The sequence below is a fragment of the Sphingomonas sp. SL1004 genome, from assembly GCF_057815015.1.
The window spans coordinates 1,502,501-1,962,819 of record NZ_JBYMUX010000001.1; the positions used below are offsets into that span (position 1 = coordinate 1,502,501).

A 460,319-nucleotide genomic window follows, 5' to 3' on the forward strand; every position below is an offset into this window, starting at 1 on the left:
CTTACCCCAGGTGGTGCGCGTCTGGTACTTGCTGCCATCGGTCATCTGGACGGTGATCATGTGATAATCGGGGTGCGTATCGGCCTTCATGGGTATTCTCCGGTATGTGGCTGGTTCCGACCAGCCTGGAAAAGGAAGGCGCGCCCGTACACGGACGCGCCTGAATGTACAAGATCGGACCCGTCCGGCCCCGGCGTCAGGCCTTTGGCGAGTCGGCGATCATCGCCGTGAAGTTCGCCTCAGCCACCAGCTGCCCATCGACCAGCGCACGGCCGGCGAACTTGCACACCGAGCTCCGCTTCTGGACGAACGTCACTTCGAGCTTGAGCAACACGCCCGGCTCGACGGGCTTGCGGAACTTCGCCCCGTCGATCGCCATGAAATAGACGAGCTTGCCCGAGCCAGCGAGCCCCAGCGACTCGACCGCGAGAATTCCCGCAGCCTGCGCCATCGCCTCGACGATCAGCACGCCCGGCATGATCGGACGCCCAGGGAAATGCCCCTGGAAGAACTGCTCGTTCATCGACACCGCCTTGATCGCGGTGATCGACGTGTCGAGGATCAGATCCTCGACACGATCGACCAGCAGCATCGGGTAACGATGCGGTAGCGCCGCCATCACCCGGCCGATGTCGAGCGGACCCATTCCGGCCTTGGGACTGTCGTTCACGGTATCGGTCATGCGTTTGGCTTAGCGGCCCTGCGGTGCGGGACGCGTTGCGGCGGCAGGAGCGGCGCCCTGCTGCTGCTGGCCACCCTGCTGGTTCGGCTGCCAGTTTGCCGGCACTGCCGTGCTGACCGACGGCACCAGGCGATCGAGCTCGGTGGTGATCGCCGCAGTGATGTCGGCAGTCGGCTGTGCGAACAGCGCAGCCTCGGGACGCAGCAACAGGCTCACGTTCTTGGCGCGAACCGCGGCGGTCACGGCGTCGCTGAGCTTCGCCTGGATCTGCTCGATCGCATATTGCTGCGCGCGCTGGGCGGGCTGCGTCAGGCGGGCGAGTTCCTGGTTGGCGGCATTCTCACGCGTCTGAATCGCCTGAGCCTGCGGACGCAGGGTCGCTTCGGTTGCACCCGGTGCACGCTGTGCGGTCTGGAAGGCGGTGACCAGCGGCTGCAATTCGCGTGCAACGGCCTGGCGGCGCGTCTCGGCCTGGTCGAGCTGTGCCTTGTAGGTCGTCTCGATCTGGGCGCGGGCGGTATTCCAGGCCTTCGAGTTGGCGATCGCACCCTGCGCGTCGGCGACGGCGATGCCCGAAACCTGCGCATCGGCAGCGGTCGCGGTCATTGCAGCCGGCGCGACGAGCGCCGCGGCGAGGAGAAGCGTCTTGAACGTCGTCATCAGAACTGTGTCCCTACGTTGAAAGTAATGAGTTTGGGGTCGTCGCCCTTCTGCTTGAGCAGGGCTTTGGCGAGATCGATACGGAGCGGGCCGAACGGCGAGTTCCAGTTGACGCCGATGCCGACCGACAGACGCGGCTTGGCCGAGTTGCCGAGGAAGCTCTCGACGAACGGCACCTGCTCGGTCAACGCACGCGGGTTGGCGGCCGTGCCGACGCACGTGCCCGCAGCATCCGGCGAACCGGTAGCGCAGACGGTGTTGGCCGTGACCGTCGCACCCGTCGTATCCGTGGTCTGGTAGGTATACAGCGCGGCGCCCGCAGTATTCACTGCCGGGGTGAACGTCGACCCGACATATTCCTTGCCGGTGGTCGGATCGATCAGGGTCGGGAAGACCGCCGATGGCAAAGGCTTCTTGATGCCGAACAGGCTGCCGACCTGTGCATAGACCGACGGACGCAACCCCAGTTCGCGTGCACCCGAGCCCAACGGGATCTCGATTTCGGCGCGCGCCAGATAATAGGCGCGACCGCCAAGCGCGTCGTCCTGGATCGTGTTGCGATCCGTCGCGAGAACCTGGGCCGGCGTGCCGTTATCATAGGACGCACGCAACACGCGCGGGCCGACGCCGCGAATGTCGAAGCCACGGAACTGCGGTTCACCGAGATAGAAGCGATCGGTGATGCGAACCGCATCGACGCCCTCGCTCCGGCTCGATTCGAGCGGATGGACGTACCCGCCTTCTGCCACGATCGAGCCGATGAAACCGCTACCGAGGTTGTGGTACTTCGACCCTTCGAGACGGGTACGGATGTACTTCACGTCGCCTCCAAGCCCCGCAAAATCCTGGCTGAACGAGAAGCGCGAGCCCGCGGTCGGACGCAGGCGGCTGTTCAGGTTGTCGCGGCTCAGCGAATAGCCGACCGACGACGTCCAGCGATTGCCGATCGCGTCGCACAGATAGCGGCCTGCAACGAGCCGGTTGCACGTTCCGTCGGCGTTCAGGAACTGCGCGTCGAGGCTGACCTCGTCGTACGACAGTCCGTAACGACCCGACAGCGACCAGAACTCGGTCAACGGTACACCCGTACGAAGCTGGAACCCGGTCGAGACCTGCGAATAATTGGTCTGGCGATCGTTGCCGATGTAATTGAACGAGTTGTAGTCGCGGCGGAAGATATCGCCGCCGAGCGCGATGTTCTTGTCGAACAGATACGGCTCGGTGAAGCCCAGCTCGATCGACTTCGAATAGCTCGAATAGTTGACGCCGGCGCGCAGCTCCTGGCCTTTGCCGCGGAAGTTGCGCTGCGTGATGTTCGCCTGGATGATGAAGCGTTCGAGGCTCGAGTAACCAGCCGACAGCTGCAACTCGCCGGTCGATTTCTCTTCGAGGTTGGTCTCGAGGATCACGCGGTCGGGCGCCGAACCCGGCAGCTGCTTGATCTCCATCTTGTCGGCGAAATAGCCGAGCGAGTTGATGCGATCCTGCGAGCGCTTCACCTGGAAGCTGTTGAACGCATCACCTTCGGCCAGACGGATCTCGCGGCGGACGACCTTGTCCTGCGTCTGCGTGTTGCCGTTGATCTCGATCCGCTCGACATAGGTACGCTTGGCTTCGGCGATGTTGAAATTAATCCCCATCGTCAGCGTTTCGGCGTCCTTCTGGAACTCCGGGTTCACCTCGGTGAACGCGTAGCCGAACAGACCGGCGGTCTGGCTGAGATTGTCGACCGAATCCTCGACGAGCTTGGCGTTGTACCAGTCGCCCTTTTTCAGCGGCAGCGTGGCGGCCAGCTTGGTATTGTCGAAGTCTCGGATCTGGCTGTCGACGGTGACGTCGCCGAACTTGTAGCGCTTACCTTCTTCCACCACGTACGTGATGATGAAGTCCTTCTTGTCCGGCGTCAGCTCGGCGACCGCGGACGTCACCCGGAAATCGGCATAGCCCTGCGTCAGGTAGAACTGACGGAGCTTCTGCTGATCGTAGGACAGGCGATCCTGGTCGTAGCTGGTCGCCGACGAGAGCAGGCGGAACAGGCGCGACTGCTTGGTCGCCATCTGGCCGCGGATCTGGTCGTCGGAGAACACCTCGTTGCCAAGGATGTTGATCTGGCGGACCTTCGACTTCGGCCCTTCGCTGACCTCGAACACGACGTCGACGCGGTTCTGGTCGAGGTTGACCATCTTCGGATCGATCACCGCGGCAAAGCGCCCCTGGCGACGATACAGCTCGATGATCCGCGCAATATCCTGGCGGACCGCGGTGCGCGTGAAGATCTGACGCGGCGCGAGCTTGATCTCTTTGGTGATCTTGTCGGTCTTGAGCGCCTTGTTGCCCTCGATGATCACGCGGTTGATGATCGGGTTCTCGCGCACGCGCAGCACGATGTTGCCGGTCTCGACGCCGCTGATCGAATAATCGGCGAACAGGTCGCTGGCCTGGAGATCCTTCAGCGCCTGATCGAGCGTTTCCGCGGTGTACGGGATACCGAGCCGCAGCTTGGTATAGCTGAGCACCGTCTCGGGCTCGATGCGCTGCGATCCCTCGACTCGCAAAGTCTTGATCGTACGGACGGATACCGGCGCCGTTACGGGCGTTACAGCATTGACCGCACCCGTGACCGGGTTGCGCACGGACGTCGGCGTAGCCGTCGCTGGCGTGACCGGTGCCGTAGGCGCCGTCTGCGCGAACGCGGGCGCGCCCGAGAGGATCGTGCCTGCGAGAAGCAGGGCGCCCTTCCGCGCGAAATCGTAACCGTTGATCGCTGTCACCAAACCCACCCTAAAAACGTGCACATACAAGGCGCGCCCGCCCTGCCCTATCGTCGTCAGCCGATCAAGCCGGCCAAGTTCTTCCAGAGCCCGAAATTACCGAGATCGTTGAAGGTCACCAGCAACATCAGCGCGAGAATCGCCACAAGGCCACCGCGAAACGCCCATTCCTGTACCTGCGGCTCGACCGGGCGCCTGCGCACCGCTTCGATCGCATAGAAGAACAGGTGACCGCCATCCAGCATCGGCACTGGCAGCAGATTGATGAACCCCAGATTGATCGAAACCAGGGCAATCAGGAACACATAGGCATCGAGCCCGAGCGACATCTGCTCGCCCGACACCTTGGCGATGCTGAGCGGCCCGCCGAGTTCCTTCACGGAACGGCGTCCGGTAATGACCTGCCCCAGCGTCTCGACCATCATCGACACGATCTCACCGGTACGCTTCACCGCGACGACGGGCGCCTCGACCAGGCTGACGGGAATGATCACGGGCTTGCCGCCGGCAATGCCGAGGCGGCCGATCCGGTATTCGTTGCCGAAGCGATCGCGCTGCAGGTCGGTGCCGATCACGAGATCGCGGGAGAGCGACTGGCCGCCGCGGACGATATCGATCCGCGCGCTCTCGCCGGCACGGATCCGGGCATAGCGCGCCATGTCGTCGAACGTGTCGACCGTGCGTCCGCCAAGCGCAATGATACGGTCGCCCGGCTGCAGGCCAGCCTTGGCCGCCGCGCTGCCGGGCATCGTCGCGCCGACGACCGGCGGCATGCGGATGTCGCCATACGCGAACGCGAAGCCGGCCAGAATGAGGATCGCGACGACGAAATTCACCACCGGTCCGGCCGCGACGACGATCGCGCGTTGCCACACGGGCTTCGCCTGAAACGTGCGTTGGCGCTCTTCCGCAGGCAGCGACAGCCAGTCCGCGGAGGGCTGGCTGGCCGGGTTCATGTCGCCCGCAAACTTCACATAACCGCCGAGCGGCAGCCATCCGAACTTCCAGCGCGTACCCCTATTGTCGGTAAAGCCCGCGATCTCGCGGCCGAAACCGATCGAGAACGCATCCGCCTTGATCCCGAAATAGCGTCCGGCGAGATAATGTCCCATCTCGTGCACGAACACGAGCGGCCCGATCACCGCAGCGAACGACAGGATGGTCAGCAGGATACCGGGTGTTTCGATCAAACCGCGCAATCCTTCACACGCTCGCCCGCCAGCATCCGCGCTTCCGTATCGATCGCCAGCACGGCATCGACGCAATCCGGCGCGGCCGGGTCATAACACGACAACGTATGTTCGACGATTGCGGCAATTTCGAGGAAACAAATACGGCGCTTTAGGAAAGCCTCGACCGCAACCTCGTTGGCGGCATTGAGAATTGCCGGCCGCGCCCCGCCCGCATCGAGTGCCTCGCGCGCCAATCTGAGCGCGGGGAAGCGGACCGGATCGGGCGCCTCGAAGTCGAGTCGACCGATTGCGACCAGATCGAGTGGGGCCATCGGCGTCGCCATCCGGTCCGGCCAGGCGAGCGTATGTGCGATCGGCGTCCGCATGTCGGGCGGCCCGAGCTGCGCGAGAACCGACCCATCGACATAATCGACCAGGCTGTGGACCACCGATTGCGGATGGATGACGATCTCGATCCGGTCGTGCGCAATCGGGAACAGCCGCGCGGCCTCGATCAGTTCGAGGCCCTTGTTCATGCAGGTCGCCGAATCGACCGAGATCTTCGCGCCCATCGACCAGTTGGGATGCTTGACCGCCTGCTCCAGCGTCACGCCGCGCATCTGCTCGGTCGTCCAGTCGCGGAACGGCCCGCCACTGCACGTGAGGATAATCCGTCGCACGCGTTCGGGGCGAGTCGCATCGAAACACTGGAAGATCGCGTTGTGCTCGGAATCGGCCGGCAACAGCGTAGCGCCGGTCCGCTTGGCCGCGGCGAGGATGACGTCGCCAGCGGAGACCAGCGGTTCCTTGTTCGCGATCACGACGGTGCCGCCCTGCTCGATCGCCGCCATCACCGGCTTCAATCCCGCACACCCGACGATCGCGCCCATCGTCCAGTCCGCGCCTGACGATGCAGCCTCGGCGATCGCTTCGGCACCCCCGCCCGCACGGATCCCCGTGCCGGCCAGCGCCTCACGCAACTCCGGCAGGCATTTTTCGTCGGCAACGACGGCAAACTCGGCGTTCGTCCGGATCGCCGCCGCGGCGAGCTTCACCACATCGCAATTCGCGGTCAGCGCAACGACTCGGAAACGGTCGGGTTCGCGCTCAATCAGGTCGAGCGTCGAGGTGCCGACCGAGCCGGTCGCCCCCAGAATCGTGACGCTCTTCATGCGTAGAAATGCGGCAGGATAACGAGGAAGGCCGCGACCGGCGCGACAGGGACGAGGCCGTCGAGCCGGTCCATCACGCCACCATGCCCAGGCAGGATGTTGCCACTGTCTTTCACCCCAGCCACTCGCTTCAGCCAACTCTCGTAGAGATCGCCCATCTGCGCGAGCACCGCGAGCACCGGCGTCGCCAGCGTCATCCGCATCGGCAGGCCATAGTGCGTGTGCAGCACCGCCGCGACCGCACTCGCGAGCACCACGCCGCCGATCAGCCCAGACCATGTCTTGTTCGGGCTAATCACCGGCGCGAGCTTGGGCCCGCCCAGCGTCCGCCCGGTGAAGAACGCACCGATATCGCATGCCCATACCAACGACAGCGCCCACAGCGTGTAGATGATACCCTCGTCCTGCCGCCGGATGATCATCAGCGCCAGCACCGGTAGCCCGCAATAGAGCACGCCGAGTGCCAGCTGCGGTTTGCGCGTCGTGATGACAACGAAGAACGCCGCGCCCGCGAGCAGCCCCAGCGTGAAGAAATCGTGGATCACCAGGATCAGCGACGCTGGCGCCATCAAAGCGAGCGGCACCGACAGGGCGAACTGCGTCATCCGCTTGGTCTTGGCATCGGCGCCTTGCAGCATCGACCATTCCGCCATCATGAACAGCGCGGCCACCACGCCGAGCACCCAGAACGCGATCCCGCCGAGCGTCAGCGCAAGGCTCGCCACCGCGATCATGCCGATGCTGGCGATCATCCGGAGCTGGAGATTGGACGGCGTGCGCAACGCCTGATCTGGCGCCTTTTCAGGGTCGGTAAGGCTCACAGACCACCGTAACGGCGCTGACGCTGACCGAACGCCGCGACCGCATCGGCGAGCGCCGCCGCGTCGAAGTCGGGCCACAGCGTGTCGACGAACAGGAGCTCCGCATACGCCGCCTGCCACAACAGGAAGTTCGAAAGACGCTGCTCGCCCGACGTACGGATCATCAGGTCCAGTGGCGGCAGGTCGTGCGTATCGAGCTCCGCCTCGATCGTCGCCACGTCGATATCCGCCGGGTCCAGCCCGCCATCACGCGCCCGCTCCGCCAGTCGCCGCGCGGCCGTCACCAGCTCGGCATGCGCGCCGTAATTCAACGCGATCGCCAAGATCGGACCGCTATTCCCCGCGGTCCGCGCGATGGCGTCATCGACCATCGCCACCAGATCGGGCGAAAAGCTGTGGTAATCGCCAATCACGCGCAACCGGACGTTCTCGCGTGCGAGTTCGTCGAGGTCGCTGCGGATGAAATGCCGCAGCAACCCCATCAGGTCGCTGACCTCCTCAGCCGGGCGCCGCCAGTTCTCCGACGAGAACGCGTACAGCGTCAGCGCCTCGATCCCCATCGCGCGCGCGGCGCGCGTCACCTTGCGCACCGCCTCGACGCCGGCCTTGTGCCCGGCGAAGCGCGGCAGGAACCGCTTCTTCGCCCAGCGGCCATTGCCGTCCATGATGATCGCGACATGACGCGGCACCGCCCCGCCTGCAGGAACGGCGCCCACAGGAACAGCAGCGAGCGGCGCGGCCGAGGAGGCCTGCAATCTCACTTGCCCAGGATTTCCTTTTCCTTGGCGGTCGCAGTCGCATCGAGTTCGGCGATGATGCTGTCGGTCAGCTTCTGCACTTCGGTCTCGTGACGCTTGCGCTCGTCCTCGCCGAACACGCCCTTCTTCTCGTCGACCTTGAGCGAATCCATCCCGTCGCGGCGGACGTTACGGACCGCGATGCGCGCCTTCTCGGCATACTGCCCGGCGAGCTTGGCAAGCTCCTTGCGGCGCTCCTCGGTCAGATCCGGGATCGGCAGGCGCAGCGTCTGGCCGTCGACGATCGGGTTGAGCCCCAGGCCGGCCGAGCGGATCGCCTTGTCGGTCGGGCCGACGTTCGACTTGTCCCAGACCTGCACCGACAGCATCCGCGGCTCGGGCGCCGAGACAGTCGCAACCTGGTTCAGCGGCATCGACGAGCCGTACACCGTCACCATCACCGGATCGAGCAACGCGGTCGACGCGCGACCCGTGCGCAGGCCGGCGAGATCGCTCTTCAGCGCTTCGACGGCACCCGCCATGCGGCGTTCCAGGTCGGTCTTGTCGTATGCGGCCATCTTAAAGCTCCTGCTCGTTCTGGACGATCGTCGACACGCCATCACCCGCCAGCACCGCGGCGAGATTGCCGGGTTCGCGGATGTTGAAGACGACGATCGGGATGTTGTTGTCACGGCAGAGCGCGATCGCGCTCGCGTCCATGACCTTGAGGTCGTCGGACAGCACGCGGCTGTACGTGACCGTTTCGTAGCGCACTGCGTCCGGGTGCGTCTTCGGGTCGGCGTTATAGACGCCGTCGACCGAAGTGCCCTTGAACAGCGCATCGCACTTCATCTCGGCAGCACGCAGCGCGGCGCCCGAATCGGTGGTGAAATAGGGGCTGCCGACGCCCGCCGCGAAGATCACGACGCGGCCCTTCTCCAGGTGACGCTCGGCCCGGCGGCGGATGAACGGCTCGCACACCGACGCCATCGGGATCGCCGACTGGACGCGCGTGTCGACGCCGATCTGCTCGAGCGCGTTCTGCACGGCCAGCGCATTCATCACGGTCGCGAGCATGCCCATATAATCGCCGGTCGCGCGGTCCATGCCGCGTGCCGCGCCCGCCATGCCGCGGAAGATGTTGCCACCACCGACGACGATGCAGATTTCGTAGCCCTTCGCCTTGATGTCCGCGATCTCCTGCGCGACGCGCGCGGTGACGGTCGGATCGATCGAAAGACCCGATGGCCCCATCAGGACTTCGCCCGACAGTTTCAGCAGGATACGGTTGTAGCGCGGAGGCGTCATAAATCTCGAATTGTGATTGGCGGGGCGGCGCGGACCTTAGGCGGCGAGGCCTAGGATGTGAAGCGCCGTGCGGCGCGTGCATCGAAACTGGGTGGAGATGAGACGGAAAATGGGCTGGGCTGGGTCCAACTGCTTGTCATTCTCCCGGGGTGCGGAGGAAGTGTCATGGCTGGCCAATCTGGAATCAGCGACGCCTGCAACGACGCCTCCCCGGCGGAGGCCGGGGCCCAGTTGGCAAGGTCGATGTAATTGAACACGCCCCGTCGTCACCTTCGTCTTCCACCTGGACCCCGGCCTTCGCCGGGGAGGCGCTGAGGTGAGGGATAGTCTGGCCGATATGACCTGATGCCACCGCCTCGAACGGTTTACGGATAGATGACGTCCAGCCCCCTGGATGCCCGAACGAGCCCGGCATAACAGAGGATGCCTATCCTTCTCCCTTCGGGGAGAAGGTGGCCCGGCAGGGCCGGATGAGGGGCGTGAGGTTCGAGACCTCGCCACTCCCAATCCAAGGACCCGGACAACAAAACGCCCGCCAACCCTACTCCGTCACCCCGGACCTGTTCCGGGGTCCACCGCTCCGCACACTCAACTCTCGGCGAGAATGCGGGACCGTGGATGCCGGAACGAGTCCGGCATGACGGAGGATAATTGGCGAGCGCCCGATCTCCAATACCCTCTCCCCGGAGGGGCGAGGGAGAGTAGACTTACGCCTGGGGCACGCCCGAAGCAGCAGCAACCTCGGCTGCGAAGTCGGACTGCTCCTTCTCGATGCCCTCGCCGAGCTGGAAGCGGACATAGTCCACCAGCTTGATCTCGGCGCCTGCATCCTTACCGGCCTTGGCGACGACGTCGGAGATCTTGGTCTTGCCGTCCATCACGAACAGCTGGCTGACCAGAGCATGCTCCTTGCGGTACTTGGCGATGCCGCCCTCGACCATCCTGGCGATGATGTCGGCAGGCTTGCCCGACTCGGCGGCCTTCTCGGTCGCGATCGCGCGCTCGCGCTCGATCTCGGACTCGTCGAGGTCGGCCTCGTTCAGCGCCTTCGGGAACGCCGCTGCGATGTGCATCGCAAGCTGCTTGCCGAGCGCCTGGAGAACCTCGTCCGAAGCCTCCGACTCGAGCGCGACGAGCACGCCGATCTTGCCGAGACCAGGTGCCGCCTGGTTGTGGATGTACGGAACAACCGCACCCTTGCTGACTTCCAGCGTGCGCGAGCGGCGCAGCGACTGGTTCTCGCCGATCGTCGCGACGTTGTTCGTCAGGACTTCCTCGACGGTCTTGCCCGATGGCATCGCCTGCGACTTCAGAGCTTCGATGTCGCCGCCGGTTGCGAGCGCGATCTGCGTGACGTCACGGACGAACGACTGGAACTGGTCGTTCTTGGCAACGAAATCGGTCTCCGAGTTCACTTCGACCGCAGCACCCTTGGTGCCCGAGACGGCGACGCCGACCAGGCCCTCGGCCGCGGTACGGCTGGACTTCTTGGCGGCGGCTGCGAGCCCCTTGGTGCGCAGCCAATCCATCGCCTGCTCCATGTCGCCGGCGTTCTCGCTGAGCGCCTTCTTGCAATCCATCATGCCCGCGCCGCTCTTCTCGCGCAGATCCTTGACCATTGCTGCCGTGATATCGGCCATGTCTCTAATCCTTTTTAGGTCTGAATGTAGTTGCGGGCGAGGCAGAGCTTTCGCCCTACCCCGCCCGCATGACGGTTCGGCGACGACGCTTATGCGTCGATCTGGCGCTCACCCTCGGCTGCCAGCTCGGCAGCGATATCGGCGTTCGCAGCCGTCTCGCTCGTCGGTGCGCTGGCTTCGATCGGAGCCTCGACGACGGGATCTGCGCTCAGCGCCTCTTCCTTCGGCGGCTCGATCATCGCGCCGATGTCGGCACCGGTGCGGCGCTGCTGCTCCTGGCCGCCGCGCGTCGCTGCGATCGCGATCGCCTCGCAGTACAGGCGGATGGCGCGGGCTGCGTCGTCGTTCGCGGGAACCGGGAAGGCAATGCCGTCCGGCGACACGTTCGAATCGAGGATCGCGACGACGGGAATACCCAGCGTGTTCGCTTCCTTGATCGCCAGCTCTTCCTTGTTCGCGTCGATCACGAACATCACGTCGGGAATGCCGCCCATGTCGCGAATGCCGCCGAGCGAAAGCTCGAGCTTGTCCTTCTCGCGGGTGAGCTGAAGGACTTCCTTCTTGGTCAGGCCGACGGTGTCGCCCGACAGCATTTCCTCGAGCGTCTTCAGACGCTTGATCGAACCCGAGATGGTCTTCCAGTTGGTGAGCATGCCGCCCAACCAGCGATGGTTGACGAAGTGCTGGCCCGAACGACGCGCTGCGTCCGCGACGGGATCCTGCGCCTGGCGCTTGGTGCCGACGAACAGGACCTTGCCACCACCGGCAACCGCCGACGAGACGAATTCGAGCGCGCGCGCGAACAGCGGCACGGTCTGCGAAAGGTCGAGGATGTGGACGCCGTTACGATCACCGAAGATGTAAGGCTTCATCTTGGGGTTCCACCGATGAGTCTGGTGGCCGAAATGCGCGCCCGTTTCGATGAGCTGCTGCATGGAGACGACTGGAGCCGCCATAGGGATATATCCTTCCGGTTGTGCCTCTGGGAAGCGGATGACGTCGTGGCCGAATGACCGTGACGCACCGGGCTATGATGCCTCCCATGCGGGGTTAGAGGCGCGGCCCTTAGCGTGGCTCCATTCGAAAAGCAATCGCACAAGGCCCGCTTGACTCATGGAACGCAATGAGAACATAAAGGGCTCAGAGGGGAACAGATGTTCGACTCGGCGCGGAATCACCCCGGCATGACGGGATTCGAAATGCGACGAATGGAACGATGTTTCTGACCAAGTGTTTGCGGATATTAGGAATTTGTTCGCAACTCATAGGAAGGCGGACGTGATGTTGGTTCTAAGCTTCATGGTTTTTGCTGGTGCATTCGCGGTCGCGGGCATGATGCTCGTCTCGTCGATCGCACCGCAGTGGGATCGTATCGTGCGCCTCGCGATGGGCAACGTCGAACCCGCGTTCCAGCCGCTCCGCACGCTGGCCGTTGCGGAGCGCCGGATCGCGGTCAGGCGCTGGGCTTCGACGTCGGCTCCGGTGCCCGCCCGCCGCTGGAACGCTGCCGCCTGATCTTGGCGTAGCTCGCGATGCTGAACGGCATCGAGAGCAGGTACAGCACGCAGATGATGCTAAGCGTATGCCATGGCGCGCTCACGATGGCAGCGCCGAGCAATACGACGAGCGCAATGGCCTCGAACCGGATGTTGCTGCGGAGTTTGACCGAACTCCAGGAATAGGTGGCGATACTCGACACCATCAGCAGCGCGACGAACGCGACCCAAGGCGCCACGAAATATGGCGACGCGAACCTGGGTTCATCGGTCCAGAACCAGAAGAACATCGGCATCAGTGCGAGGCCCGCTCCGGCAGGAGCGGGAACGCCGGTAAGAAAACCCGCCGACTTGTGCGGTTGATGGCTCTCGTCGATCTTGGCGTTGAAGCGCGCAAGACGCAGCGCGCAGAACACGGCGAGGATCAACGAACAGATCCAGCCGACGCGCGGCAAAGCCGTCAGCGACCACAGATAGACGATCAGCGCAGGCGCAACGCCGAACGAGATCGCGTCGGACAGCGAATCGAGCTCGGCTCCGAACCGGCTTTCGCCGTGCAGCATCCGGGCGATCCGACCATCGAGGCCGTCGAGCACGCCCGCGACCATGATCATCGCGACGGCGCTTTCCCACTCCCCACCGATCGCGAACCGCACGCCGCTGAGGCCCGAGCACAGCGCAAGGGCCGTAACCGCGTTGGGGGCGACGGCGCGCAGCGGAAGTCCGCGCGGAGCACGCCGCGTGCGACCAAACCGCCCCCGGCCTCGCTCTTCAATCGAGTCGCCGTCGATCTCGTCGCGATCAATCACTGGGCGATGCCGCCAACCGGGACGCCACCGACGCGACCAAGCACGGTCTCGCCCGCGATGCTGCGCTGGCCGAGGCAGACCTGCGGCACGACATGATCGGGCAGGTACACGTCGACTCGGCTGCCGAACCGGATCAGGCCGATGCGCTGGCCGACCGCGACCATGTCACCGGCCTTTACGAAGCCGAGGATACGGCGCGCGACCAGGCCGGCGATCTGCGTGAAGCCGATGCGCATGCCGTTGCGATCTTCAACGACGAAATGCTGGCGCTCGTTCTCGTCGCTCGCCTTGTCGAGGTCGGCGTTGAGAAACTTGCCCGAAATGTAGACCACCTGTCGAACCGTCCCCGCGACAGGCGTACGATTAATATGCACGTCGAACACCGACATGAAGATCGAGACGCGCACCAGCGGCGCATCGCCGAGACCGTTCTCGCCGGCGAGCTCGCGCGGGATCGGCACGCGCTGGATCATCGTGATCAGCCCGTCTGCGGGCGCAACGATCAACCCTTCTCCCTGGGGAGTCGTGCGGATCGGATCGCGGAAGAACGTCGCGACCCAGATCACGACGCCGACCATCGGCCAGAACAGCACGTGACTGACGATCGTCAGCAGCAGCGTGATGCCGGTCGCGATCGCGACGTATTTGTGGCCCTCCGGATGGACTGCGGGAAATCGCCATTTGACCGTGGAGGTCGTGACGGGCGGCTTGTCGAGCGATGCCATAACCTACGGGTCTATCCGTGCACGACGCGCGATACAACGATGAACCGGCTTTTCCTTACAGCGCCAACGGTTGGCGAACGGTTGATCGCTGCGGCGCGCTCCCCTAGACGCTCCTCAAACCCCTCCCCCGAAGGACGCGCACATGGCGAAGATCAAGGTAAAGAATCCGATCGTGGAGATCGACGGCGACGAGATGACCCGGATCATCTGGGAATGGATCCGCGAGCGCCTGATCAAGCCGTATCTCGACATCCAGCTCGATTATTACGATCTCGGCGTCGAGCATCGCGACGCGACCGACGACCAGGTCACGATCGACAGCGCACTCGCCACGCAGAAGCACGGCGTCGCGGTGAAGTGCGCGACGATCACCCCCGACGAGCAGCGCGTCACCGAGTTCGGCCTGAAGAAGATGTGGAAGTCGCCGAACGGCACGATCCGCAACATCCTCGGCGGCACCATCTTCCGCGAGCCGATCGTGATCAAGAACGTCCCCCGCCTGATCCCGGGCTGGACGCACCCGATCGTCGTCGGCCGTCACGCATTCGGCGATCAGTACCGCGCGACCGACTATCTGGTCCCCGGCCCAGGCAAGCTGCGCCTCGTGTTCGAAGGCGACGACGGCACGGTCATCGACCGCGAAGTGTTCCAGTTCCCGTCGGCGGGCGTCGCGATGGCGATGTACAACCTCGACGATTCGATCCGCGATTTCGCGCGCGCGTCGATGCATTACGGCCTTAACCTGAAGTGGCCGGTGTATCTGTCGACCAAGAACACGATCCTCAAGGCCTATGACGGGCGCTTCAAGGATCTGTTCGCCGAGGTGTTCGAGGCCGAGTTCAAGGACAAGTTCAAGGAAGCCGGGATCGTCTACGAGCATCGCCTGATCGACGACATGGTCGCATCGGCGCTAAAGTGGAACGGCGAGTTCGTCTGGGCCTGCAAGAACTACGACGGCGACGTCCAGTCGGACCAGGTCGCACAGGGCTTCGGGTCGCTCGGCCTGATGACCTCGATCCTGCTGACCCCGGACGGCAAGACCGTCGAGGCCGAGGCGGCGCACGGCACCGTCACGCGTCACTTCCGCATGCACGAGCAGGGCAAGGCAACCTCGACCAACCCGATCGCGTCGATCTTCGCATGGACCGGCGGCCTCAAGTATCGCGGCAAGTTCGACGACACACCCGACGTCACCAAGTTCGCCGAGACGCTCGAGCGCGTCTGCGTCCAGACGGTCGAAAACGGCCACATGACCAAGGATCTCGCGATCCTGATCGGCCCCGATCAGCCCTGGATGACGACCGAGCAGTTCTTCGAGCAGGTCCGGTCGAACCTCGAAACGGAAATGGCCAACTGGGCTTGAACTGACGCCCCGCTCCCGGAAACGGGAGCGAGGCTACCTAATCGAGCATGCGCCTTCGGGTTTGTGCTTGACGATCCTGCGCACCTCCCCGGCGAGGGCCGGGGTCCAGTTGGGCAACGTCGCTGATCACCGCTGCGCTTCGTTACCGCGACCTCACCAACTGGGCCCCGGCCTTCGCCGGGGAGGCGCATCGTCCGAAGCGATAATAGCTACCGGCGCCCCCCTCTCGAGCACGCAGTATTTCTTCCTGACAAATCCGTCATGCGTCCCCTAAGGTCGCATGCATGGCATTACGGCTCGACAATCAAGGTTTCAGCGACGCGCTCGTCATTCTCGGTGCGGCCGGGCTCGTCATCCCCGCGTTCGCGCGGTTCCGGGTCAGCCCGGTCATCGGTTTCATCCTGGTCGGCCTGCTGGTCGGCCCCGCTGGATTGGGTTCGCTTACCGGCTCCGCGCCATGGCTGTATTACCTGACCATCTCAAACCCGGAATCGATCGAGCCGTTCGCCGAGTTCGGCATCATCCTGCTGCTGTTCTCGATCGGCCTCGAACTCTCGTTCAAGCGACTGTGGTCGATGAAGCAGCTCGTGTTCGGCACCGGCGCCGCCGAACTGATCGGCTCGGCGCTCATCATTGGCGTGGCGTTGCACTTCATAGGCCAGGAATGGGCGGGCGCGATCGGGCTGGGGTTTGCGCTCGCGTTGTCGTCTACCGCTTTGGTCCTGCCGTTGGTCGGAACTACCGGCGCGGTCGGGCGTGGTGCGTTCGCGATGCTGTTGTTCGAGGATCTGGCGCTCGTCCCGATCATCTTCGTGCTCGGTGCGCTGGCGCCGACAGCGAGTGCGGACGGCTGGTCGAACATCGCCGGCGTGGCATTGCGCGGCGGGCTGACCGTCGTCGCGATGTATATCGGCGGGCGGGTCGTCCTGCCCCGGCTGTTCGGGCAGGCCGCGCGGACCAAGAGCCCTGAGCTGTTCCTTGCCGCGTCGCTGCTGGTGGTTATCGTCGCGAGCGTCGCGACAACGGCCGCCGGGCTGTCGCCGATCGTCGGCGCGCTGCTGGCCGGGCTGCTGATCGCCGAGACCGAATATCACAGCGAGGTCGAGGTCATCACCGCACCGTTCAAGGGGCTCGCGCTCGGCGTGTTCCTGATCACCGTCGGCATGAGTCTCGACCTACGGCTGATCGCGCAGAACTGGCCGTCGTTGCTGCTGGCGGTGACGGGCGTGGTCGCGACCAAGGCGATCGTGACGTTCCTGTTCCTGCGCGTCGCCAATTCGCGGCGCGGCGTTGCGGCGGAGACGGGCTTGCTGATGGGTAGCCCTTCCGAGACCACGCTGATCGTGCTTGCGACGGCCGCGCAGGCGCAGTTGATCATGCCATCGACCGCCGCTTTCTGGCAGACCGTCACTGCGATCGGGCTGACGATCACGCCGCTGCTGGCAAAGCTCGGCCGCACCGTCTCGCGTCAACTCGAAAGCCGGTCGGGTGCCGATGCCGGGGATATCGAGATCGACGACGATGGGCCGGGAACCGTCGTGATCGGCTTTGGTCGCGTGGGTCGGATGGTGGCGGACATGCTGGCGGTCCACGGGCAAAAGTACGTTGCCGTGGAGGCGGATATCGATTCCGTCGAGGCCGCGCGGGCGCAAGGGCATCCAGTGCTGTTCGGGGACGTCGCGCGCCCGGAACTGGTGGATCGGCTGAAGCTGCATACCGCCAAGGCGCTGATCCTGACGATGGACGATCCGGTGCTGACGGTCCGGCTGGCGCGGCGGGTTCGGGCGCTGGCGCCGGATTTGCCGATCGTGGCGCGTGCTCGGGATACGGCGCATGCGGCGGAGTTGTACCGGGCGGGGGTAACGGATGCCGTGCCGGAGACGCTGGAGAGTTCGCTGCAGCTGGCGGAGGCTGTGCTGGTCGATCTCGGGGTGGCGATGGGGCCGGTGATTGCGTCGATCCATGAGAAGCGGGATGAGTTGCGGCAGGAGATCAAGAAGGCGGCGGACATGATCGCGGAGCCGCGGATCAGGAAGGCGAAGCGGACTCCTCGCGCGGTTTGACCCTTACCACTCCAAGAGGCACTTGTTCTCCCGCGAAGGCGGGAGTCCGGTCTGAGTCCTCGCCTTCGCGGGGAAACAGGTTTTGGAGCGTTTCTGGAGAAGCACCTCCCCGGCGGAGGCCGGGGCCCAAGTGGAAAGGTGGTCGTAACGGAGGACCGTTCTCCGTTATTTACGTATTCTAATTGGGCCCCGGCCTTCGCCGGGGTGGTGCTCTATTTCGCGGTGATCGCTTGGTCACGCGCGCGCGCCTCGCCACCTCTTCTCTCGCCCTCACTCTTCCCACGGCTAAGACGCCGCGGGCCCCTTCCCTCTCCCGGTGGGAGAGCGAGATGCAAGAGAAGGTTAGGGTGGGTTAGGCCAACGTGCGGTCTCTTCAGGCTGGGATCACGCCTTCTCGACTCTTCATAAGTGGTTGTATTCTTTGTCCAAATGCCTCGACGCCTTCCAGGAAGTCGTCGAAGGTCAGCAGGACGCCGCCGGTGTTTGGGACGGCGGCCATCTCGTCGAGCATGCGGGCGACGCTCTCATACGAGCCTACCAGCGTGCCCATGTTGATGTTCACCGCGCCCTCGGGAGCGGCAAGCTGGCGGACGTTGGTGTCGGTGTTGTGGGTGTCCTTGGCGCCCTGGTCGATCAGCCAGGAGATCGCGTCGACGTCGACGCCGGCGTTATAGTGTTTCCACTTGGCCATCGCTTCGTCGTCGGTTTCGGCGGCAATGATCATGATGAGGACGAAGATCTGCACGTCGCGGCCGGTCTTGGCTGTTGCCGCGGCGAGCCTTTCGTTGTTGAAGGCAAAGGCCGTCGGCGTGTTGACGCCCTTGCCGAGGCAGAAGGCGTAGTCGGCCCATTTGGCGGAGAAGGCGAGGCCGTCGTCGGACGAGCCGGCACAGATGATCTTCATGTCGCCGGTCGGCTTGGGCCAGACCCGGCAGTCGGTCATCTCGTAATAGTCGCCCTTGAAGTCGGACGCGCCGTCCTCCCAAAGTTCGCGGAGTATGTGGGCGTATTCGTCCAACATCTTGTAGCGATTGCGGAAATGCTCGTCGCCGGGCCACATGCCCATCTGGGTATATTCGGGCGGCTGCCAGCCGGTGATGAGGTTCAGGCCGAACCGCCCGTGGCTGATCGAATCGATCGTGTTGGACATCCGCGCCGCATAGGCCGGCGGGACCAGCAGCGTGGCGCAGGTCGCGAAGATCTTGATCCGCTCGGTGACGGCGGCGAGACCGGCCATCAGCGTGAAGCTCTCCAGGCCGTATTCCCAGAACTCGGTCTTGCCGCCGAACCCGCGCAGCTTGATCATCGAGAGCAGGAAATCGAGGCCGTGCTTTTCGGCGGACTGCGCGATCGCCTTGTTGAGATCGAAGCTCGGTTTGTACTGCGGCGCGTTTTCGCTGATCAGCCAGCCATTGTTGTTGATGGGCACGAAGACGCCGACCTGCATATTCCGCTCCTATTCGCCGTCGAGCCAGTCGAGCAGCCACATGTTGAAATGCTCCGCGCGGGTGACGTTGCAGGCGTGCGCCCCCGCTGCCATCCGTGCAAGCTGCGCGCCGGGGATGCCGGCGGCAAGCTTTTCGGAGGCCGACGGGGGGACGAGCATGTCGTCGTCGGACGCAACCAGCAGCGTCGGCACGTGGATCTCGTCGAGCCGGCCGGCGATGTTGAACCGGCGGACCGCAGCCACGCGCCGCTGGATCATTTCCGCGCCGGGGAAATGCGCTAGCATCGCTTCCTCCTCGTCTTGGAGACGGTCGTGGTGGTCGGATATCCACTGCGGCGGAAAGAGGAACAGCGGTTGCGCGTGGAGATACGCGCGGGGACCGCTGTCGCTCAGGAGGGCGAGCCGCGTGTCGAAGCAGCGCGCGGTGTGCGGGTCGAGCTTGGCCCAGCCGTTGATGACGACGAGGCGTTCGAGCCGTTCGGGCGCGGACAGCGCGAGCGCGAGACCGATATGGCCGCCGAGCGCGTGGCCGATGAAGGTGCAGGTCTCGAGCCCGATCGCGTCCATCAGCGTGATCACGTCGGCGGCCATCGATTCGACGGTCAGGTCGCCGGGGACGTGACTATCGGAGCGCCCGGTGCCGCGGTGATCATAGGTGATGACCCGGTGGCGCGTGCCGAGCGCGGCGAGGTTCGGTTGCCAATAGCCGCCTGAGCCGCCGAGGCCGCTCGACAACAGGATCGGCGGACCGTCGGGCTGGCCGTGTTCCTCCCAGTGGATGCCCCCTGCGATTGCCATCAGGCGAGGTGGGCGATGCTGGCGATCTCGACGAGGCACTCGGGCTTCACGAGCTCGGTCTTGATGCAGTAGCGCGCGGGCTTGGGGCCGGGGAAATACTCGGCGTACACGGTGTTGAAGGCAGCGTAGTCGGCGAGATCCTTCAGGAAGATGTGGTTGAAGGCGACGTCCGCCAGCGTTGCGCCGGCGGCTTCGAGGGTGGTCTTGATGGTGTCCAGCACCGCGCGTGTCTGCGCGGCTGCGTCGCCGGGGTGGAGGACCGTGCCGCCCTCGCCCAGCGCCAGCACGCCCGAGACGTAGACCGTGTTGCCGGCCTTCGCACCTGCGGAATAGGCCGCGATCGGAGTCGGGAACTGGGGTGGGTTGATGGCTTCGAACGGCATCTGGTTTCCTTTTACCAATCCGTTCCCCCGCGGAGGCGGGGGTCCAGGGTTGCGGGCAGTATCGTTCGTGATTCCTGGGCCCCCGCGTTCGCGAGGGAACAAGGACGGGTCACTTCGGCAACTGCCCGAAGCTTCCGCAGAAATCGCCAACGGTGCTGACCCAGCCGAAGAACTTCTCGACATTGTAGACGGTGGCGGCCTGCATCTCGGGTGGGCCGAGATGGTGGGTCGCGTCCTCCAGCATCACGCCGAAATATTCGAGGTGGAAGCCGTCGCGCAGCGTGCTCTCGACACAGACGTTGGTGGCGATGCCGACGAAAACGATGTTGCGGATGCCGCGCGCGCGCAGGATGCTGTCGAGCTGCGAATTGAAGAACGCGCTGTAGCGGGTCTTCTGCACGCGGATGTCGCCGGGTTGGGGGGCGAGCGCATCGACGATCTCGTAGTCCCAGCCGCCGCGCGCGAGGAACTGGCCGTGGAGTTCGGGGCGCGCGCGCATGGTCTTGAGCGCGTTGGACTTGTGCCAGTTGGGGGAGCCGGGGCCGCCGGCCTCGACATAGTCGGGGTCCCAGCCGTTCTGGAGGAACACGACGGGCATGGCCGCGGCGCGGGCGGTGTCGAGGACCTTGGCGATCTGGGCGATGGTGCCGGCAGAGCCCGAGATGTCGAAGCCGGCGGTGTCGACGTAGCCGCCGGGAGAGGCGTAGGCGTTCTGCATGTCGATCACCACGACTGCGGTTTCGGTTGGGTCGAGGCGGAGCGCTTCCGGGCGGGCGGGCAGCGTGACGGCGTTCGCCTCGTTCGCGCCGGTTCGGATGATCGGAGGGGCGGCTGTCATGCGCACAAGCTCGCTGGATCGTGGGGATTGTGCAAGTGCGAAATGATCGGCGCAGAGAGGCGCGTGCGAACCTCCATCGGGCCAGCAGAATTGTATCCCCGCGAAGGCGAGGACCCAGACTGGGCTCCCGCCTCCGCGGGAGAACAAGGAAGTGTGAACTGGCGGAGTGGCGTCTCGGACGGACGGACGTTCGGTCCGGTCGTCCGCCGCCCCTCGCGTCATCCCAGCGAAAGCTGGGATCTTCCTGTTGCGAAGGGTGCGGCTCGAACCGGGAGATCCCAGCTTTCGCTGGGATGACGGATTGGGGGACTGGTCGCCACTAGTTCCGCTCGCGGCTAAGCCGCCAGCGCGAAATCCTTGAAGCGTTCGCGCAGCGCCGTCTTCAGGAGCTTGCCCGTTGCGGTATGCGGCAGGTCGTCGACGAAGACGATCGCGTCGGGGAGCCACCATTTGGCGACGTGATTCGACAGATGGTCGAGGATCGCTTGTTCGCCGACATCGCTGCCGGGCTTGCGGACGACCAGCAGCAAGGGGCGCTCGTCCCATTTGGGATGATAGATGCCGATCGCCGCCGCCTCCGCGACGCCGGAGCAACCGACCGCGGCATTTTCTAGGTCGACTGAGCTGATCCATTCGCCACCGGACTTGATGACGTCCTTCGAGCGATCGGTGATCTGCATCGTGCCGTCCGCATGCAGCATCGCGACGTCGCCGGTGTCGAACCAGCCTTCACCGTCAACCGCGTCTTCGTCTGCGCCGAAATAGCGTTGGACCACCCAGGGACCCCTCACCTGCAACCGGCCCGCGACCTTGCCGTCGCGTGCCAACACTGTGCCTTCGTCGTCGATGATGCGAAGTTCTATGCCGAAGGGGACGCTCCCCTGTTTGCCGACCAGGTCGAGCTTTTCGTCGTGCGTCATGTCGTCCCAATGTGGGGGCGCGAAGCCGGCGGTGCCGATCGGGGAGGTCTCGGTCATGCCCCAGAGGTGTTTCACCGTGGCGCCCATCTCCATGATCCGCTCGATCATCGCGCGGGGGGCTGCCGAGCCGCCAATCGTCACCTGCTTCAGATGGCGCGGGGCATCGCCGGAGGCTTCCATGTGGCCGAACATCGCCAGCCATACGGTCGGCACGCCGGCGGAGTGCGTGACCTTCTCGTCGTTCATCAGGCGGCACAGCACAGCGGGATCGTTGACCGCGGAATAGACGACTTTCGCGCCCGACAGCGCGCACGCGAACGGCAGGCCCCAGGCGGCGGCGTGGAACATCGGCACGACCGGCAACACCACGGCGTTGGGGGAGAGATCGAATACCCACGGCGCGACCTCGGCCATTGCGTGGATCATCGTCGAGCGGTGCGTGTAGAGAACGCCCTTCGGATTGCCGGTGGTGCCGCTGGTGTAGCAGAGCATGCAAGGCTCGCGCTCGGGGCCTTCGACCCACGCGTAATCGCCATCCTCCGCGTCGAGCATCGCCTGAAAACCGTCGGGGCCGAGATCGTCGAAGCAGACATAATGGCGGATGCTGGGCCATTGGCCGCGGAGGCGATCGACTACGGCCGAGAACGCCTTGTCGTAGAGCATCACGCGGTCTTCGGCGTGGTTGGCGATGTAGACGAGCTGTTCGTCGAACAGGCGCGGGTTGATCGTGTGGATCACGCCGCCCATGCCGATCGTGCCGTACCAGGCAACGAGGTGGTGCGCGTGGTTCATCGCCAGCGTCGCGACCCGGTCGCCGGGCGCTACGCCGAGTTTTTCGAGCGCCTGGGCCAGTTTGCGGGCGTCGCGCGCGATACCGGCCCAGTTGGTGCGGGTCTCGCGGCCGTCGGCCCAGTAGCTGACTAGCTCCCTAGCCCCGTGTTCGCGCGCCGCGTGGTCGATCAGGCGGGGAACACGAAGCTCGAAATCCTGCATTCCACCAAGCATTCTCGCTCTCCCAAGCTCGTTATCCGACCAGAGCGAGCCTCGTTTCCGAGGTCTTCATCTCCACCTTGGCGACACCGTGCAACGACTCGATGTGCTCGACAAGCTCTCCGTCGAGGAGGAAGTCGCGACCGAGCAGGATGCAGACTTCGCCATCGGGCATTTGCGCACGCACGCGAACCTCGCCGCGCGCACCGCGATGCTCGGCCAACAGCGACGCGAGGGCGGCGAAGGCGGTCATGTCAGAGATCGTCACGACCACCTGGAAGCGTGCGAGGTTGGCGAGGCCTTCGAACGGCTGGATGCGCTTGATGCTGACGCGCGGCGTGTCCTCTCCGGGCTTGCGATCGAGCTCGACGGTGATGAGGCCGCAGCCCCCGGCCTTTGCCGCCTCCTCCAGATCCTTCGAGACCTGGTCGTCGAAGCAGGTCGCCATGAACTGGCCACTGGCGTCGGAGCATTGCGCCATCATGAAGCGCTTGCCGCGTGCGGAGGTGCGATAGCGGGCGTCCTCGACCAGCACCGCCATCGTCGCGCCGGCGCGGCTGCCGTCGTCGGGGATATTGAGCTCCGACAGCGCGGTGTAGGCGCGGGCGCCATGGCTGACCGCGATATGGCGGTGACGATCGACCGGGTGCGCGGAGAAATAGAAGCCGAACGCCTCCTTCTCCTGATCCATGCGCTGGCTGAGCGTCCAGCGAACCGAGGGGGGGAGCTTGATCGCGTCGCCGGCGGGTTCGGCGTCACCGAACAGGCCGCCCTGCCCGCTGGTCTTCTGTTCGTGCGTGCGCGCGGCGATCGCGAGGATCGTCTCGGCGGTGGCGTGGATGCCGGCGCGGTTCTGGTCGAGGCTGTCGAAGGCACCGGCGGCGGCGAGCGTTTCGAGCTGGCGCTTGTTGAGCAGGCGCGGGTCGACGCGCTTGGCGAGATCGTCGAGGCCGGCGAACGGACCGTTCTGGACGCGCTCGACGATCAGTTTTTCCATCGCGCCTTCGCCGACGCTTTTCAGGGCTCCCAGCGCATATCGCACCGCTAGATTGTTCCCCTGCGAAGGCGAGGGCCCAGACTGGGCACCCGCCTTCGCGGGTGAACAAGTTTCTGGTTCGGGCGCTAGGTCGACGTCAGGCAAAACCTCGACATCGAACTCGGCCTGGCTCGCGTTGATGCACGGCGGCAGCGAGGTGATTCCCAGCCGGCGCATGTCGTCGGTGAAGATCGCGAGCTTGTCGGTCTGGTGGAGGTCGTAGCACATCGAGGCGGCGAAGAATTCGTGCGGGTGGTGCGCCTTCAGCCACGCAGTCTGGTACGCGAGCAGCGCATAGGCGGCGGCGTGGCTCTTATTGAAGCCGTAGCCGGCGAACTTGTCGATCAAGTCGAACAGCGCGTTCGCCTCGGCCTTCTTGATGCCGTTGACGCTCAGGCAACCCTCGACGAAGCCCGCGCGCTGCGCGTCCATCTCGGCCTTCACCTTCTTGCCCATCGCGCGGCGCAGCAGATCGGCGCCGCCGAGCGAGAAGCCGGCAAGAACCTGCGCGGCCTGCATGACCTGTTCCTGGTAGACGAAGATCCCGTAGGTCTCCGACAGGATCGGTTCGAGCAGCGCGTGCGGATAGTCGATCGCCTCGGTGCCGTTCTTGCGACGGCCGAACGACGGAATGTTGTCCATCGGGCCCGGTCGATAGAGCGACACGAGCGCGATGATGTCACCGAAATTCGATGGGCGGACGGCCGACAGCGTGCGACGCATGCCCTCCGACTCGAGCTGGAACACGCCGACCGTGTCGCCGCGCTGGAGCAGGGCGTACACGCCGGTGTCGTCCCATTCAAGCGCATCGAGATCGACGACCACGCCCCGCTTGGCGAGCATCTGCAACGCCTTTTGCAACACCGACAGCGTCTTCAGCCCGAGAAAATCGAACTTCACGAGGCCGGCGCCCTCGACATATTTCATGTCGAACTGCGTAACAGGCATGTCGGAGCGTGGATCGCGGTAGAGCGGGACGAGCTGGGCCAAGGGCCGGTCGCCGATCACCACGCCGGCGGCGTGCGTCGAGGAGTGGCGCGGCAGGCCCTCCAGCTTCATCGCCAGATCGAGCAGCTTACGCACGCTGTTGTCGTTGGCGTATTCCTTGGCCAGTTCGCCGACGCCGTTCAGCGCGCGCTCCAGCGTCCAGGGATCGGTCGGGTGGTTCGGCACCAGCTTGGCGAGGCGATCGATCTGGCCGTAGCTCATCTGGAGCACGCGGCCGGTGTCCTTGAGCACCGCACGCGCCTTCAGTTTTCCGAAGGTGATGATCTGCGCGACCTGATCGCGGCCGTATTTCTCCTGGACGTAGCGGATCACCTCCACACGCCGGGTTTCGCAGAAATCGATGTCGAAATCGGGCATCGACACGCGTTCCGGGTTGAGGAAGCGCTCGAACAGCAGGCCCAGTTTGATCGGGTCGAGATCGGTGATCGTCAGCGACCAGGCGACGACCGAGCCTGCGCCCGAACCACGGCCCGGGCCGACCGGAATGTCGTGGTCCTTCGCCCATTTGATGAAGTCCGCGACGATCAGAAAATAGCCGGGGAAGCCCATCTGGACGATCACGTCGACCTCGAACGCGAGGCGCTTGCGGTAGACGTCGCGCCAGCCATCTTCGCCTTCGCCGTGCAGCGCGGTGATGCGGGCGAGGCGTGCTTCCAGGCCCGCTTCGGCGTCGTCGCGGAGCAGCTTGGCCTCTCCCTCGATATCGCCGGCGAGGCTGGGGAGGATCGGCTTGCGGTACGGCGCCATCACTGCGCAGCGCTGTGCGACGACGAGCGTGTTGGCGATCGCCTCGGGAATGTCGGCGAACATCTCGTGCATCACCGGCGCGGGCTTCATCCAGGCTTCGGGGCAGCTGCGGATGCGGTCCTCGGTCTCGACATAGGTCGAGTGCGCGATGCATAGCATGGCGTCGTGCGCGTCGCCGAATGCGCTCTCGGTGAAGCAGCACGGGTTGGTCGCGACCAGCGGCAGGTTGCGCTCATAGGCGATGTCGATGAGGTCGGTTTCGGCCGCCGTCTCGACCGCATCATTCCGGCGCGAGAGTTCGATGTAGAGGCGGTCGCCGAACAGGCCTTGGAGGCGATCGAGATAGGCGCGCGCGCGTGCGGGCTGGCCTTCCGCGAACAGGCGGGCGAGGCCGCCCTCCCCGCCTGCAGTCAGCGCAATCAGGCCTTCAGTGTGACGTTCGAGCGCGACGAAGTCGACATGCGCGGGCATCTCGATCGGGCGGTCGAGATGCGCCATCGAGACGAGTGCGCAGAGATTGTCATAGCCCGTCATGTTCTGCGCGTAGAGCGCGAGCCAGTCGAACTGCGTGGCGATCCCGTCGGGCATGTCTGGGCGACCTACGCCGAGCATGACGCCAATGATCGGTTGCACGCCGTCCTTCTTCGCGGCGTCCGAATAGGCCATCGCGGCGTAGAGCCCGTTGCGATCGGTCAGCGCGGCGGCGGGGAAGCCCAGCGCACGCGCCTGCTTGGCGATCGCCTTGGGATCGATGGCGCCGTCGAGCATGGTGTAGCAGGAGAAAACGCGGAGGGGGACGTAACCGGAATGCATCGACAGGAGGTAGGCGCTGCGGCGTGATTCGACCAGCCGGGATGAGTCCGATCGGAACCGCGGACACGACGAGCCGTTGCGGCGGGGACTTCTGGGAGCTTAATTTATGACGGATCCACGCGGGCACTTTGCCGATACCGATACCACGGCTGCGGGTACGCCGCGTGCAGGCGCCGGCTGGGGGTGGATCCTGGCGTATGGCGTGCTGTCGGTGGTGCTCGGGATCATGGCGTTCGCGTCGCCGTTTTCCGCGACCTATGCCGCGACTTTGGTCATCGGGGCGTTCTTCATTGCGGCCGGGATCGTGTCGATCGTGTCGGGGTTTGCCGGCAAGGGGCATGAGGGGCGCGGCTATGCGATCGGGTTTGGGCTGGTGTCGCTGGTGATTGGGCTGATCATGGCGTTCGAGCCAGCGACGGGGGCTATATCGTTGACGTTGCTGATTGCGGTTTGGCTTGGTGTTCGTGGTGCGCTGGAGATCGGGCTTGGGGCGCGGTTTCGGCGCGGTAAAGGGTTGATGATCGCGCTTGGTGTTGTGAACATCGTGCTGGCGGTGATCGTGCTCGCGACGCTGCCTTGGTCGGCGTTGACGTTGCCGGGGTATGTGCTGGGGATCAGCTTCTTGTTTGGAGGCGTGACGTCGGTTTCGTCGGCGCTGGCGCATAAGAAGGGGGCGCCGGCGTTTTCGGTGTGAACCGATAGTCTGCTCTCCCGCGAAGGCGGGAGTCCAGTCTGGGCCCCCGCCTTCGCGGGGGAACACGCTTAGTTCGCGATCGCGCTCCACAAGAGAACACTACCCCGGCGGAGGCCGGGGCCCAATTGGAGAGGTTGCAGTAACGGAGCGCAGCGGTCTTCACCGCCGTCCCCCAATTGGGCCCCGGCCTTCGCCGGGGTGGTATTGAAAGTGCGGGTGGTAGGTCGGGGCGCTAGAGCAGCTTCTCGATATCCTTGCGGATGTCCTCGGGTTTGGTCGTTGGAGCGTAGCGATCCACCACAACCCCATCGCGACCAACCAGAAACTTGGTGAAGTTCCACTTGATCGCCTTCGACCCCAACACGCCCGGCGCGTCCGACTTCAGCCGCTCGAACAGCGGGTCCGCCCCTGCCCCGTTGACGTCTACCTTGGCGAACACCGGGAACGTCACGTCGTAGGTCAGCGTGCAGAAGTTCGCGATCTCCGCTGCGTCGCCTGGCTCCTGCCCGCCGAACTGGTTGCACGGGAAAGCCAGCACTTCGAAACCGCGGTCGGCATAGTCGCGGTGCAGCGCTTCCAGCCCCTCGTACTGCGGGGTGAAGCCGCATTTCGAGGCGGTGTTGACGATCAGCAGGACCTTGCCGCGATAGGGTTCGAGCGACGCCGCCGAACCATCGGCGCTCTTTACGGTGAAGTCGGTGATCGCGGTCATGGGCGGTCCTCGTGTCGGGCCAGCAGGTACGCCAGGTTCTGACGGACACCCGGCCATTCGTGGCGGAGGATGCTGTAGACCACGGTGTCGCGCAAGCGGCCGTCGGCCATCACCTGGTGCCCGCGCAAAACGCCGTCGCGCTTGGCGCCTAGGCGTTCGATCGCGCGCTGCGAGTTCTTGTTGAGCGAGTCGGTGCGAATCTGGACGCATTCGCAGCTAAGTGCGTCGAACGCGTGGGTCAGCAGCACCAGCTTGGCTTCGGTGTTGACGCCGGTGCGCTGAACGGACTTGGCGTAGAAGGTGCCGCCGATCTCCAGCCGCTTGTTGCCCTCGTTCATCCGCATGAAGCGCGTGGTGCCGACGACGGTCCCGCCGGCTACCACCGCAAACAGACGAGCCCGCCCGAAGTCCTGTTCACGCATTGCCGCCGCCAGCCAGCGGTCGGGCGCCTTCATCATCGCGACGTTGGCGTAGAACGTATCCCATAAATTGTCCGCCGACGCCGCCGCGACCAGCGCGTCCATGTCGTCGGCAACCAGCGGGCGGAGCGTGACGTGACGCCCGGTCAGCGTCGGCGTCTCGCCCCAGGTCACGCCAGCCGCCCCTCGTGCAGCCGCAGCACGCGGTCCATGCGAGCCGCGAGCCGCTCGTTGTGCGTGGCTACCACCGCCGCTGTGCCCTGTTCGCGGACCAGGCGGATGAACTCGGCGAAGACGATGTCCGCGGTGTGCTCGTCGAGATTGCCGGTCGGCTCGTCGGCCAGCACCAGCGCGGGCTTGTTGGCGAGCGCGCGGGCGACCGCGACGCGTTGCTGCTCGCCGCCGGAGAGCTGGCTCGGGCGGTGCGTCAGGCGGTGGCCGAGACCGAGCTGGGTCAGCAATTCCGCTGCGCGCCGGTCCGCCTCGATCCGCGTCGCACCGTGGACGAGCTGCGGGAGGACGACGTTCTCGGTCGCGTTGAAGTCCGGCAGCAGGTGATGGAACTGGTAGACGAAGCCGAGGCTGTCGCGGCGCACCACGGTCCGCTCATGCGCGTTGAGCTTGGCCGCCTCGGTGCCGGCGATCCTGATCGATCCCTGGAAGCCGCCCTCGAGCAGACCCACGGCTTGCAACAGCGTCGACTTGCCCGAGCCCGACGGCCCGAGCAGCGCGACGATCTCGCCCGGTGCGATCGCGAGGTCGACGCCGCGCAACACGTCGATGGTCGCGCCACCCTGCGTGAAGCTTTTGGTCAGTCCGCTGGTCTGGAGGACGTAATCGTCGAACTTCTCGATCTGGCGATCGATTTTGAGACCTTCATTCATAACGCAGCACCTGCACAGGGTCGGTACTCGCCGCTTTCCAGGCCGGATAGAGCGTTGCGAGGAAGCTGAAGATGAGCGCCATCAGCGCGATCACGATGATCTCGACGGGGTCGGTCTTCGACGGGAGTTCGGTCAGATAGCGGATCGACGGATCCCACAGGTTCTGGCCGGTGACGAGCTGGACGAAGTTCACGACTCCCTGCCGGTAGAACAGGAAGATGAAGCCGAGCACGAGTCCTGCCAAAGTCCCCAGCGCACCGATGGTGGTGCCGACCACGATGAAGATCCGCATCATCGAGCCGCGCGTCGCGCCCATGGTGCGCAGGATCGCGATGTCGCGCGTCTTGGCGCGGACCAGCATGATCAGCGACGACAGGATGTTGAACACCGCGACTAGGATGATGATCGACAGCACGGTGAACATCGCCACCCGTTCGACCGCCAGCGCCTCGAACAGCTGCGCGTTCATCATTCGCCAGTCCTGGATCACGGCGCGGCCGCCGAGCTTGTCCGCGAGCGGCTTGAGGATCTCGCCGACCTTGTCCGGGTCGACCGTGTTGACCTCGACCATCCCCGCCGCATCGCCCATCAGGAGGAGCGTCTGCGCATCCTCGATCGGCATCATGATGTACGCCTTGTCGTAATCGTACACGCCGATCTCGAAGATCGCGCCGACCGTGTAGCTGACGATCCGCGGCACGGTGCCGAACGGCGTGGTCTGCCCTTGCGGGCTGAACAGCGAAATCTCCGAGCCGACCTGCGCGCCGAGCGATTCGGCGAGGCGCGATCCGATTGCGATGCGGCCACTTCCCGGCGTGACCGACTGAAGCGAGCCCATCACGATCTTGTTCTGGATCGTCGAATTGCGGCGGATGTCCTCGACCCGCATGCCGCGCACCATTACCGCCTCGGCGCGCCCATTATAGGTGGCGGCGAGCGGTTGCTCGATCAGCGGGACGGCGCTGGTCACGCCGGGGGTCGCGCGAGCCTGCGCGACGATCTCGCGCCAGTCCGGCAACCTGCCGCCGACGCCCTGCACCACCGCATGGCCATTAAGCCCGACGATCTTGTCGAACAGCTCGGCACGGAAGCCGTTCATCACGCTCATCACGATGACGAGCGCGGCAACACCGAGCATCACCGCGACCAGGCTGATCGAGGCGACGAGGAAGATGAACGCTTCGCCCTTTCCCGGCAGCAGATAGCGACGGGCTATCATCCGTTCATAGCGGGACAGGATCATGGGCGGCCGGGTTCGATCGTTGAGAGAAACAGTCCTTCAGCTCCTAGGGCGCGGCCCCGCGCGAGGCAACTGCGCCGGTGCCGGGCATAGGGAGGCGCACGAAGCTCGCGCTCTCATGGGTACGACTTCACCCAATGGCTAGATTGGTATGTTGCGTAATCGCCACAGCGCCTGTCCAATCGTTCCGCCGCTCTCGCAAATACCGTGACAAAGGCTCGCGACATAACTAGCAAAAACCTCGCTGAGACACAGGCAACGGCCGTGGTTCGGGGACTGCTTTTACGCCGCACCAAAGGTGTTGAGCGAAAGCAAAAAAATGGGGGCTGACGAGCGATCGTCACGCAGGCGCCCGGATCGGCAACGGTCCGGGCGTTTGCTTGTCCGGCGTAGTTGATTCCAGCATCTTTACTTGAAGATACTTCGCTTGATCCGGTTACGGTCAGTATTCGACCAGACATTGTGCGAAAGGCCGGCGCTTACTGGGCCAGATCCGCCCACGATTGAACGCGTACTTTCGTCGCGACCACGGGCCTCGAATCCCGTCAACCCGACGCGACGACGAACATCCGTACGCGATGACCCCCACAGGGGCGATTTATCCGGCAATGTCAGTAAGTAATGGCGGAGAGGGTGGGATTCGAACCCACGGTACCCTCGCGGGTACGCCGCATTTCGAGTGCGGTACGTTCGACCACTCTGCCACCTCTCCGCAGGTCACCCGAGATGCTGCGAACAGCGCCTCCGATCGGTCGAAGCGCGGCCTCTAATGAAGTGCCCTTGGGGACGCAAGAGGATTTTGACCGCCGAAGCGCCGTTCGACGCGTTTTCCTTGTGCAGCGCAAAACAAACCCTAAATCAATCGATATGCCCCGACACGACAGTATCGCTCACGACATCACCAGCCCGCTCGTTCCCGCCGAGGTGGTCGCACCGCCGATCTCGCATGCGAATTTTTCGATCGGCGACGTCGTGCGGCACCGGCTGTTCGATTTCCGCGGGGTGATCTTTGATGTCGATCCGGTCTTCGCGAACAGCGACGAATGGTATGCGGCCATCCCCGAGGAGATTCGTCCGCGGAAGGACCAGCCGTTCTACCATCTGCTCGCGGAAAACATGGAGTCGAGCTACGTCGCGTATGTCAGCCAGCAGAATCTGGTGCCCGATGATAGCGACGAGCCGGTGGATCATCCGGCGATCTCAGGGCTGTTCAGCGACTATGCGGATGGCCGGTATGCGCTGCGGCAGGTTCATCGGCACTAAGAGGCGAATCGGAGCACATCGAATAGCGTGCTCTCCCGCGAAGGCAGGAGTCCGGTCAGGGTCCCCGCCTCCGCGGAGAAACAATCTTGTACCGGTATGCTGAATGATGCGGCGTTCGACACCTTAAACCACGCTCCTGCGTCCCTTCGCGGTTGACAACTCTGCCCCCCTCCCTTAGCTGCCCGGCTTCTCCCGGCGGACCTTGCGTTCGTGGGGCACATGTATTTGGAAAGTGACAAGGGCCATGTTCGCAGTCGTGCGCACGGGCGGCAAGCAGTATCGCGTCGCCGCCGGAGATAAGATCGTCATCGAGAAGATCGAGGGCGATGCAGGTGCGTCGGTGACGCTGGGTGACGTATTGCTGGCGGGCGAAGGCTCGGAGCTGCGTTCGGTCGAGGGCTTCGTCGTCGCCGCGGAAATCATCGCGCAGGCGAAGGCGGACAAGGTCATCGTCTTCAAGAAGCGTCGTCGTCATAACTATCGTCGCAAGAACGGCCATCGCCAGCAGCACACGATCCTGAAGATCGTGTCGGTCGGCGGCCAGACTGCCCAGGCGAACTCGGCGCGCAACGAGGGCGACACCGCCCCGGCCGCTCAGGCATAAGGAGTAGCTTCAGATGGCACATAAGAAAGCAGGCGGCTCTTCGCGCAACGGTCGCGATTCGGCCGGTCGTCGCCTCGGCGTCAAGAAGTTCGGTGGCCAGGCGTGCGTCGCCGGCAACATTCTCGTGCGTCAGCGCGGGACGAAGTTCTACCCGGGCACCAACGTCGGCATCGGTACCGACCACACGCTTTTCGCGCTGGTCGATGGCCGCGTCGTGTTCAGCCAGGGCAAACTCGGACGGAAATTCTGCTCGGTCGAGCTGGCAGCGAACGACACTGCCGATATGGCAGCAGCAGCCGAATAATATCGGGTAACCATCCGGGTTGCCCACCAGGGTGACCCGGGTCGCGAAAGCGAACCTGAACAAGGGAGACGGGTCACCCCGGCTCCCTTTTTTATTGCTCCCTCCCCCTCGCCTGTCGCTGCCGTGTCATCCGGACATGGCAGGACGCCAGGCGCGATGCGTGAAGGAGAGAGCCGTGTTCGCGCGCACCAAGAGACTGACGTTGCGGCCGGGTTGGCCGGAAGATGCGCCCGCACTGGCTCAGGCGATCGGCCATGAGTCGGTGGTCGCCAAGCTGGCGCGTGCGCCCTGGCCCTATGCGCTGGGCGATGCCGAGGCGTTCCTGGCGCAGCCACGCGGGCCACACGACCCACATTTCATGATCGAGACGATGGAAGCGGGTGCGCCGCAACTCGTCGGCGGGATCGGTATCCGCGCGGCGGATGCGGGGCATGAACTGGGCTATTGGCTGGCGCCGGACGCCTGGGGGCGTGGGTATGCGACCGAGGCTGGCGAAGCGGTGGTGGCGATGGCGCGGCACGCGCTGGGCTTGCGGCGGCTGGATGCTTTTCATTTCGCGGACAACCCGGCGTCGGGGCGCGTGCTGGCGAAGCTCGGGTTTCGGCCGACGGGGCGCGTCGAGCCACGGACGTCGCGTGGGCGTGGGGGCGAGGCGCCTGCGGTGATGTTCGAGCTCGATCTGGATGACGACCGATGTGCGCCGATCCCTTTGGCGGCGTGAGTCGCAGCACCGTCATTGATTGAGCACCACCCCGGCGAAGGCCGGGGCCCAATTGGAAAGGTCGCAGTAACGGAGCGATGTACTCCGTTAGCAACGTTCCCCAATTGGGCCCCGGCCTTCGCCGGGGTGGTGCTTCAGTTTATGTGGGTAGCCCCTCAGCACTAGCTGTTCCCCCGCGAGGGCGGGGGTCCAGGAAGCACGGGCGGCGGCGTTTGGTATCCTGGGCTCCCGCCTTCGCGGGAGAACTAGGAAGTAGCGGAGAAGCTCGGAGCTTGCAGGCGCTCAGGCCACTGCCGCCACGCGCTTCGCAACCGGCAACACCGCCGCCTCATACTCGCTCTCCGCCAAGCCGATCAGCGCGCGATCGTCGTGCTTCCAGGGATGGAACCCAGGCAGGAAATACGCCGCCCAGACGCCGGCGATCTTGCGCGCCATCCCGGGATTGCCGAACGCGTACCACGCCATCCGCGCACACACCTTCGGTCCGGTAAGCCCGTCCTGCCGCAACAGTTCCGCCATCCCCCGCGCACGCCCGGTGAAGAACCGCCACGTCGTGATCAGCATCACCAGCGACTTCACCCGCCAGCGCGTGAAGCGTGGCCAGTCGCGAGTCGCGTGGAGCCAGGTGTCGTAGGCGACACCCTTGTGCTCGATCTCTTCGGCGGCATGCCACAGCCAGAGCGCTGCTGCCTGCTGGTCGCCGCCCGCGAGGTGCTTCGGGTTGGCGATCAGTTCATGCGCCAGCATCGCGGTGAAATGCTCGAGCGCGGTGGTAGCGGCGAGGCTCGCGATCTCCGGACGCCCCTTGGTCAGCGCTAGCGCCGCGTCGACATCCACGATCAGCGGCGCGACGTCATAGCCCTGGTCGGTGACGTGGCGGTTGAACGCGACGTGCTCGCGGGTGTGGATCACCTCCTGCTTGATGAAGGCGTTGATCTCGGCGTGGAGTTTCGGCGGCGTGCCCTCGCGGAACTTCCGGACGCTGTCGACGAAATAGCCCTCGCCCTTGGGAAACGTCACCGACAGCGCGTTGTAGAACGCGGTCGCGATCGGATCGTCGTTCAGCCACCAGCGGCGAATCGCGGCACCGCGGCCGAAGCGGCGGTCGCGCGGGGTGATCGTCAGATCGGCAGGCGTGGTTGCTTTCGCCACGGAAACCTCCAAACAGGAATGAACACTCGTTACTTACATTGATGTAAATAGGTTTCCCCGTCCGTGACGTCAACGCCGCGCAAGCGCCTCTCCCCCACCGAATCGCGTGAAGCTGCCGTCGAGGCTGCGCGGGCCCTGCTTGTCGAAAGCGGCCCCAGCGCTGTGACGCTGAAGGCCGTGGCAGGCCGGGTCGGGCGCACGCACGCCAATTTGCTCCACCATTTCGGCTCGGCGGAGGCGCTGCATACCGCGCTGATCACGCGGATGGCAGCGGACATCGTCGGTACGATCGGCGCGGCGGTGCTGCGCGTGCGGGCGGGCGAGCTCGACCCGCGTGAGGTCGTAGAGATGACCTTCGACGCGTTCGGCAAGGGCGGCGCGGGGGCGCTGGCGAGCTGGATGATCCTCTCGGGCAACACCGATGCGCTCGATCCGATCCTGACCGCGATCCACGACCTGGTCGACGAGCTGGCGGAGGGTGACATGCCTGGCGACCAGCCGATCCAGGAGCAGACGTTGACGCTGGTGCTGATGGCGCTCGGCGATGCGCTGATGGGCGCACCGATGGCGCGCGCGCTCGGCCTCCCGGTCGGCAAGGCACGCGAACTGGCGCTCGACGCACTGCTCGCCAGCAAGGACGCCGCCGCCCCTGCCCGCTGCTAGTGCACCGGATCGGGGCTCGAATCGCGGGCCGAATCGCAGAGGGTGGAGATTTTCGCTAATTTCGCTATGGGGCGGCGATGCATTTTCTAGACCAAGCCAAGATCTACGTACGTTCGGGTGAGGGCGGCCCCGGTGCCGTCAGCTTCCGCCGCGAAAAATATATCGAATATGGCGGCCCCGACGGCGGCAATGGCGGCAAGGGCGGCGACATCGTGTTCGAATGCATCGCCGGCCTGAACACGCTGATCGACTTCCGCTACACGCAGCATTTTCGCGCGCCCCGCGGCTCGGGCGGGTCGGGCTCGAACCGCACCGGCGCGGGCGGCAAGGACCTCGTCATCCGCGTTCCGCTCGGCACGCAGGTGCTGGCGGAGGACAAGGAAGAGGTGCTGATCGACTTCACCGAAGTCGGCCAGCGCGAAGTGCTGTTCCGCGGCGGCGACGGCGGGCGCGGTAACGCGAGCTACAAGACGTCGACCAACCGCACCCCGCGCCAGCACGGCACCGGCTGGCCGTTCGGCGAGGCGTGGGTCTGGCTGCGGCTGAAGCTGCTCGCCGATGCGGGTCTGGTCGGGCTGCCGAATGCGGGCAAGTCGACCTTCATCAATCAGGTGACCAACGCGCAGGCCAAGGTCGGCGAATATGCCTTTACCACCACCCGCCCGCAGCTGGGCGTGGTGCGCCACAAGCAGCGCGAGTTCGTGGTCGCGGATATTCCGGGGCTGATCCAGGGCGCGGCCGAAGGTGCGGGTATCGGCGACCGGTTCCTCGGGCATATCGAGCGCTGCCGGGTGCTGCTGCATCTGGTCGATGCGAACGACCGTGACGTGGCCGAATCGTACCGGATCGTGCGTGACGAGCTGGAGAATTACGGCGAGGGGCTCACCGACAAGCGGGTGATCGTCGCGCTCAACAAGATCGACATGCTCGATCCGGAGCTGATCGCGGCGCTGTCGGCGGAACTGGCGGAAGCCAGCGGTGCCGAGGTGATGGCGATTTCGGGCGCGAGCGGCGCTGGGATCGAGGCAGTGCTGGATCAGCTGATCGAGGCGATCGGGCCGGCGCCGGGCGCGGCGAAGGAACTGGAAGAAGGCGAAGTGCCGGTCGCATGGTCGCCGCTCTGACGTCTTGCTTAGCCCTCTCCCCTGCGGGGAAAGGGTTGGTTCCAGATTTCTCCCCTTCCGCTTGCGGGAGGGGTCGGGGGAGGGCTTTCTTGTCGATAGGTCACGCCCGCCCCTCCCCTAACCCCTCCCGCAAACGGGAGGGTAATGCATGATGTTTCCGCCTGCCTCTTGCACACGGCTGATCGTGAAGATCGGGTCGGCGTTGCTGGTCGATCCTGACGGGAGCGTTCGACGCGAGTGGCTTGCGGGCCTTGTGGCCGACATTGCTGCTCGAACTAGCGCGGGCCAGCAGGTCGCGATCGTGTCGTCTGGCGCGATCGCCTTGGGCGCGCGCCGGCTTGGTCTCCCCAAGGGTGGCCGAGCCAGCCTCGAAGACGCGCAGGCAGCCGCCGCCACCGGCCAAATCGCGCTCAGCCAGGTCTGGGCAGAACTCCTCGCGGCGCAAAATCTCAAAGCGGCGCAGATCCTCGTCACGCTGGACGATCTCGAAGACCGCCGCCGCTATCTCAACGCCGCGGCCACGCTCAACCGGTTGCTGTCGCTGAAGGTCGTGCCGGTGATCAACGAGAACGATAGCGTCGCGACCGAGGAAATCCGCTTTGGCGACAATGACCGCCTTGCCGCCCGCGTCGCGCAAGCCGCCGGAGCACAGGGCGTGATCCTGCTGTCCGACGTCGACGGGCTCTACACCGCCAATCCGCATACCGATCCGTCCGCGACGCATATCGCCAGCGTGCCGCGGATCGACGCGGTCGCGGGGATGGCGGACGACGGGTCGGGCTCGGGCATGGGCTCGGGTGGGATGGCCTCGAAAATCGCTGCCGCGCGGATCGCAACGGGTGCTGGGATTCCGTTGGCGATCGCTTCGGGGCGGATCGAGTATCCGCTATCGATCCCTGCCCGCCACACGATCTTTACGGCCGAGCGGACGGCGTCTGCACGGAAGGCCTGGCTGGCGGGGGGGCTGACCGCGAAGGGTGCGATCCATGTCGATGCGGGGGCTGCGGCGGCGCTCGGCCAAGGGCGGAGTTTGCTCGCCACGGGCGCGACTCGAATCGACGGCGGTTTCGCGCGTGGCGATCTGGTGACGATCGAAGGGCCGAGCGGGACTGTCGCGCGGGGTCTTGCGGAGTATGATGCGGCGGATACCGCGCGCCTGCTTGGTCGACATAGCGACGATCATGCGGCCATCCTTGGCTACGCTCCTCGGTCTGCGCTGGTGCATCGCAACCATCTGGCGCTCGTATGATCGCCCGGGCCTTGTTCACCCGCGAAGGCGGGTGTCCAGACTGGGCAACCGCCTTCGCGGGTGAACACGCTTCTGTCTGGGGAATGGGCTCATGATCTTGGCCATTACCGGCGGCACCGGGTTCGTCGGCAGCCACCTGATCGATCACGCGCTGGAGACCGGCCACACCGTCCGCGCGCTCGTGCGTAAACCCCAGGCCAAGCGCATCGGCGTGACCTGGATCGAAGGCGCGCTCGATCGCCCCAAGAGCCTCGCGACCCTGGTCGAGGGCGCGGACATGGTGATCCATGTCGCCGGCGTGGTCAACGCGGCCAACCGTGCGGGCTTTGCCGAGGGTAACGTCGCCGGCACCGAAGGCATTCTCCAGGCGACGCGGGCGGCCGGCATTCGCCGATTCGTCCACGTCTCCTCGCTGGCCGCGCGCGAGCCGACGCTGTCGAACTATGGCTGGTCGAAGGCCGAGGCGGAGACGCGCGTGCAGACGTCGGGGCTCGACTGGACGATCGTCCGCCCGCCCGCGATCTTCGGCCCGCGCGATCTGGAGTTGCTCGATGTCTTCAAGGCGGCCAGGTCGGGCTATGTACCGATGCCCCCGGCAGGCACGCGCGTCTCGCTGCTCTATGTCGAGGATTTGACCGCACTGCTGCTCGCGCTCGCCGAGAGTGGCGACGCGCCGTCGATCATGGAGCCCGACGATGGCGTGCCGAACGGTTGGGACAACCGCGATTTTGCGCGCGCGATCGGCGTGGCGGTCGGCAAATCGATCAGGGTGTTCCCTACACCCCGCGCGCTCCTCAAGCTCGCCTCCGCCGCCGACCGGCTCGTCCGGCGTCGCAAGGCCAAGCTGACGCGGGACCGGGTCAGTTATTTCTGCCACCCCGACTGGGTCTCGCACAAGCCGCCGCCGCCTGCGCTGTGGACGCCGTCGGTCCCGACCCCGCAAGCCCTGGCACAAACCGCGGCGTGGTATCGCGCCGCCGGGCTGCTATAGCGCCGAAAAGCCGCCGCAATTCCCTGTCAGATATGCGTGCGACACCCGGAAGGATTACAATGAGCGACCGCCAGCAGATCTACGACACCGTCACCGCGCAGATCGAGCCGTTCAACAAGAAGGGCGTCGCGCTGAGCGATGCCACCACGTTCCAGGGCGATCTGGAGTGGGACAGCCTGACGGTCATGGATTTCGTCGCCGCGATCGAGGACGAATTCGACATCATCATCACGATGAACATGCAGGCCGAGATCGAGACGGTCGGCCAACTGGTCGACGCGGTCGCGAAGTTGAAGGCCGCCTGAGCAAGCCCTTCGCCCCTCCCCCGTTCGGGCTGAGCGAAGTCGAAGCCGCGCCCTACAGGCCACCCTTCGACTTCGCTCAGGGCGAACGGGGTGATTGGGGGATCGGGATACATTCCAACCTATGGAATCGATAGAATGACCGAAGCCGCCACCACTCCCCACGCCCTCCCCGTCGACGCTCCCGAGGTCGCCCCCGAACGCGACCTCATGTCGAAATTCGACGCGTTGATCGCCGAACGCGAGGCGCTGATCGCCAGTGGCGTGCGCAATCCGTTCGCGATCGTGATGGACGAGGTGAAGTCGCCGACCCAGGCGGTGATCCGCGGCAAGGACACGATCCTGCTCGGCACGTACAATTACATGGGCATGACGTTCGACCCCGATGTCATCCAGGCCGGCAAGGATGCGCTCGACGCATTCGGCTCGGGCACCAACGGCAGCCGGATGCTCAACGGCACGTTCCACGATCACATCGACGTCGAACAGGCGCTCCGCGAATTCTACGACATGACCGGCGCGATCGTGTTCTCGACCGGGTACATGGCCAATCTCGGGATCATCTCGACGCTCGCCGGCAAGGGCGAATACGTCATCCTCGACGCCGACAGCCACGCGTCGATCTACGACGGCTGCAAGCAGGGCAATGCCGAGATCGTCCGCTTCCGCCACAACGACGTGAACGATCTCGACAAGCGGCTCGGCCGTTTGCCGAAGGAAGCCGGCAAGCTGGTGGTGCTCGAAGGCGTCTATTCGATGCTCGGCGACATCGCGCCGCTGAAGGAGATGGTCGCGGTCGCCAAGAAGCACGGCTGCATGGTGCTGGTCGACGAGGCGCATTCGATGGGCTTTTTCGGTCCCAACGGGCGCGGCGTGTACGAGGAGATGGGGCTTACCGACGAGGTCGATTTTGTCGTCGGCACCTTCTCGAAGTCGGTCGGCACGGTCGGCGGGTTCGTCGTGTCGAACCATCCGAAGTTCGAGATGGTACGGTTTGCCTGCCGTCCGTACATCTTCACCGCCTCGTTGCCGCCATCGGTGGTCGCCACCGCCGCGACGTCGATCCGCAAACTGATGACCGCGCACGACAAGCGCGCGCAGCTCTGGAAGAACGCACGCCAGTTGCACGGTGGGCTCAAGGCGATGGGGTTCAAGCTCGGCACCGAGACGTCCGACTCGGCGATCATCGCGGTAATCCTCACCGATCAGGAACAGGCGATTGCGATCTGGCAGTCGCTGCTCGAGGGCGGGCTGTACGTCAACATGGCGCGGCCGCCGGCGACTCCCGCGGGGACGTTCCTGCTGCGGTGCTCGCTGTGCGCGGAACATACCGACGAGCAGATCACGACGATCCTCGGGATGTTCGAGACCGCTGGCCGCGCCGTCGGCGTGATCGGCTAAAGCTAATCCTCCCCCGCCAGGGGGAGGTGGCGCCGAAGGTGACGGAGGGGGAGGACACGGAACAGAGGTTTTCCCTTACCTCCCCCTCCGTCTGGCAAGTGCCAGCCACCTCCCCCTTGCGGGGAAGGATCGGAAGGGTCGGCACCCGCCCCTCCAAAAATCGAAATCATTGCGCAGCGGCAACGACGCGCTAGGATGCAGGCGTGATGCGGAGCGAGGCCCGGACTGCGGCCCAGGGGGGCGGGGCGAGATGGCGGATAGCCATGCTCGTCGCGATGGGCCTGCTTGGCGCCGCCGTCCTCGTCGCCCTGATCGTCACGCTCGGCAACGCCAATCGCCAGCGTGACCGCGCGCTCGAACTGCAGGCGCACAGCTATGACGTGATGATCCTCGCCCGCACGCTGTCGGGGACGATCGCGCGGTCGGAGGCATCGCTCGGGCGCTACGTCATCAGTGGCGACAGGCAGCTGGGCCAGCTGTACTTCGACGAATGGCTGCTCGCCGGGACGCAGATCGACAGGCTCGACCGGATCACCAACGACAACCCCGAACAGCAGCCGCGAGTCGACCGGCTCCGCGCCGCGTATGACTCACGCGGCCGAGAGCTGTCGCTGACCGCGCTCAACACGAGTTACGGCAAGAACGGCCAGGCACTCGCGCGCTATTATCAGGCGCGGAAATCGCCGACGCTCGCCGAGATCAACACGACGCTCGACACGCTGATCGCCGGCGAGCGCGCGCTGCTCGACGACCGGACCACGGCGGCGATGGGCTCGGTCGAGCGGTCCAGCTGGGTCGCGGGCGTGCTCGCGGTGTTCGGCGTGCTGATCGTGCTCGGCGCGATCCTGCTAGGCTGGTTCACAATCCGCGCGGTCGGCGAGCGTGCCACCGCACTGGCCGACGCCGAACTCGAACGTGAGCGTGCCGACGAACTGACCACCGCGGTCGCCGCCGCCACCGCCGAGCTGCGCGTCCAGGAAGCCAAGCTGCGCCAGATCCAGAAGATGGAGGCAGTCGGCCAGCTGACCGGCGGCATCGCACATGATTTCAATAACATGCTGGCGGTCGTGCTCGGCGGACTGGAACTCGCGCGGCGCTGTCTCGCGACCGATCCCGTGGCTGCGCGGCGCCATATCGACAGCGCTACCGAAGGCGCGAACCGGGCCGCGGCGTTGACCCGCCGGCTACTCGCGTTCAGTCGCGAAGACTCGCTCAAGCCCGAGACGATCGAGGCGGCCAAGCTCGTCGCGGGCATGTCCGACCTGCTCGACCGGACGCTCGGCGATGCGATCACCTTGGTCTCGCGTGATGAGGCGGCCGGCGGCTGCGTGCGAGGCGATCAGGTACAGTTGGAGAATGCTGTTCTCAACTTGGCGGTCAACGCGCGCGATGCGATGAACGGCCGGGGCACACTGACCATCGTCACCGGTGCGACGACGCTGACGGCGGAACAGGTCGGCCAATGTGTTGCCGGCGACTATGTGACGATCACGGTAGCCGACGATGGCTGCGGGATGACGCCGGACGTTGCCGAGCGCGTGTTCGAGCCGTTTTTCACCACCAAGGGCGTCGGCAAGGGTACGGGGCTCGGCCTGAGCCAGATCTTTGCGCTCGTCCGGCAATTGCACGGCGAGGTCGGGCTCGTGTCCGCCCCCGGCGAAGGCACCGCGGTTACCCTGTACCTGCCCCGCGCTGCTGCTCCCGAAGTATCGACCCCTTCGGTGCCGGCGGCCTTGGTCGAGCAAGTCGCAACGGTTTCCGACGCGCTGGAGATTCTGGTAGTCGAGGACGATCCTCGTGTGCTGGCGGCGACGGTCGGGGCGCTTGAGGAACTCGGCCACCGGGCGATCGCGTGCGATGATCCGTTCGCCGCGCCCGCGCTGCTCGCTGCCAACCCGTCGATCGGCCTCATCATCACCGACGTGTTGATGCCGCGCCAGACCGGACCCGAGATGATCGCCGCGCTGTCGCCGCTTTATCCGCACATCGCCATATTGTTCGTGACTGGGTTCGCGGGCGAAGTGAACGTCGCCCAGTTTGGCGGGCACGAGGTGTTGCGCAAACCCTTCACGCTGAACGGCCTGGAGCGCGCGGTCGTCACTGCGGTCGCAGCCGATCGCGCCGTCACTGGCGACGTGAACGCGCGCGACCAAGTCGCTGCCGAATAGACGCTCGCAGGCGCTATGCGATTGAGGATGACGCCCCGCCCCGCCGCCCCTATACCCGCGCGACCCAGCAGACCGAGCTCAACCCGCGCATGAAATCCATCGACCGCTACATGGCCCGGCTGATCGCGGTGCCGCTGTTCTCGACGCTGCTTATCGCCGTCATGTTATTCGTGCTCGATCGCATGCTCGGGCTGTTCAATTTCGTCGCGACGCAGGGCGGCCCGATCAGCGTCGTGTGGCGGATGCTGGCCAACCTGCTGCCGGAATATCTCGGGCTCGGCATTCCGATCGGGCTGCTGCTCGGCATCCTCCTCGCCTTCCGCCGCCTGTCGACCTCGTCCGAGCTCGACGTCCTGCGCGGCGTCGGCATGAGCTACAACCGGCTGTTGCGCGTGCCGTACATGTACACGATCGCACTCGCGCTGCTGAACCTGGCGATCGTCGGCTATGTCCAGCCGATCGCCCGCTATTATTACGAAGGGCTGCGGTTCGAACTGCGCACCGGGGCGCTCGGCGCGTCAATCAAGGTCGGCGAGTTCACCAATCTGGGCTCGCGGATGACGCTGCGGATCGAGCAGAGCAAGGACAAGGGGCGCGAACTGTCCGGGATCTTCGTCCACGCGTCGAGCCAGAATGGTGACTGGCTGGGAGTGACCGCGGAGAAGGGCAAGTTCCTGGCGACCGACGATCCCAACGTCATCATCTTCCGGCTCGCGAACGGCACGCTCGTCCACAACCGGCCCGAATTCAAGACGCCGCGCGTGCTGACCTTCACCAGCCACGACCTGCCGATCAACCTGCCCAAGTTCGAGAGCTTCCGCAGCCGCGGCGGCCGTAATCTTGAATACACGCTTCCGGAGCTCGCCAAACAGGGTCAGCGCGGTGCGACGCTCGTGCAGCGCGACGGCAGCCGTTCCGAATTCCATTTCCGCCTCGCTGAAGTGGCGACGATGTTCCTGTTGCCGCTGCTCGCGCTCGCGCTCGGCGTGCCGCCAAAGCGGTCCTCGTCCGCGCTCGGCGTGTTCCTGTCGATCGTGATGATCGTCACCTATCACAAGGTGAACCAGTATGCGGCGGACGTCGGCGAACTCGGGCGGATCGACCCGATCATCGCCTTGTGGGTGCCGTTCACGATCTTCGCCGGCCTGATCTTGTGGATGTATTACACGATCGCGTACGTCCCCGGCGGGCAACCGATCGGTGCGCTGGAACGCGTCTTCTCGAAGACGTTCAAGGCGATCACCAAGCGCATTCCGGGCTTCCGGCCAAAGTCGCAGGCGAGCAAGACCGTATGAAACTCGTCAGCTTCTTCCCGTCGCGCACGGTCGCGATCTACATGGGCCGGATGTTTCTGGTGCGGACGTTCGCAGTTCTTGCCGCGCTCGTGTTGGTGCTTCAGGCGCTCGACCTGCTGAGCAATTCGGGCGACATCCTCGCCTTTCCGGGCAATGGCGACGCGCAGGTCTGGCATTACGTGTCGCTGCGTGCGCCACAGATCGTCTCGCGCTTTCTGCCATTCTCGGTCCTGCTCGGGACGATCCTGACGTTGATCACGATGAACCAGAATAGCGAGATCGTTGCGTTGAAGGGCTCCGGCCTGTCCGCACATCAGGTGCTGGCGCCGTTGCTGGTAGCGAGCCTTGGCGTGGCGGTGATCAGTTTCGTCTTCAACGACCGGGTCGTGGCGCGGGCGACGGCGACGCTGAACCAGTGGCAGAAGGTCAATTATGGCAAGCTGCCGATCGATCGCGGCGACCGTGCGAACGTATGGGTGCGTGACGGCGACGATCTGATCGAGGTGGCGCAGATCCGGGGGCGCGGCGATGCGACGCGGCTCGGCGGGGTCACGCTCTACGATCGCACCGGGGGCAATCTGGTAGCGATCCTGCGCGCGGATCACGGCAAGCGCGTCGCGCATGGCTGGGAGGTCGGGCCCGCGAACCGGTTCGACGTCAAGAGCGGCACAGTTCGTAACCTGGGGCTGGTCGTCATCGCCAAGGACGTGCGGCCCGATCAGTTCACGCTCGCGAGCGTCGACGCGGATGGCCTGTCGTTCGGCGCACTCAAATCCGCGATCAGCGACCTGTCGGATGCCGGGCGTCCGACCAAGGCGTTGGAGGGGTCGCTATGGCACAAGCTGTCGGGGCCGCTGTCGTCGGTACTGATGCCGCTGCTAGGTGCCGTCGCCGCATTCGGTATCGCGCGATCGGGCAAGCTGTTCGTGCGCGCGGTGATCGGGATGGGACTGGGGTTCGCCTTCTTCGTCGCAGATAACTTCGCGTTGGCGATGGGCAATTTGGGAGCTTACCCGCCGTTCCTCGCCGCGTGGGCGCCGTTCCTGCTATTCTTTCTGATCGGCGAAGCGGTGCTGATCCGGTCCGAGGAATAACCGGACGGCATCTCACATAAGCTTGTTCTCCCGCGAAGGCGGGAGCCCAGTCAGGATCCCCGCCTTCGCGGGAAACAAGCTTGGATCAGCGGCGGACCATCGTGCTGCGGGCGATCTTGCTGACCAGACCCGGCAGACCCGGATAGCTTGCCTTATGATACGGCGACATCGCATCCAGTTCGGCCGAAATCCGGCGATGTGCCTCACCCAGCGCATGATAGGGCAGCCCCGGCAACAGATGATGCAGCGCGTGATAGCGCAAACCTACCGGAGCCCACAGCGCGGGCAGCATCGCTGGCGGCGGCACGTTGACCGTATCTAGATACTGCGCGGTCACCGTCATCGGCTCGCCGTCATTCTCCCACAGATGCGCCACCAATGTACGGACCTGGTTGAGCACGGCGAACGCCGAAGCGACGCCGAGGGTCGTCAGGAACGCACGCAGCGGCAACACGCCCGCGACAGTAATCCCAATCAGCGTCATCGCCCACAGGCTCGCCGCGATCTCAAGGCGGTTCCAATACGCCTTGGCCTCGCCTTCTGGCGCACGACGACGGAATTGCGGATTGATCGCCAACGCCGAATAGCGCTCGACCACCATCGTCCGCAGCTTCGGCGACAGCAGCGACAGCGGCGACAGGATCGCGAACCGGACGATCAGCGCGATCGGCGCCAGCGCCGACACGACGATGAACAGCGGCAGCGTCCACGGCTTCATCAACGCGAGCGGCAGATATTCGGGGTCTTCGACCGTGCCATAGCGCGTCTTGGCGTGGTGAAGGTTGTGCACGCCCTCATACATGAACGACGGCGTCATCATTGGCACGCCGACAAGGATGTTCCAGCCGAGCCGGAAGTTCGGGACCGCCGCATGCTTCATATGGCTGACTTCGTGGATGAAGCTCAGCCCGCGGTACAGGCCGAGCACGGACGCGATCGCGGCGATCACCGCCACCGCCATCGAGTCGCTCGTTGCCGCTACGAACAGCGCGCCATAGCCCAGCACCATCGACGCGATCAGGTCGGCCCAATACACCGCCGGCCGGGGCTTCACGAGATCGCGCGTCAGGTCGGCCGCAGCGCGCAACATCGCTTTGTCGTCGGCGATACGCACGACGCCCGCGCCGGGTGTTGCTGAGGCGCTGGGGTTTGCAAAGGCTGGAGCGGCCGTGCCGCGAGCGAGGCTGAGCGAGGTATCCATGGGCATGTCCATTGCCCGAAGATAGTGGCCGCAGCGTGGCATTTACAGGTTGCGCGCCAGTCTCCGCGCGAGGAAACCCGATCACTCTGACCAGGTTTGGCGATGACTCACGTGTCACTCGCCTTTCCCCCTGGCGCTGGCTAGACACGCTCCACTGCGTTTTCGGGAACGACACATGGCCAAACTTACTATCCGTCCGGTCGAGACGAAAAAAGACCGCAAGATCTTCGTCGATTTGCCGTTCCGCCTCTATGCCGACGATCCGCATTGGGTGCCGCCGCTGAAGACCGAGGCGCTCGGGCTGATCACGCCCGAGAAGAATGGCTGGTTCAGCCATGCCAAGGCGCAGCTATTCCTCGCCGAGGAAGATGGCCGGGTGGTCGGACGCATCTCCGCGCATATCGATACGCTCGCACTGACGATGCCGCCCGAGCAGGGCTTTGGTCCCGGCGTCGGCCAATGGGGGCTGATGGAGGCCGAGCGGCAGGACATCTTCCAGGCGCTGCTCGCGCGCGCCGAACAGTGGCTGCGCGACCAGGGCATGACGCGCGCGATGGGCCCGATCAGCATGTCGATCTGGGAGGAGCCGGGTCTGCTGATCGACGGCTTTGATCACTCGCCGACGATTATGATGGGCCATGCCAAGCGCGAATATCGCGGTTGGATCGAGTGGGCGAACTATCGTCCGATCAAGCAGCTGATGACCTATGAGGTCGACGTCACGAAGCAGTTCCCGCCGATCGTCCAGCGGATCATCAAGTCGGGCGAGAAGAACCCGCGGATCACCGTCCGCAACGTCGACAAGACCAGGTTCGAGGAAGAGGCGGCGATCATCCTGTCGATCCTCAACGATGCGTGGCGCGACAATTGGGGGTTCGTCCCCCTGACCCCGCCGGAGATCAAGGACGTCGGCGTGAAGCTGAAGCCGATCGTCTTCAACGACCTGATCCGCATCGCCGAGCTGGACGGCAAGCCGGTTGCGTTCATGATCACGCTTCCCGATCTGAACGAGGCGATCAAGCCGTTGAACGGCAACCTGTTCCCGTTCGGCTGGGCCAAGCTGTTGTGGTGGCTGCGCAAACCCAAGGTGCGGACGGTACGCGTGCCGCTGATGGGCGTGGTGAAGGAATTGCAGGCGTCGCGGATGGCGAGCCAGCTGGCCTTCATGATGATCGAATACATCCGCCGCGCCTCGGTCGAGCATTATGGTGCGAGCCGGGCCGAGATCGGCTGGATCCTCGACGACAACCAGGGGATGCGGTCGATCGCCGAGACGATCGAGAGCCGGGTGAACAAGGTGTATCAGGTCTACGAACGGACGCTGTAGGGGCAGGGCTCGTTTGAGTCCCCCATCAATGCCGAAGAAACATGTTTGTCCGCGAAGGCGAAGACTCAGTCTGGGCTCCCGCCTTCGCGGGAGAACAAGGAGGCCGGGAGCAACGACTCGTTTGGAGCCCTACTCCCGCTTTCCCTTGCCGAACGGGATCTTCAGCGTGACCGCCACCCCCTGCCCGGTCGCGCCGGGCAGCTCGGTGCGGATCGCGTGGACATTGCCATTGCCGCCGCCGGGCAGGCGAAACGAGAGCGGATCACCGCGCGGCGGGACGATGGGCTGGGGTAGCGCTTCGAGACGCTGATCCGTCGGTTTTGCGCAGACGACGATCTCGCCACTCCCGGACTCCGTCGGGCACGGCGTCGAGACCCGTGGCGCGCGCTTGCGAAGTTCCAGCGGGAGTGGCGGCCCGGCTACCGCTTGAAGCAGGAGCAGGCCGACCAGCATCTAGAACCTCCGCGATATCCCCGCATAAAGCCGCGCATCGGGCGCTGCATCGTTCAGTCCCGCCGCTCCGAGCACGTCGAACTGAAGATCATCGGACGCCGACCAAGCGAGCGACAGCGCCGCGACCGTCTGAGTCGCATGCTGCTCGGGATCGTCGTCGCGCAACGCCTGCAACTCGCCGGTCAGCGTGAAATCCTTGTCGAGCTTTACGGCCAAACCGGCAGCGGCGCTGTAAGCGAGGTGGCGGCCGTTGCCATCCTGATCGACCGCGGCGTCGATCTCGGGGCTCAGGTCGAGCGATACCGTGTCTGACAGCTCGTAGGTGACCGGGATCAGGAACCCGGCGCCCCAATCGCCCGCACCGACCGAGGATCGCCCGACCGGCAACGTTACATAGGGCAACACCGCGACGGAGAAACCCGAGCCGTCGGGATTGTACAGATTGGCCTTGAGTCCGAGCGACACGTCGCCGACGCCGTCGACCGTATCAACACCGGTCGAATCGCGCATCCGGTCATGTCCGAACGGCGTCCAGCCGACACGCGCCTCGATCGTATCGGTGACGCCAATGCGAACCAGCGTATCGCCGATCAATATGTTGTCGTCGCGCGAACCCGGCTGATCATCGCGCGTCCAATCGGCGATCGATGTCTCGACCGAGATGCGGCCCGGCGCCATCGTGCAGGCGGGGGTGTCTATCCCCGGTCGCTCGGGGCAATATTCGCGCTCCTGTGCGCTAGCACCCGTCGCATATAGCGCTGCGAACGACAGCAGGGCGACCGAAAGCACCTTCACCGCAACCGGACCCAGGTCGGTGCATGGTCGCTGGCCTTTTCACGGCCCCGATAGGCCTTGTCGACGCCGGCATCGATCATCCGGTCGGCGGCCTGCGGGCTGAGCAGTAGATGGTCAATGCGGAACCCGGCATCGCGCTGCCATGCGCCCGCCTGGTAATCCCAGAACGTCCAGATGCCGCCTTTCGGGAATTGCGTGCGAAGCGCGTCCGTCCAGCCCTCTGCGACAAGAGCGCGGTAATGCTCGCGGCTTTCGGGTTGCATCAAGGCGTCGTCCTGCATCGCGCGGACGGAGAAGGTGTCGTCGTCATTGGCGATGACGTTGTAATCGCCCGCGAGAATCGTCGGCTTTTCCTCGGCAAGCAGCACGCGTGCGCGGTCGGCAAGCCGGTCCATCCAGCGGAGTTTATAATCGAATTTCGGGCCGGGCTGAGGATTGCCGTTGGGCAGGTACAGCGCGGCGACGATCAGGCCGTCGACTTCGGCCTCGATATAGCGGCTGTGCTCATCCTCCGGTTCGCCTTCGAGGCCGCGCTGCCGCACCAAGGGCGTGCCGCTCTTTGCGAGGATCGCGACGCCGTTCCATGCCTTTTGACCGTGCCAGACCGCGCCGTAGCCCGCGGCTCCGATGTCGGCGATCGGGAAGGTGTCGTCGCTCGACTTCAGCTCCTGGAGGCAGACGATGTCGGGCTGGTCTTCGGTCAGATATTCGATCAGGCGCGGCAACCGCGCCTTGATGCCGTTGACGTTGTACGTGACGATTTTCACTACCGTCAGACCGAGAAGCTGGAGCCGCAGCCGCAACCGGACGCTGCGTTGGGGTTCTCGACGCGGAAGGCGGCACCGGCGAGCGACTCGACGTAATCCACCGCGCAGCCTCGAACCAAGTCGATGCTCACGCTGTCGACGACGAGCTTCACGCCGTCATGCTCGGCGATCACGTCGTCGGACTCGACCGAATCGGCGAACCCGAACTTGTACTGGAACCCGGAACAGCCGCCGCCATCGACCGAAAGCCGGAGGATCGCCGGCTTCCCCTGTTTGACGGCGATCGCGGCGACGCGTGCCGCAGCGGAGGGGGTGAGGATGATGTCTTGAACCAGCGTTGCCATGCTATGGAGATAGGAGATCGAGTAACTTGCGGCAACCTCATGCTCGACGGCGCGTGGCCTGTCGAAGTTCCACCGTCCCCACTTGATCGCTCAATTCAGCGAAAGCTGGGATCTTATACTGATGGTCCGTCCTTGTGGACGGAGATGCCAGCTTTCGCTCGGACGACGGGGGTGCTGAACGATAATCCGTCCCCGTGGGTCGAGGTCCCGGCTTTCGCCGGGATGGCGGGGGTGTGGCTCAAATTGTCCGTGCCCGTGTTCGTGCGTCAGTCCTGTGCGGCGGGGCCGCCGGTGGAGACGGGGATCGCGTTGACCGAGCGGTCCTGTGCGGCGAGCAGGTAATCCGCGGTCGTCAGGAACGGGATCGGGTTTACGGCGTGGCCGTCGATACGGACTTCATAGTGAAGATGCGGGCCGGTCGAGCGGCCGGTGGAGCCCATCAGCGCGATCAATTGTCCACGGGTCACGCGTGTGTTGTCGGCGACGAGGATCTTCGAAAGGTGGCCGTAGCGCGTCGCGATGCCCTTGCCATGGTTCAGCTCGACCATGTTGCCATAGCCGCCCTGGCGACCGGCATGCGCGACGATGCCGTCGGCGGTGGCGTAGATCGGCGTGCCGACCGGGCCGGGAATGTCGACGCCGGCATGCATCGCCGCCGTCCCGCGGAACGGATCCGAGCGAATGCCGAAATTGCTGGTGAACGACAGCGAATGCACCGGCTGCACCGAGGGGATCGCGATCACGCCCTGCTGCAGCGTGTCGAGCTTCTTCCAGGTCTGGAACAGCGTGCGGAACTGCGCGTCGGCACGCAGATCGGCGCTGGCCTCCTCGCTGTTCGCGGCGATCAGCGGGCCACCCATTGCAACGGCGCGTTGCTTGGCGACACGCTCGGGACGCAGGCCGAGCTGGCGTACGGTAGCGGTGGTGGCGGCATAGCGCTGGTCGAGCAGCTTCTGCGCGACGCCGGCCAGCTGGACCTGATGGCCCTCGACCTTGACGAACGGCTTCACGACATCAGCGGCGAGACGGTCGGCGGCGGGATCGATCGACGGGGTGGCAAGCGCCAGCGCCTTTGCGTCGCCGGTACCGGTCAGCGCGGCGGCGATCAGCGCCTGGCGGTGGTCGACGCGCTGGGCGTGTGCCTGTGCGGTCTCGCGGATGGTCGCGACGCGCTGCTGCATCTGACCGATCTGGTGTTGCATCCGCGCGATCTGCGCATCGGTTTCGGCAGGCTTGACGGCGCCGGCAGCGGCAACCGCGCCATAGCCGGAAAAGCCCAGCGTCACCGCGCCGATCGCGGCCATTGCAACCTGACGACCTGCGCCAAGGCTGATGCGACGGACCGAACTGCCGTCATGAATGAGAAAATCGCGCGTCGCGAACACCGCCTTGAGGCGCGTCACGATGGCTGCAGCGGTAAAATCGACCATTGGTCCCCGACAAAAAAATGCAGGGCCGTTCGCCCCCAAGCGGACGGCTCCGAAACTCTGTCCTGACTCGCAGCCCCTCCGCGCACCAGACAGGAAGAGTTAGGCCGGATGCCGCGGACTTGGGCAAGAGCGCGAACCCTATCGCGCGGCGGAGCGGCAGGTTGATACGGCGAGTTGATGCACGTTGGGTGGAACGATGACGTCAGCGCGAGAAAAACCACGAATCTGCAAGGGGTTCAAAGCGCCTTTGCAGCCGCCAGCACAGCATCCGCATGGCCAGGAACGCGAACCTTGCGCCATGCTCTGGCAAGCGTGCCGTCGGCGGCGAACAGGAACGTCGCGCGCTCGATGCCCATGTATTTGCGGCCGTACATCGCCTTCTCGACCCAGACGCCGAACGCTTCGCACGCCGCGCCATCGACATCACTGGCAAGACGGACCGTGAGCGCGTGCTTGGCGGTGAATTTCGCGTGGGAGGCGACCGTGTCCTTCGAGACGCCGACGACCTTCACCCCCGCTGCGTCGAACGCGTCGGCGAGCGCGGAGAAGTCCTTGGCCTCCGTGGTGCAGCCGGCGGTGTCGTCCTTCGGATAGAAATACACCACGAGCGGCGCACCGAGACTTACGAGCGATACGACCGAATCGTCGATCGTGACCGTCACATCGGGAATTTTCGCGCCGTCATCCATCCTGCTCTCCCGTCACCTGTGCCCAGAACCGGCGGACGTCCTGCCGTGTCGCGTCCAGCGTGGCAACCACCGCTGCCCAGTCCGCGACGCCGATCGCGCGCGCGATCAGCTCCTCGGTCGCGTGTCCCGGCGGTGCGGCGTCGGGGGCGACGAGGCGGAGCGTGACGAGCAGCCGGGTCAGCACGTCGTGCGCAGCGCGCAACGTCGGCGGGACAAGACCTTCGTCCGCCAGCCGGTCGATCGCCGTGCCGAGATTGGGATCGAAGCCGGCACGACTGACCAGCTGGACGACATGCACCGCAAACTCCAGATCGACGAGACCTCCCGGAAGGAGTTTGGCATCCAGCGGCCCCTTGGGCGGCTTGTGCGCGGCCATGTCCGCGCGCATCGACCGGGCCTCGGCGACCACGTCACGGGTCGGGCGACCGCCCTCCAATACACGGCACACGATCGTCGCCACCGCGGCGCGCGCGTCCGGCGAGCCGAAAACGGGGCGGGCGCGGGTGAGCGCCATATGCTCCCATGTCCACGCATCCTCGCGCTGATAGCGGGCGAAACTGTCGAGCGTGACGACCAGCGGCCCCTGCCCGCCCGACGGTCGCAGCCGGGTGTCGATCTGGTAGAGCGGCCCCGCAGCAGTCGCGACCGACAGCGCCGCGGTAACGCGCTGGGCGAGGCGGTTATAGTACAGCGTCGCGCCGAGCGGTTTCGAGCCGTCGGACTCGGCGGCAAAATCACCCGTAAACAGATAGATGAGGTCGAGATCGGAAGCGTGCGTGAGCATCGCGCCGCCCATCCGGCCGAGCGCGAGGATGACGAGCTCACTGCCCGGCACGACACCATGCGCCTTGGCGAACTCGTCGATCGTCGCGCGCGCGAGCACGCCGATCGCCGCCTCCGCCACCCGCGCATAGCCGGCGGCGACGTGGAGCGGATCGGACGCGCCCGCAACGATCTGTGCCCCCAGTGCGAACCGCAACTCGCCGACGACCCGGCGGACATGATCGAGCCGCGCCTGATAATCGCCGCCAGCGTCGCCGGCGCGCATCGCCGCCTCCAACGCCCCGATATCGCCGACCGGTTCGAACGCGGTCGCGTCGATCAGGCCGTCGAGCAGGCCCGGCCGTCGCCCGAGATCGTCGGCCAGCGTCGGCGCGTGGCTGAGAATCGCCGCGAGCAACGTCGCCAATCCCGGTCGCGCCTCCAGCAGGCGAAAGATGTTGATCGCGCTGGGCAGGCGTTCGAGGAGCGCATCGAGGCGCAGCAACGCCGCCTGCGGAACGGGCGCGGTCGCAAACGCCGTCACCAAGGTCGGCAGTACGGCCTCCAGCGCCTCGCGGGCTGCAGGGCTGCGCAGTGCAGGGTATGCCCCGCTTCGCCACGCCTGGATCCGCTGTCGTGCGGGCTCGGGCTGGTCGAACCCGGCTGTGGCCAGATCAGCCTCCAACGTCACCGGGTCGTGCGAGAAAGCGGGACGCACCGTGTCGTCGAGCGCATCGTAGATCCGCCCGGTTGCGGCCACGCGGGGCGCGAGCAACGCCAGCAGCGCGTCCGTGCCTTCCACGCCATGAAGCTTCGCGACACGATCGAGAGCGTCGCCGATCGGCAGCGCGTGCGTCTGGCGATCGTCGATCATCTGGACACGATGTTCGATCGTCCGCAGCAGCGTGTAGCCCTCGATCAGCGCCTGCGAATCATCGCGGCCGATCCAGCCAGCCTCAGCCAGGAGCGCAAGCGCATCGCGGGTCGCGGGTGCGCGGACGCTTGGATCGCGACCGCCGTGAATCAACTGGTGGATCTGCGCAAAGAACTCCGCCTCGCGGATCCCGCCCCGGCCGCGCTTCAGATCGTAGCCGGGACCGAACGCCTGCCCCTGCGAATGGTGGTCGCGGATCCGTGCGGAGATACCGCGGATCTCGCCGATCGCGCCGAAATCGAGCGCCCGCCGCCAGACGAACGGCCGGATCGCATCGAGAAACCGCTGGCCCAGCGCGATATCGCCCGCCGCCGCCCGCGCCCGGATGAACGCGGCGCGCTCCCACGGCAGCGCCTGCGCCTCGTAATAGCCGATCGCCGCCTCGACCGGCAGAACGATCGGCGTGATTTCCGGCGACGGCCGCAACCGCAGGTCGACGCGCAGGACATAGCCATCGCCGTCGCGCGCCTGAAGCAATTCGACGACGCGTTTGCCGATCCGCACGGCCGCCTGCTCTGCCTCCTCGCGCGGTTTCCGGGGCAGCGTCGCGGGATCGAACAACAGGATCGGATCGATGTCCGACGAATAGTTGAGCTCGCCGCTGCCCTGCTTGCCGAGCGCGATGCCGACGAAGCCGAGCGGCTCGGCACCGGGCGTCCGCTCCTCGATCGCGGCACGGATCGCAGTATCGAGCGCATGGTCCGCAAAGCCGGTCAGCGCTCCGGTAACGGCGGTCAGATCGAGTATGCCTGCCAAGTCGCCGATCGCGACGTTGAGGGCGAGCGCGCGGCGTTCAAGCCGAAGCCGCTTACCGACCGACATCGCCGGATCGGCGCTCGACAGCGACAGGTCGAGGCGTCCTGCGGAAAGGGATTCCGCCAGCGCGGGCTCGCGGTCGAGGACCATCGACAGGAACGGCGACCATAGTCGTGCGCGACCTACCGCGTCGTTTATCGCAGGTTCATATTTATATGCAGTCATTACGACATACTATAGAAACCACTTCGTGCATGTCACGACAAAGCAACGAAAGTCATGATCGGGCGTTATGACCGGCATGACTTACTCGCAGCTCACGATTCAACGCGACGGTGACGGCTCACAGGTCGTGCGGCGCCCACGTGTAACGGATGTAATTGGTCATGCGCTCCGCGGCGCCTTCGACGAACCCCGCGGTCTTCCCGATGACATGGCCCGCGCGCTGCGCAGTCTCGATGCCGGATCGCCTCGCCTGAACTAGCGCAGATCGACGTTCGGGTGGTTTGACCGGTTCGACCTGTCTTTCGTCATGCCGGGCTCACTCTGACATCTTCGGTGCCGCGAAATCGGTGCGGTTTGGTTTGCGGAACCTCGGCCCCCGGAACATATCCAGGGTAAAGAACCGCGGATCGCCTCAGCGGCCGCGGCTCAGTTCTTCGACGTCGCCCATGATGGTGTCGAGCGCAGTCTTGCTCGTGTCGGTCTCATGGTCGCGGCGCGAGGGCAGCGATCCATCGCTGAGGATCGTTTCGAGCGCCACACGGCCACGCGCGACCCGGCTCTTGATAGTGCCGACGGCGACGTTGCAGATCTCGGCGGCCTCTTCATAAGCGAAGCCGCCGGCTCCGACGAGAATCAGCGCCTCACGCTGGGGCTGGGGCAGGTGCATCAACGCGCGCTGCATGTCGCCGAGTTCGACATGACGATCCTGGCTGGCTGGTGCCGCTAGGATGCGATCGGCGACCAGATCGTCCCATTCGCCCTTGAAGCGGGCACGACGCATCTGGGACAGATACAGATTGCGCAGGATGATGAAGGTCCAGGCGCGCATGTTCGTGCCAGCCTGGAAGCGCAGACGCGCGGCCCATGCCTTCAGCAGCGTTTCCTGTACCAAATCATCGGCAAGATCGCGGCTACCCGACAGCGAACGCCCAAACGCGCGGAGGTGCGGAATGACTTGCGCGAGCTGAACCTTGAACTCGGCGTCGGACAGCGAGACGTGCTCCACCGGCGCGACGACTTCGTCGATATCGTCCTCGGCGTCGGTACGCGGAGCAGGCTGGGTCATGGAAATCCGATCAATCCCGATGGAAGACTGTCGTCGACGTACGACGAGCATAAGCGCACGCGGCGGCCATTGCCAGCAGCGTACGACTGATGGAAGTTAGCGGAGGACGAGGAACCCGAAGATCACGATCACGAGTACCAGCGAAATCGCCAGTACGTATCGCGTCATATGCGGGGTCGCTCCCGCTCTCGCGTCATCGGTCTCGACGTGGATACGTTCGTTCGGGTCAGCCATGATCGTTAAACCCTCGAAAACCGTTTTGGGTCCGTAACTGTTTACGGATACGGACCCAGGATGCAGCGATAACATGGCACAATCAAGCGGTTGGCGCTCGATCCATGGCTTACGCGGTAGGAACGGTCGCCTGATCGAAGAACAACGCCTGGCTGATCGCGGCTTTCACGGTCGAACGCTGGAACGGCTTGGTGATCAGGAACGTCGGCTCGGGACGCTCACCGGTCAGCAGGCGCTCGGGGAACGCGGTGATGAAGATCACGGGAACCTCGAACTCGGCGAGGATGTCCTTGACCGCATCGATGCCCGAGCTGTCGTCGGCAAGCTGGATGTCGGCGAGCACGAGGCCCGGGCGGGTTTCCATCGCCAGCGCGACGGCTTCGTCGCGGGTGACCGCGACGCCGGTGACGTCATGGCCGAGATCGCGAACGATCGTCTCGATATCCATCGCGATGATCGGCTCGTCCTCGATGATGAGGACCTTCGCGCGGGTCTGGTTCTCGATTTCCGACAGCGCGTCGGCGACCAGATCGTCGACTTCGCTCGTCTCGACTTCGATCAGATACGCCGCATCCTCTGGCGTGAAACCCTCCATCGCGGTCAACAGCAGCGCCTGGCGCGACAACGGGGTCATCCGTGCGAGACGGGCACGAGCGACGGCTTCATGACCCTCGGCCTCACCGGCGCTCTCGTCGCCGACTTCGTCGAAATTGGCCGAGTTCCAGATCGCCTGGAACATCCGGTACAGGCCGAGACGGGGATCGACGTCGCGCGGAAATTCCTCCGGTGCGGCAACGATGGCCTCTAGCGTGGCGCGGACATATTTATCGCCGTGCATCTGGCTGCCGGTCAGGGCCCGGCCATAGCGCCGCAGGAATGGAAGGTGCGGTGCAAGTTGCTGTCCAAGAGACATGGGTAACGAATACTCCCTGATCCTACGCGGCCCCTCATGTGTCGGGTGGCTCGCGTCATTGCAATGGCGACGGCTGAAAAAGCCGCTTCCCGTTTGCCGCCGGACTGGCTGTGGATACGCCGTATGGCGCCCCGCCGAACGCGTTCCAGGAACCAGCGCAAGACCTGCCCGTGGGCCGACCCGTGAACCTGTCCGTGAACCCGCCCGTGAACCCGGTGGTACGAAGATGCGGATTATTCGCTCGGACGTGGAACTAACGAGATGCTATTTGGTTTCACGAGCATCTTTTCGCGAGTGTGGACCTGTCGATCCCAGAGGGGTATCGGCGCACTCGCCTTCATATGATTGCGTCGTGCAGGGGGAAGTTTTGAGTTTGGGCCACGACACGGAGAAGACAGTGCCTGCCACCAAGCCTGCGAAAGGTCCCGAAAAGGATCGTCAAATGGGGTCGGCACTACGCTCGGTTTATCAGAAGACCGTCGATGAGGCGATTCCCGACGATTTGCTCGACCTTCTCGGCAAGCTCGATTGACGGCAGGGCCAGCGGCCATGCCCCCCATGACGGATACAGCGTCGGCTAGTCTTGCCGGCGCCACCCCCTTACAGCCGAACTTCGACGACGAGCGTGCCAAGCCCGATCGGCGCATCGTGGCGGCGATGCGGCGCCTGACCACCGGCGGCAAACTCTTCCTCATCCTCAGCGCCGCGTTGTTACCGCTCGCGCTGATCGCGGTTTTCGCGACGTTGCAGACGACGCGCCTCGCCGATGCCGAGGCGCGCGCACGGCTTCGCGTCACCGCCAATGAAAGCGCCCGCGCGATCGCCATCGAACTCGTCGGCGACATGACCGCGCTTCGGGTTGCCGTGAATGCGCTCGGCAACGATCCGGCCGATGCCCCGAGTTGCGCGCGTGCGCAGGGGGTATTCGCGCAGCAATCCTCCGCCGGCACCCGGTTCGTGATCGCCGAGCGCGATGGCACCGTGTTGTGCGGCGTGCCCTTGCCCGAACGCGTCGTGATAGATCAGGACGACATGCCGATCGCCGCCGCCATCGTCCCGGACCGGGGGCTCGTGCTCGCGATATCGGGACCGGGCGGCCACACGTCGGCGCGCGCCTATTTCCCCCGCGCCTTCCTCGAGAAGATCGGTCACCCATCGAGCCGCGCGTTGGCGCTCAGCAGCGCGATCGTCCTGGACGATAAGGCGTTGTATCTCGAAACCATCGACGATGAGCGGCCGCTCGATCGGATGGAGACGATGAAGACCGACCTCGGTGTCGCCGGTCTCGCGTTGCGGACCAGCATCCGCAGCGCACCGGTCACGTCGTCGCTGGTGATCGCACTGCTGCTGCCGCTGCTGATGTGGATCGCCGCGGCGAGCATCGCCTGGTTCGTCGTGGATCGACTGCTGATCCGGCCGCTGCGCCAGTTGCGCGGCTCGGTCGCGACCTTCACGCCGGGCGAGGAGATCGATTTCGGAGCGGTCCGTACGTTGCCAGCGCAGGAGATCCGCGATCTTGGCGAAACCTTCCAGGCCATCAGCCGCACCGTCGCGCTGCACGAAGCCGGGCTTGCCGAAGGACTGGTCCGCCAGACCAAGCTGACCCGCGAAGTGCATCACCGCGTGAAGAACAATCTGCAGGTGATATCGAGCCTGATCAACTTCCACGCGCGCAGTGCACGCAGTGCGGACGCGACGGACGCCTATTCGTCGATCCAGCGCCGCGTCGATGCCTTGGCGGTCGTCCACCGCAATCACTTCGCCGAACTGGAGGAAAACCGCGGGTTGAACCTGCGTACGATGATCGGCGAGCTATCGGCGAATATCCGCGCCACCGCGGCGGACCGATCGCATGGACTGGGCATCACGCTCGATATCGACCCGTACCTCGTCAATCAGGACGTCGCGGTCGCGGTCGCATTTCTGGCCACCGAGACGATCGAACTGGCGATGACGTGCGATCCGGCGGCGCAGATCCGGGTGGTAGTGAAGCCCTCGGACATCCCCGGCAAAGCCGTGTTGCGCGTCGTGTCGCGGGCGTTGGTCGAGAGCGACACGTTGCGCGAAGCCGTTTCCCGCTATGGCCGGGTTATGGAGGGGCTGTCACGCCAGTTGCGATCGCCGTTGCATCACGATCCGCTGGCAGGCGCGTATGAAATCGCCTTTGCGGTAGTCGGACGCGACTGAGCGATACATGTGCAGATTTTTTATAGCTTAATGCCGAAAATGCGGGAACCGACCTTCGCGATCGCCGTTAGATACTTCGGATAGCGACTTTATGCCCCCCCCGCTCTCGCTATCCAAGACATAGGCCCGGTAGCATCACCCTCCCCCCCCCCGGTGATGTTTCCGGGCCTTTATCGTTTGGCAATGCTGGGCATATTCTGCCGCTTTCAAACGAGTTTTCGGTTCCACTAACGGAACGATTGCGGTTTCCGAACATTCCTTCCCCGGTGGCATTCAAGCCGTTCTTGGAGGAAGTTTATGCGTAAGTTGGTTGGATTGGCGATTGTGGCCAGCGCTCTGATGGTGTCGGCATGCAACACGGTCGAAGGCGCAGGCAAGGACGTGGCATCGGCGGGCAAGACCGTCGCGAAGACTGCGGACGGCGCCAAGTAAGCCTTCGCGCTTTGCTACGATACGGGGCCCGGTGCACATGCACCGGGCCCCGTTTTCGTTTGAACGTCCAATGCCTAGCGTCGGACAGCGATCGCGTAGGTCAGCCCTCGACGATATCGGTCGTCTCGCCCTCTATCGCCTTGGCCTTCGCCCGGCTGCGCTCGGTGAACCAGATCCCGACCAGCGCAAGCTCGTACAGGATGACCAACGGGATCGCGAGCAGCAGCTGCGAGCCGATATCCGGCGGAGTCAGCACGGCAGCGATGGCGAAGGCGGCGACGATTGCATATCGACGTGCCCCTATCAGCTGCTTGCGGGTGACGATCCCGGCGCGCTCGAGCAGCATCAGCAGGACCGGCAGCAGGAACGACAGCCCGAAGCCGAACAGAAACTGCATGGTGAACGACAGATAATTGCCGATCCCCGGCAGCGCCTCGCGGTGAATGCCGCCGACCATGCCATCGAACCCGAGCAGGAAGTGAAGCGCCATCGGGATCGCGATGTAATACGCCATCGCCGCGCCGGTCAGGAACAGCACCGGCGTCGCGAGGATGAACGGCAGGAGCGCGCGCTTTTCCTTCTTGTAGAGCCCGGGCGCGACGAACTGCCACAGTTGGTTGGCGATCACCGGGAACGACAGCATCATCGCCGCGAAGAACGCCACCTTGATCTGGACGAAGAACGCCTCGAAGATCTCGGTATAGATCACCTTGTTCTGCCCCGCCGCAAGCAGCGGGTGGACCAGGAAGCCGAAGATATCCTCGGCGAAATACATCGCGATCGCGAACGTCACCACCAGTGCGGCAATGCAATACAGCAACCGCCGCCGCAGCTCGATCAGATGGTCGAGCAACGGCGCCCGGCTTGCGTCGATCTCGCTCATGCTGTGCTTTCGGCGTTGGAAAAGGCGGTCACGACGACGCTACGTCGGACTTGCCGGTCTTGTCATCGGGATGAGTGACGGTCGGCGCATCGAACAGGTCCGGACCACGATCCGCGACCGGTGCGCCATCGTGGTGCTCGGTGGCCGCCGGCGCCGGCGACGGCGCCGGCGCCGGCGATGTCGTGGACGGAGCGGCAGCGACCACCGGCTTCTCGACCATCACCGGCTCGTCCGTGCGATCGTCCGCATCTTCGGTAGACCGATAATCGCGACGGTGCTCGTCGGTTTCCGGCGAATGCACGACCTGCGTCGTATCTGTCGCCCCATCGGCACCGGTCTGGGGATGTTCGCGCATGATGCGTTCGTTTTCCGACGCCCAGCGCTTTTCCATTTCCTCGAGTTCGGCCTCGCGGACCATCGAGTCGAAGCCCGAGCGAAACTGCCGAGCGACGCCGCGCGCCTTGCCGACCCAATAGCCGACCACGCGCATCGCCTTGGGCAAATCCTTCGGACCGATCACGACGAGCGCGACGAAGGCCACGAGCAGGAACTCGGAGGGCGCGATATCGAACATTCAGCCGCGCCTATCTAGGGTCTTCAACTCTACCGCTTCAGGCAGGACGGTCATCGCGGACGCGATTGCCGTCGCGATCGAATGCAGGATCGGCAGTCTTCTGCGCTTCGATCCGTGCCGAAGGCTTGGCCGGCGTCTCGTCGTCGTTCTCGGACATGCCCTTCTTGAAGTTCTTCACACCCTTGGCGACGTCGCCCATCAGGTTCGAGAATCGGCCACCGCCGAGAAGGAGGATCGCGACGACCGCGAGGACGAGCAAGTGAATCGGGCTAAAACCGCCCATGGCCATTCTCCTGGAAACTGAACCCTATCTAAGCCTCATCCCGCGTCATTGCCAGCCACCTCGCCATCTTCGCCGTCATCCAGGCGATCGAAGGCGAGATCGACCGGATCTAGCAGTCCGGCGGCACGCAAATCGTCGATTCCCGGCAGGTCGCGGCGGCCCGCGAGGCCGAAATGAACGAGAAAAGCAGGACTGGTCGCAAACATCAGCGGCCGCCCCGGTACCTCGCGCCGTCCCGCCGGCTTTACCCACCCCGCCTCCATCAGCACGTCGAGCGTCCCCTTCGAGATCTGCACGCCGCGAATCGCTTCGATTTCCGCACGCGTAACCGGCTCGTGATAGGCGATGATCGCCAGCGTCTCGATCCCTGCGCGGCTCAGCTTGCGGGGTTCCTCGCGGTCCCGATGCAGCAGGTGCGCCATGTCCGCCGCCGTCTGGAACTGCCAGCGCTCGCCGCGCCGGACGATACCGATCCCGCGCCCGGCATAGTCTGCTGTCAGACGGTCCAGCGCTCCGCGGACATCGCCGGCGCCGACATGCGCGCGGATCGCCTCCACCGTCAGGGGTGCCTCGGCAGCGAACAGCACCGCCTCGACTGCCCGCGTGATATCGTCGGGTGGCGTCATCCCGTCCGTGCCCGCAGATAGAGCGGTGCGAAGGGCGAGGCCTGGCGCAGTTCGATCTTGCCCTGCCGCGCGAGTTCGAGCGCCGCGACGAAGCTCGATGCCAGCGCGGATCGTCGCAGCCGTTCGCCGGCCTCAGGCAGGAAGCTCTCGATCACGCTCCAGTCGATCCGTTCGCCGACCAGCATCGACACCCGATCGAGTGCCGCCTCCAGCGTCATCACCTCGCGGTCGGCAACCACGTGCATCACCGGCCGTGTCCGCGCCGAAATCCGGCCATAGGCGGCGATCAGATCGAAGATTTCCGCCTGCCATGCCGCTTTCCGCACCGTCCGCAGACCTTCGGGCGCGCCGCGCAGGAACACGTCGCGCCCGGTCCGATCGCGCGCCATCAGCCGGGCGCCGGCCTCGCGCATGGCGGCCAGCCTTTCGAGGCGGAGTTGCAGCCTGAGCGCGAGCTCCTCGGGGTCGGGCTCGGCGAGCGGATCGCGGGGCAGCAACAGCGCGGACTTCAGATACGCCAGCCAGGCCGCCATCACGAGATAATCCGCGGCCAGTTCGAGCTTCAGCGCGCGGGCGGACTCGACGTAAGCAAGATACTGCTCGACCAGCGCGAGGATCGAGATCTTCCGCAGGTCCACCTTCTGCCCACGCGCGAGCGACAGCAGCAGATCGAGAGGGCCTTCCCATCCGTCGAGATCCAGCGTGAGTTGGCCGTCGTCCATCGGCGGACGCTACAGCGCGCATCGTCACGCATCCACCCTCCGCGTTGACGGCCCGCCATACGAAGCATATACGTTTCATATGGTCCGTTCGGTGTAGAGGCAGTTATGGGTATCGTGAAGATCGACGACGTGCTGCACGAGGATGCACGGCGGGCGAGCCAGGTCCTGTGCCGCTCGATCAACGCGCAGGCCGAATTCTGGATGAAGATCGGTATGCTCGCCGAAGCCAACCCGACGTTGTCGTTCAACGATATCGTCACCGCGCAACTGGCCGCGGCGTCGGTCCGCGTGCCTGACGTGGCGGCCGCCTGACATGGTGAAGACGCCGGACGAACTGGCGCTGATGCGCGCATCGGGGGCGTTGCTCGCCTCGGTGTTCGAGATGCTCGATGCGCGGGATCTGGCGGGCATGTCGACCTTGCAGGTCAACGACCTGGTCGAGCGGTTCATCACCGACGACCTCGCCGCGCGACCGGCCAGCAAGGGGCAATATGACTTCGGCTATGTCCTGAACAGCTCGATCAACCACGTCGTCTGCCACGGCGTACCCAACGCGACCGACATCATCCGCGACGGCGACATCGTCAATCTCGACATCACGCTGGAGAAGAACGGCTTCATCGCTGATTCGAGCAAGACGTATCTGGTCGGAAACGCGCCGCCGGCGGCGCGACGGCTGGTGCGCGTCGCGCAGGAGGCGATGTGGCAGGGCATCAAGCAGGTGCGGGCTGGCGCGCATCTCGGCGACATCGGTTCCGCAATCGAGCGGCATGCGAAGAAGAACGGCTATTCGGTGGTGCGCGACTATTGCGGGCACGGCATCGGCAGCGAGATGCACGAGGAGCCGCAGATCCTGCATTTCGGGCGGGCCGGAACGGGCATGATGCTGCGCGAGGGCATGGTCTTCACGATCGAGCCGATGATCAACCAGGGGACACGGAAGGTGTCGACCGAGGACGATGGGTGGACGGTGGTCACCGACGACCGCAAGCTGTCGGCGCAGTTCGAGCATACGGTGGCGGTGACGCGGGACGGGGTGGAAGTGCTGACGTTGCGGCAGGATGAGCGGGCTCGGGGGTTGGGGTGATTGGGGCGTGAAGTGCGGGGCGTGGATGTGGAGCGCGGAGCGCGCAACCCTCACTCCCTTCCTCTTCCCCTCCCCTTCCCTTTCTCCGTTCTCCCCTTTTGCCGTTCGTGCTGAGTAGCGACTGAGTAGGCCCGTCAGGGCCTTATCGAAGGCGCGTATCGAAGCACAGGTTCCGCACGCCAACCTGTCCTTCGATACGCCGCTTCGACAAGCTCAGCAGCTACTCAGGTCGAACGGGGAGTGTGCTCTCCGTCACCACCCCGGCGAAGGCCGGGGCCCAATTGGGCGACGTCGCTGACTGACGCTGCGCTTCGTTACTGCGACCTCTCCATTTGGGCCCCGGCCTCCGTCGGGGTGGTCCATATCTCGCGGGTGTCAGGCTTTCGCCAGCAAAGCATCCCGCGTGGCGATCAGTTCGGCGAAGTCGCCTTTTGCAGTGCCGACCGACGCCATCGCTCGGTCGAGCCGGGTGCGCGAGACTTCGGAGATCTCCCCCAAGCGGCCGGCGATCTCGATCATTTCGTCCATCCGCGCCCAGCAGTCGAGCACCAGGTCGCAGCCGGCGGCGATTGCGCCGGCCGCCTTGTCGCCTGCGGTGCCGGACAGCGCCTTCATGTCGATGTCGTCGGTCATCAGCAGGCCGTCGAAGCCGATCCGTTCGCGAATGATGCGCTCGATCACGGTCGGCGAGAGCGTTGCGGGGCGGTCGGCGTCCCAGGCTTCGAAGACGATGTGCGAGGTCATGCCCATTGGCGCCTGGTTGAGTGTGCGGAAGGGTTCGAGGTCGATCTCGAGCTCGGCGTCGGTCGCGGTGACGGTCGGGAGGTGGTGGTGCGTGTCCACGCGCGCACGGCCGTGGCCTGGCATGTGCTTCACCACGCCGACGACGCCGCCTTCGGCTAGGCCCTCCAGCGTTGCACGGCCGAGTGCTGCGACGCGCATCGGGTCCGAACCGAACGTGCGGCATGACACCGCCTCGGTCGTATCAGGCTGCGACACATCGAGCAGCGGCGCGCAGTCGACGGTGATGCCGACCTCGCTGAGCATCACCCCCAGCGCCTGCCCGTTAGCGCGCGCCGCCTGGATCGCGGTCATCGGCGCGCGCTCGTACGCCGCGTCGAACACCGGCCCTGCCGGGAATGCAGGCCATTCGGGGGGGCCCATCCGCGCGACGCGCCCCCCCTCCTGGTCGATCAGGATTGCCAGATTGTCGCGTCCGGCTAGCGCCCGTAGCGAGTCCGTCAGCGCCCTCACCTGCGCGCGGTCGACGATATTGCGCTTGAAGAGGATGTAGCCGGCGGGCTCGCACTCGGCGAAGAACGCCCGTTCGGCGGGGGTGAGGACGGGGCCGGAGAGGCCGAAGATGACGGGCTTCATGACTGAGTCCTAAACCGAAAAAATTCCCTTACCGTTCGCCCGGTGCGAAGTCGAAGGGGCTGCGCGACACAAGGCCACCACCCCGGCGAAGGCCGGGGCCCAATTTGGGGACGGTCATGACCAAGGGCAGCATTTCGTTGCTGCGACCTTTCCAGTTGGGCCCCGGCCTTCGCCGGGGTGGTACTAATTCGCAAGAATCGCGCGTGAGCAACCGGGAACGCTCAATAATCCTTCGATACGCGGACGTTGGCGCTCTGGCGGCCGAGGGTTGAGATGCTCGACAGCAGTGACAGCCAGCGGGTGACCTGGAACTCGACCTGCGTGGCGGAATAGCCCTGACCGTCGGTGACGATCTCCGCGTAGAGGCGTCGGGTGACGTATTTGCCTGCCGCGATCGAGGTGCCCTGCCCGGTCTGCGGATCGGCGGGGAGGATGCGCAGGCGGTCGAGCCCGGCGGCGCGGCGCACCGCGTTGATCGGGTTGAGGCCGCTGCCGCCGCCCTGCAAGGCCGCGACCGCCGCCGCCAGCTGGAGGGCTTCGGGGGCGGACAGATTGGTGATCGACGTGCCGAACAGCAGGCGGGAGAGGAGTTCATCCTCGGGCAATGCGGGCGTGCTGGTGAAGCTGATCTCGGGCTTCAGTGCATAGCCCGTGACCCGGATCGAGGCACTTAGCCCGGTCGAGTCCGCATTCGCCTCGATATCGAGCGCCGGGTTGGCGGGAACCTGTCCGTCGAAGCGGATGATGCCGCGCGCCAGTTCGAACTTGCGGCCAGCGAACTCGTAGTCGCCTCGGATCAGCGTCGCACGGCCGGTGATCGCCGGGTTCTCGGGCTGGCCGGCGATCTGGAGGTTAGCGGACCATTCGCTGGTGAGGCCGAGGCCGCTGACCATGACCTGGTTCGGCGCGCGAGCCTTGATCGCGAGCGTCCAGGGTTTGGTGGGGGCGATGACCTCCTCGCCGCCCTCGGGCAGGTTGATCTCCCGGATGTTGAGCTGCGGCACTGCGCTGGCGGCGGTCGCCTGGCCGAGGCGGTAGCGGCTCTTGTCGAGCACGACGTCGCCCGCGATCGTGCCGCCCGAGCCGTTCGACTTGACCGTCAGCGGGCCGGTGACGGTGGCGCCGATATCGTCGCGGTTGATCATGACGGCCTTGTCGGCCTGGAGCGTGAGGTCGAGGCCGATCCCGGCGGCGGCGGCGAATTCGAACTGGCCTGTGCCGGTGACGCGGCCGCCCTTGCCTGCGTCGGCACCGAAGCGGTCGATCACGAGGCGCGAGCCGCCGAACCGGCCGGTTGCCTGGACGTTGGTGAGGACGGTGCCGGTGGTCGCACTCTCGATCCGCGCGCCGTTCGCCTGCACCACGCCGCGGATCGTCGGGTTGGCGAGCGTGCCGACGACGTCCGCGCCGATCGCGACCGGGCCGGACAGGTCGAACAGCTCGACTCCGGTGAGGCGCCAGAGCGTGTCGGCCGGGCCGCTGTAGCGGAGTTGTCCGAACAGGCGGGCGTTGCTGATGCGCGAGGCTAGGTCGCCCCCTCCAGCATTGGGTCCGAGCGGCGCGAGTTGGGCTTGGGCGCGGCCGATCGTCTTGCCGCCCGACGCGATGACGGCGCGCAGGCCGAGCTTGTCGGGCGAAAGTACGGCCGCGACGCCGACGTCGATCGGTCGCGAGGATAGGACTAGACCGGCGCGGGCGAGTCCGCGGATCGTGAGATCGGCCTTGCCCGTGGGCGCGGCGCCGTTTGCGGTGGCGAAGTTGAAGCGGCCCGATGCCGAACCGCTCAGGCCGAGGCCCGGGTAGCCGATGTCGAGCAGCGCGAGCGGCATCCGCGTCAGGCTGGCGTCGATCGCGGTGGTAGTCGCGGTGAAGCGGCCGCCGACCTGCGCCTCGCCGCCGCCGAAGCTGAGCTTGGTGGGCGCGAGGTGCCAGCCGTTTTCCGCCTGGGTGAGGACTGCGGGGGTGAGCAGTTTGAGCGGGCGGCCGTCGAGCGTGCCTTGGGCGGAGATCGCGTAGCTGTTCGCGGTGACCTGCGTAATGCTCTGGATGTCGAACGCGCGGCCGCGCGAGCCGGCGATCGACGCGCGGATCGTGCCGATGCCGCCGCGTAGCGAGGCGGTGCCGTTGAAGCGGGCGAGGCTGAGGGCGCCGCGACGCAGGCCGAGGCCGGTCGCGGTCGCCTCGATCGAGGTGCCGGCGGGATCGAGCAGCGTGACGAAATCGAGCTTGCCCTGGCGGAGCGCGACGGTGTCGAGCGTGGCTGCCTTGGCGGCGAGATGGCCTTCGATGCGCTGAATCTGGCCGACTGGGCGGAAGAGGAGTTCGCCGGAGATACCGCCGCCCGCGACGGCGAGCCTGCCGTTGAAGCCGCCATCGACGACCGCGACGTTGCCGCTTGCGCGGGTGCCTGCGACGTCGAGCGCGGCGATGGCGATCGTCGCGCCGGCGCCCGGCGGCAACAGGATCGCGCCGTTGGTGGTGAACGGGCCGAGGCGCGATCCGCCGTTAGCCGTGAAAGCGAAACCCTGCGGTGTCGGATCGAGATGCGCGCGGACGTTCGACAGGTCGAGCGTCGCGTTGGGGCTAGCGAAGACGAGATCGAGCGTCGGCTTGTCGATCTGGCCGTCGAGTTTCAGCGTCACCGGGCCGTAGGTCTGCTGTCGCCCGCTACCCTCGAAGTGGAACGTCCCGTCTCGGCGCCGATAGCCGTTGCCGGTCAGGCGGATCTGCGGCGCGGTCAGCACCAGGTTCGTGAAGTGCAGGATGCCGTCGGTGGTGCGTTCGAGGTTGGTGGTGATGCGCGGCAGTCCGCCGGCGAGGCTGCGGAAGAACGCGTTGTCGAGCCGAACCATCTGCGCGGTGCCCTGGCCGATGACGCGCGTGCCGTGGCGGTTCGGGCCGGGGACGACGCGCAGGGTCGACTTCACGTCGACGATGCCGAGGCCAGGGATGAGGTAACGCCCGAGCCCGCCATTGATGCCGACCTCGAACTGGCCGTTACGCAGGTCGACGATCAGGTTGATGCTACCGGCGAGCTTGTCGGAGCGCAGGCGGAGTGCGTCGCCCGTGAGCAACGTGGGCGTGACGCGGAGTTGTCCGTCGACGGTCAGGTTGCGGAGGATGCCGCCGGCGACATTGCCGACGCCGGTCACGCGCGCGGCGGTGAAGCGGATCGGGACGGTCACGGGGGCGGCGGACAGGCGCCCCTTGCCGGCGGCGTGCGCGTTCTCGAAGCCGGTCTCGTCGAACGCAAAGCGGCTTGCGTCGAGGCGGTAATCGAACGCCGCAGTCGCAAACGGTCCGTCGAGAATGGCGCGGAGTTCGACCACGTTGCCGCTCATATTGTCGAAAAGGGCGGACGGCCGCAGCAGCCGCGCCTTGATCCGCACGTCGCGATAGGCGTTCGCGCCGAGATCGACGATGCCGGTCGTGTCGACCGCGAGCGCGGGCGTGCGGAGCGAGAGTTGTCCTTCGAGGCGGCGGTTGACGAAGCCGGCGCTGCCGTTGACGAGGATGCGCGGGGCGGTCAGCCGTTGCAGTCTCCCGTGAAGCAGCGACGACGGCGCCAGCGTGCCCGAAAGCGTGTAGCGCCCGGCGACTTGCGCGAGCGCGAGATCGACGACGCGCGTCTTACCGACAAGGCCGTTCGCCCGGCCGTTCCAACGTGCCCAGCTGCCGTCGCCGGTCACCGCGAGTGACACGGGGGCCTTCGCCTTAACCATGCGCGCGAGTACGCCGTTCGCCGCCCCCTTTGCCGCGACGTCGATGTCGAAACGGTCGCGGGCGGGCTCGGCGTCGATCCGGAGCTTCAGGTCGTCGCTGCCAGCGACGCGCGCCTTCAGGTCGACCAGCGCCCTGCCGGAGCGGATATCGGCACGCCCTTCAAGGGTACCGATACGCTCAGTCCCGAGCACGCGCTTCGCCAGCGTCAGCCGGCCGACCGAGAGCTTGCCGATGTGAATGTCGAAATCGGGCAGGATCGGCCCGCGCGTCTTCGATGGCCGGGTGCGCGGCGTGTGCGTCAGGATCGCGCGATCGACGATCAGCCGCTGGATCTCCAGCCGGTTGGAGAACCAGTCGAACGGCGACCAGTCGAGCGTGACGTTGGGCGCCTGGAAGACGAGCCCGTCGAGATCGTACACGCGCACGTCGATCAGCCGGGTGTCGCCGTAGACCGACCCGTCGATCCGCCCGACCGTGAAGCGAAGCCCGTTGGCGGTCCTGATCGCGGCGATCCGGTCCGCGACGAAGCGGTGGCCGATGTCGGTGTCGACGATCAGCAACGCGGCGCCGATGATCACGAGTAGCGCCATGACTGCGCTCGTGACCCAGCGCCACCACGCGATGCGGCGTTTCGGAAGGACGGCTTCCTCGCTCAAAACGACGTCCTCAGTCAAAACGCCTGACCCAGCGAGACGTACACGGCCACGCGGCTGTCGCCCGGCTGCGGGTTGATCGGCGTGCCGACGTCGAGGCGGATCGGGCCGAAGTTCGAATAATAGCGCACGCCGATCCCCGTGCCATATTGCAGCCCGGTGAATTTCGGCAGTGGCGAGGTGTAGATGTTGCCCGCGTCGAGGAACGGCACGATCCCGAAGCTGCCGAGGACGCGCACGCGGGCCTCGATCGAGAATTCGGTCAGGCTGCGGCCACCGATCGGATCGTTGTTCGGATCGCGCGGGCCGATCGACTGGTAGCCGTAACCGCGTACCGACGCGCCGCCGCCAGCGTAGAAACGCCGTGACGGTGCCACCTGGTCGCGCGGGGCGCCGACGATGGTGCCGAGCCGGGTCCGCGCGGCGAGCACCACGCGACCGTCGAACGGCTGGTACACGCTGCCGTCGAACTGGGTGCGCGCATAGCCGAATACCGAGCCCTGCAGCGACACTTCGGGGCTGACCCGGCCACCGAGGCGAAAGCCCTTGGTCGGATTGAGCAGATCGTCGGAGCCGTCATAGTTGAGGCTGGTCGGCAAGGCGCCGATGAAGAAGGTGCGACGTCGCGGATCGCCGGTCGACACGATCACGTCCTGTTCGTCCGAGGCGAGGAGTTCGGCACCGACCGACCATGTCCAGGTCTTCTGGAAGAAGATATTGGTCTGGCGCTCCAGGCTGCCCGCGAGCGAATAGGTCTTCGCGTCGTAGGCATCGCGGTTGGTATGCGCGGCAGACGCCTGGAACGTCAGCACCCGGTCGCGCGCCTCGAAATTGTTGCGGCGGAACACGACCGAGCCGAGTTGCTCCTGCGTCCCCAGCACGCCGCGCAGCGTCAGGGCGCCCTCGGGCGGGAACAGGTTGCGATGCGTCCAGCTGAGTTCCGCACGCGCACCCTCGCCAGTGCCGTAGCCGAGTTCGCCCGCGACGGTGTGCGGCGGCGCGCGATCGAGCTTGACCGCGACGTCGACGGTATCGGGGGTCGCGCCCTGTACCGGCTTCAGATCGACTGCGGACACGAGGCTGGTCTGGATTAGCGCGCGGCGGAGGTCGTCGAGCTTGGCGGCGTCGTACGTGTCGCCGGGCGAGAAGCGTGCGATCTCGGCGACATGGTCCGCGCCGAACACGCGATTGCCGGGGAGTGCGATGACCTGGCCGAACTTGCGCGCGCCGCCGGGTTGGACCGACAGGTCGAGCGTCGCGGTACGGGTGGCATGGTCGACGACGATCGCGGGGTCGCCCACCTTGGCGAACGGGAAGCCCTCGCGGCCGATCTGCGTCGTCAGCTTGGCCTGGCCGGCGACGATCGCGTCGGAATTGACCGGGTCCGCGGGCTTCACGCCGAACGCGGTGGCAAGGCCGGGCGCCTTGTCGCCCGCTGCGGCGAGGCCGTCGATCGTGACGCCCTTGAATGTGTAGAGCGTGCCGGGGGTCGCGGAAAGCACGACCATCGGCTTGGCACCGGGCTCGACGCGGGTGACGACGTTGGCGTCGTAATAGCCTTCCGCGCGGAGCAGGCTGTTGAGCAGGTCGGCGTCCTCGCGCGCGCGCCGGTCGAGTTGTGCGGCGTTGGCGACCTGCCCGTCGTTCGCGTCGAGCGTCGAAAGCGCCGCGAACCGCTGACGCAGCAGCGTGGTGTCGAGCGAGTCGATCCCGCCGATCCGCCACGCATAGCGGCTTTCGGTATTGGCGTCGGTGGTGGCGATCGTAATCGCAGGGTCGTCGGCGGTGGCGGCGAGATCGGGCCAGCCGACGCCGATATCCGGGAGTGCCGCGAGGGGCGAGTTCGGGTCGAGCGACATGGTGTCGGGCACAGTATTGGGCGCCGTCTGTTCGGCGCTCGCCGGGACGGTCTGCGCAGCCGCACCCGACCCGGTCGCCGCGGAGATCGTCAAAACGAAAAAGGCGGCGGCCGGCCCGGCTCGCGCGACGCGGAACACCATGTCCGGCTCCTAGCCGGGCTTGTCGTTGCGGAACAGTATGTAGCGCCGTATTTCCGCCACGTTTCGTCCGGGGGAGCGCTGTGTGGCGCGGATAGGCGATGCTGGCATCGCGCGGCGGCGCGTGGCAGGACGCTGCCATGGCCGATCCCTCCCCAGCAAACATTCCCCCGCATAAAGACCCGAGCGCCGCGGGCGGGTTTCTCGTCGCACTCGGGATGCTGGGCGGCGCTGGCGTCGGCTTTGCGATCGGTGAGGCCACGCCGGGGTTCTTGATCGGGACGGGGTTGGGTGTGGTCGCGGCGGTGCTCGTTTGGTTCAGGGACCGCCGCTAGGGGCGCGGCTGGCCCTCGCATTCTGCCTTCGTCCTTCCGCCGTCCGTCTTCCGCGCGCCTACCGCCTCCTCTTCCGTTCGTCCTGAGTAGCCGTCGAGTAGTCGCCGTAGGTGGCGTATCGAGAGGGCGTATCGAAGGACAGGTAGCGCGCGGGACCTGTGCTTCGATACGAGCCCTCGATACGCTGGCACCGCAGCTACTCGGTCTCTACTCAGCACGAACGGTGGGGGGCGAGGCGCTACTAGCGCGGCTAACGCGGCTCGCGCATTTGCCAGACGACGCGGCCGATTACGGTGATTTCGCCTTCGGGGATCGGTGCTGCCGTGGGGTTGTCGCTCACCGCTTGTAGCGCCCGGCCGATGAGTGCCACCCGCTTCACCATCAGCGCATCGTCGATCCGGATCACGTAGACGCCGCCCCGAGCTCTTGGCGTACGGTCCGCGGTATCGACGACGATGTGATCGCCGTCGAGTAGTCCCGGCTCCATCGAGGTGCCGCGGACGCGGATGATTGCCGCCTGCCCGTCCTTCAGGCCGAGCCGTCGCGCCAGCCCGGGATCGAGCGTATCGGTGCCGAGCGCGATCTCGCCGTCGACCAGCGCGCCGGGCCCTGCCGATGCAGCGACGTTCAGCTTCGGAATGCGAAAGCCTGCGCTGCGTTCGGGCGGTGCGCCGAGCGCCGCTTCGCTCACGCCGAGATACTCAGACAGCAGCCTGCGATCACGCTCCGGCAGGACGCGCGGCGATCCGCGGCGGACATATTGCTGGAGGTAGGACGGGTTGCGACCGAGCATCGCCGACAACGCCGCCAGACTGTCGCCGCGCGCAGACGCGAGCGTCGCCAGCGCGGACCTCGGATCGGCAGAGGGATCGGTTTTCGACACCGGCAAACCGTAGCGTAGGAAATTTCCTAGACAAGTAGGATTTTCAGGAACAGATCGAGAACGCAACTAAGGGACTCGGGAGGAGCGACCATGTCCGTTCTCATCAAGATCGATCGATATCTGCGACAGACCGGCATGCCGATGAGCAAGTTCGGACGATTGTCGGTCAAGGATCCGCGGCTGGTCCACGACCTGCGGCACGGTCGCCAACCGCGCGCGCAGATGGTGACCCGCATCGAAGAGTTCATCGACGGGCGGGAGTCGTGAGGATGGACGCTGTGCGGGGTCCCGATGCTGGGACGTTGCTGATTCGGGCGCTGCGGGGGAACGCCGCGGTTGCGGGGGTGGCGATCCATGTCGAGTCGATCGCGTGCGCGCCCTGGGCCAGCGCGACGTTCATCGGCACGCGGCACCGACTGACGATCGCGGCAGTTCCCGTACCCGGTTTTCGAGACTGGATCGACGGGCTGCCCGAAGCCGAGTTCGCGATGCGTGGGCATATCGTCGCCGACCTGCTGGTCGCGGGCGTGGAAACTATCGGCGATCGGGAGCATGCGACCATCGCCGTGCTGACCCTGATCGACGCCTAAACGTCTCGACAGGGGTGGACTTTCGCTGGCCGAACCACGAAGTCGGCGGTCAACGAAGGAGATGCAGATGGCCGGGATGGGCAAGTTCGACTGGGCGGATCCGTTCCTGCTCGACGATCAGTTGAGCGAGGACGAGCGGATGATCCGCGACAGCGCGAAGGCGTATGCGGACGACAAGCTGGCGCCGCGGATCATCGACGCGTTCCAGCACGAGCATACCGATCCCGCGATTTTCCGCGAGATGGGGGCGCTGGGGTTGCTCGGGCCGACGATCCCCGAGGAATATGGCGGCGTCGGCGCGTCGTATGTCGCCTACGGATTGGTCGCGCGCGAGGTGGAGCGGATCGACTCGGGCTATCGCTCGATGATGTCGGTGCAGTCGAGCCTCGTGATGTACCCCATCAACGCGTTCGGGTCCGAGGAACAGAAGCGGAAATACCTGCCGAAGTTGGCGACTGGCGAGTTCATCGGCTGCTTCGGGCTGACCGAGCCGGATGCGGGGTCGGATCCCGGCGGAATGACGACGCGCGCGAAGAAGACGGCCAATGGCTATGTCATTTCCGGCGCGAAGACTTGGATTTCGAATTCGCCGATCGCCGACGTGTTCGTGATCTGGGCGAAGTCCGACGAGCATGGCGGTGGTATTCGCGGCTTCATCCTGGAGCGCGGGATGAAGGGGCTGGAGACGCCCAAGATCGAGGGCAAGCTGTCGCTCCGTGCGTCGATCACGGGCATGGTGATGATGGACGAGGTCGAGGTCGGCGAGGACGCGTTGCTGCCCGACGTTCAGGGTTTGAAGGGACCGTTCGGCTGCCTCAACCGCGCGCGGTACGGGATTTCCTGGGGTGCTTTGGGTGCGGCTGAATTCTGTTTCCATGCGGCGCGACAGTACGGGCTGGATCGTAACCAGTTCGGGACGCCGCTGGCGGGGCGGCAGCTGTTCCAGAAGAAGCTGGCGGATATGGAGACCGAGATCGCGCTGGGGTTGCAGGCGTCACTGCGCGTCGGGCGGTTGATGGACGAGGGGCGGTTTGCGCCGGAAATGGTCTCGATCGTGAAACGGAATAACGTCGGCAAGGCACTCGATATCGCGCGGATGAGCCGGGACATGCATGGCGGGAATGGGATTTCTGGGGAGTATCAGGTGATGCGGCACCTGATGAACCTGGAGACGGTGAACACGTATGAGGGCGCGCATGACGTGCATGCGTTGATCCTAGGGCGGGCGATCACGGGTATCGCTGCGTTTTGAGCTCAGCCTCGACGTCCTACCACCCCGGCGAAGGCCGGAGCCCAATTGGGGAACGCGCATTGGCTGACGCTGTGCGCTGTTACCTCGACCTTTCCAATTGGGCCCCGGCCTCCGCCGGGGTGGGGCTCTAACTTGGAAGGCAAACCTTTCCCTCTCGCCGGCCTGAAGGTCGTCGAACTCGCGCGGATTCTTGCCGGGCCGTGGGCCGGGCAGGTCCTCGCCGACCTTGGCGCGGACGTCGTCAAGATCGAGAGCCCGGCGGGTGACGATACCCGCACATGGGGTCCGCCGTTCATCGACAATCCAGACGGCACCCGCGACGCTGCGTATTTCCATGCGGCCAATCGCGGGAAGCGGTCGGTCGTCGCCGATTTTACCACCGCCGAGGGGCAAGCCGTCGTCCACACGTTGATCGCTGATGCCGACGTGGTGATAGAGAATTTCAAGGTCGGTGGGCTAGCAAAATACGGGCTCGACTACGCGACGCTCGCCGTGATCAACCCGCGTCTGGTCTATTGCTCGATTACCGGGTTTGGCCAGGACGGGCCCTACGCGCCGCGCGCCGGCTATGATTTCATCGTGCAGGGCATGAGCGGGATCATGGACCTGACCGGCGAACCCGATGGCGCGCCGCAGAAGATCGGCGTCGCGTTCGCCGACATCATGACCGGGCTGTATGCGGTGATTGCGATCCAGGCGGCGCTGGCGATGCGGGAGCGGACCGGCAAGGGGCAGCAGATCGACATGGCGTTGCTCGATACGATGACCGGGGTGCTCGCGAACCAGGCGATGAACTGGTTCGCGAGCGGCGTGTCGCCGACGCGGGTCGGGAATGCGCATATGAACGTGTGTCCGTATGCGGTGTTTCCGTGTGCCGATGGGTGGTTCATTCTCGCGGTCGGCAATGACGGGCAGTTCCGACGGTTCTGCGACGCGATGGGCTTGCCCGATATGCGCGACGATCCGCGGTTCGCGACCAATGCGGGGCGGCTGGCGTTCAAAGAATTGCTCTTCGCGGGGATCAAGGCGGCGACGTCGCTGGTGCCGAAGCTGGAACTGCTTGCGCGGCTCGAGGCGGTGGGCGTGCCCGCCGGGCCGATCAATACGGTCGCGCAGGCATTTGAGGATCCACAGGTGATCGCTCGGGGGATGGCGATTTCGGTCGAGCGGCCGGATGGATCGTTGATGCCTGGGCTTCGTACGCCGATCCGGTTCTCGGATGCCGATCTCGCGACCGGACGGGCTGCGCCGATGCTGGGAGCAGGAAACTAGCGCTGCAACTTGGATCCCCGCGAAGGCGGGGACCCAGACTGGGCCCCCGCCTTCGCGGGGGAACATTCTACTGGTTAGGCGGCGACACTCGATACTGGCCTCCGCGCATAAAGCCCGTAGCTCAGGATCAGTGCGTAGCAGATCGCCGGGAGCAGCAGCGCGAAATGCAGGCTGCCCGAGGTATCGGCGAGGACGCCCGTGAAATACGGGATGATCGCGCCGCCGACGATGGCCGTGGCGATCACGCCCGACCCTTCGGCCGCGCGCTTGCCAAGACCTTCGGACGCAAGCGTGAAGATCGTCGGGAACATCACTGCGTTCATCAGGCCGATCGACAGCAGCGCCCAGCCCGAGATCGCGCCCTCGGTGTTCGCCGAGATCAGGATCAGCGCCAACGTGCCCGTTGCAACGCCCGCGAGGACCTTGCCCGGCGACACCTTGTTCAGCACGTACGCGCCGATGAACCGGCCGACCAGCGCGCCGCCCCAGTAGAACGGCACGTGCTTGCCCGCGGCGACGTCGCTCAGGCCCATCACGCTCGGCTGCATGAGGTAGTTCACGATCAGCGAGCCGATCGCGACTTCGGCGCCGACGTACAGGAAGATGCACGCCGTCCCCATCGCGAAGCGCGGGCGCTTCAGCAGCGTGAGACCGTGAAAGATGCTGCCCGACTGGTCCTGCTCTTCCTGCAACCGGTTGCGGCGGGTCCAGACGACGGCGGCGACGACCAGCAGCGCGATCGCGAGGCCGATATAGGTGTGCACAACCGCGCGCGACGATTCGCTCCGGTACGCGTCGAGCGCAGCACCGGTGAGCTTCGAGGAATCGACCGTGGCCAGCCCGCCGAGGATCAGCGCGGAGCCGACATACGGGAAGATGGTGGTGCCCAGCGAGTTGAACGCCTGCGCGAAGGTCAGCCGGCTCGATGCCGACTTGGGCGCGCCCAGAGCCGAGATCAGCGGGTTGGCAACGACCTGTACCACGGTGATCCCTGCGCCGAGCACGAACAGCGCGAACAGGAACATGCCGAAGCTCGCCTTGCCCGCGGCCGGGATGAACAACAGGCAGCCGACCGTCATCGTGACGAGGCCGATCGACGCGGTGCGCATATAGCCTGCCTTGCGCACGATCGCGGCAGCGGGAATCGAGAACAGCGCATAGGCGAGGAAGAACGCCGACTGGACCAGCATCGCGGTCGCGTGGTCGAGCGTGAACAGCTCCTTCATCTTCGGGATGATGATGTCGTTCAGCGACGTGATGCCGCCGAAGATGAAGAACAGCGCGAACACGAACACGCGCAGATCGGGCGCATCGTAGCCGTGGCTGGCGTCGCCTCCCGCTGCGGCGGTGGAATGGGTATCGACGTGCATGTGTAGCGCCCTCTCGCGATCTTATGGCGCGGGACATAAGCCCGGGCGGCGGCGTGTGGCAATCCTGCTTGGTACGATCCGTCGCGAGCGGCTAGAATGCCGGGCATGAGCCGCTTCACCGTCAACAACGAGCCGATCGAATACAAGCTCGACGCCGACACCCCCCTGCTGTGGGCATTGCGCGATGCGTCGAACCTGACGGGCACGAAATATGGCTGCGGTACGGGGCATTGCGGCGCGTGCACGGTCGATATCGACGGGCGCGCGATGCGCAGTTGCCGCGTGCCGATCGGATCGATCGAGGGCGCGTACGTCACCACGATCGAAGGACTGTCGCGCGAACGCAATCATCCGGTGCAGCTGGCCTTCATCGCCGAGAACGTCCCGCAATGCGGCTTCTGCATCCCGGGCATGATCATGGCCGCCGCCGCGCTGTTGAAACGCAATGCGGATCCGAGCGAGGATCTGATCCGCGAGCAGATTACGAACCTGTGCCGGTGCGGGGTGTATCCGCGGGTGGTGGAGGCGATCCAGCGTGCCGGGCGCGCGACGCGGGGGGAAGAGGTCATTCCTGCGGGGCCGCGGCCAGGGATCGATCAGGCGGATTCCGCGCGGCTGGTGCCGGCGCTGGTGCCGCCGCCGGCGCGGTAGCTTTTCCAGACACGCAAGTTTGTTTCCCCGCGAAGGCGGGGACCCAGACTGGGCTCCCGCCTTCGCGGGAGAACAAGGAAGCAGGGGCCGGCGACGTTACGGAGGGCACCCAAACCTGTCTGATCGCTGACGAACCCATTCAGCGTTGCCACACTCCGACTCGCCTAGACGGGATGCATCATAGGAGCCGGCTCGTGCGCCGGCAGTCGAGGACGACGGCGATGACGGGCAAGTTTCTCAAGCTCTTGATGGCAGCATCGGCATTGGTGCCGGCAACGATGATGGCAAGCGCTGCGAACGCGCAGCAGGTCGAGCAGGACCGCGGTGATCGCGGTGATCGCGGCGGCAATGGTGGACAGCGCCAGGAGCGCGCCAATCGCGGTGATCGCCAGCAGGGTCAGCAACGCCCGCAGCGTGCCGACATGGGCAATTCGCCCCGCCAGCAGCAGGACCGCGGCCCGGACCGGGTACAGGCGCCCGGCGGCGATCGTGCCCAGGCTGGCAATAACCAGGGTAGTGCGCCAGGTCGTCCAGGCTTCCAGGTCGACCGTGGCAATCAGCAAGCCGATCGCGGACAATATGGTCGGGGCGACGCCCGCAACGACGGCCGTCCCGGCTACGACAACCGCCAAGGGTATCGCGACGACAATCGTGGGCGCGACGATCGGGGCCGCGACGGCTACCAGAACCGTCAGCCCAACCGCGGCTACGGTAACGCCCAAGGCTATGGCCGGGGCAATGACGGCCGGTATAACCAGGGCGGCTACAACCAGGGCGGCGCCTGGAACCGCGGCTGGCGCAACGACAACCGCTATGCCTGGAGCAACTACCGCGCGTCGAACCGCGGCGCCTATCGCCTCCCGCGCTACTATGCGCCGAGCGGCTGGGGGTCGGGCTATCGTCGCTTCGGGGTAGGCTTTTCGCTGAGCAGCATTCTCTACAACCAGAATTACTGGATCCAGGACCCGTACACCTACCGCCTTCCCGAGGCGTACGGCCCGTATCGCTGGGTACGCTATTACAACGACGCGTTGCTGGTCGATCTCGACAGCGGCCGCGTGGTCGACACGGTGTACGACATCTTCTGGTAGGCCCCTTCTGAGAATCGCGCCTGCCCGTCACGCAGTAACAGGGGAGAGCCTCGTGGTGACATACGTCACCGCGGGGCTCTTGCGTTTCGATCACACTTCGCCAAATCCTGTGACGTGGGTATCTTTTCAAAAGCCAAGAAAGTCGATCCGGCCGCGGCACTTCGCCAGGCATTCGGATCGCAGATCGCTAGCCGGCTAGACGCCAATCCCGCGGTGCAGCGGATCGCGATGGATACGGTGCAGTTCTATTACCAGGACAAGTTCCTCGATCCTCCGACCTGCAAGCGGCTGATCGCGATGATCGACTCCAAGCGGCGACCGTCGACCTTGCTGTCCGATCGCCCGAACAGCAGCTTCCGCACGAGCGAGAGCTGCGACATGGATCGCTGGTCGCCCGAGGTTCAGCCGACCGATGAGGCGATCGCGACGTTGCTCGGCATCGACCTGCTTCACGGCGAGACGATGCAGGGTCAACGCTATGCCCCCGGCCAGCAATTCCGTGCGCACCATGATTATTTCCACGAATCCGAGAGCTATTGGGAGAAGATGCAGGAGCAGGGCGGCCAGCGCACCTGGACCGCGATGGTGTTCCTCAACGACGTTCCCGAGGGCGGCGCGACGTGGTTCCCACAGGCCGGCATCAAGATCGCCCCGAAGCGCGGCATGCTGCTCGCGTGGAACAACATGAACCGGGATGGGACGCCGAATGCGCTGACGCTGCATGAGGGGATGCCGGTGATGGAGGGCACCAAGTATATCGTGACGAAGTGGTTTCGCGAGCGGCCCTGGATCAAGTGAGGGGTTTGACCAAGCCGGCACTTGGCCCGCCCCCGTTGCCAAGCCTCAATCGCGCACCCCCTCCCCGCTCGACAATCCCCCCGCAGCCACTACGTCCGAGGCATGACAGTTCTCGGCGTGACCTCTTCCATCCTCGGCCAGCCCTGGCGCTGGCGTGCGCTCGCGGCAGACGGCCGGGACGGCTTCGGCGTTGGCGGTTCGGGCGACGACCTCGTCACCCAGCTCTTGCTCGCCCGAGGCTGCCCCCGCGACGCGCTCGACGCGCACCGCACCCCGTCGATCCGCGCGTTCATGCCCGACCCGTCGATCTTCCGCGACATGGACCGCGCCGCCGAGCGCCTCGCCGACGCGGTCCAGGCGCACGAACAGGTCGCGATCTTCGGCGATTACGACGTCGACGGCGCCACTTCCGCGGCACTGATGGTGCTGGTCCTCCGCGATCTCGGCATCGAGGCGCGCCCCTACATCCCCGACCGCCTGCTCGAAGGATACGGACCTTCGGGCGAAGCGCTCGTCCGCCTCGCGAGCGAAGGCGCCACGCTGATCGTCACGGTGGACTGCGGCGCCCAGGCGTTCGACGCGCTCGACGCGGCCCGCGACGCGAAGGTCGACGTGATCGTCATCGACCACCACAAATGCTCGACCGCGCTCCCGCACGCGCTGGCGCTGGTGAACCCCAACCGCCTCGACGAGACCGAAGGCGCCGCGCACGGCCATCTCGCCGCGGTCGGCATGTGCTTCCTCGCCGCCGCCGCGCTCGTCCGCACGCTCCGCGCGCGCGGCTTCTTCAAGGATCGCGCCGAGCCGAAATTGATCGACCTGCTCGACATCGTCGCGCTCGGCACCGTCGCCGACGTCGCGCAACTCCGCGGCCTCAACCGCGCGTTCGTGTCGCAAGGCCTCAAGGTCATGGGCGCGCGCAAGAACATCGGCGTCGCAGCCTTGATCGAGGCGTCGCGCCTGACGCGCAATCCGACCTGCACCGATCTCGGCTTTGCCTTGGGGCCTCGGATCAACGCCGGCGGCCGCGTCGGTCGCGCAGACCTCGGCGTCCGCCTGCTGACCACGCAGGACCCGGACGAAGCGCGCGAGATCGCTACCGAACTCGATCGCCTCAACGAAGAACGCCGCGCGATCGAAACCATCGTGCAGGACGCCGCCGACCTGCTTTCCAGTCGCGACCGCGCGGTCGCCGTCGTCGCCGGTCACGGATGGCACCCCGGCGTGATCGGCATCGTCGCCGGCCGCCTCAAGGAAAAGCTTGGCCGCCCGTCGATCGTCATCGCGATCGACGAGAACGGCATCGGCAAGGGCTCCGGTCGCTCGATCCCCGGCGTAGACCTCGGCGCTGCGGTCATGGCTGCACGCGAACACGGCCTGCTCGTCGCTGGCGGGGGCCATGCGATGGCCGCCGGCCTGACGATCGCCGAAGCCGCGATCCCTGCCTTCACCGACTTCCTCGAAGAGCGGCTAGCCGTGGCGGTAGAACGCTCGAACGGCGACCGCGCGCTCCTGCTCGACGCGGTGCTCGCGGCAGGCGGCGTCAATCCCGGCCTCGTCGAATCGATGGAAGCGGGCGGCCCCTACGGCATGGGCTGGCCAGCGCCCCGCGTCGCGATGGGCCCGGTCCGCGTCATCAAGGCGGACGTGGTCGGCAACGGCCACGTCCGCACCATCGTCGCGGGCGACGACGGCCGCAGCATCAAGGCGATGGCCTTCCGCTCGGCCGAGAGCGCGCTCGGCCAAGCCCTGTTGGGCGCTGCCCCCCACCGCAAGCTCTGGCTGGCCGGCCGCGCGAAGATCGACGACTGGTCGTCGCGCCCATCGGCGGAATTACACGTTGAAGATGCCGCCTGGGCCGATTGAGGGGTTGACGCATCGCCGCCTTCCTTTTAGGCGCCTCCAACCACGCAGGCCCCTTCGTCTAGCGGTTAGGACGCGGCCCTTTCACGGCTGAAGCACGGGTTCGATTCCCGTAGGGGTCACCAATGGCGGAAATCAGCCGTTTTTGGTGAGTGTGTTTGGAGCGGTTGCCCCCGACATCGTAATGATTTTGCCCCCGGTCATCCGATCGGCCGCGCCGCGGGCTACCATCAGGGCTCTTGCGCGCTTGCTGTAATGGCGCACCATCTCGGGTGACATGCCGAGGATCTCCCCGATCTCACTATCGTTGATGCCGCACTCGACCAGGTAGCAGCACGCGTTCTTGCGCAGGCCGTGGAACGAGAAGCTGGCGTCCTCGACGATCATCTCGCGCGCGATTAGATCCGCGATCACCTCCTGCACTGCTGGCTCCGACATCAGCTTGCGCAGCCGCTCTTGGATCGCGGCCGTCGTCTTGAACGGAGCGCCCGAGCGCTCGTAGAGCAGCGTCACCGACCGTCGCGGAAGCTTGGCAAGCTCCTCCAGCCAGAAGGGATGCATCGGCACGGCGACGTCCTTCGTCACGCCGCCCTTGCGCTTCTTGACCTGCGTGAACTCCATGATGCCGGCGGTGATCCAGCCGTACTGCATCCTTACGCAGTCGCTCACGCGCTGCCCGGAGCATAGCCCGGTGACGATCGCGAGGCGCGTCATGGGCGTAGCCTCGGCGAGACACACGGCCAATAGGTCGGCCGGCCACGGCTCATGCTCGCCGATCGCGAGGATCGGAATCTTGTCGCATGGATTGTCGTCGCGCAGCCCGAGCTTGATCGCGTGGCGCATCAGTGAGCCGAACGCGCTCAGCCATACGTTCGCCTTGCCGGGGGTATCGGCATAGGCGTCGCGCATCTTGAACAGGCTGACCGGGCGGACGCCGGCGAGGCTCGGGATGCGGTGTCGGGCCGCATCGCTAGCCTCGCGTCTGCGCACGAACTGCTGCTCAAGGACGAGATCGAAGGCGCGGCAATCGGTGAGATCGTCGAGCGGGTGCTCGCGCCGTTCATGGACAGCAACGGTCGACGGTTTTCCGCTGTCGGCCCGACGATACGGCTGACCCCGGAAGTGACACTTGCGTTGTCTATGGCACTGCACGAGCTGGCGACCAATGCGATCAAATATGGAGCGCTCTCGGTACCGGAGGGTCAGGTGAGCATACGCTGGGACCTGAACGGCAATGCAACCGAACGCCGACTTACCTTCTCCTGGGCGGAGCAGGATGGACCTATCGTTGCTATGCCAACACGTGTTGGATTTGGTACGCGAATGATTGAGCGCGTCCTATCACGCCACATCCGCGGCAAGACGGAAATCCAATATCTGCCGGAAGGTGTTCGCTTCGCAATCGAAGCGCCGATCTAAGCTCTCGACCATGTCAGACATTTATTAACGCCGTGGCGGGCCCATTGCGTGACCACATTGGTTAAGAGCTCAGCTTATCGGGATCTGTCATATGTGCCATGTGCTCGTCATCGAGGATGATTTCCTCATCGCCGATCACATCATCCAGCTGATCGAGCGGGCTGGCGGCATATCCTTTGATCAGGCTGCCTCGCAAGATGAGGCAATCGATGCTGCGAGATTGAGGCCTCCCTCTATCATCATGTCCGACGTCAATCTCTCAGCCGGTACCGGCCCTGCCGCGGTGGAAGCCATTATCTTGGAGCATGGGCCGACGCCCGTGATCTTCGTGACCGGCACGCGCGAAGCATGCCATGTAAGTCGGCCATCGATGATCGTTCTCGACAAACCGATCAACGAACAGGCTCTTATCGCGGCGTTCCAAAGTCTGGCGCCCGCCTGAGTCAGCAATCGCCGACGGTAAGTGAAGCAGTCGCCCCATCGGCCTTACCGGTAAGACCGGGTACTTCATCAAGTTGTCTCAGGTCACTGAACCCGCCACGTTCCTTACGATATCCAACAATCATCAGGGGACTGTAGATGACCCTTCGTTCGATAGCCGCGCTCGGATTTGCCGTATTCTTGGGGGCGACGGTGCTGGCAAAGCCGGTGCCGACCGCACCTGCGGCTGTGCCGTTTAGCATCGGCTCGGTGCGTGCTGTGGCCTTGCGGGACATGATCAACCGCGTTCCGAACGACGGCAGCGTGTTCGGCAAGAAGGAAGGCCCGGCAGCTGTCGCGGATATATTGCGCAAAGCAGGCGCGCCGACCGACGCGCTATCGCTCGGTGTCGATGCGCTGCTTGTCCGCATGCCGGGCCGTATGGTCCTTATCGACACTGGCCTGGGCCCCAAGGTTGGTGGCGTCCTGATGCAGAGCCTAGCGCTCGCCAAAGTATCGCCGGCGGACATTACTGACGTCCTCATCACGCATTCGCACGGCGATCATGTCGGCGGCCTGTCGAGCGCGGACGGCAAACTGGCGTTTCCCAACGCGACGATCCGTATGACGCGCGCCGAATGGGCGTTCATGCAGAGCCAGCCCGACAATGCAGCGGTAGTCGCGACGATCACGCCGAAGGTCACGCCATTTGATCCTGGCGCGGTGGTGATGCCGGGTATCCGCGCGGTACCACTGTCGGGGCACACGCCCGGCCATAGCGGCTACGAAATCACGTCAGACAGCCAGAAGCTACTCGACATGGGCGACACTGCTCATAGCGCTATCGTGTCTCTCGCCAGGCCCGAATGGATCATCGGCTACGACACCGACGGCGAGCAGGGGCACCAGCGGCGGACGGCCGAGCTGGCCAAGTTGGCAGCGAGCGGCGAACATGTGTTCAGCCCGCATTTTCCATTTCCAGGGCTCGGCCAGATCGTCAAGGCCGGCACTGCTTATCGCTGGCAACCGGTGAAACGCTGACACCGACGGGATGCCGTCGTCACAGCACGCCAATGTTATGCAGCCACTGCTTGACTTGTCCGGGCCATTCCCGCGAAATCGGATCAGCCGTGGGCCGCATGCCGAAAGCATGGCCCCCCTTGGCGTACAGGCGCATATCCACCGGCACGCCCGCATCGCTGAGCGCCAAGGCATAGGCCATCGGTTGCCGGATCGGATCCGTTGGGTCGTTCATTGCATGTAGGATCAGCGTCGGCGGTGCCTCGGGGCTGATGGTTACCCATGGCTTGAGTTCGAGACTGTTCCTGCCTTTGCTGTCGTCCAGCATACGTGCCGTGTAGGCGACGATTGCAAAGTCCGGGCGAGGCGATTGCCGGTCAGCCGCGTCCGTAAGCGGATAGGTGCGCTTTGCGGTGTTGCTCATGTTCGCCGCCAGATATGCGCCCGCAGAAAAGCCGATGACGCCGATCTTGTGAGGGTCGATCCCGTAGGACGCAGCCTGCTGGCGCATCAGCCCGATCGCTCGCTGCGCGTCTTCCAGACCCAACAGCACCTTCGGCCGCTGGCCCTGCGGCCAGTATTGCGGCACCCGGTATTTCAGCACCGCGCAGGTCATCCCCTGCTGCGCCACCCAATCGCAGATTTCCGTACCCTCAAGATCAGTCGCTATGACTTCAAACCCACCGCCCGGCAGCACGAGCATGGCGGCCCCGCCATTGCGCCCCTTCGCTCGATACAAGGTCATGGTCGGCCGGGAGACGTAGCTCGCCCAATGCCATTTCCGCCCGCCTACGAGCCCCGTCCCGTTACCGGTAGCCTCGGGCCGATCGCCCGAGTCGGGCTTTGCTAGAAGCGTGCTCGCTGGCCAGAGCGGCATCTGAACCCCATTTTTGGCAGGCAGCCAGGTGCCCGCCCTTTCATTCTTGGGGAGCACAACCTTTGAAGGCGAGTTGTCGTTTTTGCTGATCTGCCCGTAGGCTGCGCCAGCGATACCAAATGCAAAGAGAGAGGCCACAACGAACCGGAACCGCGACAAACCGTATCTCCTGCTTTGAGGGCGCAACCTTCCTTCGGGATCAGGCGGATTGCAGAAACTGTGGTTAGCGGCCCAAGATCATCAGGCAACTGGCAGCTTCTTGCATAGGAACGGCCAGGGATATCTACGGCGTCGCTCCGCTCCGCGGCACCTGCAGGCTCGACGGACGTTCCGTAGGGTACACCTAGGGGGATGCACTTGCGCGGTCTGGATTTCAGCTCTTGGCAGAGCCTGCTCGCCACCATCCTCGGACTGACGCTCGTTACTTTGTTGGGGGTTGGCATCCGTCTGGTCACTCAAATGACGTTCCAGCAGCGCCGTGAACGAATGAACCGGCAGATCAACGAGCGCCTCAGGACACTTATCGCTGCCTACAAGGTCCTCGGCGGCTCGTTCACGGGGGACCTAACCGTCGATCCGGCCCACCGGCGCGACCTGCGGCGGAGGGAGCAGGGCGGCGTAGCAGTGGAGCCGATGGCCGCGTTGGACCTCAGTGCGGAAGGCGCGGCGGGGTCGGACCGAACGCGCCGGATCCGCGACGCGGTCGAGGCCGCACTGTCTGACATCATCTTGCTCGGTACGGAGGAACATGTCCGGCTCGCGGACAGGGCGGTTCGCGAGCTGGTCGCGGGCCACCCGGTCCACACGCACGATCTGGTTGTGTCGCTGCGTGCGTTCGTGCGCGATGCGCTCGATCTCGATCCAATCCCGGCCGACCTGACAATCGCAATGCAGGGGCCCACGCGTCCGGCAGCGTCCGGCGGCGGAAGAGGTGGTGGCAACAAAGACGATGCTGGCCGGAGCGGCGGCGGTGGTGGTGGTGGTGGTATGGGCGGCGGCGGCGGGGTTGGAGGCGGCGGCATAGGTAACAATGCTCTTGGCGACGATCCACACCATGTTGCGGGGCAGAGTGCGGAGCGATAGGCTAAACTTCCCTGAGCTAAGTCTTGGCCGACCCAGGGCGACCTATCTACACCTAGATAGAACAGGGTTAAAGACCCTGCCGTCTTCGACCGAGCCGGTGAATTAATATAATGTTAGATCCTATCCCTCGACTACATCCAGCGCATCGCACAGCTTCGCGGCTAGCAGTGTATATCCCTCACCGTCAGCAAGCTCGATTAGGCGCAGCAGCTTTTGACGGATGTACTGTGAGGTTCCGATACGATCGGATGCGGCTACGTTGCTGTTCCCGAGGAGCGCCTGGACGAGAGAATTGGGGTTTATAGGTTTTTCGCAACGGGCGACTGCAGCGTAGGCGGACGGTACGTCTGCGACATCGTTGCCGGTTGCGAAGACACAACGGATACCTCGGGCGAATAGCGCGTCCACGACAGCGTACACTTTCTGCTCGCCAAGGTTGATATCGAGAACTGCCGCATCCAGATTCTCCTCACGCTGCAGCAGCGCCAGAGCTCCCGCGACGTTCGGCACCGGCCCCAGTACCGTCGCACCTGCGCTCTGAAGATCACGCTCCAACGACTGGGCAATCAGGTACTCGTCCTCGACAACAAGAACTCGCTGATTAATCAGTAGGCACTCAGCCATCGTCATCCTCTTGGTTCGCAGCAGCCGCGGCAATCGGCACAGCGATGACGCACCGTAAGCCATCGGTGGTAAACGCATAGCTGGTTTTTGCGCCGAGCTGATAAGGCAAAGCGCGCTCTATGAGCTCCCTACCATAACCTCCAGCTGCAGTGCACATTTTTGCATTCGGCAGAACAACACCGCTCTCCAGCCATTCAACAACGAGAACGCAGCTACCGCCGACGGTATGTTCAACAGACCAAGTAATGGCCAGACGCCCTGCCACTGTCGACAAAGCGCCATGCTTGACCGCGTTCGTCGCCAGCTCGTGAAGCGCCAGAGCCATGATCTGAACAGATTCTGGGCGTAGCGGGATACCCGTTGGACCGACAAGCATGGCGCGATCATCGTCAACGCCGTGTGAGATCGCACCGAAGGCAAAAAGCTCGGACCGTAGAACCTCGTCGAACGTGACCTTACTGCCGCTGACTGTCTGCGACAGCAGACCCTGGACCCTGGACAATGCCGCAAGCCGATCACCGAACTGCGTTTTGAACTCTGAAAGTGACGACGCCCGGTGAGCTGTGTCATCCGCCAGAGACCTGACGACCGCGATCAGATTGCGCGTCCTGTGCTGAAGTTCGGACACCAATACGGCCTGCTTGTCCTGCGCCGCGCGAAGAGCATCAATATCGTTTGATGTGCCAAACCATTCGGCAAGATCGCCAGTGTCTTCATGCACTGGCAGAGCTCTCGTGCTGAACCAACGATATATCCCGTCTTTACCACACAGACGATGCTCGACGTCGAAGCCACCTGCCGCCACTGCTCCTGCCCATGCCGAGAGAACGGTGGCTTGGTCATCGGGGTGCACCATCTCTAGCCAGCCCTGCCCGCGGCTGGCCAATGCCGACTGGCCAGTGAAACTGGTCCACTGCGGACTTGCCCAACTCCAGTGCATTATTCGATCTGCCCGCCACAAAAGCTGGGGGACCCCCTCAATCAGCGCTCGTGTACGGCGTTCGCTATGGCGCAGCGACTGCTCCAGCCGTTTGCGGGCATTGATGTCGATGTTCATGCCCAGCCATTTTTCGATCCGGCCAGTCCCGTCTGTCAGTGGCACGGCGCGAACATTCATCCACCGATAGCTGCCGTCCGCAGCGCGTAGACGATATTCAGCGTCGACCGGCTGCTGATCGTTGACCGTCCTCCGCCACTTCTGGACCGTTGCTTCCCGATCATCAGGGTGGATTGCATCTGCCCAGCCGACGCCTCGCCACTCATCATAACTCTGCCCTGTGAAAGCGCGCCAGCTTGGACTGTCGACATCAACAGTCCCGTCGGAAGCTGCTTCCCACGTTGCCTGCGCGATGCCATCGATAAGCAGTTGGGCACGGGCCCGGCTCTCGCGTAACGCCTCAGCTCCACGCTTGAGGTCATCGATGTCACTGACGGCGCTCGCAATGCTGACAATGTGCCCATCTTTGTCATGGATTGGGACGCTCGCAACGCGCGTCCAAACCTTCCGACCCTCATCATTGGTGTAGAGCATTTCCTGCCCGGGAACGACGCGCTCACCCCTTATCGCCCGAGCGCCAGGAAAGTCTTGTTTGTCGAGCGCCTGGCCAAACTCATCCCAGCCACTCCAGCGCCAGCTTCGCTCAGGATCACGTGACGGGATCGTGCTCGTCGGCAGGAATTCGCGGTACTCGGAATTGGCAATGACGATACGGCCAGAGGTGTCTAGAACCGCCACACCGACCGGCACGCTTTCCAACGCGGCTGCCAAACGCGCTTCGCTGTCGCGCAGAGCAGCGCCGGCCTGCGCCCGCTCGACTGCGAGCCATGCCCGCTCAGCAGTCTCTTTTAAAAAGTTCACCTCATTTGCCGAAAAGTGATGAGGGGATCGGAAGTGGACGAAAAATATTGCGCGCAACTCGCCCGCCCTGAGAAGCGGTACGGTAAAGGTCGCTCCTATACACAGTCTCGAATGCGCCGTCTTGTTATGCTCTGCAATCGTTTCCGCATTGGCGACGTCGTCATGCGCTATAACTTCTCCAGCGCGAAGTCGTGCCAACAAGCCAACGCCGAATTTATCGATCTGGTGGCGCCCCACGATACTCGGCACATCTACAGCGTGGTTTTGTTTCACAACTATCTCACCGTCGACACTCAGCTCTTGTCCGAAGCCAACGCGATCTGCGCCGATCTCTTCTCCTAAAATGCGAGAGGCGATCTCTTGAATGCGCTCAGGATCATCAACCGTTCTGAGCGCGTCGCTCAGACGCAACAGAAAGGCGAGTCTAGCCTCGCTATTAGAGGCAGACCCCGATTGGTCTGATCCCTCAGTCATCTCTGCCGCCTTCGTGGGTTAGCATTGACGCGATTAGCAGGTTTGCAAGCATGCTGGTCAATCTAGTGCGCGCTGTGCTTCATAGACCCGTTCGATAGTTGAAACGACGAGCGCGTAACCTTTCTGGCTCAACGCAATCAGACCATTTTGCCGGTCCACCAACCCTTCATGGGTTAAAGCTATGAGCCAGCGATCGATAGTCATTGTCGAAGGGCTTCCGGGCACTTCCATGGCTTCCCATACCGGATAGTTTGCGTCGTCCTCAGCAACGTGGAGTATCAACAGAACGTCGAGCGCGGTCGGGTTGTGAAAACCAGTCGGCAGTGCATTGGCAATCGCCCGAGAGGCCGACAACATCCTTTGTGCCATCTTCCTGGTCGTTGTCGGTGCTAATACACGAGTGTCGCCACCGGGTAAGCTTAGTGGCTTTGACAATCCGCACGCTCCCTGGATGCGTTTGAAATCAATGTCGTAAGAGGCGAACGGTCACGCTCCACCCAAGAAAGTGTCAGGAAATCCGCGCTACTGCAATCTAGGAATGTCGCCAATTTCATATGATCACCTTCCAGCGCATGCCCTTATCGAAACTTTGTGTATGACCCGGCAGAGCGGTCGTGACCCAGCTGTGGCCGTTCAGGACGGCTCTAAGCCTAACCGAAACCCATCGTTCGTTCACGAGTCTTGTGGAACTCTTGGGAGCATTAACGATCCAATGCCGCAATCATTTTGAGCCGACGACCTCGATGAGGTACCGTTTCTGTGCCGAGCCGAGCGTGAGGGATGGTTCGGTGAGGCGTTAAATACTTTGACGTAGCTTGCTACCAACCAGCGCGGGTCAGGCAGCGGGTAGCCTATGGGTTGCAGGTCGTAAGAAAGTAGCGGCCGTTCGACCAGTCCAGGCATGGACCTCAGTTTAGTTAGTGAAGGGAAACGGATGTCGGTTCAGTTGTGGCTGCAACCAGTCCGAGAACTCGAAACGCGTCGGGACATTCCCGAACATAGGCGAAGCGTGCTAGACTGTCCGTCATGTCCGGACCGCTCCCGATTGAAAACGCCCAGAACTCCGACGGCGCGTCGAGCTTGGATCGTGTCCGCCCGCTCTTCACGCCGCCCGTCCCGCCCCGTTCCCGCGACTGGCCGCCGATCTGGACCGGTTTCGTCGGCGCCCGGGCGAACAATAGCGTACACGGCTGGCCGGACGACGCCTTTCGGTCGTTCTGGAAGACGCGGCAGGTGCTCGGCTTCACGGTCCACGTCGTGTCGGATCCCGACGTGATCGGTCGCGTGCTGCTCGACAACAAGGCGAACTACGAACGTCCGGCCGTGGTGAGGAAGCTCCTGTCCCGCGCGCTGGGGCGTGGCCTCTTCAATGCCGAGGGCGACGAATGGCAGGACCAGCGCCGGATCGTCGCACCGACCTTCGCGCCCGCTGCGGTCGCGCGTTTCACCAGCGCCATCACCGCGGTGACACGCGATCGCATCACCGCGTGGCCAACGTCGCAACGCAGGATCGACATGGCGCGCGAGGCGACCGACACGACCATGGCCATCATCGCCGCGACCCTGTTCGACGGCGACCCGCGGCTGACTACGCCCGCCGCCGGTCGGCACATCACGGCAATGCTCGACGCCGCCGGTCGGGCGCGTATCTCGGCGTTGCTTGGATTGCCGTCGTTCGGACCCGGCACCGGCCGCGCACGCGAAGGCGGTCGTTTCCTTCGTGACACCCTCGGCGCGATGGTCGACGAGCGGGGGCCGAGCGGCGGTCGCGACGATTTCTTCGGCGGCCTCATCGCCGCGCTGTTCGCCCGGTACCCGGCCGCGGAGGCACGCGAACTGGCGATCGACAATGCCGTCACCTTCTACGTGGCGGGCCATGAAACCACCGCAAACGCGCTCACCTGGACGATCTACCTGCTGGCAGCCCAGCCCGCACTCCAGGAAGAATTGCGTGTGGAGGCAAGGGCCGCCCTGTCGACCGGGGAAGCCGGCGACCTCGATGTTCGCCTGCCCAAGCTGCGGGCGACGCTGGAGGAAGCGATGCGTCTCTACCCGCCGGCGCCGCGGCTTGACCGCGAGGCACTCGCCAATGACGAGCTGGGTGGCCACCGGATCGCGAAAGGGGATCTGGTTTCGATCTGGCCGTTCGTCGTACATCGGCATGCCGCTCTGTGGGACAGGCCGGACGCGTTCGACCCCGACCGCTTCGCCCCGGCGCGCAAGACCGCGCTGCACCGGTATCAATATCTGCCGTTCGGGGCGGGACCACGCGTCTGCGTCGCGGCACGCTTCGCGATCGTGGAGGCGCTGACGGTGCTGGCCCACTGGCTCACCGCGCGCCGGTTCGCGATCAAGCCGGGCCAGCGGCCCGTGCCCGTCGGTCGCGTCACGCTCCGGCCGGAGGGTGGGATGCCGCTAACCGTCACGGGGCTTTAAGGTCATTGACGAACAGTCCTACCGGCTTTTAGGCCTAGTTCGATGAACATGCGACGGTGGAGTTGTTCGTACGGTTGAAGGCGTTCCATCGCTTCGGTTAACACGCTTCTGACCCATTTTCCGCCATTTATCGCTGTTGAGACGATTCCCGAAACCCGTCGTTCGTTCAGGTGATTCAGCCCACCCCTTCGGCCATCTGGTGCAGGCGTATGGTACAGGCCGGACTTAGGACGAAGATGCCCGCCGCGACCTTTCCGAAGATCCCCGCATCTCTCTAGGGCAACCGAGCTCTCGGAGATGCGCATGATCCATTCCAATCTTTTGTCTGCCTTCCACGTCACCCAACACCAGATGCTCGTTCATCGATCCGCAAATTGACTCTAGGTAGGAGCGGACGGCAGTGCCACGCGTTCTGGTTGCGTAACGGTAGGAGTGACGTGTGCTTATAAAATTGGGGCAGTTATCGGCGGCTGCATTGCTCCTAGCGGGATGCAGCGTCAGCGTCGCACCCGACAATCAAACAACAAGCGCCAATACGAGTGACGCTACCGTCCCGGCGCATTGGACCAAAGACACCCGCGCGCAGCTTCGCCAGGCGATCGACTCGCGTGCGGCGCACGGTCTGGAGCAGATGCCGTTCGCCAGCGATGCGGGTGATGAGGTCAGCGCGACACAGCAAGCTCTGGCCTTTGCCGCCGCCTTGGCACACGGCGCGACTGATCCGACCAAGTTGTACGACGTGTACACCGTAACGCGGCCCACCCCGGATTTGCGCGCCGGGCTGGCCAACGCTCTTCGCGCCAACGATGTGAAAGGCTGGCTTTCCAGCCTCGCGCCTACCGACCAGAATTATACACGCCTTTCAAAAGCCTATCTCGCGCTGCGTCAGCAGCCCGGCGCACCGACCCCTGCGATCCCCGTCAACGGCGAGGCTATCAAGCCCGGCGCGGTCGATCCACGTATCGCGACAATCGCGCGCGAACTCGCGATCCTCGACTATCTCGATCAGCAGTCGGCGCAGGGCAATCAATACACGCCCGCGATGGTCAAGGCCGTGCAACAAATGCAAGCCGATTACGGCATGAAGCCTGATGGCGTCGTCGGCAGCGCAGTGCTCGCGATCCTCAACATGTCAGATACCGATCGGGCCCGCGCGGTGGCGATCGCGATGGAGCGACTGCGCTGGCTTGAGCGGACACCGCCCGCTACGCGGATCGACGTCAATCTCGCGGCGGCGCGGTTGACCTACTGGCGTGACGGCAAGATTGCCGACAGCCGGAAAGTTGTGGTGGGCGAACCCGACCGCGAAACGCCGCAATTGGGCTCGCCTATCTTTCGCTTGGTTGCCAACCCGACCTGGACGATCCCCCGCTCGATTGAAGGCGAGACGGCGGCGAAGGGCGGTGCCTATCTCAAGGCCAACAACATCGCGCGCAAGGATGGCTGGCTCGTGCAGCAGCCCGGGCCGAAAAACTCACTTGGCCTCGTCAAGTTCGACATGCTCAACGATCAGGCGATCTACCTGCATGATACACCTGCCAAGTCGCTGTTTGCGATGATTCAGCGGCAGCGTAGCCACGGTTGCGTGCGAGTCGATGACGCGCTCGGGTTCGCGGAAATCCTGGCGCGTGACGAGGGCGTGACCGATCAATGGCATCAGGCACGCGGCACCGGTGAAGAGACGTTCGTCAAACTGCCCAAACAGATACCGGTGAGGATGCTCTACCAGACAGTGCTGTTCGACGACGCAGGCGAGCCGATCGTGCGCAATGACCCCTATGGCTGGGATGATCGCGTTGGCGCAGCACTGGGCTTCAAGACGGGGAAGGCGTTACGCGTCGAGACTCGTGCCAGCGACGAGGGGCCGTGAACCGGCCATTATGAGGCATGCGGAACTTGCTTCAGATGGAAACGGCTTGCTTCATCTAGCGTCGCTTTGACCCACAAGTGGACGCTCAGGCGCCCTTCCCCGCCTCCCAACTTCGGACGCTGGTTCATCCTTAGGAATGACCGATTTTGGAGCCCGGCTATCGGCTAGCGAATGTCGTGATAGGGCAGGAAAGCGGACAGGCCGCTTTATCGAACGCAAAGAACGCGCGTCAGTCGAATTTTATTGAGAAGACGCGGACTGAAAAACCGTTTGCCCGCACTTCCTTGAGCGCGGCTTTATCTGCTCCGGCTTTGAACGTGGGACCACTAGTCGAGATAGTTTTGACGAATTGCCAAGGCGAATAGCTCTGCGGCAGGTTCGCCCCCGTTCGGTCGACTGTATAGGCCACCGCGCCTTTCACCCCAGAAAACACATATAGGGCTTCACCATCACGGGAAGCTTCCGCGCTTCCGACTGCTACGCTCCCTGCTATCGATAATACGAGCGCGCATATGCGTCTGGTCTTCCTCATTGGTCCCCCAAGCAGCATGTTGCACCATACAGAATATTACTGAACGAACGGCAGCTACTGAGCAAGGCGCCAAGGTGAGGCCGTGGCCGAGAATGGGCGAAGGCACCCTACCCTACAGCTTCCGGCCAGACCCAATCACGGCCATTGAAGCCTGAGCGACCGTCTTCCGAAACTGGACGTCCATTCATCGAGCTTGAATAGAGGCCTAGGTCACGACCGGCGCTGGTATGAACTGCGCGGCCTCGGCCCCCATCTACGACCCGGGTAGCGGCTGCCTTCATGGCAGCGAATTCATGCAACTGGGATGTCCTCCCGCCGGTTCAGCGGTGATGACCCTGTTCAACAATCAAATCGCGATAGTCACTGGCGGTGAGTCTGGAATTGGTGCCGCCTGCGCCAAGGCGCTCGGCGACGGTGGTGCCCGCGTCGTGATCACCTATTTCAAAGATGCGGGAGCGGCGCAGGCGGTCTGCGCGTCGATCGGCGGCGGCGATCGCGCGATCGCGGTCCAAGCCGATGTCGGTGACGAAGCGGCGGTCGAACGGTTGTTCGTGGCAGCTGAAAAGGCGTTCGGCACGGTCAGCCTGCTGGTCAATTCCGCCGGATTGAACATGAGCGGCGTGATGCTGGTCGACATGGAACTCGGGCAGTTCGACCGGGTCGTCCGTTCCGATCTTTATGGCCCGTTCCTGACCTGCCGTCGGCTAGTCCGCGCGCTCGAAGCGAAGAATGCCAGGGGCCGGATCGTGAACATATCGTCGATTCACGAACGCGCGCCGCGCCCGGGCGGGGTCGATTACGATTCTGCAAAGGGTGGCCTGTCGCAGTTGACCGCGACCTTGGCACTGGAACTGGCCCCCAAGGGTATCGCGGTGAACGGAGTCGCGCCGGGAATGATCCTGACGCCGATGAACCAGTCCGCGCTCGATCATCCGGACGAGCTCGCAGCGAAGGAGGCGGCGATCCCGTGGAAGCGCGCCGGGCGGCCCAACGAGGTCGCGGCGCTGGTCGCGTTTCTACTGTCGCCAGCGGCCGACTATATCACCGGTACCACCGTGACGATCGACGGCGCGCTATCGCTCACCGTGGCGCAGAGCGCATGACGATCACGTACGCAGTCGAGCAGCTCGACACCGTTACGATCTCCGCCGCGTCAGTGATCGAGGGCATGGACCTGATGAGTCCGTTCGTCTGGCAGGAAGGCGACCTGTACCGGATCATGGTGCGCGGCGTACCGCATCCGCTCGAGCCGCGTGATCCGACCGGGATCATCGCGCGCGGGGAGAGCCGCGACGGGCTGACCTTCATCATGGACCCGGGTCTTGCGATCACCCCTGGCCCTGGTGCGGAAGACCTAGGCGGCTGCGAGGATCCAACCGTTCTCATGGCTTGCCACGAGTATCTCGTCTATTACACCGGCGTCGATAAAGCGCGCACCCAAGGGTGCATGATCCTCGCCGCAGGTCCCGACCTTACCGCGCTGGTCAAGGAAGACCTGGTGCTCAAGGCACCGCCGGGCGAAGGCAATATCAAGGAAGCGACGCTCGCGCAGACCGCGGCCGGGGACTGGCGCCTATTCTACGAATATGCCGCGCAGGGCGCGTCGCGGATCGGCATGGCGGGCGGCCCGACGCCGAAGGGCCCGTGGACCGTGCTGCCCGATCCGTTCGGCATCCGCGCGGACAGCTGGGACAATTGGCATCTGTCGACCGGGCCGATCTGGCAGGCGGCGGGGCGGGATCCGGTGATGTTCTACAACGGCGCGACGCACGATGCGCGCTGGCGGATCGGCTGGATCAACTTCAGTCCCGATTTCGCGCGAGTGACAGGGCGCGGGCTCGAACCGCTGCTCGTGCCACCGCCCGCCTTGACGCGCGAGGCAACCGACATCGCGTTTGCAGCGTCGGCCGTGGCAGCGGGCAACCTGATAGCGCTTTATTATTCGCTGGAGGACCGGATGCTACGGCGAGCGTTAATTGGACGGTATGGCGGTTAGCGAAACCAATCGCCACGCCGCGGAACGGCGAGAAGGCTGACTTGGCAGGCAGCTAGACGGGTTAAGCGAGGTCGACATCATGCGGGTCGCGTGCAACCGGTTCTTCAAGATCGCCGACAAGCAGCTCGACCCACAATCGGACGCTCAGAGCATCGGTTCAACTCCCCAACTTCGGCCGCTTGTTCATGTCCATGGCCAGAGTGAAGTTAGGACGGCGAGCCCCTCCATCTGACCGCCAGGCTTTTTCAAAAAGAGATGGTATTTCGGGATAGCCGGCATGTGCCAGTGGTACGGCTCGTCCTTGCTGCAACCTCGCAGACGGTCGGTTTACAAGCTCGCTTCAAAGATGGCCTAATCACCGTAAGGTATGTAAATCGCTCCTTTTTACGCTGACGGGGCTGGGTGGGTCGGATGCCAGAGCAGGCAGGAAATAACGCTCGATATCAGGCGATATTCGAGAGCGCGATCGACTTCGCGATCATCGGCCTTGGTACCGATGGCTCAATCACTGATTGGAATCCCGGTGCAGAACGGACCTTCGGCTGGACGGCAGAAGAGATTTGCGGCCAGTCTGCGGATCGCTTCTTCACGCCAGAGGATCAAGCGGCGGACCGCCCCGTCGTCGAGATGCGCTGTTCGCTGGCTGAAGGCCGAGCCACTGACGAACGTTGGCATCTAAAAAAAGACGGCACACGGTTCTGGGCGAACGGCGAGATGATGCCGCTGCGATCCGATGATGGTGCCCACATCGGGTTCGTGAAAATCCTGCGCGATAGAACCAAGGAGCGCCTCCTTGCCGAGGAAGCGCGCGTGGATGCGGAGTTTCTGCGAAGCGTCCTCGCGTCGTCGGACGACTGCATCAAGGTTCTCGATTTGGACGGCGATCTCCTGGCAATGACCGAAGGCGGCATGCGGGTCATGGAAGTCGACAATTTCGAAGCGATCCGCGGCTGTGCCTGGACCAGCTTCTGGACCGACCAGGGCAACGCCGACGCCAAGGCGGCTGTCGAAACCGCCCGTGGCGGAGGAACGGCGCATTTCCGCGGACCGGCGAAAACGATGGCGGGCACGCCAAAGTGGTGGGACGTGAAGGTCACGCCGATACTCGGGCTCGATGGCCGGCCTGACAAGCTGCTGGCCGTATCTCGCGACGTATCGGTACAGCGGAAGGGCGAGCTCAACCGGGATGCCCTGCTGGAGCTGGGCGACCGGCTGCGCGAGTGCACCTCGACCGCCGATATGGCCTATGCCGCTGCCGAAGTTTTGGCGCGGACCTTGGGGGCCGATCGTGCCGGTTTTGGCGAAGTCGATCTGACGGCAGAGACGCTTACCATCGAGCGAGATTGGACGGCGCCTGGCGTTGCCTCGCTGAGCGGCATTAACCTCCTGCGGGACTACGGCTCGTACATCGAAGACTTGAAACGTGGCCGGAGCATTATCCTCGATCGGACTTCAGGCGATCGGCGGACCAACGCCGATGCGCTACAGCAGGCAGCGGCGACGGCTCTGATCAACATACCTCTCATGGAACAGGGTGCGCTCTCTGCGATTTTCTTCGTCAACCAGCGCCACACCCGCCGGTGGGCCACGGCAGAGATCGCTTTCGTTCGCGAAATCGCCAATCGAACGCTAGCAGCGATCAAGCGTCGTCGTGCGGAGACGAGATTGAACGATCTTGCGACTTCTCTCGAGGCGCAGGTCGCGGAGCGTACCGCCGACCGGAACCGTCTCTGGATATTGTCGCGGGACATTATGCTGGTGGCAGGCTTCGACGGAGTGATCTCGGCCGTCAATCCGGCGTGGACGGCAACGTTGGGTTGGTCTGAGGCCGAATTGGTTTCCCGGAGCTTTCTTGATCTTGTCCATCCGGATGACTTGATAGCGACGCAGAACGCCGCTGTTGCGATGACTGACGGCGCATCGTTCAGTCGCTTCGACAATCGTTATCGTCACAAGGACGGCAGCTACCGCAATATCACATGGACGGCCGTACCCGGCGATGGCCTGCTCATCGCAGTCGGCAGGGATGTAACGGCGGAACAGGAGCAGACCGAAGCGCTTCTTCATGCCGAGGAAGCCCTTCGTCAGGCTCAGAAGATGGAAGCAGTAGGCCAGCTCACCGGCGGCCTCGCCCACGATTTCAACAACCTGCTGACCGGCATGATGGGCAACCTCGAACTGCTTCAGGTCCGTGTCGCCCGCGGCCGTCTGGAAGATCTCCACCGCTTCATCAACGCAGCGCAGGGCGCCGGACGACGCGCTGCTGCGCTCACGCAGCGACTGCTGGCGTTCTCCAGGCGGCAGACGCTTGACCCCAAGCCCACCGACGTCAATCGGCTGATTACCGGGTTTGAGGAAATGCTCGCGCGAACGGTGGGAGCAACAGTGGACATCGAGATCGTAGGTGCCGTCGGATTGTGGCCTGCGGAGATTGATGCCGGCCAGCTTGAAAATGCGATTCTGAACCTGTGCATCAACGGTCGCGACGCCATGCCGGATGGCGGCAAGCTGACGATCGAAACAGCGAACAAATGGCTGGACGATCATGCCTCCAAGGATCGCGACCTTCCGCCGGGCCAGTATATCTCGGTCTGCGTGACGGACACCGGCACCGGCATGACGCCAGAGGTAATCCAGCGGGTGTTCGAGCCGTTCTTCACGACCAAACCGCTTGGGCAGGGAACAGGCCTTGGCCTGTCGATGATCTACGGGTTCGCCCGTCAGTCCGGGGGCCATGTACGGATATATTCCGAGGTTGGTCTCGGCACGACCGTCTGCATTTATCTGCCGCGCTATCACGGAGACGTCGTCGACGAAGAGGTTGAGACGCTACGCGTTGCGGCTGAGGCTGCCGGCGGTCAGACGGTCTTGGTAGTGGATGACGAAGCTTCGATCCGCCACCTGATCGATGAGGTCCTAGACGAGTGCGGTTATACAGTGATCGGCGCAGCCGATGGCGCGTCAGCGATAAAGGTCTTGCAGTCGGGCGCCCGCATTGAGCTGCTAATAACGGACGTTGGACTGCCTAACGGCATGAACGGCCGTCAGGTAGCCGATCAAGCGCGCGTAATCCGGCCAGGTCTGAAGGTGCTTTTCATCACCGGCTTTGCTGAGAACGCAGCAGTAGGGAATGGTCATCTCGAACCCGGCATGGAGCTGCTCACTAAACCGTTCACGTTGGACGCTTTAACGAGCAAAGTGGCCGCGATGATGAAAGCGCCGGCCTGATCAAAGCGTCCGCTTTTGGCCATATTGGCTTCCGATTGGAACCCCGCAGCGGGACAGCCGCCTCGGTAGCTTGCATACGATTCCGGGCTCTGCCTCCGTCGGGGGGATGTTGCCTCTCGAGTTATCGATATTGTTGAAAGACAGTCTTTTAATCGTCACCCGACCATGAAACACATGCGAACCTATCCTGCCGCTGGCCGTTTACCGCCCATGTTGCATCGCGTCATCTACCTTAGCAGATCCCTCATTGGTGCCGATCCGACTGGAGTTTCAGCAATTTTGGCGTCGTCAATCCGATGGAATACGCAGGTCGAGGTTACAGGAATGCTTTGGGCGGATGGGCAGAATTTCGCCCAGGTGATTGAAGGCGATCCCGGCGCCGTTGAGCGAACCATGGATCGTATCCGCGGCGACGAACGGCATGCCGACATCGAGGTACTGTTAGACCGCCAGGTGGCGTCGAGGCAGTTTGGAAGCTGGTCGATGCGGCGCGCAGGTGACGACGATGCGAGCGCCCACGGGACAACCTTTATGATGGGATTTGCGATGAGCAGCTCTAACGCGTCCGCCCGACGACTTTATCAAATAATTCTGGCGAGTGACGGCCTCGGGGCATAGAGGTTAAAGCCCTAACAGCTACGATCGAGCTCAACAAACGGCTGCTATTAGGCCACGTGGACAAAGGGCAGCCACAGCGTAACTGATGCGAGCGCGACGAAGCCGAGATATGACTCTGCTGTCTTGTCATAACGCGTTGCGACACGGCGCCAGTTCTTGAGCTTGCTGAACAAACGCTCGACGAGATTGCGCCAACGGTATTTCTCGCGATCATGCGGTATCGGTATGCGGCGGTTACTTTTGGTTGGAATGACCGCCTCGACATCCGCCCTGGCGAGTTCCTGGCGGATGGCATCAGCGTCATAGCCCTTATCGGCAAGCAGGGCCTCGATCCGGTCAGCCAGCATCCCGAACAAGGGCCCGAAGCCCTTCACGTCGTGGGCCTGGCCCGGCGTCAGGACGAAACATAGCGGTCGCCCCTGACCGTCACAGCGGGCGTGCAGCTTGGTTGTGAAGCCGCCTCGCGAACGGCCGAGCCCTTCGAATTCTTGATCCCTTTTTTTAGCCCGACGGCGCAGTGGTGCGCCCGGACTACGGTGCTGTCGATCATGTCGGCGCTGACATCCCGCTGGACGACAGCGGCCAGGGTCTCCAGCATGGCTTCGAACACGCCCGTCACGACCCAGCGACGATACCGCCGGAACACGCTGTTCCACTTGCCATATTCATCCGGCAAATGCCGCCATTGCGCGCCTGTCCGCGCCATCCACACCATGCCTTCGAAATAGGGCCGGTTGTCTCCCGCGGGTCGGCAGCCACGTCCTCGCTCCGACGGCAGCAGGGGCCCGATCAGAGCCCACTCATCATCCGAAACCCCAATCCGCTCGCCCAACGCCGCCTCCAAAAGACAGCCTTGAATCAACCGATCAGATGCGCGTCAACCTTTGTCCACGTGGCCTAGTTACCCAGATCGTTCGCTTAAGCGTCCAACTATGGGCGAACATGCCCTGCCCTACGCCTTCCGGCCAGACCCACAATCGGACATTCATGCGCTCGTCGCCACTTCCCGACTTCAGACACTCGTTCACCTTTGCGCCAGGCGCTTTTGGCGTCCGATCTGCCGTCATAGGCGTCCTGACTGGGGGATAACGGACCGTCCGATATCGGCAGGCGGGCGGCGTTAGCCGACATTGGATGACGCAGTTCGTTTCCAGAAAAAGGCCTCTTGATCGAGAACCTTGAGCGACCATGCCGAGCAATCGCGAAGTCGCTGGACACAGTTTTGATGAGCGCCCAAATTCCAGCAGTATTCGACACTCATTATGGGACCTCAGATGACCCTTCGTTCCATCGCCGCGCTCGGATTTGCCGTATTCTTGGGGTCGACGGTGCTGGCGAAGCCGGTGCCGATCGCGCCTGCGGCTGTGCCGTTTAGCATCGGCTCGGTGCGTGCTGTGGCCTTGCGGGACATGATCAACCGCGTTCCGAACGACGGCAGCGTGTTCGGCAAGAAGGAAGGCCCGGCAGCTGTCGCGGATATATTGCGCAAAGCAGGCGCGCCGACCGACGCGTTATCGCTCGGCGTCGATGCGCTGCTAGTCCGCATGCCGGGCCGCATGGTGCTCATCGACACTGGCCTGGGCCCCAAAGTTGGTGGCGTCCTGATGCAGAGCCTGGCGCTCGCCAAAGTATCGCCGGCGGACATTACCGATGTCCTCATCACGCATTCGCACGGCGATCATGTCGGCGGGCTGTCGAGCGCGGACGGCGAACTTGCGTTCCCCAACGCGACGATTCATATGACGCGCGCCGAATGGGCGTTCATGCAGAGCCAGCCCGACAATGCGGCGCTAGTGGCGACAATCATGCCGAAGGTCACGCCATTTGATCCTGGCGCGGCCGTCATGCCGGGGATCCGCGCGGTACCACTGTCGGGGCACACGCCCGGCCATAGCGGCTACGAAATTACCTCAAACAGCCAGAAGCTGCTCGACATGGGCGACACTGCTCATAGCGCTATCGTGTCTCTCGCCAGGCCCGAATGGATTATCGGCTACGACACCGACGGCGAGCAGGGGCGCCAGCGGCGGACGGCCGAGTTGGCCAAGTTGGCAGCGAGCGGCGAACATGTGTTCAGTCCGCATTTTCCGTTCCCAGGGCTCGGCCAGATCGTCAAGGCCGGCACTGCTTATCGCTGGCAACCTGTGAAACGCTGACGCAGACGCAATGCCGTTGTCACAGCACGCCAATGTTATGTAGCCACTGCCTCACCTGGCCGGGCCATTCCCGCGAAATCGGATCGGCCGTGGGCCGCATTCCGAATGCATGGCCCCCCTTGGCGTACAGGCGCATATCGACGGGCACGCCCGCATCGCTGAGCGCCAAGGCATAGGCCATAGGTTGCCGGATCGGATCCGTTGGGTCGTTCATTGCATGTAGGATCAGCGTCGGCGGTGCCTCGGGGCTGATGGTTACCCATGGCTTGAGTTCGAGACTGTTCCTGCCTTTGCTGTCGTCCAGCATACGTGCCGTGTAGGCGACGATTGCAAAGTCCGGGCGAGGCGATTGCCGGTCAGCCGCGTCCGTAAGCGGATAGGTGCGCTTTGCGGTGTTGCTCATGTTCGCCGCCAGATATGCGCCCGCAGAAAAGCCGATGACGCCGATCTTGTGAGGGTCGATCCCGTAGGACGCAGCCTGCTGGCGCATCAGCCCGATCGCTCGCTGCGCGTCTTCCAGACCCAACAGCACCTTCGGCCACTGGCCCTGCGGCCAGTATTGCGGCACCCGGTATTTCAGCACCGCGCAGGTCATCCCCTGCTGCGCCACCCAATCGCAGATTTCCGTGCCTTCCAGGTCGGTCGCTATGACTTCGAACCCACCGCCTGGCAAAACCAGCATGGCGGCTCCGCCATTACGCCCCTTTGGTCGATATACGGTCATGGTCGGTCGGGTGACGTAGCTCGCCCAATGCCATTTGCGCCCGCCCACGAGCCCCGTCCCGTTACCGGTCGCCTCAGGCCGATCGCTGGAGTCGGGCTTCGCAAGAGGCATGCTTGCTGGCCAAAGCGGCACCTGAACCCCATCCTTTGCAGGCTGCCAAATGCCTGCCCGTTCATTCTTGGGCAGGACAACCTTCGAAGGCGCATTGTCATTCTTGTTGATCCGCCCGTAGGCTCCACTAGCGATGCCAATTGCGAGCAGAGAAGGCACAACGAACCGGAACCGCGACAAACCGTATCTCCTGCTTTGAAGGCACAACCTTACCCGCAAAAGCCCTGAAAATCACCGAGCGGACGGTGGCTTTCAAAACCAACTGCTTTCATGCTCAGGCACGCCATCCTGTACTCGTATACTCCATTGTCTCCGCCGTTTGCTGCGCAACGGCTTCGTCGAAGAATCGCACGACGACCCGCAATGCGAGGTCGATGCCGGCGCTCAACCCTCCGGACGTGGCGATGCGCCCCGCCTCGACGAAACGAGGTCCGCGGCGCAGCATGATTTCGGGAAACGCCTTGGCGAAATTGTTCGAGGCTTTTCGGTTGGTCGTCATCGGGATTCCGTTGAGCAGGCCTGTCTTGGCAAGCTGAAATGCACCCGTGCAGATCGACATCGTGAGCAACGCCTCACCGTGCGTCGCCTTAATCCAGTCGTGGATCGGAGAGGTGGCACGCGTCGCAGGTCTCGGATAGTCGAAGTGCGGCACTACCACCACATCGGGCACGGGGGCGTCGTAGACCGTATAATCGGGCACCATCATCAAACCACCAGACGCGCGGACGGGCTTGGCTGTTTCCGATACGGTGAACAGTTCAAAAGCCGACACGTCTTGACCAGGGCGATAGGTATCTTGAAATGCCTCCCAAGGGCCGGCGACGTCGATGACCTGAACGCCGGGATTGATCGCAAAGGCCACCCTGATTGCGCGTCCCTCGGGCGCGACAAGACGGTCCCGCGTGGTAATGCCTGGCAGGTAGGAGAAGCCGCCGTGTATCGGCTCGCTTGGAGCGCGCCGAGCCGCTGAGCAGCCAGCGGTCGCAAACGGCGTGGCCAAGAGGAACGCGGTGAACTGGCGGCGGTGGATCATGCGCTACTCCTAAGGCCGAACTCGACGAATGGCGGTAAGACGCCTTCAGATCGGCATCCTCGGTGCTGCAAAACCTGGTTACAGGCTCCTGCTGGCGATGATCGCGCCGCCGGTGCCGGCTTGCAACAACAGGGCGGTTCGTAATCCAGCCCGCTCGGGTGGCAGCGGGAAGCGTGCGCTCCGCCCAGACCAGCTGCCGAGCGCGACGAGCTGGCGAACGATGTTGCGGTGGGGGATCGTGCGCCCACCATTCTCGCCGGCGCGGATCGGCACAGGGATCGTCCGCGGATCATAGCGGACCAGCCACAGCGTCCCCTTCCCTACGCCGCGCTCGACGACCGCCGTACGCCCGTCGCTCCGGATTTCAGGCCCACCGACCCCGCGATCATAACGGGCGATCGCCGCATCGACGTCACCTCTGCGGTTGCCGGTCAGCACACCGCGGCCATTGACGATCACCTGCGGCGTGGCGACATTGCTGCGGCCGCCGGCCTTCGCATAGTCCCATTGGCGCTGCGTGAAGGCCGGATCGCCGAATGTGTCCTTCCAGCCGAGCCTGTCCCAATAGGTGACCGCAAAGCTGAGCGCGAGCACGTACGGACGATCGGCGACGGCATTGATCACCAGATCCGCCGGCGGGCACGACGAGCAGCCTTGGCTCTGATAGAGTTCGACGACGGTCGGATGCCGCGGATCGGCGGCAAATGCGGGAGCGGTTGCGGTCGCAAGAACAGCGATCGCGAGGCAGGTCAGTCTACGCACGGAGATTCTCCTTCGATTGTCGTGATCAGTCCCTCGCCGATCCATTGCCCCAGCCAGCGTCCGGCGGCAGCGACACCCTCCGCTTCGCCGAGCTCGTCGACGAGATACGTGCAAAGATCGGCAAACGGTGCGCCCGCACGTACGCGCAGGATCGCCTGCATCTCGGTCCGGTCGGTCGTGCGAAACCGCGACACGTCGTTCTGTCGCCAGACCAGGAAGCCTGCAGTCTCAGGCAGCATCGCGGCGGCAGGCGGCGGATCGCCGTCGATGATCGCGGACCAGAGCGCCGGGGCGTTGCTGGTCACCTCATGAATGTCGAACGAAGGCACGAACCTCAGGACAGCCCGGTCCCAGTCGACGCCCGCCAGCCGGGCCGTGCCGAGAACATCGGCATCCGCGGCGACGAATGCCTCGCCCAGTGCGAGTTCAAGCGTCGCCAGCTCGGCGACTTCTGGATCGTCCGCATACAGGCGACCGAGCGTCGCGGGCACGTCGCGCGGATAGGCGTCGAGTGTCCAGCTGCTCGGCGGTACGGCATCGATATGACACGCCGCGGCAGACCGGAACGCGGCGCCGCCCAGCCAGTCGCGCGTTACCGGGAAACTCGTCTCGAGGCACTCGATCAGCTGCGCATGGTAGTTGTTCTGATAGACCGCGAGCCCGGCGCGCATGGCAGGTGCGCTCAACCCTGCCGCATTGCCCGCGTGCAGCCATGTCCGCATGTCGCGTTGCAGATCGATCAGGCTCATGCCGCCGCCTTAAGCGCAGGGCAGCCGATGCTGCGTGCGATCTCGAGTTCGGCAAACAGGTCGGCGAGCGGCGGAATGGCATCGTCGCGCTCGATCATCGTCGCGACCGGCCCGAGCCGCGGCAGGACATGCGCGTACAGGTCCCATACCGACGCACAGACAGGCGTATCGTGCGTGTCGATCAGCAGGTCGCTGCCCTGGCTGTGTCCGGCCAGATGGACTTGCCGCACACGATCTGCAGGCACGCCGTTGAGATAGGCGACCGGGTCGAACCCGTGGTTGGTCGCGCTGACGAAGACGTTGTTAACGTCGAGCAGTAGCCCGCAGCCGGTTCGCGCTGCCACATGATCGAGGAATTGCCATTCGGTCATATCGGCGCCGGGAAAGTCGATATAGCTCGAGGGATTCTCGATCAGCATCGTCCGGTCGATCGCGTCCTGTGCCCGATCGATGTTTGCACAGACGATATCGAGCGCTTCGGTGGTATAGGGCAGCGGCAACAGGTCGTGCGCGTTGAAGCCGTCGATCCGGGTCCAGCTCAGATGATCCGAGACAAACAGCGGATCGATCTCGTCCACCAGCGCGCGCAGCCGCTTGAGATAGGCCCGGTCGAGGCCATCGGCCGACCCGATCGACATCGACACGCCATGCAGTGCGACCGGATATCGCTCCCGGACGTCGCGCAGGATGCGGCGTGGCTGACCGCCATCGACCATGAAGTTTTCCGATATCACCTCGACAAAATCGACGTCGACCGGTTGCTGCAGGAGTTCGGCATAATGCGGCTTGCGCAGGCCGATGCCGAAGCCGGAAAAGGGTGTGGGTGGCATAGAGCGTCTCGCTGCCGGTAGGAAAAGGCGAGCCCGGTACCGCTTGCGCGGACCGGGCCCAGCGTCGGTCAATTCGGCGCGGTCAGGCTGCCGCCGCCGCTCTTGCAGCCCTTGGCGCTCATTTCCTTGAAGCCCTGCCCCTTGCAGTCGTTCTGACCCTTGCAATCGTTCTTCGCGGTCTTGCAGTCGGACGTGCCCTTGCACGTGTTGACGCCATAGCAATGGACCTTGGCGCCGCCCTTGGCGATCGCTGCGGTTGGCGCCGTCGCGCTGATGGCGATGACTGCGGCGGCGGCGGCGAAGCTTACGCCGTTACGAATGGTGATCATCGAAAAGTCTCCCTGAGGATATCGCCTGAATGGCGCCTCCAGTTCGCCGCGATCCCCGTATTGGTTACGCCACGCTCGAAATTACCAGCGCAGCAGGCGCGGCCCGACCACGGCGCCGAGCGACGCGGCAAGCAAGATGCCGAGCGAATACCAGGTCAGCACGAAAATCGCCGACACTTCGGGACAATGCAGGCAATAGACCGTCGCCGCGAATGCACCCGCGGCAAGTCCCGCGGCGGCACCGGCTGCGCGCAGCCGGGTCGGTGCCATCTGTCGAAACGACCAGAGCAAGCCGACGAAGATCGGCATCGCGAGCGCCAGCACCAGCCACGGGCATTTCGTCCAGGTATGGCCAAGCCACATCGCGAGCCACTCGCTTCGCGGCGTCGTGATCAACTCTCCTATCCCGAGTGCGGCCAGCGCGAGCACGGGCAACGCGATCAGCCAAAGCCGCCGCAGACTGCCCGGATCGGGTCGAGCGAGGCGTGCGGTGGCATAGATCGCGCCTGCTGACAGCGAGATGGTATAGCCCCATTTCATCCAGAAGGCCGGCCCCTGCATCGCCAGCCAAAGATCGGGACGGAAGCCGAGCGTCACCGAGATCAGCAGGATCGACACCATCACGCCACCGATCACGCCGAGCGCGAGCCGCAAACCGACCGCGTGACGCCCGACTGGCCGCACCTCGTTACTCAGCGAAGCGATCAGATCGTCGGTATTCATAAGCGTTGCCCTGCGATGCGGGCGGCAAGCGCCTTCAGTCCGCGATGGACCGACACCTTCACATCGGATTCGCCGATCCCGGCGGCGGTCGCGGCCTCCGCGACGCTTGCCCCGTCGATCCGGGTGGCGCGGATCGCGCGCGCCTGCTTGGCCGGCAAGGTCGACAGCAGATCGTCGATATCCATCCGCGCGATGCTGGACTCCTCGAATCCTTCAGCGACCAGCATGTCCTCCAGCCCCTCGATCGGCACGGTTCGCCGGTTGCGGCGGAACTGGTCGATCATCTTGTAGCGCGCGATCGCGAACAGCCATGCGGCAAAGACGCGATCGCGATCATAGGTCCCGCGGCGGGTGTGTACGGCGATCAGCGTTTCCTGCACGAGGTCCTCGATATCGTCAGCGCCAGCGGACATGCGCCGGCGATAGAAGCTTCGGAGCAACGGCACGAGCGCGCGGAGCAGAGACGCATGCGCGGCGGCGTCGCCGTCGAGGCCACCGATCATCCACGCCCGCAACTGATCTTCGTTCGCTCGCATTCGCGCTCCCCGGCAGGAAGTTCGACGGCCTTGTCCGGAAGGTTACACCATTGATGGCGATCACATAAAAAAGTCCGGCGTAACTGCCCGTGTAACCAAGCGCACGGTGTCCGCGAACCGGCATCGTGATCGGCATGACGCCCCCCGCCGATCACCGCGAGGCCCGACCAGTCCCTCCGGTCGGGCCTCGCACCAGGGCCTCTTCAAGGACAACCGACATGCGCACCACCGCCACCATCGCCGCTTCGCTCGCCATCGCCACGCTCGGGGCCGGCGCCGCCACCGCGCAGGCCGCCAAGCCGATGGAGAAATGCTATGGCGTGTCCCAAGCGGGCAAGAACGACTGCAAGGCCGGTGCAGGCACCAGCTGCGCCGGCACTTCGAAGGTGAATTACCAGGGCAATGCATGGAAGCTGGTCAAGGCCGGCACGTGCACGACCACCAAGACGCCAAAGGGCTTCGGTTCACTCGCGCCCAAGGCCTGATGATGTCGCCGGACCGCCCCTGTTGCGGTCCGGCACCGACAAGGAAATCCACCATGACCGAGACGTTCCACCTGCGCATCGCCTGTCGGATGCGTCAGCTGATACCCGACGCGGCGCTCCTGTTGCTGGCCAGGCTCGGCATCGCCGCGGTTTTTCTGCAATCGGGCCGTACCAAGGTCGAGGGGCTGCTGACGCTGACCGACGGCACTTACGAGCTTTTCCGCACCGAGTACGCGCTGCCGCTGATCCCGCCTGTGATCGCCGCGCATGCCGCGACCTATTCCGAGCACCTTTTTCCGATCCTGCTGGTGCTCGGCCTCTTCACGCGACCAGCGGCGCTGGCGTTGCTCGGCATGACCGCGGTCATCGAGATATTCGTCTATCCCGATGCTTGGCCGACACACCTCTCCTGGGCAGCGCTGCTGCTTCCTCTAGTCGTACGTGGCGCAGGTGCATGGTCGCTCGATCGGCAACTATGGGCTCGGACGCACATGTCCCGGCAACGTTCTCCGTCGCGCAGGTTCGTCGCAATGCCGTGATGAATTTTCGAGGTCCCGGATGGCTCAACGCGCCGCGATCTGTTCCGCACGCTTCTTGAAGTTGGATAAGATCGCTTGCCAACCCTCGCGCTGCATCTCGACCGAGTTATCGGTCTCAGCATCGAAAGTCGTCTCGACCCGAGTTCCAGTGTCGGTGGGATAGAACGTGGTCCGGCACTGACGCCCGTCGCCGAGTTCCATCGCCAAGGCGCGCGGCGCGTCGACCTCAGTATAGATCGCTTCGAAATCGAAGCCGAAGCTGCCGTCCTTCGCCTCCATCCGCGCAGAATGCTTGCCACCCACCTGCAGATCGACGCTGGCCTTGGGGCAATGCCAATCGTCGTTTGCAAAGTTCCACTGCGTAATTTCGTTCGGGTCGGTGTAGGCCTGCCAAGCCCGTTTACCCGAGAGTGGAACCTCGGTTGCAACCGTGATCTTCTGCGCGGACATGCTTTACTCCTTCCAGCTTGCTTCGAGTATGCCAATCCGATCTCAATTCAGCTAGTATGTCATGTCCGGCGAGAAAGACTGATATGCTGAGCGGCGAAAAACCCAGTTCCAGACACTCAGGAACCCTTTGTCACTTCCCAACTTCCGTCGCTCGTTCATCTACACGAAATAGCCGTTTTGACTTTTGGTTACTCGCTGACGAGCGTCGCCGAAAAATTGCCGCTGGGCCACCGCATTGGTGATGTAGTCGAACGCGTTGGACCATGTGCGAGGCGATACGAGCGGGCGTTCACTGTGTGTGCACCACCCGAATGACAGACCATCGCGGTCGATCTATCGGTACGCAGAGCGCTTCCTGCCGCGGACGTACCTAATGGCATCGCATGAATTCGTCGGTTTGCTGATCCAATCGCAGCGCGACGGGTTTGTTAATCTCGCGTCATCTGCATCAAGCCGGTGCGGCGCGTTTGGGGATCATATGACGGGCAGCTATATGGCAGGACGTGGGCTCTATTTAGCAGGCCAGATCACGAAGAAGATCTGGTTTCGCGCGTCGTTGTTCAGTGTCGCCGCCGTTCTGACCGCGCTGGTCGCCGCGTGGATTGCGCCGTTGATACCGTATCAACTGAGCTTGCGCGTCGGCGGGAAGGCGGTCGACAACATCCTCACGATTCTTGCCTCCAGCATGCTGGCGGTGACGACATTCGCGGTGTCGGCCTCGGTGACCGCCTATGGATCTGCGACGAGCGCGGTCACCCCACGCGCGACGCAACTGCTGGTCGACGACCGGTTCACACAGAACGCGCTGTCGACGTTCGTGGGCACGTTCCTGTTCAGCATCGTCGGCATCATCGCGCTCGCGACCGGGCTCTACGGCGCAGAGGGCCGCGTCGTGCTGTTCTTCGCGACGATCGTCATCGTTGCGATCATAGCGATCACGTTGCTGCGCTGGATCCAGCATCTCTCGAGCTTCGGCCGGGTTCAGGATACCATCGAGCGGGTAGAGACGGTCGCCCGCCGCGCCATGCGATCCTGGGCGGAAGCCCCGCATCTAGGTGCGCAGCCGCCGATCGCGATCCCAGCCGCTGCCGTTCGCACAAGGACGATGCGGATAGGGTATATCGCGCATATCGACGTGGCAGGGCTTGCCCGGCTTGCTGACCGGCACGACCTCACGATCCATGTCGTCGCGCTGCCCGGCACGTTCGTCCACGCCGAACGGACACTGGCGCAGGTCGACGGCGCGATGGACGACGATCTCCACAAGGCGATCGACGACGCCTTTGCTGTTCTGCCAAACCGCGATTTCGAGCAGGATCCCCGGTTCGGACTGATGGTCCTCTCGGAGATCGCCTCGCGCGCGCTATCGCCAGCGGTCAACGATCCGGGGACCGCAATCCGCGTACTCGGTGCCGGCCACAGGGTGCTTGCCGATCTGGTCGATATCGAGATCGGATCAAACGCCGCCTGCCACCGACGCGTGCACGCGCCAGCGCTCGACGTCGCCGACCTTTTCGATGATTTCTTCCGACCGATCGCCCGCGACGGGGCGGCGTTAATCGAAGTTCAGCTCCGCCTTCAAGCGACGCTGGCGGGGCTTGCGGCACATGCGCCCCAGTCGTTCGGAACGATAGCGCGCCATCATGCCGAGGCCGCGATCGTCCGCGCCAGCGAAGCGATGGGTTTCGACGGCGATATCACGGTCCTTCGCGCCGAAAGTCTTTGAGGGTGGCCAGACGCCGTGCCGAGTTGGCTCCCGCGCTTTGTCATGCGATAGCGTGAGACGGGTGCTCTTCGGGATGACCGAGTAGCAGGCGTACACGCTGGTCGGGCCGCCAGCGATGACGCCCTCATGTCCGGAGATGCCGGTGCCCGATCTCAAAGACCCTTCCGCGCCGTTGGCAACGCTTGCAGCAACCATGAAGCGAATTCGCCCCCCGTCGGCGATGCGGGCCTTCCTGCACAGCGGTGCGGCGGGTGGCATTGTGCTGATGATCGCCGCGGCAGCCGCCATGATCGTGGCGAACAGCCCCGCCGCCGATCTGTATTTTTCGACGCTCGGCCTGCACGTCGGCCCGCTGTCCGTGCTCGACTGGATCGACGATGCGCTGATGGCGCTGTTCTTCATGCTTGTCGGCTTGGAGATCAAGCGCGAGCTGGTGGATGGCCATCTCTCGACCTGGGCGGACCGTGCGCTGCCGACGATCGCCGCCGCGAGCGGCATGGCGGTGCCGGCGATCATCTATCTTGCCATCACCGTCGGGACGCCTGGCCTGGCGCGCGGCTGGGCGATCCCCTCGGCAACCGATATCGCGTTTGCGATCGGGGTGATGGCGCTGCTGGGATCGCGGGTACCGGCATCGCTGAAGCTGTTCCTGACGACCGTCGCCATCGTCGACGACATGGGGGCGGTGGCGGTGATCGCGCTTGCCTACACGCGCGAGATCAGCGGCTTGGCGCTGCTCGCTGCGGGGATCGTGATGGCGGTGATGTTCGTGCTGAACCGCATCGGCGTCGCAAGGCTGTGGCCGTATATGGTGCTGGCAGTACTCCTGTGGATCGCGGTGTGGCTGTCAGGTATCCATGCGACGATCGCGGGAGTGCTCGCCGCCAGCCTCGTTCCGATCCGCCGCTCGCCGGGCGCGCCCGATTCGCAGGACTCACCGCTGCATCGCCTCGAGCACGGACTCCAGCCTTGGGTGGCCTTCGCGATCGTGCCGATCTTCGGCTTTGCCAATGCGGGCGTGTCGCTGACCGGGGTCGGCGCGGCGACGCTTCTGCTGCCCTTGCCGCTTGGGGTCGCTGCCGGACTGTTTTTCGGCAAGCAGATCGGCGTTTTCGGCGCGGTCTGGGCAGCCGCGCGCTTCCGGCTGGCAACGCGCCCTCGCGGTGCGTCGTGGTCGCAGGTCTATGGTACCGCCCTGCTCTGCGGGATCGGCTTCACGATGAGCCTGTTTATCGGCGGGCTGGCCTTCACCGATCCGACGCTGGTCGATAAGGTCAAGATCGGCATCCTGGCGGGATCCATCCTGTCGGCGCTGGCCGGGTACGGCGTTCTGCGGGCGAGCAGCAAAAGCCCGCGCTGATTCGATCAGCCGCACGATTGTAGGATCCCCGCGACGGAAAGTCGGCTGGTCCGCGTTGAAGGAGGACTCGGCGGCGATGCCATCGCGCCGGGCACTAGATGCAAGGAGAGTATCATGAGGAAAATCCTGCTTGCCGCGATCGCGGCGGGAACCGCGTTCACGGTGGTCGCGCCGGCGGAAGCGCGACAGGGCTGTGGAGTTGGCGCCCATCGTGGCCCCGGCGGCTATTGCCGGCCCAACCGTGGTCGCGTCGTCGTCGCCCCCCGGGCCCGGATCGGCGTGTTCTATCCCGGCCGCGGTTATTGGGATGGTCGTCGTTACTATGGCCACCGCTATCGCTGGCACGGCGGCTGGCGTTACCGCTAAGCACCGAGCGCCGCAGGGAAACCCCGGTATCCCTGCGGCCTTCTATGTGACCCATACGGGCCAAGCCGCGCACTCGCGCGGCTGGCCAGGAAGGCAATCCGCATGACGATTGTATCGCTGACGATGCTGGGGCGCGGGGCACTGGCGATGGCCGTGCTGGCCCCTGCGACGGCCTGCGCGAAACCGGCCGATCAGGCCCCCTCGACCCGTGAAACCACCGCGACCAAGGGCGTGACCCTGTCGACCTTCGTTACCCGGCGCGAGAAGCGACTTATGGCCGGCGATACCGATGGCGACGGCAAGGTCAGCAGCGCCGAATTCCTCGCGGCGGCCAGGGCCGGCAAGGCGGATCCGGCCAAGCGGTTCGCCAAGCTCGATGCGAACAACGATGGTATGCTCGATACGGCGGAGATCGATGCGATGCTGACCCGGCGCTTCAAGCGGCTGGATACGAACGGCGACGGGATGCTCACAGCAGACGAGCGCGCCGCACGCCGGGACCCTAATGAAGGCAGCGAGGCGGAATCCTGACGATGGGCGGACCGGGATGGAGATAGGGTTTTGCGCGCTTGAGCGATCTGGATCCGGACTTGGGGATCATCGAGCGTATCGGTCGCGGCGACCCCGGCGCGACGCGGATGCTCGTGGCTGCAAAACTTCCCCGTATCCTGGGCCTGGCAACGCGGATGCTGCGCGACACCGGCGAGGCGGAGGATGTCACGCAGGACGCGTTCGTCCGTGTCTGGCGCAACGCCGGGGCGTGGCAACCGGGCCGTGCGCGGTTCGACACATGGCTGCATGTAGTCGTGCTCAACCTGTGTCGCGACCGGCTGCGCCGTCGCCGCGAGATCACGGGCGATGCGGTTTTGGACCAGGCAGACCCGACCCCGGATGCCGAAGCCGGACTGATCGCGGCGGAACGCGGCGACGCCGTCGCGACCGCGATCGGGGCGCTGCCGGACCGGCAACGCGAAGCGATCCTGCTGGTCCATTATCAGGATATGTCCGGTATGGAGGCGGCCTCGGCGCTGGATATCAGCGTGGAGGCGCTGGAGTCATTACTGGCGCGAGGGCGACGCACGTTGCGCGCGAAACTCGCCGAACCGCAGGAGCCGACGGATGACTGAACCCTTGACCGTTGCGCGCTTCCAGGAACTGGCCGACGCTTACGGCGGTGTCGTAGCGCGCTGGCCCGAGCAGTATCGTGGTGTGGCCACGGCGATGGCGTCGCGGCCCGACGCTCGCGACATCCTCGAAAGAGCCTCCGCCCTCGATGGCGTGCTCGATACGTGGCGGGTGCAACCGTCTGCGAGACCATTGCACGAACGCGTGATCGCCAGCGCACCGGTACCGTCTAGGACATTCATGGCGCGCGCGCGGCTTTGGTGGACGGGCGCGGGACTCGTGGCGGCACTTGCCGGCGCGACCGCAGGGACCGCCGCCGTCGCGATCACGGCCCCGGTCGACTCCAACTCCGACAGCGGCACGTCGTTCGGCGACGTGGCCGGATCGGAAACCTGAGCGATGAGCAAGCTTCGTATCGCCCTGATCATATCGGTCGTCCTGAACCTGTTCCTGGCCAGCGCCTTGATCGCCGGGCTCGTCTCGCTGCGGACCGGCGGACGGATGATCAACGCGGGTTCGCTGCGGATCGCCGGGGCCGAGTTGCCCAGCGCCGAGCGGCGGCCGTTCCGGATGGCGCTGCGCCAGGCGCGGCAGGCGATGCGGCCGACGGTCCTCGAGTCGCGTGCGGCAAAGGCGGCGGCGGCCACGCTGCTGCGTCAACCGTTAGTCAACCAGGCAGCCGTCGCCGCTGCGCTTGATCGTGCGCGGTCGGCCGACATGGCGGTCCGCGCCGCGGTCGAGCGGCGTGCGGTCGCGTATGCGGCGACCCTGCCGCCAGCCGACCGGGCGAAGCTTGCCGATGCGTTACAGCGGCGTGCCGTCAGGGTCAGACCGGCCGCTGACTGATCGTCGAGTCGGAAAGGGCGACGGAAAGAGGAGGCGACTGCGTTGAAGAGGCAGTGGATCACCACCGAGGGACGACCATTGCCTGCCCAGCCCCCTGCGCTTCAGCAATCCTACCTGTCGCCTGCCGCGATCGCGCTCAATCGCTTCGGCCTCGGCGCGCGGGCCGACGAGGTGGTTTCCGCCGATCCGCAGCGCTGGCTGATCGATCAGTTCGCCCGGTTCAACGTGCGGCCGGCGGGGTTTGCGGCACTGGACGACGCCGGGACCGTCGTGAAGCGGTACCACGAGGAACAGCAGGCCAACCGCCGTATGGAGAAACAGGACGGTGCGAGCGATCCCAAGGTCAATCTGAAGGCGGCGCGGCAGGATTTCCGCCAGGACGTGCAGGCGCTCTACCGCGCCGGTGTCCAGGCGCGCGCAGACAGTGCGCTGGCGACGGAAGCGCCGTTCGTCGAGCGCATGGTGCATTTCTGGTCAAACCATTTCTGCGTCTCGGTGGACACTCCACGCGTCACGGCGTTTGCGGGCGCGTTCGAGCGCGACGCGATCCGGTCGCATGTTCTGGGCAGCTTTGAAGACATGCTGCTGGCGGTCGAACGGCATCCGGCGATGCTGATCTACCTCAACCAGTTCCAGTCGATCGGCCCCGACAGTCCGGCCGCCGCGCGCAATCCCGATCGCAAGCGCGGCCTGAACGAAAACCTCGCGCGTGAGATCATGGAGTTGCACACGCTGGGCGTCCGCTCGGGCTATACGCAGGCCGACGTAACTGAGTTCGCCCGTGCGCTGACAGGCTGGACGGTCGACGGACTGGGGCGACGCATAACGGAAGGCGATCCCGATCGTTTCGTGTTCCGTCCCGGCCAGCACGAACCTGGCGCGCGGTCGATCATCGGCAAGCACTATGCGCAGGACGGCGAGGCGCAGGCCCGCGCGGCGCTGATCGATTTCGCGCTGGCGCCCGCGACGGCGACGCACATCGCCACCAAGATCGCGCGCCATTTCGCGGGCGACGATCCGCCGCCGATGATGGTCGCGCGGCTTGCAAACAGTTTCACACGCAGCAAGGGCGATCTGCCGACTGTGTACCGCACGCTGATCGCCTCACCCGAGGCGTGGGTTGCAAAGCCGACCAAGTTCAAGACGCCGTGGGAATGGACGGTTTCGTCGCTTCGCGGCCTCGGCCGTCGGCAGGTCGGCACCATGCAGATCGCCGCGCTCCAGACGCAGCTCGGACAGCGCGTCTGGAAGCCGGGCGCGCCCGCGGGCTGGAACGACATCGCGGCAAGCTGGGCGGGATCCGATGCGCTGCTGCGGCGCGTCGAGATCGCGCAACGGCTAGCGGCGCCGTTCAGTGAGAGCGTGGATGCACGTGCGTTGGCCCCCAGGATCATGCCTGGGTCGCTTGGCAATGCCACCGCTGACCAGATTGCCCGTTCCGAAAGCCGCGCAGGCGCCATCGCGCTGATGCTCGTCTCGCCCGATTTTCTCAGGAGATGATCCGATGATCGATCGCCGCCATTTCCTGTCGACCGCCGCCGTCGGTGCGGGCGCGCTGTTCGTCGCGCCCGGTCTGGCACTTGCGACCGTACCGACCGACCGCCGCTTTGTGTTCATCATCCAGCGCGGTGCGGCCGACGGTCTCGACATCCTTCGGCCGACCGGCGACCCGGCGTTCGCAGGCCTGCGCGAAAACCTAATCGGGGATGCTGCCGGCACGAAACTCGACGCGATGTTCACGCTCCACCCCGCGCTCGCGGAGGTCGGCAGGATGTACGGCCAAGAACAGGCGCTGTTCGTGCACGCGGTCGCCTCGCCCTACCGCGACCGGTCGCATTTCGACGGGCAGAACGTGCTTGAGACCGGCGGCGCGCAGCCCTATGCGGTGCGAGATGGCTGGCTCAACCGGCTGGTCGTGATGCTGCCGCGCGCCAGCAGCGAGGCGATTGCAATCGCGGCCACCGTGCCGACAGCGCTGCGCGGATCGGTGGAGGTCGCGTCGTTCGCGCCGTCCGCGCTGCCTCATGCCGCAGACGATTTGATGACGCGGGTCACCGCGCTCTACGCTACCGATCCGCAGCTGCATCCGGTCTGGTCGGCGGCGTTGGAAACCAAGGGCCTCGCCGCGGATACCGCCGCGGGGCAGGATCCGGCGAGCCTCGGCCGGCTCACCGCGAATTTCCTGACCAAGCCGAACGGTCCGCGCATCGCGATGCTCGAGACGCTGGGCTGGGATACGCATAACGGGCAGAAGGGGCGGCTGGCGAACCAGCTGAAGAACCTTGATGCGATGCTGGCGGCGATGCGCGATGGTCTTGGGGCGGCCTGGGCGACCACGACCGTCCTGGTCGCAACCGAGTTTGGCCGCACGGCGGCGGTCAACGGCACCGGCGGCACCGATCACGGCACCGGATCGGTCGCGATGCTGGTCGGCGGGGCGGTCAAGGGCGGCCGGGTGATCGCCGACTGGCCGGGGCTGGAGCCTGCCAAGCTTTATCAGGCACGTGATCTTCGGCCGACCGGCGCCCTCGATGCGCTGATCGCGGGCGCTGCGGCGGAAAGCTTGGCCCTCGATCCGGACCATGTCGGCCGCGGCTTGTTCGCTCAGGCGACACGCGAGCGGCCGATGTCCGGGCTGATCAGGATTTAATCGGGCAGAAATTAGGCAGAACGCGTTCTGCCCTCCGGCTTCTGGCTAGACCTAATCACGGCCATTGAAGCCTGAGCGACCGTCTTCCGAAACTGGACGTCCATTCATCGAGCTTGAATAGAGGCCTAGGTCACGACCGGCGCTGGTATGAACTGCGCGGCCTCGGCCCCCATCTACGACCCGGGTAGCGGCTGCCTTCATGGCAGCGAATTCATGCAACTGGTATGTCCTCCCGCCGGTTCAGCGGTGATGACCCTGTTCAACAATCAAATCGCGATAGTCACTGGCGGTGAGTCTGGAATTGGTGCCGCCTGCGCCAAGGCGCTCGGCGACGGTGGTGCCCGCGTCGTGATCACCTATTTCAAAGATGCGGGAGCGGCGCAGGCGGTCTGCGCGTCGATCGGCGGCGGCGATCGCGCGATCGCGGTCCAAGCCGATGTCGGTGACGAAGCGGCGGTCGAACGGTTGTTCGTGGCAGCTGAAAAGGCGTTCGGCACGGTCAGCCTGCTGGTCAATTCCGCCGGATTGAACATGAGCGGCGTGATGCTGGTCGACATGGAACTCGGGCAGTTCGACCGGGTCGTCCGTTCCGATCTTTATGGCCCGTTCCTGACCTGCCGTCGGCTAGTCCGCGCGCTCGAAGCGAAGAATGCCAGGGGCCGGATCGTGAACATATCGTCGATTCACGAACGCGCGCCGCGCCCGGGCGGGGTCGATTACGATTCTGCAAAGGGTGGCCTGTCGCAGTTGACCGCGACCTTGGCACTGGAACTGGCCCCCAAGGGTATCGCGGTGAACGGAGTCGCGCCGGGAATGATCCTGACGCCGATGAACCAGTCCGCGCTCGATCATCCGGACGAGCTCGCAGCGAAGGAGGCGGCGATCCCGTGGAAGCGCGCCGGGCGGCCCAACGAGGTCGCGGCGCTGGTCGCGTTTCTACTGTCGCCAGCGGCCGACTATATCACCGGTACCACCGTGACGATCGACGGCGCGCTATCGCTCACCGTGGCGCAGGGCGCATGACGATCACGTACGCAGTCGAGCAGCTCGACACCGTTACGATCTCCGCCGCGTCAGTGATCGAGGGCATGGACCTGATGAGTCCGTTCGTCTGGCAGGAAGGCGACCTGTACCGGATCATGGTGCGCGGCGTACCGCATCCGCTCGAGCCGCGTGATCCGACCGGGATCATCGCGCGCGGGGAGAGCCGCGACGGGCTGACCTTCATCATGGACCCGGGTCTTGCGATCACCCCTGGCCCTGGTGCGGAAGACCTGGGCGGCTGCGAGGATCCAACCGTTCTCATGGCTTGCCACGAGTATCTCGTCTATTACACCGGCGTCGATAAAGCGCGCACCCAAGGGTGCATGATCCTCGCCGCAGGTCCCGACCTTACCGCGCTGGTCAAGGAAGACCTGGTGCTCAAGGCACCGCCGGGCGAAGGCAATATCAAGGAAGCGACGCTCGCGCAGACCACGGCCGGGGACTGGCGCCTATTCTACGAATATGCCGCGCAGGGCGCGTCGCGGATCGGCATGGCGGGCGGCCCGACGCCGGAGGCCCGTGGACCGTGCTGCCCGATCCGTTCGGCATCCGCGCGGACAGCTGGGACAATTGGCATCTGTCGACCGGGCCGATCTGGCAGGCGGCGGGGCGGGATCCGGTGATGTTCTACAACGGCGCGACGCACGATGCGCGCTGGCGGATCGGCTGGATCAACTTCAGTCCCGATTTCGCGCGAGTGACAGGGCGTGGGCTCGAACCGCTGCTCGTGCCACCGCCCGCCTTGACGCGCGAGGCAACCGACATCGCGTTTGCAGCGTCGGCCGTGGCAGCGGGCAACCTGATAGCGCTTTATTATTCGCTGGAGGACCGGATGCTACGGCGAGCGTTAATTGGACGGTATGGCGGTTAGCGAAACCAATCGCCACGCCGCGGAACGGCGAGAAGGCTGACTTGGCAGGCAGCTAGACGGGTTGAGCGAGGTCGACATCATGCGGGTCGCGTGCAACCGGTTCTTCAAGATCGCCGACGAGCAGCTCGACCCATACCCAGACATTCGAGCGCCCTTTGCGGCTACCCAACTTCAGACATTCGTTCATCTTAATGCTTTTTGAGCTTATCCAAGACCTAGGCAGTCACCGTCAGACTGCCCTCGTCCATCGATCGCCAACGCGCCTCTCCCAAAATACTGCCGTCAAGTCCCAGTTTGATCCCATAAGGTAATGTGGGGTATCACACAGACTGCCAACGATATGTTGCGGATGGAGACAGGAAAGCTAAGCCGCTATCGACGACGGTCAGCACCCAACACAAGCTGTCCCGATTGCTCACGATGTTAACGTCAATTGACACGCTACGATTGAGGACCCGGCATGAAAGGCGACAATACTCGCGCCCATGAGGCAGAGCGCCTGCTATCCGAACGAGACCGTAGATACGACCTGTTTCCAAGCGAGATATTCGACGAGTTTGCGTGGAATATGCTCCTCCATTTGTTCGTCGCGCTCGAAAAAAACGAAACAATGTCGGAACCGAGATTGTGCGAACTGTCCCACGCAGGCCTAGCTGCCGGCCGGCGCTGGATTGCTCATCTCGTCAAAGACAAGCAAATCGAGGCTAGGTCAGACGGTGATGACGTGGTGCTGACAGGCGAAGCGGTCGACCGGCTGCGACGCTATCTGTCCAAGCCCTCGAGAGCCGAAATTGATGTCGATGACGAGACAGCCTAAAGTCCGTCGACGAATGCGCGTTTAATAGGCCTGTGTGCGGTCGCCATTGTCCGGAGTCGATTATGCCCTCCAATGCATCTGATACGTCGGACGAGACACTTTGCCTTGCAATCGCGCATGCCCTGCAACTCGCCGATGCAAGAGGCGATAGCTTGGTAGCTGCGCTGCTCGCACATGCCTTCGAAATTGCGAACTGTCGCAAGACGGACGACTAGCCGAAAATGGGCGACGGCTTTCGCCCTAACTAGTAGCAATCGTATTATTCAGACCACTATAATCAAGTCGTGAGTTTATTTGGGATCCCTATCAGGGTTCACGATATTCCGAGTGTTCGTAACAGCGTAGGATCGGCCTAGGGGTCCGATCAGGTGACGGTATTCAGCCTCTGGAACCCCATAGCTATCACCAGCCAACTCTTCCAGCGTCTCGCGATCACGAATTATCACGCGACCTCGCTTCGAGTAAATCATGCCGGCACCTTCGAGTATATGGAGGCTCACGGTCACTCCACTTCGTTCCGCCGCAATCATCATCCCAATAAAGTCATGCGTGAGCGCGATTTCATCGCCGTCGACGCGGTCATGGCACATGAGCAACCAACGAGCCAAACGGGACTCGATGCGGTGATAGGCATTTGTAGCGGTACTCTGCGCCGCTTGAACGAGCATAGACTGTACGTAGCGCAAAAGGGTTGTTCGAAGCGTTTCGCTCCGACGAACCGCCGCTAGATAAAGCTCGGCGTCGATCCGTAAGGCGGTACCGCCACCTACCTGAATGAAGGTCTGGTGCGGGCTTCGATCGCTACCCAATAACAGGCATGTCGCAGAAACCCCGTCGCGACCGAATATTCCCACCTCTGTCGGGCGACTGGGGGACATCGTAGCAACGATCGAAGCGACGCCAGCTTCAAGAAAATAGACATGTTCAATCGGCGCATTTGCCTTCACGAGCACGTCTTCGCGCTGAATGTCATGCCGCGTGAAATGTGGCTGCAATAATGCGAGATCATCCGCCGACAGCGCGCTTAGCAGAATGTTTTTGGTATAAACGGCATCTGGATGCGACATGATCGCCCCTCTTTTTGGGGCGAAAGTGCGTCGACTCTTTCAGCCGCCTGCGCCCTGAGAGTGGCAAGCGATCATGAGCCCCTACACGTTTTCACGGGGTAGAAACTTTACATATGAGAAGTGTGGGATAGACCACACTTCTCGTCTGCATCCGATGAGGGGCATCTGGCGGGTGACGGTCTGAGCTGAGATGTTAGCCACAGTGCAAGCACCGTGGTTTGCACCGTGGCTAGAGACGTGGCGATGACCCAGATCACTGTACTGTCCGGCGTTGAGCGGCGTCGCCATTGGAGCGACGAGCGCAAGCTTGCCCTCGTGGAGGCAGCCATTGTGCCGGGCGCGTCGGTTGCCACTATTGCGCGCGAAGCCGACGTCTCGCCGTCGGCGATCTACCGTTGGCGGCGCGAACTGTGCAGTAAGCTTGTGCAGCCGACTGGCTTTGCGGCCGTGGCCGTTCATGCGGATCCGCCCGAGATCGACCATGGCCCGTCCGACATGCTGGTCATCGAGATCCGCGGTGCGACCATCCGTGTGGCCTGCGGCGTGTCTGCGAACTTGCTGGTGGCAGCGTTGCGGGAACTTAAAGCGTGATTTCTGTTCCGAGCGGGGCACGGGTCTGGATAGCCACCGGCAAGACGGACATGCGCAAGGGGATGTCGTCGCTGGCGATGCAGATCCAGCAGGGGTTCGGACGCAACCCGCATGCCGGCGACCTCTATGTTTTCAGAGGTCGCCGCGGCGATCTGCTGAAGATTCTGTGGCACGATGGCCTCGGAATGTCGCTCTACGCAAAACGGCTGGAGCGCGGTCGGTTCACTTGGCCGGCGACATCTGACGGCGTCATTTCGATCTCGGCGGGGCAACTCGGTTTCCTGCTGGAAGGCATCGACTGGCGAAATCCACAATACACGTTCAGGCCCGAATTAGCCGGCTGAAATGCCCGGCTTTCCTAGGCTTTCGGCATCAAACGCCTCGACAAATCGGCGGTTTTCTGCTGTAAAATGAGCTTCGATGAACACCGGCATCGAGGCCCTTCCCGATGATATCGAAGCGCTCAAAGCGCTGCTGATCGCCGAGCGTCACACCGTCGTCATCGCTCGTGCAGCTCAACTCGAGGCCGAGGCACTCGCCGCCATCGCCCAGGCTCAGGTCGCCGATGCACACGCCATCATCGAAGATCTCAAGCTGCGCATCGCCAAGGTCCGCCAGGACAAATGGGGGCAGTCGTCCGAGCGGTACAGGCAGTTGCTCGACCAGCTTGAGATGCAACTCGAGGACGTTGTTGCCACTGCGACCGAGGATGAGCTCGCTGCTCAGATAGCGGTCGCCAAAGCCAGTGCGGCCGGCGTTCCCGTGGTGCCGTTCACCCGCAAGAAGCCGGCCCGCGCTCCGCTATCTGCCGATCTCCCCCGGCACCGCGTCGTCGTACCCGCGCCAGAGAGCTGTCCATGCTGCCACGGTGCGGATCTCAAGAAGATTGGCGAGACCATCACGGAGAGCCGCGAGGTCGTTCCCCGCCAGTGGATCGTCGTGCAGACGGTCCGCGAGAAGTTCATCTGCAAGGCCTGTGAAACCATCACGCAGCCGCCAGCGCCCTTCCACCCCATTCCGCGTGCATCCGCTGGCCCCAACCTGCTGGCGATGGTCCTGTTCAACAAGTTCGGCCTGCACCAGCCGCTCAACCGCCAGAGCGAGACCTATGCCGCCGAAGGCATGAGCATCAGCGTGTCGACGCTTGCCGACTATGTCGGCCACGGCACCGTCCTGCTGCGCGGCCTGGTCGATCTCATCGAGGCGCACATCCTCGCCGGCGAGCGCATCCACCATGACGATACGACCGTGCCGGTCATGGCGGCCGGCAAGACCATAACGGGCAGGATCTGGGCATCCGTTCGCGACGACCGCCCCTTTGGCGGCACCGACCCGCCCGCCGTCTGCTATTACTACACCCGCGACCGCACAGGCGCCCATCCGCAGCGACAGCTCGCTCGGTATGCCGGCATCCTGCAGGCGGACGCCTATGGCGGCTATGACGCGCTCTACGCTGCAGGTCGCAAACCAGGGCCTATCCTGGAAGCAGCGTGCTGGGCACACGCCCGTCGCCCGTTCTTCAAGGAAGCTCGCCTGAGCCGGACGCCGCTTGCGGTCGACATCGTCACCCGCATGGATGCGATCTTCGCGGCCGAGCGCGTGATCTGGGGGCGGAACGCAAGCGAACGGCTCGCCGCGCGGCAGGTCTACGTCGCCCCGCTCGTCGCCGACCTCGAGCAGATCCTGCGCCAGCAATATGGCCGCCTGTCGCGCAAGGGCGATCTGGCCAAGGCCATCAACTACATGCTGGCACGCTGGGCCAGCTTTGCCCGCTTCGTGTCTGACGGCAGGATCTGCATGACCAACAACGCGGCCGAACGCCGGGTGAGAACCGTCGCGGTCGGGCGCCGGAACTGGACCTTCTGCGGCTCTGACCGCGGCGGTGACCGTGCGGCCGCCATGTACACGCTGATCCAGACCTGCCGCCTCAACGATGTCGACCCGCATGCCTGGCTCCGCGATGTCATCGCGCAGATCTCCGACCATCCGCAGACACGGCTTCACGAGCTGTTGCCGTGGGAGTGGAAAGCTCGACAGCAGCGTCCCGAAGCCATCGCGCAAGCCGCCTAGCCGTGCCTGCGACAAGCCGCGTCTACACCCTGCGACACGCTGCCAGACTGTTGGGCGAGACCAAGGACACCGTCTCTGACGCGGCCATCAGCATGTTTCCCGAGGATGGCGCCATACAGGTCATCGACGACGATTTCGGCGACGAGGATTGGGCCCTGGCGTCCGCCTTCACTGATGAAGGTCTCGAGCACCTCCGATACATCATCGACGAAACCAGGCTCCACGGCTCGTAGCACCATCTGCGCCAACCTCGAGGGCGCTCACCGAATGCATACCACTTCTCCCGGGTCGCTTCAGTAATTTGGTCTTAAATGCGTAGCGAACCATATTGCCAAAGATCCTTGCCTATGAATGAATTCGCAAAATAATCAGCGCTTTGTTGTCTATCGCACAGTGACAGCAGGGCGGATGTTTCAGCTTCATAAAGTCGGTATGTCCCAAGCCGTATCAGGGCCGGGGCAAGGACGAATACTATGGAGACCGAACAATCGACCAGCGGTCCCGCCGACGCGCAGCTTGGCCTACTCCTTCAAGAAACGATTCATCGCGGTAGCAATGATCTCCAGATGGTGATTGGCTTGCTGGCACTACAAAGTCGGCGTGCGTCATCACAAGAGGCCCGACAGATACTCACAGAAGCTACGCAGCGCGTATCCATTCTGGCGCAAGCCCGAAGCGAGCTGTTTCGTAATAACCAGCCAACGCTGGCCCTTGCCCTACAGCAGGTGTGCACGGCGCTGCAGTCACAGGCTGAGCCTCGATCGATCCTCGTAGCGCTAAAGGTCGAACAGGACGCCGTTGCACTGTCCCCAACGCAAATCACGACGATTGCGCTGGTCGTGAATGAGCTTGCCACGAACGCGATCAAACACGCGTTTGAGGATGGCAAGAACGGCTACATTCTCGTCACGCAGAAGGCAGACGCTGAGGGAAATGTCGTCGTTCTGGTGAATGACGACGGCCTTCCTTTTCCAGACCCAGACAACCCCAAAAGGGGAGGCCTGGGAATGGAAATATCGGCTCGCCTGATGGCATCGATCGGCGGTCGGTTCGTTCGTCCACAATCGCGTGCCAAAGTGTTCGAATTGCATGTCAGCACGTCGATCTCGACTAAAAGCGAACCAGCGTCACGACCTCAGGTCGCACAGGCATCCGATCGCGAACAGCCCCTAGAAAGTCAAAATTTGATCTCGTTACATTCGGCAATACGATGGGCGCTTCATCTCGCTGGAGCACAAGGAGAAACCCTTACCGCCGCACTTCTAGAAGACATTTTGCATCTATCGGAAAGACGTCCCGCTGCGGCGGACTAGGCCACGTGGACAAAGGGCAGCCACAGCGTAACTGATGCGAGCGCGACGAAGCCGAGATATGACTCTGCTGTCTTGTCATAACGCGTTGCGACACGGCGCCAGTTCTTGAGCTTGCTGAACAAACGCTCGACGAGATTGCGCCAACGGTATTTCTCGCGATCATGCGGTATCGGTATGCGGCGGTTACTTTTGGTTGGAATGACCGCCTCGACATCCGCCCTGGCGAGTTCCTGGCGGATGGCATCAGCGTCATAGCCCTTATCGGCAAGCAGGGCCTCGATCCGGTCAGCCAGCATCCCGAACAAGGGCCCGAAGCCCTTCACGTCGTGGGCCTGGCCCGGCGTCAGGACGAAACATAGCGGTCGCCCCTGACCGTCACAGCGGGCGTGCAGCTTGGTTGTGAAGCCGCCTCGCGAACGGCCGAGCCCTTCGAATTCTTGATCCCTTTTTTTAGCCCGACGGCGCAGTGGTGCGCCCGGACTACGGTGCTGTCGATCATGTCGGCGCTGACATCCCGCTGGACGACAGCGGCCAGGGTCTCCAGCATGGCTTCGAACACGCCCGTCACGACCCAGCGACGATACCGCCGGAACACGCTGTTCCACTTGCCATATTCATCCGGCAAATGCCGCCATTGCGCGCCTGTCCGCGCCATCCACACCATGCCTTCGAAATAGGGCCGGTTGTCTCCCGCGGGTCGGCAGCCACGTCCTCGCTCCGACGGCAGCAGGGGCCCGATCAGAGCCCACTCATCATCCGAAACCCCAATCCGCTCGCCCAACGCCGCCTCCAAAAGACAGCCTTGAATCAACCGATCAGATGCGCGTCAACCTTTGTCCACGTGGCCTAGTGTGCGGCTGCTCGTTGTATGTGATGTCATGATCGTTGTCGTCGAAGGAATCAGCTCGAGTGGTAAAAGCACTTGATGCGCCCGGCATGGCGGCTGGCATGTCGTTCCAGAGAACGGCAGACTTACTGAAGCGTCCGATCGGGTCGACGATCCCGTGGAGGCCACTGCATTTTGGGCGGAGGGGTCAGTCCTAAATGGCCTGAAGTGGGACTAAGCCGTCGTTCGCTCGGGCTTCGCCGAACGTCGGCTTCAGCAAAGAGCGGCCATTCTCATCGAAGCTAAGCGAAGGCAGCAGACGGAGGACGTGAGCGACTAGGACGCGGCGTCGCGAACGGCCTTTATCCGGTTCTTCGGATCGATAGCCCCCATTATTATCGCCGAGGTCACGTCCCGAGCGCTAGCGGCAAGGTCACCATCAGATATCTCGCCAGCCGTCCAGAAAGACAGCACGCCGCGAAAACCGAAAGCGAGACTACCTGGAAGGGATTGGAGCGCCTCGACCCGCCTATCGGCAGCTAGTCCATCGCCGTGAGCGAGCGCGAGCGACCACAACGCCTTCGATCGCGCCAGGGCTTGACCGGATGTGGGTCCAGCCGTGCCGAGCCACCCCATGACGGAGCGGTTCACGGCTGGCTCCTCCAGCATCACCGTTGCGGCGAGGTCGGTCGCCAATATCACTCTAGCGACTGCATCGCCCGCAGCCTCGGCCGCCATGAACCAAGCCTCCATCATATCGACCCGCCGGCCCGCGATCGCATGCATGATCGCAGCCTTGCTGCCGAATTGGTTGAAGGGCGTCGCGAAGCTGACGCCCGCTTCCGATGCGAGCTCGCGCATCGAGAACTCCGCCCTGTCCTGACGCAGTAAACGTTCGGCCGCGTCGATCACGCGCTGGCGCAAGGGTTCGCCCCTGTGATTGGTCGAAACCTTTTCGCTCTTGCTGCTAGCCATGCTTCTATCTGTATCATGATATATGTAACCTGTCTTTACGGAGTTAGATGATGGCGGTCGCCAATCCTAAAACTTTTCTCATAACCGGTGTCAGTTCGGGCCTGGGCCGTGCATTTGCCGAAGGTGCACTGACAGCCGGCCACCGTGTCATTGGAACTGTGCGCCGGTCCGACGATGCGGATGCCTTCACGGCACTCTCGCCTGATCGCGCACACCCATTGGTCCTTGATGTGACCGACTACGACGCAATCCCGGCCGCCATCGCGGATGTCGGGGAGAAGGTCGGTGCGATCGACGTCCTCGTGAACAATGCAGGCTATGGTCATGAGGGCGTCCTGGAGGAATCGTCGATGGACGACCTCCAACGCCAGTTCGCTGCCAACGTGTTCGGTCCGGTTGCAATGACCAAGGCCGTGTTGCCGGGAATGCGCGAACGCCGTCGCGGCCACATCGTCAACGTCACCTCGATGGGCGGCTTCATTACCATGCCCGGGATCACTTTCTACTGCGGCAGCAAGTTTGCGCTGGAGGGCATTTCGGAGGCGCTGGGAAAGGAAGTGGCCGAATTCGGCATCCGGGTGACCGCGCTCGCGCCCGGCCAGTTCCGCACGGATTGGGCGGGCCGGTCGATGGATCGCACGCCGCGCAGCATCGCCGAATATGACGCGGTGATGGACCCGATCCGCGCCGGACGGCAGGCCAAAAGCGGCAATCAGCCGGGTGATCCCGCGAAGGCGGCGCAGGCGCTGCTGACGCTGGTCGAAGCGGAAAGCCCGCCGGTGCGTCTGTTCCTTGGCGCCGACGCGCTTGGTTTGGTCGAACAGAAGCTGGACTCAATGAAGGCCGAGATCGGTGCTTGGGACGCGCTCTCGCGATCAACCAGCTTCGCTGAATGATCTGTCACACCTAACGGTGAAAGGAGCAGGTCGAATAAATTTCTAGTTCTGCCGACGCCGACGCCGACGCCGACGCCGGGGAAAACGATCGACGACTTCAGGCCGCATATGGCACCCGAAATCGAAGCGGTCTCCCGTGGCAATCGTGTTTCAGCCTTGAGCGCGAAACTGCTGAGCTGACCGCTTCTGTCGGAGACGGACAATCGTGCGGCCGCAGGTGAAGGTCCTGATGTGACCGGAACCTGTCACGGCTTCACGAACCGATAGACGAAACGGTCGGTAGCGCCCTTGATCGAAGAATCGAACACCTTGGCCGAATGCGGATCGTCGTTGTTCGCGAGCATGGTGCTTTCCGCGTCCAGGAGGAAGCCGGCCGCCTCCACCTCCTCGCGGGCGAACGCGGGCTCGATCCGGTGCAGCGACTGACTGTCGCGCGTGCCAGTCCCGGCGCCGGCAGCGTGGTCGACGATGACGTAGAACCCACCGGGCCTTAACCGCTCGAATACGGCTCGATTGAACGCAGCCGCGGTCGCGCCCCTCTTCTGGATCAGTGCGGTGTGGAGATCGTGATAGAACAGGTGCATCCACACCACGTCCGCCGTTGGCGTGGCCTCCGGCATCGCGACGATGTCCGCCGAGACGCCTTCGACATTCCGATGGTGCGGCTCGTTCGCGAGCGTCCGCATCAGGTCGACCTGATCGTTCTTCAGGTCGAGTATTTCGGTTGGCACAAAGCCGAATACCCGTCCCTCGGGTCCCACGGCTTCGGAAAACACGCGCGTCCAGTCGCCGTCGCCGGGGTACACGTCGATGACAGTCGAGCCCGCCTCGACGCGTGCGAAGCGGATCAACGCGGACTGCTTCGATTGATCGTACATTGGAACCTCCGTTAAGACAGTCGATGGAGAGAAGGGCGTCTCTATCGTTAACCCAGCGGATCTGCGTTCCCGGGCGCAGAGACCCCGCTGGCCCGCGCCAGGGCCTGAGTGTCGATATACTCCCGAATCTTCGTCAGCTTGCCGTCTCGAACAGTGATGTCGAAGATCCATTCGTCGTGGAACGGCAAGTTCGTGGCCTTAATCTTGCCGGTCGCGACGCCGACGGCCAGAACCCGGTCTCCTTGCGCCATGAATTCGGGGGGCGTCGGGTACGTCATTTCGATCTCTTGCGACGCTCGCCGAAGCACGGCAGTCACCCCGGCATGTCCGCGGTGCGTGCCGGCCAGCGCCCAGCCCTCGCCAGGAATGATCCATTCGATGTCCTCGGCAACCAATGCGAGGAGATCCTGCGGATCGGAACTGGACATGCTTGCGAAGAAATCCTTCACGGTCTGAATGTTCTTGTCGATACTCATGTGATCTACTCCATTGCGTACCTGCGCATTGTTCAGTCGAACTTGATCAGGTCCTTGAAGATTAGCTGGCCCCATGTGGTGCCGCGCGCCTGGACGAGCAGCCCACCTTCCGCGAGTCCGCCGAGCTTGATCGGTGCAAAGCCGAGCTTCTCCGCAAGCGCGCCAATCTCCGCCGTCGCTTGGTCATCGTCGCTCGACAGGAAGACGACCCGCCTGCCACCGTGAACCGTCGGATCCTGCTCGATGACGCCGGCGACCAAATGGTTGAAGCCCTTGACCAGTTTGGCGCCAGTGAAGGCTTTCGCGACGACCTTGGCAGACGGTTGCCCGCCCAGTTCGACGCCATAGGCGTTCGTCACGTCGACGATTGTCTTTCCGTGCCAGTCGGGGATCGCCTTAGCGACATCCGCGTGCGCCTCGAACCGCACGGCCAGGAAGATAACGTCCGCCTTGATCGCTTCCGCCAGTGTCTTGGGAGTGACGCGGGGGCCGACCGCAGCCGCGTCCGTAGCGAAGCTTTTAGGCTCGCGCGTGGTCGCGACGGACACGTCGATGCCGCTTCGGGCGAAGGCCTTGGCGAGCGCTTGGCCGATACTGCCGAAGCCGATGATTGCGTAGGTCATGATAGTCTCCTCTGGTGGCCCCTGCAGGGCTTGGGATGAAATCGTCATAGCGTGGTCGAGGGGCGCACCCGGTCGGACTGTCGGACCGACCAGGCGCAGCACATCAGATTTGCGCCAACCCGCCGTCGACGGCGAGCTCGCTGCCGGTCATGAAACCGCTGTCGTCTGATGCGAGGAAGGCGGCCGCCGCGCCGAGCTCTGCCGGATCGCCCATGCGCTGGAACCCGGTCATTGCGCCGTAGGCCTTGAGGCCTTCCTCACCAAGCGCGGCGGCGGCGAGTTCGGTCGCGACCGCGCCGGGCGACAGCACGTTGACGCGGATGCCGGTGCCTTTGAGGTCCTCGACCCAGGTCCGCGCAAGGTTGCGGACGGCCGCCTTGCTCGCGCTGTAGGTGGTCATCGCCGGCGCTCCGGTGGTGCCCGCGCTCGACCCGGTCAGGATGATCGAGCCTCCTTTGCCCATCAGCGGCAACGCTTTCTCGACCGTAAGGATCGTTCCTTTCACATTGGTGTCGAAAGTTTCGTCGATATGCGCGGCGGTAATTGCGCCGAGCTTTACCATGCTGCCCGTCCCGGCGTTGGCGAAGACGATGTCGAGGGTACCGCGCTCGGCCTTCACCGCGGCGTAAAGCCGGTCGAGATCCGCCTCATGGACGACCGATCCCTGTACGGCGCGTGCGTTGGGTCCGAGTTCGGCGACGGCGGCGTCGAGCGCGTCTTGGCGGCGGCCGAAGATGAAGACGAAGGCGCCCTCTTCGATGAAGCGCCGGGCAGAGGCTAGGCCGATGCCGCTCGCGCCGCCGGTGATCACTGCGGTTTTTCCAGTCAGTCGGGTCATTTCGTTCGTCCTTCGTTTCGCCGTCTCGGGGATCTGGCGGGTTGGAATCGTCCGTGAACCTGAAGGTGGCGATGGCGACGTCGCGCGATTAGTCCGCTATCGCGCACAACGGTGGTGCGGAAACGATCCGGCGAACGCGCGCAACGAAGCGCGATGTGCTATTCGGGATTCTGGAGGCTCTGTACGCGGCGCGGGGATGCACCATGATTGACTGGGACGATGTTCGTTACTTTCTCGCCGCTGCGCGCGGCGGATCTGTGCGCGCGGCCGCCAAGCAGCTCGGGGTGAACCACGCGACCGTGCTGCGACGGATCGCACAGCTTGAGGACCAGTTGGGCGCACAGATGTTCGAAAAGCTGCCTTCGGGCTACCGCCTGACAGCGGCGGGCGAAGAGGTCGTTGAGCTTGCCCACCAAATGGAGGCGTCGTCGCACCAGCTGGAAACGCGCGTCCTGGGACGTGACCAGAGCGTGCGCGGGCTGCTGCGCGTGACGTTGACGCCGATCCTCGCGACCCACCTGCTCATGCCGGCCTTCGCCGACTTCGCGCGTCTGCACCCCGAGATCGAAATGGAGATCCTGTCCTCGGGCGAGCTGGCGAACCTGACTAACCGGGAAGCCGACGTCGCGGTCCGCGTCGTCTACGACCGCAAGACTCTGCCGCTCAATCTCCACGGTATTAAGGGCCCGGAGCTATATGGCGGCGTCTACATCTCACGCGACCGACTTGCCGCTTCGCGTGCCGGCGTACTCGATCCCCTCCGGTGGATCGTGATAAGTGCTCACGGCGTCGTGGACTGGGCGAGCGAAGGTGAGGTTCGGACAACGGGTGTTCCCTTCCGCACCACCGACGCCGCGGCGCAGATCGCCGCCGTGCGGTACGGGCTCGGAATCTCGACGCTGCCGTGTTTCGTCGGCGATGCCGATCCCCTGTTGGTGCGAGTACCCGGCACCGAACTCCACCTGTACGGCACGGTTTGGCTTCTCACGCAGGGCGAGACCCGCAAGACTAAGCGCGTGCGGCTCTTCATCGAGTTCGTGTCGCATACGCTTGCCGCTCACGCGCCGTTGCTCGCAGGGCGGTCGACACCGGCAGACTGACGTTCGACAGACGAAAGCCACCGACACCGCACCCTCGCCGTAATCGAGGGTATCCATCACGCCGCGCGTGATGGTTTCGGTCAGACACTGCTTCTGGTCGTCGGACTTCCCGGGCCGGAGAAGGCAGTAGCCGTCTGGCAGCTTTTGCAGCGGGAACGGCGGCTTCTGTCCGGATTGGTCGTTCGGTGCCTCGCTCGCGAACGGCCGGGTCTGGTCGCAACCGGTCGGTTCGACGACGTCAGCATCACATTCGCCGTGACCCGGAATTTGAGCGCGCCGTCGCTGCGAGCTTTTCCGCCCTAGCCTGACGCGCCACACTCGCACTTCGGTAAAAAACCGTGGCCGCGTGTCATGTCAGAAGAAAATCGGCCCACTCGTTCATTAACACGCGGCGCCGGTCGAAAAAGTCCGTTCGCCGATACGCCGCCTCGACGGCGTTCGCGATCCGATGTGCCAGCGCCTTGTCAGCAACCTCCTTGGGCACGTTTGTGCATTCCGCCACCCAATCGGTAAACGTACTACGAAAGCCGTGAACGGTTGCGTTTCCTTCTTTCATGTCGCGAAGCACCTTGAGCATGGTCATGTCGCTGATTGGCTTACCCCGTGAGAAGGTGAATAGCAGGCTGTCAGGTCGCGCCTTGCCATGCAGCTCAAGGTGGCTTCGATGGATCGCCCGCAGCAATTTCACCGCAGGCGGCGCCAGCGGGACAAGGTGCGCCTCCTTCATCTTCATACGCACGGCCGGGATGGACCAAACTGCGCGGTCGAGATCGAACTCGCTCCACGTTGCTCCGCGCGTCTCATTCGAACGCACAGCGGTCAGAATCGTGAGCCGGAGCGCGTCACGACCCAGCGTCGATGGCAGCGCCGACAAGGCCTTCATGAATGCCGGAGCATCCTCGTGCGGCATCGCCGCCCGGTGGGTCACCTGATTGGTCTGGCGCGGAAGACCCCGTGTCACCGATCGCAGCGACACCTCGTCCGGCAACAGACCTTTAATATGCGCGTAATCCAGCACGCTGCCGACCCTCTGCAGAACGCGCTTTGCGGTTTCGGGAATGGCAAGCCAGATCGGCTCCAGCACGCTCAGTACCGCAGCACTGTCGATTGCGGTCACCGCCCTGCCGCCGATCAAAGGAAAGACATGGCGTTCGAAACTGGACATCCAGGACGCGTGGCGCTGATCCTTCCAACCGCCCTTCATCGCTTCGTAGCAATCGCGCGTCACCGCCTCGAATGTCAGGACAGGCTTGCGCGCAGGCTCCTTCTTGGCGACGGGATCGATCCCAGATCTGACAGCCTTTCGAAGAGCCATCGCAAGTTCACGCGCCTCGGCGAGCGAAACGTCCTGCGCACCGCCTAACCCAAAATCTCGCCGCCGCCCGTTATGCGCGAATCTGAGAATCCACGAGCGCGCTCCACTCTTGCGAACATGCAAGTGCAGTCCGTACATATCAGTGTGCCGGCCCGGTCCTGCGTTTTTAATCTTCAGTGCTGTGAGTGGCATAGTAATAGACTCCGAGTCTCCACAAATCGCCCCACCTTTTGCCTCGGATTTAATAGGAAAACGTGGGATACGCTGACCCAACACTTTCAAAATATTGTTTTCCGGATCAATAGGTTGGGACAAAGTGAAAATTAATGGAACTCGAACTGTCTATCCGTAGGGGTCACCAGTATCTGCCAAAGTGGCGGAAAAGCGCGGTTTGTGGTTTTTTACTGACGCTTTACCCATCCTTGTGTACAAAGGATGAGTACAAAGTGATCCGTATGGCTGCTCCCTTTCAGGATCCCCGCACTGGAATTTTCTACTTTCGCCGTGTCATTCCCGCGGCGCTCCGTCCGTTCTTCGACGGCAGCTTGAGCGAGTATAAGCGAACCCTTGATACCCGCGATCCCGATCAGGCTCGCCAGCGCTATCACCCGCACGCGCTCGTCTACGAACAGAAGCTTGCTTCAGCGAAACGCGCGCTGGTAAGTGACCATCTCAAGTCCGCGCGCGCGATGGTCGACGCCTATCTGGAGGGTATCAGCGATCAACAGCTTCAGGGCATCGCACAAAAGCTGGCATCGCTCGAACTTGGCGCCTTCAAACATGCTCACGGCCTGACGGATTACGATCCCGGCGCGCGTTACAATTTCGGCGCGCCACCCACCGCAGACGATCTTCGCGACCATGGCGACCGCAAGGCGATGCTGGAGACGATACCCGACTTCAGCCCCCTTCCCTGGCTGGAAACACTGCAGCGCATCTCCAACCTAGCAGACCTTCAACCTATCGACTGGGCAATCGTGGCGATCGCCTACCGCAATGGCATCGTCAAATCGATGGAGCCCGCGCTATATGAAGGAATCGGCCGCGCCTTCCTCGACAGGCTGTGTATGGCATGCGCGCTAAGGATCGACCCAGCACGAACACGTATCATGCCACTACCAATTCTGATCGCCGGCACTGAGACTACGCCAGCGGAGGCTCAACCACCTCAGATTCCGCCGAAAGCCGCCGCTCCAACGATCACGCAGGTCTTTAGTAACTGGGCGGCCTTCCAGCCCCGCGAAGCAAAACTGGTCGACGAATGGCGTACGGCGGTAGCTCGGTTCGCCCGACTGCACGGCGATCCGCCCGTCGACACCATCACCGCGTCGATGGTCCGCAACTATCGCCGGACCTGCGCGGCGCTGCCCTCTCGTGCGGGCAAGGCAATCGCCGCGCTGCCCCTTATCGAACAAGTCGAGCGCGCCAAGGCGCAAGGATTGAAAACACTCTCGCCCGCGACCGTCAACAAAGCGCTATCTGCAATTCGCGTAACGCTCGATCATGCCGTCGAGGAAATGGAGGTGATCAGCGAAAACGTAGCAAAGACCGTCAAGTCGCTCGCGAAGAACATGATGGAAGACTCCCGACTGCCGTTTGAACCGCAGGACCTCATCAAGATTTTTAATGCGAATCTACCTGAGAAAAGTGGGGTATCACTATGCACATTCGCCTGGACGTTGCTCCTTGCTCCCTTCACCGGATGTCGGCTTGAGGAACTGGGCAAGCTGCGTCCTGGCAACGTAAAGGCCGATGACGGCATTCACTATATCGCGATCGAGCCCGATCGCCTGCGGGTCCGCGAAGAACAGGACGGCCCCGCCAAGCGGATGAAGACCTCGAGCGCGAAGCGCGATATCCCGTTGCATCCGATACTCATCGAAGCGGGCTTTCTTGACCTGGTCGCAAAGCGAAAGGGCGAGGGAGAGAAATGGTTATTCCCGGACCTCAATACCAACAAGTACGGCAGTCGGACGCAGCGGCTCTCACGTGTGATGAACGACTTCCTGAACGATATTGGATTGTCGGATCCAGAACTGGTGTTCTACTCGTTCCGCCACACCGGCAAACGGGCGATCCGGGGCAAAGCGCCTGCGGAGATCGTCGATCTGTTATTCGGCCATGCCAACGGATCGGTCAGCGCGCTCTATGGCCGCGGTGCAGACATCCAGGTCCTGCACGCCGCCGTCGAGAAGATCAGCTATCCGGAGGTCGATTGGACGGCGGTGATCGAGAATATGAAACGCATGACATGAATCAGGCCCGTCGCTGCCGCATGCGCGGCAGCGACTGCACTGCGGGTTACCAAGTTTGTAGAACGACCTGGCTTTGTACATCGACGCCATCACGGACGAGCTTGGCGAGTTTGGTGGCGGCGCGGTCGCACCCGGCCACCAGCGACGCTGGTCGACCGCGTACCTGTAGGATTTCCCCTGCCAGCACCTTGAAGTGGTACTCGGCACCGTCCCGAGGCGTAATTACCGCACGAACCTTGCCGAATACGAGCGATAGCCGGCAGCCAGTCGAGGCGTAGCAAACGGTATCACGCGGCAGCATGACGTTGATCCCGGTCATGGCGGCGACGCCATCTTCGCCGATGGTGAACTCAAGATAGACAAGATCGACCTGTGCCTCGACCGCGGTGCGGCCGAACTCGATGCGATTGGGAGGGCTGAGCGGATCACCGGCGAGAATCATCAGGCCAGGCTTCATGGTCTTGTTGCCGAGCAAGAGCTTCGAAACGGCAGCAATATGGGCGCGGACATGGGCGGTCTGGTCGGGGGTCATCGTCTGTCTTCCTAGTTTCATCCCCACCTTGGGGATCACATCGACTTGCCCATCTCCCTCACCTTCTCTCCTTTACTGCTATCGCGCCGTCGATCGGTCCGCGCACCGTCCGCTCCCACCGGAACGAAGCAGCCCAGCCCCATGTGGAGTTGCGCCGCGATCTGCCGCAGTACCGCACGGTCGAGGCGGTGCGCGCCGTCAGCGACGCGCACCGCCTCGAACTTTCCGTTTACTGCCGGACAGATGAAGGCCGCGACCGCCATCACGCCTCGCGTACCCGTCCCACCCGCCGCATGCTGCCAGCGCTGGCCGATCAGCACGAGCAGCGGAAAGGAGATCACGAGCCCCCAGCACATCTGCTGCAACAGGCGGGACATAGGTGGCGTCACGATCGGCCATCCACGCCGGTGGGGGCGGATGCGGGGCTGCTCTCGCCATCGTTCAGGGTGCGAATCGCGCGGACCAAACCAGCGCCGCGTTCGCGCACCGTTCTCCACGGCGCCTCTTCGATGCGAAGATGTCGTGCCGTCAGCCTGAAACCCGAGCCGGCCGTGGCATCCCACCTACCCGGTGTCGGCACGAGCCATAGGCCAGCGTCGTCATCGACCCAGAGCGTCAGCAACCAGTGCCAAGTGACCCGCCCACTGCGCCATAAGCCCAGTGCGAAATCCAGCGGCGCGTTTCCCGCCGGTGTCCTGATGATCAGGGCATCTGACCGCGTCGCAATCAGGGCGCCGTTCATCGCGGCGATGCACGTAGCGAGCTTGCCGTCTGTTGTCGTGACCAGCAGGTCGTTCGCCTCGCTATAATGGCATCTTGCAAGCGGCAGGCCGAGGTCGGCTGGCATGGCCGTCAGGCGCCACCCGGCTGCATGTGCCAGTGTCCGCACGACGTGCGAGTTCATCGCCTGGCCAATCCGTGGCCAGGGTTCGTTATCGTTCATGATGTTTCCTGGTGATGGTGTTGGTTTGCCGACTGGCGCGGGGTGCGATCAGGCTTGCCGCAGGTCGGCCTGGAACTCGCGAAAGGCGTTGCCGACCAGGGCATGGGCCTTGTCGGTGGCGAGCGGCATCACCCATTCGCCAAAACCCAGCGACGTCAGACGGCGCGGTCCGCCGATGAGGACATGGACATGCGGTGGGCTGGCGCTGCCCGCTCGGTGGGGAGCATGCTGGATCAGCAACGCGGCGACTTCGAACGGATCCACGATCAACCGGCGGCTGAAGTCGCGTACCAGTTCATACTGCTCGTGCAGCCGTGCCGTCGGGAAGGTGAAGGTCAGATAGGCGAGCAGCGCCCTGGCCTTGACCGGCAGTTCGGCGTCGACCGTCTCCATCAGGATACGCGGGTCGGACAGCCGGTCATCCGCCCCCGGCGGCAGCAGCACCTCAGCCCGCGCGGCGGTCAGCGTCCATAGCGGCGTCCCGGGTGGAGCACCGACGGTCAACTTGGCGGCGGCGAATGCCGCCGCGCTGTTGCAATGTCCGCGAAATTTCGGCCGCAGGCAGCCATACATGACGCGGGTCGCGTCGCAGTTAGCATCGTCGCCGGTCAGCACCAGCCAGCTATGCGGGTTCGCCGGATTCGGCAGGCAGCCCGGGTTTACCTCGACGCTCGGTGTTGCGGCTGCTCGCCTGGCCTTGGCTCGCATCAGAAAGCACCTTGCGGATAGAGGCGTTCCGCCAGATCGGACGCGGTGCGGTAGATGCCTTCGGCGCGTTCAGCGAGCGTTTCATAGGGCGGCACCAGATGGAGTTCGAGGCCATGCGCCTCCAACCGGATCGCGGCACCGAACCCGAACGGCACCAGCCACAGGCCGCCATCATCGTGACGATAGAGCGCCAGTTCCTCCAGCTTGAAGGGGACGAGGCCACCGCCCGCCAACACGACATCGACCGACACCGGCAGCAAGTCACCGCCGGTCAGGCAGCACCGCACCAGCATCACGTCGATCGACTGATCCGCGGCGAGCCGTTCGATCTTGGCGCGGAACATGGGTGCTGCGACGCAGGTGAACGACAGGATCACCGACTGCGCGTCGAACAGCACGGTGTCGGCGGGCATGCCGGCGCCCGATACCAGGACGGGCACGTCGGGCTTGCCGAAGCCTGTGGCAAGATAGTGGAGAAGCACGTGCCGCAACGAGTGTACAGGGTTGGTCAGGGATTGCATTGCAGTTCCGAAGCTTAAGGGTCGCGAACCAAGCGGTCCGGACAAGCGCCTCAGATCTTTTTCATCGATCTTCAGGGCTCAAAAGCCCAGCCCCCCTATTCAAAACGTACTTTAGCGTTCTTGCCCGGTATCCATCTTGATAACGGAGATATCAGTATCAGGGCCCTTGCTTGCAGCGTTCGACCGGCCCGATATGCCCTCCTCCCCAACGGCGGCCTTCACCTTATCGCCAGCGACTTTGGCAGCCTGGCCAAGTAAGCCGGTTGGCTCCGGCTCTTCCTGCGTGTTCGAACCATCGATGTCCTGATCTGATACGGCCCGTCGCTTTCCACGACGGGCATCCGGCTTCAACGCCCCGAAATCTTCCGATGCCGGCGCGGCGTGGTGCCATGCCGGGTTTGCTTGAGGTTCGTCCGTTGCAGCGGCGACATCATCGGCAACGTCCAGTGGTTCGGCCGGCTTTCCCCGGCGATGCATTTCCCCGATCGTCGGCAGATCCTGGAGCCGCATTGTATTGTGAAGGCTTGAAGCACCACTCAGCAGTTCCACTTGCCCGGAGTCGGCTTCATGGTGTCCGACGGGAGCCGTCTGAACGGCAACCCCACGTGGCAAATCCGATATATCGTCATGGTCCCGTTCCATCACGTCACGGGCCACGGTCGCCTGGGCCATCATAAGCCTGCGTCGTTTGTGTTCCTCCAACAGCGCGGTCTGGATCTTCGGATTGTCGCCAAGCAGGCGAAACAGACGATGGATCGCCAGCGGAACCGCCTTGTCTACCGTATATCCGTCCTGGACGAACCGCAGCCGTTCCGAGTCTTTCACGTGCTTGACTACCCATTGATGCAGGCGGCTCTCGGCCTGAGCGCGATAGGCCGGCATTATCGCGCTGGTTCGCCGCAGCCTCGCTGCGTCGTCAGGCACGTATCGCAACCGCTCGGGCGGTTTCCCGACGTCGGAAACGAAATCTGTCCATGCCCTGTCGGCTCTCGCATCAAGCTCCGTCAGCCGCTTTGCCGCTGTTGACCGCCGAACTGGTCCAGCCATGACGGCGTCGGTTTCTGCCAGCCAGATACAGGCTTCTTCCCTGACCACCTTGCTGGCCGTGCCGGCGCGCAACACCGTTTCAGCGCGGGAACGAACCATCCGTTCGACGACCTTGACCAACGCGGCCTGGCATCGCCGCGTTACAGCCGCGTCGGCTAGCGATTGCCATCGCTTGGCCGCCCGGAGGGCTTCCATCGAGCCACCGGCATGACGTCCAAGCGCGGTGTAACCGTTGTCAAGCCGGGCCAGATCGGCGCGTTCCAGAAGCAGGCGCATCTCATCGTCGAACATGATCTGAGCGTTACGGGTGCCGGCGGCCGTAGCCTCGCCTTTCGCCTCCCTCGCGATCAGATCCGGGCCGAGGTGCTCCAACGGTGTGAGCCGGATCTTGGCATCGCGATAGGTTCCTGTTGCGTAGACGGGGCTGCCTTTCCGGCCAGCCACGACCTCGTTGACGATACCGACATAACGTTCACGCACCGCCTTTATATAGCGTTCGCCGGCGAGGCGATGATGCACCGCTTTCTCGTCCGCAGATGGGACGTGCCGGGTTGGCTCGACGATCTTGTTCTGACGATAGCGATAGCACGGCCTGCCATTCCGCTTTTTCTCCGAATACTCGAAATCCCAACAGCCTTCGCCCTCGAAGGGCCTTTTCGGCTTGCGCTCCGCGTTGATCTCATCCGCGGTTAGCCAGCGCGACGGGCGATCATAGGCGTCGACGTGAAAGTGGAAGTTGTCGGGGTGGTTCGTTTTGTCGGGGCGGTGGATCGCGCCGACGAACATCCAGCCTTCCTCGTTCAGCCGCTCGCAGAACCGCTCGAGGATCGTGCGCCGTTCCGCCGGCTTCAAACCGCGGGGCAATTCGGCGACGAACCTTGTCTGGATGCGCCCGCACGGTCCCGCCTTCCAGGTCGGCTGCGCGGCCTTGGGCAGACCATCCTGATCGTCGCACCAGACCAGTCGGTCATACGCCTGCTCCAGATCTACCTTCACGATGTCGACCGTGACGTCGATCATGGGTTTACCGCCGGCTCTCGCCTTCTTCTCCAGGCTGATCCGCTTCTGTCGCAGCGTCATTGCGGCCTTGCGCGCCCATCCTGGCGCATCGTCCTGTGCCGCGAGCCACATCCACTCATCGGCATATTGGGTGGATACCCGCAGCGTGCCGCCCGTGGCCTGTCGTTCGCAGCGCTCCGCTGCCTCAAACAGGCTGCGTTCACGCTCGCGTCCGCCGGGGATGTTGCTGACGACGGCAAGATCGTTTTGCAATTTGCGGTCTTCGTCCATGTCGAGCATGTCGATCAGCAGCGTGGTGTCGAGCGCCTCTACGGCGGTGGTGCGGGTGATATAATCGAGGTGGGTTTCAAAGTCCGCGACGCCGCCGCGCGTCACATAGCCATGATGCTCACCGGCGATGCCGGTTCTGGCTGAATAACGGGGGTGAGTGCTCCCATCCTTTGCCCGTGGGACAACCGTACGACTGATACGCTTGATGTCGAGATGCGGTATCCGCACCCGCCCTGTCTGCCGCGGGGTCGCCGAAAGCGGGCTGGGCCGGGAAAAGTCTATCGACGCCTTTTGTCTTCTGCCGCTGCCGCCATCAACAACACGCTTGCGGGTCATCGCGCTTTCGCGCTGAAGCGAATGGGCGCCGACATTGGTATCGGTCCTGATCGGCGAGCGACCAATAACAACGCGCTTCGCCCCATCGGGTTCGGGCGGCCCAAAGCCACCGCGCCGCAAATACGAACCGACGGCCTCGCGATCCTCGCGGGCCAGCCGGCGTAGCAACGCCTGCAACTGATGCGCATACTGCGGATAGGCAGGCGGAGGATCGGCACCGGTGGTCATGGCGAATAGTGTCACGCAGCCACGCCACATCCACAAGTAGGCGCCCCCGGGTGTCTGAAAAATGCCTTCCGGAGCCAGCGGTGGAGGACAAACGGGTGGCCGGCGGGTCAGCGGTCGGCAGGCCCCCGCGAAAAGGTGGTCACCACCTTTTCGCGCTGTTGCGCCTCCTACTGCCCTACTGCCCTACTGCCCTACTGCCCTACTGCCCTACTGTCCTACTGTCCTGCTGTCCTGCTGTCCTACTGTCCTACTGTCCTACTGTCCTACTGTCCTACTGTCCTACTGTCCTACTGTCCTGACTCTTTCTTCTCCCTGAAGATAGGATACACGCCAGCGCAGCGACGACTTTTATGGCCGAGCAAACTGTCGAGAAGATCCCGGCACTATGCCGGAAAATAGAAGCCGCCCCGAGCCCGTGTCACAGTAGCGTAGCGGTGATGACGTTCCGCTAATTATTCCAGCCTTTGGCTGATCCGTGAGTGCAAATCCGAGCCGACTCGGCGAAATCCCATTAGACGCGCAGCCATGCGGATCAGATCGTCGTTGCTGCCCCCTGGATTGTCTTCGCGTGCGAGACGTAGAGCTGCCCGAATTTCCATGGACGACAGGGCTTCGGCCTTTGCGGTCGCGCCGCTTTCCAGCGACCGGTCTCGCACCGGAGGATTTTCGGCCTGAGCGACGGTGAACCAAAATCCGTCATCCTGACGTAGCGCCGCTACCGTGCGTTGAGCAGCAGCCAAGGCCTGAAGCGTAACGGCCACCACGCGCCGCCCGGCCTTTTCCTTGCCGAACGCTGAGGAAACCCGTCGGGCAACCTCGTCCTGATGGACCGGTCCTTCGACATCGACGATCTGCTCCACGAGCGGGACAAGGATCGACAGGGGCGCTTCGTGCGGTTCTGTGCTGCTCGCTGCCCAAGGCTTCGCTCGAACATAGGGCGGCACCGTGCGCGCTACCGCGTCGGGCAGTTCGACAACCTCTGGCGGCACGACGGCTTCGAGTATCGCCCTGACTTCGTTGGCCCCCTCAACGCGTATCCCACCGCCGGCCGCATCGTGCGCGGTCTCCAGCGCAGCGCGCAGTCGCTCGATCTGGGCGCGGCGGTTGTAGAACCAGTCGGTGCTCCAGATGCGATGGAACCGCCACCCGAGATGTTCGAGCACGTCCTGCCGCAAACGATCACGTTCGCGCGCCCACAAGGCGGAATGATACGTCGCACCGTCGCATTCGATCGCCAACAGATAAGTACCCGGTCGATCGGGATGCCGCACTCCAATATCGATCCGAAACCCTGCTGATCCAACCTGGGGGTCTGCCAGATAACCGAGGCTCCGCACGACATCCGTCACATCCTCCTCAAACGCAGAATCCGCCTCCAGCCCGGTAATGGCGGTGTCGTCCATCTCGCCCCGCTTGGCGTAATCGAGAAAACGCTTGAGGATGCGCGGTCCATCGCGTGCGGCACGACTGACATCCAAATCGCCCGGGTCGAACGACGCGAACACCTCGCACCGCAGCCGCGCACGCGTGAACAGCACGTTCAAGCGCCGCTCGCCGCCATCGCCGTTCACCGGACCAAACGATGCGCCGATCATCCGCCCCCCGGCGATCGTGGGACCATAGCCAACGCTGATCAGGATCACGTCGCGCTCGTCACCTTGGACGTTCTCGATATTCTTGACGAACAGATCCTCGTGCCGTCCCTCGCGCAGGAAAGCGTCGAGCGCGGTATCGGTCCGCCTAGCCAATTCGACCAGTTCGTTAATCGTATTCTTCTGCGCATGGCTGAACGTCACAATGCCCAGCGACAGGTCTGGCGTCAGCCGCGCATGCTCGGCCAGCCGTGCGACGATCGCCTCGCCCTCGATCCGATTGTCGCGGCGCCCACCCTTGTCATAGATGCCGTCGACCCGTGTGAAGATCAGCCCGTACGCCGGGTCCTTCTCCAGCGGCGATGGCGGCAGGACGAGTTCGTGTTTATAGAATTCCGCGTTTGATACCCGCATTAGCGACGGATCGCGCGACCGGTAATGCCATTGCAGCATGCGGGACGGCAGACCCCGTGCCTCGCACAACGTTAGAATGCTCTCCAGCGAACCGAGTGAAGCCGCGCCACCCAGCAGATCCTCGCCCACATCCTCCTCGGCATCGTCGCGTTCTCCTTCGTCACCGTCCGCCAGCAGCCGGTCGAAGAATGATGACGGCGGCAACTGCTTCTGATCACCCACAACGACGATCTGCCGCGCCCGGGCGATCGCGCCGAGCGCATCTTCGGGGCGCACTTGGCTGGCCTCGTCGATCACCAGCAGATCGAAGGTAACGGTGCCCGGCGTCAGATACTGCGCGACCGAGATCGGGCTCATCAGCAGTACCGGCTTGATGCGTTGGATCGCCATCGGCGCTTCGCGAAACAGGCGCCGTAATGCCATATGCGCGCTTCTTGCCCATTTCACCGCGCAGCGTCTTCATCTCGCCCTGCGCGCCTTGCGGCACCTGCGCCAGATGCCGTGCAAGGATCGCCGTTACCGAATCCTTGAGCCGAGCACGTTCGAGCGTTCCAAACCGCGTGGCGAGATCATGGCGATCTAGCACCGCGATATCGCGCAACGTCGGGTCCGCTGCCGCGATTTCCCACAACGCCTCGGCGCGTGCGAAGCGGAACTCGGTCACTGCGGTTTCGGCGGACAGCGACCCATCGGCAATCCGTTTGGCGAGCGCTTCCAGACCGCTCGCGTTCAGCCGCGCGCGTGTTCGGCATAAAGCCGCCCATTCACCATATCGATCGATGCCTGCGGCCATGCCGCCCGCATGATCCGCGATACGCACAAGATCGGCAGCGCGCGGCGATTCCCCGAACCGGGCCGGATCGATATCGAGAGCACCGAACGGAGCCGTGATGGTTTCCGTTGCCGCAGCGGCACTCCGCAACGTCGTCGACATATGCGCCAGGGTGACGGGATCGGAGGCAATCGTGATCAGCCGGTCCGCCGCAATAGGCAGATTAGCGGCGCGGGCGCACGCGCACCAGGCGGCGATCGTCGCAGCACGCGCGAAATCGGTCCGCTCGCCCCGCCAAGTCTCGCCAAGTTGCGCGGCCAAGAACGGTTCGTCGTCCGCCCAGTCGCGCCGCAGCGCCTGTACGCCGGATAGGCTGTCGACGAGTTCGAGCCGATCGTCGGCACGTTTCGGTATGGGTGCGCGCAACAACCCGGCCAGCGTTCGCGAGGCGCCTCGATAGGCCGATCCCAACCGAGCAAAGAAGGAGTCGGTGCCCGTGACGATCGGTCCGCGCAGGCTCGCCGTGTCGCTGGAAAAGGCGCTATCCACGAAAAGGGGGGCGGCATCGTCGTGACCCGCGCGCCACCGAGCGGCGATCGCCAGCGCCTCGACCAGTCTTGCAGGATCGTCACACGCGATCAGTCGCATCGCGAGCGCCACGTCCGTACCCGGCAAGCCCTCGAGCCGTTTCAGCATGTCCATGACACCCGCCACGTTATCGATCGTGCGGTCCAGCGAAAGCGCCGCTGCCGCCATCGGCGCATCAAGCGCCGCGTAAAGCACGCGCGCGGCGTCCGCCGATCGGTCGAGATCGATCCGCAGGCGCCCCAGCGCGACCGGCTGCAGATCGAGCGCGCGCACGCCAGCGAACGGATGGTTCGCGATCACGCCCGCCGTGGCAACCAGAGCACCGTAAGCGGTGATCAGTCCACGCACCGCAAGGTCTTCCTCGCGGGTCATCGCGACCAGCGGCGTTGCATCCAGCGTCGGCAGCGCGGCCCCCTGCCCGATATACCGAGCCTGATCGCCCAGCACCGCGTAAGGCGTCGTCCCGCTCGTGCCGATCGCCGTGTGCAACGCGGTAGCCACTTCGTTCAGTTGGTCGCGCGCGGCGCGCAACGCACTGGGCGCTGCGGGGACTGCGGGCACCGCCTGGCCCGCCGCCAGCGTCCGCTTCAGTTCTTCAAGGACGACCTTCTTGTTCGCCGATTTCGAATGCAGTTCCAGGATCAGGTCGCGGAGCCCCACCTTGACCAGGCGATCGTGCACGACCGATAGCGCCGCCATCTTCTCGGCTACGAACAGCACGCTCTTGCCCTCGTTAGCGGCCGCCGCGATGATGTTGGTTATGGTCTGGCTCTTGCCGGTCCCCGGCGGCCCCTGGACGACGAGATTGCGGCCCTGCCGTACCTCCTCGATGACCTTGGCCTGGCTTGCGTCCGCATCGACGACATGGAAGATCGCTTCAGGCGGCAGCACATCGTCGAGCCGGTCGTCGGGACCGAACAGCGGCGTGTCGGCGCCGAAACCCTCGTACAACAGCCCTCGCGTCAGCTCATGCGCCTCCAGCGCGCCGTCGGGCCACGCATCGAGCGCCAGGTCGCGGTACATCAGCAGCTTGGAAAACGAGAAGAAGCCCAGCTGGATCGCGTTGTGGTCCACCCGCCAGCGCGGACGGTCGGCGGTGATTGCCTCGACCTGGGCAAAGTAATCGGACGTGCGCCATTCGTCCGGCAGCGTCTCGATCTCGGGGAGGCGAATGCCGAAATCGTCCTGCCAACGCTGTTGCAATGGCAGATTGGTGATCACGTCCTCGTCGCGAAGCCGCAGATCGTAGGTCGACGTCCGCTGGTTGCGGACCAGTTCGACCGGAAGCAGCACCAGCGGTGCCTCGCGCGCGACATCGGAAACCTTGTCCTCGAACCAGGTCACGAAGCCGAGCGCAAGATACAGGATGTTGATCCCCTGCTCCTCTTCCGCTGTCTTTGCCTCCCGCGCGATCTTCAGCAGTTTCTTGGCCAGCGCATCAGGGCCGAGCCGCGTTTCGAGCAAAGTGTCGGTGAACCGGTCCTCCCCGACCGCCTCGTCGGCGGCTTCGCTGAGGACAATATCGTCTTTGCCTTGAGTGTCATGGCCAAGCGCGCGGAACCGCATCATCCGGCCGCCGTCCAGAATCGCCTGTACGTCGTCGGAGCGTTCGTTGACGATGTTGAGCACATTGCCCCGCGTATTCGCGCGGTTGACGTGCACCAGCCGGTTGCGCGTCCCCGTCTCCACCAAACGCTTGCGGGTATCGTCGAACAGCCGCTGGACCGAGCGGCTAAGAATAGGGGCATCGGTCATGGTATGGTCCGTCATGCGGGAAGAAGCGCAAGTAGCGTCAGCGTCTGCGACACCTGATGTTCGCCAAGCAGTACGTAATGCCAGGCCTTGCCGTCGCCATCGTCGGCGAACGTGTTGGCGTGGTCGACCCACACTTGCGCAGCCCTGGCTTTTTCGAGGACTTCGGGATCGTCGAGAGCGTTCTGTGCCTTGATCTCGACGATTACCTTGGCGCCCGCGGTCTCAACTACGAAGTCGGGATTATAGCGCCGGCCGCCGTGATATTCGATGTCGAACTGACCGATCGCGGGTCGCAACCATTTCAGGACACCGGAGAAACGGTCGCTTTCTAGCAACACGGCAAAGCGCCGTTCGGGGTCGCTGTGAAACCGGTTGAGCGCATACGGGGTCTTGCGACCGCCCGCGAACAGCCAGCTCGGCGTCGACGACAAGGGCTGCGCCGCCTGCCCCAGCGGGCGCACGCGAGCGGGATCATAGGCGAATTGCTGGGGCTTGAGCAGGCGGAACGACCGTACGCGGTGCGCGCGATAGTCGGCCGGGCTTTCGCGGTAATGGCCACGCATCTGTTCGAAGATGAGGTCGGACAGCTTGCGGCCATGCTCGAGCGCCACCGCCTCGACGTCGCGGTCCTCGGCCAGATACGCCCGCAACCGCGCGATGACCTGGCCGGCCAGTTTGTAGAGCAGGTCGGCCTGGCTGTCGTAATCGATTTCCGGCCGCGCGATCAGGTGGCGCACGATATAGTTTTCCGGCCGGCTCTCCTTGGGGCCGTCCTGCGCGCGCGCCAACTCGCGCTGGGCGTCGGTGCGCAGGTTGCGGATCAATAGCGTGTCGCCGCTTGGGCGCAGCGCGATGCTCCCCAGCCCGGTCAGGTCGAAATCGTCGAACCAGAAATTCACCGTTCGGCTCGGTAGCACCACGATCTCGGGGATCTCGATGGTGGTGTCCGCGACCGAGACCGCAACCTGCGCGACCAGCGCCGCCACGTCTGGCTCGGGCATCATCCCCCCCAGCACCCCCTGCGGCTGCGCGGCCGCCGTCGCGGCCTGCACGTCGGCGACGATCTTCGCCTGCACCTCGGGTTTGCGCAGATCGGCCAGCCCTCCCGGCGTACGTTCGTAGCGGTCGCGGATCATCGCCAGCGTGGTCTGCGCCAGCGCCGCCGCTTGCGGTGAGGGCGCGACATAGTCGGACGCCGTTTCCGCGACATGGCCCCCAGCTATGGCCCCGCCTTCGCCTGTGAACCGCTCCTCCATCGTCGGATAGACCGTCAGCACTTCCTTGTGCCCCGGCTCGATATCGCCCCCCACTCCGATCGTCAGCGTCTTCATCGCCAGGATCGAATCCGCCGCCTTCGCCTCGGCGATCACGTCGTCGAAGCGCTTGTGCGCGATGACGGTCAGCGTATCGACCATCTCGTTGCCCGTGCGCCGGCCGTAAGGCAGTCGCAACCCGCGCCCCAGCGTCTGTTCGGTCAGGATGTCGGACGCCGACGCGCGCAGCGGCACGATCGTATAGAGGTTGGTGACGTCCCACCCCTCCTTCAGCTTGTTCACATGGATCACGATGTCGGTCGCCGCGTCATGTTCCAGCCCGACCAGCCGCGCCATCGCCTCGTTCGATTCCTCGCCGGTCTGGTTCGAATGCACCTCCGCCACGCGCCCACGATATTGCCCATAGAAAAAATCGTCGCTCTCGATCCTAGCGCGGATTTCACCGGCGTGCGCGGTGTCCTTGGCGACAACCAGCATGAACGGATGGACCCGCGCCGCGCCCGTCTGGGCGGCATAGAGTTCCAGCTCGACACGAACCTGCTCGTGATAGGTCACGCCGTCCTCCAGCATGATCCGCTCGAGCTCCTCGTCGCTCAAGCCCTGCGGCTGGAAATTCGCGCGCGTCGCGACCGCGGGTTCTTTGACGAAGCCGTCCGCCATTGCCTCACCCAGGCCATAGCGATAGACGACGTTACGGAAAGTCTTCGGGCTCGCGCCCACGGTCTTGGGCGTCGCAGTCAGTTCGATCCCTAGTTTCGGGCGCAGCTCGTACACGGCATTCGCCGCCGCCTTAGCGCGATAGCGATGCGCCTCGTCCATCAGCATCACCAAGTCGCGCTGCGCTGCCAGATGATCGAAATAACTCTCGCCCAGCGTTTCGCGGAACGACCGGATGCGGCCCTTTTCCTTGTTGATCTTGTCGACGTTGAAGATGTTGATGACGATATCGGCGAGCCCCAGCCCACCGCGCGCCAGTTCCCAATTTTCGCCGGTCACGATCGTCGGCGGGTTCTGCGCGAATTCGCCGATACCGGGAAACACGTATTTGCGGCTCGACGGCTTTGAGAAATCCTCGACCAGCTTGTCGTAGATCGTCGTGTTGGGGGCCAGCACGAAGAAGTTGCGGCTGCGCCCGGTCAGGAACAGATAGGCGATGAACGCCCCCATTAGCCGTGTCTTGCCCACCCCAGTCGCCAGCGCGAAGCATAGCGACGGAAAATCGCGCTCGAAACTCTCCACCGAGGGATACGCCGCGCGGATATCGGCGAGTAGCGCGGCGGTATCGACCGCCCCCGCCCAATCGATCCGGTCCGCCACATCGGCTAGGATCGCCAGCGCCGCCTCCTGTGGCGCGCGCAGCGACAGGCGCTGCGTCACCTGCCGGCGGATGCGCTGGTGTGCGGTCAGCGTCGTAGGTGTGCCGTCAGCCACGATCCGTCTCCACCGGCGCCGCGAACAGCGGACCCTCGTCACGCTCGGCCTCGACGTCCGGCGCCACTTCGGGCAGCGCGGCCACGTTCAGCGAATAATCGTCGCGGCCCCATTCGCATTTGGTCAGGATCGTCGACGGGATCTTGCGGCAGGTGAGGTTGTCGAAACCGTCCGCCGCCCCGGCAAAGGCGCGTGCGCAGATCATCAGCGTCCGCTCCGGCCCGACCGCCTCGGACACCAGCTTCAGGGCGTCATGAGTCAGGCTCTGCGTCGTGACGTAGATGAAGTCGGTCTCGCTCGACCGGCCATGCTGCCACCAACGAAGCTCGTCGGTCTCGGGCGCATAGGTAAAGCCCAGATGCTTGCACATCGCCTCCGCCAGCATCGCCGGGTTATAGTCCGCGGCAATGACCAGATTGCCCCAATAGTCACGCGCAAGCAAAGACGGCGCGAGCGTGAAGTAGCGGAAGCCCCCGCCCCCCTGCCAGTCCACCGCCTTGCTGATCCCGCCCTGATCGGTGCCGTCGATCACCTTTTGCAGGCGCGGCATGACATGGCTGTCGGCGTGGTCGCCGATCTCGACCATGATCCATTTCCGGCCTATCTTATGCGCGACTGCGCCTGTGGTGCCGGAGCCTGCGAAAGAGTCTAAAACGAGGTCACCTGGATTTGTGGCAATCTCAAGAATGCGCTTTAGCAGCCGCTCAGGCTTAGGGGTGTCAAATGCATTAGCCTTTCCGAACAACTCATAGATTTCTTTTTTCGCCTCATCATTGTGGCCTACTTCATCGTGAGGCCACCAGCTTGAAGGAACAAGACCATCAACTTCTGATAGATAACGTATGACCCGGGGAACACCTTTGCCATCTGAACCAAACCAAAAGCGGCCTTCCGCTTTTAATCTATGAAATTCTGGTTCCAAAGTTGCCCAGTGCCTACCCTCTGGTGGACGATGCTCAGTGCCATCAGGGCCCATGATCGGATACATCATATTTGTTCGAAACCCGGCCCCGGTAAATGATATTGATTGCCAAGGTCCATTCGGATCATTGTTCGGGTTTTTATATGGAGCCCGCGTTTTTTCGTCTAAGCCAACTTTATTTCTAGCCGCTCTAAATTTATCATAATCGACTGCATAAATAAAAAGATGGTCGTGAGCGCTACCTATTGCAGCGTTGTTGTCCCTTGCATAACGCTTTTGCCAAACGGCATTTGCAACGAAATTCCGTCTTCCGAACACCTCGTCGCACATCACTTTAAAGTAGTGCGCCTCGTTGTCGTCCAGCGTGACCCATAGCGATCCGTCCGGTGCTAATAGGCGGTAGATCAACTCTAGCCGGTCACGCATCAGCGACAGCCAGATCGAATGCTCGATGCCATCGTCATAATGTACCGATACCGCGCTGCCGGTATTATACGGCGGATCGATGAAGACGCACTTTACCTTCCCCGCATAGTCCTGCTCCAGCGCCTTCAGCGCGAGCAAGTTGTCCCCCTTGATCAGCATGTTGTCGAACCGGTCGCCGTCGCGCCGAACGGCCGCATGATGGGATTTCGCGGGATCCTCGATCAGGATGCGCGGTTCCAGCCGCGGGCGATCCTCCTTGCCGGGCCAGGTGAGTTCGAGCTTAGTCTTCTTGGTCATGCCGTCGTCCTAAGCCGTATCCGAACGGCTGCAAGCTGGGCGTCGATGCGGCCGAGACGCGCACGCATCTCTTCGCGTCGTGCGCGGTACAGGATCAGGTAGCGGGGACCATCGGCCTTGGACGCGCCACGTCGTTCATGCGCAGAGAGCGCCGACGCCAAAGCCGCCCTCTCCGTCTCCAGCGCGGTGATACCAAGCTGGTTCGCGGGCAGTGGCAAAGGGGTCGATGATGTCACGGCGACCGGACATACATGCGCTGCAGATATCGGCACGCAGCGCACGGGTACCGGATCCAGGGCATCGGAGCCAAGACACACGTCGATCGCGGCGATCCGCGCCCGCAACGATACCTGCTCACTACGATTAGCGAGGAACTTGGGCGATCCGATCCGGAATTTGCCAGCGCGCAATTCCAAGACCTCTAGATGCCGGCTGGCCGCCAGCCGCTCTCGGCGGACCTTGGCCAACGCGTCGCCCGTAAGCCGCGTCGCGCCATCGGCATCACGCGCCCCGCCATCTAGGCTCCCAGGATCCGGGGCAATCGTTCGCTGCAAGGTCGCCTCTGCCGGCTTAGCATTCTGTTCGCGTTGCAACGCCGCGATCCGGTCGCGATGATGCTGTGCCGCTGCATGGGCCTGGACAACTCCCAGACCGGATCGCGTTGCACGCCGTGCCTGCTCCTCGCCCTGTCCCAGACCTTGCCGCATCGTCTGCAATGCGTACCCGACATCCTCGGACGTGCGAACCGACGGCGGATACTGCGGGACGACTGCCTCGACCCGCGGTGCTGCGACAGCGACGCGCCCCGCACGGGTGGCACGGGACAGACGGTCACCGGCGAGTTCCATCGGCGCCAGATTGCCGCCGGGCGCTTCACGCCATCCGTCGCGCGAGACAGGGCGCCGTATCGACTGCCGCGCCGATTCCGCCTCCCAGCGGACACACCACATCGGCTCGACCTCGATCAACACGTCGCTGCGGTCCCACAACGTCTCTTCCGCCGCATCGATATCGCGCCGGAGCACCGCACGCCGCTCCCTTGCCATGGAGAGCGCGGCATCGCTGTCCGCCTCGATCACCGCGATCAACTGATCCAGCGCGGCGCGCATATCGGGCGATGCATCAGGATGGCGCCTGCGATGCTGCAACTCCCGGATCTCGCGGTCGGCCCGGCGCTCCGCCGCCGCGGCCTGTCCGTCGATCGCTGCCAGATCGTGCTGCGCCCGGTCGTGCAGCCGCGCGAGATCGGTGTTCGCGCTCCGCTGCCACCGCGCGAAGAACGCGCCCTCCTCCTCGCACAGAAGATCGTCGAGCAGGTCGGGGGGTATCTCGCGACACTCCGAAAGATTCGACCAGTCACAACTCACCAATTGCGCAGCACGCCACGCGGGCAGCGGATTCTCATAGTCGTCGCACGCCGCCAGCAGCACGGCTCGCATTAGGTCATGCTCGCTCTGAATCGTCGCCCGCGCGGCCGTCACCCATCCGCCACGACCACGAAACGCCGCCATGTGCGTCCACGATCCGTCATAGCTGTCGAGATCGATCTGGAGACATAGCGGGGCCTGACCGAACTCCGGAAACATCGCTTCACGCCGCCCGAGCCATGGGGGCCGCGCAAGCGCCCGGTGTCACCGTCCAGCGCAGCGTGAATAACGGCTCAACCCGGGGTTGTTGCCGCAACAGCGCCTCCATTGCGTCCAGCCGGTCATTGACGTCGCGCCGCACCTTCTTCTTGGCCTCGTGCTGGCTGAACACCAGGTCGTCGCGCGTCTCCAGCAGCTTGTTGGCCTCACGCTTGAGCTTCAGCTTTTCGTCCATCGCCAGCTGCTGCGATCGTGCGGCCTTGGTCAGTTCGGCGATATCGTCGTCGAGCGCAGCGATGCGCGCCTGGGTCTCGATCTCCAGGTCCTTTGCGTAGCGGGTGAGGCGATCGTCCTCCTCCTCCAGCCAGCGGCTATTCTCCTCGTACATTCGCGTCGTGAAATCACCGAATGCGGCGCCGACCAAGGCGTCCAGCCGGTCGTCAGGGGATGCCGTCCCGGCGGGGCCGTCGTCGCGCGCCGGCGCCATCATCAGGCGGTCACCGATCGCGGCTGGGATGACCTCGCCTGCATCGGTTTGCGCGACGACGATAACTTCCTCGCGCGGTGCGTCCTTGACCGGCATCACCGCGCGGAACGCCCGCAACCAGCCGGACTGACCAGCCAGTTCCGCTATCCCGCTTAACCGCCCGGCATAAGGATAGGCGTCGGGGTCCAGCGTGATCGCCTTGGGGGGGCCGTCATGCGCACGTTCGGAGGCGGCGGCAACGATCTGCTCGCCCAGCCCTTCGTTGATGCGCAGGAACTGCCAATCGGCCGCGTCGGCGTCCTTCCACTGCGTCGTCCAGCGTCGCCCGTCATGTTCAAACACGCGCGGGTCGTTCGCATCGAACTGGGCGTCGGGCAATTCCGCCCGCGCCACCATCAGCAGGCGGCGTTCAAAATCGGGGAGGATCGCGGCAATCTCTTCGTTGCGGCGATGCAGTTTGCGCACGACGTCGCCGTCCATATTTTCTAGCACCTTCGATCGCGCCGCTTCCATGTCGCTGTCGATCGAATCCTTGATGCGCTCGGTCAGTTCGTCGAACTCGCGATCGGCCTCCGCCTCGGTGCGGCAGGTCTGGACGATGCGCAGCACCTCGCGTTCGAAATCGATGCCGTCGCTCAAAATGCCCAGCACGTCGTCCGACGCGCCGAACACACCTTCGAACAGGTGCAGCTTGCTCTCCAGCAACTGGTGGATGCGCTCTTCCGCACGGTTCTTGAGGTTGAGCATGTTGACGACGGTGACGTCGATTAACTGGCCATAACGATGGCAGCGCCCAATGCGCTGTTCCACACGCTGCGGGTTCCACGGAAGGTCGTAATTGATCAGCAGCGAACAAAATTGCAGGTTGATGCCTTCCGCCCCGCTTTCGGTCGCGATGAGGATCGTCTTGCCATCCCCCCGAAACGCATCGACGATCGCCGCCTTCATATCGGCTGTCCGCGATCCCGACACGCGATCGGTACCGGCATGGCGCTGACGCCAGTCGTCATAGATCGTGCGGCTCAGGCCATCGGTGTTCTGGCCGTTCATCAATGCGATGCGCCCCTCATACCCGTGCTCAGCCAGTAAGGCGGCAAGATATTTCTGCGTGCGGACGCTTTCGGTGAAGATTACCGCCTTGCGCCGTCCACCCTTGGCTACAATCTCGTCGAGAACGCCTTCCAGGCTCTGGAGCAGCTTCTCCCCCTTGGCGTTGGCGCCAATCGACGCCGCTAGGTCACGCATTTGAGTAACGAACGCGATTTCGTTGGCCAGGCGGATCGGATCGACGGGCGTGTCAGCATCGGCGTCAGCGTCGCCGTCTGTATCCTCGCGGTCCTCGATCAGGCTGTCTTCCAGATCGTCCGTCATGTCGATCGACGCACGCTCCTCGCGCTTCAGGCGTTCGAGCAGGCTGGTCAGATATTGCGCGGTCGCAAAGGTCGACGAACCGAGCTGCTTGCGCGCCTGCAGCAGGATCAACGGGTTGTTGCTGCCGCCATAGGCGATGGTTGTGGTGTCCTGGAGATATTCGGACAGCATCTCATATAGCCGGGCCTCCTCGTCATGCGGCTCGAACGTGAACGTGCGAGCGTGCCGCTTACGGAAGTTAATGTGCCCCGCCTCCTGCACCTGACGGCGCAGCGTGCGGTGGCATACACTGCCGAGGCGCTGGCGCAGCAATTCCCGCGAGGCCGGCGTCGTCGATGCCCCGACATATTGTGCGCGAAACGCGTTGGCGCCGCCGAAATGGGTTTCGTCGATGATCGACACGAGGCCGTAGAGTTCCATCAGAGAATTCTGCAACGGCGTCGCGGTCAGCATGATCTTGAACCGGTCCGCGACCGCGGCCTTCAGCGCCTTGGCCCCCTTCGCGCCGTCCTTTTTCCAGACGTTGCGCATGCGGTGCGCTTCATCGAACACAACCAAATCCCATTTCGCCGCGCGAATGGCATCGGCTTTGCGCGCGGCGAAATCATACGACACGATAGATATCGCCCCTGGGATCTCGAATGGGCGCGGATTGCCCGCCTTGACCAGGTCGTTAAATGTCTTCGCCTCCAGAATGCGGCTGCGCAGCGCGAATTTTTCCTGCAGTTCCTGGCTCCATTGCTTGCGCAACGATGCCGGCGCGACCAGCAGGATGCGACGCCGCTGCTCTGCCCAGCGCTGCGACATGACGAGACCGGCCTCAATCGTCTTCCCCAAGCCCACCTCGTCGGCGAGCAACACGCCCTTCGACAACGGGGATTTCAGGGCAAAGAGCGCAGCGTCGACCTGATGCGGGTTCATCTCGACGCGGGCCGAACTGAGCGACCGCGTGAACGCCTCTTCGCCATTGCCGAGCGCCAGCAGGCGTTGCGCGTGATAATGCCCCTGCAAGCCGAGGTAGGTCATTCCGCCGCCTCCTCAATGTCATCCGCAATATTGTCGGCGGCGATCGCCAGCACATCCTGTGCCACCGCTTCAGGTAGCGCCTCGACCTTGCGCAATTGCCGATCCATCGCGCGCCGCCGCACACTCGCATCGTCGACGACCTTCTGCGCTTCACCCAGTTTCTTATGAACCTTGTCGAGCACGTCGCCGAATTTGCCAAATTCGCTCTTGACTGCTCCTAGCACCTGCCAGACCTCGCTCGACCGCTTCTGGATCGCGAGGCTGCGGAAGCCCATGCGCAACGAAACCAGCGTCGCCATCAATGTGGTAGGTCCTGCAACTACGACACGATATTCGCGCTGTAACGTATCGATCAAGCCCGGCCGGCGAGTCACTTCGGCAAACAACCCTTCGGTCGGCAGGAACATGATGCCGAAATCGGTCGAATGCGGCGGATCGACATACTTGTCGCGAATGTCGCCGGCGGATTTGCGGATCGTGCGCTCCAACCCGCGCGTCGCTTCCTCGACCGCTACGGCGTCACCACGCTCGGATGCGTCGACGAGCCGCTCATAATCTTCTTTAGGGAGCTTCACGTCGATGGGTAGCCAGAGCGGCCCCCCTTCTCCATCAGCCCCTTCACCGGGTAGCTTGATGGCATATTCGACCCGTTGACCGGACCCGGGCTTAATTTCAACGTTTTGCGCGTACTGCTCGGTCGTCATGACCTGTTCGAGCAACATGCCCAGCGTCGTCTCGCCATAGCTGCCGCGGAGCTTGACGTTGGTCAGTACGCGTTTCAGGTCACCGACACCGGTCGCGATCGTCTGCATCTCGCCAACAGATTTGAATACCCGCTCGAGATTTTCGTTAACCGTGGTGAACGAGGCGCCGAGCCGTGCTTCAAGCGTGCCCTGGAGCTTTTCGTCGACGGTGACTCGCATTTCCTCCAGTTTCGCGGCGTTCTCGGTGCGAAGTTGATCAAGTCGACCTTCCACACCTTTGCGCAGTTCGTCCTGACGCCGCTCGTTGCTGTCTGTCATGTCCTTGACCATTGCTAGCAGCGATGTGCGCAACGCCTCTTGGCGGCGCTCGTTCGCCTCGGTCAGATCCTTCACGGCAGCGAGAAGCGCGGTGCGCGACACGTCCTGACTCTTGGCGTTGGTCTCGGTCAGGTCGCGGGTCGCACCCGTAACGGCCACCAAACCCTCGGCCTGCTTTTTGCCCGTAAGATCGAGCGTGTCCGTCAATTGCCTGCCGAGCATGGCAAGCGTACCACCGACCTCTTGTCGTAACGACAGAGCATCCTCGCCTGCCGCCTTGCGATGATCGACCAATTGGGTCGCGAAACTGTCGAGACGACGCGCCTGCTCGACACCTTGCTCGCTCATCCGACCCGTCAGTCCGGTGCCGAGCTTGTCAAAGCTCTGGGTCAGTTCCTCGCGAAGTCCCTTAGCCTGCGCTTCGCTCTCGATGCGGCCATTGCTGATCGCCTTGACCAGCGCCTCCAGACGGTCGCCCTGCCCTGTACCGATCACGCCAAGCGTATCGGCAAGCGCCTTGGCCACCCCATCCAGCCGGCCGGCCAATTCTTCCCTAGCTTGGCGCGACGAGGCATTGGTTTCATCGCGCAAACCCCCGACACCCGTGGTTACGGCACCGTGCAGTTCCGCGAGGCGACCGCCAAGTTGTTCTATCTGCGCGTTTGAACCGCTCTCCCCGCTACGTCCTGTGCGAAACAGCAACGCGATGCAAAGGGCAAGGATAGCGATCCCAAGAACAAGCAAAGCGATCTCAAAAGGCGTCATGGGTACTCCTAAACCGGGTCGGATGATGCTGCACGATTACTTGTGATTGCGACAATTTCGGTCATACGATCGCAGCCATACCCGCAGTAAGGCGCTGGCGCATTACGTCGCGAAGCGCCTCCGGTGCCTCGATCACCACCTCGCCGCCCCAAGTGAAGACGTGCTCCGCGATTTCGCGGAGGCCACCGGCACGAAAGCGGATCAGCAGGTCGTCGCCGTCGACCGCGATTGTCTGTGCTGGATGAAACCGCCACGCTTTTGCTCGCGCGGCGCCGGCCGCACGAACGCGCAGAACGACATCGTGATCGTCCTCGCGCCAGATCCCGAAGCTCTGGTTCGTCCAGGCGTCGAGATCCCAATCGTCGGGCGGGCAGCCGGGAAGGTTCGAGGCCCGCACGTCGGCCATCCGATCAAGCCGGAAGGGCACGGCGGGGCGATCACTCGTGGGCATCTTGCCGATCACATAGGTAACTGGCCCGTGGACCAAGCCATAGACTGCGATGCGCCGCCATTTGGGTTCGGTCGCGCCATCGGTCAGGTAGTCGAACTCGATGCATTGTCCGATCAGGATCGCCTGCTGCACTACGGCCAACGACTGCGGATCGGCGACGACCGACGGGCCGGCTGGGACGCGTGTTCGCTGCAACCGAGCGAGCGCATCCAGATCGGGATCGAGCCGACGCTTCTCCCGGTCATCGAGCGCGCCCTTCACTTTAGCGAGCAAACTGTGGAGAACTGCTGCGCGCGGTGCCCCTTCAATCCGGCGCGCGTCGGCCTCGGCCTGAAGTGCCGCCACCTCTGCGGCGTTCGGGCGAGTATAGACGCGGCGCAGCGAGCCTCGGATACGGAAGCGTTTGTGCCGCTCGTCGAGCAGTTCCTCAAGATCGAAATGGCGCAGGATGATGTCACGCAACCGCTCGGCAGTGCGCCGATTGACATTGAGCGCCTCGGCCATCTCGTCCAGGGTCAGTCCCTCGCTTGACTCCGAAAGGATATGGACGAGCCGCAGAACGCGGTCGAGCTTGGCCATCCGTTCAGTCATCTAGCCCTCCCCCCAAACGAAGGCCGATACGACCATAATTGTCACGTTCATGCAGATTGTTCTCGAAGCCAACCAGTACAACAACATTTGTTTTGGCTGTAAATCATTGCGCGAGGATTCCGCGATCCGGGTATTGCCAGGATAGTTCGGGCGCAGCCGATCAGGCGTGGGCAATCCTATGCATGCCCCCACCCACCCCATTTGCTGCAACCCAGTGGCCGTACTGCGTCATGGCGTCAGGTTCGTTTGTACCTGTCCTAGCTCATGGCCAATACCGCATTATCCGGTTGTACAATCACCCCTCAAAGCTCCCAACGTCGATCAGCGCCGCTAACCCCGCGCGCGCGGTATCGTGGTTGGTGAGATCGATTGCCGCGATGGTCAGGCGTACCCCGCCATCTTTGTCCGCGATGCGGTGATGCGCGGGCAGCGGTGAGCCCAGCCCCGCATGATGCGGATAAAGCAGGACCAGTCTCGCGCAGTCGTAAAGCTGCGCATAGGCCATCAGCTGGTAGATATCGGCCTGCGACACCCCCATCTTTCGGTCGGTCACGGGATCTGTGAGCCGCTTCCACTTGGTATCGATCACCATGGCATCACGGCCATCGCGGACGATCCGCATATCGGGATAGGTGGCGAACAGCGGATCGCTGCCATCTTCCGGATGCAGGCATGACCGCATGCCGCCTTGCGCGACCAGCCGTGCACCCTGCGTTGCCGCGATCGGGGCGAGCAGCTTTTCGACATAGCGTTCGAACAGTGCGTTCATGTCGAACAGCAGCGCGAAACCGTCGGCGCCACCATGCGCGCTGTTCTGAAAGCGATCGCCCAGGATCAGCCGTGCGAGGCGCAGCACGCCCTGCCAGCGCGCATTAGTGCGATCGGGCACGATCCGGTCCCAGCGCAGCGCCATCGCGGGCACCGCGCGTACATCGGCATAGAACAGCGCTAGTTCAGCAAGCGCGCGCTGGTTCGCGGTGCTGCGCGCGAGTTGGCGAAGGCGCGTGACTGCAGCCTTCATCACCTGGTTCAGCGCGATGTCGTCCGAAAATTCGTCATAGCGGCAGGCTAGCCGCTGCGGGCTGGCGGCGAGCGTCGTGAACTGGCGCGTGACGTCGAGCCGCCCGCGCAGCGCCGGCAAATCTTCCTCGTGCGCGACATAGAAGCGCGGGATTCCCCGTCGCAAAGCCTCGGTTAGTGTCGCTACAAAGCGAGTGATGAGGATTTCTAGGAGGGTATGGCGCTGCGTCTCCATCGTCGTCGCAGCGTCGTCCGCGATAGGCAAGTCGTGTGCCACCACGAGCATGCGGATGAGCTGGGCGCGCAGCTGGGGCGCGTCCCCACCGCGTTCTGTGCTGCCCCCCCGCTCCCGATCGATCTTGGGCAGGATTTCGCAAGTGGTGCCGGACGCCGCGACCATGCCGACCAGATTCTGCGCGGTGAGGGCATCGCGACCGAAATCGAACGCGTGTTGGCTCCCTTTCAGCCGGGCGGCCGGTGCCGCGGCCGCCCGGACCAGGCGTTCGGCGTCCTCGACCGGTATCTCGCCAGCGGTGCCGAACCGCCGCGCCTCCCACTCGAAAAGCTGATGATGCGCCATGCCGCGTCAGACGCCCGCAACGAGACGGGCATAGGCGTCCGCGTCGAACGCGCGCTTCACCGACCAGCGTACGCGCGGCTCCTCGGTTGTCATGCCGGGGGGCGGCGCGATCGTCTTCGCATCGAGGAAGGGATTGTTCTTGCGCCCGCCGAGCACTTCGGCGGTGCGCCCCCAGTCCTCGAAGAAATACTCCGCGATCAGGGGGATGATCTTCATCCGCATCGCGTCGTCCAGTGCGGTCTTCGTACCGCATCCCAGCAGCCAGCCATGACCGATCTGATGTTCGCGATCGAGCAGATACTCGATCCGGTCGTTGATGGTTTCGAGGATTCTGGCCAGCGCGATGCCGCCGACCTCGGCATCCATCCCCTTGACGGTATAGTCAGGCATCATCTCGGTGAAGGTGAAACGTCGCCGCAGCGCCTTGTCGATCAACGCGATAGATCGATCGGCAGTGTTCATCGTGCCGATGATGTGGAGGTTGACGGGCACGCCGAAGAGGTCGCCCGAATAGGGCAGCCGCACCTTCAGTTCGTTGGTCGCACCGAGCCTTTTATCCGCCTCCAGCAGTGTGATGAGCTCGCCGAACACCTTGGAGATGTTGGCGCGGTTGATCTCGTCGATAACGAGGACGAAGGGTTCGGACGCGCCGCTGCCCCCGTCCTGCTGGCTGTTGGCATAGCGCTCGAGCGCGGGGATATTGAGGTCCGAGTCCGTCAAAGCATATGCCGACTTCTGGGTGAACCCGCGCCCGTAGATCTCACTGACCGGCACGCCTTCGCGATCGATCCACATCCATCGGACGGCGCGCCGATGCGCGTACCCGCCATCCTCGCGTGGATGGAATTCATAATCGCCCGTTATCTCGCCGATGGCGCGAAACAGCGTATTCCCCTTCGAGACTATGACCACATCACCCGGTTTCATCCAGTTGCGGAAGATGTGCGGCATCTGAACCCGGCCGCTCGTCGCGTCGGCCTCATCATGACCGTCTTCCTCACGGACCGCGTCAATGATCGACTGCCGGTCCGCGAAGCGCGAATTCGACCAGTCGACATCGGAAAAGCCCAAGACCGTGAAGCCGCCAGCGATCGCCTCCTCGAACAAATAGGCGTCGTCGGGATTGGACATTTCGCCAATCGACATCTTGAAGACCTGACGATCACCGATGGTGAAGGAATCGTCGCCCGGCCCGGTGCTCGTTTCCGCCCGGCGCGCGATCAGGCGGAAAATGCCCGGCGTCGGCTGCAACTCGAACCCAGCACTCCCCTGGCCGGCCTGAACAGGTCGTAAGCCCTCGACAAAGTCCTCATACGCCATCGACTGGTGGAAGGTGACGAACTCGATCCGCCCCGCCTCGCCGAGCGCCTTGTAACGCGCCATCAATGCCGCGCGATCGGCAGGCGGCCTTTCCCCGCACAGCCGCACCGCATGTTCCGCAGTCGCGTAGGTTTTGCCGGTACCCGGCGGGCCGTAGAGGATGAGATTGGTGGGTTCGGTTGTCATGCCATCGCTCTTCTGAAGATCTGTGATTTCGCTGTCGTCGGCGTCGTCGAATCCGGCTTCGTCCGGCCAACGGCCGGCGCGTGGAGGCTGCGGCGCCTTCCATTCTGCTATTTCATCCGCGCGATCCAGCAGGGCATCAACGAAATGCGCGACACTGACGTCGTTGAAAAGCACCTCGTCGATGTCAAAGCGCAGCGACGATTTCGTATCGTTGAACCAGATCCGCGGCGTGCCACTCCCCTCAAGATAGCCCTGCGCCGCGGTGGCTGGTTTGGTTTGGTCGGGCTTGCGACCGAACCTCGCCGGATTGCGGGCGAGATCAACATGATACCAGTCAAAGCCCGCCTTATGTATTGCCCGCGCAAGCGTGCAAAAGGCCGACGCCTGGTCCGGCGTCCAGCGGTCTTGCAGCCTGCGGAAGCGCGGGTTACCCGCGAAACGCGCCAGTACCGCATCATCATCCATTTCGTTCTCCGTCATCCATTCGTCGTCGAGCGCTATCCAGGCGAAGCCTTGGACGTCGATCATGTCGCGCGGCTCCCATTGCCATTCGTCGCGCATGACCGCGAAGATCCGCCCGTGGAGCGCCAGCCAACGGACGAGGTGATCCTCGGCCAGCACGGTGCCGCGAAAGATCGGATCGCCGGTCAGCAAGGTTGCCAGTTCGCGCGCCTTGGTCATCTTGAACGGCGCCGCCGCGAAGGGATGCGCGAAGCCTGCGACGGTGATCGCGATCGCCGCGACCTGTCCCACGGTCAGGGTAACAGCACCCCTGGCACGCAGGTCCTCGAACGTGCGCACCGCAGCCATGATCGCGTCCACGGCCGATCCGGTAGAGCGGGAAAGTCGTCCGATCGCGGCGTAAAATGCAGGCGCGAGTTCCGGATACTTGCGCGCGAAATCGTCATCCGTCTGCCAGCGCAGCAACGGCCCCTTGTTGGGGATCAGCACTCGGTACACGCGCCGCCCGGTGGACTCGTCATCACCCTCGGCAGAGACGACTTCGCGGAAGGATCGCGCCATCGCGTCCTTATAGTGGCGTTCGATCCGTTCATACGCGTTGTCCGTTCGGGTAAACCGTTCGAACTCCGGGACGTTGTCCAGGAACGCCGCGCGCATCCCCTCCAGTTCGGGCCATGCCGAATCGCGCGGATCGACCTCGCGGAACTGTCGATAATTGCGCACTGCGGATGCGACGTTGTTGATCCGCATCGAGGCGTTCGTCGTCTCGCCAACCAGCTCGCCGGGCGCCGTTCCGGTGTCCGCCGCAGACCGACATGCATGGCGCAGCCATTCGGTGACCGCCGTCATACCATCCGCCTCGAACGCCGCATCGAGATCGGCGTCCCCCAGGCCCAGCGCCGGCATCGCCTTTTCGAAACGCCGCGCCTTCGAGATACGACTCGGGACGGACGACAGCGGCTTGCCCTTCCATCGCCGCTGTTCCAGCCACGCGCGAAATTCATCCGTCTTCACACTGTCTCTCCCGCCTCGGCATTCAGCCAGGCCAATGTATTCACCAACCGCAGATGGTCGACGCTCGTGGCGTTCAGTTCCAACAGTTTCGGGTTCGCCAGCACGATCGCCAGCGTCCGCGCACGGCTGATCGCGACGTTCAGGCGGTTCTTCGAATAGAAGAAATCGACATGCCGCGGCAGGTCGTCGGGGGTGGAGGTCGTCAGGCTGACGATCACGATCTCCGCCTCCTGCCCCTGGAATTTGTCGACGGTGCCGACCCGCACAGCATCGGGCAGGCGGGTCTTGAGCGCGTTGACCTGCAGATTATACGGCGCGACAATCAGGATGTTGGGCAGCCCGATCACGCCCTCACGCCCCTGTCGGTCGATGAAGCGCGTGCCGATCAGGCTGTCGACCAGACCGGCGGTGACCTCGACCTCTTCGTAGCTTACCTGCCCGCAGCCCCTGTGCGTCATCGGCAGCAGGCGGATGCCGTACGGCCTCAGGCCGGCAGGCGCGTCGTCGAGCATCAGCGTCTGGCGGGCGCAGTCTGGATGCGCCTTCAACCGGCCGTCATAGACCACGTCAGAGATGAACCGCTGGATCGCGGGGTGCATCCGCCAGCTCATATCGAGCAGGATACCGCGCGTCGGATCGATCGTCGCCGCGCCCTCCAGCAGGTAATCGAGCACTGACAGGCCACTATCGCCGGGATGCGCGCCCTGGATTGGCTGGCCGAGCTGCATCTGGTCGCCGACCAGTATGATGTTGCGCGCGGCCGCCCCCATCGCGAGCAGATGCCCGAGCGACACCTGCCCCGCCTCGTCGACGAACAGGTAATCGCAATAGCCGTCCATCGCCTCGTCGGCGAACAGCCAGGCCGTGCCCCCGATGAGATCGTAGCCGAGCAGGCAGTCGTCGATCGTCTCGCAATCGGCGATGACACGGCCATTCAGATAGGATTCGGCGTCCTTCGCGCTGACCTTCTTCGCGCCCGCGAAATCGAGGCCGATTTCCTCTGCCACCTGTTCCACTTCGGCGAGCAGGTTGTTGATCGCCTTGTGGCCGTTGGACGACACGCCGACGCGCTTGCCGGCCGCAATCAGCGCGCAGATGACATGGGCGCTGGTGTGGGTCTTGCCGGTGCCGGGCGGCCCCTGGATGAACAAGGTGGACCCGTCGAGCGCCAGCGCACGCAACGTCGCCGCCTCGATGAGCGTTTCGTCAAGCTGCACCATCGCCCCGCCCGTCCAGCCATGCAGACGGGGCGGCGTGCGTGCGATCAGGTCGGTCAGCGCGCGGTACGCGGTCGCATCGCCGCCCGCCCAGGCGGTCGCGACACGCGTCACCGCCTCCTCGAGCACAGCGGTACGGATCGGCCAGCTCGGGATGATTGAGCCGCCTTCGGGGAAATCGCCTTTGCCACGCCTTACCTCGACTTGGTTGCGGACCCGGTCGACGCCGACGATCGTGCCGAGCCGGGTGAGTGTCGGTACGTGGAGTACGTCTTTGCCCTCGCGCAACTTCGTGTCTTGATCGGGAAAGCTGTAGGTCGCGATGGTCGAGCGTTTATCCTTGCGGAGCCACTGGACGCCTGCGGGCTGGATCGCGCCGATGCATTCGCCATCGTCGATCAGATCCTCGGCCTCGCGCTCGGCACGGTCGTAGATCGCCCAGAATTCCGGCTTCTTCGCGCGCGCGTGGAAATCGACCAGATGCGCGACGAGATCGCGGCCCGTATCGCTGGCGGGGATCTGCCCCGCACGGATCGCCTGGCGTAGCGCCTCACGCGCCGCATCTCGGGCGATCGCGTCCGCCGTTTTCGCCGGGTCCGGCTCAGCCGCGCGTCTTTCCCACCACGGCATGTCGGGGCGCAGCGTCAGCAACCAGTCGCGCAGGCCCTCGGTATTCTCGCAGTCGACCCGGTTATAGGCGAACAGCGCGTCCAGGATCGTCGCATCGCCGGTGTCGCGCCAGCGATGATATTCGACGATCGACTGGTCTGCCTTCTTCACGTCCTCCAACCGCTTTTCGGCGAAGAATATCTCGAGCGTCTTGAGGCTGAGATTGGGCTCCGACGTCCGGATCGCGGCGCGCGCGACGGCGTAGAGATCGACCAGCTTGTCCCCTCGCAGCAGCGCATCGACGGCGTCCTCGCATGACGCGAACGCGGTCGACAGGCGGCGCAGCACCGTCACCTCATAGGCGGCGTAATGATAGATATGCGCGCCGGGATTAGCCGCCAGATGCGCGGTGAACCAGTCGACCATCGTCTCGAACGCGGTGCGCTCCGCAGCCCGGTCATGCGCCCAGGCGTGGCGGAACCGCGCGGCGCCGCTGTCGTCGCGGTAATGTACACCCCACAGATATTCGAGCCCGTCGGGGTGGAGCGGATCGCCCTCCAGGTCGAAGAACAGGTCGGCCGGGTGCGGCGCGGGCAGCCGGGCGAAGCCGCGCTCGGGCTCGACCGGCAGTGCCTTTGCGACGGGATCGCCGATGATCCGCGCGACCTGCATCGCCGCCTGATCGCGCAGCCGTTCAAAGGTGACGGACGCGAGCTTTGCTACCCGCGTACCCGACGGAGCCGCGGCGAGCACGGCCATGGTGTCGATGCCGGCTGCCCGTAGCTTCGCGATCTGCGACGTCTGAATGCCTGCGACACGGTGGAGATGGTCGGCCGCCTCCCACTGCGCATCGCAATGATCGCGCCACGCGCACAGCGAACAGGCCCGGCACGGCTCGGGCTCGGACCCTTGTGCGCCGGTCGCGATGAAATCGAGATAGCGTGCCTTGGCGACATCAAGCGTGTGGCGGAACTCGACAGCACGGAACGACGCCTCCCGGCCGTCGCCGAGTACCAGATGCATCCCATGCGGCCGCGCCTGCTGTACGCCCTCGATGAGGTCGGAATACACGCCGAGTTGCAGGACATGCGATGGCTTCGGGCTGCGCGCGAGTTTCGTGTCAACGGCCTCATAGGACCAATCACCTAGCGCCGACGGTGTGTTTACGCGGCGCAGGAAGTCCGCGAACCCGTGCCAGGGCGCGCCCAGAAACGCCGCCTGATAGATGACCACGGCACCCTCACGCATCGCCGCCTCGGTCGCAACCGCCCGGCGCTCGATCGAGCCGAATGCTGCGATCTCCGCGACCGGCCCCGCCGCCTTCAGCCGCGTCAGATATTCACCCTCATGGGCATGGCCAGCATCCTGCACCAGCCGCGCGCTATCATCGTCCTGCGCCCACTGCGCGCGCAGGGTGGGATCGTCAAGCGCGCGAAGATTGAGCGCGACCGCGTGGGCACAGCCGAGAAAGCTGTTCAGATCCGATGCGGAATGGAGAAGCGAATCGTTATGGAGGCGCACGCAGACTTCCTGGAGCGGTACCACGACAGAATTGGTCATGGGCACGGTTTGCCGGATGTGGCTCAGCCTTTCGTACTGTGCCATCCGGGTTATATCCGGATAGTTTGATTAGCCCGTCCGCGATGTCCGCTCGCACTTAGGCATAGCCGGTCGATAGCCTGCTACATCCCGAACACCTTCATGCCGGCGTCGATCATCCCCTCGATACCGCGCTTCACGTCGCCGGGGCGCCGCCCGGCCATCGGCGCCTCCTCAACGATTAGGATGCCTTCGCCCGCCTCGACGCGGTCCTTCAGCAACCGTTCGTACCCAAATAGATACGGCCAGAAGGTTTCGGTGCGCGTAACCGAATAAGCGAGGTCGGCGGAGAAGCCGACAAGCTGGTCCTGCCCGAACACGCGGCCCCGCTCGGCGCGCTCGATTCGCACGCCGCGTCCGCCCTTCAGCACCAGCCGCGCGGGCCCGTGGAACACGAGATAGCGCAACTGCATCGTCGCCCACGCATTGAGCGAGAACAGTCGCCAATGCGCCGTTACCCGCAATCGCCGGCGGATCGGCTGCGCAACTGCGGCCAGCGCGCGCGGATATAGAACGCACGCGGCGCCATCAACCAGCGTCAGGATCGTCACTTCGGCAAAGGGATCGTGCACCGCCGATACCGTGGTCACCTCGCCGTCGCCCCGAACCCGGGTCAGAAAGGTGAGCCCGGTCGCGATGCTGGTGACAGGATGCCGCCAGTCGAGGAACCATTGTGTCCCCTTGGCGCCGGCAAGACTACTAGTCTGGAGATACGCCTGCCGCACCAGCAGTTCTTCGCCGGGTGCCAGCCGAATCCCGACCGACGTCGTGGACCGATCGGCCAGCGCGATCGCCACCCCCGCCCCGCCGGGTACGCGCAGCCGTATCGCTGGCCGGCGCATGGCAAACGGCGCGAGGATGAGATAGCAGAACAGGCGGATGAGAAAGGGCATCGCAATGATGCCGAGCAAGATGAAGGCAGCAACCTTAAAGATGAGAGGCAAGCGCATTTCGCTCGACCACAGCATAAACTTCGCGCGCCACGACCCTTTTGCCGAGGTGCGCTCCTTGACGATCTGATCGCTCAAGCTTTGCGTGACGGGCGCTATCCTCGTCTCCGTCCAAGCTTGCGAAAGTTGATACTGCCTATATGCCGTGTCTCGTTGCAGTTTTATTTGACCTACTGCGTTCCGCCGGATCTCATACACCGCTTCCATTCGGCGCGCTTCGCTGCATCGATCGCGGGCCGAATGCTGCAAGGCGCGATGACGTGCCTGATCGTATCGCTGTCCCGTGGCCCAGACGAGCCACCGACCCTCGAAGGTCTTGAGATCGCGCGCCGTGTCGCGACACTGCCTTCGCGACTGGAGAACCTTTTCGGCAGATTGATTGACCGACGCAACGCTGTCTCTGAACTGCGTTATGAGGTCGCCCGCCGCCTGCTTCTTTCGCAACCGATCCCGCGCAGTCGAAAGCCCGGTAATTTCACCTGCCCTTACCTGGATCTCCAGCTCGCGCGCGCCGTCGGCCATCAGGGCATCACCATCCGCTTTGGCCAGACTTGCCACTTTCGCCAACGCGCTGCGACGACCTGCAATGGCGGTCTCCCGCGCATAACTCGCGTCCTTGATCGCCGTATCGAGCTGGACAAGGGTCTTGTCCTTCAAAACCGCAGATGATTTGGACAGCCTCACCTGCGCCTCGCCTTCGAGCGACCGAAGCCGACCGACCACGGCATCAAGTCGTGCAGCGCGGTCGACACTCATCTGTGGGCCATTCCACTCCGTCTTGATCCACGGCACGAGGACCATGCTCGCCGCTATCGCGAGCACGAGCATCACATAAAGCAAGGCCTTCCGCCCTACCCAGCCGAACACCCGGCTTACAAAACCCACGGCCATACCCCCTTACCCACCCACAGCATCGCGATCGCAGACGATATTGCTAATCACCCAACGCACCCGCGGATTAGAATCGCCGCCATGGTGCAACGCCGGATAGACGCGGACGTGATGCACGAAGCCTGGTGCGAGATCGAGCGCGAGATAATCGCGCGACCGACTCACCGGGGTGCAGCGGTCGACCGACCGTCCTCGGATATCCCTACCAGATAGTATTTTGGCTTGACGAACTGGTTCATCCACGCTCAGACGCTGCTGCACACGAGTACAAGTCGTGTGTACAAACCACGGGTAAGCGCTCCTCAAAATTCGCAGAAATGCGTGCTCTATAGCTGATATGACGCCTCCCGTAGGGGTCACCATTTGTGCTTTTCCAAAGCACTTCGCGGTGAACGAGACGAGAGCGTCTCGCAGTTTTATCTCACGCAGATTCTAGAACAGGCGCTCTGATCGCTCGGCGAGCAGAAATTGCCTTCCAGGGATGGTCAGGCAATGGCTGCGACCCTCGAATTTGCGACGGTTCATCCGGAAGATGCGTAGGATCCGGAGACTGCCTTGAGGGATGAAGGGTGAGGCCGAGATTGCTACCGCCCAACTGAGGACGGTAGCGCACCGGGCTGTTTGACGCTCGGTTTAGTCAGACGGGATCTCATCGACGCCCTGCTTGCGGGCGCCGATGATCATTCTCCGAGCGATCTTTCGGACGGCCTCGTCATCCTTGCTGCCGTCGGTCGCCGGATCGCCGAGATGGTCGAGGCTTGCTTCCATGAAGTCCAGAAGGCCGGCATGCTGCGCCTCGACATATTCCATGAGTTTGAAGAGCAGATGTTCGGTCGCGATCTCGCGTTGGCGCGCCTGCGTGGCGGTGTCGGGCATCGTCACTTCGCCGCTTGCTCGGACGCATCGAACTCGTCGAACGCTTCACGGACTTCGCTTGCGGTTGCGTCGTCGGTGATGTCGACGGTCACGACGACCTTGCCGTTCAGTTCGGCGTCATCGCGGGCGTCGGGGCTGGGCGAACCGGCCTTGCTGTCGGAACCGGCTTCTTCGACGCCGGCGGTGTTTTCGCTGCCGTCCGGGGCAACGACGATCCTGGCGCGATCGATGTCGAATTGCTGCACCAGACGCTCGATCGTCATCTCGGCTTCGCGGCGCGTATCGAACTTTGCGGATAACTTCATGATTTCAACCTCCAGCCGCCATGGCTTGGTGGAATAACCACCCAGATCGAGACCGGTGCCATCGCCGCTCGCCGGTTTCGTCGACGATTAGCCGCAGCGTGATTGACGCTGGCGAAAATTCGTAACAATCTTGATGTGAAGCAAGCGGCAGATCGACAGTCAGGGATTCACGCGGGCATGCCACAGCGAGTATTAGCGCCCGATCAACGCCTTCGCGAGCATCTGGAGGATGCGTTGGCGGAAGCCGATGCGCTGGGATGGACCGCGGTGGCCGCACTCGTTGCCGAGGCGATCGATGCACTGGACGTGCCCGCCCAGTCGCCGTCGAAGTGAAGGTCGGGTTGAACTGAACACCGAGCGACCCGAAAGGGTCGCGTCAGACGCCGAGTTCGCGACGCTTGATCTCACCGTGTAGCGCCTCGGCGACCGGATGGCCGATCTCGCCGCCGGATTGGCGATACGCGTCCGCGAGTTCGTCGTCCGATGCGGCACGCAACAAGGCGGTTACTTCCGCACTGAACGTATCGACCTCGCCCGCGGCCGCGTCCGCCGCGTCTTCGCTCGTCACCTCGGCGCGACGCTCGGGCGCTGGCGCGTGGGCCATGACCGCGTCCTGCTTGAACACATCAAAGGCTTCGGCGGCTTCGTTGCGTTCCTCGATCGCGATTTCGAGAAGGGTGAACAGGTCGAGCGACGATGCTGTGTTTTCCATGCGCCAGCGTAGGCCGGGTTCATTGATTCGTGCAAATCGCGTTTGCGATAGCCCTGTCGTGATCGGCCCCGTCGTGACCGGCCCCGCCGTGATCGCCCCAGCGCCACAAGAGCATCAGGGCGATCATCCGCGATGACAGTGTTCCGTCAGGCCGCGGTCGCGCGCGACCGCGTCGCGCTGTGGCCGCCCGAGCGATAGAGTAAATCAGATGCGGCTTCGGTGCTCACGGCCGCATCGCGCGTATCGACCGAAACGAAGACGCCGCCATCATCGACGCGACCCTCGTAATACGCCGCGTCGTCCGTGTTCACGCCGTGATCGGTCATCACCTTTCCCAGGCCGCCGACCGCGCCGCCAAGCGCTGCACCAGTGATCGCCGCGCCCGGGATCGCCGTGGCCGCGATGGCGCCGGCGGCGACAAGCGGCCCGACCCCGGGTATCGCTAGCGCCGCAATACCGAGCAGCGTGCCGATACCCGCTCCGGCAGCGACCTTGCCCACGAACTCCTGCGTGTCGGCCCCGCTGCCGTCGGTCGTCGTGTTCTTGCCGTCGTGCCGGGCGACGATCGAGATCGCGCTGTCGTCGATCCCGGCGCTGCGCAATTCGGACACGGCACGCTCGGCCTCGGCATGCGTGTCGAAGACGGCGGATACGAGGGTCGGAGTCATGGCTGTTCCTCTCGAAATGATAATGGCGACGTGAGCTTAAAAGCCGATCGCCGCACCGATCGTTCCCGATATTGAGCGTTAACGGCGGCCTAACCATGAATAGTCTGCAGGCCCGCCGCGGCGCATAGCGGCCAAGCCGAGTGATTGCCGAGACCGGTAGTCGAGGCTGGCGGCCGAGACCGGCGGCGCCTGCCCCTTTTCCCCTCAGTGCCGGGTCCGCCCCGCATCGGCGACCGCGTTCAGGCAATCGGCCAGCTTTTCCCAGCGACGGAAGCGCTCGACCTCCCCCGGCGGCGTCTTTTGCAGGCCCGCGGCGACGATCTCGCAAGCACCCTTCTGTCCATGCCCGGCCATCAGCATGAAGACCTGTTCCCATGTTTCCTGCATCACGTCGTCAACCAGTCGGTCTCGGCATCGTCGACCGCGGCGAACATGTCGCCTTCGGCCTGCATGGCGCTCAAATGCTTGCGCACCGCTTCGGGATCGCCGCCGCGGGGGAAACGGCGATCGACGGCCGCGCCGGTCGCGAGTTGGCCGACAAGGTCCTCCCTGTCCTTCTGCGTCAACAGCCATTGCCCGAAAGGGAGCTGGTCCATGGTCACGTCCTCACATCGAATCGATGCGGTCACACGTACTACGTTCCATTTTTGTTCTCAATCCGCCTTCGTGCCCGCCGTGCCGTGGGGGATAGAAACCGTCCGCTCGCGCATTGTCTCGAGGTGAACGGGGAACGTTCATGATTGGGCGGGACACCGTGACGGGATTGGTGCGTGAAACATCCCGGCGCGAGGGCGCGAATCTTTCCGATTATTTTACACTTCTGCCCTCCAAGGTTTACTGAATGAGTGGTCTAATCTCCCGGCTGAAGCAGCTCCGGCATTCCGACCAGGCGATTGCCGCCTCGGTCCGCGAAACCCTCGTCGAGTCGCTTTATGCCTCGCCCCAGTCGCTGGTGATCGGTGCGTTGACCAGCAGCGCGATCACGACGGCGGTCGCGGTGGTCAGCCGCGATCGCTCGATGATCGTGTGCGCGGTCGCGATCGCCCTAGTTGCCTGTATCCGCGTCGGTGATGCCGTCCGGCTGAAGCGAAAGGCAGCGGGCCGATCGACCGAAACCGGCGCGCGGCGGCGGGAACTGCTCTACCGCATGGGGGCGCTGTGGTATTCGGCGTTGCTCGGCACGTTCGGCCTGTTGACGCTGGTGTACACGCAGGACGGCGTGCTGCAACTGCTCGCGGTGACCACGACGATCGGATACGCCGCCGGGATCGCCGGCCGCAATGCCGGGCGCCCGTGGATCGCGCTGTCGCAGCTATGCTTCGCGTCGCTGCCGTTGGCGGTCGGACTTATCGTATCGGTCGACCCGCTCAAGATCGCGCTCGCGGCCGTCATCCTGCTGTTCGTGGTCGCGATGATGGACATTACGCTCCAGACCTATGGCGTCATCCTGAAGGCGACGGTGGTGTCGCGCGAAAAAGCCGCGCTGGCCGAGCACCATGCCGCGATCGCCCGGCGCGACGACCTGACCGGCGTCGCCAACCGAACGGCGTTCCGCGAGCGCTTCGAGGCGCGGTTGCAGGCGCTCGACGGGGGGCGGCAGTGGCTGTCGATCCATTGGATCGACCTGGATCGCTTCAAGGAGATCAACGATTCGTTCGGCCACCTTGCCGGCAATGCGCTGCTCGCCTGCGTCGCGGGTCGCCTGGACGATGCATTCGGCGCCAGCGGAATCGTCGCGCGGCTCGGCGGGGACGAATTCGCGGTCGTTTGCGAAGTCGCGCACAAGGCCGATGCGATAGGGATCGGGCGAAGGATCATCGAACTGGTCGAACAACCGGTTCGTCACGACGGGCGCTTGCTCCACGTCGGCGCATCGCTGGGCATCGCGATCGCCCCCGCCGACGGCGCCGATGCCGATACCCTGCTCAAGAATGCCGACCTTGCGCTGTACCGCGCAAAGGATGGCGGCCGCGGGCAAATGTGCTTTTACGAACCGCTGATGGACGAGAAGATCGAACGCAACCGAGACCTCGCGGCGGAGTTGCAGGAAGCGCTGGAGCGCGGCGAGTTCCACCTGCTGTTCCAGCCGATCTTTGACCTCGCCGGCGACCGCGTGTTGTCATGCGAGGCGCTGTTGCGGTGGAACAACCGTCATCATGGTGCGATCTCGCCTGCCGAGTTCATCCCCCTTGCCGAAGATACCGGCGTGATCGTCGCGATCGGCGGCTGGGTGATCCGCGAGGCCTGTCGGATCGCGAGCGAATGGCCCGCCGACGTTACGATCGCGGTCAACCTGTCGCCGATCCAGTTGCGATCGGCCAACCTGCCGATGGTCATCATGGGTGCGTTGGCAACCAGCGGCCTTCCCGCCGATCGGCTTGAGCTGGAGGTGACCGAATCGGTGCTGCTCCACGACATCGAAGCCTCGCTCGCTGCGCTGGACGCGATCAACCGCCTGCAGGTCCGCACCACGCTCGACGATTTCGGCACAGGCTATTCGTCGCTCAGCTACCTGACCAAGTTTCCGTTCCAGACGCTCAAGATCGACCGGTCGTTCATCACCGATCTGGAGCAGAGCCCCGCTTCGGTGGCGATCGTCCAGACGGTGGTCGAACTTGCGGCGAAACTGGGTATGCGAACGGTCGCCGAGGGCGTCGAGACGCAGGCGCAACTGGACCAGCTTCGCCGCACGCGGTGCGATGCGGTACAGGGGTTCCTCCTCGCCCGCCCCATGCCGGCAAGCATGGTGAAAACCATGCTCGCCGGAGACCGGGTCAAGGCACAACGGCGATCCTGAACCGCGTCGTGCTCAGGCTGCCTTGTCCAGCAGCCGTGTCTGGGCACCGACGAGGCGGCGCATCAGTTTGAGATCGGCGTCGCTGAGCCGCAAGGCGGCGTCGGCCCACAGGTCGACGACCGCCTCGAGTTCGTCGAGCGGCAGCGGATTGACCGACCGCGACGCTTCGTAGATCGCACAATGACCGCTGTGCCGGCGGCGGTTCTGCCGGATATAGCGCTCGACCTCGGCGCGACCCTGGCCTGGATCGGCGAGTGCGTGGACGATGCCCAGATCGTACAGCTCCTCGGCGCTGTAGGTGCGGCCGCTCAGGATCATCTGTTCGGCTCGGGCGGCCCCGAGCCGGCGCGAGAGGAAGCAATGCGCTCCCATCCCGGGAAACAGCCCGAAATTGGTTTCCGGCAGGCCGAAATTCGTCCCGCGCTCGGCAATGACGACGTTGAACGACAGCAGCGCCTCGAACCCGCCGCCCAGTGCATCGCCTTCGACCAGGCCGATGGTGACGATCGGCTGGTCCAGGCTGCGCATGTTGCGATGGAGGATACGCACGCAGGCGCGTCCGTAGCCGATCAGCGCCGCGCGGTCGCCGCTACGGATATGGGCCGCGAACAGGTCGAGATCGCCACCCAGGGAGAACACGCCGGGAAAGCGCGACCCGAGAACCAGGTACCGGATCGGCATCGCCCCCGACGCGCACGCCGCGGCGATGTCGGTCTGCCACTGATCGAATTCCACGAGCAACCCCGGGTTGAAGCTCGGTCGGGTGCGCTGCCGCATATAGGTCCACAAGGTGTTGAGGTCGGGGTCGAACGCCGTTTCCAGGTCGACGAACGCGAAAGGCTGACGGCCGGTGGCGCCGGCGGGCATTTCGGGCTGGCGTTGATGCCGCGGCTTGCTGCGGTCGGCCGGTACGACGGGAGGGTATTCGATGGTCATGACCAAGGTCCTTCTTCAGGCACAGCGGGATGCTGCGGGAAGAAGCCTAGAGCGGCATCGAGCGCTTTACCGGCTGCATTCATCGCCCGCCGACGTCACGCGTCGCTTCGACCGATCGGCGACGCCGCGCCCGACGCCTGCGGACGCGCGATCGCGTGCCAGAGCAGGAGAACTGGCTCGAGAAGCGCCATGCCGATGACGATGCTCGACAGGCGCTGCAAGGCGGGGCCGATCCGCGCATCGGCGTAATTGTCGGGTATGAGAACCACGAGGATCGCCAGCGTGAACTGGAGCCCGACATAGGCGAAGCGCGTATCGCCATTCTCGATATGGCGCCCGATCACGACGCCGAGGCACGTACCGGCGATGAGAATCGCGGGCGATCCCTGCGCGAGCAGCAGAACCGTCAGCGCCAGCGCGCTTCCGGCCAGGCAACCGATCGTCCGATGAAGCAGGCGACGGCTGACCGGAACGAGCCCGCTGGTGCCGATGCCCGTCACCGGCACGATCATCACCGCCATGATCGTGACGGCAGCCTGTTCGAGTTCACCGAGCCCGAACAGCGCGTGCAGCGGCGGCAGCAGTGCGAGCGCGATCCCCGCCTGCGCGGCGTGCCGTGCGGCCTGCGGATGCCAGCCGACACGTTGCGCGGGCGTCGTGCGTACCCCTGGCCAGCGGCGGCGCGCAGTCAGCGTCGTCGCAACGCTGACGGTGACGCAGGCGACCGTGCCGGCGGTCACTTCGAGCAGCCGGGTGCGGGCGAAGTCGATCACATCGGTCGCGGGATGCTCGATCTTGCCGAGCAGGACCATCTCGAAGGTCAGTCCGAAGAGAAGCCATGCATAGGCCCGCCGGCCGGTCAGCATGCCGTAGAGCCCGACCGACCCGACCAGCGCCGCCGCAAGCGTCGCCAGCGGTAGCGACGGTGCCGCGATCGGCAGTACCAGCAACGCGAGCCCGGCCCCCGCCGCGGTGCCGGTGATGCGCATCAACCCGCGCACCAGCGTCTCGGCGGCGTGGCTGCGCATCAGCACGAAGCCGGTAAACGCTGCCCATGCGACGTTATGCGCGCCCAGCAGACGCGCCAACCCGATCGCGAGCAGGATCGAGGCGACGCATTCGATCTCGTCGATCATGCGCGGCCCGGGCGTGAGCAATGTTCGAACGCCGGTCCCGGCCCGGCGTACAGCACTGGCGGGTGTCATACGCCCCCATGTAGCGATGCGTCGCCGCGTTGGCAGCCGCAATCTGGCACCCCGGCACGTGGCGGTGATGCCGCGAAAGCACGGACCGGCACGCGCCGGTCCCGGTCCGGTTCTTTGACGGCGGCAAGCGCATTTGCAGGAATGCTGGTACTCGGCCTCGTCGGATTGTTCGTCGCGCTGGCGATCATGGCCGCATTTCTGCTGGTCTGGCAGGAATGCATGTCAGACGATGCTGCACCGACCGGGCCAGCGGCGGCGAACCGATCGCGCCGAAGTCGACGATCCTGCGGTATCGAACGAAGGGAAGCTTTGTGATGGACGATAGGCATCGATGCCGATGGGTGGGGTCAGACCCGATGATGCAGCATTATCACGACACCGAATGGGGCGTGCCGGAACGCGATCCGCGGATGCTGTGGGAGACGCTGATGCTCGAAGGGTTCCAGGCCGGGCTATCCTGGCAGATCATCCTTCGCAAGCGGGAGGGTTTTCGCATGGCTTTTGCGGGCTTCGATCCACGCAAGGTGGCCGCCTTCGATGCCGACGATATTGCGCGGTTGATGGCCGATCCGGGTATCGTCCGTGCCCGGGCCAAGATCGAGGCGACGATCCGCGGCGCACAACTCTTCGTCGCAATGGAGGACGCAGGCGAGGACTTTGCCGACTATTGCTGGTCGTTCGTATCGGGCACGCCGATCGAAGGCGACGTTTCCGTCACGCAGACCGACCTGTCCGCGACGATCTCGCATGCGCTCAAGGCACGCGGGTTCAAGTTCATCGGGCCAACGATCATCTACGCCTGGATGCAGGGTGTAGGCCTGACCAACGACCACGAGGCCGGCTGTTTTCGTCGACTTCAAACCCTTGACCAGGTGCGCCGGTGACAACGACGTCGTCGATGGTGCTGCAGGCGAACATCCCGCTACCGACGGACTGATCCGATCGGGAACAGGACAATCTCCGGGCAGCGATCGAGATGATCGGGCTCGGGATACAAATCCCGCGATTTTTCGCGATCCGCTGCCGGCCCTCGACGCAGACGTGGCAACGCGCCTGGCGGGTCAGGCAATACCTGCCGCGGTATCCGGATTTCGAAACAACAGTGCCGTGCGCAGACACTGGCAGACGATCTCGTCGCGCTGGTTGATCAGGCGGTGCGTGAAGGTGACGATGCCGGCGTTGGGACGCGACTTGCTCGGTTTGAGGTCGGTCACTTCGGTTTGCGCGCGCATCGTGTCGCCGATGAAGACGGGTTTGGGATGGACCAGCTTGTCGTAGCCGAGATTGGCGACGAGCGTCCCGAGCGTCGTCTCGCCGACCGACAGCCCGACCATCAGCGCGAAGGTGAAGGTGCCGTTGACGAGGATTCGGCCGAACTCGCTCGCCTTCGCCGCTTCGATGTCGAGGTGGAGCGGCTGCGGGTTGTGCGTCATCGTCGAGAACAGGAGGTTGTCCGTCTCGGTGACTGTACGGCGAATCTCATGCTCGATGCGGTCGCCGATGTTCCAGGCGTCGTAATAGCGGCCGGCCATCAGGAATCCCTCTCGATGCGGACGAGCATGGTACCCTCGGTCACCTGCCCGCCCTCGACTGCGTTGAGGTCCGCGACGATGCCGTCGAACGGCGCGGTCAGGGAGTGCTCCATCTTCATCGCCTCCAGCGTGACGAGTTTCTGGCCCTTGGTAACGGCATCTCCCGCCGCGACGTCGACCGCGATAATCCGACCCGGCATCGGCGACAGGATCGCGCCGTCCGCTGCTCCGCCAGCGGCAGCACCCGACGCACGCCAAGGCTTGAGCTGCCAGGTCTGGCCGGCTTCGGAGATCAGGACGTCTTCGAACGCCGACGTCGTTCCGGCCTGTCCGTCGAGATCGACCTCGACCGGTTCGCCGTCCAGCAGGAATGTCGCAGTACGGCGCGACGAGGCGTTCAGACGGAAGCCCGAGATCGGATCGGTGGAGACGAGCGCGCTTGCGGCCTCGGCCAACGCCTCTTCGGTTGGGTGCGTCGGCGGCATGAGCGCGTCGCCTTCGCGGGCGATCAGCCCGGTGTCGAGCGTGCCCGCCACGAAGTCGGGATGGTCGAGCGCTTCGACGAGGAACCCGGCGTTGGAGCGTACCGGCCAGACGACCGCGCCGTCGAGCGCGTACGCCAGGGCTTCGCGGGCGGTCTCACGGTCTTCGCCCCAGGCGATCACCTTGGCGATCATCGGGTCGTAGAAGGGCGAGATTTCCGCGCCCTGCTCTACCCCGGTATCGACACGCGCGCTGGTGCCGAGATCGAAGCGTTCGAGCGTTCCGATCGATGGCAGGAAACCCTTGGCGGGATCTTCGGCATAGAGCCGCGCCTCCATCGCCCAGCCGTCGATCGCCAATTCGTCCTGCCGCTTGGGCAAGCGCTCGCCGGATGCGACGCGGAGTTGCCATTCGACGAGGTCCTGGCCAGTGATCTCTTCGGTGACCGGGTGCTCGACCTGCAACCGCGTGTTCATTTCCATGAACCAGATGCGGTCGGAGCGGAGGCCTTCGCTGGCGTCGGCGATGAACTCGATCGTGCCGGCGCCGACGTAATCGACAGCCTTGGCCGCCTTGACCGCGGCGGCGCAGATGGCGTCGCGGGTGGCGGCGTCCATGCCGGGTGCGGGGGCTTCCTCGATCACCTTCTGATGGCGACGCTGAAGCGAACAATCACGCTCAAACAAATGAACGACGTTACCGTGGCTGTCGCCGAAGACCTGCACCTCGATATGGCGCGGCGAGAGGATGTATTTCTCGATCAGCACATCGGTGTTGCCGAACGACGAGGCCGCCTCACGCTGGCACGAGACGAGCGCGTCGGCGAACTCGGCGGCCGTGTCGACGCGGCGCATGCCCTTGCCGCCGCCGCCGGCGACCGCCTTGATGAGGACGGGGTAGCCGATCGCGTCGGCCTCTGCCTTCAGCCGTTCGGGGGACTGGTCCTCGCCGAGATAGCCGGGCGTGACGGGTACGCCGGCGGCGATCATGCGCTGTTTCGCAGCGTCCTTCAGGCCCATCGCGCGGATGCTGTCGGGGTTGGGGCCGACCCAGATCAGTCCGGCGTCGAGCACGGCCTGGGCGAAGTCGGCATTCTCGGACAGGAAGCCGTAGCCGGGGTGGATAGCCTGCGCGCCGGTGTCGCGCGCGGCGGCGATGATGCGGTCGCCGACGAGGTAGCTTTCGCGCGCCGGGGACGCGCCGATGTGGACGGCTTCGTCGGCCTGTCGGACGTGCATCGCGTTCGCGTCGGCGTCCGAATAGACTGCGATCGTGCGGATGCCGAGGCTGCGCGCGGTGCGGATGATACGGCAGGCGATCTCGCCGCGATTGGCGATCAGGAGCGATTCGATCATCGGTTCAGCCGAGTGAAGTATAGAAAGTGTAGACGCCCACGCGATGTGCACTTCGTGTTGGAAAGCGCGTCGCTGGCTTGGATATCGACGGACGGGATCGGCTGTTTCAGCATGGCGATCCCGGCATAGGCCGATGCGGGCGGTGTAGGACAGAGCATGTCAGTTCGCGCATCCGGTGGTCCGCGAGGACCAGGTGAGGTTGGCGATCTTCCAGCGGCCGGCTTCGCGGACCATGTCGAAATGGTCGGTGCCGCAATGCGCGACCTTGCCGTCGATCGTGAAGACATAGGGCGACCAGACCATCGCGATATCGCCGTCGATGTCGACCGCGGGATCGGTCAGGCGTTCGGCGTAGCGTTCGGGACCGGGTTTGATCATGGCCGCGAACTCCGGCCAGGTCATGCGACGGACGGTGCGCGTGCCGTCGGGCTTTTCCTCGGCGACGGTGGCGCCGCCGTCGGGGCGGACCTGGGCGAGGATCGCCTGGCCGTCACGCGCGGCCAGCGCGGCGAAAAGCGCATCGATCGGGACCATGACGCCGGCGTCTTCGGTCAGGGGCGCCGGCGGCAGTCCGGTGCCCTTGACGATCGGCTGGACCGGGGTGACCTGGCCCGCAGCGAGGAGGAGTGAGAGCAGGATCATCGGGTTACATCCTGAACACGCCGAACGCGGGGCGTTCGGGGATGGGAGCGTTGAGCGTCGCGGCGAAGGCTAGGCCCAGTACGTCGCGCGTTTGGGCGGGATCGATGATGCCGTCGTCCCACAGCCGCGCGGTGGCGTACCACGGGTTGCCCTCGTCCTCGTATTTCTGGCGGACGGGCGCCTTGAAGGCTTCGGCCTGTTCTGGCGTCCAGCTGTCCGCGTCGCGGTGGACGGTGGCGAGGACGGAGGCTGCCTGCTCGCCGCCCATTACGCTGATCCGGCTGTTCGGCCAGGTGAACAAGAAGCGCGGCGAATAGGCGCGGCCGCACATGCCGTAATTGCCCGCGCCGAAGCTGCCGCCGATCAATACCGTGATCTTCGGGACGGTTGCGGTGGCGACGGCGGTGACGAGCTTGGCGCCGTGCTTGGCGATGCCCTCCGCCTCGTACTTGCCGCCGACCATGAAGCCGGAGATGTTCTGGAGGAACAGCAGCGGGACCTTCCGCTGGCAGGCGAGCTCGATGAAATGCGCGCCTTTCTGTGCGCTCTCGCTGAACAGTACGCCGTTGTTGGCGAGGATCGCGACAGGAATGCCCCAGATGTGCGCAAACCCGCAGACGAGCGAGGTGCCGTAGAGCGCCTTGAACTCGTGGAACTCGCTGCCGTCGACCAGCCGTGCGATGACCTCGTGGACGTCGTAGGGCGCGCGGACGTCGCTGGGGACGATGCCGTACAGCTCTTCGGGGGCGAACTTCGGCGGCTTGGGCTGCTGGAGGTTCACCGCGGTCTGCGCCTGCGGTTGCAGCGTCGAGACGATATCGCGGACGATGGTCAGCGCGTGCTCGTCGTTCTCGGCGACGTGATCGACCACGCCCGAGCGGCGGCCGTGCGTGTCGGCGCCGCCCAGTTCCTCGGCCGAGATGACTTCGCCGGTCGCGGCCTTCACCAGCGGTGGGCCGGCGAGGAAGATCGTCCCCTGCCCGCGGACGATGATCGTCTCGTCGGACATTGCGGGCACATACGCGCCGCCCGCGGTGCAGCTTCCCATGACGCAGGCGATCTGCGGGATGCCGAGTGCGGACATCTGCGCCTGGTTGAAGAAAATGCGGCCGAAGTGATCGCGGTCGGGGAAGACCTCGGCCTGATGCGGCAAATTGGCGCCGCCGCTGTCGACGAGGTAGATGCAGGGGAGCCGGTTTTCCTGCGCGATCTCCTGCGCGCGGAGGTGTTTCTTGACGGTGAGCGGGTAGTAGGTGCCGCCCTTCACCGTCGCGTCGTTGCAGACGATCATGCACTGGCGGCCGGAGACGCGGCCGATGCCCATGATCAGGCCGGCGCCGGGGACTTCATCGTCGTAGAGGCCGTTGGCGACGAGCTGGCCGATCTCGAGGAACGGCGAGCCGGGGTCGAGCAGGCGTTCGACGCGATCGCGGGGGAGGAGCTTGCCGCGGGACGTGTGGCGCTCGCGGGACTTGGCGTTGCCGCCTAGCGCTGTGCGGGCGACGTCCTCGCGGAGGATTTCAGCGAGCGCGTGGTTGTGGGTCGCGTTCGCGCGGAAGGTCTCGCTGTCGGGGGACAGCGCGGAGGTCAGGACGGGCGCGGTCATGCCAATCCTCCCCGGCACGGGGAGGGGGACCGTTCGTCCGCTTGGGCGAAGGGTGGAGGGGGGCTTCCGCCGGCGTTGCGTGCGGGGTGAGCCCCCTCCACCGCTGCGCGGTCCCCCTCCCCGTTCCGGGGAGGATTTGCGGTGGTCATTACTGTGCCACCTTGGGAGCAGCCCCGATGAGTTCTCTGCCGATCAGCATGCGGCGAATTTCGTTCGTGCCGGCGCCAATGTCGAGCAGCTTGGCGTCGCGCATGAAACGCTCCACCGGCCAGTCCTTGGTGTACCCGGCCCCGCCGAGCGCCTGGATCGATTCGAGCGACACCTTCACCGCGCTTTCGCTCGCCAGCAGGATTGCGCCGGCCGCATCGAACCGCGTCGTCTTGCCCGCATCGCACGACTTGGCGACCGCGTAGACGTACGCGCGCGCCGAGCTGAGCGCGACGTACATGTCCGCGATCTTGGCCTGGATCAGCTGGAACTGGCCGATCGGCGTGCCGAACTGTTTCCGCTCGCGGACGTACGGGATCACGACGTCCAGGCACGCCTGCATGATGCCTAGCTGGATGCCGGCCAGCACCGCGCGTTCGTAATCAAGGCCGGACATCAAGACGCCTACGCCACCATTCTCGGGGCCCATGATCGCCTCGAACGGCACTTCGCAGTCGGTGAAGACGAGTTCGGCGGTCGGCGACCCACGCATGCCCATCTTGTCGATCTTCTGGCCGATCGAAAAGCCGGGCATGTCCTTCTCGATCAGGAACGCGGTGATGCCGCGCGAGCCTTCGCCGGTCTTCGCGTAGACGACCAGCGTGTCGGCATAGGCCGCGTTGGTGATCCAGAACTTCGTGCCGTTGAGGACGTAGCCCGTGTCGGTCTTCACCGCCTTCAGCTTCATCGAGACGACGTCGGAGCCGGCGCCGGCCTCGGACATGGCGAGGCTGCCGACGTGCTCGCCGGAGATCAGTTTGGGGAGATACTTCGCCTTCTGCTCAGGCGACGCCCAGCGGCGGATCTGATTGACGCACAGGTTCGAGTGCGCGCCGTAGCTGAGGCCGATCGACGCGGAGGCGCGGGAGACTTCCTCGACCGCGACGACGTGTTCGAGATAGCCGAGTCCCAAGCCGCCATATTCTTCCTCGACCGTGATGCCGTGCAGCCCGAGTTCGCCCATCGCCGGCCAGAGTTCGCGCGGGAACCAGTCGTCGGCGTCGATCTTCGCCGCCAAGGGCGCGATCTTGTCGGTGGCGAAGCGGTGCGTGCTCTCGCGGATCATGTCAGCGGATTCGCCGAGCGCGAAATCGAAGTCGGGTACCATGCAGCCTCTCCAGACCTTGTGTTAGTGCCTTCCTATCACGCGCGCGCGCCGCTGAAAAATTGAACCGGCGGCATCGACACTATAGATGGCGCCTATGATCGACCGCTATCTGCTACGCTATTTCCTCGCGGTCATCGACGAGGGGAATTTCTCGCGCGCGGCGCTGCATTGCCGGGTGTCGCAGCCGACCCTGTCGGTGGGCGTCGCCAAGCTGGAGGCGGAAGTCGGCCATGCGCTGTTCCTGCGCACCAACCGCCGGGTCGAACTGACGCCCGCGGGAACGCGGTTCGCGGTGCATGCGCGACGGATCGAGGCGGAGTTCGCACAGGCCGAGCGGATCATGCTCGACGACACGCCGCGTTCGCCGATCCGGCTGGGGGTGATATCGAGCCTGCCTTCTGCGCTGATCGGCGGGGCGATCGCGGCGGCGTATGCGGCAGGGTCGGACGAGCGGATCGAACTGGTCGAGGGGCGGGCGCGGGATCTGACGCCGCTGCTCGATCGCGGGCGGCTGGACGCCGTGCTGGGGTTGGTGACCGAGAACGGGCGCGACCGGGTGCTGTTCCGTGAGGGGTACGCGATGGCGATGGCGCACGGGCATCCGCTTGCCGACCGGGACAGCGTGAGCGCGGAGGACCTCGCGGGGGAAACGATGATCGTGCGGCGGTACTGCGAGGCGCTGCCCGATATCAGCCGGTTCTTCACGAGCCGCGGGGTGCGGCCGTTCATGGCGGCGCGAACGACCAACGACGACCGCGCGCTCGAATATGTCCGCGCAGGCCTCGGCATCACGGTCATGCCGCGGTGTTTCGCGGCGGCTGGGATCGCGATGCCCGAACTGTCGGGGTTCGCGGTGACGCGGTGCATTGGCTTTCGGTTTCGCGCCGATACCGCCGAGCGGTTCGACGACAGCGCGATCCTGTCGCGGGTCGCCGAAACTCTCGTCGCGAACGCGGGTTAGAGGCCGAGTTCGCTCATCGTCACGACCCGGTGCTCGCGCGCGCTGATCTCTGCCGCTGTGCCAATTGCGACCGCGCGCAGGCCGTCTTCCGCGGTGACCTGGACCGGGCCTTCGCCCCGAACCGCGGCGGCGAACGCCGCGTGCTGGTAGTAGGTTGCGCCTTCGTGCGAGCCGGCGGCTTTCGCGGCGGGGTCGACGGCAACGTGGCTGCGTTCGACGGCCTTCGGGTTCAGGAAGCCTACACGGGGGGAGTAGACCAGTTCGCCCGCTGGGATCAGCACGTCGAGGCGGGCGGCGTCGCCGGTTGCGGACATCTCCTCCTGGTTCTCGGCACCGTCGGCAAACATGCTGAGGTCCAGCATGGCGCGGACGCCGTTGGCGAAGTCGACCGTGGTGAAGCTGTTGTCGATGATGTCGGGGCGCTGGCCGTCATAGCGTTCGTCGAGATGGTTCACGTCGATCGCGCCGGAGCAGTAGACGCGGACCGCTTCCGATCCGACGATCAGCCGCATCAGATCGAAGAAATGGCAGCATTTCTCGACCATCGTGCCGCCGGTGTTGCGCGAGAAGCGGTTCCAGTCGCCGACCTTGGGCAGGAACGGGAAGCGGTGTTCGCGGATCGAGAGCATCTGCAGCCGGCCGACGCGGCCTGCGTGGATCTGTTCGATAAACGCGGCGGCGGGAGGCATGAAGCGGTATTCCATGCCGGTCCAGAACGGTTTCGCGTGGGACGCGGCTCGGTCGACGATCCAGCGTGCGTCCTCCATCGTCGTCGCCAGCGGCTTCTCGCAGAGGATCGCGGCGTCCATGTCGAACAGCCGTTCCAGCACGTCGCGGTGGGTGTTGTTCGGCGAGGCGATGACGATCGCGTCGACGTCGGCGCCCTTCGCGAACGCCTCGACCGAGTCGAACCGCGCGACATCGGCTGCACGGTCGCCAAGCGCATCAGTTGCCCAGTCGATCGAGGTCGCGACCGGATCGGCGATCGCGACGATCTCGGCGCCCGGCAGGATCGCCAGGTTGCGGATGTGTTCGACGCCCATCATGCCCGTTCCGACGACGCCGTATCTGATCGTGGCTACCAAGCTGTCATTCCCTATGCCATGGCCGCCTGCATGACGACGATCCGCCTTTCCAACGACCTCCGCCCGCTCGGCAAGAGCGAAATCCTTGTTTCACCGATAGCCTGGGGCATGTGGCGGCTGGCCGGAGACGTCGCGCCGGTCCACGCGATGATCGACGCCGCGCTGGGCGCCGGGATCAACTTCTTCGATACCGCGGATATATATGGCTGCGACGTGCCGGCCGGGTTCGGTTCGGCGGAAGAACTGTTTGGGCGTGCGCTCGCGGAAGATCGGTCCCTGCGTGCGCGGATGGTGATCGCGACCAAGGGCGGCATCCGACCCGGCATCCCATATAATTCGGGCGCGACCTATCTTGCCGATGCGCTCGACGCGTCGCTGACCCGGATGGGGATCGAGCAAGTCGACCTGTACCAGATTCACCGTCGCGATTTCCTGACGCAACCGCAGGAGGTGGCGGACACGCTGACCCGGATGGTCGAAGCGGGCAAGATTCGCAGCATCGGCGTCTCGAACTACGGCGTCCATGAATTCGACGCGTTGCAGGCTTTCCTTAGCCAGCCGATCGTCAGCACGCAGCCCGAATTCTCGCCGTTGCGGACGGCGCCGCTGTTCGACGGGACGCTCGATCAGGCTATGCGGCACGACGTGGCCGTGATGGCGTGGTCGCCGCTCGGTGGCGGCCGGTTGGCGCAGGGCGATCATCCGGCAGCCAAGCTGCTCAACGAACACGGCGCGCGCTTCGGCGTCGATGCGGCGACCGCGGCGCTGGCATGGATCATGGCGCATCCGGCGCGGATCATTCCGATCGTCGGCTCGCAGAATCCCGCGCGGATTGCGGCTTCGGCGGACGCGTACAAGGTCGAGTGGACGCGGGCCGAATGGTATGGCGTGCTGCAGGCCGGAATGGGCGAGAACCTCCCATGACGGAATTGCCTCCCTGCGAGATCAGCTGGTTTTCGGCGCTATGCGATGACGATTACGAGTTTCTCGGCGTCCCCGATGCGGCGCTGAAATCGAGCTGGGAGCATTGTCGCGACATCGTGATGCAGGCGGAGACCGCGGGCTACGACAATATCCTGTTGCCGTCGGGCTATGCGCTGGGGATCGACACGACCGCGTTTGCCGCGGGAATCGCGCCGATGCTGAAGCGGTTGAGGCTGCTGATGGCTGTGCGGATCGGCGAGAGCTGGCCGCCGCAACTCGCGCGGCAGATCGCGACGATCGACCGGATGCTCGGCGGGCGGCTGGCGATCAACATCATCTCCAGCGACTTGCCAGGCGAGAAGCTGGAGAGCGCGCCGCGGTATGCCCGGACGGTCGAGGCGATGCACATCCTACGGACATTGCTGGATGGGAAGCCGCTCGATCATGATGGGGAATTCTGGAAGCTGAAGGTCGATCCGCCTCGGGTGACGACGGTGTCCGGGAAATGCCCTGCCCTGTATTTCGGCGGGCTGTCGGAGGCTGCGCGCGATGCGGCGGCGACCAATGCCGACGTGTATCTGATGTGGCCGGACACGATGGACGCGGTGCGGGCAACCGTCGCCGATTTGCGTTCGCGAGCGGCCAAGCATGGGCGGACCTTGCGGTTCGGGTACCGGGTGCATGTCGTAGTGCGCGAGACTGAAGCGGAGGCGCGTGCGGCGGCCGATCGGCTGTTGTCGAAGCTGGACGATGCCGAGGGGCGTGCGATCCGGGAGCGGTCTTTGGACTCGCAGTCGGCTGGCGTGCGGCGTCAGGCGGAACTGCGGGAAGGTTCGGATGACGGGTATGCGGAGGCTAACCTCTGGACCGGGATCGGTCGGGCTCGATCGGGGTGCGGGGCGGCGATCGTTGGTGATCCGGATCAGGTGCTGGCCAAGCTGAACGCGTATCGGGCGGAGGGGATCGATGCGTTTATTCTTTCCGGGTATCCGCATGCGGCGGAAGCGGACCTGTTCGCGCGGCATGTCTTGCCGCGGATCGCGCATGGGCCGCTGGTCATTTAACGCCTCACTTAACGTAAAGGCACCACCCCGGCGGAGGCCGGGGCCCAGTTGGATAGGTCGCAGTAACGAAGGACTGCGCGCAGTTGGCACCTTCCCCCAACTGGGCCCCGGCCTTCGCCGGGGTGGTGTTGGGTTGGCGTGATCCTGCTCGTCCTTGTTCTCCCGCGAAGGCGGGAGCCCAGTCTGGGTCCCCCCTTCGCCGGGAAAAAGGCTTGCTTGCTCTACCGGGCTAACCGCCGAGCCAGTCCGGAGTGAGCTCCGCCACACCCCTGCAACCAAATAACCGGGCCGGCGAAGAGAAACTGGCTAGCCTCTCGGTCACGCTCGTCCATGCTGAGCGCCTATGACCAAGCCTACCAAGACCGTTGCGCAACTCAGTGCACGTGCGCGCGCGCTGTTGTTCGCGCTCGTCGTTACCGCGGGGGTCCTCAACCTCGTCGACCGCCAGATCATTTCCGTCCTGAAGCCGATAATCGCCACCGACCTTGGCTGGAGCGATGACGATTACGGGACGCTCGCCGCGTGGTTCCAGGGGGGCGCGGCGTTCGCGTTCCTGTTCACCGGGTGGATCGTCGACAAGCTCGGCGTCAAATGGGCGAACCCGATCGGCGTCGCGGCGTGGAGCATCGCGGCGATGGCGCATGGCGGGGCGCGGTCGATGACCGAGTTCGTGATGATACGCGTGAGCCTCGGTGCAACCGAGGCGATGGGGACGCCCACCGGGATCAAGACGATCGCGTCGGTGCTGCCGAAGAACTGGCGGTCGAGCGGGTTTGGCGCGACCAACGCCGCCAACAGCATCGGCGCGATCCTGGCGCCGCTGGCGATTCCCGGCGTCGCGTTGCTGGTCGGGTGGCGCGGGACGTTCGTGGCGGCGGGTGCGCTCGGGCTCGTCTGGGCTGCGGTCTGGCTGGTCGCGACACGACGCGTGACGTTCTCCCCGCCTCTTCCCGTAGAGACCGACCCCACCGCCGACACCGCTCCCCTCACCAAGTACGGTCCGATCCTGCGCAACCGCCAGACCTGGGCGATCGCGGTCGCCAAGATCCTGTCGGATGCGACGTGGTGGTTGCTGCTGTTCTGGTTGCCTGACTTCTTCCACCGGCAATACGGCCTGACCGGCGTCGCGCTCGGCGTGCCGCTCGCCATTGCCTATGGTGGCGCGGCGGTCGGGTCGCTGCTCGGCGGCGGCGTTTCGACGCGGTTGCTGGGCCTGGGCTACAGCGTCAACGCGGTGCGGAAGGGCATATTGCTGGTGGCGGCTCTGTGCGTTTTGCCGATTCCGCTGGTGCTGTATGCTGGCAATTACGCCGTCACGATCGGTCTGATGGCGCTGACCCTGGCAGCGCATCAGGCATTTTCGACCAATCTCTTCGCGCTGATCGCCGATGTCGTGCCACAGGACAAACTCGGCCGCGTGACGGCGTTCGGATCGTTCAGCGGCAATGTCGGCGGGATGGTGATCGCCAAGGTCGCCGGGCTCGTGCTGACCGCAGGCCTCGGATATCTCCCGTTATTCCTGTTCGCGAGCGTATCCTACCTGCTCGCGGTCGGGTGGATTCAGCTGCTGTTGCCAACGCTGCGACCGGTCGAGGCACGCTAAAGCTGACACGACGCACCTGCATATCGTTCTTTATACCCATCGCACGAATGGGAATTACAAGGCGGCATCACTTTAGGGGAGGGAACCCATGATCGACCCACGCATCCAGCGGCGCCATTTCGCGCTGCTCGCCGGCACGGCACTTGCCGCGCTCGCAACCCCGGCCGCTGCACAGGATGCGCCCGTAACGGCACCGACAGCCGCGCAAGCCCCGGCTACTCCGGTTGCCGCGAGCGACGAGGTGATCGTCACCGCGCGCTATCGGAACGAGACGCTGCAGTCGGTGCCGATCGCGATCACCGCGGTCAGCGGGCAGTCGCTTGCCGAACGCCAGTTGAACACGGTCGAAAACATCGCCGCGACCATCCCTTCGGTCGGTTTCCGCAGCGGCGCATCGAACAAGGATCGCACGATCTTCATCCGCGGCGTCGGGACGATCACGACCTCGCCCGGCGTCGAGCCTTCGGTGTCGACCGTGCTGGACGGCGTCGTCCTCACCCGCCCCGGCCAGTCGACGCTCGATCTCGGCGAAGTCGAGCGGATCGAAGTGTTGCGCGGTCCGCAGGGCACGTTGTTCGGCAAGAACGCTTCTGCTGGCGTCGTCAACATCGTCACCCGCAACCCGACCGACGAGTTCCGCGCGTTCGGCGAGGCCGGCATCACCTCGGACGAGGAATACCGGATCAAGGCCGGCATCTCCGGCGCACTCGTACCCGGCAAGGTGCAGGCGCTGATCGGCGGTCTGTACGACGACTATAAGGGCAACGTCCGCAACGTTGCGCAAGGCAAGGACGTCAACGGATACCGGCGCTACGGCGCACGCGGCAAACTGGTCGTGACGCCCTCCGACGACCTGAAATTCACGATCATCGGCGATTATCTCAACTCGCACGATACGACGCCGACCAGCGTCTATGCGGCCACCAGCCGCACCGCCTATCCGACCGGGGTCGTCACCGATTCCCCTACGCTCGCCGCCGCGCTGGGCGCTAGCGGGATCACTGCGAGTGCAAGCAACCGGCTGACCAACAACAACACGGTCACCGATGTGAAGGACGAGAATTACGGCGGGTCGTTCACCGGCGAACTCGCGCTCGGCGACTACCACATCACCTCGATCACCGGTTGGCGGCAATGGCTCAACAACCAGCGCCAGGATTACGACAGCGTTGCCGCGCTATCGACCGCGTTCCCGGCGGGGCAGGATGCAGGCAGCGTCAACACCAAGCAATTCTCCGAGGAATTGCGGCTGACCTCGCCCAAGGGCGGGCTGATCGACTATGTCGTTGGTGCCTATTACCTGCATGCGACGACCGACGAGCGATACCTGCGCACGCTGACCTCGGTTGCGGCCGGTGGCGCGCAGACCACCACGACGGGCGTCGCGAACTACGGCATCACCAACGACAATTACGCGCTGTTCGGCGAGGCGAACGTCAATTTCACCTCGAAATTCCGCGGCATCGCCGGCTATCGCTCGACGTGGGACAGCCTGGATTACTACCATGTCCGCACGTCGACCAACGACCCGCTCAACACCGGTGCCTCGGCGCTCGATGTTGCCGGCATCCGTGCCTATCACAACACCAGCGGCGGCACGGACAAGCGCGGCGACAGCTATCGCCTTGGGCTCCAATATGATCTGGGCGAGCATGCGCAGACCTATTTCACGTACTCGCACGGCTATAAGGGCCCAGCGTACAACGTGTATTTCAACATGCGCTCGCTGAACGCGACGACGTCGCTCGACGAAGTGCCGCTGAGCCCTGAGACGTCCAATTCCTACGAGGTCGGGCTCAAGGGCAGCACCGCGAACCGCGCGCTGAGCTATAGCCTGGCCGCGTTCACGACCAATTTCGACGGGTATCAGGCGAGCTTCAACGACGTCGTCGCGGGGGCGCAGGTCAGCCGGCTGATCAACGCCGGATCGGTCCGCTCGCGCGGTGTCGAGGCGGACGTGACGCTGCGCCCGACCAAGGGCCTGACGCTCGACATCTCCGCCGCCTATACCGACGCGACGGTCCGCAACTTCCTCTGCCCGACCGGCGCGCCGACGAGCTGCAACATCAACGGCCAGCCGCTCCCCTATGCGCCGAAGATCAAGTTGTACGAGAATGCAGCGTACAAGTTCGGGCTGACCGACACACTGGCGCTGGAGCTCCAGACCGACGTGACGTTCAGCAGCAAGGTCCAATATTCGCTCGCCGAGACGCCGAGTACGGTCCAGCCCTCCTATGCGATCTGGAACGCGAGCGTCGCGGTGCTGAGCGATACGTCCGGCTGGCAGCTGCGCGCGTATGTGAAGAACCTGACGAACACGTCCTATTCGTCGTTCCTGACCGCGGGCACGTTTGCCGGTACCGTCCGGTTCGTGCCGCGCGACGACAAGCGCTATGCCGGGCTGCTGCTCCGCAAGGACTTCTGATGCGCCGCGCTCACTCCATCACGGCAAGAATGTCGTCGACGTCGGCGACCGCGAAGGCGCTGTATTCGTCGCCGATCGCGTAGGGCAGCAGGATGCGGCGGCCGTGCAACAGGCCGCCGCAGCTGTAGGTGACGTTCGGGACGTAGCCGCCGCGTTGCTCTGCGCTGGGGAACAGCAGCGGCGACGGCGTGCGGGCAAGGACCTTCGATGGGTCCGCCTTGTCGAGCAGGCAGGCGCCGATGCAATAGCCGCGGACCATGCCGACACCGTGGGTGAAGACCAGCCAGCCCTCGTCGATCTCGATCGGCGATCCGCAATTGCCTAGCTGGACGAACTCCCAGGGATATTTGGGCTTCATGATCGGTGCGCCCTCATCCCAGGTGTAGAGATCGTCGGAGCGCAGCAGCCAGATATTCTCGCTGTCCTGACGGCCGAGCATCACGAACTGCCCGTCGATCCGCCGGGGAAACAATGCCATGCCCTTGTAGCCGGTCATCGAGCCCGCCAGCGGTCGCATCTCGAACGTGCGCAGGTCGATCCCGCGCAGCATCTCCTGCCGCGCATCCTTGCCGTCATAGGCGGTATAGGTCCCGATGATGCTTTCGACGCCGTCGTGATCCGTAAAGTTCACGAGCCGGAGATCCTCGACGCCCTGACGTTGGCTGGGCAGGACCGGAAAGATCACTGTCTCCGACACGTCCTGGCTGTCCTGGCAGGCGAGCCGGACCCAGCCCTCTACGTCACGTTCGATCTGTGGTGGCACGCCGTGCGCGCTGGGCGGGTCGAGCACTAGCCGGTCGCCCGGCCCCCATTCGCCGGTCCGGAACGTGACCGACGAGATATGGCCTTCGCCGATGCCGCGCAGCGACAACAGGAACCGCACGCCGCCCTCGCTCGGGGTTTCGTTGGGCAGGCGGACCATGCTGGGGTTGAACAATGCGGCGGATTCGAACGCGTATTCCTGGCTGAAATACGCGCCGATCAGCAACTTCTCGTCATCGTCGACGTCGCCGTCGCCGATCTGGTCGCGCATGTCCTCGAACCGTCGAAGGAACACCTGGTCGGCGCCGCGATGGCGTTCGTTCATCGGCTTTTCGAGCAACGCGAGCATCCGCGTTCGCATCGCCGGGTCGAGCGCGCGGATGCGGTCGAACACCATTTCCGGACGCGATGGCCGCCCATCCTTGAACGCGGACGGATAGTCGAAGCTGAACGGGCGGATCACGGTGCGCGACGGATCCGGCTTCAGTTCGAGATCGAGCTTCGTGAAGACTTCGGCGGCGGTCTTGATCGGCATCGTGGCTCCTACATCGTCGTTCCCGGATGAGCGTTGCTGGCGGGCTTTGGATCCCTGACGCTGTCGTGAAGGCGGATTTTTGATCGATCGCGCATCGCAAATCTGTAACGGATGCGAACATGGCGAAGAAAAAGACCTATCTGACCGCGTCCCTGCCGGACGGGTACGTCAAGACGATCGGGCCAACCGCGCTCGATCTGACGCATTACTGGCGGATCGTCGCCGAGCTCGGCAACGGTAAGACCGAGGTGTTCTGGGGGCACAGCAAGTCGCTTGCCGAAGCGCGCAGGACCAAGAGCCTCGCGGTCGAGGCGGCGGCGACGCGTGGCTGGAAAAACCACAAGGTCGATATCGTCGAACTGGTCCGGTCGGATACGCCACCATTGCCCGGCGAGGAATGATCGTACGCCGGACATGGATTGGCAGGACAGGGATCGGCCGGACGGGGATCGGCCGGACGGGGATCGGCCGGACGGGGATCGGCCGGACGGGGATCGGCCGGACGGGGATCGACAGTCGCGCATGGCGGAATGCGGCGCATGGCACTACGCGGACGCCATGACCTCACTCGACTCCGAAATGCCAGTCCAACCCGTGCCGCATGTCGGCCTGCACCGCCGCGAGTTCGTCGCGTTCATCGCGGCGATCATGGCGGTCAACGCACTCGGCGTCGACCTGATGCTGCCGGCGCTGCCCGCGATCGGCCGGGAGCTGCACGCCGCCACCGCCAATTCGCGGCAATGGATCGTCACTGCCTATCTGTTCGGATTCGGAATCGGCCAGCTCATCTATGGGCCGCTCGCCGATCGCTATGGCCGGCGTCCGATCCTGCTCGTCACGTTGGTGGGGTTCGTCGCAGCGAGCATCTTCGCGGCCGGATCGCAGACCTTCACCGCGCTGATCTGCGCGAGAATCCTGCAAGGGCTGATGTCCGCCTCGACGCGCGTGCTGGCGGTGGCGATCGTCCGTGACAGCTATTCCGGCCGACGGATGGCGAAGACGCTGTCGCTGGCACAGATGATCTTCTTCCTGGTGCCGATCATCGCGCCGAGCCTTGGCCAGATGCTGTTGGCGATCGGGCCCTGGCGCTTCATCTTCTACGCGCTGGCGACGTTCGCGGCGGTGATCCTGGCCTGGTCGGCGGCGCGCCTGCCCGAGACGCTGCCGCGCGAACGACGGATCCCAATCTCGATCGCGACCCTGGCCCATGCCTACCGGCTGACGCTCGGCAACCGGTTTTCGCTCGGCTATTCGGTTGCCGCATCGCTGACCTTCGGCGGGGTCATCGCGTTCGTCTCGTCGGCGCAACAGATCTTCGTCGACGAGTTCGGCGCGGGCGACCGGTTTACCTTGTTGTTCGCGATCTGCGCATTTGCGATGGGCTGTGCCTCGTTCGCCAACAGCCGCCTGGTCGAGCGGCTCGGCACGCGGCTGATCTCGCAGGCGGGCATCGTCGCGCTGATCGCCTTGTCGGTGATCCATATCGGGATCATCGCCGGTGGCGCGGAATCGCTCTGGAGCTACATCGCGTTCCAAGCGCTCAGCATGACGTGCATAGGCCTATGCGGCTCCAATTTCGGGGCGATGGCGATGGAGCCGGTCGGCCACATCGCCGGCACCGCGTCGTCGATCCAAGGGTTCATCACCAGCCTTGGCGCAGTCGCTGTCGGGTCGGCGATCGGGCAAGCGTATGACGGAACGACCTATCCGCTGGCGATCGGTTACCTGTGCATCGGGCTCGGCGCGCTGGTGATCGTGTTCTGGGTCGAGGGCGGTCGCCTGTTCCGCCCGCGCCACGCCCCGCAATAATGACGGCCGCCTAGCAACCAGTTCTCCATGTATCGGCCATAGGGTCAGGACGATGACGATTCCATCGGACACCGCGTCCGTGCCGCCGATCCCGCACCGCCCCCTCGCCTATCGCGGCGACATCGACGGCCTGCGCGCGCTTGCCGTCATCGCGGTCGTCGCGTTCCATACGGGCGTCGGCGGCGTGTCGGGCGGGTTTGCCGGCGTCGATATCTTCTTCGTGATTTCGGGCTATCTGATCGGCGGGATCGTCAACCGCGAGATCGGCGAGGGACAATTCGGGTTCGCCGCCTTCTATGCGCGACGGGCACGCCGCATCCTGCCCGCGCTGATCGCGACGTCGCTGGCGACGCTGCTGCTAGGGCTCGTGCTGCTGGGCCCAGGCGAACTCAAGACGCTGGCGATCGCAATCGCGGCGGCGCTGCTCGGCGTGTCGAACCTCTGGTTCGTCCACAGCATCGATTATTTCGTGCCCGACGCACGGCTCGAGCCGTTCCTGATGACATGGTCGCTCGGCATCGAAGAGCAATTCTACGTCCTGCTGCCGCCGTTCCTGCTGTTCCTGCGCCGGCTGAAGATCGAGGCTGCGTTGCGCGCGACATTGATGCTGGTGGCGGTGTCGCTCGCGATCTCCGTGCTGGCGACACCCGTGCGGCCGGTCGAGGCGTTCTACCTGTTGCCGACGCGCGCCTGGGAGCTGGGTATCGGCGTCGCGCTGGCGATCGCGCATGCCGGGGGCCATCGGGCGTCGGCAACGGCGCAACAATGGCTCGCCGCGGTCGGAATAGCGGCGATCGTTGCTGCCGTTACGCTGTTCGACGAGCATGTCCGCTTTCCGGGCTATGCCGCATTGCTACCGACGCTCGGGACCGCTGCGCTGATCGCAGCGCCGACCAGCGGCATCAACCGGTACGTGCTCGCAAGCCGGCCGTTGGTGGCGATCGGATTGCTCTCCTATTCCTGGTACCTGCTGCACTGGCCCCTGCTCGCGTTGGTGCGGATTTGCGCGGCGGGGAACGTGCCGCCCGCGCTGCTCGTCGCCGTCGGGTTCGGATCGATCGTACCGGCCTATCTGTGCTGGCGCTATGTCGAGCGACCGTTTCGGCGACCGACGCGGCATCCGCGCGCGGATCGCACGACGCTGGTTCGCTACGGCGCGGCGCTGGCGGGATGCATCGCGGTGTTCAGCGGCGTCGCGATCTTAGGCGGGTTACCAGCGCGGGTCGGAGCCTCGGGTACACGCATCCAGGCAATGCTGGGCGCGAGCCATGCCAGCCCGTGCCTTGCCGGCTATGGTGTCGAACGTCCGAACCTGGCGCCCGCCTGCGCACCGCCCGGCACCGGACCGCTCGTCGTATTGCTGGGAGACAGCCACGCGTCCGCGCTGGGCGATGCACTGCGCGATAGGGTCGGGCGCGAGGGATACGGCGTGCTGCAGATGACCGCAGCGTCGTGCCCGCCGCTGCTTGGCGCGACCCTGCGGCTGACCGAGCACCCGGGCGCATCGCAGGCCTGTGCCGCGTTCAACGCCGCCGCGATCGCACGCGCGGCGGCGGATCCGCGCGTGAAACTGGTCGTGCTCACCGCATTCTGGCAATCGCCGTTCAGCGTACGGGCACGCGCGATCGGCGATGGCCTGATCGATACGGACCCGGTGCATCTGGGTCGGTCGAACGACGCCGAACTGCGGATCGCGCTCGTCCGAACGCTGACGACCCTGCGCAAGGCGGGGAAGAGCGTCTGGGTGCTCGGCGACGTGCCGTGGATAAATTTCGATCCGGCGCTGCATGCGTGGAGCGCGTTCCTGCCGGCACGAAGCGCGATCGAGCGGCGCGTCGTTCCCGGGCTCGATGCGGGCAACGGCCACGTGCCGATCGCGTTCGTCGCGCCGATCGACGATGACGCGAGCCGGATCGTCGCGGCGAGTGCCGCCGCGGTGCCGGGCGTTCGGCTGATCGTGTTGCGCGACATCCTGTGCGACGCACGCCGTTGCCGGACGAGCCAGTACGGCGTGCCGTTCTTCATCGATCCGCAGCACCTGTCGCGTGCAGGCGCGGACTTCGTTCTGTCCCGAGTTTCCGGAACGCCTTAGTGCGCCGCGTTGGTTCGGCCGATCCGTGCGCGTTCCAGCCACCAGAGCAGCCCGGCGATCACGAGCCAGCCGACGAACCACGGCCAGGATGGTCCGCGCCGGCTCTCCACGCTTGCAATGCCCGCGCCGTTGCCGCCCCCGGCAAGACGTAGCGTGGCATCGCGCCGGTCATTCGCGCGGATCGCAGGCAGTGCTTCGGCAGGGTAGACATAGAACGGTCGTGCTGCCGGTCCCGACAGGCGATGCCAGCCGCCGGCGGTCGGCCAATAGCCGGCACACCGCGTGGCGGGATCGGCGAGCGCTCGACCGACGATACCGTTGGGATCGGTGACGGTTGCCGACCCGGTGCCGCAGATCGCGATGCGTTGGCCGGCAAATGCGGGCGCCTCGATTTGCGCCATTGCGCCTGGTTGACGCCGGGCGACGGTGGAGACGAGCTCGCTCCAGAGTTCGGCATGCGCGTCGCTATGACCGCTGGTGACGAGCGCGAAACTGTCCTGCAGCGTGACCAGCGCGACCCGGCCACGACCGTTGCTGCGCGATGCCGCAAGGATCGCACCGCGGGTGTCGCGAAGGATCGGCGTGCCGCCGGTGATCGTCACCGCCTGCCGTGTAAGCGCCGGCACGGTATCGCGCGCGCCTGCGATCGAGGCGGGGGCGTCGCGCGTGCCGGGACCGCGGCGTGCGGCGAGCGCTTCGTCGCTGGGAGCTTCGGGCGGCAGCGTTACCGGCGCGGTATCGGCGGTGCCGGGTGCGGTCAGGCCGAGCACCTGCCAGCCGCGCGGCACCGGCCCGGTGATCCGCACCACCAGCCCCATCCCGCCCCTCACCGCAGCGGCCATCGTCTGTCGACCGCTGGCGCCGAGCCCGTCCCAGGTGCGATCGTCGAGGATCGCGGCATCGATCCTTGCGAGCGCCGCCGTCGTGAGAATGGGCGGCGTATCGGCAAGCGATGCACCGCCGCCGACGTTTAGCTGAACCTTAGGCGTCAGCGCGGCATCGGTCGCCCAGCGGCGTAGATACTTGACCTCCGGGCCCGGTGCCCCGGCCAGGATAACGATCCGCGCCGGGGCCGGTATCGGGGTCCAGACAGGGACTGCGGCTTGCTCGACCATCGTACGCGATGTGTTGCGCACGCGCAGCGTGAAGAGCGCTGTCCCTGCGGCCCGCGCGGTGCCGGAGAGGGCAATCTCGCCGGACGGTCCGATCGGTTGGGTATCGACGATCCGCGAAGCCGGATCGAGCAACTCGGCCGATCCACCGGCGAGGCCCCCGGCGCGTGCCGTCACTGCAAACCTTGCTCCGGGCGCCATTGGAGCAGGCGGTTGCAGCGCGATCAGCCCGCTAGGTTCGCCGGGGGGATCGAAGGCCAGCGCGCGTCCGGCTGTCGCCTGGCTATCGCGTGGTTCCAGGCCGGAACCGACGATCCGCAGCGTGCCGACGTCAGGATGACGCCGAAGCGCAGTGCCGAGATCGGGTGCGTGTTCGGCACCGACTATGCCTTTTGCCTCGCGTAATGCGATCAGTCGCTCGTTCGATCCGATCGTGACGAAGCGCGGCGCGCTCGCTGTGGCCACGACGAGCGCGCCGGTCGCCTTTCCGGCTCCTTCAGGGGGGAACAGCGTGCAGTAGAGCAAAGCTGCGGCGACCGGTTGCAGCACTAGCAACGCGGCCAGCCGCCAGCCCCGCGCGCGCGACGCCGTGGAAGCACGGTGCTGCCAAAGGATCAGACGCACCCAGCCGAGGATGACGGCCAGCGTCAGAATGCCCGCGACGGCGTGTGCGAGGGTCATGGCAGCGCATCCAGATAGCGGCGGCCGACCGCGTCGCCGGTCGGGCGGCGGGTCAGGCCCGGAGCCGGCCGGGGCAACGCGCTCCAGAGCGTGCCGCGGAGCTTTTCGCGACACGCCGCGCAAGCGGGATCGCGGCGTAGCGCGTCGATCGCGGCGGACAGTGCGAGCGGATCGGGGACGCGCGCATCGTTGGCGCGGAGCCAGCGGGTGAGTGCCTCCAGCGTGCCCGCATCGTTGCGCATGTCGAGTGCGGCCCAGATCGCGGACGGGGTCGCGTCGATCGGGTCCGCAGCCGTCGAAGCGAGCGTGCGTGCGGCCATGTCGGAACGATCGCCCGTCAACCTGCGTGTGAGATCGACCGGGGGCAGCTGCGATCCTGTGCGCGCGAGGAAGATGCGCGTTGCCTGCTGGACCTGCTTGATGAAGCGCAGCGCTTTGTACGCGAACGGCAGCGCGCGCCTGGGATCGCCGAGGCGGAGCGCGGTCTCGGATTGGCGCATGTTGTCGAGCGCCTGCCTCAGCGTCACGCGGGTGCCGGGATCGAGCAGTGTGGCGGCTTCGGATTCGTCGTGGGTGTGGCCGTAGGTCTCGACGATCGCCGTCTCCTGGCCGAATTGCGGGGCGGCCTGAGGGGGCTCGCCCGCGTGTTCATCCCCAGCGGGCCCGGTCGTCTCTTCGGCGTCGCTGGTCGGCATGGCGTTGGTCGCACCGCCACCGACTTCCTCGCCCATGAATTGGCCGTAGCGCATTCGCAAGAGACGCTGATCGTCGGCAATCGACTCCGAGCGTGCGAGGAAGCGGTCGGGTGCGGGGCGCGGGCGATCGGCGAGCAGCGCTTCGGCGTCGATGATGACTTGGCGCTGGCTGCTGAAATAGGCGGGCATGGTGCGTCGGGTCATCGCCTCGAGCCCGCTTTCCGCGCCGCTGGCGGGCGGGCGGCGGAGGATGACGCTGGGACCGGCGACGCGTTGCGGCGAGGGCGTGCGGGCGTCGGCGACGGTGAGTTGCGCGACGAGATCGCCGGGTTCGGTAAAGCCTGTACCGGCGATCGCGATCGTGGTGGCGAAGATGCGGCGGCGGGGGTCGCCGATGCCGCGGAGCGTCATGGTGCGCTCGCTGAAGCGGATGTTCTCGCCTTCGCCCTGCGCGACGACGAGGCGGAGCGAGGCGACCGGTTGCACGCCGTAGTCGTCGGTCGCTTCGAACGACAGCGACCATGTCCGCTGGCCAGGGGACATCTGGATCAGCGTCGCGGCGGGCGAGACCAAGCGGATACGCGGGGGCTGGTCGAGGATGACGTCGATGCGGTGGAGCGGCGGGGCGGGTTGGCCGTCGCGAGCGACGACGCGGTAGAGGAGCGAACGGTATGCGATCCGGGTTGCCGTCCAGGTTTTGCCGGCGTGGGCGAGCGGCGTGGGTGTTCCGTTCAGGACGGCGAGCGCGGCGGCGGTAGGATCGGGCGCGAAGGCGAGCGTCCATTCGAGCCGCGATCCCGCCGGGACGCGCGCATCGAGCGTGCCCAATGCGCGGGGCGGCAGGCCGGTATAGGCTGGCGGGACGATCGTCAGGCGTTGTGCGGTCAGCGCGGGAATGCCGGGTCTGGTTGCGCCTTCATGTGCGGGGGACAATGGGCCACCGAGCGCGGTCCGGTCGGGCCACAGGGCGATCGCGGCGATGAGTATCGCGGCGGCCAGCCATAGGGCGATGGTCGTTCGTTGGGATCGCGAGGCGTAGAGATCGGGCGTCGGTTCGGCGGCTAGCCTTGCCTCGACGCGCGTGCGCTGCAGGTTCTGGAAGGGACTGAGGGTTGCCGGGTCGGCGAAGAGGAGGTCGGTGCTGTCCTCGGCGTCGCTGCGGGTGGCGTCGATCGCTGCGATCAGCCAGCGGCGATGGTAGCGGCGGGCACGGTGGCGGGCGATCAGGGCGGTAGCGATGGTGCCGACAAGGGCTAGCGCGAGACCGATCACGGGGCTTCCGAAGCGCCAGCCGAGCGCGATGGCGACGAGTATGATCGGCGCCGAGAGCAGGACATCGTCGCGTATCGACCGCGCACGTGCGGGCTTGGCCCAGTTCGCTACGGGGGACTCTACGCTCATGGCGCAGCCGCTCGTCTGGCGCGGGTCGCGAGCCAGCGTTCCATCAACCAAGCCGCGGCGATGGCGAGTGCGAACCACGGTCGGAGGTCGCGCGACTGGCTGGCCGGGGGCGGGCCGCCGGTGAGCGGGCGGTACGCGCTCGCCTCGACGCGCGTTGGCGGTGGATTGGGCGCGAGGAGGCGCGCGAGGTCTCGCGGGAAGTCGGGTTCTGCGAGTGCCGGCATCGCGATCGCGTCGAGCGGCTGCAGGAGGCGGACGACGTGCCCCCTGCCCTGCGTATGTGCTTCGGCAAGGGTCTTGCCGGCCTCGTCGCGCCATGCCGGGACGGTTGGGCCTGCTTCGATTATCGTATCGTTGGCGACTAGCGCGATGCCACCCTGCTCGATCCAGTAGGTAACGGCTGCAGGTAGTGCGCCGCTCGCCAACCATATTAGCGCGGTGGTTTTTGGCGGAAGTCCGCGCGTTGGATCGCCGACATCGATGGCGAGATCGAGGGCGCTGGTTGCTGCCCGGATGTAGCGTGCGCCGGTCGCGTGTGCGGTGTCGGTGCGGAGTGCGAGGCTGAGGGGCGGTGAATGAGGTTTGCTTAGCGGCATTGCGCCGGGGACGACTTGCCAGCGGACGCGGTGCGACAGGCGGGGGCGCTCGGCGTCTGCGCCGTTGAGGATGGCGGGGACGACGATGGTCAGCGGTGCGGTCGCGGCGGTATCTGCGTCGAGTTGGCGGACCAGGCTGCCGATCGGGACTGTGCCTTGCGGTGCGGGTGAGTCGGTCGCAGGGAAGCCGGGTATGAGCCATACCGCTCGGCTTTTAGATCCACGGGGGACGGTCGTCGGATCGGTGCCGGGCGCGAACGCGAATATGGGGGTGGCGTCTTCGGTATCGAGGAGCGCGGGTCTTGCCAGGAAGACGGCGAGCAGCGCCAGCAGGAGGATGCGGGCGGCTAGCAGCAGCAGTTCGTCGAACTTCGGGCGGTGGCGCGGACGTGGTTTCTGCCGGAGCCAGCGGAGTGCGGCGAAGTCGGTGGGGCGTTGCTCGGTCCTCCGCGCGAGATGGAGGACGAGAGGCAGCAGAATCGCGGTGAGTGCGGCGAGACCGAGCGGCAGCAGGAGCGTCGGCGTCATGCTCCGCCCGCCCGGTTGCCGGTGCGGCCGAACAAGCGCTGCAACGGCGTGTCGAGCGGCTGATCGAGGACGAGTTCGGCGTGGCGGATGCCGGCAGCGTCGAGCGCGGCGTGAAGTCCTGCCTTGGCTTCGGCGAACCGGGTCAGATACTCCACGCGGAGGGCGGCGCCGTCGCCGAGCAGTTCCTCGCCGGTTTCGGGATCGCGGAAGCGGTAGCCGCCGTCGTAATCGAAATCGCGTTCGCCGATGGTGAGGATCTGAACCGCGAGCACTTCGCGGCCTGCCGATGACAGACGGCGGGCGAGATCGAGGCAGGCCGGGTCGAACCAGTCCGACAGGATCACAACCAGATCGCGCTGGCCGATGCGTTCCCACAAGGGCGCGAGCTTCGGTTCCTCGGGGAAGACGCCTGCCGCCGCCAGTGCGTGGAGATCGAGATGGAGACGATCGCGGTGGCGGGTGCCGCTCGCCGGGCGAGTGAGTGCCAGGCCAGTGTCGCGTAGCGCGGCAAAGGCGAACCGGTCGCCTTGTGCGAGCGCGAGTTCGGCCAGCGCTGCGACCAGCCCCTTGGCCGCGTCGAGCCGCGCGTACTTGGGGCGGCGCGCGTCCGCCTGTGCCATCGACGCACTCGCATCGAGCAGGATCCAGAGCGCGACCGGGCTCTCGCGTTCGGCCTCGCGGACGAAGAAGCGGTCCGAGCGCGCGTAGAGCTTCCAGTCGATCTGGCGCGGTTCGTCGCCGAACTCGTACGGCCGGTATTGCGCGAATTCGAGGCCGGTGCCGCGGCTGTGGCTCGCGTGCAGGCCGATGCCGCGATCGCCCACCGCACGGCGGGCGACCAGCGACAGTGCCTTCAACCTGTGCCGGACATCAGCCGGTATCAGCGTTTCAGGCACCCGGCCCTCTCACCGCACCGACCAGCCGCGCGACGACCTGGTCGGGGCTGATGCCCTCAGCCTCGGCGGCGAACGACAGGATCAGGCGGTGGCGCAGCACCGGCGCGGCGAGCGCGAGGATGTCGTCGCGGGTCGCGGCAAGCCGCCCCTGGAGCAGCGCGCGCGCCTTGGCGGCGAGCACCAGCGACTGGCCGGCGCGCGGGCCGGCACCCCAGCGGACGTAGCTGCGGATGGCGTCGGGCATCCCGTCCCCCGGCCGGCTCGCGCGGACGATCCGCGTGATCCAGTCGAGCAGGTCCTCGCTCAGATGCACGTCGCGTACCCAGCGCCGCAGGACCAGCACGTCCTCCGCGCCGAGCACGCGTGGCACTTTTGCGGTGCGGCTGCCGGTGGTCTGCGAAATGATCGCGCGCTCCTCCGCCTCGGTCGGATAATCGACGCGCACGTGGAGCAGGAACCGGTCGAGCTGCGCCTCAGGCAACGGATAGGTGCCGGCCTGCTCGATCGGGTTCTGCGTCGCCAGCACGAAGAACGGATCGGGCAGCGTGTAGGTGGTGCCGCCATAGCTGACGGTGCGTTCCTGCATCGCCTCCAGCAGCGCGGCCTGAGTCTTGGGGGGCGTGCGATTGAGTTCGTCCGCGAGCAGCAGGTTGGTGAAGATCGGGCCTTGCTGGAAGCGGAAATGGCGCTTGCCGGTGCCGTGATCCTCTTCGAGCAATTCGGTGCCGAGAATGTCGCTCGGCATCAGATCGGGGGTGAACTGGACGCGGCGGAAATCGAGCTCCAGCGCCTCGCCGAGCGAGCGCACCAGCAGCGTTTTGCCGAGGCCGGGAACGCCTTCCATGAGGCAGTGCCCGCCCGCGATCAGCGCGATCAGCAGTTGTTCGACCACCGCCTCCTGCCCGACGATCGCCTGGCCGATCGCGGCACGCAGATCGCCGAGTTTGGCCAATTGAGCGGAAATGTCGGTTTCGGTGATGTCGGTCATCGGAGCACTCTCGGGCGGGCTTGGGTCAGACGGTCAGGGCGTACATGACGATATTGACGCCGAACTTGGTATTGTCCTGCGCGAGAAAGCGCTTGTTGCGCCAGTCGTAGTCCCATTCGCACCCGTAATCCTTGTTGCTGTAGAGCAGCCCGAGCCGACCATCGATGGTGATGCCCTTGAGGTAATTATGGACGAGATCGTCGCCCCAGCCGTTCAGCTCGAACGTGGTCGCCGGCGGTCCGGTGAACTTGAAGAAGCTGGTGTAGATCGGATGCTTCGGCAGCAGCTTTTGCAGCGCGCGCGGGCCGAAGATCGCGGTCATCTGGCGTTCGAAGGATTGCGCGAACAGGCCGTCGATATCGTGGTTGCAGTCGTCGACCAGCACGAAACCGCCGCTGCGGACATAGCGCTCGAAATTGCGGCGTTCGGCGGGGGAGAATTCGACCAGCTTGTGCCCGGCCATGTAGCAGAACGGCGCGGTCAGCATCTTCGGGTCGGCGAGCGCGACGACGCGCTCCTTCGGGTCGACGCGGAGGTTGGTGTAGTCGATCAGCGAGGTGATGATGTTCGACGGCATCCGCTGGTCGACGTCCCAGTCGCCCGATTGGTAGCGGAGGCGGGTGAACCAGAAGTCGTACGCGCCGGCGGCGGCGGCGGCGCGCGGGAGGAGTGCGGTGGCGAGACCTGCGCCCAAGAGTTTGAGGAAGTCGTGACGGGTCATGTCGTCTGTCGTCGCCGTGTCATGCCACCACCCCGGCGAAGGCCGGGGCCCAATTGGAATGGTCATGGTAACGGCGCGCCGTCCATGATTGGCTCCGTCCCCCAATTGGGCCCCGGCCTTCGCCGGGGTGGTGCAATCGGGGGACGGACAAGATCACACCGCGTCCGACAGCGAGGTGAAGGTGAAATCGCGCAGTTTCATCGGCGGGATCATCATCACCAGCGAGCTCTCGTCACCCGCCACGCGGACCGGCTTGCCCAGTTCATCGATGTTGTTGAGCATGATCACCGGGCTTTCGTTGAAGCGGAAGTTCTTCACCGGATATTTGATCTCGCCATTCTCGATGTAGAACGTGCCGTCGCGCGTCAGGCCGGTTAGCAGCACGGTCTGCGGATCGACCATGCGGATGTACCAGGTGCGCGAGACGAGAATGCCGCGCTCGGTGCCGCGGATCAGGTCGGCGGTCGACTTGGTGCCGCCTGCCATCAGCAGGTTGCCCGGCGATCCGACCGCGCGCTTGCCCTGTTTCTGCGCCCAGTAGCGCGAGTAGTTGAGGTTGACGATCTTGCCGTCCTTGATGATCGGCATCGCCTCGCGCGGGAGCCCTTCCTCGTCCCACGGCATCACCGCGGCCCCGGGTGCCCAGGGGTCGGCGGTGAAGTTGACGCGCGGATCATAGACCTGCTCGCCGACCTTGTTGCCGCCGCCCTTCTTGGACAGGAAGCTGCGGCCTTCGTCCGCTTGGCGCGCGTCGAAGAAGTTCATCATGAAGCTGATCAGCCCCGCCGCCGCCGCCGGTTCGAGGATGACGGTGTATTTGCCGGGCTCCAGCGCGCGCGCGTCGACCGAGGCGGAGGCCTTGCGGATGCCGGTGCGGATGTCGGTGGAGGCGCTGAACGCCGCCGAATCCTGCAGGCTTCGGCCGACCCAGCCCGAGCCGCGACCGTCTTCGGAGCGGACGGTGCAGGTGTAATCCATCGACGAGGCGCGCTGGTATCCGAAATTGCCCTTCGAATTGGCGAACGCGACATAGCTCTGGCCGTCCTGCAGGAAGCCAGCGGCGATCAGTTTCTCGGCCTTGCACGCGGTGATCGAATCGCCGGCGACCTTCGCGCGGTATTCCGGATCGATCGCGGCGGTTGCGGCGCTGAACGTCGGCGACGGCTTGTAGACCTGCTTGGCGACGGCGGGGACGAACTCCGGATTCTCGGGCGCCAGGCGCGCGAGGTCTTCGGCACGGCGTACGACGCGTTCGAGCGACGCGTCGTCGAACTGATTGATCGTCGCGGTGCCGACGCGCTTGCCGAACGCGACCTGCACGGCAAGATCGGAATTATTGATCACGCCGCTGGTCGAGATGTTGTTCAGCGCGAACCGGATGTTGCCGTCGATCGAACCCGTCAGCTGCGCGGTGCATTCGTCGGCTTTCGACAGCGCGACGACCTTGGTGAGGATGGCGCGCGCCTGCTCTTCGGTGAGGATGCTCATGACCTATATCTCCTATCAGCCGAGCGAGCGGGCGGTGTTGATGACGTTGATGCCGTTGAAGCGCGCGGTCGAGGAGCCGTGGCTCACCGTCGACACCTGGCTCGGCTGGCCCTTGCCGTCGAAGAACGAGCCGCCCATCCGGTAGTCGCTGGCGTCGCATACGCCGACGCATGCGTTCCAGAATTCCGGGGTGCGGATCTGGTAGGCGACGTCCTCGATCTGCTGCGTGATCTTGCCGTTCTTGATTTCATAGAACAGCTGACCGCCGAACTGCGCGTTATAGCGTTGCTGGTCGATCGAGAAGGATCCGTCACCGATGATGTAGATGCCGTTCTCGACACCACCGATCATGTCGGCGACGCTCTGCTTCTTCTTGCCGGCCTCGAGGCTGACGTTGGGCATGCGCTGGAACTGCACGTTGGCCCAGTTGTCGGCGTAGCAGCAGCCGTCCGAGGCCGACTTGCCGATGATGTGCGCCTGATCGCGGATCGCCTCCAAGTCGACCAGCTTGCCGTCGCGGATCAGGTCCCATTTCTTGGTCTTCACGCCCTCGTCGTCGAAACCGACCGCGCCGAGGCTGCCATATTGCGTCTTGTCGGCGACGATCGAGACTTCGGGGCTGCCGTACTGGAAGCGCTGCTTGACCTTGTCGAGGGTGACGAACGAGGTGCCGGCGTAGTTGGCTTCGTAGCCGAGCACGCGATCGAGTTCGAGCGGATGGCCGACCGACTCATGGATCGTCAGCCAAGTGTGCGACGGATCGAGCACCAGATCGTATTTGCCGGGCTTGACGGTCGGTGCCTTGAGCTTGGCCTGCGCCTGCTTGGCGGCAGCGATCGCGTCCTCCTTCATGTCGTAGGACAGGCCGTAATTGACGACGCCGTTGGGCGAGACGAACTTGCCCGAGGCCGCACCGTCGAGATATTCGAATCCCATGCCCATCGGCGCTGAGAGGCCTTCGCGGGTGCGGAACTTGCCGGTCGCCTTGTCGATCGCGGTGACCGTCAGCGGCGCCCAGATGCGGTGGACGTCCTGGTCGATGTACGATCCGTCGGTCGAGGCGAAATACTTCTGCTCGTTGACCAGGAACAGGATCGAATTGACGAAACTCGCGCCGGCGTCGGTCGCCGCAGCGTTGACGCCGAGCAACAGATCGACCTTCTCCTTCAGCGGTACGGCCATCGCGTTCTTCTTGACGGGGGTGCGCCACGACACCTCGCCGACGCCAGGCGTGGAGGCGAGCTGGACCGGTGCGGTCTGCGACTTCGCGTTGGCCTTGGCGATCGCGGTGGCAAGCTTGGCGGCGTTGGCGACCGCATCGACGGTCATCTCGTTGGTGGCGGAGAAGCCCCAGGCGCCGTTGGCGATGACGCGGACGCCGACCCCGGTCGATTCGGTGCTGACGACGTTCTCGACGTTCTTCTCGCGCGTGATGACGAACTGGCGGAGGTAGCGACCGACGCGGACGTCGCAATAGCTAGCCCCTGCCCCCTTGGCGGCATTGAGCGCGGCGTCGGCGAGACGCTTCTTCGCGGCGACGTCGATGGTGGAGACCAGCTCCTCTGCGGCGATCGCGCGCCCGAGGAACGTCGGCAATACGCCACCGCCCAATGCCAAGCCGCTCGCGGCCAGGAAATCCCGTCTATGCAACGCCGTTCCCCCAATATCGCCCGCGAGTGTCCTCTGCGTGGCACAGTCCCTGATCCCGGCGACGACGACCGCGTTTCGATCGACGCCTATCCGATGGGTGGATCATCGCGTGCGATTCGGCATCCGTCAATCGGGTGTTTTACTGAACTGCTACAGTCATGCCGTGGATGCCGTGCGGACCAAAAAAAACCACCCCGTGCGCGTAGCACGGAGTGGCCTAGGTTCAGGGAGGAGGTACGCTAAAAGCGTACCGTACGGCGCCGCGAAAGGGGGGGACACGATGCCGTACAGGACCTAAATGGGTGAGCAGCGTTTTGGTTCAACCCCTGCTGCACCGCATCCAAAATAATTTCGGTCAGGACGGTTCGGGGCGGTCCAGCACGGGCGCCATGCGCGCCAGAACGCCGTCGCGCAGCAACAGGTGATGACGCAGCGCCGCAGCGATATGCACGACCACCAGCGCTAGCATCAGCCAGCCCAGCACCGCATGGGCATCGTGGCCGAGCCCGCCCGCCGCGGTCGAGACCGGCAGATACGGGACGTCGAACAGACCGAACCAGTCGAGCGGACGGCGCTTGGCACTGCCCGAGACCATCAGCCAGCCGGTGAGCGGCATGGCGACCAGCAACAGGTACAACAGGCCGTGCGCGGAATGCGCGAGGCCCTTTTCCCAGAGCGGCATGTGCGCGGGCAGAGGCGGCGGGCGGTGGGCCAGCCGCCAGGTGACCCGCCCGGCGGTCAGCACGAGCACGGTGAGGCCGATCGCCTTGTGTGCGCCCATCCACGCCCGCAGCGCCGGGATCGAATCGTGCAACAGCCCGATCGCCAGGTTGACCACGACCAGCAGCGCGATCGTCCAATGAAACCATATCGCTACGCTCGAGTAGCGATCCGAACGATCCTGCGCTGCCATATGCGGTCCTTTTAGATGTGTACGGCCCTTACACGTTAAAGGCGGGGGCCTGCATCTGCTGCTGCGGGGTCTGGCCGAGCTGTGCCTGGCGAGCGAAAATGTCGCGCATCAGCGATAGCGAGAACAGGTGCGCGTACAGCAGCGGGAGCATGCCGGACTTGCTCATCTTGCGCAGCGCATCGCCGCGCATGTCGATCAGCTTCTCTTCGTTGATCATCTGGAAGCCGCGATAGACGAACGGCTGCTCGGCGCCGTCGGGCTGGATCGTGACTTCGCCGTCCATGAGCAGCTCGAGTTCGCGCAGTTCGTTCATGAAGTTCTGCGTGCGGGCGCCGGCCTGTTCGAACGACTCGTTGAAGCCGAGGATGTTCTTGGTCAGCTCGGACGGCTGGCCGTTCTCGAACAGCGCATCGCCGTCCTCAAACTCGCCAAGCGTCGGCGAGGTGGGATCGAAGCAGAGCGACAGCTCCTGCGCGTCGGGGTGAAGCCGGGCGAGCATGTACGGGTAGCGGCGGACATAGGCCGGGACGTAGAAGGTGCTCTCGGTCAGCTTGCCGTCGCCGTCCACGAACACGTTGACGCCCTCGTTCAGGCCCATCAGCGCGAGCGGGATCGCGTCCTCGCCGGTCGAAAAGACGATCGGCATGTGGCGCTGGACCAGCGGGAATTCATCGACGGTGATCGGGATGGCGTGCTGGCCGACCAGGAACGGCGCGCTGTCCTGCGGGCGGACCTTGTAGTTAGCGTGCGTGTCGCTCGAAAGCGGTTCGAGGCCATTGTAGAAAAGCGGAAGCTGGGCGGCGCTGGCCATAATACTCTCCGGGGTCGATCTGTCGGGATACTGCCGGCGGCTCATGCCACCGATTGGGGCGAGGCTCTATGGTGCGCCGGGCGGGCGTGCAAGTGTGACGAGCTTTCCGGGGTTCAGGATGCCGAGCGGATCGAACGCAGTCTTGATCGCCCGCAGCGCCGTCATCCGCGCCGGCGACGACAGCCGTTCGAGTTCGTCGCGCTTCATCTGGCCGATGCCATGCTCCGCGGAGATCGAGCCACCCGCTGCAACGACGAGGTCGCCGACGAAGCGCGTCACTACCGGCGCGACCTTTGCATACCAGTGCGCGGGGTCGGTGCCGGGTGCGGCGCGGACGTGGAAATGGACGTTGCCGTCGCCGAGATGGCCAAAACCGCTGGCGTGCGTACCGGGAAAGCGCGCGTCGCACGCCGTCGCCGCCTCGATCATGAAGCGCGGCATCGCCTCGACCGGGATCGAGATGTCGTGCTGCGTCGCCGGACCGAGCGCGCGTTCGGCGGCCGACAGCGAATCGCGGAGCAGCCAGAACGCCTCCGACTGCGCTTCGCTGGTGGCGATCGTCGCGTCTTCGATGGCGCCATCTTCGAGCGCCTTTCCGAGCAGGCGTTCGAGTAGCGCGGTTGGAGATTCGCCTTCGGTGGTGGCGGAGGTCGCCTCGATCAGAAGATTCCAGGGGTGGCGGCCGGCGAGCGGCGCGCGGGCGTTCGGGAGGTGCGCGACCGCCGCGTCGAGCGACTCGGCGGGGAGGATCTCGAAGCTCTCGATCGCGTCGGTCTTCGACTGCATCGTGCGCAGGAGTTTCAGCGCGGCTTGCGGCGAGGCGATGCCGACCCACGCGGTGCCGCGCGCCGCGATCGCGGGCGCGAGGCGGAGCGTGGCGGCGGTGACGATTGCCAGCGTGCCCTCTGCGCCGATGAAGAGCTGGTCGAGGTCGTAGCCGCGATTGTCCTTCTTCAGCGCGGACAGGCCGTCGTGGATCGTCCCGTCGGCGAGTACCGCCTCGACGCCTGCGACGAGGCCACGCATCGTGCCGAACTTGAGCACCTGCGTACCGCCCGCGTTGGTCGAGACGAGCCCGCCGATCGTCGCGGTCCCGCGTGCGCCGAGCGTCAGCGGGAAGCGCCACCCCTGCCCTTGCGCGGCGCCGTCGAGGTCGGCGAGGATTACGCCGGCCTCCGCGATCGCGAGCCCGGCGTCCGTGTCGACGCTGCGGATAGTGTTCATGCGGCGCAGCGACAGGATTAGCGCACTGCCATCGGCGGGGGCGGTCGCGCCGCCGACCATCGAGGTGTTGCCGCCCTGTGCGACCAGCGGCACGCGATGTTCAGCCGCGGCCTTGACGATCCGCGCGACCTCCGCGGTCGTGGTCGGCGCGAGCATCGCGGGCGCGGCGCCGTGGAACCGGCCGCGCCAGTCGTGCAGCCACGGATCGATATCGGCGGGATCGGTGACGATCGCCTTCGCGTCGAGTTGCGGTACGAGCGCGGCGATCATTGAGGCTTGCGAAGGCGTCAGGGTTGCTGTCTGAATTTGGGGCACGCGGGAAGCGCTAGACAAAATTCATCCCGCGTTCAACGATCGGCCCTAACGGTGCCCTGCCCATGATCCAGCCAGCATGATCCATCCCGCGATTCCCGCCACCCTGCTCGCGCTCGCGGGCCCCTTCACTGCGGCCATGCGCGATGTGCCGTCGCCTGGGTTCGGGCTGGACGGCAGGCAGGTCGCGCAGGTCTCGATCCACGAACGCATCATCATCCGCGTGCCCCGGATGAGCCGGATGCCCGCGCAAACCTATGCGCCGCCGCGGGAGTGGAAGGAGCACAAGGGCCCCAAATGCATCGCGGTCGCCGAGATCGCCGGTGCCATGCTCAACAAGGAGGGCGCGGTCGATCTGGTGATGGACGACACGACCCGGTTGCGCGCGCGGCTCGACGGCGATTGCAAGCCGCTCGATTATTATTCGGGGTTCTACCTCAAGCCGGGGCCCGACGGCCTGATCTGCAAGGATCGCGACGCCATCCGCATGCGCTCGGGTGCACGCTGCGAGATCGACGGGTTCAAGAGCTTGCGGGCAAAGAAGTAGCGGGGGGCGCGCTGGGACTATCTCAGCGCTTGAGGGAGGCCGCCTCTCTCTCGTTTCTACCTTGCCCAAGAGCTGGTAAGCACCTTCCCCACTCAACCAGCACCTCCCCGGCGAAGGCCGGGGTCCAGTTGGGTGACGTTGCTAAACCAAGCGCTCCAATCCGTTACGGCGACTTTTCCAACAGGGCCCCGGCCTTCGCCGGGGTGGTGCAACTGGTCGAATGAGCCGAAATTCCAACGGTTTTCCCAATATACGAATGCTTGGCGTTTTCGCATTCGCGCGTCCCACACCCCCTCCCCACCCTCCATTCACCGCGTTTCCTTGACATTTGCCGCCAAATCGGCGAGCGCCGGAAGGCTTGAGGGCAGTGCATTTCACCCTCTATTTACCGGACATTTGCATGAGTTTTGCCGATCTCGGCCTCTCCGACGAACTGCTGAAGGCAGTCACCGACTCCGGCTATACCGAGCCGACCCCGATCCAGGCCGGCGCGATCCCGTCGGTGCTGATGATGCGCGACATCATCGGTATCGCCCAGACGGGCACCGGCAAGACCGCGTCGTTCGTGCTGCCGATGATCGACATTCTCGCGCATGGCCGTAGCCGTGCGCGGATGCCGCGCTCGCTGATCCTCGAACCGACGCGCGAACTCGCCGCGCAGGTGGCGGAGAATTTCGAGAAATACGGCGTCAACTCGAACCTCTCGATGGCGCTGCTGATCGGCGGCGTGTCGATGGGCGACCAGCTCGCCGCGCTGGAGAAGGGCGTCGACGTCCTGATCGCGACGCCGGGCCGGCTGATGGACCTGTTCGGGCGCGGCAAGATCATGCTCAACGGCTGTTCGATGCTGGTGATCGACGAGGCGGATCGGATGCTCGACATGGGCTTCATCCCCGACATCGAGGAAATCTGCACCAAGCTGCCGAAACAGCGCCAGACGCTGCTGTTTTCGGCAACGATGCCGCCGCCGATCAAGAAGCTGGCGGACAAGTTCCTGACCAATCCCAAGACGATCGAGGTGTCGCGCCCGGCGTCGACCAACCTCAACATCAAGCAGTATCTGGTGCCGGTGCCGAGCCAGACCGCCAAGCGCGACACGCTGCGCCGCATCCTTGCGCAGGAAGAGGTCACCAACGCGATCATCTTCTGCAATCGCAAGACGACGGTGCGCGACCTGAACAAGGTGTTGAAGCAGGCGGGCTACAAGTCGGGCGAGATCCACGGCGACATGGAGCAGCCGCAGCGGCTGGCCGAGCTCGAGCTGTTCAAGACCGGCGCGGTGACGATCCTCGTTGCCTCCGACGTCGCGGCGCGCGGGCTCGACATCAAGGGCGTGTCGACGGTGTTCAACTATGACGCACCGTGGCATCCGGACGACTATGTCCACCGGATCGGGCGGACGGGTCGCGCTGGGGCGACGGGGACGGCGTACACGTTCGTCGCGCCGGACGATGCCGAGAACATCGTCAATATCGAGAAGCTGACCGGGCAGACGATCGAGCGGCTGAAGGTTGCCGAGCCGAAGACGGTGCCGGTCACTGCCGTGGCGGAGGACGACCAGGTCGCGCCGCGTCGTGATCGGTCGCGGAACCGTCGTAGCGGGCGTTCGGAGGATGGAGCTCCGGTTGCTGCTGCTGCCGATGCTGGCCGTGAGCGGTCGCGGACGCGTCGCGTACCGCGCGAAGACACGGTTGCGCCGGCGGTCATCGCCGAGGTGCTGGCCGCGGTCGAGCCGGTTGCGGCGGCCAAGCGTCCTCGCTGGGAGCGTACGCCGATCGACGAGCCCGTGCCTGCGGTGAAGCCGCGCGTTGCGGAGGCGGCACGGGTCGAGCCGGTGCAGGCCGAACCCGTGCAGGTTGAACCGGTTCGCGCGGCGCCAGTTCGGTCTGAGCCGGTGCGGTCGGAACCGGTGCGCTCGCAACCTGCTCGTTCGGAAGCGGCAAAGGTCGAACCGCCACGGACGGAGCGCATTCCTGCGGATCCGACCGGTGGTCGCCACCAACCGGTCGCCGATGCGCCGGCGGATGGGTGGAACGGCCCGTTCCCGAGCTTCCTCAATGCCGTAATCGGAGGATATGAATGATGTCGATGCGCCGTCTCGCCGCGATTGCCTTGCTCGCGACTGCCGTGGCCGCCCCCGCCGCGCCCCGCGCGAAAGTCGTGGCGCCGCACGTCAACACGACGAGCTTCGACAAGCTGCCACAGCCGTTGCCGCTGCCGTATAACGAGTCGGCCAACGCCAATGCGCAGGTTGCGGCGGCGCGGGCGCGGGCGCTGAAGACGCATAAGCGGTTGCTTATCGATCTCGGCGGCAATTGGTGCCTCGACTGCCGTCTGCTCGCGGGGACGATCGACCTGCCGGAGATGAAGCGCTTCGTCGACAGCAAGTTCGTGGTGGTGACGGTCGACATTGGCCGCTTCGACAAGAACGGTCAGATCGCGGCGGGGTACGGCATCAAGGGGCGGCTCAAGGGCGTGCCGGCGGTGCTGGTCGTCGATCCGCGGAGCAATCGGTTGCTGAATGCGGGGCATGAGACCGAGCTCGCGGATGCGCGGTCGATGGGTCCGCAGGCGCTGGCCGACTGGCTGGCGAAGTGGGCGGCCTGATCGTTTCTGGTTGAGGATTGAGCCGGGATATCGGCGATCGGTATCCCTCGCGAGTGTTCGCTGGCAGAGGTCGGGTACAGTTGGGCGACGGGTTGTATAAAGCCCGTCACCCCAGCGGAAGCTGGGGTCTCAAGCGGCAGGGTCACGGTCCATTACCGGGATACCCCAGCGTTCGCTGGGGCGACAGGTGAGGGGGGACGGGAACTTGGTTGCCGGGGCGGATACGTTGCCGTCCGCCAATGCTTCGCTCCAGCGGAAGCCGCGGCCAAGTTGGCAAACTGAGAGCGCTAAAAGTTTGACCTGTCTGTTCTCTCGCGAACGGGGGAGGCCAGGGACCAGGAGCGATATCGTTTGGAACCTTGCCCCCCCCGCTTTCGCGAGGGAACGCTCAGGCTTTCACGACCGGAATCAACGCATCGTCCAACGCTCCCGCCTGAATATAGGCCGGGCGTGCCTTCAGCCTTTCCGCATAGTCGACGAACACGTCACGCTTCGGTAGCCAGTCGAATTGTTGTCCCCAGATCACTTGCGAGCCGACATAGACATCGGCGGCAGTGAAGCGGTCTCCGGCGATGTAATCGTGCGCGCCGACTGCCCGTTCGAGCACGGCGACCATCGTGTCGAAATTGCCATAGCCAACCATCCGTTCCTGCGATGCCGTCGGCACGACGCCGAGCGCGCGGTTGGCGGTCGCCGCTTCGACCGGGCCGGCGGCGTAGAAGAGCCAGCGGTAATAGGCGGCGCGTTCGTTGGCGTGCGGTGCGAGATCGGCGTCGGGGAACGCCTCGGCGAGATACGCGCAGATCGCGGCGCATTCGGTGACGGTCTGGCCGTTGTGGACGATCGTCGGGACCTTGCCCATCGGGTTGATCGACAGGAACGGCTCAGCCTTCATCGTCGAGGCGTAGTCGAGGACGACGGTTTCGTACGCGGCGCCGACCTCTTCGAGCATCCATCGCGCGATCCGGCCGCGGGACATCGGGTTGGTGTAGAGCGTTAGCGTCATGCGACTCTCCTGAGAACGGATCGTGAACGATGGTCTCATGGAGAGGGGGCGTGGTCAAGCGGCTGACTGGCGAAGGAAGATTGTTCTTCCGCGAAGGCGGGAGAACAGACTGGGCTCCCGCCTTCGCGGGAGAACACGAAGCGGAATGCTAGGTTCAGCCTCCTGTTACACCAGCGCCTTGTCGAACAGCGCGAGCATGCGGGCCCAGGCCTTGTCCGCCTGGGCTGCGTTGTAGACCTTCGAGTCGGGCGGGCACCAGCCGTGCATCGTGCCTGCGTAGACCTCGATCTCGGCGGGAAGCTTGGCGGCGGCGAAGGCGGCGCGGAGCGTGTCCTTTTCGGTCGGCGAGCGGGCGTCATCGTTGGCGGCGATCGCGATCAGGTATCGGCCCTTCAGCTGCGGGATCAGGAGATGCGGGCTGTCGGGCGTGTCGGTGACGAAGCCACCGCCGTGGAAGGTCGCGCCGGCGCGGATCCGGTTGGGGACGGCTGCGGCAGTGCGCATCACCATCGGGCCGCCCATGCAATAGCCGGTGGTGGCGAGCCCACGCTTGCGGTCGGTCTGCGGTTGCGCGTCGATGAAGGCGGTGAAGGCGCGCGCGTCGCGGACCGTGCCTTCGGAGGTGAGCGCTTCGCGGAACGGCGCGATGCGGGCGCGGACAGCGGGCTGGCCGTAGGATTCGCCGGGGGCGAGGAACGGTGCCTTGGTCGAGCGGTAGAACTGGTTGACGACGAGTACCGCATAGCCGGATTGCGCGAGGCGGTCGGCCATCTGGCGGAAGGCGGGGCGCAGGCCCATGATGTCGGGCCAGACCAGCACGCCGGGGTGCTTGCCGGTGGCGGGTGCGACGAAATAGGCGTCGGCCTTGCCGTCGGGCGTTGTGATCGACACGTCGCGGCCCTTGATGACGGCGGCGTTGGCGGGGGCGGGCAGCAGCATGGTCAGGCCCATCGCGCCGGTCATCACGCCGAACTGGCGGCGCGAGACGCCGGCCAGATAGGCTTCGTTATCGTCTGCGGTATGCTCGTCGCACATGGGGCTATCCTCTTGAATTTGGCTGCATGCTAACTCAGGCCGCGCGCCACCACCATACGCCATCTTGGATGTCGCGGGTCGCTCGGCCTTCGATTTCGAGGCGGCGGAGGTGCGCGAGTGCTTCGCCGGTCGCCATGCCGAGCACGTCCGGACCGATCGCGCGGCGGAACAGGCGTCCGAAACAGTCGACCGCGCGGCGGGGTTCGGCGAGGAAGACGGCGAGTTCGTCGAGTCGCTCGCGGTGCTCGCGGTCCATCGCGTCGAGGCGGGTGTGGAGGCCGGTGAACGGGTCGCCGTGGCCGGGGAGGACGAGCAGGTCGGCGGGCAGCGTCTTGAGCTTGGCAATGGAGGCGAACCATTCGCCCAAGGGGTCGGCGTTGGGTTCGGTGACACCGAGCGAGACGTTGGGGCTGATGCGGGGGAGGACTTGATCGCCGGCGATGAGGATGCCGCCGGCTTCGTCGTATAGGCACGCGTGTTCGGGAGAGTGGCCGGAGCCGGTGACGACGCGCCAGTCGCGCGTGCCGATGGTGAGCGTGTCGCCGTCTTCGATACGCGTGTAGCTAAGCGGCAGTGGGGTGATGATTTTCCGGAAGCCGGCCCAGCCTTTGGCGGTGGCGTGGTCGATCTGTTCTGGGCCCCAGCCTGCGCCGCGCCAGAAAGTGAGCATTTCGTGGGGAACGGAGTCGCGGGCGTCGGCGGCGAGCATACGCGCGGTGAGCCATTCGGCCCGGGTCATGATCAGGGGGGCGGCATGGTGGTCGCACATCCAGCCGGCGAGGCCGATATGGTCTGGGTGGAAGTGGGTGCCGATCATTCGCGTGATGCGAACGTCCGCCTTGGGGCCGTTGAAGATGGCTTTCCAGGCGTCGCGGGCCTCCGCTGTGTTCATGCCGGTGTCGACCAAGGCTTCGCCGTCGGTGTCGGCGAGGAACCAGCAGTTTACGTGTTTCAATGGGCCGGGGATTTTGAGGCGGACCCAGTCTATGCCGGGGGCGACCTCGAAGACGTCACCGGCTTCGGGCTCTGCGCCGCCGAAGGGGTAGGTCAGGCCCTTGTGGCTGGTCGGCGCGAAATCGGTGTCGGGTGCGGTTGCCATCCGTTGCGGTTAGCAACTGGATGTGGCGGGAGATAGTGCTGGCCAACGTCGTCACGACTGTTCCCGCCCAATCCCGACCTTCGCAATCCTCCCCGCAAGGGGGAGGTGGCACCGAAGGTGTCGGAGGGGGAGGACACGGAACCGAGGTTTTCGCTTACCTCCCCCTCCGTCTGGCAAGTGCCAGCCACCTCCCCCTGGCGGGGGAGGATTAGATGGGTTCTCGCTTGAAACGAAGGAAACTTGTTTCCCCGCGAAGGCGGGGACCCAGACTGGGCTCCCGCCTTCGCGGGAGAACAACGACGTTCGGGCTGTCGCCGGATACGGTCACGGCCTGCCGGGCTGGCGATCCTCGCTAGCCGTATCGCAGGAGGAGCGCGCGAGCCCACCCCCTGCCCCCTCCCGCTTGCGGGAGGGGAAAGTGCGGTCAGCGCTTGAAGGGGTCGTCGAAGAGCGGCTTGACGGGGAGGACGCCGCCGTCTGCCACGAACTGTGCGTCCGCTGCCGCCTGGGTGCGCTCGGCGCGGAGCTGCTGGAGGAGCACTTCGCGGTCGCCTTCGAGGCGGGTGTCGGTCGGGGCTTCCATGCCGGCTGCCTTGGCTGCCTTCGCCACCGCGGCGTCGAGTTCGCGCTGCGAGGTCAGGCCGAGCGTGACCGGGTCCTTCGGGGTGATGTTGGCGATGTTCCAGTGGCTGCGGTCGCGGATCGCGGCGATCGTCGTGCGGGTGGTGCCGATCAGCAGCGAGATCGCGCCGTCGGTTATCTCCGGGTGATTGCGGATGATCCACGAGATGCCGTCGGGCTTGTCCTGGCGCTTCGAGACCGGCGTGTAGCGCGGACCCTTGGTGCGGCGGACCTGCTCGGGGCCCTTGATCATCTTCAGCTGGTAATCGGGATCGGCGGCACCCTTGTCGATCTCTTCCTGCGTCACTTCGTGCGCGCGGACGGGATCGCGACCGGTGAGCTTGGTCGAGGTGGTGTCGTCGGCGATCGCCTGGATCTCGAGGATGTGCAGGCCGCAGAAGTCCGCGATCTGCTCGAAGCTGAGCGCGGTATTGTCGACCATCCAGGCGGCGGTGGCATGGGGCATGAGCGGCTGGGCCACAGAGAGAACTCCGTAAAAATAGAAAGGGCCGCCCCTTTCGGAGCGGCCTGACATGAGACGGACTTAGTGTGCGTGGGGCTAACAGGCAAGCGATCAAGCGTCAGGCCGCCAACAGCTTCCGTTCGAGCGGAACGAGCGCGTGGAGGAACTGGCGCGCGCTGGCGGGCCAGCTGTAGCGCGCGGCATAGGCGGCGCAGGTGACGCTGTCGCGGGTGAGCGCGGTGGCGATCGCGGTGTCGAGGTCTTCGTGCATCGCGCCGACACGGTCGTCTAGCACGTCGATCGGCCCGGTTACCGGGTAGGCCGCGACGGGGGTTCCGCAAGCCAGCGCCTCGATCATGACGAGACCGAAGGTGTCGGTGCGGCTCGGGAAGACGAGGACGTCGGCGGTGCGGTAGGCGGCGGCGAGATCGAGGCCCGAGCGCTGGCCGAGAAAGACCGCGTCCGGGAAGCGGCGTGCGAGCATGGCGCGGGCGGGGCCGTCGCCGACCACGACCTTGGTGCCGGAGTGCGCGGAGGACAGGAACGCCTCGATGTTCTTCTCGACCGCGACACGGCCGACATAGAGCTGAATCGGGCCGGGGAGCGCCGCCATTTCCGGATCGCGCGCGCCGTCGAGGCCAAATTGCGCGAAGTCGACGCCCCTGCCCCATTCACGGACCTGGTGCAGGCCTTGGTCCGCCAGTGTCCTGGCGACCGACGGCGTGGAGACCAGAATCGACTGCGCGGGGCGGTGGAACCAGCGGATATAGCGCCAGATCCAGTCCGGGTTCGCGCCGGTGCGGGCGGCGATATAGTCTGGGAATTGGGTGTGGTAAGCGGTGGTGAAGGGAAGCGCGCGGGCGAGGCACCACGTACGCGCGGCCAGGCAGACCGGGCCTTCGGTGGCGAGATGGATCGCGTCGGCGCCGAAGCTCGCCAGCATGCGGCCTACTGCGCCGGACCGGGCGAAGGCGAGGCGGATCTCGGGGTAGGTCGGGCATGGCATCGAGGCGAACTGTTCGGGGGAGACGATCAGGACCTGGTGGCCGATCGATTCGAGTTCCCTGCGGACCGCCTGGAGGGTGCGGACGACGCCGTTGACTTGCGGGCTCCAGGCGTCGGTGACGATCGCGATACGCATCTGTCTTCTCCGTTTTACCCTCTCCCGTCGGGGAGAGGGAGGGGCCCGCTTGGCGCAGCCAAGTGGGAGTGTGAGGGCACACTGTTCACCGGCGTGGTGGACTTGCCCTCACCCTCGCCGCTTCGCGTCTTTCCCTCTCCCCGAGAGGGAGAGGGTTTAGGTCAGGCGGCTAGGGTGACGACCTTGTCGCGCTCGCGGGCGGCGATTTCGTCGGCCCAGTGGAGAAGCTCCATGCGGCCGTCGAAATGCTCGACCAGCGCGGTGCAGCCTTCGACCCAGTCGCCGTCGTTGTAATAGGCGATGCCGGCGATCTCGCGCATTTCGGCGGTGTGGATATGACCGCAGACGACGCCTTCGACGCCGCGGACGCCGGCCGCATGCGCGACGACTTCTTCGAAGTGCGAGATGAAGGCGACCGCGTTCTTGACCTTGGCCTTGGCATGCTTCGACAGCGACCAATAGGGCATGCCGAACGCGCGCCGCGCGCCGTTGACCCAACGGTTGAGGCCCATCAGCATCGTGTAGGCGGCGTCCCCGATATGCGCGACCCAGCGATGCGCGAGCGTGATCGCGTCGAACTCGTCGCCGTGGAGTACCAGCAGGCGGCGGCCGTCGGCGGTCTCGTGGATCGCCTTCCGGCGGATCGAGATGCCGCCGAAGTCGAGCCCCGAATATTGCCGGAACACCTCGTCGTGATTACCGGGGATGTAGACGACGCGGGTGCCGCGCTTGGCGCGCTTGAGCAGGCGCCAGAGGACGTCGTTGTGCGCGGCGGGCCAGTAGAACTTCTTCTTCAGCCGCCAGCCGTCGATCATGTCGCCGACGAGGTACATCGTCTCGCTGTCGACGTGATCGAGGAAGTCGTTGAGCATGCCGGCGTTGCAGCCCCGCGTACCGAGATGGACGTCGGAGATCCAGATCGTGCGGTATTGCCGCCGCTCGACGATCGGCTCGGGTGCGGCCGGGCGTGAGTGGATGAAGTCGGCGATATCGGTGATGTCGGCGCCGATAATGCTAGATGGCGAAAACGTCGTAACGGCGTTCATGAGCCTGCCCCCGCAAAACTATCCTTACGCACTCTTCTAGCGGGCTATTGTGACATCGTGGCCGCAGTCCGGTGACTGTTCGAAGTCAGTGTGGCGGCGGTGTCGCAACTGCCGCGCAAACGCCTTGAAGAATTGGGGCGAAGCCGAACCTATGCCGGGGTCTTACAGAGACGAGTTACCGTGAAGTGTGGTTTCAAGAAGCTTGGCGCGGCCGTTGCAGGTGCGGCGCTGATGGTTGCGCCGACGATGGTCTCGGCGGCAAATCCGGCAGCGTCGCTGTCGATGGCGCCCGCGCACTGCGACGTCGGGCAAGCGCAAGCTCGCCGAGAGTCCGACCGCGACTTACGTCAGCATCGGCATCCTGGCTGCGTTGGTGGTTGGCGTGCTGCTGGCGACCAGCGGTGGGGATGATGATTCAGATAGCAACTGAGGGATCGGAGCCGGGACCGTTTGGGTCCTGACTTCAATCACCAAGTAGCATGTTTCCCCGCGAAGGCGGGGATCCAGACTGGGCTCCCGCCTTCGCGGGAGAACAAGATTGCCTTGGGTCGGCGCTTTGCTTCCCCCCATCCCACCCCGGCGAAGGCCGGGGCCTAATTGGAAAGGTAGCAGTAACGGAGGACGACGAATCGTTACTCAACTTTCCCAATTGGGCCCCGGCCTTCGCCGGGGTGGTTGTGTATGGGTGCGCGTCGGTCGTCGAACGGAGATACCCCAGCTTTCGCTGGGGTGACGGGATTGGGGCGGTTGGGCGGGTGGCATGCGGATACGGGCGGGGGGGCGGAAGAAAAGGACGCACACCCCCTTCCTCCCCCGTTCACTCCATCGTCAGCACGATCTTCCCGACGTGATCGCCCGCTTCCATCCGGGTATGCGCGGCCGGTGCATCGGCGAAGGCGAACACGCGGTCGATGACTGGCTTCAGCTTGCCGGCCTCGACGTGCGGCCACACGGTGCGCGCCAGTTCGTCGGCGACCAGCGACTTGAACGCGGTGTCGCGTGGGCGGAGCGTGGAGCCGGTCAGCGTCAGGCGACGGCGCATGATCTCGAACAGGGGGACGGTCGCCGTCATGCCGCCCATGACCGCGATCGACACATGGCGGCCGTCGTCCGCGAGGCATTGCAGGTTGCGGGGGACGTAGTCGCCGCCGACCATGTCGAGCACCGCGGCGACGCCCTTGCCGCCGGTGATCTGCTTCACGCGCTCGACGAAATCCTCCGACTTGTAGTCGATCGCGTGCGTGGCGCCGAGGCTTAGCGCCGCCTCGCACTTCGCCTTGGAGCCGGCGGTGACGATGATGTCGATGCCGAACACGTTGCACAGGCCGATCGCCATCGTGCCGATCCCGCTGGTGCCGCCGTGAACCAGCACCGTGTCGCCCTCCATCGCGTAGGCGCGCTCGAACAGGTTGGTCCAGACGGTGAAGAGCGTCTCGGGCATCGCCGCCGCCTCGGTCATCGTGAGAGCCTCGGGCACGGGAAGGCACTGACCGAACGGCGCGACCGCATATTCCGCATACGCACCGCCGGTGATGAGCGCGCAGACGAGCTGGCCGATCTGTTCGTTGCCGACCCCCTCGCCGACCGCGACGATCGTGCCGGAGATTTCCATGCCGAGGATCGACGGTGCCCCCGGCGGCGGCGGATATTTGCCCTGGCGCTGCATCACCTCGGGACGATTGACGCCAGCGGCCGCTACCTTGACGAGCACCTCGCCCGACCCAGGCTGCGGCACGGGCCGGTCGACCAGCACCAGGACTTCCGGACCGCCGGGCTGTTCCGGATCGATCGCCTTCATGACGTCAGGTACACGTAAGTTACTCGATGTGTTTTCGGGTATCGCGGTCATCTGCTCGTCACGCCCCTTTTGATTACCCGGCCTTATTGACATCACTCTGGTGCGGGTCAACGTTAGAGGCACGATGGACCTGGAAGACGCCCCCTCCCGTCCCGACGATCTGCTTGACGCACTGGTGCGGCAGGACCTGGATCCGTTGTCGGTCGCCGAGCTCGATGCACGCATAACCGTGTTGCAGGGTGAGATCGCCCGCTGCCAGGTCAAAAAGGACCGCGCGGTCAGCCACCGGGCCAGTGCCGACGACCTTTTCAGGCGGTGAAATACCCTCCCATCCCCTCGCTCGCTGTATTTGGACAGCGCAGGAACGGATGGGGCCGGGTTCAAGTGCTTGATGCGACCAATATCAGTTCCGACATAGTGGCAAAGGGCTCGCGTTCTCGCGGCCCGACAGGAGTATTGTAAATGCCATCATTTGCACCCGCCCTCGAGACCACGCTGCACAAGGCGCTTGAGGCGGCGTCGTCCCGGCGCCACGAATATGCGACGCTGGAGCATCTGCTGATCGCGCTGATCGACGACGAACATGCGTCGAAGGTCATGACCGCTTGCAACGTCGAGATCGGCGATCTGAAGAATACCGTCTCGCACTACCTCGACAGCGAACTCGATGCGCTGAAGGTCGATGCGGCGACCGATCCCTCCCCCACCAGCGGGTTCCAGCGCGTCGTCCAGCGCGCGATCCTGCACGTCCAGTCCTCGGGCCGCGACGAAGTGACCGGCGCCAACGTGCTCGTCGCCTTGTTCAGCGAGCGCGAGAGCTATGCCGTCTATTTCCTGCAACAGCAGGACATGAGCCGCCTCGATGCGGTCAGCTTCATCAGCCACGGTGTCGGCAAGGGCGGACAGCAGGCGACCGAAGCATCCACGCCAAAGGGTGCGGACGACGAGAAGCCGGCCAAGGGACAGGAGAAGGGCAAGACGGAAAGCGCGCTCAAGCAATTCACGGTCGACCTCAACGAGAAGGCCCGCAACGGCAAGGTCGATCCCCTGATCGGGCGTGGTCCGGAGGTGGATCGGACGATCCAGATTCTGTGCCGCCGGTCGAAGAACAACCCGCTCTACGTGGGCGACCCCGGCGTCGGGAAGACCGCGATCGCGGAAGGCCTGGCGCGGAAGATCGTCGAGGGCGACGTTCCGGAAGTGCTGTTGCCTGCTGTGATCTATTCGCTCGACATGGGCGCGTTGCTGGCGGGCACGCGGTATCGCGGTGACTTCGAGGAGCGGCTGAAGGCGGTCGTCAACGAACTCGAGAAGCTGCCCGACGCGGTGCTGTTCATCGACGAGATCCACACCGTGATCGGTGCCGGCGCGACGAGTGGCGGGGCGATGGATGCGTCGAACCTGCTGAAGCCGGCACTCAGCGGCGGTACGATCCGGTGCATCGGTTCGACGACGTACAAGGAGTTCCGCAACCACTTCGAGAAGGACCGCGCGTTGCTGCGGCGCTTCCAGAAGATCGACGTGAACGAGCCGACGATCGAGGATACCATCAAGATCCTCGCTGGCTTGCGGTCGGCGTTCGAGGATCACCACAACGTCAAGTACACGCCCGATGCGATCAAGTCGGCGGTGGAGTTGTCGGCGCGGTACATCAACGACCGCAAGCTGCCGGACAAGGCGATCGATGTGATCGACGAGGTTGGCGCGATGCAGATGCTGGTGCCGCCGAACAAGCGCAAGAAGACGATCACCCCCAAGGAGATCGAGATGGTCATCGCGACCATGGCGCGAATTCCGCCGAAGAGCGTCTCGACCGACGACAAGAAGTCGCTGGCGAGCCTCGAAACGGATCTGAAGCGGGTGGTGTTCGGTCAGGACAAGGCGATCGAGCTGCTCTCGTCGGCGATCAAGCTGAGCCGTGCGGGTCTGCGCGATCCGGACAAGCCGATCGGCAATTACCTGTTCACCGGGCCGACCGGCGTGGGCAAGACCGAGGTCGCGCGTCAGTTGGCGACGATCCTGGGTATCCCGCTCCAGCGGTTCGACATGAGCGAGTATATGGAGCGGCATTCGGTCAGCCGGCTGATCGGCGCGCCGCCGGGCTATGTCGGGTTCGACCAGGGCGGGTTGCTGACCGATGCGGTCGACCAGCAGCCGCATTCGGTGTTGTTGCTCGACGAGATCGAGAAGGCGCATCCCGACCTGTTCAACATCCTGTTGCAGGTCATGGATAACGGGCGCCTGACCGACCAGCACGGCAAGTCGGTCGATTTCCGCAACACGATCGTCATCATGACGACCAATGCGGGTGCGTCGGACATGGCGCGCGAGACGGTCGGCTTCGGCAATCTCACCCGCGAGGGCGAGGACGAGCAGGCGGTGCAGAAGATGTTCACGCCGGAATTCCGCAACCGGCTGGATGCGATCGTGCCGTTCGGATACCTGCCGACGACGGTGGTCGCGCGGGTCGTGGACAAGTTCATCCTGCAGCTCGAACTGCAGCTGGCGGACCGCGGCGTGCATATCCAGCTCGATGACGAATCGAAGGCATGGCTGACCGAAAAGGGCTATGACAAGCTGTACGGCGCAAGGCCGATGGGTCGCCTGATCCAGGAGAAGATCAAGCAGCCGCTCGCCGAGGAATTGCTGTTCGGCAAGCTGGTCCACGGCGGCGAGGTGACGGTGAAGATGAAGGACGGCGCGCTGTCGTTCGCGATCGAAGCCGCCGCGCCGAAAAAGCCCAAGAAGAAGGGCAAGACCGAGACCGTCGAGGCGAAGTAACCCGGCCAAACGCAACGCCGATCAAAGCCCGCTGCCGGTTCACCCCGTCGGCGGGCTTTTTTCTGGAATAATGCGAGCGCGTTTACCGTTAATTGGTGAACATACACATAGTCTCGTGTCATGACGATGACGGTGTGGCTGCGATGGATGATCGGCGTTTTGACGCTGGCGTCCGGATTTGCGCTCGCCGCACCCGCTTATGCGATCACCGGCGTACCGTTGTCGGTGTGCATCCGCCCCGCCCAACCCGGCATGATGCCTGCGAATCTGTTCGCGACGCCGGCAAGCTTCGACTGCACGACGTCGCAGACCGCGTTCGGCGCGGGCGATTTCTGGCTGATGTCGGGGCGCCTTCCCGTCAACGACCTGGAGGCGCGCGACGTACGGATCGGCAGCACGTGGATGAACCGCGTGACGCTGTACGTTCTATACGCCGATGGCGCGATCCGCCGGACCGGCTTCACCCACCGGACGACCGGTCCGCTGCTAGGCTTGGGCCCGGTGATCGTCCAGTCGCTGCCCAGTCATGACACCGCGCCGGTGCGGCTGCTGTGGCATGTCGAGGGCACGGCGAACCTGCGCGGGATCATCCTCGGCGCGACGCTCGCGACACACCGGGAGAGCGCGAACGCGGAAGCCGTTCTGGCCGCGCTGTACGGCGCATTCGGGGGGATGGCGATCGCGCTGATCGTCTATAATCTCGCGCTGTGGGGAGCGTTGCGGCAGGCGTTCCAACCGGCATATTGCCTGCTCGTGCTGTGCCTGCTGATCTACGCGTTCACGTCGTCGGGGGCGTTGGGGCAGATCGTCCCGACCCTCGACAACAACGATCGCCAGCGGCTGAACGCGCTGTTCCTGGCGGCATCGGCGGGGTCGGCCTTGTGGTTCGCGCGGATGTTCTTCGAGCGCGACGTGTTCGCCGGATGGCTGCGGCCGGTCAGCAGCGGCGTGATCGCCGCGCTGTTCGCCACGTCGCTGTTGTGGGCGAGCGCCGCGCCGTGGCACTTCCACGTGCTGGATATGATGCTGGTCTGCGCGTACCTAGCGCTGCTGGCGATGGTGCCGATCATCCTGTGGCGCGCATGGCGGGCGCGGAGCAATTTCCTGTGGCTGTTCGCGGTCGCCTGGGGTGCGCCGATCGCGGTGGCGACGATGCGCGTGGCCAATGCGTTTGAGCTGATGCCGTGGAGCTTCTGGCTCGACAATTCGACGATCCTGTCGATGGCGCTCGAGGCGCTGCTGTCGAGCCTTGCGATCGCCTACCGAATCCGCCTGCTCAGCATCGAGCGCGACGAGGCTCGCGAACAGGAGATCGCTGCACGGTTGCTCGCGGATACCGAGCCGTTGACCGGGCTGCTCAACCGCCGCGCATTCCTGGCGCGCGCGATCGGCCGGCCGGGCGACCAGATGCTGCTGATCGCCGACGTCGACCATTTCAAGCGCGTCAACGAGACGATCGGCCACGACGGCGGCGACGAGGTGCTACGGGTGGTCGCGCGCGCGCTACGCAACGCGGTGCCGAGCGACGCCCTGGTGGCGCGGATCGGCGGCGAGGAGTTCGCGATCCTGGTCGACGCCCCCCTGCCGGGATCGAGCGCGGACATGCTGGCCGAGACGATCCTCGATAGGTTGCGGGGCCAGCGCATGCCGTTCGACATCAAGGTGACCGCGAGCATCGGCCGCTGTACCGGGCCACTGCTGCGCGAATCCGACTGGAAGACGCTGTACCGGAGCGCCGACCGTGCGCTGTTCGCGGCCAAGGGCGCCGGGCGCGATCGATCACGTGACGCGGGCGGGCTGCCGATCGCCGCCTGAGGGGCCAGCCGATCCACTTGCGAAACGACCGGTTTGACGGCATGCTGGCGATCTCGGGAGACGGATGATGCGCGATCGTAGGGCGGTGCTGTTGGTTGCGGGACTGGCGCTGATTGTGCTGGCCGTCTGGCATCCCACTGCCGATATCCGCATCATCACGCACGAAACCAGCGATCCCTCGCCGCACCGGATGCTGGCCGCAGTCGATCTCGGGCTGATCGGCGTGTCGGTGCTCTACACCTGGACCGTCAGCCGATTGCGCTGAACCGTCGGGCGATCCATGGCGCGCATCCTTGACCCTCGTCCGGTGCCTGCGCCATAGCGGCGGGCATGGACACGCCGATCGAAGACCTCGCGTTCGAGGATGCACTGAAGGAACTTGAGCTCATCGTCGGGAAGCTGGAAAGTGGCGACACGCCGCTTCAGCAGGCGATCGAACTGTACGAGCGCGGCAACAAGCTGCGCCAGCGTTGCGCCGACCGGCTCGATGCGGCGCAGGCGCGGATCGAGGCGATCCGGCTCGACGGCGACGGCAAGCCTGCCGGCGTCCGCCCGTTCGCGGCGGGCTGACGCGGTGAGCGGGATGCCCGTCACGCTTGATGCCGCGCTTGCCGAGGTCTCCGCGGAGATCGACCGGCAATTCGACCAGTTGCTGACCATTCCGGACGATCCGCGCGGCGACCTGTACCGCGCAATGCGGCACGCGGCGATCGGTGGTGGCAAGCGGCTGCGGCCGCTACTCGTGTTCGCGACCGCCAATCTGTTCGACGTCGCGCGCGACTGCGCCGCACGGGCGGCGACGGCGATCGAGGCGATCCACGTCTATTCGCTGATCCATGACGATCTGCCGGCGATGGATGACGACGACATGCGCCGTGGCAAGCCGACCGTGCACAAGCTATTCGACGAGGCGACCGCGATCCTGGCGGGCGACTGCCTGCATGCGCTGGCGTTCGAGATTCTTGCCGATCCAGCCACACATGCCGATCCGTTCGTGCGGATCGAACTGGTGATGGACCTTGCGCGTGCGTCCGGTCCTAACGGCATGGCGGGCGGGCAGAAGATGGATATCGAGGCGGAGAACATGCGCTTCGATCTCAACACCGTCACGCGGTTGCAGCAGATGAAGACGGGTGCGCTGATCTCGGCTTCGGTCGAGGCCGGGGCGATCCTGGGACGGTTGCCGCCTGAGGGGCGCGTGGGTCTGCGGGGTTATGCGCATGACCTGGGGCTGGCGTTCCAGATCGCCGACGACCTGCTCGATGCGGAGGGCGACGAGGCCGTCGTCGGCAAGTCGCTGCGCAAGGACGAGGTCGCTGGCAAGGAGACGTTCCTGTCGCTGCTCGGCGCGGAGCGCGCGCGTGAACAGGCGCGGATGCTGGTGGACCAGGCCGTGGCGCACCTGCATAGCTACGGCAAAGAAGCCGATCTGTTGCGCGACATCGCGCGCTTCGTGCTCGAACGCGACCGCTGAGCGTATAACCGGGAGTTCAACATGACCGCACGCATTGGTGTCTATCCGGGCACGTTCGATCCGGTCACGTTGGGCCATATGGACATCATCCGGCGCGGCGCGAAGCTGGTCGACCGGCTGGTGATCGGGGTGACGACCAACCCGTCCAAGTCGCCGATGTTCACGATCGAGGAGCGGATGGCGACGGTGCGCCGCGAGGTGGCCGACGTCGATGGCGACATCGAGGTCGTCGCGTTCGATTCGCTGCTGATGGATTTTGCCGAGCGACAGGGGGCGAAGGTGATCGTCCGTGGCCTGCGCGCGGTCGCCGACTTCGAATACGAATACCAGATGGCGGGGATGAACCAACAGATCAATCCGCGCGTCGAGACGGTGTTCCTGATGGCCGACGTCGCGTTGCAGCCGATCGCGAGCCGGCTGGTGAAGGAAATTGCGCTGTACGGCGGAAATATCGCGAAGTTCGTGCCGGGGGCGGTGTGTGCGGAAGTGGTGGCGCGGGTCGAGAAGATCGGCCGCAAGGGTAGCTGAATTCCCCTCATGCCGGGCTTGTTCCGGCATCCACGGTTCCTCAAGGCCAAAAGAATTGAGTACGCGGAACGGTGCGCCCCGGAACAAGCCCGGGGTGACGGGCTGCGCTAGGGATCGCTCCCTCTCGCTCGGCACGTCTGCACGTTCAGATTGGCGCAAGCGGGGATTTGCTCTAAGTGGCGGCAGCCTGGTTGCGCCGGGCCTCTTGCGAGTGGGAATTTGATGCGCTTTTTCGTCGGAATGTTCGCGTTGCTCGGGTGCCTGGTCACGGTGCCGGTCGCCGCGCAGAAGAATAATGTGGTGGTAGCCCCCGCGCGTGCGACGCCGCCGCTGACGACCGATACGCAGAATCTGCTGCTGCTCGACCTGTCGACCGGTGGTCGCGTGACGATCTGGCTGCGGCCGGACGTCGCACCGCTGATGGTCGAGCGGATCAAGACGCTCACTCGCCAGCATTTCTATGACGGCCTGCTGTTTCACCGCGTGATCGACGGGTTCATGGCGCAAGGCGGCGATCCCAAGGGCGACGGCACCGGCGGCTCGACGCTGCCCGACGTGAAGGCGGAGTTCAATTACCTGCCGCATGTCCGCGGCGCGGTATCGGCGGCGCGGTCGGACAAGGAGGACAGCGCGAACAGCCAGTTCTTCATCGTCTTCCAGCCGCGCCTGAGCCTCGACAAGAAATATACCGTGTTCGGTCGCGTGATCGACGGGATGCAGTATGTCGATGCGATCGAGCGCGGCGAGCCACCGGCGAACCCGTCGCGGATCGTCCATGCGTATATCGCGGCGGACAATCCCCCGGCGTATGTCGCTGGTCCCCCTGCTCCTGCGCTCGGTGCGCCGGTGACGTTGCCGGGTACGGCATCGGGTCCGGATGCGGCCAAGCCCAAGCTCGCGCCGGCTGCTCGCAAGGCGCCCCCTGCCAAGCCGGCGGCCAAGAAGGCTCCTGCAAAAAAGTGACTCCACGTTGAACGTCGACCTTTTCGACTTCGACCTGCCGACCGACAACATCGCGCTCCGCCCCGCGGCGCCGCGAGATGATGCACGGATGCTGGTGCTCGAAGGTGATCGCACGCTGGATGCGGGCGTATCAGACCTGCCGTCGCTGCTGCGTCGTGGCGACATCCTCGTATTCAACGATACGCGTGTGATCCCGGCGCAGTTGGACGGGACGCGCGGCGATGCGAAGATCGGCGCGACGCTGCACAAGCGCGAGGGACCGCGGCGGTGGCGCGCGTTCATCCGCAACGCAAGGCGGCTGCGCGATGGCGACGTGATCGAGTTCGGCAACGGCGTCAGCGCCGCGGCGGTCGATCGCGAGGACGACGGGAGCTACGCGCTGGTGTTCGCCGGTGACGAACCGGTCGAACTGCTGCTGGAGCGCGCGGGCCATATGCCCCTGCCCCCGTATATCGCCGGCAAGCGCCCGACCGACGAACGCGACGCGGACGATTACCAGACGATGTTCGCGTCCGAGCCGGGCGCGGTAGCGGCGCCGACGGCGGCGTTGCACTTCACGCCGAAGCTGATGGCGGCGCTCGAGGCGGCGGGGATCGGTCATGCGATGCTGACGCTGCATGTCGGCGCGGGGACGTTCCTTCCCGTGAAGGCCACAGACACGACCGAACACAAGATGCATGCGGAATGGGGCCGGATTGATGCCGCCACCGCCGATCGCCTCAATGCGGTTCGTGCAAACGGTGGGCGCGTGATCGCAGTGGGGACGACGTCGCTGCGGCTGATCGAGAGCGCGACCGGCGAGGACGACGTCATTCGCCCGTTCGATGGCGACACCGCGATCTTCATCACGCCGGGTTATCGGTTCCGCGGGATCGATGGGCTGATGACCAATTTCCATCTGCCACGCTCGACGTTGTTCATGCTGGTATCGGCGCTGATGGGGCGCGAGCGGATGCAGGCGGCGTATGCGCATGCGATCGCCGGGAAGTATCGCTTCTACAGCTATGGCGACGCCTCGCTTCTGCTGCCATGACGGGCGGCATGCTGCTCGCACTCGCTCTGCTCCAAGCCATTACCGCCGCACCGCCGCCCGCGGGTACGCCGCAACCGCCTGCAACGATTTTTGCCGAGCCAGCTGCGCTGTTCATAGCCGCTTGTGATGCCAACGGTGACGGGCGGGTTACGCAAGCCGAGCTGACCGCAGGCGTTGCCCGAAGCTTTGCCACTGCGGAGGGCGCTGCGACGGGCTCAATCGGGTACATCGCCTATGCCGATTGGGCTCAAGCTTGGCTCGGCGATCGCAACGCGTTGCCCAGCCCATTCGAGGTTGATCGCGATGGCGATAACCGGATCACGCTCGTCGAACTCCAGGCGCGGTTCGCGCAGTTCTTCACGCGGTTCGACCGTGACAAGGACGGCGTGCTGACCCGCGCCGAACTCATCATCATCCGCGGCGCGCCGGTCGGCGATCGCTACGGCATCCGCAAGAAAAAGTAACATGACCACTCGTCCCCGCTTCGACTTCACCATCTCCGCCACCGATGGCAAGGCGCGCACCGGCGTCATCGCGATGCAACGTGGTGACATCCGCACGCCCGCGTTCATGCCGGTCGGCACTGCGGCTACCGTCAAGGGCATGAAGCCCGCCGATGTCGTCGGCGCGGGCGCGGACATCATCCTCGGCAACACTTATCATCTGATGCTGCGGCCGGGTGCGGAGCGGGTTGCGCGGCTGGGCGGGCTGCATGCGTTTTCGGGCTGGTCGAAGCCGATCCTGACCGACTCCGGCGGCTATCAGGTAATGAGTCTGGCCGACCTGACCAAGCGCTCCGAGGAGGGCGTGTCGTTCAAGTCGCACCTCGACGGCACGCGGCATCTGCTGAGCCCCGAGCGGTCGATCGAGATCCAGCGGTTGCTTGGCTCGAACATCGTCATGGCGTTCGACGAGCTGGTACCAACGACGTCGACGCGTGAGGTGCAGGCAGCGGCGATGGAGCGATCGATGCGCTGGGCCAAGCGGTCGCGAGCGGCGTTCGACAGTGGCGAGACGCATGCCGAGAACAACGCGATCTTCGGGATCCAGCAGGGTGCGCTGAACGAGGGGTTCCGGAAGTCATCGGCGGATGCGCTGATCGGTATCGGCTTCGACGGCTATGCGGTCGGCGGGCTCGCTGTCGGCGAGGGCCAGGAGGCGATGTTCGGGTGCCTCGATTTCGCGCCGGACCAGTTGCCGGTCGACAAGCCGCGCTACCTGATGGGGGTCGGCAAGCCGGACGACATCGTCGGCGCGGTTGAGCGCGGGATCGACATGTTCGATTGCGTAATGCCGACTAGGTCGGGACGCACGGGCCAGGCGTTCACGCGGACCGGGCCGATCAACATCCGCAACGCGAAGTTCGCCGAGGATATGGGGCCACTCGACCCCGCCTGTCCCTGTCCGGTCTGTGCGACTTGGGGTCGGGCGTATCTGCATCACCTCGTCCGATCGGGCGAAATGCTTGGCGCAATGCTCATGACGGAGCATAACATCTGGTTCTACGAAACGCTGATGGCGGATCTGCGGGCGGCGATTGCCTCGGGGACGCTGACGCAGTTCGCGAATGATTTCCGCGCGTTGTATGCCCGGAAGAGTGAAGGAGAGCCCAAGTGACGATCAAGATCGACAGCGATACCCCGAACGAAATCCTCGCCGCCGCGAAGGAGGCGAAGCTGCAGGCCGAAGCCGCCGCGCACAACGCCGCCGAGAAGGCAAAGAGCTGGCCGCTCGCGAAGATCGGTCTCGGCGTCGGCATCGGCTCGGCGGCGATCGCGGGCGCGGTACTGTTCGCGAACCGCAACAAGTAAGGACCTTCATGCGCCTCCTCCGCTCCGCGCTGCTGCTCACCGCGGCATGTCTTCCCGTAGCGGGGGTGGCGCAGACCGCACCTGTCCCAACGCAGGTTTTGGTAAAGCCGATCGCCTATACCGAGCGCACCCTGCCGAACGGCCTGCGGGTGTATGCGATCCGCGATACCGGCACGCCGAACGTGTCGGTGCAAATGTGGTACGACGTCGGTTCGAAGGACGACCCCAAGGGCAAGTCCGGGTTCGCGCACATGTTCGAACACCTGATGTTCAAGTCGACACGCAACCTGGTGTCGGAGCAGATGGACCGACTGACCGAGGATGTCGGCGGCTACAACAACGCGTCGACCAACGACGATTATACCAATTATTACGAGGTGATCCCGGCCAACCACCTCCAGCGACTGCTGTTCGCGGAGGCCGACCGGATGGCGAGCCTCGTCGTCGAGCCCAAGAGCTTCGGCTCGGAACGCGACGTGGTGAAGGAGGAACTGCGCCAGCGGACTCTAGCTCAGCCTTATGGCAAGCTGTTCTCGATCTATTATCCCGAGCTCGCCTATCAGGTTCATCCCTATGCGCGGCCGGGGATCGGTAGCCTGGAGAACCTCGAAGCCGCCGGGATCGACGACGTCCGCGCGTTTCATGCGACCTATTACCGGCCGGACAATGCAATTCTCGTGGTCTCCGGCAATTTCGATCCGGCGCAGTTGAACGGTTGGGTCGACCAGTATTTCGCCGGGATTAAGAAGCCCGCTGCTACGATCCCGCGCGTTACGGTGGTCGAACCTGCGCGGACCAAAGCGGTGACGCGGACCGTGTACGAGCCGAACACGCCGTTGCCAGCGGTGCTGGTCAGCTATCATGTCCCCGCGGACCGCGATCCGGATATCGCCGCGTTGACCGTGTTGAATGCCGTGCTGGCGACTGGCGAGAGTTCGCGGCTGTACGAGAGCGTCGTGTACCGCGACCAGCTGGCGCAGTCGGCGGCGGCGTTCCTCGATACCAAGCAGGCGACGGGCAATCTGGTCGTCTATGCAATCATGGCCGGGGGCAAGACGGTCGAGGCGGGCGAGGCTGCGGTCAAGCGCGAGATCGCCCGGTTGCGCGATGCTCCGGTGACGGCGGCGGAACTGGCCGAGGCGAAGAACGAAATCCTGACCCAGTCGATCCAGTCGCGCGAGACCGCCGAGGGCAAGGCGAGCACCCTCGCCGAGGCAGTGCTGGTCGACGGCGATCCGCAGGCGGCGGACAAGCAGCTCGCCGCGATCGCCCAGGTGAGCGCTGCGGACATTCAGCGGGTGGCGCGAAAATATCTGGGCGAGACCCAGTCGGCGACGATCCGCTACATGCCGATCGAGACGAGGCCGGCTGGCGGCGCGCCAGGGCCGGATTCGGAGTCTGCGGGCAATACGATCGCGGTCGCCTCGACGGTGCAGGTCGCCGACCTGAAGGCGCCCGCGACCGTCGAGATCGTGACGCCGGCGCCCGAGCCGCAGCGCATCCAGCCTCCCGCCCCGGGCGCGCCGGTTCTCCCGACGATCCCGCAGCCCATCGAGACGCGGCTGGCCAACGGCATGCGGCTGATCACGGTCGAGCGTCACGACCTGCCGATCGTCACCGCCTATCTGGTCACGACCGGCGGTGCCGCGACCGACCCGGCACAGCGCGCAGGCGCCACCAACCTGGCTGCGGAATTGCTTACCAAGGGAACGACGACGCGGTCCGCGACCGAGATCGCGCGCCAGATCGAAGGGCTTGGTGGCGCGATCGGCAGCAGCGCCGCGAGCGAAGGCGCCTCGGTCGACGTCACCGTCAAATCGGACCAGCTGGTCCCCGCGATGGCGATCCTCGCCGACGTCGCCATCCACCCTGCGTTTGCGCCCGCCGAAATCGAACGCGCGCGGACCCAGCAGATCGATGCCGTCACGCTGGCGTTGAAGGACCCGGCGGAACTGGCGGACATGGTCGCGGACTGGGCCGTGCTCGGCAACTCGCCCTACGGACCGCCGACCGGCGGCACGCCATTATCGCTGAAGACGATTACGCGCGCCGACCTGACCGCCGCCTATGCGCGGAACTTTCGCCCGGATCAGGCAACGCTGATCATGGCCGGCGACGTGACCGCTGCCCAGGCCAAGGCGCTGGCCGACGCCCAGTTCGCGTCGTGGAAACCGACCGGTGCCGCACCGGCGGCAGTGGCGCCGGTGGTCTATCCGAAATCGCGCGTCATCGTCGTCGACATGCCCGAGGCCGGACAGGCCGGCGTGGTCGTCGGGCGCTCCGCGATCCTGCGGTCCGATCCCCGCTATTACGCGCTCGGGGTCGCCAACACCGTGCTGGGCGGCGGGTTTTCATCACGGCTGAACCAGGAAATCCGGATCAAGCGTGGCCTGGCCTATGGTGCCAGCAGCGGGTTCGACGCGGGCAAGGCGCAGGGCACGATCACCGTGAAGACGCAGACCAAGAACCCGACCGCAGCGGAAGTGGTGACGCTGATCTCGGCCGAAATGACGCGGATGGGGCAGGCCACGGTGCCGGCGGCCGAACTCGATACCCGGAAGGCCGTGCTGGTCGGCAACTTCGGACGCGCGATCGAGACGACGAGCGGGGTGGCGAACATCCTCGGCAGCTACGTCCAGGGTGGCGTCCCGATCGGCGAATTGCAGCGCTATACCGGCGCCGTGGCCGCGGTAACCCCCGCTGCGGTGCAGTCCGCGGCGACTGCCCTGCTCGATCCGACCGCGGCCAGCATCGTCGTGGTCGGCGATGCGAAGCAGTTCCTCCCGGCGTTGCGGAAAGCCTATCCGACCGTCGAGGTGATCCCGGAGGCTGCGCTAAAGCTCGATACCGCCGCGTTAAGGTAACTGCGAGCCATCTTCGTCCCGGCGTGGGACGACGGAAATTCGAGTGCGGCGCGATCGTACGGAATAGACTATGGACCCCGTGCGTCGTTCGGACGCCGGGGTATCGACTTGCGCGTACGATTACAGACAGTTCGGCTGTTGCGCCGCATCTGGATCGCGATGGTCGGCGTCACGCTGATCGTCGGCGCTGGTATGTCGGCGCAGGCCGCGTTGCGCGCGATATCAGCGCGACATGATGCCGCCGCGGCGATGCAGGCGGCGGGTGATGGCGCGTTGACACCTTCACCCCTGATCGGCAGCGCGCAGGAGACGGCGGCGCCGGCGTCGGGGGTTACCGGCACGATCGACCTGCCCGACCTGCCGATCCCGGCAGGCTATCCCGTCGGTGCAGAGACGGGCGTCGTTCCCGCCCGCCCCTTCTCGGTGGCTAGCGCATCTCCGATCGATCGTGGTCGCGCCGCACAATGCCTGACCGCCGCAATCTATTACGAGGCGGCGTCGGAGTCGGATGCGGGGCAGCAGGCGGTCGCGCAGGTCATCCTCAACCGGGTGCGGCACCCCGCGTTTCCCGGCACCGTATGCGGCGTGGTGTATCAGGGCTCCGAACATGCCGGGTGCCAGTTCAGCTTTGCGTGCGACGGCGCGATGGCGCGGGTGCCGGCACGGACTGCGTGGGTGCGCGCCGCGCGCGCCGCCGGGATGGCGCTCGCGGGTTATGTCTACGCGCCGGTCGGGTTGGCGACGCACTATCATACCTATGCGGTGACGCCGGCGTGGAACCGGAGCCTGGTGATGACCGACGTCGTCGGCGCGCATTTCTTCCATCGTTGGAAGGGGTTCTGGGGCACGTCCGCCGCGTTCAGCCAGCGTTACGTTGGCGGCGAGCCTGTCCCAGGGCCGCATATGCCGGTCGAACCGCTTACGCCGGTCACGCCGCAGATGATCGCGGCGGCGACGGCAGGCGCGGTTGCCGTTCCCGTGCCGGCTGGTTCGGTGGTCGCCATGGTGCAGGCCAAGCCGATCTCTGCCGCGCCGGTCGCACCCGTCGCGACGGACATGCTGCCGCCGGAATCGCAGATTCTCGACCGGTGGAAGGATTCGGGCAAGCCGCTGAAATAACGGCGCTTTGGGTTCGCCTTCGCCGGTTCACCCGTTCGCTCGTTTGCGTTTCTCTGGTTTAGCCGCATGGCGCCTTTCCCTTTTTCATTGGGGGGAGAATCGCCGTTGCACGGTCTGCGCTAGTTTCCTGCAATCACGCATGAAACCGGCTTCGCGCAGCGGCGCGGAGGACGCGGAGGTGGTGATAGCGGGGGTAATGGATTGCCGTGTCCAGACTTATAAATCCTGGACCGGCGCTGAAGACTGGCGGCAGGCGACTGCAGTACGGGCATTGGGGATTTCGCCAGTAATCGACCCACGAACCCTATCGGCTTCGCCGAGCATGCCGCTTCCCTCTCTCGTGTGGTAAGAGCGCCAGCGTAGATTTGTCTACGGGAGCCATAGAGGCAGTTCGCCCCGGGCAGCGTTCAGTGACCGTGCCAGCACAGGGATCCCGTAGTGATTGAAGACTCTGCGCTCTCGGCGCCTCTGCGCGAACCCGTCCTTCCTGCTCCCCAGCTAGATATCCGGCCATACCGTAGCAGTCGACTGATCGCCCCTCGACGGACTTCGCCATGCGGCCCCCTTTTCTCTCACGAATGGAGAAAGACCGATGTCCGGGTTGCCGTGCAGCTGCTGCCCTCGCTGGCTAAGATGTTCGAATGCAGGTTCGGTTGGCAGGGAGCCACAAACGGGACTCTGCGGACTCAGCGCCTTAAGCGAACCATATCTTTCCAGCTACAATTCCGACCTCACCTCCCATAAAGCAAAACCCGGGCGCATCGCTGCACCCGGGTTTGGCCGCTGTGATCGAGATCGTATCCCGGAGATCGTGCCTATTCGGCAGGAACCATCGACGGGGTGCCGATCATCATGCGCTCACCACCGGGGGGAGCGGCTTCGCGCGCGGCGCGGAGGATCTGCGTGCGTTCTGCGCGCGAGGCCATGTCGTCCCAGGCCTTTTCGGCGCGGCGGCAGCGATCGCGGACGTTGTCGAGGAGGGCGGCATCGCCGTTGCGACGCTCTTCATCAGCGCGGGCCCGGTAAAATTCTGGATTATCGGCCATGCTGGTGCGCTCCTGCGGGAAATTTCAAAGGGGTGATGCGGCGGCCATGATAGCCGCCGCATCGCAACCGAGATCAGGTTGGCGGACCGTAATCCGCCAGCGAGATCAATCGGCTGGCTGGAGGTTCACGGCCGACTGCTTGCCACGCTTGTCGGGCTCGAGCTCGTAGGTGACGCGCTGGTTCTGGTTCAGCGTCGGCATGCCGGCGCGCTCAACCGCGGTGATGTGCACGAATGCATCGTTGCCGCCGCCATCCGGCGCGATGAAGCCATAGCCCTTGTCGGCGTTGAAAAACTTGACGGTTCCGGTGATAGCCATGAAGTGGCTCCTTCTTAGTAGAGAGTAACCCGACGTTCGGGCGACCCGTGCCGCGGAGCAGGGAAAGAAGGAGAAAGGTGCCGCAAAGCGCCAAGAACCGTCGATATGCGACTGTAGCTGAGCGCTATATGGGCCAAGACCGCCCGAATTGCAAATCTTGCCGGTAAAATGGGTCAAGAACTGCGTCGATTTACGCAGATAATATTTTCGCGTGCACCGCCATAAACGGCGATGATTTAGAACGACCGGCGCCGATATTTCGACGCCGGTCGAGGGATTTAACGGCAGCGGGTGTCGTTGCTGGAACGATCCACCGCACGCCCGGCAAGTGCGCCGCCGGCCGCACCGAGGACGGTGCCGAGCAAGCCCGAGCCGCCGGGGGCGATGACGTTGCCGAGCACGCCACCCGCGACTCCGCCGACGATCAGGCCGGTGGTGCCGTCGTTGCGACGGCAATAATAGCGGCCGTCATTGCCACGATAGACGCGATCGTTACGCGACAGGCGGCGCTCGCGGTACCGGCGGTCGTCGCGGTAATAGCGACCGGCATCGTAGCCGCCGTATGCGGGATCGACGTGGTTATAGTCGTAGGAACGATAGCGCGGATCGACGCCGTAGCGGCTGCCTCCGTCGCCGACGCAGCCGGCAACCATGGTAGAGGCGGCCAACAGGCCCAGCATCGCAACGCGCATTTCGTGTCCTTTCAGTGGGTTGATACTGAGGGCGTAATGATCGGCGCCGGGGTTTGGTTGCCGGCGCCGAAACACCGTTAGTCCTTGAGGTTGGCGGGCACGGTGCCGCCGTTCTTCTCCAGCTCGCGCATCACGGCCTTGATCAGCCACATGTTCATCTCCGCGCTGCCGTCCTTCGCACCGGTATAGCCGAGCTCGGTGGCGAGCTCCTTGCGGTTGTCGAGGCTCGAATCGAGATCGAGCAGCTTCATCAGGTCGACGATCGAGGTGCGCCAGTTGAGATCGGAGCCCTTCTTCGAGGCGATGCCCGAGAGGATGGCCTCGACGTCGACGGCCTGGGCGGGCGCTGCGGGCGCGGCCTGCGAAGTCGGAGCGGCGGGCGTTGGCGTCGGCGCGGGCTGTGCGGCAGTGGTCTGCGGCGCGGGAGCGGGTGCGTCGGCCTTGGGGGTACCGAAATGGCCGCTGCCGAGCGGGCCCTTCTCACCGAAGATTGCGGACTTGATCTTGCTGAAGATGCTCATGGGGGTCCCTGTCGTATAAGAGTCTGACGGCGGGAGAACGCCCGATCGGGGATTTGGGTGCAGGCGCCGCGACCGGGGGCGACGGAACGTCCGGGCGCTGCGGCTGGCCGGGATCGAGACCCGCGCGCGCGCCGGGCGCCGGTGCGACCGGTTCGTCGCAGCCGAGAGGATCGAAACTCGCCGCCAACGTGGCGATGCGGTCCGCGTCGGTGGCGCCGGCCGCCTCGGCGCCCGCTTCGTCGACGAGACCGCCGTCGATCGCATAGGCGACGAACCATGTATCGCGGTCGACGCCCTCGGTGATCGTCCGCTCGGCGATCTCGCGGTCGCGTGGCGCGTCGAGGATGATCGCCTCCTCGTCCGAACACTCCCGGCTGTACGCGTCTTCGCCGAACAGGCCGTCTTCGGTGTTGAAATACGGATCCGGCGGCGGAAAACAGGTCCGCCAGCCCTGCGAAATGGAGTCGAACCAGACCGGATGATCGCCGTCGCGACCATCCTGGTCAAAGTAAAGTACAGGAAGTGCAGACGCTGGCGCGCTTTCGACAGCGGGCTTCAGGTCCGGATCAAGCGCTGGATCGGGTGCCGGTTCGGGCGCGGGGTCCGGCGCCAGTTGCAGCAGTCCGGCGGCTTCGGCGCGTGACCATTGCTCGGCGGTCCAGTCGGCGCGGGCGGCGGGATCGAGATCGGTGACGTCGATCCCGGAGGCCACGCCGGCGGCGCTGCGCAGCCAGCGGTCAGCGCGGGCGAGTGCGAGGATCGGCGCCATCGCCGCTTCGGCTGCGCTCGGGGCTGATCCCGTTCCTGGCCCCGCGCCCGCCCCCGCCTGTATGGCGTCGGCATCGAGACGTTCGCCGAGGAACAGGCCGGCGCGGGCGGGGCCGGCGTCGCGCGCGATGATGTCGAGGAAGGCGTCGAATTCGGCGGCGACCATGCGGGTGGCGGCATTGGCGGTCTCGGTGGCGTCGGCCCATTCGCAGTATCGCTGCGAGCAGCGAGGGGACGATCGAGCCGGTTGAGCAAGGACATGGCGAGGCGGTTGTCGTAGCGGTGGCGCTCGATCACTTCGCCGTCGGGCCTGGTGACGCGCTCGGTCTGGCCGGCGATCGCGCGGAGGAACAGCGTCTCGGCGACGATCGGCCGCGCGACCAGCTTGGCGGCGTCCCAGCCGAGCGCGAACGCTGCGCCTGCCGCGCGGCGACGCAGCGTGTAGGCGGCACCGGGCGAGAGGCCGACGCTGGCGCTGGCTTCGTCGACGGTTGCGCCCTCGGCGATGCGTTCGAGGAAGCCGCGCTGGCGATCCGGGGTCCAGCCGTCGCTGCGCTGGGTGTAGCGGGTCGGGGTGGCTGGGATGTAGGTGCGCGGGGCGTTATCGGTTGGCGCGGCGGAGTCGGCTTGCGAGGGTGCGGGGTGATCGGGGGCGGTTTGCGAGGGGGTGTCGGATTCGCCGGCTTGCTCGGTGGCTTGATCGAGGCCGGGCTCCTGGAGAGCGGCGGTCACTTGCGCATGGTCCGGGCGAGCGCGGTCCAGCGGTCGCGGTTGGCGGCGATCTCGGGCGATACGGGGATGCGGGTGCCGATGCGGCCGGCGTCGACATGCGCTTGCCAAGCCATGACGTGGCGGACCGCGTCGGGGAGATGGTCGGGGATCGGGGGTTCGTACCGTGGCCGGGGGGCGGGCGTGGCGCGCGTTGCGATGTAGCATGACGGCGGGTCGGCCGGGGTGGGTGCGTTCGCCATGATTGATCCTCGCCTGAGAGAGGACCGATCAGGTATGCCGGATTGGGGTGTGTAGGACAGCGGTTTCGGGGGGGGCGGGATGCGTTGGCGGCTAGGGCGGCGGCCTTGTTCCCCCACGAACGCGGGGGCCCAGGAGCCACGATCGCTGTCCTGCTTGATCCTGGGCTCCTGCCTTCGCAGGAGAACGAAGGTGGAGGTTATGCCCTCCCCCGTCATGTCGGACCCTTCGACTTTGCTCAGAAGAGCCTTGTTCCGTTCTCCGCCGTTCCGCACGGCCGCCGCTATGGAGTTCCGGGGGACCGTGGACCCCGGAACCGGTCCGGGGTGACGGAGCGGGGGTGGTGGCGTCGGGATCAGCTTGGACCGTCCGGCTCTTCTGATCCTCCCCCGCAAGGGGGAGGTGGCACCGCAGGTGACGGAGGGGGAGGACACGCAACGAAGGTGATCGCTCCCTCCCCCTCCGTCTGGCAAGCGCCAGCCACCTCCCCCTTGCGGGGGAGGATCAGGGAGGCGCGTCAGCCGAGCGTCGAACCGCGATCCGCGGCGAACGACGGGGCCGGGCCGGTGGCGGGGCGGAGCGACTCGCGCTCGGCCTTGGTGGGGACCGCGGTGGGATCGGGGCGGAAGGCGTCCGGCGCGCGATCGGTCGCACCCGGGCGGGGCTTGTCGAGCGCTAGATCGGGCGCGGCATGCTCGGCGGGGTTGGCCTTCGAGCGCAGGAACACCGCCAGCAACGCACCCCCGAGGCCGATCGCCGCGGCCCCGATCGACAGCGCGTTGGTGCCGAACGTCTTGGCGTTTGGCTTGGGGCTGGGGACGGGCTTGTGCGGGTGAGGCTTGGTCATGGGAAAGTCCTTTGATGCAACCTCGGAAACGGACGGTCGGTGGCAGGGGTTCCGCTTTGCGTTGCCGCCCAAGATGCGTCCGGGCAACAATGACGGCTGCAGGGCTTCAAGGATATTGCTGGCGAGCGTGGAGGACGGCGAGGATCTCGATCGTCTCGGTGACCCGGTAAACCAGCAGGTAGTTTGGATGGACCACCGCCTCGCGGGTTCCGGCCAACCTTCCGGAGCGATAGAGGTAAGGATGATCGGGCAGGTTCTCTGCTGCATGCACAATCGCGGCGTTCAACCGCTCTGCGGCCGCAAAATTCCGCGCGCCGATATAATCGAGAATGTTCAGTAGGTCGCCCGACGCATCGTCCGTCCAGACGAGCGGAAGCGTCAACGCGGCTTGTGTTTGTCGAGGATAGCCTGCGCCATTGCCATCACTTCAGCGTGTGGAATGCTGGGTGTGTCCGATGCCATTGCACGCTCGACCTTGGCGCGGAACCATGCGTCATACGCGGCGGCTTCTTCGCTGGTAGCGAACTCCGACTCGATGGGGGTTAAGGCGGGCATGTCGATATATTACCTGCCTAAAGCGAAAAACCAAATTTCTTCGACCAGCATCAAAATTGACAAGATCAACGATGACTCAGCGGTCGAATTTTGAGAATACCCATCGTCGCCCAGATAAGCATAATAAGAGCGGGGCCTGCATAACACGACGAGAATAGTGTAATTATGTTGGCAGCCTGCAAGGATTGCCCTTGGCACCTAGATGCAATTACCGATGCTATCATCATGAATGCCAACCGCCATACCGCAGATCCGAATATCTCAATAAGCTGCGAAAACGACTTGGAATTTCGAAGAATACTAAATTCGTCGGCTTGAACATGAGCAGCCAAAAATGTCGCAGCAGCGATAACGAAGCCAAGCAGCGTTGCGGCCGTTCCGAACAGCGACAAACATACCGTCGATATGTCGCCTTGAACAACCCAGCAGAAGGGAGACCATTTTTCTGGAAAATAAAGACATAAAGCTACTACTGCTAACGATAGGGCCAGATCCATTGGGCGCCTATTGTTAAGATAGAGCCCTAGTCCCACAATGGGTTTCCAGCGGCAGCGGCAGAGAGCCTCGATTTTTTTGCATCGTATGCACGTTCGATGACTCGGAACGCCTCATCACTATTTAAACTTCTCGATTTTGCAGATTTCCTAGCAAATATCTCTACGGAAACGAGCTTCTCCTCAAGAATATCAACAAACTTTCGAGGTTTCGATCCGTCGGAGAAGCCGCTAACCCTGAGCGAGTTAAATCTATGCCTTTCAGACGGGTTCCCTTTAACCAACTGAGCTAGTCTGCGAGCCAATATTTTGAGACGTGCCTCAGACGACGAATTCGCAACAAGGTCTAACACGACCTTCTCACTGCTTCCCGCGCGCTCAGCCGATTTTATTGCATCTGCAAGATGGTTGTCGGCAGTGCGGATAAGCTCACTCATATCCGGCGGGATATCGAGTTCGATAAGTCGAACACGATCTAAATCTTCCAAGACCTCAACGATATCCCTTTCAAAAAGGGCGAGAAATTTTGGCGATGTTGGAAGGTTTTGCCCCTTCAGAAATAGATAATCGCCGAGCTTACTGATCTTTGGGGCATCTCTGTTCGACTCAACGGCTACATGCCCATCATCAAATATTACAATGTGGCCCACGTCGATCAGGCCCGCATTATCATCAAGGGAAAGTGTCCCTAGCACACCGTCCTTCTCAACATCCGGCAGCATGTCCCTCCTTGTTCTGCCGAACCTGAGCTTGATTGGATAGCTGACGGTATCGGGGTAAACTGACAGCAGCACATTCTCAGATAGGTCCTGTTGATATCGGCCTTGATCGTGAAATTCTAAACGACCAATTCGGCTAGCTGTCTCGGGAAGCAGAGCCTTGACGTCCGAGAAATGCTCTATCCGATAGAAAAAAACTTTCCGTGCTACTTGCCCCTCGTCAGCCATTCAAAGCTCCCCACTTTTATTCTGTAGCAACCATCGTAGCGGTTCCGCGCTTCTCCAGCAACGGCGCCAGATACTTCCCCGTGAAGCTGCCCTTGGCCTTCGCCACCTTCTCCGGCGTGCCTTCGGCGACGATCTCGCCGCCCTTGACGCCGCCTTCGGGGCCTAGGTCGAGGACCCAGTCGGCGGTTTTGATGACGTCGAGATTGTGTTCGATCACGACGACCGTGTTGCCTTGCTCGACCAGCGCGTGGAGGACTTCCAACAATTTCCGCACGTCCTCGAAGTGGAGCCCGGTGGTGGGTTCGTCTAGGATATACAGCGTGTTGCCGGTGGCGCGTCGCGAGAGTTCCTTGGCGAGCTTGACGCGTTGCGCTTCGCCGCCCGAGAGCGTCGTCGCCTGCTGGCCGACCTTGACGTAGCCGAGGCCGACCTCGACCAGCATCGCCATCTTGTCGCGGATCGGGGGGACCGCCTTGAAGAACTCGGCGGCGTCCTCGACCGTCATGTCGAGCACGTCGGCGATCGAATGCCCCTTGAACTTCACTTCGAGCGTCTCGCGATTGTAGCGCGCGCCGTGGCAGACGTCGCAGGTGACGTAGACGTCGGGGAGGAAGTGCATCTCGATCTTGAGCACGCCGTCGCCCTGGCACGCCTCGCAGCGGCCGCCCTTGACGTTGAAGCTGAAACGGCCGGGCTTGTAGCCGCGCGCCTGCGATTCCGGCAGGCCGGCGAACCAGTCGCGGATCTGCGTGAAGCTGCCGGTGTAGGTGGCGGGGTTGCTGCGCGGGGTGCGGCCGATCGGCGACTGGTCGATGTCGATGACCTTGTCGAGATACTGGAGGCCGGTGATCTTGTCGTGCTTGCCCTGGACGATGCGCGCGCCGTTCAGCTCGCGCGCGGCGGCGGCGTAGAGCGTGTCGATCGTGAAGCTCGACTTGCCCGAGCCGGAGACGCCGGTGATGCAGGTGAAGGTGCCGAGCGGCAGGCTGGCGGTGACGCCGCGCAGGTTGTTGGCGACCGCGTTGTGGACGGTGAGCTTCTTGCCGTTGCCCTTGCGCCGTGTTGCCGGGACCGGCACTTCGCGCGTGCCGTTGAGATAGTCGGCGGTGATGCTGCCCTTCGACTTGAGGATCTGCTTCAGCGTGCCCTGCGCGACGACCTGGCCGCCGCGGACGCCGGCGCCGGGGCCCATGTCGATGATGTAGTCGGCGGTGCGGATCGCGTCCTCGTCATGCTCGACGACGAGCACGGTGTTGCCGAGATCGCGCAGACGGCGGAGCGTCTTGAGGAGCATGTCGTTGTCGCGCTGGTGCAGGCCGATCGAGGGCTCGTCGAGGACGTAGAGCACGCCGGACAGGCCGCTGCCGATCTGCGACGCGAGGCGGATGCGCTGGCTTTCGCCGCCGCTGAGCGTGCCGGAGGTGCGATCGAGGTTGAGGTAATCCAGGCCGACGTTGTTGAGGAAGCCGAGCCGCTCGACGATCTCCTTGAGGATGCGTTCGGCGATCGCGTTCTGCTGGTCGCCGAGATGCTGCGGCATGTCGGTGAAGAACTGGAGCGCGTCGACCACCGAGAGATGCGTGGCGTAGGAGATGTCCTTCATCGCGATCTTGACCGCGAGTGCTTCGGGCTTCAGGCGCGCGCCGCCGCAGACTTCGCAGGGGGCGGCGGACTGGTACTTGCTCAGCTCCTCGCGCATCCAGGCGGAGTCGGTCTGGAGCATGCGGCGGTTGAGGTTGCCGATGACGCCTTCGAACGGCTTGGAGACGTCGTATTTCTTCTTGCCGTCGATGAAGGTGAGCGTGACCGGCTTGCCCTTCGAGCCATGCAGGATCGTGCTCTGGACCTCCGGCGGGAGGTCGGACCAGGGGGTCTCGATGTCGAACTTGAATTCGCGCGCAAGGCTGCCGAGGACCTGCATGTAATACGGGCTCGGAGGGTTGGATTTCGCCCAGGGGACGACCGCGCCCTTCTTGATGCTGAGCATGTGGTTGGGGACGACGAGGTCTTCGTCGAACAGCAATTTCTCGCCGAGGCCGTCGCAGGCCGGGCACGCGCCCTGGGGAGCGTTGAACGAGAACAGGCGCGGCTCGATCTCGGAGATGGTGAAGCCGCTGACCGGGCAGGCGAACTTCTCGCTGAACACGATGCGGCCGTCGGGGGCGTTGTTGCCGAGGATCTCGGACTTTGGCGTGTGCGGTTCGACCGGGTCGGCGGGGTCGACATAGGCGAGGCCGTCGGCGAGCTTAAGTGCGGTTTCGAAGCTCTCGGCCAAGCGCGTGGCGATTTCGCCGCCCACGACCAAGCGATCGACGACGACTTCGATGTCGTGCTTGTATTTCTTGTCGAGCGCGGGGGCTTCGTCGATGTCGTAAATCTCGCCGTCGATGCGGACGCGCGCGAAACCCGCCTTCTGCCACTCGGCGAGTTCCTTGCGGTACTCGCCTTTCCGGCCGCGGACGACGGGGGCGAGCAGGTACAGGCGCGTGCCTTCGGGGAGCGCCATGACGCGGTCGACCATCTGGCTGACAGTCTGCGCGGCAATGGGTTCGCCGGTGGCGGGCGAGTAGGGGATGCCGACGCGCGCCCAGAGCAGGCGCATGTAATCGTAGATTTCGGTGACGGTGGCGACGGTCGAGCGCGGGTTGCGCGACGTCGTCTTCTGCTCGATCGAAATTGCGGGCGAGAGGCCCTCGATATGGTCGACGTCGGGCTTCTGCATCAGTTCGAGGAACTGGCGGGCGTAGGCGGACAGGCTCTCGACGTAGCGGCGCTGCCCCTCGGCGTAGATCGTGTCGAACGCGAGGCTCGACTTGCCCGAGCCGGAGAGGCCGGTGATCACCGTGAGCGTGTCGCGGGGGATGTCGATGTCGACGTCCTTGAGGTTGTGCTCGCGCGCGCCGCGTACGGAAATCTTGGTCAGCATAAGGCGGTCTGTTCCATATTTGTTCGGGTGCGGCAAGCCTTGCGCAACGCCGTGTCGTCGATCCCGAAGATGGGTAACGCGGGCGCCGAACGAAAGGGGGCATTGTCCACGGTCGTGCCGATACTTACATGGTGTATTGGATTGGCAATACAGTGCTGGAGAGCGACATGGGCAAGAAGAAGGACGAGCGGAAACGGCGCGAACGCGAGGCCGAACAGGCGGCAAGCGCGGGCGCGTGGGGCGCCGGCGAGCGGCACGACCATGCGGACTCGAAGCACGGAGAATCCCGGCACGCCGACACCAAGCACGCCCACGCCAAGCACTCGCATGGCAAACATGATGGTGCGGCGCCGTTGGCGGGGATCGCGGCAGCAGTCGCGCGGCAGATGGGAACGCCGATCGGACGGCAGATGATCGCCGCCGGGCTGATGGCCGCGGCGGGTGCGATTGCGCGGCATGATGCGAAGCCTGCGGGGGCGCGGCCGACGCCGCCACCGGCGCCGCCCGCTCCCCCTGCCCCGCCCGAACCTTCGGCTTCGCCGAAGCCCGACGGTGCGGAGGGTTCGACCGGGCCGTTCGCCGGTGAGACGCCGGAGCCGCCGCGTAGCGATGCCGTCGCCCTGCCGCCCGAAATGGCGAAAGTGCTGGATTCGGTGACCGTCGGGCTCGAGCGACTGTTCGCGGGGTTCGGCAAGCCGAAGACTCCGGGCGGCTGAGCCTCGCCGGCCGCCAAAGACCGGGTGTCGCATCCAAGCGTCCATAACGGACGCAGTTGCGTGCGACACCGGAGGCTCCGCCGCATAGCGTAGCAACGAACGCCGGTCCGCGGCGGTCATGTATCGCGTATGCTGTTGCCGGTCTTTCGGAGGGTCATCGTCATGAAACCCCTATGCCTCGCTATCGTGCTGCTGTGCGCCACCTCGGCGATACCTGCGCTCGCCTCGCCTGGTGCGGTGCGCGGGGCGGATGCCACGGCGGCAAGCCAACGGGCGGCCGATGCGCGATACTGGCAGCGTGCGACGACGAACCTGCGCCTTGCCGCGGGCGCGGCCATGGCGCCGGCTTTGGCCACGGCAACGCGTGGGACGAACGACGACCTCGCGCAGCAACCCGGCCCGGCCATCAACCCCGCCGTTAACACCGTCCGCAAGTCCATTACCGCGCTCAGCCCGGCGGAACTGGTCAGCCTGCGCCGCGGTATCGCGCAGATGATCGCCTGGAACCGGGCGCCTCGCGGCAGTGCCGATTTCAAGCGCAGCCTGCTCTATTGGGCAAACATGCACAGTTTCGTCGGACCGACCGATACGTCGCCGATCGTCTGCTCGCCGAAATCGGGATTGAGCTACCCCGGCATGGCCGGACTGACGACGCAGCTTCCCAATTCGATCGATGAGAAGGCGACCTGGTGCACCTGTCAGCACGGTACCATCCAGTTCCTGACCTGGCACCGGATGTACCTCTATTATTTCGAGCAGGTCCTGGCCGCGGCGGCGGGCGATCCGAACGTGCGGCTGCCGTTCTGGGACTATGAGACCGACGGCCATATTCCCACCGCGTACCGCGTGGCGAGTTATGTGGCGGCCGGCGGTGCGACGGTAGCAAACCCGCTTTATGTCGCGAGCCGGCAGGCGCAGCTGGCCAATGGGTCGCAGGCGCTGGCGCCATCCGTGACCTCCGCCGCCTTGGCCATGCGACAGACCAGCTATGTGCCGTTCGACAAGGCGCTGGAGCAGACACCGCACGGCGCAGTGCATTGCGCCACCGGCGTCGTCAGCTGCCCCAGCGGCTATATGGGCTATGTCCCGACCGCCGGGAACGATCCGATCTTCTACAGCCATCACGCCAATCTCGACCGATTGTACGAATGCTGGCTGCGCATGGCGCCCGCCGCCCGCCTGCCGAACGATCCGGGGCAGCTTGCCCGACAGTTTAATTTCATCGCGGGCAACGGCGATCTCGTCCAGCGCAAGGTCGGCGACATGCTGACGACGGCGCAATTGAACTACAGCTATAGCGGCGGCGGCGGGTGTCCTTCGCCCGGGCTGCTCACCGCTGCGATCGAAAGCCTGCGACCGATGCGATCGATCCCGCTTACCGGCCCGGTTTCGCTGAAGCGCGGTACCACGACGATACCGCTGCGCATCGCGCCGGATGCCCGTCCTTCGCTGCTGGCGTTCAATGCCCCGGCAAAGACCGGGCAGCGTGCGACGCTGGTCATCGAAGGGCTGACGTTCGACGATATCCCGCGCACGCTGTACGCGGTGTATCTGCGCGGTACGGGCGGACGACGGGCGCTTGTCGGCGTGATCAACTTCTTCAACGCGACCGCGCCGCATCATGATGGGTCCAGCGACGCTTCGCATGAGGCCATGCCGGGAATGTCCGACCACATCGCCCCGTCCGAAACCAGGCTCGATGCGACCGAGGCGCTGGCGGTACTGGGAAGCGCAACCAACGCGCAGTTGATCATCGAGCCGACGACCGGCCTTACCGGCTCGGTCGTTGCCGAGGCCAGCAAGCGGATCACGGCGAAGACGAATGTGCGGTTCTCCGCAGCGCGGATCGACGTCGATTAGACTTTGGCCCGGGGCTTGCCTCGCAGGCATCGTCGGGAATGCTGTGAAATGGCCTCGCGTTTTTGGTTCGTGGATAGGACTAGCGATCGACCGGCGGTAGCGAAGGCCTTCGCGTCCATGGCGCGACGTACAATGACGACCGGGGGTGTCCGATCCGACAACACGGGTTCGGCAGTGGCGCGCGGTTTCGCTTTGCAACGCGAGGGTCGATCGGGTTGGCGGACGGGGCAACGGGCAAGTCGTCGGACGCGGCTTTGGCCGTGCGGCCGCAGAGGCTTAGCCGTCGCTTTACGCCACGACCTTCGCGCGGTCGTATCCGGATGTGGATGGGCTTGGCCAGACAGGGGCAGAGTCCCTGTCGTCGGACGTGGCGTTTCGTCGCGCCGACTGGTCCGACCGCGGGTGCTCGGTCGTAGCTTGCGCTACGACCTTCGCGCGGTCGTACTCGCATGTCGATGGGTTTGGCCGGACAGGGGCAAAGCCCCTGTCGTCGGACGCGGCTTCTGGCCGCGCCGGCCGGTCCGACCGCCGGGTGCTCGGCCGTAGCTTGCGCTACGGCCTTTGCGCGGTCGTACTCAGATGTGTATCGGCTTGCCCTGTACAGCCATCGCCGCTTCCTTGATCGCCTCGGCATGCGTGGGATGCGCGTGGCACGTGTAGGCGATGTCCTCGCTGGTCGCGCCGAATTCCATCGCAATGGCAGCTTCGGCGATCAGCGTTCCCGCTAGCGAAGAGACGATCCAGACGCCGAGGACGCGGTCGGTCTTGGCGTCGGCGATGATCTTCACGAAGCCGTCGGTGTCGCGGTTGGTTTTGGCGCGGCTGTTCGCGGCGAACGGGAACTTGCCGACCTTGATCTCGGTCTTGTCGCGCGCGGCCTCTTCGGTGAGGCCGACGCCAGCGATCTCGGGCATCGTGTAGACGACGCTCGGGATGACGTCCTCGTTGACGATGCCGGTCTGGCCGGCGATGTTTTCCGCGACCGCGACGCCCTCGTCCTCGGCCTTGTGCGCGAGCATCAGGCCGGGAATGCAGTCGCCGATCGCCCAGACGCCGTCGACCTTGGTACGGAACGAATGGTCGGTTTCGATCTGGCCGCGCTTGTTGAGTTCGAGGCCGATGGCTTCGAGGTTGAGGCCGTCGACGTTCGCTTTCCGCCCGATCGAGACGAGCACCGCGTCGGCGGTCAGCGTCTCGGACGCGCCTCCCGCGGCGGGCTCGACGGTGACGGTCGCGACGCCGTTGTCGACCGTTACGCCGGTGACCTTGGTCGAGAGCTTGAGCTCCATGCCCTGCTTCTTGAAGAGCTTGGCGGTCTCGCGGCGGACTTCGCCGTCGAAGCCGGGGAGGATCTGGTCGACGAACTCGACGACCGTGACCTTCGCGCCGAGACGACGCCAGACGCTGCCCAGCTCGAGGCCGATCACGCCGCCGCCGATGACGACCATGTGCTCGGGGACCTTGGGGATCTCGAGCGCGCCGGTGCTGTCAACGACGGTCTTCTGGTCGACTTCGACGCCGGGGAGCGGCATGACCGACGAACCGGTGGCGATGACGATGTTCTTCGCGGTGACCTTCTGACCGGCGATCTCGACGGTGTGCGCGTCCTGGAACGCGGCCTTGCCCTTGAGCCAGGTGACCTTGTTCTTCTTGAACAGGAATTCAACGCCGCCGGTCAGCTCCTTGACGGCCTTGGCCTTCTCGGCGTGCATCTGGTCGAGGTTCAGGGTGACGCCCTGGAAGTCGATGCCGAACTTGGTGAGGTGGCCGCCCTTGGCCTCCTCGTAGATCTCGGAGGCGTGGAGCAGTGCCTTGGACGGGATGCAGCCGACGTTGAGGCAGGTGCCGCCGAGCGTCTCGCGGCTCTCGGCGCAGGCGGTGCGCAGGCCGAGCTGCGCTGCACGGATCGCCGCGACGTAACCGCCGGGGCCCGCACCGATCACGAGGACGTCATAGTCGTAGTCAGCCATGGTATGCTCCAGCGGGGAACGGCTTCCTGCGTTCGCCGTCCTTGGTTATGGTAATGATGTGGCCTTCGAAGCCACCGCGTTCAACCAACGCGAGGAGACGATCGGCGGTAAGTTCGACCAGCAGATGGGCAAGCCTGACGTAGAAGATGGCGCTCGGTGACGGCATCCCGCCATTGAAGATCAGGTCGCCAAAATCGCTGTCGCCTGTAATCAACACGTGTTGCCCGATGTCCGGTCTCAGAAGAATATGCCGGTCGCTCACCCCGGGAGTCGAGTGACTGATCCATTCTACGTCGAGAGCAGCAGCCCGAAGGCGCATCACAACGCCCTTGTGCATGTTCTCGTCGGCGAGAAACCGCACCGATCAGGCTGCTTCCCGGCGAGCCGCGGACGATTCCTTCACAAGCAAATCGTGTGTAAAAGCGACCGCGGCTCGGATATCGGCTTCCGTAATGTGGTCATACGCTTCGAGGATCTGCTCAAAGGATGCCCCTTCCGCGAAATATTCGAGGATCAGCTCGACCGATATCCGCGTCCCCTTCACCACGGGCTTGCCGCCCAGGATTTCAGGGTCCGAATGGATATGGTCGCGCCAGTTCATCGCTACCTCACAGGTCGATCAGGATACGGGTCGGATCCTCGATAGCATTTTTCAGCGCCACCAGGAACGTCACGGCTTCGCGGCCGTCGATCAGGCGGTGGTCGTAGCTGAGCGCGAGGTACATCATCGGGCGGATGACGATCTGGCCGTTGACGACGACCGGGCGCTCCTCGATGCGGTGGAGACCGAGCACGGCGGACTGCGGCGGGTTAATGATCGGGGTCGACATCAGCGAGCCGAACACGCCGCCGTTCGAGATCGTGAAGGTGCCGCCCTTCATCTCGTCCATCTTGAGCGCGCCTTCCTTGGCGCGCTTGCCGAAGTCGCCGATCGTCTTCTCGATCGTCGCGACCGACATCTGGTCGGCATCGCGGATCACGGGGACGACGAGGCCGCCCGGCGACGAGACCGCGACCGAGATGTCGGCGTAATCGTGATAGACGATGTCGTCGCCGTCGATCGATGCGTTGACCGACGGGATATCGCGCAGCGCCATCGTCGCGGCCTTCACGAAGAAGCCCATGAAGCCGAGGCGAACGCCGTGCTTCTTCTCGAACAGGTCCTTGTACTTGGCGCGCGCCTCGATCACCGCGGTCATGTCGACGTCGTTGAACGTCGTGAGCATGGCCGCCGTGTTCTGCGCTTCCTTGAGGCGCTTGGCGATCGTCTGGCGGAGGCGCGTCATGCGGACGCGTTCTTCGCCGCGGCCGGATGCGGCGGCGGGAGCTGCGGCCGGAGCAGGTGCGGCGGCGGCGGCAGGCGCTGGCTTGCTCGACGCGGCGGCGGTCACGTCTTCCTTGGTGATGCGACCGTCGCGGCCGGTGCCCTTGACGGTGCCGGGGTCGACGCCGTGCTCGAGGACCGCGCGGCGGACCGACGGGGAGAGCGCGGCGGGGGAGTCGCTGGTGCCAGCGCCGGGCTGGTCGCCGTAACCTGCTCCGGACTCGTCCTTCGCCGGTGCGGCTGGCGTAGCGGTTGCGGCGGGCGCGGGCGCAGGGTCCGACGCGGCGGCGCCATCACCGGCATCGATCGTGGCGAGCATCGCGCCGACCTGCACGGTGTCGCCGACGGCGACCGCATGCTGGCCCATGACGCCGGCGACCGGCGACGGGACCTCGACCGAGACCTTGTCAGTCTCGAGGCTGGCGATCGGCTCGTCGACCGCGACGGGGTCGCCGGGCTGCTTCAGCCATTCGCCGAGGGTGGCTTCGGTGATCGATTCACCCAGGACGGGGACGGTGACTTCGGTTGCCATTTTTCTCGTTTCCTCCACCCCGGCGTAGGCCGGGGTCCAGTTACGAAACGCTGAGTGGCCGGCGTTTCGCTCAATTACATCTACCATCCCGACTGGGCCTCGGCCTACGCCGGGGTGGTAGAAAAACTTAGTTTGCGCGGGTGCGGCGGATTTCGTCGCGGACGGAGTGGCCGAGCGCGTCGGCGACGAGCGCGCCCTGTTCGGCCTGGTGACGCTTCATCAGACCGGTCGCGGGCGAGGCCGAGGCGTTGCGCCCGGCGTAGCGCGCACGCTTCACGCGGGAATCGACCGTTGCCAGCGCCTCCTCGATCAGCGGCTCGACGAAGAACCAATAACCGTTGTTCTTCGGCTCTTCCTGCGCCCAGACGATCTCCTCCAGGTTCGGCATCCGTGCGACGCGCTCGGCGATCGGGTTGCCGGGGAAGGGATAGAGCTGTTCGACGCGGACGATCTGCGTGTCGGTGTCGCCCGCCGCATCGCGTGCCTCGATCAGGTCGTACGCGACCTTGCCGGTGCACAGGACCAGACGCTTCGTATCGACGTCGGCGGCCGGATTGGTATCCGACAACAGGCGGCGGAAGTGGCTGTCGCCTTGGAAATCCTCGGCGTTCGAGACGGCCAGCTTGTGCCGCAGCAACGACTTCGGCGTCATCACGATCAGCGGCTTGCGGAAGTTGCGGTGCATCTGCCGGCGAAGCAGGTGGAAATAGTTCGCCGGGCTGGTGCAGTTCGCAACCTGGATGTTGTCGTCCGCGCACGATTGCAGGAAGCGCTCGGGACGCGCCGAGCTATGCTCCGGCCCTTGCCCTTCATAGCCGTGCGGAAGCAGCATTACGAGGCCGTTGGCGCGAAGCCACTTCGACTCGCCGGACGTGATGAACTGATCGATCATGATCTGCGCGCCGTTGACGAAATCGCCGAACTGCGCCTCCCAGAGGACCAGCGTCTTCGGGTCGGCGAGCGCGTAGCCATACTCGAACCCGAGCACGCCGTATTCGCTGAGCGGGCTGTCGAGTACCTCGAAACGACCGTGCTCGATTTCCTGCAACGGCACGTACTTGTGCTCGTCGGTCTGGTCGACCCAGACCGCATGGCGCTGCGAGAAGGTGCCGCGACCCGAATCCTGGCCGGACAGGCGGACGCCGTACCCTTCCGAGAGCAGACCGCCGAACGCGAGCGCCTCGCCCGTCGCCCAGTCGAACCCCTTGCCCGACTTGAACATCTCGCGCTTGGCATCGATCACGCGGTTGAGCGTCTTGTGGATCTTCACGCTGTCGGGGACCGTAGTCAGCGTGCGGCCGAGCGAGTCGAACAGCTTCTGGCTGAGACCGGTCTCGACGTTCCGACGAGCCGACGCGCCATCGGTCGGCGCGCTGAGGCCGGTCCAGCGACCGCCAAACCAGTCCGCCTTGTTGGGCTTGTACGACGACCCGGCCTCGAACTCACCCTCGAGACGGAGCGTGAACTGCTTCACATTCTCGTCGATCCAGGGCTGGTCGATCACGCCTTCCTTGATCAGGCGATCGCCGTACACCGACGAGACGCCGGGGTGCTTGCGGATGATGTCGTACATCAGTGGCTGCGTGAAGGACGGCTCGTCGCCTTCGTTGTGGCCGAAGCGGCGATAGCACCACATGTCGATGACGATGTCGCGGTGGAACTTCTGGCGGAATTCCATCGCCATCTTGGTCGCGAAGGTGACCGCCTCGGGATCGTCGCCGTTGACGTGGAAGACCGGCGCCTGGACGCCCTTGGCAACGTCCGACGGGTAAGGCGACGAGCGCGCGAACTGCGGCGAGGTCGTGAAGCCGACTTGGTTGTTGATGATGAAATGGACGCAGCCGCCGGTGTTGTAGCCGCGGATGCCCGAGAAGCCGAGGCACTCCCAGACGATCCCCTGCCCCGCGAACGCCGCGTCACCGTGGATCAGCACGGGCAAGCTCGCCACGTGATCCTTAAGGTCGTTGTTGAGCGTCTGGATCGCGCGCGTCTTGCCGAGCACGACGGGGTCGGCGGCTTCGAGATGCGACGGGTTGGCGACCAGGCTCATGTGAACCTTGTGGCCATCGAACTCGCGATCGGTGCTGGTGCCGAGGTGATACTTCACGTCGCCCGAACCGCCGATGTCATCGGGGTTGGCCGATCCGCCGGCGAATTCGTGGAAGATCACGCGCAACGGCTTGGCCATCACGTTCGCCAGCACGTTGAGACGACCACGATGCGCCATGCCGATGACGAGCTCGCGCACGCCCATCTGGCCGCCATACTTGATCACGCTCTCAAGCGCGGGGATCATCGATTCGCCGCCGTCGAGCCCGAAACGCTTCGTGCCGACATATTTCTTGCCGAGGAATTTCTCCCACTGCTCGGCCTGGATCACCTTGGTGAGGATCGCCTTCTTGCCGTCGGTGGAGAATTCGATCGCCTTGTCCTGGCCCTCCATGCGCTCCTGGAGGAAGCGGCGCTCCTCGACGTCGGAGATGTGCATGTATTCGAGGCCGACATTGCCGCAGTAATTCTTGCGCAACGTGTCGACGAGCTCGCGGATCGAGACCCACTCGAAGCCCATCGTGCCGCCAAGATAGACCTTCCGGTCGATGTCGGCGTCGGAGAAGCCATGATATTCGGTCTTCAGATCCTCGGGCATCTCGCGCTTCGACAGGCCGAGCGGATCGAGATTGGCGGCGAGGTGACCGCGGACGCGGTAGGTGCGGACGAGCAGCTGCGCGCGGATCGCGTCGGCTGCGGCCTTGGCGATCTCTTCCTTGGAGACGGGCGCGGGCGCTGCTGCTGCGGGGGCCGGCTTGCCGCCCTTGGCGGGCTTGGGCGCGGGCTCCATCTGGGTGGGGTCGAGCGCGGCAGTCAGGTCGTCCGTGGTGGTGAGCGGCCAGCGGGCGCTCTCCCAGCTCGGGCCCTGCGCGGAACCTTCGAGACCCTCGAAGAACGCGCGCCAACCGGATTCGACCGAGGCCGGGTCCGCATTGAACTTGGCGTAGAGCGTCTCCACGAATGCCGGGCTGACGCCGGCTGCGATATCGCTGAAATCCTGGCCTTCGTAGCCCATGTCACTCGTCCTTATCCCTTCTCCCGCTGGGAGAAGGAGGGGCCCGCCCGCACTTGCGGGTGGGAGGATGAGGGTGATCGGCGCCCGTCGCCCTCACCCTTCCGGCGCTTGCGCGCCTCCCTCCCTCTCCCGATGGGAGAGGGAGCAGTCAGTTCAGCCCTTCAGCACGCTCAACAGCGTCTCGCCGAGCAGGCTGGGGCTTTCCGAAACGCGGATCCCGGCGGCTTCCATCGCCGCGATCTTGCTCTCCGCGTCGCCCTTGCCGCCCGACACGATCGCGCCGGCATGGCCCATGCGACGGCCCGGAGGCGCCGTACGGCCAGCGATGAAGCCTGCCATCGGCTTCGACCGACCGCGCTTGGCTTCGTCGCGGAGGAACTGTGCCGCCTGCTCCTCGGCGTCGCCGCCGATTTCGCCGATCATGATGATCGACTGCGTCTCGTCGTCGGCGAGGAACAGCTCGAGCACGTCGATGAAGTTCGTGCCGTTGACCGGATCGCCACCGATGCCGACCGCGGTCGTCTGACCAAGGCCTGCGTTCGACGTCTGGAACACCGCCTCATAGGTGAGCGTGCCTGAACGGCTGACAACGCCGACCGAGCCCTTCTTGAAGATCGAGCCGGGCATGATGCCGATCTTGCACTCGCCGGGGGTCAGCACGCCGGGGCAGTTCGGGCCGATCAGCCGCGACTTGGAGCCCGACAGCGCGCGCTTGACCTTGACCATGTCGAGCACCGGAATGCCCTCGGTGATCGCGACGATCAGCTCGATCTCGGCGTCGATTGCCTCGAGGATCGAATCGGCGGCGAAGGGGGGCGGCACGTAGATGACCGACGCGGTCGCGCCGGTCATCGCCTTGGCTTCGGCGACGGTGTTGTAGACCGGGAGGTCGAGGTGCGTGGTGCCGCCCTTGCCCGGCGTGACGCCGCCGACCATCTGCGTGCCGTATTCCAGCGCCATCTTGGTGTGGAAGCTGCCGGTTTCGCCGGTCATGCCTTGCGTGATGACCTTGGTGTTCTTGTCGACGAGGATGCTCATCTTGTCTCGTTCCTTACCACCCCGGCGAAGGCCGGGGCCCAATTGGGAAAGCGGTCATGGTCGTGCGATGCGATCGTAAAGGTCGTCCCAAGAGGGATTGAAACCGTTGATCTCACGCAGCTTCCAGTCTCGCTTCCACTCCTTCATGTGCAGCTCGCGCTGCCGGGCGGCTTCCCAACTACCGGCTAACTCATACCAGACGAGCAGCTTGCAGTCGTATTTCTTCGTGAACCCGGCGACGACGGCGTTGCGGTGTTCCCACACGCGCTTCGCCAGGTTCAGCGTCGAGCCGAGGTAGATCGTTCCATTAAACCCACTTGCCATGATGTAGACGAACGCTTGTTCTTCCATCAGCGGGGCCTTCCCAATTGGGCCCCGGCCTTCGCCGGGGTGGTGCGATCCTTACCTCATCTCAAATCAGTTCAGCGACCCATCGATGCCCTTGCAGGCGACGATCAGTTCCTTGACCGCGTCGACCGACACGGTGAGGTTCTGCTTGGCTTCGTCGTCCAGCTTGATCTCGACGATCTTCTCGACGCCGCCAGCACCGATCACCACCGGCACGCCGACGTACAGATCGTCCAGGCCGTACTCGCCCGACACATACGCCGCGGCCGGCAGCACGCGCTTCTGGTCGTACAGATACGCTTCGGCCATCGCGATGCCGCTGGTCGCCGGCGCGTAGTACGCCGAGCCCGTCTTCAGCAGTGCGACGATCTCGCCGCCGCCGCCGCGCGTACGCTTGACGATCGCGTCGATCTTTTCCTGGCTCGACATGCCCATCGCGATGAGATCCGGCACCGGGATGCCCGACACCGTCGAGTAGCTGATGACCGGGACCATCGTGTCGCCGTGGCCGCCGAGCACGAAGCTGGTGACGTCCTTGACCGAGACCTTGAACTCGTCGGCGAGGAAGTGGCTGAAGCGTGCCGAGTCGAGCACGCCGGCCATGCCGACGACCATGTGGTACGGCAGCCCGGAGAACTCGCGAAGTGCCCACACCATCGCGTCGAGCGGGTTGGTGATGCAGATCACGAACGCGTTCGGGGCGTTATTCTTGATGCCCTCGCCGACGGCCTTCACGACCTTCAAATTGATGCCGAGCAGGTCGTCGCGGCTCATGCCGGGCTTGCGGGCCACGCCTGCGGTGACGATGATGACGTCCGCGCCGGCGATGTCGGCATAATCGTTCGATCCGGTGATCTGCGAGTCGAAGCCTTCGACCGGACCGCACTGCGACAGGTCGAGCGCTTTGCCCTGGGGGATGCCCTCGGCCACGTCGAACAGGACGATATCGCCAAGGCCCTTGAGTGCTGCGAGGTGCGCGAGCGTACCGCCGATGTTACCGGCGCCGATCAGCGCGATCTTCTTGCGAGCCATTCCAATCCGTCTCCGTCTGATGTGCGGGGTGATTGGTGACGCCGGTTACGCGCATTATCCCGCTACGGCAACCGCTAAAAGGACAAAAGCGGGTTGTTATTGCAACTAGTTCTCATGTGCAATAAGGTGTTCTGCGTTTAACACTACCACCTCGGCGAAGGCCGGGGCCCAGTTGGGGGAGAGTGCTAACTGCGCACAGTTCATCGTTACGACGACCTTTCCAACTGGGCCCCGGCCTTCGTCGGGGTGGTGTGGATCGGGTTAGAGGTGTCCTTCCGCGAGATAATCCTCGGACCGCATCTCTTCGAGGCGGCTGATCGTGCGATCGAACTCGAAGCGCCCGTCGCCGCTTTCGTAGAGGTCGCCGGGTTGCGCATCGGCGGCGGCGAGGAGCTTCACCTTGTGCTCGTACAGCGCGTCGATGAGCGCGACGAACCGCGCCGCCTCGTTGCGGTTCTCGGGGCCGAGCTTGGGGATGCCGACGAGGATGACGGTGTGGAATTTCCGCGCGAGGGCGAGGTAGTCGGCGACCCCCCTCGCCTCTCCGCACAGCTTCTTGAAGCTGAACACCGCGACGCCCTTGAGCGATTTGGGCACCCGCAGCGTGCGGCCCTGGACGATGAGGTCCTCGGCCGGAACATGCTCGCTGTCGTCGGTCGAGAAGTCGGTGAGGCGGAAGAATGCGGCGGAGAGTTGCGCGGTCGCCTCGGGGCCGTTGGGGACGAGCCACGTGTCCTGGCTGCCGAGCCGGTCGCGGCGATAGTCGACCGGGCCGTTGAGCGGGAGGACGTCGAGGCGCTGTTCGATGGTCGCGATGAAGGGCAGGAAATGCTCGCGGTTGAGGCCATTCTTGTAGAGATCGACGGGTGGGCGGTTCGAGGTGGTGACGATCGTCACGCCCGCATCGAGCAGCGAGGTGACCAGCCGCGACAGGATCATCGCGTCGGGGCTGTTGGTGACCATCATCTCGTCGAACGCGAGCAGGCGGGTCTCGTCGGCGATCGCGGTGGCAACGGGGACGATCGGGTCGCCGACTTCCTTGCGACGCTCGGCGGCGATGCGCGCGTGGACCTCGAGCATGAACTCGCCGAAATGCACGCGGCGCTTCTTCTCGACGGGAGCGTTGGCGAAGAACAGGTCCATCAGCATCGACTTGCCGCGGCCCACGCCGCCCCAGAGGTAGACGCCGCGGGGGTCTGGTTTCTTGGAAAAGCGGGCGAAGAAGCCGGTGGATTTGGGGGTGGCGAGTTCGGTGGCGAGGGTGTTTAGGCGCGCGGCGGCGGCGGCCTGTTCGGGGTCGGGGCGGAGTTCGCCTGAGGCTACGAGTGCCCCATAGGCTTTGAGGACTGTCACTTCCCCACCTCTTTACCACCCCGGCGAAGGCCGGGGCCCAATTGGAAAGGTTTCGATAACGGAGCGGGACGCTTCAACACTGATCGTTTCCCAATTGGGCCCCGGCCTTCGCCGGGGTGGTGATAGCGGCCGGGGTCAGCCCTTTGGCGGCTTAGGCGACGGCTTTCGGATCGTGGCCGAGAAGGCGGCGATCTTGGTTTCGTCGTCCCCTTGCACCACTAGGCCCCGCAGGAACAAGAGGCGGCCGGTCTCCTTGAGCACCTCGACCTGCGCCTCGATCGGCTCGCCGACGCGGCCGCCACCGATGAACTGCGTGTTGAGGTCGAGCGTCACCGCGGTGCCGGCCGTGATCAGGCCGAAGCCTCGCGCGGCGGCGAAGAGCGCGACGTCGATGAACGCGAGGAGCGCGCCGCCATGGACGTTGTTCTGGAGGTTGGAGTGGCGATGCTCGGGGGTGATGCGGACGCGCACGATGTGGCCGTCGACGCGGTAGAGCATGGGGCCGAGCAGGGTGTTGAAGCGGGTGGGGTCAGAGAGCGACCAGCTGCGCCAGCCGGGGTTGGCGGGGGCTTCGGCTTCGAGGAAATGGGGTTGGGACTTAGGGTTGTCAGTCATAAATGCCGTTCGTGCCGAGTAGAGACCGAGCGTAGTCGAGGGCTCGTATCGAGGTACATGTCCTTCGATACGCCACCTCGACAAGCTCGATGGCTACTCGGGACGAACGGGATTGGGGAGGACCGACGCCCCTCCCCAACCGGATCAGACGATCCGTTCGGCTTCCATCTTCTTGATCTCGGCGATCGCCTTGGCCGGGTTGAGACCCTTGGGGCACGCGTTCGCGCAGTTCATGATGGTGTGGCAGCGGTACAGGCGGAACGGATCCTCGAGCTCGTCGAGGCGCTCGCCGGTCATCTCGTCGCGGCTGTCGGCGAGCCAGCGATAGGCCTGCAACAGGATCGCCGGCCCCAGGAACTTGTCGGCGTTCCACCAGTAGCTCGGGCATGAGGTCGAGCAGCACGCGCACAGGATGCACTCGTACAGGCCGTCGAGCTTCGAGCGATCTTCCGGCGACTGGAGGCGTTCCTTGCCCGAGGGCGGCGGGGTGACGGTCTGCAGCCACGGCTTGATCGACGAGTACTGCGCATAGAAATGCGTGAAATCGGGGACCAGGTCCTTGATCACGTCCATGTGCGGCAGCGGCGTGATCTGGACCTCGCCCTTGCAATCCTCGATCGCGGTGGTGCAGGCGAGGCCGTTCTTGCCGTTGATGTTCATCGAGCACGACCCGCAGATGCCCTCGCGGCACGAGCGGCGGAAGGTGAGCGAGGAATCCTGCTCGCTCTTCATCTTGATCAGCGCGTCGAGCACCATCGGGCCGGTATCGTCGAGATCGAGCGCGAACGTGTCGTAACGCGGGTTCTCGCCACTGTCGGGATCGTAGCGGTAGACCTTAAAAGATTTCAGACGCTTGCCCCCGTTTGCGGGCGCGTGCTTGACGCCCTTCTTGACGACGCTGTTTTTCGGGAGCGAGAATTCGGCCATTGCGAGCGGTCCGTCCGTGGTGTGATTATAGGTTGTCAGAGCCGATACATGACAGGGGCCCTCCCCGCAAATCCTTAGCTTCGCGGGTGCAACATGCGTCACACCCGCTGTCGCGCCGCCTGCTCGCGCCGGATCAGATGATGTCGAGGACGAGCCCCAGGTCGCGGGCTTCCTCGGCTTCGATGTACCAGTTGGAGGGGGCCTTCTTCTTGAGGTCCTCGAGCGACACCTTCGAACCCTCGACGATCGCGCGGAAGCCTTCCTCCTGGATGTTGATCGAGTCCTCGATCTCGTGGAGCTTGGCCTTGAGCGTGTAGGAGAGCGTATTGAGCGGGCCGTTGAGTTCGATCGTGCTCTGCATCTGGCGCTCGTGGATCATGATGCGGCTGTTGCGGGTGAGGAAACGGCTATCGACCGGGAAGGCAGACATGAACGTCGCGCCCGCGGAATAGACCGCGACCTTGCCGAGGAACAGCGTCTCGCGGCCGGTGTATTCGCGGAGCAGGCGGATGTTGTCGCCCATCGCGCGCGCGACTTCGGGATCGCCGCCGAGCGTCGTGATCGAGACGACCAGCGGGCCCTCGGTGGGCGCGGCGACGAGCTGCGACTTGAAAGTGTCGTACATCGCGTCGTCGACGGGGCCGTGGAGGTGGATGTGGGGGGCGGCCAGCAAGGGATAGTTGCGGGCGTTCGATGCGGGGGATGTGTCGGTCATGCCGCGGCAAACTTTTGCGGGGGCGGTGGGTTCCGGATGAGTTGCGGCATATCAGCGCGGTGATTTGTTGAGACCTGTTCGACGTGCTATAGCGAGGTCATGATCGAAACCATTCATGCCGGCGCGACGGTGAGCATCAGCGACCTGAAGAAGAATCCGTCTGGAGTCATCGAGGCTGCGGGTGGATTTCCAGTGGCGGTGCTCAATCGCAATACGCCCGCCGCGTATTTGGTGCCGGCTGCGGCGTGGGAGGAATTGATGGATCGGTTGGAGGACGTCGAACTGGCAGACATGGTGCGGGCGCGTGCCGACGAGGTGCCGGTCGCGGTGTCGCTTGGCGACCTATAGTCTCGCTTTCCTACCGAGCGCGCTGCGGGAGTGGGATAAGCTTGGCGCCAATGTTCGCGAGCAGTTCAAGGCGAAGCTGACCGAGCGGTTGGGCGAGCCGCATATCGCGAGTGCGCGGCTGAGCGGGATGACCGGGTGCTACAAGATCAAGCTGCGGGCTGCGGGGTATCGGTTGGTCTACCGGGTCGACGATGGCTTGGTGACGGTGATTGTCGTGGCGGTCGGGCGGCGGGATCGGAATCTGGTTTACAAGATCGCGGCCGGGCGGCTCGAGCGGTAGGCATCACAATCCGTCATGCCGGGCTTGTTCCGGCATCCACGGTTCCGCGCATTCGATAGCGATGAGTTCGCGGCACCGTGGACCCCGGAACAAGTCCGGGGTTACGGAGGGGGATTACGCTTCCCGGCTCGTGCGCTTGTACTGGAGGATCCAGCCTACCAGGCCGCCCGGCACGCCGCCTACTAGCGAGAAGAGCGCGTAGAAGGTGATCGCTATCTTCTGGAGTTCTTCGCCCACGCCGCGGGGTTCGATGCCGAAGACGTAGATCGCGGTCAGTAGCGCGACGACCACCGGCCATAGGAAGCCGGCGATCATCGGTTGGAAACGCGTGAGAAGCCCCACCGCGACGGGCACGAGGAACCCGATCGCGATGATGGCCCAGGTCATTAATACACCCGCTTCTTGGGCTTGATGTAGTCGATGTCGTCGGTGAGCGTGTAGTCGTGGACCGGGCGGAAATCGATCTTGGTCTCGCCGCCCTTGCCGCCCCAGCCATTGAAGGTGGTGATGGTGTGCTTCATCCAGTTCGCATCGTCGCGCTCGGGGAAATCCTCGTGCATGTGCGCGCCGCGCGACTCGGTGCGGTTGGCCGCCGAGTTCATCGTCACGACCGCCTGGCCGATCAGATTGTCGAGCTCCATCGTCTCGACCAGATCGGTGTTCCAGATCATGCTGCGATCCTTCACGGCGACGTCGGTCATCCGGCTGTAGATCCCGGCCATCTTCTCGACGCCCTGGTTGAGCAGTTCGGTGTCGCGGAAAACCGCGCAATGCTTCTGCATGGTCTGCTGCATGTCGAGACGGATCTGCGCGGTCGGCGAACCGCCCGACGCATTGCGGAAATGGTCGAGGCGCGTCAGCGCGAGGTCTTCCGAGCCCTTGGGCAGCGGCGCGTGGGCGGTGCCGGGCTTCAGCGTGTCCTTGATCCGCAGGCCGGTCGCGCGGCCGAACACCACGAGATCGATCAGGCTGTTCGAGCCGAGGCGGTTGGCGCCGTGGACCGAGACGCAGGCCGCTTCGCCGACCGCGAACAGGCCGGGGACAACCGCGTCGGGGTTGCCATCGACGAGGTTGACGACCTCGCCGTGGAAGTTGGTCGGGATGCCGCCCATGTTGTAGTGCACGGTCGGCGTGACGGGCAAAGGCTGGCGCGTGAGATCGACGCCGGCGAAGACTTTCCCGGTCTCGGTGATGCCGGGCAGGCGCTCGGCGAGCACCTTCGGATCGATGTGATCGAGATGCAGGAAGATGTGGTCGCCGTTCTTGCCGACGCCGCGGCCTTCGCGCATTTCAAGCGCCATAGAGCGACTGACGACGTCGCGCGAGGCGAGGTCCTTCGCCGACGGGGCATAGCGCTCCATGAAGCGCTCGCCCTCGGAGTTGGTCAGGTAACCGCCCTCACCGCGTGCGCCCTCGGTGATGAGCACGCCCGCGCCGTAGATGCCGGTCGGGTGGAACTGGACGAACTCCATGTCCTGGAGCGGCAGGCCGGCGCGGAGCACCATCGCGTTGCCGTCGCCGGTGCAGGTGTGCGCCGAGGTCGCCGAGAAATAGACGCGGCCATAGCCGCCGGTTGCCAGCACGGTCTGATGGCTGCGGAAGCGATGGATCGAGCCGTCTTCCATGCACAGCGCGATAACGCCGCGGCAGACGCCGTTCTCCATGATCAGGTCGAGCGCGAAATACTCGACGAAGAAGTCCGTGTTGTACTTCAGGCTCTGTTGATACAGCGCGTGGAGCATCGCGTGGCCGGTGCGGTCGGCGGCGGCAGCGGTGCGCTGGACCGGGGGGCCCTCGCCCATGTTCTGCATGTGGCCGCCGAACGGACGCTGATAGATCGTGCCGTTCTCGTTACGGCTGAACGGCATGCCGGCATGTTCGAGTTCGTACACAGCCTGCGGGGCTTCGCGGCAGAGATACTCGATCGCGTCCTGGTCGCCGAGCCAGTCGGAACCCTTGACGGTGTCGAACATGTGCCAGGTCCAGTGATCCGGCGAGTTGTTGCCGAGGCTGGCGGCGATGCCGCCCTGTGCGGCGACGGTGTGGCTGCGGGTCGGGAAGACCTTGGTGATGCACGCAGTCTTCAGGCCGCTCTCGGCGATGCCCATCGTCGCGCGCAGGCCGGAGCCGCCGGCACCGACGACGACCGCATCATAGGTATGATCGATGATCTTGTAGGCAGCTGACATTACGCGGGAGCTCCGGAGAAGGCGACCTTCAGGATCGCGAACAGGGCGATGCCGCCCAGCGTGAAGGTGAACAGGTTGAGGAGGATCATCGTCACGACACGGCTCTCGCCATGCTGGTAATCCTCGATCACGACCTGAAGACCGAGACGGAAGTGATAGAACACCGACAGGATCAGCAGCGCCATCGGCACCGCGACCCAGGCCGACTGCAGCCACAGATGGACCGCGGCGTAATCATAGCCCGGCATCCGCGCGACCGAGATCATCAGCCACACCATGAGGAACAGGTTCGAGCCCGCCGTGAGGCGCTGCTGCCACCAGTGATGCGCACCGTGCTTGGCGCTGCCGAGGCCGCGGACGCGACCGATTGCCGTACCCGAACCCATTACTTGATCCCCATGTAGAGCCAGAATACGACCGTCAGCGCGACCGATGCGACCATCGTCGCGATCGCGCCCATCTTGTTTCGCTTCAGTTCGTAGCCGGCGCCGATATCGAGCACCATGTGGCGGATGCCGGTCATCATGTGCTGGAACAGCGACAGCGTTAGCCCGACCGCGATGATATAGCCGAGGATGTTGAGTCGGCCGGTGTCGGTGGTGAACACGTCGACGAAGGTCGCATAGGCCTGATCGCCCGCGGCGATCGCGGCGAGCCACCAGACGAGCAGGATGCTGCCGACGGTCGCCATCCCGCTGCCGGTCACACGGTGCAGGATCGAGACCAGCATGTGCGGGCCCCATTTATAGACCTGCAGATGGGGAGAAAGCGGGCGTGCCGGGTTGCGCGATGCCAAGGGCGGAGTCCTCGATCGTAAAAAAGATGATTGGGCCGACCTATTAGACTCCGCGTGCTGCGATGCAACCCATCGCCGTCAAGTCCGGTAACCCATGACAATCGTTCGGGTTGGGGCATCTTACTCATCCTCCCCCGCCAGGGGGAGGTGTCGCCGAAGGTGACGGAGGGGGAGGAGACGGAACTAACGTTGCCCTTACCTCCCCCTCCGTCTGGCGATCGCCAGCCACCCCCCCTGGGCGGGGGAGGATCGAAAAAAATGGCGATGCCCATCCCTAACCAGGTCTTAATCAATGGGCCCTAGCGGTGGAGGCGCAAAACCCGTTTTCCGGAGTTCACCGCCTTGACCACAGACCTGCCGACGCCCGGCTCGATCGCTGCCACCATCGACCTTCCGGCGCGGTTGCGGGTGTTCGATTTCGACGGTTCGCTGAGGACCGCGAGCCACGACGTGTGGACGGCGCTGGAACCCGAGATCGATGCGGTGTCGAAGGCCTATTGGGAACAATGGCAGCGCTGTTTCGCGGCCGAACGAACCTGGGCGCAGCACGAAACCGGCAAGATGATCGAGGTCGGCTGCACCTTCCTCAAAAACCGGTTCCTCGACACCGGCGGGCAAGCCTGGGTCGAGTCGATCGAACGCTCGGTCGCTGCGGCCTATGCCGCCGACGTGTCGCCGATGGCGCTGTTGTCGATGATCAGTGCGAGCGACCGCGCCGCACTCGACGTGCTGATGCGCCGGGTCGACCGCGAGGGCGCGACGCTGCCCGTCTATATCGATACGCTGATGCGTCTGTCCGCGCTGGAAGGCGAGATCACCGTCGCGATCTACACGGCGTACCGCGCCTTTTCGGCGCAAGACGCGCGCGACAAGCTGGCCGCGGAGTTCCGCGACGGGATCGCCGCGATGGTCGAGACCGCGACCAACGAGGGGCATGACCTGCGCGAGCAGGCGATGCGCAGTTCGGCATCGACCCGCGCGGTGCTGGGCAAGGCGAGCGAAGTCGCCGCCGCCGCCGAACAATCCGCGGTGGCGATGCGCGAGGCCGCGCAAACTGCCGCCGGGCTGATCCGCGCGATCGAGGATGCACGGACCGAGGTCGAGGCCGCGGCAGAGATCGCCAATCGTGCATCGGCACAAGCTGGCCAGGCGGTCGGCATGTCCGAGACGCTGAGCGACCACGCCAAATCGATCGAATCGATCCTCGGGCTGATCCGCGACATTGCCGGCCAGACCAACCTGCTCGCATTGAACGCGACGATCGAGGCGGCGCGCGCAGGCGATGCGGGTCGCGGTTTTGCGGTGGTGGCGCAGGAAGTGAAGAGCCTCGCCAACCAGACCGCACGCGCGACCGACGACATCGCCGCCAAGATTGCCGCGATCCAGTCCGCCACCCGCTCTACGGTCGACACCAACGCCTCGATCAAGTCGACCGTCGCCGAAGTGCAGGAAAGCGCCGACCGGATCCGCTACGCGATGGAAGCGCAGGCGCAGACCGTCACCGCGATCACCGCGGCGGTCGACGAGACCGCGCTGGCGGCCGATTCGATGTCCACCACGATCGCCGCGATCCGTGAAGATACCGAGACGGTCGCGACCGAGATCGACGGTGTCGGCCGCGGCTTCGACGTACTCGATACGCGACTCAGCAATCTCAAGAACAGCGCCGGCGATTTCGTCGCAAAGGTCGCTGCATAACGACCCTCAGGAGGGGTGATGATCGCCACTATCGCACGCAATTCGGTCGGTCATGCGCCGCCCGACGCCGACGCCTCGCAAAGCTGGGGCGGCGATCGACGAACCTTGCAGGAGCGCGTCCGCGATTATGACTGGGACGGGTTGATCACGCCGGCCTGCGCCACGGTGAGCGGGCTACTGGAGGAGAATGACTACCGGCGGATCGCGGAGACGTTCTGGCAGCACTATCTGTCGCTCGACGCCACCAAGACGATCGCTGCCTTTTTCACGCCGGCGCGGCTGGAACGGCGGATCGCAGCAAGCGCGCATTATGCCCGGCTGAAATATTTGTCGCCCTATGACGAGGCCTGGCGCGAGATGGCGATCAGCCATGCTGAGGATTCACGCGAGTCGGGCGTCACCCTGCCCGCCTTGCTGTCGGCGCTGGCGTTTGCGCACAGCGTGACGCTGAACCTGATCGTCGATCGGCTCGGACCGGACACGTCGTCGTTGCGGACGCTGGGCGACGTGGTGCAACGGCTCGCGCTGATCGAGGCGGACATCATGGCCTCGCATCTCGGCGCGACCGATGCGGAGGCTGCACGGACCGAGCGACGCGCGCGGGCGTCGGAGTTCCGCGAGTCGATCGCGACGTCGATCGAGGATACCGCGGCACTGGGTGCACGCATCCGGGTGCACGCGATGGGGGCGTCGTCGTCGACGCGCGGGGTGCTGGGCAAGGCGAGCGAAGTCGCCGCGGCCGCCGAGCAATCCGCGGTGGCGATGCGCGAGGCAGCCCAGACCGCCGCCGGCCTGATCCGTGCGATCGAGGATGCCCGTACCGAAGTGGAAGCGGCGGCGAAGATCGCGACGCGCGCGTCGGTGCAGGCGGGCGAGGCGGTCGGCATGTCCGAGACGCTCAGCGAGCATGCGAAATCGATCGAATCGATCCTCGGGCTGATCCGCGACATCGCCGGCCAGACCAACCTGCTCGCGTTGAATGCGACGATCGAGGCAGCGCGGGCTGGCGATGCCGGACGCGGTTTCGCGGTGGTGGCCCAGGAAGTGAAATCACTCGCCAACCAGACTGCGCGCGCGACCGACGACATCGCGGCCAAGATCGCCGCGATCCAGGCGGCGACGCGCTCGACGGTGGTCACCAACGCGTCGATCAAGTCGACCGTGGCCGAAGTCCAGCAGAGCGCGGACCGGATCCGCCATGCGATGGAGGCACAGGCGCACACCGTGACCGCGATCACTGCGGCCGTCGACGAAACCGCGCTGGCGGCGGACTCGATGTCGACGACGATCGCCGCAATCCGCCAGGATACCGAAGCGGTAGCCGTCGAGATCGACCTGCTCGGGCATGAGTTCGGCGAGGTGGACGACAAATTGGGTGTGCTGCGCAGGGCGGCGGACGGGTTCTCGGCCAGCGTCGCCTGAGGCTGGAGGACGACAAGGGTAGAATGGGTTCACGCGGAGGCGCGGAGGCGCGGAGATGGCACGCTCAGGGCATATGATGTGAGCGATGCCGGAGGTTTGGAGAACCTGCGGTGCCGCTGGAACCTCCGCGCCTCCGCATGAACCATTGCTTTGCCTCGACGTGATGACGAACACGGCCTGCGGCGCTAGAGCGCGGGCATGACTATTCTTCTCACCGGCTCCAGTCGCGGTATCGGCGCGGCTATTCATGCGGCGCTGACCGACGCGGGCGCTTCCGTCATCGGGCATGGGACCGCCAGCGGTATCCCCGCCGACTTTGCCGATCCTGCCGCGCCTGCCCAATTGTGGACCGCAGCGCTGGAGCAGGCTGGCGGCACGATCGATGTGCTGATCAACAATGCCGGCGTGTTCGAGGCGAGCCCGCTCGGAGACGACGACTGGACCGCGCAGTGGGAGCGGACGATGCGGATCAACCTGACCGCTTCGGCCGAGCTTTGTCGACTGGCGGTGCTGCATTGGCAATCGCGCGGGTTTGGCGGGAGGATCGTCAATATCGCGAGCCGGGCGGCGTATCGCGGGGATTCGCCGGCGCATTGGCATTATGCCGCGTCGAAGGCGGGGATGGTGGCGATGACGAAGACGATCGCCCGGGGGTATGCCCGGGAAGGCATCCTGGCGTTTGCGATGTGCCCGGGCTTCACGATGACCGGGATGGCGGAGGACTATCTGTCGAGCCGTGGCGGCGATGCGTTGCTGGCTGACATTCCGCTCGGGCGGGTTGCGGCACCGGAAGAGATCGCGGCGGCGGCGAAGTTTTTGGCGCTGGAGGCGCCGGCCTCGATGACGGGCTCGGTGATCGACGTGAACGGGGCGAGCTATGTCCGATAGTTGGAAGCTCACCCTCCCCTGCACGCGGGCGGAGGCGGAGGCGATCGATGCGAGTGATGATCTGACGATCGACGGCGTGTTGATGACGACCGAGGAGATCGAGGACGACGTCGAGTCCTGGCGGCTCGATGCGTATTTCGAGCATGAGCCGGCTGCCGACACGGTCGCGGCGGTGCGGGCGCTGGTGCCGAGTGCGGCGGGGGCCGAGATCGCGGTCGAGCGGTTGGGCGATGCGGACTGGGTGACGATGAGCCAGGCTGGGCTCGAGCCTTTGTCGGTCGGGCGGTTCTTCGTGCATACCGGGGCGCATTCGGGCGATGTGCCGGCGGACAAGCGGGCGTTTCTGATCGAGGCGAGCCGGGCGTTCGGGACGGGGCATCACGAGACGACCAGCGGGTGTCTGGCGATGCTCGACGGGTTGGCGGATGCGTCGTTTGCGAACGTGATCGATATCGGGACGGGGACCGGGTTGCTGGCGTTTGCGGCGGCGTATCTTTGGCCTGCGGCCAAGGTGATGGGGACGGATATCGATCCGGTCTCGATCGATGTGACGGCGGAGAATGCGGCGCTCAACGGGGTCGAGGGGATCGATCTGGTTGTGGCGGATGGTACGCTGGACGATGCGATCGTGGTTCGCGCGCCGTATGATCTGGTGATCGCGAATATTCTGGCCGGGCCGCTGGTGTCGATGGCGCCGGAGATCGCTTCGATTTCGGATGTGGGGGCGACGATCGTGCTGGCCGGGTTGCTGGAGACACAGCGGGCTGGGGTTGTCGCGGCGTATGAGGCTTGCGGGTGTTCGCTGGAGGCGGTCGACCGGCGGGGGGATTGGAGTGTGCTTCGGTTGCGCGCTGGGGCGGAGAGGTTTGTGGCGGAGGGGCCGTTCGATCCCAAGGGGCGCGATGGGTGGGCTTTGGATATTTGAGGTCTGCGGATTTCTGAGGGCTGCCCTGCCCTCCAGAAGTTTGTTCCCCCGCGAAGGCGGGGGTCCAGTCTGGGCCCCCGCCTTCGCGGGGGAACACTCTTCTGGGGGGAGGCTGCCCTCACCTCACAGCTAACACCACCCCGGCGGAGGCCGGGGCCCAGTTGGGTGAACCCTTGCAATAGAACCGCACCGCTATCCCAACTGGGCCCCGGCCTTCGCCGGGGTGGTGGCTTCTAGAGGATGCTTATGCGGTCTCAGCGGACGTCTTCGACTTCGCGTAGTCCTGCGTGCCCTCGGTCAGCACCACATCGCCCGGCTCGATCCGCGCGACGGGGATATCCGGGAGCGCCTTCAGTTCCTCGTACAACGGCGCGAAGTCGGTCTCTACCGTCAGCCTTAGCAACTCCTCGAAGCTCGGGATCACGAAGTAGTTCTGCTGGAAATCGTCGATCCGATATTCGGTCCGCATTACGCGGGCGAGGTCGAGCGCGATCCGGTTGGGGCTCGGATCGTCGAGCGCGAACCGCGTTTCCGCGTAGCTGGAGACGATACCCGAGCCGTAGATGCGCAGGCCTTCGGGTTCCGCGATCAGGCCGAACTCGACCGTGTACCAGTAGAGCCGGCCTAGATACTTCAGCGCGTCGAGCCCCAAAGCACGCTGGCCGCCGCGGCCATAGGCGGCGAGGTAGTCGGCGAACACCGGATCCGCCAACATCGGCACGTGGCCGAACACGTCGTGGAAGACGTCGGGTTCCTGCAGATAGTCGAGCTGGTCGGGGCGGCGGATGAAGTTGCCGGCGACGAAGCGGCGATTGGCCATGTGGTCGAAGAACACGTCGTCGGGGACGAGGCCGGGCACCGCGACGACCGACCAGCCGGTGAGCTTGGTCAGGCGTTCGGACAGCTCCTCGAAATCGGGGATGCCGGGTTTCGACAGCTTCAGGACGTCGAGCCCGCGGAGCCAGGCGTTCGACGCGCGGCCGGGAAGCAGCTTCGACTGGCGCGCGAACAGCGTGTCCCAGGTGGCGTGGTCCTCCGCGGTATAGGCCGCCCAGTTCTGCGGGATCGTCCAGTCGGGGGCGCCTTCGGGCGGGGTGCTCAGTACGTGCGTGTCATTGGCCATGGGCTTGGTCTAGCATGACGGAATGAAGACGGAAACGCGCTGGGTTAAGTGGATTTTACGGGCGATCGCGGCGGTGTTCGGGGTGGTCGCGAGCTATGCGGTGGCGGGGTTGGTCGGCGGGTCGATCCCCAGCAATCGCGACTGGCGGGCGCCGGCCGAGGGCGTGCATATCTTCGTCGAGAGCAACGGCGTGCATACCGGGATCATCCTGCCGAAGGTCGCCGCCGGGGTGGACTGGCGCGGGGTGGCTCGGGGGGAGGATCTGCGTGATCCGCGGTATGGCGCGTTCGATCATGTGGCGTTCGGGTGGGGGGAGAAGACGTTTTACCTGGAGACGCCGACCTGGGCCGACGTGAAGCTGCGAACCGTGGTCGGCGCGGCGTTCGGCAGCACGCGGACGTTGATGCATGTCGATCATCTGCCGAGGCCGCGCGCCGGGGATGGGGCTCGGGAGATCGTGGTGACGCCGAAGCAGTATCGGCGGTTGGCGGCGTATGTCCGGGCTAGCTTTCGGGATGGGGGAGCGCGGTACCGGGGGTATGCCGGGTATGATGCGTTTTATGAGGCTAATGGGCGGTATAGCGCGGGGCGGACGTGTAATGCGTGGACGGGGGATGCGCTTCGGTTTGCGGGGGTTCGGGTTGGGTGGTGGACGCCGTTTCCGGTTACCGTGATGGGGTGGTTTTGAGGGCTGTCGCGAACCCCACAGCGTGTTCTCCCGCTTCCTTTGTTCTCCCGCGAAGGCGGGAGTCCAGACTGGGCTCCCGCCTTCGCGGGAGAACAAGTTGGGGGCGGGATGCGGTTGTTCGGGCCACCACCCCGGCGCAGGCCGGGGCCCAACTGGGAAGCAGCGGTTACAGTGCGCAGTCCGTCGTCAGCAACGTCCCCCAATTGGGCCCCGGCCTTCGCCGGGGTGGCGTTTGGGGGTTGGGGTCGGGATCAGTTCCCGGCGCGGTAGCCTTGGTATTGGCCGCATTCCGAGCGTTGCGGGTCGCGCTTGCAGCGCTTCGCCAGTTCCTTGCGCTGTTTGCCTTCTTCGGCTTCCTGCTTGCGCATCTTCCTGCCGTAGTTGCGGTCCGATTCTTCCTGGCTGGTCGTGGTCCAGTCGACCGCCTTGCCGGCGACCTGGAACGGCGCCTTCACGATCGAGGTTGCTGTGCTGATGCAGCCACTGACGAGGAACGGCAGCACCGCGAGTACGGGGAGGACCTTACGCATTTACTTCACTCCTGCACGCACGGTTCCCCGGGCTTGGTCGCGCGCTTGGGCTCCGTATAGCGGAAAGTCGGTGAAGAAACCGTCGATACCTTGTGCAAGGCCGGCGTTGATCTCCGCGGCGATGTCGCCGTGGGCGGCGGGGTCGGTGCCGCGGCGGAAGCGGGTCGGTTCGAAGTAGTTCTCCGCGCGGTAGGTCCAGGGGTGGACACGTAGTCCCGCGGCGTGCGCGTCGGCGACCAGCGTGGTGGGGGTCGCGTCGGTCCAGAGCATGCTCTTGTTCGGGCCGATGCCGTAGGCGTAGGCGGCGACGGCCTTCAGGCCGTCGGCCGTGATCATCGCCTTGTAGCTCGGCTGTGCGCCATCGGCGGGACCGCCCTCCCCGTCCATGAGTTGGATCAGGCGGATTTTGGTCATCTTGTGGAGGCGCTGGCGGTTGGCGACCTCGAACGACTGGATGAACACCGGCGCTTTCGCCGAATCCCAGCCGGCCTCGCGCAGTTCGGCGACCAGTTTCGCGTCGGTCGGATGGCCGATCTTGGCGAAATAGGTCGGATGCTTGGTCTCGGGATAGATGCCGATCGTCCGGCCCGTCTCGGTCGTGCGGCGCTTGGCGAGCGCGATGATCTCGGCCAGCGTCGGGATCTGGAACTGGCCGTCATAGGCGGTGTTCGCGGGGCGGAGCTTCGGCAAGCGCTCCTTCGCGCGCAACGTCTTCAGCTCGGCGAGCGTGAAGTCCTCGACGAACCAGCCGGTCATCGTCTGGCCGTCGATCGTCTTGGTGGTTTTTCGCGCGGCGAACTCGGGGTGGTCGGCGACGTTGGTCGTTTCCGCGATGTCGTTCTCGTGCCGCGCGACGAGCACGTCGTCCTTGGTCGGCACCAGATCGGGCTCGATGAAGTCCGCGCCCTGGTCGATCGCGAGCGAATAAGCCGCCAGCGTATGCTCGGGGCGGAGACCGCTCGCGCCGCGATGCGCAATGACGATCAGAGGCGACAATCGGGGGGAAGCTGGCGTCATCGCAACAGCTTGCCCGCTCAACGCTATGAACGCCAGCGTACCAACACGTGAGAGCTTGTCGCAATAGGAAACGATCGGTCGCATCGGCGTTGAGTCCTCGAAATCCGTACATTCCCGGCACATTCAACCAGGGGCACCGCCATGCATTTCACGATCAATGGTCAATCATATGACGCCGAGCCCGATATTCGTACGTCGGTGCTCGACCTTTGCCGCGAACATCTCGGGCTGACGGGCTCGAAGAAGGGCTGCGATCATGGCCAGTGCGGCGCGTGCACGGTGCTGATCAACGGGCGCCGGGTCAATTCCTGCCTGACGCTCGCGGTGATGCACCAGGATGACGAGATCACGACGATCGAAGGTATCGGCCAGCCGGGCAACCTGCACGCTTTGCAGGACGCGTTCGTGCGGCATGACGGGTATCAGTGCGGATACTGCACGCCGGGGCAGATCTGTTCGGCGGTCGGCATGCTCGACGAGGTCAAGAAGGGCTGGGCCAGCCATGCGTCGGGCGACCTGACCGATCCGAAGTTCGACGATGCCGAGATTTCCGAGCGGATGAGCGGCAATCTGTGCCGTTGCGCCGCGTACCCGAACATCGTCGATGCGATCCGCGAAGTCGGTGGTGCCGAGCCCGCGGGCCGGACCGCGAACGAGAAGGACGCCGCGATGGAAGCCAACGCGCGTGGGGAGCTGGTGGCATGAAGACCTTCACGTACGAGAAGCCCGCTACGCCCGAGGCTGCGGTCAAGGACATCGACACGGTTGGTGCGAAGTTCATCGCGGGCGGCACCAATTTGCTCGACCTGATGAAGTTGCAGGTCGAGACGCCGGACAAGCTGGTCGACATCTCGCGGCTCGATCTCGCGAAGATCGAGGAGCGCGAGGATGGCGGGCTGACGATCGGTGCGCTGGTGCCGAACAGCGATCTCGCTGCCGATCGCCGCGTCGTCGCCAAGTACGAGGTGCTGAGCCGCGCGTTGCTCGCCGGCGCGTCGGGTCAGTTGCGCAACAAGGCGTCGACCGGGGGCAATCTGCTCCAGCGGACGCGGTGCTATTATTTCTACGACACGGCAGCGGCGTGCAACAAGCGCGAGCCGGGCAGCGGTTGTTCGGCGATCGGTGGGTTCAACCGCATCCTCGCCGTGCTGGGGACGAGCGAGCATTGCATTGCGACGCACCCGAGCGACATGGCGGTGGCGATGCGTGCGCTCGACGCGACGATCGTGACGCTGAAGGCGGACGGTGATCGTCGACGGATCTCGATCCACGACTTCTACCGCCTGCCGGGCGATACGCCGCAGATCGAGAACGCACTCGAAGCGGGTGAACTGATCACGCACATCGAGCTGCCGGCACCGGTCAAGGGCAAGCAGGAATACCGCAAGGTCCGCGATCGTGCATCGTATGCGTTCGCGCTCGTCTCGGTGGCGGCGATCGTCGATGTGCAGGACGGCGTGATCGCGTCGGCCTCGCTCGCGTTCGGCGGTCTCGGGCCGATGCCGTGGCGCAATCCGGCGGTCGAGGCGGCCCTAGTCGGCAAGGCGCCGTCCGATGCCGTGTTCGAAGCGGCGGCGACCGCGCTGCTGGCCGATGCCAAGGGCTACGGCTCGAACGACTTCAAGATCCCCCTCGCCCGTCGCACGCTGATCGCGACGCTGCGCAACGTCACGGGAGCATAAGCATGTTTGGTCTTGGCACTACGAATAGCCTGACGATGGACAAGCCGCATCCGGACAGTCTTCTGGATACGGGCGTCCAGGGCGTCATCGGCAAGCCGCTCGACCGGATCGACGGTCCGCTGAAGGTTACGGGCACGGCGACCTATGCCGCGGAATACCAGTTCGCGAACATGGCGTATGGCGTGCTGGTCGGCACGAAGATCTCGGCGGGCAAGGTCGTTTCGATCGACGTCGATGCAGTGAAGGCGATCCCCGGCGTGATCGACGTCGTCACCGATTTCGACCAGTTCATCCGCGTCTCGGCGCAGGGCGGCGCGACCGATGCCCCGACGCAGGGCGTGAAGGACATCGCGTTCTTTGGTCAGATCGTCGCGATCGTGCTCGCCGAGAGCTTCGAGGTCGCGCGCGATGCGGCGGCTCGCCTGCCGATCGAGTATGACGAGTCCGAGGGTCAGTACGACTTCGCCGCGCACCGCGACGAGACGCGGACGCCGCCGGACGACGCGACGCCCGCGCACTTCGAGCAGGGCGACGTCGACAAGGCGATGGCCGAGGCAGCGGTGACGATCGATTCGACCTATGTCACGCCGAGCCAGAACTCCGCGGCGATGGAGCCGCATGCCTCGACCGCGGTGTGGGAAGAGGACGGCTCGCTGTCGCTGTACGGCGCGTACCAGATGCCGACGTCGGATGCGCAGCAGCTGGCGAAATCGCTGGGGCTGTCGGAGAAGAAGGTTCGGATCATCGCGCGTTATATCGGCGGTGGATTCGGGTCGAAGCTCGGCATCGCACCCGAGAGCGTCGCGGCGGCGATCGCGGCCAAGCAGCTTGGCCGTCCGGTCAAGGCGGTGATGTCGCGGCCGCAGGTGTTCGAGGCGACGGTGCGGCGGTCGAATACCGAGCAGCATGTCCGGCTCGCGGCGGATGCCGACGGCAAGTTGCTGGCGATCGGTCACGAGACGCTGACCTCGAACCAGCCTACCGAGGATTATTTCGAGCCTGCGGGCATCGGCACGCACCTGCTGTACGGCGGTGAGAACCGGTTGATCACGCATGAGGTGGTCGATGTAAATTTCGTGCTGTCGGGCTCGATGCGCGCGCCGGGTGAAGCCGTCGGGATGCTCGCGCTCGAGGGCGCGATGGACGAGCTGGCCGAGAAGCTCGAGATGGATCCGATCGAACTGCGCAAGCGCAACGATCCGAAGATCGACCCCGAGAAGGACGTGCCGTATTCGTCGCGCAACCTGACGCGTGCGCTCGACGAGGGTGCGAAGAAGTTCGGTTGGGACAAGCGGCAGAAGGCCGGTACGCGGCGCGAAGGCGAGTGGCTGATCGGCATGGGCGTCGCCTCGGCGGTGCGGGGCAACATGATGATGGAATCGTCCGCCAAGGTCGAGATCCATCCGGACGGCTCGGCGACGGTGTCGTCGGCGATGACCGATATCGGCACGGGCAGCTACACGATCCTGGCGCAGATCGCGTCGGAGATTCTCGGGATTCCGGTCGAGAACATCACGATGTCGCTGGGGGATACCAACGATCCTCCCGCCGCCGGTTCGGGCGGTTCGTGGGGTGCGGCGTCTTCGGGGACCGCGGTGTATCTCGCGTGCGAGATGCTGCGCGGGAAGCTGGCCAAGGCGGCTGGCGTCGACGAGGACGGCCTGACGCTCAAGGACGGCAACGCGATCGGCGACAACCGTTCGACGCCGATTGGCGAGCTGGTCGGCAAGGGTCTCGAAGCTACCGGGCACATCAAGCCGGGCAAGCAGGAGAAGGAGACGACGCAGGCAGGGTTCGGCGCGCATTTCGCGGAGGTCGCGGTCAACGTGGTCACCGGCGAGACGCGGGTGCGGCGGATGCTCGGGTCGTTCGCGGCGGGGCGCGTGCTCAACGCGAAGACCGCGCGGTCGCAGTGCCTGGGCGGAATGACCTTCGGGATCGGCGCGGCGCTGACCGAGGACCTGATCCACGACACGCGGACCGGCAAGCTGGTGAACCACGATCTGGCGGAATATCACGTGCCGGCGAATGCGGACATTCCGCAGATGGACGTGCACTTCGTCGACGAGCGCGATATCCATGCGAACCCGATCCACGCGAAGGGGATCGGCGAGCTGGGGATCTCGGGCGCGGGTGCTGCGGTGGCCAACGCGGTGTATAATGCGACCGGGATCCGGGTGCGCGAGTTCCCGATTACGCTAGATAAGTTGCTGGATCAGTTGCCGGCTGTTTGAGGGCTGACGATACCATAAACAGGTACCACCCCGGCGAAGGCCGGGGCCCAGTTGGGGGACGAAGATAACGGCGGATTGCCCTCCGTTATCAAGACCTTTCCAGCTGGGCCCCGGCCTTCGCCGGGGTGGCGGTGAGGTTGAGGGCGTTTCATTCCCAACCCTCGTCAAACGCCCCCACCCTACCCATATCCTTCGCTCCACCCGAGGACCGCAGAATGAACGAACACGTGATGGATGCGGCGTTTCGGCCGGGTGGTCTCGACCGCGCGAAGCAGGGCGTTCTCGGGCTCGGGCTCGACCGGATCGAGGGGCCGGCGAAAGTCACCGGCGTGGCGGACTATGCGTATGAGGGCACGCCCGATCGCATTGCCTATGCCGCGATCGTCGTTACGCCAGTCGGCAGCGGGCGCATTCTCGGTATCGACGTCAGCGCCGCCGAGGCTTTGCCCGGCGTGATCGCCGTCATTCACAACGACCCGCGCATGCCCGCCGGCGAGTCCAACTCCCGCGCGATGCCGCTGTTCGATACCGACGTCATTCTCCACCTCGGCCAGCCCGTCGCGATCGTCGTCGCGGAGGACCAGGCGATTGCGCGCGATGCCGCGGTGCTGGTCGTGGTCCGCACCGAGGCGGGCGAGGACCGGTTCGATGTCGAGGCGCAGCCGGTCGATACTGAGCCCAAGATCGGCTTTCTCCCGCCGATCGACAATGGCGATCTCGACGCGGTGATGGCGGACGCGGCGGTGACGTTCGACCGGACCTACACGACGCCCGTGCATTTCCCCGCCGCGCTGGAGCCGCATGCGACCACCGCGTGGTGGGAGGGCGACAAGCTGACCGTGCGGTCGAGCAACCAGGTTATCGGCGGCGCGCGCAAGACGATCGCCAAGGCGCTGAAGATCGATGCGGACAAGGTGCGCGTGCTCGCGCCGTATGTCGGCGGCGGGTTCGGGGGCAAGACCGGCGTCGGTCCCGAGGCGATCCTCGCGGCGATCGCGGCGGAGGTCGTCGGGCGGCCGGTCAAGGTCGCGCTGCCCCGCCGCCAGACGGCGTATATGGTGCATCACCGCTCGCATACGACGCAGCGGATACGGATCGCCGCCGACGAGCATGGCGTGATCCTCGGCATGGGGCATGAGAGCGTCGTCGCGCAGAACGACGATGGCGAGTTTCTCGAGCCGGTGCCGTTCGGGACGCTGCCGCTGTACCGGGGCGACGCGCGGCGGTTCAAGACCGACTTGGTGCGCGTCGACCTACCTGCGAGCGGTGCGGTGCGGGCGCCGGGCGAGGCGGTCGGGACGTTCGGGGTCGAGTGCGCGATGGACGAGCTTGCCGAGCAGCTCGGGATCGACCCGATCGAGCTGCGGCGGCGCAACGAGCCCGAGACCGATCCGGTGAGCGGCAAGCCGTTCTCCACGCGGCGGATGCTCGATTGCTATACGCAGGGCGCCGAGCGGTTCGGCTGGCCGGACACGGTGCCCGCGCCGGGGTCGGTGCGCGACGGCGAGTGGCTGGTCGGGATCGGCATGGCGGCGAGCCTGCGCGGCAACTTCACCGTCGAGGCGCAGGCGCGCGTGCGACTGGAGGCGGATGGCCGCGCGACGGTCGAATGCGACATGACGGATATCGGTACGGGGACGTACACCATCCTCGCGCAGACGGCGGGCGAGATGCTCGGGCTGCCGGTGGCCGAGGTGAATGTGCGGCTCGGCGATACCGACTTCCCGCCGAGTGCTGGGTCGGGTGGATCGTTCGGCGCTGGCAGCGCGTGTTCGGCGGTGGTGCTGGCCTGCGAGGATATCCTTGGCGAACTGGCGTTGCGGATGAACGCTGCGCCAGAGGAACTGAGCTTGCACGATGGCTGCGTGAGCGCGGGCGGGCGGTCGGTGAAGCTCGCCGATCTGGTGCGCGGAGAGCCGATCGTGGCGATGGGCAAGACCGGGCCGGGTGCCGAGAGCAAGCGCACTAGCCAGGCGAGCCACGGCGCGCACTTCGTCGAGGTCGCGGTCAACGCGGTGACGGGCGAGACGCGCGTGCGGCGGATGCTGGGCGTGTTCGATGTCGGGCGGGTGCTCAACCGCAAGACCGCGACGAGCCAGATCACCGGCGGAATGGCGTGGGGGATCGCCTATGCGCTGAGCGAGGAGGGCATCGTCGACACGCGGACGGGGGCGTTCGTGAACCCCGATTTCGGCGAATATCATGTCGCGGTGAATGCCGACATTCCGCAACTCGAAGTGCATTTCATCGAGGAGATCGATGCATCCGCGAACCCGGTGGGGGCGAAGGGCGTTGGCGAGCTTGGGATTTCCGGCGCGGGGGCTGCGGTGGCGAACGCGATCTACAACGCGACGGGGGTGAGGGTTCGCGACTTTCCGGTGACGCTCGACAAGCTGTTGGCAGGGTTGCCGGCCGTCTGATCCTCCCCGGTACGGGGAGGGGGACCGCGCCCCTTGGCGTGGCGGAGGGGGGCGACCCCAAGCGTAACGTCTGCGGCTGGCCCCCTCCACCAGCTGCGCTGGTCCCCCTCCCCGCGTGCGGGGAGGATTAGAAAGAGAACGAGACATGGCCGAAAACGATAGCGTGCTCGCTGCTGCGAAGACTTGGAAGGGCGAGAAGATGGCGATCGCCACGGTCGTCTCGACTTGGGGCTCGGCGCCGCGGCCCAAGGGGAGCCACATGCTCGTCCATGCCGATGGGCGGTTCGAGGGGTCGGTGTCTGGCGGCTGCGTCGAGAGCGATATCCTCGCCACCGCCGCCGAGGTGATCGCCGGGGCGCCGTTCCAGGTGCGCAACTACGGCGTGGCGGATGCGGCGGCGTGGGAAGTCGGGTTGCCGTGCGGCGGCGAGATCGCGGTGATGGTGCAGCCGGTGTCCGCCGAGGGGTTCGATCCCGAACTGTTCGACCGGATCGCCGATGCGCGCGACCAGGGCGATGCGCTGACGGTGACGACCGATCTCGCGACCGGGCACAGCGACGCGCAGCCGCTGGAGACGGGCGAGGTGTTCGTCAACCGCTACGATCCGCCGCGCCGGCTGCTGATCGTCGGCGCGGTGCAGATCGCGCAGGCGCTGGCGGGGCTCGCGCGCGAACTCGGAATCGAGACTATCGTGATCGATCCGCGCGCGCGCTTCCTGACCGAGGAGCGGTTTCCGGGCGTCACGCTCGACGATCGCTGGCCGGACGAGGCGATCGCCGCACTCCGCCCCGGCCCGTCGACCGCGGTCGTGACGCTGAGCCACGACATCAAGATCGACGACCCTGCGCTGATCGCGGCGCTCGCGTCCGATGCCGCGTATGTCGGTGCACTCGGCAGCCGCAAGAGCCATGCGGCACGGCGCGAGCGGCTTGCCTCGGAGGGCGTTACGGCCGAGAACATTGATCGGATCGATGCGCCGGTCGGGCTCGACATCGGCGCGATCGGACCTTCGGAAATCGCGCTGTCGGTCGCGGCAGCGATGATAGGAGCGTTCAATGATCGCCGCTGAAAACGTCTTCCTCATCCTGCTTGCGGCCGGGCGCTCGGAGCGGTTCGGCATCCCCAACAAGCTCGAAGTGCCGTTCCTCAACAAGCCCCTTGGGATGCACGTCGTCACCGCGTTCGAGAACATTCCGTTCAAGCGCCGACTGGTGGTCACCGACGGCTGCAAGCTCGACTTTATCAGCCATCATTTCGAGGTCGTGCATAACGACGATCCGTCGTCGGGCATGTCGCAATCCGTGAAGCTCGGCGTTCAGTGCGCTAAGGACGAGGGCGCGGAGGCGGTGCTGATCGCGCTGGCCGACATGCCGCGCGTGACCGCGGCGCATATCTACCGGATGCTCGATGCCGCCGACAGCGCGGACGCGGTGGTCGCGTCGAGCGATGGCGAGAAGCCGAGTCCCCCTGCCCTGTTCGGACGCGAGCGGTTCGATTTCCTGCTGACGCTGGACGGCGATGCGGGTGCGCGCGACCTAGTGAAGGCGGGGCGGCACGTCGTCACTGCGCCGGCCGAGCTGATCGATATCGATACGCCCGAGGATCTGGACCGGCTGCAGGCGCTGGTCCACGATCCCAAGGCGGCGATCACTCGTGCCTTAACGCGTCGATAGGGTTCATCGCCGCGGCGCGGCGGGCGGGGAAATAGCCGAAAACGACACCGATCACCGCGGAGATTGCGAACGCGAAGATGTTGATCTCGGGTACGAACAGCCACTGAACCTTGATCAGCGGCGCGATGATCGCGATCGCGGCCTGCGCGACGATCAGCCCGATGACGCCGCCGAGGCACGACAGCGCGATCGCCTCGACGAGGAACTGCATCAGCACCTCGCGCGCGACCGCGCCGATCGCGAGGCGAATACCGATCTCGCGCGTGCGCTCGGTCACCGACACCAGCATGATGTTCATGATGCCGATCCCGCCGACCACCAGGCTGATCCCGGCGACCGCGGCGACGATGCCGGTGAGCAGGGTCGTCGTGCCGGTCAGCGTGTCCGAAATCTGCTTGGTGTCGAAGATGTTGAAATCGTCTTCCTTGCCCGCGGTGATCGTGCGGCGTTCGCGCAGCAGGTCGGTGATCGAGGCCTGTACCGTCGAGGTCGAGAATTTCTGATCCACGCCGACGAGTATCAGGCGTATGTCCCGACTGCCGGTGAAGCGGCGCTGGACCGCCTTGATCGGCATGATCACGACATCGTCCTGATCGCCGCCGAAGCCGGCTTGGCCGCGAGTCGAGAGGACACCGATCACGTCGCAACTGATCGCGCCGATCCGCATCCGCAGGCCGACCGCGTCTCCCCCGCGGAAGAGGTTGGTGCGGACCGTGTTGCCGATGATGCAGACGGACTTTCCTGCGGCTTCCTCGATCGGTGAGAAGAGGCGGCCCGCGGCAAGCGGCCAGGGCTGGACCTGAAAATACGCGGAGGTGGTGCCGTTGATCGTGGTCGACCAGTTCGCGCCCTCGTAGATCGCGGTGGCGGTGGCCTGTGCCTGCGGAGCGACCGCGGTGACGCCGGCGATCTGGTTGGCGATCGCCTCGACGTCCTCAGGCTTGAAGTCGGGCGGACGCGGGCCCCCGCCGCCGCGACCGAAGCCCTGGCCGGGGCGGATCTGCAGGATGTTGGTGCCGAGCGCGGAGATCGACTGCTGGACCGCGGCGGTGGTCGCCTTGCCGAGCGTGACCATCGTCACGACCGCGCCGACGCCGATGACGATGCCGAGGATGGTTAGGAACGACCGCAGGAGATGGCGGCGGATCGAGCGCAGCGCGAGGGATAGGGTTGTGCCGAACATTATGCGTCTTCCCCGCGCGAGACTTCTGCCCCCCCGCCCGCTTGCGGGAGGGGGTTGGGGGGTGGGCTCGCGGGTCCGGCCCATGCTGTCGTCGAGATGCGCGCTGGAGCGACGGCCAGCGTTGCGTTCGACGTGAGCGCGTGCCCACCCCCGGCCCCTCCCGCTTGCGGGAGGGGGGAAGATTTGGCGGCGCTCACGATTCCACGCTTTCACCTTGGCGATGCTGGCTTTCGATGCGTTCTACCAGGCCGTCCTTGAAGTGGACCACCGTCCGCGCGAAGGCGGCCATGTCGGGTTCGTGGGTGACCATCAAGACCGTGATGTTCTTCTCCGCGTTCAGCCGCGTGAGGAGTTGCATGATCTCCACCGAGCGTTCGCTGTCGAGGTTGCCGGTCGGTTCGTCGGCGAGCAGGACGTCGGGGCTCGTCACCAGCGCACGCGCGATCGCGACGCGCTGTTGCTGGCCGCCGGAGAGTTCCGCCGGGGTGTGGTCCCACCAGTCCGCGAGCCCGACCGTGTCGAGGCTCGCCATCGCCGCGTCCCGGCGCGCGCGCTTCTCGTCGCCGCGATACAGTAACGGCAGTTCGACATTTTCCAGCGCGGAGGTGCGCGAAAGGAGGTTGAAGCCCTGGAACACGAAGCCGAGATATTTCCGCCGCAGCAGCGCGCGCTGGTCGCGGTCGAGCGTCTCGACGTGATGCCCGCGGAACAGGAAGGTGCCGTCGCTCGGTACGTCGAGGCAGCCGAGGATGTTCATCGTCGTCGACTTGCCCGACCCCGACGGCCCCATCACCGCGACGAAATCGCCGGCCGCGATGTCGAGGTCGACGCCCTTGAGCGCCTGGAACATCGTCGCGCCCTGCCCGTACGTCTTGGTGACGCCGCGCAGGCTGATGAGCGGGGCGATGAGGGGGGCGTTACTGGCCACCGCCCCCGCCCTTGCTGGCGCCGCCCGAGCGCTTTGCGCCGCCACTGCGCTTGGTGTCGTCGCCGCCACTCGCCAGCTGCCCGGTGATGACCTGCGCCCCGGGCTGGAGATTGCCCGACAGCACTTCGGTCATCGTGCCGTTGGTGTCGCCGGTGGTGATCTGGACGGCTTGCGGCGTGCCGTCCGCACCCTTCACGTAGATCGTCTGCTGAGCGCCGCGGCCGAGCGTCGCGGTCCGCTCCGTACCACCGCCGCCGCGACGCGGACGGAAGGTCAGCGAGCCGGCGATGCCGCCACCCGAATCGCCCGTCGCCGCGGTCGGCTTGAAGCGCAACGCGGCGTTGGGGACGAGCAGGACGTTGCGCTTGTCCGACGTCACGATGTCCGCGGTCGCGGTCATGCCGGGGCGCAGCGTCAGCGACTGATTACCCACCGTCAGGTCGGCCGCGTACGAGACGACCTGCCCGGTGGTCGACGTCGTCGTGGTCGAGGTCGACGAGGTAGCCGAGCTGACGGTCAGGTTCGAGCCGAGATCGACGCGGCTGATCGTCGCGGGGAAGGTCTGGCCGGGGAAGGCGTCGACGGTGAAGCTGGCCTTCTGGCCGATCTTGACCTCGCCGACGTCGGCTTCGTCGATCGCGACCTCTAGCTTCATCTTGGTGAGATCTTCGGCGATCACGAACAGCGTCGGCGTGTTGAACGACGAGGCGACGGTCTGGCCCGGATCGATCTGGCGCGCGAGCACCACCCCCGTCACCGGCGACCGGATGATCGCGCGCGCGCGCTGAGTCTGGTTCTGGGCGAGAAGCGCGCGGCTGGCGACGACGTTGGCTTCGGCGACCTTCTGCGCCGCGACCGCACGCGCGTAATCGGCACGGCCGGTCTGGAGCTCGGTCTTCGACGGCACGCGACCACCCGACAGGCGCGAGACCTCTTCGAGGCGGTTCAGCTGCGCGCGCGATTCGGCGACGGTGGCCTGTGCCTGCGCGACCTGCGCCTGGTTCGCCGCAAGCTGCGCGCTGGTCTGGCGGATCTGGTCGTCGAGCTGTTCTGGGTCGATCAGCGCGAGCGGCTGACCCGCGGTGACGCGGTCGTTGACGTCGACGACGACCTTGGTGACGAGACCCGACAGCTGCGAGCCGACCGTGACCTGCGTGGTCGGGGCGAGCTTGCCGGTTGCCGAGACGCTGACGGTCAGGTTGCCGCGTTGCGCCGCCTGCGTCGAATATTGCGTCTGCTCCTTCGCGCCGAAGCACTTGGCGAGCAGCAGGCACAGCAGGACCACGCCGACCGCGATCAAAACCCACTTTACGTAGCGTTTCCAGGGGGCCTGCGGCTTCACGCCGAGGAAGTCGTCGATCGATGCGTCGGCCATCAGCGTGCCTCTGGATTGGATATGGGCGCTTCAGGGATCACGGTGGAGTCCCAGCCGCCGCCGAGTGCGGCATAGAGTGCGATCAACGCGGTCGCGGCGTCGGCGCGCGCCTGAGTGGCGCCGTTGCGCGCGGACAGGAGCGCGGTTTCCTGCTGGTTGAGCGTGGTGAAATCGGTGAGGCCGGTGCGGTATTGGCTGCGGCTGAGGATCGCGGAATTGTTCGAGGCGTCGAGCGCGATCGCGAATTGCCGCTCGCGTTCCTGCGCGGCCTGGAGTGCGACGACGGCGTTCTCGACATCCTCCAACGCGGTGAGGACGGTGGACTTGTAGAGCGCGAGCGCGCCGTCAGCGGCGGCTTCGCTGGTGCGGACCTGGCTTCGCAGACGGCCGCCATTGAAGATCGCCTGGGTCAGGCCGGCGAACAGGCTGCCGGTGATCGCGTCGCCGATGTTGCCGATCGACGTCGCGTTGGTGTTCAGATTGCCGGTGATCGCGAGCGCGGGATAGAGCTGCGTCTTGGCAACGCCGATCCGCGCGGTGGCGGCGGCGAGCGCGCGTTCGGCGGAACGGATGTCGGGGCGCTGGCGCAGCGTGTCAGCGGGGATGCCGACGCCGACCGCGGCGGGGCCGGTCGGGATCGCCTTTGCCGGCGCCATCATCGTCCGGAGCGCGCCGGGCGCCTGGCCGGTCAGCACGCCGATCCGCGCGACGGCGGCGGCATATTGCTGGTCGAGGCTGGGGATGGTCGCGGCGGTCTGCGCGCGCTGGGCGCGGGCCTGCTCAGCGTCGACGCTGGAGACGAGCCCGGCCTGGACGCGGAAGCCGGCGATCTCGAGATTGTCGTCCTGGATCGCGAGCGAGGCGCGGGCGTTGGCGAGCTGCTGTTGGTACGAGCGGGCGAGGACGTAATTGCGCGCGACCTCGCTCTCGACCGAGATCAGGACGGTGGCGTAGTCGTAGCCGGATGCGGCATAATCCGCGCGGCTCGCCTCGACGGTGCGGCGGATCTCGCCGAACACGCCGACCTGGTAGCTGGCGCTGGCACCGAGCGTGAAGCTGTTCGCGCCGCCGCCGCCGGTATCGATTACCGTGCCGTCTGGGAGCGTGAACGACCGCCCGCCGCCGCGGACGTTCTCGTTGCGCTGATAGCCGGCCGAGCCGTTGAGCGTGGGGAGCAGCGAGGCGCGGTTCTGGAGCAGGCTTTCGCGGGCCTGGCGGAGGCGGGCGACGGATTGCGCTATGTCGAGGTTGGCGGCGGCGGCCTGCTCGACGAGCTGGCCTAGGACGGGGTCGTCGAACTTCTGCCACCAGCGGGTGAGGTCTTCGGACTTGGTTTCGGGGGTGACCGAATAGGCGTCCGGGACGCCTAGCTCTGCGGCGGCCCTAGGGTGGTAGTCCGGGCCGACGGTGCAGCCGGCTAACAGGACGGCCGCTGATACGGGTGCGAAGAGAAGGACGCGGACGCGGGACATGGGCGGCAGGCATGACCACGCGGCGTTTGCTAGTCCAGCGGTTTTGTGTCGCGAGGTGTCGCAGTTGGGGTGGATTGGAAGGTGGATTGGAGGGGTGTGGGGGCTTCAACTAGCGCCAGCACCGCGGACTTGCGCGGCTGCTACCCCGATGGGACGTGTAGGCGCCGTTTAACGTGGACCACTTCCCGCTACTTTGTTTCCCCGCGAAGGCGGGAGCCCAGTCTGGGTCCCCGCTTTCGCGGGGAAACAAGGTTTGCAAGCCCGAAAGGGAGTGAGATGCGCATCCTTTGGTACCTCCCCGGCGGAGGCCGGGGCCCAGTTGGAACGTCCGAGGTAATAGCGCGCAACGTGCTTCATTGCCGTCCCCCAACTGGGCCCCGGCCTTCGCCGGGGTGGTAGGATGCGATGGGAAAATCAGGGTCCGCCTCTTTCTTGTTCCCCCGCGGAGGCGGGGGGCCAGGGTTACGGGCGCTGTGCTGCTGGGTCCTGGGCGGAGAATAGGAAGGGCGGCGCGCTAACCAAGCCCCCGCCCCACCCCGAAAATCGAACCGCACCCGTTCCAATTTTGCAGTGCAGCGGAACGGAGCGATGGCGCTAGGGGTTCAGGGATGATGCTAGCCGAACGCCAGCCCGCGACTGATGTCCTCGCGCCGCCCCCCACCTTGCCCTACGCCGTGCCCGACGCCGTGAGCCTGTTCTTCGATTTCGACGGGACGCTCGTCGATCTTGCCGCGACGCCCGATGCGGTCGTGGTCGACCAGATCCTGCTCGATACGCTCGATACGCTCGCCGAGCGCTTCCCCGGTCGCGTCGCGATCATCAGCGGGCGGTCGATCGCGCAGCTCGACGCGATGCTCGGGCGCCACGCGTATTTGTTCGCGGTCGCGGGTAGCCATGGGGCCGAAACGCGTACGCCCGACGACGGCCATGTTGCCGCTGAGCGCCCCGCTTCACTCGAAGCTGCCGCCGGCTCATTCCGAGACTTCGCCGACGCCAACGGCCTCGTCTACGAAGCCAAGAGCCTTGGCGCCGGGCTGCACTACCGGATGGCGCCGGAGTTCGAACCCGCCGCCGTCCGCCTCGCCGAAGACCTCGCCGCCACCCACGGCCTCACGCTCCAGCGGGGCAAGATGATGGTCGAATTGCGCACCCCCGGCGACAAGGGCGCGGCGCTTTGCAACCTGATCGCCGCGCCCGCAATGGCGGGCAGCGTGCCGTATTTCTTCGGCGACGACGTCACCGACGAGGACGGATTCGAGGCCGCGCGCGACCTTGGCGGGGCGGGCGTGCTAATCGGCGAGCAACGGCCTACCGCCGCCACCTACCGCCTGAACGACGTTGCCGCACTTCGCGACTGGATTGCTGCCATATTGGAAACACCCATGTTGGAAACACGATGACCGCACCTATCCAAAAAGCCGACATGAACCTGTGGCCGATCGGCAATTGCCAGGTCTCCGCGCTGATCGACAAGACCGGCACGTTCGTCTGGGGCTGCGTACCCCGCGTCGATGGCGATCCGGCATTCTGCGCGCTGCTTGGCGGCGATGCGCCCAAGACCGGGTTCTGGGCGATCGAACTCGAGGGCGGTGCGAAAACCACGCAGGCCTATATCCGCAACACGCCGATCCTCGTCACCCGTCATGAGGACGAGGCCGGCAACGCGGTCGAGGTGATCGATTTTTGCCCGCGCTTCGTGCGCGAGGGGCGGACCTATCGCCCGACCAGCTTCGTCCGGATCGTCAAGCCGGTCGCGGGCTCGCCGCGTATTCGCGTTCGGATGCGGGTCGCGACGAACTGGGGGAAGCCGACCGAGCACACGCAGGGTTCGAACCACATCCGCTTCCTGATGGACGACCAGACGCTGCGGCTGACCACCGATGCGCCGGTCGGGCATATCGTTGGCGAGAACTGGTTCCGGCTCGAGCGGCAGATGCACCTGTTCCTCGGACCCGACGAGAGCTTCGCGGGCGTGCTGCACGAGGCGGCCGAAGCGATGCTGTCGCGGACCAAGGACGAGTGGCGTCACTGGGTGCGCGGGCTCGCGACGCCGGTCGAATGGCAGGACGTCGTCATTCGCGCGGCGATCACGCTGAAGCTATGCCAGCACGAGGAGACCGGCGCGATCGTCGCCGCGCTCACCACCTCGATCCCCGAGCATGAGGGGTCGGAGCGCAACTGGGACTATCGCTACTGTTGGATCCGCGACGCCTATTACACCGTGCAGGCGCTCAACCGGCTGGGTGCGCTCGACGTGCTCGAAGGCTATCTCGAATATCTGCGCAACATCGTCGATGCGTCGAAGGGTGGGCACGTCCAGCCGCTCTACGGCGTCGGCGGCGAGGCGACGCTGATCGAGCGGATCGAAAGCGACCTGCCGGGCTATCGCGGGATGGGCCCGGTGCGCGTCGGCAACCAGGCATACGAGCAGATCCAGCACGACGCGTACGGCCAGATCATCCTGTCCGACGTCCAGGCGTTCTTCGACCAGCGACTGTTCCGGATGTCGAGCGAGGAAGATTTCAAGAGTCTCGAACTGGTCGGCGACCGCGCGTGGGAGACCTACGACAAGCCCGACGCAGGGCTGTGGGAGCTGCGCACCAAGGCGCATGTCCACACCTATTCGGCGGCGATGTGCTGGGCAGCGTGCGACCGGCTGGCCAACGCGGCGGAGGTTCTTGGGCTCGAGGATCGCCGGACGTTCTGGGAGGAACGCGCGAACACGATCCGTACAACGATCGAGCAATCGGCGTGGCGCGAGGATACGCAGCGTATCTCGGCGACGTTCGGTGGCGACGATCTCGATGCAAGCCTGATCCAGCTGCTCGACCTGCGCTTCTTCGCGCCCGACGATCCGCGGTTCCAGTCGACGCTCAAGGCGGTCGAGGAGGGTCTGCGGCGCGGGAGCCACATGCTGCGCTACGCGACCGAGGATGATTTCGGCCTGCCGCACACCGCGTTCAACGTCTGCACCTTCTGGCTGATCGAGGCGCTGCACGCGACCGGCCGGACCGCCGACGCGCGCGCGCTGTTCTGCGAGATGGTCGCGCGGCGGACGCCTGCCGGGCTGTTGTCGGAGGATATCGACCCGAATACCGGCGAGCTGTGGGGGAATTACCCGCAGACCTATTCGCTGGTCGGACTGATCAACTGCGCGGTCCTGCTCAGCAAGCCGTGGAGTGCCGTCCGATGAGCCGCCTCGTCGTCATCTCGAACCGCGTCCAGTCGGTCGATGCGCCTTCGGGCAACCAGGGTGGCCTCGCGGTCGCGCTGCTCGCCGCCCTGCGTGAAAAGGGCGGGGTGTGGTTCGGCTGGTCGGGATCGACCACCGAGACCTTCACGGGCCACATCAACTTCCAGCAGGGCAAGGGCGTCACCACCGCGACGATCGACCTCGAAGAGCAGGATTTCGACGAATATTATAACGGCTATGCGAACCGCACGCTGTGGCCGCTGTTCCATTACCGGATCGACCTGACCGAGTTCGAGCGCGATTTCTCCAGCGGCTACGCGCGGGTGAACAAGCGGTTCGCGGAGACGGTGCTGCCGTTGATCGAGCCCGAGGATCTGGTGTGGGTCCACGATTACCACCACGTCCCGCTCGGCCAGGAACTGCGCAAGCTTGGCGTCGAGAACAAGATCGGGTTCTTCCTCCACATCCCGTGGCCGCCGATGGCGATGCTGCTGTCGCTGCCGAGCCACCGTGCACTGGTCGAATCGATGTTCGCGTACGACGTGATCGGGTTCCAGACGCAGGACTGGCTCGACAGCTTCCTGCATTACGTCACGAGCCAGCTCGACGGCGTGGTCGGCGAAGATGGCTGGGTGACGGTCGGCGACCGCACGATCAAGGCGATCACGACGCCGATCGGGATCGAGACCGCGGACTTCGAGAAGTCGGCGAACAGCGACGCGGCGCGACATGCCAAGGAACGGATGTACATGTCCGCGACCGGCCGCAGCCTGATCGTCGGGGTCGACCGGCTCGATTATTCGAAGGGTCTCGCCGAGCGGTTCGCGGGCTACGAGCGCTTCCTCGGCTCGCATCCGGATCGGCGCGGGCTGGTCTACATGCTCCAGATCGCACCGCCGTCGCGCGAGAAGGTCGACACCTACCAGGAGATCCGTGCGAACCTCGATTCGATGTCGGGGCGGATCAACGGTGAGTATTCCGACATCGACTGGACGCCGATCCGCTACGTCAACCAGGGCTTTCCGCGCGACGTGCTGGCGGGAATCTACCGCGCCGCTCGCGTCGGGTTGGTGACGCCGTTGCGCGACGGGATGAACCTCGTCGCGAAGGAATATGTCGCGGCGCAGGATCCGGAGGACCCCGGCGTGTTGGTGCTGTCGCACTTCGCGGGCGCGGCGACGCAGCTGAAGGACGCGGTGCTGGTCAATCCGTACAGCCCCGAGGAAATGTCCGACGCAATCGACCGGGCGCTGAAGATGCCGCTGGCCGAGCGGAAAGCGCGCTGGGAGAAGCTGATCGACAACGTCCGCAAGGAGGACGTGATGTGGTGGTGCGAGCTGTTTATCACTGCGCTCGAGGCGGTGCCGGAGCACGAGGTGGCGTAATTCAATCCTCCCCCGCCAGGGGGAGGTGGCTGGCACTTGCCAGACGGAGGGGGAGGACACGGGACGCACGTGGCGCGTGCCTCCCCCTCCGTCGCCTTCGGCGCCACCTCCCCCTGGCGGGGGAGGATTCGTCTAGGTCCGCGGCACCGGATCGGGCGCCATCAGCAGGCGGTTGCGTGGGATCGCCTCGGGCATCTCCTCGCGGATGTATTTCAGCAGCGCCTCACGCACGTCACACCGCAGATCGAATGCGATCGCGGCGTCCTTGGCGGTCATCAGCCCGCGTAGTTCGATGCAGTCCGTCTTCACGTCGGTCACCTGGAGGTTGTAGAACCGCTTGTCCCAGCGCGGATTGGAAGTGACGATCTCGCCTAGCTTCTCGCGCAGCCGCGGCACATCGGCGGACGGATCGAGATACCAGAACACCGACCCCATCAGCTGGCTCGTCTCGCGCGTCCAGTTCTGGAAGCTCTGCTCGAGGAACTTCGAGACCGGCACGACGAGGCGGCGCTCGTCCCAGATCTTGATGACCACGAACGTCAGGTTGATCTGTTCGACCCGCCCCCATTCACCGTCGACGATGAGCACGTCGTCGATCCGGATCGGCTCTGTGAACGCCATCTGCACGCCGGCGATCAGGTTCTTCAGCGCGGGCTGTGCGGCGGCACCGACGACCAGGCCGGCGATACCCGCCGACGCCATCAGCGTGACGCCGATCGAGCGGATGCCGGGGACGCTGAGCAACATCAGGCAGACGCTTACGAAGATGATGAAGAACGTCCCGATCCGTCCGAGAATCGCCGCCCGCGTGCGTTTGCGGCGGGCGCGCAGATTGTCCTCGACCGAAATGTCGGCACGGATCTCGATGACGTCCTGGAATGCGCGGAGTGCCGCGACCGCGAGCCAGCCTAGCAACCCGGGGACGAGGAAGCCGAGCAACTGTTTCCACAGATCCTCGATGTCGTTGTCCATGGGCAGTATCCGCGATACGAACGCGACCGAGACCGAGACGAACACCGCGCGCAACGGGCGGCGGACGCGGGCGAGGACGAGGCCGTCGGTCTTGGCGGTCGAGCGGCGCTGTGCATGGCCGCCGATCCGCATCGTCAGCCAATGCGCGACCAACGCGACGAGGACAGCCGCCGAGACGACGGCGACGCTCTCCAGCCAGACCCATTCGGGGGGTATGTGGAGCGATCTGAACATGCGCATTGAAGCGCAACGGTCGGGTGGCTGCGGATGTTCCGCTGCAGTGCAGCATTTATCAGCGGGGAACTTGGGACGGTCAACTTATCAAAAAGCCCCCACCCCGGCGGAGGCCGGGGCCCAGTTGGAAAGGTGGCAGTAACGACGGACCGTCCGCAGTTAATCCCGTCCCCCAACTGGGCCCCGGCCTCCGCCGGGGTGGTGACACTTTTTTGCTGCCGATTACGCACCGCCCCAAACGATACCCAATGACGTCTCCCCCCGATCATGCCAGAACCGCCCAACCATGATCGCCCAGAGAATCCGACACTTCCTGAGCGAAGAGGACTGGCAGTTCGCCGAGCACGAACGCCCCGTCCTCCCCGGCTCCCCCGGCTCGCCGGCGCACCCCAGACACCGCCAGATCGCCTACGCCCTGATCGGCATACTCCTTGGGCTCACGGTAGGCTTCGGCAACGCGCTGATCAGCGCCAATACCTATACCCTCCAGGGCGCGCTCGGGCTCGACCCCGCCGAGATCGCGTGGCTGCCGACCGTGTACGTGATGACCAACGTCAGCATAAACCTGCTGATGATCAAGTTCCGTGCGCAGTTCGGGCTGCGGCCGTTCGCGATGATCTTCCTGATCCTCTACGTGCTGATCACGCTCGCGCATCTGTTCGTCCACGGCTTCGGAACCGCCATCGCCGTCCGCGCGGTCAGCGGCATGGCCGGCGCGGCGCTGAGCAGCCTGTGCCTGTATTACGTGATGCAGGCGCTTCCCGCGAAATGGCGGTTGAAGGCAGTCGTGTTGGGCATCGGCATTCCGCAATGCGCGACGCCGCTCGCCCGGCTGTTCTCGCCGGATCTGCTGGCGATGTCGCAGTGGCGGACGCTGTACCTGTTCGAACTCGGGCTTGCGCTGCTGTCGCTCGCCGCCGTCGCCGCGCTCCGCCTCCCCCCGACGACCCGAAGCAAGGCGTTCGAGCCACTCGACTTCCTGACCTTCGTGCTGTTCGCCGGCTCGACCGCGCTGTTCGCCGCCGTCCTGGGGCTCGGCCGGATCGTGTGGTGGACCAACGCGCCGTGGATCGGCTGGGCGCTGATCGTCGCGATCCCGATGTTCGCCGCCGCGATCGTCGTCGAGCATCACCGCGCCAACCCGCTGCTCAACACGCGCTGGCTGGGCAGCGCCGACATCGTCCGCTTCACGATCGTCATCGTCATGGCGCGGATCGTGCTGTCGGAGCAGACCTATGCGTCGGTCGGGCTGCTGACCGTGCTCGGCCAGAACAACGACCAGCTCGTACCGTTCTTCCTGATCATCTTCGTCGCCTCGGTCGCGGGCGTGATCGCGAGTGCGGTGACGTTGGATGTCGAGCGGCTCGGCCACCCGATCATGCTGGCGATCGGCCTGGTCGCGGTGGCGGCGTGGTTCGATTCCTACGCGACCAGCCTGACGCGCGCGCCGCAGATGTACGTGACGCAGGCGATTATCGGCTTCTCCGCGACGTTCTTCCTCGGGCCCGCCCTGCTGTTCGGCATGACCCGCGCGCTGAAGGAAGGCGCGGGCCACATCATCAGCTTCATCGCGCTGTTCGGGATCATCAACTCGCTCGGCGGGCTCGGCGGGACCGCGTTGCTCGGCAGCTATCAGGTGATCCGCGAGAAGGCGAACAGCGCGGCCTTGGTTCAGCAGATCTCGCCGACCGATCCGATCGTCACGCAGCGCCTTGCGGCCGGCGGCGCCGCGGTCAGTCGGGTAATCGTCGACCCCACCCTGCGTACTGCCGAGGGCGCCGCGATCCTGTCACAAACCACGACACGCGAAGCGAACGTGCTTGCGTATGCCGATGTCTTCCGGTTGATCGCCGTTCTTGCTGGCGCGACGTTCGGGTATCTGCTGTTCCTGCTGGCGAGACGCGCGCGACGCGAGAGACGGGCGCGGCTTGAGGGGACGACATGAGCGACGCACGCAGCCCGGTGGCCGAGGGGCCGGCGACCGAAGAGAAGCAGGCGGAGGTAGCCGCTGCACCGGCCGCCCCGGTCACGCCGGTCGGCTCTGGCTGGCGACCGCAACCGCCCAGCCGCAACGTCATCATCGTCATTTCCCTGCTCGCGATCGCAGGGGTGTGCGCGGTGCTGGCAGCATGGCGCCTGCCGCCGTTCGCGACGAGCTATCAATCGACCGACAACGCGTATGTGCGCGGGCGGACGACGGTGATCAGCCCGCAGGTCAGCGGCTATGTGACGCAGGTGCTCGTGCGCGACTTCGCCGATGTGAAGCAGGGCGATCCGCTGGTGAAGATCGACGACCGCATCTATCGCCAGCGCGTCGATCAGGCGCAGGCGCAGGTCGATGCGCAGGCCGCGACGCTCGCCAACAGCCGGCAGACCGCCGCCAGCCGCGAGGCGACGTTCGCGGCGCAGGACGCGGCGGTCGCCAATGCCGAGGCGCAACTGATGCGCGCGCAGGCCGACATGGCGCGCGTCAACGACCTCGTGACCGACGGATCGGTGTCGTTGCGGGAGCGCGACCAGACGCTGGCGGCGTTGCGCCAGGCACAGGCGCAGGTCCGGCAAGCCAAGGCTGCGCGGGAAATTGCGCGGCAGGATATTCGTACGGTCGAGGTCGGGCGTGGTGGCCAGCAGGCAGGCGTCTCGGGCGCGGAGGCTGCGCGGCAACTCGCGCGGATCGACCTCGCCAACACCGTGATCCGCGCGCCGGAAACGGGGCGGTTGAGCGAGGTCGGCGTGCGGCTCGGGCAATATGTGACGGCGGGATCGCAGCTGATGTTCCTGGTGCCGCCCGAGACGTGGGTGATCGCGAACTTCAAGGAAGCGCAGACCGCACGGATGATGGTCGGGCAACCGGCGTCGTTCACGGTGGATGGGCTGGCGAACGAACGGCTGACCGGGCGGGTCGAGCGGATTTCGCCCGCGGCGGGGTCGGAGTTCGCGGTGCTGAAGGCGGACAATGCGACGGGGAACTTCACGAAGGTGCCGCAGCGGATCGCGGTGCGGATCCGGGTGGATCCGGGCCAGCGCTTGAGCGCGCGGTTGCGGCCGGGGATGTCGGTGCAGGCACGGGTGGATACCGCGGGCGGGCCGGGGGTTCGATGATAGGGCCCGAGCTTGGCATAGCGCCCGGTGCTTGTTCTCTTGCGAAGGCGGGAGCCCAGTCTGGGTCCCCGCCTTCGCGGGGAAACATGGATTTTGCAGGATACGTAACAGGGGGCACGGGCCTCCTCCCCCAATGGGCTACCACCCCGGCGAAGGCCGGGGCCCAATTAGGGGACAGTTATAATGGAGCACCACCCGTCGTTACTGCAACCTTTCCAATTGGGCCCCGGCCTTCGCCGGGGTGGAAGCGGTTTGCGCGATCGTATTCGCTCAGGTCGCACCATCCGTTAACAGCGAAATCGGCGAGAACGGCCCTAACCCTAACCCTCGCCCTCCTCGCCACCGCCTGTATAGGCCCCCGCCCCGAAGCCCCCGCCACCACCGCCGTCACCCCACCCCCCGCATGGCGCACCGCGCTCGGCATCGGCGCGCCGATCCGGGCGGACTGGTGGAACGCGTTCGGCGATCCCATCCTTGCCGATCTCGTGGCCCGAGCGCTCGCCAACAGCCCCGATCTCGGGTCCGCCGCCGCGCGCATCGACGAAGCGCGCGCCGCAGCCCGCCTTGCCCGCGCGCAGCAGACACCGCTCGTCAGCGGCTCGGCGCCGAGTACCACCGGTCAGACGGTCAGCGCGTTCGGTACCGCGTCCGATGCGCTCGGCGCGCAGCCGGCGGTGTCGATCAGCTACGATCTCGACCTGTTCGGCCGCCTCCGTCTCGCGAGCCAGGCCGCACGCGCGCAGTTGCTGGCCAGCGAGGCCGCGCGCGACACCGTCCGGCTCGGCATCGCGAGCAGCGTCGCGACCGGGTACATCACGCTCCGCGCGCTCGACCTGCGCCTCGCCGTCGCACGACAAACGCTCGCGGCCCGCGCGGAAGGCCTGCGCATCGCACGGCGGCGGGCCGAGACCGGCTACACCTCGAACCTCGAACTCCGCCAAGCGGAGGCGGAGTATCACGCCACCGAACAGCTCGTTCCCGCCGCCGAACTCGCGATCAGCCGGCAGGAGAATGCGCTGAGCCTGTTGCTCGGCGACAATCCCGGCCCGATCCCGCGCGGGCGGACGCTCGACCAGTTGGCCGCGCCCGCGATCCCCGACGGCCTGCCCGCCGACCTGCTCCGCCGTCGCCCCGATCTGTATCAGGCCGAGCAGACCCTGGTCGCCACCGACCGTTCGCTCGACAGCGCGCGCGCGGCGATGCTGCCCAACCTTGCGCTGACCGGCTCGGCGGGGGTGGTGCTGTCGTCGGCTCTGGCAAACCCGATCGCGGTGTTTTCGGTCGGCGCGAGCGTGCTCAGCCCGATTTTCGATGGCGGCCGGCTGGGGGCGCAGGCCGAGGCCGCCACCGCGCGCCGCGACCAGGCCGCGTTCGCCTATCGCCGGACCGCGTTGCAAGCGTTCCGCGAGGTCGACGACAGCCTCGCGGGCGTGCAGCGGTCAGGCGAGCAGGCGGTGGCGCTCGCGGGGCAGCGCGATGCGCTGGCGGGGGCGCTGCGCAACGCGTCGAACCGATACCGCGCGGGATATTCCGCGTATATCGACCAGCTCGATGCGCAGCGCGGACTGCTGACCGCGGAGCTGTCGCTGGTGCAAGCGCGCGCGGATCGGCTGACCGCGTATGTGACGCTGTACCAGGCGATGGGCGGCGGCTGGTCTCGCGCGGATACGGCGGCGGTTCGGCGCTGAACGGCTGCGCAGCTCCGTCACCCCGGGCTCGTTCCGGGGTCCACCGTTCCGCGAATTCGATAGCGGTGGTAATGCGGAACCGTGGATGCCGGAACGAGCCCGGCATGACTCGAGGGTACGATGCTGAGCCTCTACCGCATGCATTTTCCTGCCACACTTCGCCCGTACAGCCTCACGCCATGAAGGCCATCATCCTTGCCGCGGGCCACGGATCGCGGCTCCTACCACTCACGCTCACCACGCCGAAATGCCTGGTCGAGGTCGGCGGTCGCGCGATCCTCGATCATCAACTCGACGCGGTCGCCGCGGCCGGGTTCGACGGCGCTGTGGTGGTCGGCGGCTACCGGATCGACCAGATCGCGGCGCATCTGAGCGCGCGCGACGGTGGCCTGCCGACCGAGCTCGTCTTCAATCCGTTCTGGGCAATCGCCAACAGCATCGGCAGCGTCTGGGCGGCCCGCGCGTATCTCGACGCGCCGTTCGCGCTGATGAACGGCGACACGGTGTTCGAGCCGACTATCCTCCGCACCGCACTCGGCGGTGACGCAGGCGGTGTGGTGTTACTGGTCGAACCGCTGACCGACGCCGGGCTCGACGACATGCTGGTGGAGGCAGACGGCGACCGCGTGATCGCCGTCGGCAAGCATCTCGTCGGCCATGAGGCGACCGATCGCTCGCTCGGGCTGATCGTGTCGCACGGCGGCTCCGCCTATGCCGAGGCGTTGCGCGCCGTTATCGGCGAGGAGAACGGCATCCACGCGTACCATCACGCCGTCGTCGCGCGCGTGGCACAGGGGCCGGGCGTCCGCGCCGTCCGGATTCCACCGAACGTGCACTGGCAGGAAATCGACCGGCCCGAAGACATCGCGCTCTGGGAACGCGATCACCGGCCATGACCGGCTTTGGCGCGCAGGGAAAAGTCGCGTTCCTGTTTCTCGGCGAGACGCTGCTGATCCCGCATCTCTATCCGATCGTCGAGGCGCTCGCTGCGACCTCGGACGTGCCGATCGAACTCTGGGTGAGCACGTCGGTGCACGAGACGTTGCTGACGCGCTGGACCGCTGCCTTTACGTCAGTCCGCATTCGCCGCGCGCCGGGGTTTCGCGCGGTTGCCGATGACGCCACCGGGCGCAACCCCGTGCTGCCGGCGAAGATGCCGATGCTCCTCCGGCTGCTGCCGTATCTCCGCAGCGCCGCGGTCGTGGTATGTGCCGAGCAGACGAGCCTGTGGCTCCCGCGGCTGTTTCCGATGCGGGCGAAGTTCGTGAAGACCTCGCACGGCGTCGGGTCGATGAGCGCACGGGACGATCCACGACGGCGCGCGGCTGCGTTGACTTTGGTGCCGAGCGAACTGGAGCGGCAGACGTACCTCGATCGCGGGTTCGCTCCGGAGCGGTTCGTCGCGACCGGCTATGTGAAGGCCGATTTCCAGCACCGGACGCACGCCGCGCCGCCGTTCGCGGATACGCGGCCGGTCGTCCTGTATACGCCGCACTGGCAACAGCATCGCTCGTCGTGGTGGCGCTGGGGCGCGGAGGTCGTGCGGCGGATCGTCGCGGACGGGCGCTACAACCTGATCTTCGCGCCGCACCAGCGCCTGGTCGAGAAGGCGCCGGAGGTTTCGGATTTGATGCGCAAGATCGGCGGGTTGCCGCATGTGCACTGCGACATCGACGGGTTCGCGATGGTCGATGGCAGCTATACCGGGATCGCGGACGTGTATCTCGGCGATACGTCGAGCCAAGTGATCGAGTTCCTCATGCGGCCGCGGCCTTGCGTGTTTCTCAATGCGGGGGGCGCCGCATGGGAGGGCGATCCGAACTATGCGATGTGGGTTTGCGGTGAGGTGGTTGGCGATGTTGCGGACGTCGTGACGGCGTTGGATCGGGCTGCGTTGATGCATGCGGAGTATGCGGCGGTTCAGGCGGCGTTTGCGGGGCAGTCGCTCGGGGCGGTCGAGGGGGGCGCGGCGAAAGCGGCGGGGGAGATCCTTCGATTGTTGGAGGCCGCGCCGGCCCGTTAAATCTCCACCACCCCGGCGGATAAACTTCCACCACCCCGGCGGAGGCCGGGGCCCAGTTGGAACGTCCTGAGCAACCGCGCGCAGTCCCATGTTAGCGACGTCCCCCAACTGGGCCCCGGCCTCCGCCGGGGTGGTGGACTTTGTAGGGCCCTGTTCTTGCCGTACTCTCTCGATCGCCTCCCCCTCTCGCTTTCACGACCAGATCGGGTAACGGGTGCGGGATGGTAGATTCTACAGCCCTCACGCCAGCGCTCCGGACCGTCCGGGCGAACGACACGCTGCTCTGGGGCATGACCAATGCCGAGCGGATCCGGCGGATCGGCGTCGCGCAGGGGCTTCCCGGCGACACCGACACCGCGACCGGCCCCGTCATCCTCGCCAACCTCGCCTACGCCTTCGACCCAGTGTGGATCGCGCATCTGAAGTCGCGGCCGGGCACGGTCGTCACGCGCACCGGCGTCCCCGTCCTCGCGCATGTCCGCGACGCCGACGAGCGCGCGCGGATGACCGCGGCGATGCTCGGCGAGGCGCCTTTGGTGACGGGCCTCACCGTGATCGCCGCCGAGGCCGAGGAGGGCATCCTCAACGAGGCGCTGCGCAAGCGCGAACGCCCGTTCGCCGAACTACTCACCCCCGCCGCGGTGCCGGCGATCGAGCGCGCGAGCTATGTCGGCGCGTACAAGGGCGTCACCGACCTGCTGACCAAGTATCTTTGGCCGGAATGGGCGCTGGCGATCACGCGGGTCTGTGCGCGCGCCGGGATCACGCCGAACCAGGTGACTGCGCTCGGATCGGTGCTGTGCATCGTCGCGACGGTGGCGTTCTGGTATGGCTGGTTCTGGACGGGGCTCGCTACGGGCCTGTTCTTCATGGTGCTCGATACCGTCGATGGGAAGCTGGCGCGGTGCACGATCACCTCGTCGAAGCTCGGGAATGCGTGGGATCACGGCGTCGACCTGGTGCATCCGCCATTCTGGTGGTGGGCCTGGGCGGCGGGGTGCGCGCCGTATGGGCGGCCGCTGGAGGACGGCGTGTTCTGGGCGGTGATCGGGACGATGCTGTTCGGCTATGTCGCGCAGCGGCTGATCGAGGGGGCGTTCATCGTCCGGTTCGGGATGCATATTCACGTTTGGGAGCGGTTCGACAGCTGGTTCCGGCTGATCACCGCGCGGCGGAACCCGAACATGGTGATCCTGTTCGCCGGGCTGTTGGTGACGCGGCCGGACTGGGGGATCATCGGGGTCGCGGCGTGGACCGCGATTTCGCTGGTGGTGCACACGGTGCGGCTGGTGCAGGCGATGGTGCGCAAGGCCAAGGGTGAGACGCTGGTGAGCTGGTTGGCTTGACGGCTTCGCGGGGTCGCATACCTACTAACACCGACTTCCCTCCCTTCCGTTCGTCCTGAGTAGCCATCGAGTAGCTGCTCTTGCAGCGTATCGAGAGGGCGTATCGAAGGACAGGTTGGCGCACGGAACCCATGCTTCGATACGCACCCTCGATACGCTTCTGACGAAGCTACTCGGTCGCTACTCAGCACGAACGGAAAGAGGGGTGGGTCGCCCGATCCACCACAGGCAGTAGATCGCCAGCGCGTACAGGAAGCGGCTATGGTCGCGCTTCCCCGCGCGGTGATCGGCGAACACCTTGTCGACCGCGGCGGCGCGCCAGATACCCTGCTCGCGCACGCCGCTGTCGCGCCAGAGCTGCTCCGCATACGCGCCGAAATCGCCTGCAAACCATGCGGCGAGCGGCATCTGGAAACCCTGCTTCCGCCGGTCGAGTATCCCGTCCGGCAACCACGGCGCGATGGCCTGGCGGATCACGTATTTCCCGACCTTGCCCTTCAACTTCATGTCGGCGGGCATCGACAGCGCAAGATCGACCATGCCCTGCCCCAGCATCGGCACGCGCACCTCGAGCGAATGCGCCATGCTCGCGCGGTCGACCTTGGTGAGCATCGCCCCCGGAAGGTTCAGCGCTAGATCGGCAAGTCCGAACTGCTCGAGCGTGTCCGTCGAGATCGCATCGGGATCGGGGAAATATTCCCCACACAGCGCGGCGATCCCGCCTTCCTCCTCGGCGATGAACTCGGCGGAGAATATCTCGCGGCGGAACGCTTCGTTGGTGATCTGCGTCTTGGCGAAGAACCGCGCGATGCCGTTCGGGAGCGCGGCGCTGCCGGTGGTCTTCCGCCAGCGTTGCAGCACCGCGTTCGCATGACGCGACGGCAGCGTCGGCACCGCATCCAACGCCCGTGCCAACCGCCGCAGTGGTGCCGGCAACGCGCCGATCCGCCGCTCGGTCGCGTGGCGCTTGTACCCGAAGAACAGTTCGTCGCCGCCATCGCCCGACAGCGCGACCTTAACCTCCTGCGCGGCGATCTGGCTGACGTACCAGGTCGGCACGGCGGAGGGATCGGCGAACGGCTCGTCATAGCAATGCTGCACCTCGGGCAGCATCGCCTGCGCATCCGCCAGTTCCAGCGTGCGCGTGACGTGCTTGCAGCCAAGGTGCCGCGCGATCGCCTCGGCGTGCGGCGATTCGTCGAAGCGCGGGTCGGGAAAGCCGATCGTGAACGTCCGCACCGGTCGGGCCGAAACTTGCGCCATCGCCGCAACTACCGCCGAGGAGTCCACGCCGCCCGACAGGAACGCGCCGACATCGACGTCCGCGACCATCTGCTTGCCGATCGTGTCGAGCCACTCTTCGCGGAATCGCTCGATCCACTGCGCCTCGGATCGCGGCTCGGCCGGATGATAGGCGGGCGTCCAATAGGCGCGCATCGTCGGCGGACCGCTTGCCTCGACGGTCATCACGTGACCCGGCGGCAAGGTGCGGACCTGCGCGTAGATCGAGCGCGGCGTGCGGACATGCCCGAAGCTGAAATAATCGTGGAGCGCGCGGCGGTCGACGTCGAACGCCATTCCCGGCAGCAAAGTCAGCGTCTTGAGCTCGGAACCGAACGCGAACCCGGCCGCCTGATCGGTATAGTATAGCGGCTTGATCCCGATCGGATCGCGCGCGAGCGTCAGCTTCCGGTCACGCGTATCCCACACCGCGACCGCGAACATGCCGTCGAGCTTCGCCCAGACGTCGTCACCCCAGCGTTCGTAGCCGGCGAGAATCACTTCGGTATCGCCCGCGCTGTCGAACACCCGCCCCAACGCCTGCAACTCGCGTCGCAATTCGCGAAAATTGTAGATTTCGCCGTTGAAGACAAGCGCATAGCGGCCGTCGGGCGAATGGAACGGCTGATGGCCGCCTTCGATGTCGATGATGCTCAACCGGCGCATCCCGAAGCCGAAGTCGCCATCGGTCATCACGCCCTGATCGTCGGGCCCGCGGTGGAGGATCGCGTCGCACTGCGCCGTGATCAGGCGGGGCGAGACGACGCCCCCGCGCCGCGCGTAAAGGCCGGCAATTCCGCAGATGACGAACGATCCTTTGCGTGACGCAGCGCTGCCGCCCGATCGCGCGGGGTCTAGAAGCCGCCTGCCGGTTTGTCACCTGCGCGCGCCTCGACACCGCGCACTTGCCGCATCGACCGACGCGTTATAGGGGCGGCTCAGATGGTTCAGGACCCCGCTTCTACTCCGGCCCCGGCGGCGTCACCGGCTCCGGCAGTATCGACAGTGCGCGCGGGCACGGCCGGGATCTTCCGGGCTGCAGCCCGCAACCTCGGCTGGCTGCTCGCCAGTCGCAGCGTGCTGGCGATCCTGTCGCTCTTCTATCTCGGGTTCGCGACACGGACGCTGGGCGTGGTCGATTTCGGCCGGTTCGCGCTGATCTCGGGTGCGGCGCAGGCGCTCGCGACCTTTGTCGGCTTCCAGACGTGGCAGATCATCGTCCAGTACGGCGTCGAGCCGATCCAGCACGGCGATACGCCGCGGCTCGCGCGGCTGCTGCGGTTGTCGGCCATCCTCGATCTGTGCAGCGCGCTGGTCGGTGCGGTGCTGAGCGTGGGCATCCTGTACGCCTGGAGCGACGGGTTCGGCATCCCGCCCGACCTGATGCGCGACACGCTGATGTTCGCGGTCGTGCAGCTGGTGACGATACGCTCGACCCCGCTCGGCATCCTGCGTCTGCGCGACAAATTCTCGCTGTCCGCGCTCGCCGACAGCATGACGCCGATCATGCGCTTCGTCGGCGCGGGCGCGGCGATCCTGTTCGAACCGACGATCCGCGGCTTCATGATCGCCTGGGCGGTCGCCGAGATCGTGACCGCCGCGACCTATTGGATCATGGTCGCGAAAAGCGGCGACCTGCGCCTGTTGACGGAGGGACGCGGAAGCTGGGCGCAGATCCGTGACGAGAATCCCGGGATCGTGCGTTTCTCGCTCAGCACCAACGCCAGCGCCACGCTTGGCCTGTCGAGCAAGCAGATCCCGCTGCTGCTGGTGGGCGCATCGATCGGCCCGGCCGCTGCCGGCGCGTTCCGCCTCGCGACGCAGCTTGCCCAGGCCTTGGCGAAACTGTCGCAGATGATGTCCCGCGCCGCCTTTCCGGAGATCGTCCGCGCGGTGCGGACCGCGGAGCCTGCGCGTCTGCGCAGGATTCTGGTCCGGACGATGCTCGCCAGCACAGCCGCTGCGCTCGTTATTCTCGCCGTCGTTGCCTTGGTCGGAGAACCGATCCTGAAACTGGTCGGCGGCAAGTCGTTCGGCCATGCCTATCCGGTCCTCCTGTGGCTCGCGGCGGCCGGATGTTTCGACCTCGCCACAGTCAGCCTCGACACGGTGATGACCGCGCTGCACCGCGCCGGCACGGTGTTTGCAATCCGCGCTATCGGTGTGCTGCTGCTGTTCGTCACCGCCTTCGCGCTGATGCCGACCTATGATTCGACCGGCGTCGCCGCCGCCGTCGCGGTCGGATCGGTCGCTGTTGCGATCCTGCTTGGGTTTGCCGCCGCTCGGATGACTCGCCCCCGGTAAGTGTTGCGGAGGCGACTGCCGATGCGCCGAATGGGGCGGCGGACACGATAAAGGCGGCGTTCACATCGCCACTGTCATCGGGGCGCCCCGCTATCGCCACTTTTCCGGGTCTTTATCCGCCGATGAAATACGCACTATCCCTGGGGCTCGGCGCGCTTGCCGCTATCCTCGTACCGGCTCAGGCGGGCGCGGCCGAAACGTGCGAGGGCACGCCCGGCAACGGCAATGCCAAGCTGGTGGTCGAGGCGACGACGATGCACAACGCGGTCGGCGAGGTCGCCTTTACGGTGTACCCCGACGACAAGGGACGTTTTCTGTCGAAGGGCGGCAAGCTGGTACGGGCTCGGGTCGCAGCCGCGTCGCCCCGCGCGTGCTTCTGGTTGAAGCCGGGTTATTACGCGATCGCGCAATATCACGACGAGAACAGCGATCACGATTTCAACCGCACGTTGTTCATGCCCAAGGAGGGTTTCGGCTTCTCCAACGACGCGCCGACCGCCGTCGGGCTGCCGTCCTTCGAAGCGGTTCGAACGGCGCTTCCGGCATCGGGAACAGTCGTGCGGATGAAGATGCGATACCGCCGATAGGACGAACCAGCCGCGATCGACGCGGAACCGAAATCTTCCTGACATAAATTTGTAGCGGTAACGTGCCGTGACGGGTAGTTTGTATTGTGGCTGATGCTGTTTCCAATTTCCAGGCCTTTGGCGGGCCTTCCCTCGTGCCCTCGGCGCTGTCGCCGACAGCATGGCTGCCCGACGCCGTGACCGAACCATCCGAGCGCAACGGCGTCAGTCCGCGCGACGCTGCGGCGCGGATCCGCACGGGGATCATCTGCAACCCCAAGAGCCACCGTAACCGCAGTAGCGTCGAGGCGACCAAGCCCTTTCTGTCGGGCACCGTGCTTGCCGTGACGCCGCGTACACAGGCCGAGCTTGCCGACGTGCTGACCGACTTTGCGCGTCACGGCATCGAATTGCTGGTGATCGATGGCGGCGACGGTACGATTCGCGACGTGATGACGGCCGCCGCCCGCGTCTGGACCGGCCGCGCACCGCGCGTCGCGATCGTGCCGTCGGGCAAGACCAACGCGCTCGCGCTCGACCTCGGCATTCCCGATACCTGGACGCTCGACCAGGCTTTGACCGCGGCGCGCGACGGCAACGTCAAGGTGCGGAGCCCGATAGAGATCGTCCGCAAGGACAATGGCACGCGACTCCACGGCTTCCTGTTCGGCGCCGGCGCGTTCGTGCAGGCGACAGCCCTGGCCCAGCGCACGCACCGTGCGGGCGCTTTCAACGGCGTCGCAGTCGGCTTGGCGCTGTGCTGGGCTATCCTGCAGACATTGTTCGGTGGCGCTAACAGCGCTTGGCGCGCCGGCACCCGGATGCGGATCCGCTTTCAGGGGGGCGACGTCACGGGCGCGCATGCCCCCGGCGCCAATGTGGAGACGGACCGCGCACGCTATCTAATGCTCGCCTCGACTCTGAAACGCATGCCGGTTGGCATTCGCCCGTTCGGCGTGCCGCGCGCCGGGCTCAAGACCCTCGTCGTCGATGCACCGCCACGATGGCTGGCCGCCGCGACGCCGCTGATCGTTGCCGGCTCGTCTGCCGCCTGGCTCGATCGCGCAGGGTATCACAGGATCGATGCGCCCTCGATGGACCTCTCCATGGACTCGGGCTTCATCCTCGACGGCGAAGTCTATCCGGGCGGCGACCTGATCGTGCGCGAAGGCAAGTCGATCCGCTTCGTCGTCCCGTGATGACGCTCGACGATGTCGTCCGGCACCAGCTTCGAGCGTCGACGATTCCCGCGGTCCGCGACGTGGCGGCGCTGCTCGCCGAACCGGCCGGCGTCGTTGCGATCCTGTTCTACGGCTCAAATCTGCGCACCGGCGCGACCGAGGGCGTGCTCGATTTCTACGTCCTGACCGAAGGACCACCCGAGCGCGGCATCTGGCCGACTGTCAGCTACCGCGAGTTCGATCTGCACGGTGGGCGGCTGCGCGCCAAGATCGCGACGATGCGGCTCACGACCTTCGCCAAGGCCGCTGCCGCACGTACGCTCGACACGACCATCTGGACGCGGTTCGTCCAGCCATCGGCGCTGGTCTGGGTCCGTGATCCCTCGACGAACGACGCGGTCGTGACGGCGATCGCCGACGCGGCGAAATCGGCCGCGCGGTTCGCCGCCGCGCTGGGCCCCCGGAGCGGCACCGCGGACGACTATTGGCGGGCGCTGTTCCGCCAGACCTACGCTGCCGAACTCCGCGTCGAACGCAAGGGCCGCGAGGGACAGATCCTCGGCTTCGACCCAGACCGCTACGCCGCGCTCCTGCCGCTTGCTTGGGCTGCGGACGGCATCGCGTTTTCAGACGAGGCGGACGCGCTTCGACCGACGCTGGCCGAGTCCCGGCGGGCGCACCTGTTGCGCGCATGGCGTAACCGTCGCCGTGCAGGCAAGCCGATCAACATCGTCCGGCTCGTCCGCGCGGCCTTCACCTTCGAAGGCGCGGCCCGCTACGGCGCCTGGAAGGTCGAGCGCCACACCGGGATCCCCGTGCCGCTGACCCCGTGGCGCGAAAAGCATCCGATCCTCGCCGCGCCCGGCGTCTTCTGGCGGGTCTGGCGCGCGCGCACGAACGAGGCTGCGAAACCGGCATGACCGACGGTTTCAGCGCGCTGATCCTCGCCGGCTCGCGCGGGGGCGTCGATCCGGTCGCGGCGTATGGCGACGCGACGCACAAGGCGCTGATCCTGCTCGATGGCCAGACCTTGCTCGCTCGCGTTGCCCGGTCGTTGCGAGACGCCGGCGCGAGCCGGATCGCGGTCTCGGTCTCCGACGACGCGGTCCGCGCCCATGCGACCGAACTCGGCCTCACCGTGCTCACCGCGGCGGCGGGCCCCAGCCTCAGCGTCCGCGAAGGTATCGAGGCGCTCGGCACACCGCTGCTCGTCACGACCGCGGACCATGCGCTGCTTCAGCCTGAATGGATCACGCGCTTTCTCGCCGATGCCCCCCCGGGCGCGGATGTCGCGGCGCTGCTCGCGCGCCAGGACGTGATCGAGGCCGCGGCACCCGGCACGCGTCGCACGTATCTGCGCTTTGCCGACGGCGCATGGTCGGGGTGCAACCTGTTCCACTTCGCCACGCCGCGCTCCGTCGCCGCGCTCGATCTCTGGGCGCAGGTGGAGGCGGATCGCAAACGGCCCTGGCGGATCGTTCGCCGCCTCGGCGTCGGCACGCTGCTTCGATATGTCTCGGGCCGCCTGACGCTGGTCGCGGCGATCGCGCATCTCGGACGCCTCGTCGGGCTTAACGCGGCGGCTGTCTCGACGCCATTCGGCCTCGCAGCCGTCGACGTCGACAAACCCGCCGATCTCGATCTGGTCCGGATGCTGACGGCCCGCGCGCCGCGCTAAAACCGCAAAGAAATTACCCTGGGCTATCGTTCGCCCCTGTCCCCGACTCGGCGCTTGGTGCAAAGCCTGCGCCATGCAGACGACCGCGCCCCAACCCGCCCCGCACGCCATCGGTGCGCCCTCGATCGGTATCTATGGTAGTGCCGGACGCATGGGCCGCGCGATCGTCGAGGCGATCGAAGCCGCCGGTGCGTCGCTCGCGGGTGGCGTCGATGCCCGCGAAGATCCCAACCCCCTCGCGCAGATCGCCGATGTGCTGGTCGACTTCTCGACCGCGTCGGCCGTCGCAGCGCATCTCACCGCCGCGCGCGCTGCCGGTACCGCGATCGTCATCGGCACGACCGGCCTGTCGCCGCAGCATCAGTCAATGATCGACGAGGCTGCGCAGGACATCGCGATCCTGCAGACCGGCAACACGTCGCTCGGGGTGACGCTGCTGGGCATCTTGGTTCGCGAGGCCGCCGCACGCCTCGGCGCCGATTGGGACGTAGAGATCGTCGAGATGCATCACCGCCACAAGGTCGATGCACCATCGGGCACGGCATTGCTGCTCGGCGACGCCGCCGCCAAGGGCCGCGGGTCCTCGCTGTCCGAACTTCGGGTCGACAGCCGCGCTGGCCTGGTCGGCGCGCGCACCGAGGGCACGATCGGCTTCGCATCGCTGCGCGGCGGGTCGGTGATCGGCGATCACAGCGTGATCTTCGCGGGCGAAGGCGAGCGGATCGAACTCAACCACCGGGGCGACGATCGCTCGATCTTCGCGCGCGGCGCAGTCCGTGCGGCGATCTGGCTCGCTGGCCAGCCCGCTGGACGTTACCGTATGGGCGACGTGCTCGGACTGTGAAGAAGGCGGACGTCATCGCGTTCTACGCGCGTTTGGCCGAGGCCGATCCGCATCCGGAAACCGAGCTCGAATTCGTCAATCCCTATACGCTGGTGGTCGCCGTCGCGTTGTCGGCGCAGGCTACCGACGTCGGGGTCAACAAGGCCACGCGCGCGCTGTTCCGCGAGGTCGACACGCCGGAAAAGATGGTCGCGCTGGGGCTCGACGCACTGAAGCGCCACATCAAGACGATCGGCCTGTTTAACACCAAGGCGAAGAACGTCATCGCGCTATCGCAGATGCTGATCGACGATTTCGGCGGTTACGTGCCTGCCGATCGCGAATCGCTCGAACGCCTGCCCGGCGTTGGCCGCAAGACCGCCAACGTCGTGATGAACGTCGCGTTCGGCGCGGAGACGTTCGCGGTCGACACGCACATCTTTCGCGTCGGCAACCGCACCGGCCTCGCGCGCGGCAAGACACCGCTGGCGGTCGAACTGAAGCTCGACAAGGCCACGCCGCAGCCGTTCCGCCTGCACGCCCATCACTGGCTGATCCTGCACGGCCGCTATGTCTGCAAGGCGCGGACACCCGAATGCTGGCGCTGCATCGTCAGCGACCTATGCGCCTACAAGCCCAAGACGCCGCTCCCGAAGAGCAGGTCGGTCGCGAGCACACCAACGGGGATGACCGCCGATCCAGCAACCGGCGAGCCCTGAACGCGAAAACGGCTGGCGCACCCGGTTGCGCTTTGCTAGGCGAGCCGTCCGGCACCCGTAGCTCAGCTGGATAGAGCGCTGCCCTCCGAAGGCAGAGGCCACTGGTTCGAATCCAGTCGGGTGCACCATCTTTTCAATGGTTTAGGTCGACGCTAGTTTGGTCGTACGGAAAATATACGGAAAATCTACATTCTTGGCACTATGCCTACCCTGTCTGGTGCCACCTGATTCGCGGAGGGTCTGAACCGTTTACTGACCCCACCGCGCGTTGAGCGTGTCGCTCGTCGCCCGCTGATCCGGCGTTGGTTGCAATCATATCTGATGGCGCAGGGCGCACTGATCGCTGCGGCATTTCGTATAGAATCGGTACTGGCGTCCAATTTCCGTACAATCGAGGCGCAGGCGCGCGAGATACATCAGCTCCTCGGCAAGAAGGTCATTAAGAACGAGCTGCTCTTCGAGGTCGTGTCCGGCGCCGCAGGCCCAAACTGCTGTTGTGCTCAACATCGTCGCCGCGGGATGGACAGTGAGCGCGGTTGCAGAGGCGGTCGACGCACAGCCCTCCCTACAGAACCTGCATCATGTGAGGACCGTAATCGAGTGATTACGCTCACCAGCGCGTCGCGAATATCTGGCCGCGCATTATCGTCTTTCAGCAGAGTATGAACGTTGGAGAGCAGGCATGTCGCAGTAGCTGCTGATCAACCACTGCTGGTGATCATCCAGCCGCAAGATCGTGATCATCGCCTTCGGATGGATCTTTCACCCAAACTCGCTCACATATTATTGGTATCGACAGGAAATAGAGTAGGCGATGATGGTCTCGAACCGCCGACGTTCTCAGTGTAAACGAGGGGTTGCTACACCTTCGCCTCCTTGAGGTGCGTTCCAGCATTGGGGCACATCACGAACGTACGTAAAACATTATTGGTTTCTGCTGTCCATCTGCTGACCACCAAAACATCTCTCTATTGGTATTCTGATGATCGCCCTTGCCCACCTCGCTTGAGGTCGAGCTTCAGCTCGGAGGGAAGGTTGAACAACTCGGCTGCATGCTCGCGAACACATCCTTCCCGCCCCGCATCCTTGTAGGTGGGAGCTCTCCGCAACGACGAATCGGATGGTGAGGCCATCACGCAGAAGTAGGTCTGGCCGCAGATGAACGAACACCCGTTTCCAACGCCGGCTGCGGCCAGACGAAGCTTCGAAGCATGTGGTACGGGCTACAATCCCGTACGTCCGCACAGCAGTCTTGGGTGCTGGCACCCGCCGATTTTTACAAAACGCCCGCGCCAAGAGCATATGGATAACGAAGCTAGTGCACCAAGTCAGACAGAAGGTGCAGGCAGCCTAGCGAGTTTATCGAAGATTTCAGCAGCGGGCTTGGTCCAGACGAAGGGCTTGGGGTCGGCGTTGTGTTCTTTGAGGTAGCGTTTGATGGCAGCCTGAAGATCAACGATGCCGCTGAAGGCGCCGCGCCGCAGCCGCTGTCGAGTGAGGATTGAGAAGAAGCCTTCAACGGCATTGAGCCAGGAGGCCGATGTCGGTGTGAAGTGGAAGGTCCACCGCGGATGGCGACCGAGCCAGGCTTTGACCTTGGGGTGCTTGTGGGTGCCGTAATTGTCCATGATAGCGTGGACGTCCTTCCCGGCGGGAACTTCACGTTCGATGGTATTGAGGAAGCGAATGAACTCCTGATGGCGGTGCTGCTGCATGCAGCGGCCGATCACCGCGCCATCGAGGATGTTGAGGGCGGCGAACAAGGTCGTGGTCCCATGTCGCTTGTAGTCGTGGGTCATGGTGCCGCATTTACCGAGCTTGAGCGGCAGACCCGGCTGGGTGCGATCGAGCGCCTGGATTTGGGACTTCTCGTCGATCGACAGCACCAAGGCGTGGGCCGGCGGCTGCATGTATAGGCCCACGACGTCTTCTACCTTGGCGGCAAAAGCCGGGTCCCTCGAGCGCTTGAATGTCCGGATGCGGTGCGGCTGAAGCCGGTTGGCAGCCCAGATCCGCTGGATCGTGCTCAAGGAAACGCTCATCACCTTCGCCATGGCCCGTCCGGTCCAATGCGTGGCCTCCCCTGGCGGCTCAGCACAGGTCAGTGCCAGAACCTTGGCAACCACAGCTGTGGCGAGCGGCGCTGTGCCGGGCGGGCGTGTCTTGTCGCGCAGCAACCCTTCCACGCCTTGTTCGGCAAAGCGGGCCTGCCAGCGCCAGACTGCTGGTCGACTGGCACCGGTCCGCCGCGCTACCTCCTGCACGGTCAACCTCTGGGACGAGGCTAAAACGATCCTGGCGCGCTGGGCGTGCTTTAGCGCCCGGTTCCGATCGGCGACGATCGCCTCCAACCGAGCCACGTCTTCAGGATTCACGATCACGCATACAGTCTGGGACATCCGCACAGACTCGCACGCCGCAGCCCAATTGTGAATCACTCGAGTGGGTCAGTGCACTAGGTTATCAGCGGCCTGAAAACGGGGAGCAGGTCATAGTCCAACACAGACTGCCATGTCATTCCTTGGAAAGATCGAACCTACGCTTCATTGTGCAGATGCAGCATAAACGCGTTGACGTGTTTCACCGTAATGGAGATGACAATGCGAACACGCGGCGGGGGCTATATGACGAGAATAAGCGAAGGCTTACGGGAACCACAGGGCGCATTCCCGCTTGTCCATCATGATCAAGATTGGATCAGATCTCTATGAAAATCGCAGTCTTTGGTCTTGGTTATGTTGGGCTTTCCAACGCCGTTCTCCTGGCACAGCACAACGAAGTGGTTGCCGTCGACATTGCAGTTGCGCGCATCGAGATGCTCAACGCTCGCAAGTCGCCGATAATCGACGCGGAATTAGAGAATTTTCTCGCCACCAGACCGCTAAACCTTACCGCGACGCTAGATCCGCAACAGGCCCTTGCCGGCGCCGACTACGTGATCGTCGCTACACCGACGAACTACGACACCGAGACAAACAAGTTCGACACGTCATCGGTGGAGGCAGTGATCCAAACGACGATCGCGGCAAATCCTGGAGCCACGATCGTAGTAAAATCGACTGTCCCTGTTGGTTTCGTGAACGAAATACGAGCACGTTTTGCGACTGACCAAATCATCTTCAGTCCCGAGTTCCTACGCGAGGGCAGAGCACTTTACGACAACCTGCACCCTTCACGAATCATCGTCGGCGAGCGTTCTAAGCGGGCAGAAGTTTTCGCCAACCTGCTCTTGAATGGTGCAGAAAAAAGAGATGTAGAAATCCTCTTTACCGATGCCAACGAGGCAGAGGCGATCAAGCTTTTTGCCAACACCTACCTTGCTATGCGCGTTGCTTTTTTCAATGAACTTGACAGCTATGCGATTGCCGGTGGCATGGACTCCCGCCAGATCATCGATGGGATAGGCCTCGATCCGCGTATTGGCAGGCATTACAACAACCCAAGTTTTGGCTATGGTGGCTATTGTCTGCCAAAGGATACCAAGCAGCTACTGGCGAACTATTCCGAGGTGCCGCAGAACCTTATCCGCGCGATCGTCGATGCCAATCGTACTCGTAAAGATTTTTTGGCCGATCAGATAATTGCGCGGAAGCCTGACAAGGTGGGTGTTTTTCGCTTGGTAATGAAGGCAGGCTCCGACAATTTTCGCGCATCCTCGATTCAAGGCCTCATGAAACGGATCAAGGCAAAGGGTATAGAAGTTGAGATTTTCGAGCCTACCATGGAAGACGATTACTTTTTTGGCTCACGCGTCGTTCGAGATCTTCTTACTTTCAAACAAAGCTGTGACATTATAATTTCAAATCGTATGGCAGATGTTCTCGAAGACGTAAAAATCAAGGTCTTTACCCGGGATTTATTTGGGTCTGACTGAACATAACGACGTAAAGAGGGGGTGAGGGGCACTCGTCGATATCGCTTTTGCTTAACACCCCTCATTCAAGCCGTAGCCAATCCTCGTCGTAGTTCACGGGAATCGACCCAATGTGGGCACCCGCCCAGAGCGCTGCGTCATCCAGCAGGAAGATTCGTATCACTAAGCCCAAGCGCGGATCGGACGACCGGACGATTAGTGCGTCGTTTTGCGTCTGGCGTGCGGCCCGGTCTACGATCGCCATCTAGTCGCCGAGGTTTGTCGCGGTTGGGCCAAGCAGTAGCTGCGGTCGCTCGTTGGCGAACGTCAGGTCGAATACGGGGCCGATGCGATCGATAGACCAGGGTGCCTGCCAGCATGCCGACGATGACGGTGGGAAACGTAATAAGGGCTCAAAAATACATATGGCCTCAATACACTGGGCCACCTCCGGGCGCTCCACGTCACGGCCGCCAGCGCGGAGGATCGCCGCGGTGCCGAGCAGGCCAAGCGAGACCTTCCGAACTGTCACCAGCGACATTGTCGAGCTTGCCTTGTCGATCAAGTCCATACCGGCGAGCGCACCTTTAACGTTACCGCTAAACACGGTACTGCGTTCGAGTCATCAAACTGCCCCGAGTAAAACCCGGCTTTGTCTCCTGCCACGGCGGCGCAGAGTCACTGAGCGGTCATTCGCACGGGCAACCCGCTTCCGCGCCTCGTTAAACATAGTGAACGCCATGCCAAAACACTCGAAAGATGACGTTGCCTTCGCCCGACTTATGATGAAATAGGCTGTCGCCGTCGCCGTGGGTTTTAAATGCCTCTAGCCTACGTAATGCGAGCCTGTGCACAAAGATGATCGTTCGGTAACCGCCGCCTACAGGCTCACTATACCTAAATACTGTAGGCTATCATCCTATCGAACCAGTCACGACGCCTCGCTGTCCGCGATCGCGTTCAGGATTGCCTTACCGTAATTGGTCTTCTTGAAGCGCTCCCCGGCTTCACGCGCCTGAGCGACAGTGATGAAGCCTTGGTGGAACGCGATCTCTTCAAGGCAAGCGACCTGGATACCCTGGCGGTGCTGGATCGTGCGGACGAACTCCGAGGCCTCGAGCAGGCTGTCGTGGGTGCCGGTGTCGAGCCAGGCATAACCGCGGCCCATCTGTTCGACGAACAGGTCGCCGGCGCCCATGTAGAGGCGGTTGAGATCGGTGATCTCGAGTTCGCCGCGCGCCGAAGGCTTCAGATCTCGTGCGAGCTGGACGATGCGATTGTCGTAGAAATAGAGGCCGGTGACCGCATGGTTCGACTTGGGGGCCTCGGGCTTCTCCTCGAGGCTGATCGCCTTGCCGCCTTCGCCGAACTCGACGACGCCGTAGCGCTCGGGATCCTCGACGCGGTAGGAGAACACCGTCGCGCCGCTCTTGCGCTCGACTGCGCTCGCCAGCAGGTCGGTCAGGTGGGCGCCGAAGAAGATGTTGTCGCCGAGCACCAGCGCGACATTGTCGTCGCCGATGAAGTCCGCACCGATCGTGAACGCCTGGGCGAGGCCTTCGGGCTTGGGCTGTTCGGCATAGGCGATCATCAGGCCAAGTGCCGAGCCATCACCGAACAGATTTTTGTAATTGCCGATATATTCCGGGCTGGAGATGATCAGGATATCGCGGATGCCGGCGAGCATCAGCACCGACAGCGGGTAATAGATCATCGGCTTGTCGTAGACCGGCAGCAGCTGCTTGTTGACCGCTAGCGTCGCCGGATGGAGGCGCGTGCCCGAACCGCCTGCGAGAATGATGCCCTTCACGCGCGTGTCTCCTTGTTGGATGCCCCGAGCAGTTCGTCGAGGATATTGCCGAGCGCGGTCTGCCACGCCGGTGGATGGATGCCGTAGTCGCGGGTGATCGCGTCATGGCTCAGCAGCGAATTGGCCGGCCGTGTCGCCGGCGTCGGGTATTCGGCGGTGGTAATGCCCTGCACCTCGGTGCTGGCCCCGCCACGTGCGGCGCTCTGCGCGAAGATCTCGCGGGCGAAGCCGGCCCAGGTCACAGCACCGGCGTTACTGAAGTGATAGGTCCCGGTCGGGGCAGCTTGATCCTCCACGAGACGCATCGTGATCGTCGCGAGCGCTGCTGCGAGATCGGTCGCCGATGTCGGGCTGCCGTGCTGGTCATCGACCACGCGCAGGGTAGGATTGTTCGCGCCGACGCGGAGCATCGTCTTGATGAAGTTGTTGCCGTGCGCGCTGACCACCCAGGCGGTGCGGACGATTGCGTGTCGTGCGCCCGAGGTGCGAACCGCCAGTTCGCCACCGAGCTTCGAGGCGCCGTAGACACCGAGCGGGGCAACCGGATCGGTCACCTCCCACGCGCCATCGCGCGCACCGTCGAAGACATAGTCGGTCGAGACTTGGACGATCGGGATGCCGGCCTTCGCGCAGCTTTCAGCAAACGCCGCAGGTGCCATCGCGTTGACGGCCCAGGCGGTGACGATGTCGCTCTCGGCCTTGTCGACGGCCGTGTAGGCACCAGCCGAGATCACCGCCGCCCAGGGCTGCGACGCAACCATCGCGGTAATCGCGGCGGTATTGCGCAGGTCGAGTTCGTCGATATCGATCGCGGTGACTGCCCAGCCGTCGGGCCAAGCATAGCGCTTCAGCTCGGTGCCGAGCTGGCCGTTACCGCCGGTAACGAGGATCTGTTTCACGTCGCTCATACGGAAAGCCCGCGGCGCTGGTCGGCCTTGTGCTCCGCGACGATGGTTTCCCACCAGCCCTGATTGTCGAGATACCAGGCAACGGTCTTCTCGATGCCGGTCTCGAACGTCTCAGTGAGCTCCCAACCAAGCTCGTTCTTGATCCGGCTCGCGTCGATCGCATAGCGTTTGTCGTGCCCCGGACGGTCGGCGACGTAGGCGATCTGCGTTGCGTAGGACTGGCCATCGGCACGCGGACGTAGGCGATCGAGGATTGCGCAGACGGTCTTCACGACTTCGAGGTTCTGCTTCTCGTTGTTCCCGCCGACATTGTAGGTCCGGCCCGGCTCGCCCTTTTCGAACACCGCGTGCAGCGCGCGGACGTGATCCTCCACATACAGCCAGTCGCGGATCTGATCGCCCTTGCCGTAGACCGGCAGGGCGGCACCCGCGAGCGCCTTGACGATCATCAGCGGGATGAGCTTTTCGGGGAAGTGATACGGCCCGTAATTGTTCGAGCAGTTGGTGATCAGCACCGGCAGCCCGAACGTGTGGCCCCAGGCGCTGACGAGATGGTCGGAGCCCGCCTTCGACGCCGAGTAAGGCGAGCGCGGATCGTACGGCGTCTCTTCGGTGAACAGCCCGGTCTCGCCGAGCGAGCCGTAGACTTCGTCGGTCGAGATATGATGAAAGCGGAACGCAGCCTTCGCCCCGTCATCGAGCCCGAGCCAATAGGCGCGCGCCTCGCTCAGCATCGTGAAGGTGCCGACGACGTTGGTCTGCACGAACGCACCGGGCCCGTCGATCGAACGGTCGACATGGCTTTCGGCGGCCAGATGCGTGACGATCTCGGGCTTGAACTCGGCGATCGCGGCCTTGACGGCCTCGGCGTCGCAGATGTCGCCCTGGACGAACCGGTAGCGGTTCGAGTTCGCGACGCGCTCGACCGTCGACAGCGTGCCGGCATAGGTCAGCTTGTCGAAGTTGAGGACCTCATGGTCGGTGTTTTCGATCAGGTGACGGACGAGAGCCGAGCCGATGAAACCGGCCCCGCCGGTGACGAAGATGCGCATGAGTCTGTCCTTCAGGCGAGCGGCGCCAGCGGGCGGCCGTCATAGGGAAAGGGGCTGTCGAAGTCGGGGAGCAGCGGCTGCACCGCATCCTTGGCCGATAGTTCAGGCGTGGTGCCGGCGGGCATCGGCCAGTCGATGCCGCCCGAACCAATCGCGGGATCATCCCAGCGGATGCCGCCATCGCTCTCGGGCGCGTAGGTGTCGGAGCACTTGTACGAGACTTCGCAATTGTCCTCGAGCGTTACGAAGCCGTGCGCAAAGCCGATCGGGATGAAGAGCTGGTGACCGTTCTCGGCCGACAGCTCGGCACCGACCCAATGGCCGTAGGTCGGCGAACCCTTGCGGATGTCGACCGCGACGTCGAAGATACGGCCGCGGATGCACCGCACCAGCTTGTCCTGTCCGCGTGGCGGCCTCTGGAAATGCAGGCCCCGAAGCGTGAACGCGGGTACCGACAGCGAATGATTGTCCTGCACGAATGTGCAGGTGATGCCGAGCCTTTCGAAGGCGGGCACCGAATAGACCTCGGTGAACCAGCCGCGGCTGTCGCCGAAACGCTTGGGGGTGATTAGCTTGACCGGGTTTCGCGCCATCATCATTCACTGGCTCCTTACGAACAGCGCTTCTGTGTTACCGCTTGTTCTCGATATATGGACACTTGGTGACAACTCGGGGGCTGTGGCCTGCCAAGGATGGTCCTGTTGAAATAGGACAACCGAATTTTTAACGTTGCGTATAATTTCGATACCATCTCGCCCAGCGCGGAATGCCGTCAGTGATCGGCGTAGCCGGCGCAAAGCCAAGGTCGCTACTGATCGCCGTAATGTCGGCATACGTCCTAGGCACGTCGCCTGGCTGCATCGGCAGATACTCGCGAACCGCCTTTTTGCCGAGCGTCTCCTCCAGCACCGAGATCAGCGTCTCGAGTTCCTCTGGTTGATTATTGCCAATATTGTACAGCCTGTGCGGCGATACGCTGCCGCCTGCCTTTACCACGCCATCGTCCGGCGGCGGATTATCGAGTGCCGCTATTACTCCGGCGATTATATCCTCGATATACGTGAAATCGCGCTGCATCTTGCCGTGGTTGAAGACCTTGATCGGGCGACCGGCTAGGATCGCATCGGTGAACAGCCACATCGCCATGTCGGGCCGGCCCCACGGACCATAGACCGTGAAGAAGCGCAGCCCCGTTTGAGGGAGGCGGAACAAATGACTGTAGGTCTCGCTCATCAGTTCGTCGGCCCGCTTGGTCGCGGCATAGAGCGATATCGGCCAATCGACGCGGTCCTCGACGCGGAACGGTATAGTACTCGATGCACCGTACACCGACGACGATGAGGCATAAATTAGATGCGCCACGCCGCGTTCGCGCGCCAACTCAAGCACATTTACATGACCGGCGAGATTCGACGCGACATAGGCGTGAGGGTTTTCGAGCGAATAGCGTACTCCTGCTTGCGCGCCGAGATGCACGATCCGATCGATTTTGTAGCCTACCAGTGCTGCGTCCAGCGCCGCTGTATTGGCAAAATCGAGCTCGTGAAAGTGGAAGCGCTCGCCACCGGTTGCCGTCGCGATAGCGGCCAGCCGATCCCGCTTGAGCGACACCGAATAATAATCGTTAAGATTGTCGATACCAATCACGGTATCGCCGCGCGCTAGCAACGCAAGCGCAGCATGCATGCCAATAAACCCAGCCGCGCCAGTTACTAAGATAGCCAATGCTACTGCCCCCTGCCGCAAGCGATCCGTAACCTTTAGTCTTATGGGGTCTGCGGCGACCCCAACGGCTTCTACTTGACGCTTTTCTTCGCATCGCACAATGGAATATTGATGCGCTTCCGGGCGTCGGCGTCGAGCGATTCACGAGCTCCGGTGCCAGTCAGCGTCTCGCGATGGCGGGCGACATCTGGAGTTAAGATGAAGATCCTGCACGTGACCAATGCCTTCCCGTTTCCCAAACTCCCTGAGTTTGGGGTTTTCGTAAAGGAACAGATCGCTGCGCTGAATCACGCGGGATTGCAGGCTGATGTACTGTTCATAAATGCGAGAAGCGAGGGCAAAAAAGCGTATTGGGAGGCGGTCGATCGGCTGCGCGAGGCAGCGACGGGCTATGACGTTGTCCATTGCCACCATGTCTATTCGGCGATCGTTGCCGGACTGGCGCGGGTCAGCACGCCAGTCGTTGTCTCTTTCCAGAACGATTGGCTACACGAGGTCGAGATTCCCTTGAAGCCCGTGCAGATCGCGCTCTGCAACCTTGGCGTGCGCATCGCTGATCGGGTAATCTTCAAAAGTCCAATTCCCCCTCAGTTTCGTGGCAAGCAGAAGTTCGTACATCTTCCTAACGGCGTGAACGAGCACGAATTTCATGTGACGTCGAAGCTTGTGGCCCGCGCGCGCCTCAATCTCGATCCGGCTGCGACATATTTGATGTTCGTCAGCTCCAAAGACCAGCACCGGCCGCAGAAGCGCTACGACCGCTTCGTCGATACGCTCGAGCTGTTGCGAGAGCGTCGCCCGGACCGCGATATCCGCGAACTGGTAATGGTCAACCAAGAGCGTAGCAAAGTCCTCGACTTCTTCAACGCGGCGGACTTGCACCTGCTGTGCTCTGACTATGAGGGCTCGCCGAATTCAGTGAAGGAGGCGCTTTGCACCGGCCTACCGGTGGTCGCAACGAATGTTGGCAATGTCGAAGAGATGCTGAACGACGTGCCGTGTTGCTACGTTGCCGACCGCTTTGATCCCTCCGCGCTCGCTGAACTCGTTGATCGCAGCCTAAGCGTGCCATGTGACCGAGCGGCAGTACGCGCCGGCTTCCTTGCCAAAGGCCTCAGTCAGGAGGCTGCAACGCGTAGATTAATCGCGTTATATGCGGGGATGTTGTCCGGTGTGGGGGAAGCGCAATGACTAGGTTGCGGGTGCTATATGTGGGCGATGGCGGCGATCCAGAGCGCTTGTCGCAGGCGTTAAAAGCTTCGGGGGGAGCAATTTCTATAGACTACCGAATCAGAAAGGTATCCTTGGGGTTATCGACAAGTAGACGACATTGGCAATACATTAAAATGGCGTGGTCTGCAGCAACCCTTAGCAAAAGCTATAACAAAGTATTTCTTTGGCAACAATATATTGCCCTTTATTATTATATAATTGTTAGAGTTTTTCCATTTTCTCGGCGTTCTTATATCGTTTATTATATTATATCCAAAAAGCGAACAAACTTAGCGGGCCGAGTAATAGAATGGCTGTTTACAGGGATGATCAAGAACAGCGAAAAGTCATATTTTATGTCGGCTAGTGACTATCTCTTCCGCAAGTTTAATACGGTTGAATACCGAGATAATATTGAGGTCTTAAATGAGCTAGACCTTATTTACCCATACATCAACAATCACCGCAACATGAGCGTATTAGGGGATTACATATTTGCGGGTGGCAGCGGCAACCGTAAATATGCTGACGTAGCCGCTATCGCGGCGGCACTGCCTGCCGAGCGATTTGTCGTAGCCTGCCGTCCCGATGACGTGGCGAGAATGAGTTTTAACGAGAACGTTACAGTCCATTACGATGCATATGGCGACCGGTTCGCCGACCTCATTCTACGCTCCAAAGCGGTGCTTCTACCGTTGACCGATCCGGACGTCATGTCAGGCCAACTCGTCTGCATTCAGGCATTTGCCGCTAATAAAACCGTGATAATTAGCGAGAACAACTGTCTGCGCGATTGGATCGCGACGATCGACCAGCTTGACTTCGTAACACTGTACCAAACGATCGAGGAATGTGTCGATCACATCCGTGGTCTCGATCTCCCGAAGGCGTTGGAGGCCGGGGACCGGGCGCGCCGTTTCTACGATGACACCCTTACTAATACGGGTTTCTACGAAAGGCTTGCGACGCAGATTGCGGCGTCAGCGCGGCCGGCAGCCGTCGTCGGCGCGCCATGAAGAAGGAGTGGCTCGTCCCATTGGCAGTGCTGTTCGCTAACGCAACATCGGTTTTAATCTCGCTAATCACGCCGTTTGTGCTCGTTCCCTCGCAGTATGTTATCTTCTCGCTCGTATGGGCCTCCGGCCAGTTCATGACCGGTGTCCTGTTCGAATGGCTCAGGCTTGCGACGCTCCGGTACTCAGCGCCTGGCCTGGCGGGGGCGGGCGACCGCAAACACGTGCTGGTGGCCAGTTATATATACCTTACTCTAGCGTTGTTAATAATTGTCGCAGTCAGCTGGATGTTCTTCCCATTCGATATGTGGATGGTCTACGCAGGCGCGATCCTGTTCGCTATCGGTCAGGGCACGTTCGATGGCAACCAGGCCTTTATCCGCGCTGCGCGCGAGAATGTAGCGTTTGCACGAAATTGGGTGATCCGTGCGGTGCTCAGCATTGGATTCGTCGCGGCGACAAGTCTCGCATTGGGGAGCGGCTGGTGGACCTCACTCGCGCTCGGCGTATCGTTCGGAACCGCTTTAGTGGTCGCGCTAGCGATCGACCGGCGATCACGAAAGGATGAGTCCGCGGCGGCGGGCGCAACGGGCGCACGCTGGACCGAATGGTCAATACTTGCGCGCTATGGTGCGCTCGCGGCGGTGTCGGGCGTCATTGCCAACGCTGTACCGACGCTGGTGCGATGGGCTTTGGTCGCGCATCTTGGCAAAGGCGGTGCTGCAGGCGCGCTACTCGCGGCCGATCTTTCCCAAAAGGCGCTGGCGGTGACGGGGCTGGCCGTCAACGTCGTCGCGATGCAAAATTCGTTCAGCGCGGTCGACACCGGCAACGCCGAGGCAATCATGCGATCGAACCGCAAGCAGATCGCCTGGGCGTTCGCGGCAGTGGTTCCAGTCGGGCTGTTCGTCTGGCTCCTTGGTGATGAGGTCGCACAAGTACTGATGCGCCCGTCCTATCGCGCCGTGTTCGTCGCCTCCGTCGGCCCCTGCGTACTGGGCACCGGACTCATCTGTATTCGGCTCTTTGCGGTCGACCCGTTGTTTTACGCGTTCAAGAAAGCAGGCTTCTCGGTGGCCGGCGCGGCGCTCTCGCTGGCGCTGTGCGGCCTCGGGCTATACGGGCCTGAACTGTTCGGCATCGCAGCGCTGGATCCGCTAACCGTTTTTTGGGGCAGTGCCGCGGTTGGGCTGCTTGCATCGGTCGCGATTGCGCTCGCCGTACTCCATGTCCGTCCACCTTGGTCGCAACTCGGTCGGATCGCGCTTGCCGCAAGCGCCGTAGTAGTCGTCGATACCGTATTGCCTCGGCTCGGGGGGGTGGCTGGGCTGGTGCTGCTTGGCAGCATGCTTGGGCTGATCTACGTGGCAGCGGCGACCGCATTGGACGTTGCGGGATTACGGACCGACCTTCTCCTGCCAGCAATCCAAGCAAGACAGCGAAAGGCCTAACTATTAAGTTTCGGTATCTACAGGGGCGGCGAACGCTGGGCGGTTCGAATTATATTGAAGTAAAGTCAGTTTTGGTCCCATGCACAAAACTTTGAGTCAGGGACCGACTGTGACGTCCCCCCTGTTTTTAAGTCCATTTTGAGCAAGAGTTTTCCGGCCTTGAGAAGCCTTCGGGCAAGGAGCTGGAAATGAAGAAATCTAGATACACAGACGAGCAGATTGCCTTCGCGTTGAAGCAGGCGGAAACCGGCACACCGGTAGCCGAATTCATCCGGCGGATAGGGATTTCAGAGCAGACGTTCTACCATTGGAAGAAGGTCTACGGCGGTCTCGGCGTCGGCGAGCTGAGGCGCCTGAAGCAGCTCGAGGACCAGAACCGGCAGCTGAAGCAGCTGGTTGCCGACCTGAGCCTGGACAAGCACATTTTGCAGGATGTCCTGTCAAAAAATGTATGGTCCGCCCCCGTCTGGCAAGCATGAAACGCGATAGGCTGCACAGTCTGCGTAAATGTATCCGGCCTGTTTGTAGGACATCTCGATCCCTGGCCATGATGGGATACGCGCACGGTCGTCCTAACAAGCTGGTTCAGCCTTTGGCGGCTGCATTTTTGCTCAGGCTTAGACCGTATCGCCATCGACTGTTTGCCATCACTCCTCGTGCTGCAGACCTGGGTGTTGCGGTTAGAGCATCAGGCGGCGATCTGCATGGGGGACCGATACTCTTCCTGACGTGCCAGCACTGCCCAACTGATCCGAACGATCTTGTTAGCCAGCGCGACGACCGCGACATTCTTGTGTGTTCTTGTTTCCAGTTGGTCGAGCCAAGGCCCAAGGCCATGCTCGCGTTTCATATGCATGCTCGCCGACCGAGCACCGTGAATAAAAAGTCGGCGAAGGTGGCTGTTGCCACGCTTGGATATGCCGAGCAGCTTTGGCTTTCCGCCGGTCGAATGTTGTCGTGGGACAAGCCCGAGCCAGGCCGCGAGGTCACGCCCCGTTTAAAGCCGTACCGTCGGCAACGGCCGCGACGAGCGCTGTGGCCACTAGAGGCCCGACACCAGGAATGGCGAGAAGCCGACGGCTTGCCTCATCTGACTTCGCGATCGCTTCCACGTCCTTTGTCACCACGGCGATATCTCGGTCGAGCGTCTGCCATTCCTCCCATAGCCGCTGCAGGAGGGTGCGCATGCGCGATGAGAGCGTCGAGCGCTCGTCAATGAACAGCAAGGGCATTTCGCGCGCCATGTGCTGACGTCCAGCGCGGAATACGATGCCCCGCTCGAGCAGGAAGGCACGGATTTGGTTGATGACTGCGGTACGCCTGCTGACGAGCCGTTCACGTACCCGGTGCAGAGCTTGTAAATCGAGTTGCTCAAAAGACTTGGCCGGTACGAACCGCATTGTCGGTCGCTGAACGGCTTCGGCGATCGCCTCGGCATCGAGGTAGTCGTTCTTGTTGGATTTGAGGAACGGCTTCACGAATTGAGGCGCCATCAATCGAACGTCATGATCTAGGGCCGACAGCTCGCGAGCGAGATGATGGGCGCCACAGCACGCCTCCATGCCAACCAAGCATCTTGGCAGCGCCGCCATATGTCGCAGCAGTTGAGCCCGGCTGAGCTTCTTCTTCCACTGGATGGTTCCCGCGACATCCAAGCCGATAAGGTGAAACGAGGTCTTGCCAATGTCGATGCCGACCACTGCTACTTCTGTCATGACGGTCCTCCTCGATATGAAGGCGCTTATGATTCACCCGACCCGTCCAAACCGTAAGGGGGCGGACCATCCCACAAGCTCTGACGCTTGGACGACGGCGCGAGCTCGTCCCGTACGTCCAGGCGTCCCATGCCGTGAGTGAGCGGCGCAGTTGTTCGGCGCTGGGCGTCGAGCGGTCGTCGGTGTGCTACAGAGGTGGCTCGGTTGATCTGAACAGCTCGGCGCGATTGCTAAGTGGAGCGCCCGCCGGGTTCATGCCGCTGTGAGAAGCGGCCGGTTGAAGTAGACGTGATCGGGCGTCTTGCGGTCAAGCGACGAGTGCGGGCGTCGTCCATTGTAGAAGGTCAGATAGCGGCGCTGACCAAGGCGTGACGATCGCCCGCTTGAAATGGACGTGGAGCCTGACGACGGCGCGCACGAACTGGCGCGCGCTGCCGATTCGCGCCGACTTTGCGCACCGTACGAGCCTCCAGAAGGCTATCACGACTGGTAACATCCACTCCGTCGCAGCGATGGCGAAGCGAAGGCCGAATAACGTTATCGCCCAGATGGCAACGACGCTAACAATATGGCCGAGCGGGGTCATCTCGCGACCGCTTGGGCATAGAGGCTGCTGTTGATTGGTCCAGTCATGCGTCATCCTTTCCCGCGACCGCATTGGCCACGTTCTTGTTGGTTATCTTTTCAGGCGACAGACACGACTCAGGGCGGCCACAAACGGACCGCCCTGAACCTTGTGTGTTTGGGTTATGAAATGCGACGGCTTAGGAGGTGACTAGCGCCAGGAGTGGCGCTCGGTCAGGAAAAAGCCGTACTGCTATTCGCGAGTCCTGAAAGACCCGACGCTTGAATTTTTACGCTAGGGAGTTAAGTTTTGAATAGCAGCGACGGACGTAAGAAGTCCGAGCGAGCTCTGCATCCTTTGCGATCATCTCAACGAGAGCGCCCTGTTCGCGGCTTGTAATTAGCCAAGACGCTGTACTGCCCGCTGGTCTAAGGTCGACGACCGTTGAACTGCCCTGATCGATGAAAGTCGCGTTGGCAGCCGCCCTTCGCATGCAGCTGACGATCTGCTCGCGTGGGATGGTTGTGTCATACGTCCCGTAATAACTGGGCAGCGCGGTGGCTGCCGGCGTTAACGCAACCCAGCCCATCCCGACTGCCAAAGCCAGAGTGCTTCCCAAAACAATGGCTTTTTTCACAGTTCTAACTCCGCTTCGCAGTAGAGATCTCACGGACCCGTTTTGAAGCCTATGGCTTGCGGAGCGCACTTGCTACGCTGTACGTCCCGCAACGCCACGGTTCAACCGAAGGTTGGTAGGCGTATAGGGGTTTTCGATGGCCGACGTAGGGCGTTCAATAATTGGCAACAAGGCGGCGCCGACGGTTAAAGAGCCAGCGCTACGCGGCGGTAGGACCAACATATATGCCCAGCGTGGTAGATTAAGCGGTGAGAGGATACTGCTCTCGCTGATATTCTTCGTTGCTTTCGCTGCGAACATATTCTTCGTGTCTCCAGGTGTTGCTGGAGTCCCGTTCCGCTTTATCTTGATGATTGCTTTACTGCTTGGACTTGCAACTTTCGCATCAACTCACCTCGTTAAAGCAGCTATATCGGTTCGCGCCGCCCTTGCGGTCATCGCCTATCTAGCTGTTGCCGGCATGGGCATCTCGATCGTCAGAGGGCAGGCTGCGGAATCCGTCGTCGAACTGATATCGGTCCACCTTCAAGCTGCCGTCTTGCTTCTCACTATTGCGACGGGGACTAGGATCATTGGACCCAAGGCGATGATCCTAGCTTTCGCTGCGGCGGTACTTATAAGTTCCTTATTCTCTGTAATGCAGTGGCTGGGCGTTCCCGGCGCCTTTGATGCCCGAGCGCTTCTAGGCAACGTCTATGTCGATGCTTCCGACACATCGGTTGTTGAGAACCGGGCTCCGGGCCTCTCGTACAGTACTATATTTCTTGCGCAACAAACCTGCCTGCTGTTCGCCGTCGGTATGTATTACAGCTTCTCTAAGTTTGATTCACAAAGAAAACTACGGTGGAAGGCAATAATCGGCTGGTCAGTTTTGCTTTTTTGCATCTGCATGGTGGGCGGAAATCGGTCACCTATTTTGGGCTTAGCTTTATTTCTAGCGGTAGTAGTTTCTACGCGAAATCCTGCGATGTTCTTAATTGCCATACCGGCAGTTTTCTTGTTATACTTTCTGTCAGGTCCTATTCTTGAGATGCTTGCTAGCTCCGGTCTACGTATTGGCGAAACGGGAGACAAGTCGAGCATGGCGAGAGGCCCCCTGTTGCAGTACGGTTGGCGGCTTTTTGTGAACAACCCCTTCGGATACGGTCTATCCTTCGATAGCAAGGTGCTCGTCAACACGGTCCAAACTAGCGACCTAATGTCATTTTTATCAGCCAACCTGCTTGGTAATATTTTGACCCGACTCGATATGCATAACAATTGGCTTATTACACTGAATATATATGGCATATTTCTTATGCCGTTGCTGATATACTTCCTTTATCTCGCTGCCAATTTGACGAGATCCATTATACTGTTTCTTCCATATTTGGTGCATATTACAGTGCATAACGCAGGACCGTTTAACGGGGACTACGTTTTCTGGATGACACTTGGAGTCGTACTGGGCGCCGCAAGCTTAGCGCAGTCGCGCAGCGCTAGCCTTATAACCGAGGCCGAACGGATGGGGCTCTAGTTTCGAACCCTTTTTCGCTCCGCTTGATATTGGAGACGTAGCTTTGGATTGTCGATTTTAGCACCGTCCGGGTTTGGTATGTCATATCCAATGTCGCGGAACCCGGATCCTGCGCCGCCAACCGTTAACGATCGAACTTTTATCGGCCCGTAAAGCATTGCCGAACTGTTCGATGGTGTGGCGTTAGAGTGTTCTACATTTATCTCAACGTTCGGGATGACAAGTGGGACTGTCTGGTTGGTCCCAGGCGCGAACCGGACTCCGAACACCGCTTTTTGGCTAGCAGCCCATGCCCCGTTATAAGTAAGCCGAACAGAACCAATGGTGGCATACGCTCGCTGCACCTTTACGCCAAAACCGCCGGTTGGTGTTGGAAGCGAGCGTATTCGTCCAATAGTACCGTCGATACGGTTTATCGATATCCTTTGCATTTTGCTCGCGTCATAATCGCCAACCACTCTTGTCACGCTAGGGCCCTCGCCACCGCCGCCATCACTGGTAAATGTGATCGAGCCAATCTTGATGTCATGAACATCAGCGTCTGGCGAACCGCTTGAGAATATCGCAACCGGTTCGTCGCGGCTTGAGGTTGCCGCCGTTATCGAACCGATGGATACATTCGATGTCGAGCACCCCGGATCACGATTTCTGATCCAGAATCCGCCCGGTGCTCCGTCGTTGTCGATTTTTACTGTCGCGCGAGAAATTGTTACGTTCTGAACGCACGCGCGAAAATCTATCGGCGTCGTCTCTACCGCCCCCCGCGCTGCCCCGGTTCCGATTATAGTAGACGTCAGTGACCTGCCGCTAAATTTGCACACGTTTTGCAGCAGAAGGCTGCTCTTTACCCCGCCGTTAGCCGACGAACGTTCGGCCACAATGCTGAGATCGTCGAAAGTAATCGAGACGCATTTGATGCTATAACCTGCTCCAGGCGCAGACTTGGTTAAAATCACACCCTCGCCGGCTAAAGGGGCAGTTCCGCGCCGACTGTAGTCGCTACCTATATTCAAGCGAAGAATCGCTCCATGGGATTGGATCGCCAAGCTTCCCAAATAGACGGTAGAACGGATTGGGTAGCTCGTTCCCGGCGTCAGACGAAGCAATGCACCGAGCTTTTCTGCTTGGTCCGCGGCCCTCTGAATGCAAGGCCCGGCGTCTGATGTCCATTTGCACCCATCCTCTGGCCTGACTGCTGTTTCTAACCGGACAGGCTGACAGATCGCAGGGGCGGCACAGGGCGCCATGATGAGTAGGCCAAAAGCGCGATTGTTCATGATCACGGGTTACCACCTCGCTCAAACCGTTGAAAGCGCCAGCATCGACGCGAATGCGGTACTGGAGCTGAGGGCGATGAGTGTCCCAGTGACCCGGTTGCACTATTCTTCGAACCACGGTTTTTCCAGAAACCAGTATGCCAACAGTCAATCCTAGCGGCGGCTGCCCTCAGAAGCGACCTCGTGTTAGCGTCTTCCAATGCAGTTATCCGGTACCAACCTGAAAGCCTTGTCTCACAAGGTGTGGGGCTATGTAACGTTTACGTTCCACGCTCCAGCGCGCGTCCTCGACTGGAATAGGAAAGAGACGGCCCGCCTCAACACGGCGGGTCTTTGTCACAGCTGTAAAAAGGCTCTCGCCGAAGAGTGCGGGATCGAATGTGAGAACTGCTGGACAAGGCGGGTCTGGTAACCATCCTTCAATGTCCGAAAGCCAGTTTTGCTAACTCACGACCAATCGCACGGTCTTCGGCAAGGCCAGGGTGATTGATCGCGTTGGCGTTCGAACGATCCGCCTGCGCAATCCCCATCGCCCCAATGTTCGCGTCGAGATACAGCGGCTCAAGCGGCAGGTGCGCGGCGCTGGCAAAATGAGCCGCCCCCCCCGAACAGCGCGGCTTGTGAAGTACCAGCCCGCGTTTTCCACACGCTGACGCACCACTCCCATGACGAGTACCTCCGCACCTGCCGCTTGGAATGCCTGAATGATGAGAATCAGGTTCGCGCGGGTGGACGCGTTACTGTATTCGTTCTGCCCGAGGTTGATCACGACCAAGTCGACAGCGTTCGCGGTAACGTATGCGACCGCAGCGCTCAGCCAGGCGGTCGGAGCGCCGTTCGCCCAAGCATTAGCCGTGGCCCAGCCGCTTACGCCGAAATTGTCATAGAAGAGCGAGCTCCCCAGAATGCATCCGGTCTTTTCCAGCTGGGCGACCAACTCCCACATAAAGCCGACGCGCGTATGAACAGCGCCCGCGCCATCGTCCGCACGCCCAAGCTGGGCGGCCATGTACGTCGGGATGACGGCAGTGTTGTCGACGATGTCATTACCCGCACCCTGCGGAGTGCCGATGTTGTCACGAAGATAGCGGTTGTTGTCGGTCATCACCCCGATCACGCGGTCGCGGGTCGCCCCGTTCGGCGTGTTCGACGAGGGGATCGCGTTCTGTCGGGCCAAGATACTATCGCCGAACCCTACAATACGAAGATTAGCCAGCCGGTTAATCTTTCCTCGAGTACGGCGAAGATGGCGCTGCGATCGAGCGCGATCTTGTTAGAGGTTCGCCGCGAGTGACCGCATCGCGCCTTTGTGGGGAACGCTTTTTTGGTTCTGTCCGCGTGAGCGGCACGTTAAACGGAAGGCCAATATAGCGAGGTTGTCCTATCCGATTAGCGTTAGCAACGAACCGATTTGATACAGCGCTGTTCTCACTTTTTTCGAGGTGCAGAGCTTGTGCTTCAATTGCACCTTGGCTGAGATGGACAATTCTGCGAGGTATGGCGCTTTCCAGCTCGCGATTCTCGCCCGATCTTGCGACCGCTGACATCCGTAGCGGCGCGCCTGGTATGACGGGAACGAGACAGGACGAGTTGTTGGCACTCTTCAAAGGCAGAAGTTCGCGCGAACCTGCATGACATCTACGTCGGCACGCTCGCCGTGCGTCTGAGCGGTGCACGCGGTGCGGTGCGGTGCAAGCGGTAGGGGCTACCAGTCTACCGTAACGCCGGCAACTACAACCCAGCGAAGATGCTGCGCACCGTAATCGATTAGCTTGAAATTACGGTTGGCGATATTGGACCACCACTCGGCGCAACCGGCGGTTTCGCATTCAATGTTCAAAAATGCAGCGTCGCGGTAAGCAAGCCAATGATTCGCTATGCCGAGCGTTGGACGCCGGCGCTGCCCTCGGTGTTCGGCATCCGGTTCACACCTGACAAGGTTCAGACGGCGCCGCGTACGATCCCGCACATTACCTTGCAACTCGTTTCGCATAACGGCATCCCGCCACATAGCGCGGCCATACCGTATGGTCCGATAGCGACCGAAAAGCTAACCGTACGCGGACCTGGTACGGGCTTCCGCAAAAGCCCCTATCGCGCGGACTTGATCCACTCGGCCGACGTCGAATTTCCCCGCCTGCCGGGCAATCCTTTAGTGGCACGCGCTCAGCTGCTGGAACGCCGAACGAAGCGCAGCTCAACCTAAGGCAGCATTGATTGCGACCAGCGCGCCGCGTGACTTTTTTACTGCAGCGCAATATGCGCTTGTCGATCTGAGAGGTCTTGCCTAGGCTATACAAAGCTATCGATGGGGGCTTTAATGCGTATTTATGTTGCCGGATGCGGCGGGATGTTGGGCGAGGCGATCCATAAGGTCTTTGCCGCAGACCATGTAGTCGAATGCAGCGATATCGATCTGAACGCCGATTGGCTTTCTTATTGCGATTTCCGTGACTTCACTCAATATAAGAGTGAAGTCGAGACATTTTCGCCTGATGTACTTATCCATTTAGGTGCGCACACCAGCCTCGAATATTGCGAGGAGAATCCAGACGACGCATATCGCACCAATACACTTTCGGTTGAATATGCATGCACTATCGCTAACACACTTGGCATCCCACTGGTCTATATATCGACCGCAGGCATATTTGATGGCAGTAAGATGTTATACGATGATTGGGACATGCCCAATCCGCTTGGCGTCTATGCCCGCAGCAAATATATGGGCGAACTCTATGTTCAGCGTTCGGTGCAAAAGCACTACATCTTCCGCGCCGGTTGGATGATGGGTGGCGGTCCAGCCAAAGACAAGAAATTCATCTCCAAGATGATGAAGCAAATTCAGGCGGGCGCAACGACACTTCAGGTGGTGGACGACAAGCTTGGCACACCAACTTACACGGTGGACTTTGCACGCAACATCGAGCGGATGCTGCACACGGAATATTACGGCTTATACAATCAGGTTTGCGGCGGCGAGACCGGCCGCTTCGAAGTGGCGCAAGAGCTGGTCAATGTACTTGGACTGTCTGAAAGAATAACGGTAAAGCCCGTTGCATCGGATTTCTTCGCCGAGGAGTTTTTTGCACCGCGTCCGCCCTGTGAGAGGCTAGTGAACTACAAGCTTGGTCTGCTCGGTATGGACAATATGCGCGATTGGAGGATTTCTGTGAAGGAATATTTGCGTGACTATTATGGCGAAGTTATAGCGACGATTGACGGCGCCAAGATAGCCTCGGAATAGCGCCATTTACATGGTTGACGAGCAGAAGCCATTGCGGATTGCTGCCTTTGGGTTCCGCAGCCTGCCACCGTCAGATGGCGGCGCAGGTGCGGATAAATTTGCACTCGAGCTGCTGCCACGGCTTGCAGCGCGCGGCCATCAAGTGATCGCTTACAATCGCGTTTATCCTGGGCGGTCTAAGCCCAAAGGGGATGGCGAGTTCCGCAACGTTAAAGTGCGATCGTTTCGCACAGTAGCGACGTCTGGTTTTGACACGTTATTCCATTCAGCACGCGTTGCTTTTGATATTGTGCTTAACGACACCGCTGACATAGTTCATATGCAAAACGGCGGAAACAGTCTCTGGGCGCCGCTACTCCGCCTTTTTGGTAAGCGAACCTACCTTAGCCAAGACGGGCCAGATTGGAAACGAGATAAGTGGAGCTGGTATGCCAAGATTTACCTTCGGATTATGGCGCAGCTAACTGGACGTGTTCATAATGAAGTGATTTTTGACAACATCTTTGCACGTAAATACTTTGAGGAACGTTTTCATCGTAGCTACGAATTTGTCCCGTTCGGCGCCGATGTTGATTATCACGGCGATCGTAACGGAATTCTAGGTCAGCTCGGGTTGAGTCCTGGTAGCTACCTTCTTTTTGTTGGCCGCTTCATCCCAGACAAAGGGCTTCAGTATCTTATTCCAGCCTTCGAACGCACAAAAATTGCGAAGAAACTAGTTTTGGTGGGTGGAAGTCCCAATCCCTCCGCATTCGAACAAAATTTACGAAAAACACAGGACTCACGAATAGAATTTCCTGGCTACGTTTATGGGGCGGACATGCACGTGCTGATGGCTAACTGCTTCGCTTACGTGCAGCCATCTGACGTCGAGGGGCTATCCCCCGTAATTTTGGAAAGCTCGTTTTTGGGTGCGCCAGTGATTTGTAGTGATATACCACAGAATAAGTATATTCTTGGTGATCATGGTCTATATTTTAAGCAAGGAGACCCGCTAGATCTGGAACACGTATTGAGCGAGGCAGCGAGCGATCCAGATCTACTACTACAACGCGGGGCTGCGCAACGCGCGCAAATAGTTCAACGCTTTTCATGGGATAGCGTCGTTAACGAGCATTTGCGTATCTTTTGCAAGGGTTAGATTATTTAGCTTTATCTCGGATGATCGGGGAGGTGGAATATCTTAAGGCACGTGATGTCTGCTAAGATAAAATAAATTTCTTATATATATATATATATATATATCAATTTCTGGAGCGCCCCGAGTATTTTAATGCATCAAGAGGGAACTACCATCTGGCCTTTTAACAATCGTTGAAGCCGGGGTGGGTAATAGCGATACGCTCAGCCGCAATTTCTTGCGACATATCCCATAAGCGAACCCACGCCTCGAGAGCAGACAGCAGCTCGAACTTGGCGAGCGAGCCGAAGATGTTGAACACGAGCATCTCGCCCGACGTAGTTGTGTCGATCTGCTCGGTGAGCGATCGGATACCTACACTGGGCGCGGCCAGTTCGCCGACCTTCTCGATCAGGTGGCTTATCGAACGGCCGAGCCGGTCGAGCTTCCACACGACCAGCGTGTTGCTGGTAGCCAGATAGGCAAGCGCTTAAGCCAGCCCTGCCAATCGGTTCTCGCGCCAGTGGCCTGATCGTCGAACGTGCGCTCGCATCCGGCCGCGTTCAGCGCATCATACTGTAGCGCCAGCTTCTGGTCGCCGGTCGATACCCGCGCATAGCCGAACAGCGCCACGACCGGTTCCGATCTGTCCGATTCCGCCTCGATTTTGCATTCTTGTCCGAATCACCATCGCGGGTCCAGAATTGACGGACATATTCATGCTGTCCGCTAGACGACCGTCTGATGGACAGAGGGATACTAGAGTGTTCGCCGATTGCGGCGATGCCGAGCAAAAACTCGAAGCGGCCGTCACGCACATCGATCGGCTCACCATCTCAAAGCCAGCACCGCTCAAGCGGCTAAAGCTCGCCTGATCCAGATGCCGCGGTTGGATCACAGCCACGGCATCCGTTTCATTACCGCAAGCTGATCGATCCGTCGCTGTCGGTCTGCGCCTTCAGCGGCAGGACTGCGATGACCGCGGCGGCAAAGTTTCGGGCGTCGCCCGTATCGACGGTGCCGCTGATGCGCGCCTCGGCAAAGCCCGGTGCATCGAGCCGGACGGGCGTATCGACGTAGCGATTGACGGCAGTGATGGCGTCCTGAAGCGTCATCCCGTCCAACACGATCCGGCCGCGCGTCCATGCCGTCGCTGGCGCCGTATTGACCGCCTTGATGGGGCTGACCCGCCCGCCATTGACCGTTAACGCCTGCCCGGCGCGTAAGCGCGCGACCGGGCGGTCATCCGCACTGACGCGCACGCTGCCCTCGACCAGCGTGACGTCGACCGTGTCACCGTTGCGATGCACATCGAACTGGGTGCCCGTCGCCAATACCCGAGCGCCGCCGGCATCGACGGTAAAGGGGCGCGCGGCATCATGCGCGACGGTGAAATAGGCTTGCCCGTGCTCGAGCGTAATGCCGCGCGCGCCATCGACGAACTTCACCGTCATGGCTGTATCGGTATCGAGCATCACGCGTGATCCATCGGCCAGCATGAGCTTGCGCTGTTCGCCGATCCTGGTCGCGTATCGATCGCCGCCTGCGGGCCACTCGGTGACCAGGGTGACGCCCACAACGAGCAGCGCAATCGCGGCTGCGGCCATTGTGCCAATCGAAAGACCGCGATTGCGGGAGAACTGTGCGGGGCGGTTCATTGCCTGCTCGGTCGCGGCGAGGATGGCCGGGTTATGTGCAAGGCTGCCGGCATGATTGTAGAACCGATCGACGGCGACGTACGCGTCGCGGTTCCCGTCGATCCGCCGCCACGCGAAAAACTCTTCAAGCGTCCGCGCAGATACTGGCAGCGTCTGGAGCCGCGCATACCAGTGTGCCGCCTGCGCCCGCGCGTCGTCACCGCTTACGCCATTGTAGTTCATGGATCTGTGCCGCCGCCTAGTCGCGCAGTCTGCTCATGCACAACGCCAATGCCTTGCCCATCCGCCATTCGACAGTCTTGATCGAGATACCGAGGTTCGCCGCGATCTCGGCATTGGTCATATGCCGGAAACGGCTCAGGACGAAGACGTCGCGCAATTTGTCCGGGAGGTCGAGCACGATACGCTCCAGTTCAAGAACCGCCTCCTGCTCGTTCATGCCATGCCTGTCACCACAACCTTGGCTGGCGGTGGTGGTCCTGGAATGCTGCTCACGAACTGCCTCGCGCCGCTTACGATCCCGAAATAGATTGAGCGCGGTCTGGAACAGGAACGCTCGCGGATGCGTGATCTCCAGAGCGCCGGGTCTGGCAGCGCGCACCCAAGTATCCTGCACGATGTCGTCGACATCGGCGGGCTGCAAACGCAAGCGCCCGGCGATCAGCCGCCGGAGCCAGTCGGTATGGTCTCGGTACAGATCGTCGATTGCCGGGCCATTCAACCGGTCAACATCTCGCCAGCGATCTCCGCCCGATCCGGACATCTGTGCTCCATTGATCCTGCACGATCATCGAACCGCCGCATGCGCCAAGAAAGGTAAGGCTCGCAGCGGCGTCGACGATGAGAGACAATGATCTGCTTATGCGTGGACGTAGTCAATCAGAAATGTCTCTCATCGTCTGTAGATGGATCAGCGACACCAGTGCCTTTAGCGCGTCGTGGATATCCGAAAGCGCCTTGGTTCGAATCTACGTAGGTTGCGTGAGGCTCGAGGTTTGAGCCAAGAAGCATTTGCCCATGAAGCAAATATTCATCGGACCTATGTGAGCGATATCGAGAGAGGCGCTCGCAATCCAACGATCATGATTATTGAAAAGCTCGCGAAGTTTTTGAACGTTTCTGCAGGCGACCTGCTCGATTAACAGAGCATAAAACACAGGGTTGCGTTCTTCTGATAACTCACCTGCCCCAGCATTGATAAATGCGTAGATCGATTAAATAAACTTGGCAATTACCTGCTAGCCGGCGAGCTAGATCGTCGCCCCCTCGCGACAAATACTCCAAATATTTATTTTCAGCATCTCAATACCCTAAATAGATAATACACGTCACTCAGCGATCACGCTACGACACCGAAGTGACCAATCACAACACCATTGGTGATTAGAGGGCGCACTTGCGCCGCAAACCATGTTCAGTAAATGTAGCACAGATGAGCAGTTATGACTCACTAACTACAGGACACTGTCATGCAGACCGAAACACCTGACCGCATTCTTCGTCTTGGCGCCGTGCTCAACCGTACGGGCCTGACCCGGTCGACCTTGTACCGGAAAATTCAGACTGGCACCTTTCCCAAGCAGGTGCGGATCGCGACTCGCTGCACGGGGTGGCGGGAGTCCGCGGTCAGTGACTGGATGCGCAACCCGCTGTGCTACAGCGCCGATGACCACGCGGACAATTAATGCAACGGCTGTCGAACCGAAACGAACAGCCCACCAATCCTGCGATGGCGCGCGAAGCGAGCCCGTCGAGTTGTTCGACTGTTATCGGTGTGACACACGAAACCGAGGCATTACCGGACACGCCGAACGCCAGAAAGCTAGCAGGCCTGTCGATCATGCTGTTCATCGCCCGTCGCATCCGCACGGAATGCCAGCAGATGATCGGCCGCCCTGCTCAACGATCCACGCGATGATCTCCCGGTCGCTCCAGCGCGAGGCGAATAGCGTCAGCTTGTATAGATGCGGAAACGTCCACTCCTGGATCATCTGATAGATCATCGAGTTGCCGGGGGCCGTCGCGGCGCTTGACCTCATCGAGCTTTACGAAGCGGTCCGGGAGGCCCTTCCCGGTGCTCATCTGCCAGTCGCGCGGCTGCGAACGAAATTACGGTCGCTTTCAAGGAACGTGGCCAACATGGCAGGAATGAGTTCTGCGACCGGCTCCTCGCGTCCATAGGTCTCGGCGTACAGCGCGGCATAGTCGTGCAGCATCTGATGCAGATCGGGCGTGACGGTGATCGACAGCTTGACCGGCGTCCGATCCGGCAGCTTCGCCAGTTTCAATTCGGTCATATCGTGCTCCTATTGGTGCCACGGCGCGAGGATCAGATCCTTGTGGACCACCAGCCGCACGGCTGAGCCTGGCCGGATCGTGATCGTCGGCTGGATGTTGAGATTGCGCTGGGTGATCTGGTCACCGCCGCGCGACACATTGCCTTGCGTCGACTGACGGATTGCCTGCACGAGATCGCTATCGCCCGACAGCGACAGTTCCGAGCCAACCCCGAACACTGTCGAAAGCGCGATACCTTTGAGCAATTGCCAGGTGTGAAAGTCGACCTTGTCCTGCAATCCGACATAACCCGACGGATCGGTCGCCGGGACGTTGTCGATGCGTAGCGAGCTACCGTCAGGCATGATGATCCGCTGCCACACGATCAGCGCGCGCTTCTGCCCGAACGCGACGACGCTGTCATAGCTTCCTACCAGACGTGCGCCCTGCGGTACGAGCAGGATACGCCCTGTCGGACTGTCATAGACGGTTTCGGTCACTTGAGCGGTGACGAGGCCTGGCAGGTCGGAGCGCAGGCCGGTGATCAGGCTCGCCGATATGACGCTGCCTGCCGACAGGAGATAGGGCGACGCGGCCGGGGCGATCCGGTGCGGATTACTGTCGCCCGTGGGATCGAGGGCTGCCACGAACGCTGCCTTGCGGTTCTGCGCGTTTGGGTCGTTGGTGGGATCAAGCGCCACCTTGGGTTGCTCGGCGACAGTCGGCACGTCCCCGGATGACGACCGCGTAGCCGTCACGGCTGTTGAGGTCATCCCGCTGGAAACGAGCACACCCGACTCCCGCGCGGCCTTGCCTTGGGCGAGAAGGCGCTCGCGTTCGGCCGCCGCCGTCTGATCGGCCTCCGTCTGATCGATCGCCGTTTGTCCGGTGGATGCCGCCTCCAGCGCAAGCTGACGCTGGCGTTCGAGGATAGGTCGGCCGAGATCGCCGGGGAGCGGCGGCCCCAGTTTGGGGGCATCGCCATAGGTGGAGGGCAAACCCTTCACTGCATCGGCCGCCGCCTTGCCGTTAGGCTCGGACATGTCGGTCTGCTCAGAGGCATGGCGGAAGATGGTGGGCTTGAGCGCCATCCAGGTGATCGCGATCAGGCTGACCGAGCCGATCGCGGCGATCGCGATGATCACGCCGCGTCGGAAGCGGATCGCGCGCGCCGGTTTTGCGCGGATCGCCAGTGACTCCGGATCGGCCTTTGCCGGGGCGGCCGGCTGAGCTTCCTCGCTCATGCCCCCCTCCCCTGCCGTCCGCCCTCATCGATGCGGGTGATGCGAACCACATCCTGATGCTTGGTGCCCAGCCGGAGCTCAGCGCGATCGAAAATCCGATCGACGATGTAGAAGCGACCCGCGACACGATAATTGACGAGACTGACCGCGCCCTTTGCATCGACGAGGAACAGCGGTGGGGCTTCGCCGACCGACAGACTTGGCGGGAACTCGATGAAGGTCTGCCGGCCGTCGTCGAACGCGCGCACGGGCCGCCATGTCGGCGTATCGCCGCTGACATCGTAGTTGAACCGCAGCGCCTCGACCGTGAGACCCGACGCGACAGGCTTGGCCGCCTCGGTCGCTTCGCTGGCCCGGCGCAGCGCGATGAGCTGGTCGGCGGGGTACGTCCACGAAAGGGCCGCCATCGCCGTTGCTGTCGTGCTGGTCAGGGTCACATGGTAGCTGCGGCGGTCGGTGGTGATGACGAGGTTGGTCGACAGGCCTGGGGCGAACGGCTTTACAAGGATATGAGTGCGCCTGTCCGTGCCGCTGCCGCTGGTGGTATCGCCGATGACCCACCGCACCGTATCGCCCGACGCCACAGCGCCCAAGGCCTCACCAGGCTGGAGCGCGATGTCGGTCACGCGCTCGGGCGCGGTGTAGACCTGATAGATAGCCCCTTCCACATAGGGATAGACCTGTACGGCGTTGATGAACCCATGGGCCGTCGGCTGCAGGGTCGCCGCGCCATTGGCGGCTCGCACGCGGCGTTCGTTTACCGAGATCGGTTTGTATCGGCGGGCACGCGGTACGACGGGCTTTGCAGGCGCCACCGTTGCCGTCACGGGCGATGGGACCGGGGTCTTCGTGGCGGCTGGTGATTTCGGCTGTGCTGCGGGCCTTTGTGGCTGGGAAGACGCCGGCAATGTCAGCAGCACGGTTGCGCTGGCGAGCAACAAGAAGCGTCGGGTCATGGCTGTGTCTCCGGGCTGGATTGAACGGGCACCGCGCCAAGACCGGGGTCGATGGGCGAACCCTGCGGCATGGTTGCGGACGCGGTTGAATTCTGCGCCGGAACTGAAGCCGGCGCCGGACCGGCAACGTCGAGTTCGCGGCTCCAGTCGATCGCATCGACGTAGAGACCCAGCGGGTTCTTGCGCAGAATGTCGGCGGTCGATGGCGGCTTGGTGACGATCGTCAGGATCGCGGTCCAGTTCGACCGGCCCGTCTGATTGCCGCGTTCATAGGCGGTCTCGGTCCACTTGATCTGGAATGATCGATCCGACGCCCGCACCACGCTGGTGACCTGCACGGACACGGTGCGTTCGCCGATCCGCGCGAACGGATCATTGGTGCGGGCATAGTCGCCGAGAAATTGCGCGCCGCGGCGGGTCGTGACGTCATAGGCGGCGAGCCAATTGGCGCGCATCAGCACAGGGTCGAGCGATACGCCGCGCACGGTCTCGATGAACTTTGACAGGTGCCAGGCGATCTGCGGATCGGTCGGTCGAAAGGCGGCTTCGGCGGCAGTGACAGCGCGGGCCTCGCCGAGCCGGTCGACCTCGACGACATAGGGCGTGACCCGGCTTTGCGTCGATTGCCAAAGCAGCCCACCCGCCAAACTGGTCGATAGCGCGAGACAGCCAAACGCCATCAACCGCCAGTTGCGCGCCTGTACCCGGGCCGATCCAATGCGGTCGTCCCAGACCTGCCCGGCGCGCTGGTAGGGTGTCTCTGGCTCGGGTGTTCGTCCATAGCGCTGGACGGCACGTTTAAAGATCATCTCTCGTCCCTTTCCTTGATGTCGGGTGTGGCGGATCCGCCGCCGCGATCGCCGTCCTTGATCGCCTGGAGGGCAACATGACGGTGGTGGCGGGCGGTCTGTTCGCGACGCATGGCCCGCGCCCAGGCGGGAGCGCCGTCGCTGGGAGGCGTCGAGTCAGTAGGCGACGATCCGCCACCGGGCTGATTGAAGGCGCTGTGTGCGGCGGCACGGCCGCCGCTCGCGGCTTCGCTCAGGCCAAGCGCCTGCGACATGCGACTGCGTGCCGTGTTGCCGGCTGCGCGCGCGATGCCACCAAGGCCTGCGCCCACACTCGACGATCCAACCGTCTTCTGACCGAGCGTGTAGGCGGTCGATGCCGCCGATCCCATCGACGTGCCGGCGCGGACCGCGGCCAAGGCGCCGCCACCGACGGCACCGGCGGCGCCCAGCATAGCACCGCCGCCGACTGCCGCGATGCCGGCCGCGCCCACCGTGGTACCGAGCGCGGCACCCGCGCCGAGCTGCGGTGCACCGGACACCAGGCCCGAGGCGATGCCCGGCGCGAAGATGCCGAGGCCGAAGATGGTGAGGCTCGCAAGCACCAGCGACATGGCCTGGCCGATATCGGGTTCCTGACCCTGCAAGGCGGCCGTGAACTCGGCGAAGAAATTCGAGCCGATGCCGACGATGACCGCCAGCACCATGACCTTGATGCCCGACGATACGACATTGCCAAGGACGCGCTCGGCGAGGAAGCTGGTGCGGTTCCACAGCGCGAACGGCACGAGAATGAAGCCGGCAAGCGTCGTCAGTTTGAACTCGATGATCGTGACGAACATCTGCACGGCGAGGATGAAGAACGTGATGATCACCAGCACCCAGGCGAACAGCAACACCGCGATCGTCAGAAAATTGTCGAAAAAGCTGGTGAACCCCATCATCTTCGACGCTTGGTCCAGCAGCGGCCACGCGGCGGAAAAGCCGGTGGCGGCCAGTCGGCCCGGCTTGAGCAGATCATCGGCGGACAGCACGCCGCCGCCAGCGGTAAGACCGGCCTGCGCGAACGAGCGAAAGATGATGTCGGCGAGCGTCGCAAAGCTGTTCAGGATGAACGCGAACGTGCCGATATAGAGGATCTTCCGGATGAACCGACCGATGACATTGTCGTCGCCACCCATCGCCCAGAACAGGCCGGCCAGCGTGATGTCGATGCCGATCAGCGTGGACGTCAGAAAGCCGACATCGCCACCGAGCAGCCCAAAGCCGCTGTCGATATAGGTGATGAACGCGGCCATGAAGCGGTCGATGACGTTGAGGTCGTTCACGGTGAGGTTTTCCGACGCATAGGGACAATGCCGCGGGGCGTGACGGGGGAGCGTCGCCACGCCCCGCGACGACGGCGACGGTCAGGGGAACCGCGCCGTCAACCGGTCGGCGCTACTGAGGGCTGTAGGCCGAGCCGGAACCCAGGAACTTGGTAGTGGCAGCCCGCGCCTCGGCCTCGCCCTGGACACGGCGCGCCTGCTCGATCGCCTGGGCACGAAATTGCGACGCCATCAGGGTCTGGATCTGGAACTGCTGCTTGGCGGTAAGGGCGAGGAGCTGGTTGGTCGCCTGCTGGGCTTGCAGTGCCCCTTCGGCGCCCTGGCTGCGCGCCACGATGCCGCGCAATGTTTGCGTATCCGCCTGGACATTCTCGACAACCTGGGACTGCACGCCCATCGTCTGCTTGTACGCTGCCATCGCCGTGTCGAGCCGCGCCTTCGCCGCGATCACGCGCTGGTTGCTGGTCAACGCCTGATCGAAGCTCTGCGGATACAGTGCCCGGAACTGCTGGTCGAGATTGGCGACACGGAACTGGATGCCCTGCGCCTGCCCCATCAACTGATCGATCTGCCGGAGCGTCTGGGTGATCGCCTCCAACTCGGGAAAGCCGATCGTGGCAAGGTTCTTCGCCTGGTTGATCAGGCTCTGTGCCTGATTCTGCAGCGACCGGATCTGGTTGTTGATCTGTTGCAAGGTGCGCGCGGCGGTCAGGACATTCTGGCTGTAGTTCGACGGATCGAACACGACGATCGCGTGAGCGCCGGTGGTCGGCAAGGCGACCGCCATGATAAGTGCACCCGTTGCACCCAGACCAAGGGCAGAGGCGATCAGATATTTGCGCACGCGACTATGGGATGACGGGGGTTTCATGACAGGCTCCTTGACCCGGGGGAGCACGCAATTTCGGGCAGTTTTCGGTATGTCGTCAGAGCCTGTCTGGTGGCGGCACCGACATCTTTGGGCCGATCACCGCGGATGCTTGAGCCCTGCCCCGGACCTTGATGCTTTCGCGCCAACCACGCGGCAGATGACACCGATCGACCTGTCTGTATTCGTCGCCGACGCTGAACGTGCTTTATATGTCATGGTGAGGTCGCGACGGATGCCAACGGCGATTCACCTTGGTGCGACGTCAGCGCCCGCCATCGAACTCGGCGAATAGCGACGCCGCCCAATCCAACCCGGCCTCCGCAAGAAATCGGGCGCCAAAAGTATTGGCGCCATGCTCGGTAAGCATCGCGTCAATCCGGGCCTGGGTCAGCGCATCGGACGCGCCACACAGTGCGAGCGCGATCGGTCCAAGCCCAAGCTCGAACAGGCGGTTTCCTCTGGCCGATTGCAGATAATAGTGCCGTTTGGGTATCGCGCGGGCGACAAGCTCGATCTGCCTGTCGTTCAGCCCGAACCGTTCATAGGCGTCCCGGCTCTGCGGTTCGATTCCCCGATCGTTGGGCAAGAATATGCGCTGCGGACAGCTCTCGATGATGGCGGGCGCTATGCTGCTTGACGCGATGTCGGCGAGGCTCTGCGTCGCGAACAGCACCGCGACATTCTTTTTGCGCAGGACCTTGAGCCATTCGCGGATACGGGCGGCGAACAGCGGATGGTCGAGAAACAGCCAGGCTTCGTCGAGGATCAGCAGCGTCGGGCGTCCGTCGAACCGCTCCTCCAAACGGTGGAACACATAGGTCAGCACGGGCGCGACGACGCCAGCTTGTCCCATCAGCGCCTCGGTCTCGAAGCACTGGACCTCCGCGAAGGCACGGTCTTGTTCTGCCGCATCCAGAAGCCGGCCATAGGGACCGTCGAGAGTGTAGGCGCCAAGCGCGATCCGCAGCGCATTCGACTGGAGGAGCAACGTGAATCCCGTCAACGTCCGCTCCTCAGGCGGTGCCGAGGCGAGGCTGCCCAGCGCCGACCAGATGGCGTCTTTGACATCCGGTGTGACGGCGACCTTCTCGCCGGCCAACAGCGCGGCGATCCATTCGGCCGCCCAACTCCGCTCGGCGAGGTCGTCGATCCGGCGCAGCGGCTGAAACGCCAGCGTTTCCCCGCCATCGGCACCGAGACCCAACGCATGATGTGCGCCACCCATCGCGAGCACCGCGGCCCGGGCAGAGAAGCCCTTGTCGAAAATGTAAACCTGAGAGCCCGCATAACGACGGAACTGCAACGCGATCAGCGCCAGCAGCACGGATTTGCCCGCACCAGTCGGGCCAACGACCAGCATATGCCCGACGTCGCCGACATGGGTGGATAGACGGAACGGTGTCGAGCCAGCCGCCTTGGCATAGAGAAGAGGCGGCCCGTCGAGATGCGCGTTGCGCGCAGGGCCGGCCCATACCGACGACAGCGGCATCAGATGCGCGAGGTTCAACGTATGGACGAGCGGCTGACGGACATTGGCATAGACATGCCCTGGCAGCGAAGACAGCCATGCTTCGACTGCATTCACGCCTTCGCGGATGGTCGTGAAGCCGAGGCCGTTAACGATCCGCTCGACCTGCCGAACCTTGGCGTCGACACGGGCACGGTCAGTGTCGGCCACCGTGATCGTTGTGGTAAGGTAGCCGAAAGCGACATGATCACCGCCTAGCGCCTGGAGCGCCAGATCGGCGTCGATCACTTTGTTGTCCGCATCGCTATCGAGCAACGGGGACGGTTGGTTATACATCACCTCACGCAGCATCGCCGTGATCGACTTGCGCTTGTTGAACCACTGGCGCCGCAATTTCGTCAGAGCTTTGGTCGCATCGGACTTGTCGAGGGCGATGAAGCGGGTCACCCAGCGATAGCCGAAGTCCTGATGATTAAGCGCGTCGAGAATGCCGGGGCGGCTCATGTTCGGAAAGCCGAGCACGGTCAGCGTGCTGATATGCCGCTCGCCAAGCTTCGGTTCGAGCCCGCCGATCAGTGGCGTGTCGGCGAGCAGCGCATCGAGATAGACCGGCGTCTCGGGCCTCGCGACCGGATGACGGCGATCCGATACCGCACCATGGAGATATGTGAGCGTCTGCGCGTCATCGAGTGCCCGCACCTCGGGCATGAAGCCGGCGAATAGATCCAGCGCGCGATCGGTCTCGGCGACGAAGCTTGCCAGGGCGGCACGCCAGTCGCGCGCCTTGCCTGTGTCGGGCCGGTCGACCAGGGATCGGCCCGCCGCGTCGACGCTGTCGACCGGTGGCAGCCAGGTCAGCGTCATATGATAGCGGCTCACATAGTGTTCGCCCTCGGCAAGGAAGGTGGCGCGCCGCTCGCGATCGACCAGCCAGGATGCGGGATCGGGGAAATCGCTGTTGGGATAGCCCATTGCCTCGCACCGCTCGGCGTCGAAGAACAATGCCCATCCGGTACCGAACCGCTTGAGGACGTTGTTGGCGCGCGCGCAAGCCGACACCAGTTCGCCTTGAGTTGCAGATTCGAGATCGGGGCCGCGGAACGCCAATGTGCGCTGGAAGCTGCCATCCTTGTTGAGTATTATGCCGGGCGCGACCAAGGCCGCCCAGGGTAGGTGATCCGCAAGACGATCTGCGCGGTGGCGATATTCAGCAAGGTTCAGCACGCGAGATACCCTTTTTGCCGGAGGTGACGCAGCAGCACGGCCGCAAAATCCGGATCGCGCCGGGCGGCGAAGACGGCGAGGCTGTGCCCCGCCGCCCAGAGCAGAAGACCGGCCAGCCATTGTTGAAGTCCAAGGCCAACGGCCGCAGCGACCGTACCGTTGACGATCGCGATCATCCGGGGCGCGCCGGCGAGCAGGATCGGTGACCCGAGGCTGCTGTGAATTGGGGCTTCGAAACCGACGACATGGTCATCGGCAATGTGCTGGCCGCTGGCGGTCATGCGATCAGCGCTCCGCCGCCGAACGAGAAGAAGGACAGGAAAAAGCTCGATGCGGCGAACGCGATCGACAGGCCGAACACGATCTGGATGAGCTTGCGGAAGCCACCGGCGGTCTCGCCGAACGCCAGCGTCAGGCCTGTGGTGATGATGATCAGCACCGCGATGATCTTGGCAACCGGCCCCTGGACCGATTCCAGCACTTGCTGGAGCGGCTCCTCCCAGGGCATGCCGGCGCCGGCGGCCTGAGCATGGCTCGCGATCGTCAGCGAGAGAGACGACGCGGCGACGATCAGGATGGTCGAACGGGTGGCGGGGAGACGGATACTAGGCATGGGTCTTCTCCTTGCGGACTAAGGCTAATGTCCACGACGGCGTAGCCGCCGCCGGGATCGACGCCCGTGACGCGGACGATCGATTGGATGCGCCGGGCAAGGCCGCGACCGGCGATGAATATGACGATGTCGATCGCATCGGCGATCAGACGGCGCGGGACGGCGACCACGGCCTCCTGCACCAGCTGCTCGATGCGGTAGAGCGCCGAGGTCGCGCTGTTGGCGTGGACGGTGGCGATCCCGCCGGGATGGCCGGTGTTCCAGGCCTTGAGCATGTCGAGCGCTTCGGGCCCGCGCACCTCGCCGACGATGATGCGATCGGGCCGCAACCGCAGCGTCGAGCGGACCAGATCGGCCATGCCGACGACACCGGCGCGCGTACGCAGGGCCACGGTGTCGGCGGCCGGACTTTGCAGTTCGCGGGTATCTTCGATCAGGATCACCCGCTCGTCGAGATGTGCCATCTCGGCGAGCAGCGCATTGGCAAGCGTGGTCTTGCCCGAGCTGGTGCCGCCCGCGACCAGGATGTTGCAGCGATCGGCAACCGCTTTGGCAAGCAACCGTGCCGTGTCGGCTGACATGATGCCGTCGCTCGCATAGTCCAGCAGCGTGTAGAGACGCGTCGCAGGTTTGCGGATCGAGAAACAGGGCGCCATCGCCACTGGGGGCAGAAGGCCTTCAAACCGTTCGCCGGCATGGCCGTCGGTGCGTGGCGGCAGTTCGGCGGACACGATCGGTGCGTCGCCGTGCACTTCGGCACGAGCATGGCTCGCGACCAGACGGATGATCCGCTCCACCTGCATGGGGTCCATGCGGATACCGGTATCGCCGCGACCTGTACCAAGCCGGTCGAGGCGTAGCGCGCCGTCCGGGTTGACCATGATCTCGACGACGCGAGCATCGTCCAGCGCCATGGCGATGTCTGGTCCCATCGCGGTGCGCAGCATGGCGCGTCGTCGGTCGGCGGAGAGCGTATTGCTCATGGGAGGCGCTCCGGATCGTTACCGATCGTGCGTCGGCCCGCCGCGATCTGCCTGCCGACCTGTGCAATGAACGCCTCGAACCGCTTGGCCGCGATGGCGCGCCCCGCCTGGTCGTTCTCGGCAAGCGGCGCGTGGATGGCGAGTTCGTAGCGGACGAACAGGGCGAGCGTTTCGAGCAGGATATGACCGTCGCGCTCGATCCGGCCGAGTGCGTTGGTCATGCGGTCGAGCCGCATGCCGAACCGGTCGTCGAGTTCGTTGCTCCCGCGACGGTTGAGCCAAGCGGTGACCGCATCGGTAAGGATCGCCGATTTGGAAGTGCCCGGCTTCGCGGCCAGCGCTTCCAACCGATCACTGACCGGTTTGGGCAGGAAGAGCTGATGGCGGATTTTCGGATCGGCCATGGTTCAGAAACCCGGCATCAGATCTTGGGACGGCGCGAGCCCGGCGTCGACGCCATAGGTCGTCCGCACATTGGCTGCAGCGCGTGCCTGGTCCATCGCCCGCTTGTCGGTAGCGGGATCGGTGTCGTTCTCGCCGAATCCCAGCGGATCGTCCTGCACGGGTTCGGGCGTCGGCGCTTCGTCGATCTCATGGCCGGGATGGCGGACCTGCTCCTGGCCACGGCCAGCGCCTTGATCCTCCGCCACATCTTCCGTGCTCGCCAGGCGCATATCGGTGCTGCGAACGATTCCCACCCAGTCGTCAACGCGATGCGGCGGGCGATCGGGATAGTCGCTGTCCGCCAGCACAGGCGGCGGAAGTATGCGCCCGGTAAAGGCCGCGTCCGCATAATAGCGTAGCTTGGTCGCCCGGATTGGCGGGGTGCCAGCGACCAGCACCAGTTCGTCGGTTGGCGCGAGCTGCATCACCTCGCCTGGCGTCAACAGCGCACGGGCGGTCTCCTGACGGCTGACCATGACATGGGCAAGCCACGGCGCAAGCCGATGCCCGGCATAGTTGCGCATCGCGCGTTGTTCGGTGGCGGTGCCGAGCGCGTCGGACAAGCGTTTGGCGGTCCGTTCATCGTTGGTCGCGAACGCAATCCGGACATGGCAATTGTCGAGGATAGCGTTCTGAGCGCCGTACGCTTTCTCGATCTGGTTCAAGCTCTGCGCGATCAGGAAGGCGCGGACACCATAGCCGGCGAGGAAAGCGAGACTGGTCTCGAAAAAGTCCAGGCGCCCGAGCGCTGGAAACTCGTCCAGCATCATAAGCAATGTGTGGCGAGCGGACTTGGCACCCTCGTTGGGATTCACCGCATGAAGCTGCTCGGTCAGCCGGCGACCGATCTGGTTGAGCACCAGGCGGATCAGCGGTTTGGTACGGCTGATGTCGGACGGCGGCACGACCAGATAGAGCGAGACGGGCGATTTGCCCTCGACCAGATCCGCAATGCGCCAGTCGCAGCGCGATGTAACCGTGGCAACGGTGGGATCGCGGTATAATCCCAGGAAGGACATGGCCGTCGACAGCACGCCGGAGCGTTCGTTGTCGGACTTGTTGAGCACTTCGCGCGCGGCCGACGCAACAACGGGATGGACCAGAGGCGCATCCTCACTGCCGAGATGGTTGGTGGTCATCATCCGACCCAAGGTTGCGGTGAAGGAACGCTGGGGATCGGACAGAAAGGTCGCGACGCGCGCCAACGTCTTTTCCTCTTCGGCGTAGAGGACATGCAGGATCGCGCCGACCAGCAGCGAATGGCTGGTCTTTTCCCAATGGTTGCGCCGCTCCAGCGCGCCTTCCGGGTCAACGAGGATGTCGGCTATGTTCTGGACGTCTCGGACTTCGTTGAGACCACGCCGGACCTCAAGCAGCGGATTGTATCGCGCGGACCGCGCATCGGTCGGGTTGAACAGCAGGCAATGCGAGAAGCGTGCCCGCCAGCCAGCGGTCAGTGTCCAGTTCTCGCCCTTGATGTCGTGAATGACGGCAGAGCCCGTCCATCCCAGCAAAGTCGGTACGACGAGGCCGACGCCCTTGCCCGAGCGCGTCGGCGCGAACGCCATAATATGTTCGGGGCCGTCGTGGCGAAGATAGCGAGCGCCGATCCGGCCGAGGAAGGCGCCGCCGTCGTTGAAGAGCCCTGCGTGGCGGATGTCAGTGGGTGTCGCCCAGCGTGCGGAGCCATACGTGGTTATGTTCTTGCGTTGGCGGGCACGCCACAACGACCCGAACACCGCTGCTCCGCAGCCGACAAAGCCACTGGCGGCCGCGATCGCGCCTGCTTCGTCGAAGATTACCGGAGCATAGGCGTCGAAGTGATACCACCAACCGAACAGCGCCCAGGGGTGATAGACAGGATGACCCAACGCGATGAACCAGGGCGCCCCCAGTTCTGGCTGATAGGCCAGCGCCGCAGCCGCCCACTGCGTCGCTAACCAGATGCCCGCCAGCACGATGGCGAACACGGTCAAAATCTGGCCGATGAGCAGTTTGGTCGGGTCCATGCAGGCCTCCGCTCGCACGAATATGATCCCGCACGAGCCGGCGTGTAGTTTCCCTTGTGCGTGTCGCTGCCGTCAGGTCTTCTCTAGTGCCTGCCCGTACCGATGAAGGGCCTCCCAATGCGGTCGAACACAACAGCGTATCTGCATGTGTTGATGATGCAGACCATCCGTATCTCACTGCGCAAATCTCGCAGCCCAATTTCAGACAATCGTTAATGCGCGGACTGAACCGATATTCGTGTGTGCCCCCTGCCGTCGTCAAGCTCGTGATCATTGTTCATTCACCGGTTCGCGATACGGGCATTCGCAACGTTGACCCGGAAGCCAAAGGCGAGTGATGTTTACCGTGACGATTGAACCTGCTCATCAACTGATGCGAATTGAGGTTCGCGGCTTCTGGACGCTCGACACTATGCGCGCCTATGTTGGCGAGCTTGGCAGGAAGGCTGGCGCGCTTGGATTAAGTGGCGGATGCCGCCGCATCCTCGTTGATATGTCTGACTACCCGATCCAGGCGCAAGCAATCGCGGAAGCGCACGTTCGGATTATCGGTCACGGCAAAACCGAGATGGGTGTAATAACAGCTGTGGTGATGACGAGCGCGCTATCCAAGCTCCAGGCAAAGCGCATGGCGAAACTTGCCGGTCACGAGTTGTTCGACGACGAACCAGCGGCACGCGAATGGCTCCTCGGGCAGCCCATCAACTAGTTTGGCATTAACCGAGCCAACTCGTTCTATGGCCAGATTCTTTGGTTGCACGTTGCGGAGCACGCCCTCCCGGCCATCAAGTGCAAATTCCTCACGAGTCCGGCTAACACCCGATCTGGTTCGTTAACCCTTTCAGAGTACATCGGAAAAAAACTCTCAAAGCGAACGCCGTGACACTCCTGTTCAATCTGCACCTCCAACATTCGGGCTATCTGATCGCGGTTGCCGTTTGTATCTGCCTGACGGCGGGCTGGTCGGTTGCCCTATTGAGCACCGACATGGTGGGAGCCAAGGACCGCGAAGCTATCGGATGGCGGCATGCAGCGCTGGCGCTATCTGCAGGGCTCGGTGTCTGGACGACTCATTTCGTCGCCATGCTGGCTTACCGTCCCGACCTGCTACTTCGCTACGATCCCGAAATCACGATTCTCTCTGCAGCCGTTGGGGTGCTGGCCGTCGGCCTACCTATGGTAATTTTAACCCGAGTGGGGTCGAAATCGAAATCGAAACGGACCACGGCCGCTGCAGCTGCCGGAGCCGGGATCTGGTGCATGCATTCGGTCGGAATCGCCGGCATGATGGACTGCGCGCATTTTTTCTCGCTAGGAACCAATATTACCGGCCTGCTGCTGGGTACCACGTTGCTATCGTCATGGCAGCTCATTCCCCTATGGTCCCGATCGCGCACGGCAGGTTGCCTGCTATTCACGCTCGCGATCTGCGCGACACATTTCGTTTCTCTTTCAGGTGATGTCGTCGTTGGCAGCATCGACGAGACTGAAGGTGGCGTCCTATCGTTCGGCCTCCTCGCCGCCTGCGTGGCCTTCGCCGTCTCGGCGGCAAGCCTAGCGAGCCTTCTGACAGTCACCCGCTTCAAGGTGACGCGAGAAGAAGAGGCGACGACCCTCAAGGCGGTCATGGGGAGCATGTCGGATGGTCTGGTCTTTATCGATGCCAGAGGATGCCTGCGTCACTTCAATCAACGATTCCTCGAGCTGTTCGATACGCCAATGGACGCGATCGCTCCAGGCCTGACGATCGATGCGTTCCTGGATGTGATCGCGCAGCATCGGTCCTGGACTTCCGAAAAACGTGCACTGGTCGGCACGGCGATGAAGCAATGGGTAAACGCCGACGCGGGCTTTGATCGCGCGTGCGAGATGGAGGATGGGCGAACGTATCAGATGCAGGCTCGTCCGGTACCGCGACAGGGTATCGTCCTGACGTTCACTGATGTGAGCGCGGAACGCGAAGCACTGAACAGCCTGCGGCATATGGCGTACCACGATCATTTAACCGGGCTGGGCAATCGCCGTTCGCTGCGCATGGAGAAGGAAGCGCGCATAGCGGCGGGCAGACCGTTCTCGCTGTTGCTGATCGACCTTGACGAGTTCAAGCGGATTAATGACGCTTTCGGCCATGCGGTCGGCGATAAATTGCTGATCCATATCGCAACGCAGCTGACTGGTTATCTACCCCCGGACAGTTTCGTAGCCCGTATGGGCGGCGACGAGATCGCCATCATCGCGACCCAAATCGGGCAAGACGCGACCATGCTGGCCGACGGGATCGTTGCCCATATCGGCCAACCCCTCGAAATTGATGGCCTGCGCGTGCTGCCCAGTTGCAGCATAGGCGTTGCCGATTACGCCAGTGAGCTGACGCCGGGTGATCTGATGAAGCAGGCCGACATGGCACTATACGAGGCCAAACGGCTTGGCCGAAAGCGTGCCCAGCCGTATCTTGCCGGTCTCGCCGAACAATTATCCGAACGTCAGCAGATCATTGATGATTTGCGCGACGCTATCCAGAATGGCGGCTTCGCGCTCGCGTTCCAACCAATCGTGCAACTCTCCACGGGACTGACAACGGGCTATGAAGCGCTCATCCGGTGGCAGCATCCGACACGAGGGTGGATCTCTCCGGACCTGTTCATTCCTATCGCCGAGGAGTGCGGCCTGATCGAGGGAATCGGCCGTTGGGTCATCATGGATGCATGCCGCCAGTTGTCGGGCTGGTCGCCGCATCTCCACGTCGCAATCAACGTGTCTGCGGCGCAGTTCAAGTCTACCGCTCTGCTTCATAATCTCACGCATGCCATTCTCGTCAATGGCGTTGCGGCAGAACGGGTCGAGATTGAGCTTACGGAGACTGCGTTCCTCGACGATGCTGCTAGGATCGCCGCGATGGTGGACCGCATTCGTAAGATCGGCATAAGGGTAGCGCTGGATGATTTCGGAACTGGTCAGTCCTCGTTGGCTCACCTGCGCGATTTCCAGTTCGACCGCATCAAAATCGATCGAAGCTTTGTCGTTCGTGCGGGTATCGATCCGAAGTGCATGGCCGTGCTTCGGGCGGTCGTCGGCATAGGAAAGGAACTAGGGGTTCTCACGCTCGCCGAAGGGGTCGAGACGAAGGAGCAACTGGCACTTCTCGTTTCGATCGGGTGCGACGATGTTCAAGGCTATCTGATGGGACGCCCCATCGTGCCGTTCTCAGATACGGATACGGATACATACCGGTTGAGCACCGACTTGCGTGAACCGGGCTGTACGATCCGCGATCAGAATCTGTCCGTAATTACGCAAGCAGCGTGACACTTGTGCAGGCCTAGGTGTTTGATGGTGCGATCCTTTCGTTGGAATGGAAGGAAGCAGTATGGGACATGGGACAGGTACGTCACGGGAGCGCCACGACCACGCACGCTGTCAGAGCAGCAATACAGCGATTGCAAGCTTCGCTCTCGACGTTGAGCCGGGAGCTCGGGATCAACCCGAGACGGTGGCGAAGTGGCGTAATCGAGCGACGGTTGAGAATTTGAAGACCGGGCCGAAGGCCCCTCACTCCACGACCTTGACCGAAGCCGAGGAGGCAGCGGTCGTCGCATTCCGGCGCCACACACTCCTGCCGCTTGACGATCGCCTCTATGCGTTGCAACCATCGATCCCGCATCTGACACGGTCAGCTCTGCACCGCTGCCTACAGCGGCATGGCATATCCCGTCTGCCAGGTATCGAGGGCGACAAGCCAAAGCGACAGCGCTTCAAGCGCTACCCGATCGGCTTCTTTTACTAGATATCGCCGAGGTTCAGGCTGCCGAAGGCAAGCTCTATCTGTTCGTCGGCATCGACCGCACGACTAAATTCGCGGTCACCCATCTCGTCGACAAGGCTGCCAGGCGAACGGCGTGGGAGTTCTTGGAACACCTGCTGAAAGCTGTGCCCTACCGGATCCACACGATCCTGACCGACAACGGCATCCAGTTCGCCGAGCAGCCGCGTAACCGGAACACCGCCTGGTCGCGTCAAATGCGCTTCGACATGATCTGCGAAGCCAATGACGTCGAGCACCGGCTTACCAAGCCGAACCATCCTTGGACCAACGGTCAGGTCGAGCGGATGAATCGCACGATTAAAGAAGCGACCGTCAGACGCTTTCACTACGAGACCACGAGCAGCTGCGAGTGCACCTCGCCGACTTCATGGCAGCCTACAATTTCGCCCGCCGGCTCAAGACGTTCAGTGGCCTCACGCCTTACGAATACATCGCCAAAATCTGGACGTCAGAGCCGGATAGGTTCACCGTCAATCCGATCCACCAGATGCCGGGACTAAACACCTAGCGGTTCTCGACCGGATGCGACCGATAGCAGTCGGTTCCGGACCCGCGAATGTCATGATGACCCATCGCTTAGCCTTCCGTCAGTTTACGAAGCCGGATGCGACCCCTCATCAGACGGCTCTTGAAGGCCCCGACGGAGACGCCGGCCCTTCTTGATGCCTCCTCCATCGAATAGCCTTCGGCGGCGAGCAGGACCGCAGCGCGTTGCTCCATCGGCATCTTGCCCAAAGCTGCACCGGCGTCCTTCAGGATTACGCCCATCTCTTGGGTTGGAGGGATCGAAAGCAGGTGGTTCAGAATCTCGCTGTCGATGGCTACCATCCGCCAAGTCCTTCGTGCGCCGGATATGTAGCCGTTCCGCATGACGGTATTTACCCAGGCGCCGAGACTGGTTCCATCTTCGAAGGTATGCCGAGCCGACCAGCAGCGCATGAGCGTGTCCTGAATGAGATCGTCGGCATCGGCTTCGCTTCCGGCAAGGCGTCTCGCATATTTCGACATCTTCGGGCTCTGCTGTGCAAGCAGTTCCGCGAAACGCGCATCTGCTTGGTCGCACATGGCGTGACGATGTGATTCGCTATTCAGAGTTCACCTTCATGAATTGTTCCGCCGTCGGCGTCCGTTCCGGGCCCAAGGGTGGAATTGGAGGCCCGCCCAGGTCCGGATCGAGATGCCTAGGATGGGCTTCGGCCTCGACGTGAGACGCAGCGGATACCGGTTCTCACGGCGCCTTCGCTTCCATAGCCGGAGTAGCCTTCGAATGATACGCCTGCACATCCAATGCCGCGCCCAGCAGGAACGAGTAGACGCTGAGCCACAGCCATGTGAGCGCGACGATGACCGCACTGAGCGATCCGTAGGCGGCGCCGTAGTTGCCGAAGTTCGATACGTAGATACTGAAGCCGGCGCTCGCGAGAAGCCATACGACGGTGGCGGCGACGGTTCCGGGCGTGGCTAGTCTCAAGCGGGCCCGGGGGCGATATGGTCCGAACCGGAACAGCAACGATGCGCCCGTGATGACGATCACCGCCAACAGCAGATACGTGGCGAGGCGGATCAGCACGAGGACGAGGCCGGGGAACCACGGGACGAGCGAACCGATCGTCGCCGTCAGCGCGCCGGCGCCGATGCCCACGAAGACCAGCAGGATTCCCCCGAGCACCACCGCGAACGACGTCAGCGTCCAGACGAGGAAGTTCCGCTTGTCCTTGACCTCGTAGGCGACGTTAAGCGCCGTCATCATCGACGTCGCGGCCTTGCTGCCGCCGTAAAGCGCGATCGACAGCGCCGCGACGAGTCCGAACCCCTTCTTGCCCTGGGAGCCCGATACCACCGTGTCGAGCTGCTGGCTGATCAGGATGGCGACGTCCTTGGGAACCGCGGCGAACAGGTCCCTGATGTTGCCTTGGACCGTGTGCGCATCTGCGAACAGTCCGTAGCTCAGGACGAGGGCCGCCAGGATCGGCGCGATCGAAGCGATGATGTAGAAGGCTGCGCCAGCGGCGATCATGCCGAGATTGTCATCGTTGGAGCTGGTCCAGGCACGCTTCAGAATGCCCCACCAGTCGTTGCGGAACGACCGCCAGAGGTCCGAGGATGATAAATCGATTCTCATCCGGTCCGAACGAATGGCACGCGACAGGGCTCCATGACACCAAGGCGCGGTGCCGTTAGCTCCGGGCTTCGGTTCGCACAGCCAGCGCGCGCCCAGCGGCCAGGTCGATGAACGGGATTTCCGTGCGCGAGACTAACGTTTGGAAACGACGTCGATCGCATGAGGGATGACACGTTCTCATAACCACGAGGCCAGCATGCGAACGAGGTGTCCGTCATTTCTCAACGACGGAACCGAGCATGCGTTCGGACCCATGTCGTCGAGCGCATGTCTTCCTTCCCATTGCTGAGAAGGCTTATGGTCATGGAATGCGAACCTACGAGAACCCGCAGCGCCTTCTGGCCATCGGCCTCGCCTCCTTGGCGGGTTTCGTCGATGCACTCGGTTTCCTGGAACTCGGCGGTGTCTTCGTCTCCTTCATGAGCGGAAACTCGACCCGGCTCGCCGTCGATGTCTCCCAGCCCTCGCGAGGCGGGTCCTACGTCGCGGGGCTGATCGCGGCCTTCGTTATCGGTGTAATGGCCGGAGCGGGCATCAGCATTGCCGCTGGAAGGTGGAGGCGGCAGGCGGTGCTAGGCTTCGTGGTCCTCGTTCTGACGGCAGCCTCCCTTTGCGGGATGTTCGTCGATACGATGACGGCGGCGACCGTGTTGATGGCGATCGCCATGGGGGCGGCCAACGCCGTTCTGCAGCGCGACGGCGAGATTCCTGTTGGGGTGACGTATATGACCGGTGCGCTCGTGAAGTTCGCCCAGCAACTCGTGATCGCTCTCATCGGAGGACCGAGATACGGCTGGGCGCCCTATCTACTGCTTTGGCTTGGCCTCGTCGGCGGTGCGATCGCAGGAGGGGCGGCGTTTCCGGCGCTGGGCCTCCGGGCTCTGTGGATCGCGGTCGGTTTCACGATCCTGCTTCTGTGCGGCACGTTCGCCATGGGACCTCTGCCGACCCGGACACTCGATCGCGGTCCATCGCCCTAAGGACCGCCTTACTCGTCCGGGCCTGAACTAGCGATGGTCGAAATCGACGCTGCTTCCGCGGCCTGAGGCGAACTGGCATGGCCATGGCCAGACCAAAGACCTTTGAGTGCGTCTGCGCATACCTCTCAGTTCGGATTGATGACCTTCGCGTCGAAGACGGTCCGGCCGGTCTCTTCACGCATCTTCCGCAGCTCGATCATCATGGTCAGCAGGTTCCGCCCGACGGCGTCGGAAACGGCCTTCATCCCCTTCCTCGTCCGGCACGGAGGCGCCTCCTCCATGAGGGCCGCCATCGCCGTGACCAGAGCATCGCATGCATCGCGTGACCGGATGTAGACCGTCTCCGTCCCGCCGACATCGATTAGGGACGCTCTGGCTATCGCCTCCAGGACGGCCGAGCCGACACGGGCCTGGTATGCTTCGTCGCTGCTCATGATCCGTTCCGTCCAGAACGCTCGGTCTCGTTCGCCATGCATGCGCCAACGCACGACGCGAAGTTTATGCGCAGGTCACGTGGCATAAGGCGAGGCATGCCGTCCTGGTCGACGCCGGCCGTGACGACGCCGTGCGGCGTCGCCCTCGAGCGATCGCGTTTGGGCAGCATCGCCTCTTCCGTCCGACCTGATTGAGGTCGCGAAGGGAAACTGGTGCGCCATCCGGATGAGAAGGCCATGATGTCGGCCATCTAATGCTCAAGCCACGTCGCGGTTCATTCGCCACGAGGCTTCGGCGCATTCCCCTGCTGGACCCACTGACTTGGCCCACCCACGGATGCAGGCGGCGTCGACCGGTGGACTGAAGAGATAGCCCTGGAGGTGGGTGCAGCCCAACGAAACGAGCGCTTTCATCTGCCCCTGCGTCTCGACGCCCTCGGCCACCACCCTCATGCCCAGAGCGTCACCAAGTTCGACGATCGCCCGGATGATAGCCGCAGCCGCACGCGACGTCAGCACGTCGCGGACGAACGACTGGTCTATCTTCACCTTGTCGAACGTGAACCGCTGGAAGTAGCTCAAGGACGAATATCCGGTGCCGAAATCGTCCATCAGGATCTGTATGCCAAATTCGCGGAGCGCCGCGAGTTGCCGGAAGGTGGTGTCGACGTCTCGCATGAACAGACCTTCGGTGACCTCTAGCTGCAGGCGGTCGGGCGTGATGCCCGAATCCCTCAGCGCATCCGTGACGACCCGGCAGAGGTGGCCTCCGTGGATCTGACGCGGGGACACGTTTACCGCCACGCGCACCGACTCCGGCCATCGCGCCGCGTCGGCGCATGCCTGGCGCAGGATCGCGGTTCCCAGTTCCTCGATGAGCCCGAGCTCCTCCGCGATCGGTATGAACACGTCGGGCGGAACGTCTCCCCGCTTTGGATGGCGCCAGCGTGCGAGGGCCTCAACGCTGGTCATCGCGCCGGTGTCTGCGGCGATCACCGGCTGATACATCGGTCGTATGTCGCCATTGACGATCGCTTCGCTAAGATCGAGTGCGATCGCCCGGCGATCGTTCGCTGCGGCATCCATGTCGGCACTATAGAAGCGGACTCCGCCGCCCTCGGCCTTGGCGCGATACATGGCGAGGTCGGCGGCGCGGCGCAGATCGTCGACGTCACCTGCGTCGGCGGGGAATTTCGCCACGCCGCAGCTTGCCCCCACCTCTACCATGCCGCGTGTGATCTCGAAGGGGGCGGCGAGGGATCGATGAATGCGGTCGGTCACCTCGACTGATCGATCGGCGTCCACGATCATCGAGAACTCGTCGCCGCCCGTCCTAGCGACGCGGTCGTCGTCGTCCGCCAGTTCGAGCAGTCTCGCAGCGATCTGCGACAGCGTCTCGTCGCCGGCGGGGTGGCCGTGGCGATCGTTGATCCACTTGAACCGGTCGAGATCGACGTCGATCAACGCGAACGGCCGGCCAGCCGCGATGCGGAGCTCGAGCTCCATCAGGAATGCCCGACGATTGAGAAGGGTGGTGAGCGAATCGTGGGTTGCGAGGCGCGTCACTTCCGCCTGAGCGAGACGGGTCTCGGTGACGTTCTCTGACAGACCGAGGATGTATTGCCCGCTTCGTTCGGGACCGTCGACGAGGATGCGCTTGGTGCGCAGCGCGACGGCGCAGCCCGCCGGGGAGACGTATTGGCTCTCGAAGACCGTGACGCCGCCTGCCTCTGCGAGCAGCGCGTCGTCGCGCAGCGCATATTTCCAGCCGTCGGGAAACAGTTCGGCATCGGTATGTCCGACCACGTCGTCCTGCGGCATGCCTATAAGGTCGACGCATTGGTCGTTGACGAGGAGGTAGCGCCGCGTCTCGGCGTCCTTGACGAACACCATCGCCGGGAGGTTGTCGACCACGGTCCGCAGGAACGTCTCGGCATGGTCCCTGTCACGACGAAGGGTCCGGTTCGCCCCTGCCGTCTCCATGCGGTCAACCGTCATTGTGGCAAGATCGGCCAGCGCCCGAAGCTGTTCCGGCGAGATGGAGGCGCGAGGCACGGTATCGAACACGCACAGCATTCCGAACGTCCTGCCGTCGTGACCGACCAATGGAGCGCCGGCATAGAACCGGACGGCATCCTCTCCGCTCACGGCTGGATGTCCCACCAGTGGTTCTGCCTGATGGGTGTCGAGGAACACGGTCGGCCCGGCCGCACGCATCGCGATCGTGCATATCGAACCGTCCTTCGGGACTTCCGTCGCGTCGAACCCGTAGCGCGCCTCAAACCACACATGATGTTCGTCGATGACGGTGACGACGCTGCTCGGCGCACCCAGCGCGAGAGCGGCAAGACGGGCTATTGCATCGAAGTCCGTTGTTGTGCGCGAAGGGCTGCAGATCGGTGGCGCCCTCGGCCCCGCATCGTCTTTTTCGAGTTCGACACAATCAGCACTCATGAACCGGAATATAGCATCGATACGTTATCAACACGTTGCATCGCGTATCCTCACTGTCGTCAAGGGTCGCCTTGTGCGTAGCGGCAGGCTCTCCGGCGTCCTCCGAACGTCTCGGCACCGACGCCGGTGTCATCGGACATGACGGGCGGAGCAAAGGCAAGCGCTTCCGGACGCCACCAGGGAGCATCAAGCCAACGCTGAACGATGAGGAGGATGTCTACAAAAAGCTGCAGATGCACCTCAGCAGCGGATTTGAAACCGATCGTCGTCGCCTTGCTTGTGACGTCTACAGGATCAGTGCGTTCGAGGAGGCTACGCGGTCGAATCGACGATCTAGGTTGCAAGAAGAAAGTTTGGAGAAATTGTCTCCGCATCGTTGACCGCACTGGCGCGAGTCCACGAGTCTGGTAGACACTGACTTGCTATCTACGGCTTCGACGGCCAATCGTGCGCTGACCGATACGAGGTATCGGTTTGCCGGATTACTGCCAGCTTAGCGAATTGTTGACGATGGCGCCGGTAGACGGGGATCTGCTGTGCCTGGCCGACGATGGCATTCGGCGAAGGAACAGGTGGAAGTCGAGTTCCGCTGGGACGCGACGGACGGACACGGGGAGTGAAGCTTGTTCCGCTCGACACCTGCCTCTGCCGAAATAGGGCATCGAGCCGGCCGCTGGTCCCCTCTTGAGGCGGCATTGCGCCGGTCGGCGGACGTCGCCCCGGCGACTGCCGCCAAATGGTTGACGGTGACATGGTGTGTGCTGATCGCCATTGACGGCGTGACGGGACCGCACTTCTCGCTGAATGCGCTATATCTGGTAGCGTTGTGCTTCACCACGTGGTGCCTTGGCCGGATCGCCGGTCTGGCGTCGGGCCTCATCGGAGTCCTGGCTACGCTGGCGCTGAACGGCTTTGGAGACGGCCTCTCTGCGCAGGCCTCGACCGTCCCGATGGTCACCGCCGTCTGGAACGCGGGCATGCGGCTGTTCGCGGTGGCGTTCATCATCTTCTTCGTCGGCGCCTTCCGTCGAACCTTCGATCGGGAACGGCAGAATGCGCGGATCGACCCTCTGACGGGACTGGGCAACAGACGGTCGTTCCGGTCCGAAAGCAGGCGCATGGAACTGTCGAGCGCGCGCGATGGTCGGATACTGCTTTGCGGGCTGCTGGACGTGGACGACTTCAAAGGGGTGAACGACAGGCTGGGACATGCCGAGGGCGACGAGGTGCTGCGCGTCGTCGCCCGTTCGCTGACGTCCGCGCTGCGGCCTTACGACATCACCGCACGGCTCGGCGGAGACGAGTTCATTTTCTGCCTGGCGGTCCGTGACGAAGCTGCAGCGGAACGGAAGACGCGCGAGATTCACGACGCGGTCGCCTCGGCCCTGCAGAGCGCCGGCGGTGTCGCGACCTGCAGTCTCGGCGCGACGACCGGGCTGGATGTCGCCACCGCCATGAAGCGCGCGGATGCCGTGATGTATCACGCCAAGGCAGACGGTAAGGGAACATGGCGGTTTGCCGACGCGGCGCCGCTTGAAGCCCGCGACGGACGACACCAATCAACCGCGTTGCCGCACGAATTGGATGCGGCCGCGCTGTTTGGTGCCCAACGGTGAGCCGCAGGGGGCAGAACCCGCTCGACGTTGTGCGCAGACCGCAGGATGCGGCGGCGGGGACGCATCGTGGCCCCTTTCCGCGTCGTCGACTGCGACGCGTTCGATCCGAACCATGAGCTCCATCCAGCGGCCTCGCGCAGCGAGGACGGCGGTGATGGTGCCTTGCCGCATCAGGACCGACGCCGGGTGGGCGGATGCGACCATTCACAACGTGTCCGACCGGGGGCTAATGGTTTCGATGGAGGCACCGCCCATGCGCTCCTCGTATGTCGACATCAGACGCGGCACGCTGGTGATCGTAGGCAGGGTCGTCTGGTCCCGAGGGAAACGGTTCGGAGTGCGAACCCAGGACCGGATCCAGGCATCCGATCTCGTGAACGAGCCGGTGCTGCAGCATCGCCCGTCGGTCGAACGATCCCTGGACGAACGGCGCGGACCGTCGCGCGCGGAAATCGATGGTCGCGTCGCCAGACGCTTGGACCAAAGCAGGCGCATCGCATCTGCGTTCCAGACCGCGTGCCTTGTCATCGTCGGAGGATGCCTCGCGGTGTTCGTAGCCATCGAGATGTATGACGCGTTGGCGCATCCGTTGGCGAAGGTAGCCGTGGCGCTTGCCGGATCGCCGTCGTGAACGATTGCCCCGTCCGCGCCGGCGTGGGAGATGGTCGCGATCGACGGTCCTTGGGCGGTGCTGAGGCTACCGGACATGGCCGTTGCCGGATTAAGAAGATCTTCGATTGAATAGCCCCTAGATTTCTGGACGCCTTCAATCCTTATTTTGGGGACAGGAGGCGACGATGGGGAAGCCCAATTTCAGCGATGAGTTCACGCGTGACGCGGTGGTGCAGATCACAGAGCGGGGTTACCCGGTAGCGGAGGTTTCGCAGCGCCTCGGCGTCAGCCCACACTCGCTGTATGCGTGGAAGAAGCAGTTTGCGAAGGTGGCGTCGGGCGACGGCAATAAGGACGCAGAGATCCGCCAGTTGAAGCGCGAGTTGACTCGGGTGACCGAGGAGCGCGACATCTTAAAAAAAGCCACCGCGTATTTCGCCAGGGATGCCAAGTGAGATACGCGTTTGTTGCCGAGCATCAGAACCAGTTTGGCGTCCGCGCGATGTGCCGGTGCCTGGCGATCCAGCCCAGCGGTTTTTACGCTTGGCGCAAAGCGCCGCTGAGCCGGCGAGCGCAAGAAGATGCTCGGCAGATTGCATTGATCCGGCAGGCCTGGAGCGACAGCGGCAAGGTCTATGGGTATCGAAAGTTGCACGACGATCTGCTCGATCAGGGCGAGACCTGTTGTCCCAATCGCGTTGCCCGCCTGACCAACCTGGCAGGAATCAAGGCGCAGATCGGCTATAAGCGGCGTCCAGGCAGTTCAGGAGGAAGGCCTTCGGCCGTTGCCGCCAACACGTTGGATCGCCAGTTCGACGTGCCGCAGGCTAATCGCGCCTGGGTGACGGACATCACGTATATCCGCACGATGGAAGGCTTCGCCTATCTGGCGGTCATGATCGACCTCTACTCCCGTCGTGTGGTGGGGTGGTCGCTGCAAAGCCGTCAGACAACCGATGTGGTTTTGCAGGCCCTGCACATGGCGGTCTGGCGGTGTAAGCCGAAGAACCGCGTGCTGATCCATTTGGATCAGGGTTCGCAGTTCACCAGTATCGACTGGTCTGCCTTCACCCGGGCTCACAATCTGGAACACTCCATGAGCCGGCCGGGAAACTGCCACGATAACGCCGTCGCCGAGAGCTTCTCCAATCTCCTCAAGCGTGAGCGCATCCGGCGACGCACCTATAAAACGCGCGAAGAAGCCCGGCAGGACGTGTTCGATTACATCGAGATGTTCAACAACCCGATCCGCAAGCATGTCAGGAACGGGATGCTGTCGCCCGTCGAGTTCGAACGGCAGCAGGCTTTGATGGCTCAAGGCGTCTAGAAAACTAGGGGCTATTCATAGCGGAACTCGAAAACAAAGCGGCTAGCATTACAGTTGCGCATTTGATCGAAGTCTGAATCAATGGGTCTCCATAGCAGGAGACTGTGGATGACGGGCGCATCGATTGAGACGACGCTGGAGCTTTGGGCGACTTCGCTGCGTGATGTGAAGGCGCGGATGCGGGGTTTGTTCACGCAGGGACGTGTCGCGGCATCTGCGGGGTTGTTCCTAGACGGACTGCTAGGCGACGAGCGGCGCAAGACCGGCTGGATGCGTGCTGAAGCGGCAGGCGATCCTGGACCGTGGCGGCAGCAGGCAATCCTCGGCCGCGGTCGGTGGGACGCTGACGCGCTGCGCGATATCGTACGCGACTATGTCGTCGAGACGCTGGCTGCCGAGGATGCGGTGCTCGTGATCGACGAGACGGGCTTCCTCAAGCAGGGCAAGGCGTCGTGTGGTGTCTCGCGCCAATACACCGGGTCTGCGGGCAAGATCACCAACTGCCAGATCGGCGTCTTTGCCGCCTATGTCTCGCACCACGGTCACGCCTTTATCGACCGGGCGCTGTACCTGCCGAAGGTTTGGACGAGCGACAGCGAGCGCATGGATGCGGCCCATGTTCCAATGGAGACGCGGTTCGCGACCAAGCCCGCCTTAGCGGTGCAGATGATCGCACGTACGATTGCAGCCGACGTCCCGTTCGCCTGGGTCGCCGCCGATAGCGTGTACGGCGTCGGCGACGTCGAGCAGGCGCTACGCGGAGCCGGGAAAGGCTATGTCCTCGGCGTTGGTTCCAACCATCACTTTGGCTCCTGGGTGGGGAAGCCCGCCGTTTTCGGCACTGCAGGCGAGATCGCACAGGATCTCGATCCCGCCGCCTGGCATCGCCTGTCGGCAGGCGAGGGCACGAAGGGAGCAAGACTGCACGACTGGGCCTATCTCGAACTCGCGGACATCGAGGCTACCGATTACGGTGAAGGACGCCCAGGGGTGTGGACCCGCGGCTTGCTGATCCGACGACATATCGCGGACGGCGAACTGGCGTTCTTCACGACTTGGTGCCCGGCGGGGACCGGGATCGACGCGCTCGTGCACGTCGAAGGATACCGCTGGGCGATCGAGGACAGCTTCGAGACGACCAAGAACGAACTCGGCCTCGACCACAACGAAACCCGATCCTGGCATGGATGGCATCGCCACGTATCGCTGGTCATGCTCGCGTTCGCCATGATGGCAGTGATCCGCCATCACGCAAACGAGGTGACGCCCCCAAAAAGAATGCGCACGACACCCCGGCGCTGATCCGTTGGTCTGTACAAGAAGTCCGACGCATTGCCGTTCGGCTCGCCCAGCGCCGTATCGCACCTGCCCACATCATCGCATGGTCGTTATGCGACGAGCGCATCAAGCGGCCGCCCGCCACGCACATCTGAAGACCAGAATGCAACTGTAATGCTAACTAACCGGTACGATACGGCTCGAGATCGACGTTGGTTGGGTCGAGGACCACAACACGGACAGGTTGCGCTGGCTCAGATACCGGTATTCACCGCAGGTTTCACACAAGCAGCGGCAACAGGGTTGATTGGGGACGTTCTGCATCGTCCAGCAGTGCCTGCAACGACTGACCTTCGAAACTATATGGGGAGGTACGGCGGTCGGGGAGGGAAACCCGGATGCCTGCAAGTCGGGCAGGCCTCACTGTTTTAAGGGTCGCGATCACGCGCGCAAGTGTTCCCTCGCAGACGATAACAGCCTCACCTTGCCGCTGCTCGACCGCAACAGCGGTATCTTTCCACATAGCTATTCTCCAATACCCATTGGCTTGAGCAGTGTTCGCCCTCTGCACAAGCCGGAGGATGGGATCGGTACGCTATCATACTAGGCGCAGTTCGTCCCGGGGCCAGCATAATCTGGCCAGGATGAGTCCGTATCTCTATGCGAAGGCATGATTTACCGTGTCCAGCTCGTACCGCAACCGATCGTCATCGATGCCGATGGCTTGCCTGTCGCCAATTCCCATGTCGTTGAGATCACCTTTCCAGGCGATGCGATCGAGACAGCGCTAGGCCGTGTGAACACAATTGTTGGTCCGGGTGTGGCTAAGATTCTGGTGGGCGATACCACGATCCGCGGCGTGCCTTTGTGTTGAGGAGGGGCACGTCGTGTCAGCACGCGGCCTTCGTTCAGAATACAGGCGTTAGGTCCGATGCGGCGGTTGCATGAAAGGGACCAGACATGAGCAAGACGGTAATAAAGGGCCTGGCCACGGCGATGATGGCGGGTTTGGGATTATCAGCCTGCGCGACCGTCGATGCGGTCGGTAACGGCCGGCCGGTTGCGATGGAGAGTGAGACCATCCGCTATGAGACGGCGCCATGCTATGGTACCTGCCCGGTCTATTCGGTAACGGTTACACCAGATGGCAAAGGCACCTTTGAGGGTAAGCGCTTTACTGCGGTGACCGGCACCAAGACGTTCCAGGCCACGCCGGCCGCGTATCGCGCGTTCGCGGCGAAATTGGCGCCTTACCGGCCGTCGCAGACCGAAATGCTTTACCAACCAGGAACCCCCAACTGCGCAAACGCGCCTACGGATATGCCAAGCGTGGATGTCGTATGGACCGAACTGAGCGGGGGGCTACAGCATCTCAACGTCAATTATGGCTGTGGTCCGCAAGGCATGCGCCAGGCCCTGCGGTCTGCGCCGAGCGTACTCCCGATTGCAGCTTTTATCGGGGCTGATCACGGGTAGATAAGCCGGCCTTGTCGTATTGGGTCCGTCATTGAATAGGGCTAAAGGTCCGCTTCTTTTTGAAGGAGTTAGACCTGCATGAATATGAGTGACCTCGCAAAGGCCGTCGCCGCTGCAACGAGTAAGAGCGAGACTGATGCCAAGTCGGCCATCACGGCTGTTTTTGATCAGATCGCCGATGCTGCTGCAAAGGGTGAGGAAGTATCGGTTCCTGGGTTTGGTAAGTTTGCCGTCAAGGATCGGGCCGAACGGCAGGGTCGTAATCCTGCAACAGGTGAAGCCATAACGATCGCGGCATCGAAGAAGCTGACATTCACGGCTGCCAAGGGTCTAAAAGACAAGCTATAAAACAAAGGCGCCGGCAATAAAGCTTGCCGGCGCCAGTAGGATTGATAGAAAAGCAACATACCCTAATCGTCTTGTACGTTGCAAGCTGGAGGGTTATTTTGAATTCCTAATCGATTATTAAGCGAGAAGTGACAGCACAGCTATTGCTCCTCATCACTGCTCTTACGAGCGGTCTGGGCCTTTGCCCTGCTCGCTCTCGCCACGACGTTCTTGTTCGATACCGTCGCGCTTCAGGTTTTCGTTACCGAACACGCTACCGGCTGCCTGCTTGACGTTGCCGAGCGCTTCGTCGGCGAGGCCCTTTTCCTTGCTGCCAGTGCTGTGTTCGTTGCTGTACGACCGCACGCGCGACGAACCGCGATCGAGATCACGCCGCCCGTAGATCGACGTCTCGTTGATCGGCGCTACATAATCGCTCGAGGTAGCAGACGTGCGATCTGGCGAGGCATCGAGGCCATAGCTGGCAGCGGCTTCAGCGGCTTCAGCAGGGGCATAGTCCCAGCGCGTCGTGCATGGGCAGGACCAGCCTCACGTCGTCAAGGGATGCTGCAGCCAGCAGAGCGCGCTTGAATATCATTGATGCCGTCCCCTGGACCAGGAAGGCGGGAAAGTAGCTGCCCGTCCTCAGCTTGGGGATGCGCAATTCGACCGTGCCGGCCCGCGTCTCCCAGTCCCGCTCGCGGTAACCGTTACGTTGGGCAAGCCGGTCGCTGCTCTTCTCGCCATATCCAGCGCCGGTCAAATTGCCGACCTCCAGGTCCATCAGCCGCTGCGCGGCAAAGCCAATCATTTCGCGTAGGAAATCTGCATCCGCGCTCTTTCCCACCAGCGCCTGCAGGTTCATCGTATCCTCGGTCATCGAAGGTCTCCGTTGGTTGAGTCTCGCAACCCAAACCTATCCGAAGATCTTCGATGGCCACCCGTGAACCTGACCGGCCGCTACAGCGCTGGATGATAGCGCGCGACCGGTCAGCTTCACTACCGCTGAGCTACACCACCAGCGGGGACACGACCGCTGCGTGTCGGGAAGATAGGCCCCCGGACAGTCATTTTGGCAGGGTCATAGGGTTTCTGCAGGCCAACGATATCGTCGTAGGGTTCCACGCAGCCAGGTATCGATGTCGGCAGGATCCAGGATCGTGATCATGGCTTTCGGGTGGATCGGCGCCACCAGCGTGTTGGGATCGCACGTCACCATCGTGAACCCGTTCCCTTCCGCGGTATGCTGCCAAAACCCGGCGACGGCGAACACGGGCTGATCGACCACACTAAACCACATTTCGCCTTTGAGCGGAGGTTTGCCGTCACCCAGGTCATGCTTGTCGGGCGTGAATTCGCAAAACTCGGTCAACGGCACAAGGCACCGATTTTCCGGCTTTTCCGCGAGTTTGCGCCACTGTGGAAAGGCCAGGTTACGGACGTTGGTCATCGGCCATGGCGCCTTTCCGCCCAGCACGTCCCACGACATCACATCCCGGGCACGCTCGCCGTCCTGTTCCCGCACCACATAATTTCGGCTCTTGGGGCGAAGCTCGCGCGGATCGAACCGGTTGTCGCGCGGTCGCTCGCTGAAGATCTTCGCAGCAGACTCCCAATGGGTTTCGGGTTCACCGAGCATGCGGGCGCGATTGCACATGGTCGCTGCCCTAGTTGTCTATTGCGTGATCGCGGATCGCGGCCGCGATCTGCGTCAGCAGTTCGAGAATGCGTTCGTCGGTCTCACTCTCGGAGAACGCCTCGACGATCTGTGCCGCCTGTTCGAAATCACTGTTTGGCTCACCCATCGCGCTACGATGCCCGAGCATGAGCCAACCGGCAATGCGGTGGGTTGCAGCGTCCCGCGATAGAGCGCGCCCCGCAGGACTCGGTTACAACCTATCGCGGCTCAGCAGTCGCCGATCGTCAGCGTAGTCCCCGCCGCATGGCTGGCTTCGAACGGACTACCATCGCTGGCGAGAGTATTGGAGGGACGCAATGCCCGTGCGTCGCGCGATGCGAGCAATTTTAAGAAGGTGTGCCACGTGGCACACCTTAATCGGCATCGTGCCATTGGGACGGACACGGTCACGGGGCAGAGCGTTCATGTCCAACTGGATGGAGAACCACAATGGCCGATGACAAAAGCAAAACCGACGGGCGTGATCGCAGCCGTGTCTCGGGTAGTGAGACGTATGAGGTCGAGTATTTCGCCGAGAAGCACGGGTTGACCGCGCAGCAGGCGCGCGACCTGATCGCCGACGTCGGCAACGATCGTGAGAAGCTCGATGCTGCCGCGGGCAAGCTCAACGGTGGGCGCGGTAAAGCCTGATCGCTACCGTGGCGCCGGTTCCCTTCTGGCAAGAGACGGGGCGGAACCGGCTGTGCCGCACAGTCGGGCTCCCGTATCGTAAACCGGTTATGGCTCAGGCTTGCCGTATCCTGGCATTGCCATAGAAACGATCGAAGCAGCCTCCCATCTAACGGCTCATGATCAATAGCATTCTTCATCTCGGGCTGATGGAAGACGGGGAGATCGAGCTTGATCTGGCCGCGCTGGAACTCGCAGCGCTCGATCACCCCGGCGTCGATCTCGATGAATATCTCGACGAGCTCACGGACATAGAAATAGCCCTCCGCGCCGCTGACGGCGACGCAGTAAGCAGCATCGCTCAGGCCCAGGCCTTGAGCAGCGTGATGGTCGAAGAGTTTGGGTTCTCTGGCGACCGGGTGCACTACGACGATCCGCAGAATGCGGATCTGATCGCTGTCGTCGATCGACGGCTCGGCCTGCCGATCAGTCTGTCGATTATCTATGTGGCGATGGCTCGCCGCCTGGGATGGTCGGCGATGCCGCTCAATACCCCCGGCCACGTCCTGGTACGCCTTGGCGACGCATCGGATGCGCTGATCATCGACCCCTTCAACGATGGTCGCATTGTCGCCCCTGAACAGGTGAAAGCCTTGCTCGAGCAGATGACGGGCCAGGCACGGTTTTCCGACGGGGTGCTTCCCCTGTCGAACCGATCGGCGCTCGTTCGATTGCTGCTCAACCAGGCGACCCGTGCCGAGCAGGCCGGGGATCCCGCGCGTGCGCTGGTCCTGTACGACCGCATGACGATCGTGGCGCCTACGCACGCCCATGGTTGGTGGGAGCGCGCTAGACTTCAGTTGGTCGCCGGAGATGTGGCCGGCGCCCGCAGCAGCCTCAGCGCGATGCTGGAAATCACCCGAGACGATGATCTGCGCCTGCAGGTATCCGCAGCGCTCGATGCCCTGCCCCGGCCAACACCGTCTTGACCGTCGCCGTGGGCTGGCTCTCACCGTGATAGCTTATCCGAAGCGCGTCCATCGGCGCTCATGCCACGCCCGGGACCGAACCATGTCTCCGAGCCGCCAGAACCGGGTTTCCCGCGTGTGGGGACCTGCACGAACGAGCGTCCAGCATTCGCCCGTCGGCAGCTCCACGATGCGGTGAATATGCACGGCATCGACATGGTAGGTTTCGCCCGGGATGCGGTGAAGGAGCTCGCTATGCCAGCCGCCACCTGGATCCAGGTGGAACACCTCTTCGACATACCCGCCATCAAGGATCTCGGTGTCGAAGCTCCAGGGGTGGTCATGCGGCGTCGCGTGTGGCTCTTCCATCTTGAACCGGTGCAGCGCACGTCCGTCATCGAGATGATATTTGGTGAAGGCTCGCGACATGCGCTCGACGCTGACGATCCGCGTGCCGTCGGGAACTCGAGCAACGGCTGCTCGCGGTAGTCGCATACTCACGGTTCGGTTACCTCTTCATAACAGCCGGCGCGGCGCAGCTGGCGGACGATCCCGTTGAACGCCGCGGTCACACCCTGTGCCCTGCCGATCTCGTTCTCTTGGGCTGCGGCGTCCCAGTAGAGTTCGAGCGGCCAGCGTTCCGGGCAGTGCGGCAGCAGACAGCGCAGCGCCAACCGGATCTCGACGACGTCGACACGAGCGTCCGAGCAACGCGCAACGCCGCCCCGCAAGATATGCACCGATAGCGCGATGACAACGCGTTGATGACGGACGAGCTTGGCCATCAATGAAAGTCGTGAGATTTGAACTTCACGACGGCTTCCGGATCCATGCCGTCCGCATGGGGCGGCCAGTAGGAGTTGCGCGGGCCCGGGCTCCAGCCCTTGTCGCCGCGGTCGGGGGAGCCGGCATGTTTCGCACCGTCGCCGCGGCCCGTCCGGTGCGGGAACGACATCTCGCCGACCCGGTGCAGCAGATCGCCGTGGTCGATGATTCGGTCGCAGATGACGTGGATGACCTCACCTTCCTTCTGCACCCTGCCCTTCATGCCGATCATCGATGCGGACATCACGGTGCGGCGTTGGCGCTCGAACCGATCGGGCCACAGGATGCCGTTCGCGATTCCCGTCTCGTCCTCGATCGTGATGAACAGCACGCCCTTGGCAGACCCGGGCTTCTGGCGAACGAGAATGATACCGGCGACCTCGACATGGCGTCCGTCACGGATGGTCGCCAGGTCCGCGCATTTGGTCACACCACGCCTGGCCAATTCATCACGGACGAAGGTCAGCGGATGCGCGCGCAGCGAGAGTTGCAGCGCCCGGTAATCCTCAATCACCTCACGACCATCGGTCAGTGGGCGCAGCTCAACATCAGGTTCGATCCCTTCCGCGCTGACCGCCTGATCCGCGCGGTCGGCCGCGGCGAACAGCGGCAGCGGCGCTTCGCCGAGCCCCCTCACCTTCCACAGGCCCTGCCGACGATCGGCGCCGAAACTATGAAAGGCATCGCCGTCCGCGAGCTTCTCGATCGCCGCGCGCTGCACGCCCGATCGCCGCCATACGTCTTCCACGCTCTCGAACGCGGTCAGCTCGCGCGCGCCGACGATCTTGGCGCCATCTGCGTTCGACAGGCCGCGGATCTGGCGGAGCCCCAGCCGTACGGCGAGGTACCGCCCGCCATACGGCTCCAGCGTGCAGTCCCAGCGGCTCGCGTTGACGCAAGGGGGGCGAACCACGACGCCATGCTCACGTGCGTCGCGGACGATCTGGGCGGGGGCGTAGAAGCCCATCGGCTGCGCGTTCATGAGGCTCGCGCAGAACACATCCGGGTGATGATGCTTCATCCAGCTCGACGCGTAGGAGATCTTGGCGAACGAGGCCGCGTGGCTTTCGGGGAAGCCATAGGACCCGAAGCCCTCGAGCTGACGGAAGGTGCGCTCGGCAAACTCACGCGGATAGCCGCGCTCGACCATGCCCCCGATCAGCTTTTCGCTGAAATGCGATACGCCCCCTGTGAATTTGAACGTCGCCATGGCGCGGCGCAGCTGATCCGCCTCGGCCGGCGTGAACCCGGCGCCGACGATCGCGACCTTCATGGCCTGCTCCTGAAACAGCGGGACGCCAAGCGTCTTCTCCAGCACCGCGCGTAGCTCGGGCCGCGGGTATTCGGGTTTCTCCAGCCCCTCGCGTCGGCGCAGATACGGGTGGACCATGTCACCTTGGATCGGTCCCGGCCGCACGATCGCGACCTGGATGACAAGATCGTAGAAGCGCCGCGGCTTCATGCGCGGCAGCATCGACATCTGCGCGCGGCTTTCGATCTGGAAGGTGCCGAGCGTGTCGGCCTTCGAGATCATCGCGTAGACGTCCGGGTCGTCGTCCTGCAGGTCGGCGAGGCCAACCCGCAGCCCCTTGTCCGCCTCGAGCATGTTGAAAGCACGGTTCATGCAGCCAAGCATGCCGAGACCCAGCACGTCGACCTTCATGAACTTCAGCGCATCGATGTCGTCCTTGTCCCATTCGATGATCTGCCGATCTTCCATCGCGGCGGGTTCGATCGGGACAAGATCGTCGAGACGGTCATGGGTAAGCACGAACCCGCCCGGATGCTGGCTCATGTGGCGCGGTACGCCGATCAGCTTGCGGGCAAGCTCGAGCGTGAGGCGCAGCCGTCGATCGCCGATGTCGAGGTTCAACTCGTTGACCTGCTTTTCGCCGACGCCTTCTGCCGACCAGCCCCACACCTGCCCGGCCAAAGACGAGGTCAGGTCCTCGGGCAGGCCGAGCGCCTTGCCGACATCGCGTACCGCGCCGCGGGCCCGGTAGCGGGTGACCACGGCGGTCAACGCCGAATGGTTGCGGCCATAGGTCTCGTAGATCCACTGGATGATCTCTTCGCGGCGCTCATGCTCGAAATCGACGTCGATATCGGGCGGCTCGCGACGCTCACCACTGACGAACCGCTCGAACAGCAACTCGTGCTTGATCGGGTCAATCGAGGTAACGCCGAGCACGAAGCAGACGCAGGAATTCGCGGCTGAGCCGCGGCCCTGGCACAGGATCCCCCGCCGGCGAGCCTCGCGAACGATCGCGTAGACGGTCAGGAAATACGGCGCATAGCCGAGCTCGCCGATCAGCCGCATCTCGTGGGCGATCTGCTCGGTATAGGCAGCTGGCACCGCGCCGTTGAACAGGGCGTCGACAGCGTCATTCGCGAGCTTCTGCAGGGCCTCTTGCGCGGTCAGCCCGTCGATCAGCCGCTCATGCGGGTACTGATAGGCCAGTTCACCCAGATCGAACGTGCACAGACGGGCAATGTCGACGCTGGCGCGCAGCGCATCCGGATACGCCTTGAACCGCCGGACCATTTCGTCGGGGGATTTGAGTGCACGATCGGCATTGACCTCGCGCCGGTAGCCGAGTTCGTCGACGGTGCATTTCTCGCGCACGGCCGTCACCACGTCCTGGAGAAGCCGGGCCTCCGGTGCGTGGTAGAGGACATCACCCGTCACCACCGCGCGAACGCCGGCGCCGCCCGCCTGCCGCGCCAGCGCGTCGATCCGCACGGCATCGTCCGGCCGGCGCCGCTGGAACAGCGCCATGTACCCGCGACGACCATAGACCGTCTTCAGGTCGGCTAGCGCTGCCAGATTATCCTCGTCCGGCTCAACCGGCAGCAGGATGGCGATCATGCCCTCCGACCAGGGTTCGAGGTCATGCCAGTGGAGGAGGCATCCCCCCTTCCCCGCCCGCTTTTTGCCCAATGTCAGCAGACGCGTCAGGCGCGACCAGGCGAGGCGGTCGGTCGGGTAGAGCAGCAGCTGCCGCCCGCAGGACAGATTGACGCGCGAGCCGGCGATCGAGCGAACGCCCGTCGCCTTCTGCGCTTCCCATGCGCGCACCACACCCGCGACGGTGCCAATGTCGCTGACCCCGATCGAGGGATAGCCAAGCAACGCCGCGGCCGCGAACAGCTCCTCGGGGCTCGATGCACCGCGGAGCAGTGAAAAATGCGTGAGGACCTGGAGTTCGATATAGTCGGTCATGCGAACACGCCGTGCATCCACCAGCTGAGATCGCCGGTGTCCTCGACGAACCCGTCGCCACGCCGGAACACCCAGTAGCGGCCGCCCGTCTCGTCTTCGACGCAGTAATAGTCGCGCACCGCCCATACTTCCGCGTCGCGACGCCACCACTCGCCGTGGATCCGCTCGGGGCCGTCGCCGGCAACCACCTTGTGCGGCCGACCGCGCCACTCGAACCGCCGGGGCGGCTGATCGGGCATCAGCGCTATGACGCCCCATAGCGGTTCGGGCCTCGCCAGCAGGCGCGTCGGTCGGCGCCATTTCGGCCAGCCCGCGGGCGCTACCACCGGGTCCGCGCGCATAACGGCACGCTCGGGCACGTGGCTTTCAACAGGGGCAATCCGGAATACGGCGTCAGCGCCGATGCGGCCGGCAACGACGTCGACGAGACGGGCCGGATCCCGCACGAGGACCTCACCGGCGAGAACCGCGCCGAGGTCGACCGCGTCGAGTGGCTCGGTGTGCGGCGCCGCCAGATAGAATTGTTCCAGCCCTAGGCCCGGATCGATCCGCTCGATCCTGAGCTTCATGAGCCGCAACAGGTGCGAGACCTCGCGTGTCGGGCGTGAGGTGCCGACCGCGACGACCTGCTCGGTGCCATCGACGCGTAGGCCACCGAGCCGCAGCGATCGTACGCCGAGCCCGTTCGCGCGCAGCAGTTCGGCCATGTCTCCGAGGAGATCCTCCATGACCTGCGCGATCGCGTCTGCGGTGACGATCGGTTCGAGCAATCGTCGCTCGACGATCGGCATGACCTCGTCGGTGCGCGGCGTGATGGGTTCGGCGACCGCGCCGAGGGCCTGATCGAGCCGCGTGATTGCGGCCATCCCGAGCCGGCGTGCCAAAGGCCCGCGCGCGACCGGTAGAAGATCGGCGACGCGTTCGAAGCCGAACTTGCGGGCGGCAACGAGCGCGGTGCCTGCTAGGCGCAAGGCCGCGACCGGTAGGCCGCTGAGCGCTTCGACCGTCCGCCCTGTGGGCACGATCGCGATGTCGGCAGGCCCGAACCGGGCAATAGCGTGTGCCGCGCCCGGTGTGTCTGCAACCGCCACGCGCGCGGTGAACCCGGCACGTTGGCAAAAGGCGCGCAGACGCCGGCAGAACCGTTCTTCCCCGCCATGGAGATGCGCGCAGCCGGTCAGGTCGAGCCACAGCCCGTCGGGCGGTGTGGCGGCTGCGATCGGCGACCAGCGGCGCGCCGCGCGTAGCACGAGCTGATCCAGCATCGCGGCATCCGCCTCGGTCTCGGAAGGTCGGATGTCGAGATCGGACACCAGCGCACGCGCATGGGTCGCGGCCATCCCGATCGTGATCCCTAACGCGGCTGCGCCTTCGCAGGCGGCCACCACCTCTTCGCGCCGGCCGACCTTGCCCACCAGCGCGAGCGGCGCCCTGTGGAACGCGGCAACGGTCGCCGCGACCCTGTCGTGACGGTCTGCTGGCGCTGGTCCGTGGAACGGATGGTTCGCCGCCTCCGAGCGCCGGCCAAGCTCACGCATGGGCGGTTTGGCATGCGCGGGCAGCGCTGCGATCTCACCTTCCACATCCTGCCTGATTGGCAGGTCAGCGCGCGCCCACCGCGCGCCCGGCCGCCATCCGCCGCCCCGCGGTACCGAACACGCACCGGGATCGTCGTCGACGGGAAGCTGAAGCGCGGGCCGCTCAGGCGGCCGCGTAGCGTGCCGGTCCAGCCGTCTCAGCCGTTCGATGGCCAAGTGCGGCAGGAACAGCGAGACAACCCGTCTCATCGCAGCCCTCCAAAATCATCGAAAATGCTTCGCCGCCACGTTGCCGTGCGACCTCGACCTGCCACCGGGATCGGCCGACGCCGGCGACGCCCAGGCGCTCGGACGACGCACTGGCGATCCGCCAGCGCGTCCAGGCCGCGGACGGCTCAGCGAGCGGATCCTGCTCGCGATTACGTCGTCGTCGCAGGATGAGAACGGGAATGTCAGCGTCTGCCGCGACCAGTTGCAGGCGCCGCGTCGCCACCATCGACATGCGACTTACCTCTGCGATCACAGCTGACGGCGTTCCGTCGCGGACGGCGTCCTCGACGACGGCCAGCAAGGCGGCATCGTCACGTGGTTGCGCGTGAATCAACTCGGCAGGCGCCAGTCCCGCCTGCTCCAATCCCGGCGCATAGAGATCGTTGCGACAGCTCACCCACAGCACGGGCCCGCCAGTGTGCGCTACCTCTCGCGCGGCGATGCCGGCCAGGAACAGCGTTGCCGCGGCATCGTCGACCATCGAACAGCTTTGTGCGGCGACCTCGTGCAGCGCGCCGGCGCGAAGGCCTCTGTTCGCGAGACGATCGTCGAGCGCGGGAACACCGAACGGCATGATGCGGTGATCTACCACCGGCGTGGCGATTGTCCGAAGGTGGGCGATGGTGGTTGGCAGGGACTCGAGGGCGGTAATCATAATCTTTAGACTCTACATGTTCCCTTTATGTTCCGTTACCAGAACCATTTGGTCAAGCATCAGACTCGAGGCTCATGTAGATAAGGTTCCGGCTAGGAACGCTGCGAAGCGCGTTTGGCTATGTGCTGCGGAGCCGAGCTACCGTGCTTGCGCGTACGCGAACGACTGTCATCGGGCATGCTGATCGGCGTGCCGGACCCAGTCCGCTTCCCGCGCTGTCGAGCCTTCGTAAATAGTGCCCCTGTCATTGAGCGAATCAGGGAACGAGTTTGGCACCAACATTCCGCCAAGTGAACGAAATGCAATCCAGATTAGACAGGTTTGCAATCGCCATTGCCCGACCTGCCGGATACTAAGATGACGCCTTTCAGGCATCCTCTCCTAAAAACTTCCCGGGTCGCTTTTGGCGGCCCCTTTTTTTGCCTGAATGCGGCCGGCACGGCGTATCCGGTGCTCGAAGCTACCGTACGCTCCCGTATAGTGAACGGCTGTCGTCGAGCATGCTGAAGGATGTCGGCGTGATCCAGTCCGCCCCCCGCATCGGACATGGGCCGTAGAACAGATCGCCGAGCGCACGCCGGTAATGCGCGTTCATCCAACGTCGACGGCGATGCTCAGGACCGTCGTAAATCATGTGGCGGCGCTGGTAGAGCGCTGCCTGCTGGTGAAGCGCGCTGTCGCTGGGGTCATGATTGAGATGCGCGCAGGCTAGCATCACCGGTGTCCATTTGCCCATGTGGAGGATGTTCTCGGTCGGTCGACGAACACGCCGGCCGTCGCCATTACGCCAATACGACCGGCCCTTGTCCCACCAGCGTCCGTCACCCAGGGGGAAAAACCCGTTGCCCATGCGGGCGTCCGCAATGTTCGCAGCGTCCGCCTGCCCGCACGAAGCGAACCAGAGGCGATAACTGGGGCCAATCGACCGGGTACAGGAAGACATGTTCGGGGCGGATCGGCATCGGTACCGTCCATCAACATTATCGATGGCGGTATGTCTGTCTAGCGACGTTCTGGCACATTGATGTTCTTGCTATGTCCTACAGGCAAGCATTCGTGCATTCGACGATCAGCTGAGTCGAAACGGATCGAATGCGATGGGCTATTCAGGAACACACTGGCCGGAAGGGCTGAACGACGAGGAGGCGCTGCAGCGTTTGCAAACGCTATGCCTTGGCGCTTGCGATGGCATTCAGGATCTCGCGGACGACACACGTTACAAGGCGCTGCGCCGAGCGCTGCTTGGCCGGACCGACCTGCGGCCGTTGGCGCCAGCTTTCGTCGCGGCGCAGCCCAGCCTTGAGGCATTCGTACGTCATGCGAGAGAGACCAAGGATCGCACTCTGCGGCGTGAAATGGTCCGTGAGCAGTTCAAGGCGTTGTGGGACGAGGTTCGAGGACCGGATGCCCTCAGTTCGGCGACGTGGACCGGGCGCCCTTCCCTGCGCGAGCACGCCGCTGTCATTCAGGCGTTAGCGCCTGTTGCCCTGGAAGCCGTGCAGCGGTTGATCGACGATGAACAGCTTGCCTGGGACAATGGTGGCCCGGTCGATGCCGATCGCGCGGTAGCGTTGCAGCAGCTGAGAGCGCTGCATCATGCGCTGGGCGATCTGATCGCGGCGGTCGATCAAGGTCGATCGCTCGAGCCTCTGCTCGAGCGGCTTCGCGTCGTTCGCCAAGAGGCGAAGGTCGCGATCGGTAAGGTGACCGCTGCACTGCCGGTGACGACGTCAGCGCTGATCGCGTTCGGCAGCGTGGTTGGTATCGTCGAATTCTTCGTAGGCAATGTCGTGGTGGCGGTCGCTGCTGGGGGAATCGCAGGCAATACGCTCAAGGACGTGATGCTTAAAAGGGAGGCCGCAGCCAGTGAATCATAACGCTTTACCCAGCGGCATATGATTAGAAGATGGAAGTGGGACATTCTGAATAAGTTTTGATCACAAAACGCTTCAAATGCCCCAAACCCATTTAATATAGCCCACCCTCTTCTCTCTCCTCAGCGCCTTCCTTCTGGGCCTCCTCGAGATCGTCTGAGTTTGATGTGTTGGCCGACAGCTTGTCCGCAAGGCTATTTGCCGGACCATCGTTGCTATTTGGCAGTTCGTTAACGTCGGTTTCGAAACTTGGTTCTTCGTCCCGTGGGGCGGCCATGACTGCCCTCTTTCAACAAACGTAATGATTCGGGGGGGCAGGCGCGGCGCCGGAAAGGCGTGGCGCGATGGTTACGCCTACACGAAGGCGGGCATCATGCTCGACGATCTGCTTCCCGAGGACGAGCGACCGCGCACTCTGTTCGAAGACGACACGGCCAAGCGGGACCGACTGATGGGGGCACTCGACGCCATCAACGGCAGGGTCGGCACGCGGACGGCTGTGACGGCGTCGCAGGGGGTCAAGCGGGAGTGGAAAATGCGGTCCGAGATGCGATCTCCAGCATGGACGACCAACATTGCACAGGTGCCGATCGTCCGGGCGGCAAATTAGCTGGCGCCGCACGTAGGCCTACGCCTCTGCGTCCACACATGAACATTTAGTCATTTTACACCGACCTAACCCATGTTAGCGTCCTGTCTATATCGTCGCACACCGCACGGCCCCGCGACGAAGGAAGCCCTGGGGCGCTTCCTCAACGAAAGCAGGAAGCGAACATGGCCACAGAAAGAGCATCCGTCACGGAATGCATACTTGAAAGAATGCACGCCGTTTTAGAGGAACTGGACGCGCACTCGTATTCGCTCGCGGCGGCATATCTCGCGCAGGCGATCTCGGTTGTCGAAGATCAAGTAGCAGATGATCGCGAAAGCCGCGTCTGAAGGAACGACTGCGCGTCGATCATGCAGGCTTCAATCGCTGTGATACCCTTTGCGGTTAATCCGATGACGTCCGCTAAGTTTCCGCGCTGCCCTTCAATGACAAGGTCCAGGTCGCACAGCACGGTGATCCAGCGACGACCAGTGGGAACAGGGGCTTCAGCAATCGCAAGTACGTCGTTTACGGTAAGCTGGCGCCCATCTGCATCTGCCACGAAGAGCGCTAACAGGATATTCCAAGCGATCTCGGATAACACAGCTTCTGGTAAATGATCTGCTCGCATCTTACGCAACTCGAAGATGCTGCGCGCCAGTGCTCTTGCTTCGTCGTGCCTATCCACGGCATTTACCCCTGTCGTTTCGCTGACTCCTACCATGGTTAACGGATTATGCGTGACCGGCGTCGATAATCTTTCGTGTTGGAAACACGGGCCCCCCGTACCGTCATCCGGTCGGCCGGATATGGACGCTGCATCGCCAGTACGTCGTCATAGCTGCCGGTTAACCACCGCTCATGATCATCCGGTCGCAGGATCGTGATCATCGCCTTCGGGTGTATCGGCGCCACCAGCTCGTTCGCATCGCACGTCACCATCGCGAAGTAGCGCTGATCGCCGACCTGTCGCCAGAAACCCGCAATCGCGAACACGGGCTGGTCGGTCACTCCGAACCACATCTCCCCCCTGATCGGCTTCTTGCCGTCACCGAGATCGGTCGGTTCACGCGCCCATTCGCAGAACTCCCTCAGTGGAATCAGGCAGCGGTTGGCCGGATCGGTGACGAGTGACCGCCATTGAGGAAGGTGGAGGGTCCGAACATTGGTCTGCGCAACCTTACGTCCGGCGTGCTTCGCCTGGCCTGCCAGAACGTCCCATTCCATCACGTCGAGCCCGCGGCGGCCGTCTTGGTTCCGCACTACATAGGCACGGCCGAACGGACGTAGCTCCTTCGGGTCGAACCGGTTGTCCATCGGCTTATCGGCAAGCCATTCCGCACCGAACCGTTCTGTGATGGTTTCTGGCTCGCCGTCGAACCTTGCTCGATTACACATTGGAGAAGTTCACCCGACCGACAATGGCGCCGATCGCGACTACGAAGACGATGATCACCCAGCCTTCCCAGGTTCGCGGCGTCCAGCCAATGCCCACAACTTTGGGCTGAAACCATTCTCGGGGTGGTTCATGACGGCTCCATAGGAAGGGTGTTCTTCAATCACGGGAACAGGCGCTCGCTTCCAAAAGTCAGGTAAAATCTCTTTTGCTTACGACAACGGCCCAATCCGATGCCGCCCGGCTCGCCGACGTGCTGGTCACACTCGAAATTTTTCCAGCATACTCACCCGTCGCTTTCCACCGCCCTAATTCAATTTCCTCGACGTCCACTTCTGTGCGTTGCCCATGGACAAACACCTGCCGCTTCACGAGTCGCTCCTACCTCGGCCGAATTCGTCGCCTGCCAAAGGTAGCCCCGAGATTGGCGCTTGTCAGCGGTCGCTTACTCTGAGACCGCCACTTGCTACGCTGTCGGTAAAGGCCCGCCCTGACAAGGGAGAGAGGGCGAGCCGGCCAGTCAATTTCCGGGCACTTGGCGTCGCGTCAAAGCAGGAAACTCGAACCGGTTTCGCCGTAACGGCCCGCCTCATGTGGAGCCTTCATGGGGCGGGCCGACTGGCCATACCCCCCGGTTGGCCAGTGGCACCATTACGCCGGAACCAGCAGCGAGTTTCAAGCCAAAACGGCCCGCCTCAAACGGCAGGAGTATCGCGAGGCGGGCCGGCCGGGGATCGGTTGGCGATGACCCCGGCGCGGCATCAACGCGTCGAATCAATTCGGGTCCCCGCGAGTGGCGCGCCGCGTGAGCGGGGGACCGGATCGGCGCGCCAAGCGGACGCTCCAGTGAGGAGCATGCCGCTCCAACGAGCCCTGACACGCTAATTGGAGAATAGATAGACGACGGCATCAAAGCCGGCGACCGCCTCTGCGCGCCCTGCGCACGGGCTGGCGTCTCCGAACAAGTTCTTTGCGGCGAGTCGCCCGCTGTTTCGCCAGCGGCGTGCCGGCACGCTAGCTCTTCCGCTCCGGGTGGCAAGATCGTAGATTCAAGCTAGGAGACGAATGTCCATGCCAGCCATGACCGAAGACCTACTGCAAGGCGAATGGTTCTACCTCGAGGGAGATGAACCTCTCGATCGGATTAACTCCAAATATTACGCCCTGCACCGCGGTGACGTTAGGTGGAACGCGCCATGCGAGATTATTGGTCGATACGTCATCGAGGATGGGATCGCGGTGGTAACTTTCGCGCGGACAATCCCGTTCACCGTCACGATTACGCTTCAAAGCTCAGAGGGGGACGATGTCGACCATAGTGACTGGCTTAATGCCAACACGGTTTATACGATGCCAGATGGCGCGGATCCTCACCAAGTCCACGGGTCGTTCGTTCGTCGCATTGCTGACTTCCTAGGCGACGACGACGTGCGGAAGCGCTCCGGCTGAACATTGACGAGCTCATCACCTCCATTATCGGCATCGGCTACTTCGTATCGCCGGCAGCCGGCGCATTTGTAACGTAAGCAGTCAGCGTAAATAGCAGTAGGCCCGCGTCGTCGGTCACCTGGACGTTGAAGTCGTTTCCATCCCAGAGCACGCTCGGTTCCCCGTGCATAACCTGTCCGGCAAATATGATTGCGTGCTTCCGAGCTGCGCCGTGATCGCCCAGTTCCGTGCCCTCATCGTCGGCCTGTCGTAGAGCGCCTTCAGTGTGGAAAAAATACCGTGCCATCACAAAACCTCCTACTGAGCTGCAACGGACTTCTGACCGTGAAGTGCCGCCAATTGAGGCGTATCAACGCAATTTCGCGTTCTATCACGATCATGACACGAACGGAGGACGCCAGCAGGCTCGCGGACATCATGAAGGTAGACGACCAAGCCAAAATCGAGCTGTTCCAGGAGATCATGCCCATCGTGATGCAGTACCTGGCGGCAATCCTTCCGCGCTCAGGGCGTGGTAGAACCACACTGAGAGCGGTCCCGTCTCGAACACAACCCGCTCCGCCGCGGGGCCATACTTGCGGATCAGAGCGGCAATAGCCGCTGGGTCTGACAGGCATTTGCTACGACACACGCGCTTACCGCCGCGTCGGATCGAAACGGCTGTCTCTTTCAACGATACGTCGAGTCCAATATACTCACACATGGCTGCTCTCCGTCCGATGTATGGGCCCGGCTGCAAGTCGTGAGCCCGCACCTTAATTTACCGGGGAACAGCCACCCTCGAAACCATTGCTGACCGAAGTAGCTGCTTCCCGCGATTACCCCATGTTCGTTCATCTTTAGCCTGCACGAAATGTCGCCGATTTTTGAACTCAAAGAGGCTTTGTACGGGCAAGCCATGCCGCCAAATGGTCATGCCTCAGTGAGACGAACTCGATCTCTCAGCGGAACGGAAAACGATCAAAATGATTTAGTCTTGGCACGGAGTTCGGCTGGTCGGCACGCTCCACGGAGGCGTGATGAAGCAGCGGGACGATTGGCATCTGACGGAAGCGCTTGATTACGAGCACGGACGAGCGGACCCTTTTGCCGCGGCTGTTCGGGCTACCCGAATGCCTATGGTCATTACGGACCCCGCGCAGACCGATAACCCGATCGTCTTCTGCAACGAAGCCTTTCAAACGCTGTCGGGCTACGACCGAAGTGAAATCATCGGCCGTAACTGCCGCTTCCTGCAGGGTCCCGGCACCGACCGAGAGCAGGTGGCTAAAGTGCGTCAGGCAATCGACGCCCAGACCGACATTGCCGTGGACCTTCTAAACTATCGAAAGGATGGATCTGCGTTCTGGAACGCGTTGTACCTGAGCCCTGTACGCAATGACGCCGGCAAGGTTGTATTCTTCTTCGCCTCCCAGCTTGATGTTACTGACCGCGTCAAAGCGCAGACTATAATTTCAAAGCAAAGGTTATTGGTCGAACAGGAAGTCGAGGCGCGCACGTCAGACCTCGAGGCCGCGCTAGATGCGAAAACTCTGCTGCTTCACGAAGTCGACCATCGCGTAAAGAACAATCTTACGATGATCGGTTCGCTTCTGCGTTTGCAGGCGCGTAGCATATCAGACCCGGCCGTTTCATCAAAACTTGAAACCATGCTCGAACGGGTTGATGCGCTGGCGACAGTGCATCGCCGTCTTTATCAGTCGGACGACGTCACCCGGTTTGACGTCGGGGCGTTCACCGAAAATCTAATCAGCGACGTCGTTGGTACAAGCCGACGCGACGACATCAAGGTGGTTTCGAACATTTCGCAAACAGAGGTGCCGTCCAGTAAGGCGGCATCGCTTGGATTGATCCTCAACGAAATAGCGACCAACGCCATCAAACACGCATTTGCCGACGGACGAGCCGGTACAATTTCCGTCCGTACCGCCCTAGAAGGCAATAACGCCCTGATCGAAATCATCGACAATGGGCATGGGCTAGCCAACAATGACGTTCAGCCGGACGGCATTGGCAAAATGCTTATCTCGCGCCTCGCCACGCAAGTCAGGGCCGACGTCGTGTGGTCTGACGCCGCCCCCGGTGTTCGTGTATCTCTCTCATTCCCGGTGGACGATTAATGAATGTACGTGCCCAACCGCCGTTGAACGTGCTGATCGTCGAGGACGAAGCTCTTTTGGCGATGGATATCGAAGCGATGATCGAAGACGCCGGTCACCGTGTCGTCGGCGAGGCCGCGTCTCTCTACGAAGTTGAAGACCTGGCAGGCGATCTCCACCCGGACTTGGCTTTTGTCGACATACAGCTTGCGAAAGGCACCAGCGGCCTGGATGCCTGTGCGCTGATCCGGAAGCGATGGGCGGGCGCGATAGTCGTCTTCGTCACTGCAAACCCACTTAAGATCCCAGCCGACTTTGCCGGTGGCCATGGCGTCATACCCAAGCCCTTCTCCCGGAATGGTCTGATGTCCGCAATGCGCTACATTGAAGAGGGTGTCTGCGATCCGCCGCCCGTATCCCCGCAGCCGGCGAGCTTCATTGCAGCACCCGCGTTCGCCGCAGAGTGGTCCCAGACTAGCCGCTGATTTCCGGTGATAACCGACAATCGCATGGCCTCACGAGGTGGGACGACAGATGACAGAAGTTCTACAAAATTCCGATTACGTTGATCCATCAACGTCTTACCGCTAGGACGATCCTGCTTTGGACCGTCAGCCACTCCCGCCTTCGCCTATTCGACCGCACGATGCCTCAGGTGTCGTACGCGAGGCTGTCGACGCATTTGCGTCCCGCCTAAACGAGCATGACCCCTTCGTTGCGGCGTTCGATCACTGCATTACGCCGATGGTCGTCAGCGATCCAACGCTACCTGATAACCCGCTGGTTTACGTCAATCGTGCGTTCGAGGCTCTGACGGGGTTCTCGGCGGTCGAGGTCGTTGGCCGGAACTGCCGTTTCATGCAGGGACCGTTGACCGATCAGGCCGACGTCCGACGTATGAAGGATGCGGTCGCTAGCCGCGAGCCGATCGATATCGACCTCCTGAATCACCGTCGTGATGGCACGCCGTTCTGGAACCGCCTCATGGTCGCGCCCGTGCATGACGCGACTGGCAGCCTACGCTACTTCGTGGCATCCCAGCTCGATGTCACACTCGAGCGGCACGGGCTGTTGCAGTTGGAACGCGACCGCGACACTCTGAGTGCCGAGCTTGCGAAGCGCGAAGTTGCGCTAGCCGAACGAGAGGCCCGCCTGGCGCTTGCGCTCGATGCTGGCGGACTGGGCACTTGGACCATCGACTTGCCAGAATTGAAGCTTAGCTATTCGCCAAGCTGTCTTGCAAACTTTGGAAGGCCAGCCGGAGAAATATTATCTGCGGAAGGCTTGTTGGCTTGCGTGCACCCAGAGGATCGCGAACTCGTCAGATCTTCGCTGAACAGCGCTATCGAGCATGGCACGCGTTATAACGTCGAATACCGCATTCTAACGCCTGAAGGCGAGCAACGCTGGATCCATTCCCAAGGCTCGCTGCAGCGTCGCGCGGATGGCACACCGTTGGCGGTTTCGGGCTTTTCGAGCAATGTTTCAGCGCGCAAATTTGCCGAGGAGCAACGGTCGGTTCTGGCACATGAACTGACACACCGCGTGAAGAACACGCTTGCGACGGTCAGTGCCGTTGTCAGCCAGACGCTACGCGATGCGGCGTCTCTTGGTGAGGCTCGAGATGCGGTGTCGGGCCGCATCGCTAGCCTCGCGTCTGCGCACGAACTTCTGCTCAAGGATGAGATCGAAGGCGCGGCAATCGGTGAGATCGTCGAGCGGGTGTTGGCGCCGTTCATGGACAGCAACGGTCGACGGTTTTCCGCTGTCGGCCCGACGATACGGCTGACCCCGGAAGTGACACTTGCGTTGTCGATGGCGCTGCACGAGCTGGCGACCAATGCGATCAAATACGGAGCGCTCTCGGTACCGGAGGGGCAGGTGAGCATACGCTGGGACCTGAACGGCAATGCAACGGAACGCCGGCTTACCTTCTCCTGGGCGGAGCAGGATGGACCTATCGTTGCTATGCCAACACGTGTTGGATTTGGTACGCGAATGATTGAGCGCGTCCTGTCCCGCCACATCCGCGGCAAGGCGGAAATCCAATATCTGCCGGAAGGTGTTCGCTTCGCAATCGAAGCGCCGATCTGAGCTTTCGACCTTGTCTGACATTTATTAACCCCGTGGCGGGCCCATTGCGTGACCACATTGGTTGAGAGCTCAGCTTATCGGGATCTGTCATATGTGCCATGTGCTCGTCATCGAGGATGATTTCCTCATCGCCGATCACATCATCCAGCTGATCGAGCGGGCTGGCGGGACATCCTTTGATCAGGCTGCCTCGCAAGATGAGGCAATCGATGCCGCGAGATTGAGGCCTCCCTCCATCATCATGTCCGACGTCAATCTTTCAGCCGGTACCGGCCCTGCCGCGGTGGAAGCCATCATCTTGGAGCATGGGCCGACGCCCGTGATCTTCGTGACTGGCACGCGCGAAGCATGCCATGTAAGTCGGCCATCGATGATCGTTCTCGACAAACCGATCAACGAACAGGCTCTTATCGCGGCGTTCCAAAGTCTGGCGCCTGCCTGGGTCAGCGATCGCCGACGGTCAGTGAGGCAGTCGCCCCATCGGCCTTACCTGTAAGACCGGGTATTTCATCAAGTTGTCTCAGGTCACTGAACCCGCCACGTTCCTCACGATAGCGGACGATCTCGAACCCGTGCCCCGCTAGCGCCGGGATGGCGTCCAACTCCGCCGCACTCGCTGCGTTGACGTTAATTGGCACCTCGTTCGTCATAGCTCTTCCTCTTTCGTACCCTTGGTGAGTGAATGTTGGAAAATGGCTTTGTTATCAATGCGCCCTAGACAGATAGGCGGACGGTTTGATCCACGTCCGCCTTCGACGGATAACTGCTTGTTTGGTAAAGAAGATCAATCATTGTGACGAGGCTTTCCAGCATTCGTGCGTTTCACCCACTCGATCAGGAGAGGGTTCGGCATGGATCAGAAGAGTGCGCCGTTGGCCGATGCGCTGGCTGCGATCGAGAAGAGGCCAGTCATCGGATTTGGAGCGCCGGCCCACAACCAGGGTGCAGCCATTCCTGGCGGGATGAAGGCACTGCTCGGCAAGCGCGTTTTTAAAGCCGACGTGCTGACGCCGAAGGGACTCGACGACCGTACCGAAGGCAAGCTGGCCCTTCAACGTGCGCACGAGATCGCGGCGGAGGCCTGGAATGCCGACTTCTGCCGGTTTGTAACCGGCGGATCCACCCAGAGTCTTCACACGGTTATGGCCTCGGTCGCCGGACCAGGTGACACCATTTTGGTCGCGGCGAATGCCCACAAGGCCGAGCGTACCTACGCGCTCGCGACGGGGCTCAATGCCGCCATCGTGCCGGTCCAGATCGACGGGGAATGGGACATTGAGCATGGTGTTGAGCCGCAGGCGCTGAACGCCGCCTTGGCGGCCAATCCAACCGCCAAGGCGTTCATCGTCGTCAGCCCAACCTATTACGGCGTGACGAGCGATATCGCGGCACTCGCCACAGTCTGTCACGATCACGGTATTCCCATGATCGTCGATGCCGCCTGGGGTGGTGCGTTCGCATTTTGTGAAGGACTGCCGGACGATCCGCTGACCAAGGGGGCGGACGCTGCCGTCTACAGCGCCCATAAGACGATGGGGGCCCTCGCGCAGGGATCGGTGATCGTCGCCAAGGGCGACCTGATCGATCGCCAGCGGTTGTGGATGGCCTATGAGCTGTTCGAGACCACCAGCCCATCGGTACCGATCCTAGCAACGCTCGACGCGACCCGGCGAGATCACGCGTTGAACGGGGAGCAGATGTGGAACGGCGTCATTGCGCTGGCGGATACGGTCCGCAGAAAGATTGCCGGTATCGCCCCGTTGCGAGTGTTTGGTTGCGATCATTTGCCGCCCGATGCCGATCTGGACGTCACCAAGGTGCTGATCGACGTCTCGGCGCTGGGCGTATCGGGGTATGCTATCGATGACTGGCTCTACAAGCATCACCGGATCAGTATGGGGCTATCCGACGCCCGGCATATCCTGGCCGTTCTGTCGCTGGGCACAACCAGGTCCGATCTCCGCAAGCTCGTCCGTGGCTTGCAGGATCTCGTGAATCAGCTCGGTTCCGATCCCTCCATCCTGCCGGCAATCTCGCCTGTGCCCGGGATCGGCACCCTGTCCGTCGACATGGCGATGCCCGGGCCTGCGGCACTCTACGGCCCAGCCGTGATGGTGGCCTACGAGGCGGCTGAGGGAGGGATCGCAGCGGAGATGATCGCGCCCGCACCGCCCGGCGTCCCTCGACTGGTGCCGGGCCAGCGCATCACTGCTGCACACGTCGCATGGCTTGTCGCGAACCGTGATGCCGGGGCTTTCGTGATGGATCCGGTCGATCCCACAGAAGCGACCGTCAGGGTGGTTCAGAGCTGACGCAGCAATCGGATCGCCACGCCAAATCTAACAGCAACTGCAATTAGGTGAACACGCAATGCAGACCGATACCGACGAACACTGGATGCAAATGGCGATAGACGTCGCGCGCTCCAAAGGGTCCGATCCCTCAACCTCCCCGCTTGGATGCGTCATCGTGCTAGAAGGAAAGGTGATTGCCGCCGAACGAAATCAGACCAAGAAATTGCCTGACGCAACCGCTCATGCCGAGATGATGGCGATCCGTCGGGCTTGTGAGCAAACCGGAGAACTGGAGCTGCGCGGGGCAACGCTATACTCGACGCTGCAGCCGTGCGGCATGTGCACGATGGCATCGATCTGGTCGAAAGTCGGCCGCGTCGTTTACGGTGCTGGTCGCAGCGATGTGCATCCGATGTATTTCGAGGCAAAGCACGTCGACACCCTCGGCTTCATTGGGGACGCCTATCGGGACGATATCGAGATCGAGGGCGGCTGCCTGCGCAAAGCGTGCGCTGAACTCTATTACGGTCCCGATGCTGAGTTAAACGGAGAGGAACAAGCCAACCTATAAGCACGAAGCATGTCATAGGCGTCGGTTGTTTGCGGCTATCAGCGCTAGGGTAACGCAAAGCCCCCCCGCGGCAGCCGCGACGAGTAGAGTCAGGAAGTGGCGCGGTATCGTGCGGTTCGCCTGTGGGGCACAAGACGACCCGTTTCCGCTCCCTGCTCATCGAACCGGATATGCGGATCTCTCTGCATCCGGCTCTCGGAAAAGCATCACGCCTTCGCCCACGGCGCCCCCCGACCAATCTGGGTAAGCCGCACAAGCCCGTATTGTGGCAATCGGCGTCCAAAAAGGACCCCCTATCGGCGTCCAAAAGAGACGCCCCTTCCCTCCACCGACATTACTCGGTTTCCACGGTACTACGGGCCTCTCCGCCACCCCATCGCGCCCGTCCCATCCCTCACAGGCGTCCGGTTGCTTATCCCTGAGCACGTCATGGGGCCTCCCGTGTTGCGTGCGCTTTCGTTGTGTACATGCTGCCGCCATTACCCCGGTGCAGCAGACGAGCTGCAAACGTCGCTCAAACTCGCCAGTCTGTATCAGCCTTCCCCGAAATGGGTGTCGGGGCGGCCTGCACATCGTCCTTTTCGAGGCTTGCTCAGCGTTCACTCACGTTGCGGCCTGCACACTCGCACGGTCACCTACGTGATTGTCATCCAGGAGCTTCAAACACTTCGTTACCTCCATGCCTGCCCCGGCTGCTTCCGGCTGAAGCTCTTAGCCGGGTGGGACTCGCACCCACTAAAAAACGCCGCCTTTGCACGGCGCACCCCATTTTGAGACACTCGTGGCCGCCAGCGCCTTCCCCACCTTCGGACGTTCGTCGACTAATCGCGTTGGTTGCAAGGGGTTTCTGAGAGGCCGTTGCCGGGAGCATGGTCGTCTTCGCAATCGACATATGCCGCCGCATGATGGGGCTTCGCGGGCAACCCTTCCAAGGTTCAGCACGCACTTCATTGCCATGAAGGCATAGGTGCAACGAAATTCGCGGAATGGATCAGCCTACGTCCCGGCAGGACGTCTCGTGGCGCCGTGCGACGCGGACGAGCTCGGGAACTCAAGCCGCGGCGGGTTTCTCCCTGAACGGTTCGCCGGTGATCAGCATACTGTGCATGATGACCGCGAGCTTGCGAGCGACTGCGACCGTGGCGCGTTGAAACCAAGCCGTTCCCGTAGCTGCAGCCCCCATTTGTGCAGATCGCATTCGGATCGGCTGCGCGTGAGGAGGACTGTGGCGGCCTCGTAAGGCAGCCCGCAGGTGGCTGCAGCCGCGCCTGGAGATGTGCCCGTCATAAACGATCTCGCTAGACTGATAGCGCCGGGTCGTCAGTCCGACGAACGCTCCCACCGATCTCGAATGCTTGAAATTGGCGGGCTCCTCGATTGCACTCACGAACGACGTAGCGGTCACGACACCGACACCGGGATCGACATCAGAAGCTGACAGGCGGCGCTACCACGTGCGTCCGCGAGAAGCTTGCGTCCAAGCTCTGCGGCGCGGAGGCGAACGGCGTGCCAAGCTTCAAGCAGCGGACGGATGATCTGGCCCAGATCTCTATTGTCGGAAAGCAGCGCATGAACATAATGTTCGAACTTGCTACCCATCGCAGCGGGAACGACGAGACCAAACGTCTTCATCAGGCCCCGTATCTGGTTCGACAGCTCCGTGCCAATCCGCACGAGGCGATTTCGTACCGCTACCAGCGTGCGCGTGAGCATGCTGTCGAAGCTCTTGACTCGCACTTCCTTATAGAACCCGACCTCAGCCAGATGCGCCAGTCCGTCGACATCGTTGGCATCGGTCTTGTTCGCTGCCATGTCGAGAGCGGCTTTGGCATGGCGTGCGTCGATACAGATCGCCGGCACCCCCTCGGCCGCCAGCGCGTAAAAAAACCAGACCGAAAGCGAGCCAGTCTCGAATACTACCCGCTTGGGTGCCGGCGCATGCTTGCGGATCAATGCCGCCAGAAGCTGTGGATCCGAGGGACACTTACCACGCCAAACACGCTTGCCGTCACGCCGAATGGATACGGCAGTCTCTTTCAAAGAAACGTCTAGTCCGATATACTCGTCCATGGCTGTTCTCCATCAGATGCTTGAGCCCGGCTTCCGGTCGTGAGCCCGTACTTCCATCTTACCGGGGAACAGCCGCCAGCATCCATCATGAACGCTAAGGCTTCGCTCCGGCGATTACCCCATGTTCAGCTTTTTGCGGCATCAAATGAGACGCGTTACTTTTGTCCTTCAGTCGCTAGGTTCATCTGGAGTGTACCTTAAAAGCACCAAGCGTTTTCTGTCATTTTTTACCCAAAATGTCATGTCGCGGTTTAACGACAACCGACTTGTGGACTTAATATTCTAAAGTTCGTGCTTTCGACGACACCCGTTTCGGACGACTTGCTCACATCGCGCTAACCCAGAGATGGCCGTTGAGCTTCCTCCCCGACGCTCCTGACGCTTATTCATATTTAGGATCGAAGGTCCGTATGGTCATCTCTCGTTCGCAAAGCTCCCAAAATGTCGCGAGCGACTGCGACACCAGAACGATGCTCGTCGTGAAGCTGACTGCGATACATCAGCATTACCTTACGCTTGATCGCAGGGCGGAATAATGGGACTAGACTAACCTCGTTACTGCGACTGCCTTGCGTGTAGAGCCGTGGCATGATCCCAACTGCCAGGCCGCTGCGCACCAAGCCGTAGAGGGACTCGACCTGATCGACGCGGTATCTGGGCGATGGCGCAAGCCCGCTGTCGTGGAGCACCGCGGTTGCCAACTCGCCGATGCTGCCCCCGGCGAAATGAATGATCTCGCTTCCGCCGAGCGCACTCCAGGGTTGCTCGGTCTCGCCCGCCAGAGGATGGCCCTTGGCGACTACCAGCAACAGTTCGTCCTCCACGACGAGATGGGTCTCCAAGCCGTCGAGATTACCCGACGCCACGCCGACGATCATGTCGTAGACGCCGGTACGCAGGCCTTCCAGCAGCTCGTCGCTGCGCCCGTCGGCGATGTGAACGATGGTGTCCGGCCGGGTTTCGCAGATCGTCGCTACCGCCTGCGCCACCATCGCCACCGCCGACGGCATCACGCCGAGCCGCACGGTCGTTCGTTCGCGCACGATGACCGCATGCATGTCGACGAACGCGTTGTACGCGGTGGTCAGCAGTCGCTCGGCATGTGGCATCAAGAGGCGCCCCTGCTCTGTCAGCGCGACCTTGTGAGTCGTCCTGTGGAACAATGTTATGTCGAGGCGCTGCTCGAGCTGGCGGATCGTCGCGCTGAGCGCGGGCTGCGATACCGACAGCTCCTCCGCCGCGCGGCTGAAATTGCCGGTACGCGCGACCGTCACGAGGCAGCGTATCTGGCGCAGCGAGATCATCCGCAGGTTTGCCGCGGTGGTATCGGATCTGGCCATACTCACTCCACCTCGAAAAGTGTGGTTATAACCAAATGTTATGAGCAGATAGGATCAAAATCATTCCGATTGGGTGATGGCCGTCATAATCTTGAAGCGTTCGCCAATTGCCCCTTGAGAGCGCGGTGGTGAATGGGGGGATGACACCGGTCGCGCCAAGCGACGGCATCGGGTTCGCGCAGGAAACGCCTCCGCCGTGGAGTGGGAAAGCCCGCCCCGGCCCTATGACATTCACGCGTCGGGGCCCGAGTTCCCCCGCGCGGCGCAAAGGGGACTTGCCATGGTCAACGCTATTGTATCGCCACGCCTGCCTGTGATTAGCCGCGGCCTGTCTCCCGCATCGCCGATGGCGCTCGCGGTCGCGCTCTGCTGGATCTCGCCGGCAGCCGCGCAGGACATTCCCGCGCAGAGCGACGTCGAGACCCCCGCAACTACAACCGCGCCAAGCGACGACGCAATCGTCGTTACCGGATCGCGCATCCGCAGCCCGAACGCGACCAGCGTCAGCCCGATCAACTCGGTCAGCGGCGCCGAGATCCAGCAGCGCGGCGCGACCCGCGTCGAAGACCTGATCAACTCGCTGCCTCAGGCCTTTGCCGACCAGGGCGGTGGCAACCGCGGCGGCACGGTCGGCGCCAGCGGCACGGCGACGGTCAACCTTCGCAACCTCGGCAATCAGCGCACGCTGGTATTGATCGACGGCCGCCGCCTGATGCAGGGCGACCCCGCCCGCTCGGCGGCTCAAGCTGCCGATATCAACAACGTTCCCGCCGCGCTGATCGACCGGATCGACATCGTGACCGGCGGCGCCTCGGCGGTCTACGGCTCGGACGCGCTGGCGGGCGTCGTCAACTTCGTGATGAAGCGCAACTTCGACGGCGTACAGCTCGACGCGCAGGGCGGGCTGTTCACGCACAGCAACCACAACGCAATCCGCTCGGTCGCGACCGCCGCCAACCAGAAGCCGTACACCGGCGACAATGCCGATGGCGGCCAGCAGAGCCTGTCACTGACGTTCGGCAAGAACTTCGCGGAAGGGCGCGGCAACGTGACCGCGTTCGTCGGCTATCGCAACATCGAGGGCGTCGGCACCAACGAGCGCGATTTCTCGACCTGCAACCTGACCGCGGCCGCCGCCGGCTATAGCTGCACGCTGTCGAGCGCCACCAACCCGGCGCAGTTCCAGCTGACCAACCCGACCACCGGCGCGGTGCGCGGCAGCTACACGGTCGATCCGACGACGGGCAATTCGCTGCGCACGTATCGATCGAGCGACGGGTTCAACAACGGCAACACCTACGACCTGCAATCGCCGGACAAGCGCTACAATGCCGACCTGTTCGCGCATTACAAATTCTCGGACGCCGCCGAAGTCTACGGCGAATTCATGTACATGCGCGACGAGGCCGACATCAAATTGTCGCCGACCGCGACCTTCTCGGTGCCGTACAGCGTCAACTGCTCCAACCCCTATCTGTCCACGCAGGAGCGCAACCTGATCTGCACGTCGGTCGGCCTGACCAACGCGCAGAACGCGACGGTGATCGTGTCGCAGCGCAACGCCCAGGGTGGATCGCGCCACGACTATACCAATCACAGCTCGTATCGCGCCGTTGGCGGCGTCCGCGGCGACATCGCGTCCAACTGGCATTACGATGTGTACGGCCAATATGGTCGCACGGATTACGACTCGCGCCTGACCGGCGACTATTCGCTCGCCAAGTTCGGCAAGGCGTTGCGCGCCGTTACCAATGCGAGCGGCCAGATCGTCTGCGAATCCGCGGCGAACGGCACCGATCCGGCTTGCGTGCCGATCGACATCTTTCAGAGCGGCGGGGTCACCTCGGCGGCGCTGGGCTACGTCCAGAACGTCGTCCGCCGCACCGGCTACACCGAGGAGGCGATCGCCAGCGGATCGATCACCGGCGATCTCGGCATCACCAGCCCGTTCGCGGGCCACAGCATCGGCGTCGCAATCGGCGCGGAATATCGCCACGAGAAGATCAGCTTCACCCCCGACACCTATTACAGCAGCCGCGACGTCGCCGGGAACTCGGGCGGCGAATATCCGATCAACGGGTCGTTCGACGTCAAGGAAGTATACGGCGAAGTCCGCGTGCCGCTGATCGAGGACAAATGGTTCGCGAAGAGCCTGAACGTCGAAGGCGGCGTCCGCTATTCGAGCTACAGCACTGCGGGCGACACGGTCGCGTTCAAGGCCGGCGGCGATTGGGCACCGATCGGTGCGGTGCGCGTCCGTGGCAGCTTCCAGCGTGCCGTCCGCGCCCCGAACCTGGTCGAGCTGTTCGGCCCGCAGCGCCAGGTGACCGCGAGCATCTCCGATCCGTGCGAAGGCACAGCCCCGCGCGCGACCCGGGCACAATGCGCGCAGACAGGCGTGACCGCGAACCAATATGGCCTGATCGCGCCGGCGGCAGGGCAGCAGTCCGGCGCGCTGGTCGGCGGCAATGCCAATCTCGATCCGGAAACCTCGAACACCAAGTCGTTCGGCGTACAGCTCGCGCCACGTTTCCTGCGCGGGATCACCGCTACGGTCGATTACTTCAACATCGATGTGAAGAAGCTTATCACCACGGTGCCGGCCGGGATCACGCTCAGCCAGTGCATCAACACCGGCGTGTTCTGCGACCAGATCCTGCGCAATCCGGCGACCGGATCGCTGGTCACGGGCGGTTATATCGTCACCACCAGCGTCAATGCGGGCTATCTGAAGACCACCGGCGTCGACCTGTCGCTGACCGCGAACCAAGATCTCGGCGACCTGTTCGGCGGAAATCCAGGCCGAATCTCGTTCAACTTCTCGGGCACGCGCACCAACAAGTACGAGACGCAGATCCTGCCGGGCTCGGCGCCGTACCGCTGCGACGGCTATTTCGGGGTGACGTGCGGCCAGCCGATCCCGCGCTGGCGTCACCGCCTGCTCGCCACCTACACGATGCCCGACGGTGCCTCGATCTCGGCGACGTGGCGCCACATCGGCGCGACACGCAACGACAAGTCGAGTACGGCCACCTATCTCGCCGCCGCGTACCAGGCATACGACGCGAAGATCCCGACGGTCGACTATCTCGATCTGGCCGCGGCGGTCGCGATCGCCAAAAGCTATACGTTCCGGGTCGGCATGAACAACGTGTTCGACAAGGATCCGCCGCTGACCGCCAGCACGGGCGCCGGGCAGACCGCGAACGGGGCGTTCTATTCGGGCGTGTACGACGCGCTGGGCCGCTATGTCTTCGCCGGCGTCAGCGCACGCTTCTGAACGGAAAGGCTGGCACGATGACGATGCGATTCTGGATATTGGCGGCACTGTCGGGATTGGCCGCGGCGGTGGCGCCTGCCGCTGCCCCGGCCAAGGAGACGGCGCCCAAGGATGTCACGGCGAAGACGCTCGTCTTCTTCGACAACGACTTTCTCGGGCCGGGCCAGAGCAATATCCAGGCGCTGATCCCGCTGCTGCGCAATCCCGATGTGGACGTGATCGGCCTCGGCGTCGTCACGGGCGATCAATGGGCGACCGAAGCGACGGCCCACGCGCTGCGTTTCCTCGAAATCGCGAAGCGTACAGACGTGCCGGTCCACACCGGTGCGTCGATGCCACTGATCCGTGACCAGGCGGAAATGAAGGCATGGGAAACGCGCTTCGGCAACATTCCCTTCAAGGGCGCCTGGAACGCACTGCGGCCGGGGCGCACCTATCATCCCGATACGCCCGACCTGATTCCGCCAATGCCGGAGGGTGCGCCAAAGACGCTCGCTGCGCGCACTGACGCCGTACACGCGCTGATCGCGGCAGTCCGCGCGCATCCGGGGCAGGTTGTGGTGATCGCCGCCGGTCCGCTGACCAACATCGCGATGGCGATCCGCATCGCTCCCGACCTGCCCCGGCTCGCCAAGGAAATCGTGCTGGAGGGCGGCCGGATCGACTCCCAGCTCGACCGCATCACCGGGAATGCCGACTACGCCACCGACTTCAATTTCCTGTTCGATCCCGAAGCGGCGCACATCGTGCTGACCGCACCGTGGCAGCGGATCACGGTGCTGGAGAACGTCACCTCGCAGGCGAAGATGACTCCGGACGTCGTCGACCGGATCGACGCCAAGTCGCCGGTCGGCGCCTATGTCCGCGAATACGCCAGGCCTAACCAGCCGATGTGGGACGAACTAGTCACCGCCGTCGCTGTCGACCGCAGCCTGGTCACCAAGGAGATCGTCGCGCGGATGGACGTCGATCTCGTGCAGGGAGCCACTTACGGCCGCGCGCAGGTGTGGAGCGAAGAGATGGCGCCAAAACAGGGTGAGCAGCCGGTTCACATCGTCCTGTCGGTCGACGCGGATCGCTTCATCAAGACCTTCGTCGCGCAGGCGTCGAAATGATCGCCTCGCTGTTGGAACGCCGCTTTGCACTGGCTGCGCGCGGGACGACGGTCGGGCGCGAGGCGGTGGCGGGACTGACGAGCTTCCTCGCCGCCGCCTATCTGATCGTCGTCATCCCCTCGCTGTTGTCGAGCGGCGGGATGGATCGGGGCGCAGCCACGACCGCCGCGATCCTGGTCGTGGCGATCGGCAGTGTCGCGATGGGGGCCTATGCCAACCTCCCCTTCATCGTCGGCCCCGGCATCGGCGGCTCGGCGATCCTCGGCGTGACGCTGGCGCAGACCGACCAGATTCCGTGGCCGATAGGGCTCGGCATCGCGATGGTGTCGGGGCTCGCTTTCGTCGCGCTGACGCTGACGGGTGCGCGCGAACTGGTGGTGCGGATGATCCCGCCGCAGATCAAGCTGGGCCTCGGCGCCTCGATCGGGCTGTTCATCGCGCTGCTCGGATGCCGGGATGCTGGCATGGTCGCGGTCAACGTCAAGGCGCACGCGCTGGCACTCGGAGACTTCGCGGCACCGGGGCCCATCGTCGCGCTGATCGGGCTCGGCGTCGCGGTGGCGTTGCAGGCGCGGCGCGTACCCGGTGCGATCCTCGCCGGGATCGCCGCGGCCACCATCGCAGGCATTCCGCTGGGGCTGACCACGCTGTCAGGGGCGGTCTCGCTCCCGCATGCGCTGGCTCCGGTCGCGTTCAAGGTGAACATTCTCGATGCGCTGACGCTCGCCGCCCTGCCCTATATGTTCGCCTTCTTCGCAGCCGAGTTCTTTTCGACGCTCGGCACGACGCTCGCGATCGGGGCGAAGGCCGGGCTGACCGATCCCGAGGGTAACCTGCCGGGGATCGAGCGCCCCTTCCTTGTCGACTCGCTCGCCGCCACGCTCGGGCCGTTAATCGGCATCCCGGCGGGCACGGCGCTGATCGAATCCGCGGCGGGCGTGGAGGCAGGCGGGCGCACCGGCCTGACTCCGATCTTCGCCGCGATGCTGTTCTTGTGCACGCTCGCGATCCTGCCGCTGGCGATGGCGATCCCGCGCGAGGCGACCGCGCCCGCCCTGATCCTGATCGGCATCTCGATGTTGGCCACGATCCGGAACGCCCCCAAGCCGATCGATGGCAGCGGCAACGATACGCTCGACATGCTGCCGGCGATGACGATGGTGATCCTGACGCTGATCTCCAACAGCTTCGGCACAGGTATCGCGGGCGGCCTGCTGACGCACGTCATCGTCCAGTTGCTGGCGGGCCGCATTCGCCAGGTGCCCGTCGGCCTGCTGATCCTCGCGCTGCCGCTCGGCTATTATTTCTACACCGCCGCCACGGGATACTGACCGTCATGCCTCTTCCCAGACTCGGCAACGTACCCACGTCGCCGATCGGTCGCCCTGTCGGTGACATGCAGCGCGCCTTCTTCCGGGCGGTGCCGAAGGTCGAACTTCACTGCCACCTGCTCGGCTCGATACGCCACGCGACCTTCGCCGCGCTCGCCGAAAAGCATGACGCCCCCGTCACGCGCGCGGAGATCGACGACTTCTATCGCCGTGACGGACGGCCGGTCGGCGTGCTCCATATCCTGCGCATGCTGGAACGCCATCTGCTGCTCGACCCGGCCGATTTCCAGCGGATCACGTACGAATATCTCGAGGATGCCGCCGCCGAGGGCGTGCGCCATGCCGAGTTCTTCTGGAACCCGACCGCGACGATCCGCGACACCCCCCTCGCCTATCCCGACCTGCAGGATGCGATCGTCGCCGGCATGGCGGATGCCGAGCGCGACTTCGGCATCACCGCGCTGCTGATCCCCAGCATCGACCGCGAGGCAGACCCTGCCGACGCGCTGACGATGGTGCGGGAGATGATCGCTTACCGCCACCCCGCCGTCTTCGGCATTGGCATCGACTACCGCGAAACGGATCGCCCGCCCGAACTGTTTGCCGAGGCCTATGCCTTGGCCAAGGCGCACGGCCTTCGCGCCACGGCGCATGCCGGCGAGTTCGGGATGCCGTGGACCAACGTGCGGACGGCGGTGGAACAACTGCACGTCGACCGAGTCGATCACGGCTACACCATCGTCGACAATGCCGAACTGGCGCGTGACTATACCGCGCGTGGGCTCGTCTTCACGGTCGTGCCGACCAACTCCTATTATCTCCGCACGCTCGATCACGACCGCTGGGCGGTGGATCATCCGATCCGCCGGATGGCCAAACTCGGCATGCGGCTGCACCCGAACAGCGACGATCCTACGCTTCATGACATCACCCCCGGGGGCGCGTGGGAACTCATGTATTCGCACCTCGGCTTCACGATCATCGACCTGAAGGCCATGATGCTGAACGGGATCGACGCGAGTTGGGTGGACGCTACGACCAAGGCACGATGGTCAGCCGCATGGCCGGCCGAGTTCGATGCGCTTGCGAAGGCTGTGGATTGGCTCTGACCGACCGTGTTGGGGAGCCAGGAACGTCACTACGCCATAGTTGGTCGATCAGGTATCGTTGGCGGGTTCCCGGCATCGCCGCGAACAGGACGGGCGTACGTCTGGTTCTTCGGCAGGTCCCGAGCGGGATCGTGTTCAGATCCACGAAGTCGCGAAACCGGCGTTGGCCGACTGCATCGGCCCAGCGATGCCCGTCGACCAGCACCAGCACGCGATGGCCGCTGCTCTCCGCGCCGCCAAGATATCGCATGTTGATCGAGCTTGCGCCGTAAGACGACCAACATTGTCGAGGCGGAGCTCCACGGGCTAATCGTATCTTGAAAGCATATGATCAGGTAGCCGAGCCCCCACCCCGGGGGTTAACCCAAAAGACTGCGACAGCGGAGACCCAATTCCAGACGTCCAAACCGAGGTAGCCGCTTTCCAAAACCAGCCATTTGTTCATCTCGCTTCGAAGCCACTTGTAGCGGTTTCGATCCCGCGATGGGGAGCGGAACCGGCGATCGTCGCTCCGTTGATCGCTCCGATCGATGCGCCGATGATCCAGTCGGGTTCGAGGCTGTGCTCGTGCAGGGCTTCGTAGACGCCGGCTATGAAAGCGCCGAGCGCGTTGCCGCCACTGAGGACGATCACGACGTCGAAGTCGTGAGCGGCCCCTGCCCGTTCGGCGTCCGGTGTCCGGTGTCCGGTGTCCGGTGTCCGGTGTCACGGGGTAATATTCTTCGGCCGACTGATTGCAACCGCTATCCCGGCTCCGACGACACCTAGCAACAGAACGGCCGGGTGGACTTTCTGCGCCCGCAACGCGGTGCTCGATTTGCGCGCGTGGACGTCCTGGCTTCCGCGCAAGGCATCAACGCGCGGCTCATACAGGTTGTCGCGACGCGCCGGGTCGCCGGGATCTTGCGGCTTCTGCTGCGCGACAGTGCCGACCAGTTCCATGATCTTGTCGCTCAACCGTGGCGCGGCGCGCGACAGGAGCGAGGACAGCAGCCCCCCGCCCCCCGCATATAGCGTGCGCCGCGGGGTCTCGCAGGCGAACAGCACCGCGTCGGCGACGACCGAGGGTGCGTAGAGCGGTGGCGGGAGGCGGGGCGGCTGGTCCATGAAGTTGCGCGCATGCTCGGGGAACGGCGTGTCGATCGCGCCAGGCTTAATCAGCGTCACCGAGATGCCGGCGCCCTCCTGCTCCAGCTCCATTCGCAGCGTATCAGTCAGCGCCTGCACCGCATGCTTGGTCGCGCAATACGGTCCCTGCTCGACGATCGCGCGGTCGCTCAGGATCGAGCCGATATTGATGATGGCGCCACCGCGGCCGCGCAGATGGCGCGCCGCGACTAGCGATCCATGCAGTACGCCGAAATAATTGACGTCGAACACGCGGCGATGATCGGCGACCGGGACCTGCTCGAGCGTGCCGTAGGTGCCGGTGCCAACGTTGTTGACCCAGCTGTCGAAGCCGCCGAACGCTTCGATCGCGACGGCGGCGACCTGCTCGACCGCAGCCATGTCGCTGACGTCCGCAACGCAGATCGCGATGCGTCCGCCGTTGGCGGACAGGCGATCGCGCAGGGCTTCCAGTGCCGCTTCGTTACGCGCTGTCGCGACGACGGCGGCACCGCGTTTCACGGCCTCTTCGACGATCGCAAGGCCGTTACCGCTGGTTGCGCCGGTGACGACGATGACCTGATCGCGCAGGGGTTTGAGGGTGATCGCCATGTCGATCAGCGTCCCAGCGGCGAGTTTGCGTAACCGGCGAGCAAGGCGGCCACGTCATCATAGATCGCGATCGCGCCTGCGGATTGCAGTTGCTCGTCCGTGAATTTGCCCGATCGAACCGCGACCGCGGCGACCCCGCATTTGGCGGCTGCTTCGATGTCGTAGGGCGTGTCGCCGACGACGAGAACGTCGGCAGGGTCGATCCCCGGGAGCTTCTTGAGCGCGGTCGCGAAGATGTCGGGCGCGGGCTTGGTCTTCTCGACGTCGTCGCTGCTCGTCGTTGCGGCGATCAGGTCGCGTGCGTCGAGCAGGTCTATATAGTGGTCGAGTTCTGCTTCCGACGCCGACGAGGCCAATATGACCCGCTGTCCGAGACCATGCGCGTGTGCCAGCAGGTCGTGCGCCTGCGCGAACGGCTTGGCGGTCTTCAGGTATTTCGCCTTGAAGATCGCGCCGTGCGCGTCGCCGAGCTTTTCCTGCTGATCTTCGTCCGCATCGGGCAGCAGCGTCGGCACGAGCATGTCGGTCCCCTTGCCGATCTGGTCGTGGATCACCTGCCGGTCGAACGACGCGTCAACAGTCGCGAACGCCTCCTCCCAGGCGAGGACGTGCATGTCGTTGGTGTCGACCAGCGTACCGTCGATATCGAAGAGAATGGCTTTGATCTGCATGAGGCTATCCCGAATTTGAAATTGAGTGTCCGCCGGTCGGAACGCTGTGACGCCAGTGAAGGCGTGGCGGTAACGGCGTCGGCGGAGTGCGATAGCGTCCTAACGGTCCAGGCTTCGGATTGGCCCCCGCTACAAAGAACTTCGGTTCGATCTTCGGCCCGGGAGGACTATCCAGAGCATCGATATCGCAACTGTAAGGGCATTGCCGAACGATCGATCTCGCCAAGTCATTACGATGTTTCAATTTTCACTTATCCAACATAATCCAATTTATGGGTAGCAATACTGATCCCAATCAATACGAAATATAATTGGCAGTAATGGTTATCGATCAGGAACGATGACGGGTGCCTGATCGCTATACTCACCATGATACACTCACGTTGATGGCAGCGACGGATATATGTGGTGGCTGAAGCTTCGCGGTGACAGTGCATAGTGTCGAGAATGATCGGGCAGCATTTGCGCCATCGCCGATTCATGTCTGACGATATGCTCTGTCGTACTTGAGTACTATACTGTAATTCAATGACGGAGACTATCTGATGCGCGCACTTGTTTGGCATGGAAAAGGCGATGTTCGGGTCGATACTGTTGCAGATCCCGAGATCAAGCATCCGCGCGATGCGATCATCAAGGTTACGGCCTGCGCGATCTGCGGGTCCGACCTTCATCTGCTCGACGGATACCAGCCGACGATGCAGGCGGGCGACATCCTGGGCCACGAGAACATGGGCGTCGTCGTCGCGCTCGGCTCCGAAGTCACCAATCTGAAGATCGGCGACCGCGTCGTCGTGCCGTTCACGATCAGTTGCGGCGATTGCTTCTTCTGCCGCAAGGGGCTGTTCTCGGCGTGCGAGCGGACCAATCCGAACTCGGAGATGGCGATCAAGGCGATGGGCCATTCGCCCGCGGGCCTGTTCGGGTTCAGCCACATGCTGGGCGGCTATTGCGGCGGCCAGGCCGAATATCTGCGCGTGCCGATGGCCGATATCGGTCCGATCAAGGTGCCCGACAGCGTCACCGACGAGCAGGCGCTGTTCCTCTCCGACATCTTCCCGACCGGCTACATGGCCGCCGAGAACGCACAGATCGAGCCGGGCGATACCGTGGCGATCTGGGGCTGCGGTCCGGTCGGCCAGTTCGCGATCCGCTCGGCGTTGATGCTGGGCGCGGGCCGCGTGATCGCGATCGACGAGGTGCCTGAGCGGCTGGCGATGGCCGAGGCCGGCGGCGCGGAGACGATCAACTTCGCCGAAGTCGACAGCGTCTATGACGAACTCCAGTTCCGCACCAAGGGCCGCGGTCCCGACAGCTGCATCGATGCGGTCGGTGCCGAGGCTTCGGGTCATGGCGCGATCGACGCGGTGATCGACAAGGTGAAGGCGGCGACCTTCCTCGCCACCGACCGCGTGCACGTGCTGCGCGAGGCGATCATGAGCTGCCGGATGGGCGGAACCGTCTCGATCCCCGGCGTCTATGTCGGGATGGGCGACAAGATTCCGATCGGCGCGATGATGAACAAGGGGCTGACGATCAAGACCGGCCAGACGCACGTCCAGGCCTATACCAAGCCGCTGCTCGCGCGGATCGAGGCAGGCGATATCGACCCGAGCTTCGTCGTGACGCACCCGGCCAGCCTCGAGGATGCACCCGAAATGTACCAAAAGTTCCGCGATAAGCAGGATGGCGTCATCAAGGTCGTGCTGCGGCCGTAACCCCTCCCTGACCCAGTCTGCTCCCGACGAGCGGACCAGGTCGATTTGTTTTGATCCGCTACATTCAGAAGGACGTACCGATGAGTGACAAGGTTCATACTCCCGTTCCCGGCAATCCAGCGAGCAAAGGCGCGCCGGACGGCATATCGTACTCGCCCCGCGGCAACGATGACGTTAACGGCCGCAGCGAAGGCGGCGAAAGTGGCGGCGGGTCTTATCCCAATCCGCATGCCGGCAAGACCGAGACGAACACCGGCTTCATGGCGCATGGCGGCCAGACCGACATCGCTTATCACGGTGGCGGTCAGGCGGGCGAAGATGGCGGCAATGCCGGAAACGGCGTCGCGGGCTCGGACGGCGGTGACCGCACGACGATCGCCGCCGACCCGGATGCCGACCGCGAACCGCATGCGATCTCGGCCGAAGGTCACACGATCGAGGTCGTCGAGACGTCGGGTATCGCCGAGGCCGAGGCCAACGGCAAGATCGGTACCGATGCCGACTACGAGGACGAGCAGAAGGAGCCCGGCTCCGGCTGAGGTCGCCGCGCCCAAGTCTGCATTTCCCGCAATTCAAAACCAGCCGCCGCGCATTCCGCCGGTGAGCCCATAAGGATGATCCCATGTCTGCGCCCGAAGATCTCCAGGAAATCTATACCGACGAGTTGAAGGATCTGTGGTCTGCGAACGACCAGATGAAGAAGGTCCTGAAGAAGATCACGTCAAAGGCGAGCGACGCATCGCTGAAGGATATGCTGACCAAGTCGCAGTCGGATATCGAGACGCATACCGACCTGCTCAAGGACCTGATCGCGTCGAACGACGAGAAGGTCTCGAAGGAGCATTGCAAGGGCATGGAAGGCCTCGTCGCCGAAGCCACCAAGCATGTTCTCGAGGAAGGCCCCGAGAAGGGTCCGTTGCTCGATGTGATGATCATCGCGCAATATCAGCGGATGACGCATTACGGGATCGCCGGGTTCGGCACGGCGACGGCGTACGCCAAGGCGCTGGGTCTCAAGGACGACCACAAGAAGCTCAGCGCGGCCACCAAGGACATCTACGGTGGTGACGAATATATGACGAAGCTCGCCGAGACGACCGTCAATATCGACGCCGAAGACGAATGAGGTGAGCGCCCGCCGCCACCAACCCGGCGGGCGAAGCCCCGACCCACCTGGACGATGGAAGCGACGACGATGACGACCTACCCTTTGAGCGAACCGGCCACGATCTATGCTGCGGAACCGTCCGACGGCACTACGTCGGAAGCGGTCGGACAGGGAACGCTGGAAGAGTGCGTCGATATCGTCGCCGCCTTTTCGGCGGATCGGCAGAAATCGGTCTTCATCCAGATGGACGATATCGACCTCAAGTTTGGCCCGAGGGAAATCAGCGACCTTTTACGGTTTCTTCGCGCGGAAACCCCGGGCCTTTCGAACACCGAAATCGCCGAGGTGAAGAGCGCCAATCTGCAAGGTACAGATGGGTGTTGCGATACCGGGCGATGAATTGCTATCGCCGACGACCACTACGGCGGCGGATAACTGTCGGGTGGCCAGGTCGGCGATACCCTGACCCGGTCTTGGTCGTCACGAAATGACCGATAGCCAGGTACTCACCGATCCTCCTTGCTCTCTCGAAAGCGAACTCATGGCCGTGGCTCCCGACGAACGCTCGGCCGTGCTCGAACGAACCCGCGCACTCAAGATGGCGCGATCGGTCCACGCCTATGTCCGCGGAAACACGGCGCAGTTCTATCAATGGCTTGAAGAGTCGCCCGTCGCCGCCAGCATTCCGGAAGGTCCGGCAGTCTGGATTTGCGGCGACTGTCATCTCGGCAATCTCGGGCCGGTGGCCGATGCCGATCATCGCGTCGACATCCAGATACGTGATCTGGACCAGACCGTCATCGCCAATCCCGCCTACGACCTCATCCGCCTCGGCCTGTCACTCGAAACCGCGGCACGGAGTTCGGATCTGCCGGGTGTCACGACCGCACGCATGATCGAAGCGATGGTCGACGGGTATTGCCGGGCGCTGACCCCGACCGTCGAGGACGATCCGCGCGAACCCGACGTCGTCCGATCGGTAAGGCGCGAGGCGATCGGCAGACGATGGCGCCATCTGGCGAAGGATCGTCTCGAGGACGTCGAGCCTAACATTCCGCACAACAAGCGCTTCTGGAAGCTTTCGCGGGCTGAGAAGAATGCGATCGTCGCGCTGTTCGGCGAGGACTCGGTTCGCGCGCGATGCATGGAGCTGGCCGGTGTCGCCGGCGACAGGAGACTTCGGGTGGTCGACGCCGCTTATTGGCGCAAAGGGTGCAGCTCGCTCGGGCACCTGCGTTTCGCAGTGCTGATCGGCATCTCGCACGGCAAGGCAAAGGATGAACGGCTTGCGCTGGTCGATATCAAGGAGGCCGTGGACTCCGTCGTACCGATAACAGGCGAGTCGACGATGCCGCGCGACGCGGCCGAGCGGGTGCTTGCGGGGACCAACGCGCTGTCGCCGAACCTGGGCCAGCGAATGGTCGCGGCGCACCTCATGGGCAAACCCGTCTTCCTGCGCGAACTGGCGCCGCAGGACCTCAAGATCGAGGTCGAACAATTCACGCGCAAGGAAGCGGTCGCCGCCGCGTCCTATCTGTCGTTTGTCGTGGGCCAGGCGCATGCCCGACAACTCAGCGACGACGCGAGATTGGCATGGCGCGATACCCTGACCGCCCGCGATGATAAACTCGATGCACCATCGTGGCTATGGCAAGCCATCGTCGCGATGGCCGGGGCACATGAAGTTGGCTATCTCGAACACTGCCGCCGCTTCGGCGCGCATCAGTGAACTCTTTATGAACAAAAGAAAGCTTTGAATAGAGTATATTCAACGACGAAAGACCCAGATCTGGACGTTCACGCCCCTTCCCGAGCTCCTCAACTTCAGACGCTGGTTCAACTTCGCGATGTGACCAAATTTGAAACGCGGCTTCGCGCTCGCAAAGGTTGCCATGGAAGGATAATGGACATTCAATTTGGAGCCTGAACTAGCCGGATTAGCGGGCCGTCCGGGTCGATTAGCGCGCCAACGAGGCCACCCCACGGCTCCCTATTAGGCCGATGAACGCGCGGCCAGACCTTCGTGGATTCGGGCACACCTGCGGATAATAGAATTTCGAAGAACGCGCCAACGTCGTCCACCCTAAAACAGCAGCTAAACGAGCTCTGTGCCGGATCAAGATCGGGGAACGGGAAGAATTCCAGAATGAGATTACCCCGTTTAAGGATCATCCAAGTAGCGTCTTTCCAAGTCGGCTCAAATCCAAATTGCTCGTAGAAACGGGCTGTAATCTCGAACTGCCTAGAGGGAAGGTTGGGCGTAGCTAAGTCGGGCATCTCAACGGCTCCCGTCATGATCCGACTCCGGTAGATCAACTTCTCCGTTTGGCCGCAGGGCGCCAAGGCGGCCAGCAGTGCAGATCCAGCGAGACCCACTTCCAGTCATTCCGCAGCCGGAAATGCGCGTCTCATCTTCAGACATTCGTTCATTTCAATGAATTGCGACTGCTGGAGCTGTAGTTTTGAGGAAGCTACCCGCGGTCGTGTCGAACCGATTAAGATGAATAGACAGCAAGGCTCATCTGCCTGATGTTCTAGCAAGAGCGCAGTCAGCCGTCGCCTTGCGACATAAGCGACTTTATACCAACTGGGCGCTCATCAGGAACCTTGCCCGGCTCGCGGCGGACCTCAGCTTGAGCGCCTGAGCTTCGCGCTGTTCGGTCGCATCCAGCATCGCTTCTAACAAGCGACTGAAATGCTGGCGCATCGCCGCGCGCGCTGCGACAGAGTCCCGTCGCCGCAGGGCGTCTACGATCGCGGCATGCTCACGGTGACGTACGCTTGCGTCATGATGGCACACCGATTTGTGCGTATCGCGAACATCCTGAATTTCGGTCCGCATGCGCCATAAAATCTCCACCGTGTGCGTGATCGCCCGGTTGCCTGATGCCGAGGCTATGGTCAGATGGAACGCACGGTCAATTTCGGTAATGCGATCATCATCCGCTCCTTCCTCGGCCATGTCCTTCAACAACGCGTCCAGCACTTCGATCTGGTCGTCGGAGATGATCGGCGCCGCCAAAGCCGCCGCCTCGGATTCGAACAGCGAGCGGGCCTCGGTCAATTCGAACGCGCTGACCGCAGGAAGCTCGCCGGGCTTTGCCGCCGGTGTATCCGACACGTAAACGCCCGATCCGGTCTTGATGCGGATGACCCCTGTCGCCTGCAGCGCAATCTCCGCTTCGCGGATCGTGACGCGACTGACGTCGAATTGCTCGGCGAGCTCGCGTTCCCCAGGAAGGCGCGTACCTGGCGGGAAAACGCCCTCCGCGATCATCCCCGCAATGCGATCCGCAACTTCCTGAAACAGACGACGCTCGGCCATGGCGCTGCAAAATCCTTTATTCCTTCGGTTGTCCTACCAATTTCACACGCCAATGAAAAGCCGCCAGTCGCCGAGCCTAAGCGCCCCTCAAAGTCGGACGCGCACCCCCACAAAATATTTGGCGCCGTAATAGTGATACTGGCGACTGCTTCCCTCGACAGGCATGTCGGTCACCTTGGGCTCGTTCAACACGTTCAGCGCTTCCAGCCTCAAGGAGACATTGCGATTGATGTTGTAGGAGGCGCGCAGATCGAGCGTGTCGGAACCCCGGACATATCGAAGTTGCGAATTGCCACCGACGAAATCCTGATAATATTTCGATCGATAATTGTAGATGCCCTGGAGCGAAACCGGGCCCAGCTGGTAATAAAGCTGGCCCGAGACGACATGTTTGGAATAGCCGCTGAGATTTGCAGCCGGAACGATCCCGGGCGTGACGACCCCGGTCGACGGATCAGTTACGTCGCCCAGACGGATATCGTAATTCTTGAAATTCGAGTCCGAGTAATTGTAGCTCACCTTTCCACCCAAACCATCGAACGGTTTGGGCAACCACGAAAATCGATTGGAAAGCGTCACTTCCAGTCCGTAGACGCGGCTTTTCTCGTCGCTGTTCTGACGTTGCGTCACCGGCACGGTCACCGTTTGCCCGTCGATCTCGAACTCTTCATCTATCGTCACCGGCACAAAGCCGCCCGCGAATTGCTTGTAGTAGACCGTCCCCGAGACGATCGTGTCGCGGTTCGGATACCATTCGAGCGCTACATCGCCGTTCCACGACATGATCGGTTTCAACCGCGGGCTGCCGTTGGCGATTATCTGGCCGAGCGCATCCTCGATCGACCCGAACCCCGTGCCATCTTCGAGCCGCACGGTCCGCCCGCCTGCTAGATCGCTCGGCGCCGGTCGCGACATCGCACGGTACGCCGCAAGGCGCAGTATGACGTCGCTCGCCAGGTCGAAATTGGCGTTGACGCTGGGCAATGCGCGAAAATAGCTGTTCTTGATCGACACCTCGTCGAACGCACCGGTGCCGACAAGCGAGATCGAACCATCGGCGCCCGTCACGACGTCAAGGCCGCTTCGCAATCCGACGGACGTTAGCCTCGTATCAACGAGGCGGACGCCGAAATTGCCGCGGACCGGCAGGGTGCCGAGATTACCCTTGTACGATCCCATCAAATAGCCCGACCAAACCGTTTCCTTCACATCCGCATTGGCGACGGAGCGAGTGTCCGCATTGCCGCCCGGATCTTCGGTGCCTAAATAATTCTGGAATTGGCAAAGCGTATCGAACGTAGCCCAACTGGTGATGGACTGCGTCGGCGCATCGGAAAGGAAGCCTTGTTGCGGGAAGGCCGTACGGCATTTTTCGCTGACGGCACGATCCACTGTGCGATCATCCTGCAGCGTTTCGACCAGATCGTCATAGGCGGTATAGCGTCGGTGCGAATAGCGGGCGCCTGCGTCGATCCGGCTCAGAAATCCGTCGAACGTGTACGCGACGTCGAAACGACCGGCGAGGATTTCGTCGGTCTTGTACTCGTCCGCGCGACGAATGCGGGCGTCGTCGCTGAACAGCTTCCAGTCGTTCACGTTGAACCGTGGATCGAGCGTGACGGTGGGGGCGAACCCGTTCCGCGCGTCATAAATGTACGGCACACGCTGGTTGTTCAGCGGCGTCCGTACGCCGTTGACGTCCAGCGGATCGGTCCGCAGGCGCACGCTACGTTCGAGCGTCCGCCGTTCCGTGCGCGAATAGGAGGCATCCGCCGTGATCGTCAGCCGGTCAGTGGGTTTCCAGGCGATATTGCCGCCCCCGCCGATATATTTCTCGTCGCGTGTCAGCAGGTTGCCGGTCGACTCCACGGAGGTCAGGCCCTCGGCATAGAGCAGGCGATGTTGGTCGTCATACTGGACGTTCTTCAAGCCGTAACGCGTCTCGGACAGGGTCAGATCATGACGGTCCTCGCTATAATCCCGCTTCGAATACTGGAAATCCAAGTTGATATCGAGCGTATCAGAGGGCTGCCACTGGAGCGAACCGATGAAGGCGTTGCGCTTATCCTTCTCCGTGATCTGTCGGAAAATCGTCGAGTTCGGCGTAAGATAGAACGGTGTTCCCGCAGCCCCCTGCTCGCGGGTCACCTCAGAGCAGTTGCCTGCCGCAACAACGACGTTGGGGTTGCACGCGACCCATGTACTGCTGCCGGCGTAGGTCTCCTCGGGATTGTTCACCGAGTTGCGCTGAAAGCCGAGTGCGATGCCGACCCTGCCGAGTGAGCCGAGATCATATTGATCGATGTAACTTGCGGTACCACGCCAGCCCCAGGCGCTCTCACCGCGAATACGGTCCTGATAGGGATTGTAGTTAGCCTTTGCCTCGACCTGCAGCGCGCGTTTGCCATAATCGAGCGGCCGGATCGTCTGGAGTTCGATCGAACCGGCGACGCCGCCTTCAAGCAGGTTCGCCTGCTGCGATTTGTAGATCTTGATGCCGTTGACCAGTTCGGACGGGAACTGGTTGAAATTGACCGCGCGGTCGCCGCTGCCGTTCGTCGCTTCACGTCCGTTGAACGTCGTATTGCTCAGGAAGCTACCAAGCCCCCGCAGCGAGATTTCGGACGCGCCGCCCTTCTCGCGGTGCGTGGTCGCGCCGGTGATCGTCTGGATCGCCTCGCCGATCGACAAGGCCGGCAGGTCGCCGATATCCTGCGACGATAGCGCATCGACGATCGCAGTCTCGTTGCGCTTCACGTTGATCGAGTTCTGCAATGTTTGCCGAATGCCGGTCACGACGATGTCGGCATCGCTCGAGGGTGCGGATGGCGGCACAGCGGGGTCGGCTGTCGCGCTATCAGATTCAGCGGGTGCCGGAACCGATGGGACTGCCGACTGCGGATCCGGCGCAGGTGTCTGCGCGGCCGGAAGCACTTGTCCAACAGCAGGCGTTCCGACGACGAGTACCGCTAGTGCGGTGCCTGGCAACAGGGCGGCCCGCCGCTTGCGCGCGGCTGCGACCTTAATGGTGCGTGACGACATCCTCACCCTCAACTCCTATTTTGTTTTGCCGATCAATGCCGAGTCATCAGGCACTATGTCAATGAGGTTCGATAAATATGTGGATACCAGTTTGTCATACCTATAGGGCGATCCTCTACTAGGAGATCGGATGTGATGAAGCCCGAACGGTATTTACCCGCGGACATCGTGTGTTTTGGCGAAGTGCTGATGCGACTGACCGCCCCTGTCGGATCGCTACTGGCCCAGGCGGATACGCTCGGCGTGCAGATCGGAGGGGCGGAGGCCAATGTCGCGGTCGCCCTGGCTGCGCTCGAGTGGCGCAGCGCGGTTGCAAGCGTCGTGCCGAGCGGACCGCTGGGCAGGCGCGCGCGGACGTTTCTCCGTGGCGCCGGCGTGGACACGACGCGGATCGCTGAAGCGCCGGGGCGGCTTGGGCTGTATTTCCTGACGCAGGGAGCGTCGTTACGCGCGAGCGACGTAACCTACGACCGTGCTGGCAGCGCGTTCGCCACGACGGATTGGCGCGCAGTCGACTGGGATGCGGTGCTGTACGGCGCCCGCTGGTTGCACGTCTCGGGCATCACGCCTGCACTCGGCCCAAAGATGGCCGACGCGACCCTGACAGCGATGCGGACGGCACGCGCGCGCGGCATCCGGATATCTTTCGACGCGAACTACCGCGCTCGCCTGTGGGAAAGTTGGGGCAGCGATCCCCGCGCCATCCTGCGGGAACTCGTCGCACACGCCGATCTGTTCTTTGCCAATCACCGCGACATGACACTGCTGCTGGACGCGCCATTTTCAGGCGATGGCCCCGAACGGCGCCGCGAAGCGGCCAAGGCCGCCTTCGCCGCCTTCCCTAATCTCCGCTGGATCGCATCCGCGGCGCGCGAAATCGCGCACGTCGACTGCCACCGGATTACCGCTCGGCTCGATACCCCATCGGACTCCTGGCAGACGCGCGACGTCGAAGTGGCGGGGATCGTCGATCGGATCGGTGCAGGCGATGCCTTTGCGGCGGGTGTCCTGCACGGCCTGATGGGGAACGGTGGCGAGGACGGTCGCGAAGCCTTAGCCATCGAGTACGGCCTCGCGCTGACCTGCCTCAAGCACAGCCTCACCGGCGATGCCGCGCTGTTCGACCAGCACGACATCGACAGCTTCCTCGCCGGCGGTCTGGATGTCCGCCGATAGGCGGCTCAGGGCACCAGTTGAGCTTGCAAGGCGGGCACCGCCGCTGCCAGATCCTGCGTCACCATCCGCGCAAAGACCTGCGCGCCGGCCGCCCCGACATGCGTGTGATCGAACTTCAGCCCGAACTGGCCACGTGGACTATTGGGCTTGGCGGGCGCCTCGGGCAGTTTCGCCTCCTCCGCCGTCCGCGCCTTGAGCGTGGTGCCTGACTGTGCCGCCGCCAGTTCGGCCGGCAGTGGTTCGGCCATCGCGAGCTTCGCCGCATCCACCGCGCCGAGTTGCTGCACCAGCGCGGCGCTATGCGCGTTGAGATCGACCAGAGGCACCTTCATCGCCGTCGCCACTTTCCGCACCTCATCGGACCATTCCGCCAACGTATTCTGCAAGCGACCATCCTTGAAGTCGCGCCGCGTCAACGGCGTCACCAGCACCGGGATCGCCCCTGCCCCTCGGACCTCATCGACGTAACGCCTCAGGTTTGTCGGGAACTCCGTCGTCCGGTCTGTCCATCGCTCCGGCTTTTCCGACTGATCGTTGTGCGCGAACTGTATGAGCACATAGGTCGCCTTGTAGCCACGCACCTTCGCCTCATCGAGCGCGATCGCCCACGACCCTTCCGCGCGATAGCTGCGGGTGCTCCGCCCGCCACGCCCCATGTTCAGACACGCGGTCGACGATTTCACATGGCTTGCGCAGAACGCGGACGCCCAGCCGCTGCCGGGCGCCATCGTCGAATCCCCCACGAGGATAATCTTGTACGCCTGGATCGGCGGCGCGTCGGTACGAGGCCTGGGCGCGCCCTGCCCCGAAGCTCCAGTAGCTAGCGAAAGCGCTGCGAACATTACGACCGTCTTGCGCATAATTCCTCTCCCTCTTCTTGCGGACGCCTGGTCTTACGAGAAGAACAACCCGCCATTGATATCGACGTTCGTGCCGGTCAGGAACGACGCATCGTCGGACGCCAGGAAAGCGACCGCGGAGGCGACTTCGTCCGGATGCCCCTCACGCCGCAACGGGGTGTTGCCTGCGGTCGCCTTGCGCCCCTCCGGCTTGGAGAAGATATCGTGGAAGCTGGTACCGATCAGGCCCGGGCACAGCGCGTTCACGCGGATACCCTGCGGGCCGAGCTCCTTCGCCAGACCGCGCGTCAACGACATCAGCGCACCCTTCGACGTCGCATAAATCGTCGCGCCCGGCCCGCCGCCATCGCGTCCGGCGAGCGAGGCGATGTTGACGATCGCCCCACCGCTCGGGATGTACGGCAGCGCCGCCTTGGTCACCAGGAATGCCGATTTCAGGTTCAGGTCCATGACCGTGTCGAAGAACGCCTCGTCCATCTCGGCAATGGTTTTTCGCGCGATCATCCCACCGGCGAGGTTGACGACGATGTCGATCGTCCCGCCGAATGCCGCCACCGTCGCCTCGACCATCGCCGTGACCTCGGCCGCCTTCGTCACGTCCGCGCGGAACAGCAGGGCGGTGCCGCCCGCGGCGGTGATCTCGTCGACGGTCGCCTGCGCCGCGGCCTCGTCGCTGCGATAGTTGACGACGACCTTTGCGCCTTCGCTGGCGAGCCGCAGCGAGACCGACTTGCCGATATCGCGCCCGCCACCCGTGACGATGGCCGTTTTGTTCGTGAATCTCATGGACGTAACCCTTTGTGCGTGGTGGTGATGTCGCCCTCGGGCACGACCGGAGCGTGCGAGCCGCCCAGCAGCCAGAGTGCGGCGATGGAAACCGGAACGATCGCCGCACTGAGCGCGAAGATCGGTGCGTAGCTTTGCGCGGTCATGCTCGGCACAAGCCAAGTCGTGATCAGCGTGCCGGCAACCGCCGCGGTGCCGCTGATCCCGGCAAGACTGCCGACCGCACCGCCGGCGAAATAGTCGCTCGGCAGCGTCTGGATGTTGTTGATGGCCACCTGGAAACCGAACAGCACGACGGCGATCAGCAGCACGGCGGCCAGCGGCGTCGCCGCGCCCATCGTCAGCAGCAGCGCCGGCAGCATGATCGCCCCGCCCCCGGTGATAACCACCTTGCGCGCACGCAGCACCGGCCAGCCCGACTGGATCAGACGCCCCGACAGCCAGCCGCCGCTCAGGCTGCCGACCATCGCGCCGACATAGGGCACCCAGGCGAACAGCCCGATCTGCTTGACGTCGAACCCGAACGTCTCCGCGAGATAGATCGGCAGCCACGAGACGAACAGCCACCAGACCGGATCGAGGAAGAAGCGGCTGACGATGATCGCCCAGCTCTGGCGATGCCGCAGCAGCCCGCGCATCGTCGGCGCGTAACCGGTCGACGCCGCGGCGCCGTCCTCGTGCGCGCCGTTGATAAGCGCCCGTTCGGCCTCAGTCAGCCAGGGATGCGCGTCGGGATCGCCGCGGTACAGCCACAGCCACGGCAACAGCCAGAGGAAGCCGAGGATACCGACCATGAGGAACGTGGCGCGCCAGCCGATCTGGACATAGAGCAATGCCACGAGCGGCGCCGAGATGATCGCGCCGATCGCCGCGCCGGAATTGAAGATGCCTTGCGCCAGTGCGCGTTCGCGCGGCGGAAACCACGTCGCGTTCGCCTTCACCGCGCCGGGCCAATTGCCAGCCTCGCTCGTCCCCAGCGTGACGCGTAGCACTGCCAGCATTCCGAGCGAGCGGACGGCCGCGTGCAAGGCGATCGACAGCGACCACACCGCGATCGAAACCACGAAGCCGAGCCGCGTGCCGATCACGTCGAGAATGCGCCCGAACAGCGACTGCCCGACCGCATAGGCCAGCATGAACACCGTCACGAGCAGCGCGTAATCGGCCTTGTCCGCACCGATGTCCTTCGACACCGCGGGCCACATCACCGCCAGCGCGTTGCGATCGATATAGTTGATGACGGTCGCCAGCCCGATCAGCCCGATCACGCACCAGCGCAGCCCCTGGATTTTCCGCCCCGGCCCGTCGACCTGAGGAGTCTTCGACATCGCGACCATGTTATTTCACCGCCTTGGGCGTGTCGAAGCGCGCGAACGGCCCCTTCCAGCTGACCGTCCGCCCCGCGATCGCGACGCTGTGTGCGGCCGCCGGATCGGCGTTCTCGGCGATGCCGAGCGTGACGGCGCCGCCGCTGCCGAGATCGAGCACCACGATATCGCCGTCCTTGCCGCGAACATGATGCAGGGCGACGATACGCGACTTTGCGCCGACCGTCGTCTCGGCGGACGGATCATAGGCGCCGTGCGGCTCGAGTACGCCGACGAAGTCCGTCGTGGTCGCGCCGGTCACCCGCTGGATCAGCATCGGCTCGCGACGCAGGTTGAACCGCGGATCGTTGGCGCCGCTCTCGCCGAGAATCATCGTCGCTCCCTGCGGGGGCAGCGCGCGATAGGTGTAGAACCGGCCACCCTTGAGCCATGTTACCGTCGCATTGGTCGCATCGGGCGTACCGATGGCATCGACCCAGATGTGCTGGTACCCGTTCGCCGTCCCGAGCACCGGCCGCGTCTTGCCGTTCGACTGCACCGGAAACCCGACGTCGGTTATATGCCCGCTATAGTGCAGCGGCAGGTCATAGGTGGCCGGCGCGCCGCCGGCCACATGCAGCAGGTCGACCACCACCGGCGCCGCACCGCCGGGGATCGGCAATTGCACCAGCGTCCGGCGGAAGACGACGCCGGGATAGGCACCGGTCATTTCCGCGATGCTGACCTTGGTCGCGCCGTCGCCGGAGAAATAGATCTGCTTCGGCGCCAGTGTCTGGCCGGCCTTCCACTTGCCGCCGAAATGGCTGGCTTGGTCAACCACCAGCGTGTTGTGCGCCACGGTCTGTTTCGCCCAACTCTCGTTTTCCTTGAGGTATCGCCCGCCGTCCTTGCTCTCGACGTTCAGGAAGCGCGCGGCGCCGTAATCGGTCACGACCGCGTTGCCATTGTCGTAAAAAAGCCAGTTCAGCTTGTCGAAATGGCCATGTCCGAGGCCCATCGCGGTGTTCTTCGCGACCACTACTTCGTCGCGGTCGGCCGGTCCGGCACGCATGACCGCGATGCCGCCCTGCTTGCCGTCGGGTCCATCGCTAAATAGCTGCGAGGTATAGACGAACGGCTGGGCCTTGCCTGCCGCCAGATCCTGCGACACGAGCAGTCCGTCGGGGGTCAGCACGGTCTGCCCCTGCCACTGCGCGATCGACAGGAACGTCGGGTCCCTGGTCACGCCATACCCGATCGCCACCGCCTGATAGAGCTCGTCGGTTTTCAGGCTCTTGTCCGGCATCGCGTCGTTCAGCGGAAAGAAATAGCCGTCATAGGTCAATTGGATCAATGTACGGATCGCCTTCACCAGCACGCCGTCGCGGTGCGCGAAGATGCGCTGGCCAGGATCGTTGGTCTCGATCGCCTTGGCGAACAGCACGAACGGCAGCATCGCATAGCGCTGGTAATAGGGCCCTTCGGTGTAATAGCCGTCGGGCGAGAACAGCTGGTCGACCTGCGCGATGAAGCCCGATTTGCCGCTGAGGTCCGATCCCTTCAGCGCCTTGTCGACCAGCGCCCGGTCGCGCAGCACATATCCGGTCATACCGACCGCCGCGACCGCCCAGGTGGCGTGGTTGTGGATCAGGTTGAAGATCTTCGGCTGGCCCTCCGAGAGGAACGTCGCCATGCGCCGGAACACATTATCGTCGATCGTCTTGCGGTCCGCTGCCGACAGCGTGTCGCGGATCGCATCATAGCCCTGCACCGCATAGACCAGCCAGACGCTGTCATTGAGGCTTTGCCAGAACAGCCGCCCTGCCGCCTCGTTCGCGGCCGCCGGATGCGCCCCGAGCGTTGGATATAGCCGGGCATATTCGAGCAGCATGCGCCGCGCGTAATCGGCGTAGATGCGGTCCCCGGTGATCCGGTACAGGATCCCAGCCCCATAGAGCGCGATGTAGTTGCGCTTGTGCTGCTCGTGCGTCGCCCCGCCGCCGGGGTCCTTGGGCACCGGAACGTTGATCCCCGCCTTGATCGCGGCATCGAACGTGCGGCGAACCCGGCGCAGATCTTCGCCGAACAGCGGAGACTTGGCGCCCGATCCGGTCATGGTCGCCATCGCGGCAGGCTTGAATAGTACGGGCGCAGCGACCGGATCGGGGGCGACCACCGACTGGGCAGAGGCCATCGATGCGACGATGGCGAGGCCGGCGGCCATACTGGGGAAAAGGCGCGATACGCGCATTACTGGGATCCTCTCACGGTGTTTTCGGCGATCAGGGCTCGTGACGGCCCCTTGTGGAAAAGTTCACGAACGACGGGCGTCGCGGTGTCGACGAGGACGTTGTCGGCGATCCGGGTCAGCGGCGAACCGACGCTATGCGCCGCGACGATTCCACCGCTGCGCGCGAACCGGTTGTCGCTGATGTCCGTCTCCTGCACGCCCGACAGCAGGATCGATCCCGCTGGCTTGCCGCTGTCCGTGATGGTCGACCCCGTCAGCCGAAAATGGGGACCATAGGTGCTCTCGTCGGCACCCCCGCGGAACACGTCTGCGATCGTCCCGACGCGCGTGAACCGGGAGTTGGCGATCAGCACGTGCTCAGCGCTGTAAAGGCCCTTCGAGCCTGTCTCCGCATGCGCCGCGATCACGGCCCCCGATATGTCCGCGAAGTCGCTGCCGCGGATTGCGATCCGTTCGGCAAGCGACGCCTCGGCGGTCGCGACGACATCGAAACCGGACGCCTGCGCCATGCCGGAAAAGCCGCTGTCGTCGATCTCGATCGCGTAATTGGACAGCATAGGCGCTGCGCGGATGACCGCATTGCCCGACAAGCTTGGGGTCGCGACCCCGGAGATCGCAAGACGGTCGAGCCGCAACCGCCCACCGTCGCGGACGACGAACAGCGTTGCCGGCGTGTAGCTGATCACCGCCGTGCGGCCGACCGGCCCGGCAAGCGTCAACGTCCGATCCACCACCAGCGGCGCGGTAAGCCGATAACGTCCGGGCGACAGCGCGATCGTGTCACCGGTCTCGGCCGTCGCCACCGCCTTGGCCAGCTCGACGGCGTTACGCACCACGGACCGCACGTGCCCGCTCCCGAACGCGGCCACCATGCTCGCCGGCTTTGGGTACCAGGCCACGCCCACGTCAGACTTCGCGATGGGTTTCAGCGCGCGCGATGCACCAAGTTCGGCAAAGGCCTTGTCGGTCGGATATAACAGGCCATTGGCGGCACGCGCGAGGTTTATCGCCCTGCGATCGATCAGAAGCGCCAGCGAACCGGTCGTCGTGCGGACATTCCCCTCGAACCGAATACCCGCGATGGACGCCTCCGCGCGAAAAGGATCAGCCCCGCCGGTATTGACGATGAGGTTGTCCGTGAACCGCGTTGCCGTCGGCGCCACGGATCGCTCGTCGCTCGCGCCTGCGCCAAACGTGATCCGCGAACCATCGATGACGCTGTTGCGCTCGATCAGCGCGTCGCTGACGGGTACGTAGCGGTTGATTGGCGAGTTCGGTACGCCGTTCATCACCGTGACCGCGCTGGTGAACTCGGTTCCGGCGAGCCCCTCCATGTAATTACCCCGGACAATCTGGCCGCGATTAATCACCCGAACGCCGCCAGTATGGGCGATGCCACCGCCAAGAAAGACGTTGTCCTCGACCAGATTGCCATCGCCGTGGCGCAAGACCACCGAACCCTGCGACTGGAGGAACACGTTACGCCGGACGATGTTGCCACCCGACTTTACCGAGACGATCTCGACCTCCCCGTCGCAGCGCTCGAAGATATTATCTTCGACGATGGTATGCGAGGCGCTTGCCGATTCCGTGCTCGTACCGATGCGGATCGTCTCGCCGCCGTTCGATCCCAGCACGGGTCGCGGTCCGAAGTAGTTATGGTCGATCCAGTGACGATTATCGAGCGGCCGCGCAGCATCGCGTACCACGACCATCATCGCCCCGCCGTTCGCCTTGCCCTCGAAGTGCGCGTGGTCAACGCGGTTATCGCGGCCGTATAGTGCAACCCAATGGTCCTCCTTGCGGCGATCGGGCTGATTGAACCGATCGACGACGACATCGGTCAGCCGGGAATGTTCCGCCCATTCCTCGGAGCCGTTGCGGAAAGCGATCACCTCACCGTTAGGTGCATAGCCATCCCGGAATACCAAGCCCGCCACGACCAGGTGACGGCCGGCGATCTTAAGGCTTGAGCGGCCTGTGATAACAACTTTGCCAGGATGTTCGGCGCGCAATGTGATGGGATGTCCTGCGGTCCCCCGTCCCGCCATCACGATGGCGATGTCGGACCAAGTACCATTCGCCATGACTATCGTGTCGCCGGGCTTCGCATTGCGAATAGCGGCAGCGAGGGACCCTGCGGCGTTGGCCGTTACGATCTTGGCGTTGACGCTGATCGGGACCGCCACGGCACTCACGATCGCCAGCAGCACCACACAGCCCCTCATTCCCGCTCCCACCATAATTGCCTGACAGCTAATTGATCATTAGCATACCTATTTACAAACCAGAATCAAACCCCTGTCTATACCAATCATCTTATCGGGTTTGCGGCGTGAGCGGCCCCCTTCTGAGCGGTCCATCGACTATGAGAGTCTGGATCAAGGAAGGGACGACGAATGCCTGCGAAAAAGCACAAGCCGGAAGAGATCATCGGGAAGCTGCGTGAAGTTGAGATCGTCCTGGGCCAGGGCGGGACGACCGCCGAGGCGTGTCGGCGGATCGCGGTCAGCGAGCAAACCTACTACCGTTGGCGCAAGGAATATGGTGGCCTGAAGACGGATCAGGCTCGTCGGATGAAGGACCTGGAGAAGGAGAACCTGCGGCTGCGGCGTGCGATCTCCGACCTGACGCTGGACAAGCTGATCCTGCAGGAGGCGGCACGGGGAAACTTTTAAGCCCCGCGCGGCGCCGACGCTGCATTGACCAAGTGAAAGAGGTGCTGGACGTATCCGAGCGACGGGTGTGTCGCGTACTCGGGCAGCATCGGTCGACGCAGCGCAAGGTGCCGTGTGGGGCAGATGACGAACAGGCGCTGACTGAGGACATCGTTGCGCTGGCCGGGCAGTATGGACGCTACGGTTATCGTTGGGTGACCGCACTGCTACATGCCGCGGGGTGGTCGGTAAATCATAAGCGTGTCGAACGCATCTGGCGGCGTGAGGGGCTGAAGGTGCCACAGAAGCAACCCAAGCGTGGCCGGCTGTGGTTGAACGACGGCTCGTGCATCCGGCTGCGGCCAGAGTATCCGGCGCATGTCTGGGCATACGACTTTGTCGAAGCGCGAACGGGCGACGGGCGCAAGTTCCGGATACTCACGATCATCGCCGAGGCCAGCAGGGAATGCCTGGCGCTGATCGCCGCACGTCAGTTGAAACACGAAGACGTGCTGGCGGCGCTTGCCGAGCTGTTCATCGCCCGGGGGCCGCCCGCGCATATCAGGTCGGACAATTGCAGCGAGTTCATCGCTACCGCGGTTCAGAAATGGCTTGGGCAGGTCGGCGTAAAGACGCTGTACATTGCACCGGGCTCGCCCTGAGAGAACGGTTACAACGAGAGCTTCAACGGTTCGCTTCGCGACGAGCTGCTCAACGGCGAGATCTTCTACTGGCACGGCACGCACTTGGAGCCGAGACGTCCCGTAGAGCGGTTACAAAGGAACAGCTCGGCAAATGGATGGCAGAGTTGTTAGCTAACGGCTTACCAGCCTAGATCGACCCGGGTGCGCGTCCCGCCCGGTTTTTGTGGCCGTCCTTCGTAACCAGCGCGATCTCGTCACCGGCGTTCATGCATCGGGGCGGATTGCCGATCGTTTCGTCGCACCATTTATTTGGGGTAGGAACCCTGTCATTTCTTCTGCGTAATACTCTCGCTTGCCCGATGTCGGGGACTGAAAGGAAACGTATGAAGCTCGCCAAGATTCTCGCTGCCGCTGCGATGGCTGCCTCGCTCGGCCTCACGGCTGGTGCAGCGAATGCCCAGAACCACGGCGCCCGTGAAGTCCACAAGACGGTAGTTCATCGTACCATGGTCAAGAAGAGCGTACGTCACCGTCAAGTTTGCCGGATGGAATTCCGTAACCACCGCAAGGTGCGCGTCTGTCGTTAAGCGGCGGAAGAACCGGTGCCGGCCGTCGTCACCGAACACCAATTCAGTAGGGGAGTTCGTTTAGTGAAAAAACTGATGCTGCCGATTGCGATGGCTTTGATGCTCACTGGGATAGGTGCTTCGGTCAGCCCCACCGAAGCTACGGCACAATCTTACCGTTCCCACGGAGGATACAGCAGGGCACATCGGCCGCAAGTCCGTCGCGCTCAGCGCGCACGTGCATATCGCTACAACCGCCGTGCAGCAGTTCATCGCGGCTATGCGCGCCGCAATGCATACCGCGGGAACCGTGGCTACCGGAGCCGGCGAAACTACCGAAGCCCGCGCTACTACCGGCATAACCGCCGCTGACCGAAGATCGTAGCGGCGCCCGCTTGTGCCGCTATGATTACTCAAGATAGAGCGACGGCATTTGGGATGCCATCGCTGCTATAGCTCTCATCGTGCACGCCCCTCACCGACGTCGCGAGTAACCAGCGTCGATTGAGGAATGCCGTCCAGCACTAAAGATGCGTTAACTGCGCGCGTGATCGACGCGGCGTTCCATCAAAGGCAGCGCCGATCGTGTCCCATGTATATGCTGCGATCAGCCGAGTAGTTCCGGTGACGACCCCATGGTATCCTGTCCCAATTAATAGGTTGCCGGCGTCCGCTTAAATTGATGTACGGTGCCAGGTGTAAACCAATGATCGAACATCGGTCCCAATCCTGCCTGTCTAGGTTATCGCCCGTTCAACCGAAGTCGCTGGAAGCCTCGAACGAGCATCGCCTAACGTTCGCGACCGGCATCCTGGCGTCAGCTACCGCGTTGTAGTTCTACCCGCTCTGCCCTGCGAGCCTGGCAGGTGGCTAAGAACCCCGCCGCCATGAACCGAGCCATGCGCTCCTTCACCGCTTCGAAATCGTCCGAGCGGCACAACCCGTCCGACAATTTGTCGATCCGTCCGGTCCGCCCCAATGTAAGCATCAGACCGCCGGTGACGAAGTGATACCCCCAGAACAGATCCTGACGCGAGCAATCCGGAAGCGCGCGCTGCAGCAGGTCGATCAGTCGGAGCACGATCACGTCGAAATAGGTGTCCATCAGCTCGGCGCCCCATTCGGCGGTGTTGCTCATCTGCGCACCTAGCTGACCGTAGTTGCGCCAGCCCGCGTCGCCATGGCCGTGTAGGTCGAGGTCAACATCGAGATAGGCATGCAGCGCGCCCTCGACGGTAATCGCATCACCCACCTCGCGCTCGTAGGTGTCGAGCGCGGCCATGCGCCGCTCGATCGTCACCGGCGCACGGCGCGCGATCACCGCGTCGAACAGCTCCTTCTTGTCCTTGAAATAATAGTGCAGCAGCGACTGGTGAACGCCGACCTTCTGCGCGACTTCCTTTAGCGTGACGCCGTAGAGGCCGCGATGCGAGAACAGTTCCTCGGCGGCGTCGTAGATCTGTTCCATCGTGGCGGCACGCTGATCCGCCTTGGTAGTGCGCGTGCGTGGCGGTTGTGCACCCAGTTCCGGCATGCGAGCTCCCAAATTTTTCAGTTCCGTGCCGCGTGCATGGCCTCAGCCATGCTCGGCACGCAAGCGCATCTTGTCGATCTTGCCGGTCATCGCCAGCGGCATGGCGACGACGCGGACGATCACATCAGGCATCCACCAGCTTGCGATCCGGTCCTTTAGCGCGGCGAGCAGCGTCTCGTCGGTCGGTTCAGCACCCTGCCGGGGCTCGACCACCAATACCGGCCGCTCTCCCCATTTGGGATGCGCTCGGCCGACGACGGCGACCAGCGCGACCTCCGGCAGCGCACCGATGATCGCTTCGATCTCGCCTGGGTTGATCCATTCGCCGCCCGACTTGATCAGGTCCTTGGCACGACCGGTAATGCTCAACCTACCGTCGGCGTCGATCGTTGCGAGATCGCCGGTGTCGAACCAGCCCGCTGCATCGAGCGCGGTCTCGGCGGCGCCAAAATAGCGCTCCAGGACGCTTGCGCCACGCACGCGTAGCCGGCCCTCATGCCCGCGCTGTTCTGGCAGCGGTTTGCCCACTTCATCGGTCAACAGCAGGTCGACGCCGATCGGTGGCTTGCCGGCTTGGGCTGAACTGCGGACAGAGGTGTCGGCTGGCATGATCGTACCGAGCGGCGACAGTTCGGTCATCCCCCAACTCGTCTGCACCGTGACGCCGAGGCGTGTTTCGATGCTGTCCATCAGCGCCTGCGGCACCGACGAGCCGCCGAGAATGACCCGCTGGAGCGACGGGAGATCACCACCCGACCTCTCGAGATGATCGATCAGCCCGAGCCACACGGTCGCGACCCCGACCGCGACAGTCACCTGTTCGTCGTCGATCAGGCGCGCAAGGCTTGCACCGTCCTGGTTGCGACCGGGCAGCACCAACCTTGCGCCGGTCGCCGGCCCCGCAAAGGCAAGGCCCCAACCATTGGCATGAAACATCGGCACCGCAACCAGCACTGCGTCGGACGAACGAAGGCCGATCACGTCTGCTTGTAACAGGTGTAGCGTCTGCAGATAATTCGAACGATGCGTGTAGGTCACGCCCTTGGGCGCACCGGTGGTGCCCGAGGTGAAGCAGAGGCCCGCAGGCGCGGTCTCGTCAAACGCGCCCCAAGGCATCGGCGTGCCGTGCGTTTCAAGCAACTCGCCCAGTCGCCAGATGCGGACGCGATCGGATGTCGGCACCGGATGATCGGCGATCGGATCACCCAGCAGTACGACGTGCGCGATCGTCGGGCAGGCGGCAATCAGCTCCTCGACCAGCGGTGCGAGGCCAGGACTGACCGCGAGTACACGGTTCTGCGCCTGATGGATCATGCCAGCGAGATGCGCTGGCGCCAGGCGAGGGTTCAGCGTGTGGCATACGACACCGGTACCGACAGCGCCGTACCAACATTCCATATGCGCCTGGCTGTTCCAGGCGAGCGTCGCGAGATTGTCACCCTGCCGCAGGCCTAGCGCAGCAAACGCACCCGACAACCGATTGGCGCGCTCGCGCAACGTGGCATAGTCGACCCGTGTCGAATTTCCGTCGTCGCCGGTCACAACCTCGGCGCGACCATGCCATTTGGCGGCATGGTCGAGAAACTTGTCGAGCGTCAGCGCATAGGGCTGCATCAATCCAGGGGTCATGTCATTCCGTCAGGTTCAAGGTGCGTTCGCGCTTCAGCGCGCGGGCGAGCGCGAAATGCAGCGCAATGGCGAGGAAGTAGAATGGCACCAGCGTGTAGAAGGCGAACTGGAGCGAATGGCCGGGGTGACTTGCCTTGAACCAGTCGCTAGCCGCGCCCAACCAGGTTGGCCCAAGTCCAAGGCCGATCAGGTTCATGATCAGCAGCAGCACCGCGCCCGCGAGCGTTCGCTGCCGCGGTTTGACGGCGTTCTGGACGAGCGCAACGGCCGGCGTCAGATAGAAGTAGTTGAAGAAGGTCGGTCCAATCAGACAGGCCATCGCCAGCGGCCAAGTCGGCGCCCAGACGAAACCGATGAAGAACGGCACGGCCAGCAGCAGGGCATAGCCCGGCATTTCGCCGTAGATCTCCGGCCTGCTCGCTGCATGGCGGTCGACCAACCGCGCGGACAAATAGATGCCCGCGCTAACCCCGATCGCCAGTACCAGCGCATACCAGATCGCGATCTGGTCAAGCGTCATACCCTTCTCGCGCATCAGGAAAAGGGTGGTGAAGCCGAGCGTCGCATAGGTCACGAATTGCGTTGCGCCAGCCGCCAGCGACACGAGCATCAAGGTCGGCCGCGTGAAGAAGAGCTTCAATGTCGATCCGAAGGTAGGCGCGTCGCCCTCCTGCAGTACGGGCAGGGGGAGATCGGTGGCGCCGCGCTTCGGCTCCCGTACGAACGTCCATACGGCGGCCGCCGCGATCAGCCCGGCGGCCCCCAGCAGTATGAACGCTAACCGCCAGTCGTACGCCGCTGCGATCTTCGCTCCGAATGCGACGCCCAGCGCCTGGCCGAGCGGCGGCCCCAGGTTGAACAGCCCCAAGGCAAGCCCGCGACGATGTGGCGGGAAATAGTCCGAGATCACAGAATAGGACGGCGGTACCCCGCCCGCCTCGCCAATGCCGACGCTCATCCGTGCCGCTGCAAGCTGACCGTAATTGGCTGATAGCCCACACGCGATGGTTGCCGCGCTCCACAATGCACACGCGATCGTCAGCACGCGCACGCGGTTACCGCGATCCGCCAGCCACGCGACCGGTACGCCAAGGATGCAGTAAAACAGCGCGAAATAGAGGCCTCCGAGCCGCCCGAGCTGTCCGTCGGTAACGTGCAGCTCGTCCTGGATGGGTTTGGCCAGGATCGACAGCAACTGCCGATCAAGGAAGTTCAGTACATAGACGAAACATAGCAGGCTGAGCACCACCCAGGCGTAGCGGCTCGGCCGGGCGGGCATCTCAGCCTCGCTCGCCATCAGAACGACCGGCTGACGCGGAGGCCGTACTGGCGCGGCGCGCCAGCCAAGCGGCGTACGCCGTTGATCGCAGCAACATAATGCTGGTCGCTAAGGTTGGTCGAGAAGCCCGCAATCGACCAATCGCCAGTCGCGAGCGTCAGCTGAGCGTTGACGATGTTCCGTGCCTCCAGCCGGTCACCCAGCAACGTATTCTGGAACAAGGTGCCGAAGGTGGACGCAATATGCGCATAGTCAGCGCGCGGGGTCAGCGTCGCCTTCTCGCCAAGCGGAATGGCATATTGGACGCCAGTGCTCAGTGTAAATTTCGGTGCATAGGCCTGCTCGTTCCCCGTCAGGTTGATACAGCGTGCTGTCGCGGGCCCGGTCGACGCGTTGCAGACGAGCGTCGCTCCGGTCCCGAGCCGTGGATCGATCGCGTAGAAGCGACCGAGCTTCCAATTGGAGATCGAAGTAGCAAGATCGACGCGGAGTGGTCCGAAGCTGCCCTGCGCCGACAGTTCGACGCCATAGAGCTTGGTCTTGCCGGGAACGTTGAAGATCGACGAGATGCTCGGCGTCGTGGGATCGACGATGCTGATCTGGTATTTTTTGTACTCACTATAATAGCCGCCGAGTTGCGTGCGCAGATGGCCGTCAAGGAACGTGCCCTTGTAGCCCAACTCATAGTCGGTAACGTCCTCAGCATCGAACGCACGGGGTGTGATTCCATTGACATTGGGGCCATTGAGCCCACCCGCCTTCGCACCGGTCGCGACGAAAGCGTACAGGAAGTGGTTCGGGTTGACCGTCCAGTTGAGCGCAACTTTGCCGTTCACCTTCTTGTCGACGGTCTTATCTTGCTGGACCAGCGACAAGATTGGGTTGGCGAGGAATGGTAGCGTTGCGCGCGCGACCGCATCGTTCGCCGACGTCGTACGCGACCAGCGCGCACCGGCCTGGATCTGGAGGCCACTTGTTATTTCGTAGCCCACCTGCCCGAACCCGGCGAGCGCGGTCTTGGGGTTGGTGCCCTCCAGCGTGGTATCGAACACCAGCGGACTGATCGAATTGGGCGTGTTGTCGACGACGTAGCCGCCGTTCGCCGGGATCGTGATGTTGTCGTGCTGGTAGAAGCCGCCTAGGACCCAGGTGAACGGGCCGGTATCGGGCGAGACGATATTGAATTCCTGGCTCCAGATTTCTTCAGTGATGTTGTCACGGAAGTTGATCGCCGGGTTCGCCGGCGTGCCCGTCGCCGCAGTCCCATCGCCGTCATAGGAAACGTGCGTAGTGCCCCGCTGGAAGCCGCTGATCGAGCGCAGCACGACACCGCCATTGGTGGTGTAGCTCGCGTTCAGCACGACGCGACCGAACTCGTCGCCGCCCGAGAGCGGCGCATTACTGGAAATCTTGAGCGGATCGCCGGTCTCGGTCGCGCGACCGGCCGGAATGCCGCCATAGTTGATGTTGTTGTAATCGCCCTTCAGCAGGATACGGATCTGCGGGGTTGGCTGCCAGAGGATGCTCGCGCGCGCGCTGTAGTCGCGTCGATCGCCCGCATTACCGGTCCAGGGGCCGGACACGTCGTAGAAGCTGTCGCGACGTTCGATGTTACCAGCAAATCGGATCGCCAGTTTCTCGCTGCTCGGGATGTTAAGCGCGCCCTGGAGTTTGACGTCATGATAGTTGCCATACTGGCCGAGCACATATCCGCCGACCGCATCGGTCGTCGGATTCTGCTCGGTGATGAACACGGCGCCACCGGTCGCGTTGCCGCCTGCAAAGGTGCCCTGCGGCCCGCGCAGCACTTCGACGCTGGCAATGTCGTAATAGGGCTCGCTCTGGAAATAGCCGGGCAGCGTCGCCACGCCGTCGCGATAGGTGATGACGCCAACGCCGATCGCACTCGACTGTTCGGTCTTGCCGATGCCGCGAATGTTGAAGGCATTACCCTGCCCGGCGGTGTTGACCGTCAGCGACGGGGTCGCGAACTGCAGCTGTTCGACGCCGTTGACGCCCTTTCGCACCAGATCCTCGCCAGTAAGCACCGAGGCGGCGACGGGCGTGCGCTGCAGGCTAGTCGAGCGGCGCTCGGCGGTGACAACGATATCCTGGTCGGTCGAGGCAGACTCGGCAGGGGCCGCTGCCGCAGCGGGATCAGTGGTATGACTGGAGTTCGCTGGCACATCCTGGGCGTCGGCGATGCCGGCAGTCATCAAGGCGCACACGGACGCCGACAGCAGAAATTTGCGCATTCTTGATCCTCTCTGAAGATCGCGCTCTGCGGCGCGTCGACACTTATCTGGCACCGGACACAGACTGCTGTCAACTTTCATTAATTCTCTAGTTAATGTCTTTTTGTTGCGATACGCGGCGTTGTGAACCGCGATAACGCGGTCGCAAGGAGAGGATCATGCGCGCGATACCGCGTCCTTGGACGATGGTGTTCTTTGGCCCGGCCTTGCTGCCATTGGCTGCGTGCGATTCGCGACAGGACACGACGGACGAGCCCCGAACGGTTCGTGTGGTGACCGTACCGACGATCGCGCCCACCCGTCCCGCACCTCGGCTCGATCCGGCCCCTGCCAAGCCGACACTGACCTTACCGATCGCTGCACCCCCACCGCAATCGCTCGCCGAGATGCGGCCGCGGAAGGCGTTCGTCGACCCGCCTCTACCCCCCGAACTTCGCGACGATAGCGGCCTACGCCCACTGCCGCAGCGGGCCCCGCAATAACAAAAGAGGAGAGGACCATGAAGATACGACATCTGTTCGCCCGGCTATGCGCCATGGCATTGTTGTTTGCCGGCCTGGTTGTGCTGGTGCCTGCCGCCAACGCGGCGCCGTGCGCGACCAATTGCCTGAAGCCCGGCGACTATTCGATCGTCATGCTGTCGGGCGGTTTGCCACGCACCTATCTGGTGCACGTGCCGGCCAGTTATCGCGGCGACCACGCGGTGCCGCTACTACTCGATCTGCACGGCTTCACCAGCTACGCCGCTGACGAACGCAAATATTCGGGACAACTTGCGCAGTCCGACATGCGCGGCTTCATCGCGGCGTGGCCCGACGGGATCGCCTTGAGCTGGAACGCCTATGGCTGCTGCGCGGTTGGCGACGCGGTACGTGCCGACGATGTGGGCTTCCTGCGCGGCGTCATCATCGCGCTGAAGGGCCGCGCCAATATCGATGCCGACCGGGTCTTTGTCACCGGGATCTCGAACGGCGGCGGCCTTGCGCAGCGGATGGCATGCGAGAGCGCCGACCTGGTCCGCGCGGTCGCCTCGGTGTCGTTCCCGCTCAACACGAATACGTGCCGGCCAGCCAAGCCTATCAGCGTGACCGAGATCGCCGCGACCGACGACAAGACGATCGGCTATTACGGCTCCACGCCCGCGATACCCGGCCTGCCCAACGATCTCGCCGGCGTGCCACTGGGTGTGCAAGGTGCGCGTGAAAGTCTAGCCGAATGGAAGCGGATCGACGGCTGCAGCGACGACCTCACGCGCCGCCAAATCAACGACGAGGTCCGATCGGAATCCTATCGCAGTTGCAACGGCGGCGTAAACGCCGAGCTCGTCACCGTGAGCGGGGGCAAGCACGTGCTCTACGGCGGCTATGTTGGGCTAGGCTATGACGGCAGCTATTTCCCGCCGATCGATGTCTCGGAATATATCTGGGAAAATGTCTTCAGACTTTAAAGCGTCGCGATCCTCCCCCACCGGGGGAGGATCGGGTGAGACGTTGACTAATACATGAATTAAGATGTTAATGCAGCGAAGACGGATCGCAGGCGAGCCTGACGAGACGCGTATCCATGGAGAAGGACACCCGATGATTCTGCGCCTCCTGCTTGCAATGGCCGCGCCCGCCGCGCTTGCCACAGTTCCATCCGCCCACGCGCAGAACGGCCCGGTGAAAATCGACACAGATGCGGTCGCCGGCACGACGGACGGTTCGCTCACCGTCTTCAAGGGTATTCCCTATGCCGCGCCGCCGGTTGGCCCACTGCGCTGGAAAGCCCCGCAACCCACACTATCATGGACCGGCGTCCGCGATGCCCGCAACTTCGGCGCTGCCTGTCCGCAGGGGCCCGAGCACAAGGAGTCCTGGGCACAGGTCGGGGCGATGAGCGAGGATTGCCTGTTTCTCAACGTCTGGCGCCCTACGAAGCCTGGCCGCTATCCAGTGATGGTGTTCCTGCACGGTGGCGGCTTCACCTATGGCGCTGCAGGCGTTCCGTTGTACGACGGCACAGCATTGGCGAAGCGCGGCGTGGTGATTGTGACGATCAACTATCGGCTTGGCCGGCTTGGCTTCTTCGCCCACCCAGCGCTAACGAAAGAAGACCCGAGCGGCCAGCTCGGAAACTATGCCATCATGGACCAGATCGCCGCTCTGCAATGGGTCAAGCGCAACATTGCCAGCTTTGGCGGCGACTCCGCTAACGTCACGCTGTTCGGCGAGTCCGCAGGCGCCGGATCGGTGCAGATCCTGATGGGGGCGCCGGTCGCCAAAGGGTTGTTCCACAAGGCGATCTCTGAATCGGGCTCGGGCAGCAGCCCGTTGTTCCCCATCCGCGGGGGCATGCTCAACGCCGAGCGGGTGGGTGAGATGTGGGCAGACAGCCTCGGCCTCAAGAACGCAACTGCCGAACAGCTCCGCGCCGTCGCGCTCGCCGATGTCGTCAAGAACGGCCGCGCCTTCCCCTTCATCGACGGCAAAGTCGTGGTGCAAAGCCCGGGCGAGGCCTTCTATCGTAGCGACGAAGCGAAAATTCCGTTGATCATCGGCGGCAATTCGAACGAATCGAGCCTGGGCGGGATGACCGAAGCAGCGGCCAAGGCGTTGCTCGGCGACGATTTCATGGCGCTTCGCGACGGCTATGTCGCGATGACCGGCAAGCCGGTGGCCGCAGCGACGACCGATCTCGCCGAGGATGTCGGCTTTGTGCTCCCCTCCTTTGCGCTCGCTGACCGCCATGCCGCGAACGGTCAGAAGGCGTTCGCCTATTATTTCGACCAGGTCTTCGTCGATCAGCGCGCGACCGCGGCCGGCACCGACCATGGTGGCGAGCTCGAATATGTCTTCGGTACCAAGGCGGCTGAGCATGGCTGGGATGCGCAGGACGTCGCGGTCTCGAAGATGATGGGCGATTACTGGGTACGCTTCGCCAAGACCGGTGACCCCAACGGTGCGGGTGCGCCGGCATGGCCCGCGGTGACGACCGCGCCGACACAATATCTGGCGATCGGGGCACAGACGCAGGCCGCACGGCTGCAACCGATCCAGGAACGCGCCAAAGCCGCCGCGATGGCGGATGCGCAGAAGAAATGGGCGGCGATGCCTAAGCCGTGATGTCCGTCCGTGCGCCTCGATGGACCTTTCCCCTCGAGGCGCACGGCGTAGATCCCCTCCCCGGAAGGGAGAGATACAGGACCGAGCACGATATTGAAGGAGACGCCATGCCCCTGAATCCCAGCAGAAGGGAGCTCGTCGCCGGCGCGGCCGGCCTGATCGCCGTCGGCAGCACTACCAGCGCACAACCCCGCCGCCCCCGCGGCTTCCTGTGGGGTACCGCGATATCGGCGCATCAGAGCGAGGGCAACAACACCGCGTCGGACAGCTGGCTCCTCGAGACGATGACGCCAACCGCGTTCAAGGACCCGTCGGGCGACGCGTGCGACAGTTACGAGCGTTACGAGGAGGATCTCGACATCGCAGTCAGCCTCGGCCTCAACTGCTACCGGTTCGGGATCGAGTGGGCGCGGATCGAACCTGCCGAAGGCATGTTCTCCGAGTCCGCACTCGACCATTATGTCCGTGTGCTGAAGGCCTGCCATGTGCGCAAGCTGCTGCCGATCGTCACCTACAACCACTTTACCGTACCCTTGTGGTTCGCGATGCGCGGCGGGTTCGAGGTGGCCGACGGCGCCGACCTTTTCGCCCGCTTCTGCGCGCGCGCGACACAGAAGCTCGGCCCGCTCATCGGCATGGCGTCGACCTTCAACGAGGCGAACATCGTGCTGTTACGTAAAGTCCTGCCGCGCTTCGCAAGCGACGCGGCGGCAGCCAATGCGCGCGCGATGATCGCGGCTGCGGCGCGGCGCACCGACTCGCCTGCTTTCTCGTCGATGCTGTTCGGTGATCCGGACAAGATCAGTGCCGTCATGCTCGACGGGCATGCCAAGGCCTATGCGGCGATCAAGGCGGGTCCGGGCGATTTCCCCGTCGGCGTGACGCTGTCGATGCAGGAGATCCAAGGCGTCGGCCCGGGCAACCGCGCTGCCCAGGCCGAACAGACGATGTATGGTGGCTGGATCGAGGCCGCGCGGACGTCTGACTTCGTTGGCGTGCAAACCTATTCGCGCCTGCGCATCGACGCGCACGGACTGATGAAGTCCGAGCCTAGCGTGCCGCTGACCGACATGGGCTATGAGAATTACCCGCACGCGATCGGCGCGACGCTGCGCTACGCGCACGCGCATATCGACAAGCCGATCTACCTCACAGAAACCGGCATCGCCGCCAGCGACGACCGCCTCCGCGCGCAATTCATCGACGCGACGGTGGCCGAGGTCGCCAAATGCATTGCTGAGGGAATCGACGTGAAGGGCTATCTCTACTGGTCGCTGCTCGACAATTTCGAATGGACCTCGGGCTATGCCAAGCAGTTCGGGCTGGTCGCGGTCGATCGCAAGACGTTCAAGCGGACGGTGAAGCCGAGTGCGCGGGTGCTGGCGGCGCATGCCAGGGCGAACCGGCTGTGACCGCGCCGCGACGCTGGGTAAGACGGGGTCTCGGATGCTTCGGGCTGGTCGTCGTCGTCTTGCTGGGGGCGTTCACTGCAATCGGCGGGTGGGCTACGCTTGCAAGCCTGCGCGGTCCGGCCAAACCCTACGACGCGCGAACCCTGCCGTCCGCTCCCGACTACGCAAAAGCGAGCACCTGGCTGGCCCTGCCGGGCCACAACGGGCTCGAACGATCCACCCCGCCGGGGGTGACACCGATCGACGAACGCACCGCGCCTGCGGACGTTTTCTTCGTCCACCCGACAACCTTCAAGGGCAGTCCGGTGTGGATCGCGCCGTTCAACGCCTCGGACACCGCCGCGCCGCTCAACCCGCCAGTACTCCTTGATCAGGTCAGCGTCTTCAACGGCTGTTGTCGGCTCTATGCGCCGCGGTACCGCCAGGCCACATTAGCAGCGCTCAAGGTGAACGCAGCGATGGACGTCGCCTATGGCGATATTGCCCGTGCCTTCAGATATTATATCGCGCACCAGAACCACGGCCGCCCGTTCATTATCGCTTCGCACAGCCAGGGGACGGCGCATGCGATCCGGCTGCTTCAGGAAGAAATCCTCAGAACGCCACTCAAACGGCGCCTCGTGGCGGCGTATCTTATCGGAGGCTATGTGCCCGATACGTTCGGCGAACTCGGCCTGCCGATCTGCAGCACCGCGCGGCAGATCGGGTGCGTGGTGTCATACAATACCAGCGAGACAGGCCGCAGCGGCGCGCGGATGATCACTGACAACCGCGCCTATTGGTGGCGAGGCCGCCATGTCACGGACGGCCGGTCGCATGCGCTTTGCGTCAATCCGTTGACCTGGCGGCGCACGGGCGCGGTACCAGCGACCGCAAATGCCGGCAGCCTCCCCTTCCCCGTCGCGCCGTTCGGGCGGGTCGTCCAGCAGTTACCTGCGCTCGTACCGCATCTCACCGGCGCAGTTTGTCGCGACGGCTTGCTCACCGTGCACGTGCCTTGGTCCGCGCCGTCCGGATTCATCGACAAGCTGAGCTTGGCGTTCGGAAGCTACCACCTCAACGACTATGGGATCTTCTACGATGCGTTGCGCGGCAACGCCGTTGACCGGGTGGCTGCATGGCGGGCTCACGCCACCAAGCGATAAGGATGGCTTATCGTAAGTCCGAAAGCGGGACCGCGTCCCCCATCACCGGTAGCCCGAATCATTTGGATGCAGCCAGTCACCGGATTGCAGATCGGCGCGCATGCGGCTTGGGCGGGCAGGGTCCCGGAGTGCCTTGTCGAAATCGATGGTGCCATCGAACGCGCCAGAGGTCAGTATCCAGCGATTAACGGCCTGTCGGACGGCTTCGCCCTGTGGGCTGTAATAATTGGGCGAACACGCCCTGCCCTCCGGCTTCCAGCCAGACCCGCAATCGGACGCTCACGCCCCTTCCCTCGCTTCCCAACTTCAGACGCAGGTTCATCTTTACAAATGACCGATTTTGAAGCCCAACTATCCGCTCGCAAATGTCGTGATGGAGACTTTAGCCGCCGTTTCCGCGCCCTTCGTCTAGCGCCAGTGCAGTCGCTTATTTCCAAGCATTGGGTCAAAGCGCGTCAAACCGCCCGTTCGTGAATCGGCGTCGATAGCGAGACCCTGCTGCTAGGGAAGTAGTTGACTGCAATCTTTTGAAAAGTGTCGGTTAGGGAGGGGTTCCGATCGGTAGTCCCCTACCATGTAAGTTTCAACGCAGTTCCGATGGCTGAGCGATACTTTGCCAGGGCCGAGCATTCGGCGCCGATCCACAGCCGGCGCCATCGAATGATGGGAGCACAAATTTGGTTCTCGCTGGGTTAAACCGTGACGGAAATATCGGGGCCATGCATCTATGCTGTGGTCAGGAGTGAAATGAGGCACGTAACTACTGAACTCGTAAACTGGGTTGCCCGGCAGATTCTGCCGCATGAGCCCGAGTTGCGACGGTGGCTCCGGGCCGGATTTCCTGGCGTCGATGTAGATGACGTCGTTCAGGAATCCTATTGCCGGTTGGCCGCGTTGGCAGATTTCAAGCGTGTAGAGGATCCGCGTCGTTATCTGTTTCAGACAGCACGCAACGTGGTTTTGACCGAGCTACGCCGGGCTCGCGTCGTGCGTATTGAGGCCGTTGGAACCATTGCCGATCTCGAACTTGCGCTAGCTGCCGACCATCTGTCACCTGAACGTATCGTCGCAGGGCGAGGACTATTAGCGAAAGTCGAACATCTTCTAGCCACGCTTCCAGAGCGAAGCAGAACCATCTTTCGCATGCGAAAGGTCGAAGGACTGTCGCAGCGGCATATCGCAGAAGAATTGGGCGTGACTGAAATGATCGTTGAGAACGATCTGGCACGGGGATTAAAAATTATCCTTAGTGGCCTTTCAACAGATGACAGGGCAGACTTGCCATCGCGAAACGAAAGGAACCGCAATGCGCGACCATCCTGACGCTATCGACGTTGCTGCAGCGCGGTGGGTCGCGCGGCTGGATCGCGCACCAGGCGATACGAACTTGACAGGCGAGATCGACCGTTGGTGTGCAGAACATCCGCGCCACGTTGGTGCCTTGCTGCGTGCCCGTGCTGTTTGGAGTGGGTTGGACGCGGCCGATGCCCGCATAGTAGAGAGACCGTTATTCTCTCGTCGGCGCGTACTGACGGTCAGCGGGGGCTTAGCGGTTGCTGCCGCGGCCTTAGGCGTGGTCTGGCTAGAAACGCACGGCAGTATGGGCATAAAAACAGCTGTCGGCGAACGCCGTCTAGCCAAGCTTGAAGACGGATCAACCATCGTTCTCAACACCGCTAGCCGGACTCGTGTGCGAATGACGCCGGAGCAGCGGTCGGTAGCGCTTGACGATGGCGAGGCCTGGTTCGCGGTAGCACCGGATCATGCTCGACCGTTTGTGGTCTCTGCGGGCGACGTGCGGGTTCGTGCGGTTGGAACGGCCTTCGCGGTTCGCCGTTATCTGGGCCGCGCTGAGGTGACGGTAACGGAAGGGCGTGTTCGAGTCTGGTCGGTTGCTGCCCCAGAGCGCTTCGTCATGTTAAGCGCTGGCAAGCAAGCAAGCGTAGCAGATGTGTCCGGTACCGCCGAAACCGTCGTCGCAAATGCGAAGCCCGCCGAGTCATTAGCCTGGCGACAGGGTGAAATCATACTCGATGGTATGACTTTTGGCGACGCTGCAGCCGAGTTCAACCGGTACAATAGGCGACAATTATCTGTCGATACACAACTAGCCGACCGCAGGATCGTGGGTTGGTTTCGCACCGATGATCTGGACGGGTTTGCACGCGCGGCTGCGATAATGACGGGTGCGAAAATCGAGAGAGACGGCACTGATTTACGGATCGTAAAATAAATCTCGCAAATCCTGACGGAAACAGGAGCGCGACGCATCTTCTCCTGCAGACGCGCTAAAGACGCGGTAGGCCGATCGTAAGGGGAGGATTATTATGCGTTCGCAGTTCTATATGGGCCTTATGTTGACCAGCGTCGCGGTTGCCGCATCGCCAGCAGTTGCTTTTGGACAGACCCGAAACTTTGATGTCGCCGCCCAGTCGGCATCGACCGGTATCGTCGCGTTCGCACGCCAGGCGGGCATCCAGATCATTGCGCCTGAAGACGCTACGCGCGGTCGACGGATCGTCGCAATCAAGGGCAATCTTGCAGTCGCCGACGGCCTCCGCCAGATCGCTAGCGCCTCCGGTCTGAAGATCGTGTCATTCAATGGCCGCACGGCTGTGCTCGCGACTGGGGTTATGGTGGCACCCCGCTCGACAACTCAAGTATCAACCGCAGTTGCGCAGGATACAACCGCCCCAACTGCGGTGAGCGCATCTGATGAGAACGCGGACATTGTCGTCACGGGGCAAACAACCCGCAATCGAGCTCTAATAACATCGTCAGCTGATATTACGCTCGCATCGCGCGCCGATATTGACCGCAAGGCTCCGCGGTCGACCGCGGACATGCTTGAACTGATCCCCGGCATCTTCGTCGAGTCAACCGCGGGCGCCGTATCGAACAATTATTCGGTGCGCGGCCTGCAAGGTGGCGGCCAGCGCTTCATCCAGCTGGAAGAGGACGGCATGCCGATCCTGTACAGCGGCGGCGGTGCCGACTTCTTCTTCGACCAAGACCTGACGATCGATCGCCTCGAAGCGGTGAAGGGTGGCTCGTCAGGCGTATTGACCGTCAACGGTGCCGGCGCGACGATCAACTTCATTTCCAAGACGCCGAACTTCACGCGTACCGAAGCGATGGCGCGCGGCAGCTACTACAATTACGGCCAGAAGCGCGGCGAACTGTACCTGTCGTCGCCCATCACCGACAAGCTGGCGTTCAACGTCGGCGGTTATTTCCAGTCGAGCCCTGGCGTGCGCGACAACCCGTTCGACTATCGCGGCTGGCGCATCAAGGGCGCGCTGGAATATCGCCCCGAGGCCGGTGGCTATATCCGCATCTCCGCCAAGGGCGGCGATATTGAGAATGCCTTTTACGCGGATCAGCCGTACCGCTTCATTGATGGCGAGCCGAGCGGTATCCCAAGCCTCAGCACCCAGTTCGGCAATGTCGGCGGTGATGCGTTCAAGAGCATCCAAGTCCCGGTCTCGACTTTCGCGAATCCTAGCGGCTTCCGCGAATTTCGCTATCAGGATGGCATCAAGGCGAAGACTGCTCAGTTCCGCATCGACATGGAAACGCCGGTCAGCGACAGCGTCAACCTGTTCCTCCACAGTCGCTACCTGAAATACTCTTACGACTTCAACGGCCTGTTCCCCGGCTCGGGCACCGGGAACGCCGGTCTGACCAGCGCCGTCAACTATCTGACGCCCGGCGCCGGTTCGCCGATCAATGACCTGCTGACCGCGGGGCGAACGGCGTTTCCGACCGCGACGCGCTTCGGCATCCGCAACCTGCGGACCGGCACGGTGCTGGGCAGCAACCAGACCACGGACCTGAATGCGCTGAACGGCAACGGCTTCCTCCAGCGCACAACGCTCAACCACGATTACATCGACGGCAAGGATTTCGGTCTCAACGGCGGCGGCACGTGGGAATATGAGAGCGGCGGCTTCAAGAACTCGCTGACCGTCGGCGCGATGTATTACGACGTGACACGCGAGCAGGACCAGTCGGCGACGGCAAGCGTCGTCAACGACGTGCGGTCGAACAGCGACATCTACGACATCGTCGCGTTGAACGCGGCTAATGGCGTCGTCGGTACGCTGTCCGATAACGGCCTGGTTTCGTATGGCGACTGGGGCGCTGGCATCCGCACGCGCAAGGACTCCACCGTCTCGTTTTATGCCAATGACGAGCTGTCGATCGGCGACCTACATCTCGACGGCGGCATCCGCTGGGAGCGCGACTCTGCGACGTTCCTGGACGGTCAGGCAGCGGCGGTGAACCAGCCGGTGCAGCCAAACGTGCCCGGCCTCATCCGCACGGTCGGATCGACCTTCGACGGGACCTTTGCACGGACGCAGCGGACGCAGTCGAAGGCAGCGTACACCGCCGGCGCGAACTATCAGTTCACGCCGAACCTCGCGATCTACGCGCGCTATGCGAACGGTTTCCAGACCAACAACACCGATCCTATCACGACGATCGAGCTGTACGAGGCTGGTGTCCGCTATCAATACCAGCGCTTCATCAGCGGCTCGGCGACCGTTTTCCAGACCAACTTCAAAAATCAGAACTACAACTTCGCCAACCCGACCAACCCATCGCAACAGCAGAACATCAACGCCGACCTGCGCACGCGCGGCGTCGAAGTGGATGTGAACGTCCGTCCGATCACGTGGTTCTCGGTGGATTTCCAGGGCGTGTTCCAGCAACCCAAGCTGCTCAACCTCGAGATCGACGGCGTCAGCCAGGGTGCGCAGTACGAAGGCAACCGCCCCGAACGCACGCCCGCCAAGCTGTTCACGATCACGCCAGCGATCAAGCTGCCGAATGGCTTGGGCGAAGTGTACGGTCGCTACAAATATGTCGGGCGCATTTTCGCCGATGCCGGCAACGGGGTCGCGCTCCCCAGCTACGGTGTGACCAGCGCGGGGATCACGATCAACGTCAACGACCGGATCCAGGCGAACTTCAACGCCGACAACATCTTCAACGTCGTTGGCCTGACCGAGGGCAATCCGCGGCAGGGCCAGACACAGGCGGTAACCGATGGCTATTTCTATGCCCGCGGCATTGTCGGCACGACCTATGGCGGATCGGTCGCGCTAAAATTCTGATCGACCGACGATGTGAGGGTTCAAACGGGGCGGCGAGCAGGCAACTGTTCTGCCGCCCCTTTTCGCGGAGTGACAATCATGAAGACGATAGCGCGCTTGGCGATGGCGGGTGGCCTCGCACTCCTCACCTGCGCCGCGGCGCCGATCACGGCTCGACCGGAGCTTGCGTATCAGTTGACCGAAGGAAAGAACCTCAACGCCTTCGTCCGCGACAAGGCGGTGGCGGCCCATGTCCTGCTGCGCAACGGTGACGATCCGCGCATCCTGGTAGCGTTTCCCGCGGGCAACAGCGGTGTCGGCCTGTGGTTCGCGAACACCGCACGTCCCGTGACCTGGCGGCTGGACCAAGCACCGCTACCGCTGAACCGCGGGCGCCTGCACGGCATCGTCGCGGTAGCGACCGCCGATGCGGCGAGGTTGGTTCCAAAGCAGGCGGTGTTGTCCAACATCCGCTTCCTGCGCGACTATCAGGCGGTCAGTACGTTTCCTGCGGAGCTCGCCGCGACGTCGGTAATCGCCGGGGACACGATCTCGTGGCGCCGCAAGCGGCTCGACGGCGCGGCAGGCTATGAACTGACGCTGCGGGTTGTCGAGGGGCGGATCGACCAGGGCGCGATCGTTGCCGGCGCGAACGGCCAGATCCGGTTGGAGATCACGGCGCTGACCGGCGACGGACCGCTGACCCCGATCCCGGCGGCGGAGTTGCTCAATGCGACAGCGGCCGCCGATCCCGCCGCGCGCAACGCGCTTGCGTTTCTCAGCTACCGGGAGAAGTTCCTGGCGGGTTCCTGGCGCTTCGATACCTATTTCGGGCGCGACACGCTGATGTCGTTGCGGCTGCTAATGCCGGCGCTCAAACCCATCGCGATTGAGTCGGGCCTCAATGCGGTCATCGCGCGATTGTCACCCGGCGGCGAAGTCGCGCATGAAGAAGGGATCGGTGAATTTGCGATTCTCGCCAATCGCAAGGCGGGCCGCAGCGGTGACGCCGCCGAACTCGACTATGGCATGGTCGACGACGATTACATGCTCGGGCCGGTCGCCGTCGACTATCTGCTCGGGGCGGGCAAGCAGCGGGCGTCCGCCTATCTGGCCGCACCCCTCGCGAGCGAGAGCCAGCCGGGGCGCGGCGAGACGGTCGGTGCAGCGCTGGTCCGCAATCTCCGCTTCGTGCTGGCGCAGGCGAGTGCGTTCGCCGCAGCCCCATCGGCCCGCAACCTCGTCGCGATTAAGCCCGGGCGGATGACCGGCGAGTGGCGCGACAGCGAGGAGGGCCTTGGCCGCGGCATTTACGCGTATGACGTGAACGCCGCCCTAGTCCCCGCGGCGATAGAAGCGGCAGATCGCCTCGCGCAGGCCGGACTACTCGACAGATATCTGTCGGCGGGCGATCGCGCGGCGTTTGGGCAGGCCGGCACGATGGCCGAAGTCTGGCGGACAAAGGCACCCGCGCTGTTCCGCGTCGAAATTCCCGCTGCAACGGCCGCGGCGGACGTGCGGCGCTATGCAGCGACCCTCGGCGTTCCCGCAGCACCGGCGCTGGCGGCACTGGGCAAGGCCCCGGTCGTATTTCATGCGCTATCTCTGGGCGCCGATGGCGCGCCGGTTAAGATCGTCAATTCGGACGAGGGCTTTGCGCTGTTGTTCGGGCGACCGTCCTCAATCGATCTCGATACCTTTGTAGGCGGGATCATGCAGCCCTTCCCGGCGGGTCTGATGACCGACATCGGCTTGCTGGTAGCCAATCCGACGTTCGCCGATGGGGCGGCACAGGCGCGCTTTACGCCCGCGGCATATCACGGCGCAGTCGTCTGGTCGTGGCAGCAGGCGTTGCTGGCGGCGGGGCTTGAACGCCAGTTGCAGCGGACTGACCTGCCCGCGGCGACCCGGACGCGGCTCAGGACGGCACAGGCGGCGTTGTGGCGCGCGATAGCGGCAGGCAGGACGATCCGCGGATCGGAACTCTGGTCTTGGGCGTACAAGGACGGCGGCTACCGCATCGTCGCATTCGGCGCGGGCAAGGCCGATGTCGACGAATCGAACGCGGCGCAATTATGGAGCACGGTCTATCTGGCCGTGCAGCCGCCCGGAACTCGCTAACCGGCGAAGAAGCCAGTGATCGTCAGGCGTCCGGTTTGCGGGTCGGACGCCAGCGACACGCCGTCCGCGATCTCACCCGAATGCAGCAGGCTGCTGCGATACAGCAGCGCCCGATTGTATACGCCGTCGATGCGCGCGATCCGTTCGAACATCGGCGTGTCACCGGCGATATAGGACTCGGGTGCGCCGTGCTTCACCAGATCCCGGTTAAGCGCGGCGAAATAAGGATCGCGGCGACTGGCGTCGATCGTCTCGAACCCGGTCGAACGATGCCGGTAGAACGCGGTACCGCCGGTTTCGTCGGGCACGAGATAATGGATCAGCGCCAGCCGTCCAGGCTCCACCGCATCAACGTGCGGCAGGCGTTGCTCGATCGACAGCGCGGACGGCGCCGTCGTCACGATTGAGAAGCGCGCCTCCAACAGCGACAGCCCGGCCGACATCCCAAAAACCTGCTTCGCGATCGTCGCGATGAGCGCCCCTTGATCGCGCATATAGCTATCGGGAAGCGACGCGGCGATGCCGGGGTAATGTCGTCCTGCCGAGCCATAATCCTGCGTCGCGGCAAAAACTCGCAGCGCGTGGGGATCGGGGACAAAGTGGTCGATGACGACCACCGGCTCCCCTTCCGTACCGATACGGCGCGCCCGCACGTCGGGCGTCGTCATCTCGCGGCGACCTGCGGGGCAACGAGCGCTGCGATGGCCGCGTCATGCAAGGGCAGCGTGGGCGTCGCGCGCGCGATGACCGTCTCGATCTGGTTGAGCTGGCGGCGGTTTGTCGCCGCGTCGAGGGTATCGGCCAACGGCGCATGGCGCAAGGCGCCCACCCCCTGCCCCTCCAGCACGGCGAGCCAGCTTGCCTCGCGGAACAGTTCGTCGGCACTCAACATCAGACGTCCGGCGCGCGTATATTGCGCCATCTTGTCGACCAGCGTGGCAGGCGGCGTCATATGACGCGTGTGTTGCCAGAGCGGCGCGTCATGGCCCTGCGTGGCGTGATAGTGCAGGATCAGAAAGTCGCGGATGCCGTCCATGTCGCGCGCGAACAGCGTGTTGAACTGACGCGCCAGCGCGGGGTCGCAATCGGCATCCGGGAACAGCGTGATGAGCTTGGCGATGCCGCTCTGGATCAGGTGGATACTGGTCGATTCGAGCGGCTCGAGGAACCCCGATGCCAGCCCGATCGCGACAACATTGCCGCGCCATGCCTCGCGCCGGAACCCCGCGGTAAAGCGCAGCATCCGTGGATCTGCCAGCGCTTCGCCGTCTAGGTTCGAGAGCAGGGTCGCCACCGCCTCGTCGTCCGACACGAAACTGCTTGCATAGACATAGCCGTTGCCAGTGCGGTGCTGAAGCGGGATCCGCCACTGCCAGCCGGCGGGGCGCAGCGTCGATCGCGTGAACGGCGTAGTCGCCGCGATGCGCGCGCATGGCACGGCGATTGCGCGATCGCAGGGCAGCCAATGCGACCAGTCCTCGAACTGCGCGCCCATCGTCTCGCCGATAAGCAGGGCACGAAAGCCTGAGCAGTCGATGAAGAGATCGCCCTCCAATCGCTCACCCCGGTCGCTCGTCAAAGCGGTCACGAAGCCCGTGTCGGGATCACGCTTGATGTCGCGCAACAGGCCCTCGTGTCGGACGACACCGCGTTTTTCGGCAAGTTGGCGCAGGTGGCGGGCGTATAGGCTGGCGTCAAAATGATAGGCATAGCCGAGCGTCGACAGGATCGACCGCGGGTCGTCCACGGGCTTCGCGAAGCGGCCGGCAGCGGCAAGCTGCGCGGCGAGTGAATAGGCCGATAGCGGCCGATCGAGCCCATCCGCCCTGGCCCGAAGCCAGTGCTGATGGAACGGCACTGGTCCAAGATCGACGCCGTAGCGGCCGAACGGGTGGAAATACCGCGCGCCGGGTCGCGCCCAATCGACGAATTCGATGCCGAGCTTGAAACTCGCTTTCGTCGCCGCGACGAACGCTGCTTCGTCCAGTCCGATCAACTGGTTGAACCAGTGGATCGTCGGGATAGTCGCTTCGCCGACACCAACGGTGCCGATCGCGTCAGATTCGAGAATGCTGACCTTGACCAGGTCGCCGAACGTGGCGCTCATGGCCGCGGCGGTCATCCACCCCGCGGTTCCTCCGCCAAGGATTACAAGACGTTGCACGCGCTTCATGCCACGCAGTCCTGCGCAATTTCTCATGGATAGCAAGCTGCTTCCTTACCCATGCCGGCGCGACGGTCAGCGACGATAGGTACGCAGTGGCCTGCAGTCCCGGTTGGCCAGCGGCGTTCTGCCGGCGCGTGATCGATCAAACTAGCCCGCGTAAACTAAGCCGTGCGCAAGCTCCGTAGCGAGGCAGCCGGTCGGACACGTTAAGACCCACAAGCCGACATTCAAGGTGCCCTACCGCCTTCGCAACTTAAGACATTCATCTTCACGCTGGGTGAGCTTGACTCTTTCGACCTGCACCTCGTCCAGTCGCTCTACCTGCATCAGACCGTTGGCGTCACGGTGGTTGGCTAATTGGGCATGCCATTGCGCACCGGCATCAAACCCGCCTGCCTTAGCCTCCTAGAACTGGCGCAGAGCGTGCGCGGGTTCGTCTCGTGCGACGCGCCATACCTGGCTGGCAACCGTCGCCGCGGCGATGACGAGCGCTAGCACGCTGGCGGCGGCGAAGTAGACGGGCGACAGGACAATACGGTCGTCGAATCCGTCCAGCCAGTGCGACATCGCGAACCACGCGATCGGCCACGCGATTACGTTCGCAAGGAGGACCGGCTTAAGGAACTGGACCAGCAGCAGCCGCATCACATCGCTCGTCGAGGCCCCCAGCACCTTGCGGATACCGATCTCTTTGACCCGCCGCATTGTATCGAACGCGGCCAGACCATAGAGCCCTAGGCACCCGATCGCGACCGCCATCACTGCGCTGGTCGAAAACAGCCGCGACCGCTGGACGTCCTGGCGATAATAGGACTCGTACAGTTTCTGGTCGACTGTCGTGGCTGCCGGCGGAACCGCGGGCGCGATGCCGCGCCATGCCGTTTCCAGAGGTTCCAGAACGACTGCGGGATCGAGCGAGGTACGGATCACCACAATGGCGCCGTAACCACCGCCGGGCCGATAGCTGTAGGCGAAGGCCTCGACTGGTTCGCGCGGCGTACCGAAGCGCATGTCGGCAATCACACCGACGATCCTCACCGTGCCGTCGTCGAGCAAAACGATCTGGCCGATCGCTTCGTCGGCTCGTGCGAACCCCAAGCGTCGAGCAGCAGTACGATTGAGCATGATGTTCGCCACTCTTCCCGCCAGGGCCTTGCGCCCGGTGCCGCCGTTGCCGATGTCCAGCGCAAAACGATCCGGATCAAAGACTCGACCTGCCAGCAGCCGAGCTCGGTAGGTGTCGAAGAAATGCTCGCCGACCGTAGCCTGGACGATCATAGGCGGCTCGCCTGTCGCGCCGGGGCGTTTCATTTTGGCGATCGCGAACGTACCCCCTCCTGGCACGACGCCGCTCGTCGTGATGCCTGCAACCCCGCGGGTCTTGCCCATCGCATCGACCAGCCTGGAACGTTGACCCGGATCGAGCGCGGGATCGCCGTAACCGCTCATCATGATCAGGCCGTCACGCCCGAAGCCGATATCCGCCTGTTGGACATGTCGGGTCTGGGCAAACAGCACCGCCGTGCCGATCATCAGCGCGACGGCGATGCCGAACTGCGTGACCACCAGCGCCTTGCGCAGTCGTGCGCCCGCGCGATCACCGCCGGGAGTCCGCGCTGCGGCAAGCACGCCAGCGGGCAGGAACCGGGATATCACGAAGGCCGGGTAGAACCCTGCCAGCAATGTCACCAGCACGGTCATCGCCACGAGCGGCGGCAGGATCGACCCCGCCCCCCAATAGGCGATCGAAAGATCAGTGCCGCCGATCGCGTTCACGAGCGGAAGCGCGATCTCGGCAAGCGCCAGCCCGATCAACGCGGCCAGCGTCACGGCGGCGAGTGCCTCGCCGAGCAATTGCCCGATCAGCATGCGTCGGGTCGCACCCACGACCTTGCGCATCGCGATTTCCCGCGCGCTGAGGCCTGCGCGCGCGGTAGCGAGATTGACGTAATTGACCACCGCCAGCAACAGCGCGACGATCCCCACTCCGCCCAGCACGACAACGACGGTGCCGACTCCTTGGCCGGCAAGGTGGCGCCCGGAGAGCGGCACGATGCCTTCCTTCAGGAATTGACGCGCTTCGGGATTGAAACCGGGATCGGGATGATGTCGCATGAATGCACCGATCCGGTCCGCCGTCGCCGCGTCGGGGAGGGCCAGAAACGTCACGACACCATTGCTGGTAGATCGGGAATCGTCGGCGAGTTCGGCCGGGATCGCCGCGAACAGGGCACTGGCGTACGTCTGGTTCTTCGGCAGGTCGGCGATCACCGCCCCGACCCGGTAGGTCCGAGCCTTCCCGTCGATCGCGACCGTGAGAGTCCGTCCGAGAGCGCTTGTCCTGCCGAAATACGCCTCCGCGACGCTCTGGGTGACGACAATCCCATCCGGGCGGGCGAGCGTGCTCGCGGTATCGCCCTCGACGACGGGAAACGGAAAGATCCGAAAGTAATCGCGGTCGACCAAGGCCAGTTTGCGCGTGGTGCTCGTGTTCCCGGTCAGCACCGTCGCGGTGTCGTAGGGCGTCATCCGCGCCGCGACGAGATCGGGGAATGCCGCGGTCAATTGACCGGAGAGTGTGGGCGAGGACGGGATCTGCACCTCGGGGTTGCCGGGGAACTGGATCGTACGCTCGATCGTCCAGACCCGTTCCCATCCCGGCAGCACGCGGTCGTAGTTGGTTTCGAACCGGACGAACAGCATCAGCACCAGGAACACCGCGATGCCGAGCGCGAGCCCGCCGATGTTAAGGATGGCGTACAGCCGATGCCGGGTAAGCGAACGGTACAACGTCAGGAAGGCTGATAACATCTAACGGCCCCTATTCGTGACGTAGCGCGTGCGCGGGCTCGGCGCGGGCGACACGCCATGCCTGCCCGAAGACGGTGCCACTCGCGATCAGCACCCCGGCAAGCGAGGCACCGACGAAGAACAGCGGCGACAGCGCGATCCGGTCGTCGAACCCGCCTAGCCAGCGCTGCATCGTGACATAGGCGAGCGGCCACGCGACGAGGTTGGCGAGGATCACGGGTCGCAGGAACTGCCCGATCAACAGCCGCAGCACCTCGGCGGTCGAGGCGCCGAGCGTCTTGCGGATGCCGATCTCCTTCACGCGCCGTGCGGTGTCGAACGCCGCCAGGCCGTAGAGCCCGATGCAACCGATCAGGATCGCCAGCACCGCACCGATCGTGAACAATCGCGAGCGTTGCGCATCCGCCTTGTAGTAGCGCTGGTACAGATTGTCCTCGACCGAGCGCGCTTCGAAGGGAACGCCCGGCACGACGCGCTTCCATGCCGCCTCGAGTGCCGTCATCATCGTCTTCGCATCGCGGCCGGCATAGCGCACCGCCGCGAACGGCGAGAGGATGTCGACGGTGTTGTAGGTGTAGGCGACCGGCGTAACGGCATCGCGCGGGCTCCTGAAGCGCAGGTCGTCGACCACGCCGATGATCGTCGCGTCCCGCTCGCCATCGTTGATCGCATGCCCCAATGCCGCCGTCGGCGACGCGAAGCCCAGCGCGGTCACCGCCGTCCGGTTGATCACCACGTTGGGCCCTGCCCGCTTGCGTTCGGCGAGCGTCAACAGGCCGCGGTCGTCGGCATGTGCGGCGTCGAACAGGCGCCCCGCGACGAGCCGCGCACCGTACACGCGAAAATACTCTCGGCCGGTGCCGACATCCATCAACGATATCTTGCTGCCGGACGCTCCTGCGCGACTATATCCCGAGAAATTGGTCGTGCTCTGGTCGCCCGGCGCGTTGTTGGCGACCGTCACGCCGGTGACGCCCGGTGCCCCCGCGAGGCTGCGCAGAATCGCCGCGCGCTGTGGTGAATCGATCCCGCCGGTCATCAGCGAGCGGACGATCATCAAGCCGTCGCGACGAAACCCGAGATCGGCGTCACGAATATGCTGGGTCTGGCTGAGCATGACCCCGGTGGCGATGGCAAACGCGATCGCGATCGCGAACTGCACGACCACCAGCGCGCTCCGCAGCCGGGTCCCGCTGCGCCCACCACCAGGTGCCCGCGTCGAGGCGAGCACCGCGGCGGGGCGAAACCCCGAAAGTACGAACGCGGGATACAGCCCCGCGATTAGTGCGATGCTCAGGACCAGCAGGACCAGCGGCAGGATGACGCCGTCCCATCCGACATAGCGAATCGCCAGCGTCGTTCCGCCAAGCGCGTTGATGAACGGCAGCGCGATCTCGGCAAGCGCAAGGCCGATCAACGCCGCCACCGCGACGGTCGCCAGCGCCTCGCCCAGAAACTGACGCACGAGCGACCGCCGCGTGCCGCCCAGCACCTTGCGCATCGCCACCTCGCGCGCACGCAACCCGGCGCGGGCGGTGGCCAGATTGACGTAGTTCACGATCGCGATCAGCAGCGTCAGCAGCCCAACCGCACCCAAGGTCGTGACGATCGCGCGATCGCCCGGACTATACAGATGCATCGCGGTTAGCGGTCGCAGCGACTGGAAATACTCGCCTTTCTTGAGATTCCCCCCGGCATAGGCATGGCGGTCGAGAAAGGCCGGCAACTGCGCCTCGAACGCCTGCGCGGCGGCGGCATCGGGGAATCGCAGGAACGTGGTCAACGACGCGCTGCCCCAGTGCTCCCACCATTCGTTGCCGAAGCGCGTCCGCGACAGTTGCGCGAACATCTCGCTCTTGAACGTGACGTCGTCGGGCATATCGCGCAGCACCGCCCCGACCTTGTAGGAATAGATCGTCCCATCGATCGACAGTTGCAGCGTCCGGCCGATCGCCGACTGGCTCCCGAAATATTTCCGGGCGGTCTTCTGCGTGACCACTAGGCCGTTCGGATCGGCGAGCGTTGCCGCTGGATTCCCCTCGACCGCGGGAAAGCGCATAAGATCGAAAAAATTCGGGTCGACCGTGCCCAAATCCTCGGCCGTCGCCTGCCCGCCCTGCTGCACCGTCGCCGCCATGTTCATGTAGCGCGTGCCGACCAGCTGCGGGTAATCCGCCTGCAGGATCTTGAGTTCGCTGCCCATCGTGTTCGGATTGGTGTCCGCCGGATAGCCCGGCATCACATAGCGCTCCTCCATCACCCACAACCGGTCTTGCTGCGGCAGCACGCGGTCATACCCGGTCTCGAACCGAACGAAGAGGAACAGGACGAGGAACGTCGCAATCCCGAGCGCGAGTCCGCCAATGTTGAGGAGCGCGAACAACCGGTGATGAGCGAGCGACCGATAGAGGCTGGTGAGTGCAGACATGGCGGTTCCTTCAGGCGTCGCTAACGGGCTTGGGACCGGACTTGGTCGCCGCGAGATGGCGGACGAGGACCACCACAAGCAGCATCAGCACGAGCATCTGGAGCGAGCGGCGCATCAGGCGGCACGCCGTGCCGACGCCAGGATGCGGCCATCGAGCATGTGCACCGTCCGCTTGGCGATATCGGCGTGCGACGAGCTGTGCGTGACCATCACGATCGTCGCGCCTTCGGCGTTCAGCTGGCCGAGGATGTCCATAACCTGCGCACCATTTTCGGTATCGAGGTTGCCGGTCGGCTCGTCCGCAAGGATCAGCCGTGGTTCGCCGACGATCGCGCGGGCGATCGCAGCGCGCTGTTGCTGGCCGCCCGACAATTGGTGCGGGTGGTGACGCTGGCGGTGCGCGATGCCGACGCGGTCCATCGCTGCCGCCACGCGGTCCTTCTTCTCGCGCGCGGGCATCGTCCGATAGGCGAGCCCCAGCGCGACGTTCTCGGCGATCGTCAGCTCATCGATCAGGTTGAAGCTCTGGAACACGAAGCCCAGCCGATCGCGCCGCAGTTTGGCGAGTTCGGCTTCCGGCGCGCGTGCGATATCCGCGCCTTCGAACAGATACCGACCGTCCGTAGGGCGGTCGATCGTGCCGATGATGTTGAGCAAGGTCGATTTGCCGCACCCCGACGGCCCCATGATCGCGAGGAATTCCCCCGCCTCGACGAGCAGGTCGATACCGCCGAGCGCGGTCGTCTCGATCTCGTCCGAAGCATAGGTGCGGCTGAGGTCCTGTAACTGGATCATATCGAATCCTATCGGATGAGGAGGGTCTGAAAGGGGGTGTAGGTGCCGAGCGCGGTGGTCACGATCCGCTCGCCGGGCGCCAGGCCCGAGACGATCTCGACCTGGCCGGGATTGCGCCGACCGGTGACGATCGCCCGCCTGACGGCCTTCTTGTCGCCGTCGAGAACGAGCGCGGTGGTGCCGCCCGCATCGAGCCAGCCGCCCGAGGGAGCGACCACCGCAGGCCGGTCCGCGCCGAGCACGAGGCGGACGTCGAGCGTCTGGCCGCGGTTCAGTCCCGTGGGCGCTGCACCCCGAAAACCGAGTTCGACGCGAAACCGGCCTTCGGTCACCTGCGGCAGGATTTTGATGACCGACATCGCATGGCTTCCACCGTCGATATCGGCCGCCGCGCCGAGCCCGACCCGGACGCGCCCGAGGTAGAATTGATCGACATCCGCGGTCAGCTTCCACTGGCCCTCGGAGTCGATCTGCCCGACCGGGTCGCCGCTTTTGAGCGTCTGGCCAGGTTGCAGCGTGAAGGCGGTCAGCCGTCCCGCGACCGGCGCGCGCAGCACCAGCGCGGACAGGCTCGCGCGGACCATCGCCAGGCTCTCGCGCAACTGCCGCGCGGTCGCGGCGATACCCGAGGACTGGTCGGCCAGCGTCGCGCCCGCTTCCGCGGTCCCGCGATCGAGCGCCGAAACGCGTGCCTGCTGATAGCCGACGTCCTCGCGCACCGGATCGATCGCAGCGCGCGTGATGATCCCCCGGTCGAACAGCACCTGCTTCTGCGCCAGCAACGTACGCGCCTTGGACAGCGCATTGCGTGCCTCCGCCAGATCGCGCGCGCCGTCCTGCCGCGTGTTCTGGACCGACAGCCGCTGGCCGCTGATCGCGCTCAATTGCCCGACGATATCGGCCGAGCGGCTGGCGACGTCGAGTTCGAGCGAAGGATTGGACAGCCGAGCGAGCGGCGTGCCGGCGGCGACCATGGCGCCGTCGCTCGCCGCGAGTTCGGCGACCTGCCCGCCCGAGATCGCGGTCACGAACACGGTGCGCAACGGCGCCACCTCGGCACGCAGCGGCACGAAATCGCGGAACGGCGCGCGTACGACGTTACCGGTACGGACTGCGGCGGCATCGACGGTCAGCGCATTGGCGCCGGGCATCAGCAACCACAGCACCGCCACCGCAGCCACCACCGTGAGCGCAAGCGCCCCGCGCAAGATCCGCTTGCGCCGCTTGGCGTGCGGACGTTCGATACGCCGGTCCATGGCGGCGCCAGTTCCGGGCAGGGTCGTCTCGATCATGCGGACAGTGTACCGGACCAAACGCGACGATCCTAAGCCACTGTTAATAAACAGCTTTCTTGGAGCATCCAGCCAAGCGATCACCGCTATTGTACCAAGTGTCCGTTTCCGGACACTATGACAGCCATGTCAACCGAATCGCATATCCTGGTCATCGACGACGATCCCGACATCGCCAAAGCCGCGCGGCTATTGCTCGAGCGGCACGGCATGCGCGTCTCGACCGCGGCGAACCCGGAGGCGGCGTGGGTGCTGCTCGCAGGCGAACCGATCGATGTCATCCTGCTCGACCTGAATTTCGCGCGCGGCCGGACGACTGGCGAGGAAGGGTTCGCAATGCTCGACCGACTGATCGCGGCAGACGCGCGAGCCGTGGTCATCGTCGTCACCGGGCATAGCGGGATCGCGGTCGCCGTCCGGGCGATGCGCAGCGGCGCGACCGATTTCGTGATCAAGCCCTGGAACAACGAACGCCTGTTGACCACGGTCGAACGCGGACTGGCGCTGCGCCGCGCAAAGCTGGAGACCGCGGCGACACCGCCCGTCCACGACGGCATCCTGCTCGGTGAAAGCCCCGGGATCACGCGCGCGCGCGACCTGATCGCTCGCGTCGCGCCGACCGCGGCGCCGATCCTGATCCACGGCGCACCGGGCACCGGCAAGACGCTGATCGCCCGGCTAATTCATCAGGCGTCGCCACACGCCGGCCTACCGTTGGTCACGTTGGATGCCGAGGCTGCGGACGCCGCCGTCATCGCCGAGCGAGCCGCGGCGTCTGCTGGCGGGATGCTGGTTATCGACCATATCGACCGGTTGCCTCGTGCGCTTAACGGCGTCCTGCTGTCAGCGCTCGATGACATCCGCGTCATCGCGACCACGCGCATCGACCGAGCCGGCGTTCGCGCCGCGATCGGCGAAGACCTGCTCGACCGGGTCGGTACGATTGAAATCACGCTCCCGCTGCTCGTCGATCGCGCGGGCGATGCAGTGCTGCTCGCACGCCATTTCCTCGCACTGTTCGCCTACCGCCACGGCAAGCCGCTCGGACCGCTCGATGCGGACGCGATGCACGCGATCGCGGCGGATCGCTGGCCCGACAACGTCCGCGGCCTGCGTCAGACAATGGAGCGTGCGGTCCTGCTCGGCAATGGCGAGACTTACGCAATCGGCGACCTCCTGCGTTCGCCCGACACCGCAGAGCCGCAATCGGGCACACCCGATTTGTCGCTCGCACGCAACGAGGAAACGCTGATTACCGCAGCGCTCGAACGCCACGCCTTCAACGTCAGCCGCGCCGCCGCACAGCTCGGGCTGACCCGCGCGGCGCTCTACCGCCGGATGGCGCGCTATGGCCTCTGACCGGACGCGCGCGGCGGTACGCACGCTGGTGATAGCCGCAGCCGGTGCCTGTAGTGCGGTTGCAGCCACGCGCGGCCTGTACGCCACCGCATTGCTCGCCGCGATGATCGCGATTTGGATCGCCGCGCTGAACCTGGTCGACACTGGTTCGCGCTTAACGATGCCGGCGGCGCCAATCCCGCCCGTGTCTGCCGGAGAAGAAGAGCGGCGGCGTCTGAACGCGTATCTCGATTTGTCGCCTGCGCCCTTGGTCGCGCTCCAAGACGGCCGGTTGCGCGCCGTCAACCGCGCCGCGCGGCGATTGCTCGGCGCAGGCGACCTCGTCGCCGATCCTCCCGAGGGACTCGTTACCGCGCTCGCCGACACTCGCCCCGGCCGCACCGCCACGATCGTGATCGGGCATGACGCCGACATCCGGAGCTTCGCGCTGGCCACCGGCGACCTCGCGCTCTCAGGGCGGATGACGCGGATCGGCGCGCTGATCGACATCGACGCCGAACTGAAGGCCGCCGAGGCCACCGCGTTACGCGAACTCGTCCAGGTTTTGAGTCACGAGATCGTCAACGCCCTCACCCCGATCGCCTCGCTGGCCGAGACCGCGGTGGTGATGCTCGACGATCCTGACCCGATGCTGCCCAAAATACGCGACGCGGTCGAAACCGTCGCGCGCCGCGCTGTCAGCCTGCACCGTTTCGGCGAAAGCTACCGCGCCTTGGCGAGGCTGCCGGCCCCCTCGACGGAACGGATCGCTTTGACCGGATTCGTCAGCGATCTGACGGCGCTGTTTACGACGCGATGGCCGACGATCGCGTTCACGACCGACCTTCTGGACGCACCGGCCTATCTGCTGGCCGATCCGGATCAACTGACCGCAGCACTTTGGGCGGTGTTGCAGAACGCAGCCGAGGCGTTGCACGACTCGTCCGATGCGCGGGTCACCCTAATCATCTCCGCCTGTGTCGGCCGAACCGAGTTCACGATGACGGACACCGGCCCTGGTATTTCGGCCGACAACCAGGCCGACATCTTCCGCCCCTTCTTCACCACCAAGACCGAGGGCACGGGCGTGGGTCTGGCTCTTGCGCGGCAAATCTTCCGCGGTCACAACGGCGATCTCAGCCTCACACATTCTCTACCCGGTAAAACGCGGTTCGACGGCACAGTTCCTTCCAGTCCAACCACCTAAACAGGCGTCAGCGAATACTAATGCATTGAACACATCAGTTAAATCGGAAGACCCGGTTGTAGACATTCAGACTGACCTGCCCGCTTCCTAACTTCGGCCATTCATTCATCTCAATCGTAGGCTGATATTCGCGATTTCAATCAGCGACGCTTTAGATGACGCGAGGCGTCCAGCGCACTTTCGGACGCAGCAGATCGTTATCAACATATGGCAATCCAGCCGCTAGACTTAAGAATGAGACATGACATGCGATTTGTTCAGATCGAGATCCTACCGCAAGGCAAGGCACTGGTAGATATTGACAAGCTGACCCATGCGGTGCCCGAAGGTACTGGGTCACGCTTGTTCCTTGGAGCGCAGCACCTCGACGTGCCCCATTCACTGGCGGAGCTCGAGAACGTCCTGGCTGGTCGCGAGCGAACCGACGATGGCGCAAACAGCACCGCGGGGTTCGGCGTCCGCTAAGCCGACACGACGTCGGGCGTTCACACACGTTTGACCTATCAGCTCTGGTCGCCAGCTCACGATGCCTAAAACGTGTTCGACAGCCCTTCCGGTCGGTCGGAACCATGCGTAGACCAAGACATGATCCGTCCCCAACGACGCAGCTTTACCCTGAGACGGCGCGGTAGAACGCCGGTTTGGCTCAGGCTGCTATGGCGGGTGGGACTAGCCGGCGCGCTCATAGCTGTTGCACTGTTCGGTCACTGGTTCGACCGCGACGGGCTGCGCGATAACATCGACGGCGCGATCAGCTTTCTCGATGTGCTCTACTTTACCATGATCACGGTCACCACCGTCGGCTATGGCGACATCGTGCCCGTGACGACCCAAGCGCGCATGTTCGACACGTTCGTCGTCACGCCGGTCAGGCTCTTCGTATGGATCATCTTTTTGGGGACGGCGTATGACTTCCTGCTTAAAAATGTCTGGGACCGGTGGCGCATGACCGTCATTCAGCGTCATCTTCATGGTCACGTCGTCGTCGCCGGGTATGGCACTAGCGGCGCCGAATCCGTAGACGAGCTCGTCAAGCGTGGTGCGGATCCCGAGACAATCGTGGTCATCGACGATCGGACTGTCGCGCTCGACGCTGCCGAAGCGCGAGGAACGACCGTGATGCAGGGCGATGCGACCCGCAATGCGGCGCTGGAAGCCGCACAGCTCGCCCGTGCGCGTGCCTTGATCGTCGCGGCCGGGCGGGACGACACGTCAATCCTAATCGTCCTGACCGCGCGGGGACTGGCCCCACGGGTACCCATAAGCGTCGTCATAAAGTCGCATGACAACGAGGCGATTGCACGGCAGGCCGGGGCCGACACCGTGATCAATCCGGCAAGTCTGGCCGGTGTCCTGTTGGCAGGATCGACCCACGGCGCGCATATCGCGTCCTATCTGGCGGATCTCGCCGCGGCTGATGGACAGGTCGTCTTGCACGAACGGGCGGTGACCTCGGCAGAGGTGGGCTTCCCATTGTCGGAGATCCGTACCGGTCTCGGCCACCGTATCTACCGGGGCGATCGAAGCTTTGGGTTCTGGGAGGCGGAAACGCACCGGCTCGAACCGGGCGATCTCATCGTGGAGGCCGTGCGGCGGGTTCATGCCGAACCCGCCACTTGAACAACCGCTTGCCGATACGGTCTGTGGCGGCAGGATCTGGCTTTACTGTGCGCCTTGCGAACCAGCGCCTCGTGCATCAGGCTTCATCGGTAGAAATCGGCTTCCTTGCTGCCATCTGGACCGGCTTGCCTATCACGGGGCGGCCGGCTGGCCATCGGCGCGCGATGCAGCGATCCTTCGCTAGCCGGGCTACGGTTACCGCGTCGCCCTGATTGCCGCCGAGGACATGATACGCGGTCGCGTCTTCGCCGACGTAAAAACCGACATGGCCACCGCCCGGGCGCTCGAACACCAGCACGGCACCCGGAGCCAACCGCTCCGGCCGCAACGCTAATCCCCATGTCGACCATGACGTTGCCCGCACCGCGATAGACGCCGGCTCGATACCGTCTTCCTGAAGGCAATATGCAACGAACACGCCGCACCACGGGACGCTATCGGCATTGTAGACCAAGCCCAGCACCTTCGTACCAAGCCGCTTTGCCCAACCCAGGATCGTTGCGCTGTTGGCTGATCCGGCAGCTTCCTTCGTGCCTAGCTTCGTACGCGCCGTTCTCAACCACCTCGGCTCTGTCACGTTAGTCCACTCGGCTTTGCGGCTGATATGCGGAGATATCCGCGGTCGCATTCAAACGCGGGCACTATACCATCTTCTCCACCGTTGGCAGCATCGCCGCGACCACGGCTGCAATCGCCTTGGCGTTGGGATGCACCCGGTCCATCAGCACCATGTCAGCACGTCCCAGCGCCCCGGGCGGAAAGAATGGACAGATCGTCACACCGTGTTCGGCAGCCAATCCCGCGTGGATCCCCAGATATGCAGCGGCGCGATCGCGGATGAACGCCGGAGGATCGACGGTCGTCAGCAACACGGGAATGCCACAACTGCTGAGGCTCAGCAGGATCTGCTCCAGTTGCGCTCGAGTAGAAGCCGCCGGTACTTGCCGCAGGACGTCGTTCGGTCCGACCTGAACGATGGCGAGCACGGGCCGCTGGTCGAGGGCGGACAGCAGGCGAGGCAAGCGCCGCAGGACGTCAGCGGTGGTATCTCCCGACACCCCGGCGTTCACCACGCGTACGTCGGGACCTACCTTGTGCAGCGCTGCCTGCAGCTGGGCCGGAAAGCTATCCGCAGCCTGAAGGCCGTAACCGGCAATCAGGCTGTCGCCGATTGCCAGGAGTAAAGGTCGATCGGTTGTCATGCGCTGCTGCGAGATAGTTCACGTTCGACGCAATATAAGACGTTCGGCTTCCACGCCGAACCTTTCACGCTGGCGCTCGTTCTTCGGCGATGAAATGCAAACGGACCTTGCGGCTCTGATGAGCGTATTCTTCACGGCCGATACGCATTTCGGCGACCATCGCACCATCAATATCTCCCGCCGACCGTTTGCCAACACGGCCGAAGTGGACGAGGCGATGGTTAAGCGCTGGAATGCCGTCGTCAGCCCGGACGACGTGATTTGGCACTTGGGAGACGTAGCACGTCGCCCGACGGATGTAGCCGAATTGCTCGCTCGCCTGAACGGGACCAAACACCTGCTACGTGGCAACAACGACCCCGATGCGACGCTAGCGGCAGAGGGGTGGACGAGCGTTAGTGATTACGCGGAAATCGATCTGGATGACCGACGACTCGTTCTGGGCCATTACCCGTTCCGAAGTTGGAATGGGCAACGCCGTGGTGCCTTGAACCTGCACGGGCACAGCCACGGACGGTTAAAGCCAATGCCGCGCCAGTTTGACGTCGGTGTCGACGGTCACGACTTCACGCCGGTCCGGCTCGACAGCCTGATTGGAGCGCGCTGATCGCGCTCGCGGAACGCTTCGGACGGCAGACCCACAGCCGGACGTTCGCGCGCCCTTTCCCGCACGTAACTTCGGACGGCCGTTCATCGTCTCGATGTGACAGATTTCCCCCTCCGCGTTCTATTAGCGCGCGCGCGATCCGTTGCCCGTTCCTGGAGGCGCCGCACCGTGGCTACCCCTCGGCGAAAATCCTGTTTGCGGCACGTCTGTCCGACGAACGGATCGTCGATGATGTCGCGGCATCGCTAACCGAGCTTCTCACGGCGGAACGGCCGGATATTTTCTTCGGGCCACTGTGCCTCGCGCAACCATGTCGATCATCACGTCGTTCTGGAGGCGATCCGTCGGCCCTGTGCTGATCATACCGTATTGCTCTGAGAAGACTGGCCTTATGCCGACCGCGTTGCCCCGACGCCCGCAGTCGTTGAACACCTTACTCCCGAAACGCGGGCACGGCGGATCGCTGCCCCCGCGGCATATGAGTGGCAACTCGGTTTCGAGTTCGGCGGTGCCGGGGCGATGATTGAACGAACCGAACGGATCACCGAGGAACGAATCTACCCGCTTCACGCGCTTTAATCGACCTGCCACCGCGGCCGCGCATTCCCTAATTCCAAGCAGAGCCATCATATGACCGAAGTTTCCGTCGTCACCCTGGGCAAGGGACGTCCAGACCATCTCGTCAATGTCGTCCGCGGGCTGATGCGCCAGACGCTGATGCCCAGCGAACTGATCGTCGCAGTCATGCAGAACGAGCTGTACGACTTGCCAGAGGCGCCGTTCCCGATCCGCCAGATGCAGGTTCTGGCCGACGCCCTTCCCCTTGCCTCCGCACGTAACGTCGCGGCCGGCGCGGCAACCGGCGACGTCATCGTTTTTCTCGACATGGACTGTATCCCGACGCCCACATTGTTGGCCGATTATGCCGGGTTCCTCGCCACGTTCGACGGGCTATTGATGGGCGAGGTTCTGTACCTGCCGGGCGGCGCGACTGACGGGGACTGGCAGTATGACCGGTTCGCCGAGATCGCGGTGAAGCATTCGGACCGTCGCGGTCCCCCGCCGCAGGGCATCGAGATCTGCACAGACTACCGCTGTTTCTGGTCGCTCAATTTCGCGATGTGGCGGACGACGTTCCTCCGTCTCGGCGGGTTCGACGAGCGCTATGTCGGCTATGGCGGCGAGGATACCGATTTCGGCAAGGCGCTCGACGAGGCCGGCGTTGCGATCGCGTGGATCAAGGGCGGTCTGGCCTATCACCAATATCATCCGCACCACATGCCGCCGGTGCATCACCTCGACAGCGTCGTTCGCAATGCCGAGCTGTTCGAGACCAAATGGGGCTATCGGACGATGGGCCATTGGCTTCAGGCGTTCCGCCTGATGGGCTTGATCGACCCCACCCCGGGTCGGCCGATCCGTATCCTCCGCCGCCCCGACGCCGCCGATCTCGCGCTGACCGGCCAGCAGAGCCATCAGCCCTACGCCAATACCGCGACCGTCATCCGGCTGCTCGAAGACCGGCTGGCGGCAAGCGAGAGAGCCGCGGCGGCCGAATGAGAATCGCGGTCCTCTGCCATGTCCGCCAGCCTATCGCGCAGCCGTTCGCCGGCGGGATGGAATCGCAATGCTGGCATCTGGCGGCGGGTCTCCAGGCGCGCGGCCATGACGTGGTACTGTTCGCCTCGGGGGACAGCGATCCGCGATTTACGATCGATGCCGTGATCCCGGAGCATTACGAACGCACCTTTCCGGGGGCCGAGCACCGTGGCTTCGCGCCGCTGATCGCGCATCTCGACGACGGCTATGCCGCGGCCTGCGACCGGATCGCCGCCGGTAACTTCGACGTGGTCCATAATAACAGCCTGCATCGCTTCCCGCTCGAGCCGGCGCGGACCGCCGCGGTCCCGACCGTTACCTCCTTGCACGTCCCGCCCTACGATGCGCTTCGCTGGTTCGTGCACGCCAGCGTCACGCCGATTCACCGCCTGACCGCGACCTCGGCCCACCAACTCGCCGCCTGGTGGCCGGACGGCCCGCCACGCGAAGCCTCGGTACTCCACAACGGCATCGACCCCGACGCGTGGCCGTTCGTCACGCAAGGCGATGGCAGCGCGATCTGGTGCGGGAGGATGACGCCCGACAAGGCGCCCCATCTGGCAGCGCAGGCGGCCCAGATGGCCGGCGTCCCGCTCACGCTATTCGGACCGATCGAGGATCGCGGCTATTGGGACGCCGACGTCGCGCCGCTGCTGGATGGCAGCATTCGCTATGGCGGGCATCTGGAGGCATTGGCACTGGCAGTGGAGATGGGCCGCGCTTCGGTGTTCGTGTTCACGCCGTGCTGGGACGAACCATTCGGGCTGGTCGCGGTCGAGGCGATGGCATGCGGCCTGCCGGTAGCGGCTTTCGACCGTGGCGCGCTGCGAGAAGTCATCGGCGAGACAGGGGGTTTCGCGCCGCCCGGTGATGTTCCGGCGCTGGCCGACGCGATCACTGCGGCTATCCAACGTCCCCGCGCTCTGCAACGCGATAGGGTCGAGACGGCCTTTACCCGTGATCGGTGGCTCGATCGATGCGAGGACCTTTACCGTGACGTGGTCGGTCACGAACTAGGGCAGCGCGCATGACGGCCAGCGACCATCTGGGAGAGCAACGCGCGCTACTTACCGCATTATACCGGACGCATGTCGCGCCTGGTTCTCGCTATGCGCTGGTCGACTTTCCGGATCATGCGAACGTCGGCGACAGCGCTATCTGGCTCGGTGAACTCGCCATGCTGCGGCAGGTGACGGGGCGCGATCCGTGTTACGTTTCGACCTGGCACGATTTCGATCTCGATGCCTTTCGTGATGCCTGCCCTGACGGCGTGCTGTTCCTGCATGGCGGCGGAAACCTTGGCGACATCTGGCCGCATCACCAGCGGTTCCGCGAGGACATACTGGCGCGTGTGCGCGATCGAGCGGTCGTCCAACTACCGCAGTCGATCCATTTTCGCGTGCCTTCCGAGGTGGATCGGTTCGCCGCGCTCGTCGCAGACCATCCCGACTTCGTCCTGTACGTCCGCGATACGCACAGCCTGGACTTCGCACGCGAACATTTCGCCTGCTCGTCGCACCTCGCCCCTGACTCGGCGTATGCGCTCGGCAAGCAATCGCGCGACGCGGCCCAGTGCGACGTGCTGATGCTGATGCGCACCGACGACGAGCGGCGAGGCTATGCGCTGCCGTCGGCCGATCCACCGACCGTCGTCGATTGGCTTGAGGATGACACCGATCTACCGGTCGGTGGCGACGCCACCGAAGCCCAAGCCATCGCACGTGTCGACCGCGGACTGCGGTTGCTCGCACGAGGCCGGATCCTCGTGACGGACCGGCTGCACGGTCACATCCTCGCCGACCTTCTAGGAATTCCGCACGTCGTTCTCGACAACGACTACGGCAAGATCGCCGCATATCTTGATGCCTGGCCTGCCCCGGACGCGAGCGTGACGAGGGCCTCGACGATCGAACACGCCATGATTCTTGCCAAGCAGCTCGTCGACGCAAAATGACTGCCGCCATCGACGTCAGCCTGCTCGTGTGTACGCGCAATCGCGCCGGCTCGCTGGCGGCGACGCTAGAGTCCGTGGAGCGCGCGGCAGCGTATGCCAGAAACACGACCGTGGAGGTCGTTCTGGTCGACAACGGCTCTGTCGACAGTACGCCGCAGCGACTGGCGGAATGGCGCGCGCAGCAGACCTTCCCGGTCCACCTCGTCCACGAGCCGCATCCCGGGCTCGCCCACGCGCGCAACACCGGGCTTGCGCGCTGCACCGGGCGCATCATCGTGATGACGGACGACGACTGTGTCCTGCATCAAGACTATTTCGTTGCCGTTCGTGCCGCGTTCGAAAGGGCCAGCGGGCCGGCGATCATCGGCGGTCGCATCCTGCTCGGCAACCCGGCTGATCTCCCCGTCACGATCAAGTTGGAGGACCACCCCATGGTCGCGCCGTCGCGCGGGTTTCCTGGCGGGTTCATCATGGGGGCAAATCTGGCGTTCACCGCGGCTGTCCTGCGGTTGACGGGATGCTTTGACGAACGGTTCGGGGCCGGCGCGCCCTTCGTGTCCGCGGAGGATACGGATTTCCTGTTCCGTGCCGCCGGCCTCGGCGTCGCGATACTCTACGACCCGCTGATGGTCGTCGATCATCATCACGGGCGCCGCCATATCGAAGACGAAACCCGTTTGCTGGCGGGCTACAGTTTCGGCGACGGCGCGCTCTACGCGAAATATCTCGTCTCCGACCGACGCGCGCTTCGTGCCATCGTTGAGGATATTCTTGCTGTTCGCTTCGACTGGACACGGCGCGTGAACACGCATGCCGGCATCAAGCGGTTCTACTGGTTCCGGCTACGCCATAAGGCCCGGGGCTTCACCTACTTCTGGTGGATCCTCCTCCGGCGAAACATGTCACGCTTCACCCGATAAGCTCTTGAACCTGCTGTTCTTTCGCCCACGATCGACCATATTCGAACGATGGGCGGACGTGTGAAGCGGATGGCAGGACTATTGGCGGCGGAGGCGCGGGCGAGGGCTGCCGAAGACACCGGGCGATGCGGGCTGTGCGAGCGGCCATTGGGGCGAAAGGTGGAATGGCATCACCGCATTCCGAAAAGCCGGGGTGGTACGGAGGTCATCCCGGTTCATCCGATCTGTCACCGTATCATCCATGCCAGTGTCTCGAACCAGGATCTGGCGACGACGTTCGCGGATCTCGATGTTTTGAAAGCGCGCCCGGATATCAGTCGCTTCCTGCGCTGGATCGCCGACAAGCCCGCGGACTTTCACGCCCCCACCCGCCGCGCCGATATCCGCTAGGCGCATAGACCTCGACGATCGATCGGTCGTCATCAACGGACTTCGAAGTAGGCGGCACTTAACGATCGGAGGACCGTTCCTACAGCGACCGAACAGCAGGACGCTTTCCATGACCGATGATCCGCGCACCAGCCACCCGACGAGCTTTCCCGGCGAACCGCAGCAGCCGCGCCCTGGGCTCGTCGCCGACATGAAGACCAAGCCCGACCACGGTGAGGAAAGCTATGTCGGCAAGGGGCTTCTCAAGGGTAAGGTCGCGCTCATCACCGGTGGCGATTCTGGCATCGGCAAGGCGGTTGCCATCGCCTATGCGCGAGAAGGGGCGGATGTCGCGATCTCGTACCTCGCCGTCGAGCAGGACGACGCCGAAGATACGCGTGCCTGGGTCGAGAAGGCGGGACAGCGATGCGTATTGCTGCCGGGTGACATTCGCGACCGGGATCATTGCATCACGCTGATCGAGCGCACCGTCAGCGACCTTGGCGGGATCGATATACTGGTCAACAACGCCGCAGCGCAGACGATGAACGAGGATCTAAACAGCATCGACGACGACGAGATGCAGGGTGCGTTCGCAGCCAATGTGTTCGCGATGATCCGTCTGGCGAAGGCCGCGGCACCGCATATGAAGCCAGGGTGCGCGATCGTGAACACCACCAGCGAGCAGGCCAAGGTCGCGACGAAGAGCATGATCGTCTACGCCGCCACCAAGGGCGCGATCTCAAGCCTGACGGTCGGGCTGTCCAATCTGCTCGTTGCGAAGGGTATTCGAGTCAACGCTGTGGCGCCCGGCCCGATCTGGACGCCGATCCAACCGATCGCGAAATCGCCGGAAGAACTGGAGACGCTTGGCCAGGATACGCCTTTGGGTCGCGCTGGTCAGCCTGCTGAACTTGCTCCGGCGTATGTCCTCCTCGCGTCGGCAGAGGGAAGCTACATGACCGGCGCCGTGATCGCTGTCACAGGTGGCGTACCGATCAACTAACAAACGGGCGGGTGCTTAGGCGCACATCCATCGATGCTGTTAAGAGTTCGCCCCTTCGGCCGACGCGCGGCGCGCGCGTGCTCCCGCGTGAAATCGCCAACACCGCGGTCGGTGTGGCAAAACCGGTCCCAGTGGCGGAAATACAGACCGTAGTTGCAGCCGTAGAGTTCGTGGTGCCGCTGGTGATGGCTGGCTGCGATCAGCCTTCCACATCTTTTTTCAAACCCAAATGCAGCGTACACTTGCCGCCTAGAAGCTACCCTTCAGCCCACTAGTACCCGCCCGGTTGGCCGTTGCATGCCCCTCACACCGACGCGGAAAGCGAAAAACCCATAGACCAGCATTTGCGGCCCGCGGCTTCATGCTTTGGAGAATATCGTACATCTACCGACGCCCTATTTCCTTCACAGTTGCAGACGTTGAGCAGGCCGCATTTGCATCCTGAATGCAGTCGTTCATTCAGGTCACGCGGAGTCGCGATTGTGCACTTGCTGCGTAAGTCGTTCCAATCGAGAATAGAGATCGCCAGGGCATCCAATGAAAGGACTCGATCCATGCGTAAGTTAACCGGTGCAGCGTTCGTATCGCTTGACGGCGTGATGCAAGCACCTGGGGGCCCTTCAGAGGATCCGACCGGGGACTTTGGCCAAGGCGGCTGGGTCTTTGGTATCAGCGACGATGTGATCGATCCAGTGCTAGGGGAGCTGTTCAATCCGCCTTACGCGCTGCTTCTTGGTCGACGGACCTACGATATCTTTGCAGCCTACTGGCCGTTCGTCGAAGGCGAGATGGCAGGCATGGGTAGCGCTCTGACTGCTGCCGAAAAGCATGTCGTAACGCATGGCGATCAGCCGCTGGGCTGGGCAAACAGCTCTCGCTTGGACGGCATTGCCGCCATCCGAACCTTGAAGGATAGCGACGGTCCAGATCTGCTGATCCAAGGCTCCTCAACGCTCTATCCTCCACTGCTCACTGCCGGACTAATCGACGAGCTGGTGCTCATGACCTTTCCAGTCGTGCTAGGGACAGGCAAGCGCTTGTTCGGCAATGGTTCGTTTTCAGGCGCGCTGCGCCTGCTCGACCATCGAGTTGGCGCAAAAGGCGTGATCGTCACACGCTGGGCACAGGCCGGACAGGTTCCGACTGCGGACCATCCTCGTCCCAGCACCAGCGCGGCTGAGGCTGAACGCCAGCGGCGGATGATCGAGGGGACGTGGTAATCCCTAGATCAGCAAGTCGCCCCAGACCAACCTTCGGTCTTTTAGGCTGATTCCGCGGCATCCCAACTGCGGCCTTTGGTTCAGCATAAAATTGCCGCGCCGTTTTGCGAACCTGTGCTGGCTGCGGGCTATCGTGATGTTCGGGTGAATCTTCAGGCATTCCTACGCAAATTGCACTAGGATTGGCCTTGTGCCTAATGTCGTAACTCCGTCGCTGCGCCAACTGCGCTACCTGGTAGAACTTCGTGAGACCGGCCATTTTGGTCGAGCCGCGACGGCCTTGGGCGTCGGGCAATCGACCTTGTCGTCGGGCATCGCCGAACTCGAGCGGCTAATCGGGATGCAGCTCGTTGAGAGAACGCAACGCTCGCTGCGGTTCACCGATATTGGTGAGGCTTTTGTCCTGAGAGCGCGGAGCGTACTCGACGCTACATCAGCGTTGACCGATTTCGCCCTCGCCGCAGCAAAGCCTCTTACTGGCACCCTTCGCCTCGGCATCATTCCAACGGTTGCGCCATTTCTCCTGCCGCGCGCACTCGGCGCCTTGCGAGCAGAGTTCCCGCAGCTAAATTTACACGTCCGGGAGATGACGAGCGAGCGTGCCTGTGCCGAACTGTATCGCGGTGTTCTGGACGCGGTTATTCTCGCGCTACCGTATGATTGTGGCAAGGTGGACTATGTCGAGATCATGCACGACCCATTGTTGCTTGCGACTCCGCGGCAGGGGGTCTCACCATTGCTCGACCCACAAACCCTCCTGCTGCTCGAAGACGGGCATTGCCTGAACGATCACGGCTTGATTGGAT

Annotated in this window: 415 protein-coding genes, 3 tRNA genes and 11 pseudogenes (2 of these 429 running past the window's edge); 199 read left to right on the plus strand and 230 right to left on the minus strand. The window is 64.0% G+C overall.

Features of this window, described 5'->3' with window-relative positions; translation table 11 throughout:
* The 12 genes from rpmE to rpsB all read right to left on the minus strand — a co-directional run.
* On the minus strand, positions 1-90 hold the start of the coding sequence (gene rpmE, locus AC3D24_RS06690) for a 50S ribosomal protein L31 (protein ID WP_055880673.1). It extends 141 nt beyond the left edge of the window; 90 of the gene's 231 nt are visible here — the first part of the coding sequence; it begins with the start codon at positions 88-90; the stop codon falls past the left edge of the window.
* A 106-nt stretch (positions 91-196) separates the two neighbouring features.
* Entirely contained in the window at positions 197-646 is a 450-nt protein-coding gene (gene fabZ, locus AC3D24_RS06695; protein ID WP_489033079.1) for a 3-hydroxyacyl-ACP dehydratase FabZ, read from the minus strand.
* Positions 647-691: 45 nt separating this feature from the next.
* A complete protein-coding gene (locus tag AC3D24_RS06700; protein ID WP_489029259.1) occupies positions 692-1,342 on the minus strand; it encodes an OmpH family outer membrane protein in 651 nt (216 codons plus the stop codon).
* Complete coding sequence (gene bamA, locus AC3D24_RS06705; protein ID WP_489033081.1) at positions 1,342-4,116, minus strand: outer membrane protein assembly factor BamA; 2,775 nt, start codon at positions 4,114-4,116, stop codon at positions 1,342-1,344. The genes AC3D24_RS06700 and bamA overlap by 1 nt, the downstream gene beginning before the upstream one ends.
* Positions 4,117-4,169: 53 nt before the next feature.
* Positions 4,170-5,303: an RIP metalloprotease RseP gene (gene rseP / locus AC3D24_RS06710; protein ID WP_489029261.1), complete on the minus strand. Its 1,134-nt coding sequence runs from the start codon at positions 5,301-5,303 to the stop codon at positions 4,170-4,172.
* The gene (locus tag AC3D24_RS06715) at positions 5,300-6,457 is read right to left on the minus strand and encodes a 1-deoxy-D-xylulose-5-phosphate reductoisomerase (protein ID WP_489029262.1); all 1,158 of its coding nucleotides are present in this window, start codon (positions 6,455-6,457) and stop codon (positions 5,300-5,302) included. The genes rseP and AC3D24_RS06715 overlap by 4 nt, the downstream gene beginning before the upstream one ends.
* Positions 6,454-7,209 carry a phosphatidate cytidylyltransferase gene (locus AC3D24_RS06720; RefSeq protein WP_489033083.1) on the minus strand — a complete coding sequence of 252 codons (756 nt, stop codon included), beginning with the start codon at positions 7,207-7,209 and terminating at the stop codon, positions 6,454-6,456. The genes AC3D24_RS06715 and AC3D24_RS06720 overlap by 4 nt, the downstream gene beginning before the upstream one ends.
* A 65-nt stretch (positions 7,210-7,274) precedes the next feature.
* A complete protein-coding gene (locus AC3D24_RS06725; protein ID WP_489029264.1) occupies positions 7,275-7,967 on the minus strand; it encodes an isoprenyl transferase in 693 nt (230 codons plus the stop codon).
* A gap of 68 nt (positions 7,968-8,035) precedes the next feature.
* A complete protein-coding gene (gene frr, locus AC3D24_RS06730) occupies positions 8,036-8,593 on the minus strand; it encodes a ribosome recycling factor (RefSeq protein ID WP_056055952.1) in 558 nt (185 codons plus the stop codon).
* Position 8,594: 1 nt separating this feature from the next.
* Positions 8,595-9,323 (minus strand): UMP kinase, encoded by a 729-nt coding sequence (gene pyrH, locus AC3D24_RS06735; RefSeq protein WP_056066004.1) that lies wholly within the window; start codon positions 9,321-9,323, stop codon positions 8,595-8,597.
* Between the two features lie 707 nt (positions 9,324-10,030).
* Entirely contained in the window at positions 10,031-10,963 is a 933-nt protein-coding gene (gene tsf / locus AC3D24_RS06740; protein ID WP_489029267.1) for a translation elongation factor Ts, read from the minus strand.
* An 89-nt stretch (positions 10,964-11,052) separates the two neighbouring features.
* Positions 11,053-11,919 carry a 30S ribosomal protein S2 gene (rpsB, locus tag AC3D24_RS06745; protein ID WP_489029269.1) on the minus strand — a complete coding sequence of 289 codons (867 nt, stop codon included), beginning with the start codon at positions 11,917-11,919 and terminating at the stop codon, positions 11,053-11,055.
* Between the two features lie 325 nt (positions 11,920-12,244).
* On the opposite strand from rpsB, the gene AC3D24_RS06750 reads away from it, so the two are divergent.
* The gene (locus AC3D24_RS06750) at positions 12,245-12,478 is read left to right on the plus strand and encodes a hypothetical protein (protein ID WP_489033084.1); all 234 of its coding nucleotides are present in this window, start codon (positions 12,245-12,247) and stop codon (positions 12,476-12,478) included.
* On the opposite strand, the gene AC3D24_RS06755 is transcribed toward AC3D24_RS06750, so the two are convergent.
* Both AC3D24_RS06755 and AC3D24_RS06760 read right to left on the minus strand, forming a co-directional pair.
* Positions 12,417-13,235 carry a CDP-alcohol phosphatidyltransferase family protein gene (locus AC3D24_RS06755; RefSeq protein WP_489033085.1) on the minus strand — a complete coding sequence of 273 codons (819 nt, stop codon included), beginning with the start codon at positions 13,233-13,235 and terminating at the stop codon, positions 12,417-12,419. The two genes, AC3D24_RS06750 and AC3D24_RS06755, sit on opposite strands and share 62 nt — an antisense overlap.
* A 29-nt stretch (positions 13,236-13,264) precedes the next feature.
* Positions 13,265-13,993, minus strand: a complete 729-nt coding sequence (locus tag AC3D24_RS06760; RefSeq protein ID WP_489029271.1) for a phosphatidylserine decarboxylase — start codon at positions 13,991-13,993, stop codon at positions 13,265-13,267.
* Between the two features lie 142 nt (positions 13,994-14,135).
* On the opposite strand from AC3D24_RS06760, the gene AC3D24_RS06765 reads away from it, so the two are divergent.
* Positions 14,136-15,356, plus strand: coding sequence for an NADP-dependent isocitrate dehydrogenase (locus AC3D24_RS06765; RefSeq protein WP_056055940.1), 1,221 nt, complete (start codon positions 14,136-14,138; stop codon positions 15,354-15,356).
* 284 nt (positions 15,357-15,640) lie between these two features.
* Positions 15,641-17,419 (plus strand): cation:proton antiporter domain-containing protein, encoded by a 1,779-nt coding sequence (locus AC3D24_RS06770; protein WP_056055938.1) that lies wholly within the window; start codon positions 15,641-15,643, stop codon positions 17,417-17,419.
* Between the two features lie 373 nt (positions 17,420-17,792).
* Here AC3D24_RS06770 and rutA read toward each other — a convergent pair whose 3' ends face one another.
* The 6 genes from rutA to dnaE form a co-directional block, all read right to left on the minus strand.
* A complete protein-coding gene (rutA, locus tag AC3D24_RS06775; protein WP_489029273.1) occupies positions 17,793-18,866 on the minus strand; it encodes a pyrimidine utilization protein A in 1,074 nt (357 codons plus the stop codon).
* 9 nt (positions 18,867-18,875) lie between these two features.
* Complete coding sequence (gene rutD / locus AC3D24_RS06780) at positions 18,876-19,664, minus strand: pyrimidine utilization protein D (protein WP_489029275.1); 789 nt, start codon at positions 19,662-19,664, stop codon at positions 18,876-18,878.
* The gene (locus tag AC3D24_RS06785) at positions 19,664-20,047 is read right to left on the minus strand and encodes a Rid family hydrolase (RefSeq protein ID WP_489029277.1); all 384 of its coding nucleotides are present in this window, start codon (positions 20,045-20,047) and stop codon (positions 19,664-19,666) included. The genes rutD and AC3D24_RS06785 overlap by 1 nt, the downstream gene beginning before the upstream one ends.
* A gap of 109 nt (positions 20,048-20,156) precedes the next feature.
* A complete protein-coding gene (gene rutB, locus AC3D24_RS06790) occupies positions 20,157-20,885 on the minus strand; it encodes a pyrimidine utilization protein B (RefSeq protein WP_489029279.1) in 729 nt (242 codons plus the stop codon).
* A gap of 335 nt (positions 20,886-21,220) precedes the next feature.
* The gene (locus tag AC3D24_RS06795) at positions 21,221-22,810 is read right to left on the minus strand and encodes a long-chain fatty acid--CoA ligase (RefSeq protein ID WP_489029281.1); all 1,590 of its coding nucleotides are present in this window, start codon (positions 22,808-22,810) and stop codon (positions 21,221-21,223) included.
* A gap of 19 nt (positions 22,811-22,829) precedes the next feature.
* Positions 22,830-26,354 (minus strand): DNA polymerase III subunit alpha, encoded by a 3,525-nt coding sequence (dnaE, locus tag AC3D24_RS06800; RefSeq protein ID WP_489029283.1) that lies wholly within the window; start codon positions 26,352-26,354, stop codon positions 22,830-22,832.
* Between the two features lie 151 nt (positions 26,355-26,505).
* Between dnaE and AC3D24_RS06805 the strand changes: the two genes are divergently transcribed.
* The gene (locus tag AC3D24_RS06805; protein ID WP_489029285.1) at positions 26,506-27,093 is read left to right on the plus strand and encodes an HdeD family acid-resistance protein; all 588 of its coding nucleotides are present in this window, start codon (positions 26,506-26,508) and stop codon (positions 27,091-27,093) included.
* A 232-nt stretch (positions 27,094-27,325) separates the two neighbouring features.
* Here AC3D24_RS06805 and AC3D24_RS06810 read toward each other — a convergent pair whose 3' ends face one another.
* From AC3D24_RS06810 to AC3D24_RS06830, 5 genes are all read right to left on the minus strand, one after another.
* Positions 27,326-27,805 (minus strand): glutathione peroxidase, encoded by a 480-nt coding sequence (locus AC3D24_RS06810; RefSeq protein ID WP_489029287.1) that lies wholly within the window; start codon positions 27,803-27,805, stop codon positions 27,326-27,328.
* Positions 27,802-28,398, minus strand: coding sequence for a GNAT family N-acetyltransferase (locus tag AC3D24_RS06815; protein WP_489029289.1), 597 nt, complete (start codon positions 28,396-28,398; stop codon positions 27,802-27,804). Before AC3D24_RS06815 ends, AC3D24_RS06810 begins: the two co-directional genes overlap by 4 nt.
* Positions 28,395-29,108 carry an ABC transporter ATP-binding protein gene (locus AC3D24_RS06820; protein WP_056065970.1) on the minus strand — a complete coding sequence of 238 codons (714 nt, stop codon included), beginning with the start codon at positions 29,106-29,108 and terminating at the stop codon, positions 28,395-28,397. The genes AC3D24_RS06815 and AC3D24_RS06820 overlap by 4 nt, the downstream gene beginning before the upstream one ends.
* Positions 29,101-30,351: a lipoprotein-releasing ABC transporter permease subunit gene (locus tag AC3D24_RS06825; RefSeq protein WP_489029291.1), complete on the minus strand. Its 1,251-nt coding sequence runs from the start codon at positions 30,349-30,351 to the stop codon at positions 29,101-29,103. The genes AC3D24_RS06820 and AC3D24_RS06825 overlap by 8 nt, the downstream gene beginning before the upstream one ends.
* Before the next feature lie 619 nt (positions 30,352-30,970).
* Positions 30,971-31,060: transfer RNA gene (locus AC3D24_RS06830), tRNA-Ser, on the minus strand.
* Positions 31,061-31,215: 155 nt separating this feature from the next.
* On the opposite strand from AC3D24_RS06830, the gene hspQ reads away from it, so the two are divergent.
* The 4 genes from hspQ (at position 31,216) to AC3D24_RS06850 (ending at position 33,240) form a co-directional block, all read left to right on the plus strand.
* Complete coding sequence (hspQ, locus tag AC3D24_RS06835) at positions 31,216-31,611, plus strand: heat shock protein HspQ (RefSeq protein WP_489029293.1); 396 nt, start codon at positions 31,216-31,218, stop codon at positions 31,609-31,611.
* A 244-nt stretch (positions 31,612-31,855) separates the two neighbouring features.
* Positions 31,856-32,215, plus strand: a complete 360-nt coding sequence (gene rplU, locus AC3D24_RS06840; RefSeq protein ID WP_120301376.1) for a 50S ribosomal protein L21 — start codon at positions 31,856-31,858, stop codon at positions 32,213-32,215.
* Between the two features lie 13 nt (positions 32,216-32,228).
* Positions 32,229-32,519 (plus strand): 50S ribosomal protein L27, encoded by a 291-nt coding sequence (gene rpmA / locus AC3D24_RS06845; protein ID WP_056055842.1) that lies wholly within the window; start codon positions 32,229-32,231, stop codon positions 32,517-32,519.
* A gap of 175 nt (positions 32,520-32,694) precedes the next feature.
* Positions 32,695-33,240, plus strand: a complete 546-nt coding sequence (locus AC3D24_RS06850; RefSeq protein ID WP_489029296.1) for a GNAT family N-acetyltransferase — start codon at positions 32,695-32,697, stop codon at positions 33,238-33,240.
* 282 nt (positions 33,241-33,522) lie between these two features.
* Here the strand turns inward: AC3D24_RS06850 and AC3D24_RS06855 are convergent, their stop codons facing one another.
* Positions 33,523-34,392, minus strand: coding sequence for a metal-dependent hydrolase (locus tag AC3D24_RS06855; protein WP_489029298.1), 870 nt, complete (start codon positions 34,390-34,392; stop codon positions 33,523-33,525).
* A gap of 63 nt (positions 34,393-34,455) precedes the next feature.
* Between AC3D24_RS06855 and AC3D24_RS06860 the strand changes: the two genes are divergently transcribed.
* The 9 genes from AC3D24_RS06860 (at position 34,456) to lptG (ending at position 44,679) form a co-directional block, all read left to right on the plus strand.
* A complete protein-coding gene (locus tag AC3D24_RS06860; protein WP_489029299.1) occupies positions 34,456-35,055 on the plus strand; it encodes a TetR/AcrR family transcriptional regulator in 600 nt (199 codons plus the stop codon).
* A gap of 77 nt (positions 35,056-35,132) precedes the next feature.
* Positions 35,133-36,179, plus strand: coding sequence for a GTPase ObgE (gene obgE, locus AC3D24_RS06865; protein ID WP_489029300.1), 1,047 nt, complete (start codon positions 35,133-35,135; stop codon positions 36,177-36,179).
* Positions 36,180-36,327: 148 nt separating this feature from the next.
* Complete coding sequence (gene proB / locus AC3D24_RS06870) at positions 36,328-37,428, plus strand: glutamate 5-kinase (RefSeq protein WP_489029302.1); 1,101 nt, start codon at positions 36,328-36,330, stop codon at positions 37,426-37,428.
* Between the two features lie 91 nt (positions 37,429-37,519).
* Positions 37,520-38,419 (plus strand): NAD-dependent epimerase/dehydratase family protein, encoded by a 900-nt coding sequence (locus tag AC3D24_RS06875; RefSeq protein WP_489029303.1) that lies wholly within the window; start codon positions 37,520-37,522, stop codon positions 38,417-38,419.
* Positions 38,420-38,478: 59 nt separating this feature from the next.
* Positions 38,479-38,724 (plus strand): acyl carrier protein, encoded by a 246-nt coding sequence (locus AC3D24_RS06880; protein WP_031394130.1) that lies wholly within the window; start codon positions 38,479-38,481, stop codon positions 38,722-38,724.
* 135 nt (positions 38,725-38,859) lie between these two features.
* Positions 38,860-40,122 (plus strand): serine palmitoyltransferase, encoded by a 1,263-nt coding sequence (gene spt / locus AC3D24_RS06885; RefSeq protein ID WP_489029304.1) that lies wholly within the window; start codon positions 38,860-38,862, stop codon positions 40,120-40,122.
* 206 nt (positions 40,123-40,328) lie between these two features.
* A complete protein-coding gene (locus tag AC3D24_RS06890; RefSeq protein WP_489029305.1) occupies positions 40,329-42,290 on the plus strand; it encodes an ATP-binding protein in 1,962 nt (653 codons plus the stop codon).
* Between the two features lie 89 nt (positions 42,291-42,379).
* Positions 42,380-43,585 carry an LPS export ABC transporter permease LptF gene (gene lptF / locus AC3D24_RS06895; RefSeq protein WP_489029306.1) on the plus strand — a complete coding sequence of 402 codons (1,206 nt, stop codon included), beginning with the start codon at positions 42,380-42,382 and terminating at the stop codon, positions 43,583-43,585.
* Entirely contained in the window at positions 43,582-44,679 is a 1,098-nt protein-coding gene (lptG, locus tag AC3D24_RS06900; protein WP_489029307.1) for an LPS export ABC transporter permease LptG, read from the plus strand. Before lptF ends, lptG begins: the two co-directional genes overlap by 4 nt.
* Positions 44,680-44,764: 85 nt before the next feature.
* Here the strand turns inward: lptG and AC3D24_RS06905 are convergent, their stop codons facing one another.
* A complete protein-coding gene (locus AC3D24_RS06905; RefSeq protein WP_489029309.1) occupies positions 44,765-45,880 on the minus strand; it encodes a fatty acid desaturase family protein in 1,116 nt (371 codons plus the stop codon).
* A 175-nt stretch (positions 45,881-46,055) separates the two neighbouring features.
* Between AC3D24_RS06905 and AC3D24_RS06910 the strand changes: the two genes are divergently transcribed.
* Complete coding sequence (locus AC3D24_RS06910) at positions 46,056-47,207, plus strand: N-acetyltransferase (protein WP_489029310.1); 1,152 nt, start codon at positions 46,056-46,058, stop codon at positions 47,205-47,207.
* 129 nt (positions 47,208-47,336) lie between these two features.
* Here the strand turns inward: AC3D24_RS06910 and AC3D24_RS06915 are convergent, their stop codons facing one another.
* From AC3D24_RS06915 to AC3D24_RS06960, 10 genes are all read right to left on the minus strand, one after another.
* Positions 47,337-47,660 carry a hypothetical protein gene (locus tag AC3D24_RS06915; protein ID WP_489029312.1) on the minus strand — a complete coding sequence of 108 codons (324 nt, stop codon included), beginning with the start codon at positions 47,658-47,660 and terminating at the stop codon, positions 47,337-47,339.
* On the minus strand, positions 47,661-48,455 hold the full coding sequence (locus AC3D24_RS06920; protein ID WP_489029314.1) for a transporter: 795 nt from the start codon (positions 48,453-48,455) through the stop codon (positions 47,661-47,663).
* On the minus strand, positions 48,452-49,222 hold the full coding sequence (gene xth / locus AC3D24_RS06925; protein ID WP_489033086.1) for an exodeoxyribonuclease III: 771 nt from the start codon (positions 49,220-49,222) through the stop codon (positions 48,452-48,454). The genes AC3D24_RS06920 and xth overlap by 4 nt, the downstream gene beginning before the upstream one ends.
* Positions 49,223-49,227: 5 nt before the next feature.
* Entirely contained in the window at positions 49,228-49,566 is a 339-nt protein-coding gene (erpA, locus tag AC3D24_RS06930; RefSeq protein WP_489029316.1) for an iron-sulfur cluster insertion protein ErpA, read from the minus strand.
* A gap of 266 nt (positions 49,567-49,832) precedes the next feature.
* The gene (locus AC3D24_RS06935) at positions 49,833-50,996 is read right to left on the minus strand and encodes a M23 family metallopeptidase (RefSeq protein WP_489029318.1); all 1,164 of its coding nucleotides are present in this window, start codon (positions 50,994-50,996) and stop codon (positions 49,833-49,835) included.
* Positions 50,997-51,232: 236 nt separating this feature from the next.
* Positions 51,233-51,685: a peroxiredoxin gene (locus tag AC3D24_RS06940; RefSeq protein WP_489029320.1), complete on the minus strand. Its 453-nt coding sequence runs from the start codon at positions 51,683-51,685 to the stop codon at positions 51,233-51,235.
* Positions 51,678-54,362, minus strand: a complete 2,685-nt coding sequence (locus AC3D24_RS06945) for a bifunctional [glutamine synthetase] adenylyltransferase/[glutamine synthetase]-adenylyl-L-tyrosine phosphorylase (protein WP_489029321.1) — start codon at positions 54,360-54,362, stop codon at positions 51,678-51,680. The genes AC3D24_RS06940 and AC3D24_RS06945 overlap by 8 nt, the downstream gene beginning before the upstream one ends.
* Before the next feature lie 412 nt (positions 54,363-54,774).
* Positions 54,775-55,428 (minus strand): sigma-70 family RNA polymerase sigma factor, encoded by a 654-nt coding sequence (locus tag AC3D24_RS06950; RefSeq protein WP_489029323.1) that lies wholly within the window; start codon positions 55,426-55,428, stop codon positions 54,775-54,777.
* A gap of 96 nt (positions 55,429-55,524) precedes the next feature.
* On the minus strand, positions 55,525-55,662 hold the full coding sequence (locus AC3D24_RS06955; protein WP_489029325.1) for a hypothetical protein: 138 nt from the start codon (positions 55,660-55,662) through the stop codon (positions 55,525-55,527).
* A gap of 109 nt (positions 55,663-55,771) precedes the next feature.
* Entirely contained in the window at positions 55,772-56,575 is an 804-nt protein-coding gene (locus AC3D24_RS06960; RefSeq protein ID WP_489029327.1) for a response regulator, read from the minus strand.
* 442 nt (positions 56,576-57,017) lie between these two features.
* On the opposite strand from AC3D24_RS06960, the gene AC3D24_RS06965 reads away from it, so the two are divergent.
* From AC3D24_RS06965 to AC3D24_RS06975, 3 genes are all read left to right on the plus strand, one after another.
* The gene (locus tag AC3D24_RS06965) at positions 57,018-57,107 is read left to right on the plus strand and encodes a NepR family anti-sigma factor (RefSeq protein ID WP_162233433.1); all 90 of its coding nucleotides are present in this window, start codon (positions 57,018-57,020) and stop codon (positions 57,105-57,107) included.
* A gap of 125 nt (positions 57,108-57,232) precedes the next feature.
* Entirely contained in the window at positions 57,233-58,762 is a 1,530-nt protein-coding gene (locus tag AC3D24_RS06970; RefSeq protein WP_489033088.1) for a sensor histidine kinase, read from the plus strand.
* A 297-nt stretch (positions 58,763-59,059) separates the two neighbouring features.
* A complete protein-coding gene (locus AC3D24_RS06975) occupies positions 59,060-59,194 on the plus strand; it encodes an entericidin A/B family lipoprotein (RefSeq protein WP_489029329.1) in 135 nt (44 codons plus the stop codon).
* 100 nt (positions 59,195-59,294) lie between these two features.
* Here AC3D24_RS06975 and tatC read toward each other — a convergent pair whose 3' ends face one another.
* The 5 genes from tatC to AC3D24_RS07000 are packed head-to-tail and all read right to left on the minus strand — an operon-like array spanning position 59,295 to position 62,282.
* The gene (gene tatC, locus AC3D24_RS06980; RefSeq protein WP_489029330.1) at positions 59,295-60,077 is read right to left on the minus strand and encodes a twin-arginine translocase subunit TatC; all 783 of its coding nucleotides are present in this window, start codon (positions 60,075-60,077) and stop codon (positions 59,295-59,297) included.
* Positions 60,078-60,105: 28 nt separating this feature from the next.
* The gene (tatB, locus tag AC3D24_RS06985; RefSeq protein WP_489029332.1) at positions 60,106-60,651 is read right to left on the minus strand and encodes a Sec-independent protein translocase protein TatB; all 546 of its coding nucleotides are present in this window, start codon (positions 60,649-60,651) and stop codon (positions 60,106-60,108) included.
* 37 nt (positions 60,652-60,688) lie between these two features.
* Positions 60,689-60,934: a Sec-independent protein translocase subunit TatA gene (locus AC3D24_RS06990; RefSeq protein WP_056055794.1), complete on the minus strand. Its 246-nt coding sequence runs from the start codon at positions 60,932-60,934 to the stop codon at positions 60,689-60,691.
* A gap of 35 nt (positions 60,935-60,969) precedes the next feature.
* A complete protein-coding gene (gene scpB, locus AC3D24_RS06995; protein WP_489029334.1) occupies positions 60,970-61,560 on the minus strand; it encodes an SMC-Scp complex subunit ScpB in 591 nt (196 codons plus the stop codon).
* Complete coding sequence (locus AC3D24_RS07000) at positions 61,557-62,282, minus strand: segregation and condensation protein A (RefSeq protein ID WP_489029336.1); 726 nt, start codon at positions 62,280-62,282, stop codon at positions 61,557-61,559. Before AC3D24_RS07000 ends, scpB begins: the two co-directional genes overlap by 4 nt.
* A gap of 105 nt (positions 62,283-62,387) precedes the next feature.
* Here AC3D24_RS07000 and AC3D24_RS07005 point away from each other — a divergent pair, with 105 nt between their 5' ends.
* Together AC3D24_RS07005 and map are read left to right on the plus strand one after the other, a co-directional pair.
* Positions 62,388-62,594 carry a ParD-like family protein gene (locus AC3D24_RS07005; protein WP_489029337.1) on the plus strand — a complete coding sequence of 69 codons (207 nt, stop codon included), beginning with the start codon at positions 62,388-62,390 and terminating at the stop codon, positions 62,592-62,594.
* A gap of 1 nt (position 62,595) precedes the next feature.
* Positions 62,596-63,369 (plus strand): type I methionyl aminopeptidase, encoded by a 774-nt coding sequence (gene map / locus AC3D24_RS07010; RefSeq protein WP_489029339.1) that lies wholly within the window; start codon positions 62,596-62,598, stop codon positions 63,367-63,369.
* Between the two features lie 375 nt (positions 63,370-63,744).
* On the opposite strand, the gene AC3D24_RS07015 is transcribed toward map, so the two are convergent.
* From AC3D24_RS07015 to AC3D24_RS07025, 3 genes are all read right to left on the minus strand, one after another.
* Positions 63,745-64,746 carry a glycoside hydrolase family 3 N-terminal domain-containing protein gene (locus AC3D24_RS07015; protein WP_489029341.1) on the minus strand — a complete coding sequence of 334 codons (1,002 nt, stop codon included), beginning with the start codon at positions 64,744-64,746 and terminating at the stop codon, positions 63,745-63,747.
* Between the two features lie 221 nt (positions 64,747-64,967).
* A complete protein-coding gene (locus AC3D24_RS07020) occupies positions 64,968-69,059 on the minus strand; it encodes a translocation/assembly module TamB domain-containing protein (RefSeq protein WP_489033090.1) in 4,092 nt (1,363 codons plus the stop codon).
* An 80-nt stretch (positions 69,060-69,139) separates the two neighbouring features.
* Complete coding sequence (locus tag AC3D24_RS07025) at positions 69,140-71,122, minus strand: autotransporter assembly complex protein TamA (RefSeq protein WP_489029342.1); 1,983 nt, start codon at positions 71,120-71,122, stop codon at positions 69,140-69,142.
* Positions 71,123-71,259: 137 nt separating this feature from the next.
* Between AC3D24_RS07025 and AC3D24_RS07030 the strand changes: the two genes are divergently transcribed.
* Positions 71,260-71,454: a hypothetical protein gene (locus AC3D24_RS07030; RefSeq protein ID WP_489029344.1), complete on the plus strand. Its 195-nt coding sequence runs from the start codon at positions 71,260-71,262 to the stop codon at positions 71,452-71,454.
* A gap of 250 nt (positions 71,455-71,704) precedes the next feature.
* Here the strand turns inward: AC3D24_RS07030 and AC3D24_RS07035 are convergent, their stop codons facing one another.
* The gene (locus AC3D24_RS07035; protein WP_489029346.1) at positions 71,705-72,337 is read right to left on the minus strand and encodes a S24 family peptidase; all 633 of its coding nucleotides are present in this window, start codon (positions 72,335-72,337) and stop codon (positions 71,705-71,707) included.
* A 90-nt stretch (positions 72,338-72,427) separates the two neighbouring features.
* Here AC3D24_RS07035 and AC3D24_RS07040 point away from each other — a divergent pair, with 90 nt between their 5' ends.
* The 4 genes from AC3D24_RS07040 (at position 72,428) to AC3D24_RS07055 (ending at position 75,451) form a co-directional block, all read left to right on the plus strand.
* Positions 72,428-72,604: a hypothetical protein gene (locus AC3D24_RS07040; protein WP_489029348.1), complete on the plus strand. Its 177-nt coding sequence runs from the start codon at positions 72,428-72,430 to the stop codon at positions 72,602-72,604.
* Between the two features lie 2 nt (positions 72,605-72,606).
* Positions 72,607-72,927: a hypothetical protein gene (locus AC3D24_RS07045; RefSeq protein WP_489029349.1), complete on the plus strand. Its 321-nt coding sequence runs from the start codon at positions 72,607-72,609 to the stop codon at positions 72,925-72,927.
* 67 nt (positions 72,928-72,994) lie between these two features.
* Positions 72,995-74,179: an acyl-CoA dehydrogenase gene (locus tag AC3D24_RS07050; protein WP_489029350.1), complete on the plus strand. Its 1,185-nt coding sequence runs from the start codon at positions 72,995-72,997 to the stop codon at positions 74,177-74,179.
* Between the two features lie 132 nt (positions 74,180-74,311).
* Positions 74,312-75,451: a CaiB/BaiF CoA transferase family protein gene (locus tag AC3D24_RS07055; RefSeq protein WP_489029351.1), complete on the plus strand. Its 1,140-nt coding sequence runs from the start codon at positions 74,312-74,314 to the stop codon at positions 75,449-75,451.
* A gap of 74 nt (positions 75,452-75,525) precedes the next feature.
* Here AC3D24_RS07055 and AC3D24_RS07060 read toward each other — a convergent pair whose 3' ends face one another.
* The gene (locus AC3D24_RS07060) at positions 75,526-76,821 is read right to left on the minus strand and encodes a sugar MFS transporter (protein ID WP_489029352.1); all 1,296 of its coding nucleotides are present in this window, start codon (positions 76,819-76,821) and stop codon (positions 75,526-75,528) included.
* A gap of 105 nt (positions 76,822-76,926) precedes the next feature.
* Between AC3D24_RS07060 and AC3D24_RS07065 the strand changes: the two genes are divergently transcribed.
* The 5 genes from AC3D24_RS07065 (at position 76,927) to AC3D24_RS07085 (ending at position 81,349) form a co-directional block, all read left to right on the plus strand.
* Positions 76,927-77,472 carry a (2Fe-2S)-binding protein gene (locus tag AC3D24_RS07065; protein WP_489029353.1) on the plus strand — a complete coding sequence of 182 codons (546 nt, stop codon included), beginning with the start codon at positions 76,927-76,929 and terminating at the stop codon, positions 77,470-77,472.
* Positions 77,473-77,693: 221 nt separating this feature from the next.
* The gene (locus AC3D24_RS07070; protein ID WP_489029355.1) at positions 77,694-78,563 is read left to right on the plus strand and encodes an RcnB family protein; all 870 of its coding nucleotides are present in this window, start codon (positions 77,694-77,696) and stop codon (positions 78,561-78,563) included.
* Positions 78,564-78,677: 114 nt separating this feature from the next.
* Positions 78,678-79,361 (plus strand): prolyl hydroxylase family protein, encoded by a 684-nt coding sequence (locus tag AC3D24_RS07075; protein ID WP_489029357.1) that lies wholly within the window; start codon positions 78,678-78,680, stop codon positions 79,359-79,361.
* 102 nt (positions 79,362-79,463) lie between these two features.
* Positions 79,464-81,227: a single-stranded-DNA-specific exonuclease RecJ gene (gene recJ, locus AC3D24_RS07080; RefSeq protein ID WP_489029359.1), complete on the plus strand. Its 1,764-nt coding sequence runs from the start codon at positions 79,464-79,466 to the stop codon at positions 81,225-81,227.
* Between the two features lie 47 nt (positions 81,228-81,274).
* A tRNA-Glu gene (locus tag AC3D24_RS07085) sits at positions 81,275-81,349 on the plus strand.
* A gap of 10 nt (positions 81,350-81,359) precedes the next feature.
* Here the strand turns inward: AC3D24_RS07085 and AC3D24_RS07090 are convergent.
* A complete protein-coding gene (locus AC3D24_RS07090) occupies positions 81,360-82,214 on the minus strand; it encodes a tyrosine-type recombinase/integrase (protein ID WP_489029360.1) in 855 nt (284 codons plus the stop codon).
* Here AC3D24_RS07090 and AC3D24_RS07095 point away from each other — a divergent pair.
* The 3 genes from AC3D24_RS07095 (at position 82,179) to AC3D24_RS07105 (ending at position 84,104) form a co-directional block, all read left to right on the plus strand.
* On the plus strand, positions 82,179-82,643 hold the full coding sequence (locus tag AC3D24_RS07095; protein WP_489029361.1) for an HWE histidine kinase domain-containing protein: 465 nt from the start codon (positions 82,179-82,181) through the stop codon (positions 82,641-82,643). The two genes, AC3D24_RS07090 and AC3D24_RS07095, sit on opposite strands and share 36 nt — an antisense overlap.
* 91 nt (positions 82,644-82,734) lie before the next feature.
* Positions 82,735-83,085 (plus strand): response regulator, encoded by a 351-nt coding sequence (locus tag AC3D24_RS07100; protein ID WP_056678329.1) that lies wholly within the window; start codon positions 82,735-82,737, stop codon positions 83,083-83,085.
* Positions 83,086-83,222: 137 nt separating this feature from the next.
* Complete coding sequence (locus AC3D24_RS07105) at positions 83,223-84,104, plus strand: MBL fold metallo-hydrolase (RefSeq protein ID WP_489029363.1); 882 nt, start codon at positions 83,223-83,225, stop codon at positions 84,102-84,104.
* A gap of 19 nt (positions 84,105-84,123) precedes the next feature.
* On the opposite strand, the gene AC3D24_RS07110 is transcribed toward AC3D24_RS07105, so the two are convergent.
* Positions 84,124-85,119: an alpha/beta hydrolase gene (locus AC3D24_RS07110; protein ID WP_489029365.1), complete on the minus strand. Its 996-nt coding sequence runs from the start codon at positions 85,117-85,119 to the stop codon at positions 84,124-84,126.
* A 192-nt stretch (positions 85,120-85,311) separates the two neighbouring features.
* Here AC3D24_RS07110 and AC3D24_RS07115 point away from each other — a divergent pair, with 192 nt between their 5' ends.
* Entirely contained in the window at positions 85,312-86,043 is a 732-nt protein-coding gene (locus AC3D24_RS07115) for a hypothetical protein (protein WP_489029367.1), read from the plus strand.
* Between the two features lie 120 nt (positions 86,044-86,163).
* Here AC3D24_RS07115 and AC3D24_RS07120 read toward each other — a convergent pair whose 3' ends face one another.
* From AC3D24_RS07120 to AC3D24_RS07130, 3 genes are read right to left on the minus strand one after another with little or no spacing between them, the layout of a single operon-like run.
* On the minus strand, positions 86,164-86,667 hold the full coding sequence (locus AC3D24_RS07120; protein WP_489029368.1) for a response regulator: 504 nt from the start codon (positions 86,665-86,667) through the stop codon (positions 86,164-86,166).
* A complete protein-coding gene (locus tag AC3D24_RS07125; protein WP_489029369.1) occupies positions 86,660-88,999 on the minus strand; it encodes a PAS domain S-box protein in 2,340 nt (779 codons plus the stop codon). The genes AC3D24_RS07120 and AC3D24_RS07125 overlap by 8 nt, the downstream gene beginning before the upstream one ends.
* A 57-nt stretch (positions 89,000-89,056) precedes the next feature.
* The gene (locus tag AC3D24_RS07130) at positions 89,057-89,368 is read right to left on the minus strand and encodes a hypothetical protein (protein WP_139227104.1); all 312 of its coding nucleotides are present in this window, start codon (positions 89,366-89,368) and stop codon (positions 89,057-89,059) included.
* 657 nt (positions 89,369-90,025) lie between these two features.
* Here AC3D24_RS07130 and AC3D24_RS07135 point away from each other — a divergent pair.
* The 7 genes and pseudogenes from AC3D24_RS07135 (at position 90,026) to AC3D24_RS07165 (ending at position 99,679) form a co-directional block, all read left to right on the plus strand.
* On the plus strand, positions 90,026-91,435 hold the full coding sequence (locus AC3D24_RS07135; RefSeq protein WP_489029371.1) for a cytochrome P450: 1,410 nt from the start codon (positions 90,026-90,028) through the stop codon (positions 91,433-91,435).
* A 439-nt stretch (positions 91,436-91,874) separates the two neighbouring features.
* Entirely contained in the window at positions 91,875-93,305 is a 1,431-nt protein-coding gene (locus AC3D24_RS07140) for a L,D-transpeptidase family protein (protein WP_489029372.1), read from the plus strand.
* Between the two features lie 861 nt (positions 93,306-94,166).
* A complete protein-coding gene (locus AC3D24_RS07145; protein WP_489029373.1) occupies positions 94,167-94,940 on the plus strand; it encodes an SDR family NAD(P)-dependent oxidoreductase in 774 nt (257 codons plus the stop codon).
* On the plus strand, positions 94,937-95,833 hold the full coding sequence (locus AC3D24_RS07150; RefSeq protein WP_489029374.1) for a glycoside hydrolase family protein: 897 nt from the start codon (positions 94,937-94,939) through the stop codon (positions 95,831-95,833). Before AC3D24_RS07145 ends, AC3D24_RS07150 begins: the two co-directional genes overlap by 4 nt.
* A 411-nt stretch (positions 95,834-96,244) precedes the next feature.
* Positions 96,245-96,988: pseudogene (locus AC3D24_RS07155) on the plus strand (PAS domain-containing protein); the annotation flags it as partial.
* An 84-nt stretch (positions 96,989-97,072) separates the two neighbouring features.
* Positions 97,073-99,061, plus strand: a complete 1,989-nt coding sequence (locus tag AC3D24_RS07160) for an ATP-binding protein (protein WP_489033091.1) — start codon at positions 97,073-97,075, stop codon at positions 99,059-99,061.
* 210 nt (positions 99,062-99,271) lie between these two features.
* Complete coding sequence (locus AC3D24_RS07165; protein WP_489033092.1) at positions 99,272-99,679, plus strand: BLUF domain-containing protein; 408 nt, start codon at positions 99,272-99,274, stop codon at positions 99,677-99,679.
* 47 nt (positions 99,680-99,726) lie between these two features.
* Here the strand turns inward: AC3D24_RS07165 and AC3D24_RS07170 are convergent.
* Positions 99,727-100,499, minus strand: a protein-coding gene (locus tag AC3D24_RS07170) for an IS5 family transposase (protein ID WP_489033094.1) whose coding sequence is annotated in 2 segments (ribosomal slippage) — positions 99,727-100,161 and positions 100,164-100,499 — 771 coding nt in all. Because the reading frame shifts where the segments join, the coding sequence is not laid out codon by codon here.
* Positions 100,500-100,953: 454 nt separating this feature from the next.
* On the opposite strand from AC3D24_RS07170, the gene AC3D24_RS07175 reads away from it, so the two are divergent.
* Entirely contained in the window at positions 100,954-101,835 is an 882-nt protein-coding gene (locus tag AC3D24_RS07175) for an MBL fold metallo-hydrolase (protein WP_489029376.1), read from the plus strand.
* Between the two features lie 19 nt (positions 101,836-101,854).
* Here the strand turns inward: AC3D24_RS07175 and AC3D24_RS07180 are convergent, their stop codons facing one another.
* From AC3D24_RS07180 to AC3D24_RS07215, 8 genes are all read right to left on the minus strand, one after another.
* Positions 101,855-102,850, minus strand: a complete 996-nt coding sequence (locus AC3D24_RS07180; RefSeq protein WP_489029377.1) for an alpha/beta hydrolase — start codon at positions 102,848-102,850, stop codon at positions 101,855-101,857.
* A gap of 94 nt (positions 102,851-102,944) precedes the next feature.
* Entirely contained in the window at positions 102,945-103,703 is a 759-nt protein-coding gene (locus AC3D24_RS07185; protein ID WP_489029378.1) for a DJ-1/PfpI family protein, read from the minus strand.
* A gap of 78 nt (positions 103,704-103,781) precedes the next feature.
* A complete protein-coding gene (locus AC3D24_RS07190) occupies positions 103,782-104,465 on the minus strand; it encodes a DUF1223 domain-containing protein (RefSeq protein ID WP_489029379.1) in 684 nt (227 codons plus the stop codon).
* Positions 104,453-105,214, minus strand: coding sequence for an HvfC/BufC family peptide modification chaperone (locus AC3D24_RS07195; RefSeq protein ID WP_489029380.1), 762 nt, complete (start codon positions 105,212-105,214; stop codon positions 104,453-104,455). The genes AC3D24_RS07190 and AC3D24_RS07195 overlap by 13 nt, the downstream gene beginning before the upstream one ends.
* Entirely contained in the window at positions 105,211-106,044 is an 834-nt protein-coding gene (gene bufB, locus AC3D24_RS07200; RefSeq protein ID WP_489029381.1) for an MNIO family bufferin maturase, read from the minus strand. Before bufB ends, AC3D24_RS07195 begins: the two co-directional genes overlap by 4 nt.
* 68 nt (positions 106,045-106,112) lie before the next feature.
* Entirely contained in the window at positions 106,113-106,373 is a 261-nt protein-coding gene (bufA2, locus tag AC3D24_RS07205) for a BufA2 family periplasmic bufferin-type metallophore (protein ID WP_489029383.1), read from the minus strand.
* A gap of 81 nt (positions 106,374-106,454) precedes the next feature.
* Positions 106,455-107,096 carry a DUF1109 domain-containing protein gene (locus AC3D24_RS07210; RefSeq protein ID WP_489029385.1) on the minus strand — a complete coding sequence of 214 codons (642 nt, stop codon included), beginning with the start codon at positions 107,094-107,096 and terminating at the stop codon, positions 106,455-106,457.
* Positions 107,093-107,632 carry a sigma-70 family RNA polymerase sigma factor gene (locus AC3D24_RS07215; protein WP_489029387.1) on the minus strand — a complete coding sequence of 180 codons (540 nt, stop codon included), beginning with the start codon at positions 107,630-107,632 and terminating at the stop codon, positions 107,093-107,095. The genes AC3D24_RS07210 and AC3D24_RS07215 overlap by 4 nt, the downstream gene beginning before the upstream one ends.
* Before the next feature lie 218 nt (positions 107,633-107,850).
* Here AC3D24_RS07215 and AC3D24_RS07220 point away from each other — a divergent pair, with 218 nt between their 5' ends.
* Together AC3D24_RS07220 and AC3D24_RS07225 are read left to right on the plus strand one after the other, a co-directional pair.
* Positions 107,851-108,117 carry a BufA1 family periplasmic bufferin-type metallophore gene (locus AC3D24_RS07220; RefSeq protein WP_489029389.1) on the plus strand — a complete coding sequence of 89 codons (267 nt, stop codon included), beginning with the start codon at positions 107,851-107,853 and terminating at the stop codon, positions 108,115-108,117.
* 53 nt (positions 108,118-108,170) lie between these two features.
* Complete coding sequence (locus tag AC3D24_RS07225; RefSeq protein WP_489029391.1) at positions 108,171-108,656, plus strand: DoxX family protein; 486 nt, start codon at positions 108,171-108,173, stop codon at positions 108,654-108,656.
* Between the two features lie 24 nt (positions 108,657-108,680).
* Here AC3D24_RS07225 and AC3D24_RS07230 read toward each other — a convergent pair whose 3' ends face one another.
* A complete protein-coding gene (locus AC3D24_RS07230; RefSeq protein ID WP_489029393.1) occupies positions 108,681-109,106 on the minus strand; it encodes an SRPBCC domain-containing protein in 426 nt (141 codons plus the stop codon).
* Between the two features lie 478 nt (positions 109,107-109,584).
* Between AC3D24_RS07230 and AC3D24_RS07235 the strand changes: the two genes are divergently transcribed.
* From AC3D24_RS07235 to AC3D24_RS07295, 13 genes are all read left to right on the plus strand, one after another.
* Positions 109,585-110,832 (plus strand): DUF2254 domain-containing protein, encoded by a 1,248-nt coding sequence (locus AC3D24_RS07235; RefSeq protein ID WP_489029395.1) that lies wholly within the window; start codon positions 109,585-109,587, stop codon positions 110,830-110,832.
* 193 nt (positions 110,833-111,025) lie between these two features.
* On the plus strand, positions 111,026-112,192 hold the full coding sequence (gene nhaA / locus AC3D24_RS07240) for a Na+/H+ antiporter NhaA (RefSeq protein WP_489029397.1): 1,167 nt from the start codon (positions 111,026-111,028) through the stop codon (positions 112,190-112,192).
* A gap of 114 nt (positions 112,193-112,306) precedes the next feature.
* Positions 112,307-112,558, plus strand: a complete 252-nt coding sequence (locus AC3D24_RS07245; RefSeq protein WP_489029399.1) for a GCG_CRPN prefix-to-repeats domain-containing protein — start codon at positions 112,307-112,309, stop codon at positions 112,556-112,558.
* A gap of 102 nt (positions 112,559-112,660) precedes the next feature.
* Positions 112,661-113,089 carry an EF-hand domain-containing protein gene (locus tag AC3D24_RS07250; RefSeq protein ID WP_489029401.1) on the plus strand — a complete coding sequence of 143 codons (429 nt, stop codon included), beginning with the start codon at positions 112,661-112,663 and terminating at the stop codon, positions 113,087-113,089.
* Positions 113,090-113,127: 38 nt separating this feature from the next.
* Complete coding sequence (locus tag AC3D24_RS07255) at positions 113,128-113,685, plus strand: RNA polymerase sigma factor (RefSeq protein WP_489029403.1); 558 nt, start codon at positions 113,128-113,130, stop codon at positions 113,683-113,685.
* Positions 113,678-114,079, plus strand: a complete 402-nt coding sequence (locus tag AC3D24_RS07260; RefSeq protein WP_489029405.1) for a hypothetical protein — start codon at positions 113,678-113,680, stop codon at positions 114,077-114,079. The genes AC3D24_RS07255 and AC3D24_RS07260 overlap by 8 nt, the downstream gene beginning before the upstream one ends.
* Before the next feature lie 3 nt (positions 114,080-114,082).
* Positions 114,083-114,529 carry a periplasmic heavy metal sensor gene (locus tag AC3D24_RS07265; protein WP_489029407.1) on the plus strand — a complete coding sequence of 149 codons (447 nt, stop codon included), beginning with the start codon at positions 114,083-114,085 and terminating at the stop codon, positions 114,527-114,529.
* A 42-nt stretch (positions 114,530-114,571) separates the two neighbouring features.
* Positions 114,572-116,029 (plus strand): DUF1800 domain-containing protein, encoded by a 1,458-nt coding sequence (locus AC3D24_RS07270; RefSeq protein ID WP_489029408.1) that lies wholly within the window; start codon positions 114,572-114,574, stop codon positions 116,027-116,029.
* A gap of 4 nt (positions 116,030-116,033) precedes the next feature.
* Positions 116,034-117,179, plus strand: a complete 1,146-nt coding sequence (locus AC3D24_RS07275) for a DUF1501 domain-containing protein (protein ID WP_489029409.1) — start codon at positions 116,034-116,036, stop codon at positions 117,177-117,179.
* 249 nt (positions 117,180-117,428) lie between these two features.
* The gene (locus tag AC3D24_RS07280) at positions 117,429-118,202 is read left to right on the plus strand and encodes an SDR family NAD(P)-dependent oxidoreductase (RefSeq protein ID WP_489029411.1); all 774 of its coding nucleotides are present in this window, start codon (positions 117,429-117,431) and stop codon (positions 118,200-118,202) included.
* Positions 118,199-118,846 carry a hypothetical protein gene (locus tag AC3D24_RS07285; protein ID WP_489029412.1) on the plus strand — a complete coding sequence of 216 codons (648 nt, stop codon included), beginning with the start codon at positions 118,199-118,201 and terminating at the stop codon, positions 118,844-118,846. The genes AC3D24_RS07280 and AC3D24_RS07285 overlap by 4 nt, the downstream gene beginning before the upstream one ends.
* The gene (locus tag AC3D24_RS07290; protein ID WP_489029414.1) at positions 118,846-119,094 is read left to right on the plus strand and encodes a hypothetical protein; all 249 of its coding nucleotides are present in this window, start codon (positions 118,846-118,848) and stop codon (positions 119,092-119,094) included. Before AC3D24_RS07285 ends, AC3D24_RS07290 begins: the two co-directional genes overlap by 1 nt.
* A gap of 460 nt (positions 119,095-119,554) precedes the next feature.
* Positions 119,555-119,911 (plus strand): hypothetical protein, encoded by a 357-nt coding sequence (locus AC3D24_RS07295; RefSeq protein ID WP_489029415.1) that lies wholly within the window; start codon positions 119,555-119,557, stop codon positions 119,909-119,911.
* Positions 119,912-120,201: 290 nt separating this feature from the next.
* On the opposite strand, the gene AC3D24_RS07300 is transcribed toward AC3D24_RS07295, so the two are convergent.
* Positions 120,202-120,978: a Crp/Fnr family transcriptional regulator gene (locus AC3D24_RS07300; RefSeq protein WP_489029417.1), complete on the minus strand. Its 777-nt coding sequence runs from the start codon at positions 120,976-120,978 to the stop codon at positions 120,202-120,204.
* Between the two features lie 243 nt (positions 120,979-121,221).
* On the opposite strand from AC3D24_RS07300, the gene tnpA reads away from it, so the two are divergent.
* The 5 genes from tnpA to AC3D24_RS07325 all read left to right on the plus strand — a co-directional run bounded on the left by tnpA (position 121,222) and on the right by AC3D24_RS07325 (position 124,952).
* Positions 121,222-121,569, plus strand: a complete 348-nt coding sequence (gene tnpA, locus AC3D24_RS07305; RefSeq protein WP_489029419.1) for an IS66-like element accessory protein TnpA — start codon at positions 121,222-121,224, stop codon at positions 121,567-121,569.
* On the plus strand, positions 121,566-121,913 hold the full coding sequence (gene tnpB, locus AC3D24_RS07310; protein ID WP_489029421.1) for an IS66 family insertion sequence element accessory protein TnpB: 348 nt from the start codon (positions 121,566-121,568) through the stop codon (positions 121,911-121,913). Before tnpA ends, tnpB begins: the two co-directional genes overlap by 4 nt.
* A 76-nt stretch (positions 121,914-121,989) precedes the next feature.
* On the plus strand, positions 121,990-123,639 hold the full coding sequence (tnpC, locus tag AC3D24_RS07315; protein ID WP_489029423.1) for an IS66 family transposase: 1,650 nt from the start codon (positions 121,990-121,992) through the stop codon (positions 123,637-123,639).
* Positions 123,640-123,689: 50 nt separating this feature from the next.
* Entirely contained in the window at positions 123,690-123,872 is a 183-nt protein-coding gene (locus AC3D24_RS07320) for a hypothetical protein (RefSeq protein WP_489029425.1), read from the plus strand.
* Positions 123,873-124,112: 240 nt separating this feature from the next.
* On the plus strand, positions 124,113-124,952 hold the full coding sequence (locus tag AC3D24_RS07325) for a sensor histidine kinase (RefSeq protein ID WP_489029426.1): 840 nt from the start codon (positions 124,113-124,115) through the stop codon (positions 124,950-124,952).
* Here AC3D24_RS07325 and AC3D24_RS07330 read toward each other — a convergent pair.
* Together AC3D24_RS07330 and AC3D24_RS07335 are read right to left on the minus strand one after the other, a co-directional pair.
* A protein-coding gene (locus AC3D24_RS07330; protein WP_489033094.1) for an IS5 family transposase occupies positions 124,949-125,721 on the minus strand; the annotation gives its coding sequence in 2 pieces (ribosomal slippage) (positions 124,949-125,383 and positions 125,386-125,721; 771 coding nt in all). The genes AC3D24_RS07325 and AC3D24_RS07330 overlap by 4 nt on opposite strands.
* Before the next feature lie 393 nt (positions 125,722-126,114).
* Positions 126,115-126,702: a TetR/AcrR family transcriptional regulator gene (locus AC3D24_RS07335; RefSeq protein WP_489029428.1), complete on the minus strand. Its 588-nt coding sequence runs from the start codon at positions 126,700-126,702 to the stop codon at positions 126,115-126,117.
* A gap of 101 nt (positions 126,703-126,803) precedes the next feature.
* Between AC3D24_RS07335 and AC3D24_RS07340 the strand changes: the two genes are divergently transcribed.
* Positions 126,804-127,649 (plus strand): oxidoreductase, encoded by an 846-nt coding sequence (locus AC3D24_RS07340; RefSeq protein WP_489033096.1) that lies wholly within the window; start codon positions 126,804-126,806, stop codon positions 127,647-127,649.
* A 245-nt stretch (positions 127,650-127,894) separates the two neighbouring features.
* Here the strand turns inward: AC3D24_RS07340 and AC3D24_RS07345 are convergent, their stop codons facing one another.
* The 4 genes from AC3D24_RS07345 to AC3D24_RS07360 form a co-directional block, all read right to left on the minus strand.
* Positions 127,895-128,527: a class I SAM-dependent methyltransferase gene (locus AC3D24_RS07345; RefSeq protein ID WP_489029430.1), complete on the minus strand. Its 633-nt coding sequence runs from the start codon at positions 128,525-128,527 to the stop codon at positions 127,895-127,897.
* A 47-nt stretch (positions 128,528-128,574) separates the two neighbouring features.
* On the minus strand, positions 128,575-129,003 hold the full coding sequence (locus tag AC3D24_RS07350) for a nuclear transport factor 2 family protein (RefSeq protein ID WP_489029432.1): 429 nt from the start codon (positions 129,001-129,003) through the stop codon (positions 128,575-128,577).
* A gap of 32 nt (positions 129,004-129,035) precedes the next feature.
* The gene (locus AC3D24_RS07355) at positions 129,036-129,626 is read right to left on the minus strand and encodes an NADPH-dependent F420 reductase (protein ID WP_489029434.1); all 591 of its coding nucleotides are present in this window, start codon (positions 129,624-129,626) and stop codon (positions 129,036-129,038) included.
* Positions 129,627-129,729: 103 nt separating this feature from the next.
* Positions 129,730-130,464, minus strand: a complete 735-nt coding sequence (locus AC3D24_RS07360) for an SDR family NAD(P)-dependent oxidoreductase (protein WP_489029435.1) — start codon at positions 130,462-130,464, stop codon at positions 129,730-129,732.
* A 203-nt stretch (positions 130,465-130,667) separates the two neighbouring features.
* Between AC3D24_RS07360 and AC3D24_RS07365 the strand changes: the two genes are divergently transcribed.
* Positions 130,668-131,564, plus strand: coding sequence for a LysR family transcriptional regulator (locus tag AC3D24_RS07365; protein WP_489029436.1), 897 nt, complete (start codon positions 130,668-130,670; stop codon positions 131,562-131,564).
* 349 nt (positions 131,565-131,913) lie between these two features.
* Here AC3D24_RS07365 and AC3D24_RS07370 read toward each other — a convergent pair whose 3' ends face one another.
* Positions 131,914-133,071, minus strand: a complete 1,158-nt coding sequence (locus tag AC3D24_RS07370; protein WP_489029438.1) for a tyrosine-type recombinase/integrase — start codon at positions 133,069-133,071, stop codon at positions 131,914-131,916.
* A 134-nt stretch (positions 133,072-133,205) separates the two neighbouring features.
* Here AC3D24_RS07370 and AC3D24_RS07375 point away from each other — a divergent pair, with 134 nt between their 5' ends.
* Positions 133,206-135,134: a DUF6538 domain-containing protein gene (locus AC3D24_RS07375; protein WP_489029439.1), complete on the plus strand. Its 1,929-nt coding sequence runs from the start codon at positions 133,206-133,208 to the stop codon at positions 135,132-135,134.
* 46 nt (positions 135,135-135,180) lie between these two features.
* Here AC3D24_RS07375 and AC3D24_RS07380 read toward each other — a convergent pair whose 3' ends face one another.
* The 20 genes from AC3D24_RS07380 to AC3D24_RS07475 all read right to left on the minus strand — a co-directional run bounded on the left by AC3D24_RS07380 (position 135,181) and on the right by AC3D24_RS07475 (position 168,538).
* Positions 135,181-135,666 carry a hypothetical protein gene (locus AC3D24_RS07380; protein WP_489029441.1) on the minus strand — a complete coding sequence of 162 codons (486 nt, stop codon included), beginning with the start codon at positions 135,664-135,666 and terminating at the stop codon, positions 135,181-135,183.
* A gap of 35 nt (positions 135,667-135,701) precedes the next feature.
* The gene (locus tag AC3D24_RS07385; protein ID WP_489029443.1) at positions 135,702-136,055 is read right to left on the minus strand and encodes a hypothetical protein; all 354 of its coding nucleotides are present in this window, start codon (positions 136,053-136,055) and stop codon (positions 135,702-135,704) included.
* Complete coding sequence (locus tag AC3D24_RS07390; protein ID WP_489029445.1) at positions 136,052-136,609, minus strand: hypothetical protein; 558 nt, start codon at positions 136,607-136,609, stop codon at positions 136,052-136,054. Before AC3D24_RS07390 ends, AC3D24_RS07385 begins: the two co-directional genes overlap by 4 nt.
* 48 nt (positions 136,610-136,657) lie before the next feature.
* Complete coding sequence (locus tag AC3D24_RS07395; protein ID WP_489029446.1) at positions 136,658-137,317, minus strand: hypothetical protein; 660 nt, start codon at positions 137,315-137,317, stop codon at positions 136,658-136,660.
* Positions 137,317-137,838, minus strand: a complete 522-nt coding sequence (locus AC3D24_RS07400) for a hypothetical protein (protein WP_489029447.1) — start codon at positions 137,836-137,838, stop codon at positions 137,317-137,319. Before AC3D24_RS07400 ends, AC3D24_RS07395 begins: the two co-directional genes overlap by 1 nt.
* 111 nt (positions 137,839-137,949) lie before the next feature.
* Positions 137,950-140,739 carry a hypothetical protein gene (locus AC3D24_RS07405; protein WP_489029449.1) on the minus strand — a complete coding sequence of 930 codons (2,790 nt, stop codon included), beginning with the start codon at positions 140,737-140,739 and terminating at the stop codon, positions 137,950-137,952.
* Positions 140,740-141,191: 452 nt separating this feature from the next.
* Complete coding sequence (locus AC3D24_RS07410; RefSeq protein ID WP_489033097.1) at positions 141,192-143,042, minus strand: DUF3320 domain-containing protein; 1,851 nt, start codon at positions 143,040-143,042, stop codon at positions 141,192-141,194.
* Positions 142,960-145,860, minus strand: coding sequence for a DUF4011 domain-containing protein (locus AC3D24_RS07415; RefSeq protein ID WP_489029451.1), 2,901 nt, complete (start codon positions 145,858-145,860; stop codon positions 142,960-142,962). The genes AC3D24_RS07410 and AC3D24_RS07415 overlap by 83 nt, the downstream gene beginning before the upstream one ends.
* An 11-nt stretch (positions 145,861-145,871) precedes the next feature.
* Positions 145,872-148,565, minus strand: a complete 2,694-nt coding sequence (locus tag AC3D24_RS07420; protein ID WP_489029453.1) for a DEAD/DEAH box helicase — start codon at positions 148,563-148,565, stop codon at positions 145,872-145,874.
* A complete protein-coding gene (locus AC3D24_RS07425; protein ID WP_489029455.1) occupies positions 148,558-150,210 on the minus strand; it encodes a site-specific DNA-methyltransferase in 1,653 nt (550 codons plus the stop codon). Before AC3D24_RS07425 ends, AC3D24_RS07420 begins: the two co-directional genes overlap by 8 nt.
* Positions 150,207-151,796: a hypothetical protein gene (locus tag AC3D24_RS07430; RefSeq protein ID WP_489029457.1), complete on the minus strand. Its 1,590-nt coding sequence runs from the start codon at positions 151,794-151,796 to the stop codon at positions 150,207-150,209. Before AC3D24_RS07430 ends, AC3D24_RS07425 begins: the two co-directional genes overlap by 4 nt.
* A gap of 4 nt (positions 151,797-151,800) precedes the next feature.
* Positions 151,801-154,680: an SNF2-related protein gene (locus AC3D24_RS07435; RefSeq protein WP_489029459.1), complete on the minus strand. Its 2,880-nt coding sequence runs from the start codon at positions 154,678-154,680 to the stop codon at positions 151,801-151,803.
* Entirely contained in the window at positions 154,677-156,467 is a 1,791-nt protein-coding gene (locus AC3D24_RS07440) for a DNA recombination protein RmuC (RefSeq protein ID WP_489029461.1), read from the minus strand. The genes AC3D24_RS07435 and AC3D24_RS07440 overlap by 4 nt, the downstream gene beginning before the upstream one ends.
* A gap of 61 nt (positions 156,468-156,528) precedes the next feature.
* Complete coding sequence (locus AC3D24_RS07445; RefSeq protein ID WP_489029463.1) at positions 156,529-157,509, minus strand: helix-turn-helix transcriptional regulator; 981 nt, start codon at positions 157,507-157,509, stop codon at positions 156,529-156,531.
* Between the two features lie 295 nt (positions 157,510-157,804).
* Positions 157,805-159,109 (minus strand): McrC family protein, encoded by a 1,305-nt coding sequence (locus AC3D24_RS07450; RefSeq protein ID WP_489029465.1) that lies wholly within the window; start codon positions 159,107-159,109, stop codon positions 157,805-157,807.
* A gap of 6 nt (positions 159,110-159,115) precedes the next feature.
* Positions 159,116-162,091: an AAA family ATPase gene (locus AC3D24_RS07455; protein WP_489029467.1), complete on the minus strand. Its 2,976-nt coding sequence runs from the start codon at positions 162,089-162,091 to the stop codon at positions 159,116-159,118.
* Positions 162,088-165,477, minus strand: coding sequence for a TM0106 family RecB-like putative nuclease (locus tag AC3D24_RS07460; RefSeq protein ID WP_489029469.1), 3,390 nt, complete (start codon positions 165,475-165,477; stop codon positions 162,088-162,090). The genes AC3D24_RS07455 and AC3D24_RS07460 overlap by 4 nt, the downstream gene beginning before the upstream one ends.
* A gap of 122 nt (positions 165,478-165,599) precedes the next feature.
* Positions 165,600-167,357 (minus strand): hypothetical protein, encoded by a 1,758-nt coding sequence (locus tag AC3D24_RS07465; protein WP_489029471.1) that lies wholly within the window; start codon positions 167,355-167,357, stop codon positions 165,600-165,602.
* Between the two features lie 633 nt (positions 167,358-167,990).
* Positions 167,991-168,233, minus strand: a complete 243-nt coding sequence (locus AC3D24_RS07470) for a hypothetical protein (protein WP_489029473.1) — start codon at positions 168,231-168,233, stop codon at positions 167,991-167,993.
* 2 nt (positions 168,234-168,235) lie between these two features.
* Positions 168,236-168,538 (minus strand): hypothetical protein, encoded by a 303-nt coding sequence (locus AC3D24_RS07475; RefSeq protein WP_489029474.1) that lies wholly within the window; start codon positions 168,536-168,538, stop codon positions 168,236-168,238.
* Positions 168,539-168,715: 177 nt separating this feature from the next.
* Here AC3D24_RS07475 and AC3D24_RS07480 point away from each other — a divergent pair, with 177 nt between their 5' ends.
* Positions 168,716-168,871 carry a hypothetical protein gene (locus tag AC3D24_RS07480; RefSeq protein WP_489029476.1) on the plus strand — a complete coding sequence of 52 codons (156 nt, stop codon included), beginning with the start codon at positions 168,716-168,718 and terminating at the stop codon, positions 168,869-168,871.
* A 43-nt stretch (positions 168,872-168,914) separates the two neighbouring features.
* Here AC3D24_RS07480 and AC3D24_RS07485 read toward each other — a convergent pair whose 3' ends face one another.
* The 4 genes from AC3D24_RS07485 to AC3D24_RS07500 form a co-directional block, all read right to left on the minus strand.
* Entirely contained in the window at positions 168,915-169,250 is a 336-nt protein-coding gene (locus AC3D24_RS07485) for a hypothetical protein (RefSeq protein WP_489029478.1), read from the minus strand.
* A gap of 146 nt (positions 169,251-169,396) precedes the next feature.
* Complete coding sequence (locus AC3D24_RS07490) at positions 169,397-169,918, minus strand: hypothetical protein (RefSeq protein WP_489029480.1); 522 nt, start codon at positions 169,916-169,918, stop codon at positions 169,397-169,399.
* A gap of 204 nt (positions 169,919-170,122) precedes the next feature.
* A complete protein-coding gene (locus AC3D24_RS07495) occupies positions 170,123-170,305 on the minus strand; it encodes a hypothetical protein (RefSeq protein WP_489029482.1) in 183 nt (60 codons plus the stop codon).
* Complete coding sequence (locus AC3D24_RS07500; RefSeq protein WP_117129725.1) at positions 170,305-170,514, minus strand: YozE family protein; 210 nt, start codon at positions 170,512-170,514, stop codon at positions 170,305-170,307. The genes AC3D24_RS07495 and AC3D24_RS07500 overlap by 1 nt, the downstream gene beginning before the upstream one ends.
* A gap of 245 nt (positions 170,515-170,759) precedes the next feature.
* Between AC3D24_RS07500 and AC3D24_RS07505 the strand changes: the two genes are divergently transcribed.
* Positions 170,760-172,715 carry a putative bifunctional diguanylate cyclase/phosphodiesterase gene (locus AC3D24_RS07505; RefSeq protein ID WP_489029484.1) on the plus strand — a complete coding sequence of 652 codons (1,956 nt, stop codon included), beginning with the start codon at positions 170,760-170,762 and terminating at the stop codon, positions 172,713-172,715.
* Between the two features lie 12 nt (positions 172,716-172,727).
* On the opposite strand, the gene AC3D24_RS07510 is transcribed toward AC3D24_RS07505, so the two are convergent.
* Together AC3D24_RS07510 and AC3D24_RS07515 are read right to left on the minus strand one after the other, a co-directional pair.
* A complete protein-coding gene (locus tag AC3D24_RS07510) occupies positions 172,728-173,651 on the minus strand; it encodes a crotonase/enoyl-CoA hydratase family protein (RefSeq protein ID WP_489029486.1) in 924 nt (307 codons plus the stop codon).
* Between the two features lie 95 nt (positions 173,652-173,746).
* The gene (locus tag AC3D24_RS07515; protein WP_489029488.1) at positions 173,747-174,787 is read right to left on the minus strand and encodes an FUSC family protein; all 1,041 of its coding nucleotides are present in this window, start codon (positions 174,785-174,787) and stop codon (positions 173,747-173,749) included.
* Positions 174,788-175,170: 383 nt separating this feature from the next.
* Between AC3D24_RS07515 and AC3D24_RS07520 the strand changes: the two genes are divergently transcribed.
* Positions 175,171-175,740, plus strand: a complete 570-nt coding sequence (locus AC3D24_RS07520) for a DNA-3-methyladenine glycosylase I (protein WP_489029490.1) — start codon at positions 175,171-175,173, stop codon at positions 175,738-175,740.
* 177 nt (positions 175,741-175,917) lie between these two features.
* Here AC3D24_RS07520 and AC3D24_RS07525 read toward each other — a convergent pair whose 3' ends face one another.
* The 5 genes from AC3D24_RS07525 to AC3D24_RS07545 form a co-directional block, all read right to left on the minus strand.
* A complete protein-coding gene (locus AC3D24_RS07525; RefSeq protein WP_489029492.1) occupies positions 175,918-176,388 on the minus strand; it encodes a MaoC family dehydratase in 471 nt (156 codons plus the stop codon).
* Entirely contained in the window at positions 176,388-178,226 is a 1,839-nt protein-coding gene (locus AC3D24_RS07530; protein ID WP_489029493.1) for an acetyl/propionyl/methylcrotonyl-CoA carboxylase subunit alpha, read from the minus strand. Before AC3D24_RS07530 ends, AC3D24_RS07525 begins: the two co-directional genes overlap by 1 nt.
* 159 nt (positions 178,227-178,385) lie before the next feature.
* Positions 178,386-178,868, minus strand: a complete 483-nt coding sequence (locus tag AC3D24_RS07535) for a nuclear transport factor 2 family protein (RefSeq protein ID WP_489029495.1) — start codon at positions 178,866-178,868, stop codon at positions 178,386-178,388.
* Positions 178,869-178,872: 4 nt separating this feature from the next.
* On the minus strand, positions 178,873-180,474 hold the full coding sequence (locus tag AC3D24_RS07540) for a carboxyl transferase domain-containing protein (RefSeq protein ID WP_489029496.1): 1,602 nt from the start codon (positions 180,472-180,474) through the stop codon (positions 178,873-178,875).
* A 148-nt stretch (positions 180,475-180,622) separates the two neighbouring features.
* Entirely contained in the window at positions 180,623-181,789 is a 1,167-nt protein-coding gene (locus AC3D24_RS07545) for an isovaleryl-CoA dehydrogenase (protein WP_489029498.1), read from the minus strand.
* Positions 181,790-181,883: 94 nt separating this feature from the next.
* Here AC3D24_RS07545 and AC3D24_RS07550 point away from each other — a divergent pair, with 94 nt between their 5' ends.
* A complete protein-coding gene (locus AC3D24_RS07550; protein WP_489029500.1) occupies positions 181,884-182,750 on the plus strand; it encodes a LysR family transcriptional regulator in 867 nt (288 codons plus the stop codon).
* Here AC3D24_RS07550 and AC3D24_RS07555 read toward each other — a convergent pair.
* On the minus strand, positions 182,747-183,835 hold the full coding sequence (locus AC3D24_RS07555) for a Gfo/Idh/MocA family protein (protein WP_489029501.1): 1,089 nt from the start codon (positions 183,833-183,835) through the stop codon (positions 182,747-182,749). The two genes, AC3D24_RS07550 and AC3D24_RS07555, sit on opposite strands and share 4 nt — an antisense overlap.
* 30 nt (positions 183,836-183,865) lie before the next feature.
* Between AC3D24_RS07555 and AC3D24_RS07560 the strand changes: the two genes are divergently transcribed.
* The 4 genes from AC3D24_RS07560 to AC3D24_RS07575 all read left to right on the plus strand — a co-directional run bounded on the left by AC3D24_RS07560 (position 183,866) and on the right by AC3D24_RS07575 (position 189,851).
* Positions 183,866-184,759, plus strand: coding sequence for an aldo/keto reductase (locus AC3D24_RS07560; RefSeq protein WP_489029502.1), 894 nt, complete (start codon positions 183,866-183,868; stop codon positions 184,757-184,759).
* On the plus strand, positions 184,756-185,823 hold the full coding sequence (locus tag AC3D24_RS07565) for an LLM class flavin-dependent oxidoreductase (RefSeq protein ID WP_489029504.1): 1,068 nt from the start codon (positions 184,756-184,758) through the stop codon (positions 185,821-185,823). Before AC3D24_RS07560 ends, AC3D24_RS07565 begins: the two co-directional genes overlap by 4 nt.
* A 343-nt stretch (positions 185,824-186,166) precedes the next feature.
* A complete protein-coding gene (locus AC3D24_RS07570) occupies positions 186,167-187,426 on the plus strand; it encodes an MFS transporter (protein ID WP_489029506.1) in 1,260 nt (419 codons plus the stop codon).
* An 88-nt stretch (positions 187,427-187,514) separates the two neighbouring features.
* Positions 187,515-189,851, plus strand: a complete 2,337-nt coding sequence (locus tag AC3D24_RS07575; protein ID WP_489029508.1) for a TonB-dependent receptor — start codon at positions 187,515-187,517, stop codon at positions 189,849-189,851.
* 10 nt (positions 189,852-189,861) lie between these two features.
* Here the strand turns inward: AC3D24_RS07575 and AC3D24_RS07580 are convergent, their stop codons facing one another.
* Entirely contained in the window at positions 189,862-191,148 is a 1,287-nt protein-coding gene (locus AC3D24_RS07580; protein WP_489029509.1) for a glycoside hydrolase family 130 protein, read from the minus strand.
* Between the two features lie 119 nt (positions 191,149-191,267).
* Between AC3D24_RS07580 and AC3D24_RS07585 the strand changes: the two genes are divergently transcribed.
* From AC3D24_RS07585 to AC3D24_RS07600, 4 genes are read left to right on the plus strand one after another with little or no spacing between them, the layout of a single operon-like run.
* Complete coding sequence (locus tag AC3D24_RS07585; protein ID WP_489029511.1) at positions 191,268-191,549, plus strand: hypothetical protein; 282 nt, start codon at positions 191,268-191,270, stop codon at positions 191,547-191,549.
* Positions 191,546-191,710, plus strand: coding sequence for a hypothetical protein (locus AC3D24_RS07590; RefSeq protein WP_489029513.1), 165 nt, complete (start codon positions 191,546-191,548; stop codon positions 191,708-191,710). The genes AC3D24_RS07585 and AC3D24_RS07590 overlap by 4 nt, the downstream gene beginning before the upstream one ends.
* The gene (locus tag AC3D24_RS07595; protein WP_489029515.1) at positions 191,707-192,957 is read left to right on the plus strand and encodes a multidrug effflux MFS transporter; all 1,251 of its coding nucleotides are present in this window, start codon (positions 191,707-191,709) and stop codon (positions 192,955-192,957) included. The genes AC3D24_RS07590 and AC3D24_RS07595 overlap by 4 nt, the downstream gene beginning before the upstream one ends.
* 52 nt (positions 192,958-193,009) lie before the next feature.
* Entirely contained in the window at positions 193,010-195,049 is a 2,040-nt protein-coding gene (locus AC3D24_RS07600) for an acyltransferase family protein (RefSeq protein WP_489029517.1), read from the plus strand.
* Here AC3D24_RS07600 and AC3D24_RS07605 read toward each other — a convergent pair.
* The 11 genes from AC3D24_RS07605 to AC3D24_RS07655 all read right to left on the minus strand — a co-directional run bounded on the left by AC3D24_RS07605 (position 195,046) and on the right by AC3D24_RS07655 (position 209,023).
* Complete coding sequence (locus tag AC3D24_RS07605; protein WP_489029519.1) at positions 195,046-196,842, minus strand: carboxypeptidase regulatory-like domain-containing protein; 1,797 nt, start codon at positions 196,840-196,842, stop codon at positions 195,046-195,048. The genes AC3D24_RS07600 and AC3D24_RS07605 overlap by 4 nt on opposite strands.
* Entirely contained in the window at positions 196,839-198,938 is a 2,100-nt protein-coding gene (locus AC3D24_RS07610; RefSeq protein ID WP_489029520.1) for a DUF4175 domain-containing protein, read from the minus strand. Before AC3D24_RS07610 ends, AC3D24_RS07605 begins: the two co-directional genes overlap by 4 nt.
* Positions 198,935-200,062, minus strand: a complete 1,128-nt coding sequence (locus AC3D24_RS07615) for a BatA domain-containing protein (RefSeq protein WP_489029522.1) — start codon at positions 200,060-200,062, stop codon at positions 198,935-198,937. The genes AC3D24_RS07610 and AC3D24_RS07615 overlap by 4 nt, the downstream gene beginning before the upstream one ends.
* The gene (locus tag AC3D24_RS07620) at positions 200,059-200,958 is read right to left on the minus strand and encodes a DUF58 domain-containing protein (protein WP_489029524.1); all 900 of its coding nucleotides are present in this window, start codon (positions 200,956-200,958) and stop codon (positions 200,059-200,061) included. The genes AC3D24_RS07615 and AC3D24_RS07620 overlap by 4 nt, the downstream gene beginning before the upstream one ends.
* Complete coding sequence (locus AC3D24_RS07625) at positions 200,951-201,946, minus strand: AAA family ATPase (protein ID WP_489029526.1); 996 nt, start codon at positions 201,944-201,946, stop codon at positions 200,951-200,953. Before AC3D24_RS07625 ends, AC3D24_RS07620 begins: the two co-directional genes overlap by 8 nt.
* A 25-nt stretch (positions 201,947-201,971) precedes the next feature.
* Positions 201,972-202,667: a DUF4159 domain-containing protein gene (locus tag AC3D24_RS07630; protein WP_489029528.1), complete on the minus strand. Its 696-nt coding sequence runs from the start codon at positions 202,665-202,667 to the stop codon at positions 201,972-201,974.
* Positions 202,668-202,820: 153 nt separating this feature from the next.
* Entirely contained in the window at positions 202,821-204,155 is a 1,335-nt protein-coding gene (locus tag AC3D24_RS07635) for a TldD/PmbA family protein (protein WP_489029530.1), read from the minus strand.
* 15 nt (positions 204,156-204,170) lie between these two features.
* Positions 204,171-205,805 (minus strand): TldD/PmbA family protein, encoded by a 1,635-nt coding sequence (locus tag AC3D24_RS07640; protein ID WP_489029532.1) that lies wholly within the window; start codon positions 205,803-205,805, stop codon positions 204,171-204,173.
* Between the two features lie 355 nt (positions 205,806-206,160).
* Complete coding sequence (locus AC3D24_RS07645) at positions 206,161-206,718, minus strand: cytochrome b (RefSeq protein WP_489029534.1); 558 nt, start codon at positions 206,716-206,718, stop codon at positions 206,161-206,163.
* 28 nt (positions 206,719-206,746) lie between these two features.
* Entirely contained in the window at positions 206,747-207,529 is a 783-nt protein-coding gene (locus AC3D24_RS07650) for a SapC family protein (RefSeq protein ID WP_489029536.1), read from the minus strand.
* 66 nt (positions 207,530-207,595) lie between these two features.
* Positions 207,596-209,023 (minus strand): FAD-binding oxidoreductase, encoded by a 1,428-nt coding sequence (locus tag AC3D24_RS07655; RefSeq protein ID WP_489029538.1) that lies wholly within the window; start codon positions 209,021-209,023, stop codon positions 207,596-207,598.
* Positions 209,024-209,144: 121 nt separating this feature from the next.
* On the opposite strand from AC3D24_RS07655, the gene AC3D24_RS07660 reads away from it, so the two are divergent.
* The 3 genes from AC3D24_RS07660 to AC3D24_RS07670 all read left to right on the plus strand — a co-directional run bounded on the left by AC3D24_RS07660 (position 209,145) and on the right by AC3D24_RS07670 (position 212,219).
* Positions 209,145-209,612, plus strand: coding sequence for a hypothetical protein (locus AC3D24_RS07660; RefSeq protein WP_489029540.1), 468 nt, complete (start codon positions 209,145-209,147; stop codon positions 209,610-209,612).
* A 400-nt stretch (positions 209,613-210,012) separates the two neighbouring features.
* Positions 210,013-211,695: a DEAD/DEAH box helicase gene (locus AC3D24_RS07665; protein ID WP_489029542.1), complete on the plus strand. Its 1,683-nt coding sequence runs from the start codon at positions 210,013-210,015 to the stop codon at positions 211,693-211,695.
* A gap of 5 nt (positions 211,696-211,700) precedes the next feature.
* On the plus strand, positions 211,701-212,219 hold the full coding sequence (locus tag AC3D24_RS07670) for a thioredoxin family protein (protein WP_489033099.1): 519 nt from the start codon (positions 211,701-211,703) through the stop codon (positions 212,217-212,219).
* A 388-nt stretch (positions 212,220-212,607) separates the two neighbouring features.
* Here the strand turns inward: AC3D24_RS07670 and AC3D24_RS07675 are convergent, their stop codons facing one another.
* The 7 genes from AC3D24_RS07675 to AC3D24_RS07705 form a co-directional block, all read right to left on the minus strand.
* On the minus strand, positions 212,608-213,225 hold the full coding sequence (locus tag AC3D24_RS07675; RefSeq protein WP_489029544.1) for a glutathione S-transferase family protein: 618 nt from the start codon (positions 213,223-213,225) through the stop codon (positions 212,608-212,610).
* 165 nt (positions 213,226-213,390) lie between these two features.
* Positions 213,391-214,260 (minus strand): dienelactone hydrolase family protein, encoded by an 870-nt coding sequence (locus tag AC3D24_RS07680; protein ID WP_489029546.1) that lies wholly within the window; start codon positions 214,258-214,260, stop codon positions 213,391-213,393.
* Between the two features lie 34 nt (positions 214,261-214,294).
* Complete coding sequence (locus AC3D24_RS07685) at positions 214,295-215,359, minus strand: MBL fold metallo-hydrolase (RefSeq protein ID WP_489029548.1); 1,065 nt, start codon at positions 215,357-215,359, stop codon at positions 214,295-214,297.
* A 424-nt stretch (positions 215,360-215,783) separates the two neighbouring features.
* Entirely contained in the window at positions 215,784-216,461 is a 678-nt protein-coding gene (locus tag AC3D24_RS07690; RefSeq protein WP_056484483.1) for a DUF1013 domain-containing protein, read from the minus strand.
* Positions 216,462-216,561: 100 nt separating this feature from the next.
* Positions 216,562-217,584 (minus strand): glycosyltransferase family 4 protein, encoded by a 1,023-nt coding sequence (locus AC3D24_RS07695; RefSeq protein WP_489029551.1) that lies wholly within the window; start codon positions 217,582-217,584, stop codon positions 216,562-216,564.
* Between the two features lie 161 nt (positions 217,585-217,745).
* Positions 217,746-218,630, minus strand: coding sequence for a UDP-2,3-diacylglucosamine diphosphatase (locus AC3D24_RS07700; protein WP_489029553.1), 885 nt, complete (start codon positions 218,628-218,630; stop codon positions 217,746-217,748).
* An 817-nt stretch (positions 218,631-219,447) separates the two neighbouring features.
* A complete protein-coding gene (locus AC3D24_RS07705; protein WP_489029555.1) occupies positions 219,448-220,428 on the minus strand; it encodes an NAD(P)H-quinone oxidoreductase in 981 nt (326 codons plus the stop codon).
* A gap of 124 nt (positions 220,429-220,552) precedes the next feature.
* On the opposite strand from AC3D24_RS07705, the gene AC3D24_RS07710 reads away from it, so the two are divergent.
* From AC3D24_RS07710 to AC3D24_RS07775, 14 genes are all read left to right on the plus strand, one after another.
* Positions 220,553-220,747 carry a DUF1192 domain-containing protein gene (locus AC3D24_RS07710; RefSeq protein WP_132736170.1) on the plus strand — a complete coding sequence of 65 codons (195 nt, stop codon included), beginning with the start codon at positions 220,553-220,555 and terminating at the stop codon, positions 220,745-220,747.
* A 143-nt stretch (positions 220,748-220,890) separates the two neighbouring features.
* The gene (gene clpA, locus AC3D24_RS07715; RefSeq protein WP_489029557.1) at positions 220,891-223,209 is read left to right on the plus strand and encodes an ATP-dependent Clp protease ATP-binding subunit ClpA; all 2,319 of its coding nucleotides are present in this window, start codon (positions 220,891-220,893) and stop codon (positions 223,207-223,209) included.
* A 120-nt stretch (positions 223,210-223,329) separates the two neighbouring features.
* Positions 223,330-225,024 carry a GGDEF domain-containing protein gene (locus AC3D24_RS07720; protein WP_489029559.1) on the plus strand — a complete coding sequence of 565 codons (1,695 nt, stop codon included), beginning with the start codon at positions 223,330-223,332 and terminating at the stop codon, positions 225,022-225,024.
* Between the two features lie 67 nt (positions 225,025-225,091).
* The gene (locus tag AC3D24_RS07725) at positions 225,092-225,289 is read left to right on the plus strand and encodes a hypothetical protein (RefSeq protein WP_489029560.1); all 198 of its coding nucleotides are present in this window, start codon (positions 225,092-225,094) and stop codon (positions 225,287-225,289) included.
* 65 nt (positions 225,290-225,354) lie between these two features.
* Entirely contained in the window at positions 225,355-225,594 is a 240-nt protein-coding gene (locus AC3D24_RS07730) for an exodeoxyribonuclease VII small subunit (RefSeq protein ID WP_056060585.1), read from the plus strand.
* A 13-nt stretch (positions 225,595-225,607) separates the two neighbouring features.
* The gene (locus AC3D24_RS07735; RefSeq protein ID WP_489033101.1) at positions 225,608-226,498 is read left to right on the plus strand and encodes a polyprenyl synthetase family protein; all 891 of its coding nucleotides are present in this window, start codon (positions 225,608-225,610) and stop codon (positions 226,496-226,498) included.
* 21 nt (positions 226,499-226,519) lie between these two features.
* Entirely contained in the window at positions 226,520-227,026 is a 507-nt protein-coding gene (coaD, locus tag AC3D24_RS07740) for a pantetheine-phosphate adenylyltransferase (protein ID WP_423323262.1), read from the plus strand.
* A gap of 222 nt (positions 227,027-227,248) precedes the next feature.
* Positions 227,249-227,989: a peptidylprolyl isomerase gene (locus tag AC3D24_RS07745; protein ID WP_489029563.1), complete on the plus strand. Its 741-nt coding sequence runs from the start codon at positions 227,249-227,251 to the stop codon at positions 227,987-227,989.
* Positions 227,990-227,996: 7 nt separating this feature from the next.
* A complete protein-coding gene (gene queA / locus AC3D24_RS07750) occupies positions 227,997-229,022 on the plus strand; it encodes a tRNA preQ1(34) S-adenosylmethionine ribosyltransferase-isomerase QueA (RefSeq protein ID WP_489029565.1) in 1,026 nt (341 codons plus the stop codon).
* Positions 229,023-229,030: 8 nt separating this feature from the next.
* Positions 229,031-229,486, plus strand: a complete 456-nt coding sequence (locus tag AC3D24_RS07755) for an EF-hand domain-containing protein (protein WP_489029567.1) — start codon at positions 229,031-229,033, stop codon at positions 229,484-229,486.
* A 1-nt stretch (position 229,487) separates the two neighbouring features.
* Positions 229,488-230,639, plus strand: coding sequence for a tRNA guanosine(34) transglycosylase Tgt (gene tgt, locus AC3D24_RS07760; protein ID WP_489029569.1), 1,152 nt, complete (start codon positions 229,488-229,490; stop codon positions 230,637-230,639).
* Positions 230,636-230,833, plus strand: coding sequence for a hypothetical protein (locus AC3D24_RS07765; RefSeq protein ID WP_197978314.1), 198 nt, complete (start codon positions 230,636-230,638; stop codon positions 230,831-230,833). The genes tgt and AC3D24_RS07765 overlap by 4 nt, the downstream gene beginning before the upstream one ends.
* An 8-nt stretch (positions 230,834-230,841) precedes the next feature.
* Positions 230,842-233,697: a M16 family metallopeptidase gene (locus AC3D24_RS07770; protein ID WP_489029572.1), complete on the plus strand. Its 2,856-nt coding sequence runs from the start codon at positions 230,842-230,844 to the stop codon at positions 233,695-233,697.
* A 108-nt stretch (positions 233,698-233,805) separates the two neighbouring features.
* The gene (locus AC3D24_RS07775) at positions 233,806-234,816 is read left to right on the plus strand and encodes a cell wall hydrolase (protein ID WP_489029573.1); all 1,011 of its coding nucleotides are present in this window, start codon (positions 233,806-233,808) and stop codon (positions 234,814-234,816) included.
* A gap of 815 nt (positions 234,817-235,631) precedes the next feature.
* Here the strand turns inward: AC3D24_RS07775 and AC3D24_RS07780 are convergent.
* The 5 genes from AC3D24_RS07780 to AC3D24_RS07800 form a co-directional block, all read right to left on the minus strand.
* Positions 235,632-235,862, minus strand: coding sequence for a hypothetical protein (locus tag AC3D24_RS07780; RefSeq protein ID WP_056060610.1), 231 nt, complete (start codon positions 235,860-235,862; stop codon positions 235,632-235,634).
* 105 nt (positions 235,863-235,967) lie between these two features.
* Positions 235,968-236,180, minus strand: coding sequence for a cold-shock protein (locus AC3D24_RS07785; protein ID WP_031394996.1), 213 nt, complete (start codon positions 236,178-236,180; stop codon positions 235,968-235,970).
* 278 nt (positions 236,181-236,458) lie between these two features.
* On the minus strand, positions 236,459-236,872 hold the full coding sequence (locus tag AC3D24_RS07790; RefSeq protein ID WP_489029576.1) for a glycine zipper 2TM domain-containing protein: 414 nt from the start codon (positions 236,870-236,872) through the stop codon (positions 236,459-236,461).
* 77 nt (positions 236,873-236,949) lie between these two features.
* Positions 236,950-237,393 carry a DUF3597 domain-containing protein gene (locus AC3D24_RS07795; protein WP_489029577.1) on the minus strand — a complete coding sequence of 148 codons (444 nt, stop codon included), beginning with the start codon at positions 237,391-237,393 and terminating at the stop codon, positions 236,950-236,952.
* A complete protein-coding gene (locus tag AC3D24_RS07800; protein ID WP_489029579.1) occupies positions 237,353-238,327 on the minus strand; it encodes a hypothetical protein in 975 nt (324 codons plus the stop codon). Before AC3D24_RS07800 ends, AC3D24_RS07795 begins: the two co-directional genes overlap by 41 nt.
* Before the next feature lie 116 nt (positions 238,328-238,443).
* Here AC3D24_RS07800 and AC3D24_RS07805 point away from each other — a divergent pair, with 116 nt between their 5' ends.
* The gene (locus AC3D24_RS07805; protein ID WP_489029581.1) at positions 238,444-239,094 is read left to right on the plus strand and encodes a hypothetical protein; all 651 of its coding nucleotides are present in this window, start codon (positions 238,444-238,446) and stop codon (positions 239,092-239,094) included.
* Positions 239,095-239,647: 553 nt separating this feature from the next.
* On the opposite strand, the gene AC3D24_RS07810 is transcribed toward AC3D24_RS07805, so the two are convergent.
* The 6 genes from AC3D24_RS07810 to uvrA form a co-directional block, all read right to left on the minus strand.
* On the minus strand, positions 239,648-239,977 hold the full coding sequence (locus AC3D24_RS07810; RefSeq protein WP_489029582.1) for a hypothetical protein: 330 nt from the start codon (positions 239,975-239,977) through the stop codon (positions 239,648-239,650).
* A gap of 106 nt (positions 239,978-240,083) precedes the next feature.
* Positions 240,084-240,359 (minus strand): type II toxin-antitoxin system RelE/ParE family toxin, encoded by a 276-nt coding sequence (locus AC3D24_RS07815; protein ID WP_489029584.1) that lies wholly within the window; start codon positions 240,357-240,359, stop codon positions 240,084-240,086.
* Positions 240,356-240,532 carry a type II toxin-antitoxin system RelB family antitoxin gene (gene relB / locus AC3D24_RS07820; protein WP_489029586.1) on the minus strand — a complete coding sequence of 59 codons (177 nt, stop codon included), beginning with the start codon at positions 240,530-240,532 and terminating at the stop codon, positions 240,356-240,358. The genes AC3D24_RS07815 and relB overlap by 4 nt, the downstream gene beginning before the upstream one ends.
* Positions 240,533-240,597: 65 nt before the next feature.
* Positions 240,598-241,029: a hypothetical protein gene (locus AC3D24_RS07825; RefSeq protein ID WP_489029588.1), complete on the minus strand. Its 432-nt coding sequence runs from the start codon at positions 241,027-241,029 to the stop codon at positions 240,598-240,600.
* Positions 241,030-241,055: 26 nt separating this feature from the next.
* Positions 241,056-241,973 carry a hypothetical protein gene (locus tag AC3D24_RS07830; protein ID WP_489029589.1) on the minus strand — a complete coding sequence of 306 codons (918 nt, stop codon included), beginning with the start codon at positions 241,971-241,973 and terminating at the stop codon, positions 241,056-241,058.
* Between the two features lie 16 nt (positions 241,974-241,989).
* A complete protein-coding gene (gene uvrA, locus AC3D24_RS07835; protein WP_489029591.1) occupies positions 241,990-244,899 on the minus strand; it encodes an excinuclease ABC subunit UvrA in 2,910 nt (969 codons plus the stop codon).
* 128 nt (positions 244,900-245,027) lie between these two features.
* Between uvrA and AC3D24_RS07840 the strand changes: the two genes are divergently transcribed.
* Both AC3D24_RS07840 and AC3D24_RS07845 read left to right on the plus strand, forming a co-directional pair.
* Positions 245,028-245,615 carry a hypothetical protein gene (locus tag AC3D24_RS07840; RefSeq protein WP_489029593.1) on the plus strand — a complete coding sequence of 196 codons (588 nt, stop codon included), beginning with the start codon at positions 245,028-245,030 and terminating at the stop codon, positions 245,613-245,615.
* A 162-nt stretch (positions 245,616-245,777) separates the two neighbouring features.
* Positions 245,778-247,475: a tyrosinase family protein gene (locus AC3D24_RS07845; protein ID WP_489029595.1), complete on the plus strand. Its 1,698-nt coding sequence runs from the start codon at positions 245,778-245,780 to the stop codon at positions 247,473-247,475.
* Between the two features lie 575 nt (positions 247,476-248,050).
* Here the strand turns inward: AC3D24_RS07845 and lpdA are convergent.
* The 12 genes from lpdA to AC3D24_RS07905 form a co-directional block, all read right to left on the minus strand.
* Positions 248,051-249,445, minus strand: a complete 1,395-nt coding sequence (gene lpdA / locus AC3D24_RS07850; protein WP_489029597.1) for a dihydrolipoyl dehydrogenase — start codon at positions 249,443-249,445, stop codon at positions 248,051-248,053.
* Positions 249,438-249,806, minus strand: coding sequence for a DUF5615 family PIN-like protein (locus AC3D24_RS07855; RefSeq protein WP_489029598.1), 369 nt, complete (start codon positions 249,804-249,806; stop codon positions 249,438-249,440). Before AC3D24_RS07855 ends, lpdA begins: the two co-directional genes overlap by 8 nt.
* A 3-nt stretch (positions 249,807-249,809) precedes the next feature.
* Positions 249,810-250,046 carry a DUF433 domain-containing protein gene (locus tag AC3D24_RS07860; protein ID WP_056484551.1) on the minus strand — a complete coding sequence of 79 codons (237 nt, stop codon included), beginning with the start codon at positions 250,044-250,046 and terminating at the stop codon, positions 249,810-249,812.
* A 7-nt stretch (positions 250,047-250,053) separates the two neighbouring features.
* On the minus strand, positions 250,054-251,301 hold the full coding sequence (gene odhB, locus AC3D24_RS07865) for a 2-oxoglutarate dehydrogenase complex dihydrolipoyllysine-residue succinyltransferase (RefSeq protein WP_489029600.1): 1,248 nt from the start codon (positions 251,299-251,301) through the stop codon (positions 250,054-250,056).
* Between the two features lie 127 nt (positions 251,302-251,428).
* Positions 251,429-254,365, minus strand: a complete 2,937-nt coding sequence (locus AC3D24_RS07870; RefSeq protein ID WP_489029602.1) for a 2-oxoglutarate dehydrogenase E1 component — start codon at positions 254,363-254,365, stop codon at positions 251,429-251,431.
* 153 nt (positions 254,366-254,518) lie between these two features.
* Entirely contained in the window at positions 254,519-255,403 is an 885-nt protein-coding gene (gene sucD, locus AC3D24_RS07875; RefSeq protein WP_132896083.1) for a succinate--CoA ligase subunit alpha, read from the minus strand.
* 54 nt (positions 255,404-255,457) lie between these two features.
* Entirely contained in the window at positions 255,458-255,754 is a 297-nt protein-coding gene (locus AC3D24_RS07880) for a GIY-YIG nuclease family protein (protein ID WP_056060662.1), read from the minus strand.
* 66 nt (positions 255,755-255,820) lie between these two features.
* The gene (gene mdh, locus AC3D24_RS07885; RefSeq protein ID WP_489029604.1) at positions 255,821-256,783 is read right to left on the minus strand and encodes a malate dehydrogenase; all 963 of its coding nucleotides are present in this window, start codon (positions 256,781-256,783) and stop codon (positions 255,821-255,823) included.
* Positions 256,784-257,044: 261 nt separating this feature from the next.
* Positions 257,045-258,136 (minus strand): cell division protein ZapE, encoded by a 1,092-nt coding sequence (gene zapE / locus AC3D24_RS07890; RefSeq protein ID WP_489029606.1) that lies wholly within the window; start codon positions 258,134-258,136, stop codon positions 257,045-257,047.
* 135 nt (positions 258,137-258,271) lie between these two features.
* Positions 258,272-258,751 carry a PaaI family thioesterase gene (locus tag AC3D24_RS07895; protein ID WP_489029607.1) on the minus strand — a complete coding sequence of 160 codons (480 nt, stop codon included), beginning with the start codon at positions 258,749-258,751 and terminating at the stop codon, positions 258,272-258,274.
* Positions 258,752-258,895: 144 nt separating this feature from the next.
* On the minus strand, positions 258,896-259,678 hold the full coding sequence (locus AC3D24_RS07900) for a succinate dehydrogenase iron-sulfur subunit (RefSeq protein ID WP_132896076.1): 783 nt from the start codon (positions 259,676-259,678) through the stop codon (positions 258,896-258,898).
* 133 nt (positions 259,679-259,811) lie between these two features.
* Positions 259,812-260,393, minus strand: a complete 582-nt coding sequence (locus AC3D24_RS07905) for a ClpP family protease (RefSeq protein ID WP_192239456.1) — start codon at positions 260,391-260,393, stop codon at positions 259,812-259,814.
* 99 nt (positions 260,394-260,492) lie between these two features.
* On the opposite strand from AC3D24_RS07905, the gene AC3D24_RS07910 reads away from it, so the two are divergent.
* Positions 260,493-260,741: a type II toxin-antitoxin system Phd/YefM family antitoxin gene (locus tag AC3D24_RS07910; RefSeq protein ID WP_489029610.1), complete on the plus strand. Its 249-nt coding sequence runs from the start codon at positions 260,493-260,495 to the stop codon at positions 260,739-260,741.
* On the plus strand, positions 260,728-261,021 hold the full coding sequence (locus AC3D24_RS07915; protein ID WP_489029612.1) for a type II toxin-antitoxin system RelE family toxin: 294 nt from the start codon (positions 260,728-260,730) through the stop codon (positions 261,019-261,021). The genes AC3D24_RS07910 and AC3D24_RS07915 overlap by 14 nt, the downstream gene beginning before the upstream one ends.
* Before the next feature lie 114 nt (positions 261,022-261,135).
* Here AC3D24_RS07915 and AC3D24_RS07920 read toward each other — a convergent pair whose 3' ends face one another.
* Genes AC3D24_RS07920 through sdhC form a run of 4 tightly spaced genes read right to left on the minus strand, consistent with a single transcriptional unit; the run spans position 261,136 to position 264,006 of the window.
* Positions 261,136-261,408 (minus strand): hypothetical protein, encoded by a 273-nt coding sequence (locus AC3D24_RS07920; protein WP_489029614.1) that lies wholly within the window; start codon positions 261,406-261,408, stop codon positions 261,136-261,138.
* Positions 261,408-263,210, minus strand: coding sequence for a succinate dehydrogenase flavoprotein subunit (sdhA, locus tag AC3D24_RS07925; RefSeq protein WP_056047438.1), 1,803 nt, complete (start codon positions 263,208-263,210; stop codon positions 261,408-261,410). The genes AC3D24_RS07920 and sdhA overlap by 1 nt, the downstream gene beginning before the upstream one ends.
* On the minus strand, positions 263,210-263,596 hold the full coding sequence (gene sdhD / locus AC3D24_RS07930; protein WP_056060687.1) for a succinate dehydrogenase, hydrophobic membrane anchor protein: 387 nt from the start codon (positions 263,594-263,596) through the stop codon (positions 263,210-263,212). The genes sdhA and sdhD overlap by 1 nt, the downstream gene beginning before the upstream one ends.
* A complete protein-coding gene (gene sdhC, locus AC3D24_RS07935; protein WP_353468857.1) occupies positions 263,596-264,006 on the minus strand; it encodes a succinate dehydrogenase, cytochrome b556 subunit in 411 nt (136 codons plus the stop codon). Before sdhC ends, sdhD begins: the two co-directional genes overlap by 1 nt.
* Before the next feature lie 354 nt (positions 264,007-264,360).
* Here sdhC and AC3D24_RS07940 point away from each other — a divergent pair, with 354 nt between their 5' ends.
* From AC3D24_RS07940 to AC3D24_RS07955, 4 genes are all read left to right on the plus strand, one after another.
* Positions 264,361-265,704, plus strand: a complete 1,344-nt coding sequence (locus tag AC3D24_RS07940; protein ID WP_489033103.1) for a methyl-accepting chemotaxis protein — start codon at positions 264,361-264,363, stop codon at positions 265,702-265,704.
* 18 nt (positions 265,705-265,722) lie between these two features.
* On the plus strand, positions 265,723-267,126 hold the full coding sequence (locus AC3D24_RS07945) for a methyl-accepting chemotaxis protein (RefSeq protein ID WP_489029617.1): 1,404 nt from the start codon (positions 265,723-265,725) through the stop codon (positions 267,124-267,126).
* Positions 267,127-267,324: 198 nt separating this feature from the next.
* Positions 267,325-268,014 (plus strand): SDR family NAD(P)-dependent oxidoreductase, encoded by a 690-nt coding sequence (locus AC3D24_RS07950; RefSeq protein ID WP_489029619.1) that lies wholly within the window; start codon positions 267,325-267,327, stop codon positions 268,012-268,014.
* The gene (locus tag AC3D24_RS07955) at positions 268,004-268,939 is read left to right on the plus strand and encodes a 50S ribosomal protein L11 methyltransferase (RefSeq protein WP_489029621.1); all 936 of its coding nucleotides are present in this window, start codon (positions 268,004-268,006) and stop codon (positions 268,937-268,939) included. Before AC3D24_RS07950 ends, AC3D24_RS07955 begins: the two co-directional genes overlap by 11 nt.
* 244 nt (positions 268,940-269,183) lie before the next feature.
* On the opposite strand, the gene phhA is transcribed toward AC3D24_RS07955, so the two are convergent.
* Positions 269,184-270,062 (minus strand): phenylalanine 4-monooxygenase, encoded by an 879-nt coding sequence (phhA, locus tag AC3D24_RS07960; RefSeq protein WP_489029623.1) that lies wholly within the window; start codon positions 270,060-270,062, stop codon positions 269,184-269,186.
* Between the two features lie 22 nt (positions 270,063-270,084).
* On the opposite strand from phhA, the gene AC3D24_RS07965 reads away from it, so the two are divergent.
* Positions 270,085-270,750: a TIGR02117 family protein gene (locus AC3D24_RS07965; protein ID WP_489029625.1), complete on the plus strand. Its 666-nt coding sequence runs from the start codon at positions 270,085-270,087 to the stop codon at positions 270,748-270,750.
* A gap of 251 nt (positions 270,751-271,001) precedes the next feature.
* On the opposite strand, the gene AC3D24_RS07970 is transcribed toward AC3D24_RS07965, so the two are convergent.
* Both AC3D24_RS07970 and AC3D24_RS07975 read right to left on the minus strand, forming a co-directional pair.
* The gene (locus AC3D24_RS07970) at positions 271,002-271,280 is read right to left on the minus strand and encodes a hypothetical protein (RefSeq protein WP_489029627.1); all 279 of its coding nucleotides are present in this window, start codon (positions 271,278-271,280) and stop codon (positions 271,002-271,004) included.
* Positions 271,281-272,297 (minus strand): glycerophosphodiester phosphodiesterase, encoded by a 1,017-nt coding sequence (locus AC3D24_RS07975; RefSeq protein WP_489029629.1) that lies wholly within the window; start codon positions 272,295-272,297, stop codon positions 271,281-271,283.
* Positions 272,298-272,438: 141 nt separating this feature from the next.
* Between AC3D24_RS07975 and AC3D24_RS07980 the strand changes: the two genes are divergently transcribed.
* The 6 genes from AC3D24_RS07980 (at position 272,439) to AC3D24_RS08005 (ending at position 280,306) form a co-directional block, all read left to right on the plus strand.
* Positions 272,439-273,002: a 2Fe-2S iron-sulfur cluster-binding protein gene (locus tag AC3D24_RS07980; RefSeq protein WP_489029631.1), complete on the plus strand. Its 564-nt coding sequence runs from the start codon at positions 272,439-272,441 to the stop codon at positions 273,000-273,002.
* On the plus strand, positions 272,999-273,979 hold the full coding sequence (locus AC3D24_RS07985) for an FAD binding domain-containing protein (RefSeq protein WP_107964072.1): 981 nt from the start codon (positions 272,999-273,001) through the stop codon (positions 273,977-273,979). The genes AC3D24_RS07980 and AC3D24_RS07985 overlap by 4 nt, the downstream gene beginning before the upstream one ends.
* A 2-nt stretch (positions 273,980-273,981) precedes the next feature.
* Positions 273,982-276,213 carry a xanthine dehydrogenase family protein molybdopterin-binding subunit gene (locus AC3D24_RS07990; RefSeq protein ID WP_489029632.1) on the plus strand — a complete coding sequence of 744 codons (2,232 nt, stop codon included), beginning with the start codon at positions 273,982-273,984 and terminating at the stop codon, positions 276,211-276,213.
* A 215-nt stretch (positions 276,214-276,428) separates the two neighbouring features.
* On the plus strand, positions 276,429-278,633 hold the full coding sequence (locus AC3D24_RS07995) for a molybdopterin cofactor-binding domain-containing protein (protein WP_489029634.1): 2,205 nt from the start codon (positions 276,429-276,431) through the stop codon (positions 278,631-278,633).
* Positions 278,634-278,778: 145 nt separating this feature from the next.
* Positions 278,779-279,702, plus strand: coding sequence for an XdhC family protein (locus AC3D24_RS08000; protein ID WP_489029636.1), 924 nt, complete (start codon positions 278,779-278,781; stop codon positions 279,700-279,702).
* Complete coding sequence (locus tag AC3D24_RS08005; RefSeq protein WP_056060724.1) at positions 279,689-280,306, plus strand: nucleotidyltransferase family protein; 618 nt, start codon at positions 279,689-279,691, stop codon at positions 280,304-280,306. Before AC3D24_RS08000 ends, AC3D24_RS08005 begins: the two co-directional genes overlap by 14 nt.
* Here AC3D24_RS08005 and AC3D24_RS08010 read toward each other — a convergent pair.
* The 4 genes from AC3D24_RS08010 to AC3D24_RS08025 form a co-directional block, all read right to left on the minus strand.
* Complete coding sequence (locus tag AC3D24_RS08010) at positions 280,281-281,489, minus strand: ABC transporter permease (RefSeq protein ID WP_489029639.1); 1,209 nt, start codon at positions 281,487-281,489, stop codon at positions 280,281-280,283. The genes AC3D24_RS08005 and AC3D24_RS08010 overlap by 26 nt on opposite strands.
* A 193-nt stretch (positions 281,490-281,682) precedes the next feature.
* Complete coding sequence (locus AC3D24_RS08015; RefSeq protein ID WP_243643425.1) at positions 281,683-282,339, minus strand: ABC transporter ATP-binding protein; 657 nt, start codon at positions 282,337-282,339, stop codon at positions 281,683-281,685.
* A 67-nt stretch (positions 282,340-282,406) separates the two neighbouring features.
* Positions 282,407-283,792, minus strand: coding sequence for an efflux RND transporter periplasmic adaptor subunit (locus tag AC3D24_RS08020; protein WP_489029641.1), 1,386 nt, complete (start codon positions 283,790-283,792; stop codon positions 282,407-282,409).
* Positions 283,792-285,264 (minus strand): efflux transporter outer membrane subunit, encoded by a 1,473-nt coding sequence (locus AC3D24_RS08025; RefSeq protein WP_489029643.1) that lies wholly within the window; start codon positions 285,262-285,264, stop codon positions 283,792-283,794. The genes AC3D24_RS08020 and AC3D24_RS08025 overlap by 1 nt, the downstream gene beginning before the upstream one ends.
* Positions 285,265-285,872: 608 nt before the next feature.
* On the opposite strand from AC3D24_RS08025, the gene otsB reads away from it, so the two are divergent.
* The 3 genes from otsB to AC3D24_RS08040 are packed head-to-tail and all read left to right on the plus strand — an operon-like array spanning position 285,873 to position 289,842.
* The gene (otsB, locus tag AC3D24_RS08030) at positions 285,873-286,664 is read left to right on the plus strand and encodes a trehalose-phosphatase (RefSeq protein ID WP_489029645.1); all 792 of its coding nucleotides are present in this window, start codon (positions 285,873-285,875) and stop codon (positions 286,662-286,664) included.
* The gene (locus AC3D24_RS08035) at positions 286,661-288,457 is read left to right on the plus strand and encodes a glycoside hydrolase family 15 protein (RefSeq protein WP_489029647.1); all 1,797 of its coding nucleotides are present in this window, start codon (positions 286,661-286,663) and stop codon (positions 288,455-288,457) included. Before otsB ends, AC3D24_RS08035 begins: the two co-directional genes overlap by 4 nt.
* Positions 288,454-289,842 (plus strand): alpha,alpha-trehalose-phosphate synthase (UDP-forming), encoded by a 1,389-nt coding sequence (locus AC3D24_RS08040; RefSeq protein WP_489029649.1) that lies wholly within the window; start codon positions 288,454-288,456, stop codon positions 289,840-289,842. Before AC3D24_RS08035 ends, AC3D24_RS08040 begins: the two co-directional genes overlap by 4 nt.
* A 132-nt stretch (positions 289,843-289,974) precedes the next feature.
* Here AC3D24_RS08040 and AC3D24_RS08045 read toward each other — a convergent pair whose 3' ends face one another.
* Positions 289,975-291,048 carry a mechanosensitive ion channel family protein gene (locus AC3D24_RS08045; RefSeq protein WP_489029650.1) on the minus strand — a complete coding sequence of 358 codons (1,074 nt, stop codon included), beginning with the start codon at positions 291,046-291,048 and terminating at the stop codon, positions 289,975-289,977.
* Positions 291,049-291,334: 286 nt separating this feature from the next.
* Between AC3D24_RS08045 and AC3D24_RS08050 the strand changes: the two genes are divergently transcribed.
* From AC3D24_RS08050 to AC3D24_RS08075, 6 genes and pseudogenes are all read left to right on the plus strand, one after another.
* On the plus strand, positions 291,335-292,993 hold the full coding sequence (locus AC3D24_RS08050; protein WP_489029651.1) for an MFS transporter: 1,659 nt from the start codon (positions 291,335-291,337) through the stop codon (positions 292,991-292,993).
* Positions 292,990-294,150, plus strand: coding sequence for an HlyD family secretion protein (locus AC3D24_RS08055; protein ID WP_489029652.1), 1,161 nt, complete (start codon positions 292,990-292,992; stop codon positions 294,148-294,150). The genes AC3D24_RS08050 and AC3D24_RS08055 overlap by 4 nt, the downstream gene beginning before the upstream one ends.
* A 320-nt stretch (positions 294,151-294,470) precedes the next feature.
* A pseudogene (locus AC3D24_RS08060) lies at positions 294,471-295,838 on the plus strand (efflux transporter outer membrane subunit); the annotation flags it as partial.
* 179 nt (positions 295,839-296,017) lie between these two features.
* Complete coding sequence (locus tag AC3D24_RS08065; protein WP_489029654.1) at positions 296,018-296,734, plus strand: phosphocholine cytidylyltransferase family protein; 717 nt, start codon at positions 296,018-296,020, stop codon at positions 296,732-296,734.
* The gene (locus AC3D24_RS08070; RefSeq protein ID WP_489029656.1) at positions 296,731-297,861 is read left to right on the plus strand and encodes a hypothetical protein; all 1,131 of its coding nucleotides are present in this window, start codon (positions 296,731-296,733) and stop codon (positions 297,859-297,861) included. Before AC3D24_RS08065 ends, AC3D24_RS08070 begins: the two co-directional genes overlap by 4 nt.
* 221 nt (positions 297,862-298,082) lie before the next feature.
* Positions 298,083-299,207, plus strand: a complete 1,125-nt coding sequence (locus tag AC3D24_RS08075; protein ID WP_489029658.1) for a CDP-alcohol phosphatidyltransferase family protein — start codon at positions 298,083-298,085, stop codon at positions 299,205-299,207.
* 180 nt (positions 299,208-299,387) lie between these two features.
* Here the strand turns inward: AC3D24_RS08075 and asnB are convergent, their stop codons facing one another.
* A complete protein-coding gene (gene asnB / locus AC3D24_RS08080; RefSeq protein WP_489033105.1) occupies positions 299,388-301,292 on the minus strand; it encodes an asparagine synthase (glutamine-hydrolyzing) in 1,905 nt (634 codons plus the stop codon).
* A 201-nt stretch (positions 301,293-301,493) separates the two neighbouring features.
* Here asnB and AC3D24_RS08085 point away from each other — a divergent pair, with 201 nt between their 5' ends.
* The 8 genes from AC3D24_RS08085 (at position 301,494) to AC3D24_RS08120 (ending at position 307,887) form a co-directional block, all read left to right on the plus strand.
* Positions 301,494-302,792 carry a lipopolysaccharide biosynthesis protein gene (locus AC3D24_RS08085; RefSeq protein ID WP_489029660.1) on the plus strand — a complete coding sequence of 433 codons (1,299 nt, stop codon included), beginning with the start codon at positions 301,494-301,496 and terminating at the stop codon, positions 302,790-302,792.
* A gap of 122 nt (positions 302,793-302,914) precedes the next feature.
* Entirely contained in the window at positions 302,915-303,379 is a 465-nt protein-coding gene (locus AC3D24_RS08090; protein ID WP_489029662.1) for a DUF2141 domain-containing protein, read from the plus strand.
* A gap of 86 nt (positions 303,380-303,465) precedes the next feature.
* On the plus strand, positions 303,466-304,557 hold the full coding sequence (locus tag AC3D24_RS08095) for a diacylglycerol/lipid kinase family protein (protein WP_489029664.1): 1,092 nt from the start codon (positions 303,466-303,468) through the stop codon (positions 304,555-304,557).
* Positions 304,557-305,459: a hypothetical protein gene (locus AC3D24_RS08100; RefSeq protein WP_489029666.1), complete on the plus strand. Its 903-nt coding sequence runs from the start codon at positions 304,557-304,559 to the stop codon at positions 305,457-305,459. Before AC3D24_RS08095 ends, AC3D24_RS08100 begins: the two co-directional genes overlap by 1 nt.
* On the plus strand, positions 305,456-306,217 hold the full coding sequence (locus tag AC3D24_RS08105; protein WP_489029668.1) for a nucleotidyltransferase family protein: 762 nt from the start codon (positions 305,456-305,458) through the stop codon (positions 306,215-306,217). Before AC3D24_RS08100 ends, AC3D24_RS08105 begins: the two co-directional genes overlap by 4 nt.
* Before the next feature lie 73 nt (positions 306,218-306,290).
* Entirely contained in the window at positions 306,291-307,061 is a 771-nt protein-coding gene (gene dapB, locus AC3D24_RS08110) for a 4-hydroxy-tetrahydrodipicolinate reductase (RefSeq protein ID WP_489029670.1), read from the plus strand.
* The gene (nth, locus tag AC3D24_RS08115) at positions 307,058-307,759 is read left to right on the plus strand and encodes an endonuclease III (protein WP_489029672.1); all 702 of its coding nucleotides are present in this window, start codon (positions 307,058-307,060) and stop codon (positions 307,757-307,759) included. Before dapB ends, nth begins: the two co-directional genes overlap by 4 nt.
* A 51-nt stretch (positions 307,760-307,810) precedes the next feature.
* Positions 307,811-307,887, plus strand: a tRNA-Arg gene (locus tag AC3D24_RS08120).
* Between the two features lie 1,200 nt (positions 307,888-309,087).
* Here AC3D24_RS08120 and AC3D24_RS08125 read toward each other — a convergent pair.
* On the minus strand, positions 309,088-310,158 hold the full coding sequence (locus AC3D24_RS08125) for an IS630 family transposase (RefSeq protein ID WP_489029674.1): 1,071 nt from the start codon (positions 310,156-310,158) through the stop codon (positions 309,088-309,090).
* Between the two features lie 308 nt (positions 310,159-310,466).
* Between AC3D24_RS08125 and AC3D24_RS08130 the strand changes: the two genes are divergently transcribed.
* Entirely contained in the window at positions 310,467-311,633 is a 1,167-nt protein-coding gene (locus AC3D24_RS08130) for a nucleotide sugar dehydrogenase (protein ID WP_489029676.1), read from the plus strand.
* Positions 311,634-311,877: 244 nt separating this feature from the next.
* Here the strand turns inward: AC3D24_RS08130 and AC3D24_RS08135 are convergent, their stop codons facing one another.
* From AC3D24_RS08135 to AC3D24_RS08160, 6 genes are all read right to left on the minus strand, one after another.
* On the minus strand, positions 311,878-312,183 hold the full coding sequence (locus AC3D24_RS08135; RefSeq protein ID WP_489029678.1) for a hypothetical protein: 306 nt from the start codon (positions 312,181-312,183) through the stop codon (positions 311,878-311,880).
* 360 nt (positions 312,184-312,543) lie between these two features.
* A complete protein-coding gene (gene rfbA, locus AC3D24_RS08140) occupies positions 312,544-313,422 on the minus strand; it encodes a glucose-1-phosphate thymidylyltransferase RfbA (RefSeq protein ID WP_489029680.1) in 879 nt (292 codons plus the stop codon).
* Complete coding sequence (gene rfbD / locus AC3D24_RS08145) at positions 313,419-314,330, minus strand: dTDP-4-dehydrorhamnose reductase (RefSeq protein ID WP_489029682.1); 912 nt, start codon at positions 314,328-314,330, stop codon at positions 313,419-313,421. The genes rfbA and rfbD overlap by 4 nt, the downstream gene beginning before the upstream one ends.
* Positions 314,327-315,382, minus strand: coding sequence for a dTDP-glucose 4,6-dehydratase (gene rfbB / locus AC3D24_RS08150; RefSeq protein ID WP_489029684.1), 1,056 nt, complete (start codon positions 315,380-315,382; stop codon positions 314,327-314,329). The genes rfbD and rfbB overlap by 4 nt, the downstream gene beginning before the upstream one ends.
* Positions 315,383-315,393: 11 nt before the next feature.
* A complete protein-coding gene (rfbC, locus tag AC3D24_RS08155) occupies positions 315,394-315,981 on the minus strand; it encodes a dTDP-4-dehydrorhamnose 3,5-epimerase (RefSeq protein WP_489029686.1) in 588 nt (195 codons plus the stop codon).
* 124 nt (positions 315,982-316,105) lie between these two features.
* On the minus strand, positions 316,106-317,107 hold the full coding sequence (locus AC3D24_RS08160) for an NAD-dependent epimerase/dehydratase family protein (RefSeq protein WP_489033106.1): 1,002 nt from the start codon (positions 317,105-317,107) through the stop codon (positions 316,106-316,108).
* Between the two features lie 198 nt (positions 317,108-317,305).
* On the opposite strand from AC3D24_RS08160, the gene AC3D24_RS08165 reads away from it, so the two are divergent.
* The 4 genes and pseudogenes from AC3D24_RS08165 to AC3D24_RS08180 all read left to right on the plus strand — a co-directional run.
* The gene (locus AC3D24_RS08165) at positions 317,306-318,298 is read left to right on the plus strand and encodes a glycosyltransferase family 4 protein (protein WP_489029688.1); all 993 of its coding nucleotides are present in this window, start codon (positions 317,306-317,308) and stop codon (positions 318,296-318,298) included.
* Positions 318,295-319,335, plus strand: coding sequence for a hypothetical protein (locus tag AC3D24_RS08170; RefSeq protein WP_489029690.1), 1,041 nt, complete (start codon positions 318,295-318,297; stop codon positions 319,333-319,335). The genes AC3D24_RS08165 and AC3D24_RS08170 overlap by 4 nt, the downstream gene beginning before the upstream one ends.
* Positions 319,336-319,469: 134 nt before the next feature.
* Positions 319,470-320,783 carry a hypothetical protein gene (locus tag AC3D24_RS08175; RefSeq protein ID WP_489029692.1) on the plus strand — a complete coding sequence of 438 codons (1,314 nt, stop codon included), beginning with the start codon at positions 319,470-319,472 and terminating at the stop codon, positions 320,781-320,783.
* A 188-nt stretch (positions 320,784-320,971) separates the two neighbouring features.
* Positions 320,972-321,235, plus strand: a pseudogene (locus tag AC3D24_RS08180) (transposase); the annotation flags it as partial.
* Between the two features lie 236 nt (positions 321,236-321,471).
* On the opposite strand, the gene AC3D24_RS08185 reads toward AC3D24_RS08180, so the two are convergent.
* The 3 genes and pseudogenes from AC3D24_RS08185 to AC3D24_RS08195 form a co-directional block, all read right to left on the minus strand.
* Positions 321,472-321,633: a hypothetical protein gene (locus tag AC3D24_RS08185; protein WP_489033268.1), complete on the minus strand. Its 162-nt coding sequence runs from the start codon at positions 321,631-321,633 to the stop codon at positions 321,472-321,474.
* An 11-nt stretch (positions 321,634-321,644) separates the two neighbouring features.
* Positions 321,645-322,498: pseudogene (locus AC3D24_RS08190) on the minus strand (IS110 family RNA-guided transposase); the annotation flags it as partial.
* Positions 322,499-322,750: 252 nt separating this feature from the next.
* A pseudogene (locus tag AC3D24_RS08195) lies at positions 322,751-322,891 on the minus strand (IS3 family transposase); the annotation flags it as partial.
* A gap of 945 nt (positions 322,892-323,836) precedes the next feature.
* Between AC3D24_RS08195 and AC3D24_RS08200 the strand changes: the two are divergent.
* Positions 323,837-325,216 carry a hypothetical protein gene (locus AC3D24_RS08200; protein ID WP_489029694.1) on the plus strand — a complete coding sequence of 460 codons (1,380 nt, stop codon included), beginning with the start codon at positions 323,837-323,839 and terminating at the stop codon, positions 325,214-325,216.
* On the opposite strand, the gene AC3D24_RS08205 is transcribed toward AC3D24_RS08200, so the two are convergent.
* Together AC3D24_RS08205 and AC3D24_RS08210 are read right to left on the minus strand one after the other, a co-directional pair.
* Positions 325,213-326,322 carry a hypothetical protein gene (locus tag AC3D24_RS08205; protein WP_489029696.1) on the minus strand — a complete coding sequence of 370 codons (1,110 nt, stop codon included), beginning with the start codon at positions 326,320-326,322 and terminating at the stop codon, positions 325,213-325,215. The two genes, AC3D24_RS08200 and AC3D24_RS08205, sit on opposite strands and share 4 nt — an antisense overlap.
* Before the next feature lie 613 nt (positions 326,323-326,935).
* Entirely contained in the window at positions 326,936-327,670 is a 735-nt protein-coding gene (locus AC3D24_RS08210) for an SGNH/GDSL hydrolase family protein (protein WP_489029698.1), read from the minus strand.
* Between the two features lie 690 nt (positions 327,671-328,360).
* On the opposite strand from AC3D24_RS08210, the gene AC3D24_RS08215 reads away from it, so the two are divergent.
* The 3 genes from AC3D24_RS08215 (at position 328,361) to AC3D24_RS08225 (ending at position 330,881) form a co-directional block, all read left to right on the plus strand.
* Positions 328,361-328,699, plus strand: coding sequence for a hypothetical protein (locus tag AC3D24_RS08215; RefSeq protein ID WP_489029700.1), 339 nt, complete (start codon positions 328,361-328,363; stop codon positions 328,697-328,699).
* A gap of 114 nt (positions 328,700-328,813) precedes the next feature.
* Entirely contained in the window at positions 328,814-329,740 is a 927-nt protein-coding gene (locus AC3D24_RS08220; protein ID WP_489029702.1) for an SDR family oxidoreductase, read from the plus strand.
* 10 nt (positions 329,741-329,750) lie between these two features.
* Positions 329,751-330,881 (plus strand): glycosyltransferase family 4 protein, encoded by a 1,131-nt coding sequence (locus AC3D24_RS08225; RefSeq protein WP_489029704.1) that lies wholly within the window; start codon positions 329,751-329,753, stop codon positions 330,879-330,881.
* Positions 330,882-331,044: 163 nt separating this feature from the next.
* Here AC3D24_RS08225 and AC3D24_RS08230 read toward each other — a convergent pair whose 3' ends face one another.
* The 4 genes from AC3D24_RS08230 to AC3D24_RS08245 all read right to left on the minus strand — a co-directional run bounded on the left by AC3D24_RS08230 (position 331,045) and on the right by AC3D24_RS08245 (position 333,281).
* Complete coding sequence (locus AC3D24_RS08230) at positions 331,045-331,314, minus strand: recombinase family protein (RefSeq protein WP_489029706.1); 270 nt, start codon at positions 331,312-331,314, stop codon at positions 331,045-331,047.
* Positions 331,281-331,493, minus strand: coding sequence for a recombinase family protein (locus AC3D24_RS08235; protein WP_489029708.1), 213 nt, complete (start codon positions 331,491-331,493; stop codon positions 331,281-331,283). Before AC3D24_RS08235 ends, AC3D24_RS08230 begins: the two co-directional genes overlap by 34 nt.
* Positions 331,494-331,777: 284 nt before the next feature.
* The gene (locus tag AC3D24_RS08240) at positions 331,778-332,740 is read right to left on the minus strand and encodes a FecR family protein (RefSeq protein ID WP_489029710.1); all 963 of its coding nucleotides are present in this window, start codon (positions 332,738-332,740) and stop codon (positions 331,778-331,780) included.
* A gap of 16 nt (positions 332,741-332,756) precedes the next feature.
* A complete protein-coding gene (locus AC3D24_RS08245) occupies positions 332,757-333,281 on the minus strand; it encodes an RNA polymerase sigma factor (protein ID WP_489029712.1) in 525 nt (174 codons plus the stop codon).
* Positions 333,282-333,513: 232 nt separating this feature from the next.
* On the opposite strand from AC3D24_RS08245, the gene AC3D24_RS08250 reads away from it, so the two are divergent.
* The 3 genes from AC3D24_RS08250 (at position 333,514) to AC3D24_RS08260 (ending at position 334,436) form a co-directional block, all read left to right on the plus strand.
* Positions 333,514-333,660 carry a helix-turn-helix domain-containing protein gene (locus AC3D24_RS08250; protein WP_489029714.1) on the plus strand — a complete coding sequence of 49 codons (147 nt, stop codon included), beginning with the start codon at positions 333,514-333,516 and terminating at the stop codon, positions 333,658-333,660.
* Between the two features lie 327 nt (positions 333,661-333,987).
* A complete protein-coding gene (locus AC3D24_RS08255; protein WP_489029716.1) occupies positions 333,988-334,203 on the plus strand; it encodes a helix-turn-helix transcriptional regulator in 216 nt (71 codons plus the stop codon).
* Positions 334,203-334,436, plus strand: coding sequence for a hypothetical protein (locus tag AC3D24_RS08260; RefSeq protein WP_489029718.1), 234 nt, complete (start codon positions 334,203-334,205; stop codon positions 334,434-334,436). Before AC3D24_RS08255 ends, AC3D24_RS08260 begins: the two co-directional genes overlap by 1 nt.
* A 160-nt stretch (positions 334,437-334,596) precedes the next feature.
* Here the strand turns inward: AC3D24_RS08260 and AC3D24_RS08265 are convergent, their stop codons facing one another.
* The 12 genes from AC3D24_RS08265 to AC3D24_RS08320 form a co-directional block, all read right to left on the minus strand.
* Positions 334,597-334,815, minus strand: coding sequence for a DUF2274 domain-containing protein (locus AC3D24_RS08265; RefSeq protein WP_489029720.1), 219 nt, complete (start codon positions 334,813-334,815; stop codon positions 334,597-334,599).
* Positions 334,816-334,824: 9 nt separating this feature from the next.
* Positions 334,825-336,039, minus strand: a complete 1,215-nt coding sequence (locus AC3D24_RS08270; RefSeq protein ID WP_489029722.1) for a TraB/TrbI/VirB10 family type IV secretion system protein — start codon at positions 336,037-336,039, stop codon at positions 334,825-334,827.
* On the minus strand, positions 336,036-336,995 hold the full coding sequence (gene trbG, locus AC3D24_RS08275) for a P-type conjugative transfer protein TrbG (RefSeq protein ID WP_489029724.1): 960 nt from the start codon (positions 336,993-336,995) through the stop codon (positions 336,036-336,038). The genes AC3D24_RS08270 and trbG overlap by 4 nt, the downstream gene beginning before the upstream one ends.
* The gene (trbF, locus tag AC3D24_RS08280) at positions 336,992-337,804 is read right to left on the minus strand and encodes a conjugal transfer protein TrbF (RefSeq protein WP_489029726.1); all 813 of its coding nucleotides are present in this window, start codon (positions 337,802-337,804) and stop codon (positions 336,992-336,994) included. The genes trbG and trbF overlap by 4 nt, the downstream gene beginning before the upstream one ends.
* The gene (gene trbL, locus AC3D24_RS08285; protein ID WP_489033108.1) at positions 337,801-339,111 is read right to left on the minus strand and encodes a P-type conjugative transfer protein TrbL; all 1,311 of its coding nucleotides are present in this window, start codon (positions 339,109-339,111) and stop codon (positions 337,801-337,803) included. Before trbL ends, trbF begins: the two co-directional genes overlap by 4 nt.
* Before the next feature lie 112 nt (positions 339,112-339,223).
* The gene (gene trbJ / locus AC3D24_RS08290; RefSeq protein ID WP_489029728.1) at positions 339,224-339,982 is read right to left on the minus strand and encodes a P-type conjugative transfer protein TrbJ; all 759 of its coding nucleotides are present in this window, start codon (positions 339,980-339,982) and stop codon (positions 339,224-339,226) included.
* A gap of 262 nt (positions 339,983-340,244) precedes the next feature.
* Positions 340,245-342,674 carry a conjugal transfer protein TrbE gene (trbE, locus tag AC3D24_RS08295; protein ID WP_489029730.1) on the minus strand — a complete coding sequence of 810 codons (2,430 nt, stop codon included), beginning with the start codon at positions 342,672-342,674 and terminating at the stop codon, positions 340,245-340,247.
* Positions 342,668-342,955 carry a VirB3 family type IV secretion system protein gene (locus AC3D24_RS08300; RefSeq protein ID WP_489029732.1) on the minus strand — a complete coding sequence of 96 codons (288 nt, stop codon included), beginning with the start codon at positions 342,953-342,955 and terminating at the stop codon, positions 342,668-342,670. Before AC3D24_RS08300 ends, trbE begins: the two co-directional genes overlap by 7 nt.
* The gene (locus AC3D24_RS08305) at positions 342,952-343,287 is read right to left on the minus strand and encodes a TrbC/VirB2 family type IV secretion system protein (protein WP_489029734.1); all 336 of its coding nucleotides are present in this window, start codon (positions 343,285-343,287) and stop codon (positions 342,952-342,954) included. Before AC3D24_RS08305 ends, AC3D24_RS08300 begins: the two co-directional genes overlap by 4 nt.
* Complete coding sequence (gene trbB, locus AC3D24_RS08310; RefSeq protein WP_489029736.1) at positions 343,245-344,270, minus strand: P-type conjugative transfer ATPase TrbB; 1,026 nt, start codon at positions 344,268-344,270, stop codon at positions 343,245-343,247. Before trbB ends, AC3D24_RS08305 begins: the two co-directional genes overlap by 43 nt.
* Positions 344,267-344,674, minus strand: a complete 408-nt coding sequence (locus AC3D24_RS08315) for a CopG family transcriptional regulator (RefSeq protein ID WP_489029738.1) — start codon at positions 344,672-344,674, stop codon at positions 344,267-344,269. The genes trbB and AC3D24_RS08315 overlap by 4 nt, the downstream gene beginning before the upstream one ends.
* A gap of 3 nt (positions 344,675-344,677) precedes the next feature.
* Positions 344,678-346,723 (minus strand): conjugal transfer protein TraG, encoded by a 2,046-nt coding sequence (locus AC3D24_RS08320; protein WP_489029740.1) that lies wholly within the window; start codon positions 346,721-346,723, stop codon positions 344,678-344,680.
* A gap of 337 nt (positions 346,724-347,060) precedes the next feature.
* On the opposite strand from AC3D24_RS08320, the gene AC3D24_RS08325 reads away from it, so the two are divergent.
* From AC3D24_RS08325 to AC3D24_RS08335, 3 genes and pseudogenes are all read left to right on the plus strand, one after another.
* Positions 347,061-347,432, plus strand: coding sequence for a hypothetical protein (locus AC3D24_RS08325; protein ID WP_489029742.1), 372 nt, complete (start codon positions 347,061-347,063; stop codon positions 347,430-347,432).
* Positions 347,433-347,602: 170 nt separating this feature from the next.
* Positions 347,603-350,029: a bifunctional diguanylate cyclase/phosphodiesterase gene (locus AC3D24_RS08330; protein WP_489029744.1), complete on the plus strand. Its 2,427-nt coding sequence runs from the start codon at positions 347,603-347,605 to the stop codon at positions 350,027-350,029.
* A gap of 68 nt (positions 350,030-350,097) precedes the next feature.
* Positions 350,098-351,054, plus strand: a pseudogene (locus tag AC3D24_RS08335) (IS481 family transposase).
* 68 nt (positions 351,055-351,122) lie between these two features.
* On the opposite strand, the gene AC3D24_RS08340 reads toward AC3D24_RS08335, so the two are convergent.
* Both AC3D24_RS08340 and AC3D24_RS08345 read right to left on the minus strand, forming a co-directional pair.
* The gene (locus tag AC3D24_RS08340; protein ID WP_489029746.1) at positions 351,123-351,611 is read right to left on the minus strand and encodes an RNA polymerase sigma factor; all 489 of its coding nucleotides are present in this window, start codon (positions 351,609-351,611) and stop codon (positions 351,123-351,125) included.
* A 163-nt stretch (positions 351,612-351,774) separates the two neighbouring features.
* Complete coding sequence (locus tag AC3D24_RS08345; RefSeq protein WP_489029748.1) at positions 351,775-352,668, minus strand: YihY/virulence factor BrkB family protein; 894 nt, start codon at positions 352,666-352,668, stop codon at positions 351,775-351,777.
* A 239-nt stretch (positions 352,669-352,907) separates the two neighbouring features.
* Between AC3D24_RS08345 and AC3D24_RS08350 the strand changes: the two genes are divergently transcribed.
* The gene (locus tag AC3D24_RS08350) at positions 352,908-353,648 is read left to right on the plus strand and encodes a YoaK family protein (protein ID WP_489029750.1); all 741 of its coding nucleotides are present in this window, start codon (positions 352,908-352,910) and stop codon (positions 353,646-353,648) included.
* Positions 353,649-353,773: 125 nt separating this feature from the next.
* Here AC3D24_RS08350 and AC3D24_RS08355 read toward each other — a convergent pair whose 3' ends face one another.
* Positions 353,774-354,082, minus strand: coding sequence for a hypothetical protein (locus AC3D24_RS08355; protein WP_489029752.1), 309 nt, complete (start codon positions 354,080-354,082; stop codon positions 353,774-353,776).
* Positions 354,083-354,340: 258 nt separating this feature from the next.
* Positions 354,341-356,536, minus strand: a complete 2,196-nt coding sequence (locus AC3D24_RS08360) for a putative bifunctional diguanylate cyclase/phosphodiesterase (protein WP_489029754.1) — start codon at positions 356,534-356,536, stop codon at positions 354,341-354,343.
* 623 nt (positions 356,537-357,159) lie between these two features.
* Here AC3D24_RS08360 and AC3D24_RS08365 point away from each other — a divergent pair.
* The 4 genes from AC3D24_RS08365 to AC3D24_RS08380 all read left to right on the plus strand — a co-directional run bounded on the left by AC3D24_RS08365 (position 357,160) and on the right by AC3D24_RS08380 (position 361,393).
* Entirely contained in the window at positions 357,160-358,152 is a 993-nt protein-coding gene (locus tag AC3D24_RS08365) for a GGDEF domain-containing protein (protein WP_489029756.1), read from the plus strand.
* 112 nt (positions 358,153-358,264) lie between these two features.
* A complete protein-coding gene (locus AC3D24_RS08370) occupies positions 358,265-358,783 on the plus strand; it encodes a PilZ domain-containing protein (protein WP_489029758.1) in 519 nt (172 codons plus the stop codon).
* A gap of 166 nt (positions 358,784-358,949) precedes the next feature.
* Positions 358,950-360,091, plus strand: a protein-coding gene (locus AC3D24_RS08375) for an IS3 family transposase (protein ID WP_489029760.1) whose coding sequence is annotated in 2 segments (ribosomal slippage) — positions 358,950-359,190 and positions 359,190-360,091 — 1,143 coding nt in all. Because the reading frame shifts where the segments join, the coding sequence is not laid out codon by codon here.
* Between the two features lie 108 nt (positions 360,092-360,199).
* Positions 360,200-361,393: an IS701 family transposase gene (locus AC3D24_RS08380; RefSeq protein ID WP_489029762.1), complete on the plus strand. Its 1,194-nt coding sequence runs from the start codon at positions 360,200-360,202 to the stop codon at positions 361,391-361,393.
* 256 nt (positions 361,394-361,649) lie between these two features.
* On the opposite strand, the gene AC3D24_RS08385 is transcribed toward AC3D24_RS08380, so the two are convergent.
* On the minus strand, positions 361,650-361,892 hold the full coding sequence (locus AC3D24_RS08385; protein ID WP_489029764.1) for a hypothetical protein: 243 nt from the start codon (positions 361,890-361,892) through the stop codon (positions 361,650-361,652).
* Between the two features lie 147 nt (positions 361,893-362,039).
* Here AC3D24_RS08385 and AC3D24_RS08390 point away from each other — a divergent pair, with 147 nt between their 5' ends.
* The 3 genes from AC3D24_RS08390 (at position 362,040) to AC3D24_RS08400 (ending at position 363,193) form a co-directional block, all read left to right on the plus strand.
* Entirely contained in the window at positions 362,040-362,243 is a 204-nt protein-coding gene (locus tag AC3D24_RS08390) for a hypothetical protein (protein ID WP_489029766.1), read from the plus strand.
* A gap of 86 nt (positions 362,244-362,329) precedes the next feature.
* Positions 362,330-362,845 (plus strand): DUF6438 domain-containing protein, encoded by a 516-nt coding sequence (locus AC3D24_RS08395; RefSeq protein ID WP_489029768.1) that lies wholly within the window; start codon positions 362,330-362,332, stop codon positions 362,843-362,845.
* A gap of 78 nt (positions 362,846-362,923) precedes the next feature.
* The gene (locus AC3D24_RS08400) at positions 362,924-363,193 is read left to right on the plus strand and encodes an HU family DNA-binding protein (RefSeq protein ID WP_489029770.1); all 270 of its coding nucleotides are present in this window, start codon (positions 362,924-362,926) and stop codon (positions 363,191-363,193) included.
* A gap of 162 nt (positions 363,194-363,355) precedes the next feature.
* Here the strand turns inward: AC3D24_RS08400 and AC3D24_RS08405 are convergent, their stop codons facing one another.
* From AC3D24_RS08405 to AC3D24_RS08420, 4 genes and pseudogenes are all read right to left on the minus strand, one after another.
* A complete protein-coding gene (locus AC3D24_RS08405; protein WP_489029772.1) occupies positions 363,356-363,538 on the minus strand; it encodes a CsbD family protein in 183 nt (60 codons plus the stop codon).
* Between the two features lie 250 nt (positions 363,539-363,788).
* Positions 363,789-364,052 (minus strand): annotated as a pseudogene (locus AC3D24_RS08410) (transposase); the annotation flags it as partial.
* A 119-nt stretch (positions 364,053-364,171) separates the two neighbouring features.
* Positions 364,172-364,829, minus strand: a pseudogene (locus AC3D24_RS08415) (SOS response-associated peptidase family protein).
* 10 nt (positions 364,830-364,839) lie between these two features.
* Complete coding sequence (locus tag AC3D24_RS08420; protein WP_489029774.1) at positions 364,840-364,977, minus strand: hypothetical protein; 138 nt, start codon at positions 364,975-364,977, stop codon at positions 364,840-364,842.
* Between the two features lie 323 nt (positions 364,978-365,300).
* Here AC3D24_RS08420 and AC3D24_RS08425 point away from each other — a divergent pair, with 323 nt between their 5' ends.
* From AC3D24_RS08425 to AC3D24_RS08435, 3 genes are all read left to right on the plus strand, one after another.
* Positions 365,301-365,501 carry a DUF3606 domain-containing protein gene (locus AC3D24_RS08425; protein ID WP_248524800.1) on the plus strand — a complete coding sequence of 67 codons (201 nt, stop codon included), beginning with the start codon at positions 365,301-365,303 and terminating at the stop codon, positions 365,499-365,501.
* A gap of 158 nt (positions 365,502-365,659) precedes the next feature.
* Positions 365,660-366,469, plus strand: a complete 810-nt coding sequence (locus AC3D24_RS08430) for a SirB1 family protein (RefSeq protein WP_489029776.1) — start codon at positions 365,660-365,662, stop codon at positions 366,467-366,469.
* A 180-nt stretch (positions 366,470-366,649) separates the two neighbouring features.
* On the plus strand, positions 366,650-366,937 hold the full coding sequence (locus AC3D24_RS08435) for a hypothetical protein (protein WP_489029778.1): 288 nt from the start codon (positions 366,650-366,652) through the stop codon (positions 366,935-366,937).
* A gap of 8 nt (positions 366,938-366,945) precedes the next feature.
* Here AC3D24_RS08435 and AC3D24_RS08440 read toward each other — a convergent pair whose 3' ends face one another.
* The 5 genes from AC3D24_RS08440 to AC3D24_RS08460 all read right to left on the minus strand — a co-directional run bounded on the left by AC3D24_RS08440 (position 366,946) and on the right by AC3D24_RS08460 (position 373,809).
* The gene (locus tag AC3D24_RS08440) at positions 366,946-367,233 is read right to left on the minus strand and encodes a hypothetical protein (RefSeq protein ID WP_056056312.1); all 288 of its coding nucleotides are present in this window, start codon (positions 367,231-367,233) and stop codon (positions 366,946-366,948) included.
* Complete coding sequence (locus AC3D24_RS08445) at positions 367,233-370,496, minus strand: error-prone DNA polymerase (RefSeq protein ID WP_489029780.1); 3,264 nt, start codon at positions 370,494-370,496, stop codon at positions 367,233-367,235. The genes AC3D24_RS08440 and AC3D24_RS08445 overlap by 1 nt, the downstream gene beginning before the upstream one ends.
* A complete protein-coding gene (locus tag AC3D24_RS08450) occupies positions 370,493-372,283 on the minus strand; it encodes a Y-family DNA polymerase (protein WP_489029782.1) in 1,791 nt (596 codons plus the stop codon). The genes AC3D24_RS08445 and AC3D24_RS08450 overlap by 4 nt, the downstream gene beginning before the upstream one ends.
* Positions 372,198-372,959, minus strand: a complete 762-nt coding sequence (locus AC3D24_RS08455) for an ImuA family protein (protein ID WP_489029784.1) — start codon at positions 372,957-372,959, stop codon at positions 372,198-372,200. Before AC3D24_RS08455 ends, AC3D24_RS08450 begins: the two co-directional genes overlap by 86 nt.
* A gap of 460 nt (positions 372,960-373,419) precedes the next feature.
* Entirely contained in the window at positions 373,420-373,809 is a 390-nt protein-coding gene (locus AC3D24_RS08460) for a hypothetical protein (RefSeq protein ID WP_489029785.1), read from the minus strand.
* Positions 373,810-374,056: 247 nt separating this feature from the next.
* On the opposite strand from AC3D24_RS08460, the gene AC3D24_RS08465 reads away from it, so the two are divergent.
* Positions 374,057-374,836, plus strand: a complete 780-nt coding sequence (locus tag AC3D24_RS08465; protein ID WP_489029786.1) for a hypothetical protein — start codon at positions 374,057-374,059, stop codon at positions 374,834-374,836.
* A gap of 91 nt (positions 374,837-374,927) precedes the next feature.
* On the opposite strand, the gene AC3D24_RS08470 is transcribed toward AC3D24_RS08465, so the two are convergent.
* Complete coding sequence (locus AC3D24_RS08470) at positions 374,928-375,110, minus strand: hypothetical protein (protein WP_489029787.1); 183 nt, start codon at positions 375,108-375,110, stop codon at positions 374,928-374,930.
* A gap of 96 nt (positions 375,111-375,206) precedes the next feature.
* Between AC3D24_RS08470 and AC3D24_RS08475 the strand changes: the two genes are divergently transcribed.
* Entirely contained in the window at positions 375,207-375,443 is a 237-nt protein-coding gene (locus AC3D24_RS08475) for a DUF4113 domain-containing protein (RefSeq protein WP_489029788.1), read from the plus strand.
* A 295-nt stretch (positions 375,444-375,738) separates the two neighbouring features.
* Here the strand turns inward: AC3D24_RS08475 and AC3D24_RS08480 are convergent, their stop codons facing one another.
* Together AC3D24_RS08480 and AC3D24_RS08485 are read right to left on the minus strand one after the other, a co-directional pair.
* The gene (locus AC3D24_RS08480) at positions 375,739-376,110 is read right to left on the minus strand and encodes a hypothetical protein (protein WP_489029789.1); all 372 of its coding nucleotides are present in this window, start codon (positions 376,108-376,110) and stop codon (positions 375,739-375,741) included.
* Positions 376,111-376,148: 38 nt separating this feature from the next.
* Positions 376,149-376,820: an SOS response-associated peptidase family protein gene (locus AC3D24_RS08485; protein WP_489029790.1), complete on the minus strand. Its 672-nt coding sequence runs from the start codon at positions 376,818-376,820 to the stop codon at positions 376,149-376,151.
* A gap of 1,069 nt (positions 376,821-377,889) precedes the next feature.
* Between AC3D24_RS08485 and AC3D24_RS08490 the strand changes: the two genes are divergently transcribed.
* Positions 377,890-378,267 carry a hypothetical protein gene (locus AC3D24_RS08490; protein WP_489029791.1) on the plus strand — a complete coding sequence of 126 codons (378 nt, stop codon included), beginning with the start codon at positions 377,890-377,892 and terminating at the stop codon, positions 378,265-378,267.
* Between the two features lie 37 nt (positions 378,268-378,304).
* Here the strand turns inward: AC3D24_RS08490 and AC3D24_RS08495 are convergent, their stop codons facing one another.
* Positions 378,305-378,553 carry a DUF6894 family protein gene (locus AC3D24_RS08495; protein ID WP_489029793.1) on the minus strand — a complete coding sequence of 83 codons (249 nt, stop codon included), beginning with the start codon at positions 378,551-378,553 and terminating at the stop codon, positions 378,305-378,307.
* Between the two features lie 201 nt (positions 378,554-378,754).
* Positions 378,755-378,970: pseudogene (locus AC3D24_RS08500) on the minus strand (IS110 family transposase); the annotation flags it as partial.
* 316 nt (positions 378,971-379,286) lie between these two features.
* Between AC3D24_RS08500 and AC3D24_RS08505 the strand changes: the two are divergent.
* The 4 genes from AC3D24_RS08505 to AC3D24_RS08520 all read left to right on the plus strand — a co-directional run bounded on the left by AC3D24_RS08505 (position 379,287) and on the right by AC3D24_RS08520 (position 382,956).
* Positions 379,287-380,387 carry a histidine kinase dimerization/phosphoacceptor domain -containing protein gene (locus tag AC3D24_RS08505; protein ID WP_489029794.1) on the plus strand — a complete coding sequence of 367 codons (1,101 nt, stop codon included), beginning with the start codon at positions 379,287-379,289 and terminating at the stop codon, positions 380,385-380,387.
* Positions 380,387-380,851, plus strand: a complete 465-nt coding sequence (locus AC3D24_RS08510) for a response regulator (protein WP_489029795.1) — start codon at positions 380,387-380,389, stop codon at positions 380,849-380,851. Before AC3D24_RS08505 ends, AC3D24_RS08510 begins: the two co-directional genes overlap by 1 nt.
* 259 nt (positions 380,852-381,110) lie before the next feature.
* The gene (locus AC3D24_RS08515) at positions 381,111-382,460 is read left to right on the plus strand and encodes a PAS domain-containing protein (protein WP_489029796.1); all 1,350 of its coding nucleotides are present in this window, start codon (positions 381,111-381,113) and stop codon (positions 382,458-382,460) included.
* A 91-nt stretch (positions 382,461-382,551) separates the two neighbouring features.
* Positions 382,552-382,956: a response regulator gene (locus AC3D24_RS08520; RefSeq protein ID WP_489029797.1), complete on the plus strand. Its 405-nt coding sequence runs from the start codon at positions 382,552-382,554 to the stop codon at positions 382,954-382,956.
* On the opposite strand, the gene AC3D24_RS08525 is transcribed toward AC3D24_RS08520, so the two are convergent.
* A complete protein-coding gene (locus AC3D24_RS08525) occupies positions 382,904-383,110 on the minus strand; it encodes a ComEA family DNA-binding protein (protein ID WP_489029798.1) in 207 nt (68 codons plus the stop codon). The genes AC3D24_RS08520 and AC3D24_RS08525 overlap by 53 nt on opposite strands.
* 222 nt (positions 383,111-383,332) lie before the next feature.
* Between AC3D24_RS08525 and AC3D24_RS08530 the strand changes: the two genes are divergently transcribed.
* A complete protein-coding gene (locus AC3D24_RS08530) occupies positions 383,333-384,772 on the plus strand; it encodes an aminotransferase class I/II-fold pyridoxal phosphate-dependent enzyme (RefSeq protein ID WP_489029799.1) in 1,440 nt (479 codons plus the stop codon).
* Positions 384,773-384,830: 58 nt separating this feature from the next.
* The gene (locus tag AC3D24_RS08535) at positions 384,831-385,325 is read left to right on the plus strand and encodes a nucleoside deaminase (RefSeq protein ID WP_489029800.1); all 495 of its coding nucleotides are present in this window, start codon (positions 384,831-384,833) and stop codon (positions 385,323-385,325) included.
* 1,051 nt (positions 385,326-386,376) lie between these two features.
* Here AC3D24_RS08535 and AC3D24_RS08540 read toward each other — a convergent pair.
* Positions 386,377-387,395 (minus strand): annotated as a pseudogene (locus AC3D24_RS08540) (IS110 family RNA-guided transposase).
* Between the two features lie 392 nt (positions 387,396-387,787).
* Positions 387,788-388,735 carry a LysR family transcriptional regulator gene (locus AC3D24_RS08545; RefSeq protein ID WP_489029801.1) on the minus strand — a complete coding sequence of 316 codons (948 nt, stop codon included), beginning with the start codon at positions 388,733-388,735 and terminating at the stop codon, positions 387,788-387,790.
* Between the two features lie 280 nt (positions 388,736-389,015).
* Here AC3D24_RS08545 and AC3D24_RS08550 point away from each other — a divergent pair, with 280 nt between their 5' ends.
* Genes AC3D24_RS08550 through AC3D24_RS08565 form a run of 4 tightly spaced genes read left to right on the plus strand, consistent with a single transcriptional unit; the run spans position 389,016 to position 395,570 of the window.
* Positions 389,016-392,015, plus strand: coding sequence for a TonB-dependent receptor domain-containing protein (locus AC3D24_RS08550; RefSeq protein WP_489029802.1), 3,000 nt, complete (start codon positions 389,016-389,018; stop codon positions 392,013-392,015).
* Positions 392,016-392,032: 17 nt separating this feature from the next.
* Entirely contained in the window at positions 392,033-393,130 is a 1,098-nt protein-coding gene (locus AC3D24_RS08555; protein WP_489029803.1) for a nucleoside hydrolase, read from the plus strand.
* Positions 393,127-394,461: an NCS2 family permease gene (locus AC3D24_RS08560; protein WP_489029804.1), complete on the plus strand. Its 1,335-nt coding sequence runs from the start codon at positions 393,127-393,129 to the stop codon at positions 394,459-394,461. Before AC3D24_RS08555 ends, AC3D24_RS08560 begins: the two co-directional genes overlap by 4 nt.
* Positions 394,462-394,466: 5 nt before the next feature.
* Positions 394,467-395,570 (plus strand): adenosine deaminase family protein, encoded by a 1,104-nt coding sequence (locus AC3D24_RS08565; protein WP_489029805.1) that lies wholly within the window; start codon positions 394,467-394,469, stop codon positions 395,568-395,570.
* Positions 395,571-396,011: 441 nt separating this feature from the next.
* On the opposite strand, the gene AC3D24_RS08570 is transcribed toward AC3D24_RS08565, so the two are convergent.
* From AC3D24_RS08570 to AC3D24_RS08580, 3 genes are all read right to left on the minus strand, one after another.
* Positions 396,012-396,203 (minus strand): patatin-like phospholipase family protein, encoded by a 192-nt coding sequence (locus AC3D24_RS08570; protein WP_489029806.1) that lies wholly within the window; start codon positions 396,201-396,203, stop codon positions 396,012-396,014.
* Positions 396,204-396,275: 72 nt separating this feature from the next.
* On the minus strand, positions 396,276-397,289 hold the full coding sequence (locus AC3D24_RS08575) for an SDR family oxidoreductase (protein WP_489029808.1): 1,014 nt from the start codon (positions 397,287-397,289) through the stop codon (positions 396,276-396,278).
* Between the two features lie 5 nt (positions 397,290-397,294).
* On the minus strand, positions 397,295-397,960 hold the full coding sequence (locus AC3D24_RS08580) for an HAD family hydrolase (RefSeq protein WP_489029809.1): 666 nt from the start codon (positions 397,958-397,960) through the stop codon (positions 397,295-397,297).
* Between the two features lie 545 nt (positions 397,961-398,505).
* On the opposite strand from AC3D24_RS08580, the gene AC3D24_RS08585 reads away from it, so the two are divergent.
* The 5 genes from AC3D24_RS08585 to AC3D24_RS08605 all read left to right on the plus strand — a co-directional run bounded on the left by AC3D24_RS08585 (position 398,506) and on the right by AC3D24_RS08605 (position 402,515).
* A complete protein-coding gene (locus AC3D24_RS08585; protein WP_489029811.1) occupies positions 398,506-399,678 on the plus strand; it encodes a zinc-dependent alcohol dehydrogenase in 1,173 nt (390 codons plus the stop codon).
* Positions 399,679-399,758: 80 nt separating this feature from the next.
* A complete protein-coding gene (locus tag AC3D24_RS08590) occupies positions 399,759-400,217 on the plus strand; it encodes a hypothetical protein (RefSeq protein ID WP_489029813.1) in 459 nt (152 codons plus the stop codon).
* Positions 400,218-400,300: 83 nt separating this feature from the next.
* A complete protein-coding gene (locus AC3D24_RS08595; protein ID WP_489029815.1) occupies positions 400,301-400,804 on the plus strand; it encodes a ferritin-like domain-containing protein in 504 nt (167 codons plus the stop codon).
* A gap of 54 nt (positions 400,805-400,858) precedes the next feature.
* Positions 400,859-401,185, plus strand: coding sequence for a hypothetical protein (locus tag AC3D24_RS08600; RefSeq protein ID WP_489029817.1), 327 nt, complete (start codon positions 400,859-400,861; stop codon positions 401,183-401,185).
* A 142-nt stretch (positions 401,186-401,327) separates the two neighbouring features.
* Complete coding sequence (locus tag AC3D24_RS08605) at positions 401,328-402,515, plus strand: DUF2252 family protein (RefSeq protein ID WP_489029819.1); 1,188 nt, start codon at positions 401,328-401,330, stop codon at positions 402,513-402,515.
* A gap of 182 nt (positions 402,516-402,697) precedes the next feature.
* Here AC3D24_RS08605 and AC3D24_RS08610 read toward each other — a convergent pair whose 3' ends face one another.
* The 3 genes from AC3D24_RS08610 to AC3D24_RS08620 form a co-directional block, all read right to left on the minus strand.
* Positions 402,698-403,063 carry a bleomycin resistance protein gene (locus AC3D24_RS08610; protein ID WP_489033109.1) on the minus strand — a complete coding sequence of 122 codons (366 nt, stop codon included), beginning with the start codon at positions 403,061-403,063 and terminating at the stop codon, positions 402,698-402,700.
* Positions 403,064-403,364: 301 nt separating this feature from the next.
* Complete coding sequence (locus tag AC3D24_RS08615) at positions 403,365-404,111, minus strand: FadR/GntR family transcriptional regulator (protein ID WP_489029821.1); 747 nt, start codon at positions 404,109-404,111, stop codon at positions 403,365-403,367.
* 87 nt (positions 404,112-404,198) lie between these two features.
* Positions 404,199-406,946: a TonB-dependent receptor gene (locus tag AC3D24_RS08620; RefSeq protein ID WP_489029822.1), complete on the minus strand. Its 2,748-nt coding sequence runs from the start codon at positions 406,944-406,946 to the stop codon at positions 404,199-404,201.
* A gap of 342 nt (positions 406,947-407,288) precedes the next feature.
* Here AC3D24_RS08620 and AC3D24_RS08625 point away from each other — a divergent pair, with 342 nt between their 5' ends.
* Positions 407,289-408,329, plus strand: a complete 1,041-nt coding sequence (locus AC3D24_RS08625) for a sugar kinase (RefSeq protein ID WP_489033110.1) — start codon at positions 407,289-407,291, stop codon at positions 408,327-408,329.
* Positions 408,330-408,334: 5 nt separating this feature from the next.
* Here the strand turns inward: AC3D24_RS08625 and AC3D24_RS08630 are convergent, their stop codons facing one another.
* Genes AC3D24_RS08630 through AC3D24_RS08650 form a run of 5 tightly spaced genes read right to left on the minus strand, consistent with a single transcriptional unit; the run spans position 408,335 to position 415,761 of the window.
* Positions 408,335-409,189: a rhamnogalacturonan acetylesterase gene (locus tag AC3D24_RS08630; protein WP_489029824.1), complete on the minus strand. Its 855-nt coding sequence runs from the start codon at positions 409,187-409,189 to the stop codon at positions 408,335-408,337.
* 33 nt (positions 409,190-409,222) lie between these two features.
* Positions 409,223-409,975: an SDR family NAD(P)-dependent oxidoreductase gene (locus tag AC3D24_RS08635; RefSeq protein WP_489029826.1), complete on the minus strand. Its 753-nt coding sequence runs from the start codon at positions 409,973-409,975 to the stop codon at positions 409,223-409,225.
* On the minus strand, positions 409,972-411,303 hold the full coding sequence (locus tag AC3D24_RS08640; protein WP_489029827.1) for an MFS transporter: 1,332 nt from the start codon (positions 411,301-411,303) through the stop codon (positions 409,972-409,974). Before AC3D24_RS08640 ends, AC3D24_RS08635 begins: the two co-directional genes overlap by 4 nt.
* A 10-nt stretch (positions 411,304-411,313) precedes the next feature.
* Positions 411,314-413,533, minus strand: coding sequence for an alginate lyase family protein (locus AC3D24_RS08645; protein ID WP_489029829.1), 2,220 nt, complete (start codon positions 413,531-413,533; stop codon positions 411,314-411,316).
* Complete coding sequence (locus AC3D24_RS08650; protein WP_489029831.1) at positions 413,533-415,761, minus strand: chondroitinase-B domain-containing protein; 2,229 nt, start codon at positions 415,759-415,761, stop codon at positions 413,533-413,535. Before AC3D24_RS08650 ends, AC3D24_RS08645 begins: the two co-directional genes overlap by 1 nt.
* Positions 415,762-415,932: 171 nt before the next feature.
* On the opposite strand from AC3D24_RS08650, the pseudogene AC3D24_RS08655 reads away from it, so the two are divergent.
* Positions 415,933-417,005, plus strand: a pseudogene (locus tag AC3D24_RS08655) (IS3 family transposase).
* A gap of 212 nt (positions 417,006-417,217) precedes the next feature.
* The gene (locus AC3D24_RS08660) at positions 417,218-417,421 is read left to right on the plus strand and encodes a hypothetical protein (RefSeq protein WP_480964259.1); all 204 of its coding nucleotides are present in this window, start codon (positions 417,218-417,220) and stop codon (positions 417,419-417,421) included.
* A 796-nt stretch (positions 417,422-418,217) separates the two neighbouring features.
* Here AC3D24_RS08660 and AC3D24_RS08665 read toward each other — a convergent pair.
* Genes AC3D24_RS08665 through AC3D24_RS08680 form a run of 4 tightly spaced genes read right to left on the minus strand, consistent with a single transcriptional unit; the run spans position 418,218 to position 424,097 of the window.
* Entirely contained in the window at positions 418,218-418,934 is a 717-nt protein-coding gene (locus AC3D24_RS08665; RefSeq protein WP_489029832.1) for a TetR/AcrR family transcriptional regulator, read from the minus strand.
* A 42-nt stretch (positions 418,935-418,976) separates the two neighbouring features.
* Positions 418,977-420,563: an AMP-binding protein gene (locus AC3D24_RS08670; RefSeq protein WP_489029834.1), complete on the minus strand. Its 1,587-nt coding sequence runs from the start codon at positions 420,561-420,563 to the stop codon at positions 418,977-418,979.
* Between the two features lies 1 nt (position 420,564).
* Complete coding sequence (locus AC3D24_RS08675; protein WP_489029836.1) at positions 420,565-421,842, minus strand: spinster family MFS transporter; 1,278 nt, start codon at positions 421,840-421,842, stop codon at positions 420,565-420,567.
* A 17-nt stretch (positions 421,843-421,859) separates the two neighbouring features.
* Positions 421,860-424,097: a TonB-dependent receptor gene (locus AC3D24_RS08680; protein WP_489029838.1), complete on the minus strand. Its 2,238-nt coding sequence runs from the start codon at positions 424,095-424,097 to the stop codon at positions 421,860-421,862.
* Between the two features lie 158 nt (positions 424,098-424,255).
* Between AC3D24_RS08680 and AC3D24_RS08685 the strand changes: the two genes are divergently transcribed.
* From AC3D24_RS08685 to AC3D24_RS08725, 9 genes are all read left to right on the plus strand, one after another.
* On the plus strand, positions 424,256-424,579 hold the full coding sequence (locus AC3D24_RS08685) for a hypothetical protein (protein ID WP_489029840.1): 324 nt from the start codon (positions 424,256-424,258) through the stop codon (positions 424,577-424,579).
* A 17-nt stretch (positions 424,580-424,596) separates the two neighbouring features.
* Entirely contained in the window at positions 424,597-425,544 is a 948-nt protein-coding gene (locus AC3D24_RS08690; protein WP_489029842.1) for a CE1 family esterase, read from the plus strand.
* A 133-nt stretch (positions 425,545-425,677) separates the two neighbouring features.
* Complete coding sequence (locus tag AC3D24_RS08695) at positions 425,678-427,201, plus strand: carboxylesterase/lipase family protein (protein ID WP_489029844.1); 1,524 nt, start codon at positions 425,678-425,680, stop codon at positions 427,199-427,201.
* Positions 427,202-427,308: 107 nt separating this feature from the next.
* Entirely contained in the window at positions 427,309-428,613 is a 1,305-nt protein-coding gene (locus AC3D24_RS08700) for a glycoside hydrolase family 1 protein (protein WP_489029846.1), read from the plus strand.
* Positions 428,610-429,758, plus strand: a complete 1,149-nt coding sequence (locus tag AC3D24_RS08705; protein ID WP_489029848.1) for a DUF3089 domain-containing protein — start codon at positions 428,610-428,612, stop codon at positions 429,756-429,758. Before AC3D24_RS08700 ends, AC3D24_RS08705 begins: the two co-directional genes overlap by 4 nt.
* Before the next feature lie 747 nt (positions 429,759-430,505).
* The gene (locus AC3D24_RS08710; RefSeq protein WP_489029850.1) at positions 430,506-431,081 is read left to right on the plus strand and encodes an RNA polymerase sigma factor; all 576 of its coding nucleotides are present in this window, start codon (positions 430,506-430,508) and stop codon (positions 431,079-431,081) included.
* A complete protein-coding gene (locus tag AC3D24_RS08715) occupies positions 431,065-431,991 on the plus strand; it encodes a FecR family protein (RefSeq protein WP_489029852.1) in 927 nt (308 codons plus the stop codon). Before AC3D24_RS08710 ends, AC3D24_RS08715 begins: the two co-directional genes overlap by 17 nt.
* Positions 431,992-432,085: 94 nt before the next feature.
* Positions 432,086-434,878: a TonB-dependent siderophore receptor gene (locus AC3D24_RS08720; RefSeq protein ID WP_489029854.1), complete on the plus strand. Its 2,793-nt coding sequence runs from the start codon at positions 432,086-432,088 to the stop codon at positions 434,876-434,878.
* A 78-nt stretch (positions 434,879-434,956) separates the two neighbouring features.
* Positions 434,957-436,978 (plus strand): hypothetical protein, encoded by a 2,022-nt coding sequence (locus AC3D24_RS08725; protein ID WP_489029856.1) that lies wholly within the window; start codon positions 434,957-434,959, stop codon positions 436,976-436,978.
* On the opposite strand, the gene AC3D24_RS08730 is transcribed toward AC3D24_RS08725, so the two are convergent.
* The 6 genes from AC3D24_RS08730 to AC3D24_RS08755 all read right to left on the minus strand — a co-directional run bounded on the left by AC3D24_RS08730 (position 436,975) and on the right by AC3D24_RS08755 (position 446,492).
* A complete protein-coding gene (locus tag AC3D24_RS08730; RefSeq protein WP_489029857.1) occupies positions 436,975-437,646 on the minus strand; it encodes a DUF6445 family protein in 672 nt (223 codons plus the stop codon). The genes AC3D24_RS08725 and AC3D24_RS08730 overlap by 4 nt on opposite strands.
* Entirely contained in the window at positions 437,643-439,151 is a 1,509-nt protein-coding gene (locus tag AC3D24_RS08735; protein WP_489029859.1) for a tryptophan halogenase family protein, read from the minus strand. The genes AC3D24_RS08730 and AC3D24_RS08735 overlap by 4 nt, the downstream gene beginning before the upstream one ends.
* Positions 439,152-439,550: 399 nt before the next feature.
* Entirely contained in the window at positions 439,551-441,956 is a 2,406-nt protein-coding gene (locus tag AC3D24_RS08740) for an ABC transporter permease (protein ID WP_489029861.1), read from the minus strand.
* Between the two features lie 10 nt (positions 441,957-441,966).
* On the minus strand, positions 441,967-444,384 hold the full coding sequence (locus AC3D24_RS08745; protein ID WP_489029863.1) for an ABC transporter permease: 2,418 nt from the start codon (positions 444,382-444,384) through the stop codon (positions 441,967-441,969).
* Positions 444,385-444,498: 114 nt separating this feature from the next.
* Positions 444,499-445,179, minus strand: coding sequence for an ABC transporter ATP-binding protein (locus tag AC3D24_RS08750; protein ID WP_489029865.1), 681 nt, complete (start codon positions 445,177-445,179; stop codon positions 444,499-444,501).
* 8 nt (positions 445,180-445,187) lie between these two features.
* The gene (locus AC3D24_RS08755) at positions 445,188-446,492 is read right to left on the minus strand and encodes an efflux RND transporter periplasmic adaptor subunit (RefSeq protein WP_489029867.1); all 1,305 of its coding nucleotides are present in this window, start codon (positions 446,490-446,492) and stop codon (positions 445,188-445,190) included.
* A gap of 105 nt (positions 446,493-446,597) precedes the next feature.
* On the opposite strand from AC3D24_RS08755, the gene AC3D24_RS08760 reads away from it, so the two are divergent.
* The 4 genes from AC3D24_RS08760 to AC3D24_RS08775 all read left to right on the plus strand — a co-directional run bounded on the left by AC3D24_RS08760 (position 446,598) and on the right by AC3D24_RS08775 (position 450,636).
* Entirely contained in the window at positions 446,598-447,830 is a 1,233-nt protein-coding gene (locus AC3D24_RS08760) for a sigma-54-dependent transcriptional regulator (RefSeq protein ID WP_489029869.1), read from the plus strand.
* Positions 447,820-449,016 carry a sensor histidine kinase gene (locus AC3D24_RS08765; protein ID WP_489029871.1) on the plus strand — a complete coding sequence of 399 codons (1,197 nt, stop codon included), beginning with the start codon at positions 447,820-447,822 and terminating at the stop codon, positions 449,014-449,016. Before AC3D24_RS08760 ends, AC3D24_RS08765 begins: the two co-directional genes overlap by 11 nt.
* Before the next feature lie 246 nt (positions 449,017-449,262).
* On the plus strand, positions 449,263-449,481 hold the full coding sequence (locus AC3D24_RS08770; RefSeq protein WP_489029873.1) for a hypothetical protein: 219 nt from the start codon (positions 449,263-449,265) through the stop codon (positions 449,479-449,481).
* A 120-nt stretch (positions 449,482-449,601) separates the two neighbouring features.
* Positions 449,602-450,636: a potassium channel family protein gene (locus AC3D24_RS08775; protein WP_489029875.1), complete on the plus strand. Its 1,035-nt coding sequence runs from the start codon at positions 449,602-449,604 to the stop codon at positions 450,634-450,636.
* Between the two features lie 76 nt (positions 450,637-450,712).
* Here AC3D24_RS08775 and AC3D24_RS08780 read toward each other — a convergent pair whose 3' ends face one another.
* Together AC3D24_RS08780 and AC3D24_RS08785 are read right to left on the minus strand one after the other, a co-directional pair.
* The gene (locus tag AC3D24_RS08780; RefSeq protein WP_489029876.1) at positions 450,713-451,195 is read right to left on the minus strand and encodes a TIGR02594 family protein; all 483 of its coding nucleotides are present in this window, start codon (positions 451,193-451,195) and stop codon (positions 450,713-450,715) included.
* Between the two features lie 82 nt (positions 451,196-451,277).
* Positions 451,278-451,838, minus strand: a complete 561-nt coding sequence (locus tag AC3D24_RS08785) for a GDSL-type esterase/lipase family protein (RefSeq protein ID WP_489029878.1) — start codon at positions 451,836-451,838, stop codon at positions 451,278-451,280.
* Positions 451,839-451,956: 118 nt separating this feature from the next.
* Between AC3D24_RS08785 and AC3D24_RS08790 the strand changes: the two genes are divergently transcribed.
* From AC3D24_RS08790 to AC3D24_RS08830, 9 genes are all read left to right on the plus strand, one after another.
* Positions 451,957-452,445, plus strand: a complete 489-nt coding sequence (locus tag AC3D24_RS08790; protein ID WP_489029880.1) for a metallophosphoesterase family protein — start codon at positions 451,957-451,959, stop codon at positions 452,443-452,445.
* 630 nt (positions 452,446-453,075) lie between these two features.
* Positions 453,076-454,005, plus strand: a complete 930-nt coding sequence (locus AC3D24_RS08795) for a galactosyltransferase-related protein (RefSeq protein WP_489029882.1) — start codon at positions 453,076-453,078, stop codon at positions 454,003-454,005.
* Positions 454,002-455,075 (plus strand): glycosyltransferase, encoded by a 1,074-nt coding sequence (locus AC3D24_RS08800; RefSeq protein ID WP_489029884.1) that lies wholly within the window; start codon positions 454,002-454,004, stop codon positions 455,073-455,075. Before AC3D24_RS08795 ends, AC3D24_RS08800 begins: the two co-directional genes overlap by 4 nt.
* On the plus strand, positions 455,072-455,998 hold the full coding sequence (locus AC3D24_RS08805; RefSeq protein ID WP_489029886.1) for a polysaccharide pyruvyl transferase family protein: 927 nt from the start codon (positions 455,072-455,074) through the stop codon (positions 455,996-455,998). The genes AC3D24_RS08800 and AC3D24_RS08805 overlap by 4 nt, the downstream gene beginning before the upstream one ends.
* The gene (locus tag AC3D24_RS08810; RefSeq protein ID WP_489029888.1) at positions 455,995-456,918 is read left to right on the plus strand and encodes a glycosyltransferase family 2 protein; all 924 of its coding nucleotides are present in this window, start codon (positions 455,995-455,997) and stop codon (positions 456,916-456,918) included. The genes AC3D24_RS08805 and AC3D24_RS08810 overlap by 4 nt, the downstream gene beginning before the upstream one ends.
* Positions 456,919-456,987: 69 nt before the next feature.
* On the plus strand, positions 456,988-457,308 hold the full coding sequence (locus AC3D24_RS08815) for an HNH endonuclease (RefSeq protein WP_489033111.1): 321 nt from the start codon (positions 456,988-456,990) through the stop codon (positions 457,306-457,308).
* A 109-nt stretch (positions 457,309-457,417) separates the two neighbouring features.
* The gene (locus tag AC3D24_RS08820; protein WP_489029890.1) at positions 457,418-458,293 is read left to right on the plus strand and encodes an SDR family oxidoreductase; all 876 of its coding nucleotides are present in this window, start codon (positions 457,418-457,420) and stop codon (positions 458,291-458,293) included.
* Positions 458,294-458,847: 554 nt separating this feature from the next.
* Entirely contained in the window at positions 458,848-459,513 is a 666-nt protein-coding gene (locus tag AC3D24_RS08825) for a dihydrofolate reductase family protein (RefSeq protein WP_489029892.1), read from the plus strand.
* A gap of 190 nt (positions 459,514-459,703) precedes the next feature.
* Positions 459,704-460,319, plus strand: partial view of a hydrogen peroxide-inducible genes activator gene (locus AC3D24_RS08830; RefSeq protein WP_489029894.1) — the 5' portion only. It continues 275 nt past the right edge of the window; only the first 616 of its 891 coding nucleotides appear in the window; it begins with the start codon at positions 459,704-459,706; the stop codon falls past the right edge of the window.

Excerpts from the sequence above, each read along its gene's own strand:
- AC3D24_RS06965 (WP_162233433.1), top strand. The coding sequence starts at position 57,018 with ATGGGGTCGGCACTACGCTCGGTTTATCAGAAGACCGTCGATGAGGCG.
- trbG (WP_489029724.1), bottom strand. The coding sequence starts at position 336,995 with ATGACCCGACGCTTCTTGTTGCTCGCCAGCGCAACCGTGCTGCTGACA.
- AC3D24_RS08175 (WP_489029692.1), top strand. The coding sequence starts at position 319,470 with ATGACCGGTGTCCTGTTCGAATGGCTCAGGCTTGCGACGCTCCGGTAC.
- relB (WP_489029586.1), bottom strand. The coding sequence starts at position 240,532 with ATGCCCGCCTTAACCCCCATCGAGTCGGAGTTCGCTACCAGCGAAGAA.
- AC3D24_RS07400 (WP_489029447.1), bottom strand. The coding sequence starts at position 137,838 with ATGCAATCCCTGACCAACCCTGTACACTCGTTGCGGCACGTGCTTCTC.
- AC3D24_RS08800 (WP_489029884.1), top strand. The coding sequence starts at position 454,002 with ATGAGAATCGCGGTCCTCTGCCATGTCCGCCAGCCTATCGCGCAGCCG.
- AC3D24_RS08520 (WP_489029797.1), top strand. The coding sequence starts at position 382,552 with ATGTGCCATGTGCTCGTCATCGAGGATGATTTCCTCATCGCCGATCAC.
- AC3D24_RS07295 (WP_489029415.1), top strand. The coding sequence starts at position 119,555 with ATGAAAGGCGACAATACTCGCGCCCATGAGGCAGAGCGCCTGCTATCC.
- AC3D24_RS07465 (WP_489029471.1), bottom strand. The coding sequence starts at position 167,357 with ATGGCCGTGGGTTTTGTAAGCCGGGTGTTCGGCTGGGTAGGGCGGAAG.
- coaD (WP_423323262.1), top strand. The coding sequence starts at position 226,520 with ATGACCGCACGCATTGGTGTCTATCCGGGCACGTTCGATCCGGTCACG.
- AC3D24_RS07905 (WP_192239456.1), bottom strand. The coding sequence starts at position 260,393 with ATGACCGACACATCCCCCGCATCGAACGCCCGCAACTATCCCTTGCTG.
- lpdA (WP_489029597.1), bottom strand. The coding sequence starts at position 249,445 with ATGGCTGACTACGACTATGACGTCCTCGTGATCGGTGCGGGCCCCGGC.
- tatB (WP_489029332.1), bottom strand. The coding sequence starts at position 60,651 with ATGTTCGATATCGCGCCCTCCGAGTTCCTGCTCGTGGCCTTCGTCGCG.
- AC3D24_RS08615 (WP_489029821.1), bottom strand. The coding sequence starts at position 404,111 with ATGGCCGAGCGTCGTCTGTTTCAGGAAGTTGCGGATCGCATTGCGGGG.
- erpA (WP_489029316.1), bottom strand. The coding sequence starts at position 49,566 with ATGGCAACGCTGGTTCAAGACATCATCCTCACCCCCTCCGCTGCGGCA.
- AC3D24_RS07445 (WP_489029463.1), bottom strand. The coding sequence starts at position 157,509 with ATGACTGAACGGATGGCCAAGCTCGACCGCGTTCTGCGGCTCGTCCAT.
- AC3D24_RS07535 (WP_489029495.1), bottom strand. The coding sequence starts at position 178,868 with ATGATCCTGCTCTCACTCCTCCTCGCTGCGGGCCAGGTCACCCCGGTC.
- pyrH (WP_056066004.1), bottom strand. The coding sequence starts at position 9,323 with ATGACGCCTCCGCGCTACAACCGTATCCTGCTGAAACTGTCGGGCGAA.
- AC3D24_RS08815 (WP_489033111.1), top strand. The coding sequence starts at position 456,988 with ATGGCAGGACTATTGGCGGCGGAGGCGCGGGCGAGGGCTGCCGAAGAC.
- AC3D24_RS08340 (WP_489029746.1), bottom strand. The coding sequence starts at position 351,611 with ATGTGCGACCAAGCAGATGCGCGTTTCGCGGAACTGCTTGCACAGCAG.
- AC3D24_RS08740 (WP_489029861.1), bottom strand. The coding sequence starts at position 441,956 with ATGTTATCAGCCTTCCTGACGTTGTACCGTTCGCTTACCCGGCATCGG.
- AC3D24_RS08255 (WP_489029716.1), top strand. The coding sequence starts at position 333,988 with ATGCAGACCGAAACACCTGACCGCATTCTTCGTCTTGGCGCCGTGCTC.
- AC3D24_RS07725 (WP_489029560.1), top strand. The coding sequence starts at position 225,092 with ATGCGCGATCGTAGGGCGGTGCTGTTGGTTGCGGGACTGGCGCTGATT.
- AC3D24_RS08300 (WP_489029732.1), bottom strand. The coding sequence starts at position 342,955 with ATGACCGCCAGCGGCCAGCACATTGCCGATGACCATGTCGTCGGTTTC.
- AC3D24_RS07800 (WP_489029579.1), bottom strand. The coding sequence starts at position 238,327 with ATGGTCGCCGCCGAATTCGACGCCTTCCTCGACATCATCGCGCGCGAC.
- AC3D24_RS07630 (WP_489029528.1), bottom strand. The coding sequence starts at position 202,667 with ATGACCCGTCACGACTTCCTCAAACTCTTGGGCGCAGGTCTCGCCACC.
- AC3D24_RS07115 (WP_489029367.1), top strand. The coding sequence starts at position 85,312 with ATGCACTTGCGCGGTCTGGATTTCAGCTCTTGGCAGAGCCTGCTCGCC.
- AC3D24_RS08730 (WP_489029857.1), bottom strand. The coding sequence starts at position 437,646 with ATGACGACGCCCGACGTGCGGGCGCGCCGTATCGGTACGGAAGGGGAG.
- AC3D24_RS06720 (WP_489033083.1), bottom strand. The coding sequence starts at position 7,209 with ATGATCGCCAGCATCGGCATGATCGCGGTGGCGAGCCTTGCGCTGACG.
- AC3D24_RS07230 (WP_489029393.1), bottom strand. The coding sequence starts at position 109,106 with ATGTCCGCGCAGAAGATCACGGTTGCAACCGAGGTTCCACTCTCGGGT.
- AC3D24_RS08585 (WP_489029811.1), top strand. The coding sequence starts at position 398,506 with ATGCGCGCACTTGTTTGGCATGGAAAAGGCGATGTTCGGGTCGATACT.
- rpsB (WP_489029269.1), bottom strand. The coding sequence starts at position 11,919 with ATGGCGGCTCCAGTCGTCTCCATGCAGCAGCTCATCGAAACGGGCGCG.
- AC3D24_RS08535 (WP_489029800.1), top strand. The coding sequence starts at position 384,831 with ATGCAGACCGATACCGACGAACACTGGATGCAAATGGCGATAGACGTC.
- AC3D24_RS07590 (WP_489029513.1), top strand. The coding sequence starts at position 191,546 with ATGATCGTACGCCGGACATGGATTGGCAGGACAGGGATCGGCCGGACG.
- AC3D24_RS08170 (WP_489029690.1), top strand. The coding sequence starts at position 318,295 with ATGACTAGGTTGCGGGTGCTATATGTGGGCGATGGCGGCGATCCAGAG.
- AC3D24_RS07195 (WP_489029380.1), bottom strand. The coding sequence starts at position 105,214 with ATGAGCCTGATCGATCTGCAACGCGACATGCGGACATGGCTGCACGCG.
- AC3D24_RS08805 (WP_489029886.1), top strand. The coding sequence starts at position 455,072 with ATGACGGCCAGCGACCATCTGGGAGAGCAACGCGCGCTACTTACCGCA.
- tnpC (WP_489029423.1), top strand. The coding sequence starts at position 121,990 with ATGAACACCGGCATCGAGGCCCTTCCCGATGATATCGAAGCGCTCAAA.
- AC3D24_RS08270 (WP_489029722.1), bottom strand. The coding sequence starts at position 336,039 with ATGAGCGAGGAAGCTCAGCCGGCCGCCCCGGCAAAGGCCGATCCGGAG.
- AC3D24_RS08700 (WP_489029846.1), top strand. The coding sequence starts at position 427,309 with ATGCCCCTGAATCCCAGCAGAAGGGAGCTCGTCGCCGGCGCGGCCGGC.
- AC3D24_RS06805 (WP_489029285.1), top strand. The coding sequence starts at position 26,506 with ATGACGGATCCACGCGGGCACTTTGCCGATACCGATACCACGGCTGCG.
- AC3D24_RS07350 (WP_489029432.1), bottom strand. The coding sequence starts at position 129,003 with ATGAGTATCGACAAGAACATTCAGACCGTGAAGGATTTCTTCGCAAGC.
- AC3D24_RS07705 (WP_489029555.1), bottom strand. The coding sequence starts at position 220,428 with ATGAAGGCGATCGATCCGGAACAGCCCGGCGGTCCGGAAGTCCTGGTG.
- AC3D24_RS07670 (WP_489033099.1), top strand. The coding sequence starts at position 211,701 with ATGCGCCGTCTCGCCGCGATTGCCTTGCTCGCGACTGCCGTGGCCGCC.
- hspQ (WP_489029293.1), top strand. The coding sequence starts at position 31,216 with ATGCCCCGACACGACAGTATCGCTCACGACATCACCAGCCCGCTCGTT.
- AC3D24_RS08225 (WP_489029704.1), top strand. The coding sequence starts at position 329,751 with ATGGTTGACGAGCAGAAGCCATTGCGGATTGCTGCCTTTGGGTTCCGC.
- AC3D24_RS08070 (WP_489029656.1), top strand. The coding sequence starts at position 296,731 with ATGACCGGCTTTGGCGCGCAGGGAAAAGTCGCGTTCCTGTTTCTCGGC.
- AC3D24_RS08395 (WP_489029768.1), top strand. The coding sequence starts at position 362,330 with ATGAGCAAGACGGTAATAAAGGGCCTGGCCACGGCGATGATGGCGGGT.
- AC3D24_RS06810 (WP_489029287.1), bottom strand. The coding sequence starts at position 27,805 with ATGACCGCGATCACCGACTTCACCGTAAAGAGCGCCGATGGTTCGGCG.
- AC3D24_RS07830 (WP_489029589.1), bottom strand. The coding sequence starts at position 241,973 with ATGGCTGACGAGGGGCAAGTAGCACGGAAAGTTTTTTTCTATCGGATA.
- lptF (WP_489029306.1), top strand. The coding sequence starts at position 42,380 with ATGAAATCCATCGACCGCTACATGGCCCGGCTGATCGCGGTGCCGCTG.
- AC3D24_RS08640 (WP_489029827.1), bottom strand. The coding sequence starts at position 411,303 with ATGTCGAAGACTCCTCAGGTCGACGGGCCGGGGCGGAAAATCCAGGGG.
- AC3D24_RS07495 (WP_489029482.1), bottom strand. The coding sequence starts at position 170,305 with ATGCAGGAAACATGGGAACAGGTCTTCATGCTGATGGCCGGGCATGGA.
- AC3D24_RS08045 (WP_489029650.1), bottom strand. The coding sequence starts at position 291,048 with ATGTTCAGATCGCTCCACATACCCCCCGAATGGGTCTGGCTGGAGAGC.
- AC3D24_RS07840 (WP_489029593.1), top strand. The coding sequence starts at position 245,028 with ATGGTGTATTGGATTGGCAATACAGTGCTGGAGAGCGACATGGGCAAG.
- AC3D24_RS07135 (WP_489029371.1), top strand. The coding sequence starts at position 90,026 with ATGTCCGGACCGCTCCCGATTGAAAACGCCCAGAACTCCGACGGCGCG.
- AC3D24_RS07360 (WP_489029435.1), bottom strand. The coding sequence starts at position 130,464 with ATGACCCGACTGACTGGAAAAACCGCAGTGATCACCGGCGGCGCGAGC.
- AC3D24_RS08680 (WP_489029838.1), bottom strand. The coding sequence starts at position 424,097 with ATGCGCAAATTTCTGCTGTCGGCGTCCGTGTGCGCCTTGATGACTGCC.
- AC3D24_RS08690 (WP_489029842.1), top strand. The coding sequence starts at position 424,597 with ATGAAGATACGACATCTGTTCGCCCGGCTATGCGCCATGGCATTGTTG.
- AC3D24_RS07685 (WP_489029548.1), bottom strand. The coding sequence starts at position 215,359 with ATGGCAACCGCACCCGACACCGATTTCGCGCCGACCAGCCACAAGGGC.
- AC3D24_RS07625 (WP_489029526.1), bottom strand. The coding sequence starts at position 201,946 with ATGACCGACATCACCGAAACCGACATTTCCGCTCAATTGGCCAAACTC.
- AC3D24_RS07965 (WP_489029625.1), top strand. The coding sequence starts at position 270,085 with ATGAAGACGGAAACGCGCTGGGTTAAGTGGATTTTACGGGCGATCGCG.
- AC3D24_RS07405 (WP_489029449.1), bottom strand. The coding sequence starts at position 140,739 with ATGACCACCGGTGCCGATCCTCCGCCTGCCTATCCGCAGTATGCGCAT.
- AC3D24_RS07565 (WP_489029504.1), top strand. The coding sequence starts at position 184,756 with ATGACGGAATTGCCTCCCTGCGAGATCAGCTGGTTTTCGGCGCTATGC.
- AC3D24_RS07910 (WP_489029610.1), top strand. The coding sequence starts at position 260,493 with ATGATCGAAACCATTCATGCCGGCGCGACGGTGAGCATCAGCGACCTG.
- AC3D24_RS07500 (WP_117129725.1), bottom strand. The coding sequence starts at position 170,514 with ATGGACCAGCTCCCTTTCGGGCAATGGCTGTTGACGCAGAAGGACAGG.
- bufA2 (WP_489029383.1), bottom strand. The coding sequence starts at position 106,373 with ATGATCACCATTCGTAACGGCGTAAGCTTCGCCGCCGCCGCCGCAGTC.
- otsB (WP_489029645.1), top strand. The coding sequence starts at position 285,873 with ATGATGCTAGCCGAACGCCAGCCCGCGACTGATGTCCTCGCGCCGCCC.
- rutB (WP_489029279.1), bottom strand. The coding sequence starts at position 20,885 with ATGACAGCCGCCCCTCCGATCATCCGAACCGGCGCGAACGAGGCGAAC.
- AC3D24_RS07390 (WP_489029445.1), bottom strand. The coding sequence starts at position 136,609 with ATGAACGATAACGAACCCTGGCCACGGATTGGCCAGGCGATGAACTCG.
- AC3D24_RS08715 (WP_489029852.1), top strand. The coding sequence starts at position 431,065 with ATGCGCGACCATCCTGACGCTATCGACGTTGCTGCAGCGCGGTGGGTC.
- AC3D24_RS07300 (WP_489029417.1), bottom strand. The coding sequence starts at position 120,978 with ATGTCGCATCCAGATGCCGTTTATACCAAAAACATTCTGCTAAGCGCG.
- AC3D24_RS08240 (WP_489029710.1), bottom strand. The coding sequence starts at position 332,740 with ATGAACTACAATGGCGTAAGCGGTGACGACGCGCGGGCGCAGGCGGCA.
- AC3D24_RS07105 (WP_489029363.1), top strand. The coding sequence starts at position 83,223 with ATGACCCTTCGTTCGATAGCCGCGCTCGGATTTGCCGTATTCTTGGGG.
- AC3D24_RS07130 (WP_139227104.1), bottom strand. The coding sequence starts at position 89,368 with ATGGCACAAAGGATGTTGTCGGCCTCTCGGGCGATTGCCAATGCACTG.
- AC3D24_RS07945 (WP_489029617.1), top strand. The coding sequence starts at position 265,723 with ATGATCGCCACTATCGCACGCAATTCGGTCGGTCATGCGCCGCCCGAC.
- AC3D24_RS07060 (WP_489029352.1), bottom strand. The coding sequence starts at position 76,821 with ATGCACGTCGATACCCATTCCACCGCCGCAGCGGGAGGCGACGCCAGC.
- AC3D24_RS07290 (WP_489029414.1), top strand. The coding sequence starts at position 118,846 with ATGTTCTACAACGGCGCGACGCACGATGCGCGCTGGCGGATCGGCTGG.
- AC3D24_RS06970 (WP_489033088.1), top strand. The coding sequence starts at position 57,233 with ATGCGGCGCCTGACCACCGGCGGCAAACTCTTCCTCATCCTCAGCGCC.
- AC3D24_RS07550 (WP_489029500.1), top strand. The coding sequence starts at position 181,884 with ATGATCGACCGCTATCTGCTACGCTATTTCCTCGCGGTCATCGACGAG.
- AC3D24_RS08720 (WP_489029854.1), top strand. The coding sequence starts at position 432,086 with ATGCGTTCGCAGTTCTATATGGGCCTTATGTTGACCAGCGTCGCGGTT.
- AC3D24_RS08360 (WP_489029754.1), bottom strand. The coding sequence starts at position 356,536 with ATGAGTGCTGATTGTGTCGAACTCGAAAAAGACGATGCGGGGCCGAGG.
- trbJ (WP_489029728.1), bottom strand. The coding sequence starts at position 339,982 with ATGAAACCCCCGTCATCCCATAGTCGCGTGCGCAAATATCTGATCGCC.
- odhB (WP_489029600.1), bottom strand. The coding sequence starts at position 251,301 with ATGGCAACCGAAGTCACCGTCCCCGTCCTGGGTGAATCGATCACCGAA.
- AC3D24_RS08125 (WP_489029674.1), bottom strand. The coding sequence starts at position 310,158 with ATGTCCCAGACTGTATGCGTGATCGTGAATCCTGAAGACGTGGCTCGG.
- AC3D24_RS07355 (WP_489029434.1), bottom strand. The coding sequence starts at position 129,626 with ATGACCTACGCAATCATCGGCTTCGGCAGTATCGGCCAAGCGCTCGCC.
- AC3D24_RS07235 (WP_489029395.1), top strand. The coding sequence starts at position 109,585 with ATGACGGGCAGCTATATGGCAGGACGTGGGCTCTATTTAGCAGGCCAG.
- AC3D24_RS07065 (WP_489029353.1), top strand. The coding sequence starts at position 76,927 with ATGAGCCGCTTCACCGTCAACAACGAGCCGATCGAATACAAGCTCGAC.
- AC3D24_RS07045 (WP_489029349.1), top strand. The coding sequence starts at position 72,607 with ATGGACGCTGTGCGGGGTCCCGATGCTGGGACGTTGCTGATTCGGGCG.
- AC3D24_RS07700 (WP_489029553.1), bottom strand. The coding sequence starts at position 218,630 with ATGAACGCCGTTACGACGTTTTCGCCATCTAGCATTATCGGCGCCGAC.
- AC3D24_RS07015 (WP_489029341.1), bottom strand. The coding sequence starts at position 64,746 with ATGAAGCCCGTCATCTTCGGCCTCTCCGGCCCCGTCCTCACCCCCGCC.
- AC3D24_RS08465 (WP_489029786.1), top strand. The coding sequence starts at position 374,057 with ATGGGCTATTCAGGAACACACTGGCCGGAAGGGCTGAACGACGAGGAG.
- AC3D24_RS08005 (WP_056060724.1), top strand. The coding sequence starts at position 279,689 with ATGATCGCCGCTGAAAACGTCTTCCTCATCCTGCTTGCGGCCGGGCGC.
- AC3D24_RS08745 (WP_489029863.1), bottom strand. The coding sequence starts at position 444,384 with ATGTCTGCACTCACCAGCCTCTATCGGTCGCTCGCTCATCACCGGTTG.
- AC3D24_RS06935 (WP_489029318.1), bottom strand. The coding sequence starts at position 50,996 with ATGGTCGATTTTACCGCTGCAGCCATCGTGACGCGCCTCAAGGCGGTG.
- AC3D24_RS08090 (WP_489029662.1), top strand. The coding sequence starts at position 302,915 with ATGAAATACGCACTATCCCTGGGGCTCGGCGCGCTTGCCGCTATCCTC.
- AC3D24_RS08355 (WP_489029752.1), bottom strand. The coding sequence starts at position 354,082 with ATGAGCAGCGACGAAGCATACCAGGCCCGTGTCGGCTCGGCCGTCCTG.
- AC3D24_RS07580 (WP_489029509.1), bottom strand. The coding sequence starts at position 191,148 with ATGCCGATCAAGACCGCCGCCGAAGTCTTCACGAAGCTCGATCTCGAA.
- trbB (WP_489029736.1), bottom strand. The coding sequence starts at position 344,270 with ATGAGCAATACGCTCTCCGCCGACCGACGACGCGCCATGCTGCGCACC.
- AC3D24_RS07125 (WP_489029369.1), bottom strand. The coding sequence starts at position 88,999 with ATGACTGAGGGATCAGACCAATCGGGGTCTGCCTCTAATAGCGAGGCT.
- AC3D24_RS07545 (WP_489029498.1), bottom strand. The coding sequence starts at position 181,789 with ATGGTACCCGACTTCGATTTCGCGCTCGGCGAATCCGCTGACATGATC.
- AC3D24_RS08000 (WP_489029636.1), top strand. The coding sequence starts at position 278,779 with ATGGCCGAAAACGATAGCGTGCTCGCTGCTGCGAAGACTTGGAAGGGC.
- AC3D24_RS08200 (WP_489029694.1), top strand. The coding sequence starts at position 323,837 with ATGGCCGACGTAGGGCGTTCAATAATTGGCAACAAGGCGGCGCCGACG.
- AC3D24_RS08545 (WP_489029801.1), bottom strand. The coding sequence starts at position 388,735 with ATGGCCAGATCCGATACCACCGCGGCAAACCTGCGGATGATCTCGCTG.
- AC3D24_RS07540 (WP_489029496.1), bottom strand. The coding sequence starts at position 180,474 with ATGACCGCGCCCGTCCTGACCTCCGCGCTGTCCCCCGACAGCGAGACC.
- AC3D24_RS07770 (WP_489029572.1), top strand. The coding sequence starts at position 230,842 with ATGCGCCTCCTCCGCTCCGCGCTGCTGCTCACCGCGGCATGTCTTCCC.
- AC3D24_RS08810 (WP_489029888.1), top strand. The coding sequence starts at position 455,995 with ATGACTGCCGCCATCGACGTCAGCCTGCTCGTGTGTACGCGCAATCGC.
- AC3D24_RS08075 (WP_489029658.1), top strand. The coding sequence starts at position 298,083 with ATGGTAGATTCTACAGCCCTCACGCCAGCGCTCCGGACCGTCCGGGCG.
- AC3D24_RS07370 (WP_489029438.1), bottom strand. The coding sequence starts at position 133,071 with ATGCCACTCACAGCACTGAAGATTAAAAACGCAGGACCGGGCCGGCAC.
- AC3D24_RS08260 (WP_489029718.1), top strand. The coding sequence starts at position 334,203 with ATGCAACGGCTGTCGAACCGAAACGAACAGCCCACCAATCCTGCGATG.
- AC3D24_RS08460 (WP_489029785.1), bottom strand. The coding sequence starts at position 373,809 with ATGGGCAACGGGTTTTTCCCCCTGGGTGACGGACGCTGGTGGGACAAG.
- AC3D24_RS07050 (WP_489029350.1), top strand. The coding sequence starts at position 72,995 with ATGGCCGGGATGGGCAAGTTCGACTGGGCGGATCCGTTCCTGCTCGAC.
- AC3D24_RS06945 (WP_489029321.1), bottom strand. The coding sequence starts at position 54,362 with ATGACTGCATATAAATATGAACCTGCGATAAACGACGCGGTAGGTCGC.
- AC3D24_RS07280 (WP_489029411.1), top strand. The coding sequence starts at position 117,429 with ATGACCCTGTTCAACAATCAAATCGCGATAGTCACTGGCGGTGAGTCT.
- AC3D24_RS07100 (WP_056678329.1), top strand. The coding sequence starts at position 82,735 with ATGTGCCATGTGCTCGTCATCGAGGATGATTTCCTCATCGCCGATCAC.
- AC3D24_RS08475 (WP_489029788.1), top strand. The coding sequence starts at position 375,207 with ATGCTCGACGATCTGCTTCCCGAGGACGAGCGACCGCGCACTCTGTTC.
- AC3D24_RS07985 (WP_107964072.1), top strand. The coding sequence starts at position 272,999 with ATGAAGACCTTCACGTACGAGAAGCCCGCTACGCCCGAGGCTGCGGTC.
- AC3D24_RS07650 (WP_489029536.1), bottom strand. The coding sequence starts at position 207,529 with ATGGCCAGCGCCGCCCAGCTTCCGCTTTTCTACAATGGCCTCGAACCG.
- AC3D24_RS07785 (WP_031394996.1), bottom strand. The coding sequence starts at position 236,180 with ATGGCTATCACCGGAACCGTCAAGTTTTTCAACGCCGACAAGGGCTAT.
- AC3D24_RS08325 (WP_489029742.1), top strand. The coding sequence starts at position 347,061 with ATGTTTACCGTGACGATTGAACCTGCTCATCAACTGATGCGAATTGAG.
- rpmA (WP_056055842.1), top strand. The coding sequence starts at position 32,229 with ATGGCACATAAGAAAGCAGGCGGCTCTTCGCGCAACGGTCGCGATTCG.
- AC3D24_RS07510 (WP_489029486.1), bottom strand. The coding sequence starts at position 173,651 with ATGACCATCGAATACCCTCCCGTCGTACCGGCCGACCGCAGCAAGCCG.
- AC3D24_RS08315 (WP_489029738.1), bottom strand. The coding sequence starts at position 344,674 with ATGGCCGATCCGAAAATCCGCCATCAGCTCTTCCTGCCCAAACCGGTC.
- AC3D24_RS07990 (WP_489029632.1), top strand. The coding sequence starts at position 273,982 with ATGTTTGGTCTTGGCACTACGAATAGCCTGACGATGGACAAGCCGCAT.
- AC3D24_RS07150 (WP_489029374.1), top strand. The coding sequence starts at position 94,937 with ATGACGATCACGTACGCAGTCGAGCAGCTCGACACCGTTACGATCTCC.
- AC3D24_RS08625 (WP_489033110.1), top strand. The coding sequence starts at position 407,289 with ATGAAGCCCGAACGGTATTTACCCGCGGACATCGTGTGTTTTGGCGAA.
- AC3D24_RS08825 (WP_489029892.1), top strand. The coding sequence starts at position 458,848 with ATGCGTAAGTTAACCGGTGCAGCGTTCGTATCGCTTGACGGCGTGATG.
- AC3D24_RS08010 (WP_489029639.1), bottom strand. The coding sequence starts at position 281,489 with ATGTTCGGCACAACCCTATCCCTCGCGCTGCGCTCGATCCGCCGCCAT.
- AC3D24_RS07450 (WP_489029465.1), bottom strand. The coding sequence starts at position 159,109 with ATGGCGCATCATCAGCTTTTCGAGTGGGAGGCGCGGCGGTTCGGCACC.
- AC3D24_RS07005 (WP_489029337.1), top strand. The coding sequence starts at position 62,388 with ATGGGTATCGTGAAGATCGACGACGTGCTGCACGAGGATGCACGGCGG.
- lptG (WP_489029307.1), top strand. The coding sequence starts at position 43,582 with ATGAAACTCGTCAGCTTCTTCCCGTCGCGCACGGTCGCGATCTACATG.
- AC3D24_RS06910 (WP_489029310.1), top strand. The coding sequence starts at position 46,056 with ATGGCCAAACTTACTATCCGTCCGGTCGAGACGAAAAAAGACCGCAAG.
- AC3D24_RS07210 (WP_489029385.1), bottom strand. The coding sequence starts at position 107,096 with ATGAATACCGACGATCTGATCGCTTCGCTGAGTAACGAGGTGCGGCCA.
- phhA (WP_489029623.1), bottom strand. The coding sequence starts at position 270,062 with ATGGCCAATGACACGCACGTACTGAGCACCCCGCCCGAAGGCGCCCCC.
- AC3D24_RS07595 (WP_489029515.1), top strand. The coding sequence starts at position 191,707 with ATGACCTCACTCGACTCCGAAATGCCAGTCCAACCCGTGCCGCATGTC.
- AC3D24_RS07220 (WP_489029389.1), top strand. The coding sequence starts at position 107,851 with ATGCGCACCACCGCCACCATCGCCGCTTCGCTCGCCATCGCCACGCTC.
- AC3D24_RS07215 (WP_489029387.1), bottom strand. The coding sequence starts at position 107,632 with ATGCGAGCGAACGAAGATCAGTTGCGGGCGTGGATGATCGGTGGCCTC.
- AC3D24_RS08525 (WP_489029798.1), bottom strand. The coding sequence starts at position 383,110 with ATGACGAACGAGGTGCCAATTAACGTCAACGCAGCGAGTGCGGCGGAG.
- AC3D24_RS07755 (WP_489029567.1), top strand. The coding sequence starts at position 229,031 with ATGCTGCTCGCACTCGCTCTGCTCCAAGCCATTACCGCCGCACCGCCG.
- AC3D24_RS07460 (WP_489029469.1), bottom strand. The coding sequence starts at position 165,477 with ATGACCAATTCTGTCGTGGTACCGCTCCAGGAAGTCTGCGTGCGCCTC.
- sdhD (WP_056060687.1), bottom strand. The coding sequence starts at position 263,596 with ATGGGTTCGGGTACGGCAATCGGTCGCGTCCGCGGCCTCGGCAGCGCC.
- AC3D24_RS08055 (WP_489029652.1), top strand. The coding sequence starts at position 292,990 with ATGAGCGACGCACGCAGCCCGGTGGCCGAGGGGCCGGCGACCGAAGAG.
- rfbB (WP_489029684.1), bottom strand. The coding sequence starts at position 315,382 with ATGCGCATCTTCGTCACCGGCGGGGCCGGTTTCATCGGCTCGGCTCTC.
- AC3D24_RS08050 (WP_489029651.1), top strand. The coding sequence starts at position 291,335 with ATGATCGCCCAGAGAATCCGACACTTCCTGAGCGAAGAGGACTGGCAG.
- AC3D24_RS08380 (WP_489029762.1), top strand. The coding sequence starts at position 360,200 with ATGACGGGCGCATCGATTGAGACGACGCTGGAGCTTTGGGCGACTTCG.
- AC3D24_RS07380 (WP_489029441.1), bottom strand. The coding sequence starts at position 135,666 with ATGACCCCCGACCAGACCGCCCATGTCCGCGCCCATATTGCTGCCGTT.
- AC3D24_RS08550 (WP_489029802.1), top strand. The coding sequence starts at position 389,016 with ATGGTCAACGCTATTGTATCGCCACGCCTGCCTGTGATTAGCCGCGGC.
- AC3D24_RS08470 (WP_489029787.1), bottom strand. The coding sequence starts at position 375,110 with ATGGCCGCCCCACGGGACGAAGAACCAAGTTTCGAAACCGACGTTAAC.
- AC3D24_RS07735 (WP_489033101.1), top strand. The coding sequence starts at position 225,608 with ATGCCCGTCACGCTTGATGCCGCGCTTGCCGAGGTCTCCGCGGAGATC.
- AC3D24_RS08650 (WP_489029831.1), bottom strand. The coding sequence starts at position 415,761 with ATGAGGGGCTGTGTGGTGCTGCTGGCGATCGTGAGTGCCGTGGCGGTC.
- AC3D24_RS08770 (WP_489029873.1), top strand. The coding sequence starts at position 449,263 with ATGCGATTTGTTCAGATCGAGATCCTACCGCAAGGCAAGGCACTGGTA.
- AC3D24_RS08670 (WP_489029834.1), bottom strand. The coding sequence starts at position 420,563 with ATGACCCCTGGATTGATGCAGCCCTATGCGCTGACGCTCGACAAGTTT.
- rfbD (WP_489029682.1), bottom strand. The coding sequence starts at position 314,330 with ATGAGCGACGTGAAACAGATCCTCGTTACCGGCGGTAACGGCCAGCTC.
- dapB (WP_489029670.1), top strand. The coding sequence starts at position 306,291 with ATGCAGACGACCGCGCCCCAACCCGCCCCGCACGCCATCGGTGCGCCC.
- AC3D24_RS07490 (WP_489029480.1), bottom strand. The coding sequence starts at position 169,918 with ATGACTCCGACCCTCGTATCCGCCGTCTTCGACACGCATGCCGAGGCC.
- AC3D24_RS06795 (WP_489029281.1), bottom strand. The coding sequence starts at position 22,810 with ATGCTTGGTGGAATGCAGGATTTCGAGCTTCGTGTTCCCCGCCTGATC.
- AC3D24_RS06760 (WP_489029271.1), bottom strand. The coding sequence starts at position 13,993 with ATGGCATCGCTCGACAAGCCGCCCGTCACGACCTCCACGGTCAAATGG.
- AC3D24_RS07605 (WP_489029519.1), bottom strand. The coding sequence starts at position 196,842 with ATGACCCTCGCACACGCCGTCGCGGGCATTCTGACGCTGGCCGTCATC.
- AC3D24_RS07780 (WP_056060610.1), bottom strand. The coding sequence starts at position 235,862 with ATGGCCGATAATCCAGAATTTTACCGGGCCCGCGCTGATGAAGAGCGT.
- AC3D24_RS07980 (WP_489029631.1), top strand. The coding sequence starts at position 272,439 with ATGCATTTCACGATCAATGGTCAATCATATGACGCCGAGCCCGATATT.
- AC3D24_RS08455 (WP_489029784.1), bottom strand. The coding sequence starts at position 372,959 with ATGATTACCGCCCTCGAGTCCCTGCCAACCACCATCGCCCACCTTCGG.
- nhaA (WP_489029397.1), top strand. The coding sequence starts at position 111,026 with ATGAAGCGAATTCGCCCCCCGTCGGCGATGCGGGCCTTCCTGCACAGC.
- AC3D24_RS07260 (WP_489029405.1), top strand. The coding sequence starts at position 113,678 with ATGACTGAACCCTTGACCGTTGCGCGCTTCCAGGAACTGGCCGACGCT.
- AC3D24_RS08425 (WP_248524800.1), top strand. The coding sequence starts at position 365,301 with ATGGCCGATGACAAAAGCAAAACCGACGGGCGTGATCGCAGCCGTGTC.
- tgt (WP_489029569.1), top strand. The coding sequence starts at position 229,488 with ATGACCACTCGTCCCCGCTTCGACTTCACCATCTCCGCCACCGATGGC.
- AC3D24_RS07275 (WP_489029409.1), top strand. The coding sequence starts at position 116,034 with ATGATCGATCGCCGCCATTTCCTGTCGACCGCCGCCGTCGGTGCGGGC.
- AC3D24_RS07720 (WP_489029559.1), top strand. The coding sequence starts at position 223,330 with ATGACGATGACGGTGTGGCTGCGATGGATGATCGGCGTTTTGACGCTG.
- AC3D24_RS07185 (WP_489029378.1), bottom strand. The coding sequence starts at position 103,703 with ATGATCCACCGCCGCCAGTTCACCGCGTTCCTCTTGGCCACGCCGTTT.
- AC3D24_RS08575 (WP_489029808.1), bottom strand. The coding sequence starts at position 397,289 with ATGGCGATCACCCTCAAACCCCTGCGCGATCAGGTCATCGTCGTCACC.
- AC3D24_RS07660 (WP_489029540.1), top strand. The coding sequence starts at position 209,145 with ATGATCCATCCCGCGATTCCCGCCACCCTGCTCGCGCTCGCGGGCCCC.
- AC3D24_RS07525 (WP_489029492.1), bottom strand. The coding sequence starts at position 176,388 with ATGGCCGGCCGCTATTACGACGCCTGGAACATCGGCGACCGCATCGAG.
- AC3D24_RS08035 (WP_489029647.1), top strand. The coding sequence starts at position 286,661 with ATGACCGCACCTATCCAAAAAGCCGACATGAACCTGTGGCCGATCGGC.
- AC3D24_RS07790 (WP_489029576.1), bottom strand. The coding sequence starts at position 236,872 with ATGCGCGTTGCGATGCTGGGCCTGTTGGCCGCCTCTACCATGGTTGCC.
- AC3D24_RS07895 (WP_489029607.1), bottom strand. The coding sequence starts at position 258,751 with ATGACTGACAACCCTAAGTCCCAACCCCATTTCCTCGAAGCCGAAGCC.
- AC3D24_RS07530 (WP_489029493.1), bottom strand. The coding sequence starts at position 178,226 with ATGATCGAATCGCTCCTGATCGCCAATCGCGGCGAGATCGCCTGCCGT.
- rfbC (WP_489029686.1), bottom strand. The coding sequence starts at position 315,981 with ATGATGATGGCGCGAAACCCGGTCAAGCTAATCACCCCCAAGCGTTTC.
- AC3D24_RS07810 (WP_489029582.1), bottom strand. The coding sequence starts at position 239,977 with ATGACCAAGCCTCACCCGCACAAGCCCGTCCCCAGCCCCAAGCCAAAC.
- AC3D24_RS07575 (WP_489029508.1), top strand. The coding sequence starts at position 187,515 with ATGATCGACCCACGCATCCAGCGGCGCCATTTCGCGCTGCTCGCCGGC.
- AC3D24_RS07470 (WP_489029473.1), bottom strand. The coding sequence starts at position 168,233 with ATGCCCGACACCGCCACGCAGGCGCGCCAACGCGAGATCGCGACCGAA.
- AC3D24_RS07000 (WP_489029336.1), bottom strand. The coding sequence starts at position 62,282 with ATGGACGACGGCCAACTCACGCTGGATCTCGACGGATGGGAAGGCCCT.
- AC3D24_RS08660 (WP_480964259.1), top strand. The coding sequence starts at position 417,218 with ATGAAGCTCGCCAAGATTCTCGCTGCCGCTGCGATGGCTGCCTCGCTC.
- AC3D24_RS08445 (WP_489029780.1), bottom strand. The coding sequence starts at position 370,496 with ATGACCGACTATATCGAACTCCAGGTCCTCACGCATTTTTCACTGCTC.
- trbF (WP_489029726.1), bottom strand. The coding sequence starts at position 337,804 with ATGATCTTTAAACGTGCCGTCCAGCGCTATGGACGAACACCCGAGCCA.
- AC3D24_RS08485 (WP_489029790.1), bottom strand. The coding sequence starts at position 376,820 with ATGTGTAATCGAGCAAGGTTCGACGGCGAGCCAGAAACCATCACAGAA.
- AC3D24_RS07560 (WP_489029502.1), top strand. The coding sequence starts at position 183,866 with ATGACGACGATCCGCCTTTCCAACGACCTCCGCCCGCTCGGCAAGAGC.
- rutD (WP_489029275.1), bottom strand. The coding sequence starts at position 19,664 with ATGGCAATCGCAGGGGGCATCCACTGGGAGGAACACGGCCAGCCCGAC.
- AC3D24_RS07585 (WP_489029511.1), top strand. The coding sequence starts at position 191,268 with ATGGCGAAGAAAAAGACCTATCTGACCGCGTCCCTGCCGGACGGGTAC.
- AC3D24_RS08450 (WP_489029782.1), bottom strand. The coding sequence starts at position 372,283 with ATGAGACGGGTTGTCTCGCTGTTCCTGCCGCACTTGGCCATCGAACGG.
- rplU (WP_120301376.1), top strand. The coding sequence starts at position 31,856 with ATGTTCGCAGTCGTGCGCACGGGCGGCAAGCAGTATCGCGTCGCCGCC.
- AC3D24_RS07695 (WP_489029551.1), bottom strand. The coding sequence starts at position 217,584 with ATGCGTATCGCGATCGTCACCGACGCCTGGAGCCCGCAAGTCAACGGC.
- AC3D24_RS06940 (WP_489029320.1), bottom strand. The coding sequence starts at position 51,685 with ATGGATGACGGCGCGAAAATTCCCGATGTGACGGTCACGATCGACGAT.
- AC3D24_RS07250 (WP_489029401.1), top strand. The coding sequence starts at position 112,661 with ATGACGATTGTATCGCTGACGATGCTGGGGCGCGGGGCACTGGCGATG.
- AC3D24_RS07520 (WP_489029490.1), top strand. The coding sequence starts at position 175,171 with ATGGACGATAGGCATCGATGCCGATGGGTGGGGTCAGACCCGATGATG.
- AC3D24_RS08220 (WP_489029702.1), top strand. The coding sequence starts at position 328,814 with ATGCGTATTTATGTTGCCGGATGCGGCGGGATGTTGGGCGAGGCGATC.
- AC3D24_RS08440 (WP_056056312.1), bottom strand. The coding sequence starts at position 367,233 with ATGGCCAAGCTCGTCCGTCATCAACGCGTTGTCATCGCGCTATCGGTG.
- AC3D24_RS07615 (WP_489029522.1), bottom strand. The coding sequence starts at position 200,062 with ATGACGCCGACGCTCCTGCTGCCGCTCGGTCTCGCCGCACTCACCGCG.
- AC3D24_RS08510 (WP_489029795.1), top strand. The coding sequence starts at position 380,387 with ATGAATGTACGTGCCCAACCGCCGTTGAACGTGCTGATCGTCGAGGAC.
- AC3D24_RS08130 (WP_489029676.1), top strand. The coding sequence starts at position 310,467 with ATGAAAATCGCAGTCTTTGGTCTTGGTTATGTTGGGCTTTCCAACGCC.
- map (WP_489029339.1), top strand. The coding sequence starts at position 62,596 with ATGGTGAAGACGCCGGACGAACTGGCGCTGATGCGCGCATCGGGGGCG.
- rutA (WP_489029273.1), bottom strand. The coding sequence starts at position 18,866 with ATGCAGGTCGGCGTCTTCGTGCCCATCAACAACAATGGCTGGCTGATC.
- AC3D24_RS07430 (WP_489029457.1), bottom strand. The coding sequence starts at position 151,796 with ATGTTTCCGGAGTTCGGTCAGGCCCCGCTATGTCTCCAGATCGATCTC.
- AC3D24_RS08065 (WP_489029654.1), top strand. The coding sequence starts at position 296,018 with ATGAAGGCCATCATCCTTGCCGCGGGCCACGGATCGCGGCTCCTACCA.
- sdhA (WP_056047438.1), bottom strand. The coding sequence starts at position 263,210 with ATGTCAGCTGCCTACAAGATCATCGATCATACCTATGATGCGGTCGTC.
- frr (WP_056055952.1), bottom strand. The coding sequence starts at position 8,593 with ATGGCCGCATACGACAAGACCGACCTGGAACGCCGCATGGCGGGTGCC.
- AC3D24_RS07845 (WP_489029595.1), top strand. The coding sequence starts at position 245,778 with ATGAAACCCCTATGCCTCGCTATCGTGCTGCTGTGCGCCACCTCGGCG.
- AC3D24_RS07795 (WP_489029577.1), bottom strand. The coding sequence starts at position 237,393 with ATGAGCATCTTCAGCAAGATCAAGTCCGCAATCTTCGGTGAGAAGGGC.
- AC3D24_RS07340 (WP_489033096.1), top strand. The coding sequence starts at position 126,804 with ATGGCGGTCGCCAATCCTAAAACTTTTCTCATAACCGGTGTCAGTTCG.
- AC3D24_RS08635 (WP_489029826.1), bottom strand. The coding sequence starts at position 409,975 with ATGAGATTCACGAACAAAACGGCCATCGTCACGGGTGGCGGGCGCGAT.
- AC3D24_RS07165 (WP_489033092.1), top strand. The coding sequence starts at position 99,272 with ATGTTGCATCGCGTCATCTACCTTAGCAGATCCCTCATTGGTGCCGAT.
- AC3D24_RS08490 (WP_489029791.1), top strand. The coding sequence starts at position 377,890 with ATGCCAGCCATGACCGAAGACCTACTGCAAGGCGAATGGTTCTACCTC.
- AC3D24_RS06955 (WP_489029325.1), bottom strand. The coding sequence starts at position 55,662 with ATGGCTGACCCGAACGAACGTATCCACGTCGAGACCGATGACGCGAGA.
- AC3D24_RS08390 (WP_489029766.1), top strand. The coding sequence starts at position 362,040 with ATGATTTACCGTGTCCAGCTCGTACCGCAACCGATCGTCATCGATGCC.
- AC3D24_RS08350 (WP_489029750.1), top strand. The coding sequence starts at position 352,908 with ATGCGTTCGGACCCATGTCGTCGAGCGCATGTCTTCCTTCCCATTGCT.
- AC3D24_RS06950 (WP_489029323.1), bottom strand. The coding sequence starts at position 55,428 with ATGACCCAGCCTGCTCCGCGTACCGACGCCGAGGACGATATCGACGAA.
- AC3D24_RS07040 (WP_489029348.1), top strand. The coding sequence starts at position 72,428 with ATGTCCGTTCTCATCAAGATCGATCGATATCTGCGACAGACCGGCATG.
- AC3D24_RS08430 (WP_489029776.1), top strand. The coding sequence starts at position 365,660 with ATGATCAATAGCATTCTTCATCTCGGGCTGATGGAAGACGGGGAGATC.
- AC3D24_RS07225 (WP_489029391.1), top strand. The coding sequence starts at position 108,171 with ATGACCGAGACGTTCCACCTGCGCATCGCCTGTCGGATGCGTCAGCTG.
- AC3D24_RS08630 (WP_489029824.1), bottom strand. The coding sequence starts at position 409,189 with ATGCGCAAGACGGTCGTAATGTTCGCAGCGCTTTCGCTAGCTACTGGA.
- AC3D24_RS07655 (WP_489029538.1), bottom strand. The coding sequence starts at position 209,023 with ATGATCGCCGCGCTCGTACCGCAACTCGACGCGAAGGCGATCGTCACC.
- AC3D24_RS08595 (WP_489029815.1), top strand. The coding sequence starts at position 400,301 with ATGTCTGCGCCCGAAGATCTCCAGGAAATCTATACCGACGAGTTGAAG.
- AC3D24_RS08025 (WP_489029643.1), bottom strand. The coding sequence starts at position 285,264 with ATGTCCCGCGTCCGCGTCCTTCTCTTCGCACCCGTATCAGCGGCCGTC.
- AC3D24_RS08750 (WP_489029865.1), bottom strand. The coding sequence starts at position 445,179 with ATGATCCAGTTACAGGACCTCAGCCGCACCTATGCTTCGGACGAGATC.
- AC3D24_RS07900 (WP_132896076.1), bottom strand. The coding sequence starts at position 259,678 with ATGGCCGAATTCTCGCTCCCGAAAAACAGCGTCGTCAAGAAGGGCGTC.
- AC3D24_RS08775 (WP_489029875.1), top strand. The coding sequence starts at position 449,602 with ATGATCCGTCCCCAACGACGCAGCTTTACCCTGAGACGGCGCGGTAGA.
- AC3D24_RS08305 (WP_489029734.1), bottom strand. The coding sequence starts at position 343,287 with ATGCCTAGTATCCGTCTCCCCGCCACCCGTTCGACCATCCTGATCGTC.
- AC3D24_RS06765 (WP_056055940.1), top strand. The coding sequence starts at position 14,136 with ATGGCGAAGATCAAGGTAAAGAATCCGATCGTGGAGATCGACGGCGAC.
- AC3D24_RS07680 (WP_489029546.1), bottom strand. The coding sequence starts at position 214,260 with ATGTGCGACGAGCATACCGCAGACGATAACGAAGCCTATCTGGCCGGC.
- AC3D24_RS07730 (WP_056060585.1), top strand. The coding sequence starts at position 225,355 with ATGGACACGCCGATCGAAGACCTCGCGTTCGAGGATGCACTGAAGGAA.
- AC3D24_RS08760 (WP_489029869.1), top strand. The coding sequence starts at position 446,598 with ATGTCAACCGAATCGCATATCCTGGTCATCGACGACGATCCCGACATC.
- AC3D24_RS07995 (WP_489029634.1), top strand. The coding sequence starts at position 276,429 with ATGAACGAACACGTGATGGATGCGGCGTTTCGGCCGGGTGGTCTCGAC.
- AC3D24_RS06785 (WP_489029277.1), bottom strand. The coding sequence starts at position 20,047 with ATGCCGTTCGAAGCCATCAACCCACCCCAGTTCCCGACTCCGATCGCG.
- AC3D24_RS06750 (WP_489033084.1), top strand. The coding sequence starts at position 12,245 with ATGTTGGTTCTAAGCTTCATGGTTTTTGCTGGTGCATTCGCGGTCGCG.
- AC3D24_RS07375 (WP_489029439.1), top strand. The coding sequence starts at position 133,206 with ATGGAACTCGAACTGTCTATCCGTAGGGGTCACCAGTATCTGCCAAAG.
- clpA (WP_489029557.1), top strand. The coding sequence starts at position 220,891 with ATGCCATCATTTGCACCCGCCCTCGAGACCACGCTGCACAAGGCGCTT.
- dnaE (WP_489029283.1), bottom strand. The coding sequence starts at position 26,354 with ATGCTCGACGGCGCCATCGATCCCAAGGCGATCGCCAAGCAGGCGCGT.
- AC3D24_RS07970 (WP_489029627.1), bottom strand. The coding sequence starts at position 271,280 with ATGCGTAAGGTCCTCCCCGTACTCGCGGTGCTGCCGTTCCTCGTCAGT.
- AC3D24_RS06715 (WP_489029262.1), bottom strand. The coding sequence starts at position 6,457 with ATGAAGAGCGTCACGATTCTGGGGGCGACCGGCTCGGTCGGCACCTCG.
- AC3D24_RS08785 (WP_489029878.1), bottom strand. The coding sequence starts at position 451,838 with ATGACAACCGATCGACCTTTACTCCTGGCAATCGGCGACAGCCTGATT.
- AC3D24_RS08590 (WP_489029813.1), top strand. The coding sequence starts at position 399,759 with ATGAGTGACAAGGTTCATACTCCCGTTCCCGGCAATCCAGCGAGCAAA.
- AC3D24_RS07415 (WP_489029451.1), bottom strand. The coding sequence starts at position 145,860 with ATGACCGATGCCCCTATTCTTAGCCGCTCGGTCCAGCGGCTGTTCGAC.
- AC3D24_RS06820 (WP_056065970.1), bottom strand. The coding sequence starts at position 29,108 with ATGAATGAAGGTCTCAAAATCGATCGCCAGATCGAGAAGTTCGACGAT.
- AC3D24_RS08790 (WP_489029880.1), top strand. The coding sequence starts at position 451,957 with ATGAGCGTATTCTTCACGGCCGATACGCATTTCGGCGACCATCGCACC.
- AC3D24_RS08675 (WP_489029836.1), bottom strand. The coding sequence starts at position 421,842 with ATGCCCGCCCGGCCGAGCCGCTACGCCTGGGTGGTGCTCAGCCTGCTA.
- AC3D24_RS08105 (WP_489029668.1), top strand. The coding sequence starts at position 305,456 with ATGACCGACGGTTTCAGCGCGCTGATCCTCGCCGGCTCGCGCGGGGGC.
- AC3D24_RS07030 (WP_489029344.1), top strand. The coding sequence starts at position 71,260 with ATGGCCGATCCCTCCCCAGCAAACATTCCCCCGCATAAAGACCCGAGC.
- AC3D24_RS08725 (WP_489029856.1), top strand. The coding sequence starts at position 434,957 with ATGAAGACGATAGCGCGCTTGGCGATGGCGGGTGGCCTCGCACTCCTC.
- uvrA (WP_489029591.1), bottom strand. The coding sequence starts at position 244,899 with ATGCTGACCAAGATTTCCGTACGCGGCGCGCGCGAGCACAACCTCAAG.
- AC3D24_RS07395 (WP_489029446.1), bottom strand. The coding sequence starts at position 137,317 with ATGCGAGCCAAGGCCAGGCGAGCAGCCGCAACACCGAGCGTCGAGGTA.
- AC3D24_RS07175 (WP_489029376.1), top strand. The coding sequence starts at position 100,954 with ATGACCCTTCGTTCCATCGCCGCGCTCGGATTTGCCGTATTCTTGGGG.
- AC3D24_RS08765 (WP_489029871.1), top strand. The coding sequence starts at position 447,820 with ATGGCCTCTGACCGGACGCGCGCGGCGGTACGCACGCTGGTGATAGCC.
- fabZ (WP_489033079.1), bottom strand. The coding sequence starts at position 646 with ATGGGTCCGCTCGACATCGGCCGGGTGATGGCGGCGCTACCGCATCGT.
- AC3D24_RS08710 (WP_489029850.1), top strand. The coding sequence starts at position 430,506 with ATGAGGCACGTAACTACTGAACTCGTAAACTGGGTTGCCCGGCAGATT.
- AC3D24_RS07635 (WP_489029530.1), bottom strand. The coding sequence starts at position 204,155 with ATGAGCATCCTCACCGAAGAGCAGGCGCGCGCCATCCTCACCAAGGTC.
- AC3D24_RS07665 (WP_489029542.1), top strand. The coding sequence starts at position 210,013 with ATGAGTTTTGCCGATCTCGGCCTCTCCGACGAACTGCTGAAGGCAGTC.
- AC3D24_RS07475 (WP_489029474.1), bottom strand. The coding sequence starts at position 168,538 with ATGAAGTTATCCGCAAAGTTCGATACGCGCCGCGAAGCCGAGATGACG.
- AC3D24_RS07570 (WP_489029506.1), top strand. The coding sequence starts at position 186,167 with ATGACCAAGCCTACCAAGACCGTTGCGCAACTCAGTGCACGTGCGCGC.
- AC3D24_RS07025 (WP_489029342.1), bottom strand. The coding sequence starts at position 71,122 with ATGGTGTTCCGCGTCGCGCGAGCCGGGCCGGCCGCCGCCTTTTTCGTT.
- AC3D24_RS07600 (WP_489029517.1), top strand. The coding sequence starts at position 193,010 with ATGACGATTCCATCGGACACCGCGTCCGTGCCGCCGATCCCGCACCGC.
- mdh (WP_489029604.1), bottom strand. The coding sequence starts at position 256,783 with ATGGCTCGCAAGAAGATCGCGCTGATCGGCGCCGGTAACATCGGCGGT.
- AC3D24_RS07145 (WP_489029373.1), top strand. The coding sequence starts at position 94,167 with ATGACCCTGTTCAACAATCAAATCGCGATAGTCACTGGCGGTGAGTCT.
- obgE (WP_489029300.1), top strand. The coding sequence starts at position 35,133 with ATGCATTTTCTAGACCAAGCCAAGATCTACGTACGTTCGGGTGAGGGC.
- AC3D24_RS08565 (WP_489029805.1), top strand. The coding sequence starts at position 394,467 with ATGCCTCTTCCCAGACTCGGCAACGTACCCACGTCGCCGATCGGTCGC.
- AC3D24_RS08605 (WP_489029819.1), top strand. The coding sequence starts at position 401,328 with ATGGCCGTGGCTCCCGACGAACGCTCGGCCGTGCTCGAACGAACCCGC.
- AC3D24_RS07710 (WP_132736170.1), top strand. The coding sequence starts at position 220,553 with ATGGACCTGGAAGACGCCCCCTCCCGTCCCGACGATCTGCTTGACGCA.
- AC3D24_RS08735 (WP_489029859.1), bottom strand. The coding sequence starts at position 439,151 with ATGAAGCGCGTGCAACGTCTTGTAATCCTTGGCGGAGGAACCGCGGGG.
- AC3D24_RS07920 (WP_489029614.1), bottom strand. The coding sequence starts at position 261,408 with ATGACCTGGGCCATCATCGCGATCGGGTTCCTCGTGCCCGTCGCGGTG.
- proB (WP_489029302.1), top strand. The coding sequence starts at position 36,328 with ATGATGTTTCCGCCTGCCTCTTGCACACGGCTGATCGTGAAGATCGGG.
- AC3D24_RS08185 (WP_489033268.1), bottom strand. The coding sequence starts at position 321,633 with ATGAAACGCGAGCATGGCCTTGGGCCTTGGCTCGACCAACTGGAAACA.
- AC3D24_RS08370 (WP_489029758.1), top strand. The coding sequence starts at position 358,265 with ATGAGCTCCATCCAGCGGCCTCGCGCAGCGAGGACGGCGGTGATGGTG.
- AC3D24_RS08135 (WP_489029678.1), bottom strand. The coding sequence starts at position 312,183 with ATGGACTTGATCGACAAGGCAAGCTCGACAATGTCGCTGGTGACAGTT.
- AC3D24_RS07435 (WP_489029459.1), bottom strand. The coding sequence starts at position 154,680 with ATGACCTACCTCGGCTTGCAGGGGCATTATCACGCGCAACGCCTGCTG.
- AC3D24_RS08100 (WP_489029666.1), top strand. The coding sequence starts at position 304,557 with ATGACGCTCGACGATGTCGTCCGGCACCAGCTTCGAGCGTCGACGATT.
- AC3D24_RS07975 (WP_489029629.1), bottom strand. The coding sequence starts at position 272,297 with ATGACGCCAGCTTCCCCCCGATTGTCGCCTCTGATCGTCATTGCGCAT.
- AC3D24_RS06770 (WP_056055938.1), top strand. The coding sequence starts at position 15,641 with ATGGCATTACGGCTCGACAATCAAGGTTTCAGCGACGCGCTCGTCATT.
- AC3D24_RS07265 (WP_489029407.1), top strand. The coding sequence starts at position 114,083 with ATGAGCAAGCTTCGTATCGCCCTGATCATATCGGTCGTCCTGAACCTG.
- AC3D24_RS06890 (WP_489029305.1), top strand. The coding sequence starts at position 40,329 with ATGCGGAGCGAGGCCCGGACTGCGGCCCAGGGGGGCGGGGCGAGATGG.
- AC3D24_RS08645 (WP_489029829.1), bottom strand. The coding sequence starts at position 413,533 with ATGCGCGTATCGCGCCTTTTCCCCAGTATGGCCGCCGGCCTCGCCATC.
- AC3D24_RS07020 (WP_489033090.1), bottom strand. The coding sequence starts at position 69,059 with ATGGCGCTACTCGTGATCATCGGCGCCGCGTTGCTGATCGTCGACACC.
- AC3D24_RS07070 (WP_489029355.1), top strand. The coding sequence starts at position 77,694 with ATGACGGGCAAGTTTCTCAAGCTCTTGATGGCAGCATCGGCATTGGTG.
- AC3D24_RS08795 (WP_489029882.1), top strand. The coding sequence starts at position 453,076 with ATGACCGAAGTTTCCGTCGTCACCCTGGGCAAGGGACGTCCAGACCAT.
- AC3D24_RS06905 (WP_489029309.1), bottom strand. The coding sequence starts at position 45,880 with ATGGATACCTCGCTCAGCCTCGCTCGCGGCACGGCCGCTCCAGCCTTT.
- AC3D24_RS07365 (WP_489029436.1), top strand. The coding sequence starts at position 130,668 with ATGATTGACTGGGACGATGTTCGTTACTTTCTCGCCGCTGCGCGCGGC.
- AC3D24_RS06875 (WP_489029303.1), top strand. The coding sequence starts at position 37,520 with ATGATCTTGGCCATTACCGGCGGCACCGGGTTCGTCGGCAGCCACCTG.
- AC3D24_RS08580 (WP_489029809.1), bottom strand. The coding sequence starts at position 397,960 with ATGCAGATCAAAGCCATTCTCTTCGATATCGACGGTACGCTGGTCGAC.
- AC3D24_RS08555 (WP_489029803.1), top strand. The coding sequence starts at position 392,033 with ATGACGATGCGATTCTGGATATTGGCGGCACTGTCGGGATTGGCCGCG.
- AC3D24_RS08610 (WP_489033109.1), bottom strand. The coding sequence starts at position 403,063 with ATGCCCGACTTAGCTACGCCCAACCTTCCCTCTAGGCAGTTCGAGATT.
- AC3D24_RS07325 (WP_489029426.1), top strand. The coding sequence starts at position 124,113 with ATGGAGACCGAACAATCGACCAGCGGTCCCGCCGACGCGCAGCTTGGC.
- AC3D24_RS07645 (WP_489029534.1), bottom strand. The coding sequence starts at position 206,718 with ATGGCAGCGCAGGATCGTTCGGATCGCTACTCGAGCGTAGCGATATGG.
- AC3D24_RS08820 (WP_489029890.1), top strand. The coding sequence starts at position 457,418 with ATGACCGATGATCCGCGCACCAGCCACCCGACGAGCTTTCCCGGCGAA.
- AC3D24_RS08165 (WP_489029688.1), top strand. The coding sequence starts at position 317,306 with ATGAAGATCCTGCACGTGACCAATGCCTTCCCGTTTCCCAAACTCCCT.
- AC3D24_RS07120 (WP_489029368.1), bottom strand. The coding sequence starts at position 86,667 with ATGGCTGAGTGCCTACTGATTAATCAGCGAGTTCTTGTTGTCGAGGAC.
- sucD (WP_132896083.1), bottom strand. The coding sequence starts at position 255,403 with ATGAGCATCCTCGTCGACAAGAACACCAAGGTCATCACGCAAGGCATG.
- AC3D24_RS07515 (WP_489029488.1), bottom strand. The coding sequence starts at position 174,787 with ATGATCGACGAGATCGAATGCGTCGCCTCGATCCTGCTCGCGATCGGG.
- AC3D24_RS07285 (WP_489029412.1), top strand. The coding sequence starts at position 118,199 with ATGACGATCACGTACGCAGTCGAGCAGCTCGACACCGTTACGATCTCC.
- AC3D24_RS07610 (WP_489029520.1), bottom strand. The coding sequence starts at position 198,938 with ATGAGCGTAGAGTCCCCCGTAGCGAACTGGGCCAAGCCCGCACGTGCG.
- AC3D24_RS07745 (WP_489029563.1), top strand. The coding sequence starts at position 227,249 with ATGCGCTTTTTCGTCGGAATGTTCGCGTTGCTCGGGTGCCTGGTCACG.
- AC3D24_RS08020 (WP_489029641.1), bottom strand. The coding sequence starts at position 283,792 with ATGGCCGACGCATCGATCGACGACTTCCTCGGCGTGAAGCCGCAGGCC.
- AC3D24_RS07675 (WP_489029544.1), bottom strand. The coding sequence starts at position 213,225 with ATGACGCTAACGCTCTACACCAACCCGATGTCCCGCGGCCGGATCGCG.
- AC3D24_RS08015 (WP_243643425.1), bottom strand. The coding sequence starts at position 282,339 with ATGTTCCAGGCGCTCAAGGGCGTCGACCTCGACATCGCGGCCGGCGAT.
- recJ (WP_489029359.1), top strand. The coding sequence starts at position 79,464 with ATGACAGTTCTCGGCGTGACCTCTTCCATCCTCGGCCAGCCCTGGCGC.
- AC3D24_RS08695 (WP_489029844.1), top strand. The coding sequence starts at position 425,678 with ATGATTCTGCGCCTCCTGCTTGCAATGGCCGCGCCCGCCGCGCTTGCC.
- AC3D24_RS07245 (WP_489029399.1), top strand. The coding sequence starts at position 112,307 with ATGAGGAAAATCCTGCTTGCCGCGATCGCGGCGGGAACCGCGTTCACG.
- AC3D24_RS08400 (WP_489029770.1), top strand. The coding sequence starts at position 362,924 with ATGAATATGAGTGACCTCGCAAAGGCCGTCGCCGCTGCAACGAGTAAG.
- AC3D24_RS08505 (WP_489029794.1), top strand. The coding sequence starts at position 379,287 with ATGAAGCAGCGGGACGATTGGCATCTGACGGAAGCGCTTGATTACGAG.
- AC3D24_RS07485 (WP_489029478.1), bottom strand. The coding sequence starts at position 169,250 with ATGGAAAACACAGCATCGTCGCTCGACCTGTTCACCCTTCTCGAAATC.
- AC3D24_RS08600 (WP_489029817.1), top strand. The coding sequence starts at position 400,859 with ATGGAAGCGACGACGATGACGACCTACCCTTTGAGCGAACCGGCCACG.
- AC3D24_RS08345 (WP_489029748.1), bottom strand. The coding sequence starts at position 352,668 with ATGAGAATCGATTTATCATCCTCGGACCTCTGGCGGTCGTTCCGCAAC.
- AC3D24_RS08420 (WP_489029774.1), bottom strand. The coding sequence starts at position 364,977 with ATGGGTGAGCCAAACAGTGATTTCGAACAGGCGGCACAGATCGTCGAG.
- AC3D24_RS08215 (WP_489029700.1), top strand. The coding sequence starts at position 328,361 with ATGATTCGCTATGCCGAGCGTTGGACGCCGGCGCTGCCCTCGGTGTTC.
- AC3D24_RS06825 (WP_489029291.1), bottom strand. The coding sequence starts at position 30,351 with ATGATCCTGTCCCGCTATGAACGGATGATAGCCCGTCGCTATCTGCTG.
- AC3D24_RS07425 (WP_489029455.1), bottom strand. The coding sequence starts at position 150,210 with ATGACCAAGAAGACTAAGCTCGAACTCACCTGGCCCGGCAAGGAGGAT.
- AC3D24_RS07860 (WP_056484551.1), bottom strand. The coding sequence starts at position 250,046 with ATGAACTGGCGCGACCATATCCATTCGGACCCTGAAATCCTGGGCGGC.
- AC3D24_RS08665 (WP_489029832.1), bottom strand. The coding sequence starts at position 418,934 with ATGCCGGAACTGGGTGCACAACCGCCACGCACGCGCACTACCAAGGCG.
- AC3D24_RS08515 (WP_489029796.1), top strand. The coding sequence starts at position 381,111 with ATGGTCGTCAGCGATCCAACGCTACCTGATAACCCGCTGGTTTACGTC.
- spt (WP_489029304.1), top strand. The coding sequence starts at position 38,860 with ATGACCGAAGCCGCCACCACTCCCCACGCCCTCCCCGTCGACGCTCCC.
- AC3D24_RS07480 (WP_489029476.1), top strand. The coding sequence starts at position 168,716 with ATGCCACAGCGAGTATTAGCGCCCGATCAACGCCTTCGCGAGCATCTG.
- AC3D24_RS08245 (WP_489029712.1), bottom strand. The coding sequence starts at position 333,281 with ATGTCCGGATCGGGCGGAGATCGCTGGCGAGATGTTGACCGGTTGAAT.
- tatC (WP_489029330.1), bottom strand. The coding sequence starts at position 60,077 with ATGAGCGAGATCGACGCAAGCCGGGCGCCGTTGCTCGACCATCTGATC.
- AC3D24_RS07505 (WP_489029484.1), top strand. The coding sequence starts at position 170,760 with ATGAGTGGTCTAATCTCCCGGCTGAAGCAGCTCCGGCATTCCGACCAG.
- AC3D24_RS06990 (WP_056055794.1), bottom strand. The coding sequence starts at position 60,934 with ATGGGCGGTTTTAGCCCGATTCACTTGCTCGTCCTCGCGGTCGTCGCG.
- AC3D24_RS07160 (WP_489033091.1), top strand. The coding sequence starts at position 97,073 with ATGGCCTATGCCGCTGCCGAAGTTTTGGCGCGGACCTTGGGGGCCGAT.
- AC3D24_RS08685 (WP_489029840.1), top strand. The coding sequence starts at position 424,256 with ATGCGCGCGATACCGCGTCCTTGGACGATGGTGTTCTTTGGCCCGGCC.
- AC3D24_RS08435 (WP_489029778.1), top strand. The coding sequence starts at position 366,650 with ATGCACGGCATCGACATGGTAGGTTTCGCCCGGGATGCGGTGAAGGAG.
- AC3D24_RS07880 (WP_056060662.1), bottom strand. The coding sequence starts at position 255,754 with ATGGAAGAACAAGCGTTCGTCTACATCATGGCAAGTGGGTTTAATGGA.
- AC3D24_RS07345 (WP_489029430.1), bottom strand. The coding sequence starts at position 128,527 with ATGTACGATCAATCGAAGCAGTCCGCGTTGATCCGCTTCGCACGCGTC.
- bufB (WP_489029381.1), bottom strand. The coding sequence starts at position 106,044 with ATGCCACCCACACCCTTTTCCGGCTTCGGCATCGGCCTGCGCAAGCCG.
- AC3D24_RS07440 (WP_489029461.1), bottom strand. The coding sequence starts at position 156,467 with ATGACGCCTTTTGAGATCGCTTTGCTTGTTCTTGGGATCGCTATCCTT.
- tnpA (WP_489029419.1), top strand. The coding sequence starts at position 121,222 with ATGACCCAGATCACTGTACTGTCCGGCGTTGAGCGGCGTCGCCATTGG.
- AC3D24_RS08385 (WP_489029764.1), bottom strand. The coding sequence starts at position 361,892 with ATGTGGAAAGATACCGCTGTTGCGGTCGAGCAGCGGCAAGGTGAGGCT.
- AC3D24_RS07950 (WP_489029619.1), top strand. The coding sequence starts at position 267,325 with ATGACTATTCTTCTCACCGGCTCCAGTCGCGGTATCGGCGCGGCTATT.
- AC3D24_RS07870 (WP_489029602.1), bottom strand. The coding sequence starts at position 254,365 with ATGGGCTACGAAGGCCAGGATTTCAGCGATATCGCAGCCGGCGTCAGC.
- AC3D24_RS07955 (WP_489029621.1), top strand. The coding sequence starts at position 268,004 with ATGTCCGATAGTTGGAAGCTCACCCTCCCCTGCACGCGGGCGGAGGCG.
- tsf (WP_489029267.1), bottom strand. The coding sequence starts at position 10,963 with ATGGCCGATATCACGGCAGCAATGGTCAAGGATCTGCGCGAGAAGAGC.
- AC3D24_RS06975 (WP_489029329.1), top strand. The coding sequence starts at position 59,060 with ATGCGTAAGTTGGTTGGATTGGCGATTGTGGCCAGCGCTCTGATGGTG.
- AC3D24_RS08320 (WP_489029740.1), bottom strand. The coding sequence starts at position 346,723 with ATGGACCCGACCAAACTGCTCATCGGCCAGATTTTGACCGTGTTCGCC.
- AC3D24_RS06880 (WP_031394130.1), top strand. The coding sequence starts at position 38,479 with ATGAGCGACCGCCAGCAGATCTACGACACCGTCACCGCGCAGATCGAG.
- AC3D24_RS06915 (WP_489029312.1), bottom strand. The coding sequence starts at position 47,660 with ATGCTGGTCGGCCTGCTCCTGCTTCAAGCGGTAGCCGGGCCGCCACTC.
- AC3D24_RS06700 (WP_489029259.1), bottom strand. The coding sequence starts at position 1,342 with ATGACGACGTTCAAGACGCTTCTCCTCGCCGCGGCGCTCGTCGCGCCG.
- AC3D24_RS08040 (WP_489029649.1), top strand. The coding sequence starts at position 288,454 with ATGAGCCGCCTCGTCGTCATCTCGAACCGCGTCCAGTCGGTCGATGCG.
- AC3D24_RS08265 (WP_489029720.1), bottom strand. The coding sequence starts at position 334,815 with ATGACCGAATTGAAACTGGCGAAGCTGCCGGATCGGACGCCGGTCAAG.
- AC3D24_RS06960 (WP_489029327.1), bottom strand. The coding sequence starts at position 56,575 with ATGTCTCTTGGACAGCAACTTGCACCGCACCTTCCATTCCTGCGGCGC.
- AC3D24_RS08495 (WP_489029793.1), bottom strand. The coding sequence starts at position 378,553 with ATGGCACGGTATTTTTTCCACACTGAAGGCGCTCTACGACAGGCCGAC.
- AC3D24_RS08560 (WP_489029804.1), top strand. The coding sequence starts at position 393,127 with ATGATCGCCTCGCTGTTGGAACGCCGCTTTGCACTGGCTGCGCGCGGG.
- scpB (WP_489029334.1), bottom strand. The coding sequence starts at position 61,560 with ATGACGCCACCCGACGATATCACGCGGGCAGTCGAGGCGGTGCTGTTC.
- AC3D24_RS07825 (WP_489029588.1), bottom strand. The coding sequence starts at position 241,029 with ATGGATCTGGCCCTATCGTTAGCAGTAGTAGCTTTATGTCTTTATTTT.